This window comes from Geomonas silvestris, assembly GCF_014193515.1.
GTDB lineage: Bacteria > Desulfobacterota > Desulfuromonadia > Geobacterales > Geobacteraceae > Geomonas > Geomonas silvestris.
The window spans coordinates 230,687-610,809 of record NZ_BLXX01000002.1; the positions used below are offsets into that span (position 1 = coordinate 230,687).

Below are 380,123 nucleotides of genomic sequence, written 5' to 3' on the forward strand. Positions count from 1 at the left end.
CGACGCGGCCGCCTCGGCCAGCTCCTCCGCGCTCGGTTCGGGCTGCGGGTCGAAGAGGTTCGCCAACTCGGGCGGCACCATGATGTCGATCCGGTCCATCTCCTGTCCCTGGATCTCCAGGGGGGCGCGGTACATGAGGTAGGGGGCGTCGGGAAGCGGCAGCTCGTCGGTAAGCTCGTCCATTCCCGGCACGTGCTTCACCGGGGCCAGGAGCTTCAGGTGCACCTTGTCGGGGAGCATCGGCTGGAAGATCGAGTTGAAAGAGCCGATGACCTGGTTGGCGATCTCGCCGAAGGCGTCGACGTCGTCGGGCTCCTGGATGCAGAGGCGGCGCTTCTCGGCGACGCGGGGGCCGGGGATGCCGAGCAGGATGGAACTCATGACGATGGCGTCCGCCAGCGCGAAAACCAGGTAGAAGCGCCCCGGGTAGGCCTCGCGCGACTCCACGCCCACCACGTAGACCGGGTTCGCCTCGTCGTCGCCGAAGTAGGACCTGCGGTCGGTGTTGAGCATGTCCGACTCACCGACGGTCAGGCTCTGCCCCAGGAGCATCGAGCTCTCTTCGCCCGCCTGCTTCATGGCGGCGTCCAACATCGCTTGTAGCTTTTCAAATGCCGGCATGGGTACCTTCTAGTTTTCCTTGTGCAGCTTGAGTCCGACCAGGAAACGGTCCCCTTCGTTTATGAAGGGGATGATCACGCAGTCGCTGTCCGACATCGAGTTCACGGTGTAGTCCTCCCCGGCGATCACGGTGGGGATGGAGAGGTTGATGTCCAGCCCCCCCTTGGAGAGGATCTGCTTCACGTAGCCGCCGAGCATGTTGGCGATCTCGCCCAGGGCGTCGTTCACGTCGTCGTCCACCTCGTCCACCTCGAGCCCCAGCATGTTGGAGGTGACCTTGAGGGCGAGGGTCTTGGGGCAGTGAATCGAGAGGATCCCCGTGTAGGTGCCGGCCAGCCCCACCATCCCGGTAACCGAGCAGTGAAAGGTGGTGACCGGCTCCTTGAGCGGGTAGGAGTCTTCCAGGGGCATCATCACCATGGTGTCGAACACCTCCTTGGTGGCGTTGATGACGTAGCCTGCCAGAGTCTCCTCGGTCAGCTGCGTCGCCTGGAAGATCTCCTGGCTGAGGGCCATCATAAGAGGCTCCCCAGCTTCTCGTTGAGTTGGTCCGGGGTGAACGGCTTCTTGATGCTGTCGTTGGCGCCGTTGTTCATCGCCTCCTTGAGGATGTCCTCGCCACCCTCGGTGGTGATCATGACGATGGGGACGGTGACCCCCTTGGCGCGCACGCACTTGATGAACTCCAGGCCGTCCATGTTGGGCATGTTGATGTCCGACAGGATGAGGCTTATGCTCTTGCCTTCCATGGTGCTCAGCCCCTCGATGCCGTCGCCGGCCTCGTAGATGTCGTCGACCGGCAGGCCGGCCTGGCGCAGGCTGCGGGAGATGATCTTTCTCATCGTCGAAGAATCGTCCACGATCAGTACGTTGCCCATGTTGTTGCTCCTCCTTGGTGTGTGTATGGCGCCCACGGCGTTTTCGGATGCGCCCGGGACAGTGACCGCGTGGGGCTGCCCGAGCCGGGTCTGTTGTACGGACTTACCGGGCCTCTTCGGCTCCGGGCGGCGGAACTTTAGTGATCAGTGGTGCGTAGCGCCGTTAAGCGGCAGGAAGACCGAGAAGCGGCTCCCCTTGCCGACCGTGCTCTCGACGTTGATGCTCCCGCCGTGCGCTTCCACGATCGCCTTGCTGATGGTGAGCCCCAGCCCGGTCCCCTTGAAGCCCTGGGCCACGCTGGAGCGGAAGTACTTGTTGAAGATGCGCGGCAGCTCGTCGCAGGGGATCCCGATGCCGGAGTCGCTCACCTCGACCAGGAGCGCGCCGTCCCTGAGCGCGCTGGCGAGGTGGATGCTGCCGCGCCGCGGCGTGAATTTGACCGCGTTGCCGATCAGGTTGGCAAATACCCGGCCGATCTGTTTGCCGTCCAGCTCGATCCAGGGGATATCGGGGTCGATCTCCTTGGAGAAGTGCGAGCCGTGCACCACCGCCTCGCGCTCCCCGTCGGTGCAGCAGCTCTCAAGGAGCGACTTCACGTTGCAGGGGTGCCGGTCGATCTGCAAAAGCCCCACCTCGAGCCGGTAGGCGTCCAGGACGTCCTCGATCATGGAGAGCATCTTTACGGCGCTTTTGTCCATCTCGGTCATGAAGAGCTGCAGCGAGGGGTGGATCTTCTCCCCCACCTCCCCCAGCAGGGCCTGGACGTACCCCATGATCACGGTGAGCGGCGATTTGAGGTCGTGGGTCATCATCGCCACGAACTCCTCGCGCTGGCAGCGCTCGCGTTTTTCGCTGGTGACGTCGCGCAGTTCGAAGATCTCGCCGCGGTACTCCCCGGACTCGAAGATGGGGGCCGAGCGGACCAGGATCACCGTCCCCTCGACGCTCACCTCCACCGGCTGGTCGTGGCACTCCTCGCTGAGCACCCGGTAGATGTGAGTGCGCAGGGGGAGCATGTCGATGCGCTTGTCGAGGAATTCGCCCGGCGCCACCTTGAGGATCTGCTCCGCCCTGCGGTTCAGGTAGGCGAGCGTCCCCGAGGCGTCCAGATGTACGATCCCCGACTCGATCTGCTGCAGGAGCATTTGCGCTCTCAGGTCCGCTTCCGCGTGCATTGCCCCCTCCGTAAAGTCAACGTGCTGCGTGTGCTGGTTATCTTATCGGAACGCCGGGTCCGAGCTTGAGGGTCGGGAGGCGTTTTTTAGCGAACAGGTGACCTTTTTTTCATGGAAGGTTTGGGAGGGGGGAGACGAAGGAGGGAAGGATGCCGCTGAGCCGGACGGTGGAGAGTTCCCCCCTCCCTTGACGGGAGGGGGGTGGGGGGTGGGTGAAGCTGTCAGCTGCGATGGGGTAGCCAGTTCCCCCTCACCCTGTCCCTCCCGCAAGGGAGGGGACCCGCTGACACGCTCCCCGGTATTGGGAAGAGCCATGCACCCGGAAGCGGGCTATTTCTCGATCGGATAGCCGTTGCGGTACCAGCCGACCAGGCCGTCCGAGATCTGGTACACCTCGCGGTAGCCGCGCGATACCAAGAGGTCCGCCGCGGAACTGGAGCGGGCGCCCACCGAGCAGTACAAAAGCAGCGGCCGGTCGCGCGGCAGCTCCTTGAGCCGCTGCGGCAGTTCGGCGAGCGGGATGAGCTTCGCGCCGCGCAGCCGGGCCATCCGGAACTCGTCCGGGGTCCGCACGTCCACCACGAGCACCTTCTTGTCCCGGGCCAAAAGCTCGCGGGCCTGGGTGGAGGTGATGTTGCGTGCTTGCGAGGCGAAGCCGCTTACCGCGACCAGCAGGAAAAGCGCCAGGAGCAGCGCGCTTTTCAGATAGTGTGTCAGTTTCATGACAGTTACTCCTCGAACTCCAGGGTGTAGCCGACCTGGGCAGGGCGAAAGCCCGGGAACTCCCGTGCCAGCCGGGCCGAAGCGGCGAAACCGGTGCAGTGCCCGGCGCAGAGTTTTTTCAGTCCGTACTTCTTCAGGGTGCGGATGGTCCCCTCGATCTGGTGCTCCGAGCAGAAGGCCAGGTGGCAGCCGCCGACGATCCCGTAGACCTCGGAGACGCCGGTTTGCTCGCGCGCCCACTCCACCGTGTTCACCACGCCGGCGTGGCAGCACCCCAAAAGGAGCAAAAGCCCCTTTCCCGTGACGATGACCAAGGACTGGTCGTCGGGGACCCGGTCCGGGAAACAGCCGGCTGCGTCGCAGAAAAGCCCCGCGTCGCCGCGCTCGAACTCGGTAGTGCGGGGGACCTCGCCGGTCAGGAAGATCCCCGGGGCCACTGGCCGAAAGCCCTCCGCGTAATCGAAACTCGCTCCCAGGCCGGCCAGGAACTCCTCGCTGTAGGGGATGCCGACCGAGCGCTCGCTCCCCTCGCGGACGGCGTAGCGCCGGGTAAAGACACCCGGGTGGGCCAGCACCTTTTTGGGGCCGCAGCTCTGCAACAGCGGCCAGAGCCCGCCGGCATGGTCGTAGTGCCCGTGGGAGAGGATCACCTGCCCCACCTGCTTCAGGTCCTGGTTCATGCGCTGGGCGTTATGCAAAAGGGTCTGCCCCGCCCCGGTGTCGAAGAGGATCGTTTCCCCGTCCTTCTCGAGCAAAGCCGCGAAGCCGTGTTCCCCCAGGGTCCCCGAGAGCGCTCCCGCCGTGTTGTCGCAAAGGATCCTGATCCGTCCGCTCATTTGCAGCAGCCCTGCGGCTGCTTGGGCACCCCGAGCTTCTCCAGGATGGTCATCATGGGGCACCAGTTGGTGAAGCCGGACTGCAGGAGGTTGAGCCCGATGAAGGCGGTGAACCAGAGCCAGCGGGGATCAAGGTAGTGGGCGAGGGCCAGGGAGATGAGGGTAAAGCTTCCGGCGATGAGGCGCAGCCATCTGTCGATGTACATGGTTTTCCTCCGTGTGTTACCTGGGCTCGAAGCCCTGGGCCAACAGCAGTTCAGCCACCTTCCCTGCCGTGGTGGCAGTCAGGTTGACGCACCCTTTCTTGCCGTGCGCCGTGAGGATCTTGCAGCAGGTCGCGCCGTACTGGTCCTTGAACCAGGTGTGCAGTTCGCGGGTCAAGGCCGCGGCCGCCTTCTTGTCTCCGGCCAATACGAGGCCGATGGCCATGGTGCCGCCGGAGACCGCGCCGCAGATGCAGCCGGCGCCCGAGCCGCCGCCGAAGCCCGCCGCCATCTGTACCGCCTCTTCGGGGAGCTGCGGGGCGAAGTTTTGGCGCAGCGCAGCGAGCACCGCCTCGGCGCAGTGCAGCTTCCCGGAACGGTAGAACCCTTCCGCCTGGTCGGCGACCCGCGAGGCGACATCCGCCGTCATTTCTTTTTCGAGCGTCTCATTTTTCATCCAGAACATCCGGCCTCCGTGGTTTTGACTTTTAACGCGCTACGTGGTGCTGGTGCTGCTTGTTACTTCGCAGAAGTAGAGGGTAGCAAAACCTTCCCCGGTACCCAACGAAAATTCACCCCTTTTGTTGGCCGAAGCGCTGTCGCCCCTCCCTAAACCGCCGCCTTGGACCGGTGCTTCTCCTTCCAGGACTCCACCAGGAAGTAGAGGATCGGGATGGTGATCCGGGAAAGTGCCGTAGAGGCGATCTCGCCGCACATCATGGCGAGCGCGAGCCCCTGGAAGATCGGATCGAAGAGGATCACGAAGCTCCCCACCACCACGGCCGCCGCAGTCAGGAGCATGGGGCGGAAGCGCACCGCGCCGGCGTCGATGATCGCCTCGTCGAGCGGCATCCCCTCGCGGCGCCTCAGCTCGGCGAAGTCGATGAGGATGATGGAGTTCCGCACGATGATGCCGGCCAGGGCGATGAAGCCGATCATGCTGGTGGCGGTGAAGAAGGCGCCCATGAGCGCGTGCCCCGGCAGGATGCCGATCAAGGTGAGCGGGATGGGGGCCATGATCACCAAGGGGGTGGTGAAGTCCTTGAACCAGGCCACCACCAGCACGTAGATGAGCACCATGACGGTGGCGAAGGCGGCACCCAGGTCGCGGAAGACCTCGTAGGTGATGTGCCACTCGCCGTCCCACTTGATCCCGGGGCGGGTCTCGTCCCAGGGCTGCGAGGCGGCCCGCTGCTCGATCCGGTACCCTCCGGGATGCGGGATCTTGTCGATCTCCTTCTGCATCTGGAGGATCGCGTAGACCGGCGCCTCGATCACCCCGGCCACGTCCCCGGTGACGTAGACCACGCTCTTCAGGTTCTTGCGGTAGAGCGACTTGTCCTCCACCCCCGGTACCACCCGGACCAGCTCGGAGAGCGGCACGTTCCCCTTGGCGCCGGGGACGTAGACCGAGGCGAGCGAGGAGAGGTCGTTGCGCGAGCCGGTGGGAAGCCGCAGGTTGATGAAGACCGGCTCCTTCTCACCCGCCACGTGCATGAGGCCGGCCGGCGCTCCCCCCACGGCGACCTGCAGCGTCTGCACCACGTCGGCCGCCGCCACCCCCGAGAGAGCCGCCTTCTCGCGGTCCACCTCGAAGCGGTAGCTCGGCTGGTCGTCCTCCTGGTACCAGTCGGCGTCCACGACGCTGGCGGTCTTCTTGAAGATCTCCTTCACCTTGGCGGCGACGGCCACCCGGGTCGCCTGGTCCGGGCCGTAGACCTCGGCCACCAGGGTGGAGAGGACCGGCGGTCCCGGCGGGATCTCGGCGACCTTGATCCGGGCGCCGTAGCGGTCGGCGATCGCCTTCAGCTGCGGACGGATCCGCTTGGCGATGTCGTGGGACTGCCCCTTGCGCTCATCCTTCCCGACCAGGTTCACCTGGATCTCGGCGATGTTCGCTCCCTTCCTGAGGTAGTAGTGGCGCACCAAGCCGTTGAAGTTGAAGGGGGAGCTGATCCCGACGTAGCTTTGGAAGTCGGTGACCTCGGGGACCTTCCTGAGCGCGTCCCCCAATTCCGCCACCAGGCGGGCGTTCTCCTCCAGCGTGGTCCCCTCCGGCGCGTCCACGATGAGCTGCAGCTCGCTCTTGTTGTCGAAGGGGAGCATCTTCACGGTGACCGCCTTGAAGTAGATGAGCGAGCAGGAGGCCAAGAGCAGGACCACCACCAGCGTGAGGAACCCGGCGCGCACCTTCTTTTTATGCAGCAGCGCCCCCATGATGCGCCGGTAGAAGCGGGTCACCGAGGACTCCTCCGGCTCGGCGTCGCTGTTAAAGTGCGACTCACCCTTCATGAAACGGTAGGCGAAGTAGGGGGTGACGATGAAGGCGATCAAGAGCGAGAAGACCATCGCCATGCTGGCGCCGACCGGGATCGGGCGCATGTACGGCCCCATGAGCCCCCCCACGAACCCCATGGGGAGGATCGAGCCGATGACCGCGAGCGTCGCGAGCATGGTCGGGTTGCCGATCTCGTCCACCGCGCGGATCGCCGCCTCCAGCGGTTTCAGGCGCGTGGTGGTGAAGTAGCGGTGGATGTTCTCCACCACGACGATGGCATCGTCCACCAGGATCCCGATGGAGAAGATGAGCGCGAACAGGGTGATCCGGTTCAGCGTGTAGCCGACCCGGTTGAAGATGAACATGGTGAGGGCGAGCGTCACGGGGATCGCGATGGCCGCGACGGCGCCGGCGCGCCACCCCATGAAGACCGCGATCAGGATGGTGACCGAGATGGCCGCCAGGAACATGTGGAACAGGAGCTCGTTGTTCTTGTCCTTGGCGGTCTCGCCGTAGTTGCGGGTGACCGTCACCTGCATCTCGGACGGGATGATCTTCCCCTTCTGGAACTCCACCCGTTTCAGGAGGTCCTCGGCGACCCAGGTGGCGTTGGCCCCCTTCCTCTTGGCTATGGAGATGGTGACCGCTGGGTAATCGCCGGTCCCGCCGGTGAGCCCCTTGTGCGAGGCGGCCGGCCCGAGGCCGAAGAAGACGTAGTCCTGGGGGTCCTGGACGCCGTCGGTTACCGTGCCCACGTCGGAGAGGTAGACCGGTCGGCCGTCCTTCACGCTCACCACCAGGCGCTGGGCGCTCGCCGCATCAGAGAGGAAGTTCCCGGCGTTCAGCGTATAGTCGCGGTTACCCGAGGAGAGCTCTCCGGCGCGCCGGGCGAGGTTCCCCTTCTCGAGCGCCGCGGAGACGGCGAGCGGCGAGAGACCGTAGGCGGAGAGGCGCCCCGGGTCGAGGCGCACCTTCAGTTCGCGGGAGAGGCCCCCCTTGATCTCGGCGGCGGCCACGTTGTCGGCCTTTTCCAGCTCGTCGCAGAGCTCGCGGGCCACGCGCCTTAGGGCGTGATGGTCGTAGCGCCCGCTCCAGAGCGTCAGGGTGAGGATCGGGACGTCGTCGATCGACTTCGGGACCACCAGCGGCTCCTGGGCCCCCGGCGGCAGCAGGGTCCGGTTGCTCATCACCTTGTTGTAGAGCTTGACGAGCGATTCCTCCATGTTCTCGCCCACCAGGAAGCGGACCGTGACGATCCCCATCCCGGGACGGCTCGCCGAGTAGAGGTACTCCACCCCCTTGATCTCCCAGAGCTTCTTCTCGAAGGGGGTGACCAGGCGCTGCTCTACCTCCTTGGGCGAGGAGCCCGGCATCGGGAAGTAGACGTCGATCATGGGGACCACGATCTGCGGCTCTTCCTCGCGCGGCGTGGCGAGCACCGAGTAGAGCCCCAACAAAAGCGAGGCACCCACGATGAGCGGGGTGAGCTTGGAATCTATGAAAGCGCGGGCGATACGCCCCGCGAAGCCGAGCTTCTCCATGGCGTCTCCCTACTCTACCTTGGCGCCGTCGGTCACCTGCTCTGCGCCGGCGACCACGATGCGCTCGCCGGCGTTCAGGCCGGAGAGGACCTCCACCCTGCCTCCCAGCGGCTTGCCCAGCTTGACCAATCTCAACCGCGCGATCCCCCCCTGCCCCACCACCCAGACCGAGGTGAGCGCACCGCGCTCCACCACCGCCTTGGCAGGGACCGCGATCCCCTGTCGGGAACCGGTCTTGAAGTAGGCCTTACCGTAGGTCCCGGCGCGTAACGCCTTGCCCGACAGGTCGATCTTCACCAGGAAAGTGCGGCTCGCCGGATCCACCAGCGGCACGACCTCGGAGACCCGCCCGTTTGCCGGCGCCCCCTCAAGGTCGAGCGCCACCTGGTCACCCGCCCTCACCTTCCCCAAAAGCCCCTCGGCCGCGGCCACTTCCAGCCGGTAGCCGCCGTCCCCTTCGACGGTGACCAGCGGCGTCCCCGGGAAAACGGTCTGCCCCGCCTCAACGGGCTTGGACACCACGACGCCGGCGATGGGCGAGGTCACCTTGCCGTATCCGGCAACCGTTCCGGCGGCGCGGGCGCTCTCCCGGCTCTGCCTGAGCCGCGCCTCGGCACGTGCGACCCCCTGCTGCGCCACCTCCTGCTCCATCCGGCGCTCCTCGAACTCCTGGCGGGTCAGCGCCTGCTCGGCGTAGAGCTTGCGGTAGCGCTCGAAAGTCGCCTCGGCGAGCCTCTTGCGCGAGCGCGCCTCGTCCACCCCGCGGCTCGCCTCCTCGACCGCCGCCTGGGCACCGGCCGCCGCCGCGCCGCTTTCAGCCGCCTCGATGGTCAGCAAAAGTTTCCCCTTGCCGATCCGCTCCCCCTCGCGCACCTGCACCGCAGAGGCCGTTCCGGAGAGCCTGGCGGCTACCAGGGCCGAGTTGCGCGCCCGAACCGTTCCTACCGCCTCCTGCAGGTCGGGGATCTGCTCCGGCGCCAGCGCGGCCACCGTCGCACCGCGCACCTGCACCGGCGCCGGCTGCTGCACCGCCTCGGGATTTTTTTTGCCGCACCCCAAAGCCGCCAAAAGGATAAGGGCCAACGCTGTGCCCGTCGCCACTCTCATCGTAAGACCTCCGTTACCAGTACTCCCGACGCGTGGTAGAGCTGGGCCGCCGAACGGAGCTCGGCGTTCTCCACCTCCACCAGGTTGGCCCGCGACCGGTTCAGGGTCGCCTCGGCATCCATCAGCTCCACCATCGAGGAGAGCCCGCCGGCAAAGCGCAGCGTCACGAGCCTCACCCCTTCCTGGGCCGCCTGGAGCGCGCCCCGCGCCGAGACGAGCCGGGCGGCCGCCTCCTGGCGGCGCAACCGGGCCTCGGTCACCTGCAGCCCGACCTCCCGGCGCCTGTCTTCCAGCACCTCGGCTGCCGCCTGGCGGCTGAGCTCCGCCCTCCCCTTCTCGTGGGAGCGGCGGGTGCCGTCAAAAATGTCCCAGCGCAGGTTGACCCCGACGTTCCAGGAGTCGTGATCGTAGCCCAGCGGCAGATCACGGTCGTTCACCTGGTAACTCGCCGAGGCGTACACCGTGGGGAGGTAGGCGTTCTTCGCCTGGCGTACCGCCAGCTCCCCCTTCTGCACCGCCTGCTCCGCAACCGCCAGGTCCGGCCGGCTCTTTAGCGCCAGCGCAGCGAGGTCCTGCCGCTGGTCCGGATCGCTCAGCTGCGGCACCCCGCCGATGTCCAGCGCCTCCCCTTCCGGCCCCCCCAGCACCAGGTTCAGGCGCAGCCGGGCGAGCTGCACCTCGTTTTGTGCCGTCACCAGCGCCTGCTCGGCCTCGGAAACCTCGGTCGCGGCCCGCAGCTGGTCCGACTTGAGCCCCACCCCGTCGCGCTCGCGTACCTGGGCCAGGCGCAGGTGCTCGCGGGCGTCGGCAAGCGCCTGGTCCGCGATCTCCCGGAAGGCCCGGGCCCGGCGCACCTCGAGGTAGGCGAGGTACACCCGGAAGGCGACCTGCTCGCGGGCCTGCCGAAGCGCGGCCTGGGCCGTCTCGGCATCCTTCTCGGCGAGCTTCACCCCGGTGGCGACGTTGAAATCGATAAGCGGCTGATCCAGGCGGACCAGGGTCCGGAAGTCGCCGCGCGGATCGGGGTTGTTCAGCTTCCCTGCCGCAAAGTCGCTCGCGGGATTGATGCGCCCTTCATCGAGCTTCATCATGAAGACACTGCTGGGGGTGGTGGAGAGGAGTGCCCCGCTCTCCAAAGAGACCCGGGGGAGGTAGCGGCTCTTGCTGCCGGCCACCCCCTCCCGCGCGGCACCCTCTTCCAGGGCCGCCGCCTTCAGGAGATGGTTGTTGGCCAGAGCCCGCTGCACCGCCTCTTTGAGGGAGACGGTTTCGCCGAAAGCGGGGACCGCCACGGCCCAGAGCAGGCAGGCGATCCGCAGTACTGCCTTGTTGTTCACCGAGATGCCTCCTGGTGGGAATCATACGCCGTAGCGGGCATATATATGAATCCTTATATATATGCTGTAAGTCCAGTTGTCAAGGTAATTCCCAGATTTTTCAGGCACGGGCTGGAGCGAGGGGAAGGGTTCGGCAGGAAGTGGGCGGCAGGAAAGGGTGGGGGGAGAGGTTGACGGCTGCGGGAAACGGGCGAGGCCACGGCGCTCCCGAAGCACCGAAAAAAAGGGCCGGCACTGTCGAAACAGGCCGGCTCCAGATTTTTTTAGGTTCTACGTTCTACGCTTTACGTTCTGCTTCTCGCCTTTAGGCGCAGCTATTGAGCAGGTAGCGTCCCACCCAGTTCTTGGAGAACTGGAAGGCGGTCCGGCCGCAGCGCTTGGACTTCTCGTGGGACCACTGGATGGCGTCGATCTCCAGGTCCTTGGTCCAGGGGATCTCGAGCTTGCGCTTGCGCGCCTCGCGCTCGACGCACAGGCGCACCGCGTCCAGGTAGCGGTCCTGGCTGAAGACGTGGAAGGCGATCCAGAGGCCGAAGCGGTCGGAGAGGGATACCTTCTCCTCCATGGCCTCGCTCTGCTGCAGCTCCCCGTTCACGAACTTGCCGCCGATCTTGTCGCTCTCGTACTCCGGAAGCAGGTGGCGCCGGTTCGAGGTCACGTAGATGAGGACGTTCTCGGGAGCCGAGTAGACCGAGCCGTCCAGCGCGCTCTTCAGCATCTTGTAGCTCAACTCGCCGATTTCGAAGGTGAGGTCGTCGCAGAGCAGGATGAAGCGGTACGGTTCGTTCTCCACCGCGCTGAAGATCTCGGAGAGGTAGATGAGGTCTTCCTTTTCCACCTGGATCACCCGAAGCCCCTCGGGTGCGAACTTGTTCAAGAGCGCCTTCACCAGCGAGGACTTTCCGGTACCGCGCGAACCCCAGAGCAGCGCGTTGTTGGCCGGCATCCCCTTCAGGAACTGGCGGGTGTTGCTGACCATGATCTCTTTTTGATTCTCGACCCCCAGAAGCTCGTCCAGCGTGGTGGTATCGGTGACCTTGACCGGCTCGAGGTAACCGGAAAACGAGTGCCGGCGCCAGTTGGCGGCGTGGCAGGTGGACCAGTCGACCGGTTTCACCGCGCGCGGGAGCAGCATTTCGACAGAGCCGAGCACGCGCTCGAGCTGGGCGACCACTTCGGGCTTCAGATTTATCATGGTTCTCCTTGTACTGATAAAAATGGCCCTTGTGTATACGTGGCAAACCGCTGATTGTCAATAGGAAAGGCGGGAGTGTAGGGGCTGGGGCTACGACAGCAACTTGGTCAAAAGATCCGGATGGATCGCGAGCCCCAGCAATCCTGCAAAGCCCATCAACCCGCCGAACCCCGCGAACACCCAGGAAAGGTAGAGCAGCCCCGCGCTGTTGGTCAAGGAGGCGACACCCAGCATCCCGAGGCAGATGGAAAGACAGGCATCGGAGAGATCGAACTGGTCGTCCCGGTAGTTCAGGTCGTCGTAGCTCTTCTCCAGGGCCTTGGCCTTCTTCATCAGCTCGGCCTCCTCCACCTGGTAGCGGGCGATGGCATCCAGGAACTGCTTCTGCTGTGCGGCGAGCTGTGCGCCACCCCTGTCCGGCGCCAGCACCTTCAGGGCCTGCAGCTGGCTCAGCCCAAGCTCGGCCATGTGGTGCTTCAGTTTCTTGGACTGGTACTCGTTCCAGCGGTCCACCGAGTCCGACTTCGCCTGCAGCATGGCCTGGACGATGTTGTCGTCCTTCACCTTGGTGACCCCCATGAAGACCGACACCAGGGCCACCGTGATGGCGACCCAGCGGTTCAAGCGATTCTGATCTTCGGCGACCTCCAACCGTTCACGCAGCTCGTTCATCTGCGACTACCTCCTGAATCCGTATCTCAATCGTGCCCGGAAGGTAAGGCTTCACGCAGTATTTGTCAACAAAGCCGTCAGCCGTCGCGACGAAGCTGCCCTCTTGATTGACGCCGCTGCTAGGCGGCCTGCGCCGACCGCCGGAAGACCGGCTCCAGGATGGCGTCGATCGCCTCCGCGTCCAGGGTCTCCCGCGCCACCAGCTCCTCGGTCAGACGCTTGAGGGCCTCCATGTGGGTCTGCAGGAGGGTGCGCACCTCGGCGTAGCAACCGGTCACGATGGCCCTGATCTCGGAGTCGATCTCCAGGGCGGTGTGCTCGCTGAAGTTCCTGGGGTGCCCCGGGTTCCCCGCTGCGGCGGAGTCGTGGTTACCGAAGGCGACCGGCCCAAAGGCGGTGGACATCCCCCAGTCGCAGACCATCTTGCGGGCGGTATCGGTAGCTCGCGCCAGGTCGTTGCCGGCTCCGGTGGTGGTCGTCTTGAAGATGAGCTCCTCGGCGGCGCGCCCCCCCATCAGCACTTTCAAGTGACCGTCCAGCATCTCCTTGGTGTAGCTGTAGATGTCCTCGGTCGGGATCTGTACCGTTACCCCCAGGGCGCGGCCGCGCGGGATGATGGAAACCTTGTGCACCGGGTCGCACCCCGGCACCAGCTTGGCGATCAGCACGTGCCCCGCCTCGTGGTAGGCGGTGGCCAGCTTGGACTCCTCGGAGAGCACCATCGACTTCTTCTCGGCCCCCATGAGGACCTTGTCCTTGGCGCAGTCAAAATCGTTCATCTCCACCAGGTCCTTGCGGGAGCGCGCCGCCAGGATGGCCGCCTCGTTCACCACGTTGGCAAGATCGGCGCCGGAGAAGCCCGGGGTGCCGCGGGCGATCACCCTCAGGTCCACCTCGGGGCTCAGGGGGACGTTCTTCACGTGCACCTTGAGGATCTCCTCGCGCCCCTTGATGTCGGGGGAGCCGACCACCACCTGCCGGTCGAAGCGTCCGGAGCGCAAGAGGGCCGGATCGAGCACCTCGGGGCGGTTGGTCGCCGCCAGCACCACGATCCCGGAATTGACCGCGAAGCCGTCCATCTCCACCAGGAGCTGGTTCAGGGTCTGGTCCCGCTCGTCGCTCGCCCCGCCGTTCGCACCGTCGCGCTTGCGCCCCACCGCATCGATCTCGTCGATGAACAGGATGCAGGGAGCCGCCTTCCTGCCGCGGGCAAAGAGGTCGCGCACCCGCGAGGCGCCCACCCCGACGTACATCTCCACGAACTCGGAACCCGAGATGGAGAAAAAGGGGACGCCGGCCTCACCCGCCACGGCGCGCGCCAAAAGGGTTTTGCCGGTCCCCGGAGGCCCCACCAGCAGGACACCCGTGGGCATCTTGCCCCCCAGGAGGGTGAAGCGCTCAGGGTCGCGCAGAAAATCCACGGTCTCCTGCAGTTCCTGCTTGGCCTCCTCGGCACCCGCCACGTCATTGAAGCGGGTCTCGGAGTCGGAGCCGCTCACCAGCCGCGCCTTGCTGCGCCCGAACCCCGCGTAGCGGCGCAGGATCAGGAGCACGCCGCCGGCCACCGCCAGGATGATGCCGAGCTCGAGCCACTTGACCCCGGAAGCGGGCGCCTCGGCGCCGAAATCGATCCGCTTGGCAAGCAGCGCCCCGGCCAGCTCTGCGCCGGCCGGGTGCAGCAGCTGGTAGCTCGTGCCGTCCTTGGCGCGCGCGGTGATCAGGTCGCCGGCCAGGCGTACCCGGACGATGTCCCCCTGGTTCACGCGCTCCATGAACGCGGTATAGCTTATCTGCCGGCTCTGCGCGGCAACATGATCCCTCCAGGCCCGGTAGCCGTACCAGCCGGCTCCCAGCGCGCCCAGGACCACCATCAGGATGACCAAGCGGATGTTCTTTTTGTTGACCATGGTTCCTCTATACGAAGTGTCGTCGGTGTTTGAACAGGAAAGGAGTGGATGCCACGTAGGCCGCTGCGTCGTGATACTTGACGGCACCGGTGTCGTCGGAGGTTCGGGAGAAATAAACGGGACTAACGTGGGGGTGATCGAAACAATGAATCCCTTATTTTTTACGCCATTGGCCCTTTTTTTGTACAGAAAATTCTTTCTAATAGGCCGGCAGCCGCTCCGGTAGAAAAAAGACAAAAGCCCGCACCTCGAACCGTAGCTCGAAATGCGGGCCTTGAAGAGCTGCCGCGCTTACTCTAGGAAACCGGCGTCGCGGCCGGGTTACCTGTATCAATCGGTTTCCAGGTAGAGGCTCACCGTGAAGGACTCTTCTGCGGTCTCGAACTGCAGGGTCAGGGTATCCGGCAGCGAGCAGACCGTCATCTCGTACTCGCCGCCGCTGATCACCGAGGGGGTCGAGAGTTTCACCTCGTGGCCGTCCTTCACGAAGTGGTGCTTGAAGGAGCCGCCGATCATGTTGGCGATCTCGCCCAGCGCATCGGCCATCTCATCTTCGCACTCGTCCACTTCCATCCCGAGCATCTGGGCCGCGAAGCGGAGCGCCTGCTTGCGCGAGGCGTTGATGGCGATCATGCCGTTATATCCACCGGCGAAGCCGACCATGGCACTGACGCTGTCGTTGAAGTGGCTTTCGGTCTCCGCCTTCTTCGAGGAGAGCACACCCCCGCCAACCATGGTGCTGAATATCTCCAGCACATCGTTGTTGAGGTGACCGATGAGCTCCTCTTCCGTGGTGTTCAGCTGTTTGAGTATTTTTTCACCGAGCATAATCTAGTTCTCCCCTATGTGATCTGCCTGTCGTGATCCGATTCTCTGCTACTGTTCAACAGCTCACGCAGGTTCATCTCCAACTCTTTTGTTACTGCCACGAACTCCACCCCGATCCCCGGCGGACGGTGCTCCCCCCAGCGCTGGATCCGCCGCACCGCCACTTCGACCTGCATCCCGAAGTCCGGCAGGGTTACCTCTAATAGCTCACCCACCCGGTAGCACTCCGGATTCATGTCGGCGATGAAGGCGCCGCCCCAGGAGATGTTGAGGGTGAACCCCCTGCGCTCGCCGATGGAGGTCGGCACGCAGATGGCGCGGCGCTTGTAGCGGCGCAGTCTGCGCGCCGGGGCCCGGTCGCAGACATTGGTGACGAACGCCTTGAGGCTCTTTTCCTGCTGCGCCTCGCCGGGCATCGACATGGGGACCAGCATCGGCCCCATGGCCCGCACCCGCAGGGCGGGAAAGAAGGCGGCCAGCGTGTAGGCGACGATCTTCTCTTCGGACTTCGCCTTGACCATCGCGCTCAGGTCGACCACCACTCCCCGGCAGGGTTCCTCGAGGGCGATGGCCTCGGCCTCGCAGAAGGTGGCACATGCCTCGACGCGGGGCACGATCGCCGCGAGATTCTTTACCAGAACCGCACGGACATTATCGTCGTACGATACTGCCAGTAGCGGGTAGTCATGTTCCGTCTCATTCAGCGAATGCATCAGTCTCACCCATTCTTCAGCGGTTCCTGTCCGCCACGGCAACCGCACCCGCACGGCCCGGACGTTGGCAAGATCCCGACAACTGAAGCATCCCTTGATCCTTTTCGAAATAGCGCCGTCCTCGGTTAATTGCCTTCAGCGACCAGGTTCAGACGGTGCGAGCACTCCATGGATAACGGTATCGGCTGCTGTTTGGAAATCTTGATTTTTTTGCACAAAAACATCCCAGGCGCCGGCCGCGTGCGCGACAGCGCCCCCTTCGCCTCAAGCCGGCAGCGGAGGAACCTCCTGAAATCTGCCATTTTTACGGTAAAAAAATTGCCTCGCCAAAAAAAGGCGGCACGGGCACACTAGGTGGTATGAAAAAGACAACGCTCGTGTCCCTATCGCTTTTTTGGTCGCTAGCCTTAACCCTCGGCGCCTGGGCAGCCCAGCCCCTACCGGTCCCCGAGAGGCTCGAATACGAAGTGCACTGGAGCGGCATCAAGGCCGGCAGTGCGGTCCAGGAGGTCACCCCGCGCAACGGCGAGCTGCACCTGGTCTACACGGTGCGCTCCTCCGGGCTGGTGAACACCTTCTTCCCCATCGACGACCGCTCCGAATCGGTCCTCACCCGTGGCAGCGGCGACGAGCCCTTCGGCATGCCGCGCCTTTTCCGGGAGCGCATCAACGAGGGGAAGACCCACACCAACAAGGAAGCGCTCTTCGACCTCCAGCAGCTCAAGGTCGAGACCAAGGACTTCCTCAAGCACACCGAGAAGACGGACAGCATCACCCCCAAGACCTTCGACACCCTCTCCTGCATCTACTTCATACGGAGCGCCGAGCTGGAGCCGGGCAAGCCGGTGCACATGGAGGTCTACGACCTGAAAAGACTCTGGAATGCCGAGGTGCGCGTGGTGCGACGGGAAGAGCTCCGCACGCCGGTGGGAAAATTCAAGACCATCGTGGTGCGCCCGGTACTCACCGCGGAAGGGCAGCAGCCGCGCACCGACTACATGACCGTCTGGCTCAGCGACGACAGCCGCCGCATCCCTGTGAAGCTCGTGGTGAAGCTGAAGGTGGGAGAGTTCCGCGCCACCCTCTCCGGCGGCAGCCACTGGCCCTGAGCCGGCCCCTCCCCGCGACGCGGCCTGCTGCCCGACAGGCGCAGGCCGTTTTCCCCTCCTCCCCCTGTCATTCCAGACAGATGTCATTGAACCAGAAAGTTTTTTTCCTGCCGTATTCAAGTAAACAGCTTCCTTTACCGATAGTGCCAAGTGACGGACAGACAGTAAACGAGCCTGCTCTGTCTCAATACGCGGCTGTCCGTTGGCAAGAGGCGGGCACTGACACCGAAAGGGGGTAGTTTTATGAGGGTTGGAAGAATTTTCTGGGCAGCAGGTACAGTAGCAGCACTGACACTGAGCGGTTGCGGCGGCGGGACCGCCAAGGTCACTCAGAACAGCGTGACCGGCGTGGTGGCCGACGGCTACCTTGAGCACGCCAAGGTGTTCCTCGATCTCAACGACGACAAGCTCTACACCCCGGGCGAGCCGACCGCCTGGACCGACGCGGATGGCGGCTACACCCTGACCGGCGTCAGTGCGGCCGACCTCAGGAACCACGCCATCGTGGTACTGGCCGAGAAGAACACCACCATCAACCACGAGGGGAGCACCAGCACCCCGGTAAGCGACGCCTACGTGCTCTCCACGCCGCCGGACGCGCCGAAGACGGCCGAAGGGAAGGTGGTGATCACGCCGCTTACCACCCTGATCCACAACCAGATCGAGACCAACCCGGCCCTCTCCGTGACCGCCGCCGAGGCTGCCGTGAAATCGAACCTGGGCGTCGCCCCGGCAACGAGCCTCTTCGACGACTTCGTGCAGAAAAAAGGGGTAAGCGACGACTACGACAAGCTGAGCAAGGTCTCCCAGGTCGTGGCGACCGCCATCGGCAACAACATGACCGCCATCCAGCAGGCAGCGCCGACCGCGAACCTGAACGACGTGATCAAGGTCATCGTTGCCGAGGTGATCTCGCAGCTCGCCACCATCTCCACCCAGGTGGACACCGCCGGGACCTTCAGTGCGACAGACATCGCTACCTCAACGGTCAACATCGACACCAGCAGCCAGGCGGCAGTGGATGCGCTGAAGGACAACCTCACCCAGGCCGGCACCACCACCGTCGTGAGCTCCTTCCAGACCGCGCTCGGGACCGACGGATTCTTCTCGATCGACCGCGAGAATTTCTCACAAAGCCAGTACGCCTATTATTATGGCGTGGTGAAACTCGGCGCATCCGGCACCAACGGCTATGCCCTGACCGAGGACAATTTCACCTACACCTACTTTAACCCGACCTGGACCGCCACCACCAACTCCAACAACGATTACGCGCTCACCTCGAGCGGCTGGGGCAGCTACGACGACAGCGCATCGGCAGGCACCCTGGTCTTCAATAGCGACGGGACCGCAACCTGGACCTTGAAAGCCAGCGGCGTGAAACAGGTGATCAGCGTGAGCAAGATCGACGTGGCCGGCAAGCCGATCAAGATGTTCGTGAAGGACGTCTCGGTCACCACCGATGCGACCTTCCCCGTGGGCTCCGAAGCCTACAAGATGACCTTCATCCCCCAGAGCGACACCTACAAGGTCTGGATGAGCGGCACCAACTACGATCTGACCGGGGTCGCCTCGGTGGCGGACATGGTATCGCACTTCGCGGTGGGGAGCGACATCATGCTCCACCTGGGCTCCAGCATGAACAACACCAGTTTCGGGGTGAAGTTCGCCGGCAGCGGAACCAGCGGGACCGCCCAGTTCTACGTCCAGAACTACATGACCGGCGGCCAGGTCGAGCAGCTCGCCATGGCAGGAACCTGGAAGATCGTGGAACCGGTGACCAGCTACCCGGTCCTCGTCCTCGACGTACCGTTTGCCTACAAATCCCAGTACATGTCCGACAACCCGGCCCGCGGGATCATCTTCGCCTTGGTGGAGGGAGCGATCCGGCAGGGTGGCGTCGAGTACGCCATGGTGCCGAGGGACGACAAAGGGGTGAACTTCAACAAGACCGCGTTCACCGCCATCAAGGACAACTTCGCCCCGGTCTGGTTCACCGGGTCCCCGAAGCTTGCCAAAACGGCAAAGGCGGCCAAGGCCGCCAAGAAGTTCCGCATGCTCTAGCCGTTCAGGACTGCGCAGCGCACAAAAAAGGGGGGGGGATGCCACAGCATCCCCCCCCCTTTTTTGTGCCGTCCGGCTAGCTCGCGCGGCCGCCGCCTTTTTCCGTGTACCCTTGCGCCCGGTAGCCGTCCACCATCACCTCCAGGTGCCCGTCGTTGGGGCAGAAGATCAGGCCGTGGACCGGCACGTCGGTGGGGATCAGCGGGTTCGCGCGGATCTTGTTCACCACCTCGGTGACGTTCTCGGCCGGGCAGGCGAATGCCCCCAGCCACTGGGCCAGGTCCGGCACCAGGGACTCGATCGCCTCCTGCGACACGCCGCGGGCGATCATGTCGCGCTTCAACTGGGCCGGGTCGACGCCGGCCATGCCGCAGTCCTCGTGGCCGATCACGAAGATCTCCTCAACCCCCAGCATGAAGATCGCGGCGACCAGGCTGCGGATCACCCCGCCGTGCAGCGGGTCGATCAGGATGTTGCCGGCGTTCTTGATCACCTTGGCGTCGCCGCGCTTGATCCCCATGGAGCGTTCCAGGAAGTCGACCAGGCGGGTGTCCATGCAGGTGAAGATGGCGAGCTGTTTTTTCGGGTTCTTGGGGAGCGGCGGAAAGGCGCCGGGGTGGACGAAGGCGCGGTTTGCGGTCAAAACGGATTCGAGCAGGCTCATGTACGATCCTCTGTTTAGGTAATTGGCGGCGGCCGGACGGGCGGCCGGAGCATCAGGCGTGGTGCTTGGCCCACAGGGCCCACACCCCGGCAGCCGAGAGCAGCGAGCCCCCGGTCAGGTGGAAAAAGCGCTGCGAGCGCGACGAGGCGAGCAGGCGGCGCGCGGAGACGGCAAAGACGGTGTAGCAGGTGGCGTTCACCACGGCCAGCGCGACGAAGGTGAGCGCCAGGATAAAGAGCTGCTCACCGGCCGCCGCCCCGGGATCGACGAACTGCGGCAGGAAGGCCACGAAGAACACGATCCCCTTGGGGTTGAGCGCGGTGACCAGGTAGGTGTTGAGGAACATGCGCCCGCGGGACTCCGCCGAGCGGGCAGCGCCCAGCTCCGAGGTGGCACAGCCGGCGCGCAAGAGCTTCACCCCCAGGTAGATGAGGTAGAGCCCCCCGGCGGTCTTCAGCACCGTGAACCAGAAGGCGGAGGCGGAGAGCAGCGCCCCCAGCCCCAGGATCGAGACGCACAGCGAGGTGGTGTCGCCCAGCGCGACCGCCGCGGTGAGCGGCAGCCGGGCGCTGCGCCCGTGCGCCAGCGCGTAGCTCACCAGGGTGAGCACCGTAGGGCCCGGGATCACCAGCAAAAAGGCGCTGGTAGCGACAAAGGCGAGCCAGAGCTGGAAGGTCATGGGCGGCGTCCAGGCGGAGGAGTAACCCCTTGGAGGAAACCGGAGGGGGAGGAAACCGGGCGGTTCCTCTGATAGCACAGAATGCACCTGTTGTGAACCGTTTTGGGGTAGCGCGGGAGGAAGGGGGGCGGGTTGCCGCAGGTGCTTTGGCCGCGCGGCAACGGGACTGGCGGGTGCCGGGGCTACTCCGGAAGGACGTTTTTTTCTTCCACTTCGCTCATCCGGTCCAAAACCTTCTCGGGCTTCACGTCCTTGACGAGCTCCTGAAGCTCCGGGTTGCGGGACTGCTCCAGGTCCATCCGGTCGGCGATGGCGGTCACCAGCTCGATCAGGCGGGTCACCTCGTGTTCGGCCAAAAGGCTCACGTGCAGCCCCAGCTCCGCGCGCCTGTCCGCGATCGCCTGCATCCGGTTCTGGCTGATCAGGATGAAGGTGGAGAGGAAGATCGCCTCCACCGAGGCCGCCATGGCCAGCACCACGAAGCTCGGGTCGAAACGCGGCACCTCGGGGAGCCACCCGAGGTTGGTCGCGATCCAGAGGCCGAACAGGACGGCGTGCAGGTAGACGAAGGTCATGCTGCCGGTGAAGCCGGTGATGGTATCGGCGACGCGCTCCTGCCACCCCTTGGCCTTTTCCTCCGCCTTCTTGCGGGCAAGCAGTGCCGCGATGTTGCGGTCCACCACGCTCGCCATCTCGCTTTCCCCCGCGGTCTGCGCTCTCCGGCTCTCCTCAGCGTCCATGGCCTGTTCCTTCAGGGGATCCCCTCAATGCGGGATTCCCGCGGTGTGGATCTCCAGCACCAGGTCCTCGATGTGGCTGAAGGTCTCGGAGGTCGCCCCCATCGGCTTGAAGATCTCCAGCGACCAAAGCCCCCCCTGGGTGGAGCGCCCGATGGGGCTCGCACCGAAAAGAAGCGCGCCGCCGCAGAGGTCCGGGGTCCGCCCGGTGCGCCGGTTTTCCAGCCTTCCCACCAGGCAGGCGCGGCGAGCCGACTGGTCCACCTCGATGCTGTGGCCGCCGCGCTCGTAGACCGCCTCCTCGGGGACCCGGACCGTGAGCGACCAGGGGACGGTGCCGGCCTCGCCGACCAGGTAGGCCGAGATGCCGCTGATCCGGCAGTTGTCGTGTTCCCGGAACAGGTCGACCGGCACCTGCAGCTTGATTGCGTAGCTGTCCCGGGCGTGGCGCAGGAGCGCCCAGGCGTTGCGGTTCAAAAGCGAGCGCACCGAGACTGCCCGGGTGAAGCTCTCCTCGCGCAGCCGGCAGGTCGCCAGAAACTGGCGGGCCTCGCGTATCCAGAGCGCTAGGCCGGTCATCGAGGTCCCAAGAGTCTCAGCCTCGCTCGGCAGGGGGCGGGACGCGGGCTCGTGGCCGTAGATGAGCTTGAGCCCCTGCTCGGCCACCACGCAGCGGTCCACCGCGGCCTCGTAGTCGTGGCAAAGGCGCCTGAGCGCCAGGTCCCGCTGCTCGTTGAGGGCAAACGGCCCACCCGGCTCCGCCAGCTTCTTCTTGCGCTGCACCGCCTCCACCCGCACGTCCAGGGAGCTGAGCGGCCCCGGCTCGCCGGGCGACTCCTCGAAGTGCGCCGCCACTTCGCCTCCGGCGGCGGGGGGCTCGGAGTGTGCCTCTTCCTCGGCAGCCGGCTCCTCTGCGCCCTCCGCCTCGGCGCGCGGCTCAATCGGCTCGCGCTCGAACACCTGCTCCGCCGCGCTGCGCTGGTACATGCCGAGCTTTTTCTCCTGAGACTCCAGGTCGCTCTCCAGTTCGTGCCAGGCGTAGTCCAGCGCCGAGAAACGGGCCAAGTCGGCGAGTGCGCGCTCGATCAGCTGGTCCGCCTGCTCGAGCAGCGCCTCAACCTGCCAATGGGGAAAGGTCCGGGCGAGCTTCTCCGCGTCGGGCCGGTAAAGAACGATGTTGCAAGCCAGATCACTCACGGTGCCACCTCCTGTCAGCTAGGGCTGCCTGAGTCACTCTTTCAGTAAGACGGCAGCCTCTTCTCTGCGGCCCTGTTTCGAGCCACAGATAAGGGTAGCAAGCTTAGCGCAATCAACAAGAAACGGTGGCCAATTTAGCTTGTGGTTCATAGCGGCATACGTCAAAACCTGGGAACGCGGATTGAGCGGAGTTGATGGATAAACCACCCCCAGTCCCTTGCCCGTTGCCTTTTCCTTTGACAATCGCGGCTGTCATGTTAGAAGAGGAAAGCCTGATCGTCCTGTGTTAATCACAGTTTTAGGGGGACCTGAGACACATGCACCGACTGAGCACTTTCTTGATCCTCACGCTTCTCTACCTGGCGAGCTCAGGCGCGCCCTCCTGCCTTGCGGCGAGCCCCGCAGCCACACCCTTTTACACCTTCAACCAGAGCCCGCTGGTGCAGATATTCGGCCTTCCTGCCGCCGAGAGCGCCACCATACAGAAACCGGGCCGCTTCTGGGGACTTCTGAGCAGCGACGTCGCCAACAACTACACCTTCGGCGACAACAGCCGGGAAAAGATCCTCCTCGACGGCGAGAGCTACCGCACCACCTTCGCCGTGCGCTACGGCGTCGCCGACCGGTTCGAGGTGGGCGCCGACCTCCCCCTGGTGGGGTACAGCGGCGGCGCCCTGGACGGCCTCATCGAGGGGTGGCACGACATCTTCGGGCTGCCGCAGGGGGGGAGGAAACAGGCGCCGCACGACCGTCTCGACTTCGACTACCAGCGCGACGGGCGGGACCGTCTGCACCTGGCCAGCAGCAACTTCGGCCTGGGGGACCTGCGGCTGAACGGCGCCTGGCAGCTCTACCAGGATGCCGGCGCCGCCTCCACGCGCGCAGTCGCTTTGAGGGCGAGCCTGAAGCTCCCCACCGGCAGCAGCGAGCGGCTGCGCGGCAGCGGCAGCACGGACTTGGCCCTCTGGCTCACCGGCTGTGACGACTACCTGGTCTCCCAGGGGCGCATGCACCTCGCCCTCTTCGGGGCCGCGGGCCTGCTGGCCCTCAGCGACGCGGACGTCCTCCCCGACCGGCAGAACCACCTGGTCGGCTTCGGCTCGTTCGGCGCCGGCTGGTCCCCGCGCGACTGGATCGCCTTCAAGGCCCAGCTCTCCAGCCACTCCCCCTTCTACCGCAGCGACCTGCCCGAGATGGGGTGGACCGCCCTGCAGCTCCTCTTCGGCGGGACGCTCTCCTTCACCCCCCAGACCGCGCTGGACATCGGCTTCTCCGAAGACGTCCGGGTGAGCACCTCGCCGGACCTCGGGCTCCACCTGGGGCTGAGCCACCAGTTCTAGCGCGGCGACGGCCGCCGCCCCCACGCCCGGATCTCCCCCTGTGAGGGGTCTTAGACGTGGCTGCGCCAAATCCACCTCAAGATTTCGCCGGCTGGGCCGATGAGATCCAGCGGAGCGCCGCTCCACGTACCGCTCGCAGGGCAGCTAACGCTAAAAGCCGGAACCTTTTCGGGTTCCGAGACAGTCGAGGTGAAGGTAGGACTATGGCTATACTTCTTTGGGAGAAGCGGTTTGAACAGGGTGTTCCCGAGTTCGACGGGCACCACCGGCACCTGGTGGATCTACTGAACGAGGTATATCGCAGCGCGGTCAATGAGGATGGCTCGGAGACCGTGGCACGGGTCACCCGGGAGCTCCTGGAGTACACCCGGTACCATTTCCAGGCCGAGGAGCGGGCCATGGTGGCGAGCGGCTACCCCGGGCTCGAGGAGCACCGCGCGGAGCACCGCAAGTTCGGCGAGATGATCATGGCCTTCTGGCACGAGCTCGCGGCAGGCGGCGACATCTCGGTGGACCTCCTCTCCTTCCTGGGGAACTGGCTCTTCGACCACATCCTGCTGGTCGATGCCGAGTTCTGCAAGACGCTTCCCGAGGCGCAGCGCATTTAGCGGCCGTTAGCTGCAGTGGAACAAAAAAGGGGCTCCCGGTCTGGGAGCCCCTTTTTGCGTCTGCACTGCCGGCCTTCGCTACAGCTTGAACTTCCCTACGACACGGTGCAGGTCCCCCGCCAGGGTGGAGAGCCGGATGGCCGCCTGGGCGGACTCCTGCGCCCCCGCCGCCGTTTCCTGCACCACCGAGGTCACCTGCTGGATGTTCGCCGTAATCTCCCCCGTGGTCGCGGTCTGCTCCTCGGCCGCGGTGGCGATCTGGTTCACCTGCATGGTCACCTGGTTCACCTGCTCGAGCACGCTCGACAGGGCGCCCTCCAACTCGGCCGCCTCCTCGACGCCGCGCTCGGTGCCGCGCACTCCCTCCTCCATCGAGGTGATGGCCGCCTGGGTCTCCTGCTGGATGGCCCTGATCATGTCGCCGATCTCGCGGGTCGCCTTGGTGGTCCGCTCGGCCAGCGCCCGCACCTCGTCGGCGACCACCGCGAAGCCGCGCCCCTGCTCGCCGGCCCGGGCCGCCTCGATGGCGGCATTGAGGGCCAAAAGGTTGGTCTGGTCCGCGATGTCCTCGATGGTGGCGACGATGGCGCCGATCTGCTCGGAGCGCTCGCCCAGGGACGAGATGCCGCGGGCGTTGTCCTTGGTGAGCTCGCCGCGCTCCCGGATGCCGTTAACGGTGCGGCTCACCACGCTGAAGCACTGCTGGGTGGTGTTGGCGGCCACCTGCGCGCTGTCCGCCGCGTGGTGGCAGCTGCGGGCGATGTCCGAAGCGGTGGCGGCCATCTCCTCGCTGGCGGTCGCCACGTTGGCGGTCTGGCCGGCCACCGCCTCGGCCCCCACCGAGATCCCGGTGGAGGTGGCGGTCAGCTGGGTCGCCTCGCCGGTCAAGGTCCGGGAGGCGCCGGCGATCTGGGAGACGATCCCCTGCATGCTGCCGATGAACTTGTTCAGCTCGCGGGCCAGCGCGCCGATCTCGTCGTCGCGCTCGCCCACCTCGATGCGCCGGGTCAGGTCCCCCTCACCTTCGGCCAAGTCGGTGATCCGGTCGCTCAAAAGCCCCAGCGGCTTAAGCAGGGTCCTTATGAAGAGGACCAGGATCACGACACCCAGCCCCAGGGCGACGATCCCCAGCGTGGTCAGGGTCGCCGTCTGGGTGGAGACCGGGGCGAACACCTCGGCCTTGGGAACCGCGACGCAGAGATACCAGCCGGTGGCGGGGATCAGCGCGTAGGAGGTGATCTTCTGGTCGCTTCCCACCTGGTACTCGAAACTCCCCGAAGGGGCCGAGGCGAGCTTACCCGGGAGGTCGGCCACGCCGGTCGCCAGGTCCTGGAACTTCTTCTTGAGCACCAGGCTCTTGTCGGGGTGGATCAGGATCTTGCCGTCCTTGTCGATGATGTAGGCGTAACCGGAGTTTCCCACCTTGACGTCCAGCACCTTCTTCACCACGTCATCCAGCATGATGTCGGAGCTCAACACGCCGGTGAACTTACCCTGGTCGGTGATGGGGGCGATGAACGAGATGATCGGCTTCCCGGTCTGGGCGTCGATGTAGGGCTCGGTCTGCGAGACCTTCAGCTCCGCCTTGGCCTTTTCATACCAGGGGCGCTTGCGGTGGTCCCAGCCGGCTGCCGGCACCCAGCCGTCCGAGGAGATGAAGAGGCCGTCTTCGTAACCCGGGTAGACCGTCGAGAACCCCCCCGCCTCCGCCAGGATCTTCACCAGGTTGGTGATGTAGTCCCGGGGCTGGCCGGGGTACTTCGAGAGGTCCTTGGCGCCGGCCTGGATGATCCCCTGCTTGGCCAGCATCCAGGCGTTGACGCCGGCAGCGTTGTCCTTGGCCAGGGCTATCTGGGTATCGTTCAGGATTCTCCCCATGATCTTGCGGGAACTGGTGGCGGCGGTGACGATGAGGGTGGCGATAACCACCGCGAATACCAGGACAACTGTCAGATTTACCTTGGTTCTCAGTTTCATACGGCTCCTCGGCTGTCAGAATTTCACGCGGATCCTCAAAACGATCCGCGTCACGTGTCTCTGAATCGCTATTTCGGCAGTGTTTTGTGAAACTTGAGGCATTGCGTAGAGGGTTCGACAGCGAGGGACTTTTTTCTGCCAGTTCCTTATTGTTTCTTGCCGGGATTGACACAGAAAAGAGAATGGTTAATGTTAACTTATACTCGCATAGCTTGTGCGAGAATCAATCCGCGGTAAAAGGAGGCCTACCATGAAGGGGAACTCGGGGCTTGCGGCAGCGTTCGCGCTACTCGGGATGCTCGCGTTGTCATCCTGTGGAGGTAGCGGCGGCGGTGGCGCCACCGTGACTCCGGCAGTCAACGGTGCGCAGTACGTGGTCTTTGCCTGGAACGACCTGGGCATGCACTGCCTCAACCCGAGCTACGACACGGCGGTGATCCTCCCCCCCTACAACACGGTCTGGGCCCAGGTGGTCAAGCGGGGAGCGCCGCCGCAGGTCGTCACCGGCGGGGTGAGCGTCGAGTACCGCATGCTGAACAACACCACCTCCGTCACCAAGGGGAACTTCGGGCAGTTCTGGACCTACGTGCTGCAGCTTTTCAAGGTGACCCTCGCGCCCGACACCGGGCTCAACCTCGACACCCCGACCCTGCACAACGGCCTCTCTGGCACCATGGTGGCCAAGGGGGACCACTTCCAGGTCAACGGCATACCGGTCACCCCGCTCGACGACGCCAAGGTCTGGAACCCCTACCAGGTGGTCGAGGTGACCGTGAAGGATCAAAGCGGCACGGTGCTGGCCCAGACCCGGGCCACAGTGCCGACCTCCGACGAGATCAACTGCGCGAAGTGCCACGACGGCAACCCGAACCCCTTCGTGGACATCCTGCAAAAGCATGACGCCAACCTCAGCACCGCGCTCATGAGCCGGCGCCCGGTGCTCTGCGCCGAGTGCCACGGCAGCCCTGCCCTGGGGCAGACCGGGCGCGGCTCCTCCGGCAAGTACCTCTCCGAGGCGATCCACGGCTTCCACGCCAGCGTCGGTGCCGCCTGCTACGACTGCCATCCCGGCACGAGCACCCGCTGCAACCGCAGCCTGGCCCACACAGCCGCCGACGGCAACTGCAGCAACGTAAGCTGCCACGGCCCCCTGGCCGCCATGGCCACTGCGATCGCCAACGGCAGCAAGGTTCCTTGGGTCACCGAGCCCAAGTGCGCCACCTGCCACGCAGGCGTGGCCGAAGTGGATACCGGGACCACCCTCTACCGCAACGCGGCCGGGCACGGCGGGATCTACTGCGCCGGCTGCCACGGCAGCCCCCACGCCATGGTGCCGTCGCGGGAGGCCTCGGACAACTACCAAGCGCTGCAGTACCAAAGCGTCGCCAAGTCCCTGGGGAGCTGCGGGGTCTGCCACTCCGGCTCCAGGGGGGCGGGGACCGGCGAGTTTCTGAGTGAACACGGCTCCGGGCGCCGCAGCACCGCCTGCAACATCTGCCACACCGCGGTCACCTCCGTGGACACCACGCGCTGGCCGCACCAGTACCAGTGGAAAAACCGCTGACCATCCCGCCCGATAACGAAAAAAGGCCCCTGGGGGAAACCCGGGGGCCTTTTTTTCTGCGCTAACGACCGCGCGTGCCGGGCGAGCCCTAAGGCCTGCCGGTCTGCCGCAGTTGGTCAGGCTAGCGCTTGGCCATGAGCTTGCGCGCCTTCTTGGAGTGGGCGACCTTCTTGCTGCCGCCGTTTTTACGCAGCGAGGTCTTGATCTTCTGGATGTCCTTGTTCATCTTGTCCATGTCGCGCTCGATCCCCAGGACGTTCAGGCGCAACTCGGTGATCTGGACGGCGAGTTTCTCGTTGCTCGGCACGTCCATCACGACCGGTGCCGGTTTTGCCGCCTCGGGCTTCACGGGAGCCGGAGCGGCAACCGGTGCCGGATCCGGAGCGGCCGCAACGGCTACCGGAGCCGCGGCCCCGGCCACCTTGGGTGCCTCGGCGCTCAGCGCCCACCCCCCCACGTAGCCCGCCAAGTGGCCGTCGGCGGAAGAGACCTTGACCCAGCCGCCGCCGCAGGTTTCCGCGTTGACCCGGGCATCCTTCTTGAGCACCGCAACGATGCGGGCCTTCTTGCTCGGGCTTTTCCGCAGTCGAAGCTCCGGCGCCTTGACGACGCACACGGAGCTGTCTGCCAGAACGGGTGCGGCAAGCGCTATCAGGGAAACTGCGGCCAGAATTGTTGCGATGCTCCTTTTGCTCATGACATCTCCTTGTGCTCGAAGGTAAGAGACCGCTGGGGTCCCAGTTGAAATAGCATGCCTCCCCCGGTGCCAGGGGCGGTTTTCCGTGTCGTCTCTTTGAGGGCGGAGTGCCGCCCGCTACTGCGCACGCCGGTAGGCCGCGGCAGACATGCGCGCCGCCACCTTCAGCACCCGTTGCTGCTGTCCGAGTTCCCGCCGGCTGCGCTCGGTTTCGAAACGCTGCATGATCTTGTTGTACTCCGCGAGGGTGAGCCGTTCGTGCTTCAGGTCGTCAGACATCCCCTCGGCGACCTCAGAATAGAGGCTGGCGACCGTGTGCAGCTTGGCGTACTCGTCTCCGGAGATCTCGCGACTCTCGCCCGCATCCCCGTGCCTGGTACCCAGGTTGAAGACGATCAGGGTGATTGCGGCGATCAGCATGGCAAATAAGCATGATTTCCTGTCCATCCGAAAGTCCCGTTGCTCCTCAGTGTGCGGATCCACCTGCCGCGGCCCTTGTACGAGTCAAGCTTTTGACCACATCAGTCAAAAAATTCTTGCATTTCCTGCTATTACTCATTCTCGTCAGGTGGCCCTGCGGTACTGCCAGTTGCCGACAGTCAGCGGAACACCTACTAAATGTCAACCGTTTACCCGAAGAGCGTCTATGCCAGGGGCCATTTTGGACTTCAGACAGTAAGAGCTGGAACTCTTTGGCCCTTTGACAGTAAATCCGGACAGTATGAGACTAAGGCAATTTGCGTGCCATTAATGAATGTGTGACACGGGCAGTGGCACGATTGGCAGGTCGAGCCTATTTCGCCTCCTTGTCCGGCGTCTCGTTGAGCCACTTGCGCATCACGCTCTCCGGGGTGGCGGTCTTGCCGCGGAACTCGTTACGGGTGTGCTCCATGATCACCCCCACCCGGTCCTCGAAGCGGGCCCAGTGCTGGCGGATCTCCTCGATGTCCTGCTTGCGCTCCTCGGCATCCCGGCCGCCGGTTTTCCAACGCGCCCCGAAAAACTTGATCAGGCTCTCCTGCTCGGCGACGAAGCCGTCCATGAGCGCCTTGTACTCGTCGGAGAAGTGCAGGGAGTGCTTGCGCATCTGCTCCCCGAAGGAGCGCGAGGCCTCCTCGAAGGTGCGCATGGTCTTCTCGGCGCGCAGGGGCTCTCCTTTGCCGGCGCTCTTCACGAACTCCTTGCCGTCGCGCGTCAGGTCGATCAGCATTGCGTAGAGCTTCGCCAGGGTATCGGACTTGCGCTCCTGCACCGCCATCTGCTCGCAGATGCTCGCCCGGAAGCCGGCCAGCGCCTTGGCGGTCTCCTGCGCCAGCCGCTCCTGAAACCGCACCAGGGACCGCTCGGTGAGCTGCTTTATGATGGTGTTGACCGAGTAGTTGACCACCACCGCCAGAAACAGCACGATGACGCAGCCGGTGATACCGTAGTAGATGAGATCTGATCCGTTCATTCCTGAGCTCCCTGGCCTCTATCAATTCATTAGAAAACTGCCCGCTAGTGTCGTCTATCGGAATCAGGAGCGCTAACTTTAGCTTCCCGGCGAAAAACCTGCGTTTGTGCGTATTTTCCTGCCAGTGGGATGCACTGGCGGGAGTGTACGGGAAGGGCGGTGCGCGGAAGCGCCGTGAAGGGACGGGGAAGGGGGATTTAGCACTGTAGCAAATGTGGAGCTGGTAGCAACCTGGGTCCAATCCCCTCACTCCTTCGCAAGGGGAGGACGTAAGGCAAGCTGCGTTGCCTGGGATTTTTTGGGGAGAGTACCTGCGTGAGGATGATGGTTCCGATCATCATTCGCCCCGACACCCGAAGCGGGGTGTCGGGGAGGTTGTGGAGTTGCATCCGGTCGGTCGTAACAAAAAGGGGGAGGCGAGACTCCCCCTTTTTGGCGCCTGCAGGTCACTGCGCTGCCGGAGCGGGTGAGGTCGAGCTTTTTCCCTGGGCAGGGGCCGCCGGCGCGGCAGATTGGTGCTTCGGTTTCTTGGACTTCTTGTGCTGTTTGGCCTTCTTGGCGGGAGCCTGGACAGGCTTAGTCTGGTCGTGTCCGGTCTCCATCTCGGAGATCGCTGCCGGCATGTCGCCGGCCGGTACGGCACCTGCGCCGGCCGTGAAGCTCAGTCCCACCAAGAGCGTCGCCACACTCAAAAGTATCCGTTTCATGTCCTCTACCTCTTCGTTTGGCTGGTGCACTCTTCGATCAGCATAGCCCCGCACCGTTTGCCAGGTCCAGAAAATCACGAAGAACGATCCCCCATGAGAGCCGGCGCTACCGGATCTTTATGGGTGTCTTTTGACCTCTTCTCCTGTGCAGCTTTCGAACAGCAACGCGCTCGCGCTGCACACTCCCGCCGGCACACCGGCCGCGCCCCGCCAACGATTAAGCAGAGTTGCCTTGGCACGCCGCTCGCACGTCAGCTGGCGCCCATCCGGGCAGCCTGTTCGTGCAACCCTCGGGAGTTCCCGACTTTCCCAAACGGAGGAGATCATGATGTTACTGTCCTGCCTGCGTCATCTGGCCGGCGCATTTCTGGTGGCCGCCCTTGCCGTTACTCCCGTCCTGGCCAGCCAGGAATCGATGCACCGGTTGCACGGCCACGTCCCGGGCGAAGCCGTCGCCAAGGCCAGGTGGCTCTCGAGGATGCCGGCCTCAAGCGAGGTATCCCTGGTCTTCTCGCTCCTTTTGCGCAACCAGCAGGAGCTGGACCAGCTCCTCAAACACCTCTACGACCCAAGCGACCCGCAGCACGGCAAGTACCTGACTCCCCAGGAGTTCACCCAGCGTTTCGCCCCCACCCAAGCCGACTACGACGCGGTCGCCGACTACGCCCGCAGCATCGGGCTGCGCGTCACCGGCAGCCATGCCAACCGGCTCCTTCTGGACGTCGCCGGGCCGGCGGAAAGGGTGGAGACGGGATTCGGGCTGCAGCTGCACCACTACCAGGGCGCCGACGGCCGGAAGTTCTACGCCCCGGACCAGGATCCCTCGGTCCCCGAGGGGATCGCCGCGCGGGTTAACGGGATGGTCGGACTGGACAGCGCCACCTCCTGGCACGCCCACAGCAACTACCACGCGGCCGGCACGACCGCCATGGCCACACCCTACCAGGTCGGCAGCGGCCCGGGCGGCGGCCTCACCCCGAGCAACATCAAAAGCGCCTACAACCTCGCCAATGTAACCGCCACCGGCACCGGGCAGGTCCTGGCCCTCTTCGAGCTGGACGGCTACAACCCAAGCGACGTCGCCTACTACGCCAAGTACTTCGGCCTCCCCGCGGTCCCGCTGCAAAACGTGCTGGTGGACGGTTTCTCCGGCGCGCCCGGGTCGGGGGCGTCCGAGGTGACCCTCGACATCGAGCTGCAGCTTGCCCTGGCTCCCGGGGTGAGCAAGATCCTGGTCTACGAGGGGCCCAACTCCAACAAGGGGGTGCTCGACACCTACAACCGGATCGCCACCGACAACCTGGCAAAGCAGATCAGCACCTCCTGGGGCCTGAGCGAAGGGCAGAGCAGCCAGAGCGTGATCGCCGGCGAAAATGCCATTTTTCAGCAGATGGCCGCCCAGGGGCAGACCGTTTACGCCGCGGCCGGCGACAGCGGCGCCTACGACAACGGGAGCACCCTGAGCGTCGACGACCCCGCCTCCCAGCCGTACGTGGTGGGGGTTGGGGGGACACGTCTCGCAGTGGCGAGCGGCCAGAGCTACCTGCGCGAATCGGCCTGGAACACCAACAACACCGTGGCGGGGGGCGCGGGGGGGGGCGGGGTAAGCGCGGTCTGGAGCATCCCCTCCTGGCAGCAGGGGGTCCGCAACCTGGCCTCCTCGGTGATGCGCAACGTCCCCGATGTCGCCCTCAACGCGGACCAGGGGACCGGGTACTCCATCTACTTCCAGGGGGGGTGGTACATCTTCGGCGGCACGAGCTGCGCCTCGCCGCTGTGGGCCGCCTTCACGGCGCGGGTAAACCAGCTGCGCAACGGCGCGGGGCTTGGGCCCCTGGGATTTGCCAACCCGGCGCTCTACCAGCTGGCCACCGGCTCGGGGTACCAGGGGAGCTTCCACGACGTGACGGACAGCACCACCAACCTCTACTACCCCGCCATCACCGGCTACGACAACGCGACCGGCTGGGGCTCCTTCAACGGGGCAAATCTTTTGGCGGCACTCGCCCCGACGACGACCACCCCGACCCCGCCGGCCGCACCGACCGGGTTGAGCGCCGTCGCCGGCAACGCGGCGGTAACCCTCGCATGGAGCGCGGTTTCCGGTGCCACCAGCTACAGCGTCTACCGCGGCAGCGCCTCCGGCGCCGAGGGGGCCACTCCCATCGCGACCGGCCTGGGTGCCCCCGGCTTCAGCGATACCAAGGTGAGCAACGGAACCAGGTACTACTACAAGGTCTCCGCCAGCAACAGCGGCGGGACCTCCCCGCTCTCCGCCGAGGCTTCCGCCACACCGAGCGCCCCAGTAGTTCCGGCCCTGTCCATCACCTCGGGACCGACGGCGACCACCGGCCTGTACACCGTGCTGATCCAGTGGAACACCAACCTCGCCTCCAACGCGGTGCTGCGCATCGGCACCTCGGCGACCACCCTGAGCAACACCTTCACGGCGAGCACCCTAAGCACGGCCCACGCCTTCAAGCTCTCCGGGGTCGCCCGGCGCACCACCTACTACTACCAGGTCTCCTCCTCGGCCGGTGGCGCCACGGTGAGCTCGCCGGTGAAGTCGTTCGTCGGGCAGTAAAGAGCGCGACCGGTGGGCGGCAGGCTTTAGAACGTCCGGTTCGAGCACACCGGGAATATCGGCGCAGAAAAAATGGTTCTTTCAGGATCGGGGATGCTGAAGCGGGGAAGATAACCATCCGAGGAATGGGTTTACCAAGCGCCAGCCGGCGCGCCGGGCGCATGATCATGCGCCCCTGCACAGCCATCACCGCGAAGCGATGAACCCAAAGAAAGGGGGGAGACTGGTCTCAGTCTCCCCCCTTTTTGCATCGGCATCGCGAACCGGCTCGCCTCCCGAAGCGGCGGCAGGCGTCACGGGACCAGCAGGTCCATGAACTCCGAGACTCCGGTCCCCTCCAGCCGCTCTCCGTCCAGGCAGAGCTCGACCAGTTCACACACCCGCTTTTCGGGGAAGCGCCGCGCGAGGTTGGCGCGCGCCTTGTCGAGGAGCAGCGGCACCCCCTCGGCGCGGCGCCGCCGGTGCCCCAGGGGATACTCCACCTCGACCTCCTCGCTTTTGCTGCCGTCCTTGAAGACTACCTGGACGGCGTTCGCGATGGAGCGCTTCTCCGGGTCGAGGTAGTCGCGGCTGTAGCGCGGCTCCTCCCGCACCTCCATCTTCCCGCGCAGCTCGTCGATGCGCGGGTCGCCTGCCACGCGGTCCGTGTAGTGGCCGGCGTTCAGCTCCCCGTAGATGAGCCCGATGGCGACCATGTACTGCAGGCAGTGGTCCCGGTCCGCCGGGTTGTAGAGCGGCCCGGTCTTGCTGATGATGCGGACCGCGGACTCCTGGGTGGCCACCAGCACCCGGTCGATCTCCTCGAGCCGGCCCGCGAGCGTCGGGTGCAGGGCGACGGCGGCCTCCACCGCGGTCTGGGCGTGGAATTCGGCGGGGTAGGCGACCTTGAAGAGGATGTTCTCCATCACGTAGCTTTGCAGGGGGCGCGGCAGTCTCAGGCGCTCCCCCTTGAAGGAGACGGCGCTGAAGCCCCAGGTCGGGGCGCTGATGGCGCTTGGATACCCCTCCTCCCCCGCCAGGGTCAAGAGCGCGAGCCGCACCCCGCGGCTCGCCGCGTCCCCCGCCGCCCAGGACTTGCGACTCCCCGTGTTGGGGGCGTGCCGGTAGGTGCGCAGGCTCTGGCCGTCCACGAAGACCTGGGAGACCGCCGCGATCACCTGCTCCCGGCTCCCCCCCAAAAGCCTGGCCGCCACCCCCGCGCTCGCCAGTTTCACCAACAGCACGTGGTCCAGCCCCACCCGGTTGAAGCCGTTCTCCAGCGCCAGCACCCCCTGGATCTCGTAGGCCTGCACCAGCCTCGCCAGGAGCTCTCCCATGAGGATGGGGAGGCGCCCCGACGCCAGGCGGCTTCGGGAGAGGTAGTCCCCCACGGCAAGGAGCGCCGCCAGGTTGTCCGAGGGGTGCCCCCACTCCGCGGCGAGCCAGGTGTCGTTGAAGTCGAGCCAGCGGATGAGCGCGCCGGTGCTGAAGGCCGCCTGCACGGGATCGAGCTCGTAGCGCGTGCCGGGGACCCGGGCGCCGCCGTGAAGCGTCGCCCCCGGGACCAGGGGACCGACGAGCCGTGCGCACTCGGGGAAGTCGAGCGCGAGCGCGGCGCACCCCAGGCTGTCCAAGAGGGCGTAGCGGGCGGTCGTGAGCGCCTCCGGGCTGGGCCGCCAGGGGGCGCAGAGGTAATCGGCGATGGCGGCAAGCTCGGGGTCGGGCTCGGGGCGCAGGTTCTGGTCGGCCGTGGTCATGGTTCCTGCCTCCGCTGCTCGAGCGGCGGGTACTTGAGGGGATCCGGCCCCAGGTACTCGGCGACCGGCCGGAAGATCCGGTTCGCCTGGCGCTGCTCCATGATGTGCGCGGACCACCCCGTGATGCGGGCGAAAACGAAAAACGGCGTGAACATCGCGGTCGGGATGTCGCAGAGGTGGTAGGCGCAGGCGCTGTAGAAGTCGAGGTTCGGGTAGAGTCCCTTTTCCTCGAGGACGACCTGCTCGATCCGCTCGAAGATGGCGAAGAGCGGCCGGTGGCCGCTGGCGTCGGCCAGCTCGCGCGACCAGTTGCGGATGATGGGCGAGCGCGGGTCCATATCCTTGTAGACCCGGTGCCCGAAACCCATGATCTTCTCCTTGCGCGCGAGCATCTCCTTAAGTCCCGCCTCCGCCTGCTCCGGCGAATCGAAGCGGCTTACCAGGCGCATCACCTCTTCGTTGGCGCCGCCGTGCAGCGGGCCGCGCAGGGTCCCGATGGCCGAGGTGACCGCCGAGTAGAAGTCGGAGAGGGTCGAGGCGGTGACCCGGGCGGCAAAGGTGGAGGCGTTGAACTCGTGCTCGGCGTAGAGGGTGAGCGAGGCGTCCACGGTGCGCCGTTTCAGCTCGTCGGGCCGTTTGCCGTGCAAGAGCGTCATCAGGTAGCCGGCGAAGTTCTCCTCCTCCAGTTCCAGGTCGATCCGGCGGTGCCGGGTGGCGAAGTGGTGCCAGTACATGAGCATCCCCGGAAAACTCGCCAAGAGGCGCTCCGCGGTGCGCTCACCGTCGAGGCTGCTTCCCTCGGGCTCCAGGGCCCCCAAAACCGAACAGCCGGTGCGCAGCACGTCCATGGGGTGCGCGTCGGCCGGCAGCTGTTCGAGGACCTTCTTCAGTGCCGGCGGCAGGCCGCGCCGGGCCACCAGCCGGTTGCGGAACTGTGCCAGGCCGTCACGGTCCGGGAGATAGCCGTGCAAAAGGAGGTGGGCCACCTCCTCGAAGCTGGCCCGGCCCGCCAGGTCGTTGATGGAATAACCGCGGTAGCTCAGACCGCGCCCTTTTTTCCCCACGGTGCTGATCGCCGTGGTTCCGGCCACGACCCCTTCCAGCCCCGGGCTGTACGTCGCGTTCATGGTGTCTCCTTTTTCTGGAACAGCTCATCCAGTTTCCGTTCGTACTCGTGGTAGCCGAGGATCTCGTAGAGCTCGGCTCGGCTCTGCATCAGGCCGATCACCCCTTTTTGCGTCCCCTCCTCGCGGATGGCCCGGTACACCGTCAGCGCCGCCTGGCTCATGGCCCGAAACGCGGAGAGCGGGTACAGGGCGAGGCTCACCCCCGCCTCGCGCAACTGGTCGAGGGTAAAGCAGGGGGTCCGGCCGAACTCGGTCAGGTTCGCCAGGACCGGAAGCCCGGTCGCCTCCTTAAAGCGCCGGTACTCCTCCAGCGCGCCGACCGCCTCGGGGAAGATGAGGTCCGCGCCCGCCTCCCGATAGCGGCAGGCCCGTTCCAGGGCCGGCTCCACCCCCTCCACGGCGATGGCGTCGGTGCGCGCCATGACGAGGAACTCGGGATCCCGGCGCGCGTCGACGGCAGCCTTGATCCGGTCCACCATCTCCTCCGGGCTCACCAGCGCCTTCCCCGGCCGGTGACCGCAGCGTTTGGCCGCGACCTGGTCCTCCAGGTGCACGCAGGCCGCTCCGGCGCGCTCCATCTCGCGGATAGTGCGGGCGATCGTGAAGGCGTGCCCCCAGCCGGTGTCGATGTCCACCAGGACCGGGAGTTCGCTGGCCGAGACGATGCGGCGCAGGTCTTCCAGGACGTCGTTCAAGGTAGTGAGGCCCAGGTCGGGGAGCCCCAGGGAGGCGTTGGCGACGCCGGCCCCGGAGAGGTAGAGGGCGCGGAACCCGGCCTTTTGGGCGAGGAGCGCGGCGTAGGCGTTGATGGTGCCGGCGACCTGGAGCGGCTGTTCCTGGCTGAGCGCGGCGCGCAGGGTGGGGCGGGTGGCTGGAGCGGTCATGGATCCTCCCTCGTGGGTCGCCAGGAAAGTACGGAAGACGCGGAGTAACTTCCCGGGAAGGCGCCGGGTCCAGCGAACCGCTGGGAAGAGGGGTCCCCCCACTCTCCGTCCGGTTACGCCGCGTCGCCTGGTTTTCCTGGCTCATGAACTCGCAACTGTCGCTATTTTACCACGTCGCGCATCAGAATGAGAACGGCAGCGAAGCCCTCTTCATTGGCGCGCGGGGTGAAACCGAGAGCGCTTTACAAAGGGAGCCGCTTCGGCCCACCATGGAGAAAAAACCAGCACTCATCCGGTCATCAGACGGGGGAAAGGAGATGGCAACAAGACTTTTTATCGCCGCCATAGAGAAGAACTCGGGCAAGACCACCACGAGCATCGGGCTCATGCACCTTGCCCTGAAAAAATACCGGCGCGTCGGCTACCTGAAGCCGTTCGGCGGGCAGACCGTCGAGTTCCGCGGCCGGACCATCGACAAGGACGTGGCGCTCATGGCCCAGGAGTTCGACCTGGGCTTCGACCTGAACACCATGTCGCCGGTGGTGCTCAGCCACGAGATCACCCACCAGGTGGTGGACGGGGCGGTCGACCCCGGGGAACTCATGGAGCGGATCGTCAAGGCCTTGGCCCAGTTGGAGGAGCGCTGCGAGCTGGTGTTCATCGAGGGGTCCGGGCATCCGGGGGTGGGTTCGATCCTGCAGATCTCCAACGCGCGCATCGCGCGCCAGCTCGAGGCACCCGTGCTCCTGGTAACCGGGGGCGGGCTCGGCGACGTGGTGGACCGCCTCGCCCTGATCCAGGCCTTCTTCGCCCAGCAAGCGGTCGACCTGAAGGCGATCCTGGTCAACAAGCTCTTCCCCGACAAGCGCGAGCGGACCCTCGACTACCTGCGCCGCGCCCTTAAGAAGGAGAGCTTCCAGGTGCTCGGGGGGTTCGACTACCAGCGGGTCCTCGCCAACCCGACCCTGCGCCGCATCTCGACCCTGCTCGGCCTGCCGGTGCAGGGGAGCACCAACGAGCTGGACCGGATCATCTTCCGGGTGCTGGTGGGTGCCGCCTCGACCCAGCGTTTCATGGAGCTTCTCACCGAACCGTCGCTCATCATCGTCAACAGCAGCCGCAACGAGCTTCTGGTCACCCTGGCGCACCTGTACCAGATCCCCGAGTACCACCGGCTCATCGTGGGGCTGGTGATCTCCGGCAGCGCGGACGTGAACAGCATCAGCCGGCAGATCCTGGAGAAGAGCGGCATCCCGTTCCTGCGCGCCCAGGGGGGTGTCTCGGCCGACCTGTACCAGGCCATCAACAAGGATGTCAGCAAGACCGTCGCCGAGGACCGGGAAAAACTCGACCTGATCCGCTCCCTCGCCGATAAGACCCTGGATTTTGCTGCCATCGAGCGGCTCTTTTCGGTATAATGCCGGCGCCGAAACCTCGGCAGAAAGGAACCACATGTCAGACCACAGTCCGCGCCACACCGTGGTAGTAGGGTGCCTGGTGCGCAACGCGGCGAACCAGGTGTTGTTGATACGGCACGCTAAAAGGGGCTGGGAGATCCCGCAGGGGCGCGTGGAGGAAGGCGAAAACCTCATCGAGGCCCTGCGCCGCGAGGTGCTGGAGGAGGCGGGGGTCGAGATCGAGCCCGGGCCGCTGGCAGCAGTCTGGTCCATGCTCTCGCCCCCCGCCGCGCTTATCTTCACCTTTTTGGGGCGCTACCTCACAGGGGAGCTGTGCTCGAGCGACGACAGCGTCGAGGCGGGGTGGTTCTCGGAGGAGCAGGCGCTCGAGCAGGTAACCGGTCAGGTGATGCACGAGCGTCTCAAGGCGCTCCTCAACTACCGCGACGGCACCCTCTACCGCGCCTACACCACCCGTCCCTACCAGGTCCGGCTGGAAACCTCCCTGGGCCCCCGCTGATCACGGCGCGCACCCCGGCGCGCGACCTCTTCACCTGCCCGAAGGGGATGCTTTGAGCCAGGGGTCGCTTCTGGCAACGGTGCCGGGTGCGTTGACTTGCCCCGATCAGCATCTATAGTTTGAGACCGAGCAGCGCAGGCTGTGTGATCCTTCAGCGCCGGCCTGACCTGCCAGATCAAGCAAGCGGAGGTCGCAATGACAACGAAAAGCTTCCTGATAGGATGTTCGCTGGTGGCTCTGAGTGCTGCCGGCGCCTGGGCCGAAGGGTCCAGCCAGCGGGGGTGGGCCGAGATAAAGGACGCCTCGGGAAAGACCGTCGGCGCGGCGGTTTTGACCGAGCAAAAAGACGGGGTGCTGGTCAACCTGAAGGTCTCCGGGCTCAAACCCGGCCTGCACGCCTTCCACGTTCACGAGACCGGCGACTGCACCGGGCCCGACTTCAAGTCGGCGGGGGGACACTTCAACCCCTTCCACAAGCACCACGGCATGAAGAACCCGGAAGGAAAACACGCAGGCGACATGCCGAACCTCGAGGTGCAGCCCGACGGCAGCGCCCGGGCCTCGGTGCTCGCCGAGGGGACCACGCTCGGACCGGGACCCGGCTCGCTGCTCAAGCCCGGGGGGACCGCGCTGGTGATCCACGCCAGCCCCGACGACAACCTGAGCGACCCGGCCGGCAATGCCGGCGCCCGGGTGGCCTGCGGCGTCATACGGGCCAAGGCCGAATAGGCCTACCCCGCATCCCTGCCTCAAAAGAAAAGGGCCCGGAAGTTCCGGGCCCTTTTCTCGTCTGTCATAACTCTCGGTCTACCGCTTGACCAGGTGCAAAACCGGTCGTTTGGACACTACCGGCTCGCTGCGCGGCGCCGGCTCACTCTGAGAGGGGCCGTCCGTGCCAGTGGCTACCCGCACCAGTTCGGTGCACTCCTGCATCAGGTGGGCGAGTTCTCCGTTTTCACCGAACACCCGCGTGTAGAAAATATTCTCCATGACATGCATCCTGCCCAGCGGTGTCTTGGCCCTGCGCAGTTGAGCATCGATATTCCACTGCATCTGCTGGAACTTGAGTGTCTGCTCCGGAGTTCTGCCGACACAGGCATCTTTGAGAGCTTGCTCTGCCAGTTCCTCAAACCGCTGCGGATCTTTCTTGTACAGTTCACTCATCTCTTCGGGTGTATATGAACTCAATCCCGACGTGGAATCTGTTTTCACGGCGCACCTCCCGACCTTGGTTCTCACCTATCAGGGCGAATCCGTACTGCATGTTATGAGGGGAGTATAACATTCGGGCCTTTTAAATAACAACCATTGTTTTGTCGCTGGGGTTCTGGTGAGCTTTTGTAAGTTGACTCACTCAGAAAAATCCTTCCCGTCCGAGATCCCATGAGAGAAAGCCGTTTTGGCGCCGGTGCTTCATGCAGTGAGCCGCTCGAACAGTCTGCCGCTCCAGATGCTGCCTGGGTGCGCAGGTTTTCCCGGGGTGGGGGAGCGCAGACCGCGGAGGCAGGGCGGTCCCGGAGGTGGCAGTGGCGCAGCGCTCCTTTTTTTGGGCAAAAAAATGCCGTGCCCTCTGAGCCATCGGGCACGGCGAAGTTTGCTGCTGGTTCTGCGTCTGTTCAGGAGGAGACTGTCACGAGCCACCGTGCACTCTACACAGCAAAAAGGGAAGAAATGTGTACGCAATGTGCAGCAATTTGGAAAATCCGGGCGAGATCCTGCGCTCCTGCCAGGTAATTTGGAACCGACTATCATGAGCCGGTGAGGTTTTTCAGGTCAACGTGATAAGTTCTCATCTTGCGCCGCCACTGCGCGCGGGGCGAGGTTCTCTCCCTCACCGTCTGGGACTGCCGCGGAGGCGAGGCACTCTGGGTGCCTGCCGCACTCTATTTCAGGAGCGGACTGTCGATTCTCGATGAGCGAGGTGACATTATAGACGGAGACGTTACTGTAATAATGAGCGAAACTCGATGGTAGCAGCGGTGTTGATGGAAACCATTACTTTGGATTGCCTTGCTTGTTTTTCAGCAAACTCATATACTAAACGGGTAGCCAAGCAGGTACGGCGATCAGGAGGTGTTACGTATGAGGAACATCAAGAGAATGCTGCTGAAAACTCTTGCAATAGCCGTTTTTTCCGGTCTGACCCTGGGTGGCGGCAACGCGCTGGCAACCATGGATACCGGCTCCGGCGGCCACGGTCACCTCGGAGTGACCGACGAATCCAGCGGCTCCGGTGGCGGGGGGATGAACCCCGGGTCCGACAGCAACAACGACAACCAGAGCTATCCGAGCTCTGACTACTACCAGGGGAGCACCGACCAGTCCGGCTCCGGCTCGGCAACCGGCGGTTCCACCGAGGACCAGGTGATAACCCACGACCGTGGCACCACGGTGAACGGGACCTTCTGGCCCGACTACTCCCACGAGGTTGGCCCGGGCGGTGTCGACTACTGGGCGAAATAACCGAGCAGAACGTGGTCCGAAACACGTGGGGCGCCCGATGGGCGCCCTTTCTTTTGCTGCAGCGCGGCGCGGGCTGCCGATCCCTTTTTTCCCTTCCCTAGAAGAACCAGGTATCGGGCACGGCCGGTACCGAGTAATACCTCCCCGGCTCCGGAGCCTCCCGGTCGAGCCCGTTCAGCACCAGGAGGAAGGCGTCGCGCGCCGAGCGGCTCGCCAGGTGCCGGTCCAGGTCAATGGCGATGGCGGCGAGCTGCTCCGGGTCAAGCGGTGCGGGGTAGCGCAGGCACTCTCGGCCGTACCCCCACACCAGGTCGTCGAACTGGTCCACCGGCACCCCCGAGAGCTGTGCCACCAGGTCGTACCCTGCCAGGGCCGAGCAGCGCAACTCGCGCAGGGCGGCCTCGGACAACACGCGGCCGGAGAGGAGCGCCCCTGCGGTCCCGGCAGCGGCCCTGACAAGCCCGCTGCGTAGCGCCATGGTGTAGAGCACGTGATCCACCGGCACCTTCAGCTGCTCCGGGTCGCGCACGGTTAAAAGCCCCCTTCTCCTCAGCAGTTTCACCAACAGAAAGCTCTTCTTTTCCAGGGGATCGGCGTAGGCCTTCATCTCCGCGAGCCGCGCCAGGATCCCCCCTCCTGCACTGCACCTGAGATAGCCGTGCGCCTGGCGGAAAAGCTCAGCCAGGTCTCCCCGGTAGCGGCCGATCAGCAGGCGTGCGGCGTCGCGCACCAGCTCCGCGCGCCGCGCCATGCCGACCGGGAGTTTTCCGTCCGGGGTCCCAAAGAGCGCCGCAAGCTCCTCCTCCGAGATCTGCTCCATGCGCTTTGGCGTGAAGAGGTCCGGATCGAGCTCGGCCGCCCCCCTGGCCAGGGCGTACATCAGGTCGGAGCCGTGCAGGAAGGTCCCCTCCAGCTCTGCCTGGTACCTCTCGGCGCCGTGGGTGTTGTGGTCGATGGCGGCTAAAAAGAAGATGAAGTGCCGCTCGCGAAAGGGGTGCTCCGGGAACGGGAAGAGCCCCGCGAAGCTGTCCGGGCGGTAGTCGAGCCGCACCAGGGCCTCGGCGACCAGCCGCGCGCGAGGCTCATGTACCGTGAACTGATCCATGGAGGCTCCTTTACAGGTCCTGCTCCGGTTCGTTCGGGGATCACCCCCTTTGCCGCAAAGCTTGCCACAGCGCTTGCGCTTGGCAACAGTCTGTGCGGCGGCGGGCTCTGTTTCAGAAGCGGCCGGCACCTGGCAATTGAGTCCCCTGCCCTTGTGCGTCTCGTGCTATGATTGTCTCAGCGGAGGGCTCTCCAGTCATTGTCCCAGCGGTTCTAACATCTGGCGACTGGTGTCGAAGCTATCCGTCACCGAACACCGTCCGAGTCGATACAGAAACGAGGGGCAGCCATGCAGACCGGAAGACCCCGGCACAGCCACAGTCAGCACAGCGTTGCTGCCCAGTGGCAGGAACTCCACTGGCACTACCCCCGCAGCGCCACCCTTCTCACTGCAGCCATCGTCCTTGCCCTCTTCGCCGACCTGCTCATCATCTTCCAACAGTACCGTCTCACCCGCGAAGAGGCCCGGCTCAACACGGCCGTTACCCGGAGCGAAGAGCAGCGCGGCGCCCTCGAGCAGCAGACCGCGGCCGACCTGGCGCAGGCCCGGGCCCTGCTCCCCCGCCGGGACGCCCTGGTGGCCAAGGAGCTGCACCTGAGCGTCGACCGCCGGCAGGGTGTCATGTACCTGCTGCGGGACCGCGCCATCTTGCGCGAGATGCCGGTGTACCTCGGTCCTGAGTTGGCCGCGCGCCCCGAAGACCCTGCGCCGCCGCTGAAAACCCGGCGGGTGCAAGGTCTGGTCGATCCTGCGGGGACGGTCCCCACTGCGCCGCTGTCGGGGGGGGCCGCCCGGCCGGAGCCGCCGGGGGGCGAGCCCTTGGCCTTCCAACTGAGCGGCGGACTTCTGCTCTACAGCCTGCCGGACACGGTGCTTCCCGGGGAGGGACCCCCACGGGGGGTGCGCCTCCAGACCGACGACCTGGCAGCTTTGAAGGAGGCGTTACGCCCGGGTTTGCGGGTGTACTTCTACTGACATGGAAGGGTATGCGCTTCGACAACAGCAGCTGGTTTACTCCCGCCCCGCGGGCTTTTGGCGCCTGGGGGGCAGCTGGTACCTCGCGCTCTTTTTGATCCTCGCCTGTTTCGGGGCAGCCCTTTTCCTCGACACCGTTACCCTAGAGGCCCGGCGCGACCTGGCCCGGCTCGCTTTGGGCGAGAGGCTTGCCGAACTGGATGGGGCCCGCTCCGAGGCGGCGGTCGCGCGGCAGCTGGTACGGGACGCGAGCGTGGTCCCCTACCAGGGTCCCTACCTGGTGGTCAGCATCGCGGAGCGGCGGATCTGGTACAAGGAGCGCGGGAGTGTCGTTTTCAGCACCGGCATCGCAACCGGGTCCGGCAAGACCCTGGTGAAGGAAGGGGGAAGCAGCTTCTGGAAGTTCGACACGCCGCGCGGCCGTCTCAGCGTCACCAGCAAGGAGTCCGATCCCCGGTGGGTTCCGCCGGACTGGTTCTACCTGGAACACGCCCGCACCAAGCACCTGGCGCTCTTGCACCTGGCGCGCAGGGAGACCCTGGTGTTGCGCGACGGCTCGCTTTTGAGGGTGGAGGGGGCGGACGTGGTCCGCAGGTATCCGGACGGAGAGCGGGTGGTGCTCGAGGCCTCGGAAGAGAAGGACATCATCGTGAACGGCAAGCTTTTGGTCCCGCCCCTGGGCACCAACCAGCGGCGCTTCGACAAGGTCCTGGGGAGCCATCGGCTGAACCTCGAGAGCGGCTACGCCCTGCACGGCACCAACCGCCCGGAAACGATCGGGCAGGCGGTGAGCCACGGCTGCGTGCGGCTCGTTAACGAAGACATTGCCAAACTGTACCAGATGGTCCCGGTCGGCACGCCGGTGTACCTCTACTAGTAAGCCGACCCGGCCAGGGAGGAACCAGTCATGTTCCGACTGACCTGCCGCAGGGGTTTTTTGAAATCGTCGTTGTACTTCGCCTCGAGCCTCTTCTGCGCAAGGCCGGCGCTCGCCAGGGTCTTCGACGGGCGCCCCAAGGCTCCCGAGGGGAAACTGTCACTGCACAACCTGCACAGCGACGAGCGCGTGACCGTCACCTTCCGCAACGAGCTGGGGGTCTACGACTCCGAGGCGCTCAAGGCCCTGAACTGGGCGCTGCGCTGTCCGATCAGCAACGAGACCACCGAGATGGACCTCAGGGTCATCGAGTACCTGCACCGGCTCGACCTGGCACTGGGGGGCGGGCGCGAGATCCAGGTCATCTCCGGGTACCGCTCCCCAAGCTACAACCGCCAGCTGCGCAGCGCCTCGCACGGGGTGGCCCGCCACAGCCTCCACATGAAGGGGAAGGCGATCGACTTCGCCGTAGCCGGCATCGGACTGGACACCCTCAGGCAGACCGCCCGTGCGCATGCGCCGGGGGGGGTCGGCTACTACCCCAAGGGGGGGTTCGTGCACCTCGACTCGGGTCCCTTCCGCAGCTGGTGAACGCCGACCGCCGCGACCCGCTGCTGCAGCGCGTCGGAACCGGAAGTGGAGAGCCCGTGCCGGCAGCCTCGCCAAAGGCGGGGACCTACCCCTTCTCCGGCAGGCTTTGGGCAAACGACTTGCCGATCTCCAGCCACTCCCCCAGGTTCGTCTCGGCCTCCAGCGCCTCGCGCCCCACCATCACCCACCCCTTCATCTGCCTCCCGGTCACCTCGAACGGCCGCACGTTCTCCTCGCCGAGTCTGCGGTCGGCCAGTTCCGGTCCGGTGCGCACGATCAGGTACTCCTGCCAGATCCCGAAGCACATGTTGCCGCGGGTGAGGTAACAAAGCGCCCCGAACATCTCCTTCTTCTCTATGTCAGGCCAGGACTGGATCAGCCCGTCGATGCTGGTCTCCACCTCTTTGCTGTAGGTCATCGCCAACCTCCTTTGCCGCTTTTGACGGCAGGAACGAAAAAAGGCCGCCCATCAGCCAACGATGGGCGGCCCGGGAAGGTCTGCCGGGTCTGGCGGGCTTACCCCGCAATCTTCTTGACCCAGGCTGCGTAACGGTCCATCCAGTCCTGGAGGAACTTCCGGGTCCCTTCGCTCGCGATCTCCCCCGCGGCGTCGAAGAACCCTTCCTTCACGAACAGGTACACCTCCGGCTGCCCCAGGGTGGGGACGTCGAGGTAGGCCAGGATGCCGCGCAGGTGCGACTGGGCCAAGGCGGTGCCGATGGTGCCGATCGAGCCGCCAATGACCCCGGCGGGTTTGCCGGCCCAGGCGTTCTGTCCGTAGGGGCGCGAGGCGTTGTCCAGGGCGTTTTTGAGCACCCCGGGGACCGAGCGGTTGTACTCCGGCGTCACGAAGAGCAGGGCCTGCGCGGCCGAGATCTCCGCCTTGAACCTGGTTACCGGTGCCGGCGGGTTCGCGTCGTTGTCCTGGTTGTACAGGGGGAGGTCGCCGATCTCCAGGTACTTGAAGGTGAACTCCCGGGGGGCGAGCTTTTCGAGGGCACGGGCCAGCTTGCGGTTGATCGAGTCCTGGCGCAAGCTCCCTACTACTACGGCGATGGTGTACTGAGTCATGGCAGGTTCCTTTCTGGCAGTGTTGTCGTACATAGATGGTCAAGCTGTACAACTCTACCGTCCCCGCCCAGTCCGGTCAAATGTCCACAGGGAAGTTTCCTTAGCAGAGATGGATCCACCTTATCGCGCCGGATCACTTTCTCAGTGCCGCCCGCCAGTGGAAGAGTTTGCCCCGCAGCTCCGCCGCCAGATCCACCCAGTGGCAGGGCAACAGCTCGGCAAGCCGCTTGTGCATCCGCAGACGCACGGCGATCTTCCCCCTCAGGTTCAGTGGCACGTAGTAGCGCGGCAGGGCTACCGGGACAAAGGCGTGGTTTTTCTTGAAGTCCCCCAGCCCCCGGCGCCCCCAGGTACTGTAGGTCAGGTAGGGGACCTGCCGTTCCGAGCAGAGTTCCACCACCTTGGCCAAGAGGGCGTTGGAGGGAGCCTTCTCCTTGTGCCCCAGCCGGGCGATCAGCTTGACGATGTGCGACACCTCCTGGTCGTGCACCACCTTGGCAAAGCCGATCAGCTCGTCGCGGTGGAAGGCGCCGATGAAGTCGCTGCGCTCCAGGAAACGGGCGTGGTCCTGCCAGAGCTGGTCCACCCCCTGCCCGTGATACGCGAGCGGCTGCCCCTGGCGCAGGGGGGATTCGTCGTAGAGCTCCTTGATCTTCCCCATCAGCTGCAGATCGAAGGGGACCAGGCGCAGCTCGACCTCGCACTTCTGGGCCTTGCGGATCCGGTTGCGCTCCTGGGTCTTGATCCGGTTCTCCCACCAGTCCCGGTAGCTCGTGAGCCGCAGCAGCGCAAGCGCCTCCGGCTCGTAGGGGAAGTCGAACCTCGGGGCGGTGTCGGCCACCCCCTTCTGGACGAAGCTGAAGAGGTCCGCCGCCTCCCCTTTGAGCCTGAACTCCTCGATGAGCGGATAGGGGTCCTCCACCCACTCGGGGAATTCCAGCCGGGCGATCCGGGGGAAGTGCCCCGTGACCCAAAGATGCCGATCCTTTAGGTGTGCGCTCATCGGTACTCCTTTGGGCGACCGACCCCTGCCTGCCGAAATCCCCGGATCACGACAGGATCCTGGGCCCCGCCGGTCACTTGACGCGGTACCCCTCTTCCTTGAGCAAAGCTGCCAGCCGCTCCTCGTCGTAGCCGTCCATCCGCTTGTCGCCGACGATGAAGATCGGCACCCCGACCCCCTTGAGCGCCTGGAAATCCCGTTTTCCCTTCTCGGTCCTGAAGATGTCGTACTCCTCGAAGGGGACCTGGTGCGTCGTCAGGTACTTCTTGGCCAGGGCACAGTAGGGGCAGCCGGCCCTGGTATAGACGACGACTCTGCCGCCCCCTTGGTCGCGCTTGACCTGCGGCCCCCCCGAACAGGCAGAGATGAGCAGCGCTGCCAACAGCACCGCAAAAAGCCAGACACAGCCACGGTCGTACCACCTCTTAGGGTTGCGATCTGCCATGAGCCCCCTCACATTGTCCGTGCCTAAGCTGTCTGAAGTAGGCCGCTTGTGCAGCCACTGCCATTCGTCGCCGGCGGTTGAGCAAACACCCTCTTTTATGAGCCAGGCATAATGTTGCCACAGCAATCGAAGATGGCAAACAGATAACGGCGCCGCGCCGCAGCTGATCGGACCCCGCGGCATTCGGGTTCCCTTTTGCGGGCAAACGTGCTACTAAGGGGGCCGATAGACACCATGACGATTCTTTGCCCCCTTCACTTTCTCCCGCGGACCCTGGTGACCTTCCTGGTCGCCCTGGGCTTTCTGTGCTCCGGGATGCGCGTCCCGGACCTGTCGCAACCGTTGCGCCCGCACCGCCCCAAGGCGGCCCACCGCCTGGTGTGGGAGAGCCCGCAGAAGACGCTCGCGAAATACCTCAAGCCGTGCGAAGAGCAGGTCGCCGCGTTGCCGGAGCGGCCGGCCTGGGCACGTGCGCCTTGGTTAAGCGCCCTCTCGCAGCTCGCCCTGCCGGGCTACGCCTTTCTTCCGCCTCCCCCGACCCACGGACGTTCCCCACCCGCATAGCGTTACCTGAAACACCCCCGTGCTGTACAAGACCGGCCGCGCAGGCCTCCTGTGACGGGGCCGCGCCGCCGTGCGCTTTCCTGTTGGCCAGGCACCGCCGCGTGGCGTCGACGCGCGCCCGGCCCTGCCGAAACGGAAGCCGCCCGCCGCTCACGCGCTGCTGTGGCCCAACTGCGCCAAGACGGTCCGCTGCCGGGGGAAATCACCGGGTGTCGCTCTACCGACTCCTTTTGTTTTTATCGTGTTCTGGCGTTGGGCGTCGAGGTGCGGCCTCGACGCGTCGTGGAGGGCTATTACGTGCTACGCATTGCCGTCTTGGCATGGGGGATATTCATCGCTACCGCGGGTGCACGCTGCCATGCGGCGAGCTGCAGCTGCGAGGATTGGATGGACAAAGGCGGGTACTGTGTCGATTACATCAAGACGAAGATACCGAGCTTTCCGATCCCGACCAAGGAAGACATGGTCGACCTGAGAAACACCACGGTGGATGAGGTGACCGAGGGGGACGTCGCCGTCTTCACCGTGAAGAACTACTGGCACGTCGCCTACGTCGAGAGGGTGCACCGGGATCCCCAGGGGGAGCCGGTTGCCCTCGACCTGAGCGAGATGAACTACGGAGCCGAACTGACCTTCCCGGAGTTCAAGGCGCGCTGGAAGTCGAGCAGCGAAGCCGAGTGGAGCAGGGCCGCCTGCTGCGGGGTGACAGACCGGTTCGACGAGATAAGCTACCGGTGGAACGTGGACATCGCCACGGTGAAGCAGGTCTGGTCTCCGGACGACGTCCGGCGGGAGTGGGCCCGCCGCCGGGTCAAGGCGATGATCGGCAAGGTGAAAGAGGTGATCAACCGGTTCATCGACTTCGAGAAAAGCGAACTGTAGAGCGGGGGGATACGGGGAGCGCAGCCAAGCGGAGGGGTGTCGCGAGAGACGGAGAGGCTGCCTGCGCGGCAGCCTCTCCGGTATCGGCTCTTCTTAGAGGCGGAAGGAACCCACCAGTTCCTGCAGCTCGCTCGATTGCCGGGAGAGCTGCCCCGCCGCGAGTGAGGTCTCCTGGGCGCCCCGCGCGGTTCCCTGCACCACGTCGGAAACCTGCTGGACGTTGGCGGTTATCTCACCGGTAGTCGCGGTCTGCTCCTCGGCCGCGGTGGCGATCTGGTTGATCTGCTCGGTCACGTCGTTTATCTGGGCCAGGATCTTCTCAAGGGCCTCACCAGAGCGCAGCGAGGTCTCGGCGCCGTGCTCGGCCTCCCGCACCCCTTCCTCCATGGCGCTCACCGCGTCCTTGGTCTCGCGCTGGATCGCCTGGATCATCTCCCCGATCTCTTTGGTGGCCCGGGTGGTCCGCTCGGCGAGCGCCCGTACCTCGTCCGCCACCACGGCGAACCCCCGTCCCTGCTCGCCGGCGCGGGCGGCCTCGATCGCGGCGTTGAGCGCGAGCAGGTTGGTCTGGTCGGCGATGTCCTCGATGGTGCCGATGATGGCGCCGATCTGGTCGGAGCGGCTCCCCAAGGTGCCGACGACCCCGGCGGTGTGCTTGACCCGTTCGGAGATCAGGGTCATCCCGGTCGCCGTCTGCTGTACGACCTCGACCCCCTCGCTCGCCATGGTGCTCGCGGTCCGGGAAGCCTCCGCAGCCCTCACGCAGTTGCGGGCGATGTCTTCGCTCGTGGCAGCCATCTCTTCGCTGGCGGTGGCCACGTTCCCGGTCTGGGCAGCCACTTGGACGGCGGCCGTGGCGATCTGGTCGGCGGTGGCGTTCAGCTGGACCGAGGCGGAGGCGATGCCGGTGGAGATGTTGACCGTCCCATGCACCAGGTGGCGCAGGTTCTCGATCATGTTCTTCATCGCCCCCAGCAACTGGCCGGTCTCGTCGCTCCCGGTCACGGTGATCTCTTCGGTGAGGTCTCCGGTGGCCAGGCGGTCGGCGATCCCCACGCAGCGTGCCAGCGGACGGGTGACACCGCGGGAGATGGCGAGGCTCAAGAGCGTGGCAACCGCGAGTAGGGTGAAGGTCACCAGGTACATGATGAGGTCCGCGGTACGCAGGGTCGCGGCTGCGTCGGCTTCAGACTTTTTGCAGTAGGCGTCCACCAGCTTGACCAGCCGGTCTACCTGTTGGCGGTGCACCTGGTAGCTCTCTTTCAGGGTAGAGCCCAAAAGCTTCCCGGCCTTCTCCTTGTCCCCCGCCATGAGCGCCGGGAAGTACTGGTTGAGCGCGATGTCGTAGAACGTGGCCGCCGGTTCGAAGACGTCCTTGAGCAGGACCCTCTTGATCTCCCCTTCGGGAAGGTCCTTCTTCCAGTGCTCGTGCGAGTCGTCGAAATCTTTCTTGAGCTTCTTGAAATCGTCGAGGTACTTCTGGCGTTCAGCCTGGTCGGTACTGTCGAAAACAAGGTGCAGGGTAAGGTAGGACTCGAGGATATACGCTGGCGGCGGCAGGATGTCGGCGGCGACATCCTTTCCTTTGACGATGTCCTGGTAGAGGGCCCCGTTCACCTTCACCTTGTCGATGGTGGCCATGGACAAAGCGAAGAGAACGAGCAACCCGGCGATGGTGACCGCCAGGCTGAGCAGCATCTTGGTGGTGATTCTCATAAAAAGACCTCCTGGTTGTCCCACGTGGCGTGAGGTGCTTTTTAGGTATCGGCCGAAACTGTCTGTGACTGAAGAAGAAATCCTGCCGACAGAGCCGGAGTTACCGGAGATTGATCCTCCGGCTCCTGCCGCAGCTCGCTTACCCGAGGCTGGGCCAAGGGCTCCCGTTGCAGCTTGCCTCTGCCGGCGAGGCCGCAAGCTGTTCACCGGCACCGCGGGGCGCCGCACATTTCCTCCGGATCAGCCAAATCGCTTAGTACCCAGGCTTTGGTGAGCGCCACAACGAAGTGGGGTGCGCCGGAGAAAAACCGACCCCATGGAAGATGGATTCCGACATTTGCGGCGGCGCATGTAAAGGAAACCGACACTTGCGGAATAGCGATAGGTACGACCGCACGGTTAGCCGCGGCCAATTATCCCATCCGTAACGTAGCTAACTTACCTCAGATTTTTAAACCCGGCCTCCTTCACCCCTGCCCGGAACTCCGCCAATTAACTGGGAAACAGTTCGAGCCCGGTCGGGGGCCGCTCGCTGTCGCGGGCGCCTTCCGAATCCCCCGAAGCGCCTTTTCGGGCAGGCCTTGGGTGTCGGTATTGTTTACAATACCAGGCAACTCCGGGAACGGGCTGGCTTTAACTAACCGGAAACACTCGATTTCGCCAAATGGCATGGTTGGTGCTCAACAACGGGTAGAAACCACCCATGGAGGATCGTATGAATACTGTCATGAAACATCTTCGTAGCCTTTTCGCCGGCATTGCCGCGGTTGCCGTTATGACGGGCACCGCCTTTGCCACGACGTTTACCGCTACAGACACCTTCGGTCGCAGCGCGGAAGCCATCTTCAGCGTATCAGGGACCAACCTGCAGGTGACCCTGGCCAACACCTCGAACGCCGATGTAATGGACCCGACCTTCGTGCTGACCGCCCTGTTCTTCAGCGGTGCCAACGGGCTCACCCCGATTTCCGCGCTGCTGCCGACGGGAACGGTGGTCTTCAACGGCCCCAGTAACGGCGGCAACGTCGGCGGCGAGTGGGCCTACGGTTCTGGGTTCACCACGGCTCCCCACGGGGCGACCGCAGGGATCAGCAGTTCGGGACTCAGCCCGAGCGGTCTCTTCGGCCAACCGAACTTCAACGGTCCGAACCTCGGTGGACCGAAGTCCCTGGACGGCCTGCAGTACGGCATCACCAGCGCGGGCGATGTCTTCAGCACACCTGGAGTCGGCGATCTTGCCAACAACGCGCTCATCAAGAACAGCGTGGTCTTCACCCTGGGCGGTCTGGCGGCCAACTTCGACATCAACAGCATCTCGAACGTAAGCTTCCAGTACGGCACCGACATCGCAAACGCGAACATCACGCCTCCCCAGGGGCCGACTCCGGTACCCGAGCCGGGGACCCTGCTGCTGCTGGGCATCGGCGGCTTCGGGCTGGCGATATGGGGCAAGCGTCGCAAGTCTGCCTAACCGGCAGCTTCACCGCACGATAAAAAAGGGGTGGCTCCTCACGGGGCCACCCCTTTTGCTATCCGGCCTCCGCCACACGCAAGGGGGGCAAGGCCGGTTTCTTTCTGGTTTTGATCACTCCTCGAAGTCTGCCCCCTCGGCCGGATCCCGGTCGTAGGTGTCCTGCTCCCAGCGCTCGTGGCTGGGAGCCTCGATCTCCGGTCCTTCAGCCGGCGCCCGCCCCGGGGTCAAAGCCGCCCCCGTACGGGACGCCCTTTCTCACCCGGGATGGGGTTCAGCTGCTTTTCACGGTGCTGGTTACTCATCTCTTGCCTCCTTTCCCCCTCATGCCGCGGCGTCATATTGCCGGGCGATCACTTCATGTATTTTACTCCCATTGCCCGGAGCGCGGCAAAGATGAGCCAAGGCTCACAATAGAGACGGCACGGGTGAGGCAGGAGACCCGGCGCCCGGGACGGGATCTGTACCAGCCCCGGCCTCCAATGCCCCGGCACTGCTACAGAAAAAACCTTGCCACGCCAGGAGATGGCAGTTTGTCTTACCTGATGGTTAAGTTATCGGAGAGGCTGCCGATGAGAGAGACAGCAGCACGATTGTATACAATCTTCGGGGGGCACGGCATGCGGTTCTTTCATTCTCTCTCCATCAGCAACAAGCTTCTGATCATCATCCTGCCTATCCTGGTGTTCAGTTTCCTGCTCCTGGGACAGATCACCAACCAGAAAGTCCGGGCAAACGTGAAAGAAGAGACCATCCGCCAGCTCAACACGACGGTGACCTCGCTTTCCGAGATGGTGACCATCGCCAACAAGTCCATCGTGCGCGATGCCGACGCCAAGATGAACAACCTTTTGCAGCACTACCGGGGAAGCTTCGCCCTGGACCCGGGGCGCAGCGTGCAGGTCGGCAGCCTCGAGGCCCCGCTTTTGAGCTTCAACGGCGTCCAGGTCAACCTGGATAACGTCCGTGTGGACCAGTTCAGCGAGCAGAACGAGAACTCGGTGGCGACCGTCTTCGTGCGCCAGGGCGACGACTTCATCAGGATCGCCACCTCGCTCAAGAAGGAGGATGGCAGCCGCGCCATGGGGACCCCGCTTGGGAAGGCGCACCCGGCCTACGCCAAGCTCATGGCCGGCGAGGTCTTCACCGGAAAGGCCAAACTCTTCGGGCGCTACTACATGACCAAGTACCAGCCGATCCGCGACCAGGGTGGGAGCGTGGTCGGGGTGCTCTTCATCGGGACCAACATCGACGACATCATCGAGAGGCTGCGCACCACGGTATCCTCGATCAAGGTCGGTGCCTCCGGCTACGCCTACGTCCTCGACGTCGGCAACCAGAAGAGCCACGGCGAGTTCGTGATGCATCCCGACAAGGGGAACGTCGGCAAGAACGTGATCGACTACAAGGACTCGCGGGGGCGCGAGTTCTTCAAGGAGATGGCCAAGACGAAGAACGGCTACATAACCTACTGGTGGAAAAACGGAGCCGACAGCAAGGAGCGCGAGAAGTTCGCCATCTACATGACCATCCCGGTATGGGACTGGCTGATCGCCTGCAGCGGCTACAACGACGAACTCTACGCCACGGCCGACAGCATCCAGCGTTTCATCCTGTGCGCCTCGCTCGTCTTCGCCCTGCTCCTTGGTGTGATCATCGTGACCGCGATCCGCAGGTTTCTCGCGCCGCTGCGGGAGACCGCGACGATCCTCGAGAGCATCGCCGGCGGGGATCTGACCGTGCAGCCCACGGTGACCAGCGAGGACGAGATCGGGGTGATGCAGCGCGCCTGCCAGCACATGGTGAACCGGCTCAACGAGACCCTGCGCAGCACGGCCGACAACGCGGGGCAGGTCGCGGCGGCAGCCCGCCAGATGCGGGCCACCGCCGAGCAGATGGCGACCGGCGCGGAAGAGGCGGCGGCGCAGACCATGACGGTGGCGACGGCCGGCGAGGAGATGGCGGCGACCTCCGGCGACATCGCGCGCAGCTGCCTGGGCGCGGCCGACGGGGCGCGCCAGACCAACCAGACCGCCCAGGAGGGAGCCCGGGTGGTGCAGAGCACCGTCGAGGTGATGGGGCGCATCGCGGAGCGGGTGAAGGCCTCCTCGGATACCGTGGCGAGCCTCGGGACCCGCTCCGAGCAGATCGGGACCATCATCAGCACCATCCAGGACATCGCGGACCAGACCAACCTCCTGGCCCTCAACGCCGCCATCGAGGCGGCCCGGGCCGGCGAGCAGGGGCGCGGCTTCGCGGTGGTCGCCGACGAGGTGCGGGCCCTCGCGGAGCGTACCACCAAGGCGACCCGCGAGATCGACGCCATGATCAAGGGGATCCAGAGCGACACCCGGCAGGCGGTGGCCGCCATGGAGGAAGGGGTCGCCGAGGTGGAGACCGGGACCGGCGAGGCAACCCGTTCCGGAGGGGCGCTGGAGAGCATCCTGGACCAGATCAACGCGGTGACGCTGCAGATCAGCCAGATCGCCACCGCCGCCGAGGAGCAGACCGCCACCACCAACGAGATCAGCGGCAACATGCAGCAGATCACCGAGGTGATCCGCACCACCTCCCGCGGGGCCCAGGAATCGGCCGCCTCGGCATCCCACCTGGCGGGGCTCTCCGATGAGCTGCAGCGTCTGGTCGGCCAGTTCCGGCTCGCCTGCTAGAAGAAGCTGCGCTTTAAAGCTGCACAAAGAAACGGCCACCGGGAAACCGGTGGCCGTTTTTGCTTTACGCCATTGCCTCTGGAGTCGGCGCCGGGAACGGTGGGGAGCCTCACCCCCCGCCCAGCTCCACGCAGAGGGAGGTGGTGCCCGGCTGGGACTCGATCCGGAAGCTGCCGCCGATCAGCTCGGCACGCTCCCTCATGATGGCGAGCCCCCAGCCGGAGCCGGCCCCCTCCGGCGGAGCTTTGGGGAGCACGAACCCCTTGCCGTCGTCGGTGATGGTGAGGCGGGCGGTGCTGCCCCAATGCTCCAAAACGACCGCGACCCGGGAGGCGTCGGCGTGCTTCAGTACGTTGTGCAGCGCCTCCTGGGCGATCCGGAACAGGGAGATCTCCGGCACGGCCCCCAGCCGCGGGAACTCCGGGGTGGCCTGGAAGGAGACCGCAATGCCGGTGCGTCTCTGGTACAGCTCGGTGTAGGAGCTGAGCACCGGCACCAAACCGTACTCGTCGAGCTGGACCGGACGCAGGTTGACCATCAGGTCGCGCACCGTGCTGTGGATGGTCCGCACCAGCCTTCTCGACTCGTCGACGGTCTTCTGCAGCTCTCCCGCGCCGCTTCCAGCCAGGTGCTTGCTGATGTGGCCCAGGTTGAGGCTCAACACGGTGAGCTCCTGCCCCACGTCGTCGTGCAGCTCGCCGGCGATCTCCTTGCGCAGCTCCTCCTCCAGGGTGCTCAGGCGCCGGGCGTAATGTTTGAGCCGGTCCTCGGACTCCTTTTGGGCCGTGCTGTCGAAGGCGACACCGGCTATGTACTGGACCTCGCCTTTCCCGTCTTTCCTGGGATAGCCCCGGTCGCTGATCCAGCGGACCGAGCCGTCCGGGCGCAGGATCCGGTACTTGATGGTGGCCGCCTCCCCGGCGCGCAGCCGGTCATGGTAGCGGGTAAGCTGGGGGACGTCGTCGGGGTGGGTTGCGGTCAGGCACAGGAGGGGATCCTGGAAGATCTCGGCGGTGCTGCGCCTCCAGATGCGCTCGAACGCGGGACTCAGATAGAGGAGCTCGCCCCGGGGGGAGGTGAGCCAGAAGACCTCCTCGACCGTCTCCGCCATCTGCCGGAACTGCTCCTCGCTTTTTCTCAGGGACTCCTCGGCCTTTTTGCGGTCGCAGACGTCGCGCGCTACCACCTGCACCTCCACCAGGTTCCCTTGGGCGTCGAAGGTCCCCCGGTTCACCGCCTGCAGCCAGTGCAGCTCGCCGCGCCCGTTCCGCACGCGGTTTTCCACGACGACCGCCGGGTTGTCGGCCGACAGGAGTCTCAGACGCTCCTCGATCTCGCGGAGGTCTTCGGGGAGCACTTGGGGCCGCCACTGCGTCCCGACGAGTTCCGCCTCGCTCTTGCCGAAGAAGCGGCAGTACACCTCGTTGACGAAGGTGATGCGGCCGTCGGGACAGGCACGGGCGATCAGCTCGGTCTGGTCCGTGACGACCGTCCGGTAGCGCTCCTCGCTTAGCTGCAGCGCCAGCTCGGCGGCCCGGCGCTCCTCCGCCTCCTCCTTGAGCCTCGCCACGTGCTCGGCGAGCTCGGCCGTCCTCTCCCGGACCCGCTGTTCGAGATGCTCGTTCAGGCGGACCAGCTCCCGCTCGGTGCTGCAGTGCCGGGCCACCTCGTCTTCCAGCTCGGCGTTTTTACGGGTGAGTTCGGCGGTGCGGCTTTCCACCAGGGAGGCGAGTTCACCCTGCTGCTTCACGAGCCTGGCTTCGAAACGTCGGCGGCTCTCGGCGAGGACGCTGAGGCAGAGCCCGATCACCGAGAAGAGCCCCAGGGAGAGCACCTCGCGCAGCGAGCTGACCGCAAAGGAGTCGACCGGCAGGTAGATGGAGTAGGCGGTGATCGCCACCGAGAGCCCCGTGGCGAGGAGGCCGGGACCCAGGCCGAAGAGCACCGCCACCAGGGTCACCATGGGGTAGAAGGTGATGAAGGTGGGAAGCTCACTGTCAGCGAGCCAGCTCAGGTACCGGTAGGCTGCGTAGCTGAAGGCAACAAGGGCAACGGTTATTGGATAGTGCGAGGCTTTTCTCAGTGTCAGGCTCATGAGGGCTCCTGCGCGACATTGTAGCAGCTAAATGATCGAAGCAAAACGCGAAAGATAACTCTTACCCGGGAGAGTGCAACCCTCCGACACGGAGCCGCGTTGCCGGCAGCGTTCGGAAAAAAAACTGCACAAGCGCCTTCGTCGAGCCGATGAGCTAATGGGGAGTATCGGCGGAAACGGCACTATCGGCAGTAGCTGCAGTTTTTTGCAGCATCGGTTACGGCGCGGGCGACTGGCGGGACAACCGGCCGGGGGGGAGGAAACATGCAGCAGGTGGAGTGGAAAGAGGAGTACCTGCTGGCGATGAGCCAGCTTGACAATCAGCACCGGCGCCTGGTCGAGCTGCTGCAGGAAGCGTATCTCCTGCACGAGGAGGATGCGGCAGCTCCCGAGACGAACCTGAGTCTCTTGGAACTCGTCGACTATGCCGCGTTTCACCTGGGGTACGAGGCGAGCTGGCTCGAGCGCCACGGCTACCAGGTCCAGGCTCCCCAGCGCGGGGGGGCGGATCGTCTGAAACGGCAGATACTGCGCATCCAGAACCACTACTTCAAACACGACGAGGACCATGCCGCGAAGATCCTCTCCTTCATGACCCGCTGGCTGGCCCACCACCTGAAGGGGTAGCTGGCCTCACGGCGCACAACAAAAGGGCCAGCCCTCGCTTCGGAAGCGTTACCATCCGAAGCGGGGAGCTGGCCCTTTTAGCGTGCGGCTCTCTAGAGGCCAGAGCCGGCCTCACATCCTAGAATTTCTCGAACGCCTCGTCGCAATCGTCGAGCTCGAGCCGGGTGCCGCGCTGGCTGCGGGTCAGCTTGGGCGTGGTGCGCGGCACAGGCTTGGCGGAGCGCGCGCCGGTCAGGGGAGACCCGGAGAGCACCGGGGACGCCGCTGCGCCGCTCAGGCTGAAGAAGCTGATGGTGGCCTGCAGCTGCTCGGACTGCGAGGCGAGCTCCTCCGCGGTCGCGGACATCTGCTCGGCGGCCGAGGCGTTTTGCTGGATCACCTGGTCGAGCTGTTGGATCGCCTTGTTGATCTGGTCCGAACCGCAGTCCTGCTCCCTGGTCGCCGCCGAGATCTCCTGCACCAGTTCCGCGGTGCGCTGGATGTCGGGGAGCATGGAGCAGAGCATCTCCCCCGCCTTCTCGGCCACCTCCACGCTGGAGGAGGAGAGCTGGGAAATCTCCGCGGCCGCCTTCTGGGAGCGCTCGGCGAGCTTTCTCACCTCGCTCGCCACCACGGCGAACCCCTTGCCGTGCTCGCCGGCGCGGGCCGCCTCGATCGCCGCGTTCAGTGCCAAAAGGTTCGTCTGCCGGGCGATCTCCTCGATGATCGAGATCTTGCCGGCGATCTCCTTCATGGCCCCGACCGTCTGGGCCACGGCCTTGCCGCCGGCCTGTGCGTCGGAGGCCGATTTCACCGCGATCTTCTCGGTCTGCAGCGCGTTGTCCGCGCTCTGCCTGATGTTGGCCGCCATCTCCTCCATCGAGGAGGAGGCCTCTTCCGCCGCCGCCGCCTGCTCGGTGGCCCCCTGCGACATGGCGCCGGCGCTGGCGGACATCTGCTCGCTCCCCGCCGCCACGTTGTCCGCCGCGAGCTTCACCTGGTTCACCACCTCGCCCAGCCTCTGCACCATCGCGGAGAGCGACTGCATGAGCCGGTCGCTCGGAGAGCGCGCCTCGAGCTTCACGGTGAGGTTCCCCTCGGCCACCTGGCAGGCAGCGTCGGCGATGGCGTTGGTGGTCTCGATCAGGAGGTTCAGGTTGTTCTTGATGGCGTTGAAGTCGCCGCGGTACTCCTCGCGGATCGGCTCAGGCAGGTCCCCGCGGGAGATGCGCGCCACGTACTCCGCGGCCACGTTCAAGGGCCCGATCACCGCGTCCAGGGTCTCGTTCACCCCGCTTACGATCCTGCGGTAGTCCCCCTGGTGCCGCTGCGCGTCGGCGCGGGCGGAAAGCCGCCCCTCCTGGGCGGCCCGGGCCAAGAGGTTCGCGTCCTCGATGAGGGCGTTTATGTTGTCGATGGCGTTGTTGAGGTTCAGCTTGATCTCGTTGAAGTCCCCCTGGTAGTTCTCGGTGATCTTGGGCGGGATATCCCCCTTGGCGATGCGGTCCACGTACCCCGCGGCCACGTTCAAGGGCCCGGTCACCGCGTCCAGGGTCCGGTTCACCCCGGAGATGATCTTGCGGAAGTCGCCCTGGTGCCGCTCCTCCGCCGCACGGGTGGCGAGCCGCCCGGCAAGCGCCGCCTCGACCAGCAGGTTCGCGTCCTCGATGAGGGCGTTTATGTTGTCGATGGCGTTGTTGAGGTTCAGCTTGATCTCGTTGAAGTCCCCCTGGTAGCTGTCGGTGATCTTGGGGGGGACGTCCCCCTTGGCGATGCGGTCCACGTACTCGGCGGCGACGTTTAGGGGGCCGATCACCGCGTCCAGGGTGGCGTTCACGCCGGAGATGATCCTGCGGTAGTCCCCTTGGTGGCGCGCGGTGTCGGCGCGGGTGGCGAGCTTGCCGGCCAGGGCCGCGGCGACCAGGAGGTCGGCGTCCTCGACCAGGGCGTTTATGTTGTCGATGGCGCTGTTCAGGTTGGTCTTCATCTCGTTGAAGTCCCCCTGGTAGCTGTCGGTGATCTTCTGCGGGATGTCCCCCTTGGAGATGCGGTCCAGGTATTCGGCCGCCATGTTGAGCGGGCCGATGATGGCGTCGAGGGTGGCGTTCATCCCGACGACGATCCCCCGGAACTCGGGGTCGATCTGGTCCGCGGCGCCGCGGGTGGCGAGGCGGCCGGCGACCGCGGCCTCGGTGAGCCGCTCGACCTCCTGGATAAGCGACCTCAAGATCCCGGCGATCTTGCGGGAGAGGTAGACGGCGGTGCCGACCGCGATGCACAGGATGAGGGCCACCAGCCCCCCCATGAACCAGGAGGCGCGCGTGAACTTATGGTCGACCACCCCCTTAACGGCATCGAGCCGGGCGTAGCCGTCGGTCGCGAACTCGGCCGCCTGGGCCTCCATCTTGTGGGTCGCCTCCTTGTACTGCCCCATCGCCTTGTTGGCGTCGGCGGGGGTGCGCAGCTTGCCGTCCAGGATCGCCTGGTACACCTTGGGGAAACCGCTGCGGTACACCTCGAGCTCGGCCTTGAGTGCCTTGACCCGGTCCCGGTCCTTGGGGTCCGCCGCGACCTTCTCCAGGGTCTTCAGGCGCTCCTGGATGTGCTGCTCCTCCTTCTGCCACTTCTCGAAGTACTCTGCCACCTTGTCCGGCGCCCCGATGTTGAGGATGATGTCCTTCTCGAAACGTCTGAGCCCCAGGATGTTGGCGCGGGCCCGGCCGGCGTGCTGGGCGATCACCCCGTCGCTGTCCAGGTCTTTGCCGATCTCCTGGTTGATGCTTCTCATCCCTAAGAAACCGGTCGCTGCGACCGCGGCCAAAAGCACCAGCAGTACGCCGAACGCCAGGCTCACCCGCGTTGCGATCTTCATGTTCCCAAACATTGCTTCCTCCCTTTGTTGTGATGGTATCCGCATGACAATCCGGGTAGACCAGGCGGTGGGCCCATTGAGATGGCAAGGAGGGCGGCGCCTTTTGTTACAGATGTGTTACAGCCAGCTACCTATTCGGTAATTGGCTGGCGAAACGTTAATAAAAAAAATAAGAGATGCCGGCTAAGAAATTTCAGGAGGGGGGCCCGAGCCGGGGTAGGCGATTGGGACATCCTCCCCTCCGGGTTTGGGGGTGTGCCTAAGCGGGAAAAGATGCCGCGCCGGGGCGCAAGCAGGAAGGCTCGAGGGGAGGGGGGGCGGCCGGCGCCCGGGAAGTCTAGAAGTAGTGCTGCCAGGAGAGCTGCAGCAGACCGAACTGGTAGCCGAACTCGCGTTTCCAGGTGAGGTCGAGGCCGAGAAGGTCCTGACGGCCCAGGTCCAGGCGGTTTTCCAGGGCGAGCCGGTAGTCGTTGCGCGCCTCGTTCACCGGGAAGAAGCGCTCCGCGAAGGAGAGCCCGGCACGCCAGCGCGGGGAGAGCTCCTGCAGCACACCCAGGCGCGGGCCGACCCCCGGGGCGAAAAAGGCCCGGAAGCGCCCGGCGATCTCCAGGGTTCCCTCGGCGAAGCCGTAGAGCGTGGTGCCGGTGGCGAAGTCGTGGCTCACCCCGATGCCGGAGTTGAAGCTCCCCATGAGCAGGCTCTGACGAAACGCCGTCCGTTTGCGCTCGACCCCGAGGGTCGCCTTCCAGCAGACCGGGTGCAGGAAGCGGTTCCAGGAGGAGAGCGACTCGATGTCGATAATATCCAGCCGCTCCAGCTCCACCTGGCTCGTCTCCGGGTACCAGCGCAGCGCTCCCCGGAGCAGGTTCACCCCCGCACCGCGGGTGTAGCCTCCCTCCGGGTCGAGGATGTCGTGGTAGGCGGGGGCGCCGGCAAGCTCGAGGAAGGGCTGGCGGGCTTCGCTGCCGAAACCGACCCTGACCCGCGCCGGGGGGTGGCCGCTCCCCGGCCAGAGCTCCGGTTGCGTAATGGCGGGGGTCTGGTCGGGCACCGCGAGCCTGCTGCGCGCCAGCAGCAGTTCGGCGCTGGAGCCGGCTGCGGGTTCGCTGCCGCCGAAGCGGCGCGACTGCCGGTAGGCGGCGTAGTCGAGCGCGAGTTCCTCGATCCGGGCCTGCTGCTTGGGGGGGAGTTCTCTCACAGCCGGCGCCTGGGGGGTGAGCTCTCCCAGCGACAGGCGCCGGGCCAGGTCCTGGCCGGCCGGCTCGAGGGCGCGCAGCCGGGCGGCAAGGAGGGTGCTGCGCGCCGGACGGAAGCGGACCTCCTCGATGAGCCCTTCCCGGGCGAGCAGCCGCACCGTCTCGGAGGGGATGGTATAGCCGTGGAAGCGGCCGGTGAGCCGCAGCGCGGGGCGGGCCACCTCGATGAGCGAGAGGAGCTCGTAGGAGCAGTTCTCGTCGAGGAAGTAGTAGTCGAACCAGGCGCGGCGCAGCTCCCAGACGTGCCTGAGCAGTTGGGCGATCTCCTCGGGGGTGAGCGCGAGCCGGTATTCCCAGATGTCCCGGTTCTCGAGGTCGCCGTAGGTCTTCACCGCGGCGTAGTACGGGGCGCTGGAGAAGCGCCCCCGGTACCCGCCGAAGAGCCCCTTGGCCGCGTAGGCTATGCCGTGCTGTTCGCGGGTGTCTGCGGCGTAGTTGATGGTGTAGGCCAGAAGCGGCGGCTCCGCGGGGGTGCGCGGCGGGGGGTCGATGCGCAGCAGCGTGTGCCCGAACATGGAGGCCGGGTTGTTGAGGTAGGCGGCGGGAAAGACCAGGGTGAGCCGGCCGGGGTCGAGTCCGGCGAGCCAGTTCTCAAGCTGCCGGCAGCTTGCCCGGGGAAGCCGGGCCGGGTCGAAATGAAGCTCCCGGTCCAGCCAGTGGTAGCGCGCGGGGTAGCGGCACTGCGCCTCCTGGTCCGGGTGCTCCGGATCGGCTTGGAAGAACGCGGAGAGCGTGGCGGCGAGTTCGGCGGAGGGGTCATCCTTGCCGCGGGGAGAGAGGAAGAACTCCGGGGCGTCCACCTCGCTTTCCAGGCCGCCGGCGAGCCGGCGCGGCTGGTAGTGCACCAGGGCCCGCCACTCGGGCTTCTCGGCCAGCCGGCCTTGTTCCGCCCGATCCACCAAGCGATCCAGATAGCCGGCGGCCAGGGCGCGCGGGGGAACAGCAAGGGCAGCGAGAAGAAGCAACGCGGAGAGTGAGCGGGTAAGCTGGCGGGCCAGCCGGGCTCTCCGCGGAGAGCCCGGGCGGGCGGCCGGAAATTTCCTGAGATTTATGAGGATAGAGGGCATAGTAGGGCATAGTGAGCAACCGGCCGCCGCTTGGGACCTTCCTTACCGGTTTTTTCGGAACGCGCGTTACCTAGCGCCAGGTCGGGTGGGCATCCACCTCCGCCGAGAGCTGTGCCACCAGGTCATCCGTGCTCCGCTGCGAAGCGAAGAGCGTGGGGTAGTTCTCGCGGGCGGCCTGGAAGAATTCCGGCTGCCGCTCCTGCTTCACCCCCAGCAGGTAGGCGAAGGCCGCCAGGTGCTCGCCGCCGCCACGCGCCGCATCCTCCCTGATGCGGTCCCGGTTGACGCTCGCGAACTGTTTCACCTTCTGGTCGTTGCGGCTCGTCTCGTCGCGCGGGCTCGTGCTCGAGGTGAAATCCGACGAGGCGTCGGTGGTGTTCTGGAGGGTTTCGGAGGTCCCTTCAGTGGACTTCGTGGTTACGGCGCAGCCGGAGACGATGCCGAGGAAGCTGCCGACGAGTAAGAGTCTGGTTGCCGCGGGTTTTACGTGCAACATGGTTTCCTCCTTACCGCTCCCGTCAGCCGGACCCGAGGAAATGCGGGAGGCGGTTTTACGCTGTGCTTATTATACAGGGTTTGAAAGTTAAAAAACAAAAACAGCCCCAAAAGGGCAGGAAGCGACACCGGTCAGCCCCGCCCCTTTCCCTCAGCACCTGTTAACTTCGTAAAAATATTGTTGTAATTGACCCGACAAAAGGCAGATACTGTCGCAAGGCCGGGGCCCGAAGGATCCCGGCCGGACGCGGCGCCCCTCGAAAGCCCGCCGCGCCTGCCTGCTTCCCATCGCGACCACCCCTGCACCGGCACCTGCCAGGGGTCTCATCAGTAGCTATCCGGAGACAGAAACCCAGGTGAGCCAGGACCCGTACCGTGACAGCGTTAGCAGGTTTGTTAACTGGCCCCTCCTGGTGCTCATCGTGGTGGGGCTCTATGCCACCTCGCAGGTTAACTACCTCCTTTTCCACACCCTCATCGAACTTTTCAGCGTGGTGATCGCCGCCTGCGTGTTCACCCTCACCTGGAATTCGGCGCGCTACATCAGCAACCCCTACCTCCTGGTGGTCGGCATCTCCTATCTCTTCATCGGGATCCTGGACCTCCTGCACACCATAAGTTACCAGGGGATGCCGATCTTCACCGATTACGACTACTACGCGAACCAGCTCTGGATAGCCGCCCGCTCGCTTGAGAGCGTCACCCTTCTGGCCGGTTTCACCCTGCTCCTCAAGGGGCGCCGGGTCGCCACCACGACCCTCTTCCTGGTCAATACCGCAATCACCTCGCTGTTGGTGGCCAGCATCTTCTACTGGAAGGTGTTCCCGGTCTGCTTCATCGAGGGAACGGGGCTCACCCCCTTCAAGGTCTACAGCGAGTACGCCATCTGTCTGGTGCTCGCGGCGAGCCTCGCCCTGTTGATCAGGAACCGGCTGCGCTTCACCGCTTCGGTGTACCGGCTCTTGCTCTGGTCCATCGTCTGCACCATCGTCTCCGAACTCGCCTTCACCTTCTACATCGACAACTACGGCATCTCGAACCTGGTGGGGCACTTCTTCAAGCTGTTCGCCTTCCTCATGATCTACCGCGCCATCATCTCGGACGGGATCGAGGACCCCTACCTGCTCATCTTCAAGGAACTGCACCAGGCGAACCGGCAGCTCGAGGAGGAGGTCGAACTCCGCAAGCAGACCGAACTCGCGCTCAAAAAAAACGAGGAGAAGCTGCAGGCCTCCTACCTGGAACTAAGCGACCAGAGCGAGGAATTGGCGGCGCAAAACGAGGAGCTGGCACGCGCCTGGGAGGCGTCGCGGCGCTCGCAGGAGGCGCTGCAGAAGCTCAACGCGGAACTGGACCGGAGGGTAACCGAGAGGACCCGGGAACTCAGGGACAAGGACCACCTCCTCATCCAGCAGAACCGGCTCGCCGCGATGGGTGAGATGATCAACAACATCGCGCACCAGTGGCGCCAGCCCCTCAACGCCCTGGGGCTCTTGGTCCAGGCGGTCCCGTTCTTCGCCGGAGCCGAGGGGGAAGCGCCCGCCGAGCTGCAGCACAACAGCGAGAAGTCGATGGCACTCATCCGCCACATGTCGCAGACCATAGAGGACTTCCGCAACTTTTTCAGGCCCAACAAGGAGAAGGTCAGCTTCGACCTGCACCGGGAGATCGGCAAGACGCTCGCGCTCATGGAGGGGAGCCTGCAGGGTAAGGCGGTGGCGATCGAGGTGCTCGACGAAGGTGCCCCGGAGGTGCTCGGCTACCCCAACGAGTTCTGCCAGGCCATGCTCAACATCCTGATGAACGCCCGGGACGCCCTGGCCGAGCGCCAGGTGGCCGAGCCGCGCATCGTGATTCGCCTCGCCGGGGAGGCGGGGCGGGCGCTGGTCACGGTGACCGACAACGCGGGGGGGATCCCCGAGGCGGTGCTGGACAAGGTCTTCACCCCGTACTTCACGACCAAGGGGGAAAGCGGCACCGGGGTCGGTCTCTTCATGTCCAAGACCATCATCGAAAAGAACATGGGGGGGAGCCTCAGCGTGGCCAACACGGCCGACGGCGCGCAGTTCCGCATCGTTCTGTAAGCGCAGCTCCACGCGTGCCTCGAGCCGCGCGCCGGTGCTAAGCTCATCAGGAGTCGATCAGGCGCCGAATCTGCGCGGTCAGCTCCTCGGCCTGAAACGGCTTCAGGATCCACCCCGAAACACCCGCCTCGAGCCCCTCCCGTTTCACCCTGTCATCGGAGATCGTCGTCTGCACCAGCACCGGGATCATCTGCGAGGTGCGCCTCCTGATTTCCCTGGCCAGTTCCACCCCATTCATCCCCGGCATGATCAGGTCGGTCAGCACAAGGTCGACCGGCCAGCTCTCCAGGGAGGTTAAGGCCTCGACGGCGTTGTGCGCCTCGATCACCTGGAACCCCTTGGCCTTGAGCAGTGAGGAAAGCATCTTGAGGACCAGGTCGGAATCTTCTACAGCGAGGATCGTTTTCATCGCTTCACTCCTGCCGCAGCGCCCCTGCCTCTGCAGGTACCTGGGCTCCTGGGATGGGCTGCGGTTTTCCGGCTCCACAGCCCAAGCTCCCAGTATCCACTGATTCTATGCCTTGCTCTTTTAATTAACAATCAGCACCTTGGAGGGGCCGGGCAACCGTCGCAAGGCGTGCGGCAAGAGCCGGTCGCGCGGCGCCGCGGCACGGGAGCCATGCGCAGTGCGGCTGTTTCTGAACCTGAAGTGGGGCGCATCTTTCATATTTCATTATGTAAACACAATCTATCTTTCTCTTGTTCTTTCAGGAACATTATGGTAATAACCGCTTGATATACTGTATCTTTGCGCCATTTTCCGGGACGCATCGCAACGAAGTTTAATGTAGTTCAGAAAAGTGCCGCAACTTCTTGGTAGGATCATCTGCTGTAGTGAATGCAGTCAAGATAAGGATCAACTGTGGGAACGAGCATCGTTAAGAAAATAGCAATCCTCACCGTGAGCGTGGTCGTTGCGGCGGTTTCGGTCACTACCTACATCTGCATGGCGAAGATGCGCCAGGAAATGGTCCGGGTGGCGACCCTCTCCCAGGAGAGCCGGATCAACATGTTCCACGAACTGCTGCGCCAGAAAGGGGAGCTGAGGATCGTGGACAACCGGCTTTTCGCCGGCGACTACCAGATCAACGGCAACAACGAGCTGCCGGACAAGGTCGCCGAGATCTGCGGCGGCACCGCCACCATCTTCATGCACGAGGTGCGCGTCGCCACCAACGTCGTCAAGGCCGACGGCAACAGGGCGCTGGGGACCAAGCTGCAGGGCCCCGCCTACGACGCCGTGTTCGGCAAGGGGACCTCGTACCGCGGTGTCGCACCGATTCTCGACGTTCCCTACTTCACCGCCTACGACCCGATCCGCGACGCCAGCGGCAAGGTGATCGGCGCGCTCTACGTCGGGGTGAAAACCGAGGAGTTCCTCCGTTCCTTCGAGCGGACCCGCCTGGTGGCGATCGGGCTGGCCATCGCCCTCACCGTTTTTGCCTGTGCCATCGCCGCCTGGGTGACCCGGCGCCTTTTGGCCCCGATCGGCACCGCGGTCTCGGTGACCGAAGCGGTGGCGCGGGGCGATCTCACGGTGGCGATCCCCACGGGCGCGGAGAACGAGGCGGGGAAACTGCTCGACTCCCTCCAGGTCATGGTGGACGGCCTGTGCGGCATGGTGAGCCGGGTCACCCGGACCGCCGGCGAATTGCAGCGGATGTCGCTGCGCCTCTCCGAGGAGGCGGTGCACGTGGTGGGGGCAGCCAAGCACCAGCAGGGGAAGGTGGAGGAAACCTCGGCCTACGTGGAGCAGATCGCCGCCAAGGCGAAGGAGGTCGGCCTGGAAACGGAGAACCTGGCCCGCTCTGCCTCGGAGTCCTCTTCCGCGCTCCTCGAGATGACCGCGAGCAGCGAGGAGATCGCCGCCAACGCCGAGAGGCTCACCGCGCTGATCGGCGAGGTGACCGCGTCCATCATGCAGACCGCGGCCGCCGCGCGGGAGATCGGCGGTCACACCCGGGCCCTGGTGACCACCTCGCTGTCGACCGCCTCGTCGGTCATGGAGATGGAGGCGAGCATCCGCAACGTGAAGGAGAACGCCCTGCAGACCGCCGAGATCTCCGGCCGGGTCGAGGAGGACGCCCAGAAGGGGGTCGACGCCATGTCCGCCATGCGCCAGGGGATGCACGAGATCAGGGAGTCGTCCCAGGTAACCAACGAGGTGGTCGGGACCCTGACCGCCCGGACCCGGGAGATCGGTGCGATCTCCTCGGTGATCGACGACATCGCCTCGCGTACCGCGCTCCTGGCCCTGAACGCGGCCATCATCGCCTCGCAGGCCGGCGTGCACGGCCGCGGCTTCGCGGTGGTCGCCGGAGAGATCAAGACCCTGGCCGCCAAGACGGCAAGCTCCACCAACGAGATCGCCGAATTGATCAAGAACGTGCAGAAGGAGACCGAGCGGGCGGTGCAGGCGATCCGGGAGGCCGACGGCAAGATCGCGGCGGGAGAGGAACTGGCCCAGCGCTCCAGCGCCGCACTGGAGAAGATCGTCGCGGGGGTGGTCACGGCGCGCAGTCACGTGCGGGGGATCGCCAGCGCGACCGAGGAGCAGGCCAAGGGGACCGGACAGATCAGGGTGGCCATGGAGCAGGTCACCGAAATGACCGAGAGGATCGAGGTATCGATCCGCGAGCAGGCCCAAGCCGAGGAGTCGATCATGGCGGCGGCCCAGCACATGAAGGACCTCGCCTCGCAGTTCCAGTCGGCGACCAGCGAGCAGAGCAAGGTGGGGAACTGTATCTCCCAGGCGATGACCGACGTGACCGCCATGTCCCAGCGCATCGAGCTGGCCTGCGCGGAGCAGGCGCTGGGGAGCCGCTACATCGCCGCCGCGGTCGTGGAGATCAGCAGCGACGCCGAGCGCAGCCTCAAGGCCGCCACCCTCCTGGAGAGCGGCGCCAACGAACTGAGCGGGCAGGTGGACCTCCTGCAGCAGGGGACCGGCGCCTTCCGCCTGCAGGAGGACCCCGCCTGAGCGAGTCCGCCCCGCTCAACCGGGGAGGGTGAACCAGAAGGTGGCGCCCTGGTCCGGCACCCCCTCCGCCCAGACCCGGCCGCCGTGGCGGGCCACGATGCGCTGCACGTTCGCGAGCCCCATGCCGGTCCCTTCGAACTCGCTGCCGGGGTGCAGGCGCTGGAACCTGCCGAACAGCTTGTTGAGGTACCTCATGTCGAACCCCACCCCGTTGTCCCGCACGAAAATCACCTTCTCGCCGGAAAGCTCCCGGTAACCGATCTCGATCCGCGCCGGCCTGCGCGGCCTGGTGAACTTGAGGGCGTTGTGGACCAGGTTGTACAGCACCTGGTGCAGCATCCGCGGGTCTCCCACCACCACCGGGAGGGGAGCGATCTGCCACTCGATCTCCCGCTCCCGCGTCGTCTCGGCCAGTTCGCGCAGTACCAGGCGGAGCACGGCGGCCAGGTCGACCTCCTTGCGCACCAGCTCGCTGCGCCCCAGCTGGGTGAAGGCCAGGAGGTCGTCGACCAGGTTCCCCATGGTCCGGGCCGCCTCGCCGATGACCGCGAGGTAGTGCCGCGACTGCTGGTCCAGGCATTCCGGAGTACGCGTCTTCAGGAGCTCGACGAAGCCGGCGATGTGGCGCAGCGGCGCCCGCAGGTCGTGGGATATGGTGTAGCTCACCTCGGAAAGCTCGCGGTTCGCGGCAGTCAGCTGCTCGACCTGTTTTTGGAGCGAACGGTTCAGCTCGTTCACCTGCCGGGCGTTTTGCTCGCGCTGCAGGAGTAAAAGCTGCCGCAGGCGCCACAACCCGTAGCTGAAGATGAACAGCAGGGAGAACTTGACCAGGGCGTCCCAGAACCAGAAGAGGCGGTGCGCGTAGAGCTCCTTGATGAAGAAGAATTTGAAGATGATCAGCGCTCCCGCCAGGGCGGCCACCAGGAGGGTCGCGGTCACCCCCCGGTACCAGGCGACGAGCGCCAGGGGAACCAGGTAGAGCGGGAACAGGTTGAACCCGAAGCCCAAGGTATAGTCGAGGTAGGCGATACCGCAGATCGAACCGGTAACGAAGAAGAGCAGCAGGGTCTTGAAAGTGCGGTGGTCGGTTGCCATCGGTGTTGGGCGCCTCGCCCGGAGCTGCCGTGACGCAGGCAGGGGCTGCAGCTTAACCCGCTGCCAGCATTCATTATAGCGCGGTAGCGCGGCCAGCCGACAGTAAGAAACGCGGCAGCCCGTTAGGTAAGGCGGCCGGATCTGATAAGGAGAGGAGAATGACGGGATTTCTGGCGGGACTGCTCTTGGGTTTCAGCTTGATCGCGGCGATCGGGGCGCAGAACGCCTTCATCCTGAAGCAGGGGCTGCGGCGCGAGCACGTCTTCGTCCTCTGCCTCATCTGCTCGGTCTCCGATGCACTCCTGATCGGTTTCGGGGTGTTCGGCTTTTCACTGGTGGCCGCGGGGCTCCCGGCGCTCGTGCCGGTGGCGCGCTACGCGGGGGCCGCCTTCCTGTTCTGCTACGGCGCGAAGAGCTTCGCCACCGCTTTGGGGAAGGACGAGGTCCTGGTAGCCGACGCCTCGCAACGTACCGAACTGCGCAGCGCGCTGGCCAGCTGCCTTGCCTTTACCTGGCTCAACCCGCACGTCTACCTCGACACCCTGGTGCTGCTCGGCTCGGTCTCGACCCAGTACCCGCAGCAGCAGGCCTTCTTTGCCCTGGGGGCGGCGTCGGCCTCCTTCTGCTTCTTCTTCGCGCTGGGGTACGGGGCCCGGCTCTTGGCGCCGCTTTTTAAAAGGCCCCTCTCCTGGAAAGTGCTGGAAGTCGTGATCGGCTGCGTGATGTGGAGCATCGCGGCCGGGCTGGTGTGGCGACGCTAGCCTGGCATACGGTCCGGGTCAGCCGAGCTTAAGGCCGCCGATCATGGTCTCGGGATCGACCTTCTCGAGGGCCTGCTGGGCGAACTCGATGAGCCGGTCCACCGTGAGCTCTTTTTTGGCCTGGTCCCCGGTGAAGCCGACGATCCCGTAGAGCGCGGTCGTCTTGTAGCTCGCCCCGTTCACCTCCACGGTCAGCTGGTTCATCCGGATCTTGAGCCTCTTGGCGACGGTGGCGGCGCTGTTCACGTCGGTCTCCGGCAGGAGCACCAAAAACTGGTACTCGTTCCAGCGCGCCACCCAGTCCACCTCCTCGCGGATCGATTCCCTCAACAGCGCCGCCACCGCCTGCAGCATCTTCTCGGTGACGAAGATCCCGTTCTCCTTTCGGAAGGTCTCGATATCCCTGAAGGCGATCAGCATGATGGACAGCGGGCGCTGGTAGCGGTTGGTCCGCTTGACCTCGAGGGGCAACCGCTCCTCCATGAACTTGCGGTTGTGCACGCCGGTCAGGACATCGACCAGCGAGGCCTTCTGGACCTGCTCGAAGTGGGACTGGCGGATCGCCTCGAGCTGGATGATGCGCATGGCGGTCCTGATCCGGGCCTGCAGCTCGGGCTTGTGCACCGGCTTGATCAGGTACTCGTCGGCACCGGCATCGAGCGCGGCGATCGTGTCGTTCTTGCTGTCCTGCGAGGTGAGCATCAGGATATAGGTGTAGCCTGCGTGGGCGCGGTTGCTGCTGTCGCCGCGGATCGCCTTGCAGAGCTCCAGGCCGGTCATGTTGGGCATGACCCAGTCGGTCACCACGATGTGGAAGTTGTTGGAGCGGTACAGGTCGAAGGCCTGGCTGCCGTCTTCGGCCTCGTGCACCTCGAACCCCATGCCCCGCAGCATGTCGGTGACGATGTTGCGGATCAGGACGTTGTCGTCGGCGACCAGCACTGAGTATTTTTGCGTCGTTTCCAAGAAGGCTCTCCCGGTTGAAGAAGTCGTGGCGGCGGGCCGGCAAGGGTGTGAGCCGCAGGGAACGGGTTCCCATTGTGCTCTTATCGGCAGATGAGCCGCGCCTTGATAGGAAAATCTCGACCTGACGCTATACGGCCTGGCTCGCAACGATTGCCAGCTTGACAACTAGGGGATCTTGAGAACGAAAAAGGCCGGCACTGACGCGAAACGTCAGGCCGGCCTTTGAGCAGGGAGAGCCGGGTCTTTAGTTGAGCTTCGGGTCGGAGCCGCCCAGGTAGACCGCCTCGTCGTCCACCAGGTACACCACCGACACCACCGTTTCGGTAGTCAGAGGTGGAACAGCGGGCTTGTTGCCCCAGAAGTTGAGGGAAACCTGCTCCTCGCCACGTGCCGTTTCGGGATGAAACACCAGACAGTTGATCATCGCGGTCACCTCCTATGGTTGGTTGCCGGCACCTGCCGACGCTCCTGTGGCAGCATAATCGATGCCAATGACCGTGCACTCATTTTTCACCAATGTTTTCAAGGGGCGCGGGTAAATGACCCGCCACGTGATGGGACATTTTGTCCCGCTACGTTTCCTTATGAAACAGAGGAGCAGTCTCAAAGTGTCGCAATCTCGGGTACCTGCAGCAGCGAGGCCGGCGGCGCGGGAGAGTCCCGCGGCCTTTCCGGGCCCCCGGCCTCGTGGCCGGCGACCTCTGTCGAAAAATTCTTACAAACACTGCGACACCCAGTACTTGACTATGATTCCCTACAGCGGTAACGTGCGTGGGGACCACACTGCGAGTGCAACGCTCGTTTTCGAGACAGCCGCGGCTCTCAGGGCCGAAACCTAGCTGACGAGTTGCTGGCCCGCCTCCTTTGCGCCGGATGTCGCCGCCCCAACCCGCCACCCCGAGGGAATGTATGGCTTCAGGCGACCGGTTTGCTCCGCCGGATTTCCGGCTGCTTTTCCAAGGCTCACCGCACCCTTACATGGTGCTCCTTCCCGATTCCCTTTTTACCATCGCCGCTGTCAACGACCGTTATCTCGAGGTGACGGGTACCCAGCGCGACACGATGGTCGGCCGCGGCCTGTTCCAGGTATTCCCGGACAATCCGGACGACCCCTCGGCCAACGGGGTCAGCGACCTGCGCAGCTCTCTGGAGCGGGTACTTCGCGACGGCGTGCAGGACACCATGGGGATTCAGAAGTACGACGTCCCCTGCGCCGAGGCTGAAGGGGGCTTCCGGGTGAAATACTGGAGCCCGGTCAACACCCCGATACCCGGCCCGGATGGGACCGTCGCCTATGTGCTTCACTATGCCGAGGACGTGACGGAGTTTATCCTTTCCCAGCAGCAAACATCCGACGAGGCGGCCCGACAACTCGGCAATAGCCGGGAAACCGCCCGCATCGAGGCGGAAATTCTCCACCGCGCCAACGAAGTCAAGGAGTCCAACCGGCGGCTCAAACTGGCGATGGAGGAACTGGAAAGGAACAAGGCGGAGCTCACCCGTCTCAATCAGAAACTCCACGAACTCGATCGCAGCAAGACCGTCTTCTTCGGCAACGTGAGCCACGAGCTGCGCACTCCGCTCACCCTTACCCTGGGCCCCCTCGAAGAAATCCTTTCCCGCACCGATTACCCGCTCTCCCCGGCTGATCGCAACAACCTGTCGATCGCCCACCGCAACGCCCTGCGCCTGCTCAAATTGGTGAACACGCTCCTCGACTTCTCCCGGATCGAGGCCGGGCGCATCCAGGCGACCTACCGCCCCTGCGACCTCGCCACCCTGACCGCGCAGCTCGCCGGTGTCTTCCGGTCCGCGATCGAGAAGGGGGGACTGGAACTCACCGTCGACTGCCCGCCGCTGCCCGAGCCGGTCTTCATCGACCTCTCGATGTGGGAGAAGATCGTCCTCAACCTCCTCTCCAACGCCTTCAAATTCACCCTGAAAGGGCGCATCAGCGTCTCGCTCCGCTCCACCGGCGCCGGCGCCCGGCTCAGCGTGGCCGACACGGGATGCGGCATTCCAGAGGGAGAACGGGGCAACATCTTCCAGCGCTTCCACCGCATCGAACAGGCCAAGGGGCGCGCCCACGAGGGGACCGGTATCGGGCTCTCCCTGGTGGACGAGCTGGTGCGGTTGCAGGGAGGCGAGATCTCGGTTGAGAGCGAGGTCGGTCGGGGCAGCTCCTTCACCGTCACGCTCCCCTACGGCTCGCAGCACCTCCCCCCCGACCAACTAGGAGCGGCGGATGCTGGTCCCTCGAGTTCGCCCAATGCCGACCCCTTTTTGGAAGAGGCTCTCCGCTGGCTGCCGGGCGACGAGGGGGGACTTGCCGAGGAGCTGGCAGTGTCCGCCGACGTTGCCAGACCGCGCCTGCTTCTGGCCGACGACAACGCCGACATGCGGGATTACGTGCAGAGGCTTATGGGTACCTGGTGCGAGATACGCGCCGTGGCCGACGGCGAGGAGGCTTGGCAGGAGATCTGCCGGCACCGTCCCGATCTTTTGCTGACCGATGTGATGATGCCCCGCCTGGACGGCTTCGGTCTCCTGGCCCGACTGCGCAACGATCCCCTCACCAGATCTCTGCCGGTCATCATGCTTTCCGCCCGTGCCGGTGAGGAGTCGCGCTCCGAGGGGATCGAGGCCGGCGCCGACGACTACCTGGTAAAGCCCTTCAGCGCCCGGGAGTTGGTCGCCCGGGTGAAGACCAACCTGGAGATGGCCCGCCTGCGCGAGGAATCGGCACGCGCGGCCGAGCACCTCAAAGCCAAGGAAGAGGCGAACGCACACCTGGAGCGGTTGGTCGCCGAACGCACCGACGAATTGGAGGAACACCGGGCCGAACTGGAGATGCAGAACGAGGAACTGCTGGAGACCTACCGTGACCTGGAAGAGGAGACCGCCCAGAGGGTCCAGGCAGTCGAGCATTTGCGGGAGAAGGAGAAGCTCCTGCTGCAGCAAAGCCGGATGGCGGCCATGGGAGACATGCTTTTCAACATCGCCCACCAGTGGCGGCAGCCCTTGAACGTCCTGGGTCTCAACGTCCAGCAGCTCGGACTCCTCTACGAGGTAGGAGAGCTCAACCAGGAAACTCTCGACCAGGCTATCGCGCGCTCGCTGGAGATCATTGGCCATCTCTCCAAAACAATCAACGACTTCACCTGCTTCTCGAAGCCGGACAAGGACAAGACGGTTTTCCTGGTGGCAGACGCCGTGTCAAAAACGCTCTCCCTGGTAGCTGCCGGTTTCGAGGAGCAGCGTATCGCTCTCACCGTCGAGGTGTCCGGGGAACCGGAGATCCGTGGTTACCCCAACGAGTTCTCCCAGGTACTCCTCAATATCCTGATGAATGCCATGGATGCCCTGGTGGAGCGCGAGACCCGCGACGGGCGGGTCACGTTGCGCGCCGTGAGCCAAGACGGAAGAGCCGTGGTGATCATTACCGACAACGCGGGGGGGATCGATCCCGAGATCCTGCCCAGGGTTTTCGACCCGTTCTTCACCACCAAGGCGCAGGGGAAAGGGACCGGCATCGGCCTGTTCCTCGCCAAATCCATTGTTGAGAAGAGCATGGGCGGCTGGCTCAAGGCCCGCAATACCGCCGACGGCGCCGAGTTCACTATCGAGGTGAGCAATGGAAACCCTTAACCCGCGAACTTCTTTTTCACTTCTCTACGTGGAAGACGATCCCGAGGCGCGCACCCTGGTGGCAAAGGCGCTCTCCATGAAGTTCCGGCAGTTGCGGCTCTTCAGCGCAGAGAACGGCGCCGAAGGGCTGCGGCTTTACCAGGAACATCGCCCGGACATCGTTCTCACCGACATCAAGATGCCGGAGATGGACGGCATCACCATGGCAGGCAGGATCCGGGAGATACACGACGGTGCGGTTATCTGCGTTTTATCCGCCTACTGTGACGCCCAGGAATTCCAAAAGCAGGCCGATGAACTCAACCTGTCCCACTGCCTGGCAAAGCCCGTCGATTACCGCACCCTCTTTGCCACCATAGATTCTTGTCTTGCCACAGTTGTCGATGGTTGACTCTAGAAAAATCGATCAGTCCTCCCCAATTTTGATCGGACAACCTTTTCGATCAGGATCCTGCGGTTGCCGATTCATTTCTCGACTGCCAAGTTCCATTTTTCTTCACGTGAGTCCAAACTTTCAGAGCGAGAAATGAAAACTCTCGCTGCAAGTTTCACTTGTGCTCCCTGAAGTTTAGATGTTGCCCAGGCAAAACGAAACTTCCGGGGAAGAGTTTCATTTCAATGCCCCTTAGTTTCGATAGTCGCGGTTAAAGTTTCTTTTTTTGCTCCTCTAAAGGAAACTTCTGGCCAAGAGTTTTGATTTCCAGTCTGCTAAATCAAACTTTTCTCGGAAAGTTTGATTTTCTGCTGCATAAATTCAAACTTTTTTGCCTCAGTTTGATTTTTCCGTCATGAGGTTTCATTTTCCCGTGACACAATTCAAAGTTCCAAACCGGGAAAGGAAACTTCTGCTCAAAAGTTTTTATTTTGAGGCCATCTAGAGAAACTTTTGCTTCGCACGATAAAACCTGCACTAGATAAGTAAGTGTCGTACGCGGATGGATTTTTTAGGCGGGAATAGGAAAAAAAAGAGAGGTGACATGAGAAGGCCGGCGTCGGAAACCCGAAGCTCCTTTTATGGGCTCCCGGATTCGGCACCGGCCTTTTTTTCTTACCGCCGTGGCAATTGCGTTATCTAAGTTACAATGATTCCCACCACTGCGCTCCACGGGCTAGTCTCATTGTCGCCGTGACTCCTGACCCTGAAAAAGTACCAACAGGCACGTTCCAGGTTTTTGATGAGAGGTCGAACGGTCTTGAAATTTGCGTAATCCCTCCAAGAGTCCTCGCCTGTCGGTTGGCCTTTGCAGAATTGTACTTGGTACCCGCCTGCGCCAAGATCTCGCTGGATCTTCAGCCTTACAGCACCGTCATCAGCCCGTTCAACCTCTAGTTTCAGGGGATCCCTTGAAACGGATACATGCTGGTGGGGCCTTTTGGTCTTCTCCTTCACCTCCTTCACCTCATACCCCATTCCGTACAACAGGGAGTTGTCCTTTGCAGCCTTCGCGCGCAAGACGAGGTAGGACGTGTTGATGTCGATGGAGTGGAAGGTCGCTGCCTGCTCCTCATCGCGCTGCTTCATTTTCAAGGTGTCCTTGTTTTCCGCTGCTGTCTCCAAATCGGAGAGGGTAGCTGCATGTTCCCTAAAATGCCGGGCACCGTGCACCCAATCCGGGAAAGTGCTGCCATGGAAGGGATGTTTTTCCTGAAGGGCTGCGGTACCGAGGCACCAGGTGATAAGTTCCCGGGGGGTCATTTTGTGGAAGTTCATGACGAAGATGTCGTTCGCTGACATGTGGCCACCTCCTTGTCTTAAAGCATGCTCATCATTTTAAGATTCCACCGACGGGTGTCAAGCAACTTTATTGTTTTTTTCTAACCCTTCTTTACTACCTCTTTCGGCCCCGTCGCCCTACCAGTGGACAACGGTCCTCTACAAGACCTGCTCCCGCTTGCACAGCGCGTTCTTGCGCCTAAACTTAGTAGCTGCCCATGCCGCCCCCGCCCGGGCCTCACAGCCCCCTCTGCCGACCGCAAGGACCTTACCTACGTGGAGGTCGCTATGGATCGCGAAGATGAAGAGGTCTGCGTCCTGAAGGAGTTGGAGATCTTCATGGAAGAGCTCATGCAGGCACACATGCGCCACGAGAAAGAAGGGAACGAAGAACGCTCCCGGATGGCCTTGGCCCAGATTTATCTCTGCAACGAGATATTCCAGCTCTACCAGAAGAACTCGGACTGGGAGGACTTCACCGGAAGGCTCGAGGACTACGTTTACTCGGAAATGGATCGTTACCAGGAAGCCCGCGGCAACGGCGAAAAGGGAAAGGCGCGGTTGATGCTCGCCAGGGTGCGCTGTACCCGACGACTGCTGGCACGGCTCAACAACCCTTCGCGGCAAGAAATCCATTCCAAGTTGGGCTTCTTTCCTGCGAGAACTTTTTCCGAGGCTGCGCTGAACCAACCGGACCTTCCGGAGAAATTCCAGGAAGCTCAACAAAAGACGCTGCTTTACGAAAGCATAGAACGGTTCCAGAGAGGCGAGGATCCCCGCACCATCAACCGTGAACAGAAACGGCTGGAATACGAAGCGGCGAGGCTGCAAAAGGAGGTAACAGCCAGGTCCCGCAAAATCCGGCCAGGCAATGAGGCCTACGAGCGCTTTGTCGAGGCTCAGGGGCACATTTTCCCCGCCATCGAGCAGAACATCGCCGAACCTAAGCTGTGGCACAAATTCCGCGAGTTTCTCTGGGAGCTCATCGAGCGGAGCGAACTTAGCTACCGGGTGGCACGGGAGTGCGACGATTACGAGGTGGCCCTGATGGAGCTTGGCCGCATGCGGTGCGCCGGATGGCTTTTGAGGAGGATTCGGGAGCCGATCCGCCGGAGGGAGATCTGCAGGCAGATCGAACAGGCGCTCGTGATTCATTGAGGACCCAGGGAATCACTCGCTGGCACGATTCGAAACAAGAAAGGCCCTCAACCGTGAGGGCCTTTCTGTTGGTTCATCCGGGAATTCCGGGAAAAGTCGTCCAAACAGGCCCACTCTCCCCTTGCGGGAGAGGGTCAGGGTGAGGGGGAAGGCGCCACGTCAGCGCGGCTGGCAGCTTCACCCACCCCCCGCCCCCCTCCCGTCAAGGGAGGGGGAGATGTGGTTTCCGGCATTGTCTGATGAACCTTTCCGTTGGTGAATAAGGATTATTTCCCAGCGTAGGGCTTATAGGTTTTTGCCAGGTAATCCACCAGGACCTTCTTCTCTTCCGGGTTCAGTTTGGCACCGCGCTTCATCATGCTGGTGACGATGGCGTCCCACTGCTCCGGGGAGCGCTTCAGGACTTTTACCTTGGAGGAAGGGTGGCAAACGGCACACTTTGCCTCCAGGAGGGTGGCGCCGTTGCTGAACATGGCGGCATGGGAGGTGGCGGCGGAGAAGGTGACGGCGAGAATAGCAATAGTGGTCTTGATCATGTACGTTTCCTCGTTTGTTCTTCAGGTTGGGATCAGGTTTCCCTTTATTGAGATAAATCCACCCTGTCCCCCCCTCGCAAAGGGGGGAACGCGAGGGTGTCGACGACACTTCGTGGGGGCCCTCCGCCGTTCGCAACGTCCAGAGTTGAGGTATCTCCGTGTGCTCCGTGCCTCCGTGGCAATAACAAAAAAGGCCCCTGAGCTTCACGCCAGGGGCCTTTCGTTGTCTCTATGCGCTCTGCGTACGGCTTAGAACTGCACGGCCTTCTGTGCCAGCTCGAGGATGGTCCCCGGAACCACACCCATGACCAGGGTGGCCACGACGGTCACCAGGAGGCAGAGGGCGATCGGTGCGGTGACACCGGCCCACTCGAAATCCTCCTGGGCGTCTTTCATGTACATGAAGACCATGACGCGCAGATAGTAGTACACGGAGGCGGCCGAGTTCAGGACGCCGATGATGGCAAGCCCGGTGTAGCCGCTCTTGATGGCCGCGGAGAAGAGGTAGAACTTCCCGATGAAGCCCGCGGTCGGCGGCATGCCGGCCAGGGAGAACAGGAAGACGCTGAAGAGTACTGCGAGTACCGGGCGCTTGTAGCCCATACCGGCGAAGTCCTGCACGGTGCCGTTCTTCTCGCCCTTCTTGCCGACCAGGACGATCACGGCGAAGGCGCCGATGTTCATGAAGGCGTAGGAGAGCATGTAGAAGAGGATGCCGGCGACCCCTTCACGGTTAAGAGCGGTGAAACCTACCAGGGCGTAACCCGCATGGGCGATGGAGGAGTACGCCAGCATGCGCTTGATGTTGTCCTGGGAGAGGGCGATGATGTTGCCGACGGTCATGGTGAGCACCGCCAGGATCCAGAGGAGCTCGGTAATGTTGTGGCCCAGCATCGGGAAGGCGAAGATCATCACCCTGAGGAAGGCGGCGAAGCCTGCCGCTTTCGGACCGGCCGACATGAAGGCGGTCATCGGGGTCGGGGCGCCCTCATAGACGTCCGGGGTCCACATGTGGAAGGGAGCCGCGGCGATCTTGAAGGAGAAACCGACTGCGATGAGGAGCATGCCGACCACGAAGATCGGGTTGGCGGCGATGGAGGGGTTGGCCATCACGTGGTTCTGGATCCCGGCCAGCTTGGTGGTCCCGGTGGCGCCGTAGGTAAGCGCCATGCCGTAGAGCAGGAAGCCGGTGGAGAAGGCGCCCAGGAGGAAGTACTTAAGCCCCGCCTCGTTGCTCTTCAGGCTCGCCCGGTTCCAGCCGGCCAGCACGTAGAGGCTCACCGAGAGGACCTCGAGACCGAGGAAGATGACCATGAGGTCGGTGCCCGAAGCCATCAGCATCATCCCGACGGTCGAGAAGAGGATCAGGGGGTAGAGCTCACCCTGGTTGCAGTCCTCCTGGACCATGTAGCGGTCCGAGATCAGGATGGCGAGGCCAGCCGAGATCAGGAAGATCACCTTGAAGAAGATCGCGAAGTTGTCCTGCATCACCGCGCCGCCGAAACCCATCTGCGGGGTGCCCCAGCCGCTCACCACGCTGGCGGCGGTCACGGCGAGACCGACGATGCTCAGCCACCCGAGGTAACCCTTGTCCTTGCCGGGGACAAATACGTTTACCAGCAGGAGCACCATGGCGACCACCGAGAGTATGCACTCGGGCATGATCGACGCTATGTTTACGGCCGGCATTGCAATTGTTTCCATCTATAATCCTCCGATCAGGCTAGTTCTAAACGGTTCGCTTTTGGCTACTTTGCTTCGGTTGCCGGTGCTTGGGGAATGGCCGGATGACCTGCCGGCAGACCCTGTGCCGGTGCGGCTTCGGCCGGTGCTGCCGCCGGTACCGCTGCAGGGGCGGCCTCCGGTAGTGCCGGAGCGACTGCCGGAACTGCTGCCGGTGCGGCTACGGTGTTCTGGGCCACCATCTTCTTGCCGTTTACCTGGGCGATCATCTTGTCAAGCGAAGGAGCCATGGTGTCTATGAAGGGGCGCGGGTAGACACCCATGAAGAAGATCAGGAAGACCAGCGGCACCATGATGGCGATCTCGCGGGCGTTCAGGTCTTTCAGGTTCTGGTTCTTCGGGTTGTTGAGCTCGCCGAACATCACCCTCTGGAACATCCAGAGCATGTAGACCGCGGAGAGGATGACGCCCGAGGTGGCGATGATGGCATAGACTTTAAGCGGGCCGTTGAAGGCGCCCAGAAGGACCAGGAACTCGCCCACGAAGCCGTTGGTGCCCGGAAGCCCTATGGAGGAGAAGGTCACGATCATGAAGATGGTGGCGAAGATCGGCATCTGCTTCGCGAGACCGCCGAAATCGGAGATCTGGCGGGTGTGACGCCGCTCGTAGATGAAGCCAACGATAAGGAACAATGCGCCGGTGGATACGCCGTGGTTCAGCATCTGCAGCATCCCGCCGGAGAGCCCCTGCTGGTTCAGGGCGAAGACCCCCAGCATGACGAAGCCTAGGTGGGCAACCGAAGAGTAGGCGACCAGTTTCTTAACATCCTGCTGCACCATGGCGACCAGCGAGGCGTAGATGATGCCGATCACGGAGAGGGTGGCGATGAGCGGGGTGAACTGGGCGGTGGCGTCCGGGAAAAGCGGCATGGCGAAGCGGACGAAACCGTAGGTACCCATTTTCAGCAAGACGGCTGCCAGGATGACGGAGCCTGCGGTCGGCGCCTCGGTGTGGGCATCCGGCAACCAGGTGTGCAGCGGGAACATCGGGACCTTGATGGCGAACGCCAGGGCGAAGGCCAGGAACATCCAGGTCTGGGTGACCGGGTCGAGGTGCAGATCCCAGAAGCGCAGGATCGAGAAGTCGCCCTGGCCCCCCTTGAAGTAGAGGGCGATGAGCGCGATCAGCATGAGCAGCGAGCCGACCATGGTGTAGATGAAGAACTTGACCGCCGCGTAGATGCGGTTCTTGCCGCCGAAGATACCAATCATGAAGTACATCGGGATCAGCATCACTTCCCAGTAGATGTAGAAGAGGAAGAGGTCGAGGGCCACGAAGGCGCCGATCATGCCGACCTCGAGGAGGAGCAAGAGGATCATGTACTCCTTCACCTTCTCCTCAACCGCGGTCCAGGTGGAGAGGATGGCGATCGGCATGATGAAGGTGGTCAGGATCACGAGCCAGAGGCTGATACCGTCGATCCCCACGTGGTAGCTCATCTGGAAGGGGCCAGCGGCGATCCAGGGCACCTTCTCGAGGAACTGGAACCCGCCCACGTCGGTACCTGCGGCGTTGTAGCCGGAGATCAGGGGCAGCGAGGCGAGGAAGTTCACCACCGACACCGCCAAGGCAACGGTACGGAGCACGCCGTGGCTGTTCTTGTTCACAAAGAGGAGGACGAGCGCCCCAATCAGCGGTGTGAAGGTTAATATGCTCAGTAACGGTAGCGTCTGGCTCATTTACTCTGCTCCTTTTACTTCAGGTCAAAATTGACTTTTATCTCTTTACCGTGCCGCTTCGGATGGTATCCCTGCCTGTTTCCAACTGATTCCGAGCTTCAGGCCTGGGCTAAATCCCCCCCTGCCCCCCTTCGCAAAGGGGGGTGGTTGGAAGGAGTCCTTATTAGCTGAACAGGTAGGCGGCCACGATCACCACCACGCCGAGGGTCATGGAGAAGGCGTAGTTGTGGACTAAGCCGGTCTGCACGTAGCGCAGCATGCCGGAGAAGCCTTTCACCACCGCGGCCACGCCGTTCACGCACCCGTCGACCACGACCACGTCGAACCCTTTCCAGAGGAAGTTGCCCAGGGCCTTGCAGGGGTTCACGAAGGCGAAGTCGTAGATCTCGTCCATGTACCACTTGTTGTAGACCGCGCGGTGCAGTGCCGGGAAGGCGTTGGTGAAGGCGGCCGGAATGGTCGGCTTCACGATGTAGAGTGCGGCAGCCAGGCCGATACCGGCGAAGGCGATGATCACGGAGACACCCATGAGGCCCCACTCCATGGCGACGCTGTGGGCTTCGCCGTGGGCGCCTGCATGTTTCATGTACTCGGTGGAGTAGGCAAACACCGGCTCCAGGTAGTGCTCCCACATGTTGGGAATGCCGCCCAGGGTTTCGCCGATGACTTTGGGGATCCCGACATAGCCGCCCACGATGGAGAGGCAGGCGAGCACCACGAGCGGCAGGGTGATGACCCAGGGAGACTCGTGCAGGTGGTGGAAGGCTTTCTCGGAAAGCCGGGTCTCGCCGAAGAAGGTCATGAAGACCAGGCGGAACATGTAGAAGGCGGTCAGGAACGCGGCGCAGGCGCCGAAGCCCCACAGGATGATGTTCATCTCACCGTGGTGCGGGTTGGAGAAGGCCTGCCAGAGGATCTCGTCCTTGGAGAAGAAGCCGGCCAGACCGGGGACACCGGCGATGGCCAGGGTCGCGATCAGGAAGGTGGCGAAGGTGATGGGCATCTTGGCCTTGAGGCCCCCCATGTTTCTCATGTCCTGCGGGTCCGCGTCGGAGTGCTCGTGGTGCAGGGCGTGGTGCATGGCGTGGATGACCGAGCCGGAACCAAGGAACAGGCAGGCCTTGAAGAAGGCGTGGGTCATCAGGTGGAAGATGCCGGCGCCGAAGGCACCCACACCCATCGCCAGGAACATGTAGCCCAGCTGGGAAACCGTCGAGTACGCGAGGACGCGCTTGATGTCGTTCTGGGCGGTACCGATGGTCGCGGCGAAGAGCGCGGTGGCGGCGCCGACGCAGGCGACGACGAGGAGCGCGGTCGGGGACTTGATGAACATGAAGTTCATGCGGCCGATCATGTAGACACCGGCGGTAACCATGGTGGCCGCGTGGATCAGGGCGGAAACCGGGGTCGGGCCTTCCATCGCGTCCGGGAGCCAGGTGTAGAGCGGAATCTGGGCCGACTTGCCGGTGGCGCCCAGGAAGAAGCAGAGGCAGATGATGGTGGTCACCCCGCCGACCGGCATCAGCTCGGCGTGGGAGGCGAGTTCACGGAAGTTGATGGTCCAGACGTTGTGCTGCCCGCCCAGGTACCAGAACATGGTGAAGAGGCCGAGGAGGAAACCGAAGTCGCCCACCCTGTTCATCACGAACGCCTTCTTGCCCGCGTCGCCCGCGCTCTTCTTGTGGAAGTAGTAGCCGATCAGGAGGTAGGAGCAGAGGCCCACCCCTTCCCACCCCACGAACATGAGGAGCAGGTTGTTGCCGGATACCAGGCAGAGCATGGAGAAGGTAAAGAGGTTCAGGTAGCAGAAGTAGCGGTAGAACCCTTCCTCACCGTGCATGTAGCCGATGGAGTAGAGATGGATCAGGAAACCAACCCCGGTGACCACCATGAGCATCACGCAGGAGAGCGGATCGATCAAGAAGCCGATGTCGGCCTTGAACTGTCCGGACTGGATCCAGGTGAAGATGGTCTTCTCGAAGTGCCGCTCTTCGCCCGGCAGGCTCAAAAGCTGCATCAGGATGCCACAGGCCACGAAGAACGAGCAGAGAACCGAGCCGGCTGCGATACCACCGATGACCGTTTCGTTCTTGATCTTCTTCCCGAACAGGCCGTTGATGACTGAACCGATGAGAGGGCACAGTGGGATCAACCATACTAAATCAAACATCCCTGACTCCTTTATTCTGAAGTTCTGATCTGAAAATGCGTAGGGTTCGCTTCGACTCTTACAGCTTCATCACGTTGATGTCTTCGACGTCGATGGACTCGCGGTTCTTGTAGAAGGCGATCATCAGCGCGAGGCCCACAGCCGCCTCGGCGGCCGCCACCGTCATGATGAAGAAGACGAAGACCTGGCCGTCGATGTTCCCCAGGTAGCGCGAGAAGGCGACCAGGGTCAGGTTGACTGCGTTCAGCATCATCTCGACGCACATGAAGATGACGATGGCGTTTCTCCTGGTCAGCACGCCGATGGTGCCGATGGAGAAGAGAATTGCCGAAAGTACCAGGTAGTTTTCTAAGGCTAGCATGTCAACACCCCTCAAATGCGGTAGTTAGATTCTCTTTTTGGCCAGGATGACGGCACCGATGATAGCCACCAACAGCAGGATCGAGGTCACCTCGAAGGGCAAGAGGAAGTCGGTGAAGAGCGCCTTGCCGATGATCTCGATGTGCCCGGTCTTGGCGATCGACTGCGGGCTCATGCTCCCGGTGGCGCCGGTAAGCGATCCCTTCAGGAGGAACCAGACGGTCAGGAACATGGAGAAGATCCCGATTGCCGATCCGGCCAGCACCGCGTGGGTGTTCGGCTTCACCGTCTCCGCCTTCACGTTTAAGAGCATGATGACGAAGATGATGAGGACCATGATGGCGCCGGCGTAGACGATCACCTGGGTTACCGCCATGAAGGGGGCGTCCAGCATGACGTAGAAGGTCGCCAGGCAGAAGAAGGTCATCACCAGCGACAGCGCGCTGTTGATCGGGTTCTTGCAGGTGATCACCAGGAGACTGCAAATTACGGCTACCGCAGCCACGACGAAGAAGAAGATCGATTCCATTGCTGCTCCTTTATTTCTTTTCTAAGAGTCGCTCTTTGGTAAAGGTGAAGTCGGCCCTGGTGTAGTTGGCCAGTTCGAAGGTTTCGCTCATGCGGATCGCGTCCACCGGGCAGGCCTCGACGCAGTACCCGCAGAAGATGCAGCGCAGCATGTCGATCTCGTACTTGGCTGCGAACTTGTCGTGCTTGGCGTCCTCGCCCGCCTCGACCGTGATGCACTTGGCCGGGCAGACGGTGGGGCAGAGGTAGCAGGCCACGCACTTGGCGCGGTCGTGCGACACGTTCAGGACGTGCAGGCCGCGGAAGTTGGGCTTGATCGCCGGCCGCTCGGTCGGGTACTGCAGGGTGACCGGTTTTTTGAACATGTGGCTGAAAGTTATCTGAAGACCTTTTAAGAGCGGCATTATCATTGTGCGGTACCTCGCCTTAAAGTAAGTAGTGCGCTTATGAAGCTTCTTCTAGAACTGCGTGACTGCGATCCAGATGCCGGTTCCCACGATGTTCAGGAGGGTGATCGGGAGGAACACCTTCCAGCCCAGGTGCATGAGCTGGTCGTAGCGGTAACGCGGGTAGGTGGCGCGGATCCACATGCAGACAAAGATCAGGAAGTAGACCTTGGCCACGAACCAGAACCAGCCGGGGAGGAACGCCGGGCCGTGCCAGCCGCCCAGGAACAGGGTGGTGGTGACCGCGCAGACCGTTACCATGTTGGCGTATTCAGCCATGAAGAACATCGCGTACTTCATGGAGGAGTACTCGGTGATGAAGCCGGAAACGAGCTCCGTCTCGGCCTCGGGGAGGTCGAACGGGGTACGGTTGATCTCGGCCAGCGAGCAGATGAAGAAGATCACGAAGGCGATCGGCTGCTTGAAGACGTACCAGGCGCCGTCGGCCTGGGCCGCTACGATCTGGTGCAGCGAGAGGCTGCCGGAGAGCATGAAGACCGCGATGATCGCGAGGCCCGCGGAGAGCTCGTAGGAGATCATCTGTGCCGCGGAGCGCAGGCCGCCTAAGAGCGAGTATTTCGAGTTGGAAGACCACCCCGCCAGGACCACGCCGTAGACACCCAGGGATGCCATGGCCAGGATGTAGAGGACGCCGACGTTGATGTCGAAGACCTGGGCGCCGGCCTGGTCGTAGTAGGCCGCGATCTGCAGCGGCACCTTGTAGCCGAATACCTCGATCGTGCCGCCGAAGGGGATGACGGCGAAGGAGATGAAGGCCGGGATGAGCGCCACCAGGGGGGCTAACAGGAAGGCGAACTTGCTCGCCTGGTCCGGAATGATCTCTTCCTTGAAGAAGAGCTTCACCCCGTCGGCGATCGGCTGCAAAAGACCATGCCAGCCCGTCCGCATGGGTCCCAGGCGCACCTGCATGTGACCGATGATCTTCCTCTCCGCGTAAGTGGCGTAGGCCACGGTCAGCAGGACAAAGACAAAGGCTACGAGCACCTTGGCAACCATGGCTATATAGTACGCGACCGGCAGTCCTAAGATTAGCGTATCCATCTGATAGTCTTCCCCTCTAGTGTGAAATTAACGAACCAGGTTAAAGGTAGGGTTGAGGCCTTGCGAGCTCCTCAACCCTGACCCGTTATTTCTATTTCCCGACGGTGACCCAGGTTACCGCTTTGCCGTCGGTGACCGCGTTGATGCTCCCCTCGCCGAAGTGGTAGGGGGCGAACACGACACCCTGGGGCAGGCGGTAGCCGACCTTGGCGGTGACGCTCACCGACCCGGTGTCGCTCTTCACGGTGATGGCGTCGCCGTCCTCGATCTTCAGGACCTTGGCGTCGGCCGCGGAGAGCTCGGCGTAGGCGTTGGGGCAGACCAGCATCGGCCCCTCGCCGAAGCGGGACATGGTGCCGGAGTGGTAGAGCGCGCTGCCGGTGACCAGGGCCAGTTTGCCGGCAACCGGCGCTGCGGCCTGTGCCGCCACCGGAACCAGCTTGGCGGAGGGGGCAACCGGGAGGAGTTTCCCTTCGTCGCCCAAGGCCGCCTGGGAAAGCCCCGCGTAGGCCGGGACGTTCGCGGCGATCTCGGCGAAGAGCTCGCTCTGGTTTAAGTACTTCTGCCCGCCCAGGGCGGCGTTCAGGGTGTTCAGGATCTCGAAGTCGCTCTTGGCGAGGCCGACCGGCTTAACGGCCTGCTTCACCTGCTGGAGCTTTCTCCCCACGCTGGTGAAGGTACCGGACTTCTCGGCGAAGGAGACCGCCGGGAGCACCACGTCGGCAAGCTGGGCCGTCTCGGTGAGGAAGAGGTCCGCCACCACCAGGAAGTCCACCGCTTCGAGCGCCTTCTCCACCTTGGCGCGGTTCGGGTAGGAGACCACCGGGTTCTCGCCGGCCACGAACAGGGTCTTCACCTGGCCGCTTATGCAGGCGTCGATGATGGCGCTGCCGTTGAGCCCGCTTGCTTTCGGGTGGATCCCCAAGTCGGCGGCACCCTGGCTGTTGTTCTTCTCGCCCATGACCAAGAGGCCCGTACCTTCCTTGCCGTACTTGCCGGTCAGGATGGCGAGGTTCGCGCAGGCCTCGGCCAGCGCCGCGTTGTGGCCCGGGTAGCCCAGACCGATCGGGAGCAGGATGAGCGCCTTCTCGGCGGCTGCGTAGTCCTTGGCGAGCTTGGCGATCTCGTCGGCGGAGACGCCGGTTGCGGCGGCCGCCTTCTCGAGCGAGACCTCGGCAAGGGCTGCCTTCAGTTCGGAGAGACCCGGTGCTGCCGCGTCGGCAAGGCCCGCGTCGATGATCACCTTGGCGAGCGCGTTCAGCAGCAGGAGTTCGCTCCCCGGGGTGTGCACGGTGGTCTGGGCGCCCGGCAGTTTGCCGAGTTTGCCGCGCTTGTCCGAGACGATCCTCAGGTCCACCCCTTTGCGCTTCACGCCCAGGTTGATCTCGAAGCCGATGACCGGGTGGGTCTCGTAGGCGTCGGTTTTGATCACCAGGAGCAGGTTGCTCTTCTGGATGTCCAGGATCTCGGAAGGGGAGGCCACGGTGCCGAAGGAGGCCTTGAGCCCCTCGGTCAGTGCCGCGTGGGCGAAGCCGGCCGAGTGGTCGATGTTGTCGGTTCCCAGGGTGCCACGGAAGAGCTTCTCGAACAGGAAGAGCTCCTCGTTGGTGAGGTGGGCGGTGGAGAGTGCCGCAAGCGAGGCCGGGGCGGCCTTGGCCTGGGTGAGACGCTCGGTCACCAGGGCAAGCGCCTCGTCCCAGCTCGACTCGACCAGCTTTCCGTTTTTACGGATGAGCGGGGTGGTGAGCCTTTTGTCGGAGTTGACGAACTGGTAGGCGAAGCGGCCGCGGTGGCAGAGCTGGCCGTTGTGGAAGCCCTGGTCCTCGTCGTAGACGGTGGTCAAGACCTTGTTGTCCTTGCACCCCAGGGTGAGCTGGCAGCCGGTACCGCAGTAGGAGCAGACGGTCTTCGTCTTGGAGAGCGCCCACCAGCGCGCCTGGAACTTGAAGGGGCGGGAGATCAGCGCGCCGACCGGGCAGACCGAGACGCAGGAGCCGCAGAACTCGCAGTTCAGGGGGCCATCGAACTCGGTGCCGATCTTCGCCTCGAGGCCGCGGTTGATGACCGAGTAGGCGCCGTAGCTTACGATCTCGTCGCAGATGCGAGCGCACTTGCCGCACAGGATGCAGCGGTTCATGTCGCGCTCGATGATCGGGTTCACGTAGTCGATCTCGTGGTTGAACTTCTCGTCCACGAACTGGTTGCAGTTGACCTTGTACTCGTAGGTGAGGTTCTGCAGGTCGCAGTCGCCCGCCGCGTCGCACACCGGGCAGTCGATCGGGTGCTTGAGGAGCAGAAGTTCCAGCACCAGCTTCCTCGCCTTGACGATCTCGTCGTTGGAGGTCCTGACGATCATCCCCTCGGTGACCGGGGTGGTGCAGGCCGGGATCAGCCTCCCCTTCATCTGCTCCACCTCGACGAGGCACATGCGGCAGCCGCCGAACGGGTGCAGCTTCTTGTCGTGGCACAGGATGGGGATCTTGATCCCCGCCGACTTGGCGGCGTCGTAAATGGTCGCGTCCTTGGGTACCGTTACCTGCTTGTTGTCTACTGTAAGATTTACCATCTCGACCTCAGTCTCCGTGGGAATCAGAACAAGTTCTAAACGCTCAGTTCTAGGTTCTATGTTCTACGTTCCAAACCTTCTCAGTCTCGGCCGAACCACCAACCTAGAACTTAGAACCTAGAACATAGAACGGGTTTTACTCGATGGCCATGAAGCGGCAGGCGTCGTAGCAGGATTTGCACTTGGTGCACTTCTCCTGCACCAGGGTCGCTACCTGCCCCTTCTCCCAGACGATGGCGTCGGACGGGCAGGCCTTGAGGCAGGCGCCGCACTTCACGCATTTCTCGGGGACCACTCTCCAAAGCAGGAGCTCCTTGCAGGAGTTGGAGGGGCAGCGCTTTTCGGTGATGTGCGCCTCGTACTCGTGGCGGAAGTACTTGACCGTGGAGAGGATCGGGTTGGGAGCGGTCTGCCCGAGGCCGCACAGGGAGGCCTTCTTGATGGTGGCGCCCATGTCGAGCAGGGTGTCGATGTCCTTCATCTCGCCCCTCCCCTCGGTGATGCGCTCGAGGATGTCCAACATGGCCTTCAGGCCCACGCGGCAGGGGACGCACTTGCCGCAGGATTCCATGCGGGTGAAGCTGAGGAAGAAGCGGGCCACGTCGACCATGCAGGTGGTCTCGTCCATGACGACCAGACCGCCGGAGCCCATCATGGCGCCCGCCTTGATGAGCGAGTCGTAGTCGACCGGGGTGTCGAGCACCTCGGCCGGGATGCAGCCGCCGGAAGGACCGCCGGCCTGGACCGCCTTGAACTTCCGGTTGTTGGCGATGCCGCCGCAGACCTGGTAGATAACGTCGCGCACCGTCATGCCGGCCGGGACCTCGACGAGACCGGTGTGCTTCACCTTGCCGGTGACCGCGAAGATCTTGGTCCCCTTGGTGGTCTCGGTACCAAGCGACGCGTACCACTCGGAGCCCTTGTTGATGATGTGGCGTACGTTTGCGAAGGTCTCGACGTTGTTGATGTTGGTCGGGTGACCCCAGAGGCCCTTCACCGCCGGGAACGGCGGACGGGGACGCGGCATGCCGCGCTCGCCCTCGATGGAGGCCATGAGTGCGGTCTCTTCGCCGCAGACGAAGGCGCCGGCGCCCTTCTTGATCCTCATGTCGAAGTCGAAACCCCAGCCCCTGATGTTCTTGCCCAGGTACCCCTTCTCGTAGCAGGTATCGAGTGCCCTCTGGAGGCGCTCGATGGCCAGCGGGTACTCGGCGCGCACGTACACGTAACCGTGGGTGCAGCCGATGGCGTAGGCCGCGATCATCATCCCCTCGATGACGCAGTACGGGTCCCCTTCCAGGATGGAGCGGTCCATGAACGCGCCCGGGTCGCCCTCGTCGGCGTTGCAGATCAGGTACTTGTGGTGGCCGGGCGAAGCCGCGCAGAAGCTCCACTTCATGCCGGTCGGGAAGCCCCCGCCCCCGCGGCCGCGGAGTCCCGACTTCTTCACCTCGTCGATGACCTGCGCCGGGTTCATCTCCTTGACGCACTTCTCGATCGCCTTGAAGCCGTCCTCTTCGAGGAAGGCGTCGATCTTCTCGGGATCGATCTGGCCGCAGCCGGTCATGACTACGCGCATCTGCTGGTCGACGAAGGTGTTGTAGTAGGCCTTGGCCTTCTTCTTCTCGATCGGGGTCTGGGCGACGATGTGTTCCTTGAGGATGTTCTCGACGTCCTCGGGCTGCACGAAGTCGTAGGTGATCCGGCCGAGCTCCGGGGTGATGACGTCGACCAGAACGTCGTTGGCGCACAGGCCGCGGCAACCGGTCTTGATCACGTCGCAGCGCTTGCCCACCTGGGCGTTGACGCCCAATTCGGCGATCAGCCTGGTGAACTCGTTTTCGACCTGCTTCGCGCCGGCAGAGATGCCGCCGGTACCCTGACAGATAAGAATCTTGATTTGGTCGCTTGCTTCACTCATGAAAGGTTCCCCTGCTGGTGAATTATCCGGGCTACTTCATCGGCCGTGCGTTGTAGGTGTTGATGATCTCGTCCACCTTCTGGACGGTCATCTTGCCGAAGGTGTCGTCGTTGACCATGGCGAGCGGTGCCATGCCGCAGGCGCCCAGGCAGGCGACCTTCTCGAAGGTGTAGCGCAGGTCCGCGGTGGTCTCGGCGTGGCCGATCTTCAGCCTGTCGAAGAAGGTTTCCGTGATGCGCTCGGCACCCTGGACGTGGCAGGCGGTACCCACGCAGACCCTGATGATGAACCGGCCGCGCGGCTTCAGGTGGAACTGCGCGTAGAAGGTCAACACGCCGTAGATCTGGGCCGGGTACGCGTTCAGCCTCTCGGCGACCAGGGCGATGGCCGGTTTGGGGACGTAGCCGTAGGCCTCCTGGATCCCCTGGAGGACCGGCATCAGGTTGCCGGGCAGCGTCAGGTATTTATCGATGACCTCGTTGGCTTCGGTGAGGTCGATTTCTTCTTCGGTCTGAAGCTCTTCTGCGGCTGGAGCGTTGGACATGTACCCCATCTCCTTTGATTCTTAGTGTCAGTTACCGGTCGATTTCACCAAGCACGATGTCGAGGGTTCCGATGATGGCCACCAGGTCCGGCAGCATGCTCCCCTTGGCCATCTTCTCGATGGCGGAGAGGTTGACGAATGAGGGGGGCCGGATCCTCATGCGGCGCGGCTTGGTGCCGCCGTCGGAGACGATGTAGAAGCCGAGCTCCCCTTTGGGCGCCTCGACCCCCTGGTACACCTCGCCCTCGGGGACCGGGAAGCCTTCCGAAGCGATCTTGAAGTGGTGGATGAGCCCCTCGATGGAGTTGTAGACGCTCTCTTTCGGCGGGTAGCAGACCTGCGGCGCGTCGGCCAGGATCGGGCCGGGCTTCAACTTCTTCAGGGCCTGGGTGATGATCTTCACCGACTCGCGCATCTCGATGAGGCGCACCTGGTAGCGGTCGAAGGTGTCGCAGTTCTCGCCGACCGGCACCTTGAAGTCGTAGTTCTCGTAGCCGCAGTAAGGCTGGTCGCGCCTGAGGTCGATGTCGACGCCGGAGCCCCTGAGGGCCGGGCCGGTGATGCCGTAGTCGATGGCGTCCTCGGCGGAGATCACCCCGTTACCCACGGTACGCTGCACCCAGATGGTGTTCTTGGTCAAAAGCCCCTCGTAGGTGTCGAAGTGCCCCGGGAAGGTGTCCACGATCTCCTGGCACTTCGCCTCGAAGTCCTCGGGGAGTTCGCGGGAGAGCCCGCCCACCCGGAAGAAGTTGGAGGTCATGCGGGCGCCGGAGACGTTCTCGTAGAGCTCCATAACCTTCTCGCGCTCGCGGAAGGCGTAGATGAAGACGGTCATGGCACCGATATCGAGCGCGTGGCAGGCGATCCAGACCAGGTGGCTTTTGAGGCGGGTCATCTCGTTCATGATGACGCGGGCCACCTGGGCGCGCTCGGGAACCTCGATCTCCAAAAGCTTCTCGACGGCCAGGATGTAGCCCAGGTTGTTGCTCATCGGGGCCAGGTAGTCCAGGCGGTCGGTGAGCGGGATGGTCTGGTGGTAGGTCCTGTGCTCGGAGAGCTTCTCCACACCGCGGTGCAGGTAGCCGATGTGGGGGGTGATCTTCTGGATCACCTCGCCGTCCAGCTCGACGATGAGCCGCAAAACGCCGTGGGTACTGGGGTGCTGGGGCCCCATGTTCAGTGTCATTATCTCGGTGCTAGCCATTGATCGCCTCTATAAGTTCGGAGTTTGAAATCCTTGGGTTCACGAGTTAGGACAGGCGGCCCTTGTAGGGCTCGCGGTCCGGTCCCTGGAGGGGGTAGTCCTTCCTGAGCGGGTGCCCGACCCAGTCGTCGGTCATCAGGATGCGCACCATGTTGGGGTGGTTGTTGAACCGAATCCCCATCAGGTCGTAGACCTCGCGCTCGAGCCAGTCGGCGGTCTTCCAGAGCGCGCAGGCGCTGTCGATGGTGCAGTCGGACTCGGTGACCGGTGCCTTGATCCTGATCCGCTCCTTGTTGGGGATGGAGTAGAGGTGGTAAACCACCATGAAGCGGGGTTCCTGGCCCAGGTAGTCGACCGCGGTCACGTCGGTGAGGAAGTTGTAGCCCAGGTCCTGTTTCAGGCACTTGAGGACTTCCAGGATCTTCTCCTTTTTCACGACCACCGTCGTCTCGCCACGGAATTCCTTCGACTCGAGGACGGAGTCCGCGAAACGCTCTTGGAGCTTCACTACAGCGCGATTGTTTTCTGCCATATCAGCCATACCTTTCCCTTTGGTCGTAGTGGATTACGCAGCCGGCTCGAGCCTTTCGCCCATACCGATGGAGGAACCGAAGGAGTTCTTCTCCTTCATGATCTTGTCCTGCAGCTTCATCAGGCCGTAGAGCAGCGCCTCGGGGCGCGGCGGGCAGCCCGGGATGTAGACGTCGACCGGGAGGGCCTCGTCGATCCCCTGTACTACCGAGTAGGTATCGAAGATGCCGCCGGAGCAGGCGCAGGCGCCCATGGCGACCACCCACTTCGGTTCGGGCATCTGCTCGTACACGGTCTGGATCACCGGAAGCATCTTCTTGGTGACCGTGCCGGCGATGATGATGCAGTCGGCCTGGCGCGGGGAGGCGCGGAAGATGATGCCGAAGCGGTCGAGGTCGTGCTTGGCGGCACCGGTCGCCATCATCTCGATGGCGCAGCAGGCCAGACCGAAGGTCATCGGCCAGATGGAGGACTTCCGGGCCCAGTTAACCAGACTGTCCAGGGAAGTCGTGATGATGTTATCGCCGAGCGGATTATCTACTCCCATTCCAGTGCTCCTTTTTTCCAAACGTATACGTAGCCTACGAAGAGGATGACGATGAAGATGCCCATCTCGATGAGGCCGAAGACGCCGAGCTTCTTGAAGAGCACGGCCCAGGGGTACATGAAGACGGCCTCGATGTCGAACAGGATGAAGAGCATCGCAATCAGGTAGAACTTGACGGAGAAGCGCTCGCGGGCGCTGCCCACCGGATCGCAGCCGCACTCGTACGGTTGGAGTTTGACCTTAGACGGTTTTTTCTGCCCGATGAGCGATGAGAAGATCACCGACCCCAGGCCGAACAAGACCGCTATGACTACCAGCACCAAGATTGGCAGATACGCACCAAGCATCCCTATCCTCCCGTACTCCTGCATTGTTTTTTGTTGCAACCGTTTCTCTAAATAGCGTATACTGCGTCGATTCCTGCCCTGCAGTTCCCTTTTTCCCCGTCGTTTTTTTCCCGACGAGATCCCGACGCAAGTATACTGTATACAAAAAGCGCTTAAAAATTATTTCATTCCTTGCTCTTTGTCAAGCAGAAAATATTTCAATTCTTTTGCGAACTTCTGCCTCTGGAGACCCCCGAAATCAGCAAAACGACGTTACTATTTGGAGCACGTATACGGAGTTCCAAGCCGTTGTTTTTCTGTTCTCTTTTCCAGATCGGCGCTAACTCCGCCAGTTGCATCATGAGTCTTCGCTAACAACCGTTACTTCCGCTGCCGCACAGCCGCCCCGACCGACCAAGCCGGAGCGAGGTCCCGGGACGCGCCGCGCCGGTCCTTTGGTCCGTTTCTTCTCCCGCGCGCTTATTCCTTGACATAAAGCGCGCTGCTATGCTACCAAAGCTACTGATAAACCAAACATAATTAGCGAGTTAGGAGTGTTCCCCCATGAAAAACAGCCGCTCGACCCAGCTTTTCCAGAAAGCCCTGAAGACCATCCCCGGTGGCGTGAACAGCCCGGTACGCGCCTTCAGATCCGTTGGTTCCGATCCGCTCTTCATCAAGAAGGCCGCGGGCAGCAAGATTTACGACGAGGACGGCAACGAGTTCATCGATTACGTCGGCTCCTGGGGTCCGGCGATCCTGGGGCACTGCCACCCGACCGTGGCCGCCGCCGTGAAGGCTGCCGTGGACAACGGCTGCAGCTTCGGCGCCCCGACCGAACTCGAGATCACCCTGGCCGAGATGGTGACCAAGGCCTACCCGTCCATCGAGATGGTGCGCATGGTAAGCTCCGGCACCGAGGCGACCATGAGCGCCATCCGGCTCGCCCGCGGCTACACCGGCCGCGACAAGATCCTCAAGTTCTCCGGCTGCTACCACGGCCACTCCGACTCCTTGCTGGTAAAGGCCGGCTCGGGCCTCGCCACCTTCGGGGTACCCGACTCCCCGGGTGTTCCCGCCGACTTCGCCAAGCACACCCTGACCGCCGTGTATAACAGTGTGGAATCGGTGCGCGAACTGGTGGCCGCCAACAAGGACCAGGTCGCCTGCGTCATCGTGGAGCCGATCGCCGGCAACATGGGGACCGTCCCCCCGAATCCCGGGTTCCTCGAGGGGCTGCGCGAACTCTGCACCCAGGAAGGGATCGTGCTTATCTTCGACGAGGTGATGTGCGGCTTCCGCGTGGCCTACGGCGGGGCGCAGGAGGTGTACGGCGTGAAAGCCGACCTGACCACCCTCGGCAAGATCATCGGCGGGGGACTTCCGGTCGGGGCCTTCGGCGGCAAGAAGGAGATCATGAAGCACCTCTCCCCGGCAGGCGGCGTCTACCAGGCCGGCACCCTGTCCGGCAACCCGCTGGCCATGACCGCCGGTATCGAGACCCTGAAACTTCTGCAGGCGCCCGGCTTCTACCAGGGCCTCGAGGAGAAGGCCAAGTTCGTGGCGGAAGGGATCGCCAAGGCAGCCAAGGACGCCGGTTACCCGATCTACTCCACCCGGGTGGGCTCCATGTTCTGCGCCTTCTTCTCGAAAGACCCGGTCTACGACTGGGATTCCGCTGCGAAGTGCGACACCAAGGCCTTCGCGACCTACTTCCGCGGCATGCTCGAGGAAGGGATCTACCTCGCCTGCTCGCAGTTCGAGACCGCCTTCGTCGGTGCGGCCCACAGCCAGGCGGACCTCGAGAAGACCATCGCCGCGGCGGCCAAGTGCTTCAAGGCGCTGTAGGGGAAAGGCAGGGACTGGGGGCTAGGGACTGGAAAATTCCTGGAAACCTTTGCAGAACGGCCCCGGCGGCCTGACGATACGTGCGAAACAAAAGAAGGCGGAACTTCCTTGGTGGAAGCTCCGCCTTCTTTGTAGTACGTCCGTTATTCTGCCAGAGTAGTCCGACTAGGTTCCCTCTCCCCTTGCGGGAGAGGGCCAGGGTGAGGGGGAAGGCGCCACGTTCAGCGCCGATGGCAGCTTCACCCACCTCACCCTCTCCCGTCGAGAGGGGGGGTGCTGCGGCCTTCCCGTAATCCGCCTATCCAGCCTGTCACCTCGCGAACTGCGGTCCGTCCCTGCAGCTATACAATACAGATCCTCTTCTTAAGACCCAGCATCTCGAAGGCGAGTTCGGCCTTGGCGACCACCCGCCGCAGGTCGAAGAGCCCCGGGGCAAGGCGCCCCCGCTCGTCTTCCACCATCAGGAAGGCGACACTGGTCCCTTCCACCACCAGCGGAAGCAGCAAGACGGGGGAGCCGGCGCTGCCTCCAATTTTAGACTGGATCCGCTCCTCGGTGCCACCCGCGGGGAGCATCCCGAGGTACGGCTCCTTCTCGAGCAGCACCTGCTTGACCAAGTCGGCCCGGTCGAGGTTCGCGAGCCACCCGCCGAACTGGTTCACGTTCGCCCCATCCGCCACGGCCTGCACCCCTTGGGCAGCGCCGCACTTGAGGCTGAAGAATCCGGCGCGGTCGAACTCCTCGGCGAGGTAGGACATGAGAGCGGTGACCACGTCGACTTCGCCGGTTGCCGCCACGAACCTGCGGGAGAGCGCGTCCATGACCGCTTCGATACCATGCCGGCGCGCGCTCGCCGCTCCCCCGTCCAGGAAAGCGTTCTTCCCGGCCAAAACCGGCCCGGCTTCCCCTTGCACTGCGCCGGAATCGGACTGGAGCTGGTCATCCCCGTTACCCGGGGGCACTACAGCGCGTTGCGCAACCGGGGAGGCTCCGGGAGCTGGACCGGTTCCGGCCAGTGACGCCAGGGTTTTCCGGGTCGCCGTGGTTCTGGCACCTTCGGGCATCGGGATGTAGCGCAGGGCACGCTTGATGCCGTAGTAGTGCTCGAGGGCGACCGACAGACGCAACTCCGGGCAGACGCGCGGAACGATGACCAATCCGGTGGCAAAGCCGAGTTCCTCGACGGCATGAAAATCGGCGGGGTCGGCCATGGCCACCGAAAGCTTTCTCCCCTCCTGGGCCACGGGCACCACGCGGAAGCGCCGGGCGAGTTCCGCCGGAAGGGCCTCGATCACCGACGCGGGGACCGACTCGAGGCTTGCCGCAGTCACGCACGGCACGCCGAGCTTCTGGTTCAAAAGGCGCCCCAGTTCCTCCTCGCTTACCAGCCCCATCTCAAGGAGGTTGGTACCGATCCTGCCGCCGTAGATCGACTGGGCACTCAGCGCCTCCTCGAGCTGCGTCGCGGTCAGGGTGCCTTCCTGGAGCAACATCTCACCCAACCTTTCCGCCATGGGAACCTCCCCGTGCCGTTGCTGCGGCCCCTCAGCTGAACTTCCGCTACCTGCTCCCACCTCACCGCGCTCCTGCACCGGCTGTCCTGCCCCCGCACCAGGAGCCGGAGTGGCCGCACCTTACATTTAATTATCACCGTCTCATATTGTACTGGGCGTTGCGGGTGCCGCAATGAAGCTGCGCAAAGAATTGTCCCCCTTGCCGGCCCCCCGGTTCGAGGCGCAAAATGAAGATGGGAACCACCTCCGGCCTGGACTCGCCAGGAGGCGATGGTACCGGAGCATTCGCGCCAGCGGTATACACTTTTTGCTCTAATGGTCGGAAATTGATTGACATTCGCAGTGTTACCATGCTATTTAGCCTAAGTTTCTGCCGTTGGGCGTATACATGAAGAGCGAGGAGGTCTGATGGATGAGGAGAAGAAGAGCCTCCTGAAGACCCTCGGCATGGTCTCGACCATGGGGATCTCGTTTGCGGTGGCCATCGCGATCGGGGTCTGGATCGGGACCGAGTTGGACGCCTGGTTTTTGAGGAAACAGTGGCCGGCGGTGACCTGGCTGGCGGGCAAGCACGGATTTTTCTTCATCTTTCTCTTTTTCGGCATTGCGGCCGGCTTCCGCAACATCTTCATTCTTGCGGGAAAAGAACTGCGCGATGACGGGTCAGACCAAGATAAACGAGACTAACCTCTTCCCGAAGCTGGTCACGGGAAGCCTGCTCATGAGTGCCGTGTTAGCGGTGCTCACGGCACTTCTGGTCTCGCTGAAGTTCGGCTTGTCGCTTCTGGCAGGCGGCCTCCTGGCCACGGCGAACTTCATCTGGCTGAGAAGAGGGCTGGAATCGGTCCTGGCGCTCACGCCTAGTCTGGCGCCCAAGCTCGCCACCCTGCGCTTCGTCTTGCGACTCGCCATCATGGCGGGCTTTTTGTACCTTTTGATCGTGGTCCTGGGTGCCGACATCTTCGGCATCCTCATCGGACTCTCGATCCTGGTGATCAACATAATCCTATTTTCGATATACCTGTCGACCCGTAAAGGAGGCTAGCTGCAATGGTTCATCCCTATCTGTTCCTTCAGTTTTTCCGCGAGATTCTTCACCCGCTCGGCATTTCCGAAGCTGGTGCGGATGCCGTCGTCTACACCTGGCTGATCATGCTCGGCCTGGTGCTGCTCTCCATCGTGGCCACCAAGCGCCTGCAGTCGGTGCCGACCGGCACCCAGAACTTCATGGAAGTGGTCGTGGGCGGCATCGAGAACATGCTGATCGAGACCATGGGCGAGCACGGCCGCCCCTTCTTCCCGCTGATCGCGACCCTGGCCCTGTTCATCCTGGTTTCCAACCTGGTTGGCCTGATCCCGGGCTTCTTCCCGCCGACCGCGAACATCAACACCACCGCGGCCTGCGCGGTCGTGGTCTTCGTGGCTACCCACGTCGTGGGTGTCAAGGAGCACGGCGCCGGCTACATCAAGCACTTCCTGGGCCCCATCGCCTGGCTCGCCCCGATGATGTTCTTCATCGAGGTGATCGGTCACTTCAGCCGCGTCATTTCGCTCACCCTGCGTCTCTTCGGTAACATGAACGGCCACGAGCTGGTGCTGATCATCTTCTTCGGCCTCGCCCCGTTCCTGGTGCCGCTCCCCATGATGCTGATGGGCGTCCTGGTCTCCTTCATCCAGGCCTTCGTCTTCATGCTGCTTGCGATGATCTACATCCAGGGCTCGCTGGAGCACGCGCACTAAAACCGGTTCTAAGTTCTACGTTCCAGGTTCTAGGTTGAAAAACCTTAGAACCGATGCCACGGGTTGTAGGTTTAACGTAGAACCTAGAACAGCTTTTATGATTTTCCCTTCCTATACTATTTAGGAAATAAACCCCGCAGAAAAGGAGAAGTAAAGATGAGCTTTTTCACTATGTGCGTTCTCGCAGCAGGCATCGGCATGGCACTCGGCACCGTGGGCACCGGCATCGGCCAGGGTCTGGCAGTTAAAAGCGCCGTTGAAGGCGTTTCCCGTAACCCGGGCGCTTCCGGCAAAATCCTGACCACCATGATGATCGGTCTGGCCATGATCGAGTCCCTCGCGATCTACGCCCTGGTTATCTGCCTGATCATCCTCTTCGCCAACCCCTACAAGGATCTGGCAGTGGAACTGGCAAAAACCGTTGCAAAGTAATTAGCTTCACCAGCTGTCGAAAAAGGGGTGTGCCGCAAGGCACGCCCCTTTTTTTGTGTCAAACGGAGAGGGATGCGGGGGAAGACCGCGTCCCAGGGGCCTCAGTTCGGCCCGCCCCCCCTTCCTTGACTTTTACCTGGTGCTATGAAATAGTCAGCCCATGAAAATATACGCTGATCTGCATACTCATACTATCGCCTCAGGCCACGCCTATTCGACCATCAACGAACTGGCACAGGCTGCCGCCCGGAAGGGGCTCAAGGCGATCGCGCTGACCGACCACGGCCCTGCCCTCCCCGGCGGACCGCATGAGTACCATTTCCGGGCCATGCGCTTCGTCCCCCGGCACATCGAAGGGGTGCGCATCCTGCGCGGCGTCGAGGCGAACATCCTGAACGAACGCGGCGACCTGGACCTGACGGAAGAGGTCCTCGCCGAGCTCGACTTCGTCATGGCGGGGATCCACGACGCCGTCGGTTTCTGCGGCCGCAGCTCTGAGGTTTATACCAGGGCCCTACTTGCCGTCCTGGAGAACCCGCTGGTTAAGTGCATCTCGCACCCCGGCAACCCGGAGTTCCCCTCCGACTACCACCAGGTGGTGCAGGCGGCCGCACGGACCGGTACCGCCCTCGAGATCAACAACTCCTCGGTGGGCGGGGTGAGCCGCAAGGGGAGCTGCGAGAACTGCCTTGAAGTGGCGAGGCTCTGCGCCAGGTACGGCACGCAGGTGCTGATCGGCTCGGACGCCCACATCGCCCAGGGGATCGGCGTCTTCGACGATGCGATCAAACTGGTGCAGGATGCTGGACTTCCGGAAGAACAGGTGCTGAACGCTTCGTGGGAAAGGTTGCTGGCGTTTTTGGGGGACGAGGGGTAAAAAGTCCAAAGCCTCACCACTGAGGACACAGAGGCACACAGAGGAAAGGCAAAACCTACCGGGTTTCCATCTCCTCTGTGTGCCTCTTTTCGCTTAGTGGTGAGGCTTTTCTGTCAGTTCTTTTTGCCGCCCAGAGAGCCCGCCAGGACTGCCAATCCGGCAAAGAGCAGCGGGATGCCGCACAGGGCCAGCGGACTCAGCCGCTCGCCCAGGACGACGATCCCCAGAAGTGCCGCGGTGAGAGGTTCGGCAAGGGAGAGGGTAACCGCGGTGGCGACGGGAACGCTCCGTAGCCCGCGGGCGAAAAGCCAGTAGGAGAGCGCCGTGACGATCACGCCGAGGTAGAGTACCAGCGCGATGCCGCGCGGCGCGGCCATCCAGGTGAGATCCGCGGAGAGCAGCAGCGGGGAGAGGATGAGCGCCCCGATGCAGAAGACCACGGCCATGACGGCGTCGGGTGTGCGCCCCGGCAGGAGCCCCTTGATCGCCATGGTGTAGCTTGCGTAGCTCGCGCCGGCACCGAGCGCCAAGAAGACACCGACCGGATCCAACGACAGCTTGCCGCCGCCACCTACCAGCAGACCACACCCCGCAAGCGCAAAGCAGGTCGCCACCATCCAGCGGTGCCCGGGACGCTCGCCACGGAAGACAAAGCCGAGTACCCCGGCGATGACCGGCGAGCTGCCGATCCCCACCAGGGTCCCTACCGCTACCCCGGTGCGCTGTACGGCCCAGAAGAAGCAGAGTTGGTAAGAGGCGACACAGGCCCCTGCGAGCAGGGTGCCGAATACCGGCCAGCGGCCGGTGCCGAAACCGCCGCGCAGCAGGGTCAGGAGCAAAAGCGCCCCGCCCCCCACCACGAGTCGCAGTGCGCCGATACTGGTCGGCGTGACGCCCGCGGGCGCCAGCGCCTGGGTGGTCCCCGTCGTCCCCCAGAGGACCCCGGCGGCCACTACCAGGAGCGCTCCAGCCGTCATGCCCTGCCCGGCCGGCTCATGGGCTATGCTTTTCTCAGCTGTGCTCACGGGTCGCGTGGAAGACGAGATCCTTCCAATTCTCCATAGTATTGTCCAGACGCCACTGGCTTCCGGCCAGGTAGGCGAGGTTCCCTTCGCCGTCGGTGTAGAGGCTCATCGCCTCTTTCCTCTGGAACTCCTCCAGGCGCTTCTTGTCGCCGGTGACCCAGCGTGCGGTCACGTAGGAGACCGGCTCGTACACCGACTGCACGCCGTACTCGTGCTCGAGGCGGTGCATGACCACGTCGAACTGCAGCATGCCGACCGCCCCCACGATCCAGTCGGCGCCCATGAGCGGCCTGAAGACCTGGGTGGTTCCCTCCTCGGCGAGCTGCACCAGCCCCTTCTCCAGCGCCTTCGACTTCATCGGGTTCAGGATGCGCACCTTGCGGAAGTGCTCCGGCGCGAAGTTCGGGATCCCGGTGTACTTGAGATCCTCGCCCTGGGTGAAGGTATCGCCGATCTTGATGGTGCCGTGGTTGTGAATGCCGATGATGTCGCCGGCGTAGGCCTCGTCCACGTTGGTGCGGTCCTGGGCCATGAAGATGGTGGCATTGGCGATCTGCACTTCGCGCCCCAGCCTCAGGTGTCTCACCTTCATGCCGCGCACGAACTTCCCGGAGCAGATCCGGAAGAAGGCGATGCGGTCGCGGTGCGCCGGGTCCATGTTCGCCTGGATCTTGAAGGCGAAGCCGGTAAAGGCCTCCTCGAACGGGGAGACGGTGCGGGTGAGGGTCTCGCGCGGCATGGGCCCCGGGGCGTGCTGGACGAAGGAGTCCAGAAGCTGCTGAACGCCGAAGGTGTTGATGGCGGAACCGAAGAAGACCGGGGTCTGGCGGCCGGCCAGGTATTCCTCGAGATCGAAGGGATGCGCCGCCCCTTCCAGGAGTTCCACGTCGTTGCGCAGCTCGTCTACCTGGCTCCCCAGAAGCTCGTCCAGGCGCGGGTCGTCGAGCCCCTTGACGGTAACCACCTCGCCTACCCCGTGATCGGCCTCCGGATCGTAGAAGGTGATCTCCTTGGTGTAGAGGTGGTAGGTGCCGCGGAAGCGCTTGCCCATGCCGATCGGCCACGTCATGGGAGCGCACTGGATTTTCAGCGTGCTTTCGATATCATCCAACAGGTCGAGCGGTTCGCGCCCTTCCCGGTCCAGCTTGTTGATGAAGGTCATGATCGGCGTGTGGCGCAGCCGGCAGACCTCGAGGAGCTTCTTGGTCTGGCTCTCCACCCCTTTCACCGAGTCGATCACCATGAGGACGGAATCGACGGCGGTCAGGGTCCGGTAGGTATCTTCGGAGAAGTCGTTGTGCCCCGGCGTGTCGAGCAGGTTCACCTCGTAGTCGCGGTAGCTGAACTTCATAACCGACGAGGTGACCGAGATGCCACGCTGTTTTTCCATCTCCATCCAGTCGCTGGTCGCATGGCGGGAGGATTTGCGGGCCCGGACCTCGCCGGCCTGCTGGATCGCCCCACCGAAGAGGAGCAGTTTCTCGGTTATGGTGGTCTTACCGGCATCCGGGTGGCTGATGATGGCGAAGGTGCGCCGCTTGGCGATTTCCTGCTCGTTGTACAACATGGACTGAAAGCTCCTTAACAAAACGCTGGACAAAATAAAGGCGAAGAGGGTATCTTCGCCGGGTTGGCAAGTAAGTTCCTATATTTGCATGGATAAGTGCAAAAGGGCAATAAGTTTTTTTGGGTGACCGAATGAATGATACCTATCAGAAAATCGAGTTGGCCGGCCCCGAAGCGGACCAGCAGGAGATCCTCTCCTGCCTGGCGGAAATCCGCGCAGGGCGCCTGGTCAACGATCTGAAACTGGTCAACTACTACCGGGAGATCCCGGTCAGCTACTCCGCCGACGTGCTGACCGTCGAGGAGACCTCGGTGGAGTTTCTGGTGCACCAGATCCAGGCGGTGGCGATCTCGCTCGAGAAGGTCACCGTCTTGAAAAGCGACCACTTCAAGCGCCCGGTGATCGCAACCGTCAACTACGTGAACATCGAAAAGTCGCGCATCGTGCTCTCCGGCTTCTCCTATGCCACCATTCGGGCAGACCGCAGGATGTCGGTCCGGGTCGCACTCATCGAGTTGATCCGCGTCACCTTCCGGACCGAGGAAACCAGCACCAGTGGGCACCTGCTGGACATCTCCCTCACCGGCGTCTCGATACAGGTGGACCAGGACCCTGGTATCGAACTCAGCGAACAGGGCGAACTCACCGTCGGTCTCCCCGCGGGAAGCATCGCATTTCCCGCCTCGCTCCTCAAGGTGGTCCCCATGACCAGCGGGACCCGCCTGGTGTTCGAGGTGGAACTCGACCGCGCCAGCGAGGTCAGCATCTCGCAGTTCATCTTCAAGCGCCAGGTCGAGATCATCAAGGAGCTCAAGGAACACCCCGGGCTCAACCTGTAACCCCATGTTCTTCGACAGCCACTGTCATCTCGATGCCCCGAGCCTGAGCGACGACCTTCCCGGCACCCTGGCCGGTGCCCGCACAGCCGGTGTCACCGGCTTTTTGGTCCCCGGTGTGCACCCCGCCAGCTGGCCCCGGATCGCCGAACTCTCGAAACTCTCCCCCGAGATCCATCCCGCCTTCGGCGTACATCCGATGCATGCCGACCTGGTGAGCGGTGAACTCCTCGACACCCTCGCTGCCCTTGCGCCTCAGGCCCGCGCCATCGGCGAGATCGGACTCGACTACCAGATTGCCTCCCCCTCCCGCGACTGTCAGCGTGAAGCCTTCCGGGCCCAGTTGCGCCTCGCGGTTCGGGCCCAGCTCCCGGTGCTGCTGCACTGCCGCAAGGCCTTCGCGGACCTGCTGGAGATCGCCCGCGAAGAAGGGGTCGCCACGGCGGGTGGCGTGATGCACGCCTTTTCGGGGAGCCCGGAACTGGTTCGCGAGTGTGTGCGGCTCAACCTGTACATCTCCCTCGCCGGCACCGTGACCTACCGTAACGCGCAGCGCCCCCCGGCGGTTGCGCAGGCGGTGCCGCTGGAGCGCCTGCTGCTGGAGACCGACGCCCCGGACCTCGCACCGGAGCCCTACCGCGGCACGGCAAACCGACCGGAATACCTGCTGGAAACCGCCCGGCGCGTGGCGGCGTGGCGGGGGGTGAGCCTGGAGGAACTCGCCCAGGCGACCAGCCGCAACGCGCGGAAGCTCTTCCGCCTCCCGTGGTCGCCGCCCTGACGCAGCCCGGGCGGCTCAGCCGGAAAACCTGGGCACCTCTTCCCTGCCAATTCCCTTTCAGATGTTCCCGCGACACCCTCTCGTTTCGCCTCCCCGCTCCCTCCTCAGCCCCCCCTCGTTTTTTGCTTCCCTTTTGTTTCTTCATGAGGCAAGCGGTGCCGACGGGGCGATCGCGCCCCAATCAGGTATCTGGCTAGCTCTGCTTAACCTCACGGCTTTTAGGCAGTTGCGCCGAAAAGCAAGGACCGCCGCCTGCCGGTTAGAATTCTGCATCGGACATCTTAATTATTATTTCGACGATTGACCGGCTTAGGGCATTAGGTATAATTCACGCGAAGGTCAGTTCAGCCAGCCGACGGAGGTGCAATCATGGTCAAGGAATACACCCTGCAGGAGGCATTGAAGCTCGCGATCAAGACGGAAAAGGAGAGCATGGATTTCTACCGTAAGGCCGGCTCGATCACCAAGGACGAACGTTCCAAGAAGGTCTTCGACCTGCTGGCCAACGAGGAGGTCGCCCATCTCAAGGCCTTCTTCGAGCACTACCGCGGGAAGGACCTGGGGGACCTCCCGACCCTGCTTAACGGCCCCATGGACAAGCTCTCGGCAACCCACCAGGCGCTGGAAAAGGCGATCGCGGAGGACACCCACGAACAGAAGGCGTTGGAGATTGCGCTGCAGGAGGAGAAAGCCTGCGTGGAGCTGTACAGCCTCATGCTGAAGGACATCGTGGACCCGCTGGTGCGCCGGGTCTTCGAGACGGTGATCAAGGAGACCCAAGGGCACTACGACATGATCGAGGACGAGTACATGCGGGTGATGACCATGGTGGACCGCTCCGACCAGGACATCTACGTCAGGGAATAGCGGCGGGGAAGGTTTAGAGAAGAGCAATGGCCGGGGGCATGGGTGCCTCCGGCCATTTGTGTTTTTACTAAAGCACGTTCTATGTTCTATGTTCTAGGTTTAAACCTTCACCAGCCAGTGGGTTTTAACGTAGAACGGTGGGGTTATCCGACATACTGGGTGTAGTACCCTTTCACCTTGGCGAGGTAGTCGCGGGTTTCGCGGGGGAGCGCGGTGAGGCCGCGCCGGTCCACGTTGCCCGGACCCCAGTTGTAGGCGGCGAGTGCCTCGTCGACGTTACCGTAGCGCTGCAGCATGTCCTTCAGGAACCGGGTGCCGGCCATCACGTTCTGCTCGGGATCGAAGGAATCAGTGACACCGAGACCCCGGGCGGTGGAGGGCATGAGCTGCATGAGCCCCTGGGCGCCGGCGGAGGAGACGGCCCGCGGGTTGAAATTGCTCTCCTGCTTGATGACGGCGCGGATCAGGCCGGCATCGACGCCGTAGCGACGCGAGGCCTTGTCGATGATCGCCGCGATGGACGGGTTCGGCCCGAGGTCTTCGTTTTGCCGGGCTGCCTCGCTGGAAAGCGGGGCGACGGCGTCGGCGTAGTCGCCGAAGACGTTGCCGGCGTTGCCGGCTGCGCCGGCGGAGCTGGCGGTACTGCCGGTGCCGTTTGCGCCTTTGGGGAGTTGTTCGAGGAATTTGTTGAGCAGCCCCTGGACTGCCGTGGACTGGGTGTCGGGGGGGGCGGCCTGTTCGCTACCCAGGTTGAGCGCGGCGCTCAGCATCTTCAGGCGAAGGACTTCGGCCGCGGTACTCGGAGTAACTGCTTCCTCCCCCGCGGCATTGCTCCTGCCGGAGAGGATTTCTGCAAAGGTGTTCAGGGCGTTGCTGCTACCCGGCTCGCCCGTTTTCTTGGGAACTTCTGACCACTGCCCTGTCGCAACCGGATTAACCGACATAACGCCCTACCTTGTCACGGGGAAAATTGTTCTCCATACACCAGCTTTTTCTTCTTCAACTTCTCGATCAGGGTGGTCCGCTTCAGGTTGAGGAGTTCCGCGGCCTCCTTCTTGTTGCCGCCGCTTTTCTCCAGAGCCTGCAGGATCAGCCTGTTTTCAAACTCCTCCACGGCACTGTTGAGGCAGAAGCCGTCCTCGGGGAGGGTCACCTGCTCGGTGCGGGCCGGACTCGTCCTGCCGCCGCGGTACTTCTCGGGGAGATCCGAGACGTTCAGGGTCCCGGACCCCTTGATGATCACCAGGCGCTCGACCAGGTTCTCCAGCTCGCGCACGTTCCCCGGCCACTCGTAGTTGGTCAGGATGTCCATCACCTGCTTGTCGAACCCCTGCACCTTGCGCTGCTTGGAGCGGTTGAACTTCTCCAGGAAGTTGTTGAGCAGCAGGGCGATGTCGGCTTCCCGCTCGCGCAAGGGGGGAAGGACGATGGGGATCACCGAAAGCCGGTAGTAGAGGTCCTCGCGAAACTGCTTCGAGATCACCATCTGATCCAGGTTCTGGTTGGTCGCCGCGATAATCCGGACGTCGACCTTCTTGCTGCGCGTGGCACCCACCGGCTCCAGCTCACGGTTTTGCAGGACGCGCAAGAGCTTCACCTGCAGGTTCGCCTTCATGTCCCCGATCTCGTCCAGGAACAGGGTCCCCTTGTCGGCCATCTCGAAGCGGCCGATGCGGGTCGCCACGGCGCCGGTGAAGGAGCCCTTCACGTGACCGAAGAGCTCGCTTTCCAAAAGCTCGTCGGGGATGGCGGCGCAGTTCACCGCCACGAAGTTCTTGTTGTTGCGGTTGGAAAGGTCGTGGATGGCGCGGGCCACCAGTTCCTTGCCGGTTCCCGACTCCCCCTGGATCAGCACGGTGGAGTCGGAGCTGGCCACCTTCTCGATCAGCTCGAAGAGGGAGAGCATCTTTTCGCTCTCCCCGATGATGTTGTTTAGGAGTGCCCGGTTCTTTATGCACGGTTTGGACCGAAAACTCTTGCTCTGCAGAGCCTGGTGCTCGAGCCCGCGTTTTACGTGGGTTTCCAGCTCCTCGAGGTTGAAGGGCTTTTCCAGGTAGAAAAAGGCGCCGGCCTTGAGAAGGTTGGCGGTCATCTCGTGGTTGGCAAAGGCGCTGTAGGCAATGGTTACGATCTCAGGACGGATCGACTTCAGCTGTTTGATGAACTCAAGGCCGTTGACCCGAGGCATCATGATGTCGGTGATCACCATCTGCACGTCGCTCAACTCGACCTTCTGCAGGGCATCCTGGCCGTCGAAGGCCTGGAATACCTGGTAACCCTTGTAACTCAGGAAGGCCGCCACGAAATCGCGGGTCTTCTTGTCGTCATCCGCAATGAGAATTCTCGGTGTTTCCATTGTTTCCCCGAATTTGGTTAAAGTTGCCCGGCATGGGCACCGATACAAATTGAAGCGCCCGCAAACTATAGCGGCTTCTTTCGGCAATGTCAATAAAATGACTTGCTTTGGCCACGGTTTCTGTCAATTTTTTGCACCGCCCCCGGAAACGCCCCCTCCTCGGTCGCCGCAGGGCGCCCCCGGGCGGCTAACCGGCCGATCCTGCGCACGAAGCGCCCGCTGAAAAATTTTCTTCATATTTGCCTATGGCATCCGAATAGGTAAGAACAGAGGGGACGCGGACGGCGACTCGCCCGACCCCCAGATCAGCAGCATACGGAGGGTCCATGCAAACGACCGCACTGAAGGTAAAAAGCGAAGAGTACGCTGGGGAACTGATCCAACTGGTCAGCTTCAACCTGGAGAACGAGGAGTACGGGATCAACGTACTGATGGTGCGTGAGATCATCCGGATGCTCAACATAACCCGCGTACCCAACACCCCGCACTACGTGGAAGGGGTAATCAACCTGCGCGGCAAGGTGATCCCGATCATCTCGCTCAGGCGCAAGTTCGACCTCCCCGAGGCCGAGTACGACAAACGCACCCGCATCATGGTGATGGAGGTGGTCGGCGAGATGATGGGCTTCATCGTCGACGAAGTCTCCGAGGTGATCCGGATCTCCGAGAAAGAGATCCAGCCCCCGCCGCCGGTGGTCTCCAGCGGCATCGACCAGGAATGCATGGCCGGGGTCATCAACCAGGCCGAGCGCCTGCTGGTCCTCTTGGACCTGGAGCGCATGTTCACCGCAGACGAAAGAAAGTTGTTCAGCAGCGTAGCCTAATAAAGTCGCCGGCCTGACCGGGCCGCGACTTCCCCGACTTGGAGCAGACCATGCCGATAGATTGCGAAGATCAGGAACTTTTGGAAGGTTTTCTCGCCGAGACGACCGAGCTTCTCGAAAAACTTGACGACGACCTGGTGAGCCTGGAGAAGAGCCCGGAAGATGCCGAGCTCATGAACCGGATCTTTCGTTCCATCCACACCGTGAAAGGGGCCTCGAGCTTCCTCGGGTTCGACCTGTTGGTCAAGGTGACCCACAAGACCGAGGACGTCCTGAACCGCCTGAGAAAGGGCGAGCTGGTGGTGACGCCGGAGATCATGGACGTGATCCTCGAGGCGGTCGACCTGGTGAAGACCCTGGTCGCCGACATCAAAGCCGGGGAGATCGTGGAGCGCGACATCGAGTCGACCATCGCCAAGCTGGTCCCGTACCTGTCCATGAGTGCGACCGAGGCGACCGTGCTCTCGGCCGCGCCGAAGGCGGAGGGAGCGGCACCTGCCGCCGCACCCCAGCCCGAGAGCGCCCAGGCGGCGGTCCTCCAGGTCGCCCCCGCGGCGGCGAAACTCAAGGAACCCGCGGCCCAGAAGCCGGCAGCCCCGGCGGCCAAGGGGGAGGAACTCGCCGACAACTCGACGGTGCGCGTGGACGTGAAGCGCCTGGACGACCTGATGAACCAGGTCGGCGAGTTGGTCCTGGAGCGCAACCGGATGATCCAGCTGCACTCCGACTACCAGAGCGGCCTCGACCCTAACGGGTTCGCGGACGACTTCGGCAAGCTCTCCAAACGGCTCAACTTCGTCACCTCGGAGTTGCAGATGCAGGTCCTCAAGATGAGGATGCTGCCGGTCGAGAAGGTCTTCAAGAAGTTCCCCCGCATCGTGAGGAACCTGGCGCGCGACCTCGGCAAGGAAGTCGACCTGCAGATCTTCGGTGAGGAGACCGAACTGGACCGCTCCGTGGTCGACGAGATCGGCGACCCGCTCATCCACCTCATCCGTAACGCCCTGGACCACGGCCTGGAGACCCCCGACGAGCGCCTCGCCTCCGGCAAGCCCCGCATGGGGACCGTCATGCTCTCCGCTGCACACGAGGGGAACCAGATCGTCATCAGCATCAAGGACAACGGCCGCGGCATCAACCCCGACAAGATCGCCCAAAAGGCCCTGGACAAGGGGCTCATTACCGAGGAGCAGCTGGCGGTCATGGGGAGCCGGGAGATCCTGGAACTCATCTTCCTCCCCGGTTTCTCCACCAAGGAGCAGACCACCGACCTCTCCGGCCGCGGTGTCGGCATGGACGTGGTGCGCACCAACATCAGGAAACTAAACGGCATCATCGAGATCAAAAACGAATTGGGACACGGCAGCGAGTTCATCCTGAAGCTGCCGCTCACCCTTGCCATCATCCAGTCGCTTCTGGTCGAGGTGGAGCGCGAGGTCTACTCCATCCCGCTCGCCTCGGTCATCGAGACCATGCGTGTCGACCAGAAGGAATTCCACATGATCGGCGGGCAGGAAGTGCTCAAGCTGCGCGACTCCGTGCTGCCGCTTTTGCGTCTGGGCCGGGTCTTCTCCTGCGCCGACGCGGGTCACGACCGCAGCACCTGCTACGTCGTCATCGTCGGCGTGGCCGAAAAACGGGTGGGGCTCGTGGTAACCCGCCTCTTAGGGCAGCAGGAAGTCGCCATCAAGTCGCTGGGCAAATTCCTCGCCAACCTCCCGGGTATCGGTGGTTCGACCATCATGGGTGACGGCAGAGTGGCGCTCATCGTCGACCCGATGGGTCTCATCGGTGGAGGCGAAGGGACAGGAGTCAGGAAATCCGCAGCTGCCTGAGGGGACGATAATGGCGATTGAGAGCAAACCATTGGAAATAAAGGCCGGAGCCCAGAAGATTTCCGACAAGGACTTCGAGCAACTCCGGGATTACATCTACAACGTCTGCGGCATCTATTTCCACAGCTCCAAGAAGTACTTCCTCGAAAGCCGGCTGGCGCGCCGCATGGAGGGGACCGGCTGCAAGACGCACGCGGAGTACTACCAGTACGTCCGCGGTGCGGCAACCGGCAGCGCCGAACTGAAGAGACTTTTGGATGAAATCACCACCAACGAGACCTGCTTCTTCCGCAACCTCCCCCAGCTGACCGCGCTGGAAAACAAGTTCCTGCCGGAGATCGTCGCGGCCAAGTCCAAGATCGGCTTCAAGAAGCTGCGCATCTGGAGCGCCGGCTCCTCCTCCGGGGAGGAGGCCTACACCATGGCGATGATCTTCCTCGAGAAGCGGGCCACGCTGTTAAAGGACTGGATCATCGAGATCGTGGGGACCGACATCAACGAGACGGTGCTCGGCCAGGCCAAGGAAGCGGTCTACAACAGCTACTCGGTGCGCAACACCCCGGACTTCTACCTGAAGAAGTACTTCAAGGAGGAGACCCCCGGCCGCTTCGTGCTCTCCCCGGAGGTGAAGAAGCTCGCGAGCTTCAACCACCTGAACCTCTACGACGACAACAAGATGCTGTTCATGAAGAGCTTCGACTTCATCTTCTGCGCCAACGTGCTCATCTACTTCGACGCGGCCTCCAAGAGCAAGGTGGTGCAGCACTTCTACAACAACCTGCAGCCCTACGGCTACTTCTTCGTGGGGCAGTCCGAGTCGCTGCACGGCGTCAACGACAAGTTCAAAACGGTTCACTTTCCGGGCGGATTTTCTTACAACAAGTGAGGATGGGTATGGAAAAACAAGCCATGATGCAGGCGGCTCAGGAGATGGTGGAGAGCTTCGTCGATCTCCCCACCATACCGCAGGTGGCTACCAGGGTCATCGAGCTCCTGGACAAGCCGGGCGTCGAGCTAGACGAGGTTGCCGACATGATCCTGGCCGACCAGGTCCTGGCGGCCCGCGTCATCAAAATGGTGAACTCCCCGCTTTACAAGCCCGCGCACGAGATCAAATCGGTGAAGCGCGCCCTGATCTACCTGGGGTTCCGCCACATCCGCGAACTCGCCTTCACCTGCTCCTTTGTCGACGTCTTCGAGGGGCGCGACGGCATCCTCGACATCAAGAGTTTCTGGGAGCACTCCTTCGGCGTCGGCGTCGTGTCCAAGATCATCGCCCAGAGGGTGCGTTACCCGGATACCGAGAAGGCCTACCTGGTGGGGATCGTGCACGACATCGGCGAGGTGTTCCTGAGCTTCTACCGTCAGGAGGCCTTCCGGGCGCTGCTCGATTCGGTGCAGGGACAGCCCTTCCGCCTGGTGCAGAAGGAGATCGAGTTCCTGGGGACCTCGCACAACGAGGTGGGGCTCTGCATCGCCCGCAAGTGGAACTTCCCGGCGGACTACTGTGAGGTGATCGCGCTGCACCACGCCCCCGAGGAGGCGACGCTCGATCCCACCCTGTGCGCCATCGTCAACATCGCTGACCTGTTCTGCTCGGTCTGCCAGCTCGACTACGGCGGGCAGGCCTGGGTCTCGTTCAATCTGGCCGAGGAGAAGGCCTGGTCCCTTCTCAAGGCCTACGCACCCAACCTGGTCGACCTGGACGTGGAGCGCTTCTGCTATGAACTCGAGGACCGGGTCCCCGAGATCCAGGACATGGTCAAGTCGATCTTCCAGGGCATAGGAGGGTGACCGGTACCATGTTTACCAGCGCGCAAGGATCCAAACTGAGGGTGCTCATCGTCGACGACTCCTCCTTCATGCGCATGGCGATCCGCGGGATCCTCTCCCGGGCGCCGGGGATCGAGGTGGTGGGTATCGCCTCGGACGGCATGGAAGGGGTGGAGAAGGCACTCGCCTTGAAGCCCGACCTGATCACCATGGACGTCGAAATGCCGCGCATGGACGGCATCGCTGCCTTGAAGCAGATCATGGCCAAGCAGCCGACCCGGGTGCTCATGGTCTCCACGCTGACCTGCGAGGGTGCCAAGGCGACCTTCGAGGCCCTGGACGCCGGGGCGATCGACTACGTCCCCAAGAACGTCACCGACTCCAAAGACGCCCAGCGCGCCTTCCAGGAGGCGTTGCTCTCCAAGGTGACCGAGGCCTCCAACTCGCGCGTGAAGCGGGTGATCGGCGTGACGCGCCCCTCCCTGGTGCGCCCGGCCGAGGTGCGCCCCTCGCGCTTCACCCGCAAGGTAAGCTGCGTCGGGATCGGCGCCTCCACCGGCGGCCCGGTGGCGCTCCAGGAGGTGCTCTCGCGGGTGCCGGTCAACTTCCCGCACGGCATCGTGGTAGCGATCCACATGCCCAAGGCCTTCACCGGACCGTACGCCGAGAGGCTGAACGCCAAGTGCTCGCTTTCCATCAAGGAAGGGGTGAACGGGGATATCGTGAAACCGGGACAGGTGCTGATCGCACCGGGGGGGCAGCATACCTCGCTGGTGAAGCAGGGGGCGAACATCGTGATGCGGGTCGCGCCGACCACCGACTACCCGCAGTACATCTACATCCCCTCGGTCGACCTGATGCTGACCTCGCTGGCCGATGCCTGCGGCGGCTCGATGCTGGGGGTGATCCTGACGGGGATGGGGAACGACGGGTTCAAGGGGATGCAGCACCTGAAGTCGAAGGGTGGCGTGACCCTGGTGCAGGACCAGGAGACCTCGACGATCTACGGGATGCCCCGGGCCTGTATCGAGGGGAAGGTGGCCGACGTGGTGCTCCCGCTGGACCAGATCGGCTACGAGATAGGGAAGATCGGGCAGTAGCGCTAGCGCCGCCCCCGGACCAGGAGCCCGTCCTCCTGGGTGGTGACGGTGCAGGCGGAAAAACCTTCGCGCTTCAGACGGAACAAAACGGCCGTAGCGGCCAGGGCATAGCAGCCGGGGATGAAGAGCTTGAGCTCTCCCCGGCTGTTTGTCATTGGGGCGATGCCGCCTCGCAGCGCCTTCGGCTCTACCCTAAGGCAGCCGTCGGCGGCGCAGCTTTCGCGCGCTGCCGCTTCCGCCCCGGAAGGGGGCTGGGCCCCGAGCTTTCTGGGGCTCAGCGCGCAGCAGACGAGCTCGATGGTGCGCAGGGCTCGGTTCATAGCTCCTCCTCACTCCGTCCCGACACCGGCGCCTGGTGCGAGCCGCGCGGCTGACGGCTCCCCCAGTATACCCCGAGTACCACCAGGCAGCCTCCCCAGATCTGGGCCGCGATGAGCCGCTCGCTCAGAAGCAGTGCGGCGAGCAGGGTGCCGAAGACCGGCACCAGGTTCACGAACGCGGCGGCCCGGGCCGTCCCGATCAGGTGGACCCCCTGGTACCACCAGACGAAGCCAACCACCGTCCCCAAAAGCGCCAGCTGCAGGATGGCGAGCCATCCCATCCAGCTGAACTGCGGCAGCGGTCCCCCGTGTGCGGCGTGCTCCACGACCGCCGCCGGCACCAGGAGCACCGCGCCGAAAAAGGCCGCGTACGCCGTCGCGGCCAGCGGGGTGAACCGCGCCAGCACCTTCTTCCCCAGAATAGAGTAGAGCGCCCAGCAGAGCGGCGCCCCCAGCATGATCAGGTCGCCGCGGTTGAAGGAGTGCTGCAGGATGACGTCCAGCGAGCCGCGGGCGATCACCAGGGTCACCCCGACGAGCGAGAGGAGCAGGCCGGCCGCCTGGGTCGGGCGCACCTTCTCGCGCAGCCACAGGGCCGAGAGGACGGCGGTCAAAAGCGGGTTGATGGCCACGATGAGCGCGCCGTTACTGGCGGTGGTGAACTTGAGGCCGGTGAAGAAGACCGCGTTGTAGAGAAAGACGCCGGTGAGTCCCAGGCTGAAAAGCCCCAGGAACTGGCGCGGCGAGCGGGGGAGCGGGAAGCTGGTCCCTGCGCTCCTGGCCTGCCAGGCGGCCATCGGGACGAGGAGCAGCGCGGCGATAAGGAACCGGCAGCTGGCGGCGAAAAAAGGTGGCGCCTCCTTGACCGCGAAGCGCGCGGCGACGAAGGTGCCACCCCAAAAAAACGTGGTCAGCCAGAGCTTGAGATAGACGCGGTTGATACGAACCTCCTTCAGTGCAGGTGTTTCAGTGTTCAAATCACAGGTGAGTCATGGCGGCGGGGGTGAGGCGACCGAAAGCCTGGCAGTGTGGGGCAGGTAACGCACCCACCCACCTTCGCCTCGTCCGGCAACGACCGGCTAACTTCGCCGAATCGCCTTTCATTGTCAACCGACCATTGTCAATCATCAATTGCCTTCAGTTCCACCTGATCAGCTCCCGCTCCATGTCAACCTGGTAGGGGTGTTTGGACAGAAAATCCATGCCGAGCAGCCCGTCGTGCAGCCCCTGGCTCCCGCGGTAGGGGAGGACGTCCAGCTCGGGGCCGTTCATGGTGAAGGGGCCCACGCTGAGGGCATCGACCGGGGCCCTGAGGGCATTGATGAGCCTCCCGTCGGCGACCTCGGCGAGGGTCGAGTGCGCCGTTTTCAGGTCGATCTTGAGCTTTGCGGCGACCCCTTCGTGGATCGAGCTGCGGGTAGCCCCGGTATCGAGCACCAGCTCTACCCGGATGCTTTCCGCCCCGTTCTGGATGAGGGCCGGAACCAGGATCTGGTTGTTCACCACCGCTACCTTGGTGATCTGCGACTCCGCCCGGTTCTGGCCGGCCTCGGTGCCCGTCCCGGCCGATGCGGCATCGCCCGAGGCCGTTTTCCCCGACTGCAGGGTGAACGAAGCCGCCGCTCCGGTCGCGTTGCCGGGAAGCGCCGGCTGCATCGGGGCCGGCAGTGCTGCCTGCCGCGGCACCGCCACCGCCTGGGTCGGTTGCGGTTGCTCCGGCGCCTGTCCCGGCCAGATCAAAACCCCTGTCAAAAGCGCCAGCGCGACGCCCCCGCCCCAGGCAGCACGACGCGCCAGAGGGTGCCCGGTGCGCTGTTTTGGTCCGGTGCACCCGGCCAGCAGCTGCTGGGAATACACCTTGAGTTTCTTCTTGATAAGCGGATCGGAGCACCCTTCGGCTATCTCGGTCAGGACCGCCACCCCGCGGGTGTCCCTGGTGGCGCTCCTGATCATGGGGATCGCGATGAAACTCACGAGCTCCAGGACCGCCCCCTGCTTTTCCGCATAGTCGGTGCTGCGCAGCGGTGGCCCGAGTGCCGGCAGTACCGCCCGGCTCATCTCGTAGAGCGCCGCAAGCAAGAGCTCCCAGCGTTCCTGGTCCCCGTGCGCCTCGGGAAGTTCAGCGGCAAGCTTTGCCTTCAGTGCAGCGCTGCGCGATTTCAGGTCCATCCCCACCTCCCCGCCCTGATGCTGCTGCGGCATCGGGCCCTGGAAAAGATGGGGATAGTTTAACGCACAATATTTCCAGCGTCCGGTTCGGCGACCGGCTTGTTTTCCCGTCGGGCGAGCCGAGAGACGCTGCGCAGAACGTAGAACATCGCCACCAGGGCAGCACCCCAGGTGACCGCCAGGATCCCGCACCAGATGCCGTAGAGCCCCCAGCCAAAGAAGACCGCCAGGAGGTAGAACACGGGCACCGGCAAAACGATCTGCCTCATAAGCCCAATGACCAGCGGGAATACCGGCCGCTTCAGCCCCTGGAGCACCGAGACGCTGGTGTAGAGGATCACATAGGCGATGAAGACGAAGACCTCGATGTGCAGGTAGTTCACCCCGATCGCCACGACCGCCTGATCTTTGGTGAAGAGCCGCATCAAAGGGGCGGCCCAGATGAAGACGGCTACCGTCCCGAACCCCATCAGGACAATCCCAGCCTTGAGCGCGGCCTGGACCGTTTCCAGCACCCGCTCCAGCCGGCGGGCACCGAAGTTCTGCGCCACCAGCGTGAGGGTGGCCACGTTCATCCCCATGATCGGCATCAGGGCGATCTGCTCGATGCGGGTAGCGATGCCGTAGGCCGCCACCGCGTCGCGGCCGTAGCGCCCCACGAACCAGGTGATCACGAAGATCCCTAACCCTACGGTCAGCATGTTGAGGCTGGAGGGGAAGCCCTGCTTGAAGAGCTCCAGATAGGCGCGCCGCTCCGGCAGAAGCCCGTGCAGCGACCCGGTCAGAAGGCCGGTGCGCTTGGTGCGGCCGAAAAGGTAGAAATTTCCGAGGGCTTGGATCACCACGGTCGCCCAGGCCACACCCGCCACGCCGAGGGCCGGCATTCCGAAACCGCCGTAGAGAAACCAGGGGTCGAGGGCCAGGTTCAAAAGGCATCCCGCCACCAGGAAGTTCCGGAAGCTCTTGGTATCCCCCGTCGCGTTGAGGATCGCGTTCAGCACGAAGTTGACCAGGAAGAAGAGGCTCCCCAGGAAGATGGCATTGATGTAGCTGAGGGCGAGGGCGTGCACCTTGCCGGAGGCGCCCAGCAGGGTGAAGAGCCAGGGGGCCAGCATGAGGCCGGCGACTGTCACCAGGACGCCGTTGGCCAGGCCGAACGAGACGGTCTGCGCCGCGAGGTGGCCCGCCTCTTTCCTGTTCCCGGCTCCCAGTGCATGGCCGATCAGGGCGGTTGCCCCGGTGGAAATCCCTGCACCCACCGCGATGATCAGGAAGAAGACCGGGAAGGACATCGATAGAGCGGCGAGCGCCTCGGTTGAGATCTTGCCCCCGTAGTAGGTATCCACCACGTTGAACATGGTGTTGAAGAAGTACCCGATGCTGGTGGGGACCGCTATCTTGCGGATCAGCTTCGGTATCGGCTGGTTCAGGAGGTCGAACTGTTGGCTCATAGATTTGTGTGGTGCTCGAGAGTATGCGGCGGAGGCCGGATGGGACAAAGGGAGGATGTTACTCCGGTTTGCCGGGCGGGGCAAGCCGGATTTGGCTCAGTACTTAAGGACCCTGCTCAGAAAGCTGGCCAGCTCGGTGGTCTTCGGCTGGTCGAAGAGTTCGTCCGCGTTCCCGGTTTCCAGTATCCTGCCGCCGGAGAGGAACAGGCAGTGGTCCGCCACCCTGCGCGCGAACCCCATGTTGTGGGTCACCAGGACGAGCTCGCGCCCCTCGCCCTTCAGCTCAGCGATCAGGTCGAGCACTTCGGCCGTCATCTCCGGATCGAGCGCCGAGGTCGGTTCGTCCAGCAGCAGGAAGCGCGGCTTGATGGCGATGGCGCGCACGATGGCCACCCGCTGCTGCTGCCCGCCGGAGAGCTCCATGGGCATCTTGTGGGCGTGCGCCTCCAGGTGGAAGCGCCGCAAAAGCTCGAGGGCGTACTCCGTCGCCTCGCCGCGCTGCTGTCCCTGCGCCTGCACAAGCGGCAGGGTGACGTTCTCCAGCGCGGTCAGGTGCGGGAACAGGTTGTAGGCCTGGAAGACGGTCCCGATGCGGCGCCGGTAGCTGATCAGATGCTCCTCGTGACTGGGGAGCGGGTCGCCGTCGATGATGACGCTCCCCTGGTCCAGGAGCTCCAGGCCGGCGAGCACCCGCAAGAGGGTGGATTTCCCGCCGCCGGAGGGACCGATCAGCACCAGGGAGCGCGCCTCGGCATCCAGCGAGATGCCGTCCAGCGCCGTCTGACCGTGGAAGCGCTTCACCAGGTTGGTCAGCTTAAGTTGCATAGCGGAACCTTCCTTCCAGGTAGCGGCTTAAAAGCGATATCGGCAGGGTCAGGATCAGGTAGCCGATGGCCAGCGGCAGGTAGCTTTCCATGGTCGAGTAGGTGAAGGCGTTCACCTCCTGGGCGTTCAGGGTGATCTCGTTCACCGCGATGATGGAGAGCAACGAAGAGTCCTTGATGAGCGAGGCGAACTGCCCCGCCAAGGGTGGCAGGATCCGGCGCATCACCTGGGGGAAGATCACGTAGCGGTAGGTCTGGCCTCGGGTCAGCCCGATGGCGCGCGCCGATTCCAGCTGGGTATCGCCGACGCTCTCGATCCCCGCCCTGATGATCTCGCTTATGTAGGCGCCGGCAAAGAGCGCCAGGGTGAGCACCCCGACGGCATAGCGGTTTCCGACCCCGAAGGCGTCCGCCACCACGTAGAAGAAGACCAGGATCTGCACCAGGAGCGGCGTGCCGCGGATGAGTTCCACGTAGATCTTTCCCAGGTAGCGCAGGGTAATAAACGAGGAGCGCTGGGCAAGTGCAGCGCAGAGGCCGAAGAAGATGCTGGTGATGAGAGAAGCCGCGGAGATGGCCAGTGTCACCAGCCAGCCGGTGAGGAACTTCTGCCGGTAGACGTAGATGGCACCCCAGTTCCAGCCGTACTGGAGGCGGTAGAAGGCATAGCTGAAGACGGCGGCGAGGATGAGGATCGCGAGCAGCACGCCGATGATCCTTCCGTGCAGGGCGATCTCTTCCTTGTTGCCCCTGCGGCGCACGAAGAAGGCGGCTGTCCAGCGTGCTTTCATGAAACCTCGGGTTACTTGCTCGGGACTGGGTGGCCGGTAGCGCCCCCCTCACCCCCGCCCATCTCCCAGAGGGCGAGGAGCAGGGGTGAGGGCGCTGCTACAACGTAAATGGTGGGCTCGGCAACCTCCCGTGTCCCCTAGGATGGGTCTGCGCCCGCCTGGCACCTACAGGAAGAACGGGTACCCCAGCTGCTTGAAGGCGTCTTTCTCCTCTTTCAGGTAGCGGTCGCCCAGCTTCCCGAAACCGCCGGTCTTCCTGAACTCGAAGAGGAACCTGTTGACCTTCGCCTTCAACTCGTCGTTGCCTTTGCGAAGGCCGATCGCCCAGGACTCGGTCTGGAAGGGCTTGAGGATCGGCCGGGTGGTCTCCCGGTTCCTCTGGAAATTCTGATAGGTCGACATCTGGTCGTAGATGAAGGCGTCTGCCTTCCCCTGCACCACCTCGAGCACCGCGGCCGCCTCCTTGTCCAGCACCAGGACCTTCGCCTTCTTCAGGTTGTTGCTGGCGTAGAGGTGTCCGGTGGTCCCCTTCTTGACCGCGATGGCCCGCCCCGGCTGGTCGAAGTCGGCGATGGTGCTCCCCGGGACCTTCTTGTTGACCAGCAGACAGAGGCCGGTGCTCAGGTAGGGATCCGAGAAGTCGATCGATTTGGCGCGCTCGGCAGTGGCCGTCATGGAAGAGATGATCAGGTCGATCTTGCCGGTCTTCAAAGCCGGAATGAGCCCATCGAAGGCCATATTCTTGATCTCGACCGGACGCCCCAGCGCCTTCCCCAGCTCGTAGGCCAGCTGCACGCTGACCCCGTCGGGCTTGCCGCTCGCATCGGTCATCTCGAAGGGGGGATACGCCAGCTCCATGCCCACCACCAGCGGTTTGCCGGCGGCCCGGGCAGGAACAGAAGCGGCCATCTGAAGGCAAAGCACAAGAGCGATGAAGAACAACCACTTGATACCGTTGGACAAGGGACACCTCCACTGGATAAAAGATGCTGTTACCTAATACACCCTGGGTCGGTCACTGTCAATGAAGGGCCGCTTACTTATGCTTGCGTTGTGCTACTGAGTACTAGGGAAGGCGGGAACGGTGTGGAGAGGGAATCTCTCTCACCACAAACAAAAAAAGAGCGGCCTTAAGCCGCTCTTTTTCCTTCTTTATGCAAAGTTCCCGTTACAGCTTCGCCTTGCCGGCAACCTGAACCCTGATCAAGGCGCGCTCGAGAGCGGCCTCGTAGATGCGGAAGTTCTTGTCCTCCGGGGTGAGCCCTTTAAGCTCAGCCTCGGCGCGGCCCAGAGCGGCCTTGGCACGCTCCAGATCGATCTCGTCCGCCTTCTCGGCGGTCTCGACCAGCACGGTAACCGTGTCGTTCTCCACCTCGAAGTAGCCCCAGTTGACCGCCATGTGGTACAGCGCACCGTCCTTTTTATAGGTCAGCTCACCGATCTTCAGGGAGGTAAGGAAGGGAGCATGGCCCGGCAGCACGCCGAACTCGCCGAGCGCACCGTTCGCGGTGATCTCGTCTACTTCTTCCGAGAGGACCTTCTTGTAGGGAGTTACCAGTTCTACTTTCAGTTTTTCAGCCATATATAACCCTTCTTAGAGTCCTGCGCCGACCCAGGTGAGCCGGTCATTACCGCAGAACCAATGGGATTGTGAAGGTCGCGGCGGGGCGAGCGGTCACCCGCCCCACCTATCGTTTGACTAGACAGCCAGCTTCTTGGCTTTCTCGATGGCTTCCTCGATGGTGCCGACCATGTAGAAGGCCTGCTCGGGGAGGTCGTCGTGCTTGCCGGCGATGATCTCCTGGAAGCCCTTGATGGTGTCCTTCAGCTCGACGTACTTGCCCGGGGAGCCGGTGAAGGCCTCTGCCACGTGGAACGGCTGGGAGAGGAACTTCTGGATCTTACGGGCGCGGGCCACGACCAGCTTGTCCTCTTCGGAAAGCTCGTCCATACCGAGGATGGCGATGATGTCCTGGAGGTCCTTGTACTTCTGCAGTACGTACTGGACCTGACGGGCCACGCCGTAGTGCTCGTCGCCGATAACCTGCGGGTCGAGAATACGGGAGGTGGAGTCCAAGGGGTCCACTGCCGGGTAGATGCCGAGCTCGGCGATCTGACGGGAGAGAACGGTGGTCGCGTCCAAGTGGGCGAAGGCGGTTGCCGGAGCCGGGTCGGTCAAGTCGTCGGCCGGTACGTAGATCGCCTGAACCGAGGTGATGGAACCTTTCTTGGTCGAGGTGATGCGCTCCTGCAGCTCGCCCATCTCGGTTGCCAGGGTCGGCTGGTAACCTACCGCGGACGGGATACGGCCCAGAAGTGCGGATACCTCGGAACCTGCCTGGGTGAAGCGGAAGATGTTGTCGACGAAGAGGAGCACGTCCTGGCCTTCCTCGTCACGGAAGTACTCGGCGATGGAGAGCGCGGAGAGAGCGACGCGGGCACGTGCCCCCGGCGGCTCGTTCATCTGGCCGTACACCAGAGCGGCCTTGTCGAGAACGCCCGACTCTTTCATCTCCATCCAGAGGTCGTTACCTTCGCGGGTACGCTCACCCACGCCGGCGAAGACCGAGAAACCGCCGTGCTGCTTGGCGATGTTGTTGATGAGTTCCATGATGAGAACGGTCTTGCCGACGCCGGCGCCGCCGAACAGGCCGATCTTGCCGCCCCTGGCGTACGGTGCCAAGAGGTCGACGACCTTGATGCCGGTGGTGAACGCCTCGACCTTGGTGGACTGGTCCACGAAGAGCGGTGCGTCGCGGTGGATGCCGTACTCTTTCTCGGCGCCTACCGGACCCATCTCGTCAACCGGCTCGCCGATGACGTTCAGGATGCGGCCCAGGGTCTTCTTGCCGACCGGGACGGAGATCTGCTTGCCGGTGTCGACGGCTTCCTGGCCGCGAACCAGACCATCGGTGGAGTCCATTGCGATGGTACGGACAGCGTTCTCACCCAGGTGCTGGGCAACTTCCAGAACCAGGTTCAGCGGCTGATCGTCAATGGCCGGGTTGGTTACCCGGAGTGCCTGGTAGATCGGCGGGAGCTTGCCCGGCTCGAATTCGACGTCGATAACCGCGCCGATGACCTGCGAAATTTTTCCGATGTTCTGGCTCATGTAACCTCTTCCTCCTGCGGCCCTCGCGGACCACTATTTGTTATAAGTTTTAACCTTTAATGGATTCCGCACCGGAGATGATTTCCATCAGCTCCGTGGTGATGGCCGCCTGACGTGCCCGGTTGTAGATCAGGGTAAGCTTCCCGATCATCTCGGTCGCGTTCTTGGAAGCAGCGTCCATCGCCGTCATACGTGCGCCGTGCTCGGAGGCAACCGACTCGAGGAGCGCCTTGAACACCTGGACTTCGATGTGCTTGGGCAACAACTCGTCCAGAAGGGCCGCCTTGGAGGGCTCGTAGATGTACTCGACGCCCTGCTCCTCGTTATCCTGGTCCTTCGGGGCGATGGGCAGGAGCTGCTCCAGGGTGATATCCTGGGTCATGACGCTCTTGAAGGCGTTGTAGATGACGTAAACTTCGTCGTACTCCTCGGCCAGGTACCCCTCGATCAGCTCCTGGGCCACGAGGGCTGCGGTCTGGTAGGAGAGGGTCGAGAAGATGTTGCCGTGGTGCTTCCTGACCGTGTGACGGCTTCTCAGGAACTCGTACCCTTTGCGGCCGATGGTCATCAGCGAAAGCTCGCTGAACTCACCCTTGCGCTCACGGATGAAGCGCTCGGCTGCCTTGGAGAGGTTGGCGTTGAAGCCGCCGCACAGACCGCGGTCCGAGGTGACCACCACCAAGAGGGCCCGACGGCTCTCGCGCTGCACCATGAGGGGATTGGCATCCGCCTCCTGGCTCGCTGCCAGGCGCTCCAGCACCTCGGCCAGTTTCCCGGCGTACGGCCGCGCCGCTACAACGTTCTCCTGGGCGCGCCGCAGCTTGGCCGCCGAGACCATCTTCATGGCCTTGGTGATCTGGCGGGTATTTTTTACGGATACGATCCGCTTCTTGATGCTCTTAAGGTTCGCCATTTAGCTGTCCGTCCTTGGATTAGGCAGTAAATTCCTTCTTGAACTCCTCGAGGCAGGCGACGATCTGTGCTTTCAGGTCGTCGTCGATGGCCTTCTTGTCGCGCAGGGTGGCCAGAACGTCGGCCTTGCGGGAGTCGAAGAACGCGTAGAGTTCGGTCTCGTAGCGGCCCAGGGATGCGACCGGGTAGTCGTCGACGTAGCCGTTGTTGGCTGCGAAGATGACCAGAACCTGCTTCTCGTTGGAGAGCGGACGGTACTGGGGCTGCTTCAGGATCTCGACCAGGCGGGCGCCGCGGGCGAGCTGCATCTGGGTCGCCTTGTCCAGGTCGGAACCGAACTGGGCGAAGGCTGCCATCTCGCGGTACTGGGCGAGCGCCAGACGCAGGGTGCCGGCAACCTGCTTCATCGACTTCATCTGGGCCGAGCCGCCGACGCGGGAAACCGAGAGGCCGACGTTGATGGCCGGGCGTACGCCGGAGTAGAACAGGTCGCTCTCCAGGTAGATCTGGCCGTCGGTGATGGAAATTACGTTGGTCGGGATGTAGGCCGACACGTCGCCTGCCTGGGTCTCGATGACCGGCAGAGCGGTGAGCGAACCGGCGCCGCACTCGTCGGACACCTTGCAGGCACGCTCCAGGAGACGGCTGTGCAGGTAGAATACGTCGCCCGGGTAAGCTTCACGCCCCGGCGGACGGCGGAGCAGAAGCGAAAGCTGGCGGTATGCGACGGCCTGCTTGGAGAGGTCATCGTAGATGATCAGGGCGTGCTGCCCCTTGTCGCGGAAGTACTCGCCCATGGTGACGCCGGTGTAGGGGGCGATGAACTGCAGCGGAGCCGGCTCGGAAGCGGTAGCGGCAACGACGATGGTGTAATCCATGGCGCCGTGCTCTTTCAGCTTGGAGACGACCTGGGCAACCGTGGAGCGCTTCTGGCCGATTGCGACGTAGATGCAGATCACGTCGCCGCCCTTCTGGTTGATGATGGTGTCGATGGCGACGGCGGTCTTGCCGGTCTGACGGTCGCCGATGATCAGCTCGCGCTGACCGCGCCCGATCGGAACCATGGAGTCGATCGCCTTGAGGCCCGTCTGCATCGGCTGGTGCACCGACTTACGCTTGACGATGCCGGGGGCCTTCACTTCGACCTTGCCGAAGGTGGAGGTGTTGATGGCGCCCAGGCCGTCGATCGGCTCGCCGATCGCGTTGACCACGCGGCCCACCAGGGCGTCGCCTACCGGGACCTCGACGATCCTGCCGGTCAGCTTGACCTGGTCGCCTTCCTTGATCTCGGAGAAGTCACCGAGGATCGCGGCACCGACGTTGTCTTCTTCCAGGTTGAGGACCATGCCGGTGATACCGCCCGGGAACTCGAGCAGCTCGCCTGCCATCGCCTTGTCAAGACCGTGGATACGGGCAATACCGTCACCGATGGAGATAATGGTGCCGGTTTCGGCTACCTCTACCTCTTTGCCGTACCCCTTGATCTGCTTCTTGATAATCTCGCTGATTTCTTCCGCTTTGATTTCCATAGAACCGTCTCACCCCTTCTGTAATGTATCTTGAATTCTTGCTAACTGTGTCCTTACGCTTCCGTCAAAGACTTTGCCGCCGATCTTGGTGATAACACCGCCGATGAGCGAGGGATCCACTTCAACCTTGAGTTCCACCTTCTTGCCGGTCGACTTCGCGAGCGTCGCCTTGATCTCTTCGATCTGGGCGGCGTCCAGCGGCAGGCCGGAGGTGAGCGTCGGGCGGATCACGCCGGACAGCTCGTCGGCCATGGCGCCGTAGCTCTCTGCGATGAGCGGCAGCGCAGCGAGGCGGCCGCGCTCCAAAAGGAGCATCAGCAGGTTGGATACGATCGGGGAGACCTGGGAGCGGCTAACCAGCTCCTTCATGATCTCGGTCTTGGACTCGATGCCGTAGGCGGGGTTGCTGAACACTTGGGCGAGCTCGCGGTTCTCGGTGAGAAGCGCGCTGAACCGGCCCAGGTCGGCATTGTACTGGTCGACGGCCCCGGACTCGGAACCTATCTGCACCAGCGCCTTGGCGTAACGTTTGGCAATCGCGTTAATGCTCAATGTAGAGTCACCACCTTGGAGATATATTCGCCCACCAGCTTGTCCTGGTCGCCTTTTGCAATGTTCTTCACGATCTTCTGCTCGGCAAGCTCAACGGCCAGCTTGGCGGCCTCGGCGCGGAGCTCGTTTTTCGCCTTGAGCACTTCCTGCTCGGCGGCCACTTCGGCCTGGGCCACGATGCGGGCAGCGGCTGCGTTCGCCTCGGCGACGATGCGCTCCTTCTCCAGCTCGCCTTCGCGCTTCATGTTGGCCGAGATCTGCTCGATCTCCTGGTTGGCGGCCTCGAGGCGACCGTTGTACTCCTGGAACTTCTTCTCGGCGGCTTCCTTGGCGGCGACCGCTTCTTCCAGGGTGCGCTTGATGCCGGCGGAACGGGCGGCCAGGGTCCCTTTCAGATCGGCCTTCTTGATGGCCCAGACGGCGATGAGCACCAGGGCGCCGAAGTCGACACAGCGCCAGATGAAGTCCTTCATCTGAGCGGCGCCGTGCCCGCCTTCGTGGCCGCCGGCGGCGTGCTGGGCCTCTTCGGCGAAACCGAAGGCGGCCAGGCCGAGGACGATGCCGCAGACGCAGAGAGCGGTCAGGGCGGTGCGGGAGATACGAGTAATATGCATGCTTACAGACTCCTTCCGAGTACTTTTTCGCAGATATCGGCGGACAGGGCCTCGGCGCTCGCCTTCAGGGCAGCGCGGGCTTCCTCGGCTTCCTTGGCGACCTTGGCCTTGATGGAAGCGAGCTTCTCGGTCGACTCCTGACGGGCCTTCTCGAGGATGGCGGCTTCCTGAGCCTGCGCTTCCTTCTTAAGGACAGCGCGCTCGTCGGCGGCGCCGGAGCGGATCTCGCGCAGGCGGGCCTCGTAGCTGGCCATCTTCTCCTGCACCTCGCGATCAACGGCAGCGCTCTTCTCTTTAGCGCCGGCGATCAGCGCGGCCCGGTCGGCAAGATGCTTCCTGATCGGCTTGTACAGAAAGACGTTCAAAAGCAGCACCAGGACCAGGAAGTTCACCAGCTGGAATACAAATGCGATGTCTAAATTGATCACCAATCCACCTCTTGTTGAACATTTTTAAAGCGCTTGCTCACCCGCACCAAATCCGCGGTGCGCAAAACAGGTGGTAACTACCACATAAATCCCTCAACAGTCAAGTGATTTATCCGTTTCCAAGGCAAAATTGTATACACGTATACCTTTCATGCGGTTAGCGGGCGCTGATTAGCGGGAAGCAGTTCTGCAGATTTCCTTGCCGGGAGAAGGGGAAGCTGGGGAAGGAAGAAGGGGCGCCGGAGCCCAGCGTTGCGGGCTCCGGCCTTGGGTGAGGCAGACCGGTTAGAGGTCGAGGATTTCGATGATGCGGGCCAGGTCCTTCTGGTCCGAGAAGCTGATCTCCAGCTTGCCGCCACGCCCGGAGCGGCGCAGGGCGACCTTGGCGGCGAAATGGCGCTGGATGCGGTCCAGAAGGTCGCGGTGGTCGGCATCCTCGGCCTTGCGCGCCTTGGGGACGATCTTCGCCTTCTTCTTCTTGACCAGCGCCTCCGCCTCGCGCACCGAGAGGTGCTTGGAGACGATCTCGTCGCGGGCCGCCTTCTGCTCCTCGTGGTCCTCGAGGGTCAAAAGGGCGCGTGCGTGCCCCATGGAGAGCCTATCCTCGGCGATGTCGCGCTTGATCTCGGGGGGGAGCTTCAAGAGCCTCAAGGCGTTCGCGATGGTGGAGCGCTCCTTGCCGACCCTTTTGGCGAGCTCCTCCTGGGAGAGGTCGAAGCGCTCCAAAAGGGCGTGGTAGGCCTCGGCCTCCTCAACCGCGTTCAGGTCCTCGCGCTGGATGTTCTCGATGAGCGCCATCTCGAGGGCGGTGTCCTCGGAGACGTCCTGGATCACCACCGGAACCTCTCTCAGGCCCGCCTTCTGGGCGGCACGCCAACGGCGCTCGCCGGCGATGATCTCGTAGTGGTCCTCGCGCCTTAGCACGACGATCGGCTGGATGATCCCCTTCTCGCGGATCGAGGCGGCAAGCTCCTCCAGCTTCTCGTTAACGAAGGTCTTGCGCGGCTGCTCCTTGTTGGGCTTGATCTCCTCGATCGGGCAGGAGAAGAACTTCTTGCCGGCCTTGTCTTCCACCACCGGAAGCGGTGGCGGGATCAGCGCGCCAATCCCCTTGCCCAGTCCCATCTTCTTAACCATGTGCCGCCTCCCGCGTGATCAGTTCCTTGGCCAGGTCCAGGTAGCTCGTGGCCCCCTTCGAGGTGATATCGTAGAGGATGATCGGCTTGCCGTGCGAGGGGGCCTCGGAGAGCCTCACGTTCCTCGGGATCACCGTCTCGAAGGTCTCTTTCGGGAAGTGGGTGCGGATCTCCTCGCTCACCTGGTGCGAGAGGTTGTTGCGGGCGTCGAACATGGTGAGCAGGATCCCTTCGATCTTCAGCGCGTTGTTGAGCCCCTGCTGGATGAGCCCTATGGTCTTCAGGATCTGGGAGAGCCCTTCCATGGCGTAAAACTCGCACTGCATCGGGATCAGCACCGAGTGGGCCGCGGTCATGGCGTTGATGGTCAAGAGGCTCAACGACGGCGGGCAGTCGATGAAGATGTAGTCGTAGGAGCCGTTCACCTTGGCGAGGATCTGCTTGAGCCGCTGCTCGCGCCCCTGCACGTCGGCCAGTTCCAGCTCGGCGCCTGCCAGGTCCGAGGTCGCCGGCAAAAGGTGCAGGAAGGGGATCTCCGTCTGCAGCACGATCTTGTCCGGTGCCGTGTCCTCGATCAGGGCATCGTAGATGCTCTCGGTAAGCGCCGACTTGTCGGTGCCGACACCGGAGCCCGCGTTCCCCTGCGGGTCCATGTCCACCAAAAGGACCCGGCGCTCCGCAACCGCCAGCGACGCGGCGAGGTTCACCGCGGTCGTGGTCTTGCCGACACCGCCTTTCTGATTCGCCACACAGATGATTTTTGCCATATCGTTTCCCGCCCGAAATTGGTTGGTCTCTTGGTCCAGGTAAAAAAGCTTCCTGAAAAAGACATGAAAATTACCACAGCGGCGCCGCTATGCAAAGCGTTTTTCTCGGCGTCTTGCCTAACCCTCTTGACTTAGGTCAAGGCATCCTGATGCCGAGCGCGCTAGGCTGTAGCTGTCCCATGCCGTCCGCCCCCAGCCTCGCCCGCGGTGCAGGACGCCGGGAGCGGCTTTGGCCGTGCAGACGGAGCGGACCGGCCGGAAGGCTTCAAGGATGGTGCGTGGATCACCTCGCGCCCCGGGAAGCTTAAGCGCTGCCCCCCGGAGCCGCTTTCGGAACGCAGCACAAGCGTCACAGACCAGAATAGGACCACAAGGAGTAATCATGAAAATCGTCGTAGCTACCCTCGCGTTGCTCATCACCGCCCAGAGCGCCTTCGCCTTCCAGTGCAACGAATGTCACAGCAAGAACCCGGCAATGGTCAAGATGCACAAGGCGCTGCAGGGGCGCGACTGTTTCGCCTGCCACCGGATCGGCGAAAAACTGATGGGTAAGGCCGTACCCAAGGACAAGGCCGCCCAGATGCAGCGCCGGGTGACCGAGGCGATCTGCCTGGAGTGCCACAAGAAGTAGTCCTGACCGCGTCGCGGAGTCCCGGGGAAGTACGATCTTTAGCTGGCAAAAGAGTCCTCACGTCCCCCCCTTTGCAAAAGGGGGGATTCGCTTTTAGCCTTCCCTGCGCTCTCCAGCGGTCGCAACTCTGGCTCAACCCCTTCTGCCGCCGCGTATTCGCTAGCGTTCCCACGCTCCGGCGTGGGAACGCTAGCCGGGGACGCTCCAGCGCCCCCTTTTTTTGGCACCGAAGCAACCACCCAGGCATGCGTCGCAAGCCCCGCCTCCCCAATGAAGAGCAGCTCCCCCACCCTCCAACCATCCTGCCACGCGACGGCCGGACTTCTTATCCCCTTAACATCCCGTACTCCTTGCGCATCCTACCACCTCCGGTATACTTGCCCTGGCTAATTAACCGCCTGCCGGAGGGTGCATGCCCCGCTTTGCCGATCTGCCGATTCGCAGCAAGTTCAATATCCTGCTCTCCCTGTTGTTGCTGGTCCTCTTTCTTGCCTCCGCCCTCTTCACCTACCAGCGCCAGAAGAGTTTCGTGCTGCGCTTTGCCGTCGACAACGCCCGCAACTTCGCACGCCAGCTCGTCGAGACCCGCGACTACATGTCCAGCGTGGTAAGAGGCGAGCCGGAGCAGAATTACAACCTGGTGCCGCAGGTGGTGGCGACCCAGGTCGCCAAGCGCGTCACCCAGAACACCAAGTACTACCTGCGCCAGGTCTCGCTGCGCTACCGCAACCCACAGAACAGTCCGGACGCCTACGAAGCCGAGCAGCTCAAGAAGTTCGCCCACGAGTCCCGCCCCCGTGAGGTGTACGGCGTCCTGGAATCCGATGGGAAGCAGGTCTTCCGCTACCTGCAGCCGATGATCGCCACCCAGTCCTGCCTTGAGTGCCACGGCACCTACCAGTCCGCACCCGATTTTGTCCAGAGGCGCTTCCCGCCGGGGCACTACTCCTACAACTACAAGGTGGGTGAGGTGATCGGGGCGGTATCCGTCACCATCCCGATGCAGGACCTCTACGCCGGGCTGGGGGTGAATTTCCAACTCGACCTCGCCACCCGGGGTGCGGTCTTCTTCCTGATCATCCTGATCACCGGCATGGTGCTGCGCCGCCAGATCATCGACCCGGTCAAACTCCTCTCGGAAGAGATCACCCATGTCACGAAGACCGGCGACTTCGAGCACAAGCTCCCCAGTCACGCCAACGACGAGATCGGCCAAACCTTCACCGCCTTCAACGACATGATGGACGAGCTGGCGCGCCGCACCCTGCAGTCGCGCGAGGCGGACGAGCGCTACCGGCTCTTCATCGAACTCTCCAACTCGGCGGTAGCCACCTTCCTGCAGGACGGCAAGATCGTCATCGCCAACCAGAAGGCCGAGGCCCTCTTCGAGCGTTCGCGCCAGTCGCTCCTGGGGGAGTCCCTCTTCGGCTTCCTGCAGGACGACGAGCTGTTCCGCAGGCTCCTGGCTCCCGGCATGAGGGGTAAGGAAGAAGACGTGCCGGTCACCGTGCGCGGCAGCAAGGGGAAGCTCACCGAGGTGCTGGTCTCCGTCACCGCCTCGCGCACCGACCGGGAGCCGATGTTCACCGCCATTTTGCGCGAGAAGGAGACCACGTGAGTCCCGCGCCGATACCACCGTCGAGGCTGTGATGCCGGCCGTGCTGGTTCTCTCCCGCGGGGAGCGCCTGCTGCGGCTGGTCCGCCCCCTGGTGCAACCTAACCTTTTGCGCCTCCATACTGCTGCGACCCTGGGCGAGGCACGTGAGGTGCTAGCGGAGCAGCAACCCGAGTGGGTTCTTGCCGACCTCGCCAGCCTGCCAGATTACGGTGCTGCCGAGATTACCGCGGCGTTGTCCGGCCCGGCGACCAGTGTGGTCCTGCTGGCTACGGGCCACGAGGCGATCGCGCCAGGCACCCCAAGCAGAGCGGACTTGGTACTGGACCTCGCGCTATCCGATGCCGAACTGGTCCACGCCCTCAGGTCGCTCATCTGCTCCGGATCGACTGCCGAGCAACCGCAACCCGCCCCAGCACACCCCCTGGCCCAGGCAAGAGCACTCCTCTTCACCACCCCAGACCAGCAAGCCGAGCGCCCTCATCTCTGGGCGGCCCTTGGCAGCGCAGCGGTCTTCGGGACGGCCCTGGTCTTCTGGGCAGTCGCGGGGAGGCGGGGCCCTGAAGCCGTTCCCAGCCGTGCCGTTCCCGCAGCGCCACCGGTAGCGTCTTCCGCCCCATCTCCCGTTCCGACACCACTACCGGCTCCCGCACCAAGGCCCCTACCGGCTCCGGCACAGGCGCGGCGCCCCGCGGCTGGACGATCGGTGAACTACTCTCAACCTGCCAGAAACGAACCGACCGATCCCGCAGCACCTGAAGGGGTTCCTCCCGGATCCGTCGTAGTGGGGCCCAACGAAACGGTGTTGAGAATCCTCAAGCGCGATTTCGGGCTCGGCTACCACGAGGCATTGGCCCTTTTGCCCGCGCTGCGGCGCCTCAACAAAGGGAGAGACCTGGACCGGCTGCAGCCCGGGCAGAGGCTGGAACTGCCACCGGAGCTGCTTACCGGCGCCGCACCCGAGGCACCTGCCCCGTCCGGCGGATCAGAATGACTTTGCTGCGGAAGATCCGGTGTGCTAGAGTGGTCTCCGAGAAAACCAGAGATTGATCTAAGGGAGAAGAAGTAATGAGTAAAGAGCTGTACGTGGGACATCTGTCCTATGACGCGACAGAATGGGAGCTGGAGAAGCTGTTCTCCGTGTCGGGGCGGGTTACCTCGATCCACCTGATCACCGATCCGGTCACCGGCCAGTTCAAGGGGTGCGGCTACGTGAGGATGTCCACCGAGGCTGAGGCCAAAGATGCCATCCTCTCGCTGGACGGTGCGCGCTTTTTGGATAGTACCATCACCGTTTCCGAGGCTCGTCCCCAGAAGCTGGTGACCAAGGGTGGCTACAAGGGAAAATCTCCCCGTCCGCCCCAGGCCGCCGTCGGCAGAGGCGGCGCGCCCAAGAGCAGTGCGGCGAAGCCCGGCGGTTTCAAGGCGGCCGGCACTAAGCCCGCAGGCGCCAAGCCGGCAGGTGCCAAGCCGGCAGGTGCCAAGCCGGCAGGTGCCAAGCCGGCAAGTGCCAAGCCGGCAGGTGCCAAGCCGGCAAGTGCCAAGCCCGCAAGTGCCAAGCCCGCAGGAGCAAGGCCCGCAGGGAGCAAGACCGGCGGGTTCAAGGCCCCCTCCACCACCGGCAATCCGCGCAGCGGGAAACGCTAAGTCAGGCCATCCACGGCACGGGCGACCGTAACCGTGGCGCATGATCGCAGCCAGCACCCCCCTCACCCCTTCCCCTCTCCAAGAGGGCGAGGGGGTTTTTTCTGCCCGCCCCTCTTTTTCCGCCTTGACGCCGCCTCTCCCTCTCCCCCAGCCCCTAGTCCCTGCCTCATCCCCCCCTGCCTTTCCCCTTCCCCCTTTCTAAGAACGCCGCTATACTACCCCTCATGATAACGCCCGAGATGATTGCCAATTTCCCCAAGACCCCCGGTGTCTACCTGATGCGCTCCGCGGACCAGACCGTGCTCTACGTCGGCAAGGCGCGCAACCTGAAGAGCCGGGTGCGGGCGTACGTGGGGCCCGGCGACTCCCGGATCCACATCCGCTTCATGGTGCAGCAGGTAGTCTCGATCGAGTTCATCGTCACCGACACCGAGAAAGAAGCGCTGATCCTCGAGAACACACTGATTAAGCAGCACCGCCCCAAGTACAACATCAACCTGCGCGACGACAAGACCTACTTCTCGCTGCGCATGGACATGAAGGAATCCTTCCCCAGGCTCTCCATCGTGCGCAAGGTCCCCGCCGACGGCGCCCGCTACTTCGGCCCCTACGCCTCGGCCACCTCGGCGCGTGAGGTCCTGAAACAGCTCTACAAGCTCTTCCCGCTGCGCCACTACCCGCTTGCCACCTGCATGGCGCGCAAGCGCCCCTGCCTGTACTACCAGATCAAGCAGTGCTCGGCCCCCTGCTGCGGCAAGATCAGCGTCGAGGATTACGCGGCGCTCGCCGAGGGAGCGGCCCTTTTTCTGGAGGGGAAGAACAACGAGGTGGCCCGGATCTACAAGGCGCGCATGAACCAAGCCTCTGAGCAGATGCGCTACGAGGACGCGGCACGTTACCGCGACCTCGTGAAGGCGATCGAGGTGACCGTCGAGCGCCAGAAGGTGGTGGCCCGCGGGGCGGACAGTGACGTCTTCGGCATCCACCGGACCGGGGACGAGCTGCAGGTGGTGCTCTTGCACATCCGGGGCGGCGCCCTCACCGGCAGCCGCAGCTTTAGCTTCGAGTGGGAGTTGGAGACCGAAGAGGGACTCGCCTCTTTCCTCAACGAGTACTACGGCCAGGAGAATCCGATTCCGCCCCAGATCCTGCTCCCCATGCCGCTCCCCGAGCCGCAGGCGCTCGAGGAGCTCCTCTCCGAGAAGCTGGGGAAGAAGGTGGCCATCACCGCTCCGCAAAGGGGGGCGAAGCTCGAGATCGTCATGCTGGCCCAGAAAAACGCCCTCACCGCGGCACAGGAGCGGATCAAAAAGGCGGAGTCGGCAGAGGACCTCCTGGACGAGCTCTCCAGCAAGCTGCACCTGGGGCGCCTTCCGAAACGGATCGAATGCTACGACATCTCTAACATCCAGGGGGAAATGGCGGTCGGGAGCCGGGTGGTCTTCGTGGACGGCAAGGCCGATAAATCGCTGTACCGGCGCTACAGGATCCGCAGTGTCTTGCAGTCCGACGACTTCGCCATGATGCGCGAGATGCTGTCGCGGCGCTTCAAGCCCGAGAGCGCAGAGGAGCGTCCCGACCTTATCGTGGTGGACGGCGGTATCGGCCAGTTGAACGTGTTGAGCGCGGTGCTGGAGGAGTTGGGGGTAGAGGGGGTCGAGGCGGCGGGCCTCGCCAAGAGCCGGGTGGAGCGGAGCATGGAGAGCGCGGAGCTACGGCGCAGCGACGAGCGCGTCTTCCGCCCCGGGCGCAAGAACCCGATCGTGCTGAGGCAGAACTCGGCGCCGCTTCTCTTACTGGCGCGCATCCGCGACGAGGCGCACCGTTTCGCCGTCACCTACCACAAGACCGTGCGCAGCAAGGTGTTCACCAGCTCCGAGCTGGACCAGGCCGCGGGAATCGGCGCGAAGCGCAAGAAGGCCCTGCTCAAGCATTTCGGGAGCCTCAGGAAGATAAAAGAAGCGTCGCTCGCGCAGCTTACGGAAGTCGGGGGGATGAACGAGAGCACCGCGCAGAAACTCTGGGAGCACCTGCACCACGCAAAGCCTGAGGCCTGAAGCATCACCACAGAGGGGCACAGAGGAACGGCAGCGGCAAAAAACCAACATCGGAAAGCGAAGTATGCCTAAATAAAAAAACCAGGTCACCGGGGTTACCCCCAGGCCTGGTTTTGTTTTTCCTCTGTGTGCCTCTGTGTCCTCTGTGGCGAGGGCTTTTGCTTTTCCGCTACTTCCCTTTCTTCAGGTCGAACAGGATCTGCTTGGCGATCGCCTTCAGGGTCTCGAAGACCCCTTCGCCGGTGGTGGCGCAGGCCTCGAAATCGGGGACGTTGGTCGGGTTCAGCTCGCGCCTCAACTCCTCGACGCTCAACACGTTGGGGAGGTCGCGCTTGTTGTACTGCACCACGTAGGGGATCTTGTCCAGGTCGTACCCCTGCTCGGCCAGGTTGATGCGCAGGTTCTCGACGCTCTCGATGTTGGCGTCCATGCGCTCTTCCTGGGAATCGGCCACGAACACCACGCCGTCCACACCTTTCAGGATCAGCTTCCGGGAGGCGTCGTAGAAGACCTGCCCCGGCACGGTGTAGAGGTGGAAGCGGGTCTTGAAGCCGCGGATCTCGCCCAGGGCCAGCGGCAGGAAGTCGAAGAACAGGGTTCGCTCGGTCTCGGTCGCCAGGCTGATCATCTTCCCCTTCGCCTCGGGGGCAGTCTTCTGGTACACGAACTGGAGGTTGGTCGTCTTGCCGCAGAGACCCGGACCGTAGTAGACGATCTTGCAGTTGATCTCGCGGGAGGCGTAGTTGATGAAAGACATGCGACAGTACCTCTTAAAAGTTAGCTGAACAGGTTATCGATATCGTCGTCGGTGATCTCGGCAAAGGGGAACTCGCTGTCGCCGCTCTTCTCCTTCTCCTCGCTCTTCTGCAAAAGCTTGCCGAAGATGGCGCTCAACTCCTCGGAGGCCTTCTTCACCCTCAGGCGCACCAGCCCCAAGGAGGAGCGGGTATCGAAGAGCACCACCAAAATCACCCTTCCTGCCACGATCGAGATGTGCAGGTTGTCCTTCTCGCCTTCGTGGAACAGGATCGAGAATTCCTTCTCCCCGATCAGCTTGGCCAAGCCGCCGGTCGCCGCGATATTGCCGGCAGTCAGCGAGGCGAGCGAGGTGGTGTCGAAACGCTCGGTTTCGCCGCAGCCGGTAATGAGCTGGCCGTTCTTGTCCACCAGGAAGATAACCTTCGCGTTTGCTTCCCTAAGGAGCTTCTCGATTACCGCATTTATCTGCTTGAATTCCTCGTCGTACATAATCAACTGAGGATTCGACATGGATAACTCCTTAAGAGCGATGCTGAAATTTGACGCGAGCCCTATTCTATAACAGAACCACTACTCGTTTTCAACAACAGGTTTAACTAGGCAGGTTGCGGTTAAGCTTGAGGTTGAGGAAAACCGAAAGCGATCTATTAAAAGCAGCAGCCCCAAAAAAGATTGAGGTTAGAAAACGCTTTTTCTTAACCTCAACCCTAACCTCAACCTTAACCTCAACCTGATTTTCTAGACTCCCGCAATCCCCCGCGCCGCCTCGAGGAGCGCGCTCACCTTGGCCGGGTCGTTGGCCTCGGAGTAAAGCCTCAGTACCGGCTCGGTACCGGAGGGGCGAATCAGCAGCCAGGAGCCGTCGCCGAAGATGAACTTGAAGCCGTCACTGAAGTTGGTGCTGGCCACCTGGTGGCCGGCGATGCTCTCGATGCCGCCTGCCGCCAGCCCCTGCACCAGCTCTTGCTTGGCCAGGTTCTCGATGGGGAGGTCGATGCGCGAGTAGTGGAAGTGGCCGATCTCGTCCATGGTCTCCTCTAAAAGCGCCCGCAGCCCCTTGCCGCTCATCGCCATCGCCTCGAGGAGCAAGAGCCCCATGAGGATACCGTCGCGCTCCGGGATGTGTCCCTTCACCCCCAGGCCGCCGGACTCCTCGCCCCCCATCAGGATGTCGTGCTCCAGCATGAGCTCGCAGATGTGCTTGAAGCCGATCGGCGTCTCGAAGATGGGGAGGTCGAACTTGGTCGCCAGCAGGTCGATCATCCGGGTGGTGGAGACGGTCTTCACCACGCCGCCGCGCACCCCCTTGCGCTCGTAGAGATGCCTGAGCAGCACGGTAAAGATCCGGTGCGACGAGAAAAATTCGCCGGTCTCGTCGACCGCGCCGATCCGGTCGGCGTCGCCGTCCAGCGCGAGACCGACCTGGAACTTGCAGTCTGCCAAGAGGCTGCAGAGCTCCCCCAGGTGCTCTGCGATCGGCTCCGGCGGATGGCCGCCGAACGAGGGGTTCTCGTTGCCGTGGATCTCGCTGATCCCCGGGATCAGCAGGGGGAGGAACCCGCACCCCGCGCCGTACATGGGATCCACCACCGCCTTGATCCCCGCCGTGCGGATCAGGTCCAGGTCGACGTAGCGGCCCAGTTGGTCCAGGTAGGGCTTGGCCATGTCGAGGTACTGCACCATCCCCGACTGCACCCCTTCTGCAAGGGTCACCGCCTGCACCGGACGCCCCGCGGCCTGGTTCCTGGCTACCATCCCCTCCAGGGTCTTGGTGGTTGCCGGGCGGGCCGAGCCGCCGAAGGACTCCTTCACCTTGAAGCCGTTGTAGCGGGGCGGGTTGTGGCTTGCGGTGATCATGACGCCCAGGCCCGCGCCGCGCTCGAAGACGGCCCAGGAGACCGCCGGAGTCGGTGCGTACCCTTCGGAGAGCCAGACCCGGATGCCGTTGCCGGCAGCGATGCCGGCGACCCGCTCGGCGAACTCGCGGGAGAGGAAGCGGCGGTCGTAGCCGATCACCAGCCCCAGATCGGCCAACTCTTCCTGGTGCATATAATCCATGGTGGCCTGTGCCACCAATGAGAGGTTTTCAAAGGTGAAGGTGTCGGCAATCACGCCGCGCCAGCCATCGGTTCCGAATTGTATCTGCAACGCAAGCCTCCTGTGAGTCCATTAATGGTGCGCCATTTTCCATGGCGTCGTTTATTCTGTCAATCTTTTGTTGGTCTCTCGCTGTACCGAGGGTTGACCGGGAATCGCACTTGGCATATACATGAATAGGTGCAAACCAAATAGACAGGAGGATTTTAACATGCTGAAACGAGTTGTCTGCCTGCTGGTTCTGGGGCTCTGCCTGGCGGGAACTGCCTTTGCCGGTGAGAAGAATCCCGTACTGGTAATAGAGACCAGCCTGGGCAACATGAAGATCGAACTGTTCCAGAAAGAGGCCCCGATCTCGACGCAGAACTTCCTGGACTACGCCACGAGCGGCTTCTACAACGGCACGGTCTTCCACCGCGTCATCCCCGGCTTCATGATCCAGGGGGGCGGCCTGACCGCCAACATGGTGCCCAAGGGCGGCAACAAGCCGCCCATCAAGAACGAGGCCGGCAACGGGCTGAAGAACGACCGGGGTACCCTCGCCATGGCGCGCACCGGCGCCCCCGACTCCGCCACCTCGCAGTTCTTCATCAACGTGGTGAACAACAACGGCCTGAACCGCCCCAACCCGGATGGCTTCGGCTATGCGGTCTTCGGGAAGGTGATCGAGGGGATGGACGTGGCGGACATGATCGTCAACACGCCGGCCGGCGTGAAAAACGGCTTCCCCAACGCGCCGCTCACCCCGGTGGTCATCAAGTCGGTCAAACTGCTGAAATAGCCGCCGGCAATCCGGTACGGCAGGAAAAAATGGGGCGCTCCGAAAGGGGCGCCCTTTTTTATTGCAGAGGCTTTCCGCGCCGCTGCATGAGCAGCATCAGGTTGCCGACGGTGAAGAAGAGCGCGCCGGCGAGAGCTGCCCAGGCCCCCGGTTCGCGGTGCACCTCGATGAGCGCCACCGGCATCGGGGCCAGTTCCACCTGTTTCAGGTAGATCCCGTACCCCTTGTGGAACAGGGGGTGGTTCGGCTCGACGCTGTTTGGGGCGCCGTTGCCGATACGCATCAGGGCCTGGTACGAGCTCAGCATCCCCATCGGGCCCGCCTGTCCCGAGATCCGCTCCACCGAGACCCGCTCCCCGTCCGGAAAGCCGAGGGAGCCCCCTTCGGGAAGCTGGAACTGCTGCTTGAACCCGCCGTAGGCCGAGAGCAGGTGCGCGAGGACGATGAACAGAAAGCCCAGGTGCATGAGCTGCGGGGCGAGGCTGCGCCCTTTGCGGAGCGCCTCGATGCTGCAGAGGATGGCGTTAAGGGTCAAAAGCGCCAAAAGCGCGAGGGCGATCCAGAGCCACCAGGAGAAGCCGACCGGGGCGCCCAGGAGCCAGGCGAAGAGCGGCATCTCGTTGAGCGCGCCCCCTTCGGCCGCCCCCTGCGAAAAGGAACCCGCCGCGAGCGCGAGCATAACCCCGGCGATGAGCCAAAGCCCCAGGTTGAGCGAGGTAAGCTGCTGGTAAATCCGTTGGAACACTCGAGAAAGCTCCTCTGGCCACCACGTCCGATCAGCCCGATCCGTCCGATCGGTCCGAGGACCAAGGGCCACCTTAAAAACTGTGCGAACTCCGCATGAAGATGCTCACCCCCAAATAGGTGAAGAGCGCCACCAGAAAGCCGACGATTCCAAGCCAGGCGAAGCGCTTGTCCCAGCTAGTCCCCTTCGCCCGCAGGTGCAAAAAGAGCGAGTAGAAGAGCCACAGGATCGAGGTCCAGAGCTCCTTGGGGGTCCAGAGCCAGTAGGTCCCCCAGGCGTAGTAGCCCCAGATGCCGCCGGAAACCATGGAGAGCGAGAAGAAACTGTAGCCGGTGAGCGCGGCGCGGTACTGCAGGTCGAGCAAGCTGCGGCGCCCCTTCAAGAGGAAGGCTCCCCCCAAAAGCGCCCCGACACCGAAGAGGGCGTAGGCGAAAAAGGCAAGCGCCACGTGCAGCTCGAACCAGTAGGTGTCGAGCACCGGCGGCAGGGGCATGTTGAGGGTGGGAAAGGGGAGCGCCAGTCCGGCGAAGAGTGCGGCGATCGCCCCCAAGCCCCAGTACAGGTCCCGCTCCTGGTCGAGCTCGCGGGCGTACAGGAAGGGAAGCGCCATGAGGCCGATGGAGCAGGAGAAAAAGGCGAGCGTGTCCCCGGGGCCGATGAGCGGTAGCCGCCCCAGGGTGATGCCCCGGCCGGCCAGGTAGGCAAGCTGCAGCACCAGCGCCACAGCAAAGATCGGCCGCCGGAAGGCGCCAAACAGGTACACCGGTATGGAGGCGATCAACAGCCATTTCATGAACTGCCCTCGGAGAGAAACCAGACAAACTTTAGCACGCGGGTTAAGCGGAAACCAAGGCGACAAAGCCGGGTACAGCACAAGACTTTATGGGTAAAACCCTACGCTTGATCCGGCCGTTTTGCCTCTGTTTCCGGCCTTTTCCGCGTGCCCGCCTTTGGCCTCGGTTATTTGTAGCTTTTCCGCCTAAACAGGCCAGTCTTAAGGGAGCTGATGCGGTCCAGGAACAAGAGCCCGTCCAGGTGGTCCATCTCGTGCTGGATGGCAACCGCCTCGAAACCGCTGGCCACGAACTCGCGCAGCGTGCCGTCGGGCTCGCTGAAGCGCAGCGTGATCTCGGTGGCGCGCTCCACGTCACCGGTGTAGTCCGGGACGCTCATGCACCCCTCGCGCATCACCGCGTTGCCGCTGCTTGCCACGATCTCCGGGTTGATCATCAAAAGCCGCCCGTGGTTATTGTCCTTGCCGTGGCGGCTGTTGGAGACGTCCACCACGCAGACCCTGAGGGAGACCCCGATCTGCGGCGCAGCGACCCCGACCGAGCCGGGTCCCGCCTCCATGGTGTCCACGAGATCTTCAACCAGCTGCAGGATCTCGGCGTCGATCCGTTCCACGGTGCGGCACATCCGTTTCAGGATGGGATTTGGATAGAGAAGTATGCGTTGTACGGCCATAACCTTAAAGCGAGACCGGTGTGATGAGGCGCACCGAGATCTCTACGCTCAGCTCCTTCTTCAGATTTTCCAAAAGTTGCGAGACCTGCTCCACGCTCATCTCCTGCGGAAGTGCCGCCTCCAGCATGAGGACGTAGACCGGTTCGGCGGGGCTGCCGATCAGCTTGGTGTTCAGGTCGGTGATGTTGACGCCGCGGTCGGCAAGCTCGCGGGTGATCCGGAACACGATCCCGGGCTTGTCGCTGCCGTACACCGAGACCAGGCAGAGTTCGCCGGTCGGCTCCTGGTAGCAGACTTCGTCGTCCTTCAGGGTGCGGATGAAGGCGGAAAGCCCCCCGCCGGCAGTCTTGGCCGCGAACTCCACCTCCAGCTGCTTCTTGGAGAAGGGCTTCTCGTGCGAGATGATGAGGATCGTGGCAAACTCGCCCCCCAGCATGGTGCAGCTCGAGTCCTCCACGTTACAGCCGAGCTTGAAGAGCACCTCGGCGGTGTCCGCCACGATACCCGGGCGGTCCTTGCCTATGATGGTCAGCGCGAAATGCGCCAGACCCGCCTTGCGACAAGCGTTCATGTTACCCCCTAAAAAAGAAAAACGTGTGGACGCGGATGACGCGGAAACCAGGGCAAAAAGACCGGATACGGCAAAAGCTTGTAGGGGTTACCCCCCAGCCTAATCCTGTCGTTTTGTCTGGGTTTCCGGCTTTTTCCGCGTGCCCGGTTTTGATCTAGATCTTGTTGATAAAGACTTCCCGCGGCTTGCTGGTGCCGTCCGACGGCCCCACCACCCCTTCCTGCTCCATCTTCTCGATGATGCGGGCTGCCCGGTTGTAGCCGATCCGCAGCCGGCGCTGGATCATCGAGATCGAAGCCTGCTTGGTCTCGGCAACCAGGGCCAGCGCGTCGTCGTAGCGCTCGTCGACTTCTTCGTCGTTCTCGGCCCCCTTCTCGTCGTTTGCCTTCATCTCCAGGATCGACTTCTCGTAGACCGGCTTCCCCTGCTTCTTCAGGAACTCGACCACGCGCTGCACCTCGGCGTCCGAGACGAAGGCGCCGTGGGAGCGCAGCATCTTCGAGGTCCCCGGCGGCAGGAACAGCATGTCGCCGGCACCCAGAAGCGACTCGGCGCCGTTGCCGTCCAGGATGGTGCGCGAGTCGATCTTCGAGGAGACCTGGAAGGAGATCCTGGCCGGGAAGTTCGCCTTGATGAGGCCGGTTATGACGTCGACCGAGGGGCGCTGGGTGGCCAGGATCAGGTGGATCCCCGCGGCACGCGCCATCTGGGCCAGGCGGGCGATCGACTCCTCGATCTCGCGGCCGGCCACCATCATGAGGTCGGCCAGCTCGTCGACGATGACCACGATGTAGGGGAGATGCCCGTGCTCCAGCTCCTCTTCCTTGGCGAGGTAGGCCTGGATGGCCGCCTCGCGCTGCTCCATGTCGTCCTCGGCCTCGCCCGCCTCCTCCACATCCTCCAGCTCGACGATCTCCTCGACCACCGCGACGCCGCGCGCCTTGTTCTCGGCAGCCTCTTTCTCGCGCCGCTCCAGTTCGCGGTTGTAAGAGTCGATGTTCCTGACCCCCAGGTCGCTCATGAGCCGGTAGCGCCGCCCCATCTCCTCGACGGCCCACTTGAGCGCGAGGGAGGCCTTCTTCGGGTCGGTGACGACCGGAAGCAAGAGGTGCGGGATCCCCTCGTACACCGAGAGCTCCAGCATCTTCGGGTCCACCATGATGATGCGCACGTCGGTAGGGGTCGAGGTGTACAGAAGCGACAGGATCATGGTGTTGATGGCGACCGACTTGCCCGAACCGGTGGCGCCGGCGACCAGAAGGTGCGGCATCTTCGCCAGGTCGGTGACCAGCGGGTTCCCCGCGATGTCTTTCCCAAGCGCCATGGGGAGCTTCATCTTCCCCTTGTGGAACTCCTCGGAGTTGAAGATCTCCTTCAGAGAGACCATCTCGCGCTCGCGGTTGGGGAGCTCGATCCCCACCACCCCCTTGCCGGGGATCGGCGCCACGATGCGGATCGAGTGGGCCTGCAGCGCCATGGAGAGGTCGTCGGAGAGGTTCGCGATGCGGCTTACCTTGATGCCGGGACCGGGGGAAAACTCGTACATGGTGATGACCGGCCCCGGGCAGATCTCGACCACCTCACCTTCGACGCCGAAGTCCTTGAGCTTCTTCTCCATGAGCCGCGCGTTCATGGTCAGGACCTCGCGGTCCTGCTTCTTGGCGGCTTCCGGGATCGGGTCCAGAAGCGAGAGCGGCGGGGTGCGGTAGTTGCCGTCGGCCTTCAGGAACTCGAAGGCCTCCTGGACCGCAGCCGCCTTCTTCTCGTCCTTTTTCTTCTCCTTCTTGGCGACCGGTGCGGCCACCGGCGGCGGCACCGCGGCCGGGCGGATGATCGGCGGGGCCGAGGCCGGCTTGGGCTTCTCCACCGTGGGGTCCTTCTTCTCCAGAAGCTCGCGGTTCAATTCGCGACGCTGCAGGTAGAGGCTCACGCGCTCCTTCACCGCGGTGATCCACCAGTTGGCGAACAGGATGAAGGAGAAGCGGGAGAGCAGCATGGCGCTTGCCGCCAGCATGGGGAGCAGGATGAGCAGCGCGCCCACCTTCCCGAAGGCCCGCTTCAGGAGCTCGGCGCTCTGATAGCCGAGAAAGCCGCCGGTCGGGACCTTCTGGCTGGCGAGCTCGGTGAACTGCAGGTTGAAGGCGAAGAGGGCGGCAAGGGACATGAGCAGCAGCCCGAACCCCACCAGCTTGTAGGGGCGCCAGCGCACCGCGTCCTCGCTGATGGCCCGGTAGGAGAGGTAGATCAGGGTGGCCGGGACCAGGTACGAGGCGAGCCCGAAGAGCTGCAGGAAGAAGTCGGCGAGCTGGGCCCCGAAGCGCCCCCCCAGGTTGTGGGTGGCAGCGGCTGTCGAGAAGCTGTTGAAGGAGAGGTCCTCGCCGTTGTACGAGACGAGCGCGACCGCGAGGAAGATGCCGGCGGCGGCCAGCGCCATCCCCTTCATCTCCTTGGTTACCTTCTCTTTTTTCTCTAGTTTCTCGTCTGTCATAGTTTCCCGCTGTTGGTCCGACCGATTTGTCCGGTACGACTGATCGGTCCGGTCACATCTCCAGAATAAGCGGCAGTATCACCGGCCGCCGTTCAATAGTCTTGTTGAAAAAGCGCCTGAGCACCCGGCGCACCTCCAGCTTCACCTCGCTCCAGTCGGCGAGCACCTCGGTGTTCACCAGCGCGAGGGTGTCCAGCACCACCTTTTTCGCCTCGTCCAGGTACTGCTGGCTCTCGTCCTCGAAGACGAAGCCGCGCGAGACGATGTCCGGGCCGTAGATGATGGCTCCGCTCGCCTGGTTGATGCCGATGATCACCACCACCATGCCGTCCTCGGAGAGGTGCTTTCGGTCCTTCAACACCACGTTGCCGACGTCCCCCACCCCTTTGCCGTCCACGAAGACCCGGCCGGTCTCGACCTGGTCCACGATGGCCGCCTCGCCGTCCGAGAAGAGGACCACGTCGCCGTTCACCGCCAGAAGGCAGCGCTCTTTGGGGAGCCCCACCTTCTGGGCCAGCTGGCTGTGCTTCACCAGGTGCCGGTACTCGCCGTGCACCGGCACGAAGTACCTGGGCCTCACCAGGTTGTGCAAGAGCTTCAGCTCCTCCTGGCTTGCGTGCCCCGAGACGTGCACCTCGGAGACCTTCTCGTGGATCACCTCGGCGCCACGCCGGTACAGGTGGTTCATCAGGTCCGAGATGGTCTTCTCGTTCCCCGGAATGAAGCGCGAGGAGAGGATCACCGTGTCACCCTCCTCGAGCTTTATCTGCTTGTGGTCGTCCATGGCGATCCGGGTAAGCGAGCTCATCGGCTCGCCCTGGCTCCCCGTGGTGATCATGCAGACCTCTTCCTTGGGGAGCCGGGGGAGCTCCTTCAGGTCGATCAAAAGCTCCTCGGGGATGGTGAGGTAGCCGAGCTCGCGGGCGATCTGCACGTTGCCGATCATGGAGCGCCCGTTTAAAAGCACCTTGCGCCCGCTCTTCTTGGCCGCCTCGACCACCTGCTGAACCCGCTGGATGTTGCTGGAGAAGGCCGCCACGATGATGCGCCCCGCGCAGCGCGGGAAGATCTCGTCGAAGGCGTCCCCCACCAGGCGCTCGGAGAGGGTGTACCCCTCGCGCTCCACGTTGGTGGAGTCGGCCAAAAGCGCCAAGACCCCCGCCTCGCCGTAGCGCGAGAAGGTGGCCAGGTCGGTGAGCTCGCCGTCCACCGGCGTCTGGTCCAGCTTGAAGTCGCCGGTGTGGATCACCACCCCTTCGGGGGTCGTGAGCGCCAGGGCGCAGCCGTCCACGATGGAGTGCGAGACCCGGATGAACTCGACCTCGAAGGCGCCGATCGCCACCTTCTGGCGCGGCTTGACCACGCGCAGGTCGACCTTCTGGTCCAGTTCGTACTCCTTCAGCTTTTCCTTCAGGAAACCAAGGGTGAGCGCGGTACCGTAGATGGGCGGGGAGATCTCGCGGAGCACGTAGGGAAGCGCTCCGATGTGGTCCTCGTGGCCGTGGGTCAGGAGGATGGCGCGCACCTTGTCGGCACGCTCGGTGAGGTAACTTATGTCGGGGATCACCACGTCGATGCCGAGCATGTACGGCTCGGGGAACATCAGGCCGCAGTCCACGATGACGATGTCCTCGCCGTACTCGAAGACCGCCATGTTGAGCCCGATCTCGCCCAAGCCCCCGAGCGCGATGAACTTCAGGCCGGTGCTCTCGCTACTGACTGGTTCCACAGAGTGTCCTTGTCGCTGTCATAACATTCCCTCAGAGGGGGAACCTCCCAAAGCTGCGCCGGCCTCAGGGGGAGCTCTCCGGCGCGAGAAGTCGGGGTAGTGGGTAGGTGCCCGTTTCTTTGGTGTGCCTCTCGGAAAGGACCTTCGGCGGGCCGGACCGTCAGCGTCCCCCCGCCGGCGCCCCCTGCTTCAGCAGCTGGGCGATCCTGGCGTCGCACTTCTTGATCCACTCCTCGCCCGGCTGGTACAGCCCGTTAACCGCGTAGAAGGAGCTCCTGAGCGAGCGGTAGGCGATGAGCGCACGGGGAAAATCGCCGCGCTGGGCGGAGAACTCGCCGAGTTCCCAAAGCCGCTGGGCCGACTGCTCCACCACCGAACTAAACGGCGTGTAGAGGTGGATGGCCGCCTCCCACCCCGCCAGGGCGCCCACGAAATCGCCGGCAGCCATCGCCCGCTCCCCCTTCTGGAACTGGACGTGCTGCCGGTAGAGTGTGTTCCCCCAGATGAGGGCGATCGAAACCAGCGCGATGAACGCGGCATTGACCGCTATACTCTTGATCTTTTCCATGAATCCGCCTGCCTCGGCTTAAACCGGGAGCCCATTAACCTGCGAAGAAGTTCGGGACGCAGATGAGCAGCGCTCCCAAAAGAGCCGCAACCACGCCGGCCAGTACCGCAAAGGACGCCACCAGGTCCCACGGGCTCTTAAGCCGGTGTGCCGCCGGCAGTCCCCACACGACCAGGGCAAGCCCCGCCAGCACCATCGCAGCATACGCCATCGCCATCTACATGACCTCCAGCTTGGCCGCTATCGCCTCGCGCACCCGCTCCATCAGCTCGCTCTCCGGGACTCCGGCGCTCTCAAGCGGCGCCGAAAAACTGACGCTGATGGTTCCCGGGTAGAGCTCCAGGCGGTTGCGGGGATTGCGCTCCCTGCTGCCGTTAATGGTAAAGGGGACGATCGGGACCCCGGCCTTGGCGGCCAGGAGGAAGGCGCCGCGCTTGAAGGGGAGCAGCGAGCCGTCCATGGTGCGGGTCCCTTCGGGGAAGATCACCACGCTGGTACCCGAGGCGATGCGCTGGGCGGCCTGCGCCATGCTCTTCAGGGCCTTCCTGCCGTCGCTTCTATCGAGCGGGATGTAGCCGGCCCGGCGCATGGCGGCTCCAAAGAGCGGCACCCGGAAGAGCTCTTCCTTGGCGATCCAGGAGAACATGCGCGGGATCGCCACGGTGAGCGCGTTGATATCGAAATTCCCCTGGTGATTCCCCATGTAGATCACCGGCCCGCCGGCCGGCACCAGCTCCTGTCCCGAGACCGCCACCTTGATCCCCGCCACCTTGAGGCTCCAGACCGACCAGAATCTGGCGCAGGCGTGGCCCGCCTTGCCGGTAGCGTCGAAAAGCCCTCCGATCACGGCAGCAAGCGAGCAGGAGAGCGTGAAGGGAACCCAGAAAAAGAGGTAGAGCCGTGCACGCAACATCTGGTTACTCCTTGCAGATAATCCCCGGTACGTTACTTTTTTTTACCGATGGAGTCAAACCAATTATCACTTGCCAGGTCCCCGCGAATTCTATACACTTCGACAACCTCAACGAGCAAAAAAGGAGAACAACCAAGATGGCCAGTCTCAACAAGGTGATGCTGATAGGAAACCTGGGCAAGGACCCGGAGGTGCGCTACACCGCAGGCGGCACCGCCGTCGCCTCCTTCTCCCTCGCCACCTCCGAAAGGATGAAAAACAAAAACGGCGAGTGGGAAGAGAAGACCGAGTGGCACAACATCACCCTGTGGTCCCGTCTTGCGGAAATAGCCGGCGAGTACCTCTCCAAGGGGAAAACCGTGTACATCGAAGGGCGCCTGCAGACCCGCAAGTGGCAGGACAAGGACGGCAAGGACCGCTACACCACCGAGATCGTCGGCGAGAAGATGCAGATGCTCTCCGGCCGCGGCGAAGGCGGTGCCCCCAGCGGCGGCGGCCGTCCCCAGCGTCCCGCTTCCAACCAGTACGACCAGGGGTCGAGCTACGAGGAGCCGGTGTTCAACCCGGACGACGAGATCCCCTTCTAGTCCCCCTTTCCTTGAGTGGAGACACAAACGGCGCAACCTGATCAGGCTGCGCCGTTTTTTTGTTGCCGTCCCAGGCACCCCGGGGTTCCCAGCACCGTTTACGACGGGGCTTCCCGGCCTACGGCACCGGCAGCAGCGCCCTTTTGAGCGCCGCCTGCAGCTGGTCGCTGTTGTAGGGCTTGCTGATCATCCCGGCGATATCGCCCGGGGCGAGGCGGGTCGCCACCTCGGCGTCGCCAAAACCGCTGGCGATCAACACCGGCACCCGCGCCCCGAGCTTCTTCAGCTCGAAAACGAGGTCCTCGCCATCCATCTCGGGCATCCCCAGGTCGGAAAGCACCAGCCTGATCTCCTGGGCGCGCCTTCGGTACAGCTCGAGCGCCGCCTTGCCGTTTTCCGCCTCCAGCACGAGAAAACCGAGCCGTTCCAGCAGGGCCTTGGCGATCAGCCGCACCTGGAGTTCGTCCTCGACGAGGAGTACCGCCCCGCTCCCCTGCCAGGGCGCAGCACACCCTCCCCCTGCACCCTTTTCGCTGCAGCCCAATGCCGCCTGCACCGGGAGAAAGACCCGGAAACGGGTCCCGCGCCCCTGCTCGCTCTCAAGCTGCAGGGCCCCCTGGTGCGAGGCGATGATCCCGAGCACCGCCGACATCCCGAGTCCGCGCCCGGTGAACTTGGTGGTGTAGAAAGGCTCGAAGAGCCGGATCTTGGTTTCCTCGTCCATCCCGCAGCCGGTGTCGGCGACCTCCAGGCAGAGGTAGGCGCCGGGAGGAATGGCGCGCCCCAGGTGATCCTGCCCGCCCAGCGCCTCGTCGACGGCCACCCGGTCCAGCCGTACCCGGATCTCCCCCTGCTCGCTGCCGATCGCCTCGGAGGCGTTGATCAGAAGGTTCATGGCGATCTGGCGCAGCTGGCTCGGGTCGCCGTGCACGATGGGGAGCCCGGGGGCCAAGTGCTGGCTTATCACGATCTTGCGGCTGATGGTCTGGGTGAGCATCTGTACCATGTCCCGCAAAAGTGCCGCGAAGTCGACCTCCTCGCAGACGAACTGCGACTTCCCGGCGTAGGCGAGCATCTGGCGGCAGAGCTCCGCCGCGCGCTCTGCCGCCCGCTCGATCTCCGCGATGCTCCGTTCGGTACTGTGCGAGCCGAGTCTGGCGAGCGAGCAGTGGCCGATGATGATGGCGAGGATGTTGTTGAAGTCGTGCGCGATGCCGCCGGTCAGGACACCCAGGCTCTCCAGGCGCTGCGCGTGCTGCATCTGCTGCTCCCGGGTGCGCTTCTCCTCCTCGGCCCTCTTGCGCTCCGTGATGTCGGTATGGGTGCCGCTCATGCGCAGCGGAGTGCCGTCGTCGGCCCGCTTGACGATGCGCGCGCGGTCGAGGATCCACTTGTAGCTCCCGTCCTTGGCGAGCATCCGGTACTCCACCTCGTAGCGCGGCACGCTTCCGGCTAGGTGCGCGTCCAGCATGGACCAGGCCCTGATCTCGTCCTCGGGGTGGATCAGCGTGGTCCACTGGTCCACGGTGAACTGCACCTCGTCGAGCGTGTAGCCCAGCATCTCGGCCCAGCGCTCGTTTCGTGCCACCTCCCCGGTCTCCATGTTCCAGTCCCAAAAGCCGAGCTGGCTCCCGTCGAGCACGAAGCGGAGCTGCTCGTTGCTCTGCCGCAACTGCTCCTCCATCCGCTTGCGCTCGGTGATGTCCTGGGTCGAACCGAAGAGCTTGACGATCCTCCCGTCGGCCCACTCCGCCTCACCCTGCACCCGCCCCCAGATGCGCCTCCCTTTGGCGGTGACGATGGGGATCTCGAGGTCGAAGGGGACCCCGGTGGCCACCAACTGGTAGGCTGCCGCCTCGACGGCACCCCTTCCTTCCGGGGCGCAGAATGCGAGGGAGCGTTCCGGCGTCACCGGCTCCTCGGGCTCCAGGTCGTGGATCCGGCGCAGCATCTCGGACCAGTAGAGGGATCCGGTGGTCAGGTCGAGCTCCCACCCTCCGACCAGGGCCAGTTCGCCGGTACGTTTGAGGAGCTGGCTGTAGCGGTGCACCTCCTGTTCGGCCTGCTTTAGATCGGTGATGTCGCGGGAGATCCCGAAGACGCCGGAGACCTTGCCGTTTTTGTCGTAGACCGGCCCCTTGGTCGCCAGGTAGACCCGCGAGCGCCCCAGGGTGGTGATCCGCTCCACGGTGGTGGCGACCCGGTGCCCCTGCATGAACTCCAGGTCGTTGTTCCTTAATTGCTGCGCCTCCTCCTCCAGGAAGAAGCTGGTATCGTCGTGCCCCAGGATCTCGCCGCGCGGCCGGTCGAAGAGCCGTACCACCTCGTCGTTCACCACGATGTAGCGCCCCTCGACGTTCTTTATGAAGACCGCGTCGGTGGTCCCGTTGATGATGGAGCGCATCAGGCTCCCCTGCTCGTCCAGCTCCTGGGTCTTGGCCCTGACCTGCCTCCTTAACACCGCGATGAAGACGAGGCAGACCACGAGCCCCCCGGAGATGCCGGAGAGCACCCAGATCGCCTCCCGGGACGCCTTCGGGCTTGCCGAACAGGTGCCCCAGTTCGTGGTTGTAGAGCGACGCCGGGTCTCCCTTCATGAGCCCGATGTTCCGGTCCAGGGCCTCGACGAGGTCGGCATTCTCCCCTTTGCTCACCGCAAAACCGAGCTTCACCGGGGTGAAGATGATGGGGGTCCGCTCCACCTCGTGGGCGTCCTCGTTGAGGATCCCCGGGATGTTGGAGGTTATCCCGGCGTCCGCCCGCCCCGACTCCACCGCCTTGAACACCTCGCTCACCTGGTTCACTTCCAAAAGCTTCACCTTCAACTGGAACTGGCGGGCCAGATCGAGGAAGCCTGCGGTATAGACGCTTCCCTTAAGACCGCACACGGTCTTTCCCTCCAGGTCCATGATGGTGCTTAGGTGCGAGGCCTTGGACCGGTAGACCGCCCCCCAGTCCAGGACCAGAAACTCCTTCGGGAAATCCAGGAAAGCGGTCCGGTCCGAGGTGTAGCCGACGCAGACCAGAAGGTCGATCTCCTGGCGCCGCAGGCGATCCATCCCCTCCTGCCAGGTCCCCGGCCGGTACTGCACCTCCCACCCCTCCTGTTCCGCGATGCGGTCGAGCATCTTCACGAAGAAGCCCTGGGCGGAACCGTCCGGCGCCGAGTAGATGAGCGGCTTGTAGTTGAAGACCGCGGCGCGGACCAGCCGCTTGGCCTCCGCCTGCTGCGGTACGGACAGGGCCAGGCTCAGGACCAGCAGCACCAGGTATCGGGCAAATCGCATTGACATTGATCCGGCTCTCCTTACATCTTCTTGCGGCGGCACACTTTACGTCAACCTCACGGCCTTGGACAGCAAAATCTACCCAACATCGCGGCGTTGCCTACTTTCCTGAGCGCTGCCACAACGCGTGGTTATTAAGAATCGACAACCGCCGGCGCACTTCGAGGGCCGCCGCACCGAAGCCCTCCCCTTCCGGTAGTATCGGCAAAACGCCGGGTATCTGTAGCGGTTGCCGTGCCGGGTTTTTGCCGATTTACATCGGCTTGGGAAATCCCCTAAGATTAATGGGGATCACGGTTCGCGGCCTCCCCGGCAGCTTCTCGAGGGAGGCCTGGGTCGTGGATGCACGAGGATCAGCAGATGGCAAAAATACTCGAGTTCAAGAGAATCACGGCCAGACTGAAGGCCGAGCTTAAGCAGCACCCGGAATCCGACGACGCGATCGACCGCATCGTCAACGACCCCTCCTTGCCTCCGGCACAGCGCCGCTGGTTGCTGGAAAACCTCTTGATGGACCTCGACGAGAAACTGCAGGAGTACAAGCACGAGCTGGAACTGGCGGAGAAGCGGCTGGAGCGCGTGGTAAGCGCTTCCCAGCGCCAGATCGAGGCGGCCTACGCCGAATACCTGGACCGGATCACCAAGCTTACCGGTCAGGTGCATGACCTCACCCGGAACAAGGGACACCGGCGCGGGTGACTCGGGGGGCACGCAGGTGCGAGGCGGAGCTGCCCCTGCGCCTTTGCTCGCACCTGCGGCATGCCTCGGCACTGAGGGAAGGCTCGGGGTCGCGCCTTTTTCCGACCCTGCCGTGACTTCCTGTTTGCAGCGCCGGGCAATTGTGTTAGTAAGAAACCCGGAACTTCCTGTTGAGCCGGTCACCACACAAGGAGGCAGAGATGAAAACACGGAAGAAGATCCTGGACTACGAATACGAGGAAGTACTGGAGACCAAGTACCGCGAACTGATCCGGGTCGGTTGCGCCGTGGCGGTAGGGTGTCCCACCTGACTCAAGAAACACTTCGCGGTCGCGAAGCAAGCCGGTGCCAGTGAGGCGGAACTCAGGGAAGCGATCGCCTACGGTATCATCGCCCCCTCCGGGAGGGCGAAGAACTTCGCCTTGGGGATGCAGGAAGAGCTTGGGTTATAACGCCTAGAGAGAAAGGTTCTGTCGCGTTGAGAAAACGAATATCCCGGTCGGTGCGCAACAAGCGGGTCTCGATCCGGCGCAACGTCGCCGCCTTGTCGCTTCCCGTCTTGCTCTCCTCGCTGTTTCAGCGGCTGGTCTCCATCGTGGACATCTTCATGGTGGGGGGGCTCGGTGCCGCGGCGATCGCCGCCACCGGGGTGGGGCAGCTCCTCATCTTCGTGGTGATGACCGTCTTCTGGGGGCTCGCCACCGGCGCCACCGTGGTCATCGCCCACCTCTGGGGCGCCGGTCGGCGCAGCGAGGCGCGCCGCGCCGCCTTCGCCTCGTGCCTTTTGTGCGCGCTGCTCGCGGTGGCTGCGAGCCTCGCCGGGTACCGCTTCGGGGGGGAGCTCGCCCGCTTTCTCGGGGCGAGCCTCGAGGTGCGCGGTCAGGCGGGCGAGTACATACGGCTCGTGTTCCTCTATTTCGGCTGCACGGCAGGGCTCAACATCCTCTCGGCCATCATGCAGGGGACCGGCAACACCAGGACCCCGATGCAGGGGGTGATCCTGGTCAACGTGCTGCACGTCCTGATCGCCTGGCCGCTCATCTACGGCCACCTGGGGCTCCCCAGGCTCGGGGTGGTGGGGGCCGCCTACGCCATCAACATCTCCGAGGCCGCGGGCTTTCTCTACCTGCTCGTCGAGGCGCTGCGCCGCAACTACCTGAGAATCGGCCCCCCCGACCTCGTCTTGTTGCGCAAGGTCTGGGACATCGGCTACCCGGTGGCACTCGAGCGCATCGCCCAGCAGTCCGGCCAGCTCTTCTACTCTAAGTTCATCATCGGTTTCGGCACGAGCGCCTATGCCGCGCACCAGATCGGCCTCTCCATCGAGTCGCTCTCCTTCATGCCGGGGGCGGGGATGGGGATCGCCGCGGCGACCCTGATGGGGCAGGCCCTGGGGGCCCGCAAGGTGAGGCGCGCCCGGATCAGCCACGCCGAGGCGCTGCGCCTGGCCCTTTTCGTCATGGCCAGCATGGCGCTTATCTTTCTCGTTGTCCCCCACCAGTTGATCGCCCTCTTCACCAGCGATCCCGAGGTGATCGAAAAGGGGAGCGTCTTTCTCAGGCTGGTCGCCTTCGCCCAGGTGCCGCTTGCGCTCTCCTTCGTCTACGCCGGCAGCCTGCGCGGCACCGGTGACACCCACTACGTCTTCCTGGTGACCCTGGGCGCCATGTGGGGGATCCGGGTGCTCTTCTCCTGGATCGCCGCCTACCCCCTGAAGCTCTCCCTCTACCTGGTCTGGAGCGTCTTCGTCCTCGACTGGTTCGTGCGTGCCGCAGCCTTCGCCTGGCGCTACCACCGGCGCGACCTGCACAGCGTGGTGCTCTGAGGTGCGCCCGGCCTTCACCCCCACAAGCGACCCTGCCGAAATCCGGCGCCGCCTGGACCGGCTCCTGGTGAGCGGGGCCTTGGGCGACCCGGGGCTTACCCGGCGCATCGACCGGCTGGCCGCGCGCTTTGCGGGCTTTACCGAAAGCTACCCGCTCCCCCTGTGGGCGCCCGGGCTGCTGCCGACCGAGGAGATGCGCAGCCTGAGCGAGGCGCTCTTCCCGTTGAGCGAGGTGCGCCCCGTCTTTGCCGCCCTGTGCCGGGCCGCCTGCCGGTTCACGCCGCTTCTTGAGGCGAGCTACCTGTACGGTTCGGCGAGCTGGCTCGACTTCCTGCACCGGTTCCGGCCCCGGCTGAAGCGCGCCGACCCGGCCCACACCCTCGCCCTGCTGGCCCGCGACGGCACCTTCCGGGAGAGCTTTCTCTTCGCCCTGTTCCTGCCGCAGCACTTCGGGGCGACCTTCGAGCGCTACCCGGGTCAGACCCGCTTCCTGAAGCGCTGGCTGGCCGGGAACCTGGGCCGGCTGGGCGGGCGCATCCGGGCCCTGGACAGCGCCTGCGGCAGCGGCGAGGGGAGCTACGACCTCGCCGGGACGCTCCTCGAGGCCGGCTACCGTGAGGTACGGCTGGACGGCTCGACCCTCGAGCACCTGGAACTCTTCGCCGCGGCCCACGCCTTCTTCCCGCACGACCCGCAACGGACCCGGGCCTACCGGGAACGGGTCGCCCCCCTTTTGGCGTCCGAGGCCTTGACCTTGCGGTTCTACCTGGAGGAGGTGGCCGCTCCAAGCCCGGAGCGCTTCGACGTGATCCTGTGTAACGGGCTTCTGGGGGGGCCGCTTTTGCACGATGCGCGGGAGCTTTCGAAGGCGGTCGCGGCGCTCGCCGCCCGGCTCGCCCCGGGCGGGCTCTTCCTGGCGGCGGACCGCTTCCACGACGGCTGGCGGCTCAAGGTTCCCGTGGCAAGGCTGCAGGCCCTCTTCAAGGGCCAGGGGCTCATCCTGCGGGAGAGCGAGGAGGGGGTGGCGGGGGAACGACCCCGGTGAGGGGTCAGGGCTTCTTGTCGAAGGCCGCGTCGACCACGCCGTAGCACCAGAGCACCACGAACCCCACGAGGACCCAGCGGGCGTAGGGGGCGTCGACCTGGATGGCGGCGATCACCTTCTCGGCGTCGAGGCCGGTCCTCCCAGCCAGGAGGAACTTCCCGGCGCTGCGCAGGGCGATGAAGAGCGCGGCCAGGATGAAGAGGTTGTCCAGGAAAAGGAGCACCCCTCCCTTGACGCGGCGCCCGCGGTAGAGCTGTCCCAGCCCGGGAAGCACCAGGGCCGACAGCGCGATACTCTTCAATCTCTGGTTCATCTGATACGCTCCTTCGACAAGGGGAGGGGAGGCTTTGCCGTTTTGCTTGCCCAAGCACCCGATTTTTGTTAGGTTATCTCTCCATGGAACCCACATCCCGCATGAAACGCCGCGAGGCGATCATCCCGCTTCTCAAGGATGCCAGCGCCGAGGTGCGCCAGGCCGCAGCGCAGGCCCTGGAGACCCTGGAAGCGGCCCAGAGCCTCGACGAGCTTTTGACCCGCCTGAAGCAGGGGGACCGCGGCACCAAGATAGGCGCCATCTACGCGCTGGGGCGCCTGGGCGGGGAGAAGGTGCTCCCCATCCTGCTCTACTGCGCCGCCCGCCCCGAGCAGGACATCAAGTGCGCCGCCATCAAGGTGCTCGGCGAACTGGCCTACCCGCAGGCGCTCTCCCAGCTCGTGGAACGGCTCAAGGACCCGGTGGTCGCGGTACGTGCGGCGGCCATCGAGGCGCTCTCGCACTACCGCGAACCGGCGCTGGTCCCAAGGCTCATCCCCTTTTTGGAGGAGAGCGACGGCCTTTTGGACGCCGAGGCGGCCCTGGCCCTCGGGCACCTGGGCGACGCCCGCCTCGAGGAGCCGCTCTTAAGGCTCCTCGGCTCCCCGCACGAGCGGACCCGCTCTGCCGCGGCTACCGCCCTCTCCCTGCTCCCCTGACCTAGAAACAGTCCGAGACGTCGATCCCCTGCTGCAGGGGGTCGACCAGGTCCACGATCCGCGTCCCCCCTTCCACGAGCGTCAAAAGCCGCGGCTCGGCGAGCGGGACCCCCGCGCTGTCCCGGACCACCTTCACCACCGCCGCACCGGCCGGATGGCTGCTCGGCGTGAACACCACCGCAATCTCGTTTCCCTCCAGACGCACCAGGCTCCCCACCGGGTAGCGGCCGACCAGCGCCAGGAAGCGCTCCACGATGGCGCCGTCAAGGGCGCTCCCCGCCTGGCGCCGGATCTCCTGTACCGCCTGCATGGGCTGCAGCTGCTCCTGGTAGAGCCGCATGGTGGTGGCGGCGTCGTAGCAGTCGGCAACCGCGACGATGCTGCTGATGCGGCCGTACTCCCGGCCGCAGGCCCAGTCGGGGTAGCCGGTGCGGTCGAAACGCACGTGGTGCGCGAGGACCGCCTCGGCGACCCGCTGCGACACCCCCGGCAGTTCGGCGCCGATCGCCGCGCCGTACTCGGGGTGGCGCTGCATCTCCTGGTACTCCGCCCGGGTCAGCTTTCCCGGCTTCAGCACGATGCTCCGATCGATCCGGGTTTTCCCGATGTCGTGGAGGAAACCGGCGAGACCGATCTCCTCCACCTCTTCCTGGGGCAACCCCATGCTCGCCGCGAGCGCCATGGCGAGCACCGCCACGTTCACGGAGTGGTGGAAGCTGTAGCTGTCGTAATCCTTACTGAGGGAGAGCCCCAGGAGGGGGACGGGGTCGCGCCGGGCCGCGGCCGCCAGGTCGCGCGCGGCCGCGAGCAGCGCCGCGGTCTCCGGGACCCGCCCCGCCTCGGTCTCCAGGAAGACGACGCGGATTGCCGCGATCGCCTGACTGTAACGCTGGGCGTGACGATGAGACGATGGTATCCCGATCTTCCCCATCCGATGTTCCCCCTCCGCGGAAAAGCCGCGGCCGGCCCTTCCGCCGCGCTGCCGTCGCGCGGCTAACCCCGCCTGCCACACAGAAATTTCGGCGCGGCCAAGTTTAGCGTAGGTCAGGAAAGCTTGTCAAACCCCAACTGCCAGGAGTTGACAGCAAATGGCAAAGAGCATAGTATCCCGGGTTGCATATGCCGCTATATGGCGGATCGGGGGCGCATGGCGAAGACAAAGGTGAAAACGGGCTACGTGTGCGCCGACTGCGGCGCCAACTACCCGAAATGGCAGGGGCACTGCACCGCCTGCGGGGCCTGGAACACCGTGAAGGAGGTCCGTCTGGGCGCCCCGACGCGCCGTGAGGGGTTTGCCGGCGCCTCTTCCGCGGTGACGCTTCTGGCCGAGGTCGAGCTCACCGAAGAGGCCCGCTTCTCCAGCGGCTCCGAGGAGTTCGACCGCGTTTTGGGGGGCGGCTTCGTGCCGGGATCGGTGATCCTGATCGGGGGGGACCCCGGTGCCGGCAAGAGCACCATCCTTCTGCAGACCATGTGCCACGCCGCCCGCTCCCGCGAGGTGCTCTACGTCTCCGGCGAGGAGTCGCTGCAGCAGATCGCGAGCCGCGCCAGGCGCCTTACGCTCCCCACCGACCGGGTGAAGATGCTTGCCGAGAGCTCCGTGGAGCGGGTGCTGGAAGTGGCCCAGGCTGAGCGCCCCGAGGTGGTGGTGATCGACTCGATCCAGGTGATGCAGTCGGCCGGACTCGATGCCGCTCCGGGAGGGGTCTCCCAGGTGCGCGAGAGTGCCGCCACCCTCACCTTGTACGCGAAGACCTCGGGGGTGGTGCTCATCATGGTGGGGCACGTCACCAAGGACCAGGCGCTCGCCGGACCCATGACGCTGTCGCACATGGTGGACACCCAGATCATGCTCTCTTCCACCGAGGACGCCCGCTACCGGCTGATGCGCACCACCAAGAACCGCTTCGGTCCCGTGAACGAGCTCGGGGTCTTCGCCATGACCGAGCGCGGCCTCAAGGAGGTCAAGAACCCCTCGGCCATCTTCCTGTCGCGCACCGACACCGCCGCCCCGGGGAGCCTCATCAGCGTCCTGTGGGAGGGGACCCGGCCGCTATTGGTCGAGATCCAGTCCCTGGTGGTCTCGGCGCAGTACGGCAGCCCGCGCCGGCTCGGGATCGGCCTGGACGGCAACCGGATCGCCATGATACTCGCCGTGATCACCAAGCACGGCGGGCTGGTGCTTGCCGACCAGGACGTCTTCGTGAACGTGGTGGGAGGGATCCGGGTGCTGGAGACCAGCGCCGACCTGGCCGTGGCGCTCGCGGTGGTCTCCAGCCTCAGGAACCAGGTGCTGCCGCAGGACCTCCTGGTCTTCGGCGAGATCGGGCTCTCCGGCGAGATCCGGCCGGTGTCAAACGGCGAGGCGCGGTTAAAGGAAGGGGTGAAGCACGGCTTCACCCGGGCCATCGTCCCCAAGGGGAACGCGCCCCGACAGGGGATCGCGGGACTCGAGGTGGTCGGGGTGGCCGACCTGGTCGAGGCCCTGGACGCCATCTGAAAACGCGCCACCTCGACCTCCCTTTTTTGAGCGGCACGGTCGGCCGTAAGACGATTTCCGTCAACCACCGTGAGGAAACCGCATATTTTACTTTACTAATGCGGAAAAATCCTCTTTAATAGCGAATTGATTCGAAAAAGGGACAGGTGTCATGACTCCGGAAAAACTCGAATATTTCAGAGGTATCCTGCAGGAAGAAAAACGGGCGCTTCTCGAAGAGGCCGGCAGAACCGTCTCCGAGATGACCTCCGACACCACCAACTTTCCCGATCCGACCGACCGGGCCACCCAGGAATCGGACCGCACCTTCGAGCTGAGGATCCGGGATCGCGAGCGCAAGCTGATCAACAAGATCCAGGAAGCTCTGGGGCGCATCGAGGCCGGGACCTTCGGCATCTGCGACGTGTGCGAGGAAGACATCAGCGAGGCGCGCCTCAAGGCCCGCCCGGTCACCACCCTCTGCATTAACTGCAAGATGGAGCAGGAAAAAAGAGAACGGATGCGTTAAGCTCCCCCCTCTCGTCGTTCCAAACCATCTCCCCCTGGAGTAGGTATGGCCGTGCGTAGCGGACAAAACCTCCTGGAGGAAGCGTTGCGCGTCGCCACCGCGACCAGGCGCTCCCATCCGGCACGGCTCACCTGCCTGCTCCGCCTGGCTGCCCGAACCTATGGCCTTGCCTCGGCCACCCTTTTTCTCCCCGACCACCAGAAAAATGCCCTCACCCGACGCTACGGCTCGGACCTGGCCCCTGCCGGCACCCGCTGTCTGATCCCTTTCGGCTCAGGACTCGCCGGCGGCGCAGCGCTCACGCTCACCGAGCAAACGGCCTCGCACCAGGAACTGCACCCCGAGGAAGCCCCCTCCCGGGAGGCCGAGCTGACCCGCGCCTTTCCGCTCTTAAACGGCCGGGAGTTGGCGGCGGTTGTCTCCCTCTCCGGCACGTCTCAAACCCTCACCCCCGCCAGGGCCGGGCTGCGTCCCCTTATGCCGCTTTTCTTGGGGGTGGTAACTTCGCTTTACCAGGAGGAGGCCGCCGAACGGGACCGGCGCCGCCTGGCGCTGGTGAGCGCGGTCGGCAACCTGCTCAGCTCGCCTCTCCCCCCGGGCCAGCTCATTACCCGCTTCCTGCGGCTGGTGACCGGGGGAGGCCTCGCGGTCTGCGCCGTGGCCCGCCTGGAAGCCGACGACAAAGGGAAGCCGCGCCTGTTTAGGGTCTGCCGCAGCGAGGCGCGTCTCTCCGTGGAAGGACTCTTAAGCCGCGAGCAGTCGCTTGCGCTGCGGGTGCTCGCGAGCGAGGCCCCCTGCTCGGAAGGGGCGGCGCCCGGCGACCCCTCCCGGCTCTGCGCCTTCGGCACACCTCTTGGTTCCAACGGCAAGACCCTGGGTACCCTGTGCCTGTTCGCCCCGGGCGAGCTCCTGGCACCTGATTACGCCGGGTTCCTGGAGACCCTGGCCCGCCTGGTGGCGAGTGCCCTCGCCGAGGCGGTGAGCTCCGAGCGGATCACGAGCTTTCTTGGGGAGAACGAGAAGAAGCTCAAGGAGCTCTCGCTGCTCTACCGGATGAGCAACACCATGCTCTCCACCATAAAGCTCAACAAGCTGATTCACCTGACCCTTACCGCCCTCACCTCGGCACCTACCTCCCTCTTCGACCGCGCCATGCTCTTTCTCAGCAACGAGCGCTCCGGCGTGCTGCAGGGGATGCTCGGGGTGACCTGCGAGTCGGCCCCGGCACTCGCCTCGCCCCGCAACGGGGGGAACGACCTCTTCTCCAGCCGTTGGGACATCTCCGAGGAGGCGATGGCCACCCAGCGCGACTCCGAGTTCAACCGGCAGGTGATGGGCAAAAGGCTCGAGCTCGACGCCACCCGTAACATCGCCTCTCAGGCGGTCCTGGAACGACGGCTCATCTACGTCCCGGGCGAGCTCGAGGGGGAACCCGACGAGCTGCACCCGGGGCGCAGCACCGCCTACGCCGCCTCGCCGCTCATCGCCCACGGTCAGGCCGTCGGCGCGGTCCTGGTGGACAACGCGCTCAGCCGCGCCCCCATCACCCAGGAAGACCTCCGTTTCCTGCAGCTCTTCGCCAACCAGGCCGGGATGGCCATCGAGAACTCCATCCTCTACAACAAGGTCGAAGACGCCAACCGGCAGATCAGCGAGGCCCAGGAGAGCCTCCTGCAGAAGGAGCGCCTGGCCGCGATCGGCGAGATGGCCGCCGGCATAGCCCACGAGCTCAAGGGTCCCCTGGTCTCCATAGGCGGGTTCGCCGCCCGCCTGACCCGCAAGCTCCCCCCCGAGACCAGCGAGTGGAGCTGCGCCGACCTGATCGTGCGCGAGGTGCTCCGGCTCGAATCGGTGCTCTCCGAGATCCTGCACTACTCCAAGCGCCCAACGATCTGCTACACCTGCTGCAACCTGAGCGACATCGTCAAGGAGTCTCTCGCCGTGGTGGCGCCCCAGGTCGAGGAGAAGGAGATCGGGGTGACCACCCGGTACTCACGGAAGAAGCTCGGGCTGCAGGGGGACTGCCAGCAGTTGAAGCAGGTCTTCATCAACCTCTTGCTCAACTCCCTCGACGCCATGGACAAGGGGGGGAAACTGGCCGTCGTCGTGGCGCCCGACCGGCTCGAGGGAAAGGAGGCGGTCTGCGTGCGCATCGCCGACACCGGCGGCGGCATCCCCGTCGAGGCCCTGGCTAACATCTTCACCCCCTTCTACACCACGAAGGAAAACGGCACGGGGCTGGGACTCCCCATCGCCAATCGGATCATCACCAACCACGGCGGCAAGATCCAGCTCTTCAACAAGCCGGGCGTCGGCGCCGAGTTCAAGATCCTGCTCCCGATGGAGGGGTAGCCTTGCGCTTGCACCCCGCGCGGGGTGCGCTCTAGAGACTCTGGCCGGTGCGGCTTGGAGAGAGCTTATACGGGGATGTAGCTCAGCTGGGAGAGCGATGCGTTCGCAACGCATAGGTCGAGGGTTCGATCCCGTTCATCTCCACCAATATTTTCGTAACTTGTTGTAGTTGTTGGCGACTTCGAGCACAGTAAATGCCTCTGTTTCTACGGGTGGTCCGTTCAGGTGATCCGTTTTGACAGAGGCATTTATGATTTCAACGGACTCCTACCTCTATCTTTCCCGTCACCACGTCTACTACTTCCGTGCTATAGTCCCTGATGGCGTTCGGCAGGATTTGCACAAAAGAGAGTATCGGCGGTCGATGCAGACCCGAAGTATTCACGTCGCCCGCAAAATCGCAAGGGCGCTGCGGGTCTGCTTTGAGGAGCACCTTCTAAAAATGAGAGGGCCAATGGCTACGTGGGAAGAACTGCGGAGGATTCTTGACGACAAACTGCAACAACAGCTTGCTCTGGAGCGGGAAAAACTCAAGACCGTTGGCCCTTACCCTGTTAGTGCCGATGACATCTGGAAACACAACACCATCCCCAGTTATCAGCGGGCAATAAAAGACATCTCCCGATCTCGCGCCGGGAATGCTTCAGCGGGAAGTATCCCCGAGTTTGCAAAGCAACTGGCCGTTGAAATTCTCCAAGACAGCAACCTCATGGTTGACCAAACGTCTGCGCAATTCACAAAATTCTGCGAAGCAACTATGAGGATGTACCTGGAATTTGCTGAACAGCGGGTGCTTCTTAACGACCATGCGCGGTCGTTTAAGCCTGTGTCGCTGCCGGCACCTTCGACGTTGGCTCCTATGCCCCCTTCTAGCCCAAGAATTTCAGAAGTAGTAGAAAAATACTGCAAAGAGATGGTAGCTGGCGGAAACTGGACGGCCAAAACCGAATCCGAGTACCGAGGTGGTTACCAAACCTTGGTCACGATCATCCAAGATATTCCGGTTGCCCTTGTAGACTACAAAGCTGCGCAGTTTTTCAAAGAAACGGTTATGGGTTTGCCGTCAAATATGAGCAAGAAGCCCCTGTATCGAGGCAGGCCAATCAAAGACATCCTGGCGATGAACATACCAAAAGAGGAACTGTTGTCTATCTCCAAGATCAACACCCTTCTGAGCCGCATTTCCTCGCTGTTTGGGTGGGCTTTAAAGAACGGGTACACCCCGACAAATCCTTTCTCTGGCCTCAAAATTAAGGAGAAGGTCGCCGACCACGAGAAGCGCGATCCGTTCTCTGCTACCGACCTCAAGGCCCTTTTTTCCTCACCAGAATATTTGACGGGTAAGGCCAGCCACCCCTATCATTACTGGTTGCCACTTCTAGGGCTGTTCACAGGCGCCAGGATTGACGAGCTTTGCCAACTCCACCTTGAGGACTTCTATCAGGTGGATGGCCTTTGGGTCATTAGCATCAACTCGAATGGCGACAAAAAGCTGAAGAATCTCGCCAGCGCCCGAATCATCCCCCTTCATACCCGGCTTATGGCGCTGGGGCTTGTCGACTACATTTCCTGTTTAAAGAAAAAAGGGTATGCCAGGCTTTTCCCTGAGCTAAAGAAGCGACGTGATGGATACTCCCAGGACGCCAGCAAATGGTTTCTTCGTTTCAGGGTGCGTTGCGGCGTCACAGGCAAGAATAAGCCTTTCCATAGCTTTCGGCACACCGTTATCGACTGCCTGAAACAGAAAAATGTTCCCAAGGAGATCATAGCCGCCATTGTTGGGCATCGGGACGAATCCATTACAACCAACACTTATGGCAACCCCTATGGCCCTGCTGCCTTGGCCGGAACTGTCGAAAATCTTATTTTTCCTATTGATGTTTCAAAATGGAAAATGTAGTATGCTTACTGAGTTGACTGTACCTCTGCAAGTATCTGGCCTGCATCTTCCCACCTTACAAGCTATTCTTTCTCAAGATTATCTCAACCTTCCTACCTAATAGCAGGTTAAGCTATATGCTAACCTAATAGAGAGCAATATGGTAAATAGATGGTAGTTTACATTAAAAAAGGTGACAAGACCCATTACCTCAGCGGTGATTTAGTCCCTCAGGTAGGCGTGCTCTTCGTGGACATGCTGACTATGACTCTGGACATACCCGAGAAGGATCATGGCACTGTCATAGCTAAATTTCAAAAAGCCAAGGAGAATGGCGACGGCAAGTGGATTAAGAAAACCGCCTATCAATTTTGCCTTAAGCTGTCTGGGGTCGATGAAGCTGACATACTTGTCGAATGTTGCCCCACGACATCAAAAAATGATAAAAACAGTTACAGGTTTATCCGTATCGAGTTTAACCCCGCCAAAGTCAACCTCCCCAATCTTAGGAAGAATATTGATTTTATCATTCCCGGTGGGTATGCCCTCCTGATGAAACAGGGCATTGTGACCCGCATTGACCTCACTGTTGATGCCAGTTACCTTGATGCTACAGACGTTGTGGCGATGAACCCAAAGGTCAAGGTTGAAAGACACTACGCCAAGAACGGAACAATAGAGACCAAGTATCTTGGCGCCTCCAGCAGCAATAAACAGACCGTACTTTACGACAAGGTCGCCCACCTAAAACACCTCAATGCCAAGAAGGAAAAGGCTCTCAAGACCCCACTTCCTCCGCACAACATCTTTCGGATAGAGCAAAGGCTCCTAAAACTCAACTGCACCTTAAACGCCGTCGCAAGCCTGCCCAACCCTTTTACCGATCTGACGTTAATTGCCTATCCTGGGGCGAAATTGACAGATGCCTATTCCCCATTGTGGACCCTGTTTCTGAGTGCATGTCGGTTCGAGGGAGTGAATGCCGCTCTCCAGCATCTAAGCCCTGAACACCAAGAAGAATTCAAAAGGCGGTTACATAAGGAAGGCCGTTCCGACTGGTGGAAACCGGGGAAGGTCTGGGAAGGCGTTTCTGCGGCTATCAAAGTTATCCTCACCGTCAAAAGCAATTCCCCCTCAAGTCTAAAACCTTAAGCCTTGCACACAAATCCAGTGACATCAATGTCACCGCTTCACCACCAGTGATTGACATTGTATGTTCTTTTTTGTATAATTATCAGTAACGACCGTCACGGATATTTACACGGAGGTTCATTATGAGGTATATTGGGTACGCACGTGTAAGCACCGCCCGCCAAGGGCGCTCTGGTTTGGGTTTGGAAAGCCAGGAAGCTGCGATAGCTGCTTATGTCTCAAGTATGGGCGGAGACCTCGAACAGCTCTATGTAGAGGTTGAAAGTGGGAAGCGTGACGATAGGCCGGAGTTGCGAGAAGCGATACAGCACGCGCAACTGATCGGGGCGCGACTGGTAATCCACAAGCTTGACCGCCTTAGCCGTGATCTTGGCTTCATCACTACGCTTCAAAAGAATTTGGTCGATTTCGTAGTTACGGATCTTCCCGGTGCTGATCGTTTCACGGTGCAGCTCTTTGGCGCTTTGGCAGAGAAGGAGCGGTTTATGATTTCGGAGAGAACGCGACAAGCGTTGGCGGCAGCGAAGGCGCGGGGCGTTAAACTCGGCAATTCAAAGGGTGAGGGGTTCACTCCTGAAATCCAGAAAGCCGGAGCGGTAGCTGCAGCTGCGGCTCGAATAGAGAAGGCTGACACCTTTGCAGTGAGGGTAAAGCCGATGGCTGAAAAGCTAAAAGCTGAAGGGTTAAGCCTGCGGGGGATTGCAGCCAAGCTGAACGAAAAGGGTATCAAGACGCCACGCGGTAAACAGTGGACGGCTACGGCGGTAAAAAACGCCATGGAGAGGTAGCGGCATGAGTGCCGGCAAATCGTCTATTATGGCTGTGTGCACACCAAGGGCTAGATGGGAGGCTGAAATCCCGTCAGAGGGAATTTCGGAGAAAGGGGGACCATTCATTTCTTAATACCGCTACCGATGCCGCTCCTACGCCTGTGCTCTTCCTCCCTGCCCCGCATGATATCGCCTAAAAAGATTGACATCAATGTCAATACCGATAGCAATTATTTTCGCACCGCCTCAATTAGTTTGAAAATGAGGGTCAACTCCTCTTTGGTTGCCCCCTCTAAGGCCCGCTCAATCCCTCTAGGACTCGCGACTTCCGGTGAGTGGTGGGAGAAGTCGAACAGCTCCTTCATCTCCACGTCGAGGGAATCGGCTATCTTTTCAAGCGTCTCCAAAGACGGGGAACGTCGGCCAACCTCGATCCTGCTAATATATTTGCCCTCTATTCCTACTCGCTCCGCAAGCTGATCTTGAGACATGCCAACACGTCTCCTAAGTTCCTTGATCCTCGCCCCCAGAAGAGCCCGCTTCATTCCCATCCCGGTAATCCTCCTGCGACCGATGATGGCAGCAAATGAAGCTTTATAAACTAACTGACAGGCCTATTCCCTTGACAAATACGGCCTGGGTGTTAGTCTATGCCAACTTCTGGGCCGACCCCCCGGGTTTTTGGGGCCTCAGATGCTGAAGAGTAACTTCCCTCCACCTTTTGAAGCCAACCTTTTGGGAGACTGTTGATATGTCATACTCGGCATCAGAGACATTTGGAATTCTATGATAAGGTTTACATTTGGGGGCTTCTGAAATCTCCGAGATCATGTATGAAAAGGGGGAATCATGAAAAAGGTTGTTTTTGGGCTGATGGCGGTGTTTTTCACTTCGTCTGTATGTTTTGGGGAAATTTTTTTCTGGGAAGACAAAAGTGGAATTAATTCAACAGAAGACATTTCAAAATTACCGCCTAAATTCCGTGCAAAATATGAAAAATACATGCGGGAGCACTCTAAGACTGAACCCAAAACGGCTGACAAAGCAAAATCTGAAAATATCGCTGACAAGGCAATTCCCGATAGTGCTGTATCTGCAGTCAAGGCACTTAAAAAATTGCAAGCTAAGTGTCAAGCTGGCATTAACCACCCCGATTTCACCTCTGCTTTGGGGGACACAAAATTTGAAGTAAATATGTTTGTCCAGGGCAAGTCCTCAAATGACTTCCCAGAATTGAAAAAATCAGTAACAGAAGCAATGGCTCATTACGAAAAAGCAGGAGTGTATTTGGATACGGGTGCACAGTACCAAAAAACATATATTTCAGCCGGGGATTACACATCGGCTCTTAAAATGAAAGATCTTCACGACGACATGTTTCGCCTGGAAATTTCACGGGCTTCAAAAGAAGTGGATAAATCTTTCTCAGAAATAAATAAATGATTTCAACCTGATTCCGCAAAACTCAAGCTGAACAAGTGGTCTGATGGCTTCCAGGGAGGGATTCACCTTTAGTTTGCTCCGATTGCAGTACAGGTTTTCAAACGATACACCCCGTAGTTATCACCCACTGTTTCATACCGTTTGAGCCCTTGCTAGGCCTATTGTTATGGGGTGATCTCGCTCGCCACCACATTGTAAAATATTGTTTTTATTGCATTTTTAGTTGCTTCGTCAAGAAAAATCTGATATAGTTTAGGTGCTTCGTCAATCCATAAATGTGAAATGGGGGGCAGATGGCGCTGCAAAATCGTACCGATCCTTTTGGTAACATCATTGCGACCCCGGAACGTGGAACACTCATGGGAAACCGTGGGATTCTCCACGATCATGGTCAGCAACTGATCCGAAAAAGCAGAAACAAAGCGTGGGTTTTCTGCTTACTCAACTGGAGGGGGATAAGGCGTCAGGTGATGGGAGAGGGGCGCTATACAGAGCTTTTCTTCTTGGATGAAGCTACTGCGTTTGCTGCTGGGCACCGGCCCTGCTCCGATTGTCAGCGGGACCGATTCAACCTGTTTAAGCGCAGCTGGATTTCTGCCAACTCCGAGTATCACCAGTTAGACAATCCCTCGATTGCTGCGATAGACAAAATCTTGCATGGCGAAAGGATAGGCCGCCGGTCAGAAAAAATATCGTATTCCGACCAAGCTGCGAACGTACCAGAAGGGGCATTCATCAGCCACCAAGGGAACGCTTACCTGAAGTGGAAGGGTAACTATGTACTTTGGACTTTTTCGGGATATCGAGCCGCTGTCAATCTCCCGCCGGAGCAAGAAGTAAACGTTCTAACGCCCCAATCAATCGTCCGATGTTTTTCAGCTGGATTCGTGCCACGGGTGCATCAGTCTCTTGATGAATACTGACTTGACACACATGGTGATTCTTCCTGTCATTTGACGCCCACCAGGGCTGAAAATTGTTTCACTCTTGGGTGTTAGACAACCAGCTACCGTTACCGGGTTGACATTTACTCAAATGAGGGGCGAATGAATAGTTTGAGGCCAGAAAAAGCAAAGAGGCATGAGGGTGTAGGAACCGAAGCTCAGGAAGTCTTTTCCTTGATTGACGGCAAGAAGGTCTCCGCCCACATCCACGAGCACTGGATGGAGGGGGTAGTGGAAAGCGAGGCCTACCGAATGACCTCCTATCAGGTGGCGGTGGACAACGGCATTCCCAAGGAGACGGCCGCCAGGCTATACCTGCTTCCCGGCGACAAAGAATATGTTTTTTAGCACCATCAAGGTGATCCGTTTGGGTGATCCGTCCGATTCGGCGGCAAGGCTTTAAGACTCGCAAAAACAGCAAGTTATGAATGGTCGAGGCGGGAGGTGCTACCCCGTTCATCTCCACCAACAACAAAAGGGGTTAGCTTTTCAGCTAACCCCTTCGTCGTGTCCGGAGCAAAGCGGTGCCCGCCCGGGCTAGATGGCGATGATGAAGACGTAGGGGGACCAGGGGCCCGGGCCGTTGGGACCGATGCAGCGGGCACGCACCCCGTACTTGGTTCCCGGGTTCTTGCCGGCGAGCTCGAACTGGGCGTTCAGGTAGATCCCGTCCCGCTGCCAGTTCATCTCGTCGCTCGGGTCGCCACTGCAGCTCTCCACCTCGACCGCCCCGTTCCTGCACGGCTTCCCCACCTTGCAGATGAGCCGCCCTCCGGCAAGCTGGACCACGCTGAGGGAGGTTTCCCCCGTCGGCGCACGGACCGTGCTCTTCTTCTTGGGGACCCGGATCCGCAAACCGAGACGCTGCAGGGCCTCCAGGTTGCCGTTGGCCGCCAGTTCGCAGTGCCCCAGAACCGTAGCCAGGTCGTTTTTCACCACTTCATGCCACTGGTTTTTCTTGGCGATCAGCAACACGTCCCGGTTCTGCGCCGCGTACGAGGCGGTCTCCAGCTCGTTGGTGTTCTGGTCCAGTTGCACCAGCGGGGTTACGTACGACGGGTAGGGCTCCGGGAAGTCCGGGTTTCCCGCCAGTTTTGCGCTGAGCATCCGCGAAAAGGAGACGGTCTCAGCGGACTTCATGCGACCCAAATTGACCTGAACCTTCGATCGACCCATGTGCACCTCCTCCCTCTGTTTTCCGGCTACCAGCCTAGCAGCCCCTATTTTCATGTCCAGCCGCTCCGGGTGCTTTTTTCTCTTCATTGGAAGGTGGCGCCTTTGAAGCGCCGACAGCCGGGCGCCCGCTCAACATTATTTTGCAGCCCGGTCCTGTTTCATTTGCCGAAGTGGGCGCTTTCGGGAGCCCTGTTCTGCTGACAACGCTGCAGCCACCCGATCCAGGGGGGGAAGCTGCGCGGCATGCCGGCCCCGCCGCACATTGCGCGGGCTGGCTCCTCTGCCGCCGGCCGCTGCAGCACTCCCCACGCATCGCGCCGTCGATCCCGGGGGCCGTGCTGCGAATCGGATGAGGGAAGATTACCATCAAAGCAGCGTCGACGTCGGACGGGTTTTACTATAACAAATCGATATGTTTACCTTTTTAGCAACAGCCCCGTTTGATGCGAATCAGCGCTGCGCTGACGACAATCATGACGGGAGGTCTTAAGAGCAGCGGGGGGTAGCTGCCCTGCCAGGGGCGCCTGCTGCAAAGCAGGAAAGCCCGGAGCTCAAACCAGCGCAGTTGTGATCAGGGATGCCGCTGGAGTCCGGCATCAAGAGCACCAGGCAATGAAGCCACGCTCCCCGGACGGCCGGTAAAGGTGCCAGGTCGCGCATCGGGCGTCTCGCGCAGATCCGGGTGCCTGTCTGACAGAACCGGCGCAAGCCACGCTCCCCCCTCCAGCTCAACCGGGCGAAAAGGCACCGCACCGTTTGCTTGACAAACCCCCTCACCTCACCACAATGAGTAGGTGTCAATTTCATACCTGTTGCGGAGAGAGCATGAACCAGCTGCTGGCGGCCCGCGCCCTGATGGGGGCCTCGCTCGCCTTCCACATCGTCTACGCGACCATCGGCATCGGGCTCCCCCTCATGCTCATGATCGCCGAGGGGCTCGCACTCAGGACGGGCGACGGGGAGTGGCACGACCTGGCCAGGCTCTGGATCCGTCCGGCGGGGGTGCTCTTCGCCATCGGTGCGGTCTCCGGGACCATCCTCTCCTTCGAGCTTGGCCTTTTGTGGCCCCAGTTCATGGCCTTTTCCGGCCCGCTCATCGGGATCGCCTTTTCCATGGAGGGGTTCGCCTTCTTCACCGAGGCGATCTTTCTGGCGCTCTACATCTACGGTGAGCGCCGGCTCTCGCGCCGCGCCCTTTTCCTGTGCACCATCCCCCTCACCCTCGCCTCGGCCATCTCGGCCGTCTTCGTCATCAGCGCCAACGGCTGGATGAACACCCCTACCGGCTTCACCATGGTCGGCGGGGTAGTGCGCGACCTCTCGCCGCTCAACGCCTTTTTCAACCCGGCCTGGCGCCACGAGGCGGTGCACGGCACCCTGGCCGCCTACGTCGCTACCGCTTTTGCGGTTGCCGGCCTCTACGCCTTGGCCGAGCTCAGGGGGGCGGGGTTTGCCCACCCTCGGCAGGCGCTTCTCATCTCGCTGGGTGTCGCCACCTTCTCTCTGCCGCTCATGCTCGTCTCCGGGGACTGGGCGGCGAGTGCTGTCGCGAAGCACCAGGAGCCGAAGCTCGCCGCGATGGAGGCGCATTTTCGGACCCAGGCGGCGGCAGCGCTCGTGGTCGGAGGTTGGCCCGATCCGGCAACCGGTACGGTCACCTGGGGCATCGCCATCCCGAAACTCTTGAGCATCCTGGCAAAGGACGACCCGAACGCGGTGGTAAAGGGGCTGGACGCCTTCCCGGCCGATCGGGTCCCCGACCCGCGCCTGGTGCACCCCTTGTTCGACCTGATGGTCGGCTCCTTCTTCATCATGGCGCTTGCCCTCGCGCGGTGCTGGTGGGTTACCTGGCGCCGCCGCGGCGAGCCGCTTAAAAGCGGCACGCTCCTTCTCATCGCCCTAGCCGCCCCCTTCGGCCTCCTCGCCCTGGAGAGCGGCTGGATGGTCACCGAGTTCGGGCGCCAGCCCTGGGTGGTCCAGGGGTACCTGCGCACCTCCCAGGGGGTCACCCCGAATTCGGGGGTTTTCCTCGTGTTCGTCGCCTTTCTCCTGGTCTACCTCGCCCTGACCCTGGGGATTCTGAGGCTTTTGCTGCAGCCCAAGGGGAGGGAGGGGGAACCATGAGCGAGCCGCTTTTTTGGTGCGAGATGGTGCTGGCCCTGGGCTTTGTCCTCTACGCCCTCTTCGGCGGGGCCGATTTCGGCGGCGGCATCTGGACCGCTCTCGCCTTCGGCCCCCGGGCAGAGGCGCAGCGCGACCTCCTCTTCGACGCCATCGGTCCGGTTTGGGAGACCAACCACGTCTGGCTCATCTTCGTGGTGGTCACCCTGTTCACCGCCTTTCCCGCCGGCTTCGCCCTGGTCTTCACCGCGCTCATGCCTCCGCTTGTCCTCGCCCTCATCGGCATCAATTTCCGCGGGGCCGCCTTTGCCTTCCGGCACTTCGGCCGCCAGGCCCGGCGCGAACTCCCGCTGAGCGCCCAGGTCTTCGAGATCGCCAGCGTCCTTACCCCCTTCACCCTGGGAACCGCGGTCGCCTCGCTCGCCTCGGGGCGGATCACCCTGAGCGCCGGGAAGCCGGTCGTCGACCTCGCGGCCTGGCTCAACCCGTTCAGCATCATGGGGGGGCTCGCCGGGCTCGCCGTCTGCGCCTACCTGGCCCCGATCTACCTGACGGTGCGGGTGGCCGGAGCGCTCAGGGAAGACTTCCGCAAGGCGGCCCTCCTGGCCGGTCTGGTGCTCGGGACGCTGACCGCCGCGAGCATCCCGGTCGCCCTTTACCAGGCGCCGCTCTTCGCGCACCGCCTCCTGGACTCCTGGCCGCTGGCCTTCGTGGCCATCGCGGTAACAAGCGGCCTCGGCACCCAGCTTTTGCTCTGGCGCCGCCGCTACGCCCCGGCCCAGCTGAGTGCCGGTCTCACGGTGGCGAGTACCCTCGGTGGCTTCGCCGCCGCACTTAGTCCCGACCTCATCATCGGCGCCTTGAGCCTGGAGGGGGCCGCAGCGCCGCGCGCCACCCTGAGCGCCTTCCTCGGCGTCCTGCCGGTCGGCGCGCTGTTCCTGGTCCCCGCTCTTTTTTACCTGTACTGGACCTTCCGGGGTGAGCCCAACCCCGACATCCCCCCCGCCGGGGAGGAGCCCTGACCCGGGTTAAACCTGGCAGACACATTACGTCTTTTTTATTTTTTCTTGTGCTTGCGCCCTTAAAATGCTACACGTGTTTAAACTTTGAACACCACTAAGACGTCCCAAACGGCCGCCGTCTCAGGGCCCCTCCCTGTGTCAATGCAAGGCCTCACCAATCTCTTAACTTCTCAAGTAGGCCGTCAGTCCTGAAGGCTGGAGGGATTCATGGCATCGACTCTCCCCGAAGCATCTCCCCACACACTGCTGCTCGTAGCTGACGATGCGGCGCAACGACGTCTGCTCGCCGAGGCGCTCGCCTCGAGGTTTCCCGAGCTGGCCCTTGAGGTCGCCGCGGACGAGGCGGCTGGCCTGGAACTCTCTCGCAGCGCGCTGCCGGAGCTCGCCGTCCTGGACCTCCAGAGCCCCTCCGGGGGGATTACCCTGGTACGGAGCCTGCTCGCGGAACAGCCTGCTGCGGCAATCGTCATGGTTACCGACACGGGCGAAGTCGGCCGGCTCCAGGAGGCGATCGGGCCCGGGGTAAGGCAGTACCTTTGGAGGCCGCTCGTCCTGGAGGCCGCCTGCGAGGCGGTAGCCCAGTCCCTGGCCGCGCTGGAACTGGAGCGCGGGGTCAAGGGGCAGGCTGAGTACCTGAGGAAGTTCTCCCGCGCCATCGACCAGGGTCCGGCCATCGTGCTCAGTACCGACGTCCAGGGGACCATCGAGTGCATCAACGCCCGCTATACCGAGCTGACCGGTTTTAAGACCGCCGATGTCCTGGGGAGGCCCTTCAGGGGGATCTGCGTGGAACACCCCGAGGAGTTCGCCGCGCTCTGGAAGGAGCTTTCAGGCGCGGGAGCCGAGGCGCCGGCCGGTGGAGGGGATTACTGCGTGGACTTCGAGTGTCAGTTGCTCTGCAAGGACGGCAGCGGCATCCCGTGCCTGGTCTCGGCCCAGGCGGTGCGGGAGGCGGACGGGACGTTCCAGGGTGCCAGCATCGTAGTGACCGACATGCGCACCCGGAAGCTGATCCAGGACCAGACCCTGCGCACCCAGAAACTCGAATCTCTGGGAGTTTTGGCAGGGGGAATCGCCCACGACTTCAACAACGTACTGACCGGGGTCCTGGGAAACATCAGCTTCGCTCAAGCCCTGGTGCCGGAGGACCACCCGGCGCTCACCCCGCTCAAGGATGCCGAAGAGGCCTCGCTGCGTGCCGCCGAACTCGCCCGCCAGCTGCTCACCTTCGCCCGGGGCGGCAAACCGATCAAGAAGCGGGTCCTGGTGCGCCAGCTGTTGGAGGACTCGGTGGCCCTCGCCCTGAGCGGGTCGCGGGTAGTGGCCGCAATGCGGCTCGCCGACGACGTGGACGCCCTGGAGGCGGACCCGGGGCTCGTGACCCAGGCCTTCAGCAACATCCTGATAAACGCGGCGCAAGCCATGCCGGAGGGGGGTACGGTGAGCGTGGAAGGGCGCCGGCTGCGCCTGGGACGCCGCAACACGCTCGGGGTCCCGACGGGAACCTACCTGCGGATCAGCTTCAGGGACGAAGGGACCGGCATCCCCGAGGCGCTGCAGCGCAGGATCTTCGACCCCTACTTCAGCACCAAACCGGGCTCTTCGGGGCTGGGGCTCGCCTCCGCCTACACCATCATCGTGAACCACGGCGGGCACATCGACGTCCGGTCACGCGCCGGCAAGGGGGCCACCATCATCTGCCACCTCCCGGCAAGCGGCGAACTCCCCGCCCCGCTCCTCAAGCCCCGGCCGTCTCCCGCCCCTACAACCCCGCAGCGCGGTGCGGTGCTCATCATGGACGACGAGCACATCGTGCGCAAGGTCGCCACCAAGATGCTGGAGTCGCTCGGATACCGGGTCACCGCCTGCTCCAGCGGCGAACAGGCCATCGAACGCTACCAGGAGGGACTGCGGGCCGGCCGCCCTTACCTCGCCGTGCTGATGGACCTCACCATCCCCGCGGGGATGGGGGGGAAGGAGGCGGCCAGGGAGATCCTGAACCTGGACCCCCAGGCGCGCCTGGTGGTGTCCAGCGGCTACTTCGACGACCCGGTGATGGCGGACTACCGCGCCTTCGGGTTCTGCGCCGTGATGCCCAAGCCCTACAAGCTCGCCGAGCTCGCCCTCGTCATGGGGCGGCTCTCGGAAGAGGCACCGGGGGCCTGATCCCGCCTCTGGTACGAAGAAGGGGGAGCCTGTGACGGGCTCCCCCTTGTTTGTCGGTGTGCGCTGCCGCAGCTTAGAGGTTGTCCGCCCAGGCTTTCAGGGCGTCCAGGTCCTTGATGAGCAGGGTGCGGCGGCTCACCTTTTCCAGGATATCGCTCTTGATGAAGTCGTTGAGGATCTGGGAGATGGTCTGGCGGGTGGTCCCCACCAGGAGGGCCAGGTCTTCGGTGCTGACCCCGAGTTCCACGATCGACCCTGCGGGGGTGCGGCGGCCGCGGTCCGCCTCGACCCCGACCAGGTACTCGACAAGGCGCCTGCGCACGTCCTTGAAGGCAAGGCTCTCGATGGTGGAAATGGAGTTCTTCAAGAGCTCGCCCAGGACGCGGACCGTGACGAGCGAGACTTCAGGGACGGCGAGGAGCTGCTGCTGTAGCCTGGTCGTGTTGCAGAAAAGGATCTCCGCCCCTTCGAGGGCCTGCACGAAGGCGCGGGTGTGGGTGGAGAAGACGTCGCCCGCCTCCAAAAGGGCCAGGGTGAACTCCTTCTCCTCGAAGGAGAGGAAGACCCTGAGCCGTCCGCTCTTCACCACGAAGACCAGGTTGCGCTCCTCGAACGGGGAGTAGATCAGGGTCTTCTTGGGAAAGTGCTTCAGGGTGAAGTCGCGCGGCAGGCCACCGTCTCCCTGCGGGTCGAAGAGGCGCTGCAGGTCTTTTTCTGTGAGTTTCATCTTCCCCGGCACCGTCGCTCCCTGGTCTCCGGGTGTTGGGACCCGGCCGTCTCGTTAGGCAGCCGTCATTGTTGCAGGTGTTCCCCCGGCGCGTCAACCTCGTAAACGGGTGGCCACGGGTTTCCCGGGAGCGGGGGCGAATGGACCAGCGTGCCGGATTCTCCCCCCTTGGGGGATCCGCCTTAGTGAGTGAGCCGCTCGGTGAGCCGTTCCTTGAGCAGGCGGACCTCGTCAAGCGAGGCGGGTGCGCAGCTGCCGGGGGCGAGGTTCTCACGGTCTGCCTGCCTCAGATCCTCGCTGAAGGAGAGGTGCCCCAACAGGCGCCCGGCGCTGAAAGCCTCCTCGATGAGCCTCCGGTCTCCGGCGTCGCGCACCTTGCTCCCCACCACGAAGACCTCCGCTATCCCCAGGTCCCGGGCAAGGGCCATGGTCTGGTGAGCCGTCTGGATGCTGCGCTGGCCGGGCTCGACCACGACGACCAGGGCGTGCACCGACTCGGCCGTGCGCCGCCCCAGGTGCTCGATGCCCGCCTCCATGTCCAAAATAACTACATCCTCCTCGTCCAACAGGAGGTGCCCCATCAGGCGTTTCACCAGCGTGCTCTCCGGGCAGGCACACCCCGTTCCCCCCTGTTCGAGGGTCCCCATCCAGAGGAAGCGGATCCCGTCGTGCTCGAGGCAGAACTTCTCGGGGAGGTCGCTTACCTTCGGGTTCAGCTTGAAGAGGGTGCCGTAGCCGCCGCTGGCTCCCGTGCGCTCTTCCGCGAGCTCCTTCATCCGGGCGATGGGGAGCAAGGCCCGGGAGCGCGCCGGCGGTATCCCCAGCGAGGCAGCCAGGTTGGCATCCGGGTCGGCATCGATGGCGAGGACGCGACTCCCTTCGTCGGCGAAGGCACGGGCGAAAAGGCTCGCGAGCGTGGTCTTTCCCACCCCCCCCTTGCCGGTGATGGCGAGCTTCAGTCCCTTCGAGTGGCCGTGGCCGTGGTGATGGTCGTGGCCGTGGTCGTGGCCGTGGTGGTGGTCGTGGTCGTGGCCGTGGTGGTGGTCGTGGTCGTGGCCGTGGCCGTGGTGGTCATGGTCATGGTGGTGGTCATGGTGCTCGCACATGTTCTGCTCCTTCAAATTGCGGGGGGAGCAACGGAGCCGCTCCCCCCTTTTTCTTAGATCCCCAGCGCCCTGCGCCGCTCGTCGATGACCGCCAGAAGTTTTTCGGCCGCCGCCTCGGGGTCGGGCTCCACCAGGAAGTAGCCGCCCAGAAGCTCCTTGGCCGTCTCGGTCACCAGGTCGGTCACAACCTTGGAACCGGTCACCTGCGGCATGATCCCCAGGTGGGTCGGAAGCCCCAGGGCGATACTCCAGGTGCCGATGGCCACCGCCTTCTCGGACATCGCCTCCGGTGCGCTGGCCACGAGGGGCAGCGCATCGAGGTCGACGCCGATCTTGTCGGCGAGCGCCACCGCCACCTGCACCGCGCGGCTGTTGTCCACGCAGGATCCCATGTGCAAAACCAGGGGGAGCGGGCCGCCCAAGCCGGCCGCCTCGCCGATCGCCGTCAAGACCCCCTTCAGGGTCTCGCCGGCCCAGGCGAGCGTCGCCTCCTGGTTCATCAGGCCGTGCTTGGCGAAGGCGCCCGCGCCGCAGCCGGTCGCCAAGAGGAGCACGTTCTCAGCGGCGAGTTTCTTCGCCATGGTGACGAAGCTCGAGTCCTGCTTGGCGTTGGTCGAATTGCAGCCGGCGAAAAGCGCGATGCCGCGGATGTTGCCGTTCACGACGTTGTCCAGCAAGGGCTTCAAGGGGTCCTCGGCGTCGAGGAGCGCGAGCGCCTCGAGGATCGCCTCGGCGCCGAAGCCGACGATCGAGGTCTCCTTGAAATCCGGGATCAGCACCCTTTGCGGGTTACGCCTCTTGAAGGCCTCGATGGCCAGGGTGACGATCTGGCGCGCGTTCTCGGCACCGGTCTCCTCCTTGAAGGAGACGTGGCGGGTGCCGGTGATCTTGCAGTCGTCCATGGTGGTGACGATCTCGGTGTGGAAGCAGGAGCCCAGCTCGGCTATCGAGGGCATGATGCACTGGACGTCCACCACCATGGCGTCTACCGCCCCGGTCAAGAGCGCGAGCTCCTGGGAGAGGTAGTTCGCGGCCAGCGGTATGCCGTGGCGCACCAGGACCTCGTTTCCGGTGCAGCAGACCCCGACCAGGTTGATCCCGGCGCTCGCCCCGGCGCGGCGCGCCTCGTCCTCCATGGTGTGGGCGATCTCGCAGACCAGGTCGCTTAAAAGCGGGTTGTGGCCGTGCAGCGCGATGTTGACCGCGTCCTCCTTGAGCACCCCCAGGTTCGCCGCGGTGATCACCGGGCGCGGCGTGCCGAAGAGGACGTCGGAGAGTTCGGTGGCGAGCGCCATCCCGTTGAAGTCGGCGAGCGCCCCCTTCACCCCCCCGAGTACCAGGTTCACCGGGTCGGCGTCGCAGCCGACGTTGGTGCGGGCCATGATGCCGGTCACCACGGCATCGATGTTGTGCGGCAGGACCTCGAGACCCGCCAGCTTGTCGAGCCGCTTTTCGGTGAGGCTCGCCTTGATCCAGGTGCAGGGGTCGTGGTGGTCCTGGTTCTGGAAGTCGGCCAGGGTTAAGAGCGCCACGTCGCGGGCCACCTCATGGGACCCGCGCCCGGCTTCCTCGATACCGAGCCGGCCTGCTATGCGGCGCAGTTTGGCCTCGTCACGGATCTGGTAGTCGGCAAGCCTTCCTTCGGCGACCCCCAAAAGGGCCAGCGCCACGTGGCGGCCGTGCTCGGAGTGCGCGGCGGCACCGGCCGCCATCATGCGGACCACGTTTCTGGCTACGATGACGTCGGCGTTTGCACCGCAGATGCCGCGCTTGGGGCCGTCCCCGAAGGGGTCGATGCGGCAGGGTCCTTTCCAGCAGACGCGGCAGCAGATCCCCAGCTGGCCGAAGCCGCACTGCGGCTGCATGGCCTTGTGGCGGTCCCACACGGTGTCGATCTTTTCTTTCTTGGCAACCGGCAACAGGACGGAGGCGGACGGGTCGAGCGAGAAGTTCTGGTTCATGGTTTCACCTTCCTTAGGGCGAGATGTTTGTGGGTCTGGGCGAGTTCGGCGGCGCGCGCTTCCATGAGCGACTGGCGCAGTTCCTCGAGGTCGACGAGGCTTATCGCCTTGGTGGGGCAGGCCTCGACACAGGCGGGGAGCTCGCGCCCGGTGTCGGCGCAGAGGTCGCACTTGCGCGCCACCCCGCCGTTACTGCGTCCGTCCGGCACCGTACCGGCTTCGGCCTTCACGGTGATGGCGCCGAACGGGCAGACCATGACGCATACCTTGCACCCGACGCAGTTCTTCTCGCGGATCACCACCCGCCCCCCCTCCTGGGCGATGGCACCGGAGGGACAGGCGAAGGCGCAGGGTGCGTCCTCGCACTGGCGGCACTGCACCGGCATGGCGACCCCGGCCGCGGCCACCACCCGGTTCCGGGGGCGCAGGATAACTCCCTTGAGCGCCGCCTCGTGCAGGCTCGAGGCACCGTGGGCGATGGCGCAGGAGAGCTCACAACTGTGGCACCCCAGGCACTTGCCGGCGTCGCAAAAGACGATGGCATTTTCACGCTGCAACTTGTTCATGACATGCTCCTTGTGGGATCTGTTGTACTGCCATTCTCTACACACTCTCCTCGCGCCCGGCGGCGCCGCGTCCCAGCCAACCCTCAGAATCGAATCCCCCCCGTCCCCCCTTTGCGAAGGTTCATCGGGAAATTTGAAAAGTTGCGCTACAGGTGCGCGTTTCGGACAGTGGCAACTCTGGATGAAATCCCCACTGTCCCCCCTTCGCAAAGGGGGGGACGAGAGGCCGCCTGCCTTCCTGCGTGCTACCTCAACTGCGCTTCCCCGGGAACCCGTTTCCCCTGGGATCGATGGCGTTTTCTTCTCGTCAGCGGTCGGTGCAGGAGATGCAGGGATCGATGGAGTTCACGATGAGCGGTATCCGGCTTACCGGTTCCCCCTTGAGCATCTCCCCGAGGGCAGCCCAGTTCGGGTAGCTGGGGACCCGCCACTTGAGCCTAACCGGCAGGTCAGTGCCGTCGGTCCTCAGGTAGTAGATGAGCTCGCCGCGCGGCGCCTCGGACTTGGCGATCACCTCTCCCGCCGGGATCTCGGGGAAACTCATGAGCGCCACCGGCCCCTCCGGAAGCTGATCCAGACACTGCTCGATGAGCGACACGGCCTGGCGCGCCTCGACAAGCCGTACCAGCGCGCGGGCGCGCACGTCGCCGGCGGCCTGCACGGCAACCTGGAAGCTCAGCCGGTCGTAGGCGCCGTAGGGGCTTTTTTCCCTGACGTCGTAGTCGATCCCCGCCGCGCGGGCCACGGGGCCGACCACCCCGAAGGCTTGCGCCTGCTCCCGGGTCAGGACCCCGACCCCCACGGTGGCGGCGGCAAGCGCAGGGTCGTCCGCAAAGACCCGGTAGAGCTCCTCAAGCGGGGCCTTGAGCCCCTCCAGCTGGCTCTTCAGATAGCCGACCCTCCCGGCGTCCAGGTCGTAGCGCACCCCGCCGATGCAGTTCGCCGCCAGGTCCATCCGGTTGCCGTAGATCGCCTCCTTGGTCTGCTGCACGGTCTCGCGCAACTCCATAACCCGGCGAAAGAGTGCGTGTTCCCCGACGATATGGGCGACCACCGCGCAGTTGAAGAGGTGCGACGCGATGCGCTTTATCTCATCCGCCACCGCCCTCAGGTACTCGGCCCGGGGCGGTACCACCATCCCCGCCAGCTCTTCCAGGGCCGTGCAGAAGGTACTGGGATGGCTGTTGGAACAAAGCGAGCAGAGCCGCTCCAAAAGCGTGATGTTCTGGTAGAAGTTGCGCTTGAGCGTCAGGTGCTCGAGGCCCCGGTGCACCTGGCCGGCCAGCACCTCGAGGCCCGCAACCCGGTCCCCCGCGGTCTGCACCCGGAAGTACATGGGCTCCTCGAGCCCCAGCTGGCGCGGCCCCAGCGTGATGACGGTGCGGCTCATGGGGCCACCTCCTCTTGGGCGGCCTGCACCTCGCGCCAGAGCCTCTCCCCGTTCGCACCGTTTATGAAGGTCGAGTAGGGGATGAGCCGCTCGAAGAGAGCCGGCTCGAGGGAGCGGTCCACGAAGAGCCTCCCCGGGTTGGGGTGCCCCAGCACCTCGATGTCGTAGAGCTCGCGGAACTCGCGCTCCTGCCAGTCCGCGTTGCGGTAGACCTGGGTGAGCGAGGGAACCCGGGCCCCCTCGAGGGGAAGCTCGAGGGTCAAGGTCAGGGTGCTGCCGTCCAGGTCGAAGTGGTAGGCGATCTCCCTGCCGATGGCGTTTTGCGGGGAGGGAACCAGGTAGGCGCTCACCATGCTCAGGCGCGCCTCGAGCCCTGCAAGCGCCCGGGCCACCATGGGGATCTCTTCCGGGTTGCCCAGCCGGTACCAGCCGCTCATCCCCCCTTTTGCGTCCCGCCGCCAGGCCGGCTCGCCCCTTTGCGCACCGAGCACCCCTTCCAGCACCCGTGCTACCGTTGCCTCTACGTCGTGCATCGCTTCACCCCTTCAAGACTTCTCACCTGGCGGCACTCGCTGCACAGGGTCTGCAACCGGGCGGTCTCCGCACTCAGCGCCCGGTATCCTTTCTTCATGAGTTCCGGCACCACCGGAAGCATCGGGACCCCGCACGCGCTGCAGGGGATCCGGGGAACCACCCCCTTCTCGACCTGGCGGTATTTCTCCGCCTGACGGTGGGCCAGGTCCCACTCCCTGGTGGGGGCGAGCGCGCCGGTCGGGCAGTAATGGCTGCACATGCCGCAGAAAAGACAGCTGTTGTGCCACAGCGTGAAGCCAAGCCCCGCCTCTTCCTCGTCGAAGCGGATGGCCCCCCCGGCGCAGACGTGCTGGCAGATGCGGCACCCCACGCAGGCCTCGGCCCGGTAGCGCATCCGGCCGCGCAGGTTTTCCGTCAGGGAACCCTCCTCCGGCCCAGGGGACACGGGGGGGTGCTCCCCGCCCCGCCAGAGCTGAACCGCCTTGGCGATGCCGGCCACGATGGCCTGAGGGCGCGGCGGGCAGCCGGGGATGTTCAGGTCCACCGGCACGAACTCGTCGAGTGGCGCCACCACGGCGTAACTGTCGCGGAAGGCCCCTCCCGAGATGGGACACACCCCGATCAGGACCGTGATCTTCGGGTCGGGGACCTCGGCGTATTCGGCGAGGACCTTCTCCCTGCTGCTAACGGTGAGCGGGCCGGTGATCAGCACCAGGTCCGCCTGGGTGGGGTCGGCGGTGAAGCTCAGGCCAAGGCGGTCGAGACCGAACCTGGTGATGGCCTCGGTGGCGGCCAGTTCCACGTCGCAGCCGTTGCAGGAGCCGGTGTTGATCCGGTACAGGCGCAGCTTCGGGAGAGGTGGTACCTTGCAGGTGTGCATGTCGCATCCGTCCTTGTGGCGGCGCCTTGTGGCGGCGCCGGGTTTCCAAGCTGGTACGGACTATAGGGGAAAGGAGAAGGAAGTTCTGTCGGCTGGCCGACAGTTGGTGTTTTTTGTGGAGGGGAGAGCTGCCTTGCGGCGGACCGGCGGGGTTCTTCACTAAGGCCCCCTCACCCCGCCCCTCTCCCGGAGGGCGAGGGAGAGGCGGTAGCCCGTGCGAGGGGGAAAAGTCCCCGAGTGCCCCTTAAGGCGCGACAGCGCCCTTAAACGTCAAGAGGCCGCCCCATAACGGGTGCGGCCTCTTAAGTGATGTACGTCGTACGTCTCGTGCTACTTCCGGTGCCCTCGGTAGATGGCGACCAGGGCGATCACCGCCCAGACCACCGCGAAGGCCGTGATAAAGGTAGCATAGAGCATGTTTCCCTCCAGGCTAGGTGCAGATACTGCATCGGATAGTCGGTACTAGGTACCGGTCGGCTACGGGTTGGCCCCGCCGCCTACTACCTTGTAGAAGCTGACCATGTTGTTGAGCCGGGCCAGCACCACGCTGATCAGGCTCTGCTGCGAATCGTAGAGCGAGCGCTGCGAGACCAGCACGTTCAGGTAGTTGTCGATACCCCGCTCGTAGCGGGCCTGGGAAAGCCTCAGGCTCTCGCTGTTGGCGTTGGTGAGCGCCTGCTGCGCCGCCAGCTGATCCTCGATGGTGCCGCGCTGGGCGAGCGCATCGGCCACCTCCCGGAAGGCGGTTTGGATCGCCTTCTCGTACTGGGCGACCATGATGTCGCGCTCCACCTCGCTCGCCTTCAGGTTCGCCTTGTTGAACCCGCCGTCGAAGATGGGAAGCGAGACCTGCGGGGCGAACTGCCAGGCCAGGGCGCCTCCCTTGAAGAGACCGGAGAGGCTGTTGGAGCCGATCCCGACCGAGGTGGTGAGGGCGATGCGCGGGAAGAAGGCGGCCCGGGCCGCGCCGATGTTGGCGTTCGCGCCTTTGAGCTGCGCCTCGGCCTGCAGGATGTCGGGGCGGTTCAAGAGGACATCCGAGGGGAGTCCCGGGGTGAGGTCCTTAACCCCCGTCATGGTCGCCGCGAGCTGCGTGGGCTTGAGTTCGTCGGGGACCACCGAGCCGACCACCAGGTTCAGCGCGTTCTCGTCCTGGGCGATCAGGGTGGTGTAGCGGGCGATGTCCACCCGCGCCGCCTCCACGCTGGTCTGGGCCTGGCTTAGGTCCAGCGCCGAGGCGACCCCGGCCGCAAAGCGGCTCTTGGTGAGGTCGAAGGAGGCCTGCTGGTTCGCCAGGGTCCCCTGTGCGATCCTCAGGCGCTCCCGGTCCGCGGCGAGCGTCAAGTAGCTCGTCGCCACCTGCGAGACCAGGCTGATCTGCACGGCGCGTCTCGCCTGCTGGGTGGCCAGGAACTCTTCCAGCGCCTGGTCCTTGAGGCTTCGCACCCGCCCGAACAGGTCGAGCTCGTAGGATGCGGCACCAAGGCCCGCGGTGTACTGGTGGCTGGTCCGGTGGCTGCCGGTGCTGGAGAAGTCCTTCGGGATCCCCTGGTAGTTCGCCTCGGCCGAGGCGTCGATCTGCGGGAACAGGTCGGCGCGCTGGATCTGGTACAGGGCCCGGGTCCGCTCGATGTTCAGGACGGCCACCCTCAGGTCGCGGTTGTTGTTGAGCGCGAGCTCGATCACCTTCCTCAACTGCGGGTCGACGAAGAACTCCTGCCAGGGGACCTCGGCCAAGGGTTTCTGGTCCTTGGCCGCCGCCTGGCTTGTATAGGCGGCCCCGGTCGGCCAGGCGGCCGGCACCGGTGCCTCGGGACGGCTGTATTTCGGGGCCATGGTCGAGCAGCCGCTAAGCACCACGAGCGCCCCCAAGGGGAGGACGAGGCCTCCCAGCATCTTTCTCATGACGGTCATAGGGTTTCCTCTCCAACAGTTTCAGGTACGGCAGCCGGCGCGTGCTCCTTCTTCGCGAACATGCGCGAGACCAGCACGAAGAAGAACGGGATGAAGAGCAGGTCGATGAAGGTCGCCGACAAGAGCCCGCCGGTCACCGCGGTGCCGATGGCGTTCTGGGCACCGGCGCCGGCCCCCTTGGTCAGCGCAAGCGGCAGCGTACCGAAGAAGAAGGCGAGCGAGGTCATGATGACCGGGCGGAGCCGGATCTTCACGGCCTGGCGGGTCGCCTCCATGAGTCCCAGCCCGTGGTGCAGCTGGTCCTTGATGAACTGGATGATCAGGATGGCGTTCTTGGTCGACAGGCCCACCGTGGTCAAAAGACCGATCTGCAGGTAGACGTCGTTGGGAAGCATCCTGAGTTTCACCGCGGTGACCGCGCCGACCAGGCCCAGGGGGAGCATCAGGAGGTTCACGAACGGGATGGTCCAGCTCTCGTAGAGGGCGGCCACGCTCAGGAACACCACCAGAAGCGAGATGGCGTAGAGCGCCGGGGCCTGGGCGCCGGCGTTGCGCTCCTCGTAGGAGAGGCCGGTCCACTCGTAGCCGATCCCCTGCGGCAGCTGGGCCGCCATCTTCTCCATCTCGGCCATGGCCTCGCCGGTACTCACCCCAGGCGCCGCGGCACCCATGACCTCGGCGGACGGGATGCCGTTGTAGCGCTCCAGGCGCGGCGAGCCGTACTGCCAGCGCGCGCTGGCGAAGGCCGAGAAGGGGACCATCTCGCCGGACTTGTTGCGCACGTACCAGGAGTTGATGTCCTCGGGGAGCATGCGGTACTGGGCGTCCCCCTGGATGTAGACCTTCTTGATGCGGCCGTTTTCGATGAAGTCGGTGACGTAGGTGGAGCCCCAGGCGGTGGAGAGCGCGCTATTTACGTCGTCCAGCGATACCCCCAGGGCGCCGGCGCGCACGTCGTCCACGTCCAGCTTGAACTGCGGGGAGTCGTCCTGGCCGTTGGGGCGCACCGCCACGAGTTTCGGGTTTTTCATGGCCATCCCCAGGAGCTGGTTTCTCGCCTCCATGAGCTTCGCGTGACCCAGGCCGCCGCGGTCCTGCAGCTGGAAGTCGAAGCCGTTGGCCTGACCGAGCTCCACGACCGCCGGGGGGGCGATGGCGAAGGCCAGACCGTCGCGGATCTGCGAGAACCCCTTCTGGGCGCGCATCACGATCGCCTTGGCCCGCATGTCAGCGGTGGGTCTCAGCTTCCAGTCCTTCAGTTTCACGAAGCAAAAGCCCATGTTCTGGCCTCGGCCGGCGAAACTGAAGCCGGAGATGGTGACCACCGACTCGACGGTGTTCTTCTCGTTCTTGTCGAAGTACTCCTGGACCTGCCGCATCACCGCCATGGTCCGCTCCTGGCTGGCACCGGCGGGAAGCTGCACCTGGCAGTAGAGGATCCCCTGGTCCTCATCCGGGAGGAACGAGGTGGGAAGGTGCAGGAAGAAGAAGGCCATCACCCCGACGATGACCGCGTACACCGCGAGGTAGCGGCCGATCTGCCCGAAGGACTTGCCGACGATATGCTCGTAGCGCTCGCGGCAGAACTCGAAGGTGCGGTTGAAGTAGCGGAAGAACCAGGCGAACCAGCCCCGTTCGCCGGCGTGGTGCCCCTGCTCGACCGGCTTTAGGAGCGTGGCGCACAGGGCCGGGGTGAGCGTCATGGCCACCAGCACCGACAGGATCATCGCCGAGACGATGGTGATGGAGAACTGCCGGTAGATGACGCCGGTGGAGCCGCCGAAGAAGGCCATCGGGACGAAGACCGCGGTGAGCACGGTCACGATCCCCCAGAGCGCCCCGGTGATCTGCCCCATCGACTTGATGGTCGCCTCACGGGGCGGGAGCCCCTCCTCGGTCATGATGCGTTCCACGTTCTCGACGACGACGATGGCGTCGTCCACCAAGAGGCCGATCACGATGACGAGCGCGAACATGGTGAGCGTGTTGATCGAGAAGCCCGCCGCGGCGAGGACCCCGAAGGTTCCCAGGAGGACGACCGGCACCGCGATGGTCGGGATGAGCGTGGCCCTGATGTTCTGCAGGAACAGGAACATGATGATGAAGACCAGCACGACCGCCTCGAAGAGGGTCTTCACCACCTCTTCGATGGAGATCTTCACAAAGGGGGTGGTGTCGTAGGGGTACACCACGCGCACCCCGTTCGGGAAGAACCTGGAGAGCTCAGCCATCTTGGCCTTGATGCGGTCCGCGGTCTGCAGAGCGTTGGCACCCGAGGCGAGGCGGATCGCCATGCCGCCGATCGGCTTCCCCTGGTAGTAGGACTGGATGTCGTAGTTCTCGGTACCGATCTTCGAGGTCGCCACGTCACGAAGCTTCACCGTGGAGCCGTCCGGGTTGGTACGCAGGATGATGTTGTCGAACTGCTCGGTGGTCTGCAACAGGGTGCGCGCCGTGATGGTCGCGTTCAGCTGCTGGCCGGGCAGCGCCGGGTTGCCGCCGAACTGCCCCGCCGATACCTGGGCGTTTTGCGCCTGCAGCGCCGCCGTCACGTCACCGGTAGAGAGGTGGTAGTTGTTCATCTTGGTCGGGTTGAGCCAGATGCGCATGGCGTTCTGGGAACCGAAGACCTGGAGCTCGCCCACCCCCTCGAGCCGGCTCACGATGTCCTGGACGTTGGAGACCAGGTAGTCGGTGAGCGCGTTCCTGTCCATGGAGCCGTCTTCGGAGATGAGTCCGACGAAGATGAGGTAGTTGCGGGTGGACTTCACCACCTGGACACCCTGCTTCTGCACGATCTGCGGCAAAAGGGGCGTCGCGAGCTGCAGCTTGTTCTGCACCTGCACCTGGGCGATGTTCGGATCGGTCCCCGCCTTGAAGGTCAGGTTGATGGAGACCGCCCCTGCGGAGTCCGAGGTGGAGGACATGTAGATCAGGTTATCGATGCCGTTTAGCTTCTGCTCGATGACCTGGGTGACGGTGTCCTGGACCGTCTGGGCGCTCGCGCCGGGGTAAACCGCGTTGATGGTGATCTGCGGCGGCGCGATGGCCGGGTACTGCGAGACCGGCAGCGCCTTGATGGACAAAAGGCCCACCAGCATGATCATGATCGCGATCACCCACGCGAAGATCGGTCGGTTTATGAAAAAACGGGGCATCGTGATTCTCCTTTAGTTCCTTGCTGCTGCGGGCTTAGCGGCCGGTGCGGCAGCGGCGGGTTGGGCCGTCCCGGCGGCGGGGGTGGCGGCAGCCGCGTTGAAGGGGACCGCCTTCACCGGAGTCCCCGGCTTGGCCTTTTGCAGCCCGTCCAGGATCACGCGGTCGCCTGCCTTGAGGCCATCGCCCACCAGCCAGTTGTCCCCCACGGTCCTGACCACCTTGACGACGCGCGGCTCCACCTTCTCGCCTTCACCCACGGTCATCACCACCGCCTCCCCCTTGGGGTTGCGGTTCACGCCGCGCTGCGGCACCAGGATGGCCGCGTCGTTCACCCCTTCCTCGATCTGGGCGCGCACGAACATCCCCGGCAGGAGGGCCTGCTTGGGGTTGGGGAACACGGCGCGCAGGGTGACCGATCCGGTGCTCTGGTCCACGGTCACCTCGGAGAACTTGAGGGTACCCGGCAGCGGATAGGGGGTGCCGTCCTCCAGGAGGAGTTTCACCCGGGCCTGTCCGGCGCCGTCCTTCTTCAGGACGCCGTTGGCCAGGTTCTGGCGCAGCCTCAAAAGGTCCGAGGTCGACTGGGTCACGTCCACGTACATGGAGGAGAGACCCTGGATGGTGGCGAGCGGCGTCGCCTGGCTCGCGGTCACCAGCGCGCCGTCGGTCACCGCCGAGCGGCCGATGCGCCCGGAGATTGGGGCGGTCACCCTGGTGTAGCCCAGGTTGATGTGGGCAGTCTCGACAGCTGCCTTGGCGGCGGCGACATCCGCCTCGCTCTGCTTCAGGGAGGCGTGCGCGTCGTCGTAATCCTGCTGGCTCACCGCTTTGATCTTCACCAGGTCGCGGTAGCGCTCCTCCTTGAGTTTCAGGGTCCCCAGGTTCGCTTCGGCGCGCGCCAGCGAGGCGCGTGCGCTGTCGTAGGCGGCCTGGTAGGTTGCCGGGTCGATCTGGTAGAGGACCTGGCCCGCCTTGACGTCGGTCCCTTCGGTGAAGACACGCTTCTTGATGATTCCGTTGACCTGCGGGCGGACCTCGGCGATCAGCTGCGGTGCGGTTCTACCGGAGAGTTCGCTGATGAGCGCCACGCGCTGCGGCTTGATCTCAAGGACTCCCACCTCGGGCGGGCCGGCGGGGGCGGGAGCCGCCGCGGTGGCCGCTTTCTTTTCACAACCCGTGACCAGCAAGCTGCCAGCGATGAGTCCCACAGTGCCAATGAGTTTTAAGCTCGTCCTTACTTGCATACAACACCTCGTACTTCGTTGATTGATGGGGCTCCGCTGGCGGCGCCCCACGATTGAATGGTATGAATCCTATCTCCTGATGCCGTCCCAGCACGCCGCCATGAGTTTGTCGATCAACTCGTCGTTGAGGGCGACGAACCCCAGGATGTGGTCTCGAACCACGACCTTCAGGGGGCCGAAGGCCAGGGCGAACAGAATGGGCATCGGGAGGTCCTTGATGACCTGCTGGACCACCCCCTCTTCCAAAAGGTCGCGGTAGATGTGGCAGTCCCCGGTTTTCCGCTGCAGGATGTCCCTCTTGAACTCGACCCCGTAGGGGGAGTTGTGGAACTGCTCGATGTAGCGGAAATGCAGGGGGTGATTCACGAAATAGCGTGCGAGGGTGGTGAAGATGTGGTGGAAACGCTCCCTCAAGGGCTTGGCTTGCTGGTAGTCCTGCATGATCACCGCGCCGATCTTGTCGTCGATCTCGTGAAAGAGGTCGACGATGAGGGCGTCCTTGTTCTCGAAGTAGCGGTAGATGGTCCCCGCCGCCACCCCGGCCCGCTCGGCGATCATCGCCATAGGCGCGCCGTGGAACCCCTGCTCGGCAATCAGTTCGAGCGCCGCGCGGAAGATCTCCTCACGCTTGTCACAGCAGTTCGACATGTTCGCAGTACCCCCTTGTACCCTCGAGTGAATGAACACTCGTTCAGTAGATTTCCAGCACTACGCCGTTTCCATTTTTTTGTCAACGGTGATTTTCTTAAGGAAACTTGCAATACCACCGTATTGTAAGGATTGTGCAACGATTTGTCAGGATCGTGCAAGAATCCACGAGGGTCCAAAAGCGAATGATCGTTCACTCCGATTGGGGTGCAACGATACTATCGTGTTCGTCGATAGGGGAGGCAGGGCGGCAGGGTAGTCTTGGGAAGCGGGTCGGGGGGAGAGGGGACTGCGGGACCATTGGGTCAGAGATGCGCCCCCTCACCCCTACCCTCTCCCAGAGGGCGAGGGGGGTGGCTCCCGTGGTAGCTGGGGGGCTCCGCGGAAGGCCGCGAGGCGACCGCCGATCCGGTTGCGGGTTGTGGGGCCAGGGAACGCAGACCTGCGACGCTGGAGCGTCCCGCAGAGGCGTTCCCACGCTCCGGCGTGGGAACGAGGGCGCAAAGGGGGGGCTGCTACCCCCTCCTGAGCACGCGCTTGTCGCCCATGCGGATGGTGAGCTTCTCCTGGTCGAAGAATTCCAGCAAAGGAATCATGAACTTGCGGGACAGGCCGGTTATCTCCCGGAACTCGGGAGGGGTGATCTCGCCCTTCTCTTTGAGGTAGGCGGTGAGTTTTTCGCGCAACTCCTGGAGCGCTCCCGGCGCGTAGAAGATGTCGCTCTTGACCTTGGCCGCCCTCCCCTCGCGCACCAGGAGGTTCGCGTGGTCGAGGAGCTGCTTCTCGGTGCACCCCAGCTGGTCGCAGAGCTCCTTCTGGGTCGGGGGTTCCAGCCACCCCTTCTTGAGGATCTCCTCCAACTTTGCCTGCACCCCCGCCTGGTCCACGGTGACCCCGACCTTGCGCCCGGGGAGCTTCACGATGTCGCGCTCGGACTGGGCGGAGCCGTCCTTCTCCATGCTGGCCAAAAGCGGGCCGAAGAAGCGCGGGTCGCTACGTCTGGGGACGCGCGACTTGAGCTCCTCCTTGCCGATACCCTCCTGCATCGGGTTGTCGTTCAAGTAGCTCACCAGCTCGTCGGAGAGCTTCTGTTTCAGCGCGGCGAAGGCCTGCTTCCCGAGGAAGATGCGCGGCTCCTTCACCACCTGGAGCACGGCCCCGGAGGAGAGCAGGGGGCCTAGCGCCGCATCGATCTTCTTCGTGGACATGCCGGATCTGTTCACCAGCTCCTCGAGGGAGAGACCCGAGAAGAGCGAGGACTCCACCATGAGGCGGATCCGCTCCTGGTCGGTCCCCTCTTCCGCCGCGGCCAACAGCTCGAGTGCCTCGGAGCTCCGCCTCCTGCGGCGCGGGGGGCCCGGGTCCAGCACCGTGCCGCCCCCCAGGGTCGCCTGGGGAGAGTAGGTGCGCACCACGAAGGGGTCGCCCGGCAAGAGGAGCACCGGGTGGGCAAGCCTTAGCTGCGCGAAGCAGCTCTCGCCGGGCTTCAGGAGGTCGCGGTCGAAGAGGATCACCTGTGCCGGCACCTCGTAGGTCGCCGAATGCAGCCTCAGGGTGGCCCGGTGTTTCAGGTCCTTGGGTGCCGAAGCGAGGTAGTCGAGCCTGACGTCCACGGCGCGGGTGGGGCGGTAGAGCCCCTTGGGGACCACCACGTCGCCGCGCTGAACCTCGCTGTGGTCCACCCCCTGCAGGTTCACCGCGAGCCGCTCGCCGGCACCGCCGCGCTCCACCTTGGAGCCGAAGGACTGCACCCCGCGCACCCGGCAGGCCTTCCCCGCCGGCAGCACCTCAACCTCGTCCCCCACCGCAACCGAGCCGGCGAGGAGCGTCCCGGTGACCACCGTGCCGAAACCGGTCACCGTGAAGACCCGGTCCACGGGGAGGCGGAACGGGGCATCCACGCGCTTTTGCTCGATGAGCCCGGCCATCCGGACGAGCTCCTCTTTGAGGACCGGGATGCCGTCGCCGGTTCGCGAGGAGACGGCCACGATCGGGGCTTCGGCCAGAAAGCTGCCGGCGAGATAGTCGCGGACCTCCTCGGTCACCAGGTCGAGCCAGTCCGGGTCCACCATGTCCTTCTTGGTGAGCACCACGATGCCGCGCTTCACCCCCAAAAGCGAGCAGATCTCCAAGTGTTCGCGGGTCTGGGGCATGATCCCTTCGTCGGCTGCGACCACCAGGAGCACCAGGTCCATGCCGCCCACCCCGGCCACCATGGTGCGCACGAAGCGCTCGTGGCCGGGGACGTCGACGATGCCGAAGCGCACGTCGCCGGGGAGCTCCAGGTGCGCGAAGCCGAGCTCGATGGTGATGCCGCGCGCCTTCTCTTCCTTGAGACGGTCGGTGTCGATGCCGGTGAGGACCTTGACCAGCGAGGTCTTGCCGTGGTCGATGTGGCCGGCGGTGCCGAGGATGAGGTGTTTCATGTCGTGGGGCTCCTAAAACTCAGTGGTACAAAGGACTCAATAGACGAAAAGGACACAAAGGACGAAAAGACACCCCGGGTTATACCTAAAAAAACCGCATACAAGGCAACCCGTAATCTTCGGCCCGTCTTCGAGGTCGCGGCAAGGGTCGCCGCATCTATGTGCCGGCGCTCATTCCTTGAACTGCAGTTGGTAGAGCCGGTAGTAGAGACCTTTGGCGGCCAGGAGCTCGGCGTGGGTCCCCTCTTCGGCCTTTTCGCCGCGGTGGATCACCACGATACGGTCCGCGTCGCGGATGGTGGAGAGCCGGTGCGCCACCACCAGTGTGGTGCGCCCCTCCATGAGCCCTTCGAGCCCCTGCTGGATGAGACGCTCGCTGGCCGGGTCGACGCTGGCCGTCGCCTCGTCCAGAACCAGGATCTCCGGGTCGAAGGCCACGGCACGGGCAAAGGAGATCAGCTGGCGCTCGCCGGCGGAGAAGTTCCCCCCGCGCTCGCGCACCTCCTCGTCGAACCCCTTGGGGAGCTGCCTGATGAAGCGGTCCGCCCCCACCACCGCCGCCGCGCGCTCCACCCGCTTGGCCGCCTCGGGATCTCCCAGGGAGATGTTGTAGGCGATGGTGCCGGTGAAGAGGTAGGGGTCCTGCAGCACCACGCCGATGCGGGAGCGCAGGGACTTGAGGCTCATCTCCCTGATATCGGTGCCGTCGATGCTGATACAGCCGCGGTTGATCTCGTAGAGCCGGGACAAAAGCCGTGTCACGGTGGTTTTTCCCCCGCCCGTTTCGCCGACCAGGGCGACCTTCTCGCCGCTTTTCACCTCCAGCGAGAACCCTTTGAGCACGTAGTCCTCGTTGTGGTAGGCGAACCAGAGGTCACTGAAGGAGATGCTCCCCGGCGTGCGCCTGCCGCCTGCGGCGGCAACCGCTGCCGCTTGCGGGGGGGAGACCAGCAGCCGGGCCGGCTCCTGTTCCTCTTCCTTCTTGTCCAAAAGCCCGAAGATGCGCTCCAGCGAAGCCATCGCCCCCTGCATCACCGAGTACTTGGCGGAGAGGTCCCGGATCGGCGAGAAGAAGCGCTCGATGTACTGGATGAAGGCGACCAGGGCGCCGAAGGAGAGGGTCTCCTTGACGATTTCGCCGCCGCCGTACCAGATGATTAGCGCCACCGCCACCGAGGAGAGGGATTCGACCACGGCGTAGAGCGCGGCGTCCCAGGTGATCACCGGGAGGTTGGCGTCCCGGTAGGACTCGTTGAGGCGCCGGAACTCCCGCGCCTCGTCGCGCTCCCGGTTGAAGAGCTGCACCACCATCATGCCGCCCAGGCTCTCGGCGAGGAAGGCGCTCAGGTTCCCGAGGCGGGCCCTGACCTGGCGAAAGGCGACCCGCATCCAGTTGCGGAAGGTGAAGGCGACCCAGATCAGGAGCGGCAGCACCGAGAAGGTGACCAGGGAGAGCTTCACGTTCATCCAGAGCATGATCCCCACGATCCCCGCAAGGACCATGACGTCCCCCACGATGGTCACGATGCCGGCGGCGAACATCTCCCCCAGGACCTCGATGTCGCTGGTGAGCCGGGAGACCAGGCTCCCCACCGGCGTCTGGTCGAAGAAGCGGGCCGACAGGCGCTGGATGTGGGCGAAGAGCTCGATGCGGATGTCGTACATCACCTTCTGGCCGACGTACTGCAGCAGGTAGACCTCGACGAAGGTGACCGCCGACTCGGCGAAGATGAGCCCCAGAAAGCCTGCGGCCAAAAGGGGAAGCCCCTCGAGTTTCCCGGTGACGATGTGGTTGTCGATGGCGCTCTTCAAGAGCCAGGGCTGGGCGAGCTTGGTCACCGCCATGATGGGCAGCATGACGAGCACCACCCAGATCAGGCGCCGGTAGGGCGCGATGTACCGGACGAAGCGCCGCATCAGCTTGCGGTCGTACATCTTGCCGACTACTTCATCTTCGTAAATGCCGCCAAAGTGCATGGGTGTCCTGTTGGTCTTCCTGCCGGGCGCGTCGCGCTCGCATCTATTACAGCTTCTCGATCTCGGCCTTCAGCTGCTCTTCGCGGTGGATCGCCGCGTAGCGGCCACCTTGCGCCAGGAGCTCTTCGTGGCTTCCCTGCTCCGCAATGGCACCTTCCTCCAACACCAGGATCCGGTCGCAGCCGCGCAAGGGGGAGAGCCGGTGCGAGACGATGAGCACGGTCCGCTCACCGTAGTAGGTGGACAGGGCGCGCAAAATCTCCTCCTCGGTATCGGCATCGACTGCGGAGAGCGGATCGTCCAGGATGAGGATCTTCGGCTCCTTGATGAGGGCCCGGGCGATCGCCACACGCTGCTTCTGTCCGCCGGAGAGCGCCACGCCGCGCTCGCCGACCAGGGTGTCGTAACCGTCGGGGAACCTGGCGATATCGCCCGCGAGCCCCGCGATCTGGGCCGCGCGCTCCACGTCCTCGCGGGTGGCACCGGGCTTTCCGTAGGCGATGTTGTCGCCGATGCTGCGGGAAAAGAGAAAGCTCTCCTGGGGCACGAAGCCGACGGCGGCACGCAGGGTGGCCAGCGGGATCCGGTTCAGCTCCACCCCGTCCAGGAAGATCTGGCCGTCGGAGACCGGGAAAAGTCGCGGGATGAGCCGCACCAGGGTCGACTTGCCGCTCCCCACCACACCGACGATGCCGATCCGGGATCCCTTGGGGATCTTCAGGTCGATGCCGCGCAGCGTGGGAGCCTGGCCATAGGAAAACTCGAGGCTGCGGAACTCGATCTCCCCCTCGATGACGGCGTCGGTGGCGGGGTGCGCGGGATCGGTCACCACCGGGTGCGCGTTGAGAATCTCTCCCAGCCTCGCCATGGACGCCGCACCGCGCTGCAGCATGTTGAGGATCCAACCGAACATGATGGTCGGCCAGACCAGCATGGCGAGGTAGCCGTTGAAGGCGACGAAGCCGCCCAGGGTGAGCTCCCGGTGGATCACCATGTTGCCACCGACGAAGAGGACCACCAGGGTGCCCAGGGCACCGGTCGCCGCCATGACCGGAAGCATCCAGCCGCGCAGCTTGGCGACCCCCATGCTGGCCTCCAGGTAGCTCGCGCAGACCTCGCGGAAGCTCTCCACCTCCCCCTCCTCGCGGCAGTACGCCTTCACGACCGCGGCCGCCGAGACGTTCTCCTCGACGCTGCTGGTGAGTCGGGAGAGAGCCTCCTGCATCTTCTTGGAGCGGCGGAACATGGAAGCGCTCATCTGCTTCACGATGTACACCATGACCGGGAAGGGACCGATGGCGCACAGGGTGAGAAACGGCGAGATCCGGGTCATCAGGAAGACGGCCGCGCTGTAGACGATGACCGTGTTGAAGAGGCTTAGGACGCCGAAACCAAGGAGCATCCTGACGTTGGTGAGGTCGTTGGCGAGCCGGGAGAGGATGTCGCCGGTGCGCCAGGCGGAAAAGTAGGGGCGATCCAGGGTCAGCAGCTTCTGGTAGAGGTCTTCGCGCAGGAGGAACTCGATGCGGCGCCCGGCGTTCAGCATCGTGGTGCGGGAAAAGACGCGCACCACACCCTGGATGAGCGCGGCCGCGGCGATGAGGCCGCCGTACTGCGCCGGGGTGAGCGAGGCGGGGGTCGGGTGCTGCAGCCCCTCGATGGCGAGCTTCAGGAGCCAGGGTATGGCGAGCCCGCAGGCATTGGTGCCCACCAGGAGCAGCACACCCACGCAGTAGGCACCCCAGCAGGTCTGCATGTATGTGGAAAGACGGCTGAGTTGGCTGATAGCACGCACCTCGCAGGGGATTGGACCACCGTTACATGTATGCTATTTCGTCAGAGGTGTCAAAGCTTTTGCCAGTGCGGACCGGCCTTCGTTTCTGTTTTAAAATGACGTAAACCACCCCGGGCAAGGGGCCCGGCGAGGCGAGGCCCTCCAAGCCCAAGCCACCCGTACCCGCGGCACAAATCATTCTAGATCAACCACTTTCACCGCAGACCCTTTTCCGCCCCTCTTTGTTTTAAAAAATTGAAGGTTTTCGGTAATTTTCGAACAATTGGGGAGCCTCGGAAAGCGCTTTTTCTGGCCTGTTTCGGCAAAAGACATTTACTTTCAGCTAGTTCCCATGAAAAGTTATGCTTGCTTTTTTGTTTTAAAATGGCTTATATTCTGCCCGAAATTACCTGACGCCCTCGAACTGCCTGCGCGAAGCGGCAAAAAGACACCAAAATAAAACGCTGTTCTCGGCATGGCGAGCATCCCGTTAAGGATCTGTTGCTTTTTTGTTTTCAATGAGCGTATGATTTAGCCGCTTCATTATAGGTTTAGTACTCTAGCGCAGGCTTGGCGCCTGACCTCCCCTCCCGCAAGCGCCCGCCTTTCGCCTCCACGATTCACTTCCAGTCGCGAGGTTTAGCCGTGAAAAACAAGTTGATGCACCTCTCCAACGAGACGATGAACGTCGGTTTCGTGAAGAAGGTGGAGGCCCTGTCCGGCACGTCGGTGCGCCGCTGCTTCCAGTGCGGCAAGTGCTCCGCAGGGTGCCCCATGACCGGCTTCATGGAGCACCCGCCCAACCGCGTGGTGCGCCTGCTGCAGTTGGGCCAGGGGGCGCGCGTCCTCGCCGGCCGCTCCATCTGGTACTGCGCCTCCTGTGAGACCTGCACCACCCGCTGCCCGAACAAGGTGAACCTCGCCGCCATCATGGACGCCTTGAGGAAACTCTCCTGGGACGCCGACGGCCCCTCGAAGGAGAGCTACGTGCAGCTTGCCAACCGCCTGTTCATCGAGAACATCCGCACCTACGGCCGCCAGTACGAGCTGAGGCTGGGTGCGGCCTTCAACATGAAGAGCGGGCAGTTCCTAAAGGACCTGATGCTCGGTCCCAAGCTTTTGTCCCGCGGGAAGATGAAACTCTTCCACCAAAAGAACAAGAACCTCCCCGAGATCGAGGCGATCTTCAACCGTATCGAGGAGATGCGTAAAAAAGGAGAGGCGCTGTGACCCCTGGCAAGAAGAACCTCCTTACCTACTCTTACTACCCCGGCTGCTCGCTGCACGCCTCGGGCCGGGAGTACGACATCTCCACCCAGGCGCTCTTCAAGGCGCTCAACCTGGGCCTTAAGGAGGTGCCGGACTGGTTTTGCTGCGGCGCGACCCCGGCCCACAACGTGGACGAGCTCCTCTCGCTCTCCCTGTGCGCCAAGAACCTCTCCCTGGCGGACCAGGTGGAGGGGGACCTGGCGGTCGCCTGCGCCGCCTGCTTCTCGCGGCTTAAGACCACCCAGCACCACCTGAAAGAGGACGACACCAAGCGCCACCAGGTGGAGACCGCCATCGCCGGCCCGGCCAGCCTCGGCAAGCCCGTGAAGCACATCCTGGAGATCCTGGCCCGCGACTTCGGCCTGGCCCGCCTCGAGGAGAGCGTGAAGAAGCCGCTTCTGGGGCTCAAGGTCGCGGCCTACTACGGCTGCCTCCTGACCCGCCCCCCCGAGGTGCCGGAACTCGACGACTGCGAGGATCCCAGCATCATGGAGGACATCCTGCGCGCCCTGGGTGCCGAGCCGGTCAAGTGGAGCCACCGCATGGAGTGCTGCGGGGCGAACTTCACCCTGTCGCGCCCCGGCGTCGTCCTGAAACTCTCCAACGCCATCCTGACCTCCGCCCAGGAGGCCAAAGCCGACTGCATCATGGTCGCCTGCCCCCTGTGCCACGGCAACCTGGACATCCGCCAGGAAAGCATCAACAAGTACGGCACCCCCGAGGGGTCCTTGATGGGGAACATCTTCGGCTCGGACTACATCCCGGGCTCCGAGGACGGCGCGCGCCGCGAGATGCCGATCTTCTACGTGACCCAGTTGGCCGCGCTGGCCATGGGGGTCCCTACCGACAAGCTCGGCCTGGAGAGCGTGATCGTCGACCCGCGGCCGCTTTTGTACGAGAAAAACCTTCTGTAGGAAGTCAACGGCTTGGGACGCGGAACCGTCCGGAAACCACGGCAAAAAAGCAGGATGAACCACCACCCAAGGCTTTTTGGGTAACCCGAAAGGCTTAACCCCTGTTTGTTCGACTTGGTTTCAAAGATCCGCCCAAGGGTTTTAAGAGGAAAGCTATGTCCAGAATCGGCGTTTTTGTGTGCCACTGCGGGGAGAACATCTCGCGCACGGTTGATGTGGAGCGGGTCGCCAAGGAGGCGGGCGAGATCCCGGGGGTTGCCTACTCCTGCGATTACAAGTACATGTGCTCCGACCCGGGCCAGAACCTTCTGAAGAAGGCGGTGGCCGAGCATAACCTGGACGGCGCCCTGGTGGCGGCCTGCAGCCCGCGCATGCACGAGAAGACCTTCCGCAAGGCGGCCTCGGCAGCGGGGCTCAACCCCTACCTGTGCGAGATGGGGAACATCCGCGAGCACTGTTCCTGGGTGCACGAGGACCGCGAGGAAGCGACTGCCAAGGCCTCGGACATCGTGAAGTTCATGGTGGAGCGGGTCAAGAAGGGGAAGTCGCTCGCCCCGATCACCGTTCCGGTCACCAAGAAGGCGCTGATCATAGGCGGTGGCATCGCCGGGATCCAGGCGGCGCTCGATATCGCCGACGCCGGGCACCAGGTGGTCATGGTGGAGCGCGAACCCTCGATCGGCGGGCACATGGCGCAGCTCTCCGAGACCTTCCCGACCCTGGACTGCTCGCAGTGCATCATGACGCCGAAGATGGTGGACGTCGCCAACCACCCGAACATCACCCTCTACACCTACGCCGAGATCGAGAAGGTCGACGGTTACATCGGCAACTTCCAGGTAACGGTGCGCAAGAAGGCGCGCTCGGTGGACGAGTCGAAGTGCACCGGCTGCGGCGTCTGCATGACCAAGTGCCCCAAGAAGAAGATCCCCAACGACTTCGACCAGGGGCACGGGATGCGCACCGCGATCTACGTCCCCTTCCCGCAGGCGGTCCCCAACACCCCGGTCATCGACCGGCAGAACTGCACCATGTTCCAGTCCGGCAAGTGCGGGGTCTGCCAGAAGGTCTGCGGCCCGGGCGCCGTCGATTTCGAGCAGCAGGACACCCTGACCGTGGAGTCCGTGGGGGCCATCGTGGTCGCCACCGGGTTCAAGCTCTACTCCATCGAGCGCAAGCCCGAGGAGAGCGCCATCCAGGGTTACGGCGAATTCGGTTACGGCACCATCCCCGACATCATCGACGGCATGACCTTCGAGCGGCTCGCCTCGGCCTCCGGCCCGACCGGCGGCAGGATCCTGCGCCCCTCCGACGGCAAGGAGCCCAAGCAGGTGGTCTTCATCCAGTGCGTAGGGAGCCGTGCGAGAGAGAAAGGGATCTCCTACTGCTCCAAGGTCTGCTGCATGTACACCGCGAAGCACACCATGCTCTACCACCACAAGGTGCACGACGGGCAGGCCTACGTCTTCTACATGGACGCGCGCACCCCGGGCAAGGGGTACGACGAGTTCTGGCGCCGGGCCGTGGAGGAGGAAGAGGCGGTCTACATCAGGGGGATGGTCTCGCGCATGTACCAGCGCGGCGACAAGATCGTGGTGATGGGAAGCGACACCCTGGTGGGCGTGCAGGTAGAGATCGAGGCCGACCTGGTGGTCATGGCGACCGCGGTGCAGGCGCAGGACGGCGCCGACCTCCTGGCCCAGAAGCTGGGGATCTCCTACGACAAGTACAACTTCTACTCCGAGGCGCATGCCAAGCTAAAACCGGTGGAATGCGCCACTGCCGGAATCTATCTCGCAGGCGCCTGCCAGGGGCCGAAGGACATCCCCGACACCGTCTCGCAGGCCTCGGCCGCGGCGGCCAAGGTTATGACGCTCTTTGCCAAAGACCAGCTGGAGCGCGACCCGGTGGTGGCCAAGGTGAACGAGAAGTACTGCGTCGGCTGCCTGGCCTGCAAGAAGGTCTGCCCTTACGGCGCGGTGGAAGAGCGCGAGATCAGGGACCGCCAGGGGAACCTGGTGAAGGTGGTGGCCAACGTGAACCCCGGTGTCTGCGGCGGCTGCGGCACCTGCCAGGCCACCTGCCCGTCGAAGTCGGTCGAGCTGGACGGCTACACCGACGAGCAGATCATGGCGATGATCGAGTCGCTATAAATCGGCGGCGCGTGTCTGATCGGACCGAGCGGTCGGGTCGGACGGATCAGTTCGATCAGGCGCGCCGCACATATTGAGGATTGCCAATGCACGCTGAAAAGCTCCAGCACGAGTTTGAACCGAAAATAGTCGCCTTCGTCTGCACCTGGTGCACCTATGCCGGAGCCGACCTGGCCGGCACCAGCCGGATGCAGTACCCCGCCAACGTCCGGGTGCTCAAGTTCCCCTGCACCGGGCGCATCGACCCGGTCTTCATCCTGCGCGCCTTCCAGAAGGGGGCCGACGGGGTGCTGGTCTCGGGGTGCCACCCCGGCGACTGCCACTACATGGCCGGCAACTTCCACGCCCGGCGCCGTTTCGCCGCCTTCCGCGCGCTCCTGGGCTTCGTCGGCGTGGACCTGGAGCGGCTGCAGTTCTCCTGGGTCTCGGCGGCCGAGGGGGGCAAGTGGGTCGAGGTGGTGACCGAACTGACCGAAAAGGTGCGCAGCATGGGCCCGATGAAGGAGTTCAAGGCGCTGGAGAACGAAGAACAGTGGTCGGGCGCGCTCAACACCCCCGAACTGCGCGAGGCGTTCGAGAGCATCACCTGACGCCAGGGCGGTGGGGCGCGCACCACCCAAACCACTGACCAAGTCACGTTGTGGCAGCGTCACCCACCCCCCTGCCCCCTCCCGTCAAGGGCGGGGGTGAGCTGGAATCCGCCCGAGTCCGGTTGGTGGGCGAATGATTATTCGCCCCTAGGTAAATCGAAATTTCCCGCATCGCACGCCTTCTGGGCTGCGACGCCGAGGGTGCCGAGATATGAACGCTAAAGCTGAAAAAATCCGGGTCGCCAGCATCGATCCCTCCTACTACCAGGCGGTAACGGACGCGATCCGCACCGAGGCGGTGAAACTGCTCTCCGAGGAAGCTGTGGTTGCGGTGGTGGGCTACCTGCCGGGCCGGCGCACCGGTACGGCGGTCCCCGGACTGGTGACCACGCCCGAACAGGCGCAGCAGCTCATCTTCTCGCCAGCCTGCGTCAACAACCTCTCGCTCTACCTGACCAAGGCGAAGAAGGGGGTTTTGAAAAAGGGGAAGGTGGCGATCATCGCCAAGGGGTGCGACCTGCGCGCGCTGGCGGGACTCATGGGCGAGTCCCAGGTGAAAAAGGAAGACATCTATACCATCGGGATTGCCTGCGCCGGGGTCTTCGGCGCCGACAGCAACCGAAGCGGCGGCCTCAGCGAGGCGAGTATCGCCCGCAAGTGCCGCGAGTGCACGGTGCACCAGCCCGAGGGAACCGATCTGCTGGTGGGTACCCTTCCGGAGCTTCCCCAGCTGACGCCGCTTGAGGCCGAGGAACTGGCCCGTCTCGAGGCGCTCTCCCCGGAAGAGCGCTGGGCTTTCTGGAAGGAGCAGTTCGCCAAGTGCATCCGCTGCCTGGCCTGCCGCCAGGTCTGCCCGTTTTGCTACTGCGAGCAGTGCCTGTGCGACAAGAACCGCCCCCAGGCGCTGGAGAGCTCGCCGCGCCCCGCCGGCAACACCGCCTGGCACATCGTGCGCGCCATGCACCTCGCCGGCCGCTGCGGCGGCTGCGCCGAGTGCGAGCGGGTCTGCCCGATGGATATCCCGCTCAACCTTTTGAACCGCCGCATGGCGATGGAGCTCAAAGAGCTCTACGACTACGAGGCGAGCACGGTTCCCCAGGAAAAGGGGCCGCTCACCCGGTACCAGGAGGACGACGACCAGTCGTTCATCAAGTAAAAGGACACGAGACTGCCATGTCGCTACTGATTACCGAAACGAATCTGCGCTCGCTCGTCGACGCCCTGGTGAAGGACGCCACGCTGGTGGTGGGTCCCAAGCTCTCCGGAAGCGTCGTGCTCTACCAGCCGCTCGCCGCCGGCGACGACCTCACGCTGGACGAACTGCCGCGCCGCTCCGCGAAGGAGCTCTACTTCCCGGTCTGCGAGGACATCCTGACCTACAAGCGGGAAAACGGCAAGCTGGAGGTACGCGACATCGACCGTTCCCGCTTCCCCGAGACGGTGCTGATCGGTGCGCCCCCCTGCGATGCCGGATCCCCTTCGATCCTGGACGCGGTGTTCTCCTGGGACTACAACGACGAGTTCTACCTGGAGCGGCGCAGGAAGAGCACCATCATGGGCATCGCCTGCACCAAGGGAGATGACGCCTGCTTCTGCACCGCGGTGGGGCTCGCCCCGGACGCCAAAGGGGGGAGCGACCTGTTCCTGACCCCGCTGGTGGGCGGCTCCTTCCGCTGCGAGCCGGTTACCGAGAAAGGCCAGGCGCTCATCGACAAGCACGCCGGGCTCTTCAGCGAGGGTGCCGCGGGCGAGGCGGTCGCTTTCGCCGACCAGTCAACGGGGAAGCTGGACCTGCCGAAGATCAAGGAGTGGCTGAACGGGCACTTCGAGGATCCGCTCTGGGAGAGCATCGCCGATATCTGCGTGGGGTGTGGCGCCTGCGCCTTCATCTGCCCGGCCTGCCACTGCTTCGACATCAACGACGAGGGGAACCCGGATAGCGGCACCCGGCGCAAACACTGGGACGCCTGCGGTTTCAGCAAGTTCACCAACCACGCCTCGGGCCACAACCCGCGCGACATCCAGAACAAGCGCTACCGCAACCGGATCATGCACAAGTTCAAGTACTACGACGACAAGTTCGGCAAAACCCTGTGCACCGGCTGCGGCAGATGCATCCGCGCCTGCCCGGTGGGGATCGACATCGCGGAGATCCTCGACACTATCAACAAGAAGGCTGAACAGGGATAAAGACTAAAACCTGATCCAACAGGGATGAATGGGATTAAGGGAATACACCAATCCTTAACGTCTTAACGCCTTTATCCCTTTTATCCCTTTTATCCCATTCATCCCTGTTCCGAGAGTTTGGTCTTTTCTTTCATCCCTGTAAAAGGTTACGCCATGTGCAAATCGGATAACATCTACCTGCCGCACCTTGCCACCATCGAAGCTATCGTCGACGAGACGCCGGACGTCCGGACGCTGCGCCTGGTCTTCCAGGACGAGGCGGTCCGCGAGAGTTTCTCGTTCCGCGCCGGCCAGTTCGCCGAGTACTCCGCCTTCGGCTCGGGCGAGTCGACCTTCTGCATCGCCTCGGCTCCCACCCGCAAGGGGTACATCGAGTGCTGCTTCCGCAGCGTGGGGCGCGTCACCGAGGCGCTGAGAAGGCTCGAGGTCGGCGACACCATGGGCGTGCGCGGCCCCTACGGGAACTCGTTTCCCATCGAGCAGTTCTACGGGAAGAACCTGGTCTTCATCGCCGGCGGTATCGCGCTTCCCCCACTGCGCACCGTGATCTGGAACTGCCTGGACCTGCGCGACAAGTTCGGCGACATCACCATCGTGTACGGCGCCCGCTCGGAGGCCGACCTGGTCTACAAGCACGAGCTGGCCGAGTGGCAGGAGCGCTCGGATGTGCGGCTGGTGAAGTGCGTGGACCCCGGCGGCAATGGGCCCGATTTCGACGGGAAGGTGGGATTCGTCCCGACGGTTTTGGAAGAGGCGGCACCGAGCGCCGAAAACACCATCGCCCTGGTCTGTGGGCCGCCCATCATGATCAAGTTCACCCTGCCGGTGCTGGAGCGCCTCGGTTTCGCCGACGACGCCATCTACACCACGCTGGAAAACCGCATGAAGTGCGGCGTCGGCAAGTGCGGACGCTGCAACGTGGGCAACGTGTACGTCTGCAAGGACGGCCCGGTGTTCACCGCGCGTGAAGTAAAGGCGATGTCCCAGGAGTTCTAGGGTTCACTGATCAGCGACCTAAAAAAAGCCACGCATAAGCGTGGCTTTTTTCACTGCTGGGCCTGAAATTGTTCACCCCTTTGCGACAACCTTCCAGGATCTCTCCCACTTTAGCCTTGACACCTGCCCGACTTTGCGCGAACGTGCCTCCCTGTCCGCGGGAGGAACCTCCTGCCCATCATCAGCCTAGAGAGTCCCTGATGCCGTACCTGCTGCTCACCCTAAGCGCCTTTATCTGGTCCGGAAACTTCGTGTTGAGCCGGGCCATGAATGCCACCATTCCTCCCGCCGGGTTCGTCTTCTGGCGCTGGCTGGTGGCGATCTGTGTGCTCTGCCCCATCGTCATCCCCAGGCTGCGCAAGGAGTGGCCGCTGGTCCGGGCTAACCTGAAACTCGTCTGCGTCTGCGGGTTCTTCGGCGTCACCCTCTTCAACTTCCTGATCTACACCGCGATGCACAGCACCACCGCCATCAACGCGGCGCTGGTGAACTCGGCCATCCCCGTTTTCATCCTGATGTTCGCCCGGCTGATCTTCGGTCAGACCGTCTCGCTGCGCCAGCACGCCGGCATCGCGCTGTCGCTCGCCGGGGTTGCCACCATCATCCTGCAGGGGGACCTGGGCCGGATCCGCACCCTGAGCTTCAACCGCGGAGACCTTTTGGTGCTTTTGGCCGCGGTGGCCTGGGCGCTCTACTCGGTGGCGCTGCGCCGCTACCCGCAGGGGCTCAACCCGTTCGTCTTCCTGTTCTCCATCTCGCTAAGCGGGCTCCTTTTCCTGGTCCCGTTCTACGCCTTCGAGATACACTCCGGCGCCGTGATGAACGCCAACACCCCTACCCTTTTAAGCATCGCCTACGTCGGGATCCTCGCCTCGGTGGTCGCCTTCACCACCTGGAACATCGGCCTTAGGCGCGTCGGCGCCCACGTCGGAGGGCAGTTCATCCACCTGATGCCCGCCTTCAGCACCATGCTGGCCGTCGCGTTCCTGGGCGAGCAGCTGCACCTCTTCCACATCGTGGGGATCGCGCTCATCCTGACCGGCATCGTCTGCGCCACCTTCCGGATCGCCAAGACCGCCTGATTTGCCAAACAGTACTTCCGCCCCGCATTATCTTTTGCCAATTCTGCATCTCCTTTCAGCTGGTTAGAGCCCGTCTTCCGTTCGCAAATGCCGTATACTCTATTGCCGCGATTTTTGGAGACTGGTATCCTATCGCCTGGTAACAGGAAGCATCGTCAAATCCTTCCCGGTCAACGCTGACCTTCACCAGTGCGGCTCCCGCAAGATCCCCCGCGACAGCGTCCTGAATGGAAACGGCCCAAGGATGCGCCTACCCAATTTGATTTCCCACGAAGTGACCTCGATCCGAAAACGACCCCAGAGGAAGGTGACCCATGTTCGAAGTCTTGAGTAACGAAGTTCTCGCCGAGAACCTCCACAAGATGGTGGTGTCGGCACCACGCATAGCCAAGGCCCGCAAGGCAGGACAGTTCGTTATCGTCCGCCTGGCGCAGGGCGAGGAGCGCATCCCGCTCACCATCGGCGACGCCGATGCCGCGGCCGGGACCATCACGCTGTTCATCCAAGCCATCGGCGCCTCGACCCGCCGCATCGTGCAGACCCAGCCGGGCGGCTTCATCCGCGATGTCGCGGGCCCCTTGGGCAAGGAAACCCACATCACCAACTGGGGCCGGGTGGCCTGCATCGGCGGCGGCGTGGGTACCGCAGTACTCTTCCCGCTGGTGAAGGCGCTTCACGAGGCCGGCAACCAGATCACCACCATCATCGGCGGCCGCTCGGAGCGCTACATCATCCTCGAGAACGAGCTCTCCCCGCTCTCCGAGGAGTTCCTGGTGACCACCGAAGACGGCAGTCGCGGCTTCAAGGGGTTTGTGACCGGTCCGCTCTCCGAGCTTCTGGCTGACCCGGAGAAGGCGCCCAAGGCGGTCTTCGCCGTCGGCCCGGTTCCCATGATGAAGGCAGTGGCCAACCTCACCCGCGAAAAGGGGATCGAGACCATCGTCAGCCTCAACCCGATCATGATCGACGGCACCGGCATGTGCGGCGGCTGCCGGGTGCAGATCGGCAACGAAACCAAGTTCGCCTGCGTAGACGGCCCGGAATTCGACGCACACCTGGTCGATTTCGACGGCCTGAGCGACCGGCTCACCAGCTACCGCAAGGAAGAGGCCACTTGCCTCGCAGCGGAGTGCAAACTGGGCAGGGAGGAAGCCTAATGAGTAACAAGTTGACAGCGAAAGAGCGGCTGGCCATCGAGCGGGTTCACATGCCCGAACTGCCCGCCGATGAACGGAGCAGGAATTTCGAGGAAGTGAACCTAGGGCTGAGCGGCGACCAGGCGCTGGAAGAGGCCAAGCGCTGCCTGCAGTGCAAGCACCGCCCCTGCGTGGCCGGCTGCCCGGTCGGGGTATCGATTCCCGAGTTCCTGGACGCCCTGGCCAGCGACGATCTGCCCCGCTCGGTGCAGATCCTGCGCGGCGATAACGCGCTTCCCGCGGTATGCGGCCGTGTTTGCCCGCAGGAAACCCAGTGCGAGGCGCTCTGCGTGCGCGGCATGAAGGGGGAGTCGGTCGGCATCGGCTACCTGGAGCGCTACGTGGCCGACTGGGCCATGAACCATCCGGACCGGCTCCTGGTCGACCAGCGCGCACAGAAGACCGGTAAAACCGTTGCCGTGGTCGGCTGCGGCCCGGCAGGCCTCACCGCTGCCGGCGAACTGGCGCAGAAGGGGCACGCAGTGACCATCTTCGAGGCGCTGCACGACACCGGCGGGGTGCTGCGCTACGGGATCCCCGAGTTCCGGCTTCCCAAGGAGATCATCGACCGCGAGGTGGCCCACCTGATCGACTTGGGGGTCAGCATCGAGTGCAACGTGATCATCGGCAAGACGCTGACCATCGACGAGCTGCGCGAGGACTTCGACGCGGTGTTCGTCGCCAACGGCGCAGGGCTCCCCACCATGCTGGGGATCCCCGGTGAGAACCTGAAGGGGGTCTACGCGGCCAATGAATTTCTGACCCGCGTGAACCTCATGGAGGCCGGACGGAAAGAGGACGCCTCGACGCCGATCATTAAGCGCAGCGAGGTCGCCGTCATCGGCGGCGGCAACACCGCCATGGACTGCGTGAGGACCGCGCGCCGGCTGGGTGCCGAGCGCGCCATGATCGTCTACCGGCGCAGCGAAGCAGAGATGCCGGCCCGTGTCGAAGAGATCAAGCACGCTAAAGAGGAAGGGGTCGAGTTCGTCATGCTGACCGCCCCGCTGGAGATCCTCGCCTCGGAAGATGGCTGGGTGCGGGCGCTTAAGTGCCAGAAGATGGAACTGGGCCCTGCCGATGCCTCCGGGCGCCGCCGGCCGCAACCGATCGAGGGCTCGGAGTTCGAACTTTCGGCCGGTGTCATCATCAACGCGGTCGGCACCAACGCCAACCCGCTTTTGACGGCTACTGCTCCGGAGCTGCAGTTGAACAAGTGGGGGAACATCGTGGCGAATGAGAACGGCGAGACCAGCATCCCCGGCGTCTTCGCCGGCGGCGACATCGTGAGGGGCGGCGCGACGGTCATCCTGGCGATGGGCGACGGGAAGAAGGCTGCGGCTGCTATTGATGAGTATTTGAAGACGAAGTAGGGCCGGTTTTTTCAATTACCGACACGAGAGGCCTGGGCTAACTGCTCGGGCCTCTTTTTTTTGCTCTCCACATCTTGGCGCTATCACGAGCTACCGGCTTCCCCCACCCCCCCGGCCCCCTCCCGCAAAGGGGCGTGGGAGGAACGGCGTCAAACGCTTCCGAGGGGTTAGCTTTGACCTTCTGCAGCAAACATTTTTTTTGGCGAGTGCCTGCAAAGTGCAAATCCACCATGTCCCCCCTTTATCAAAGTGGGGGACGTGATGGCCTCGTCGGTGCTACGTGGCAACAGCAGGGGTGGTGGCACTGCCGGTTTTCCCCTGTCCCGCTTTTCAAAGCTAGTCCAGACACGTCCCGATTAACGGACATGTAGGGGCGAATAATCATTCGCCCTGCACGCCGGCAGGCGTGTCGTACACGCCAGTACCACCTGACATCATGCTTCGGCCTTCGGCCGCCTCTCCCGTCCGGAGAGGTTGGGCGAATGATTATTCGCCCCTACAAGGTCAGAAAGGCCGAGGGAGCCGTAAGGGGACAGGCACCTGGCGGTGCCAGTCCCCCTCGATGTCTCATTCTAGGAGTGCTGCTGCGACAGCGGCTCTTCCGGGTTGAGCCAGTCGAGGAACGTTTGCAGTAGCTTGGTCGGCTCCGCTTGCCGGGTCAACAGGCGCAGGCTGCGTTTCAGATCGAGGGGGGACTCGATGCCTACCAGCCAGCCGTGCTCCAACTCGCGCTGTACCGCGATCCGCGACAGGCACCCTACCCCCAACCCCTCCTCGGCCGCCTTCTTGATGGCTTCGGTGTGCCCCAACTCCATGGCGATGGAAAAGTTGAGCCCCTGCCTCGCCATTGCTGCTTCGAAAATCTCCCGGGTGCCTGAACCTTTCTCCCGCATCAGCCAGTCTGCCTGCTCCAGTTGCTCTGCTGTGACCTTTCCCGCTTGCGCCCACGGGTGCTTCTCCCCTACCACCACGACAAGCTCGTCCTGCCTCCAGGTGCAGGCGTTCAGCGAACCATCATGCCCCGGCCCCTCGATGAGCCCCAGGTCGTACTCGCCGCTGACAACGGCGTTCTCTACCAGGTGGGCATTTGCTACCTGCAAGAGCACCTTGGCTCGCGGGTAGCAGGCTGAGAAACCGCCCACAACTGCGGGGAGCAGATAATTTCCTATGGTGGTGCTGGCTCCGACGGTGAGGACTCCGACCGGCTCGCCGAGAGAATCGTTGAGGAACTGGTCGATCTGGTGCACCTGCTGGATGACGTCGCGCGCCTGGGGGAGGATCGCCCTTCCCCGGTCGTTCAGGATCAAGCGCCTTCCCTGGCGCTCGAAAAGCGGCGCTCCCGCCAGCCGCTCGAGCTCGGCAATGGCCATACTCACCGCCGACTGGGTCAACAATAGCTCGCTGCTCGCCTGAGTTACGTGCCCGTAGCTCGCCACTTTCTCGAAGATTTCCAACTGCCTCAAGGTAAGGGTCACCGTCACACCTCATAAATCCTACTGATGCAATGCATGAATATTTCCAATTTTTATTTATATAGAAGCAGCCGTATTATGCAATCAGTTTCTTGAGTAATGGAGGGGAAAATGCAACGGCAGATAGCGAAGATGGTAATGCTAGCGGGATTAGCGGTGAGCGCGCTTCCGGGGACTACCACAACCCTCGCCCTGGTCATGGGGACGGCAGTTGGACTTGTGCTGGGGAACCCCTGGCCCCAGCGCTCCTCTCTAGTGAGCCGGAACCTGCTGCAGATCTCGGTGGTGGGGCTCGGCTTCGGCATGAGCATGAAAGAAGTGGTGCAGACCGGACAGTCTTCGCTGGTTTTCAGTGTGGTCGGGATCAGCTTCACGCTGTTGGCTGGCTATCTGCTGGGTCGCGTTCTCAAGGTTGGCCCCAACACCTCGGCGCTCATCTCTGCCGGAACCGCGATCTGCGGCGGCAGCGCCATTGCCGCACTCGCTCCGGCTTTGAAGGCGAAGGACGAGGAGACCGCCGTTGCCCTGGCCACCGTCTTTACTCTCAACTCGGTGGCGCTCCTGCTTTTCCCGGTAATCGGCCACCTGTTGCAGCTGAGCCAGGCGACCTTCGGGACGTGGGCCGGGCTTGCCATCCACGATACCAGCAGTGTGGTCGGTGCCGCAGCTGCCTTTGGGAGCCAGGCGCTCGCTACCGGGACCACGGTGAAGCTCACCCGGGCCATCTGGATCACCCCGGTGGTACTGGCGGTCGCCGCCCTAAACGGAGCAGACCGGAAGCTGAAGGTGCCGCTGTTCATCATCGGGTTTGTACTGGCCGCGGCGCTGCGCAGCCTGGTGCCTCAGTACGGCGCGCTCTGGACGGGAGTGGCGGCGATCGCACGGCAGTGCCTGGTGGTGACGCTTTTCCTGGTGGGAGCTGGGTTGAGCCGGGAGGTGCTGGAAAAGGTAGGCCTGCGGCCCCTGGTGCAGGGGATCGTGCTGTGGGGGGTGGTGAGTGCGGCGACGCTTACGGCGCTGTTGCGGCTGGGTCTTGCCTGACTGCGACCTCGCGAAGCAGCGGCGACCAGGAGAGAGCGAAATCGGGCCGGGAGAGGGAGTTGCTGGTCGAGGCGGGAAGCAGATCCTTTTCCGTCCGCCTCAGCCGTTTAATGGCAATTTCGCGCTTGCTCGCGCTGCTTCGATCGTGCCCTTCCTCCAGATAGAGGAGTTCGACGGGTTGGCGGCCCCGGAAGTACTTGGCACCCTTCCCCGTCGCATGCTCGCGCAGTCGCCGCTCGATGTCGGTGGTGATGCCGGTGTAGAGGGTGCCGTCGCTGCACCGTATGAGGTAAACCAGCCAGTTCATAGAGCACTCAGAGGTTTGGTTATGAGTTAAAGCTGCCTTCACCCGTGAAGTGGCGCATTCCCCCTCGCCCTGCCCCTCTTCCGCAGTGGGAGAGGGAACCTAGGGGAACGGCTTTCCAAAGGGCACTCGGGAAATGAAAAAAAAGGGCGGCCCTGGGGCCGCCCTTTTTGGCTTCTTGCTTTTCGACTACTTCTGGCTCAGGCGGTGTACGCAGTCGACCATGTAGATGGCGTTTTCGGGCGGGACGGTCGGCAGGATGCCGTGGCCCAGGTTGAAGATGAGGCCCGGGCGGCCGGCGTTCTCGTCGAGGACGCGCTTAACTTCACGCTCGATAACCTCTTTCGGTGCGAAGAGCACGGTCGGATCGAGGTTGCCCTGGACGGCCATGTCGCCCAGGATGTCGCGGGCCTTGCCCAAGTTGATGTGCCAGTCGAGGCCCATGACGTCGCCGCCGGCCTCTTTCACGATGTCGAGCATGGTGCCGGCGCCCTTCACGAAGTGGATGACCGGAACGTTGGTGCGGTTCAGGCCGTTGATCAGGCGCTGGGTGTACGGCAGCACGTAACGCTCGTAGTCGGCCGGGGAGAGCATACCGCCCCAGGTGTCAAAGATCTGGATCGCCTGCGCGCCGGCTGCAATCTGGGCGTTCAGGTACTCCATGTCCATGGTGGTGATCTTTTCCATGAGGGCCGCGTAGATCTCGGGCTCGGCGTACATCATCTTCTTCAGCGCGGCGAAGTCCTTGGAACCCTTACCCTCGACCATGTAGCAGGCCAGGGTGAAGGGAGCGCCGCCGAAGCCGATGAGGGGCACCTTGGTGGCGAGCGCCTTGCGCAGCATCTTCACGGCGTCCAGCACGTAGGGGACGTCGGTTTCCATTTTCGGGATCTTCAGCGCCTCGACGTCGGCCATAGTGCGGATCGGCTTTTCGAAGACCGGGCCCGGGACGAAGTCGAGTTTCATCCCCATCGGCTCGATGGGGGTGAGGATGTCGGAGAAGAGGATCGCTGCGTCGACGCCCAGAATGTCTACCGGCTGCACGGTTACTTCGGTGGCCAGTTCCGGGGTCTTGCAGAGTTCGAGGAAGGTGCATTTGGAACGAACCCGCATGTAATCGGGGAGATAACGCCCAGCCTGACGCATCAGCCAGACCGGTACCACGTCAACCGGCTTCCCCCAACAGGCGTCCAAGAATCTTGTGTTCATCGAATATCCTCCTCACTGAGTATTTTAAAGACATGGGACCGATCGGACGGAGCAGTCCGATCGGACGAATTGCAGCGGTGGGTTGATTTTTTTGCTCAACCTCAACCTTAACCTCAACCTGCTGTTACTTGTTCCCCTCTTCGCGCTGGATGCGGATGGGGACGTAGTTGCAGAACGGTTCTTCTTCCATGTAGTCGCCGTGCACCGCATCGGCACGGGCCCGGCAGCCGCCGCAGACGTTCAGGTACTCGCACTGGCCGCACTTCCCTTTGTAGCTCTTGAAATCGCGCAGGTTCTGGAAGATCTCGGAGTTTTCCCAGAGCTCGCGGAACGGGGTCTGCTTGACGTTCCCCGCGGTGCGGTGGAAGTAGGAGCAGGGCTTCAGGTTGCCGAAGCAGTCGATGAGGCAGATGGTCTGGGCCGCGATGCACCCCTTGCCGCCGCCGGTGGAGAAGGTCAGCGAACGGCGCTCGAACTTGGCACCTTCGGCCTTGGCCTTCTGCGGCACGATGCGGTAGTAATGCGGCGCGCAGGTCGGACGCATCAGGATGTCGTCCTCCATCTTCTCCTGCTGGTAGTGCCAGTCGAGGATCTCTTCGTAATCCTCTTTGGAGATCAGCTCGTTCATGATCTCCTCGCCGCGGCCGGTCGGGACGATCATGAACATGTACCAGGCGGTGGCACCGAGCCCTTTCGCCACCTTGAAGGTGTTGGCGATGTCGTGCTGGTTACGCTTGGTGAAGGAGGAGTTGACCAGGAACTTCTGGCCGTGCTTCCGGAAAAGACCGGCGGCACGCACCACGCCCTCGAAAGAGCCCGGGCACTGCCGGAAGTTGTCGTGCACCTCGGCGGTGGAACCGTCCAGGGAGAGCGACACCATCTTGATATCGGCCTTCTTCATGTTCTCGCAGACTTCGTCGGTGACCAGCGCGCCGTTGGTGGCCATGCACATCCTGAGGCCGAGCGAGGTGCCGTAGGCGGCCAGCTCGAAGATGTCGGGACGCATGAGCGGCTCACCGCCGGAGAGCACCACCACCGGCTTGGAGAACTCGGAGATCTCCTTCAGCAGGTTCTTCCCTTCTTCCGTGGTGAAATCACCTTCGGAGGAGGTCAGCTCGGACGAGCAGCGGCAGTGCACGCATTTGAGGTTGCAGCGCTGGGTGGTCTCCCAGGCGATCCATTTGGGTACGAACTCTTCAGCCATGATGTCTCCAATCTGACCTGGAAAGCGTTATGTGCGGTGGGAGGTTCATCGGCTTCGGGGGGGAACGGGTATTCTCACCAAAAGTGACGTAAGCTCAGAAGCGACAGAACGCTTGGGTTACCGTGATCCCCTATGACGGCACTCCACGGTATCCAGGAGGAAAAAGGTTAGGGGAAACAGCCAAACTTTACTATGAAAGGGAAGTTAAACTCAAGAACAATCGCCTACTCTGCCATCTTGCGGTTAAAGGTATACACAGCAAGGACGAAGCAGATGCCGGCTGTGAGTACCAGGTTGGCCAGATAGAGCGGCGGAACGGCACCAAAAAGCAAGGCGTCCCGGGCTCCTTCAAAGACGGCGGTGGTCGGCAAAAGCCGGACTGCGGGTAGGATGGAAGCAGGATACGAGGTAAGCGGAAAGAAGATCCCGGCCATGAAGATGAGCGGTACGATGACCACCGACTGCACCCGCCCGATGTTTTCGGGCTTGTCGATAATGGTGCCGCACATGGTCCCCAGGCAGGAGAAGGTCATGGAGGCGAGCGCCAGGCAGAGCAGATAGGCCGGCAGGTGGCTGAAGTCGATGCGAAACGGGGTGAGCACGAGGATCACCAGGAAGACCACGGTTCCCTTGATGGCGCCCTGGCTGAACCCGGAGAAGATCTTGCCGATGACGATGTCGTAGGCCGTGACGGGGGTGACCCGGTACTCCTCGATGGTGCGCTGCACCCGACGGTGGAACCACATGCTCCAGGAACTCTCGTCGAAGGCGGCGTTCACCGCGGTCATGGAGATGAGGCCGGGCGCGATGAAAAGCGGATACGGGATGCCCCCCACGTCGGAGATGTACCCCTTGAGGCCGAAACCGAAGGCCAGATACAGGGTGAGCGGGTAGGCGATCACCGAGATGAGCTCGGAGATGATGCTGCGCCTGAGCACCAGCATGTCCCTGCCCCAGATTGAGAAGGCTCCGCGCAACATGGCTACTCCCTCACCTTCTCGCCGGTCAGCGCGATGAAGACGTCCTCGAGGCTCGGCTCCTTGAGGCAGATCTTGCGGATCTGGCCGCCCACGGCGGAGTCCAAAAGCGGCTTCAGGGCGTCCTCTCCGGAGAGGGTGAGCCGGAAGGTCGTACCGTCCTGCTCCACGGAACGCACGAAGGAAAGCCCCTCGAGGATCTCCCGGAACCCGCCGGCGTCGCCGCGGAAATCGACCTCGTAGGTGTGGGCGCGCGAGAAGGCGTCTTTCAACTGGACGGCACTGCCGTCGGCCAGGCTCTCGCCGTGGTCCATGATCATGATCCGGTCGCACAGCGCGTCGGCCTCGTCCATGTAGTGGGTGGTGAGAAAGACGGTCATGGTGTGGCGCAGGCGGCGGATGTGCTCCCAAAGGGCCCGGCGCGACTGCGGGTCGAGGCCGGTGGTCGGCTCGTCCAGGAAAAGGACCCGCGGCTCGTGCACCAGGGCGCGCGCCACCACCAGGCGCCGCTGCATGCCGCCCGAGAAGGTGTCGGGAAAGTCGTGCTGGCGCCCGGCGAGCCCGGTCATCTCTAAAAGCTCGTCGATGCGCGGGTTGTAGTCGGCGGGCTTCATGCCGTGCAGCCGGCCGTGCAGGATCAGGTTCTCGCGGGCGGTTAGGTAGCGGTCCAGGTTGTTTTCCTGGGGGACCACGCCGATGAGTCGCCTGACCTCCTTGCCTGCCGCGAGAACGCTGAACCCTTCGACGAAGGCGTCCCCGGAGCTCGGGCGCATCAGGGTGGTGAGGATCTTGATGAGGGTGGTCTTCCCCGCGCCGTTGGGGCCTAAAAGCCCGAAGACCGTGCCGCGCTCCACCTCGAGCGAGAAACGGTCCACGGCGGTGAAGCTGCCGTAGCTCTTGGTGATCTGGTTGAGGGTGACGGCTGAGGGCATAGGCTGGTGCTCACAAGGGAGGTAAAGGACGCAACGGACCTCAGGGACGAAAGGGAACCAGGATGAACCAGCTACTACTCCATGGGGAAGAGGAGCGAGAAGGTGCTCCCCTGCCCTTCCTTGCTCTCGACCCAGACCACACCCTTGTGCACATCCATGATGCCGTGCACGATGGAGAGCCCCAGGCCGGAACCCTTGGACATGAAGGCGGTGACGCCGGAGCTGTGGTGCCCGATGTCCCCTACCCCGTAGAACTTGTCGAAGATGCGCACCAGCTCCTCGTGCGGTATCCCGATTCCGGAATCCTTCACCTGCAACAGGTACCAACGCTCGGCCGGCTGCAGGTTCTTGGGGAAGCCGTGATAGAAGTGGCGCACCTTCTTGGTCAGGGTCCCCAGGTCGTCCTTCTTGAGCACCCGCCCGTTCAGCAGCACGTCGCCGCCGTCCGGGGTGAACTTGATCGCGTTCTCCAAAAGGTTCTTCACCGCCAAAAGCGCAAACCCCTCGTCGACCGGCACCTCCGCCTCGTCGCCGGTGATGCGCACCGAGATGCGCCGCTCGGAAAGGGGCAGGGCGAACAGGTCGTGCGCCTCCCGGCAGAGCCGGATCAGGCTAGAGGGCTTTTTCACCGGCAGGGTCCCCAGTGTCTCCAGGCGCGAGATGGAAAGCAGGTCCTCCACGAGCTTTCTTAACTGCACCGTCCCCTCGTACACCGAGACGAAGATGTTGTGCTGCTCGGGGGTCATCTGGATCCCCGAGTACTTGAGCAGGAACTCTACCCCCCCCATGATCGAGGTGATCGGGGTCTTAAGCTCGTGCGAGGCGATCCCGATGAAGTTGTTCTTCACGGTGTTCAAGCGGCCCAACTCCTCGTTGGCCCGCTTCACCTGCTGCAGGTTCTCCCTCAGCTCCTCCTTGCTGCGGAAGAGCTCCTCCGCCTTCTCCTTCATCCGGTCGTAAAGGTTGTAGTTCTCGATCAAAACGGCGAGCTGCCCGGCTATGGAGCTCAGCAGGAAGACGTCGCGCTCGCTGAAGGTGCGCTCCGAGCAGGTACCCACCGTCATCACCCCCATGACCTCCGGGCCGATCTTGAGCGGCACCGCGCACCAGGAGTGCACCCCCATGTCGACGGCCGCGGCCCTCGCCTTGGGCGGGAAGCGCTCGTCCGGATGCTCGCCTCTAAACGGCCGGCCGATCTGCACCAACTGGTTCCATTCCGCAGCCTTGGGGATGAGGGTGATGGCCTTTTCGAAGGCGGGAGAGATGCCGAGCGAGGCCCGGATCATGAGCCTGGGCCCTTCGCAGAAGTGGATGCAGGAGAACTCCATCTGCAGCATGTTGTGCAGCTGGAAGAGCAGGTCGCCCATCACCTTGTCGAGCCCCTGGCCGTACTGGAGCCTGAAGGCCACGGCGTAGAGGGTGAGGAGCTCGCGGTCGCTGGTGCGTTTTTCCTCCTCGACCTGGCGCCTCTTGGTGATGTCCTTGATGATGAAGACGATGCCGGTGCGGTCCACCCCCTCGGAGCCTTCGAAGCGCATCGGGTAGCTCGCCACGTTGAACCACCCCTGCAGGTTGGGGAAGGTGATGTCCTCGTCCACCTCGCTCTGCATGCTGTGCACGAAACGGAAGACCTGCCCCTCGGGCTGCTCGCCGCCGAAGAAGACCTCGTCGATGCGGCGGCCGATGATCGCCTCGTAGCCGCCGGGGAAGTAGTTGTTCACCCGGCCGTTGCAGCGCGAGATGATGCCGTCGGCATCGGTGATGACGATGAGGTCCGAGACTGCGTCGAAGACCGCCTCCCACTCCGCCTTGCCCCGGCGCACCGCCTCCTGGGTCACCTTGTGGCGCCGGCGCACCTCGGCCTCGCGCAGCTCGCGCTCGACGGCCGGGTGAAGGCGCGCCAGGTTCCCCTTCATCAGGTAGTCGTTGGCCCCGGACTTCATGGCGGCGACCGCCAGGTCCTCGCCTATCTTCCCGGAAACGATGATGAACGGGATGTCCTGCCCCGACTCGTGCAAGACCTCCAGGGCGCCGGGGGCGTCGAAGGAGGGCATCCGGTAGTCGGAGAGGATGATGTCCCACTTCTCCTCTTGGAGAGCCCGGCGCAAGTCGCCGGCAGTTTCCACCCTGTGCTGCTTAACCAGCTGATAACCGCCCCGGGTAAGCTCGCGCTGCAAGAGCAGGCTGTCCTCCAGGGAGTCCTCCACCATCAAGACTTTCAGTTCTTTCTTCATGCACTTCCTGTCGTTGTCGTTACTTCTCTACAGCGTGAAAAAGAAGGTGGCGCCCTTCCCCGGCGCGCTCTCGGCCCAGATGCGCCCCTCGTGGCGCCGCACGATGCGCTGGGCGATGGCCAGCCCTACCCCGCTCCCCTCGAACTCATCGACGCGGTGCAGGCGATGGAAGACCGAGAAGAGCTTATCGGCGTAGGCCATGTCGAAGCCCACCCCGTTGTCCTTGACGAAGTAGACGGTCTCCCCCTCCTCGTTCAAGGCGCCGAAGGAGATGCGGGTCTGCCGTTCCTTGGCCGAGAACTTCCAGGCGTTGCCGATCAGGATCTCCAAGAGCTGGCGGGTGAGGCGCGGGTCCGCCTCGGCGCTCACCCCTTCGGCCACCTGGTACTCCATGGTGCGCCCGGGGTTGGCGACCTTGAGCTCCAAGAGGATCACCTGGGCCAGGGTGCTCAGGTTCACCTGCTGCCGGGTCAGCTCGGCTCGGGCCACCCGGGAGAGCTGATGCAGCGCGTCGATGAGCTGCGACATCTTGCCCACCGCCTGGCAGATCCGGGAGAGGTACTCGTTCCCCTGCTCGTCCAGCTTCTCCTCGTAGTCGTCCAAAAGCGCCTTGCTGAACCCGTCGATGTGCCGCAAGGGCGCCCTGAGGTCGTGCGAGACCGAGTAGCTGAAGGTCTCCAGCTCGCGCTGCGCCGCATCGAGCTGGCCGGCAAGCTGGCTCACCCGGTGCTCCAAAAGCGCGATGCGCCCCTGGTCGGCCGACTCGAACCCCAGCACCAGGAAGGCCCGCTCGCCGCGGAACACCACCGGGTGCCAGAGGAGCTTCAGCTCGACTGCCGAGCCGTCCTTGCGGCGGTGCCGGGCCACCGACATGCCGTCCGGATTCGCGGCAGGGGTGGAGCGCTCGGGGTCGAGCGCCGGCAGCGACAGCTCCAGGAACTCGGAGCGCGGATAGCCGTAGAGCGCAAGCGCCGCCTCGTTGGCCTCGAGGAACTTCAGGCTCGCCCGGTGGCATACCCACATCGGCAGGGGGTTCGTCTCGAACATCGCGCGGTAGCTCGCTTCTCCCTCAGGTGCCATGCCCCCTCCTTTGCCGTCGCGTGCCTTCCTGGTCTACTCTCCCGCCCCCGGCTGCGCGCTTCCGGCTGCCAGCCTTCGCACTGCGGCAACCTGTGGTGCCGCTCATGAATTTCAGATACTTTAACCTAAAGCTGGCCGGTTGCAAATCCGCTAAGTTACGATTTTATCCCCAAACGCGCCCGAGAGTCACATTAAAAATGCCCCCTACCCTGCTACTCCTCGTCCTCGGGAAGGGCCGGCAGGAGCACGGTGAAGAGGCTCCCCTCCCCCGGCTTGCTTTGGGCCCAGATGTAGCCCCCGTGCGCATCCACCGCCTTGCGGCAGAAGGCGAGCCCGAGGCCGGTGCCGCGGGTCTTGCCCAGACGCCGGTTCTTGGCCTGCACGAAGCGGTCGAAGATGGTCCCCAGGGAATCTTCCGGGATCCCCACCCCGGTGTCGCGCACCCGGATCCGCACGAAGCTCCCCTCCCCCGGGAGGTCCTTCCGGGCGTAGGTCTGCTCGGGAATGGCGGCCAAGAGGGCACTCACCTCGAGGACCAGGTCGGCCGCCACCTCGATCTCGCCCCCTTCCGGGGTGAACTTCACCGCGTTGGAGAGGAGGTTCCCCATGATGCGGGCAAAGGAGTTGCGGTCCAGGGAGGCCTTGGGGAGCCCCTCGGCGAGCGTGCCGTAGAGCCGGATGCCGCCGCGCTGGGCCTGGGTCTGGAACTTGGAGACCGCGCGGGCAACCAAAAGCGCCGGGTCCTCGTCCTTGAAGTTGAGGCGCATCTTGCCGGCCTCGAACTTGTGGATCCCGAGGAGGGTGTCGATCATCTCCACCATCTCCTCGCAGCTCTCCACGGCGGCGTCCAGGTACTCGCACTGCTCCTCGTTCACCGGGCCGAGCTTCGCCTCGCGCACCAGGTCGATCGACCCCACCACCGCGGTGATCGGCGACTTCAAGTCGTGGGAGAGCATGGAGACGAAGTCCTCTTTCTCCTGCTCCAGTTCTTTTAACTTCGAGATGTCGCGGATGATCTCCACGCTCCCCACCAGCTCGCCGGCGGCGTTTCTCAAGGGGGCGGCGCTGGAGAGGACCGGGATGTCGCGCGAGCCGGCCAGCATGGTGTAGGCAACGTCCAGGGAGGCCTCGCCGGTGCGCAGCACGGTGCGGCTCGGGAGCTCCCCCGCCGGGACCTCGGCCTTCAGGACCTCTTCGGGGGTCTTCCCCAGAAGCTCCTCTCCAAGGACCGTCTGGGCCTTGCGGTTCACCGTGATGATCTCGCCGTTGGTGTCCACCGCGAGCAAGAGGTCCGCCATCCCCTGGAGCACCGCCTCCATCTTGCGGCGCTCCTCGTCCAGCTGCCGGGCCAGGCGCACCCGCTCCTTGCGGTCGCGGTCCTGCTGGATGGCGCGTTTCACCTTCTGCAGCATGTCGTCGGTCGAGAAGGGTTTGGAGATGTAGTCGAGGGCACCCTTGTGCAGCGTGTTGACCGCGATGTCCTCGCTGCCGTGCGCGGTCATCATGACCACCGGGGTCTGCTCGCCGCCGATCTTGCCCAAGACCTGCAGCCCGTCCATGCGGGGCATCTTGATGTCCAGCATGATGAGCGAGAAGCCCTCCTTGTCCAGCGCCTCGAGCGCCTCCACCCCGTCGCGCGCCCGCACCGTCTCGTACCCTGCGTCCTCGAGCTGCAGCTTGAGGATCAACGCGATATCGGGCTCGTCGTCCACGATGAGAATCCTATCCTTTGCCATCTTCCTCTCCTATGACCGGTACGGTGAAACTGAAGGTGTTCCCCTGTTCCTTCGCCGCGGTGTAGAAAATCCGCCCGTGGTGGCGCTCGACGATCTCCTTGCAGATGGCGAGGCCGAGCCCGGTCCCCTGGGACCTGCCACGCTCCAGGTTATCGATCTGCTGGAACTTCTTGAACAGCTTGTCGCGCTCGGAGGGCTTGATCGGCGTGCCGCGGTCGGCCACCGAGACCACCAGGTAGTTGCCGTCCTGCTCGGCGCTCACCGTGACCACCCTCCCCTCCGGCGAAAACTTGACCGCGTTGGACAGGAGGTTGGTGAGCACCTGGATCAGCCGGTCGCTGTCCCCGTAGACCTGGGGGAGGTGCTCCCCGATGGTGTTCACGATGCTGATGTCCCGCCCCATGGCGTAGGACTTGATCTCCTCGATGGCGTAGACGCTCACCTCGCCGATGGATACCGCGCGGAAGTTGAAGAGCATGCCGCCGGACTCGATCCCCGATATGTCCAGGATCTCGCCGATCAGCCGGATCAGCCGCTGGGTGTTGCGGAAGCAGACCGTGAGGAGCTGGCGCTCGGTGTCGGTGAGCCACTTCCCCCGGGTCAAGAGCAGCTGCAGCGATCCTTTCATCGAGGTGAGCGGGGTCTTCAGCTCATGGGACACGGTCGAGATGAACTCGGTCTTCATCCGGTCCACCTCCTGCTCCACGGTGACGTCGCGCACCGAGATGACCAGGCCCGCGTACTCCCCTCCTTCGTCGGCAAGGGAGCAGAGGTAGCAGGTGAGCCGCTTCTCCTTGACCTCGAGGTCTTCCTTGCTGCCGCTGCTGCCGATCTCGCGGTTCAGCTCGTGGATGCGCGGGATCAGGCTCTCGAACCCCCCCATGGTGCAGACCTGCTCGATCGACTGCCCCACCACCTGGAAGGGGACCAGCTCGAAGAGGCGCTGGGCGGCCGGGTTGAAGAGCACCACCCGGTTGGCGCGGTCGGTCACCACCACCCCTTCCACCATGCTGGTCAAGACCGCCTCCAGGCGCTGCATCTCGGTGGAGAGGGCGCCGGTGCGCTCCACGACCTTCTTCTCGAGCTGCTCGTTCAACTCCTGGAGGTCCGCGGTCTTCGCGTTGATGATGCGGTCGCGCTCCCTGAGCGCGTCGGACATCGAGTTGAAGTACTCCGCCAGAATGCCGACCTCGTCGTTGTACGTCCCCTCCACGCGCTGTTCCAGGTCACCCTCGGTGACCCGGCGTACCCCGGCGGTGAGTTGGCGCAGCGGACCGGTGAGGGTACGCGAGGCCATGAAGGCGAGCGCGAAGGATCCCAGGATCCCCAGAAAGGCCGAGGTGAGGATGTTCTGCAGGCTCTCGCGCCGGATCCGCTTGAAGCTCTCCTTGGAGACCGCCACCGAGAGCGAGCCGACGAACTCCCCCTTGCTGTTCAAAAGCGGCTCGATCGCCGTCTCGTAGACCCGGTCGCCGATCTCGGCCGCGCCCCGGTACCCCTCGCCGCGCTGCAGCAACTCGATGACCCGCGGATCCAGGGTACTCGCCGGGGCGGAACTGCGCGGCAGGCTGCTGGCGATCCGCTCGCCCCCCTGGGTGATACTCACCTCCACGTCGCTTCCGAAGATCTGGCGCATCGGGGAGGGGAGATTGGGCTGCCGGTTCAGGATATCGGCGGTGAGGATGCAGCCGAGCACGTCGCCATGCGGCCCGAGAACCGGGACCGCCACGGTCACGGCAAGCGAGTCGCGCCCCTTTCCGGCGCAGTAATCGCCGGCTCCGAGCCGGCAGAGCAGGTCGCGGCTCAAGATCTCGGTCGCCACCACCGTGCGGCCGCTGGCCAGCGCCTGGTCCACCAGCGCCGGCACCTGCACCTGGTCCCCGCGCTCCTCGCTGTCCAGCCGGGCCAGCACCCGCCGGTCCGGGTCCAGCACCACCATGGTTTCCAGGGAGGGGAGCACGCTGTGCCAGGCGGCGAGCCGCTCTGACAGCCAGCCGCCGTCGCGCTCCTTCATCTTCTGCTGCAGGGTTTGGGAGACCGTCGACTGCAAAAGCGCGTACTTGACGATCTCGGACCGGTCGAAGTACTGGCTGCGGGCAAACTTCAGGTTGGCTTCCAGGCTCTTGTCGATTTCGCCGCGCACCGAGGCGCTCAGCGTCTTCGTGGTGGAATAGAGCAGGGTAGAGTAGGAGACCAGCAGTATGGCTAGGATGGAAAGGAGGAGCTTGGTCCGTATGCCGAAGCGTGGTTGCATAGTGTCCCTTTCAGGGACAGGTTGAGGTTAAGGTTAAGGTTGAGAAAAACCTCTTGGGGGCCGGCGCAGCACGAGATAGCAGCGGGTTCCGGGTTTTCCTTAACCTTGACCTCAACCTTAACCTGCTTTTAGACCCCTTCGGCTTTCAGGTTCCGGGTCATCAGTTCCAGCACCGCCTGGCGGGCGGGCTTGTCCTGGTAGAGCATCTGGTACATCTGGTCGATGATGGGCATCTCCACACCCATCTTCTGGGCCAGGTTGTAGGCGGACTCGGTGGTCTTCACCCCCTCGGCCACCATGCGCATCTCGCCCAGGATCTCGGCGAGTTGGCGCCCCTGGCCGATCTGGATCCCGACGTTGCGGTTGCGGGAGAGGTCGCCCGTGCAGGTGAGCACCAGGTCCCCCATACCGGCAAGTCCCGCGAAGGTGCTGGCCTGCGCCCCCATGGCGAGCCCCAACCGGGTCATCTCGGCGAGCCCCCGGGTGATGAGCGCCGCGCGGGTGTTGTGCCCGAAGCCGAGGCCGTCCGAGATCCCGGCCGCGATGGCGATGACGTTCTTGATGGCGCCCCCCAGTTCCACGCCGACCACGTCCTCGTTGCGGTAGACCCTGAAGAAGCGCGAGTTGAAGGCCTGCTGCACCCGGTGCGCCACCTCCTCGGAGGCCGCGGCCACGGTGACCGCGGTCGGCATCTCCTGGGCGACCTCGCGCGCGAAGCTCGGTCCCGAGAGGGCCGCGAAGCGGGCGAAGAGTTCCGGGGGGAGGATCTCGCGGTAGATCTCGGAGACCGTGCACAGCGTATCGAGCTCGATCCCCTTGGAGGCGCTCACCAGGATGGCGTCCGGCGCGAGGTAAGGGAGGGAGCTCCCCATCACCCGGCGCACCAGCTGGGAGGGGACCACGCAGAGCACCATGGTGCAGCCGGCGTAGGCCTCTTCGAGGTCGTTGGTGAAGCGGAGGTTATCGGCCAGCCTGATCCCGGGGAGGTAGGGGTTGTTTTCGCGGTTGGTCCGCATCTCCTGGACCAGATCCGGTTCGTAGGCCCACAGCGTTACCGCGTGCCCCTTCTTGGCAAGGAGGTCAGCCAGGGTGGTTCCCCAGCTCCCGGCACCTATGACGGCGATGATCTCTGACATGAATGCTCTCTTTTTCCGTCTGCGCTAACGCAGGTGTCTGGTGTTGATATGGTCAGCCGCGTTCGGCGGCCTTCGGGCTGTCGGCGTCCTCGGGGTCCAGCGACTGCCCGGCGATCTCCATGCTCTCCAGCGCGAAGCCGCGCAAGAAGGGATGCAGGTGGTGCGGCAGCCGGTAGTCCTCCAGGCTCTGGGCCAGGGCGACTACCCCGGAAACGAAGCGGCGCTCCCGCCCCAAGCGGCTCATCAGATCTGCGCTCACCAAAAGCCTCTCGCGGATCACCTCGAGGTCGGGGGTGATGAGCTCGGCGCAGAAACGGGAGAGTATCTCGTCGTGATCGCCCCCCTGGCGCAACTCCTCGGCATAGGCGCAGACCCGTTCGCCCTCGATGAACCAGCCGGCGAAGAAGGGATCTGCGAAGAGGGCGTGCGCGATGTCTTCCCCCTGGCGGTAGCTCAGCCGCGGCTGGGCGGGGAAGGCCGGCCGGTAGGGGAGGGGGGTCAGTTCGACGCCGGCGAACATGCTGCGGCGCAGGTAGTAGTCGGCCGGGAGGTAGCAGAGATCGCTGCTGTGGTGCAGAGCGTCGCGCAGGAGGTCGATCACGTGCTCCGGGGTGACCCGGTGCAGGTCGTCCTGGGCGCCGAACGCCTCAAGCTCGCAGTCGAACTGCTCTTCGGTAAGGCTGCCGGATCCCCAAGCAGCCAGGAGCCCGCGCCGCTCGTGGACCTGGAGGTAGAGGGCGGCCAGGCGCCCTTCGCCCACGCAGCGCGCGATCATCAGCGAGCGGTAGCCGTCGCCGTCGGGAGGCGTGGCGTAGCCGGCATGAAACGGGAGCAGGGGAGGGGGAGGCGGGTTGGCCACTCCCAGGAAATTGAGCCGGCGCAGGGCACGCCGGGCTGCCGGGATGAACTCCGGACTCCCCTCACGCAGGTAGAGGGAGAGGACCTCGGCTGCCGACGGGTCGCGCAGGCGCCCGAGTGCCGCCAGGGCGGCAAGGACGATGGAGCGGTCTTCGTGCCAGAGCATCGCCTCGAGCATGCGGGCCGCGCGGGGGTCGCCCCCTTCGGCCAACTCGCGGATCACCACCAGTTGGATCTCGGCGGGGCAGGCGAGGAACTCGTCCAAGAAGGTGACGATGCCGTCCTCGCCCAGTTGCAGGGCCCCCTGGCTCACCCGCTGGAGTGCGCTTCCGGCGGCGCCGCCGCCGAAGACCTTCTGGAACACCGGAGCGCTGAGGTCGACGCCGTAGCCCTCCAGGATGATCTGCAGGGCGGCCTTGCCGTCGGCCCCCAGATCGCTGCGTTTCAGGGCGATCTGGATCAACTGGCCAAGCCAGCTGTCGGCTTCGAAGAAATCCAGGATGTATGCATATTTGGAGATGAGGTCGCCGGAGTTTTCGCGCCAGAGTTCGCGCACCAGCGGGCGCAGGGCGCGGCGGCCGGCCTTCTGGAAGGTGCGGCCGATCTCCTCCATCTCGTGGATGGAGAGCCCCTCCTTACGCACCCGTCCGATGAGGGCCAGGATATCCCGGCGCTCCCTGAGCGAGGTATCTATCTCCGCACTTCGCTGCATAGCAACCCTTTCGTGGAAGGGATCAAATAACCGCCGCCGGCGGGTGAAGCTGAGGGGAAGGGCAGGGGACCTGTTACGAGCCTGCGCCTCGTGATAGCCCCCCTCCCTAGACGGGAGGGGGTAGGGGGGTGGGTGAAGCCGGCAGCGCCGATGCGACGCCACGCGAGCTGCCACCTTCCCCCTCACCCCGACCCTCTCCCGCGAGGGGAGAGGGGGAGTCTGGGGTTAGCTTTACGAAGAGGGGAGGGCGCGCTGGCACCGTCCCCAAGAGCCGGAACTACTCCTCCGACCCCTCGTCGTCGCCGGTGTCGACCGCGTCTTCACCGAGCACGTCGATCTGCTCGACCAGCGAATCCTCGTCCTGCTCGTCGTTCTCTTCCTTCTCGGCCAGGCGAGCCACGGCGACCACGCGCTCGTTCTCTTCCTTCACCATGAGGCGCACGCCCTGGGTGTTGCGGCCGATGATGGAGAAGCCGGCGACCGGGACCCTCAGGATCTTCCCCTGGTCGGTGATCAGCATCAGGTCGTTCTCGTCGGAGACGTGCTTGATGTCGACCACGCAGCCGTTGCGCTCGGTGGTCTTGATGGTGATGACGCCCTTGCCGCCGCGCGACTGGCAGCGGTACTCGCCGATCTCGGTCCTCTTGCCGTAGCCGTTCTCGGTCACGGTGAAGAGGGTGGAGTCGGACAGGTTATCGTTCAGGATCGCCATGCCGATCACCAGGTCGTCGTCCTCCAGCGTCATGCCGCGCACGCCGCGCGAGACGCGCCCCACGGTGCGCACGTCCTCTTCCTTGAAGCGGATCGACTTGCCGTTCTTGGTGGCCAAGAGGACGTCCTGGCGCCCGTCGGTGAGGGCCACCGAGATGAGCTTGTCCCCCTCGTCCAGGTTCAGCGCGATGATGCCGCCCACCCTCGGGTGCGAGTACTCCATGATGTTGGTCTTCTTCACCACGCCGTTTCGGGTCGCCATCATGATGAACTTGTCCTCGGCGAACTCCTTCACCGGGAGGATGGTGGTGATCTTCTCGCCGCTCGCCAGGTTCAGGAGGTTCACGATCGCCTTGCCGCGCGCAGCGCGGCCCGCTTCCGGAATCTCGTAGACCTTGAGCCAGTAGCACTTGCCGGCGTCGGTGAAGAACATCAGGTAGTCCTTCGTGGAGGCGATGAACAGCTGTTCCACGAAATCCTCTTCTTTGGTCTTCATGCCGGTCTTGCCTTTGCCGCCGCGGCGCTGGGCGCGGTACAGGGTGACGGCGTTACGTTTTATGTAGCCGGTGTGCGAGATGGTGACCACCATGTCTTCCTCGACGATGGTGTCCTCGAGCGAGATATCGGCGGTCTGCATGACGATCTCGCTTCTGCGCTTGTCGCCGAAGCGGTCTTTGAGCTCGATGAGCTCGCCCACGATGATCTTCAGGATCTCGGCCTCCGAGGCCAGGATCTCCTTCAGGCGGGCGATGTACTTCATGATCTCGCGCAGTTCTTCCAGGATCTTCTCGCGCTCCAGGCCGGTCAGGCGGTGCAGGCGCATGTCCAGGATGGCCTGGGCCTGGATTTCGGAGAGCCCGAAGCGCTCCATGAGGCCGAGTTTCGCCTCGGCCGGGGAGGCGCTCGCCTTGATGAGCGCGATCACCTCGTCCAGGTTGTCCAGGGCGATCTTCAGGCCTTCCAGGATGTGGGCCCTCTCCTCGGCCTTTTTCAGGTCGAAGATGGTCCTCTTGGTGATGATCTCCTTGCGGTGATCCAGGAAGAGGTCGATGGTCTCCCTCAAGGTCAGGATGCGCGGCCGGTTGTTCACGATGGCCAGCATGATGATGCCGAAGGAGGACTGCATCTGGGTCTGCTTGTAGAGGTGGTTCAGGATGACGCCGGGGTTCTCGTCCTTTTTCAGCTCGATGACGACGCGCATACCCTCGCGGTCCGACTCGTCCCTCAAGTCCGAGATGCCCTCGATCTTCTTCTCTTTCACGAGTTCGGCGATCTTCTCGACCAGCCTCGCCTTGTTGACCTGGTAGGGGATCTCGGTGACCACGATCGCCTGGCGCTCGGTCTTCTTGTGGGTCTCGATCTGCACCTTGGCGCGCATCTGAATGATGCCGCGGCCGGTCTTGTAGGCGCTCATGATCCCTTCGCGGCCGTAGATGTAGCCGCCGGTCGGGAAGTCCGGGCCCGGGATCAGTTCCACCAGCTCCTCGAAGGTAAGCTGCGGATTCTCGACGATCGCGATGATGCCGTCGATCACCTCGGTGAGGTTGTGGGGCGGGATGTTGGTCGCCATACCGACCGCGATACCTGCCGAGCCGTTCACCAGGAGGTTCGGGAACTTGGACGGGAGCACCAGCGGCTCTTTCAAGGAGTCGTCGTAGTTCGGTCCGAACGGGACAGTTTCCTTGTCGATGTCGGCCAGGAGCTCGTGGGCCAGGCGCTCCATCCTGATCTCGGTGTAACGCATAGCGGCCGGGGAGTCGCCGTCGATGGAGCCGAAGTTACCCTGGCCGTCGACCAGCGGGTAGCGCAGCGAAAAGTCCTGGGCCATACGGACCAGGGTGTCGTAGACCGCGGTATCGCCGTGCGGGTGGTACTTACCGATAACGTCGCCGACGACGCGGGCCGATTTTTTGTACGGCTTGTTCCAGTCGTTGGACATGTCGTACATGGCGAACAGGCAGCGCCGGTGCACCGGCTTAAGGCCGTCGCGCACATCCGGGAGCGCGCGCCCCACGATGACCGACATCGCGTAGTCCATGTAGGACCGCTTCATCTCGTCTTCGATGTTGACCGAAACCTTGTTGAGCTGGTTTAGCATGTAAAACCCTCTTCGTCTTTAGCGATCCCACACGTACGCGTGGGTCGCGAATTTTTTTCCGGCAGCAGCCGACCTAAACGTCCAGATTGGTTACGTTCAGCGCGTTCTGCTCGATGAAATTCCTGCGCGGCTCGACCTGGTCGCCCATGAGCACCGTGAAGATCTCCTCGGCGGCGACCGCGTCCTCGATCTTCACCTGCAAAAGCACCCGGTTGTCCTGGTGCATGGTGGTCTCCCAGAGCTGCTCCGGGTTCATCTCTCCCAGACCTTTGTAGCGCTGGATGTAGAGGCCTTTCTTCGCGGTCTCCATGAAGAAGGAAAGCACCTCTTCCTGACGGTCGGTCTCGAGGAGGAGTTTCTCCTCGCTTTGCACCGTTGCCATCCCTTCGCCGAAGACGGAACGGACCCGCTTGAAGCTCTCGAAGAGCATGCCGTAGTCGTAGGAACCCAGGATGCCGCAGATACCGTGATCCACGCGAACCCGGATGTTGCCGAAGCTGAACAGGATGCTCCCCTCCTGGACGTCGTAGTCGATCTCCGGGAAGGCGGCCTTCAACTTGGGAAGCTGCACTACCAGGTCCGAGAGCTCCTCGAAACCGTTCTTGATGCCGCACTTAAGCAGCATGCCGAGGAGCTGCTCGTGGATCCCCTTCTTCACCACTTTGTCGTAGAGCTGGTTGTGATCGATGAGCTGGTTCAGGATCGGGATGATCTGCTTGCCGCGGTAGCTGCGCTCGTCGGAACCGGACCCGAGCTTCAGGAGCATGTCCTCGGTTCCTTCCTCGAGGAGGTACGCCTGCAGTGCGGCTTCGTTTTTCAGGTACTGCTCCTTCTTGCCGCGCTTGATCTTGTACAGAGGCGGCTGCGCGATGTACAGGTAGCCGCGCTCGATCAATTCCATCATCTGACGGAAGAAGAAGGTCAGAAGCAGGGTGAGGATGTGCGAGCCGTCCACGTCGGCGTCGGTCATGACGATGATGCGGTGATAGCGCAGCTTCGCGATGTCGAAGTCGTCCTTGCCGATCGAGGTGCCCAGCGCCGCGATGAGCGTCCTGATCTCCTGGGAGGCCAGCATCTTGTCGAAGCGCGCCTTCTCGACGTTCAGGATCTTGCCCTTCAGGGGGAGGATCGCCTGGTACTTGCGGTCGCGCCCCTGCTTGGCGGAGCCGCCTGCGGAGTCGCCCTCGACCAGGAACAGTTCGCACAGCGCCGGATCCTTCTCCTGGCAGTCGGCCAGCTTCCCGGGCAGGGTGCCCACCTCGAGCGCTCCCTTGCGGCGGGTCAGGTCGCGGGCCCTGCGGGCGGCCTCGCGGGCGCGGGCGGCGTCGATCGATTTCTCGAGGATCCGCTTGGCCATGTTCGGGTTTTCTTCCAGGTAGGTGGCCAGCTTCTCGTTCATCAGGGTCTCGACGTACCCCTTCACCTCGGAGTTCCCAAGCTTGGTCTTGGTCTGTCCCTCGAACTGCGGCTGCGAGATCTTCACCGAGATGACCGCGGTGAGCCCCTCCCTCAGGTCGTCGCCCGAGATCGCCACCTTCACGTTCTTCAAGAGGTTGTTGTTGTTCGCGTAGTTGTTCATGGTGCGGGTGAGCGCAGCCTTGAAGCCGACCAGGTGGGTACCGCCTTCGTGGGTGTTGATGTTGTTGGCGAAAGAGAAGATCTTCTCGTCGTAGGAGTCGTTGTACTGCATGGCGACTTCGATATCGACGCCGCCTTTTTCGCCGTGGAAGTAGATGGGCTCCGGGTTCACCGCGTTGCGGTTGCGGTTTAAGTACTCGACGAAGGAGCGGATGCCCCCCTCGTAGAAGAAGTCGTGCTCCTTCTCGACGCGCTCGTCGTTGATCTTGATGCGCACGCCGGCGTTTAAGAAGGCGAGCTCGCGCAGACGCTGGGAGAGGACGTCGAAGGAGAACTCGGTGGTCTCGAAGATCTCCCCGTCCGGCAGGAAGGTGATCTTGGTGCCGCGGCTCTTGGTCTCGCCTGTTACCTCGAGCGGGGCCGACGGGACGCCGCGCTCGTAGTGCTGCTTGTGGATCTTGCCGTCGCGGCGGATCTCCAGGTCGAGCGACACCGACAGGGCGTTGACGACGGAGGAGCCCACGCCGTGCAGACCGCCGGAGACCTTGTAGGCGGCGTTGTCGAACTTGCCGCCGGCATGAAGCACGGTGAGGACGACCTCGGCGGCCGATCTCCCCTCGCCGGGCATGATGTCGGTCGGGATGCCGCGGCCGTTGTCCTTTACGGTAACCGAGCCGTCCAGGTGGATGGTGACTTCCACCAGGTCGCAGTGGCCTGCCAGCGCCTCGTCAATGGCGTTGTCCACCAGTTCGTAGACCAGGTGGTGCAAGCCCGCAGAGGCGGTGGAACCGATGTACATGGCGGGGCGCTTGCGCACCGCCTCAAGACCCTCGAGGATCTTGATCTTGTCTGCCCCGTAATCGCTGCTTTCTTCTACGCTCATCTCTACCCCTAGTTGGTAATCTTCCCTGAACTGATTCTGAAGGCGGTGACCTCGTCGGTCCCCGCGAGGGCCACGTTGTCCAGGGCCGTCGTGGTTATGAACACCTGCATCTGTCGTTTCTTCAAGAATTCCATGAGGTTTTCGTTGCGCTCCCGGTCGAGCTCGCTGGTCATGTCGTCCAGCAGGAGCACCGGGGGCGCCTCGAAACACCTGGTGATGTACTCGATCTCGGCCATCTTGAGGGCCAAGACGTAGCTTCTTTGCTGCCCTTGGGAGGCGAAGTGCCGGGCCGCCCGGCCGTTCAACCCGAAGTGAAGGTCGTCGCGGTGGGGGCCGACCACCGTGGTGCAGCGGCGCCGCTCCTCGGCTTCGTGCGCCTTTAACGCGCTCAGGAGGGCTTGCCTCGGATCCTCCTGCCAGGACTTCGGGTCCACCGAGTGCTGGCGGTACTCGATCTGCACCGTCTCGTCGTTCCCCGAAATTTCCGAGTAGAAGCGCTGCAGCAGCTTCTCTATCTCGCCGATCCAGGCTGAGCGCCGCTCTACCACCTGAACAGCTGCCTGGGAGAGCTGCTCGGTCCAGATGTCGAGGCCGAAGGCCTCGCCGGTTTTAAGGAGCGCGTTGCGCTGCTTCAAAATTTTCAAATACTCGTGATAGGCGGTGAGATACCCGATATCACAGGTAAAAACGGCACGGTCCAGGTAGCGGCGCCTGAGTTCTGGCCCCCCGCGCACCATGGCGATCTCCTCAGGGGTGAAGAGCACCACGTTCAGGTTGCCGAAGAAGTCGTCCACCCGTGTAGCCAGCTTGTCGTCGATCTTGGCCTTTTTACCCTGTTTCTCGAGAAGCAGTGAGATCTCGCGGCGCACCCGGTCACGCTCTACCGCACCTTTCAAGAGGGCGAACTCGGAGCCAAAGCTGATCAGCTCGGAATTCTTCGCCTGCTTGAATGACTTCATCGTCGCCAGGAGGTAGATCGATTCCAGCAGGTTGGTTTTGCCCTGGCCGTTGTTTCCGTAGAAAACGTTGAACTTGTCGCCGGGCGTAAGTTCGAGGTTCTTCAGGTTACGGAAGGACGCGAGTTTTAGCTTTATCAGTCTCATTAGGCTAACGGGCCAACCAAAAAGCCTCTCATAAAGAGCGGCTCTTTTTCAAGCCCTGTTTTTCCGCTCACGCGTATACGGGTCGCGAAAACCGTCTATAGCGGGACATCCCGATCCGGACCAAACCTTCGCTTTCACTGATTTTTTTTGTGCTTTTTATGCAGCTTTAGCCGCGTCGTTTTTTTCGTCGCGGCTAAACGTCTTTTTGCAGCGCCTAAGCTTGGCTCCCCGGCCGGAGTCTACAGGCGCATCGGCATGATGACCGCCATGAAGTCGTTGTCGGCAAGAGGCTTCATGATAACCGGAGAGAGCTCGTCCTTGAACTTGAGCTCCACCTCGCGGTCCGCCATCACCGAGAGGACGTCGATCAGGTACTTCGCGTTGAAACGGGTGGAGATGTTGTTCCCCTCGTACTCCACCTCGATCTCCTCGCGTGCCTCGCCCAGTTCCGGGTTCGAGGAGGAGATCACGATGAGTTCCGGGTTCACGTCGATCTTGATCCCCTTGAATTTCTCGGAGGAGAGGATCGCCATCCTTTTCAGGGAGTGCAGGAACTTGTCGCGGCTTATCTGCACGTTGCGCTCGTTATTCACCGGGATGACCTTGGTGTAGTCCGGGAACTCGCCGTCGATGAGGCGCATGACCACCACGGTGTTCCCCTTCTTGATCACCGCCGAGTTGTCCATGAACCCCAGCATGATCTCGGCTGACTCCTCCTCGGCCATCTTCTTCAGTTCGAAGATACCCTTCTTGGGGAAGATCACCCCTTTGGAGAGTTCGGCCGAGATGCTCCCCTCGATCACCTGCTGGGCGACCGAGAGCCTGTGGCCGTCGGTGGCGACCATGCGCAAGACGTTGGTGCCGCCTTCCTCGAAGGCCTTGATGAACACGCCGTTCAGGTTGTACTTGGTCTCGTCGTAGCAGATGGCGTACGAGGTTTTCTCGATCATGTTGGCGAGGACCTCGTTTTTGAAGACGAGGAAACTCTCGTCCTTCACCTTGGGGAAATAGGGGAACTCCTCGGAGGAGAGACCCACGATGTTGAAGCGCGCCTTGCCGCAGATGATCTCGACCCAGTCGTTCTCCTTGGTGGCGACGTGGATCTCCTCGTCCGGCATCTCCTTGACGATTTCGTAGAGCTTCTTGGCGGATACCGTGATCTTGCCTTCCTTGATCACCTTGGTGGGATAGGAGCTCTTCATGCCGACTTCGAGGTCAGTTGCCGTGACGTAGAGAAGGTCGTTGTGCACTTCCAGCAGCGCATTGGAGAGGATGGGCATGGTGTTCCGCTTTTCCACGATCCCCTGGATTCTCTGGAGGGCCTTCAAAAATATCTCTTTGCTAATTTTGAATTCCATGGTCTCTCCCTGGCGGTTTTCTTCTTTTACTTATAGTTTTTTATCTCTTCAGTAGTAGTAGATAGTGGCCTGTTGAAAAGTTGATAAGCGGTCTTAGCCACCGTTTTACTGCACGTTTTGGTCAGGAGAACCATGCGCACGTTTTGGGGTGGTTCGCTGGACTTGTTCACAGGCATAAGCTCCATCCCCAATCCGGGAGGAGTTATGCACAGGTTTCCACGGCTACATGAACAGCTTTTTCTTGATGTCTTCCACAGTCGACTTCAGGTCCGGATCGCTTGAAAGTTGCTTCTCGATCTTTCTCACCGAGTGGATGATGGTCGAGTGGTCTTTCCCGCCGAACTTCTCGCCGATCTCGGGGAAGGAGGACTTGGTGAGCTCGCGGCAGATGTAGATGGCGATTTGGCGCGGCACCACCAGGGTCTTGATCCGCTTGTCCGACTTAAGTTCCGAAACCTTGATCCGGAAGTGCTCGGCCACCTGCTTCTGGATCATCTCGACCGTGATCTCCTTGGTCTTTTCGACGATGATGTCCTTCATCACCTCGCGTGCCATGGAGAGGGTGATTTCGTTGCCGGTCAGGCTCGCGAAGGCCTCCAGGCGGATCAGCATCCCTTCCAGTTCGCGGATGTTCGAGGTAGCCCCTTCGGCGAGGAAGAGGGCGACGTCGTCGGGGATGTTAACCTGGTGCTGGTCGGATTTCTTCTTGAGGATGGCGACCTTGGTCTCCACGTTGGGCGGCTGGATGTCGGCGATGAGACCCCACTCGAAGCGCGATCTCAGGCGTTCCTCGAGCCCCGGGATGTCCTTGGGGAACTTGTCCGAGGTGACCACGATCTGCTTGTGGGATTCGTAGAGCGCGTTGAAGGTGTGGAAAAACTCCTCCTGGGTCGCCTCTTTGCCGGCCATGAACTGGATGTCGTCGATGAGCAAAAGGTCCATCTTGCGAAACTTGTTGCGGAACTCGTCCATCTTCTTGTAGCGGAGCGAGTTGATCATCTCGTTCATGAACTTCTCGGACGAGTAGTAGCAGATCTTCGCCTTGGGGTTCTTGGCGAGGATCTGGTTCCCTATGGCGTTCACCAGGTGTGTCTTCCCGAGACCGACGCCGCCGTAGATGAAGAGCGGGTTGTAGTTGGTTGCCGGCTTGTTGGCGACCGCCTGGCTCGCCGCGTAGGCGAACTGGTTACTTGCGCCGCAGACGAACGACTCGAAGGTGTACTTGGGGTTCAGGTTGGGGATGAACTCGGACTTCTTGTCCTTATCCTTCTCTTTCTTCTCTTCCTTGGCCGGCTTGGGCTCCGGCTCCGCAGCGGGCTCCGGTTTCGGCTCCACGATCTGAAACTCGATCTGGTAGCTTTTGGGGCTGACCGCGGAGATCGCTTCCCTGATCATGCCGAGGTACTTCTCGATGACGTACTTTTGGAAGAAAGAGCTGGGAACTTCGAGGATTATCGCTTCGTCGGTGTTGCCGAGGAACTTGAGGGGTTCGATCCAGGTGCTGAAGGTTTGTCCCGTGAGTACTTTTTTCAGATTTGCCTGGGCTTCCAGCCAAATTTTTTCCATGGAGAGAGGCCTTTTTGAGGGACGATTTTTGCACAGCTTTATCAACAAGTTGTTGTGCTGATTTAAGCTAGAAAATTCAACAGGTTACGAGGTTATTCACAAAATAAGTTGACACTAATTTTTTCGCAGCAGAAGACTAACAGAGCTACCCCTATTTTGCAAGGCAAAAGTTGGCCGCGGAAAAACCTCTTGACAGGCTTTTTCCTTTATGTTTAAGTTCCATGCTTCCCTTTATATCTAAAGTCGCTAAAACCGCGCAAGGAGCAGATAAAGATGAAAAGAACCTTTCAGCCCAGCAACACCTCCCGTAAAAGAACCCACGGCTTCCTCGTCCGTATGGCCACCAAAAACGGCCGTCTTGTGATCAAGCGCAGAAGGGCTAAAGGCCGCAAGCGTCTGTCTGTCGGCATCGCAACCAAGTAGTACCGCTTGTCCGGCTCAGCTTTTCCCAAGGCTGAAAGACTGCGCAGGCGTCCGGAGTTCACCCAGTTCAACTCCGGCGCCAACAAGCTGCACACCCCGCATTACCTTTTGCTGTGGAGGGACACTGCTCCGGCAGGTCCCCGCATCGGCTTTACGGTGAGCAAGAAGGTGGGCAACGCCGTGGTCAGAAACAGCATCAAGCGAAGGCTGCGCGAGTTTTACCGGCAGAACAAGCAACTCTTCCCACTGGCAGATGTTAATATCGTCGCCAAAAAAGGGGCGGAAGTACTTGACTTTCACCACCTCTCATCCGAGCTCGCAGCCGCCTTCGGGCGGCTGCGCAACAGATATGCTAAGTAGATTCCTGCGGAGCCTGGTTGTCTGTTATCAACGGTACATCTCTCCGTTAAAGGCTCCCTCCTGCCGGTTTTACCCCACCTGTTCCCATTATTCCTTACAAGCTTTGGAAAAGTACGGCCCTTTAAAAGGTGTCTGGCTGACGGTTGCGCGCATCGCGCGTTGTCATCCCTGGCATCCGGGCGGTTACGATCCGGTTAAATAGCGTCTTTCGGAGATACCATGGAAAAAAGAACCATCATAGCTATCGTGCTTTCTATCGGGGTGCTCTACGCCTACTCCTACCTGTTCCCCCCGGCAAAGCCCGCTGTGGCTCCCGGTACCTCCGCCAAGCAGGCGCAGCTGAGCTCTGGCAAGCAGGTTCCTGCGGTTATGAGCGCTCCTGCAGTCGCCGCTGCCGCCCCGGTTGCACCGGCCGCAGCAGTTGCCGGCCAGCCGGCCGCCGCTCCCCGCGACATCATCGTGGACACCGATCTCTACAGCGCCGTCTTCTCGACCCAGGGGGCCGGGCTTAAGAAGCTGGTGCTGAAAAAGTACAAAGAGACTGCCGGACCCCAGGGTAAGGACATCGTCCTCATCGACGAGAGCAACCCGACCCGTTTCGCGCTGCTTACCGATTCGCGCGAACTCGGCATCGCCTCCAACGCCGTGTATCAGTTCTCCGGCGACAACCTGAAACTGAGCGATGGGAACAAGGGGAGCATCGAGTTCACTACCGTTACCCCGCAGGGTGTCGAACTGAAGAAGCGCTTCAGCTTTGCCGGCAACCTCTACCACATAGGTCTTACCGAAGAGCTGCGCAACGCAGGTGCCGGGCGCGTCGATGGCAAGCTGCACATCCTGCAAAACGACCGGGTAGTCCCGCACAAGAGCGAAGGTCGCTACGAAGTGTACGGCCCGACGACGCTCGCCGAAGGGAAAGTCTCCTCCGACAAACTCGACAATCTCCTGAAGGCACCGGTTCAGCACTCCAACAATGTGACCTGGTCCTCCTTCGGCGACAAGTACTTCATGGGCGCCGTCATTGCCGATAAGGGGAGCATCGCCACGGTGTCCTTGTCCCGTCCTGGTACCGACAGCATGCTTCGTGACATCACGGCACCTGCGGTCTCCCTGCAGGCGGGGCAGAGCGCCGCTCTCAACTACTCGATTTACTACGGACCGAAGGATCTTGACATCCTGAAAGCCCAGGGTAACCGCCTCGAAGACGTTATCGACTACGGCTGGTTCGGCCCGGTCGCGAAGCCGCTGGTCTTCTCGCTCAAGTACCTCTACAAGTACACCGGCAACTACGGCATCGCTATTATCATCATCACCTTCATCCTGAAACTCATCTTCTTCCCGCTCACTCACAAGAGCTACAAGTCGATGAAAGAGATGCAGAAACTGCAGCCTAAGATGACTGAGTTGAAGGAGAAGTTTAAGAATGACCGCGATGCCATGAACAAAGCGGTTATGGAGCTCTACAAGACCCACAAGGTCAACCCTATGGGTGGTTGCCTGCCGATGCTGGTGCAGATCCCCGTCTTCTTCGGCCTCTATCGTGCGCTCATGTACTCCATCGAACTCCGTCATGCACCGTTCATGCTCTGGATTACCGACCTCTCTGCCAAGGACCCGTACTACGTGACCCCTATCATCATGGGCGCCACCATGTTCATCCAGCAGAAGATGACCCCGAGCAACATGGATCCGGTCCAGGCCAAGATGATGCTGATGCTGCCGGTCGTCTTCACCTTCATGTTCCTGAACTTCCCGTCCGGCCTCGTTGTTTACTGGCTGGTGAACAACGTGCTCACCATCGTCCAGCAGATGTACATCAACAAAACGGTCCAGGACTAAGCACCGACAGGATTCACCATGTACGTTCGTGACACCATAGCAGCAATCAGCACTCCGGTAGGAGAGGGGGGGATCGGGATCATCAGGGTCAGCGGCCCCGCCTCCCTGCCGATTGCCCAGAACATCTTCAGAGCAAAAGGGAACGGTGGCCTAAAAAGCCACCGTTTTTCTTATGGCACCGTGGTCAATCCCGGCACCGGCGACGTCCTCGACGAGACCATGGTGGTCTATATGAAGGCGCCTAACTCGTACACCCGCGAGGATGTGATCGAGATTCAGTGCCACGGTGGGACCCTGGTGGTCTCCCGGATCCTCTCGCTGGTCATCGAGGCCGGCGCCCGGTTGGCCCAGCCCGGCGAGTTCACCAAGCGCGCCTTCCTGAACGGCAGAATAGACCTGGTCCAGGCTGAAGCCATCATGGATGTTATTTCCAGCCGCACCGAGGCCTCGCTCACCCTGGCCCAGCACCAGCGGGAAGGGTTATTGTCGCAGCGCATTTCCGCGATCCAGGAAGCCATTCTCTACTCCCTCGCTTACGTCGAGGCCCTCATAGACTTCCCCGAGGAGGACCTCGATGTGGCTGTTGAGCGCGACGTGCAGGGGAGGGTGGCACCGGCCCTTGCCGAGCTTCAGGGGCTGATAGACGGGTTCGAGGAAGGGAAGGTACTGCGGGACGGGGTCTCCGTCGTGTTGGCAGGACGCCCCAACGTCGGCAAATCAAGCCTGCTCAACACCCTTTTGAAAGAGAAAAGGGCGATTGTCACCTCGGTTCCCGGCACCACCAGGGATGTTATCGAGGAGGTCGTCAACATCAACGGCCTACCGGTGAAACTCCTCGATACTGCAGGGATCCGTCATTCCGAGGACCAGGTGGAGCAGGAAGGTGTGCGGTTGTCCCTGGAGCGGATTCCCCGGGCCGACCTGGTTCTCTTCCTGGTTGATTCTTCCGCGCCCTTTACCGATGATGATCGGATCATCCTCGATGCCATCGGATCCAAGAGCTGCATTGTGGTCCGTAACAAGTCCGACCTGGCCTCGCACTGTGAACTTCCCGAAGGGGTTAATGCTCCCATTGTCGCCATCTCCACCTTCACCGGTGAAGGTGTTCCTGAACTGAGGGAGTCGATCCACAGGACCTTCGTACATGGCAAGGCGGTGGACAGCAGGGAGTACGTGGCGGTATCCCACGCCCGGCACCGGGATGCACTGGTAAAAGCCCAGCGCTCCCTGCAGCGTTTTGTCGAGAACCTGGCGGCCGGTGTGAACATGGAACTGCTTCCCATCGACCTGAGGGATGCGCTCGATGCAGTAGGGGAGGTCACCGGGGCAACCACCGCCGACGATGTGCTGGACAGAATCTTCTCCAGCTTCTGCATAGGTAAGTAATTTTGTTTCACGTGGAACAAATCAGTTTTAACCTGCTACAGCAGTAACTTAGAGGGATTCTTTGAATTGAGTGTTTTTTGGGGCCAGGGCTTACCCTGATGGTCCTCCTGGTGGCAAGACTGTTTTTCTCAACCATAGCTGCCGGCCTTACGTCCTCCCCTTTGCGAAGGGGAGACAGAGGGGATTTGTACTCTGGCTTTCACTTGACCTAAACATCCAACGTCGCTAAATCCCCCTGTTCCCCTTCGCGAAGGGGCAACTTTGTGTAGCCTGCCAACAGCGTGGCCTGGTTCTTCTGAGCTTCCACTCTTGTTCGACAGCATAGAATGCGGCCCGAAATTTTGTTCCACGTGGAACAAATCAAAAAATACTTGTAATGGTGCCTGTTTAAGAAGGCACGTGCAAATAAGCCGTTCGGCGACCGGATGGCGGCACCAATCAGACGCACATGGAGCATTGGCTTGATAGTCTATGAAAAAAAATACGATGTGATCGTGGTCGGGGCAGGGCACGCCGGTTGCGAGGCAGCCCTGTCAGCTGCCCGTATCGGGGTGTCGACCCTGTTGCTCACCATCAACCTCGACGCTATCGCCTTGATGTCCTGCAACCCGGCCATCGGCGGCCTTGCCAAAGGGCACTTGGTCAAGGAGATCGACGCTCTTGGTGGCGAGATGGGGCGCAACATCGATGCGACCGGGATCCAGTTCCGGGTGCTCAATACCCGCAAAGGTCCCGCGGTGCGTGCCTCGCGTGCCCAGGCGGACAAACAGCAGTACCGCCTCCGTATGAAGACCGTGCTGGAACAGCAGGACAACCTCGATCTTAAGCAGGTCGAAGTAACGGCGCTGCACCTGGATGGCGGCGCGGTTGCTGGCGTCGACACCCGCGGCGGGGTCCGCTTCCTTGGCAAGACCGTGATCCTCACCACCGGCACCTTTATGCGCGGTTTGATCCACATAGGATTGGTGCATTACCCGGGCGGCAGGGCAGGGGACCTTCCTTCGGTGGGCCTCTCCGAGCGCCTGGTGGACTACGGTTTCGACGTGGGGAGACTGAAAACCGGGACCCCGGCACGTCTGGACAGCAGGACTATCGACTTCAACAAGCTGGAGCCGCAGTTCGGCGACGAGCGTCCTGTGCCGTTTTCCTTCTCCACGGAGAAGATCGAGCAGCCGCAGGTTCCCTGCCACATCGCCTACACCAACGAAAAGAGCCACGAGATCATCCGCGGCGGCCTGGACCGCTCGCCACTCTACGCCGGGATCATCGAGGGTATTGGACCGCGCTACTGCCCGTCCATCGAGGACAAGGTGGTGCGCTTCCCTGAGAAGGAACGCCACCAGACCTTTATCGAGCCCGAGGGGCGCGACACCGTCGAGGTCTACCCCTCCGGCATGTCCACCTCGCTCCCCATCGACATCCAATGGGCCTTTTACCGCTCCATCGAAGGGCTCGAGCGGGTGGAAATCATGCGCCCCGCCTACGCGATCGAGTACGATTACGTGAACCCGATCCAGCTGCACGCCTCGCTGGAAACCAAGCTGGTGCCCAACCTCTACCACGCGGGGCAGATCAACGGCACCTCCGGGTACGAGGAGGCCGCCGCCCAGGGGCTCATGGCAGGTATCAACGCGGCCTTGCAGGTAAAAGGAAAAGAGCCGCTGGTGCTGGGACGACACGAGGCCTATATCGGCGTAATGATCGACGATCTGGTTACCCTGGGGACCAAGGAGCCCTACCGCATGTTCACCTCGCGCGCCGAATACCGGCTGCTTTTGCGCGAGGACAACGCCGATTTGCGGCTGCGCGAAAAGGGACACGAGGTTGGCCTGGTGCCGGAAGAGACGTATAACGGGTTCCTGGTAAAGAAAGAGTGCATCGAGAATGAACTGGTGAAGCTCTCCAGGGAACGCCTGACCCCTTCGGCTGCCGGCGAAGAGCTGCTTGCAGAGTGGGACCTGGTGGGAATGCAGAATGCCATCAGCTACGAACAGCTGCTGCGCCGACCGGAATTCACCTGCGAAGACCTCTCCCGGATCTATCCGGAGATCATGGAGCTCCCTGAAGCGGTGCGGGAACAGCTGGGAATCCAGATCAAGTATCAGGGCTACATCAACAGGCAGCTCGAGCAGGTGGACCGCGCGGTAAAGCTGGAGAGCGCGAAGATTCCCGCTGACATGGATTACCTGTCCATTCCCGGGCTCTCGACCGAGGTGCGCGAGAAACTGGACCGCTTCCGCCCTGACACCTTGGGCCAGGCTTCCCGCATCCCGGGCATAACGCCTGCCGGCATCACCATCCTCTCCATCGCACTGAAGGCGAGGGGGGCACGATGAATCAACGCGCCAAAGATCTCTTAATTTCCGGAGCACGTGAACTCGGGATCGAGATTACCAAGGAGCAGGCTCAGCGCCTGGACCAGTTCGCGGAAGAGCTCAAGAAGTGGAACAAGAAGATCAACCTCACCGCCATCACCGATGACGACGGGATTGCGCTGAAACATCTGGTCGATTCGCTGAGTCTCCTGAAGGTGGTACGAGGCCCGGGCAAGATGCTCGATATCGGTTCAGGGGGGGGCTTTCCCTGCATTCCGGTCCAGGTGGTGGCGCCCGACCTTGAGGTGGTGTCGGTCGACGCAGTGGTGAAAAAGATCAGCTTCCAGAAGCAGGCGGTGCGTCTGCTCAACCTGGCGAACTTCACCGCGCTGCACGTCCGGGCAGAAACCCTCGCCGCAAGCTATCCCGAAACTTTTCATTGGATCGTCTCGCGCGCTTTTTCCGATCTCCCCTCATTTGTGACGATGGCCCTACCTCTCATGAGAACTGACGGTCGCATCGTCGCCATGAAGGGACGCAACGCTGCCGAGGAAGTCGAGGAAGCAGCGGAGACCCTCGAACGCCTCGGTGTGCTGGTCGAAAGAATAGAGAAATTTAATCTACCTGGTTCGGACGAGGCGCGCGCACTCATTGTGATGCGGAAAAACGTTTAATATTTTCTAATGTGTTGTAAAACGCACGAAATGGTCGATTTTAACGATTCTTGTCTCTCATGAAGGTTGCGGGCTGTCTCGGGTGGAGAAGGCCGCTAAAAATGCCTAAAATGGCCGCCTAAATTTTAGGCAAATTGACCGGGCAAACCCCGTTGGAAGGAATCGAGAGAGGCAACTCAGCCGACAGCACATTTGCATCCTCCACTGTGTTGCGGAACATGAATTTTTGTATTTCCAAAACTCTGAATGGGTGCTGTGAATTACTTAATGCTGTGCGGTTGATTGCACAGCCGGTTAAGTCTATCACACAGGTAGACAGTAATTTTGAGGGAGTGGGTGAGTTTGAACCGACTTCAGGGGACATCGGAACGGGGTAGGGAGAACGAATCGAAGGTGAGAGAGGCCTTTTCAAACTTCGGTTTCGCCGGTGCAAACCCTCTAACTCCCGGAGCATTAATTTTGACTTTTGCCTCGGTTATATGTTAGAAGTAAAAACTTTTTTTGTTTACGGTTGGTTTTTCACATAGATTCACAAGGGGGAAAAAGGGTCATGCATCATTTCCAGTACAAAGGTGACGAGCTGTTTGCGGAAGAAGTTGCGGTAAAGGACATCGTGGCGAAGGTTGGCAGCCCGGTCTACATCTACTCGCAGGCCACGCTGGAGCGTCACTTCAAGGCCATGGACAGCGCCTTCGCAGCTACGCCTCACACCATCTGCTACTCGGTAAAGGCAAACTCGAACCTGGCCGTGCTGAAGACCTTCATCAACCTGGGCGGCGGCGTGGACATCGTCTCCGGCGGCGAGCTCTTTCGTGCGCTGCAGGCCGGCGTGGACCCGAAGAAAGTAGTCTACTCCGGCGTGGGCAAGCGTGACGACGAAATCGCCTACGCCCTGGAGACCGGGATCCTCATGTTCAACGTGGAATCCGAGCTGGAGCTCGACCGCCTGAACGAGGTAGCCGGCCGCATTGGCAAGAAAGCCGGCATCGCCATCCGCGTCAACCCGGACGTCGATCCTGAGACCCACCCGTACATCACCACCGGCCTCAAAAAGGCCAAATTCGGTATCAATATCGAGCGCGCCCTCGAGCAGTACGGCCGCGCCAAAGAAATGGCCAACATCGAGATCCTCGGGATCGACTGCCACATCGGCAGCCAGCTCACCAAGGTCTCGCCGTTCGTCGACGCGATCAAGAAGCTCAAGCGCCTCCTGACGGGGATGCAGGACATGGGTATCCAGGTGAAATATCTCGACTTGGGCGGTGGCTTGGGAATCCAGTACAACGATGAAGCTCCGCCGCTGCCGGCAGATTACGGCACCTCTATCCTCGCGGAGACCAAAGACCTCGGACTACACCTGCTGTTCGAGCCTGGGAGGAACCTGGTGGGAAATGCCGGCATTCTGGTCGGTACCTGCCTCTACACTAAAAAGGGCGAGGAGAAGAACTTCGTCATCGTCGATGCCGGCATGAACGACCTGGCCCGCCCGGCGCTCTACGGCTCCTTCCACGGCGTCGCACCGGTCCGCAAGGACCAGGACGGCAGCATCGTGGGCGACATCGTCGGCCCGATCTGCGAGTCCGGCGACTTCCTCGTGAAAGAGCGCGAATTCCCGAACTTCAAGCAGGGCGACCAGATCGCCTTCCTCTCCGCCGGAGCCTACGGCTTCACCATGAGCAGCAACTACAACAGCCGCCCCCGCGTGGCTGAAGTGATGGTGAAAGGGGACAAGTTCGAGGTGATTCGCGAGCGCGAGAAGGTCGAGGATCTGGTGCGCGGCGAGAGTATCCCGAGCTTCCTGTAGAGGCTGAGGGGAGCCGACATCGGCAACCAGTCAAACGTTCTACCTACACGATACACAAGAGGCACCACAAGGAGGTAGCCCATGTTCCAAGGAAGCATCGTAGCCATCGTCACCCCGTTCAACAACGGCGCGGTAGACGAGGAAAAACTGCGGGAACTCGTGGAATTCCAGATCGAAAACGGGACCGACGCCATCGTGCCCTGCGGCACCACCGGCGAGTCTTCAACCCTTGACTATGAAGAGCACGACCGGGTCATCAAGATCGTGGTCGAGCAGGTAAAAAAACGCGTTCCGGTCATCGCCGGCACCGGTTCGAATTCGACCCGCGAGGCGATCGAGATCACCCAGCATGCCAAGGAGTTGGGTGCCGACGGAGCACTCCTGGTCACCCCGTACTACAACAAACCGTCGCAGGAAGGGCTCTTCCAGCACTACACCGCGGTAGCCGACGCCGTAGCCCTGCCGCAGGTGCTCTACAACGTCCCGGGCCGCACCGGCGTGAACCTCCTGCCGGAAACCGTGGCGCGCCTCTCCAAGCACGCCAACATCGTCGCCATCAAGGAGGCCACCGGCTCGCTGCAGCAGGCTTCCGAGGTGCTTGCCCTCTGCGGCGACAACCTGACCGTGCTCTCGGGCGACGACTTCATCACCTTGCCCATGATGGCCTGCGGCGCCAAAGGCGTCATCTCGGTGACCGCCAACATCATGCCCAAAGAAGTGGCTGCCCTGGTGGACGCCTTCAACGCGGGGAACCTGGAGGAGGCCAAGCGCCTGCACCTGCACCTCTTGAAGATCTCCAACGCCATGTTCATCGAGACCAACCCGGTACCGGTGAAGACCGCGGTCTCCCTGATGGGCAAGTGCCGCGACGAGGTGCGTCTGCCGCTGGCCCCGCTGGTCGAGGCGAACCGCGCCAAGCTGACCGCGATCATGAAGGAATACGGGCTCGTCTAAGGAGTTGATATGATTAAGATAGCAGTTTGCGGCGCGGCCGGCCGCATGGGCGGGCGCATCATCGCCGCCATCAACGAGACCGAGGGCGTGGAACTTTCCGGCGCCCTGGATCGTCCCGGCCACCCCATGGTGGGGCAGGACGCCGGCTACAACGCGGGCCTTGGTGCCATCGGCGTCCCCATCAGCGACGACCTGAACGCCGTCGTTGCCGGTTGCGACGTGCTGATCGACTTCACCACTCCGAAGGTATCGCTCAAAAACCTGGAAGTCTGCGCGCTGCACAAGAAGGCCATTGTGATCGGCTCGACCGGGTTCACCCCCGAGGAGCGCGCACTGGCGGCCGAACTCGCCCGGGAGATCCCGGCCGTGATCGCGCCGAACATGTCGGTTGGGGTCAACGTCTGCTTCAAGGTGCTGGCCGACGTCGCCAAGATCCTGGGCGAGGACTTCGACGTGGAGATCGTCGAGGCGCACCACAAGATGAAGAAGGACTCCCCCTCCGGCACCGCCGTCCGCATGGGCGAGGTGGTGGCGAATGCGCTGGGGCGCGACTACAACAAGGTCGCCAACTTCCACCGTGAGGGGATCTGCGGCGAGCGCACCCACGAAGAGATCGGCATGCAGACCATCCGCGGCGGCGATATCGTGGGCGAGCACACCGTGTACTTCATCGGCATGGGCGAGCGCGTCGAGCTCACCCACCGCGCCCACACCCGCGACATGTTCTCGCGCGGCTCCGTGCGCGCCGCCAAGTGGGTGGCAACCGCAAAGCCGGGCGTCTGGGACATGCAGGACGTCCTCGGCCTGAGATAAATCCACGCAATTCATGGCTTTCCTGGGACCTTCGCGGTCCCGGGGGATCCACGAGTCCTCCGCAAACCTGAACTGAAACTACTGTATTGCTCGTTACAAGGAGTGGTGCCACATGGCAAAAATCAACGATAACTACCTGAAACTTAAAGCCGGGTACCTGTTCCCGGAGATCGGGCGCCGGGTGCGCGGCTTCGCAGCAGCCCACCCGGAGGCCAAGGTGATCCGTCTGGGGATCGGCGACGTGACCCAACCGCTCACCCCGACCATCCTGAAGGCGTTCCACGATGCGGTGGACGACCTGGCTCAGGCCAGCAGCTTCATGGGCTACGGCCCGGAGCAGGGCTACGACTTCCTCATCGAGGCGATCATCGAGAAGTCCTATAAGCCCCTGGGGGTCGAGCTGAAGAACACCGAGATGTTCATCTCCGACGGCTCCAAGTGCGACTGCGCCAATATCCTGGATATCTTTGCCCTGGATAACACCGTGGCCATCGGCGACCCGGTCTACCCGGTCTACAACGACACCAACGTGATGATCGGGCGCACCGGCGAGGCCGACGAGAAAGGGTACTACCAGGGTCTGGTCTACCTCCCCTGCACCGAGGAGAACGGCTTCATGCCGGCCTTCCCGAGCCAGAAGGTGGACATGATCTACCTCTGCTTTCCGAACAATCCGACGGGTGCTGTCGCCACCAAGGAGCAGCTCAAAGGGTGGGTGGACTACGCCCTCGCCAACGACTCCATCATCCTCTTCGACGCGGCCTACGAGGCGTTCATCACCGATCCCTCGATCCCGCACTCCATCTACGAGATCGAAGGGGCCAAGAAATGCGCCATCGAGTTCCGCTCCTTCTCCAAGACCGCCGGCTTCACCGGCGTGCGCTGCGGCCTGGTCGTGGTGCCCGAGGAACTGGAAGGGACCACCTCCACGGGCGAGAAGTACAGCTTCAACAAGCTTTGGCTGCGTCGTCAGACCACCAAGTTCAACGGTGCCTCCTACCCGGTGCAGAAGGCTGCCGCCGCGGTCTACTCCGAAGAGGGGTGGAAAGAGACCAAAGAGAACATCGACTACTACATGGAGAACGCCCGCATCATCCGCGAGGGCCTTTCAGGGGCAGGGCTCACCGTGTACGGCGGCGTGAACGGCCCCTACATTTGGCTTAAGACCCCGGTCGGGCTCTCCTCCTGGGACTTCTTCGACAAGCTTTTGACCGAGTGCCACGTGGTCGGTACCCCGGGGAGCGGCTTTGGCCCCTCCGGCGAGGGCTTCTTCCGGCTCTCCGCCTTCGGCAACCGCGACAACGTCATCGAGGCGGTGGAGCGCATCAAGAAGAACCTGAAGTAGTCTCGGCGCAAGAGGCTAGGCAAAAAGAGAGGGCGTCCCCAAGCGGGGGGCGCCCTTTTTGTTTGTTGCTGATCTGGTTGTCGGGTGCGGCGGGCGCTGAACCCGAGGCTAGTGCCCTATGAGCCGCATCAGCTCGCGGTCGAAGGCGGGAAGGTCTTCTGGCTGGCGCGAGGTCACCAGTTGGCCGTCGACCACCACCTCGCTGTCCTCGTACTGCGCTCCGGCTTCTTTGAGTTCCGGCGTGACCGACTGGTAGCAGGTGGCGCGCTTGCCGCGCAAAAGACCAGCGGAAACGAGGATCTGCGGCCCGTGGCAGATGGCGGCCACCGGTTTATTGTCGGCGAAAAAGGACCGGGCGATTTGCTGGACGGTCTGGTCGTCACGGATGGCGGCCGGAGCCTTGCCGCCGGGAAGCAGCAGCAGGCCGTACTCGCCGGGGACCACGTCCTTGAACACCTTGTCCACCGGCACCTCATAGCCGTGCTTTCCTTTGATGCTCTCCCGGCTCAAAGAAGCCACCTCGACGGTGTGCCCCGCCTCGCGCAGCCGGTACAACGGAACCAACAGCTCGGTATCTTCGAAGTCGTTTGCACTGAGAATCAGGACTTTCATCGTTCCTCCTCGTGGTCCGGGTTGCCCCGGGCCTGGTAAAGGTTGCGGCAGGGGCGCCTGTCGGTTCCCCGCCAGGCACCATAAGTGCAAAATTTGCCGCAGCTAATTGTACCAGTTTTCCCAAAAGGGGGCGGGACAAAATGAGGAGAGGTGTGGTGGATTACCGTGTGCCTGGCTGAGAAGCCGGGGAAAAGCGGGGAGGGGAGCAAGGAGGGGTAGGGTGAAGCCGGCAGCCTGGCAGGGTGCAGGCCTTACTTCTTGACGCCGCCCGGGGCCTCAACCGTCAGCACCGCGAACCCGGAGCGTGGATCCCAACGGTACCCCTTACCGCTCCAGATCGCCTCGATGGTCTTCCAGTCCAGCCCGATCCCCTTCATGTCTTCGCAGACGTAGTAGGCCGGCATGATCTCGTCGTCGTCGATCCTGCCGTCGCCGTTGCTGTCGGCCCAGTGGTAGGCACCGACCGTAATGCTGGCGCTCCCGGCAACGGCCTCGGTGCGGTTGGACTCTCCATCGTGCAGGACGATCTCGCCGCGCAGGTTGCCTGATTTTCCGGTCGGCAGGTTTGCCGGGAGCCGCACGGTGTACGAGACGGTGACCGAGCCCTGGCCGGCCGGGACCAGCCACTTTACGCTGGAGCCGTCGGGGTCGACGGCGGCGTTGCCGGGCTGGGCGCTGACCAGGTGCCACCCAGGCGGCAGGTGCTCTTTCAGGATGAAACCGTAATTTCTTTCGGCACTCCTGGGGATCTTGATCTGGACGGGAACCACCTCACCCGGAGCGGCAAAATGCGGCGCCCAGCGCACCGCCTTGGGAGTGACGACCTGGAGCCTGCTGGTCAGGAAGACCACCAGTGCAAGAACCGGGATCAGGGACAAGACCAGAAGGGTCCAGCGCCTGGGCTTCGCGGTGTCGACGCCCTCCGCACCCTCCGAATCGGGCTCCGGTTCCTCCTGGCGCAGGATCTCTTCGAGCTCGACCTCCAGCGCGCCGGCCAGTTTCTCGGCGTTGTCCCGCTTGATGCTCGGGTAGCGGTTGTTCTCCCAGCGCGAGATGGTGTCGGTGGTGACCCCCACCACGTTCGCGACGTAGAGCTGGGTCAGCTTCTTGCTCTCGCGTACCGTCCTGGCGCGCCCGCCGTCGATGGCGACACTGGGGAGAACGTTTTTATCGGTTTTTGCGGGGTCCTGCGCCATGAAGAGCTTTCCTCGTGAGGTTCCGGGTGGTTACCGGATGCAGCGCCTGTGATTCCGGGTGCCTGGGAACCCGACATCGGGTCGCATTGCTATAGATGTCGATACCGGCTCGGGGTGCACCATGGTAACTATTAGCACAACTTCGGACCAAAAATCCAAACGCAAAGGAGACGCACCCATGAAAAGAGCAATCGCCGCCGCAGCACTCACCCTGATGACCGCAACCGTGGCACTGGCAGCTGACGTCATCACCCTCCCCGCCAAAAACGGCAACATCACCTTCAACCACAAGATGCATCAGGAGAAGGTCGCCAACTGTAAGGCCTGCCACGAGAAGGCCCCCGGCAAGATCGAAGGGTTCGGCAAAGACTGGGCCCACAAGACCTGCAAAGGGTGCCACGCCGATAAGGGTGCCGGTCCCACCAAGTGCTCCGAGTGCCACAAGAAGTAAGGCGCGACGCCTTCCCGGCGTTGCGCAGGAAAAAGGCGGTCCCCGGCGGGGCCGCCTTTTGTTGTTAGAGCGCAGCAAATCGGCCTCTAATGGGAAAACGGAGGCCGATCCATGTCTCTCCCTGGGGGAGGCTAAAAAAGGGCCTCCAGTCGGTCAAAATCGAGCCGTTCTTCGGCAAGCTTGCGCACCAGGTCGAGCTTCTCGGTATCCTCGGCGGTGATCTTTGAGATGTCTTCGGTGATGATCCGGTACAGCTCGGCGGTAGAGTGCCGCTGGGTGCGCAGGTAGGGGATGTTGCTCCGGTCCAGGATCAGCTGGGTGATGGTGCTCACCGGAACGATCCCCGGGATCACCAGCCCGCAGAGCTGGGAGCGGTACTCGGGCATCTGGTACAGGTTCGCCAGGGTGACCAGGAGCTCGTCCCGGCTGCTGGTCACCACAAGCAGGCTCGAGTCCCGTAGCATCTCGGTCACCCGCTGCGTCGAGGCGGCGCCGATCTGCACGTGCTGGATGATCCGGCTCACCTCGCGGCGGTTGCCGTGCAGCGGCAGGTCGAGCAGGCGCGAAACCCGGCGCAGGGTAGGGTTGGCGAGCACCGGCTGGTAGTCGAACCCGCCGAAGACACTGAAGGGCTGGTCGGCGAGGGCGCGGGTGATGTAGTCGAGGGTCGTGGCCCGCTTGTCGGCGTACAGCTTGTTGGTCAAAACCGCACGCACCTGCGCCCCTTCCAGCTGGAACAGCGCGATGTTCATGAAGATGGTGTCGATCACGTTCCCCACGCCGCCACCGGTCACCATGAGCACCGGGGCGTCGAGCAGGCGCGCGATCCGGGCGTTGGAGAGTTTGAGCACCGAGCCGACCCCGGGGTGGCCGGACCCTTCGATGATGATGAAGTCGCATTTCTTCTCAAGCTCGGCGTAGCTCGCCAGGATGCGCTCCTCGAGTTCGGCGCAGGAGATCTCCCCGTCGATCACCTTGCGGGTGGTGTCGGGGTAGACCACCACCGGCGACATGTGGCGCAGATCCTTGATGAGATCGAACACCTGCGCGATGAGCGCGGCATCCTTGTCGACGGCGTGCCCCCGCAGGGTGGTCGGCTTGGGGCCCAGCGGCTTCATGAAACCGACCCGGCCGTATTTCTTCTGTGCCAGGTGCAAAAGCGAGACGCTCACCGTGGTCTTGCCGATGTTCTGCCCCGATGCCGCGATGAAGATTTTCTTGGCCATAGCACGTGGTCCTCGAGCACCCGGTGGGCCCACCGTCCCGGGAGATTGGGCTGCGTATACAAAATCCCGCTCATAATCGTACGGCAGCTGGCAGAAGTCAAGCGGCTTTGGGAGAGGGGAAAGAGGAGCCCGGCCCTCGAGACCCTTGTCTCGCCGCCCCGCTCTGAGGTACCATCTACTCATGAAACCAGAGAATATCCACGAGCGCCTGGTGTACTACACCGAGGCAGAAGAGCTCTTGAACCGCTGCACGCACGGGCTCGGCGTAATCTTGAGCATCATCGGGGTGAGCGCCCTGATCTCCCTTGCCCTGCAGGCGAACGACGGCTACCGCCTGGCCAGCAGCTGCATCTACGGCGGCGCGCTGCTCACCTTCTACAGCCTCTCCACCGCCTATCACAGCGTCCGCAAACCCTACCTGCGCTACATCTTCCGCATCCTGGACCACGCGAGCATCTACCTCATGATAGCGGGCAGCTACACGCCCTTCACCCTGGTCACCCTGCGCGGGCCCTGGGGGTGGTCCCTGTTCGGGGTAGTCTGGGGGCTGGGGACCGTGGGCGCGGTCCTGAAGATTTTCACCGTCCACCGGATGCGCGTCATCGGGCCGTTGCTCTACATCGCCCTGGGGTGGAGCGTCATCGTCGCCTTGAAGCCGCTCTCCGCCGCCATTGCGGCCAACGGGCTCCTGCTGCTTTTTGCCGGGGGCGCGGCCTACACCATCGGAGTCCTCTTTTATCTCTGGGAGCGCCTCCCCTACAACCATGCCATCTGGCACGTCTTCGTGCTGATCGGCAGTGCCTGCCATTTCGGCGCGATCTTCTACTACGTGACCCCGCGCAGCTGAACCCCGCCCCGCCACCCCGCCTCACGGGAACCACCCTCACGGAAAGAATTCCTACAACCACTGGCTGTGGTGCGAGCGTCGCAGTGGGACAGTGGCAGAGGAAAAAATTAAAAATAAAATTTTTGCTAATCAAAAAGTTCAAATTGTGCTATAGCTGTCTCTGCTGGGCTATTCTCGCCGCACATCTGCCTTCGGAGGTGCTCGTGTAGCGGATTGACAGTCCTTGCCCTCGTCGTCCCACGTTCATTTCAGCGATTTGCTTCTGGGCCCAGCTTTTGTGCGCGTCATTTGAGAGAATTGCGGGGGTGCGTAGACCCCGGGACGGGCTTGGGCTGCGGTTCCGGGGACTAGAGGGAGAGCGCCATGGTTTGGGAAGCACGAGAGAAAAGTCCAAAGCTTGTACTGCTGTTGACCCCGCTCCTGCCGGCCGGGGCGGCGCTGTCCCGCGTCCTGTGCCACGGCGCCCTCGGTTCGATCAGTCCCTTTCTTACCTTTTATCCTGCGGTAGTACTTGCGGCACTGCTGGCCGGCTTCCCGGGGGGGCTGCTCGCGACGGCGCTTTCCGCCTGGCTCGCCACCTACCAGTGGAGCGCCCAATCGGGAGCCTCCTTCAGCGTGACGAGCGTGGACCGGCTGGAGACCGCGGTCTTTTTGGCCAGCGGTATCTTCCTCTCCCTCCTGGTCGAGGTGATGCTGAGGGCGCGGGCCCGTGCCGAAAAGGCCGAGGTGCGCGCGCGGTGCGCGGCCGAGCGCGAGCAGGCGGCGCTGGCGATCCAGCGGGAGCGCAACTTCCTGCGCCAGGTGATCGACGCCGCCCCGGGCAACATCTTCGTACTGGATGCCGCCGGAGAGCTCTGCCTGGTGAACGAGGCCATGGCGCGCTTCCACGGCACCACAGTGAAGGAGATGGAAGGGAGATCGATCCTCGAGTACCTGAAAGGGCCCCAGGAGATCACCGAGCGTCTTTGCGGAGAGAACCGCGAGGCCATCGCCGGGAAGATCGTCAACTCCGAGGCGAGCTTCACCGACGCGGGGGGGAGGCTGCACCACTTCGAGTCGGTGAAGTCCCCGGTCTACGAGGAAGATGGCTCCTGTGACAAGCTCTTGGTGGTCTCCAACGACGTGACCGAACGGCGCCAGGCCGAGCAGGCGCTGAAGCAGAACCAGGAGCTGCTGAACTCGATCATCTCGGGGATCCCGGATGCGATCTACGTAAAGGACACCGCCGGAAAATACCTGCTGGTCAACAACGCAGCGGAGCGGTTCATCGGCAAGCGGGCCGCGGAACTCCTGGGGTGCTGCGACCGCGACGTGTTCGCGCGCCAGGAAGTGCCGGCGATCCTCAGGGAGAACCGCGTCGGCCACGACCCCGCAGAGGTGGAGCTCTTCGAGGACACCATGACCGACGCCCAAGGGGTGCGGCGCGCCTTCCTCACCACCCAGGGGCCGCTCTACGACGCGCAGGGGAATCTCACCGGGAGCTTCGGCATCGCCCGGGATGTGACCGAGCAGAAACTGGCCGAGGAGGAGTTCCACAAGCTCAACGAGGAACTGGACAAGCGGGTGGCCGAGCGTACCGAGCAGCTGGAGCTGGCGATGAAGGAACAGGAGTCCTTCAGCTACTCGGTCTCCCACGACCTCAGAAGCCCGCTGCGTCACCTAAACAGCTACGCGGCGATCCTTAAAGAGGAGCACAGCGCCAACATAAGCCGGGAAGGGCGGGAGCTTCTCGACCGTATCTGCAAGGCGAGCAGCAAGATGGGAAAACTCATCGACGATCTTTTGGAACTGGCCCGTACCAGCCGCGCCCCCCTCAACGAGGAGTCGATCGACCTGTCGCGCATCGCCACCATAAGTAGCCTCATGCTGCGGCAAAGCGACAAGGCGCGCCGGGTCGAGTTCCTCATCGCGGAAGGGATCCAGGTTCTGGGGGACAAGACGCTGATGCGCATCGTCATGGACAACCTGCTCAGTAACGCCTGGAAGTACACGGTGCAGGAGAAGGTCGCTCTCATAGAGGTGGGGATGGAGCTCATGGACGGCCAGGAGGTGTTCTACGTAAGCGACAACGGTACCGGCTTCGACATGCAGTACAAGGACAAGCTGTTCGGGCCGTTCCAGCGCCTGCATGGTGCGGAGTTCGAGGGTAACGGCATCGGCCTGGCAACGGTGAAGCGGGCCATCGAGCGGCACGGCGGGACCATCTGGGCGGAAGGGGAGGTGGGGAACGGCGCGACCTTCTACTTCACCCTGGGGAGGGAAGCGCTCACCTACCCGCCGCAACTCAGGCAGAACAGCGCGTTCAACTAGCAAGGAGCGCTGGGTCGGAACCAAAAAAAAGGCGAAAGCTGCGAGCTTTCGCCTTTTTGCGTGTGCTGCCAAAGGGGCGACGCTACTTCACGTGGCACTCACTGCACTTGGTGGGACCCTTGTTCTTGTCGGCGTGGCACCCCTTGCAGGTCTTGTGGGCCCAGTCTTTCCCGAGGGTCGGAATCTTGCCGCCTTTCTCGTTCTCGTGGCAGGTGGTGCAGGCCATCATGTCCTGGTGTTTCTTGTGCGGGAAGGTGACGTTGCCGTTTTTCGCCGGCAGGGTGACGACGGTGTTGTCGGCGCCGAGGGCAAGACTGCTCGAGAAGAGGGACAGGGCGCAGGCTGCGAGGATCCACTTTTTCATGATTGTTCTCCTTTACGCAATTGTATTAGAAAAAACCCCGTAAATAGTACCGTGTTATTGCGGTTGTGCAACGCTTCGGCGGGTAAATTCGCCGGACTTTCATTGATTTGGGCCCTGCGCGGGCGGGGTGTGACGGCAGCGGCTCGGGCGCAATCAGCTTGACAAGGTGACCGGAGAAGGCGGAAAGTAGCGCTGACCTTTCCCCCTCCCCGGACACCTGCTGGACCACCACCTGCGAGATACGCTGCCACGTGAAACCTGCCCTGGAACTCTTCGAACCACCACTCATCGCCCTCTCACTGGGGGAGTTCGCCGTCCCGGTACCGAAAAACGGGCACCTGGAGAACCTGGCGGGCTTTGGGGCCGCCGCCGAGGGGCTGGAGATCCACCAGCGGGTGCAGCGCCGGCGGGCCAAGGCCGACCCGGGCTACCAGTGCGAGGTCCCGGTGAGCCGGGAGTTCGCGTCCCAGGGGTACCGGTTCCTGATCAAGGGGCGCCAGGACGGCGTCTTCCCGGGCAATCCCCCGCGCATCGAAGAGATCAAGACCAGCTTCAACATCCACGAGCTCTCCCGCCGCCTCGCCGGGGACCCCGAGCACCCCTACTGCCTGCAGCTGAAAAGCTACGGCTACTTCCACTTCCTGGAAAAGGGGGAGATCCCGGAACTCTCCTTTCACCTGGTCTCCACCCGCAACGGCAAGAGCCTCGATCTGCGGGTCGAGCTGGACCCGGCAGAGTACGAGCTGTGGCTGGCGCGGCGCCTGGAGGCCCTGGTTCTGGAGGCGGCCCAGGTACAGCGTCGGGTGGGACGGCGCCGCAAGCTCGCGGGTACCCTGTGCTTCCCCTTCGCCGATCCGCGTCCTGGCCAGCGCGAGCTGATCGCCTGTGTCGAGCGGGGACTGGTCCAGAAAAAGCCGCAGCTGGTCCAGGCCCCGACCGGTCTGGGGAAGACCGTCGGGGTGCTCTACCCGGTGCTCAAGGAGGCCCTGGGGCGCGGACAGCAGGTCATCTACGTCACCCCGAAAAACAGCCAGCACGGGGTCGCCGAGGACGCCGTGGAGCGCTTCCGGGGCGCGGGCGCTGCGCTTAAGTCCCTCACCATCACCGCGAAGCACAAGATCTGCCTCAAGGACGAGCCCCTGTGCCACCCCGAGCTGTGCGAGTTTGCCCGTGAGTACTACGACAAGCTGGCGCGCTCCGGGGTGGTCGAGGTCCTCGCCCGGAAAAAGAAGCTGAAAGCCCGCCACTTCAGGTCGCTGGGCGAGGAGCACGAGGTCTGCCCGTTCGAGTTGCAGCTTGCGGTGCTCCCGGAGGCGGACCTGGTCATCTGCGACTACAACTACGTCTTCGCCCCCCGTTCCGCACTGGGCCGGGTGACCGCGCTTACCGTCGGCCAGCGCGGCAAGCCGAGCCTGGTCGTCGACGAGGCGCACAACCTCCCGTCCCGCGCGATGGACTACTACTCGCCGCAGCTCTCGGCGCAGCTTCTGGAATCCTGGCGCCCGGGGCTTGCGGGGGTGGCGCGCCCCTTCGGGGGCAAGGCCGTGGAACTTCTGGAGGGGTGCCTGGAGACCATCGCCCGGAGCCGGGAAGGGGAGGGGAGCCGCCCCCGGGCGATCCAGCCGCCGGTGCGGGCTTTTTCCGACCAGGAGGCGCGCATCGCCCAGGTGCTCTCGCGCTACCGGGAGTCCAGCCTGGAGATCGCCGGCGGCGACCCGCTTCTGGCCCTGGCCCGCTACTGGTCCGAGTTCACCGGGACGCTCGAGCTGGTGCGGGACGCCGCGGGCCGGGAGTTCTGCACCACCTTCCACCCGGCCGAAGGGGGCGTCCTCAAGATCATCTGCTGCGATGCCGGCCCGCAGCTTGCCGGCTGCTATGCTGGTTTCGAGCAGGTGGTCGGGTTCTCGGCGACCCTGAAGCCGTTCGACTACTACGCCCGGCTCTCGGGCCTTGACCCGGCGCAGGTCCTCACCGAGGAGTTCCAGAGCCCCTTCCCTCCGGAGCGACGCAAGCTCATGATCATCCCGCAGATCTCCACCCGTTACAGCGAGAGGGAGCGCAACTACGGCAAGATCGCCGACGCCCTGGAGCGGATGGTGGCCCTGAAGCGTGGCAACTACTTCGCCTTTTTCCCGAGCTTCGGCTTCCTGGAACGAGTCGCCCAGCTGTTCCGGGCGCCGCAGGGGGTCGCGGTGCGCTGCCAGGAGCGCAAGATGGGCGCGGCGCGGGTGGAGGCGCTCCTCGAGGAGCTGCGCGACCCTCACGCCGCCACCGTGGTCTTTGCCGTGCAGGGGGGCTCCTTCTCCGAGGGGGTCGACTACCGGGGAGAGATGGCGATCGGCGCCTTCGTGGTCGGCCCCCCGCTCCCCACCTACGACCTGGAGCGCGAGCTGATGCGGGAGTACTACCAGCGCCGCTTCGGCCAGGGGTTCGAGTACGCCTACGCCATTCCCGCCATGGCCAAGGCGGTGCAGGCCGCGGGGCGGGTGATCCGCTCCGAGACCGACCGCGGCATCATCGTGCTCATGGACGGCCGCTTCCTGGAGCCCGGTTTCAGCTCGGCGCTGCCGCTCGACTGGTACGAAGACCAGGCAAACGAACTGGTTTCCACGGCGATACTCAAGGATCTCAGCGACTTCTGGGATCGCTGCACCCAAGGGGATGCCGCGCCTGCCGCTTCTGGGCTGCCGGCGCCTTCTGCCCCCCCGCGGTGAGCTGTGGCTCCGGACCGGACGGTGCAGGCCGAGGCGCCGCTTCCGGTAGGATTCCCCTCCCTTTAAAACCCTCCCCACTCCCCCCCGCTGGCTCGAACGGCCTGTCATGAAATAAATATAATCTAATGATAACTACAGCTTTCGCGAATCTTCACCGATAACCTGAACAGCAGATTCCAGAAATCTAATCAGGCCATCGGCTGCATCGAGAGCATCATGACCAAAACACCTAAGGAGTCCGGACCCGTGCGGGGTGGCGGAGCCATCGCCAATCTGCTGGTCCAGGAAGGGGTGATCAGCGAGGAGCAGTTGGGCTACGCCCGCCGGGTACGCGCGAAGCTCGTCTCCAACAAGACCCTCCTGGATGTGCTGCAGGAACTGGGGTACGTCGCGCCGGGCCAGGTGGCGGCCACCCTGCGCAAGAACAGCCTCTCCATCAGGATCGGCGATTTCCTCATCGAGCTCGGGCATATCCGGGAGAGCGACCTGACCGCCGCGCTCAACCTCCAGAAAGAGGGGGTCGAGCGCAAGATGCTCGGCGACATCTTCATCGAAAACGGCTTCATCGACGAGCGCAAGTTCATCGAGGTGCTCTCCTTCCAGCTCGGCTTCCCGGTGGAAGAGCTGGAGTTCCGCAAGCTGGACCGCAAGCTTATCGCCAAGGCCCCCTTCTCCACCTACCGCGAACTGCAGTTCCTCCCGATCGCCGCCGAGGAGGGCGGGGTCAGCGTGGTGTTCGCCAACCCGCTCGAGCAGCGCTCCCGCAGCGCCGCGGAGGGGCTCTTCGGCCGGGACCTGAAGCCGGCCATCGCCAGCCGCAAGTCGCTGCTGACCGCCATCGCCAACGCGGAGCGGAGTGCCGGGACCGACGAGGGGATCCCCGACGAGAGCACCGTGGTCGGGACGATCAACAAGCTCTTCGACGACGCCATCACCGAGGAGGTGAGCGACATCCACATCGAGCCGCTCAAGGACCGGCTCCGGATCCGCTTCCGCCACGACGGCATCATGGTCCCGCACCAGGAGCTTCCGCTGGAGATCGCGCCGCAGCTTACCTCGCGCATTAAGGTGATGGCGCAGGCGGACATCGCCGAAAGGCGCCGCCACCAGGACGGGCGCATCCTCTACGACAGCCGCCAGCACGGCTTCACGCTCGACCTCAGGGTCTCCTTCTTCATCACCATCTTCGGGGAGAAGATCGTCCTGCGGCTTTTGAGTAAGAAAAAGGCGATCCTCGAGATCGGCCAGATCGGCATGGCGCCCAACATGCTGGACCGCTTCATCGGCGAGGCGCTCGACACCCCGAGCGGGGTCATGATCATCACCGGACCGACCGGCAGCGGCAAGACCTCCACGCTCTACGGCTGCCTGGGGTACCTGAACAACCCGAACACCAGCATCATCACCGCCGAGGAGCCGGTCGAGTTCGTCATCGAGGGGGTCTCGCAGTGCTCGATCAACCCGAAGATCGGGGTGACCTTCGAGGAGACGCTGCGCCACATCGTGCGCCAGGACCCGGACATCATCGTCCTTGGGGAGATCCGCGACGCCTTCTCGGCGGAGACCGCCATCCAGGCGGCACTCACCGGGCACAAGGTGCTCACCACCTTCCACACCGAGGACTCCATCGGCGGGCTGTTGCGCCTGATGAACATGCAGATCGAGGCGTTCCTGATCTCCTCCACGGTGGTCTCGGTGGTCGCGCAGCGGCTCTTGCGGCTGGTCTGCAACGACTGTGCGGAGCCGTACCTGCCGACGCCCATCGAGTACACCAAGCTCGGGTACACGGCAAAGGACCTGGGGAGTGCGCGCTTCCGGCTCGGCAGGGGGTGTAAGAAGTGCCGGTTTACCGGCTATAGGGGGCGGTTGGCGATCTTCGAGGTGCTGATCATGAACGAGGAGGTGAAAGAGGCGATCATGCAACGCCGGTCCTCCTCCGAGATCCGCAGGCTTTCCATCGAGACCTCGGGGATGGTGTCGCTCTTCGAGGACGGACTGGTGAAGGCGGCCAACGGGCTGGTCTCCATCCAGGAGGTGCTGCGCGACCTGCCGCGCATCGGCCGCCCCCGCCCGTTGACAGAATTGAAGAGGATTCTCGGCAGTTAGGCCGTAACAAAAGCGGCCGCGAAGGATAGATGAATCATGGCTGAAGAACGTTCCATAGTCGATCACATAAAGGGCCAGCTCGCCGGCGGGACCACCAGCGTACCGGTGTTCCACGCGGTGGCGCTCAAGCTCCAGCAGGTGCTCTCCCGCCCCGACTTCCGCCTCGAAGAGGTGAACCGGCTGATCAGTGCGGATCCCGGTCTGGTGAGCCAGGTGCTCAGGGTCGCCAACTCCTCGTACTACGCCGGGCTCAGCAAGGTAGGCACCATGCACGAGGCGATCGTGCGGCTCGGTTCCCGGGAAGTGGCCAGCATCGCCATGCTGGCGACCCAGCAGGACCAGTACCGCTCCGAGGACCCACGCTTCAACGCGATGATGCAGGTCCTCTGGAAGCACGCCTTCTGCTGCGCGGTGGGGAGCAAGTGGCTCGCGCAGCGGACCGGCTACGACATGATGGTCCAGGAGGCGTTTCTGGCCGGGCTGTTACACGACATCGGCAACCTCTTCCTGTTGAAGGTGATGGAGCAGATCGGCAAGGCGCAAAAGCTGCCGGGGGGGCAGAACCAGGCCATCATCAGCGAGGTGCTGGCCAGCATGCACGTCGAGCAGGGATACCAGCTGTTGCAGGCCTGGCACCTGCCGGAGGCCTACTGCGCCGTGGTCGCCGGGCACGAGGCGGAGCCGTGGGACCAGGGAAATCCCCTGCTGGCTTTGGTCCGCCTGGCGGACCAAAGCTGCAAGAAGCTGGGGATCGGGATGCACAAGGACCCGTCGCTGCACCTCTTCGGAAGCGCCGAGGCGCAGGCGCTGGGGTTAAAGGAGATCGCCCTGGCCGAGCTGGAGATCGTTTTGGAGGACGCCCTGAAAAATCCGATGTAGCGCCGGGCTCCTGCGCCTTGGTAGGCGGAACGCCCTGTCACGGTGGCCGCGTCCGCGGCGTCCTGGGTGGCAGCCGGTCAAAGAAGCACCCAGGGGATCGCCACTCTGCGGGATCACTTCCAGCTCCGGTACGGGGAGCTGACCAGGCTGGCGTTCGAGTAGCGCCGGTCGTCGCTCACTTCGGGACCCGCCCAACCGGGAAGCTCCACCTCCTGGTCCTCGGATTCAAGCTCGACCTCCGCCAAAACGAGCCCCTCGTTGTCTCCGGAAAAGACATCGATCTCCCAGGTGAGCCCGGCGTGAGCCACCTCGTAGCGCACCTTTTCGATCAGCGGGTGCAGGCAGAGGTCGGCGAGCAGTTCCTCGGCATCCGCAACCGGGATGGGGTACTCGAATTCCGGGGCCGAAATGCCGATCCGCTCCCCCTTGATGGTGAGCACCGCCTGGGGCCCCTTCACCCTGACCCGGACCACGCGGCCGCGCTCGGTGCTCAAGTACCCCTGACGGTACGCGGTTCCCTGGTTCGCCGCGCCGCGCCACGAATCGTCCTTCACCAGGAACTTCCGTTCGATCTCCTGTGCCATCCGGCACCTCCCTTTCTTGAGCTGGTAATCGGCTAACTAGCTGTGATAAGATGTAAAAGTAACAAGTGGCGTCAAATAGGACCTGCTTTATCTTTTTTGCTTGACGAGCAGCACCGGAAAAGGTAAAGTCCATCCAACGCCACCTTTACGAAAGGAGATTACGCCGATGTGGACCGCTAGATTCCGTATTCGTCCTGTTTCGCACTGCAAGGAAGGTTGCAGTATGTAGCCCGTCAAATCAATTGACGGGCGGCGCAAGTTAACCCGAAGCCCCCGTACCACACGGGGGCTTTTTGCGTTTGGGCGGCAGAGCAGGAGGCAGCGCCCCGGCCTTCGAGCCGGCGCTGCCATCATCGAGGAGGAGCACATGAAGATAGCACTCATCACCGGCGGCAGCCGCGGCCTTGGCCGCAACATCGCGCTGCACCTGGCCCAAAAGGGTATCGACGTCATCCTCACCTACCACAGCAGGGAAGCAGAGGCGCAGAACGCGGTGCGGCAGATCGGGGAGCTGGGGCGCAAGGCGGTGGCCCTGCAGCTCGACGTGGCAAAGCATAAGAGCTACCCGGAGTTCGCCGGGCAGGTCAAAAAGGTCCTGGTCGAGAGCTGGCAGCGGGATGACTTCGACTACCTGGTGAACAACGCCGGTTTCGGCGTCTGGGCCCCTTTCATGGAGACCACCGAGGAGCAGTTCGACCAGCTGGTCGACGTGCACCTGAAGGCGGCATTTTTCCTCTCCCAGAAACTGCTCCCCATCATGAAAAACGGGGGGAGCATCGTGAACATCTCCTCGGGGCTCGCCCGCTTCTCGCTCCCCGGCTACTCGGCCTACGGCTCCCTGAAGGCCGCCATGGACGCCCTGAGCCGCTACCTGGCAGTGGAACTCGGCGGGCGGCAGATCAGGGTGAATTCCCTCGCCCCCGGCGCCATCGAGACGGACTTCGGCGGCGGCGTGGTGCGCGACAACCCGGAAGTGAACGCCGGGATCGCGGCGCAGACCGCCCTTGGGAGGGTCGGGCTGCCCGACGACATCGGCGGGGCCGTGGCGGCGCTGCTCTCCGAGGACAGCAGGTGGATCAACGGCCAGCGCATCGAGGCCTCCGGGGGGATCCACCTCTAGCGCGCGGCCTCGAGGTGCCGGACCGCTTGCCTAAAAGCTCAGCCTTCCCCTCCACCCGGGTTCCAACAGGTGGACGGGAAGGCTGAACTGTTTCTCCCTTTCCGTTTTTTTCCGGCGGGTGCTAGGGCTTAAGCCGGGCCAGGTCCAGCACCGCGGCCGTCGCGGCGCGGCAGACCCGTGCGGCGAAGTCGAGGTTCAGGGTGGCGAGCGTGTCGCTCGGCTCGTGGTAGTGCGGGCTGCGGAAGTTGGTGGTGTCGGTCAGCATGAGCGCCGGGTAGCCGTGGTCCCAGAACGGGGCATGGTCCGAGCGCCGGGTATCCCGGAACATCTCGCCGTTTCCCGGCACCACCAGATGCAGGCAGGGAAGCTCGATTCCCGGGGCTTGGGCTGCGGCCAGGTAGACCCCCGAGAGTTCGCGCGAGCGCTCGTTGGCGACCACCGCGATGAAATCGCCCACTTCGGGGACCTTGGCCGGCAGGCCGGGGGGCGCCTGCTGCACCAGGTCGGGACCGGCGAAGCCGATCGATTCCAAAACCAGCACCCCCTCGATCTGCCACCCTTCGCGCGCCGCCAGTTCGGCCAGGGCCTTGCTCCCCAAGAGACCGGTGCCGTGGTCGCCGGTGGTCTGGTTCTCCTCGAGGCAGACCGCGATGAACTGCAGCGTCCGCTCGAAGGAGAGCCCGGCCAGGCGGCGGGCCATCTCGAGCAGCCCGGCCGTGCCGGAGGCGTTGTCGTCGGCTCCCGGCGAGTTCGCCACGGTGTCGTAGTGCGCCACCACCAGGACCCGCTCCTCGGGGCGGCCGGTCCCCGGCAGGGTCGCCACGATGTTGCGGAACATCCGGTCGTGGGCCGGGAAGAGCTGCTCCTTTACCTGGTACCCCAGGACAGCCAGCTCGCGGGCGGCGAAGTCTGCCGCCTGTTCCAGGGCCTCCGGCGCCGCCAGCGGGTGCCGCACCCCTTCCAACGCCTCGATGTGCTTCCCTATCCGCTCGCCCCACCCCGCGGGCGCGAGAATTTCCTGCCTCATGTACTCCCTCCTCGAAACGGCCCGCAGCCGGGCCGGGAAATTACCAGACGTAATCCTTGGCGAGCTCCCGCTTGTCCTTGCCGAACAGCACGTGGAACACCCTGAGTTTCTTGAGCGTCACCGGAGAGAGGCTCCCCAGCGGCAGGTAGATGACCCGCTTGCCGATCCGGCCGGCGTACTGCTTCAGGTAGCTCCTGGGGGGGCGTGCCGCCACGTAGACCACGTCCTTTTCCAGCGCGTAGTCGAGCGCCGCCAAAAGGAGCACCTCCGCCTTGGTGAAGTCTCCGCGGTAGTCGGGATCGCTCCAGACGTCGTAGATGCGGCGCGGCGGGTAGCTCAAAAGGAAACCGCCGTACTCGCAGCGCGAGATGCCGGGGCCCACGATGTGGTCGGTGGGCGGGGTGGCGAAGAAGGCCATGTCGGACTCCTGCTCGTGCTCCCCAAGCCAGGTCATGCAGTAGGGGAAGCGCTCGGCGCCGGCGTCCTCGTCGAAGATCACCACCACGCACCCCACACCGCCGCGCAGCCGCCGGTTCTCCCGGACGTAGATCTTCCCCTCGTGCAGGTTCCTGAGCGTCTCGCGCATGTCGATACCGTCCAGCATCGAGGTGGAGAACGGCTCGCTGCGCCCCTGCTCCTCGCTCAGCTGCAGGACCCCCAGGCGCTTCAGGTTGCGCCCGTACTCCTCGATGGCCAGATCTTCGGGGGGGTAGGAGCAGATCGAGGGGTCGTCGAACCCTTCGAGCCACTCGCCGGGGGCGCGCTCCTTTTTCCGGTTCAGCATCTTTACCAGCGAGCGCCCCTTGCCGCGCTGCTGCTCCTTGGGGCGGAAGCGGATGCGCCGGGTGGCGGACCAGAGGTCGGCGGCGGATAGCCTTATGGTGGGGAGGTCGCTCGCCTCGCGCTGCCAGGGGTAGTGCGAGGCCAGACGGTAAAAGGCATAGGCGAAGTTGTCGTCCAGGCACCCCCGGGCGGCGGCGAGCATCTGGAACAGGTCCGGGAGGAGCCGGCGCGTCAAGAGCGCGTAGTTGCGGGCGAACCGGAAGAAGGCGCGCATCTGCCAGCGCTCTACCCGGTCGCCGGTCTCCTGGCTGTAGTGGCGGGCCGCCTCAAGAAAGAGCCGCAGCATGACCTTCTGGCGGTCCGGCAGCTCCCCTTCCGGGCCCAGACGGCGCGCGCTGCGCTGCACGGATTCGGCAAGCACCACCTCTTCGCGGATCTCGCGCTTCCCTCCGTTTATGAGTTCGAAGGCGTGGAAGCTCTTGCGCAGCGAGGCGCCCCCTTGGGCTGGCTCCGGCGGCAGCGGGGCGCGCCGGGTCTCGTAGAGGGCGCTTAAGAAGGGGTACTCGGCGAGAACCTCCTGGCAGCACTCGGGGTGCAGGTTGGCGATCTCCACCCCCTCGCGCCGGGCTCGCACCAAGGGCTGGGCCAGGGGCTTCCCGTAGAGCTCGCGGATCCGCTCCAGGTGGGCCATGCCGCAGAGGAAGAGGATTCGGGAGTGCTCGCGGGAGAGCTGCTGGAGCCGGAAGGCCATCGCCTGTTCGCGGCGCAGGTCCTCCTCCGCCGGGAGGATCTCCCGGTAGCGTGCGGCGACCTCGCGGTAAAAGGGGGCGAGCCCGATGCGCTGCACGGCGTAGGAATCGGGGAGCGGTTCGTCGTGGGCGGGGTAGGCGTCCAGGTCGGCGTCGACCAGAAAGAGGGGGATCTCCTGCTCCAGGGCGAGGCGGCCCCCCTCCACCAGCGGGTCGGCCGGCTCGATGATCAGGTAGACGCTCTGTTCCTGGGCCGGGTAGGAGAGTACCGAGAGTTCGGGGAGGCGCCGCACCGCGCGCCGGAAGGGGGATTCCAGGGTGCTGGGAAGCTCCAGCGCGATGCAGTCGGGGTGAAGCGCCTGGACCGCCTCGCGCACCAGGTGGGCGAACTCCATGCGGTAGTGCAGGACGGGGAGGGCGTGGACCGGCCCGAAGGTTTCCAGGTGCAAGAGCTCGGACATGGAGCGCTCCGGGTTACTTGAGATAGCGGAGCGCCTCGTCGCCCAGGATGCGGGAGACCGCCAGCGGCAGGAGCTCGCGCGGGTCCTTGAGGGTCGCGGTCATCATCTTCAGGGCGTAGCGGGCGATGTTGATCCCGTCGCGCACCGAGTAGGGCTCGTCGGCGGCGTGTCCGCGCTGCAGGAAATCCACCACGTAGGAGAGGATGGCGTTGCTCGCGAAGGGGAGGTTCTCCTTCAGGATGGCGAGTTCCTCGTCGGCCTGCGGGAAGTCGATGTAGAGCTGGGGCTGCAGGCGGGAGTGGATGTACTCGGGGACCTCGAAGGTGGAGGAGTCCTCGTTCATGGTGACCACGATGCGGAAGTCCGGGTGGGCCTTCACCCGCAACCCGGTGATGATCGACTCCACGTAGCGCCGGTCGTCCAAAAGGGGGGCAAGCGAGGCCCAGGCCTTCTCGCTCATCCGGTTCCCCTCGTCGAGGATCAGGACGCCCCCCTGGAGCATGGCGGATACCAGCGAGGAGGCGGCGTACTGAATGGCGCCGGTTGGGCCGATGACCGGGGTGATGATCAGGTCCTCGGGGCGGGTGTCCATGGTGGCCTGGAAGAGGTAGACCGGGCGGCCGAGCCTTTTCGCCGCGGCGTAGCCCAGGGTGGTCTTGCCGACCCCCGGCTTGCCGATCAGGCGCGGGTTGAAGGGGAGGTCGCGCTCGTCGATCACCATCCAGGCCGCCAGAAGCTGCCGGAGGATCTCCTCGTCGCCCACCCAGTTCAGCGGCAACTCGATGGGGTTCGCCAGGGTGAGCGCGATGCCGTCTAAGGTGATGGTCTGCATTATGTTCTCCAGCGTCCACTCCCCCGCCTGGGGGGGAGGGAGGGCCGATCGCTTTAGGTATTGAACTCGTGGTTGTACATCATGGAGAGCCGGGCGCGGTTCTCCAGGCAGCTCTCACAGAGCTCGCCGGCGTCCTTCCAGAGCTCCCCGGCGAGCCACTCCCCCGCTTCGCCGTAGAGGGAGCGCGGCGCGTTCTCGTCGAACTCCGCCTTGCAGATGCTGCAGGTTTTCATGGCGTCACGACGCGGCGCACCAGGTCGGCCAGGCACTCGAGGAACAGGGGGGAGGAGTTGAGCGACGGCGAGCGGACGAAGCGCTCGATCCCGAGGCTTTTGGCCTCCTCGGCGTACTGGATGTCGATCTCGTGCAGGGTCTCGATGTGGTCAGAAACGAAGGAGAGCGGCACCATGAGGATCTCTTTTCTCCCCTCTCCGGCCAGGCGCTTGAGCGTCGCCTCAGTGGAGGGCTCCAGCCACTTCACCCGGCTCGCCTTGGACTGGAAGCAGAGGTGGTGCGGGCTCGCGTTCCCCAGCTGCTCCATGACCAGGCGCACCGTGGTCTGGATGTGCTCCAGGTAGGGGTCCCCCTCGTCGATGAAGGACTGCGGCAGGGAGTGCGCCGAGAAGAGGATCTGCACCTGGCTCGGATCGGGGAACTGGGCCAGCCCCTCGCGCACCTTCTCGGTAAGCGCCTTGATGTAGATGGGATGGTCGTAGAAGCGGTCGATGCAGGTCACCTGGAAGCGATTCCCCGCCTGGCTGAGCACCCGGCTCAGCTCGTTGAGGCTCGAACCGGTGGTGGCCTTCGAGTAGTGCGGGTAGAGCGAGAGCACGATGATCCGCTGGATCCCCGCCTTCTTGATGGCCGCCAGCGCCTCCAGGGTGGAGGGGCGCGAGTAGCGCATCGCCACGAAGTAGCGGTAGTCGTCCCCCAGAAGTGCCTGGAGCCCCTGCCCCTGGGCGTCGGTCAGCTCGCGGATCGGGGACTTGCCGCCGATCTCCCGGTAGTGCTGCGCCACCTTGGGCGCGCGTTTTTTCACGATGCGCCGCGCTATGAAGGGTTGCAGCAGGGAGGGCCCGATTTTAATGATGTCGCGGTCGGTGAACAGGTTCATAAGAAACGGTTCCACGGCGGCGATGGAGTCGGGGCCACCCATCTGCAGCAAAAGGAGTGCGGTCTTCTCGGCCATGCGTACCTCTCTGGAAGTGGTCTGGTCCAGACTGTAGCAGAAAAATACTGTGAGGAGAACAGGTTATTGCGGTGACGCCGGAGGGGGAGCCCCGTCAGAGGCGCACCTGGGAAAGCTCGCCAAGCAGGGGGCCTGCTCGGAAACCAACTGGCCCTACACCATCGCGAACTTCACCAAAAAGCCCCCCAAGGGGTGCTAGCAAGGCATCCGCGCTATGTTCTAGGTTAGACGTTGGAAAATGGAAGGGACGGCAGATGGCTAAAGGGCGAGCACAATGCGGTTTTAGGTTCCAACCTTAACGTAGAACGTGGAACCTAGAACCGCAGGTATCCCGGAAGCGGGACGAAAAAAGCCCCCCCAGTCTCAGTAGCGAGACTGGGGGGGCTTTTTTTGCGGTGCAGCCTACCGGCCGATAGGTCAGGGTGCCTCGAGCCGGGCGGCCAGTTCTCGGGCCAGACTGTGCTCCGGGCGCGCGGCCGGGGAGCCGGGGTGGACCTCCTGGTGTTTGGCAGCCAGCTTGCCGGGGCTGGTGCGTTTTGCCTTGTGCTCGCCGGCGGAGGGGTCAGTGTGGGCAAAGAATCCGCAGGAGAGAATGATCGCAGCCATCACCACTTTTTCGGGCAGGTGTTTCATCGCAGGCCTCCAGAGCTTCACGCATGGATCGGACGTCTTTGGCGTAAATATGAGAAAACTTATTTGGGTATTCTAATGTTTTTCCGGGAGAAGTCAAGATGGAAGCGAAAGATTTTATCGAACCTTTCCGCCGCGCGGGAACGGGGGAGGGCCACCTCGGTAAAACGGAGGGGGCCCTCGCTCGTGCTGCGTTCTGGAGAGAGGGCCAGCTCAGCCTGAACTCCGCGGGGTTGCAGCGCTGCCGGACAGAATAAACGCGCTGGTGAAATCAAGATGCGGGAAAAAGGGCTCAAGGTGACTGCCGGAGCTCCGATAGCTAATGATAAAATTTCCTTCCGGCGGCCGGTTTAGGAAAAAGGTGTTCAAAAGATAGACAGTTGAGCTCTTTTGTTTATAATGAGTAGCTTGTGCGAGTGCCTCTCATGGAAAATGTGATATCCCCCCGCTGGCGTCGCGGTGTGCTGCGGTGTCTCCTCGTGCTGTTGGCCGCCCTGTGGGGCACCCCCTGCGGCGCCGGGCCGGCCGGTCTGCAGGCGAGCCCTGACGGCGGTGAAACCGGCAACCGGGTCGGCCTCGACGAACGCCTGGGGGCCAGGCTCCCGCTCGACCTGGTCTTCCGGGACGAGACCGGGAAGGAGGTCCGGCTGCGCGAGCTGATCACCGGGCCGACCATCGTCTTGCCGGTCTACTACGGCTGTTCAAACGTCTGCAACTACCTGCAGGGGGGGCTCGCGCGGGTACTCCCCGAGGTGAAGCGCGTGCCCGGGAAGGAGTACCGGGTCATCTCGGTGAGCATCGACGAGACCGAGACCCCGGAGCTCGCAGCCCGCTACCAGCGCATGTACTTAAGCGCCCTGAGGGTCAACTTCCCGCCGGGGGGGTGGAAATTCCTCACCGGCGACGCGCAGAACATCAAGAAATTCGCGGATGCGGCCGGCTACCACTTCCAGCGCAAGGGGCGGGACTTCCTGCACCCGGTGGCGAGCTTCGTGGTGGCGGGGGACGGCATGATCGTGCGCTACCTCTACGGCACCAGCTTTCTCTCCAAGGACCTGACGCTCGCGCTCCTGGAGGCGCGGGAGGGGAAGGTGGGTACCACCATCCGCAAGGTGGTGGACTACTGCTTCAGCTTCGATCCCAACAGTAAAAGCTACGAGTTCAACCTGCTGCGGGTGAGCGCCACGGCGGTGATCCTGTGCTGCGGCGGGTTCTTCCTGTTCCTGGTGCTCACGGGCAGAAAAGGCAAACAACATCCTTTGGGGGACAAATGAGTTCGGCAGAAAGTAGGCAACCCGTTGCAGAAGGGTTCTGGGGCGACACCGGCAAGACAGGCCTGGGCTCCTGGATCTTCTCCACCGACCACAAGAGGATCGGACTGCTCTACCTCTACTCGGTGACCGGATTCTTTCTGGTCGGCGTGATCCTGGGCCTTTTGATCCGCATCGAACTGATGGCGCCGGGCAAGACCATCGTGGACGCGCAGACCTACAACGCGCTCTTCACGGTGCACGGCGTGGTGATGATCTTTTTGTTCATCATCCCGGGGATACCGGCCTCCTTCGGGAACCTGGTGATGCCGATCCAGATCGGCGCCCGCGACGTCGCCTTCCCGAGGCTCAACCTCTTCTCCTGGTGGCTCTACGCGATCGGCGCCCTGGTGGTGCTCACCTCGCTCTTCACCGGCGGGGGGGCCCCGGACACCGGATGGACCTTCTACGTCCCCTTCTCGGCCCGAACCGGCACCAACGTCTCGCTCGCGGTCTTCGGGGTCTTCATCCTCGGCTTCTCCTCCATCCTCACCGGGGTGAACTTCGTGACCACCATCCACCGGCTGCGCGCCGACGGGATGAACTGGGGGCGGCTGCCGCTTTTCACCTGGTCGCTCTACGCGACGGCCTGGGTGCAGATCCTCGCCACCCCGATCATCGCCATCACGCTCGTCCTGGTGATCGCCGAGCGCGTCCTGGGCGCCGGGCTCTTCGACCCCGGCCGCGGCGGCGATCCCATCATGTTCCAGCACCTGTTCTGGATCTACTCGCACCCGGCGGTCTACATCATGATCCTTCCCGCCATGGGGGTCATCTCGGACATCATCCCGGTCTTCTCCCGTAAGCCGATCTTCGGCTACAAGATGATCGCCGCCTCCAGTATCGGCATCGCGGCCGCGGGCTCCCTGGTCTGGGGCCACCACATGTACACCTCGGGGATGAGCGACACCGCCATCATGGTCTTCTCGTTTCTCACCTTCATCGTGGCGATCCCCTCGGCCATCAAGGTCTTCAACTGGGTCTCCACGCTCTACAAGGGGTCCATCTCGCTCGAGGCCCCCATGCTCTTCGCGCTCTCCTTCGTGCTGCTCTTCTCCATCGGCGGACTCTCCGGCCTGATCCTGGGGGCGGCGGCCACCGACATCCACGTGCACGACACCCACTTCGTGGTGGGGCACTTCCACTACGTGATGTTCGGCGGCACCGGTTTCGCCTTCTTCGCCGCCGCCCACTACTGGCTCCCCAAGTTCTTCGGGCGCCGCTACAAGGAGAAGCCGGCCATCGTCGGCTGGGCGTTCATGTTCGTCGGGTTCAACGTCCTCTACTGGACCATGCAGGTCCTGGGGATGCACGGGATGCCCAGGCGCTACTACGACTACCTCCCCGAGTTCGCCCCGCTCAACTTCGTGGCCACCGTGGGGAGCTGGATCCTGGCGACCGGCCTCGTGATCGTGCTGGTGAACCTGGTGAAGGGGCTCAAGAGCGGCGAGCCGGTGGGTGAAAATCCCTGGGGCGGCGCCACCCTGGAGTGGCAGATCGCCACCCCGCCCCCCACGGAAAACTTCGAGGGGGACCCGGTAGTGACGCACGGACCCTACGACTTCAAGGGGGTCGTCAAGCCATGAGCCACGAGCACAAGGACAACGTCGGCGCCAAGCTGGGGATGTGGCTCTTCCTCTTCACGGAACTGCTTCTTTTCGGCGGGCTCTTCATCCTCTACTCGGTCTACCTAAGCCGCTACCCGCACGAGTTCACCTCGGCAGGCAAGGAGCTCAACGTGGTGTTCGGGACGACCAACACCGTGGTGCTCTTGACCTCGAGCCTCTTCGCCGCCATGGCGGTCACCTCGATCAAGCGCGGCGAAAAGAAAACCACCCTGTCGCTTCTGGTGGCGACGCTCGCCTGCGCGGCCACCTTCATGGTGATCAAGTACTTCGAGTGGACCGCCAAGATCCACCACGGCATCTACCCGGGCTCCCCCAAGCTCGCCGCGGGACCTCCGGGGGAATCGGTCTTCTTCAGCCTGTACTACATCACGACCGGCCTGCACGGCATCCACGTCCTGATCGGCGGGGCGCTTTTGGCCTGGATCGGCACCAAGGTGCAAGGCGGCAGGCTGAACGCCGGCAACAACGTCATGCTCGAGAACGGCACCCTGTACTGGCACCTGGTGGACCTGGTCTGGATCTTCATCTTCCCGCTCTACTACCTGATCCTCTAGAAAGAGCTGCCGGCTGGGTATCGCGCGCCGGGAAAGGGCGCGCACGACATGTACATGAGAAATGATCGGGCAGTGGTCAAGGAGCATCCCTATGAGTCAGGAAAGCGCAGAACATGCGGAACATATCGTAAGCTACAAGACCCTGGTGGGGGTCTGGGTCGCCCTCTTGGTCCTCACGGTGATCACCGTGGCCATCACCCGGGCGGAGCTGGGAGCCCTCAAGGTCTGGTCGGCGCTGGCGGTGGCCTCGGTGAAGTCGGCACTGGTGATCGCCGTCTTCATGCACATGAAGTACGAGGCGCGCCTGTTCCGCATCATCCTGCTCGTCGCACTGGTTACCCTGGCGACGTTCATCGGGTTTACCTTCTTCGACGTACTCTACCGCTAAAGGGGCCACCGTGGAAAAGCATCTCATGACGACAACTGAAGCGATCGACCCGGTCTTCATGTTCATCCTGGGCTCCTGCCTGGTGCTGCTCATCGGCATCACCGCGGCCATGGTGCTCTTCGTGGTGCGCTACCACCGAAGCCGTGCCCCGGAGCCGACCTCACAGGTTGATGGCAGCCTCTGGCTCGAGGTGGTCTGGACCGCCTTCCCGACCCTGTTGGTGCTGGGCATGTTCTACTACGGCTGGTCGAGCTACCTCACCCTGCGCGACGTGCCGCCCAATGCCCTGCAGGTGACCGCGGTGGGGCGCATGTGGTCCTGGAACTTCCTGTACCAAAACGGCAAGAACAGTCCGAAGCTCTACGTCCCGGTGGGGAAACCGGTGCAGGTGGCACTCGAGTCCAAGGACGTACTGCACGGCTTCTACGTGCCCGCCTTCCGCGTCAAGCGCGACGTGGTGCCGGGGATGAAGAACCACGTCTGGTTCGTGGCTCCCAAGCCCGGCTCCTACGACATCTTCTGCTCGCAGTACTGCGGCACCAGCCATTCGGCGATGATCGCCACCATCGAGGCGGTCCCCGCCGAGCAGTTCGAGGCCTGGCTCAAGGAGACCAAGGCGACCGGCGCGCAGCACCCGGCCCTTGCGCTTTTGGAAAAGCATGGCTGCCTGGGGTGCCATTCGCTGGACGGCTCGCAGAAGGTCGGGCCGACCTTCCAGGGGATCTGGGGGCGCAAGACCGACGTGAAGACCGCCGGCAAGGAGCACGAGATCGTCGTCGACGAGGCCTACCTGAAGCGCTCCATCGTGGAGCCCAACGCCGACGTGGTGGAGCACTTCCCGCCGGTCATGCCGGCCTTCGCCGGGGTGCTCACCGAGGAGGAGATCCGACTCATCATCGATTACTTCAAGACCAGCGCAGGGGGCGCCAAGCTGGACGGTGCCAAGCTCGCCAGGGAGAAGGGGTGCCTGGCCTGCCACTCGCTGGACGGCTCCAAGGGTGTGGGCCCCAGCTTCAAGGCGATCTTCGGCACCAAGGTGAAGGTGGTGCGTAACGGCAAGCCCGAGATGGCGACCGTCGACGAGACCTACCTGAAGGAGTCGATCCTGAAACCCTCGGCCGCCGTGGTGGACGGCTTCCCGCCCGTGATGCCGGTGGAGGATGATCTCTCCCCCGACGAGGTCTCGGCGCTGGTGCAGTTCATCAAGGAGCTTAAGTGATAACGACGCTGAGCCGGCTGCTGCGGATGCGGCTTGCCCTGATGAACGGGGTGGCCGCGGTGGGGGGCTCCCTGCTTTTTCCGGGGAGCGCCGAGGCCGGGGAGCTTTGCGCCCTGGGTGGCGGCGTGGCGCTTTTGGCCGGGGCCGGATCGGCGCTGAACCAGCTCCTCGAGCGCGACCTCGACGCCCTGATGCAGCGCACCCGGCTGCGGCCGCTGCCGACCGGCGAGCTCACCCCGCTTTTGGTCCTGCTCACGGGGCTTTGGTGCCTGCTGGCCGGCTCGCTGCTTCTCTTCGCGGCGGGGGGGATGTTCCCCGTGCTGCTCGGGTGGGGGACCCTCGCCTGGTACCTCGCCGTCTACACGCCGCTCAAGCGTTCCACCCCCTTCGCCCTGCTGCTCGGCGCCCTGTGCGGCGCCGTCACTCCGGTCATCGGTTGGAGCGCTGCCGGCGGCAGCCTTATCGATTTCCGGATCATCCTGCTTGCCGGAGTGCTCTACCTGTGGCAGATACCCCACTTCTGGCTTTTGCAGCGCCGCCACGCCGACGATTACCGGCGCGCAGGCTTCCCGCTCTTCGCCCCCCCGGCCAAAGAGAGCGGGGCGGCGCCTTTTTTCCAGCTCTGGGTGGTGGCCTTGATTGCCAGCGCGCTGATGCTCCCCGCCTTCGGGGTGATCAGCCGGTCTGCCGCTCCGTGGTGTCTGGCCTTCTGCGTCCCGCTGTTCCTGGCGGGGGTTCGCAAGCTCGAGCCGATGCTTTTTGCCAGTCTCAACCTCTTCCCCTTGCTGGTCACCGCCGCGCTCTACGCCGGCCGGTAAGTTTTTTCCTTCCGAAAGAACCCCGTTACGGCTAGAATGGTCCGGCGCAGTTACGCTAACTGCACGAAATACAGTCAGAAAAAAGGAGTCTTGGATGGCCGACAAGGGACACGGCGCTGCGCCGGTTAAGCACAAGCTTTGCAAACTCAGTAAAGACGGGAAGTTGGAAGAGATCGAGGCGCTTTCGGTGAAGCCGATCGTGTACTGCAACAAGTGTCGTGCGAAGTCCAACGACCCGGGGAGCCTGTGCAACCCTCGGACACTCAAGGCTTGAGGATAGAGGAATCAAGGTAGCGTGAGCTGCGGGTGGATGCTGCAGCGAAGAAACCGAGATTGATAACAGCAACGCAAAAAGGCGGCCCCCGAAAGGGCCGCCTTTTTTATTATTGGTACCTCGGTGAAATCTCTCGCTCCCACGCTCCAGCGTGGGAATGCCTCAAGGGGCGCTCCCGCGTCCCGGTTTTGGGCAGTGCTCGACGCAGGAGCGTCGCTGGCTGCAAGGATTCAGCGAGTTGCGCGTCCCCTCTCCCCTTGCGGGAGAGGACAGGGTGAGGGGGAAGGTGCCAACTCATCGGAGCTTCAGGCTTCACCCACCCCCCGGCCCCCTCCCGTCAAGGGAGGGGGAGGTCCTAGGGCCGCCTGCAGTGAGGGAGGTCGTCTCGTTTACCCAATCACCCCGAGTTCCCTGCCGACTTTGGCGAACACCTCGAGCCCGGTATCAAGGTCCTCGCGTGAGTGGGCGGCGCTGATCATCGCACGGATGCGGGCCTTCCCCTGCGGGACCGTGGGGAAGCCGATCGGCATGGCGAAAACCCCTGGGGTCGACTCAAAGAGCCGGCGCGAGAACTGCTGGGCCAGCGTGGCGTCCCCCAGCATGATCGGCGTGATCGGCGTGATGCTGACCCCGGTATCGAAGCCGGCCTGCCGCATCCCCTCCTTGAAGTAGCGGGTGTTCTCCCAGAGCTTCTCGACCAGTTCGGTGCTCTGCTCCAAAAGATCCACCGCGGCCAGGCAGGCTGCGGTGTCGGCGGCGGTGACCGCGCTGGAGAACAGGAAGGGGCGCGCCTTCTGGCGGACCCAGTCGACGACCAGTTTGTGTCCTGCGATGACGCCACCCATGACCCCGAAAGCCTTCGAGAGCGTGCCGATCTCCAGGTCGAACTTGCCGTTCAGGCCGAAGTGGTCCACGATGCCGCGTCCGCCGTGCCCCAGCACCCCTTCGCCGTGGGCGTCGTCCACCATGGTCATGACGCCGTGGCGCTCGCAGAGTTCGAAGAGTTGGTCCAGGGGGGCCACGTCGCCGTCCATCGAGAAGACGCCGTCGGTGATGAGGAGCGCGCGGCGGAACTTGCCGACGTTCTCGGTGATGACCCGCTCGGCATCGGTCACGTCGCAGTGCTCGTAGACCATGATGGTTGCCGAGGAGAGCCGGCAGCCGTCGATGATGCTGGCGTGGTTCAGCCGGTCGGTGAAGATGACGTCGCCCTTGCCGACCATGGCGGGGATGGCGGCCTGGTTGGCGCAGAAGCCGGACTGCACGTAGAGCGCGTCTTCGACCCCCTTGAAGCGGGCCAGGCGTTCCTCCAGCTGGCGGTGCAGCTCGAGGGTGCCGGCGATGGAGCGCACCGCGGCGGGGCCCACGCCCCAGACGCCGACCGCCTGCTGGGCCGAGGCCTTGAGGCGTTCGTGGTTGGCGAGGCCCAGGTAGTTGTTGGTGCAGAAGTTGAGGACCTTCTTGCCGTCCACGACCATCCAGGCCCCGCAGGGCGAGCCGATGGTGCGGATGGCGGTGCGCAGCCCCTGCTTCTCCAGGTTCGCGAACTCTTCGGATATCCAGGAAAACTTATCAGCCATTGCGGCACTCCTTTAAAACGTGGGGACTTAGACCCAGTTCAGGATGACCTTGCCGGAGTTGCCCGAGGCCATCGCCTCGAACCCTTTCTCGAACTCGGTGTAATGCATGCGGTGGGTGATCACCGGGGTCAGGTCCAGCCCGATCTTGATGAGCGACTGCATCAGGTACCAGGTCTCGTACATCTCGCGCCCGTAGATCCCCTTCACGGTCAGCATGTTGAAGATCACCTGGTTCCAGTCGATGGCGAGCTCCTGGTCAGGGATCCCCAGCATGGCGATCTTGCCGCCGTGGCACATGTTGGCCAGCATCTCCTTGAAGGCGGCGCCGTTGCCGGACATCTCCAGCCCCACGTCGAACCCTTCCTTCATCCCCAGTTCCTTGCGCACGTCGGCGAGCGAGCGCTCCTTCACGTTGAGCGCGACGGTCGCCCCCATCTTCTTCGCCAGGTCCAGGCGATAGGGGTTCAGGTCGGTGGTGACGATGTAGCGCGCGCCGGCGTGGCGGGCGATGGCGGTGGCCATGATCCCGATGGGGCCGGCGCCGGTTATGAGGACGTCCTCGCCCAGAACCGGGAAGGCCAGCGTGGTGTGGGTCGCGTTGCCGAAGGGGTCGAAGATGCTGAGCACCTCCATCGGGATGCTGGGATCGGCATGCCAGACGTTGGTGACCGGGATGCAGATGTATTCGGCAAAGGCACCGGTGCGGTTCACGCCGATCCCGGTGGTGTCCTTGCAGAGGTGGCGCCGGCCGGCCAGGCAGTTGCGGCAGCGCCCGCAGACGATGTGCCCCTCGCCGGAGACCACGTCGCCGATGTTCAGGTCGTAGACGTTACTGCCGATGGCGGCCACGGTCCCGACGAACTCGTGCCCCACCACCATGGGAACCGGGATGGTCTTCTGGGCCCAGGCGTTCCAGTCCCAGATGTGCAGGTCGGTGCCGCAGATGGCGGTCTTGTGGACCTTTATCAGTACGTCGTTGATCCCGACCTCGGGGACCGGAACCTCGTCCAGCCACAGGCCGGGTTTCGGATATTTCTTTACCAGCGCTCGCATGGTTTTCCGCATCAGATGGCGCTCCTTTGCGTCAGAAGGATATTCATTAATATAGCAACCCGGGGGCATAAGTAAACCAGGATCGCGCATGCCGGAAACCCGAAATTAACAGTGATAAACGGGAGGTATGGGATAGTACCGGAAAAGCGGGTCTATCATGAGAGTCGGGGGGGGAGGGGGATTGGCTCCGCAGGTGCCTGTCCCCCTGGCAGCCACTTTCCGGAGTCCCCACTCGAGCGTGGCGTGCGCCAGATGCGCTCCCGCCGTGTCATTTGCGTTTTCTCTGCGTGCCTCTGTGTGCCTCTGTGGTCAAGGCTTTTGGCCCGCCCGCGCAAATCCCTGAAATCTGCTATGATAAGACATCCCCTGATTCCACATGAGAAGGAGAACGCGATGAGTGAACTGAAAAGCTGCCCGATGCCCGAAGGGCATAAGGCGCATATGTGCCAGTTGAAGGCGGAAGGGCGGATGGAAGAGATCGACCAGCACTCCGCCAAACCGAAGTTCGCCTGCAACAAGTGCGGCGCAAAAGCGGACGAGGAAGGGTATCTCTGCCAGCCGCGACCGCTGTAACTACCACAGACACGAGACGACAGGTAAGGCTCCGGCCGCAACATGACCCCGCGGGAAGGTACCAACCGGAAGAGAAAGGAAACGAGGTGATCCGGGTTCCGCAGTCAACCTGAAAACCGTTTGAGATTCGAGGGCGGCCTTTGGGCCGCCCTTTGCTGTTTCAGAATTAGCCACACTGTCAAAATGTGCTAAACTTGCGTCACCATTACTCTACTAGCCGAGGAGAGTTACTCATGGATCTGCGCAAAACCCACACGACCATACTCAACGAAGGCGATCCGGAAGCGAAAAGAGCCGAGATTCTCCAGTACTTCCACGCCACCTTCGACATAGACGAGAAGCTGTACGAGACGCTTAAGGAGGACAGCACCTTCTATCTCAGAGCCGACCGGCTGCGCCACCCACTCATCTTCTATTTCGGGCACACGGCAACCTTCTTCGTCAACAAGCTGATCATCGCCAAGGCGATCCACGAGCGGATCAACCCGCGCTTCGAAGCGATGTTCGCGGTCGGCGTGGACGAGATGTCCTGGGACGACCTCGACGCCACCCACTACGACTGGCCCACCCGGCAGCAGGTGAAGGAGTACCGCGACAAGGTGCGCCAGATGTTGGACGGCCTGATCCGCACCCTGCCGCTTACCCTCCCCATCACCTGGGAGAACCCCTTCTGGGGCATCATGATGGGTATCGAGCACGAGCGGATCCACCTGGAGACCTCCTCGGTGCTGATCCGCCAGTTGCCTCTGGACCAGGTGCGCCCCATGGAGTTCTGGTCCATCTGCAAGGAGGCCGGCGAGCCCCCGGAAAACGAGCTGGTCTACGTGCCGGGAGGAAAAGTAGTCTTGGGGAAGGACGACAGCCATCCCCTCTACGGCTGGGACAACGAGTACGGCCGCCACGAGGCGGAGGTCGCCGGCTTCGCCGCCTCCAAGTACCTGGTCTCCAACCGCGAGTTCCTCGCCTTCGTCGAGGACGGCGGCTACCGCGAAGAGAAGTGGTGGACCGAGGAGGGGTGGAACTGGCGCAGCTTCAAGGAGGCGGAATTCCCGCTCTTCTGGCGGCGCCGCGACAACGGCTGGGCCTTACGCACCATGCTCGAGGAGATCGACCTCCCCTGGAACTGGCCGGTCGAGGTGAACTGCCTGGAGGCCAAGGCCTTCTGCAACTGGCTCGCCGCCAAGACCGGCAAGGCGATCCGGCTCCCGACCGAGGACCAGTGGAACCGGCTGCGCGACGAGGCCCAGATCCCCGACCCCCCGGCCTGGGATACGGCGCCGGGCAACGTGAACCTCGAGTACTGGTCCTCGTCCTGCCCGGTGGACCGCTTCGCCGTGGGGAACTTCTACGACGTCCTGGGGAACGTCTGGCAGTGGACCGAGACCGCCATCTACCCGTTCCACGGCTTCCAGGTGCACCCCTGGTACGACGACTTCTCGACCCCGACCTTCGACACCCGGCACAACCTGATCAAGGGGGGCTCCTGGATCTCCACCGGCAACGAGGCGACCCGCGAAGCGCGCTACGCCTTTAGGCGCCACTTCTTCCAGCACGCCGGCCTGCGCTACGTGGAGAGCACGGCCGCGGTCGAGGTGCAGCAGGACCCCTACGAGACCGACGCCCTCACCGCCCAGTACTGCGACGCCCACTACGGCCCGGAGCACTTCGGGGTGCGCAACTTCCCGGTCTCGCTCGCGAAGATCTGCCTGGAACTCTCCCAGGGGCGCAAGCGCGGCCACGCGCTGGATATCGGCTGCGCCGTGGGGCGTGGCAGCTTCGAGCTGGCCCGCGGCTTCGACAAGGTCACCGGCCTCGACTTCTCCGCGCGTTTCTTCCACCTGGCGGCCCGCATGCAGGAGGGTGGTTATCTGCGCTACGCGCTCCCCGAGGAGGGCGAGATCCTCTCCTTCCACGAGATCGCCCTGTCCGACCTGGGGCTTGAGGAATCGCGCGAGAAGGTGCAGTTCTTCCAGGCCGACGCCTGCAACCTGCCGGATAAATTCACCGGCTACGACCTGGTGCTGGCCGCCAACCTGATCGACCGGCTCTACTCCCCGCGCCGCTTCCTCTCCATGATCCACGAAAGGATGAACCCGGGCGCCCTCTTGGTGATAGTCTCCCCCTACACCTGGCTGGAGAGCTTCACCAAGAAGGAAGAGTGGCTGGGCGGCTACCGGGCGGCCGGCGAGCCGGTCTACACCCTCGAGGGGCTCAACGAGGTACTCGCGCCGCACTTCGCCATGCTGGGCGAGCCGCGCGACGTGCCGTTCGTTATCCGCGAGACGCGCCGCAAGTTCCAGCACACCGTGGCCGAACTCACCGTATGGGAGCTTAAGTGATGGAGGAAACCTTCGATTTCGACGAGATCATCGACCGGCGTGGCACATCCTGCGAAAAGTGGGACAAGTACCGGGGGCGGGACATCATCCCGCTCTGGGTGGCGGATATGGATTTCCGCTCCCCGCCGGCCGTCATCGAGGCCCTAAAGGAGCGGGTGAGCCACGGCATCTTCGGCTATACCCACGCGCCGGACACCCTGTACGAGGCGGTGCTCACCGCGCTCAAGGAGGAGTACGGCTGGGAGGTGAAGCACGAGTGGATCACCTGGCTCCCCGGACTGGTCACCGGGTTGAACGTTGCCTGCCGCGCGGTGGGAGAGCCGGGCGACGACGTCATCACCTTCACCCCGGTGTACCCGCCGTTTCTGTCGGCGCCGCCGCTTTCGGGCCGGCAGACCGTGAAGGTGCCGCTCGCCTGCCGGGACGGGCGTTGGGGGCTCGACCTGGAGGCCCTGGAGGCGGCGCTCACCCCGCGCACCAAGCTGCTGTTGCTCTGCAGCCCGCACAACCCGGTCGGCAGGCTTTGGAACCGCGAGGAACTGGCAAGCCTCGCCGCCTTTGCCGAGCACCACGACCTCGTCATCTGCAGCGACGAGATCCACGCGGGGCTCGTGCTGGAGGAGTCGCAGCGCCACCTCCCCATCGCCACCCTCGCGCCGGCGATCGACCGGCGCACCATCACGCTTTTGGCGCCCAGCAAGACCTTCAACGTCCCGGGGCTCGGCTGCTCCTTCGCGGTCATCTCGGACGATGCGCTGCGCCGCGCCTTTAGAAAGGCGATGGGGCGCGTGGTGCCGCACGTGAACCTCCTGGGTTTCACCGCAGCCGAAGCGGCCTACCGGCACGGCGAGCCCTGGCGGCGCGGGCTCATCCGCTACCTGCGCGGCAACCGCGACCTGGTGGCCCGGGAACTGGAAGGGATGGGGCTTACCGTGGCCCACGTCGAGGCGACCTACCTCTCCTGGATCGACGTCCGGCACCTGGGGATCGAGGATCCGGTGGCGTTCTTCGAGGAGGCGGGGGTGGGGCTCTCCTGTGGGTCCGACTTCGGCCTCCCCGGCTACCTGAGGCTCAACTTCGGCTGCCCGCGCCCGCTCTTGGCCGAGGCGCTTGGGCGTATGAAGGCGGCGCTGAACAGCTTATCCGTCTAGCCTGGAGGTGGGGAGTCCTGCCGAGTTTTCGCGGCTCCTCCTCCTAGCCGAGGCACGCCAGTCGCAACACGTTTCATTCCCGGGAGATCAAGCGTGACATCGAAACACAAATCCCCCAAAAACCTCGCCGAATCGGTCTGCGCCGAACTTCGGAAGCGGCACGTCGCCTTTCCCGATGAGCGGATCATCGCCGATCTGTTCGAGACCACCTACTACTCGAGCCTGCGCACCGAGGAGTCCGAGCCGGTCACCTTCCACCTGGTCTTTCTGGACCCGGCCCAGCCGGACCCCAAACCGCCCAAGAACCCGGTGAAGGACCGCTGGAGCTTCATCCCCTTCGCGGAACCGATCGAATTCTCCATCCTGAACGTGGTGAAGATCGCCAAGTCCTCGGGGCTCACCACCTCGTCGCTGGTGGTCTGGCCCGACGCCGAGGGAAAGCTCTTCATCTGGGGGCTGGTGGACCAGCAAAACCGCTTCCACAAGTTCCTGAACCGCAGCGCGGAGGTGGAGGCCGAGCGGCCCGGGCTTTTCCAGGTGAGCGTGGAAGGAATCGGCGTGGTCGTCGTTTACCTGCGCTACGAGAAGGTGGCCGAGTTGAGGGTGAACGAGCTGATCCGCAACTCTTTGGACGTCTTCGGCGAGAGCCCGATCCGCGACCTCCTGGCGCCGGGCATAGCGGACCACATCGCCTCCCTGTACGGCAACCTCCCCGAGGACCTCCCCTGCAGCTGCTTCAGCGAGGAGATCCACGTGCAGCAGTGGCTCTCGGTACTCTGCCGGATCCTCCTGCGGGTGCAGAAGCTGAAGCACGGGGGCGCCATCCTGATCACCCCGGAGCTCGCCAGGCAGGGGCTGAACGTCAAATACCGGATCGATTACGAGCGCCTGCAAAGCGCCCTCGCCACCAACGCCGTCCTCAAAAGCCGCTTCGACTGCATGGAGCTAAGCCTGCTCGAGCAGGACGAGTCGAAGGCGAGCGACATCCCCGCGTCGCGCTTTCTCCGGCTCCGGCGCCTGGAGAAGGAGTTAAGATCCAGCAAGAACGAGATCGACGGCGTCATCTGGTTCATGGCGCTGCTCACCCGGGTGGACGGGCTGGTTCTCATGGACAGGAACCTCGCGGTGCGCGGCTACGGCGTCGAGATCACCACCGCGGCGGAGCCGGAGAACCTCTTCATCGCCGGCGATCGGATGGCCAGCGAGGCGAAGCTGCGCGCGGCGAGCTACAACCACTTCGGCACCCGGCACCGCTCGATGATGCGCTACTGCTTCGAAAACCCGGGGAGCATAGGCTTCGTCATCTCGCAGGACGGCGAGGTGCGGGTCATCTCCAAGATCGGGGAGCGGCTCATCATGTGGGAAAACATCAAGCTGAAGTACTACAGTTACGTCTCCAAGAAAAAGTGATACCATGGCGCCCTGACCCGATCCCCCAGGAGGTACATCTGATGACGCGAGTGCTGCTGACCGTTATGCTGGGCCTGGCCCTTTCCGGGTGCACCCGGCAGGCGTGGTACGAGGGGTTCAAGTCGCAACAGCGCCTGCAGTGCGAACACCTGACGCAGGACTACGAGCGTCAGCGCTGCCTCGAGCGGGTGAACGGCATGACCTACGACCAGTACCAGCGGGAGACCGAAGCGTTAAAAGAGCGGCCGTGACCCGGTCCCAGCCAGCCGTTTCCGGTCCGCACCTGGTATCCCACAAAATCTAGCAGCCCCTGTCCCTCCCTTTCGGTTCTTCCGGGAATCGTGGAAAGTTCCAGTGCAGACGATCTCACGTTCCTCCTTTGGAAAAGGGGGGGAGGGGGGATTCGCCTTTCCCTGCCAGATAGTGGCGAACATCATCTGTCCGCAGCCTTCTCGCACTTCCCCGGAATTTCTCGATGAACCTACCCTTTCCTTACTATTGGTAACGACGCACTAGCAAATTGCTCCAGCTTGTCGTAGAATGCCCGGCGCGCTGCCGGCCCCGCCCGGCGCGATCCCATCCCGGCTGCTGCCGGAGAAGGAGACCCACGTGCCCGACGCTCCCCTCACCAAGGACGCTATCGCCGCTCTTCCGCCGGTGCTCGGCCGCTGGCCCGGTACCTGTTTCGTCTGCTCGCCAGGACACCCGCACGGACTCGGTCTGCGCTTCCACCACACCGAGGACGGCGTGGTCTGCACGACCGCGATCTCCGCGCACTACTGCGGTTTCGACGGCATGGTGCACGGCGGGATCATCTCGACCCTCATGGACGAAACCGCCGCCTACGCCCTCTTCGCGCGCTACGGCAAGCTCGGCGTGACCCGTGAGCTGACCACCCGATTCCTGAAACCGGTGCCGACCGGTGCCGAGCTCACGGTGCAGGGGCGGGTGGCAAGCTACACACCACCGACGGCCGAGGTGACCATGGCGATCTACGACCAGTCGGGCGAGGTTTTGGCCGAGGCGAAAAGCTCCTGGTCCTTCCCGCGCCTGTCGCGCATCGCCGCGCTGGCCGGGGTGAAGGAGGAGGTCCTCCAGCAGTTTCTGGACGACTGCCAGAGGATGGACGCAGAACACGCCTAACTGCTTTACGGAATCATTTTTGTGGAGGCTCAACGATGAGTGACTTTTTGATACCGCGTACCCCCTCGGCGTACGACTACCAGCTCTTGATCAAGAACCTGCTCTTCTGCCCCGCGGTGGACAACCCGGACCAGGAGATCGTCTACCGCGACCAGTACCGCGGCAGCTACCGCCAGCTGCGCGAAAGGGTGCGGCGCCTGGCGCGCCTTTTGACCGACCTCGGCGTGAAGCCGGGGCAGACTGTGGCGGTGATGGACTGGGACAGCCACCGCTACCTCGAGCTCTTCTTCGCAGTCCCGATGATCGGCGCAGTGCTGCACACCATCAACGTGCGCCTCTCCCCCGAGCAGATCCTCTTCACCATCGACCACGCCGAGGACGACGTGCTCCTGGTGAACAGCGAGTTCCTCCCCATCCTGGACCAGATCCGCGGCAGGATCGACACGGTGCGCACCTACATCCTGATCTCCGACGAGGAAACCGGCGCCAAGAGCAGCATGGTCCCCTTCGTCGGCGAATACGAGGAACTGCTGGCCCAGGCCGCACCGGAGTTCGAGTTCGCCGACTTCGACGAGAACACCCGCGCCACCACCTTCTACACCACCGGCACCACCGGCCTCCCCAAAGGGGTCTACTTCAGCCACCGCCAGCTGGTGCTGCACACCTTCGGCGTCCTCTCCATGCTGAGCACGGTCTCCGACCACGGCAGCTTCAGGCGCGACGACGTCTACATGCCGATCACCCCGATGTTCCACGTGCACGCCTGGGGCATGCCCTACGTGGCGACCATGCTGGGGGTGAAGCAGGTCTACCCGGGACGCTACCTCCCGGAGGTCCTCCTGGAGCTCAAGGAGAAAGAAGGGGTGACCTTCTCGCACTGCGTCCCCACCATCCTGCACATGATGCTGAAGCACCCGCACGCCGAGCGGATCGACCTTAAGGGGTGGAAGCTCATCATTGGCGGCGCCGCCATGTCGCGCAACCTCTGCGTTGACGCTCTGAAGCGCGGCATCGACGTCTTCACCGGCTACGGCATGTCCGAGACCTGCCCGATCCTCACCTTCTCGCAGCTCACCCCGGAGATGCTGGAACTCCCCCCCGAGGAGCAGGCGGCCATCCGCTGCAAGACGGGGCTCGCCATTCCGCTCGTCGACCTGAGGGTGGTGGATGCCGACCTGAAAGAGGTGCCGCGTGACGGCGTGACCACGGGGGAAGTGGTGGCCCGCGCCCCCTGGCTCACCCAGGGGTACCTCAAGGATCACAAGACCTCCGAGCGGCTCTGGGAGGGGGGCTTCCTGCACACCGGCGACGTGGCGGTGCGCGACGAGCGCGGCTACCTGCGCATCACCGACCGCTCGAAGGACGTCATCAAGGTGGCCGGCGAGTGGGTCTCGTCCCTGGAACTCGAGGACCTGATCGCCCACCACCCGGCGGTCGCTGAAGTGGCGGTCATCGGCCAGCCCGACGAGAAGTGGGGCGAGCGCCCGCTGGCCCTGGTGGTGCTGAAACCGGCGGCCGTCGGCAAGTCGAGCGAAAAGGAGATCTCCCACTACATCCGCGAGACCGCGGACCGCGGCACCATCAGCAAGCAGGTGGTGCTCGCCAAGGTGAAGCTGGTGCAGGCGATCGACAAGACCTCGGTCGGCAAGATCAACAAGGTCGCCCTGCGCGAGAAGTACCTGTAGCCGCAGGGGCAGAGTCCAGGTCGCGCAACAGCTAAGGCCCCAAGGGGGTGCGCGCGCGGGGTGCGCGCCGGGCCGCTACAGGCTCAACCATCCTCACTGTTTGCGCTAAGCCGGGGGGATTGGTAACATTGAGCCTGATTTTCCGCATGCCACAGTTTTTTTATGCACGTGACAGTTACCGATAGGAGATAGATACATGGAAAAGAACGCGAAGATCTTCCTGGCCGGCTCAAAGGGCCTGGTCGGTTCGGCGCTCAAGCGCTGCCTCACCAAGAGCGGCTATACCAACCTGATCACCCCCGAGATCGACGAGCTGGATCTCACCAACCAGCAGGCCGTTGCCGATTTCTTCGCGGCCCAACGCCCGGAGTACGTGATGCTGGCCGCGGCCAAGGTGGGAGGGATCCACGCCAACAACACCTATCCCGCCGAGTTCATCTACATCAACCTGGTGATCCAGAACAACGTGGTGCACAACTCCTGGAAGTACGGGGTCAAGCGCCTGCTTTTCCTGGGATCCTCGTGCATCTACCCGAAACTCGCCCCGCAGCCGATGAAGGAAGAGCACCTTTTGACCGGGCTTCTGGAACCGACCAACGAGCCCTACGCCTTGGCCAAGATCGCCGGCATCAAGATGTGCGAGTCCTATAACCGCCAGTACGGCACCAAGTTCATCGCCGTGATGCCGACCAACCTGTACGGCCCCGGCGACAACTTCCACCCGGAGAACAGCCACGTGCTCCCCGCCCTGATCCGCCGCTTCCACGAGGCGAAGCTCGCCGGCTCTCCCGAGGTGGTGGTCTGGGGGAGCGGCACCCCGCGCCGCGAGCTCCTCTACGTCGAGGACATGGCGGCCGGCTGCCTGCACCTCATGGAGCTCTCCGACGAGCAGATCGCGCCGGAACTGCTGAGCTACCCCAAGCCCTGCTTCGTGAACCTGGGGACCGGAGAGGACGTCACCATCCGCGAGCTGGCCGAGACCGTGGCCCGGGTAGTGGGCTTCAAGGGGAGGCTGGCGTTCGACGCCAGCAAGCCCGACGGCACGCCGCGCAAGCTCGAGGACGTAAGCCGCGCCCACTCCTTGGGGTGGCGCCATACCGTGAGCCTCGAAGACGGCATCGCGGCCACCTACCGCTGGTACCTGGAGAATCCCGAGTACAAGCGCTAGACCTGTCGTATTTCGCGCGACGGCGTCAGGTCGCCGCACAAAAAAAGACGAGCCCGGTGGAGAGATCCACCGGGCTCGTCTGCGTTTGGGCCGGAACGCTGTGGGAGCGGAATTACCCGAAGATGCGGTTCTCCTGCTCCTGCACCCGGATGAAGGTGGTGCGCTTGGTGAGCTCCTTCAGCGAGGCCGCACCCACGTAGGTGCAGGCCGAGCGGACCCCTCCCAGGATGTCGCGCACGGTCTCCTCGATCGGTCCGCGGTAGGGGACCTCGACGGTCTTCCCTTCCGAGGCCCGGTAGGAGGCGACCCCGCCGGAGTGCTTGTCCATGGCGGTGGTCGAGCTCATCCCGTAGAAGAGCTTGAACTGCTGGCCGTTGCGCTCCACGATCTGGCCGCCGCTCTCGTCGTGGCCGGCGAGCATGCCGCCCAGCATCACGAAGTCGGCGCCGCCGCCGAAGGCCTTGGCGATGTCGCCCGGGCAGGTGCAGCCGCCATCCGAGATGATGCGCCCGCCCAGACCGTGGGCCGCGTCGGCGCACTCGATCACCGCGGAGAGCTGCGGGTACCCTACGCCCGCCTTGACGCGGGTGGTGCAGACCGAACCCGGGCCGATGCCGACCTTGACCACGTCGGCGCCGGCCAGAAGCAGCTCCTCGACCATCTCACCGGTGACCACGTTCCCCGCGATGATGGTCTTGTCCTCGAAGCTGTCACGCACCCTGCGCACGAACTCGACGAAGCTCTCGGCGTAGCCGTTGGCGACGTCGATGCAGATGAAATGCAGTTTGGGGTGGTTCTTCATGATGGTGGTGAGCTTCTCGAAGTCGGCCTCGGAGGAACCGGTACTCACCATGATGTGGGAGTAGATCACCTCGTCCTTTCCCTCCAGGAACTCGTCCCACTGCACCGGGGAGTAGTGCTTGTGCACGGCGGTCAGCATGGCGTGCTTGGCCAGCACCTCGGCAACCTCGAAGGTGCCGGTGGTGTCCATGTTGGCGGAGATGACCGGGACGCCGGTCCACTCGCGCTTGCTGTGCAGGAACTTGAAGGTGCGCACGAGGTCGACCTGCGAGCGGCTTTTCAGGTTGGAGCGTTTGGGGCGGATCAGAACGTCGGAAAAACCGAGCTTTACATCGTTGTCTACGAACATGTGTGCATCTCCTTCGTGGCAAATGTAGCTTACAGTCGTGTCTTTCGACAAGCGGGATCGGAGAGTAGCGTTAATCCCGGGGTTGTACAAGCGTTAAATTGTTGAAAAGAGTATCTTTACCGCGTATACGGCCTGTGCTAGAGTGCGCGCGGAGGTTCCGCATGCACGAGATCCGGATGCGCCGCCAGCGCTGGGTCATCTTCGCCGTCCTGGCGCTGGTCTACATCCTCGTCTACTTCTACCGGGTCTCGCTGGCGGTGGTGGCACGCGACGTCGCGCGCGAACTCGACCTCTCGCCGGCCCAGCTCGGTTCGCTCTCCAGCATCCTCTTCTACGTCTACGCCGCAGCCCAGCTCCCCCTGGGACCGATGATCGACCGCCTGGGGAGCCGGGTGGTGATCGGCGCCAGCGGCGTCCTCACCGCCATCGGCGGCATCCTCTTCTCCCAGGCGTCCACCCTGGCCCAGGCCATGGCCGGCCGCATCCTCCTCGGCCTGGGGACCGCCTGCGTCCTCATGGCCACCTTCACCATCTTCAGCCACTGGTTTTCCAAGCAGGAGTTCGGCCGGGTCTCCGGCCTCATGATCGCCATCGGGAACCTGGGGAACCTGGGGGGGACGGCGCCCCTGGCGGTCGCGGTGGCGTGGGTGGGGTGGCGCAGCTCGTTCCTGGCGGTGGGGGTGCTGCAGGGAGTCCTGACGCTGTTCGTGTTCCTTTTGGTGCGCGACCGGCCGCCGCAGGATCCGGAGCGCAAGGGGGAGCCGGCGGCAACGCCCATGGGGCTCCTCGAGGCCTGGAAGCAGATCTTCGGCAACCGGGATTTTCTCTGCCTGGGTGCGCTCGCCTTCACCTGGTACGGCAACTACCTGGCCGTGCAGGGGCTCTGGGGCGGCCCGTACCTCATGGAGGTGCTCAAGCTAAGCCGGGAGGCCGCGGGCCGCATGCTCATGTGCACCTCGCTCGGCTTCATCTGCGGCAGCCTGGTGATCGACACCGTAGCCCGAAAGCTCATGCACTCCCATAAGCGGACCCTCTGGCTCGGGCAGTTGGTACTGCTCGTGCTGATGACCGCCTTCCAGGGGGTGGCTGAGACCCTGCCGATGGCGCTTCTCGCGGCGTTCTTCTTCGCCCTGGGACTGGCGGTCTCCAGCGGGACCACCATCTACCCGATCGTCCGGTCCATGTTCCCGGTACGCATGGTGGGGACCGCGCTCACCTCGCTCAACTTCTTCGTGCTGATGGGGGCGGCCTCGATGCAGCAGATCATGGGGGTGATCCTGAATTCCTTCGGGAAACTCACCCCCGGCGCTACCGGCCAGGCCTTCCACGCGGCCTTCCAGTTTCCGGTGGCCGCCCAGGCCGTGGCGCTCGCCTTGTTCTTCTTCGCCAAGGACTATTACGAAACCTAGAACCCGTTCTACGTTCTAGGTTCTAGGTTCTAGGTTGCAGGTTAAAACCGGAAAGCTGTTCTTTGGGAAGTGGTGTCGGCCTTACAGGGAACCAAACGAGGCATCTCGCCCCTACCACCCCCTGGAACCCGAAACCATAGTGCCTGCTACGCAGAAAACCCAGGCACGTCGCTGGTTCTCTTTTGGCAGTTAACCTAGAACGTAGAACATAGAACCTAGAACAGCTTCTGGTTTTACAGCTCTCCGAGCACCGATTTGAAGTCGCCGAGGGTCTTGGCGCGCTTCAGGCGCTTGAGTTCTTGGTCCAGTTCCGGGTCCTCGACGTTGGAGACCACACCCTTCACCTTGGCGAGCACCTGGGCGTCGCCGCAGAAGAGCTTGCCGTAGAGCGGCAACAGGCCGTCCAGGTAGCGGCGCAGCATGGCCCGGCGCTCGGCACGTTCCGGCTCCGCGCTCGCCCGGCCGCGCAGCCTTTCGAAGAGCATCGGCTCGCCGATGCCGCCGCGTCCCAGCATGAGGCCGGCAGCCCCCGTCTCCTTCAGGATCCCAAGCCCCTTTTTGGCGCTGCGGATGTCGCCGTTGGCGATGACGGGAAGGTTGGTCTGCCGGATCACTTCCGCGGTGATGGCATGGTCCGCAAAGCCGTTGTAGGCCTGGCGCACGGTGCGCGGATGCAACACCAGGAAGTCGACACCGGAGTGCTCCAAAAGCGGCAAGAGGGAGAAGATCTGGCGCGGATCGTCGTAACCGGCGCGCAGCTTCACCGAGAAGGTCCCGGTGATGGTCTCGCGCAGGGCGGGGAGGATCTCCTCCAGAAGCTCGGGGCGCTTCAGCATCCCGCCGCCGGTCAGCCCGCTGGTCATGCGCCCGTAGGGGCACCCCATGTTCAGGTTCAGGTGTACCGCGCCGGCGTCCTGGGCGACCTGGGCCGCCGAGACCAGTGCCTCGCGGCCGTGGCCGATCAGCTGCACCACCAAAGGGACGCCCCCTTCCTCGGCGGCGATCTCGCGCAGGTCGCTCGGCATCAGGCGCTTTTTCGAGGAGACCGGGTTCACCCGCATGAATTCGGTCCAGACCACGTCGGGGCGCACCCAGGAGACGAAGAGCGCGCGGAGCGCGCGGTTGGTGAGCCCCTGCATCGGCGCCAGCATGAGCGGCGTTTCGCCGGGAGCCCAGGGGAGTCGTCGGGCGCCGGGCGCAGTGCTGCCCGGGCAGCGATCATTGTCAGTTACGGATTTGGTCATGTTCTGGTAAGGGGACGAAGCTGAAAGGGTGCTGAGGTGCGGGGAGGCGGCGGCCGCCTCCCCGGCTTCGTGCGGGCTAACAGGCCTAAGGCCTAGAGGATTTCCAGCAGTTCGATCTCGTAGGTGATGTCTTCGCCGGCCAGCGGGTGGTTGGCGTCGACGGTGATGGCCTCTTCGGTCACTTCGACCACCACGACTTCGACCGGCTCGTCGTCGTCGCCGGTCAGCTCCAGTTCCATGCCGACTTCCGGGACGATGTCGCCGGTGAGCTGGGCGCGGCTGATGGCGAAGACCTCGTCCTCGTCGTACTCGCCGAAGGCGTCTTCAGCAGGAATCACGATGGTTTTCTTCTCGCCGGGAGCCATGCCGACCAAGGCTTCCTCGATCTGCGGGAAGAAGTCCTCGTTGCCGATGGTCAGCTCCATGGGGCCGGTTTCGCAGCCGCACCCTTCGTCATCGCAGCCGTCATCGTTGCAGCCGCAGGCGTCGTCCTCGCAGCAGCCTTCTTCCTTCAGGGTGCTGTCGAAGACCGAACCGTCTTCCAGGGTGCCGGTGTAGTTGATGCGTACTTTGTCGCCTTGTTTCGCAGTTGCCATGTCGTATCGTCCTTCTCTTTGGTGTAGTGAGTCTGGTTCTCTTCGCTGAATGTACGTGCGAGCGAGCCGGTTAGTCCAGAAAAATCGTGTTCAGTGCCAAAAAACCGCGCCGGCACGCAGGAGTGCTCCCGCGGCAGCAACCCGGGCATACCAGCTTGCCCTTTACAGTTGTCGCACGGTTATGGAACAATGTCATGCGGTTGACACAAGGAGGCGGTCATGGAGAAGAGGATCAACGCGGAAGAGTGGACGGCCCGGTTTCGTGCCGTAGGCCTGGATGACGACGCCCAGGGGCATTGGCACTCCCTTTTCGAACGCGAAAACCCCAGCGGGCACCAGAGTTTCCTGGAGTGGCTGGGGCTTCCCGAAGAGCGAATCGTCCAGATCAGGGACCGCTCCTCGATCCGGTAGACGCCGCACTTCCCGCCCCTTGCGGCGGCACGGCATCCGGAACGTGGCAGCCAGGCTTTTCCCGCCTTTACTGGCGCATCAGTTTCTTCGCCGCGAAGTTGTAGCACTGCAGGTAGCTCAACACGGTGAGCACGAAGCTGAAGTACAAGACACACAGGACGATCGGGGTGTTCGGGGCCTGCAGGATGAACATCCCGAAGAAGAAGAACACCGACGCCTTCACGATGTCTCCCATCCGCTTCTTCTTGGTGACGGCCTTGAGTTCCTCACTGCTCAGGTTGCTGGTGCTCAGGGTCAGGTCGCGCTCGGCTTCCTTCGCGGCAAAGCGGTAGATCGGGTAGAAGAGCAGCATCTGGATCACGAAGCTCGCCACCACGCCGTTCATGAACCTCCCCGGCATGCCGATGGCCTGGAACTTTGCCTGGAACTGTACCGCCATGTAGCCGAGCATCAGGACGAGGGCAACCTGGGCCACCGCGAATATCTTGATGGTTTTGCCGATCTTCTGGTATCTTGTGGTGTCCGCCATCGCAGCTCCCTCCGGGTGGTTGTGGTGTGCTCCGCACAGCAAGCGGCGTCACCATAACAAATGTAACGCTGGTATACAATAAAAAGACGCTCCGGTTTCGGCCGGTTCGCTGCACGGCGCGAAAGACCGGGGTCCCCTGGCGCTGGGACGGGCTTTCACAAGCGAAACCAGGATGTTGTGCCTCGGTACTCCCGAAGTGGCGCAACCGCCGGGCGGGTTTTGCGTTGATCGCCGACAGCGAATCGGGTAACGTGATCGGGTTGCCTCGACAAAAGGGCGGAACCCCGCATGAAACAGACCCGCCTCGCCTACGCCGCACTGGTCTTGGGCATCCTTTGCATAGGCTGTTCGGCGTTGTTCGTAAAGATTGCCGCACTCCCCGGCACCGTTTCGGCCTTCTACCGGCTGGCGCTGGCGGCTCCCCCGCTGTTGGTCGCCTGGGCGGTGGCCAGAAAACCGATGCCGGCGCGTCACGACCTGGGGCTCATGGCGGCCGGCGGCGCGCTCTTTGCCGCGGACCTGGTCTTCTGGAACTCCGGCTTGCTGCTCACCTCGGCTGCGACCGCGACCCTTTTGGCCAACAACGCCCCGATCTGGGTCGGCCTGGGCGCGCTCTTCTTCTTCCGCGAGCGCCTGGCACCGCGCTTCTGGTTCGGGCTCACCCTCTCCCTGGTCGGGATGACGCTCATCGTGGGGGCCGTGGGGATCCGGCAGCTGCAGTTCAACCATGGCGACCTCCTGAGCATCGCCGCCAGCATGTTCTACGCGGCCTACCTCCTCACCACCCAGAAGGCGCGGGTCGCCAACGACACCCTGACCTTCATGACGGTGTCGGTGGTTGCCGGGGCGGCGCTCCTGTGGGTGGTAAACCTGGCCCTCGGGGTGCCGCTCACCGGCTTCAGCGCCAGGACCTGGTGGGCCCTCACCGGGCTCGCGCTCCTCTCGCACCTGGTCGGCTGGCTCGCCATCAACTACGCGCTGGGGCACCTGAAGGCCTCGGCGGTCTCGGTCTCGCTCCTGGGACAGGCCGTGGTGACGGCGCTCCTCTCCATCCCGATCCTGGGGGAGACCCTGGGATGGTCGCAGACCGTGGGCGGTCTCCTGGTCTTAAGCGGCATCTACCTGGTGAACAGCAGAAAGAAGTAATCGGCAGCAAAAGAACCACCCTAAACACGCACCGATGAGCGAACCGCGCTTTTTGCCACCTGCGGCACGCTCCATCCAGCAGGCGCACCAACGTGGGCGCCTTTTTCGAGGAACTACTCTAATGGAAGGAATCGTCAATCTCCCGCTGTTCCTGGTCTCCTGCGTGGCGCTCAACGTCATGCCCGGGCCGGACACCATCTATCTGGTTACCCGCAGCATCGCGCAGGGGCGCCGCGCCGGGCTGCTCTCCTCCTGGGGGCTTTGCACCGGCGCCTTGGTGCACACCTTCGCCGCGGCCCTGGGACTCTCCGCGGTCCTCTCCGCCTCGGCGCACGCCTTCAGCGCCGTTAAGTACGCCGGTGCCGTCTACCTCATCTACCTCGGGGTCAAGACCTTCTTCGACAAAAGCGGTCCGCTCCCCACCGACAACGAGCCGGCGGCACCGGTCAGCGGTTGCCGGATCTTCTTCCAGGGGATCCTGGTCGATGTCCTCAACCCGAAGGTCGCCCTGTTTTTTCTCGCCTTCCTGCCGCAGTTCATCGACCACCGCGCACCCAACAAGTTCGCGACCTTCCTGCTTCTGGGCGCCATCCTGGTGCTCTTCTCGCTGGTCTGGGAGGGGATCCTGGTCTTGGGGAGCTCCCGGCTTTCCGGGTACTTCACCAGGAACGAGAACTCCGGTCGCCGGGTGAACCGGGTCGCCGGGTCGATCTTCGTCAGCCTCGGGGTCCGGATGGGGCTGGTCTGACCGAAAGACGCACCGCTTCCGCTGTCTCACTCCCCGGCTGGGTGTCGGGAAGGTACCGGCCGGCTGGCGCGTGCTCGGCAGGCTTTTTAACTTTACTGACAACGGAGGGGCTTCATGGACGTCGTTCTCAACCCCACGGAGGTTCGGGTGCTCGGTTCGCTCATCGAGAAAGAGCTCACCACCCCGGAGTACTATCCGCTCTCGCTCAACGCGCTGGTCAACGCCTGCAACCAGAAGTCGAACCGCGACCCGGTGACCAGTCTCGCCGAGGCGGAGGTGGTCCAGGCCCTCGATTCCCTGAGGTTCAAGCAGTACGCGCTCCTCTCCGGGGCCGGCGGCCGGGTCTCCAAGTACCGCCACGCCCTGGTGGAGAAGTTCCGCCTCTCTCCTGCCGAGCTCGCGCTTATCTGCGAGCTTTTGGTGCGCGGTCCGCAGACCGTGGGCGAGCTGCGGACGCGCTGCGAGCGGATGCACCCCTTCGCCGACCTGGCCGAGGTAGAGGCGACGCTGGAGGAGCTCATGAACCGCACGCCGCCCATCGTGACGCGGCTGCCGCGCCAGCCCGGGCGCAAGGAGTCCCGCTTCTGCCAGCTCTTCGCCGGCGAGCCGGATCTCGCCGCCCTGGAGGCGGCCGGCGAGGGGGGCGCGCGCGGCAGGGGCGCCGACGGCGCTCAGCTTGAGAAACTCGAGGAAGAGGTGGCCGCGCTGCGTCAGGAGGTCGACGACCTGCGCCAGATGCTCGCCGAATTCCGCAGGACCTTTGAATAGATTTGGTGGGGAGGATTGAGTGACTGAACACCGGGAGTCGCGGCTGGAACTGGCCGCAAAGATCGATGTTACCGACTGGTTCAGCCTGCGGGCGCACCTGGAGCGCGGCGGGGTGATCCTGGTGGATCGCATGCTGGATCTAACCGAGGTGGGTGTCGCCGTGGCGGGGGACGAGGTGAAGCTCCTCGAGCGCTGGATCGCGGGGGGGCTGGTGGGGAAGCCGAGCGCCGAGCAGGTCGCGGGCTGGGATGCCCAGACGATGAAAGTCTTCAACTGCCTGATCGTGTCGCCTTTCGTTCTGGTGCAAGAAGTGCCGGAAGAAAAGGCCTAGTCAAGGAGGTTTCATGGGAGAGGAGAACCCCGCAGTATCCTGTTCGCGCTGCAGTGCCGTGATCCAGAAAAGCGGCACCACCAACTGCTGGAGCGGCGATCCCGCCCAGGCGCCCCCCAAGCCGGGCAACTGCCCGAGTACCACCCACGCCGCCACGGTCGACGAGGCGATGGCGCTCATGAAGGGGGAGGGAGAGGATGCCCGCATCGCCTTCGTGGCCGCCCGGGTCGAAGGGCTCTGCTACCAGCGCATGCCGGGAAGCGACGCGGTGAACGCGCGCTGGACCCGGGTGGAGGACACCATCGCCTTCGCGAAGCTCATGGGGTACCAGAAGATCGGCATCGCCACCTGCATCGGGCTTCTCGACGAGTGCGAGCGCCTGAGCGCCATCCTGCGTGCGCAGGGGCTTACCCCCTTGAGTGTCTGCTGCAAGGCCGGGAGCATCGAAAAGCTGGAGCTGGGGCTCAAGGAGGAGGACAAGGTGCGCCCCGGGACCTTCGAGCCGGCCTGCAACCCGATCGCCCAGGCGGAGATCTGCAACGCGCTCGAGACCGACATGAACGTGATCCTGGGGCTGTGCGTCGGGCACGACATGCTCTTCAACAAGCACTCCAAGGCGCCGGTCACCACCCTGGTGGTCAAGGACCGGGTCACCGGCCACAACCCGATCGCGGTGCTCTACGGTCAGAATTTCTACTATAAACGGCTCCAGAAGCAGCAGCTGGTCGTGGAGTGATCCGTTCCCACTGCGGATAAGGTACACCCGGTAGTGCTGACCGATTTTGCAGCGACACGACAGCCCGCCATCCTTCCGGATGTGCGGGCTTTTTTGCGGCCGCAGCACCCTTTTGGCGGGGCTCGATTCAGCCGCAAAAACTTCCCCGAAAACGCTTCAGATTCGCGGCCTGTTACCGATACTACTGTTACGCAAAGAGACAGCGGGTCTCCAGTGGGAATCGAGCAGCCGGCGAGGCAGAAAGGTGGGGGGCTTGAACATGATCAGCGCGGTGTGGAACACTATCCGTGGTTTCTCGTTACTGGCGGTTCTGACGGTGGTTTTTACGGGCGTCGTGGTTGTCTCCTGCGTGCTGCGCTTGGCGCTGGGCAACGGCTTCGCCAATGCCGCGGGGAAGCTGCACCTCGGCTCCGGCGGCTGGTCCTGATCCACTAGGCGCAAGCTCTCCTCCCTGCGCAGGGGACTCTCCTTAAGCTGCGGGCACGACGAGTTCTTTACGGTGGATGGCCCCTTTGGGCGTCAGCACGCTGGAAAAGAGGATGGCCTGCTTAACCTCGAAGGGGGGGTAGGCGAGATCGCGGTGGCGCTGCTCGAAGGCTGAGACGGCGGCGCCGTGCGGCTCTTTCAGGCGGGCGAGGGTGAGGTGGGGGGAGAAGGGGCGCTCTTCGGGGGCGATGCCGGCCTGCTGCACCGCCGACTCGACCGCTTGCTGCAGTCGGAGCAACTGAGCATTCTCTCCGATGCCGACCCAGAGTACCCGGGGCGGGCGCTTCCCCGGCGGGAAGTGGCCGACGCCACGCAGTTCCAGCTGAAAGGGCGCGAAGCTCAGCCCGGAGAGGGCAGTTTTTAGGGCGGAGACCGTCGGCGGCTGGACGTCGCCGATAAAGCGCAGGGTCAGGTGGTTCTGGTCCGGTGGGACCCAGCGTGCCTCGGGGACGTCCGCGCTGAAACGGCTCAGATCCTCCCTGATGGCGTCGGGAATGTCGATGGCGATGAAGAGTCTCGGCATAAAAAGGTCCCTTCTGTATGAAATTTTGCAGGTCCTGATGCGAAAATCGAAGAAAAAGCATTGACTAACGTTCCTCGGAATGCTAGAAAGTTTAACTTTGGTAAATCGAATGTAAAGGCGTTACCCATGCTTGACGCGAGATACCTACGGGAAAATCTGGAGAGTGTAGAGGCGCGGCTGAAAACCAGGGGCGAGGGCGTCGACATTGCCCTGTTCAAGGAACTGGATGGGCGCCGGCGCGAGCTTCTGCAGCAGAGCGAGACGCTCAAAGCACTGCGCAACAAGGTGACTGAAGAAATCAGTCGTCTCAAAGATAAAAGCCAGGGCCAGGAGCGCATGGCCGAGATGCGTGAGGTCTCCCAGAAGATCAAGGGAATCGACGAATCGCTCAAGGTCGTGGAAGAGGAACTGCAGACCTTCCTCTTGACGGTGCCCAACATCCCGAACGAGAGCACTCCGGTTGGCAAATCCGAGGAAGACAACGTCGTGGTGCGCACCTGGGGTGAGCCGGCGGCGCTCGGCTTCGAGGCCAAACCGCACTGGGAAATCGGCGAAAGCCTGAACATCCTTGACTTCGAGCGCGGCGCGAAGATCACCGGAGCACGTTTTACCCTGTACCGCGGCGCCGGTGCCAAGCTGGAGCGGGCCCTCATTAACTTCATGCTCGATCTGCACACCGACGAGCACAATTATATTGAAATGCTTCCTCCGTTTATGGTAAACAGGGAAAGCATGACCGGGACCGGTCAGTTGCCGAAGTTCGAGGAAGATCTCTTCCACATGGAGGGGGTCGATTTTTTTCTCATCCCCACGGCTGAAGTACCGGTTACCAACATCCACCGTGGCGAGATACTGAAGGGATCGGATCTTCCGATCAACTACTGTGCCTACACCCCCTGCTTCCGCAAGGAAGCCGGTTCCTACGGCAAGGATACCCGCGGCCTTATCAGGCAGCATCAGTTCAACAAGGTCGAGCTGGTCAAGTTCGCGCACCCCGCGGACTCCTACAACCAGCTCCAGCAGCTGCTCGGCAATGCCGAGGAGGTGCTGCGCCGGCTCAAGATCCCCTATCGAGTGGTTGAGCTTTGCACCGGCGACATCGGCTTTTCGGCCGCCAAGACCTTCGACATCGAAGTCTGGCTGCCGGGGCAGAACTGCTATCGCGAGATCTCCTCGTGCAGCAATTTCGAAGATTTCCAGGCCCGTAGAGCGGGGATCCGCTTCAGGCAGGAAGAAAAGGCAAAGCCGGAATTTGTGCATACGCTGAACGGCTCAGGCCTCGCAGTCGGGCGAACCGTAGTGGCGGTGCTGGAAAACTACCAGCAGGCCGATGGTTCGGTGCTCATTCCCGAGGCGCTCAGACCGTATATGGGTGGGCTCGAGAGGATCAGCTGACGATTGGAGGAATGGCCGAGTGGTTGAAGGCGGCGGTCTTGAAAACCGTTGAACGAAAGTTCCGTGGGTTCGAATCCTACTTCCTCCGCCATTTAGAACATCTTGTTGGATGCAGTACCGCAGTTGGTAGGTAGAACGGAGAGTTGGCCGAGTAGGTCGAAGGCGCTCGCCTGCTAAGCGAGTATACTGGCTAAAACCGGTATCGAGGGTTCGAATCCCTCACTCTCCGCCACTTTTGCACCGGGAAGTTCAGGTGCAGGCAGGGCAGCTGTGGAGGTCTTTTTGACGCGATTGATGAAACTGCTGGTTTTGTCTCTGGTCGCTACGGTTGCAATCGCAGGGTGTAACGAGAAAGAGCGGAAGTCGTCAAAAGTAGCGCAGCAACAGCCGGCACGAGCTTCCTCAGTGGTAGTCGTACCGGACAGCGTCAAGGGTAAGTGGAAGGCGGTCAAAGTAGCGGTCGCCGACAAGAACGCCAAGCAGCAGAATGTGTACGAGCTGGAACTGGGTAAGGATTTCAAGTTGCCAGACTCGGATCTCACCCTTACCGTTGAGAACTTCCTCCCGAACTTCGTGATGGAAGGAACCACGCTGACCTCGATCTCCAACGAGTTAAAGAATCCGGCCGCCCAGCTGGTGATTCACGAGGGTAAAAAAGAGATCTTCAAAGGCTGGCTGTTCACGCTGTACCCGACGACCCACGCCTTTCAGCACCCGCAGTACGGTTTCACGCTGGTCGATTACGTACCGGCACATTGATACAGCTTGCGCTCGTAGCTCAGCTGGATAGAGCAACGGACTACGAATCCGTAGGTCGGGAGTTCGAATCTCTCCGAGCGCGCCACCAAAAAAGAGGGTACCGGCAGCAAGGTCACCTCGAATGTTTCACGCAGCACAAAGTTTGCGCCCGTAGCTCAGCTGGATAGAGCACAAGACTACGAATCTTGGGGCCGGGCGTTCGAATCGCTCCGGGCGCGCCATCTAAAGCGGCTTCTCCACATGTTGGAGGAGCCGCTTTACTTTTTTTGGACCAGCAGGAATCTTTCGGGCACCGGCGAAAACAACGCGGCTGCCCGTTTTTTTTCCTGGAGCGACCACTGGCTACATTGCTGTCTGGTGCAGGGTTTGGAAACCGCAAAAAACTGAGATGCAGGGAGCTTTTCTTTTTTGCCACGGCCAAAAACAACGATGCCGGAACGGCAAAATGCAATCATCTAGTCCTACATTTGCATTTTGGAGCTCCAAAAAACGATCATGCCGCGCCACTTTTTTTGGGGAGCTACCTCGCGCAATTTTGCTATGCCGAAAAACAATTAAGGATAACCGCGCGCAATCGTCTCCCTACAAAATTGCACGGGGGTGTCTTGAAGAACACGTTGCGGCCTCTGTTTTGCTGCGTTGCGGCCATATTTGAAAAAAAGCTCGGCAGTCCCCTGGATGTAAAGGGGCGCACCGCCACCGATCTCGAAAAGGATCCTGCCAAGAGTCCTTTTTTGTGTCACAAGGCTGGCCCGTTACTATCTGAGGTTCCTGTCCTGATGAGGCGTTCGACACAAATCCGGGGTGTTTGACTTCCGGCGTGGTTTAATATCCTCTAAGCCTGAGTGGATGATACAGCGAACTCGTGGGAAAGGAGCCTGTCTATGCGCTATCCGGGAAGGATCATCAGGAAGGGAGAAAAGGACGCCCAGTTGGTGAGAGCGATCAAGACGAAGCTCAATGAGGCGCTTGGCTTCATGGACCAGCCAGAGCTCATGCTCGACCCTAAGGACGGTAACTTCGGGCCGAAAATGGAGTCGGCGATCCGGTTCTACCAGTCGCGCCACGTGGATGCCGAAGGGATGCTGCTGCGCCAGGACGGGGAGCTCGGCCCGAATACCTGGGGTGCGCTCTTCGGGGACGATACGGTCAACGCCTCCACGACCCCGCGCGACCCGCTGCTGGCCAAGGTGCTGCAGGTGGCGGCAGACGAGGAGGCCAAGAAGGTGCGGGAGAAACCCAAGAACTCCAACCGCGGGCCGGAAGTGGACCGCTATGTAGCAAGTACCGGTGCGCCGATGGGGAGTTCGTGGTGCTGTGCGTTCGTCTACTGGTGCTTCGAGCAGGGAGCCAAAGCCATGGGGCGCACGAATCCGATGGTACGGACCGCCGGGTGCCTCAACCATTGGGAAGAGGCGAGGAAGAAGGGGACCAGGTCTATCACGGCTGATGCGGCGCAGGAGAACCCCGCGTTGGTGGAGTCGGGCATGGTTTTCATCATGGACCACGGCTCGGGGATGGGGCATACCGGCCTGGTCGAGAAGGTGACCGGGGGAGTCGTCACCACCATCGAGGGGAACACCGACGCCAGCAAGACCCGCGAGGGGGGCGGTGTGTACCGCCTGGTCCGCAAGATCGGAGACATCAACAAAGGGTTCATCGACTACACCGGCTAACCGGTGCCGGAGGGTAGAGAAATAGAGCTGCAGGATCAGGCCTCGATACATCGAGGCCTTTTTCGTGCCTGCTTGGGAACACGGCGCAGAGAAAACACCCTTCGCTTGACGCGAGGGGGATAGCGATGTATATTAGGTCGTGCTTAATTCTAATGAAGTAATGTGCTGTGTTTCACTAATCCTGTGACGGACCCGAAGGAGGTAGCGAGGGATGTCGAAACTGACCAACAACGTCCTGGTGGTGGTCCTGCCAGTTATCGCACTCCTTTTCCTGATCCAGGTGGTTCCCTACGGGAAAAGCCTGGGGAACCCGCCGGTCATCAGCGAGCCGATCTGGGACAGCGCCGAGACCCGGGCCCTCGCCAAGCGCGCCTGCTTCGATTGCCACAGCCATGAGACGGTCCGCCCGCGTTACTCGAAGTTCGCGCCGCTATCCTGGCTGGTCCAGTGGGATGTCGAGCGGGGACGCAACGAGTTGAACTTCTCGGACTGGCGTAACGGCGCCCGGGAGGCCGAGCGTGCGGACAAGATGCGCGAAGAGATCTCCGGCGGCGAGATGCCGCCGCTCCCCTACCGCATGGCGCATCCGGACGCGCGGCTCAGCGAGAGCGAGCGGCAGCAACTCATCAAGGGGTTGGGCAAGACCGCCACCGGCCGGTGAGCAGTGTTGGCCGCCCACCGGCGCGAGGCTATGGGCGGTAGCCGCTGCCGATGGCCGAGAAGGGGAGGGAAAGCTTGAGTTGCGGTACCTGCCTGGCGATCCAGGCGGTAAAGGTATTGCTGTTGGGGCCCGGGAACGCCTTGTAAGTCTCGGACCACGGGTAGGAGCGGGCGGCCTTGTCGACCGCATCGATCATCTCATCCACACCTGCGCCGCGGTGTTCGACCAAAAGCCGCGGCCTCTCACCGAACCAGTAACGATCCGGAGCATCCTTTTCGATCCGCACCAGCGGAAGCCCGCCATACAATCGCCAGCCGATCACCTCGTACACCGTATAGTGGGACTCCCCGGTATGTTTAGCCGACACCCAGGTATGGATGGCGAACCAGCCGCGCCACCCCCAGGTCGGGGCGCCGTACACCTGCAGCACCGCCTCGCGGGTTACCTTGGGGTCCGGTGCGATGCCGGCCGGTTCGCGGCTCGCCGTGCGCCAGTCCTTGGCGGCACAGCCGGAGAGAAAGAGGATAAGAAATCCTAGGGTTAGTTGTCTCACGCGTGGTTCCTCCGAAGAGTTGTGCTCACTGATGTCAGGTGCCCCCCGTTGGAAAGGTTCTTCTGACAATTTCGAGAAGACCGCCTACCCCCTCCCTTGACGGGTGGGTGAAGCTGCCATATGCCATGAGATGGCGCCTTCCTCCTCACCCTGACCCTCTCCCGCAAGGGGAGAGGGGACCCAATTGGACGCCTTTCCCGAAAATCCCAGATGAGCCTTTGGAAAAGGGGGCAGAGGTATTCACTCTTGCTTTGCCCCTTACGCCTTAGCCATCAAACCGGGAAGAGTTCAAAATCCCCTCTGTCTCCCCTTCACAAATGGGAGGACGTAGGCCACCAGCGGTGCGGTAGAGCTAGCTTTTGCACGAGCCGGAATTCTCCAACCTTTCCAAAGGGGGGATTTGAAAGCACACGTGCCGGTTAGAGATCGCGCTTCCCGGAAAATTCCGAGCGAACTCAATGATTATGCAACCTTTGCGGAAGAGGAGTCAACACTACGAGGTGGGGGATCCAAGGGGCGTGAGGGAGGGACCGCTTGGGGAGGTACTGCGGGGAAACCGTCTACCTGGTCCGGGAACCGGCTGATGCGCAGGGAGTTGCCGAGCACGGTGAGGCTGGAAAGCACCATGGCGAGGGCGGCCAGCAGCGGGTGCAGCAGTCCGGCGACCGCGGCCGCGATCGCCAGCGTGTTGTACAGAAAACTCCAGGCCAGGTTCTGCCGGATGATCCGGCCGGTGGCCCTGCTCAGCTGGACCAGCCAGGGAACCTGTTCGAGGCGGTCGGAAAGGATCACCACGTTTCCCGCCTGACGAGCGAGATCGGTCCCCGAGCCGAAGGCGATGCCGACGTCCGCCGCCGCCAGGGCAGGCGCGTCGTTTACCCCGTCCCCCACCATGGCGACCGTCCGCCCCGAAGCCGCCTCCTTGCGCAGTTCTGCGATCTTCTGGGTCGGGGTGCACGGCGCCTGGACGCGGTCGATGTCGAGTTCGGCGGCCAGCGCTGCGGCAGCCGGGGCGCGGTCACCGGAAAGGAGAGCGGCGGGTATGCCGAGAGTGCGTAGGCCGGCCAGACAGGTGCCGGCACCCGGACGCACGGCATCTTCGAAGACCAGGCGTGCGACCAAGAGCGCATCGAAGGCAACGTCGGCCACGCTGGCCGCATCGGGGAGGGAGGAGGCACGGGCCTCTGCGGTGCCGGGGACCAGAAAGGCGGGGCTTCCAACCGTGACCCGCTTCACTACCTGCTGCCAGGTGGTGAGCCCGCTCAGGCCGCACCCCGGAACGACCTCGACGAAGCTGGCCGCAGCGGGGGCGAGGTCACGCGCCCGAGCCTCCCGGACCAGGGCCCGGGCCAGCAGGTGCTCGCTTGCCGTCTCCAACCCCGCAACCCTCGCCAGGATCTCCCCCTCATCCAGATCGGCCGAAAGGACCCGCACCTCGCGCAGCACTGGCTCTCCAGCGGTGAGCGTACCCGTCTTGTCGAAGAAGAAGAGGTTCACGCCGGCGAGGCGCTCCAGGACGGCCCCGCCGCGAACCACGATGCCGGCGCGTGCGGCGCGTGCCATGGCGAGTGCGGTGGCGAGCGGCGTGGCGATACCTACGGTGCAGGGGCAGGCGACCACCAGCACCGACAGGGCGCTCAGCAGGCCGCGCGAGGGGTATCCGGCGAGCTGCCAGCCAAGCAGGGATGAAAACGCCACGGCCAGTATCGCAGGAGTGAACCAGGCGGCGATGCGCTCGGCGAGCCGTTGGGCCCGGCTGGGCCGCGACCAGGCGTCCTGGATCTGGGAGACGATCCCGCGCAAGAGCAGGTCGTTGCCGGTCCGCTCCGCCTGCACCAGCAGGGTGCCGATACCGTTCACCGTACCGGCGATGACCGATTCGCCGGGGCGGCAGACCCGCGGCAGGAACTCGCCGGTGAAGGCGGCCTCCTCTATGGTGCTCATCCCCTCGACGATCTTGCCATCAACCGCGATTCGTTCCCCCGGGCGGACCCGGATCACATCGCCGGGTTCGAGCGAATCAGTGGGGACTTCGGCGACCGAGTTCCAGGAGACCCTCAGGGCGTTGGCCGGGAGCAGGGTCAGCATGCTGTTCAAGAGATCGGAAGCCTTGGCCTTGGCGGTGGATTCCAGGAGTTTTCCGGCGGTCACCAGGACCGGAAGCATGGTGGCGGTATCGAAATAGACCTCGCCGGAACCGTGCACTACGGCGAGGGCGCTCACGGTGTAGGCGCTTAAGGAGCCGAGGGCGATCAGGGCGTCGAGGCTCAACCTGCGGCCGGCGAGTTCGCGTCGTGCGCCTGCCAGAAACGGGGGGAGCAGGATGGCCAGCGCAGGGGTCGCCAGGCTCAAAAGGATCAGGCGAAAGGTAAAAACCAGGTGCGGCGCCACGCTGTCGGTGTAGAGAAGCAGCGAGATCATCATGACGTTCATGGCGAGCAGTGAGCCGAGACCCAGCCGCAGGAGGTGCCAGTTCTGCTCACCCCGCTCGGTACCAACGATGCGCGCCACCAGCCGGCAGGCCGAGCAGCAGTAGAGGGAAGCGGCGCCGCGGGCAAGCTGGGAGGGAACCGGGAGCCCGCAGTGTGCGCAGGTGCCGGGGAGGGTACTAGTTGCCGTGCTGTACATGAGGATCCTTCGGGCAGCAGTCCGACTCTGGAAGGGCCGGAGCGTGAGGTGCGCTTTGGGAAGTGGTGCAGCCGAACAGGTGGTGGAAGATGGTGCTGCCGCGCAAAAGCGTCATGATCCCCAGGAGAACCAGCAAGACTGCGCCGGTCTTGGGGCGCCACAGGCGGCGCAGGACGGGGCCGCGGGCGAGTCCCCCCAGCAAAACGAGCGGCAGCGAGGTGCCGAGCCCCAGCCCGCCCAGGGTCGCCATCCCGACCGTTACCGAGCCCGAGTGCAGGGCGTAGGCGAGAAAGGCAAGAACGATGGGGCAGGGGAGAAAGCCGGAACAGACCCCGAGCAAGAGCGCGCCGGTGGGGCCGGGGGTGACCAGGAATTTCCCGGCGACGCTGCTGAAGATCTCGTGCAGCAACCCGCCGTGGGGCTGACACCCCGGCTTGAGGCCGAGCAGGTGCAACCCGGCAGCCAGGAACGCCGCACCGGTCAGGTAGCCGAGCAGGCGCTGCAGCAGGGAGAGCTCGGGGTGGAAGGCGACCAGGAAAAATCCGGCAAAACCGGCGGCGGCTCCGAGGAACAGGTAGCTGAACAGCTTGCCGAGTAACCAGAAGAGCGGCCGGTAGCTGCGCTGCTGGTCCGGCGCGGAGAGCTGCAGCAGGAAGGGGCCGCACATGCCGAGACAGTGGGCGAACCCGGCAAGGCCGCCGACCAGGCCGATCAGGAGGTGCTGGGAGAGCGTGTCGGTCATGGTCGAGCCAGGGAGCGCACCAGGAGTGCCAGGTACCAGCGATGCTCGGGAGGTACCACGTGCTGCAGCACCGGCTCGTGGCCGATACCGGTCAGCATGGCGCGCAGCACCTCGCCGTCGCGCAACGAGGCGGTGTGGGTGTTGCGCAGGTCCGCGGGGCGGGGGATGTAGCTCTGCCCGACCGGGCCGTCACCGGCACCGCTGTCGCCGTGGCAGAAGACGCAGTAGTAGGTGTAGTAGACCCGGGCGCGGTCCAGGTTGTCGGCAGTAGCCGGCAGCGGGTTCGTGAGGCGGGCCGTCTCCGCGGGGGTGGGGAGCCGGTCCACGAAAAGTGCCGGCTGGGTGCCGGCCGGGACGCTCGGCAGGTTCATCTGGAATTCCCGGATATGGTGCTGCGAGCGCATGCGGGGGCCCTCGTAGAGCACGAAGAACATGAGCCCGGCCACCAGAAGGGGGGGGAGCAGTAACAGGGGGATAAGCTTTTTCATCACGAGGCTCCCCCGCCGGAGTGCTGCGGATTGGCAGGCAGCGGCTGCGCTTCGGGAAGCCGCGGCAGTTGGCGCCGCGGGGTTTCCGGAACGCGCGGCTCTTCGGTCGAGAAGATCGATTCGGCGGGGGTGTCGGGGAGCTGCCCGAAGTCCCACTGGCGGCCGCCGTCAGGGACGATGCAGTACACCAGCCACCCGAACCCCATGATGGAGGCGCTGAACAGCAGGATAACCACCCAGCTCCAGGGAGGCGGCATTTCGTGATCTTCGGCGTACCATTTGGTTCCGGGCATGGGTCACCTCACCAGTTGGGGGGCATCAGAGAGCGCAGGACCAGGGACGTGATGGTGTAGGCGGCGCTGGCCAGCGACACCAGGATGATGGCCCAGGGGACGACGGCGATGAAGGCACGCAGGAAGGAGCCAGCGCCCTTGACCTCGATTTCCTCGGCCTTTTTCTCCTCTTCCTTCGGGCGCCACATGGCAGAATAGGTGAGGCAGAACAGGAGCATGAGCGCGATCCCGGCCAAAAGCGTGGCCACGATCCACTGGTTCTGCAGCACGTACAGGTTGAAGGTCATGGTCAGGTTCTCCCGTGAGGCGCCGGGTCCCCATCCGGTTCGGCAGGCGGAATAGCGCTCATCAGGGGGAGGTAGCGCGCCCGGTCCTGGTCGGCGAACTGGTTCCGGTGGATCGCCCAGACAAAGAAACTGGCGATGCAGAGCAGCATCAGCACCAGAAAGCCGAGCCACATGAAGAGAAAGGCTGTTCCCTCCCAAGGACTATCCATACACGATCCTCCGCCAATTTCTTACACCCTCAACGCCTTCCCATCCTTCGGCTATTCCCGCTCTCACAACGCTCCCCCGCCCCTTGCGGGAGGGGGGATCCCTAGGCTTCGGCACTTGGCGTTAGTGCTATGCCTCGGAAGCTGGGAGCCCGGCCGACCCGCCTATTTCCCCGTCACCGCCCCTTCCTGTCCCGGCTGCGGATAGCGGTTTTGCCACGGTTCCTCGTAGGAGGCGTCGATGCCGCGCGGCTCGATGTTCGCGTCGGTGTACCCCACGAAGCTCACGCCCAGGTAGTTGGCAAGATCCCAGATCTTCTCCGACTCGAGGTGCTTCTTGAAGTAGGGCATCCCGGTGCCGGTGATGCCGTTCATGATCTGGTAGTAGAAGATCCCGCCGATGTAGCGGTTCTCCACCAGGTGCCGGCGCAGCGTGGTGAAATTGAGCGGCGGCGGGTTCATGTAGCGAAAGGCCGGACCTTTGCCGTCTCCCACCGGCCCGTGGCAGTTGATGCAGAACTCCTGGTAGATCCTCTTGCCGCGCTGCAGGGAGGCCTCGGTCGCCGGGTAGGGGTTCGGCATGCGGCGCCAGACCTCGGGGACCTGGCTGTGCAGCCACTCGACGTTCGCGTCGAGACCGCCGGCATAGGCCGCGACTGCCGGCGCCTTCCAGTGCTGTTGCCGCGCCACGCGCGCATCGGCCGCCTTGAGCCCCAGGGCCTGGACGTAAGCGGTGAGCTGGCGGATCTCCACCGGGCCCAGGAACTCCCAGGAGGGCATCAGCGAAATCGGGCTCGTGAAGCGGGGATTGACGAAGTGCGCGAGGTGCCAGTCGTCGGGGTGCTCGCCCCCTTCCTGGGAGAGGTCCGGACCGGTGCGCTCGCTCCCCAGGATCGCCGGTTCCTGCCCGACGTAGTCGCCACTCTTGGCGATCCGCTCGGCGCCGATATCCCAGTCGTTGATCCGGATGAAGAGCGAGTGGCAGTAGCTGCAGCCATTACGCACGTAGAGCTTGTGCCCCGCCTCTTCCTCCGCGGTCATCGGCCGCCAGATCTCGGAGGGGGTCTCCTTCATGGTGAGTGCAGGGATCCCGACGATGATGAAGGCGGACGCCCAGAAGACCAGGAGCGCACCGATGATGAGCAGGGCAGGGGTCATCTTCATGAGGCATCCTCCGCCCGCAGCAGCTCGACCGGCTGCAGCTCACGCCCCTGGCGCAGGGTCAGGTACAGGTTGTAGAGGCCGATGAGCGAACCGGTCAGGATGAAGATCCCGGAAGCGGCGCGGGAGATCATGAAAGGGGCGATCTCGGGGAGCACGCGGTACACGGTCTCACCGTTGTTCCAGGCGCTCCCCTGGATGAGGCCTGCCGTGGTGAGCACCAGGAAGAACGCGGTCAGCCCGAAGGTGATCAGGCCGAACTGCAGGCTGACCAGGCGCTGCGAATAGATCTCGCGCCCGCTCACCAGCGGCAGGATGTGCCACATGGCGCCGAGCGCGATGTAGCCGCCGAAGCCGAGCATGGCGATGTGCGCGTGCCCGACGGTCCAGTTGTTGAAGTGGGTGACCCGCTGCAGGTAGGGGAGCGACTGCAGGGGGCCCTGGATGCAGGTGATCAGGTACCAGACGATCCCCCCCATGACCAGCCGGCCCGCCGGATCCCCCCAGACCCGCCTCCCCTCCTGCCGCGCCGTCATCCAGAGGTTCAACACGACGATGGAGACGGGGACGACCATGGCGATGGAATCGACCACCGAGACGGTCTTCAGCCAGTTGGGGATCGGGGACTGCAGCACGTGGTGCCCGCCGATGTGGGTGTAGAGGGCGACCAGGAACCAGAAACCGGCCAGCGACAGGGTATGCGAGTTGAGCGGCGTCCTGGTGATGCGCGGGATGACGAAGTAGGCGGCGCCGGTCGCCAGCGGGGTGATCAACAGGCCCGGGAGGTTGTGCCCCCAGAACCAGAGGAAGATCGAGTCGATGAGCCCCGGCATGGCGCCGGTCGAGGGATGCCAGACCACGTTGGAGATCGGGTAGTTCCCTGCGGTCCAGAGAAAGGAGGCCACGAAGTACCAGACCGAGACGTAGAGCTGCTGCTCGGTGCGCTGGACGATGGTCATGATCAGGTTGTAGATCAGGAGCACCACCGCGAGGATGAGGGAGATGTCGGCGATCCAGATGTACTCGTTGTACTCGCGCCCCTGGGTATAGGCGAAGGAGAACCCGAGCGGCCCGCTGGCCACGGTAAGGTTCCAGAAGAGAAAGCTGAGCCAGGCCAGCGGTTCGGAATAGAGCCGGGTCCGCAAGAGGGCCGGGAGGTAGTAGAGACCGCAGCCGGTGAGCATGGTGCCGGTGAAGCCGTAGAGCATGGTGTTGACGTGGATGGGGCGCTCGCGCCCGAAGACGAGGAAGGGGATGTTGGAGAAGAACTCCGGCGCGACCAGGTGGATGGCCGAGACCATCCCGTAGAGCGCCCCCACCACGAACCAGACGGCTCCGGCGATCAGAAAGGCGAGTGCGGCACTTTGCGGTTTTTTTACGAAGCTGAACATGCGGTCTCCAAAGGGAGCTTTCGGCGCCGGGTTCCCTACGTCTGGTTACTTGGTGCAGACCACGCCGCACGCGGGATCGTCGGAAGAGCAGCTGTACTTGCCGCCGGGAGTCTTGGCGGTCCAGCTGAGCGAGGTTCCGTTGCGTTTCACGTCTGAGACCTTGACCTGGTCCGGCGTCCACCCCGCGCCGATCGCCTGGGCCGACTCCTGCTGCAGGTTCCGGGTCGCGGTGCTGGTGCAGCCGAGGGCAACCGACACGCCGATGAGTGCTGCTGTGAACAGATATCTCTTCATATGCCGTCTCCTTCCGTGAGCACCGTCACCTGTGGCAGGTGAAACAGTCGTGGGTCGCCTTGTTCCTCTTGTGGCAGCCGATGCAGAAACCCATCTCGAACTTGTGCGCCGTCACCACCCGGTCCATCCGCTCCACGTCTCCGTGGCAGATGCTGCAGTCGATACCGCGCCGGATGTGCATCGAGTGGGTGAAGTAGACGAACTCGGGGACCCAGTTGACCCGCTGCCAGACCACCGGCCGGTTCTCCCGGAAGTACTGGCGCAGCTTCTCGATGTAGGGAAAGGTCCTGATGATGCGCTGGTGGCACAAGAGACAGGTCTCAAGCGGCGGGATCCCGGCCCGCGAGGAGCGCGCCACCTCGGTGTGGCACATGAGGCAGCTGATCCTTTTGGTGTGCGCGTGGACCCGGTGGCTGAAGGGAATGGGCTGGCGCGGCCCCAACCCCGCCGGGTAGGGGAGGTTGAAGAGCACGAGCACCGCAACGAAGGCGAGCAGTATCACAGCCAGTGCGGCGAGCGTGGGCCAGAGGGGGCCGCGGGCTCTCCCTTTATTTGTCTCTGCTGCATCGTCGCGCGGTCTCATTGTGGCTCTCCTGGCTGCTGCGCGGCCCTGCGGCTGTACTGCTGCATGCCGAGCCCCAGCATCCCCAGGAATCCCGCCGCCAGGGAGAGTTCGCTCACGCCGAGCCGCAAGCCGGCGTCGAAGGTCGGAGCCACCAGCCACCAGCGCTCGATCCAGAGCCCGACCAGGAGGGTTAGCGAGATCCACCCCAGGGCGGCTCGGCTCCGCTTGGCGGAGATGGTGAGGAGCAGCACCAGCGGCCCGAAGTAGACCAGCCCGACCAGGAAGAAGCTCACCCCCTGCCAGGGGCGGTAGTTCATGCGCGGCACCAGGAAGCGGACCTCGTGCGGCAGGTTCTCGTACCAGAAGGGGAGCAGGTGCGCGAACATGAGGTAGGTGGTCATCATGCTGAAGGCGACGATCAGCTTCCCGAGGTCCTGCAGCTGGTCCGGGGTCGCCTCGGGCTCACGGGTGGCCAGAAGGGCCCAGCCGGTGATGGCGATGTAGAGCCCGGACATGAAGAAGTAGCCGCCGGCCAGGTTGGTGACCCACTCCGGGTCGAGCGCCATGACCAGGTCGAAGCCGATGAGGGAGAAGACCAGGCAGTAGACGAGCAGCAGCACCGGGGCGAGCACCCGGCCTGCGGGGGTGCCGCGCCGGCGCAGGTACCAGAAGGCCACGAGCCAGAACAGGAGCGTCGCCCCCAGGTCCCGGCCGAAGAGCAGGTTGTTGTCGAGCCAGGCCCCCTGGTGCAGCCTGACGCCATACCACGGCGCCCAGTCGGCGCTCCCGACCCAGAGCAGCACCAGGGCGGCCAGGGAGGGGAGTGCGAAGCCGATGGCGGCGAAGGCGCAGCGCTCGAGCGTCAGGTGCCAGGTTCCGTTGCAGGACCTGACCAGCGCCGGCCAGACGACGAGCCCTCCGGAGAGCGAGCTGAAATAGAGGAAGTTGACCAGCAGCGAGCGCCAGGCCCGGCTGTGGTCGCCGGCCTGCAGCACCAAAAGCCAGGCGAGCGACCCACCCACCGCGAGCAGCAGCCAGACCAGGGTCCAGACCGAAAAACGTGCGCTTCCCGCGTCACTGGTGGACATGGATCTCCTCCGCGTCGGTCGGCTTCAGGAGTTCCCTGAGTCGGCTCTCCTGTCCCGGTTCGCACCCCACCAAGAGACCGAACTTGTCCCTGCTGAACCTGGGGTCGTAGTACGCTACCGTCCGGCGGCGGTACAGGCGCGCCAGGACGATGAGCCCGAAGAGGTTGGCGAGGCTGCCGATCAGGATGGTCCCCTCGAAGGCGATCACGCAAAAGGGGATGAAGGAAATGGGCGGTTTCCCCCCCACGATGAGGTTGTTGACGTTGGCGGTCCCCCCCGCGAGCCAGAAGCCGCCGATGAGACCGGAGACCGCCCCGATGAGCGTGATCAGGCGCACCGGGCTCTTGGGCTGCTTGAGCACCGCCGGGAGTTTCTCCAGCTTCACCGGCGAGAAGGTCTCCATCTGCTGGAATCCGGCATCGCAGGCGACCTTGGCCGCCTCGAGGAGCCTCCCGGCATTGGAGAAGATGGCGAGGACACTCGGTTTGCCGGGATCCACACTCGCCTTGACGCGGGTGTCGCAGCTGCCGGTGGAGGTGATCTCCTCGTCGGCCACCTTCTCCTTCAATTCGCTCAAGGGGACCGTGGGGAGCCCCTTGGTGAAGCAGACAAAGAAGAAGAAAAAGAACCCGAAGGAGCCCAGGGTGATGCTCGCCTCGACCCAGGTGGGCCAGTAGTGCCCCCAGTTGTGCGGCAGGAAGTCGTGGGCGAGCGAGGTGAAGATGAGCATCAGGCGCTCGCTCCACATCCCGACGTTGACCAGCAGCGAGATGACGAAGAGCGAGGCGATGGTGCGGCGCATCTTGGGGATGACGAAGAGCGCGGGAACCAGGACGTTGCAGACCACGCAGAGCCAGTAGAGCCAGGCGGCCGGCCCCCCGACGCGCCACTTGAAGAACTGCCACTCGAAGATGTCCCCCGAGTACCAGGAGATGAAGGCCTCGACCCCGTAGGAGTAGCCGACGATGGAGCCGGTGAGGATGAGGGTCTTCGCGAGCATCTCGAAGTGGTACATCTGGATGAGGCGCTCCAGGTTCAAAAGCTTGCGCATCGGGATGAGCAGGGTGAGCACCATGGCGAGCCCGGAATGGATCGCCCCCGCGACGAAGTAGGGGGGGAAGATGGCGCTGTGCCAGCCGGGCAGGAGGCTCATGGCGAAGTCCCAGGAGACCACCGAGTGCACCGAGACCACCAGCGGGGTGGCCAGCGCGGCGAAGAAGAGGTAGGAGCGCCCGTAGTGGTGCCACTGGCTGCCGGCCCCGGACCAGCCGAGGGAGAGCGCACGGTAGAACCGGGTCTTGAAGTGCTCCGGCCCCAGCTCGGATTCGTAGCGGTCGCGGGCCGCCGCCAGGTCCGGGATCATCCCGACACTCCAGAAGATGAGGCTCACCGTGAAGTAGGTGCCGACGGCGCAGACGTCCCAGACCAGGGGGCTTACGAAGTTGGGCCAGATCTCGCGCTGCGAAGGGTAGGGGATGATGTAGTAGAAGACCCAGAGGCGTCCCAGGTGGATGAGCGGGAAGAGGCCGGCGGTCATGACCGCGAAGATGGTCATGGCCTCGGCGGAGCGGGAGACGGCGTCGCGCCAGTTGGCGCGCAAGAGGTAGAGGATGGCGGAGATGAGGGTTCCCGAGTGGGCGATACCGACCCAGAAGACGAAGTTGGTGATGTAGACCGCCCAGCCGACCGGGCGGTTCAGGCCGGTGACCCCCATGCCGAGCTGGGTCTGGTAGGTCCAGCAGAGGGCGGCCCAGCCGATGAGGGCACCCAGGAAGGCGAGCGCGAAGTAGAAGGAGGCCCGGGGCCTCCCCATCGCGTTGAGGACGTCGTCGTTGATGGCACGGTAACTGAGGTCGGACACCGCTCCCCCTTGAGAAAAACTGCAATCTCCTTTACCTACCCTGCCCGCAGAGCGAGCGAAAACATGCAAGGTGCTGCTCTTCTTGTTGCTACCCGCCTCCCGGATTACCCTTTGACGTCGTTCTCGATCCGGCGCAGGAAGGTGACCGCCGGCTTGGTGTTCAGGTCCTCCAGCAGGTGGTAGCGGCGCGGGTCGAGGCGGGTGAGCAGGGTGACCCGGGCATCGGGATCCAAGAGGTCGCCGAAGGTGAACACCCTGGCCGGGCAGGACTGGGCGCAGGCAGGCTGGATCTCCCCGTCCTTGATTTTTCTCCCTTCGCGCTGGGCCTGGTACTCGGCCAGGCGGATGCGCTGCACGCAGAAGGTGCACTTCTCCATGACGCCGCGGCTTCTTACCGTGACCTCGGGGTTCAGCTGCAGATCGAGCGGGGCCTGCCAGCGGATGTTGACCCAGTTGAAGCGGCGCACCTTGTAGGGGCAGTTGTTCGAGCAGTAGCGGGTGCCGATGCAGCGGTTGTAGATCTGGGCGTTTAGCCCCTCCTCGTTGTGCATGGCGGCAAAGACCGGGCAGACCGGCTCGCAGGGGGCGGCATCGCAGTGCTGGCACAGCAAGGGGAGCCAACTCGCCCGCCCCGGCTGGTCCGATTTGCGGTAGGGCGCGACGCGCAGCCAGGCCATCTCGCGCCCGTCGGCAACCCGCTGCCTGCCGACCACCGGAATGTTGTTTTCGGCGTAGCAAGCTACGGAACAGGCGCCGCACCCGATGCAGCGCTGCAGGTCGATCACCATGGCCCAGCGGTGCGTGGTGTACTCCCTTTTGGGGTACATGTCCTTGTCGGGACGATACCCCTCGGGGAGCGGCAGGATGAGCGGCTCGCCCTCTCCGGGCTGCATCGCGGAAAGCTTGCTGAGCGGTACCCACTTGAGGATCTCCCGCTGGTGCTGATCCTGGCTGAGCGCCGTGGGTATCAGGGTTTCCGGTGAGGCGGAGGCGACCTTGCGGATCCGGCAGCTGCCGAAGAGGGATCCGTCGGTACGCCCACCGGTGAGGGCGAAGGCGTTGGCGCCGATACCGCGTGCGTTGCGGCCCAGCGCCCAGTGTCCCTGTCCCATCGCGACCGCCACCGCCCCTTCGCTCACCTCGGCGGTCACCCGCGCCGGCGCGCGCAGCTTTCCTGCGGCGCTGGAGAGCTCCACCAGGTCCCCCTCGGAAATCCCGAGTGCCGCGGCCTGCTTGGGATGCAGGTCGATCCAGTTGCCCCAGAGGAAAAAGGTAAGCGGATCCGGCGCTTCCTGGAGCCAGCCGCGGTTGGCGAGCCTGCCGTCATAGAGCATGATGGAGGACCAGAGCACGAGCTCCGCCTGGTCCGCGTTCCGGCTGCGCTGCGGCAGAGGGGCGAAGCTCAGGGCGGCCGGCCGGGCGACGGGTACGGGAGTGTGGCTCGGCACGGCGGCGCTCTTCCAGTCGCCGCCGGCCGCCAGGGCTGCATCCCAGGTGTCGTGGCCGACCAGGCTGCTGAAGCGCTCTCTGACCCAGGTGGCGAAGTTGGCGCCGCTGTTCCCCGAACCGGCGCGGGAAAGGGGCCTGCCGGTCCGGCGGGCGAGCTCGAGGAAGATGTCGCCGGGCGCCCGGGTGTCGTAGAGCCGGCTCAGGGTCGGCTGCAGCAGGCTGTGGATCCCTGGGTTCGGCTCGTAGTCGCCCCAGGCCTCCAGGGGGTAGTCAACCGGCAGGAACCAGTGCGCGAGCTCCGCGGTCTCGTCCACCTGGGTGCCGAGGTAGACGACGAGTCCCGCCTTGGCGAGCTGCGCCTTGGCGCCGAACCTGCTGTAGGCGGGATTGGTGTCGTAGATGAAGAGCAGGTCGTTGCGGTCGAGCGAGGCGAAGAAGAGTTCCAGCTCAGCTTCACGGGCGCTGGCGGAGAGCGCGTGGGGCCTGGAGAGGTCGACGGTTTGGCCGATGCGGCCGGCGCCGTAGTTGAGCAGCGCAACCAGGAGCGCGGTATCGGTGGCGAGCTGCGAAGTGGCGGCCAGGGGCCCGGAGAGGGCGACGCTGGCATGGGAGGTACAGAACTCCCGGGTCAGTTGCACCAGGGTATCCTGGGGGATCCAGGGGACCGGTCCCGCCTCGGCTACCAGGGCCTCGATGGCGGGGCGCGCCCAGGAGATATCCTGGCGCGCCCACCCCTGGTCCAGCATGATCTTCAGCATGGTGGCGGCGACAACCCGCTCCCACCCCGGCGGGACCTGCAGGTACTGGTCGGCGTTGGCGGCGGTCATCGACAGGCGCGGTCCCACGTACACCATCCGGCTTAAGCTGGTGCCGCCGCGATAGGTACGCCCGTCGGCAAGCGCGCGGGCGAAGGTCACCGGCGAGATCCAGCTCTCCAGGAAGTCGGCGGCGAAGCTTACGATGAGGTCGCACTGCTCGAGGTGGTAGGTCGGGACCACTGGCCGGCCGAAGAGCTGCTGATGGGCGGCCTTGACCGGCTCGTGGTTGAAGGCTTCGTAGAAGAGGACCCGGTCGGAACCGAAAGCTGCCGCAAAACCGTGCAGCACCTCGGCGAGCGCACCGCTCTGAAGGCTGGAGAGCACCGCCACCCGGCCCCCCGCCGCAAGTCGGGCCGAAATGGCGGCGAAAGCCTCCTCCCAGCTTTGCTGTTGCTCCGGCCGCCCCTTCTCGCGGTACAAGACCCGCTGCATCCGGTCCGGGTCGTAGAGCCCCTGCAGCGAGGCCTGACCGCGGGGGCAGAGTCCGCCGCGGTTCACCGGATGCTCCGGGTTCCCTTCCGCCTTGGTCACCCTGCCGTCGCGGTGCCAGACGTGCATCCCGCAGCCGGCCGGACATTCTCGGCAGGTGGTGGCGTAGAGCTGCCAGCTGCCGGGACGGACGTTCTCGAGCGGCGTTACGTGCGGAATCAGCTTGATGACCATCTTGCGCGGAGGGTTGGTGGCGATGGCGATGCTGCTGCCTCCGGTGAGCCACAAGAAGGTGCGTCTGGAGATGTCGGGCATTGAATTCCTCGACGGTGCGCGGTGCGTGATTGACTGTCAAAATCATTAGAAAACACCAATGATGTTTTACCAAGGCGCATCTCTTTGTCAAGGAACGGGGTATCTTTGGCCCAAGCGCGGTTGACAACGTTACCCGGTAGCCTAGACTAGCAGGTAGGGCAACGTTAAGTGCCGGAAGACGTTGAAGAAATAAGAGCTGGCTTCTGCCAAGGGCAGCGAGACGCTTTCCGCGTTGCAGCGCCTTTTTTTTACAACAGCGGTTGAAGCTTTTCCGGGGGCGGGGCGGTAATCCAATGAAGCGGTACCGGGCGTCGGTAGATCTTGCGGTGGTCCGGGTCCGAGGCGCGGGGGAGGGGAGCATGAAACTTGATGTGGATCAGTTCAGGGTGCGTGAAGGCGATCAGGTGACGCTGAAAAAACAGGCTACCAAGATCAAGCCGGTCTACGACTCGAAGCCGCACTACCAGGAGCTCCTGGAGGAGCACATCCTCAAGATGAGCAAGCTGCAGAGCCTGCTCTACGCCCACAACCGGTATGCCCTGCTCCTGATCTTCCAGGCCATGGACGCCGCCGGCAAGGACAGCGCCATAAAGCACGTCATGTCCGGGATCAACCCGCAGGGGTGCGAGGTGTACAGCTTCAAGCATCCCAGTCCCGAGGAGCTCGACCACGACTTTCTCTGGCGGACCGCCCGGGTGCTGCCGCAGCGCGGGCGGATCGGCATCTTCAACCGCTCCTACTACGAAGAGGTGCTTATCGTTCGGGTACACCCGGAGATCCTCGCGGCGGAGAACCTCCCCGAGGAGGTCGAAGACGGCAAGAACATCTGGACCTACCGGTACCAGTCGATCAACGACCTCGAGCGGCACCTGTACCGAAACGGCACCAGGATCATCAAGTTCTTCCTGCACGTGTCCAAGGAGGAACAGCGCAAGCGCTTCCTGGAGCGCATCGACAACCCGGAAAAGAATTGGAAATTCGGCGAGGACGACATGAAGGAGCGGGCCCTTTGGAAGGAGTACCAGGCGGCCTACGAGAAGTGCCTGAATGCGACCAGCAGCAAACATGCCCCCTGGTACGTGGTGCCGGCCGACGACAAGAAAAACGCCCGGCTGATCATATCGCAGGTCATCGTTGAGACGCTGAAGGGGCTGGACATGAAGTACCCGGAAGTTCCCGAGGAGCAGCGCAAAAAGCTGCAGGAGATACGGCAGCAGCTGGAGGAGGAAAAGGATTGAGCCGGAACGAAATACTACTGAAACGAAAAAAAGCGGCCTTCGTGGCCGCTTTTCAGTTTTTCACGTTATGCAGGTGGCCCTCCTGGGCAATCGAGTTGTAACGCTGCTATCGGGTGATGTTTCGACCGATCGACAGCCCGACGATCAGCATGATCACAGCGCAGGCCAGGAACAGGTAGAAAAGGATTTTGGCGATGCCTGCTGCCGCGGAAGCAACACCGGCAAAACCGAATACCGCCGCGACGATTGACACGATGAAGAATATCAGAGCCCATCTTAACATCACGACCACCTCCTACTCAGCGTCGGAGAGGTAAGGCCCCGCCTTTTGGGCGGTGGCCCGGCACTTCGACAGAGTTGCCCTCAGGAACTTTTCTCCTTCAGCTCCATGGGCTTTTTGCAGCAGGTCGCATCGATTTCGCAGGCCTCGCTGCAGGTTTCCGACACACACTCCTTGGTCACTGTCAGTTCTACCTTGCAATCCTTGGTGCCGCAGACCAGGACATCACCCTCATGAACTTTCATCTCGAGAACCTCCTTTTTAAAATTAACATCCTGTAATAATTCGAGTATACCCTGTTACCTGTTTCTGAAGCAATAACCGGTGCCCGTGCCGGTGCTGCCGCTTTCAGGTGGGGCAAAAGCGGCCAGCCGGCTAGCGGTACGGTTTCAGCAGGTTGTCCAGACAGCGCTCCAGATCGATCCCGGGCCCCAGGACCGGCCGGAACAGATCGCCTCGTTCGGCAAGGCGCGCGGGGACCGTTTTGATCGTGAAACTGCTTGGACTGAGGCCGATGCGCACCTCGTCCCAGGTCAGGGGGGTGGAAACGGTAGCCCCGGGTCGGGGACGTACGCTGTAGGGTGCGGCCAAGGTTTGCCCTCCGCGATTTTGCAGGTAATCCAGGTAGACCCGCTGCTGCCTCTTGCGCGGGTCGCGCACCAGGCTGGTGAAGTCGGGTACCAGCTGGTGCGCAAGGGTTGCCACTACCTGGGCGAATTTTACGGCGGCGTCGTAGTCGTACCGGGCCCCCAGCGGGATGTAGATGTGGATGCCGGTGGCTCCGGAGGTCTTGGGATAGCCGGGCGCACCGGCCCGTTCCAGTATCTGGTGCACCGCCTGGGCGGCTTCCACGACCCGATCGAAGGAGATATCCTCGGGGTCGAGATCGATGACGAAGTAGTCGGGGTTGTCGAGGCTGGCAAGGCGCGACAGCCAGGGATTGATCTCGATGCAGCCCAAGTTTGCCAGGTAGACCAGGGTGGCCTCCTCCTGGCAGATGAAGTACTTGATGTTTTTCTGGTTCGACTCGGAGTAGATCTCTTTGGTCGGCATCCACTCCGGCGGGAGCTCGCCCGCTTCCTTCTGAAAGAACCCCTTTTCGTTGATGCCGTTGGGGGTGCGGTAGAGCGACTCGGGCCGATCCTCGAGGTACGGGAGCATCACCGGCGCTACCTGCCGGTAGTAGTCGATGAGGTCTCCCTTGGTGTACCCCTCGTCGGGCCAGAAGACCTTGTCCAGATTGCTCAGTTTGAGCCTGCGCCCGCCGATGGTTACCTCGAGGTCCTTGCCGGTTCCTGCCAGTCGGGCTGGCGCGGCCGAGGCTGCCTGGTGATCGGTCGGCGGGGCCGCTGCAGCCACCTCTCCGCTCCCCGCCTCCGCTTCGGCAAGTTGGATCGGTACCGGCAGCTCGCGCACCACGCTTTCCGGATCCTTGTCCTCCCTAAGCCCCAGGAAGATGGGCTGGCGCATCACCCCTTCGTCGGTCCACTCGGAGAAGGAGACCTCGCAGACCAGCACCGGGCTCACCCAGGTGATCGGCATCTCCGACTTGACCCTGCTTGAGAAGGGCGATTCCGGCTGCACCAGCTCTGTGAGCTTTGCGTGGATTTCCCGGAGCATCCGCTCGTCGAACCCGCCGCCGCTGAATCCGATGTGCACCAGCTCGCCACCCTGAAAGGCACCCAGCAGCAGCGACCCGAAGTAGCCCCTTCCGCCGCGGGGCTGGGTGAAGCCGCAGATGACGGCCTCCTGCTCGTGGCGGATCTTGATCTTGAGCCAGTCCCGGCTCCGCCTGCCGATTTGGTAGCTGCTGTCGGCTCGTTTGGCGACGATCCCCTCCAGGTTGTTCTGGCGGGCCAGCTCGAAGAACTCTTTTCCGGTTTCGGCGATGTGATCGTTGAATCTCACTTCCGGCAGGTCGGGGAGCAGCCCGCGCAGCTGCTCCTTGCGGGCGAGCAGGGGAAGGCTGCGCAGGTCATTGGCATCCCGGTAAAGCAGGTCGAAGACGAAGTAGCAGAGCGGGCCCTGACCAGTCTTCAGGTGGTTCTGAAGCAGCTGGAAATTGGATCTCCCTTGCTCGTCGAGTGCCACAACCTCGCCGTCGAGCACCAGGTTTCCCGGTAGAGTCTCCAGTGCACGAACGATAGCGGTGAAGTTGCGGTTGAAGGAGAGGTTGTTGCGGGAATAGAGTTCGACGTGCCCGTTTTCGATCTCGGCGATGGCGCGATAGCCGTCCTGCTTGATCTCGAAGATCCAGCCAGCGTTGTCGAAGGGTTCGTCGACCAGCGTGGCCAGCATCGGCTTGACGCCACGCGGCAGCGGATCCGAAGGAGGGGCAGCGGGAGCAGCCGTGGCGAATAGGATTTCGGTCTGTCCCGAATCGTTCAGGCGCAGGTCGCTCAGCACCGAGCGGTCGTCGAGGGTGACCTCTTCGGCCGTGGCCCAGGGGTCCTTCTTCTTGATGAGCAGCCAGGTGTTCTCTTTCTCGGAGCGCATCTTGACCAGCGCGAACTCGCCGTTCAGCTTATGCCCGCGCAGCACGAACTTCAGATCGCCCTTGGCAAGCCCGGCCCGCAAGAGCCGCTCGCTTTCCTTAAGGTCGCTCACCCCCGGCGCGGCGTAGGTCCCCTCGTCCCAAACAATCACCTCGCCGGCGCCGTAGTTACCCTTGGGGATGGTTCCTTCAAAGCTGCGGTAATCGAAGGGATGGTCCTCGACCATCATGGCGAGGCGCTTCAGGGAGGGATCGAGCGAGGGGCCTTTGGGAACCGCCCAGCTCTTCAAGACGCCGTCCAATTCCAGGCGAAAGTCGTAATGCAGGTGTGAGGCGGCGTGCTTCTGGACTACGAACCGCAAGCCCTGATCTTCACTGGGGAAGGTAGCATCCGGTTCCGGGGTGCTGCTGAAGTTGCGCTTTTTCTGATAATCCTCCAGCCCCATGGTGAGTGCCCCCGTGGCCAACCGTCCCGACAGGCGCCGGCGAACGGCTGGGCACTAAGGGCATTGTAGCATGAGCAGGGTTCCCGAAGACAAGACTCTGGAAGGCAAACCATGTCGGTGCTCCATTGACAACGGTATTCCGTATCCTATGATTGTTAGCCGTTAACAAAACCTTGCACAGGCCAACATTGCCGCTGCCGGCGTACTACGAAACGGAAAGGAGAGATGCTGTGAAAGTTCAAGAGATCAAGGCAATCGCTCAGAGAATGGGGATATCGGTACGCAAAGCCACCAAGACGGAGCTGGTTCGAGCCGTGCAGGCCCGGGAAGGAAACAGCCAATGTTTCGACACCGGAAGTGCACGTGATTGCGGGCAGGACAACTGCCTGTGGCGCGAGGACTGCAAGTAGCGCTACGATCGGCAAACCGGCGCCGGAGTCAGCGGTGGGGGGATGACGCCCTCAACCTGGGCCGGCGCCACGCTTCCGCTTCGATGAACACCTTCTTCACCTCCGGCACCCGCGCCTTTATTTCCCGCTCCAGCACGACCACCGTCCGTTCGATCTCCCCTGCCGGCACCTCGTCGGCAAAGTCCAGGCTGATGTTCGCCACGATGTATTCCGGCCCCATGTGCAAGGTGAGGACTTCGTTGACATGTTCGACGTGTTCTCCGTGCGCCACGGCTTCCCGGATGGCCTGGACGACCTCCCTCTGGGCCGCCTCTCCCACCAGAAGGCCCTTGGTTTCCGATGCGATAACGACAGCGGTTCCCCCCAGGATGAGGGCGATCACGATCGAGGCACTCCCGTCGTAGACCGGGCTGCCGGTCCAGCTGGTTAACGCGATGCCGGCCAAGGCGACCGCGAGCCCCAGGAGGGCAGCGGAATCCTCCAGCACCACCAGGAACATGGTCGGATCCTTCCCCTTGCGGATCGCCTTGAGAAACCCGTAGTGCGCCGGCTTCTCACGGGCAAACTCCCGCGCCGAAATGACCCAGGAAATCCCCTCGAAGAGCATCGACGCCGCGATGACCAGGTAGCTGACCCGGACCTTACTGATCAGGTTGGGGTGCAGCAGATGGGAGACCCCCTCGAAAAAGGAGAGGCCGGCCCCCAGGGAGAAGACCAGGATGGCGACCACGAAGCTCCAGAAGTAGATTTCCTTGCCATGCCCGAAGGGGAACTCGTCGTCAGCCGGCAGCGCTGCCCGCCGCTGCCCGTAGAACATCAGGATCTGGTTGCCGGTGTCCACCAGCGAGTGGATCCCCTCGGAGAGGAGCGCGGAACTCCCGGTCCACCAGGCTGCCAGGAATTTAACGGTGGCGATCATCAGGTTCGCGGCGAGGGCGGCCAGGATCACTTTTTTCGCGGAAGCTTTCATGGCAACAGTTCCCCGTCGCTGACCCGGAGCACCCGGGGCCAGAGACCAGATAACACACACCGTTTCCTTGTCAATGAGAATTTCAATCCGAAATGGGAGCGGCAACGCCCGAGCCGACGGACTTAAGTGCTAATAAATACGTTGTTTTTGTGCAAAGGACGATTTTGTGCAGATCTGTGCCAATTAGCTTTGATTAATTGACAAGAAATAATCGTTGAGTATGTTTAGTAATGCTTTTGAGCGGGAGGCGGCTCGGCGCCAGCCGGGTGCGGGGGAGGATCACGATGGAACAAACCACCTGGCAGTTTGACCTGGGAGCGACAGCGCTCCCTGATGGCTCAGGAACCAGGTTCAGGGTGTGGGCACCCAAGGTGGACAGCGTGGCGGTGCATGTGGTCTCGGGGAAGGGTGCGGGAACCTTCCCCATGCAGAAAGAGGAGCGCGGCTACTACTCGGTAACCATTCCGGGAGTGGTGGATGGCGACCGTTACTTCCTCAGGCCCGGCAACGGTGAGCTGCGGCCGGATCCGGTATCCCGCTACCAGCCGGGCGGTGTCGACGATGCCTCGCAGGTGGTCGACCCGAAACTCTTCTGCTGGCAGGACGAAGGGTGGAGCGGGATCCCGCTCGAGAAGTACGTGATCTACGAGCTGCACGTCGGCACCTTCACAAAGGAAGGGACCTTCGCCGCGGTCATTCCGCATCTCGACTACCTGGTCGAGTTGGGAGTCTCCGCGATCGAGATCATGCCGGTTTCCCAGTTCGGCGGGGACCGGGGTTGGGGGTACGACGGGGTCGGCCACTACGCTCCCCACAACGCCTACGGCGGCCCCGACGGGCTGAAACAGCTGATCAACGCCTGCCACCGCAAGGGGCTCGCCTTCATCCTCGACGTGGTCTACAACCACCTGGGCCCCGAGGGAAACCATGTCGGCGATTTTGGGCACTACTTCACCGAGCGCTACCACACCCCCTGGGGACGCGCGCTGAACTTCGACGGGGCCGGGAGCGATGCGGTTCGCGAGTACTTCATCGGCAACGCGCTCTACTGGCTGGACGAGTTCCACGTGGACGCCCTGCGCATGGACGCCGTGGACTGGATCCTCGACAACCGGGCCCAGCACTTTCTGCAGCAGGTCGCCGAGGAAGTACACCGCTACCGCGTCAAGCAGCAGCGCCAGATCCATCTCTTCGCCGAAAACGACACCAACGACATGAGGCTGATAAATCCGATGCAGTACGGGGGGTACGGGCTGGACGCGCAGTGGTGCGACAACTTCCACCATGCCCTGCGGGCGCTGCTTACCGGCGAGACGACCGGCTACTATGAAGACTTCGGGCAGTTCAACCACCTCCTGAAGGCGTACACGGACGGCTACGTCTACACCGGTGAATATTCCCACTACCGGCAGCGTGGTCACGGTGGCCCGGTGGGCGACCGCCGCACCTCGCAGTTCGTGGTGTTCTGCCAGAACCACGACCAGGTGGGCAACCGCAAGTGCGGCGACCGCCTGAGCGCCGTCCAGACCCTGGACCGGCTGTTGCTCGCCGCGGCCGTGGTGCACCTGTCGCCCTACCTGCCGCTCATCTTCATGGGAGAGGAGTACGGGGAGCGGGCCCCCTTCCACTATTTCGTAGGCTTTTCCGACCAGGAGCTTCTGGCGGCGATCCGACGCGGGAAACACGAGGAACACGCTTCCGGGATCTGCGAGGGAGATATTCCCGACCCGGCTGCGGAACAGACCTTCCTGGAATGCAAGATCGACGTGAGCCTGCCGCGCGAGGGTGAACAGGCACTGATCCAGGAGTTCTACCGCCTGCTGCTGGGACTCAGGAAAAAACTGTCTGCGTTCCGGGTCTTCGAGCGCAGCCGCATGGAGATCACCGGCCTTCCCCAACAAAAGGTCCTGATTTTCAGGCGCGACGGGGACGAGGACTCGCTGGTGAGCATCTTCAGTTTCAGTAACCTCCAGGAGCAGATCGACCCGAGGCTGAGCGCCGGCAGCTGGGAGAAGCTGCTCGACTCATCGGCACGTCACTGGCGTGGGCCCGGCGAGGCCGCACCCGCGACCCTCAAGATCGCCCAAAATGAAAGCCCCCCCTCCATCACGATCAACCCCTTCAGCGCGCTGGTCTACGCCAGCAACAGATAACGGAGGCAACCATGGCACAGGAGCGCTACATCTGCGTGCACGGACACTTCTATCAACCGCCCCGGGAAAACCCCTGGCTGGAAGCGGTGGAGATCCAGGATTCGGCGGCACCCTACCACGACTGGAACGAGCGGATCACCGCGGAGTGCTACGCCTCGAACTCGGCCTCGCGGGTACTGGACGGCGAGGGGAGGGTGATGGATATCGTCAGTAACTACGCGAAGATGAGCTTCAACTTCGGGCCCACGGTGCTCTCCTGGATGGAGCACGGGGCGCCTGACGTCTACCAGGCGATCCTCGATGCCGACCGCCAGAGCCTCGAGTGGCGCTCCGGGCATGGTGCAGCCATCGCCCAGGTCTACAATCACATCATCATGCCGCTTGCCAACCGCCGCGACAAGGTCACCTCAGTCATCTGGGGGGTGAAGGACTTCGAGTTCCGCTTCAAGCGCAAACCCGAGGCGATGTGGCTCGCCGAGACGGCGGTGGACCTGGAGTCGCTGGAGATCATGGCGGAAAAGGGGTTGAAGTACGCCCTCCTGGCCCCGCACCAGGCGGCGCGCTACCGCAGGATCGGCGACCCCGACTGGATCGAGGCGGCGGTCGACCCCTCGCGCCCCTACCGCTGCACGCTCCCCTCCGGGCGCAGCATCGACCTGTTCTTCTACGACGGCCCGATCTCCCAGGCGATCGCCTTCCAGAACCTGCTCTCCTCGGGGGACGTACTGGCGGAGCGGCTCATGGGAGGCTTTTCCGAGGACCGCGAGGGGGCGCAACTGGTGCATATCGCCACCGACGGCGAGACCTACGGCCACCATCAGAAGTTCGGGGACATGGCGCTCGCCTCGGCGTTGGCCAAGATCGAATCGAACGACATGGCCCGCATCACCAACTACGGCGAGTTCCTCGAGCTGCACCCCCCCACCTGGGAGGCCGAGATACACGAGCGGACCTCCTGGAGCTGCGCCCACGGGGTGGAGCGCTGGAACAACGACTGTGGCTGCAACTCGGGCGGGCACGGCGATTGGAACCAGCAGTGGCGCGCCCCCTTGCGCGCGGCGCTCGACTGGCTGCGCGACCGCTTGGCCGTTGCCTTCGAGCAGAAGGGCGCCTCCTTCTTCAAGGACCCCTGGCAGGCGCGCGACGCGTACATCGAGGTGATCCTGGACCGCGACATGGAAAATGCCGAGCGTTTCCTGGCGGCCCACTCCCTGCGCCCGCTCGATGCGGGGGAGAAGATCAGCGCCCTGAAGCTTTTGGAGATGCAGCGCCACGCCCTGCTCATGTACACAAGCTGCGGCTGGTTCTTTGACGAACTCTCGGGACTGGAGACGGTACAGGTCATCGAGTACGCCTCGCGGGCCATCCAGCTCTCCCAGGGGATCGTCGAGCAGGGTGTGGAGGAGGCGTTTTTGAAGCGGCTGCAGTCGGCCAAGTGCAACGTGAAGGAGCACGAGGACGGAGCCTGGATCTACAAAAACTTCGTGCTCCCCACCCGGCTCGACCTGGTGAAGGTCGGGGCGCACTACGCCTTCAGCTCGCTCTTCGAGGAGTACGAGGAGCACGCCAACATCTTCTGCTACGCGGTCGGCAAGGAGGACTACCGCAGGATCGTCACGGACGACGCCTCGATCGCCATGGGGAGGATCCACGTCGCCTCGGAGATTACCGAGGAGTCGCAGACCATGACCTTCTGCGTGGTGCGCATCGGCAGCCACGATTTCAAGGGGGGCGTGGTGGCGGTAGGGCAGGACCCGGAGGCCTACAACCAGATGAAGGAGGAGATGAGCACCGCCTTCGACAAGGGGCTCTACACCGAGCTCATCCTCCTGATGGACAAGCACTTCGGCACCCACAGTTACTCGCTCTCCAATCTCTTCTGGGACGAGCGGCGCAAGATAATCAACCTGATCATCACCGAGAACATGGCGCAGAGCCTGGCGAACTACGAAACCCTCTACGAGCACGGCAGGCCGCTCATGGAGTTCATCCAGGACACCGGCATGCCCATGCCCAGGGTGTTCTTCGTGGCAGCCGAGCCGGCCTTGAACGACCTCTTGAAGAACGCCCTGACCCAGGAGGCGGTCGACGAGGATGCGGTGCGCAGGATCATCGACCAGATCAGGAAGTGGCAGGTCCAGATCGACGTCACCAATACCGAGTACTTCATCCGCCAGCACATGGAGAAGCTCACCCATGCCATGGTGGAAAACCCGCAGAACGTGGAGCTCATCACGAAGATCGACAAGCTGATGGGGCTGATCCGCTCGGTCCCGCTCGATATCGTGCTCTGGAAGGTGCAAAACGACTACTACGTGCTCGCGAAGACCGTGTACCCGGAGTTCCTGAAACGGGAGCGCGACGGAGAGGCCGGTGCCGGCATCTGGCTGGAAGTATTCAGGAAGCTGGGAGAGAGCTTCCGCTTCAACCTCGGCACAGTCCTGCCGGCCGAGTAGCGGGGAAACCATGAGACAGCGCGCCTTGCCCAAGCCGCGGATACCGTCCGCCACCTACCGGCTGCAGTTCAACGCCCAGTTCAGCTTCGACCAGGCCCGGGAGATCGTAGGGTACCTCTCCGAGCTGGGGATCAGCGACCTCTACGCCTCGTCGTACCTGCAGGCCAAGCCCGGGAGCATCCACGGCTACGACGTTGTGAACCAGACGCTTTTGAACCGCGAGGTGGGGGGCGAGCAGAGCTACCAGGCGCTCATGGACGAGCTCAAGCGGCACGGCATGGGGCACATCCTCGACTTCGTCCCCAACCACATGTGCGTCGAGAGCGAGGAGAACCTCTGGTGGATGGACGTCCTGGAGAACGGGCCGAGCTCTCTTAATGCCCACTTCTTCGACATCGACTGGGCGCCGGTGAAAAAGGAGCTGACCGACAAGGTGCTGCTCCCCTTTCTGGGGGACCAGTATGGCAGGGTGCTGGAGCGTGGCGAGCTGAAGCTCAGCTACCGGGAAGGGGCCTTCAGCATCGATTACTACGGGATGCACATCCCCATCGAGCCCAAGTCGACCCTGGAGATCCTCTCTTTGAACCAGGAACGGCTCCAGGAGCAGTTCTCCGACGACGCCCCGGCCCTTTTGGAGTACTTCAGCATCGTCACCTCACTGCTGCACCTCCCGGTAGCGACGGAGCGGGACCCGGAGCTCAAGGAGGAGCGTCACCGCGAGAAGGAGATCATCAAGAAGAGGCTGGACCGGCTCTGCCGCGAAGAGCCCAGGGTGGCCCGCCACCTCGAGGAGAGCATCGCGGTCTTCAACGGCACGCTGGGGGACCGGCACAGCTTCGACCTGCTGGACCGGCTGCTGCAGAACCAGTGCTACCGGCTCTCCTTCTGGCGGGTCGCCACCGAGGAGATCAACTACCGGCGCTTCTTCGACATCAATGCCCTTGCCGCCATCAGGATGGAGGATCCCGCCGTCTTCAACCAGACCCACCAGCTCCTTTTCCGGCTGATCCGGGAGGGGAAGGTGACCGGGGTGCGCATCGACCACGTGGACGGGCTCTACGACCCCCTGGGGTACCTGGAAAAGCTGCAGGAGAGCTGCTTCAAGGAGCTGGCCGGGGAACAGGCTGACTACCGGGGCACCGTGGAAGAAAATCCGGGCTACCGCCCGTTCTACGTCGCCGTCGAGAAGATCCTGATGAAGGGGGAGCAGCTCCCCAAGGAGTGGCCGGTCTTCGGGAGCACCGGCTACGACTTCCTGAACCAGGTTAACGGTATCTTCGTGGATGCCGAGCAGGGGAAGGCCTTCGAGCGCATCTACGACCATTTCCTGGGGTATCACTCTGACTTCACCGAGCTTATGTACGAAAAGAAGAAGCTGGTCCTGCAGGTCTCCCTCTCCGGGGAGGCCAACATGCTGGGGCACCGGCTGAACAACATCTCGGAGCGCGACCGGCTCACCCGGGATTTCACCCTGAACAGCCTGGTGCGCGTGATCTCCGAGGTGATCGCCTGTTTCCCGGTGTACCGGACCTACGTGGTTCCCGGTACGGTGCGGGAGCGCGATGTCCAGTACATCGAGGCGGCGGTCGGCAAGGCCCAGCGCAAGAATCCGGCGCTGAACGCCTCGATCTTCGAGTTCCTGCGCGACGTGCTGCTCCTCAGATTTCCGGAGACCGCCGACGAAGCCGACCGCGTCGCCTGGCTCGACTTCGCCATGCATTTCCAGCAGATCACCGGGCCGGTGATGGCCAAGGGGCTCGAGGACACCACCTTCTACGTCTACAACCGCCTCGCCTCGCTGAACGAGGTGGGGGGGATGCCGGGGCGCTTCGGCACCACGCTCGCGGCGTTCCACGGCCAGAGCATGGAGCGGCTCAAGAACACTCCCCACGCCATGATCACCACCGCGACCCACGATACCAAGCGAGGCGAGGATGTGAGAACGCGCATCGACGCCCTCTCCGAGATGCCCGACGAGTGGGAGGAGACGCTCAAGCGCTGGAGCCGGCTCAACCGCGACAAGGAGGTCCAGGTCGAGGGACAGCGGATCCCCACCCACCACAAGGAGTACCTGCTCTACCAGACGCTGTTGGGGGCCTGGCCTTTGGGTGAGATGGACCCGCAGCAGTACGAGAGCTTCCTGGGGAGGATCCGCGAGTACCTCATCAAGGCCTCCCGGGAAGCGAAGACCCACACCAGCTGGATCAGCCCGAACCAGCCCTACGAGGAGGCGCTCCTGCGCTTCGTGGACGCCATCCTCGCCCGGGGCGGCCCCAACGAGTTCCTCGACGACTTCATCCCGTTCCAGAAGCGGATCGCCCGCTTCGGCCTCTTCAACTCGCTCTCCCAGCTGCTCCTCAAGATGGTGTCCCCAGGGTGTCCCGACTTCTACCAGGGGACGGAGCTTTGGGACTTAACGCTGGTGGATCCCGACAACCGCCGGCCGGTGGACTACCAGGTGCGGCTCAAGGCTCTGGCCGGGCTCAAGGCGCGCGAGCGCGACCTGGGGCCCCGGGAGCTGGTGCGCCAGCTGGTGGAGAGCCGGGAGAACGGCTGGATCAAGCTGTACACCATCTACCGGGTGCTCAACTTCCGCAAGGCCAACCGCGAGACCCTCGAGTTCGGCGAGTACCTGCCGCTGGAGGCCCAGGGGGCCCGCGCAGGGAACATCTGCGCCTTCCTGCGCCGCGGCGCGGGGAAAACCGTTGTGGCAGCGGTCCCCAGGATGCTCTCCTCCCTGGCCCCCGAGCCGGGCCAGCTGCCGCTTGGCGAGGTCTGGCTGGATAGCCTGCTGGTGCTCGACGGTGCGGCGGGGCACTACCGCAACGTGATAACGGACGAGGAACTTGAGACCGTGGACCACGCCGGCAGGACCGCGTTATCCCTGGCCCAGCTCTTCGCCACCGCGCCTGTTGCCTTGCTGGAAAAGAGGTAGCCGGGCGGGTGGGGCGGGAAGTGCGCCCCATGTGAAATCGAAGGTTCAAGCTGCACAGCGATGGGGGGAAGGGCGCCGGAGTCGCCGGGCTTTCCCGCAGCACCGTCGGGGCGTTGGATGATCTCCTGGAAGTGACCGTGGAAAAAGGATAGAGGTACGCCATGGAAGGAAGGGAACGCGTCGTCATCGAATCCATCACCCCGCAGATCGACTGCGGGCGCTACCCGGTGAAGCGGGTGGTTGGAGACGAGCTGGTGGTCGAGGCGGACATCTTCAGCGACGGCCACGACGAGGTCGCCGGGGTCCTGCTCTACCGGCAGCAGCACGAGAAGGGGTGGCAGGAGGTCCCGCTCAGCCGGCTGGAGAACGACCGCTGGCAGGGGAGCTTCACCCTCTCTGAGCTCGGCTCCTACCACTACACCATCCTGGGCTGGGTCGACCACTTCCTGACCTGGCAGAAGGACCTCAAGAAGCGGCACGCTGCGGGACAGGATATCGCCGTCGACATCCTGATCGGGGTGCAGCACATAGAGAGGGCCGCCGAGCTCGCCGGTCCCGAACTGGCCGAGAAGCTGCACGAAACCGCTCAGGCGCTCGCCCACGCCCCGAACCGCCAGCGCGCCGTCGCCATCGGCCTCGCCCCCCAGCTCTCTACAACTATCAGCGGCTGCTGCGCCCGCGACTTGGCGACCCGCTACCCCGACGAGTTGTGCGTGACGGTGGACCGGGAGCGGGCGGTGTTCAGCAGCTGGTACGAGCTCTTCCCCCGCTCCTGCGGCCGGGACAGGCGGCACGGCAGCTTCAAGGACGTCCAGTCCCTGCTCCCGGAGCTGGCCGAGCTCGGGTTCGATGTCCTCTACCTGCCGCCAATCCACCCGATCGGGATGACCAAGCGCAAGGGGAGGGCGAACGCGGCCAACGCCGAGCCGGGGGATCCGGGGAGCCCCTGGGCCATCGGCTCCCCCGAGGGGGGGCACAAGGCGGTGCACCCGGAGCTGGGGACCCTTGAAGAGTTCCGGGAACTGGTGCGCGAGGCGGGGAAAAAGGGGATGGAGATCGCCCTCGACATCGCCTTCCAGTGCTCGCCGGACCACCCCTACCTGGCGGAGCACCCGGAGTGGTTCCTCTGGCGGCCGGACGGCACGGTGCAGTACGCGGAGAATCCCCCCAAGAAGTACCAGGACATCGTCCCCTTCAACTTCGAAACTGCCTCCTGGCGTGAGCTCTGGGAGGAGCTCAGAAGCGTGCTCTTTTTCTGGATGGACCAGGGGGTGCGCATCTTCCGGGTGGACAACCCGCACACCAAGCCGTTTCCGCTGTGGGAGTGGCTGATCCGGGAGGCGAAGCAGCGCTCGCCGGAGGTGCTCTTCCTGGCCGAGGCCTTCACCCGGCAAAAACTCATGTTCCGCCTGGCGAAGCTCGGCTTCGACCAGTCCTATACCTACTTCACCTGGCGCAACAGCAAGCAGGAGCTGGTCGATTACCTGGAAGAGCTGACCCGCGGCGCGGCCCGCGAGTTCCTGCGCCCCAACTTCTGGCCCAACACCCCGGACATCCTGAACCAGTACCTGCAGGTCGGCGGGCGCCCCGCCTTCATCGTCAGGCTGGTGCTCGCCGCCACCCTCTCCTCGAACTACGGCATCTACGGCCCGGTGTACGATCTCTGCCTCGCCGCGGCGGAACCGGCCAGCGAAGAGTACCAGCACGCCGAAAAATACCAGCTCCAGGAATGGGACCGGGACGCGCCGGGGAACCTCAAGGCGGTAATCGCTGCCCTGAACCGGGTGCGCCGCGAGAATCCCGCCCTGCAGCGCACCAACAACGTCGCCTTCTACCCGGCCGAGGACGACGGCGTGCTCTTCTACGGCAAGAGCACCCCGGACGGCTCCAACACGGTGCTCGGCCTCGTGAACCTGGATCCCTTCCACGCGAAGCAGGTGCGCATCCAGGTCCCGCTCGAGGAACTGGGGATCAAGCCGGGGCAGTCCTACCTGGTGCAGGACCTGTTAAACGGCGACCACTTCATCTGGCAGGGGGCCTGGAACAGCATCCTGCTCGACCCCGCCCAGACCCCGGCGCGGCTCTTCCGGATCAGGAGCTGGCTGCGCCGCGAGCGGGACTTCGATTACTACCTGTAAGAAAGGACCTGGACATGCCGACACGAGGCGAACGCAACCCCCTTTGGTTCAAGGACGCCATCATCTACGAGGTGCACGTCAGGAGCTTCTGCGACAGTAACGGCGACGGGATCGGCGACTTTCGGGGGCTTTTGAGCAAGCTCCCCTACCTGCGCGACCTGGGGGTGACGGCGATCTGGGTGCTCCCCTTCTACCCCTCCCCCTTGCGCGACGACGGCTACGACATCGCGGACTACCGCGGCATCCACCCCGACTACGGGACGCTGCGCGACTTCCAGGATTTCCTGCGCGGCGCCCACCAGCTCGGGATGCGTGTCATCACCGAGCTCGTGCTGAACCACACCTCGGACCAGCACCCCTGGTTCCAAAAGGCGCGCCACGCCAAGCCCGGCTCCCCCTGGCGCGATTTTTACGTCTGGAGCGACACCCCGGACCGATACCCCGATGCGCGGATCATCTTCAAGGACTTCGAGACCTCCAACTGGTCCCGCGACCCGGTGGCGAAAGCGTACTTCTGGCACCGCTTCTACGCGCACCAGCCCGACCTCAACTTCGACAACCCCCGGGTGCACGACGCCCTGTTCCGGGTCATCGACTTCTGGCTCGGCATGGGGGTGGACGGCCTCAGGCTGGACGCCGTCCCCTACCTCTACGAGCGCGAGGGGACCAACTGTGAAAACCTCCCGGAGACCTATCAGTTCTTGAAGAAACTGCGCGCCTACCTGGACCAGAAGTACCCGGAGCGGATGCTTTTGGCCGAGGCGAACCAGTGGCCCGAGGATGCTGCCTCCTATTTCGGGGGGGGCGCCGCCTGCCAGATGGCCTTCCACTTCCCGCTCATGCCGCGCATGTTCATGGCGATCCAGATGGAGGACTCCTTTCCCATCATCAACATCCTGCAGCAGACCCCCACCATCCCCCAGGAGTGCCAGTGGGCCCTCTTTTTGCGCAACCACGACGAGCTGACCCTCGAGATGGTCACCGACGAGGAGCGCGACTACATGTACCGGATCTACGCCCGCGACCCGCGCGCCCGGATCAACCTGGGGATCAGGCGCCGGCTCGCGCCGCTCATGGGGGACGACCGGCAGAAGATCGAGCTCATGAACGTGCTCCTCTTCACGCTGCCGGGGACCCCGATCATCTACTACGGCGACGAGATCGGCATGGGGGACAACTACTACCTGGGCGACCGTAACGGGGTGCGCACCCCGATGCAGTGGAGCGCGGACCGCAATGCCGGCTTCTCCCCCTGCAACCCCCAAGGGCTCTACCTGCCGGTGATCATCGACCCCGAGTACCACTACGAGGCGATCAATGTCGAAAACCAGGCCAAGAACCCCTCCTCGCTTCTCTGGTGGATGAAGCGGCTCATCGACCTCAGGAAGCGCTACAAGGCGTTCGGCTGGGGGAGCGTGGAGTTCATCACCCTGGACAACCCGAAGATCCTGGTCATGCTGCGCAAGTTCGAGGAGCAGACCATCCTGGTGCTGGTGAACCTCTCCCGCTCCTCCCAGTACGTCCAGATCAACCACCCCCGCTTCACCGGGATGTACCCCGAGGACATGCTGGGGCGCACCAAGTTCCCGGCCATCAAGGATGCCCCCTACGTCGTCATCGCCGGGCCCTACGGCTACCACCTGATGCTTTTGACCCAGGGGGAGGAAAAGGTCGCGGCGGCGCGGGAACTGGCGGTACGCGGCAGCTGGGAGCAGGTCTTTAGCGGCGCGGCGCGGCGCCAGCTCGAGCAGGGGATACTCCCCGAGTACCTGAAGAAGTGCCGCTGGTTCCAGGGGAAAAGCCGCATCGTCACCCACGTCGCGATTACCGAGCAGATCCCCTTCGACCTGGACGGCTCGGCCGCGCTGCTCACCGTGCTGGAGGTGACCTACAGCGAAGGGAGTACCGAGAACTACCTCTTGCCGCTGCACTTCCTGCAGCTGGAGGGAGGCGGCGACTCTTTGGCGGGCGGGTTCCCCTGGGCGGTGGTCACCACGCTGACGGTCGACGAGAAGCCCGGAGTCCTCTACGACGCACTGGCCAACGGACAGTTCCGCCAACAGCTCCTGGCGCTGATAGCCCGCCGCAAGGCGCTGCGCACCGACAGCGGCAGGCTCTACGGCCGCCCCGCGCCGGGGTTCTCTACGCTTTTGGGAGAGCGCACCCTGCCGCTTGCCTCGCTGGTCGGCAAAGGAGAACAGAGCAACTCGGCCGTCCTCTACGACGACGCGTTCTTCCTGAAGATTTACCGCCGCATGGAGGAGGGGATCCATCCCGAGGTCGAGATCGGCAAGTTTCTGGCGAACCGCACCGAATTCGGACAGGCGGCACCCATGGCGGGCCTCCTGGAGTACCACCGCACCGGGAGGGAGCCGGTGACCCTCGCGCTCTTGCAGGGGTTCGTGGCGAGCCAGGGGGACGCCTGGACCTTCACCCTGGGAGAGGTGACCCAGTTCCTGGACCGGGTGCTCGCTCACCGGGACGAGGTCAAGACCCCCGAGCTGCCCGAAGGGGCCAGCCCCCCGGCTGGCGAGACCGCAGGGCTCGCGCCGGAACTCTTGGAGCTGATGCGCGGCTTCTATGCGGAGATGGTCGGGGTGCTCGGCAGGCGGACCGCTGAGTTTCACCTGGCGCTCGCCTCGCGTGGCGACGATCCGGCCTTCACGCCGGAGCCGTTCGGCCTGCTCTACCAGCGTTCGGTGTACCAGTCTATGCGCAGCCGGGCCAAAAAAACCCTGGACCTTTTGCGCCGCAACGTGACCCGGCTCGCCAAGGAGCACCGCGCCGACGCCCTGGGCCTGCTCGATCACGAACAGGAGATCCTGGCGGTGTTGCACCGCTTCACGGCGGAGAAGTTCCTCGCCATGAAAACCCGCACCCACGGCGACTATCACCTGGGGCAGGTCCTCTACACCGGCAAGGATTTCGTCATCATCGATTTCGAGGGGGAACCGGTGAAGTCCTTGACCGAGCGCCGTCTCAAGCAGTCGCCGCTGCGCGACGTCGCCGGCATGATGCGCTCCTTCTTCTACGCCCCGTACGCTGTCCTCATGCAGCGCAGCCAGATCCGCGCCGAGGACATCCCGTACCTGATCCCCTGGGCGGAGACCTGGTACCGCTACAACGCGGGAATTTTCCTGGCGGCCTACCTGAAAGAGGTGCAGGGGGCGGGGCTGATTCCGAAGGATCCCGCACAGGTCGACGTGATGCTGCAGACCTTCATGCTGGACAAGGCGGTGTACGAACTCGGCTACGAGCTCAACAACCGTCCGGACTGGGTCGCTATTCCGATCAAGGGGATCCTCGGGCTGCTGAATCCCGAAGGCGGAAAGCCCAAGGGGGAAGGTGCTGGAATGGCGGCCAAGGGGGGCGGTTCAACGGAAGGAACCATGTGAGCGGCTCCCGCCGCCAGGAGGTAGATCATGAAAAAGCTGCTGCCACTGCTGCTGTTTGCCGCCATGCTCTCCGCCGCGCTGCCGGCGTTCGCCGAGCGGAACCGCTACTCCGCGGACCTCGACGGCCAGCAGGAAGTGCCGCCGGTGAAGACCCAGGCAACCGGGGATCTCAAGCTGAACCTGTACGAGGACATGCTCAGTTTCGAACTGACGGTCACCGGCCTGACCAGTCCCGTTGCGGCCCAGTTGCATCGCGGCAAGCGCGGCGAGAACGGGCCTCCGATAGCGGGGCTTTTCGGCGGGCCGCCCAAAGTCGGCGTGTTCAGCGGGATTTTGGCCGAAGGGACCATCAGCGAGGAGAACCTGTTGGGCGAGCTGCAGGGGAAAAAAGTGGCGGACCTGGTGCGGCTGATCCGCGCGGGTCAAACCTACCTGAACATCATGACCGGCACCTTCCCCGACGGTGAAATCAGGGGGCAGGTCAAGTAGCCCTTCCCTGGAAAGAACGCCATCACGCCGCTACCGTTTTCGGTGCGGCTTTTTTTTGAGCGAAAGACGGCGCAGCGGCAAGCTGGGGGCCATCCCTCGCCGGCTGAGGCGTCGGAGAGATGGTGTCCTCAAGTTGAACGGCCTGTCCTGCGACCCAAAGGGCTTCCTCCCGGAAGAGCCGCGCCTGATGGCTGCCGCCTACTGGCTTGGTTTCGACTGGCGCCTGCTTTTCCAGAAGCCCGACCACCAGGAGTGCTTTTCGGGCTGCTTCGCGTCGTTCTCACCCTCCACCTTCTCACCCGGCTCCTTCCCCTCCCGCGAGCTGTGCTCGATGACCGCGTTCACTACGGCGCCGGTCAGGATGATGAAGCCGCTGATGTACATCCAGAGCAAAAGGACAATGACCGCCCCGAGGCTGCCGTAGGTCTTGTCGTAGGAGCTGAAGTTGTTGATGTAATAGGAAAAGCCGAGAGATATCAGGATCCAGAGGGGGATCACCACCACGGAACCGGGGGATATCCATTTCCAGTTCTGTTCCACGTCCGGGGTGAAGTAGTACACGATGGCGACTGCCAGGGAGAGCAGGAACAGGATGACCGGAACCAGCAGGATGTCCCACACGACCCGGAAGACCATGCCGAAGTCGATCAGGTTTGCAACCATGCTCCCGATCTGGGTCCCGAACATGAGCAGGGCCAGCGAGAGCAGAAACAACAGCGACAGAGCCACTACCAGGAAGATCGCGGTAAGCCGCGCCTTCCAAAACGGCCTCCCTTCCTTCACCTCGTAGAGCTTGTTCATGGCGTCCATGATGGCGACCATGGCGTTCGAGGAGGCCCACAATGCCAGGACCACCCCCAGGGAGAGGAGCCCCTGTTTCTTGTTCATAAAGAGGGCACGGATGTTGTCCTGGAGCAGGTCGAAGGCCTGGCTGGGGAGCAGCCGGGCGGCGCTCTGCAGCACGTAATCCAGCAGGTGGGGGATCGGGAGATAGCCGATGACGGTGGTAAGAAAGAGGAAAAAGGGGAAGATCGCAAAGAGGAAGTAGTAGGCCATTGCCGCGGCATGCGCAGAGCAATCCGCATCGTTTATCTTTTGATAAACGCGCTTGCCTAGTTCCAGATAGCTGATCGACCCCAGCTTGAAATACTTGCGAGGCGAGAACATACGTCTCCTCCCAAGGCTGCGGTACGGTGCCGTCGATCCCTCGGCCCGGCCTGATCGGTTGTATCAGGCGGCTTCTTTTTTCTTCTGCTTCAGGCTCTCCTTCAGCAGTTCCATCATGTCGATCACCTTGCCGGGCTGCGCTGGAGCGGCCGCCGGCTGCGGTTCCCTACCCTGGGCCTTCTCTTGGATGACCCGCTTCAGGTCGTCCAGGTACTTGTCCTTGTACTTGGCGGGGTCGAATTTCGTGGTTAGCTGATCGATGAGCGTCAGGGCAAGTTCCACTTCCTGTTCGCGCAGGTTCTCGGAACCCGGCAGTTTCAGCTCTTCCGGGCTGCGGATCTCGTTTTGGAAGCGGATGTTGTTGAGCACCAGCAGGTCGTCGAGCGGCTTGATCACCGCGAGGCTCCCCCGGTTGCGCAACACGAAGGTCGCAATGCCTACCCTCCCGGATCGTTTCAGCGCCTCGCGCAACAGTGCGTACGCCTTGGTCCCCGACTTGTCGGGCTCCAGGTAGTACGGCTTTTCAAAATAGCGGGTATCGATCTCGCGCTCGTCCACGAAGTCCAGGATGTCGATCAGGTGGGTCTTCTCGACACTGGCGCTTTCGAAGTCCTTGTCGGTGAGGACAATGTACTCGCCGTCGGTGTATTCGTATCCCTTCACGATCTCCTCGTAGGGGACCTCCTTGTTATCCAGCTTGCAGACGCGCAGGTACTTGATCGGACAGAGGTCGCCCTTGCGCAGCATGTCCAGGTCGAGGGTCCTGCTTTCAGAACCGCTGAACAATTTGACCGGGATGTTCACCAGCCCGAAGCTGATGGAACCGGACCACATGGCTCTCATGGTGGATCCTCCTTGCCGGGGGCACCGGTGCCCCCCATGTTCACAGGATAGTGCTCTTTCGGGTCGGCTGGCAACAGCTACCATTGCGGCATGCGCCGGTGTCTCCCGGTTGGATCGGGTGCGTCACGTGGTGATAGCTTCCCCCCTCAAGCAGAGCGGGTTCAGAGGGATTTCGGGATTGACAAACAGGTGCGACGCCCTAAATTTATGAGAGTGCGCCAATGTTTGGTGATCCGGGAGACAGTATGGCGGAAGACAAAAAACAGGAAGAAGTCACCAGACAAGACAGTGGCGGACGACACAGTACGGGGCGCTCTTGGACCAGGTGGCTTCCCGGATCGCGAACAGTGCGCTGGATACTGGGGATATTGCTCGGCATCGCGGTGCTCCTCTACATCGTGTCGTTCTTCATCGACGAGCCGCTGCGCCGCATGACCGAGCGCAAGATCAACCGGGACCTCAAGGGGTACTCGGTCAAACTGCCGGGGCTGCATCTCGCCCTCATCGGGCTTTCCCTCACGCTCAAGGACCTCACCATCATCCAGCAGGCCCATCCCGAACCTCCCGTCGCCAAGTTTCCGGTTCTGAAAGCGAGTGTGCACTGGCGGGAGATCCTCTCCGGGCGCTTGGTCGGCGAGCTGCTGCTGGACCGGCCCAGGCTGCACATCAACCTGTTACAGCTGCGCAGCGAGGCTACCAGCAAGGTGAAACTCAAGGAACGCGGCTGGCAGCAGGCCGTTGAGGATATCTACCCCCTCAAGATCAACACGGTCACCGTCAACGACGCGAACATCACCTACATCGACGAGGACCCCAAGCGGCCGCTGGTGCTCAGCCACCTGAACCTGGAGGCGAGCAACATCCGCAACATACATCTGCCGGACAAGGTCTACCCGTCGTCCTTCCACCTGGAGACCGACATCTTCGGCACCGGCCGAGGCGTCATCGACGGCAAGGCGAACTTCCTGGCCGAGCCGATTCCGGGGGTCAAGGCCGGTTTCAAGCTGGAAAAAATCCCGATGGGCTACTTCAAACCGATGCTGGCGCGCAGCAATCTGGCCATCGAAGGGGGGGTGCTGCACGCCTCGGGCGATACCGAGTACGCCCCGAAAATCAAGAAGGCGCATCTCAAGGAGCTCACCATCCGCGGCATGAAGCTTGACTACGTTCACTCACCGGCCACCGCAGGGGCAGAAAAACGCCGCGCAGCGGTAGTCGGCAAGAGCGCCAAGGAGGTCAGCAACAAGCCGGGCATCCTGATCAGTGTCGATGACCTCAGCCTGAGCGGCTGCAACCTCGGGATGGTGAACCGGGAGCCCGGCAAGACCTACCGGGTCTACCTGGCCGACACGCAGTTCCACCTCAGCAACTTCTCAAACCAATTCGCGCAGGGACCTGCCCAGGCACGACTGGATGGAAAGTTCATGGGAAACGGACCGACCCACGTCACCGGCGCCTTCCGCGCTGAGAAGCAGGGACCAGACCTCGATCTCTACGTAAAGATCGACAACACCCAGTTAACCTCGCTGAACGACCTCTTGCGCGCCTACGGCAACTTCGACGTGGCCGCCGGAACCTTCTCGCTGGTCACCGAACTGCACGTGAAAAACAACGCCATCACCGGGTACCTTAAGCCCTTTTTCAAGGACATGAAGGTCTACGACAAGCGCAAGGACAAGGAAAAGAGCCTGTTCCATAAGGTCTACGAGATGCTGATAGGCGGGGTGGCGAAGCTCTTGGAAAACAGGCCGCGACAACAGGTAGCCACCAAGGCGGACATCTCGGGACCGCTGCAAAGACCGCACACCAGCACCTGGCAGATCATCGTCGAACTGATCCGGAACGCGTTTTTCAAGGCGATCCTGCCGCGTTTTGAACAGGAATACACCTCTGCCGGAAAGCGGTGAGGGCCCCGGGCCCTTTCCCTGTGCGCCACGAAATGCCCCTATTGACAAAATTTTGACCGAGGAAGAGTATTAAAATTAATCAATATAGTGTGGATTGTCTGGCATCTCGGCGTGAGCATCGGGCTTACCGCGGGTCAGTCATCTACCCGGGGAGGAAGCCATGAGAACCATCTTGTTGATCATCGTCGTTTTGCTGCTGGTGGCCGCACTGCCGACGTGGCCTTACAGCGCGAGTTGGGGGTACTACCCAAGTGGCGGCCTGGGTCTGGTTCTCCTGATCCTACTCATCCTGGCCCTGTTGGGGCGGGTCTAGCGACGTCGGGGGCAGCCAGGGCAAGGGGAGGGTGAAATGGCCAGATACGGGAAGAAGGCGCAGGAGAGCGTGGAAGAGGCGATGCACAAGTTCAAGAAAGGCGAGCTCAAAAGCGGGGGGAGCGGGAAGAAGGTAACCAACCCGAAGCAGGCTGTGGCCATCGGGCTTTCCGAAGCTCGCGAAAAAGGTGCGAAGGTGCCGCAACCTGAGAAGAAATAAGCGTCAGGTCACACACCTGAAAAAGGAGAAGATCATGGCAAAGAACATCGCAGTTTTCGGAATATATCGGACCCGTCAGAATGTGGAAGAGGCGGTGCAGGCGTTGCAGAACGCCGATTTCCGCTCCACAGATATCTCGGTTCTCTTCTCTGAGAACCTGGGAACCAAGGACTTCGCCCACGAGAAACACACCAAGATGCCTGAAGGGACCTCGGCCGGCGCCGGAACCGGTGCGGTAATCGGCGGGGCACTGGGCTGGCTGACCGGAATCGGCGCCCTGGCGATACCAGGCATCGGGCCGTTCATCGCAGCCGGGCCGATCGTCTCGCTTTTGGCCGGGATCGGCGCGGGGAGCGTTGTCGGCGGGATCGCAGGAGCATTGGTAGGGATGGGCATCCCGGAGTACGAAGCGAAACGCTACGAGGGGCGCATCAAAGAAGGGGGCATCCTGCTCTCGGTCCACTGCGACAACGCGGACTGGAAGAAACGTGCGGTGGAGATCCTGAAGCAGACAGGTGCCGGCGATGTCGGCATCGAGGGTGAGGCGAAGTCGGATTTCGCGGCTTCGGACAAACCTGGCCATCGGAATCTCACCTGAGTACTCAAACGGACGACCTCCTCTCGCCCTGGTTGAGGAGGTCGTCCTTGCGCGTGGAGCGGAGAGTTCGGCGTAGAGCGACGATCGGAGGACCCAGATGGGCAACAGCGCGGGGAAAGACAGAGCGGCACCCGAACCGGTTTTAGGAGATGGTCTCGACGTACTGCGCAGCGACCACAGCCGAATCCGGCAGCTCTTCGAACTGATCGAGAAAACTGAACCGGCAGAGCTGGCGGAACGCAAAGAGCTCTTCTTCACGCTTCAGGAAGAGCTCTTGGCCCACCTGGAGGCGGAGGAGCGCTTTTTCTACACCGCGCTTGAGCAAAACGACGAGGCGCGCACCCGGATCCTGGAGGGGTACGAAGAACACCAGCTTGCACGGCTGGTGATCGGTGCCTTTACCAGTTTGGCGGGAGACGACGCCCGCTGGACGGCAAAGTTATCGGTGCTGAAAAAGCTGATCACGCGACACATGGACGAGGAAGAGCAGGAACTGTTTGCGCTGGGGAAAAAGGTCTTCAGTCAGGAAGAGTTGCAGGGCCTTTCCCGCAAGGTGCAGGAGGCAAAGCTGTCTGCCCAGACCAAGGCATCTTCGGCCAAGGAGGCAGGCTGATAAGGAACAATCGTCCCGCAGCGAAGCGGGTCGGGCACGCGCAGCACGTGCTTAGATTGGCGCGGCCCTCTTATAAAGGAGGTAGCCATGGACAGCAAAGGGAAACAGGGACAGAAGACGGGCCAAAGTGCAGGCCAAGGCAAGCAACGCTCCGGTTCGGAGCAGACCCGCAGCGGCGTCGGGATGGAGCGGCAAAGCGAGCGGCAGCAGCCAAAGACCACTGAGCAGCAGAAGCAGAAAGAAGGTCAGTCGAAAAGCGGGAAGAAGTAGCTCCGGCGGCTAGCGGAAAGGGTCGCGCCTTTGGTAACGGTGCCGGTGCAGGTCCCCGCGGAAATCGCGAAAGGTGAGAGTGTCATGGCGGGTTCGATAAAAAGTCGAATCCGCCTTTGTTTTTAAAAGGAGAAACATCGCGGGGCAAAGCTGGGGCTCCTGGTTAACCGTCCCCCCTGCCGCGCTTTGCCAGCGCTTTAATCCAAACTCCCTGCTCTGAGTCCGCGCCCTGGCACGGTAAAGTCTGGACCGTTTCCCGCAGCAGCTGGCCTTCGCTTCCGCATGGGGATGTTCTGGGGCGCACGAGCTAGCAAAACACGCTGTGCAACTCAGAAATAGTGGTTCCAAAGCAGACTGACCTCCTCTACCTGGTGCCGGTTGGCGAACTGTCGCGAGTAGAGCAGGCTCAGGCTGTCGTTCTGGGCCAGGCGCAGGTTCTGATCTACTGACACCTTGATGCGGGTACGCTCGTCGCCCAGCTGGAAGCTGAAGGCCGAGGCGCTCAGGTGGAGTTTCCACCACGGGGTGAGCTGCTCCAGCGCCCCCGCACTGACTCCGAGGCCGAGGGCGGCGTCACCGCGCAGACCCGAACCGAGGTTCACATCGACCTCGCCTAGGCCGTACCAGATACCCCCGAACGGAGAGCCGCCGGCGACGCCCCCGCCGGTGTTGAGCCGGTAGATCAGGTGGTCGGTGCCGTCGCGCAGCAGTTCGGTGTCCCAGCCCGTGTTGACCTTCCAGGAGAGCGGTTTGAAGAAGAGGTCGCGTTCGCTGAGCGACAGGATGTCCACCAAGTGCAAGCTGCGCAGACGCACCCCGTCGTCCGGGAGCCGGTAAACGAGAGCGGTCTCCAGGAACTTGATCTGCGCCCCGCGGATGAACCCCTGGTCTGGATCCAGCAGGGTGTGCAGCGCGGTTTGGAAGCCGAGCGCGGCGTACGGCTCGCCACGCCTGATCCCGGCACCAGCGGAAACCCGGGTGCTCTGGTGTCCTGACTCCGGACGCGCCGGTTCCGGAATCCGGTAGAGTTCCTCAGGGGCGGCTCCCAAGGCGCTGCGTTGCGCGAGGAGTTTCAGGTACTTCTTATTGAACTCCTCTTGGGACAGTTCGCGGCGGGCTAGCCGGACCTGGAGGAACTCGATCGCGGCATCGTGGGCAGCGATCTGCTGCCTTCTGTCGAGGCTGTTGACCTCGTCGGCTGAGGCCGCTGCATGGGCCAGACGCCAGGCTGTTTGACGTCCGGTATCGTCCAGAAAGGAGCCGAGATGCCGGATACGGGTACCCTGGGAGGGGCGGTAATGGGGAGCTTCGGCGATCCCGCTGTTAAGGGCGATGTCGATGGTCTGGGTGGGGAGCACGAAGAGCCCGGTGCGCTCGGTGAGCCTCAAAGAGGGCCTGGCCGCCTCGATCAGGAAGAGCAGGTTGTACGAGCAGTTCTCGTCCAAGAAGAAGTACGAGGACTTGATGTTCTGCAACTCCCAGAGGTGGTTCAGCATCGTCTTGACCTCGTCGGGGGAGAGCTTGAGCGGGTACTCCCACATGTCCCGGCGCTCCAGGTCGTTGTACTCCTTCACCTTCACGTAGTAGGGCATCAGCGAATAGAGCCCCTTGTAGCCGCCGAAGATCCCCTTCCAGGCGTAGACGAAACCGTTCGTGTCGGTGGTGACTGCGGCGTAGTTGCCGGCATAGGAGATCAGGTTGCTCTTGCTGCTGCCGTCGATCCGGATCAGCGTGTGGCCGAACATCGAGGCGGGACTGTTGATGTGGCCGACCGGAAAGACCAGCACCGCGCTGCGCCCCTCGACGGCAGCCAAGGCCTTGTCGCGCTCGCTGCAGCGGTACTCCGGAAGCCGTGAGGTATCGATGTCGAGCCTCGAGGCGAGCCAGGCAAAGCGCGCAGGAAACCGGCAGGCGAGATAGCTGCCATCCTGAACCGGAGCCTGAAACATCTGCTCCAAGGTCGCCAGGAGCTCCTCCCGAGGCTCGCTGCGTCCATCCTTGGCCAGGAAGAATGCAGGGTCGTCGATTCGGCTCTTTATGCCGCCCTTCCAGGGGTGGGTGTAGTGCAGCAGGACCTCCCAGGTGCGCTCCTTGGCCAGTGACTGCTTAAGGGCGCGTTGCTGCAGTTCGGCGAGGTAGGAAGCCTCGGCCGCCCCAGCGGGAATCGCGGACAAAAACAAGAGTGGGAGGAGCAAAACGGGGGTTCCGATCAGAACGAGAAGACGGGGAGGGCGGGGAAAGGTCATGGGTTCCTGAGGGTGGACACAGCAAAGGCACACCGAAATCGCTTCGCTGTGCCTTTGCCGCTAAAGACGCTGAAGATTTCAGTTGTTGATCACGGTCAGAGTGTTGTCGATGACTTCGGCAACGACCACGTGCTCAGAGGTGAAGATCCGGCCGAAGTTGTTCTGCAGCTTCGAGTTGAACGCGCCGCTCTGGTCCTGGGCGACACCCAGCAGCTCGCCGTAGGTGTCGAGAGTCTCGCCTTTACCCATGGCGATGTCCTTGGCGAGGTTGTCCATGTTCGCCTGCACGAAGTTGATCAGCTTGTCACTCGAGACGAACTTGCTTGGCTGCTGGCAGTTGGAGGTGCCGGACGAGATGCCGAAGGTCTGGGACCCGGAGGTGCCGTTGGTGGTTGCCTGGAACGCCTGGAGCAGTATTGAGTTGTCGGCCCTGTTTTCCCAGAGCAGGGTCCCGAGACCGCAGCCGGTGTTGCGATGGGCATCTGCTGCGGCGTATGCCGCCCCGGACAGTACGAGGGTTATCGCTACTGCTGAAAGAACCTTTTTCATGGTAGTCCTCCCTGGTTGTGTGGTCCTGCGTGGCTTAGTTGAGATCATCTGTACTGAGCTACCAAAACGGGATGCTGGCTGTTGCCCCCCTCCCGTTTGGTGACAATGATACCATCTTTGTTCCGGGCGGCAAAAAATTCTGTGCGCGCACCGTCGCCACTGAGAATGCCCGTTGAACTGCCGGTTTTAAGGTCCCAATCAAGAGACAGCGTATTCCGGTAGGTGGAGCCCTCGAAGTAGCTGATCTGGTAGTTTACCCGGTCTCCTGACTTCTGGGCGTGCACCCGGTAGCTCGCGTCGCCCGAGGCGAACTTGAAGTCCTTTTCTCCTTGTGCCACGGGGTTTTTGCCGCTCCAGAACTCTATGGTGTTGAAGAGCACGAAGTCGACCAGTGCCGAGACGCCGTAGACCGGGACGATGATGAAGGCCCAGGTGACCAGGCTGCGCACGAACTTGTCGTGTACGCTGCCGTTTAAGGCATAGACCTTTCTGGTCAGCGCCATTTTGCCGTAACAACCCTGCAGAGAAAGTGCGGATATGGCACAAGCAAGCACCATTGCAGTTATTCTTTTCACAATGCACCTCCTATTGTCGACTGACAGATGTTCTGTGACTGGGGAAAACCGGCTGGTGACAGACCGCAGTTCCGGTACCCTCACAAGTGAGCATACCAGTCATCATTTAAGTGGCAAGGCCGTGCAAGATACTGACAGCGGGCTAAAGCGGGAGATCAGCGGCAACAAGCGGGGCAAAGCGGGGAAGCGGGGAGCTGAATCGGAGTGCAAAAAAGCCCCTGGGGAGGGGCTTTGGGGGGAGCGGAAGGTGAACGAGGCTACTCGCTCTTTTTCTCGTCGTCGGGACGGCCGGGCTTGATTTCGATCTCTTCCTTGCCGCTGGAGGCTTTCTTGAAGTTTCTGATGCTCTTGCCCAAGGCGCCGCCGATTTCAGGGAGCCGCCCGGCGCCGAAGACCACGAGGACGATTACTAGGACGACGATGAGTTCCGGCATGCCGAATCCAAACATAGAGGACTCCTCCGTTACAGTTAAGTTGGCGTAGTATCGCACCGTACAACTAAAAAATCAAGCGGTTGGGCGAGCTTGTAGGATAAATGCTTAATTATTAAAATTATTGCACTTTATCGGGAAACTTGTTATAGGCCTTTCATGGTAGACGAACCGCACCCGACGAGGATGGGCCCATGAACAAGATGATTTTACTGGTTGAGGACAACCCCGACGATGAGGCGCTGACCCTGCGGGCGGTGCGCAAGCACATGCCGTACCGCATCGTGGTGGCCCGCGACGGTGCCGAGGCGCTCGATTTCCTGTTCGGTACCGGCCGGTTTGCCGACCGTGACACCTCCGTCAGTCCGCTCCTCGTGCTGCTCGACCTGAAGCTCCCCAAGGTGAACGGGCTCGAGGTGCTGCGCCGGATGCGCGGCGATGCACGGACCCGGATGATCCCCGTGGTGGTCTTCACCTCCTCGACCGAGGAGCAGGACATCTCGGACAGCTACAACCTTGGGGCCAACAGCTACATCCGCAAGCCGGTGGATTACAACCAGTTCTGCTCCGACATGAAGCAGGTGATGACCTACTGGCTCTCCGTGAACCAACTCCCGCCCCAGAGAAACTGCTGCGCCGACTGATCTCGCCCCTGTTGCAATCTTGAGCGTCGTGCTATTATCGGGCGCATGGAACGATTTGAACTGGTAAGTGACTTCAAGCCCAGGGGAGACCAGCCCCGGGCCATCCAGGAACTCTCCGAAGGGGTGCTGCGCGGCGACCGGCACCAGGTGTTGCTCGGGGTGACCGGCTCGGGGAAGACCTTCACGACCGCTCAGGTGGTGGCGGCGGTGAACCGGCCGACCCTGGTGCTCGCCCCCAACAAGACCCTAGCCGCCCAGCTCTACGGTGAGTTCAAGGAACTCTTCCCCAACAACGCCGTCGAGTACTTCGTCTCCTACTACGACTACTACCAGCCCGAGGCCTACCTCCCCACCAGCGACACCTTCATCGAGAAGGACTCCTCGATCAACGACGAGATCGACAAGTTCCGCCACTCCGCCACCCGCAGCCTTTTGACCCGGCGCGACGTCATCATCGTCGCCTCGGTCTCCTGCATCTACGGCATCGGCTCGCCCGAGTCCTACCAGGAGATGCAGATCCGGATCCGCGAGGGGGACACCCTGGAGCGCGACGACCTGCTAAAGCACCTGGTGGGTATCCAGTACGAGAGAAACGACGTCGATTTCCACCGCGGCAGCTTCCGGGTGCGCGGCGACGTGGTCGAGATCTTCCCGGCCCACGACGACGAGCGCGCCTTAAGGGTGGAGTTCTTCGGCGACACCATCGACGCCATCAGCCAGATCGACCCCCTGCGAGGCGTGGTGCTCGGCAAGCTCCCCCGCTTTTCCATATTTCCGGCCTCCCACTACGTGGCGAGCCGCGCCACGCTCGAGCGGGCCGTCGAGCAGATCCGGGTGGAGCTCGAGGAAAGGATCCGCTACTTCAAGAGCCAGAACCAGCTTATCGAGGCACAGCGCATCGAGCAGCGCACCTTCTTCGACATCGAGATGATGGAGGAGATGGGCTTTTGCAACGGGATCGAGAACTACTCGCGCCACTTTGACGGGCGCCAAGCGGGAGAGCCCCCCTACACGCTCATGGACTACTTCCCGTCCGACTTCCTTTTGCTCATCGACGAGTCGCACATCACCGTCTCCCAGGTGGGCGGAATGTACCGCGGCGACCGCAGCCGCAAGGAGACCCTGGTGAACTACGGTTTCCGGCTCCCCTCGGCGCTGGACAACCGGCCGCTCACCTTCCAGGAGTTCTCGGTAAAGCAGCACCAGACCATCTACATCTCGGCGACGCCGGCGGAGTACGAGCTGCAGGCGGCCGGCGGCGTGGTGGTCGAGCAGGTGATCCGCCCGACCGGGCTCACCGACCCCGCCATAGAGGTGCGTCCGGCTGTCGGGCAGGTGGACGACCTGCTGCACGAGGCGCGGCTGACCGCCGAGCGCGGCGAGCGGGTGCTGGTGACCACGCTCACCAAGCGGATGGCCGAGGAGCTCACCGACTACTACCGCGAGCTGGGGATCAGGGTGCGCTACCTGCACTCGGACATCGACACCTTCCAGCGCATGCAGATCCTGCGCGACCTGCGCCTGGGGGAGTTCGACCTCCTGGTGGGGATCAACCTCTTAAGGGAGGGGCTCGACCTCCCCGAGGTCTCCCTGGTGGCGATCCTCGATGCCGACAAGGAGGGGTTCTTGCGCTCCACGCGCTCGCTCATCCAGACCTGCGGGCGCGCCGCGCGCAACGTGGGGGGGCGGGTCATCATGTACGCCGACAAGGTGACCGGCTCGATGCGGGAGACCATCGACGAGACCGAGCGCCGGCGGGCGCTGCAGACCGCCTACAACGAGAAGCACGGCATCACCCCGGAGAGCGTGAAGCGGGTGATCGCCAACACCCTGCAGGCCCCCGAGGAACGGGATTGGGTGACGGTCCCGGTGGCCCAGGACGACCTCGAGGGGATCAAGCCGAAGGATCTCCCCAAGGTGATCAAGCGGCTGAAGAAGGAGATGCTGCAGGCCGCCAAGGAGCAGGAGTTCGAGCGGGCGGCGCAGCTTAGGGACCGGATCAAGAAACTGGAAACCGGAGCTCTCGCGCTGTAAAAGCCGGGCGTAAGCGGGCGACCGGTCCGGCTGGCGCTCCGCCTGAGCCGGTACTACGCACAACGCACAAAAAAAAACCGCGCTGCCTTCGTTAGCAAAAACGGGGGCCGCGCGGTTTTTTTTACTCTCTGCCGGCTACTCGGTGGCGGGGGCGCCCCCCGCGGGTTTCTTGCGCCGGCGTCGCCTGCGCCGTTTCTTCGGCTTTGCCTCGCCAGCCTCGCCGGAGGCGGGAGTTGCGGCCGGCTGCTGCGGTGCGGCCTGCTCCTCGGCAAAGCGCTGCCACCAGTCGGCCAGGGGGCGCTTGGGCGGGTTCAACTGCTCCAAAAAACGCAGGTACGCGAGGGCATCGGGGAAGACGTGGCGGATCACCACGCCGCGCGCGTTGCGGCCCGGGGTCTTCTGGAAGCGCAACTGGCAGGAGATGATCTCGCGCACCGCGATGAGCACCCGGTTCGGGATGGCAACGGTAGCGCAGAGTTCGGCGGCAAAATCGGCCAGCGCCGCGTCAGTGGCGGGCTGGGGCGCGAACCCCTCTTCGCGGAAGCCTGAGACCTTCTCCTCGAGGTATTCGCCGAACATGAGTGCTATGAGCAGCGGGGCCGAGACCTGGCCCCCCGCCCCGATGCGCTCGTCGATCCACTCGAGCGCCTTGCCGACCCGCACGTGGGGGTAGCAGTCCGACTCGCGGGAGAGCCAGGCGTCGAAGTGCGGAAAGAGCGGCTCGAAGAGCCCGTAGTGGCGCAGCATCTGGTAGGTCCGTTCGCCGGCTCCCATCATGAGGAGCTTCAGCACCTCCTCGTAGAGGCGCGGCGGCGTCGCCTTGTTGATGCTGGCGCACAACTCGCCGATCGCCGCTTCGGTCCGGGACTCGACGTTGAAGCCGAGCATCGCCGCAAAGCGGACCGCGCGGATCATGCGTACCGGGTCCTCGGTGAAGCGGACCAGGGGATCGCCTATGGTCCGGATCATCCCGTTTTTCAGGTCTTCCATCCCCCCGACGTGGTCGATGATCGAGAAGTCGGCGATGTTGTAGAAGAGGGCGTTTACGGTGAAGTCGCGGCGCACCGCATCCTCCTCCGGGGTGCCGAAGACGTTGTCCCTGAGCACCATGCCGTCTTCGCTTTTCAGCATCCGGGGGCCGCCCAACAGCTGGCGTCCGTCGCGGCCGTGGCGCGTACCCAGGTCGTCCAGGGCAGGGTCGAGCGCGGCGTCACTCGGTGCCTCGGGGGCAACCGGCTGCTCCGGGAGCTCGTTTTCGGCGTCGTCGTCAGCCTCGGCCGCGTTGCTGTCCGCGCCGGCCCGGAAGGTCGCCACCTCGATGATCTCGTCGTGGAAGTGCAGGTGCGCCAGCCGGAAGCGTCGGCCGATCAGGCGGCAGTTGCGGAAGAGCTTCTTGAGCTGGGTCGGGGTGGCGTCGGTGACGACGTCGAAGTCCTTGGGCTCGCGCCCCAATAGCAGGTCGCGCACCCCGCCGCCCACCAGGTAGGCGGTGAAACCGTGGTCGCGCAGCTTGTAGAGAACCTTGACGCCGTTGGGGCTGAGCTGCGAACGGGAGATGCTGTGCTCGGCGCGGGGAATGATCAGTTTCGTCATATTAGTGTTCATTCCTCACAAGTTAGCACAGATCTTTGCCAAAGGCAAAGGTGTCAGCCGATCTGCCAGCGACCTCATTCACTGAGTCGGGTACCACACGGGGAAAAACTTGTGCCTGTGGCTGGCCCTGAGCACTCTCATAACAATTGACGTGGGTCCCGGTTACACGGTAAAACTGAGCGCCTCCTAGAGTAAAGAGTCGGGCAGCCTTGCGGGAAAAAGGAGTGCCAGATGTCGAGAGAATTCGTGAAAGAGCTGCTTATCAAACATAAAACTGCCGAAGCGCTGGACGCCGGGCAGAAACTGGGGCACCCGCGTCAGGATATGGCCGCGCAGCACAAGCCGCACCTGGATCAGCTGCGCACCGTGGTAGCGCAGCTCGGCCCGGCGCAACTCGCCGCGACCCTCGCGGAACTGTCGCCGGAAGACGTCCCGCTGGTCTGGGGGCTGGTCCCCCACAAGATGGCGGATGCCGTGCTCGACGAGGTCGATGCGCAGCTTAGGGAGGTGCTCGAGCAGCAGCACCGCTCCTACAGCCTGAACGCCTTCGAGCTCGCCGACGGACGGCTCAAGCAGGTGGCGATCAGCTCGTCGCAGGACCTGAACCGGGTCAAGCCGATCTGGGTCGACCTGGTCGATCCCACGCGCACCGACCGGGAATGGATCGGCCACCACTTCGGCCTGGAGATCCCTGACCCGGACGACCTCACCGACCTGGAGGCGAGCGCTCGGTTCTACGTGGAGGAAAACGGCCAGATTCACCTGCACAGCGATTTCCTGCTGGACCGCGAAGGGGATTCGCGCAACATCCCGGTCGCCTTCATCCTGCACGGGGACATCCTGTTCTCGGTGCGCAGCGAGGAGCTCCCGGTGTTCCGGCTGCAGCGACTCAGGGCGCGCACCCAGAAGGGGTACGTCACCGACGGCACGGACATGCTCCTCGACCTCTACGCCGCCGACGCCGAGTACTCAGCGGACTCGCTGGAGGACTGCTACACGGCGCTGGGGGAGGTGGGGAAGCAGGTGCTCAACGAGACCATGACCGACGCCGAGGCCGCCCAGGCGCTGGCCGCGATCGCCGAGCAGGAGGACCTGAACGGCCGCATCCGCAGAAACGTCCTGGACACTCGGCGCGCGCTCACCTTCCTGGTGCGACGCAAGCTCCTCTCGGCGCCGCAGCTGGAGGATGCCCAGCAGATCCTGCGGGACATCGAGTCGCTGGACGGGCACACCGCTTTTCTCTTCGACAAGATCAACTTCCTGATGGACGCCGTGGTCGGTTTCGTCAACGTGAACCAGAACCGGGTGATCTACCGGCTCACCGTTTTGAGCGTGATCTTCATGCCGCTCAACGTGCTGGCCGGTATCGGCGGCATGTCAGAGTTCTCCATGATGACCAAGAATATCCCCTGGCCGCTCTCCTACGGCATCTTCACGGTCAGCATGTTCGTGGTCGCCTGGCTTACCTACGTGATCCTAAGACTCTACGAGCAGCACGCCAGCCGCAAGAAACCGAGCTGAGGCGAGCGTCGCGCGGGGACTTCGCTCCCCGCCAAGGCTTCTGTTTCACGCAGCATCCCCCCTGTACGTTGCTTATGAAGTATCTCTTAGTATGTTCTCGTCTTTTCCTGCTCACTATTAGCTAAAGAACCGCGGAGTTCTGCCGATGTAGTGACTTAGACGGCTTTGCTGCCGATGTCGCTATTGGCGATCTCTCACGGTATGGCAATGTGAACCTTCCTTTGACGAGGAAACAGCTATGAACATTCTTCTCGACCTGTACCTCCACCTGCGCGTCCGCACCAGGATCGTGCTGCTTTGCTTTTGTTACAGTTTCTGTATCGTCATGGCGGTGATAGCAGGGCGCTATTTGTCATTGTCCTTGTGCGTTTTGTCGACGACAGTGTTCGTCTTGTTGGGCATCTTCTTCAGCAGCCTCCTGTTCTGGTCGGTGAACGACGCGCTGAAGCGGATCATCGGTTTTCTCGAAACCATGATCAAGGGGGATCTGACCCAGCCGATCCGGGCGCTGCGCAACAACGAAATCAGCACCATCATCAGGGCTGCAGGTACCCTGCAGAGCACCATGCGGGACATCATCGGGCAGATCCTGCAGACCGCCGACCACGTTGCCAGTGCCTCCCGGCAGTTGAACCAGAACGCCAGCGAGATCGCGGCCGGTACCGATGACGTCGCCGGCAAGACCTCAACCGCCGCGGTGGCCAGCGAGGAGATGGCGGCGACCTCGGGCGAGATCGCCCGCAACTGCCAGAACGCAGCGGAGAGCTCGAACCGCGCCGGCGGCACCGCGCGGGCGGGCGCCGACGTGGTGCGCCAGACCACCAGCGGCATGGAGCGGATCGCGACGCGCGTCAAAGAGGCGGCGAACACCGTGGAACAGCTCGGCTCCCGTTCCGACCAGATCGGCCAGATCGTGGGGACCATCGAGGACATCGCCGACCAGACCAACCTCCTGGCCTTGAACGCGGCCATCGAGGCGGCGCGCGCCGGCGAACAGGGACGCGGCTTTGCCGTGGTTGCCGACGAGGTCCGTGCCCTGGCGGAGCGCACCACCAAGGCCACCCGCGAGATCGGCGAGATGATCCGCGCCATCCAGAACGACACCAGGGGGGCGGTAAGCGCCATCGAGGACGGCGTTAGCGAGGTGGAGCGTGGGGCCGAGCATTCGGTCGCCTCGGGGCGTGCCCTGGAGGAGATCCTCGAGCAGGTGAACGAGGTCACCAGGCAGGTCAGCCACATCGCGACTGCCGCCGAACAGCAAACCAGCACCACCGGCGAGATCTCGGGGAACCTGCAGAGCATCACCCAGGTGTTCCAGCAGACGGCGCGCGGGGTTTCCGAGACCGCGGCGGCTGCGGCGACGCTCTCGCAGCAGTCCGACGAGCTGCTCCGGTTGGTGGGGCGGTTCAGGCTGTAAAAGGGACCCCTGCCGGATGAAACGGGGCAGTCGCGGCGGGCGGCTGCCTTTTTTTGTGCCGAAAAAGGCCTTCTTTGACTTTTGTCATGACGACCCTTGCCCTGTTTTGCTATGCTCCCCACCATGGAAACCGCGAATAAAGCCAGAAAAGAGCACAACGACATCAAGGTCCTTAAGGCCTTCATCGGGACCTACTGCCGTGGCAAGCACGGCTCCGCCAAAGGGGAGCTCTGCCCGGAGTGCACCGGATTCCTGGCCTACGCCGAGCTCAGGCGGCGCAAGTGCCCGCTCGATCCGAAACCGGCCTGCAAGCACTGCCCGATCCACTGTTATTCCAAGGAGCGGCGCGCCCTGATCCGCGAGGTGATGAGCTATTCCGGAAGGCGGCTCATGCTGCGCGGGCGTCTGGACCTGGTTTGGCACTACTTCTTCTAAACACATCCGCGAGCCGTGCTGTTGCAGGCAGAGCTCCGGGAACGCTTACTACCAAACGGGTCGCGCGGCGGCCGGAGAGAGGACGAGATGATTCGTAAAATCGTGCAGATCGACAAGGACAAGTGTGACGGCTGCGGCCTGTGTGTACCCTCCTGCGCCGAGGGGGCGATCAGGATCGTGAACGGCAAGGCCGAGATCGCCGCCGACAACCTGTGCGACGGGCTGGGCGCCTGCCTGGGCGAGTGCCCGCAGGACGCCATCACCATCATCGAGCGCCACGCCGATGCCTTCGACGAGGACGCGGTGGAAAAGCACCTGGAGGCGAACGGTATCGTCCCCAAGGCCGACGGCCACGCCCATCCGGCTCCGCACCATGGTCATGGTCATGGTGGCGGGTGTCCCGGTTCCCGGGCCATGAGCTTCGCCCCGACCTCTAAGCAGCAGGAGGAACCGGTCAGCACGGCATCCCGGCAGAGCCAGCTCGCCCAGTGGCCGGTACAGCTGCACCTGGTCCCGGTCACGGCCCCCTATTTCCAGGGCGCGGATCTCCTCATCACCGCCGACTGCGTCCCCTTCGCCTACGCCGACTACCACCGCGACTTCCTGGCCGGCAAGGCTGTGGTAATCGGCTGCCCGAAGCTCGACGACAACAACGCCTACGTCACCAAGCTGACCGAGCTGTTCCGGGTCTCCGACATCAAGAGCATCACCGTCTTGAAGATGGAGGTCCCCTGCTGCGGCGGGATCGCCATGGCGGCCCAGCGGGCCCTCGCCGACTGCGGCAAGGAAATCCCCTTCAAGGTGGTAACTGTCAGTATTCGCGGGGAAGTCGTCGGTTAACCGAGGGGCGTTGCGGATGCTTGAACGAGGCCGGCTGACGCGGTAAAGACAAATCGGATGCTTTTTATCTTTTTTGATTGACAAGTGTCATAGCTGCTGGTACAGTTTGCCACGTTAGCTACCTCACACAGTTAAAAAGGAGACCGCACGCATGAGTCTTACTACCTTGGTTACTCAGGAAGCTCCCGATTTCACCGCACAGGCAGTCCTTCCCGACAACTCGTTTGCAGAAATTACTTTGTCGAAATACCGGGGCAAGTACGTCGTGCTGTTTTTCTACCCGCTCGACTTCACCTTTGTCTGCCCCTCTGAGATACTTGCCTTCAATAAAAGGGTTGCTGAGTTCAAGGAAAAGAACTGCGAAGTCATAGGCGTCTCCGTTGACTCGAAGTTCACGCACCTCGCCTGGAAAAACACCGCGGTTGATCAAGGCGGTATCGGGAACGTCCAGTATCCCCTGGTGGAAGACCTGACGAAGGACATCGCCCGGTCGTACGGGATCCTGCTTCCGGCAGGCGTGGCCTTGCGCGGCCTGTTCCTGATCGACACCAAAGGGGTGGTGCGCCACAGCATCATCAACGACCTGCCGCTGGGCCGCAGTGTCGGCGAGGCGCTGCGTATGCTCGACGCGCTGCAGTTCGTCGAGACTCACGGTGGCGAAGTCTGCCCTGCCAACTGGCAGGAAGGCGCCGAGTCCATGAAGCCTACCAAGGAAGGTGTTTCGCAGTACCTCGCCAAGCACGGCAAATAGTAACGTAACAGCGGCAAGGCGTGGCGTAACAGCAGCACGCAGCACCGGCAGAGAGCAGCAGTTTTCAGGCAGTACTTTCTTCTTCTCCTTGTAGCACGACAAAAAACGGCGCGATCCTCATGGGTTGGCGCCGTTTTTTGTGGTGCGCCGCAACGCGGCGGAGCGCTCCGGCAGCGAAATTCCCCGCAATTCTGCCTGCTTGCCAAGGTCTGACAATTATGTTAAAAGAACCAAGGCTGGCTGCCCTGGCCGGCATCACAGGTGCTAAGGAGTGAAAATGCGTACTAAAGTGACCATGTCGTCCTTGCTGTTACTCGTGCTTCTTGCCAGCGGCACCTGTTTCGCCCTTGAAGAGACCCAACCCGAGGCGGTGACCGAGAAGATGGCCTTCAAGTTGGTGCGCGGGGTGGCCAACGTGACAACCTCCGTCGTCGAGATCCCCAAACAGTCCTACCTGATGGTGCGCGACCGCGGCAAGGTAGGCTACGTGGTCGGACCGCTCAAGGGGATGGGGATGGCGTTTTACCGTCTCTTCTCCGGTCTTACCGAAACCATCTTCTTCGCGGTTCCCCAGCCCGGTTACTACGACCCGATGATCGCCCCGGAGTTCGTCTGGCAGGGGTGGGAAGAAAAAAGGGTCGAGCCCCGGAAGGTAACAACCGACGTTGCAGAGAAAAAGGGAGAGTGATATGCGCACCACACGCGCGGCACGCCTGGCCGTTCTGCTCATAGCGCTGTTGTTCGCGGCGTCCGGGCCGGCGCTGGCTGGCGGTCTCGACAAAACCCTGGAGGACGCCTCGCCCCAGCAGGTGGTGGACGGTATGGCCAACAAACTGGTGCGCGGGGTGGCCAACATCGCCACCGGCTGGCTCGAGATCCCCAAGCAGATCTACATCACCTGGAAGGAAGAGGGGGCCGCCAAGGGGCTCACGGTCGGTCCCGTTAAGGGGATCGGCATGACCCTGGTGCGCACCGGCGCCGGGGTCGGCGAGACGCTCACCTTCCCGGTCTCCTATCCCGGTTTTTACGACCCGTTCTTCGATCCTGCCTACGTGTGGCAAAAGGAGTAACGGCGCACCGCGAAGCTGAAAAGGCCGGTCCCCTCGTGGGGCCGGCCTTTTTTTTGCGCACGCGGTGTGCGGACAACAAAAAAGGCCGCATCTTGCGATGCGGCCTTTTTTACTACCTGAAAGGAAGAATTACTTCGCAGCCGGAGCAGCTTCTTCTTTCTTCTCTTCTTTCTTAGCAGCGTCTTTCTTAGCGGCTTTCTTAGCTTTCTTTGCTTTCTTAGCTTTCTTAACCGGAGCTTTCTCTTCTTTCTTCTCAGCAGCCGGAGCGGCAGCCGGAGCAGCCGGGGTAGCGTCAGCAGCGAAAACAACGCCAGCGAAAGCAACAGCAACGAGAGCAGCAACTACGGAGGACAGAACTTTTTTCATGGTGTAGCTCCTTGTAAAGTGATAGATGTCTGACCAATTAGCGAAGAGCGTGCCACTTTCTCATTGGAAACGTAAATCTTGCAGAAACGGCAAGATACGGAACAAGCCGTGCTGCGGCACCGGTAAGCAATCGTCAGGATCCACCCCATATGCTCCACGGGGTGCCGCAAATGGGGTATCCTGTAGGGCTGTTCCGGGCGGCGCTGCAAGGATAATACCTTGCCAGTAACGAGGTAGATTTGCTACTATGTCCGGTCACAGCTTTAACGGCTAATCTGGGGGATTTTTGCGCAATAACAGTCTTTTGTCGGTCGAAAAGCCCGCCCGTTACCTGGGCGGTGAGATGGGTACCACTATCGGCAGGGAAACTGGGCTCTCGTTCGTGCTCGCGTTTCCTGACGTTTATGAAGTAGGGATGAGCCACCTGGGGCTGCAGGTGCTCTACGGTGTACTGAAGGGGGTCCCCTGGATCACGCCGGAGCGGGTCTACGCCCCTTGGCCGGACCGGGAGGAGCAGCTGCGCCAGGAGGGGATAACGCTCGCCACCCTGGAGAACGGCACACCGCTCAAAGAGGCCGACATCCTCGGTTTCACGCTGCAGTACGAGCTCTCCTATACCAACATCCTGAACATGCTGGAGCTCTCCGGCATTCCCCTCCTGGCCGAGGAACGCCCGGCCGGCTACCCGCTGGTCATCGCCGGCGGCCCCTGCGCCTACAACCCGGAGCCGCTCGCCGAGTTCTTCGACGCCTTCCTGATCGGCGACGGCGAGGAGGCGGCGCTCGAGATCGCCGCCTGCGTGAGCGCCTGGAAGGAAGAGGGACTCGACAAGGGGGTGCTGTTGGAGCGCCTCGCCAAGATTGAGGGGGTCTACGTCCCGAGCTTTTTCACGGTGGAGTACGACCACGTCGGGCGGGTGAGCGCCATCGTGCCGCTCAAGCCGGAGTACGCCACGATCAGGCGCCGCTTCGTCGCCGACCTGGAGAAGGCCCACTACCCGACGGCTCCGGTGGTCCCCTTCTTAAAGACGGTACACGACCGGGTCAGCGTCGAGATCTCGCGCGGCTGCACCCGCGGCTGCCGCTTCTGCCAGGCGGGGTACATCTACCGTCCGGTGCGCGAGCGCAGCCCCGAGCGGGTGCTCGAGCTGGTCGAGGAGACTTTCCGCAACACAGGCTACGACGAGGTGTCGCTGCTCTCCCTCTCCACCGGCGACTACGGCTGCCTCACCCCGCTCATCAAGGGGCTCATGGACCGCTACGCCGCGCAGAAAAAAGCGGTATCGCTCCCCTCCATGCGGGTCGGGAGCCTCTCCCCCGAGATGGCGGAAGAGGTGCGCCGGGTGAGAAAGACCGGCTTCACCCTGGCCCCCGAGGCGGGGAGCGAGCGCCTGAGGCGGGTGATCAACAAGGGGATCACCGAGGCGGCGCTTCTGGACAACGCCCGTGCCGTCTTCGGCGCCGGCTGGCGGGTGATCAAGCTCTACTACATGATCGGCCTTCCCACCGAGACCATGGACGACGTCCAGGGGATCGTGGAGCTTTCCCGCGAGGTGAAGCGCCAGGGGAAGTTCGCCGGCACCGGCGGCGACGTCAACGTTTCGGTATCGAGCTTCGTCCCCAAGCCGCACACCCCCTTTCAGTGGGAGCCGCAGATCTCCGAGGCCGAGATCGTCGAGAAGCAGCACTACCTCAAGGACGAACTCAGGAAAAAGAAGCTGATCCTCAAGTGGCAGGACGCCTCGCTCTCCATGCTCGAAGGGGTCTTTGCGCGTGGCGACCGCCGGCTCTCCCGGCTCCTTATCGAGGCGCACCGACTCGGGTGTCGCTTCGACGGCTGGTGGGAGCACTACGACAAGCACAAGTGGAGCGAGGCCTTCCTGAAGGTCGGGCTCGATCCGCGCTTCTACCACCGGCGCCGGGAACTGGACGAGGTGCTCCCCTGGGACCACATCGACTGCGGCGTGACCCGCGACTACCTCATGAAGGAGTGCCAGGCGGCGCTCGTGGAGGCGGCCACCCCGGACTGCCGCGGCGCGGCCTGCACCGGTTGCGGCGTCTGCGACTTCAAGGAGCTGAAGCTGAGGCTCAATCCCGCGGTCCCCTTCGAGACCTACGCGGTTCCCTGCGAGGAGGCTCCCTTCAGCGAAGATGCCAACCGCATCCGGGTGCGCTTCGAGAAGGTGGGGCGCATGCGCTACTTAAGCCACCTGGAGCAACAGACCCTCTTCATCCGGGCCGTGGGGCGCGCGGGGATCCCGATCCGCTACTCGCAGGGGTTCCATCCGCACCCGAAGTTCTCGTTTGCCACCGCGCTTTCGGTGGGGGTCGAATCGTACGCCGAGTACATGGACTTCGAGGTGGAGGCCGGCTACCGCGCCCAGACCCTGAAGGACGCGCTGAACGGCACGCTCCCCGAGGGGATCCGGGTGCTCGAGGTGCAGGACATTCCGCTGCGGGCGCCGTCCTTGTCGGTGATCATGGAGCGGGTGCGCTACCGGGTCACCCTCCCGGCGCACCTGGCCGCGGGGCTCGACCAGCTGGTCGGGCGCTTCCTGGCTCTCGAGTCGGCGCCCTTGAGGCGCGAGAAGAAGGGGAAGGTCGTCGAATTCGACCTGCGCCACGAGCTCTTCGATCTAAAGGCCGAGGGTGCGGCGCTCGAGATGGTGGTGGGGCGCGGCAAACCCGCGGAGTACGCCGCTGCCATCCTGGGGGTGCCGGTCGAGGAGCTGCGCGAGGCGCGGCTGGAGAAGCTGGAAGTGCTCTTCTCCGAGAACGCGATTCAGGCCCAGTAGGGCCCCAGCGCCGGCCGGGCTCCGACCAGACAGTTCGTTTTTAAGTTTTTCAATTTCATATAGGTAACGAGGGGTTAGTATGGGTAACGAGCTGGTGATCAACACCACGTCCCACGAGACCCGCATCGCGCTCATCGAGAACGGCACCATAGCCGAGCTCTACGTCGAGCGCAGCCGCGTCAAGGGGATCATCGGGAACATCTACAAAGGGAAGGTGGTGCGCGTGCTGCCGGGGATGCAGGCCGCCTTCGTGGACATCGGGCTTGAGAAGGCCGCCTTTCTCTACGTGGCCGACGTCTTCGACTCGATGGAGGAGTACGACACCTTCATCGACCCGGAGTCCGGCGAGGAGCCGGTGCCGCACCCGCTGCACCCGATCGAAGAGCTGCTCCAGGAGGGGCAGGAGCTCTTGGTGCAGATCTCCAAGGAGCCAATCGGCACCAAGGGGGCCCGCATCACGGCGCACATCTCGCTCCCCGGGCGCCACCTGGTCTACATGCCGACCGTGGACCACGTCGGCATCTCGCGGCGCATCGAGGACGAAGCCGAGCGCGAGCGCCTGAAGGAGATCGTCGACCGGATCAAGCCGGCGGGGGGCGGTTTCATCGTGCGCACGGTATCGGAGGGGAAGAGCGAGGAGGACCTGATCGCCGACCTCAACTACCTCACCAAGCTCTGGGACGAGGTGGCCAAGAAGAAGGACAAGATCGGTGCGCCCAGCCTGATCCACTCCGACCTCGACGTGACCCAGAAGGTGGTGCGCGACATCCTGACCGAGTCGGTGGAGCGCATCGTGGTTGACTCGAAGCCCGAGCACGACAAGATCGTCCAGTTCATCACCACCTTCATGCCCAAGATGAAGTACTCCATCGAGCTCTACGACGAGGAGGAACCGATCTTCGACCACTTCGGGCTCGAGGTGGAGATCAGCCGGGCGCTCGGGCGCAAGGTCTGGCTCAAAAGCGGCGGCTACATCATCATCGAGCAGACCGAGGCGCTCACCGCCATCGACGTGAACACCGGGCGCTACGTGGGGAAGCACAACCTCGAGGATACCATCCTAAAGACCAACCTCGAGGCGGTGAAGGAGATCGCCTACCAGCTTCGCCTCAGGAACCTGGGCGGGATCATCATCATCGACTTCATCGACATGGAGAAGGAGGTGAACCGGGAGAAGGTCTACGGCGCGCTCGAGGAGGCCTTGAAGAGCGACAAGTCGAAGACCAACATCCTGAAGATCTCCGAGCTGGGGCTCGTCGAGATGACCCGGAAAAGGGTGCGCGAGAGCCTCGGGCGCATGATGTGCGAGCCCTGCCCCTACTGCGAGGGGAGGGGGTATGTGAAGTCCAAGATCTCGGTCTGCCACGAGATCTTCCGCGAACTACGCCGCGAGATGCTCGACATCAGGGGTACCAAGGTGATGCTCACCGTGCACCCGGCGGTGGCCGACCTCCTCTACGACGAGGAGCGCCGCGGGCTCGAGGAACTGGAGAAGAACTTCAAGAAGCGCATCACGGTGCGCGCCAAGCCCGGCTTTCACCAGGAGCAGTTCGAGGTGGCCGTCAGCTAGGTTTTGGTAGTGCTGAGACCGATCGGTCCGATCCCTCTGATCGTTCGGATGAAAATAAACTGCACCGGAGAAAAAACGATGATTGGCACCCCGTTGAAACAAGGCGCGACGAAGATCATGCTGCTCGGCTCGGGAGAGCTTGGCAAGGAAGTGGTAATCGAGGCCCAGAGGCTGGGGGTCGAGGTGGTGGCGGTGGACCGCTACGACAACGCCCCGGCGATGCAGGTGGCGCACCGCAGCCACGTGATCGACATGCTGAACCGCGAGGAGCTGGACCGCGTCGTGCGCCTGGAGAAGCCGGACTACCTGGTCCCCGAGATCGAGGCGATCAACACCGAGTTCCTCCTGGAGCTGGAAGCCGACGGCTTCAACGTGATCCCGACCGCCCGGGCCACCAACCTCACCATGAACCGGGAAGGGATCCGCCGGCTGGCCGCCGAGGAGCTGGGGCTCCCCACCGCGGCGTACCGTTTTGCGAGCAGCCTCGAGGAGTACCGCGAGGCGGTGGCGGCGATCGGGCTCCCCTGCGTGGTGAAGCCGATCATGAGCTCGTCGGGCAAGGGACAGAGCGTCCTGCGCCAGGAGGCCGACCTGGAGCGCTCCTTCAACTACGCCATGGAAGGGGCGCGCGGCGCCTCGGACCGGGTCATCGTCGAGGAGTTCATCCCTTTTGACTACGAGATCACCCTTCTTACCGTGCGCAGCGTCACCGGTACGAGCTTCTGCCCCCCCATCGGGCACCGCCAGATCGACGGCGACTACCACGAATCGTGGCAGCCGATGGCGATGGCGCCGGCGGTCCTGGCCGAGGCGCGCCGCCAAGCCGAAGCGGTGACCGGTGCCCTGGGCGGGCGCGGCCTCTTCGGGGTCGAGTTCTTCATCAAGGGGGACAAGGTCTGGTTCTCCGAGGTCTCGCCCCGGCCGCACGACACCGGCATGGTGACCCTCATCTCGCAGAACCTCTCCGAGTTCGAGCTGCACGTGCGCGCCATCCTGGGACTGCCGGTCCCCGAGGCCGAAAACGTGGCGCCGGCCGCGTCCCACGTGATCCTCGCCGAGGAGCAGGCGGCGGAGGTGGCCTTCGAGGGGGCGGCCCAGGCGCTCACCGTGCCGGGGACCAAGCTGCGCCTCTTCGGCAAGCCTGACGCCCGCCGCAACCGCCGCATGGGTGTCGTGGTGGCGTTTGGCGCCGACACCGACGAGGCGCGCAGCAAGGCCGAGCAGGCGGCCCACCAGGTGAAGATCAACAAGCTGAGCTAGACGGATCGGATGAAAAGGGTTCTCCAGGTCCCTTCTCCCCTTGGGGGAGAGGGGACTCCCGGTTCAACGGTTTCGAAGAGGTCCCAGATGAACTTTCTGAATGCAATGGCTTTGGAGGAGCGCTCCGAAGCCTTCAGCCAAGGAGGAAACCATGGAATTCGCTGCGAAACTGTCTGAAGTGCCCGATTGGGGGAAGAAGCTCGTGAAGGTAGGCGGGCAGGAGATCCTGCTGGTGAAAACCAAGGGGGAGGTGTACGCCTGCGAGCCGGAGTGCCCGCACCAGTACGCACCGCTCTCCGGGGCGCTCGTGAAGGAGGCAGGGAAGATCACCTGCCAGCGCCACGGCTACAAGTTCGACCTGAAAACCGGCGCCTGCGATCCCTTCCCGGAGTACACCCTGAAGGTCTACCCGGTGGAAGTCAGAGGCGAGGATATCTACGTAGCAGTAGGGTAGATCCGAGCCCCACGTTCCTCGCTCCCACCCTCCTGCAGACCTGGACAGGCGGATGTGGCAGATTCAGGTTCAACTGAGCTGGGCTCGCTCACAGGCGCCCGACGGGAACCGCCGGAAGCTCTACCCCAGAAAAATTGCCTGTCACTGCAAAAAACCTTGACTTCGCGATTCTTTCAGGATAACTTTTAGCGCTCTTTGTAAATTCAGGATAAAGGTGGTGAAGTTCATGTACGCAGTAGTTAAAACCGGAGGGAAGCAGTATAAAGTTTCCGAAGGCGACTTTCTGAAAGTCGAAAAACTGGAGGGTGCGGTAGGCGATACCGTCGAGTTCTCCGAAATCCTGATGGTTGGCGGCGATAAGGTTGTTATCGGAACACCTTTAGTGCCCAGCGCCTCTGTGGTCGGCAAGATTGTCGAGCAGGGCAAAGACAAGAAGATCCTCGTCTTCAAGTCCAAGCGCCGGAAGGACTCCAGGAAACTCAACGGGCACCGTCAACTCAGGACCATTCTGAAGATTGAGAAGATCAACGCCTAAGCAATACTAACAGGACGGCGCGGGAGCCCGCAGTTCCTTGCGGGGATAGCGGACTTACCGTCAGAAGGAGCAGAAAATGGCACACAAGAAAGGCGTCGGCAGTTCCAGGAACGGCCGCGACTCCGACGGCCAAAGACTTGGCTGCAAGAAGTTCGGCGGTGAGGCGGTAAAAGCCGGCAACATCATCTACCGTCAGCACGGCACCAAGATCCACCCGGGCAACAACGTCGGCCTTGGCAAGGACTACACCCTGTTCGCCCTCATCGAAGGCGTGGTGAAGTTCGAGCGCATGGGCAAAGACCGCAAGAAGGTCTCCGTCTACCCGGCGAACTAAGCCGCTCAAAGCAACAAAAGCGTAAAAGCCCGGAGCCGCATGGTCCGGGCTTTTGCCGTTTGCATCAGGGAAAAACCAAATGAGTTTTATCGACGAAGTAAAGATACATGTGAAGTCCGGTGACGGCGGCGCGGGATGCGTCTCGTTCCGCCGCGAGAAGTTCATCCCGTTGGGCGGACCGGACGGCGGCGACGGCGGCAAGGGGGGCGACGTGATCGTCAAGGTCTCCCCGCAGCTCGCGACGCTCTTGGACCTGCGCCAGCACCCGCACCAGAAGGCCGGTGGCGGCCGAAACGGCATGGGGAAGGACCGCCACGGCGCCAACGGCGCTACGCTGGAGATCCTGGTGCCCCAGGGGACCGTGGTGAAGGACGCCGAGACCGACGAGATCCTCGCCGACCTGACCGAGCCGGAGGCCGAGGTGGTGCTCCTTAAAGGCGGCCGCGGCGGCCAGGGGAACACCCGGTTCAAGACCGCGACCCACAAGGCGCCCAAATTCGCCCAGCCCGGCGAGCCCGGTGAAGAGAAGTGGATCCGCCTGGAGCTCAAGCTGATGGCGGACGTCGGCCTTTTGGGGATGCCGAGCGTGGGCAAGTCCTCGCTCATCACCAAGATCTCCGCGGCGCGTCCCAAGATCGCCGAGTACCACTTCACCACCTTGAAGCCGAACCTCGGCGTGGTGCAGTACAAGAACTACCGCAGCTTCGTGATGGCGGACATCCCTGGTCTCATCGAAGGCGCCAGCGAGGGGGCGGGGCTTGGGCACCGCTTCCTGAAGCATCTGGAGCGCACCGGGCAGCTCTTGCACCTGCTCGATCTCTCCTGGATGCCCGAGCGCGACCCGATTGCCGAGTACGAGGCGATCAACCGGGAGCTCGCGCTCTTCAACCCGGAACTTGCCGAAAAGCGCCAGACCGTCGTGATCAACAAGATCGACCTGCCGCACGTCCGTGAGAACCTGGCCCAAGTGCTCCCCTACTTCGAGGAGCGGGGCATCAAGGTGTTCCCGATCTCGGCGGCGACGGGAGAGGGGATCGCGGAGCTTTTGGACGACATCGCGATGAACCTGTGGGGCGAGCCGGACGAGACCTGGTAAGCGAAGCAGATGGCACGAAAAAAGGGGGGAGCTGAATTTCAGCTCCCCCTTTTTGTATCTCAGGCTCCTGAACGCCTCAACCTAAGGCAAGTGCCGATTCGACGAGGCGCAGGAGCGGGGTCGGGTAGATCCCGATCACCACGATGCCGAGCGAGGTGCAGACCAGGGCGAACGACTCGGCGCGGCTGCAGGGTTTCGGAAGATTGGCCCCGGCCGGGCGCATGTAGAGCTGCACCACCACTCTCAGGTAGAAGTAGGCGGATATGGCGGCGAAGAGGATGCCGATGACCGCGAGGACGATCTCGCCGCCGCGGATGGCGGAGTAGAAGACGAAGAACTTCCCGATAAACCCGGCGGTGGGGGGGATCCCCGCCAGGGAGAGCATGGCCAAGGCGAGCACGCCGCCGCGCAGGGGGGCACTGAAGCCGAGCCCTGCGAAGTCGGTGATGGCGCCGCGTTCGCCGTTGGCGGAGAGCGAGGCCACGGCGCCGAAGGCAGCCAGGTTCATCACGGTGTAGATCGCACCGTAGAGGAGCACGGCGGAGTAGCCGTCGCGGGTGCCGGTCATAAGCGCGAGCGTCAGGTAGCCCATGTGGGCGATGGAGGAGTAGGCGAGCATCCGCTTCAGGTTGGTCTGGCGCAGCGCCGCCAGGTTTCCGAGCCCCATGGAGAGAAGCGACAAGAGGTAAAGCGGCAGATGCAGTTCGGCACGGGGCGGCGCGAACGCGAGGAGCATGAGCAGGAAGGCGGCGCCGGCGAATTTCGAGGTGGTGGAGAGCAGTCCCGCCACCGGGGCCGGAGCGCCCTGGTAGACGTCGGGAGTCCAGAGGTGCGCCGGGACCAGGGAGAGCTTGAAGGCGATGCCGATGAGGACGAAGCCCCAGCCTGCGGTGAGGATGGAGTGGAACCCGGCGGGCGCCGTGAGGGCACCCAGGGCGAGGGTGCCGGTGCCCGCGTAGATGAGCGCGAGCCCGAAGGCGGTGACCGCAGCGGCCACGGCTCCGATGAGGAGGTACTTAAGCCCCGCCTCGGCTGATTCCGCTCGCCCCAGGTCCATGGCGACCAGGACGTAGAACGAGAAGGCGACCGCCTCGAGGGCCAGGAACAGGGTGAGCATGTTGGTCGCGCAGGGGAGCACGCACAGGGCGAAGAGGCAGAAGATGACGGTGGCAGGGTACTCCTCGCCGCGGATCTCGTGGCGCAGGTTATAGCCGTGCGAGAGCAGCAGCGTCAGCGCGGCAGCCACGCAGAAGACCGGGATAAGGTAGCGGGCCAGCGGTGTGAAGGCGAGGCCGGGGAGGCCGGCGCTGTTGACCGGAGAGACGGCGGCTGCGCAGAAACCGGCGGCGAGCGCGGCGGCGGCACCAACCACGGTAACGACGCGCACCTGGCAGAACGGTCCCGCGAGGAGCACCAGGAGCGAGGCGACGCCTACGATGATCAAGGGCAAAAGTGAAATGGCATCGGAAAACGTCATCATTGCTCCAAAAAACTCTAAAAGCCTCACCACAGAGGTACACAGAGGAAAGGCCAAACCTCAAGCAAAGTGAGGAAAACCTACAACACAAACCTTTGAATACCGTCTTTGAGGTGACCGACGTTGAAATTGATCAGAAGCCCAACGTCTTTACCACTCAGCCTCAGGTACGACATGAGTTGTGCCACGTGAATCGGATGAACAGTGTCTACGGCTTTGAGCTCGACTATAACCTTGTCTTCAACCAACAGGTCAATACGGTATCCCAGTTCGATAGTAATGCCGTCATAGCAAACCGGCAGTATCACCTGCGACCTGGCCTTCATTTCCCGGGCGTGCAGTTCATGCAGCAGCACCCCTCGTATGCACTTTCCAGAAGTCCCGGACCCAGCGTGGTGTGAACTTTAATCGCTGCAGAGATGATATTCCCGGTAACCAGGTTCGTTTCCATGCTTTCCCCTGTGTTCCTCGGTTTTCCCTCTGTGTCCTCTGTGTTAAAGATTTTGATCCTAGGCCTTTGTCAGTAAAGCGATCGGCACCTTGATGAGGTCGAGAACCGGCGCGGGGTGGACGCCGAGGTAGACGCCTATTACTGCCAAGGAGGCCAGGGTCGCGCTCTCGCGCAGGCTGAGATCGCTCACACTCATCGGCTGGCTCGGGGTGCCAAAAAGGATGTCCTGCACCAACCGCACGGTGTAGACGAGGGTCAGCACGATCCCTAAAAACGCCCCCAATGCCGCTCCCGGGGCTACCCGGAAGGTTCCCACCAACACCAGGAATTCTCCCACAAAGTTGTTGAGTCCCGGCAGACCGGCCGAGGCCATGTTGAAGAACAGGAAGAAGAAGGCCAGTACCGGCACCTTGCCCCACAACCCTCCGTAGTTAAGCGACTCGCGGTCCCCGGTCCTTTCGGACAGCATCCCGACCAGTACGAACAACGCGCCGGTGGTGATGCCGTGGTTCACCATCTGCAATACGGCGCCGGAGAGCGCGACCGGGCTCCAGGCGGCGATCCCAAGGGCGATGAACCCCATGTGGCTCACGCTTGAATAGGCGACCAGGCGCTTCATGTCCTTCTGCGCGAAGGCGATCCAGGCACCGTAGACGATGCCGACGACGGCGCAGACGTAGATGACCGGGGTGAAGGCGCGCGCGGCATCGGGTAAGAGCGGATAGGTGAAGCGGATCAGGGCGTAGGCCGCGGTCTTGGCCAGGATCCCGGCCAGGACGACGGTTCCCGCGGACGGCGCGTCGCAGTAGGCGTCGGGGAGCCAGCTGTGCAGCGGAACGAGCGGGAACTTGACCCCCAGCGCCAGGAGGAACGCGGCAAAGAGCCAGAGCCCGGTGGTGTAAGGGATCTGGGTGTGCACCAGTTCGGCAAGGGCGAAGCTGTAGCTGCCGGTCTGGGCGCCGTGCATGAGGTACAGGGCGATGATGGCCACCAGCATGAGCAATGAGCCGATGAAGGTGTACAGGAAGAACTTCACCGCAGAGTACAGCTTGCGCCCGTTGCCCCAGATCCCGATCAGGAAGAACATGGGGATCAGCATCGCCTCCCAGAAGAGGTAGAAGAGGAAGAGGTCGAGGCTCAGGAAGACGCCGAGGATCCCGGTCTCGGTAGCGAGCAGCAGGGCGAAGTAGAGCGGCACCCGCTCCTTGATCTCCTGCCAGGAAAGGAGCATGGCGATCACGGTGATGAAGGCGGTCAGAAGAACCAGCACGAGGCTGATGCCGTCCATCCCCAGGGTATAACGGATGCCGAAGCGCTCGATCCAGGGGAGATCCTGGTACAGGAAATACCCGGTGGGGCCGGCGGCAGGGGCGGCGCTGCCGAGCCAGGCGCCGAGCGCAAGTTCGGCCAGTGCGGTCAGCAGGGCGAATACCCGTGCGGTCGCCGGGCTGCGCCACAAGAGGACGACCGACACCCCCCCGACCAGAGGGAGGAAGAGCAGCAGTGTCAATATCGGGAAGTCAGGGTTCATGCCGTCTCATCCGGTAAGGCGCAACGCGCCGGTTGATGCTAGTTAGAGTGAACGCCAGGCAAGGTAACCCAGGAGCAGGGCTCCACCGGCGGCAAAGCTCAAGAGGTACACCGCGACCTGTCCGGTGGTCCAGCGCCCGAGCCAGCTTCCGGTGCTGCCGACGCCGTTCGCCAGGCCGTCCAGGCCGCGGTTGATGACCCCTTCGTCGACCTGCTGCCAGAGCACCCGGGAGAGCGCCTGGTAGGGGCGGATCAACAGGGCCTGGTAGAGCGCGTCGAAGTACCAGCCGTTAAACAGGAAGGCGACGAGGGGCGCGGGCTTCAGGAGGGACTCCTGCAGGCGGTTTTCGCGCGCCGCGCCGCCGTAACGGACGTGGGCCACGAAGACGCCGGCGATGGCCAGGGTACCCGCGATCCCCTGCAGCGCGAGTTCCTCGGTGTGCGAGGGCTCGACGGGGTGGGCGCCGTTTAAGGAGCCGAAGAAGGAGCCGAGGAAGCCGCCACCCAGGTACCCGGGGAGATCCAGGATGCCGCCGAAGAGCCCGAGCAGGGCAAGCGGAATCAGGATGAGTTCCATGGCGAGGATGTCGCTCTTCACGTGGTGCACGTGCGGGTGTGCGTTGCTGCCGAAGAAGACCAGGTAGACCATCCGGAAGCTGTAGAAGGCGGTGATGAGCGCGGTCAAGAGCCCCAGGAAGTACAGGGCCTCGGAAAGCGGGGTCCCCTTTATCCAGAGCGCGCTGAGGATGCTGTCCTTGCTGAAGAAGCCGCCGGTGAGCGGCAGTCCGGCCAGACAGGCGGCGCCGGCCAGGAAGCACCAGAAGGTGACCGGCAAGGTGCGGCGCAGCCCTCCCATCCTGAAGATGTCCTGCTCGTGATGCATGGCGGTGATCACGCAGCCGGCGCCCAAGAAGAGCAGGGCCTTGAAGAAGGCGTGCACCAGGAGGTGAAAGGTGGCGGCGGTGATGGCGCCGGCTCCGACGCCAAGCATCATGTAGCCGATCTGGCTGATGGTCGAGAAGGCGAGCACCCTTTTCAGGTCGCGCTGGGCCAGGGCACAGCTGGCACCGTAGAAGGCGGTCAGCCCGCCCACGACGGCGATGGCGGAGGTGGTAACGATCGAGGCGCCGATCAGCGGATACATGCGCGCCAGGAGGTAGACCCCGGCGGTCACCATGGTCGCCGCGTGGATCATGGCGGAGACCGGCGTCGGGCCGGCCATGGCGTCGGGAAGCCAGACCATGAGCGGCAGCTGGGCGGATTTCCCGATGGCGCCGGCCAGCATGAGGAGCCCGAGCGCGGTGACGATCCCTGCCGGCACCAGGAACCCCATGCCGTTCACCTGGGTGATGGAAAGGGTGCCGAAGAGCTGGAACAGCCAGGCGAGCGCCACCATGAGGGCGGTATCTCCGATCCTGGTGGTGATGAAGGCCTTGCGCCCCGCGTCGGCGTTCTCCTTCTCGGTGTACCAGAAACCGATCAGGAGATACGAGCAGAAGCCGACCCCTTCCCAGCCGAGGTAAAGAAGCACCAGGTTCTCGGCCAGGACCAGGGTGAGCATGGCGAAGACGAAGAGGTTCAAGAGCGCGAAGAAGCGGGCGTAGTCTGCCTCACTTGCCATGTAGAAGACCGAGTAGAGGTGGATAAGCCCGCAGACAAAGCCGATCATCAGGCAAAGCGACAGCGAGAGCGGGTCGAGGTAGAACGACAGGGGGAGCGCCAGATCGAAGGCCTGGAACCAGGTAGCCACCACGACCTTCTCCGGGTCGCGGTAGGCGAGGGCCGCCAACACGGCACAAACGAAGCTCCCCCAGACCGCGGCGCAGGCGAGCGACTCGGCCAGCCGGCGCGGCAGGTTCCTGCCGACCAGGGCGTTCAGCACTCCACCAAGGAGCGGGATGAGCAGCATGAGTGAGAGGTAGGTCGTCATAGGCTTGGGGTCCGAATTCGTCTAACGGGGAGGGCCCCGCGGGTTTGGCTGCCGGGGGAATCACCCCTTCATGCTGTTGAAGTCGTCGGTATCGACCGACTGCCTGCGCCGGTGCAGGTAGACCACCATGGCGAGGGCCAGCGACACCTCGGAGGAGGTGAGGGCCATCAGCATGAGGGAGAAGATCTGCCCGTCGGCCATCCCCCACTGGGAGGAACCTCCGACGAGCGTCAGCATGACGGCGTTCAGCATGATCTCGATGCCGATCAGCATCATGATGACATTGGCGCGCCAGGCGATGGTGCAGGCAAGCCCCATGGCGAAGAGGAGAGCTGCCAGTATCAGCACGTGAAAAAGCGGGATGGTCATCTGCGCCTCCCGAGATAGATGGCCCCCACCAGCGCGAAGAGGAGCTGCAGCGAGACCAGCTCGACGGCGACACCGTAGCGCTGGAAGAGGGTCTGGGAGAACTGGCGCACCGAGATGCCATGGAACGCCGCCAGCGGCTGCGCGTGGTGCTGAGCGGCCAGCACACCTACCGACGCGGCGGTCACCAGCACCAGCACGAGGGCCGGGATCCAGTCCACGAGCCGGGGCGACTTCATGCGTTCGGGGTGCCCCAAATCGAGCATCATGATGACGAACAGGAAGAGCACCATGATCGCGCCGGCGTAGATGATCACCTCGAAGGCTGCCACCAGCGGGGCGCCCAAAAGGTAGAAGATCAGGGCCAGCGCGAAAAACGAGTTGACCAGGTACACGATGGCGCGCACGGCCTGGCGGGCAGTGATGGCAAAGCCGGTCCCGACCAGGGTGACCAACGCCAAGATGTAGAAAAGGGTCGCTTCCATGAGACTCCTGCCTCGGGCTCCTAGGGGAGCAGGGTTCTAACGTCCACCGGCGGCTGTTCGCCGGGGTTGCCGCCGCGCGGGCTCACCACACCGATCCCGGCATGACGGTAAAAATTGTAGTTCGGGTCCTTCCCGGTGCCGTCGATCAGGAGGTCCTCCTTCTCGTAGACCCAGTCGATAACCTGGCGTTTGGACGGGATCATCTCCGGAGCCATCTGGATCGCGAGCGTCGGGCAGGCCTCGGCGCACAGGCCGCACAGGATGCAGCGCGCGAAGTTGATGCGGAACCAGGCGGCGTAGCGCCGGCCGTTCTCGGCCTCGGCGGCCGCCATCGAGATGCAGTCGACCGGGCAGGCCCCGGAACAGAGGTAGCAGGCAACGCAGCGCTCGGCGCCGTCGGGGTCGCGGGTCAAGACGATGCTGCCGCGGAAGCGCTCCGGCATGGGACGCTTCTCTTCCGGGAACTGCACGGTCGCAGGCTTGCGGAAGATGTGACGCAGCGTGATGGAGAGGCCGGTCAGGATCCCCCCGATGCCGGTTACGGTTTCTTTTATGTCGCTCAGTATGCTCATCGGTTTCCTGCGCCCAGGGTCGGGGCACCGTGGCATTCAGCCGCGGCTGGTAGTGCTTCCGGAAGAGCCGGGGGATGGAGCGAACCCCATCCCCGCGGTGCGGAAGGTCCGGATAAGGAGGTTGTGGCTCAAGGGCCGTCGGTTCAGTGGGGTTTCAGCGACTTCACCAGGATCTGCAGCGATTCGGGATGCTGGTTGTGTTCTGCGTACACCATGGCGGTACTGCCGGAGTTCGACATGGCCAGCGGATCGGCGCCGTGCCAGATGAGGGTCTGGATGGTCTGGTCGCAGCCGTAGTTCGCGGCGAGCATCAAGGGGGTGTGCCCGTCGCGGTCGCGGGGATCCACCTGAGCGCCGCGGCTCAAGAGGAGGTGAACCACGTCGGCCCTGCCGTTGGCCGCGGCGTAGTGCAGCGGCGTCTTCCCTTTGTCACTTTTGGCGCTCAGGTTGGCGCCACGATGCAACAGATCTTCCACCTCGGCCACTTTTCCATCCCTGGCAGCTATCATGAGCGCAGTATGCCCATGACGGTCCGCCAGATCCACCTGCTGCATGAACCCCTCTCCATCTCCGATTTCAACAGTTGTCTTCATCAGATCCTCCTTTGGTGAGATTGCATGAGAACACGGCGCCTTATCGTAAAGCAAGCCACCAGCCGGTGGCGAGGATGTTAAGGAGCGCAAGCGGTGTCAGAAATTTCCAGCCCAGGTGCATCAGTTGGTCGTAGCGAAGTCGCGGCAGAGTCCCCCTTACCCAGATGAACAGGAATGCGATGACGAAAACCTTGAGAAAGAACCAGACGATCGGCGGCAAAAGCGGCCCGCGCCAGCCGCCCAGGAAGAAGAGCGAGGCGAGCGCGCTTAAGGCGATGATGTTGATGTACTCCCCCACGAAGAAAAGCCCGAAGCGCATCCCGGAGTACTCGGAGTGGAACCCGGCCACCAGTTCCCCCTCGGCCTCCGGGAGGTCGAACGGGATGCGCCGGCACTCGGCGAAGATACTGACCAGGAAGATCACGAAGGCCAGCGGCTGGTAGACGATGAAGGGCATGTCCGCCTGGGCGTTCACGATGTCGGAGAGCCTGAAGGACTTGGAGAGCATCACCACCGGAACGAGCGAGAGCCCCATGGAGAGCTCGTAGGAGATCAGCTGGGACAGGCCCCTGATGCTCCCCAAGAGCGCGTACTTCGAGTTGGAGGCCCACCCCCCAAGCGCGATGCCGTACACCGCGATGGCGGAGAGCGCCAGGAAGAAGAGGACCCCCACGTCGAGGTCGGTGATCTGCAGCGCCACCTCGCGCCCGAAGAGGTGCAGCGGCGCGCCAAGCGGCACCACGGAGAAGGTGAGGATCGCGGGAATGGCCGCCATGGCCGGCGCCAGCGAGAAGAGGAGCCGGTCCGCGGCCTTGGGGATCATGTCCTCCTTGGTGAGCATCTTGATGACGTCGGCCAGGGGCTGCATGAGGCCGAAGGGGCCGACCCGGTTCGGGCCGATGCGGTCCTGCATCCAGGCGAGGATGCGCCGCTCCGCCAGCACCAGGTAGGCGGCAAAGGTGAGGATGATGGCGTAGAGCGCCACGATCTTCCCCAGCATGAGCGCTATGTCGACGGCGTTCCAGGTCATAGGGTATCCGGCTCCGAGCTCTTGAATAGGCCGAAGATCCGCTCTCCGCCCGCCTCCGGGTCCATCTCGCGCAGCGGGCGCCAGCTGCCGGTGAGCGGTTCGACGATCGGCTCGCCACCAAGCTTTTCCAAGAGGCGCGCCATGGCCTTCCAGGCCTCGATCTCCTGCCCGCCGGGAATCTCGCCGCGCGGGATCCGGGGGGGCTGGGGCGGCGGCACCTCGGGCTGACCGGGCGCCGGCTCGCCGTAGCGGGACTGCGCGTAGTACTTGGCGTCCAGCCCCCTAAGCGGGAGCCCGGGGCGGAAGGTGCGCTCGAAGCGCTGGGCGCGCCCCTCGAAGTTGATGCTCGTCCCGGTCGACTCCATCCAGGTGGTGGTCGGGAGAAAGACGCCGGCTTTCTGGGCGAGTTCCGAAGTGCGCCAGTCGGCGCACCCCAAGACGGTGACCCCCTTCAGGTTGGCCGCGGAGAGGTCGCTTTCGAAGGCGACGATGCCGCGCACCTTCTTGGCGGCGAGTACCTCGGCAAAGGGAACCGCGCCGTGCTTGCGGGCGGCCAGGCCCGCCGCGAAACCGTTGGGGCCGGGCTGCAGTACGGCGAGGCGCACCCCCTTGGCGGCGAGGGGAGCGAGCTCCTCGTGCGGGGTGCGGGCGGCGTGGCAGACGACGATGGCCCGCGATGCGGTTTCCAGCGGAACCTCGGCCAGCGTCGCCGCGTCGAGGCAGTCGAAGGGGAGCCGCTGCTCGCTGGGGAGCGCCGGGGCGTCCACCCGGTACACCTTGGTGCCGGTGAGCGACGCCTTGCGGATGAAGGGGGCCAGCATCGGTCCCTCGTTCATGAGGTCCACCGAGAGGAGCACGATGCAGTCGGCGCTGGCCAGATCCGCCGGTGCGGCCACGTTCTGTTCGGTGAGGAGCTCGGTCGCGAACTGGCTCCCCTTTGCCTCGGCGGGGTCGCCGTAAAAGCTGAGCGCGGCGGCCTCGAAATTCGCCGCCAGTTCCCCCAGCATGAGACACCCCTCCAGGGAGAGCCGGGAGGAGCCGACAAAGGCGAGGCTCTCCGGCCCGTGCACCTCGAGGAAGTCGTAGATACGCGCGGCCAGCGCGTCGAGTGCCGTCTCGTAGTCGGTCGCCTCCCCGTCCACCTTCGGCTCGCGCGGGCGGGAGGGGTCGTTGATCCCCTTCTTGTCGAAGCGGGCGCGGTCGCAGATGAACCAGCTGTTCACCTGGTCGTTACGGCGCCCCACGATCTTGATCACCTCGCGCTGGAAGGCCTGCGGCGCCAGGTTGCACCCCACCGAGCAGTGCTGGCAGATGGAGGGGGAGAACTGGTAGTCCCAGTAGCGCGCCCGGTAGCGCCCGGTCTTGTCGGTGAAGACGCCGGTCGGGCAGATGTCCACCAGGTTCCCCGAGAAGGGGGACTCGAGCGGGCCGTCCTCGAAGCGGCCGAAATAGACCCTTCCCGCGCTCCCGGTCACGCCGAAGTCGGTGCCGCCGGCGTAGTCCTGGTAGAAGCGGACGCAGCGGTAGCACTGGATGCAGCGGTTCATCTCGTGGTAGACGTGCTCGCCCAGGTACTGGTTCCTGTGGGTGCGCTTGTCACCCTGGTAGCGGCGCCGGCTGTGCCCGCCGGCGATGGTGAAGTCCTGCAGCAGGCACTCGCCACCCTCGTCGCAGACCGGGCAGTCGTGCGGGTGGTTCATCATGAGCCACTCGATGACCAGGGCGCGCATCTTCAGGGCCTCGGGGTCGGTGGTGGAGACCACCATGCCGTCCTGCGCCGGGAGCGAGCAGGACATCTGGATCCCCTTCACCGGGCCGTCCAGCATCTTCACGGCGCACAGGCGGCAGGCGCTCGCCAGCGCGAGGGCAGGGTGGTAGCAGAAGTGCGGGATGGTGATCCCGATGCTGCGGGCCGCCTCGAGTACGGTGGTTCCCGGTGCCACCTCAACCGGCAAATTGTCGATGATCAGCTTCGGCATTACGTTCCTTGCTTGTCAGTGTCAATCCCAACTGCACTTCATTAGGTTCCTGCCGATGTCGTGGAACCCGAGTCCCCCCGCCCTTGACGGGAGGGGGACAGGGGGTGGGTGAAGTCGCCATCGGCGGTGAGGGTGGCACCTTCCCCCTCACCCTGACCCTCTCCCGCAGGGGGAGAGGGGACTTTTGGTCGTCACTCGCGTTTTCAAGGCAAACTCACTTAAACGGGCACTTGTGCTGGACGATGTGCTCGCGCAGCTCCGCCTCGAAGTGCCTGAGCAGCCCGTCCAGCGGTGCCATGGCCCCCGGCGCCAGGGCGCAGAAGGTGTAGTTCAGGTACTTTACGTGTTCGCGCAGGATCTCGATGTCGCGCTCCTCGCCGCCGCCCGCCTCGATCCGGGTCAGGACCTCCTTCACGAAGGGGAGCCCCTCGCGGCACGGGGTGCACCAGCCGCAGGATTCCCGGGCGAAGAAGGTGATCAGGTTCAAGGTGGCGGCCACCAGGCAGCACCCCTCCTCGAAGATGATGATGGCGCCGGAGCCCAGGCGCGAGCCGACCTTGGCGACGGTGTCGTAGTCCATCGGCACGTCGAGGTGCTCAGGCGTCAGGAACTGGGTCGAGGCGCCGCCGGGGATGCAGGCCTTGAACTTGGTCCCCGGCTTCATGCCGCCGCAGGGGCCGTCGATGATCTCGCGCAGCGGGGTGCCGATGGGGAGCTCGACGCAGACGCGGTTCTGCACGGCGCCGCTTACGCAGAAGAGCTTCATGCCGGCACCTTCGGCGTTGCGGGCGAGCCCCTTGAACCACCCCGGCCCCTTGGCGATGATCGCCGGAACGTTGGCGAGCGTCTCCACGTTGTTCACCACGGTCGGACCGCCCCAAAGCCCCTTGGTGGCGGGGAAGGGGGGCTTGGAGCGCGGGTTGGGGCGCTTACCCTCCAGGGCGTTGATGAGCGCGGTCTCCTCGCCGCAGATGTAGCGTCCGGCGGAGAGGTGCAGATCGATGTCGACCGAGAACTCGCTGGTGAGGATATGCTGCCCCAGAAGTCCCGCTTCCTTCGCCTCCATGAGCCCGCGGGCCAGGTTGTTGGCCGCCTTTTCGTAACCGCGCCGTATGAAGATGAAGGCGTGGCGCACCCCCAGCGCATAGCAGGCGAGGGTGATCCCCTCGATGAGGCTGTAGGGGTTGTGTTCCAAAAGGACGCGGTCCTTGTAGGTCCCCGGTTCCATCTCGTCGCAGTTGCAGATGAGCCAGCGCGGGCCGGGGAGGTCGCGCGGCACGAAGGACCACTTGCGGCCGGTGGAGAACCCGGCGCCGCCGCGGCCGCGCAACCCCGAATCGATGACCGCCTGCTGCACCTCGTTGGGCGTCATCTCCGAGATCGCCTTGCGCAGCGCGTTGAAGCCCCCCTCGTCGCAGTACTCCTTGAAGGTGACCACCCGCCCCGGACGGTTATGTCTAAAAAGTACCTGTTCCATTGAGCCTTTCTATGCCTGTCCCTTGTGGTCCGGAGCGGCCGTGCCGCTTAGGCGCTCGATCTCCAGCGCCTGGTCGACCAGTTCGGGGGTGAGGTGGTCGTAGATGGTGGAGCCGATCGAGATCAAGGGGCCGTCGCCGCAGCGCCCCATGCAGCAGCAGGGGACCAGGGTGAACTGACCGTCGGCGGTGGTGCCGCCCACCTCGACCCCCAGCCGCGCCTTCAGGTGGTCCAGGATCTTCTCGTACCCCGCGTTCCAGCAGGAGATCGAGTCGCAGATGTGGATCATCTTGTTCCCCACCGGGCGCCGGTAGATCATCTCGTAGAAGGTGGCCAGTTCCTCCACCTGCAGGCGCGACAGCCCGAGGATCTCGGCGGCCTCCCCCACGGCCTCGTCGGTGAGCCAGCCGTAGTGGAACTGCAGGTCCTTCATCACGTCGACCGCGGCCTCGCGCGCGCTGAAGGCGTGGGCGACGCGTGCCTCGAGGGATTTTCTCAGTTGCTCAGGGATCATGCCTTACTGCACTCCGTTGCGTTGATGGTCTAGCGGTCCAGGTCGGAGAGGACGAAGTCCAGGGATCCCAAAATCGCCAGGAAGTCCGCCACCATCCACCCCTTGCTCAACACCGGCAGGGACTGGATGTGGGCGAAGGTCGGGGTCCTGATGCGCATCCGGTAGGGGATGTGGATCCCGTCGGATACCGCGAAGTAGCCGGCCTCCCCCTTGGGCCCCTCGATCGGCGCGTAGCACTCACCCTTGGGGGGCGACATGCCGCGCGCGCTGTTCACGAAGTGGTGGATGAGCGACTCGATGTCGTTCAGGGTGTCGCGCTTTTGCGGCAGGGTGTAGCGGTAGTCCTCGGAGACCCAGCGCCCCGCCGGCATCCCGTCGGCCGCCTGGCGCACGATCCTCATGGACTGGCGCATCTCTTCCATGCGCACCAGGTAGCGCGAGAAGCAGTCCCCGCCGCTTGCGGTGGCGACCTCGAAGTCGAAACGCTCGTAGCCGCCGTAGGGCATCACCTTGCGCAGGTCCCAGGCGAGGCCGCAGGCGCGCAGGTTGGGGCCCGAGATCCCCCACTCGATCGCCTGGTCCACCCTGATCGCCGAAACCCCCTCCAGGCGCGCCCGGAAGATCGGGTTGCCGGTCAAGAGCCGGTCGTACTCGTCGATGCGGGCCGGCAGCCAGGCCAGGACGTCGTTCACCTTCTCGAGCCACCCTTCGGGGAGGTCGTCGGCCACGCCGCCTATCCGGAACCAGGCGGGGTGCATGCGCCCGCCGGTCACGCTCTCGATGACGTTGAAGATCTTTTCGCGGTCGGTGAAGGTGTAGAAGACCGGGGTCATGGCGCCGATGTCGGCGGCGAAGGTCCCGAGCCAGACCAGGTGGTTGGCGATGCGGAACAGCTCGCAGAGCATGACCCGGATGTACTGGGCCCGCTCGGGGATCTGGACCCCGCAGAGCTTTTCCACCGAGTTCAGGTAGGCCATGTTGTTCTGCACGCCCCCCAGGTAGTCGACCCGGTCGGTGTACGGGATGAACTGGTGCCAGTTCTGGCGCTCGCCGATCTTCTCGGCGCCACGGTGGTGGTACCCCAAATCGGTGTGCAGGTCGACGATCTCCTCGCCGGAGAGCTTCAAGACGAAACGGACCACCCCGTGGGTACCCGGATGCTGCGGCCCCAGGTTCAAAAGCAGGGTCTCCTCGTCCACCCGCTCGAAGAGGTCGCTGGCCGGGACGGCGAAGTGCCGGCGCGCATCCTCCACGGTGTAGGGGGGGAGCTCGGTGGCGCGCGAGGGGTGCTCCTTGCGCAGCGGATGCCCCTGCCAGTCGGCCGGCATCAGGATGCGGGTCAGGTTCGGGTGACCCGCGAAGCGCAGGCCGAACATGTCGTAGGCCTCGCGCTCGTACCAGTTGGCGGCCGGGAAGATCGGGGTGACACTCGGGAGCTCCGGATACTCTCCCTCGAGTTCGGTCTTCACCCTGATCCTGCCCGGGATGTCGAACGAGGTCAGGTGGTAGTTGACGGTGAAGTCCTTGTAGCAGGCGCGGTCGCGGCGGCAGGACTCGTCGACGCACCCGATGTCCTCCAGGCGGCGGAAGGCGCCCTTGGGGCGCTTCTTCAGGTGCTCGAGGAGCTCGGGCACCAGCTCGGGCTCGGTGCGCAGGGTCTGCATGTCGCGCGCCTCGGGGTCGATGCGGACCCGGTCGCCGAAGCGCTCCTTAAGCTCCGCAGCGAGGTCGTAGTCCGGGAACTCGAGCCTCGGCTGGGACGGGCGCCAGATCTCGTCGGAGCGCGGTGCGGCAAAGGTCGGGTGCTGCATCGCGGTGCCGCGGATGGCGACCCCTTCCATGCCGGGGCCGCGGGTGTCGCGCGACTTGGTGAGGGTGTCGATGAGGATCGGGGCGCAGGTCCCCTGGGTCCCCCCCTGCATGCGCAGCACCGGGCGCGCCGGCCGCTCCTCGCTCCTGATCTTCTTCTGCAGGAGCATGAGCCCTTCCAGGAAGGATTCCGGACGCGGCGGACACCCCGGGATGTAGACATCCACCGGGAGGATCTGGTTCACCCCCTGGACCACGGAGTAGACGTCGTACATGCCGCCGGAGTTGGCGCAGCTCCCCATCGAGATGACCCACTTCGGCTCGGCCATCTGGTCGTAGAGCCGCAAGATGCTCGGCGCCATCTTCTTGAAGACGGTGCCGGCGATAACCATGAGATCGGCTTCCCGGGGGGTACCGCGGAGCACCTCCGCGCCGAAACGGGAGATGTCGTAGCGGGAGGTAAACGAGGTCATCATTTCGACGAAGCAGCAGGAGAGGCCGAAGAACATCGGCCAGAGGGAGTTCGCTCTCCCCCAGTTGATCATGTCGTCGAGGGAGGCGAGCAGTACATTATCGGGTATTTTCTCGTCTTCCGGTTGGCTCAAAAGCGGGCTCCAATAAAGAGAATCAGGTTAGGGTTGAGGCTGAGGTTGAGAAAAGGCTTAAAGGCCTCCGCTGAAATCGGTAGAGTCGGGCCGCGCCGCGGTTTCACTCGACCTTAACCTTAACCTCAGCCTGCCTTTTCATCGCCGTGGGGCCCCAGTCGAGGCCCCCCTTGATCCAGAGCCAGACGAGCCCCAGCAACAGGACCACGATGAAGATGGTGATGTGGACCATCCCCTGGATACCCAACAGGTCCCACGCGGTGGCCCAGGTGTAGATGAAGGCACCCTCGACGTCGAAGACTATGAAGAAAATGGCGATGAGATAGAAGGGGACTTGCGAGGCGTGACGGGCACCGCCGCTGGGGACGATGCCGGATTCGTAGGGGATTCCCTTGTCCGGGGAGTCCTTGCCCGAGCCCAGGTAGTACGCTGCGCCGAGCAGGGCGAAGATGAGGGCCACCGCGATGAAGGTGTAGATGGCAAGCGGGAGAAACTCGACTTGCTGTGCGGTGACTGGCATGGTGAACCTTTCATTCCAATGAGAAAGTAGTCCGTCCGATACCCGTATAAATCTAGCGTAGAGGCTGGTGAAGTCAATTCGCGGGTGCTGCGGCTGCTCAATTAATTTAACTTATAATGAACCTCGGTCATATCGCGTTTGGTGCTAGGTAGAGATGATCTTGTTTTTTAGAATAAGGATCTCGAAGGCGAGGGAGATCTTCCCCATGAGCCTGAGCAGGTCGTTGCTCTCCCGATCCAAGGGCCTCGACCCGCCTTCCACGTAGAGGATCGCCACGACCCTCCCCATCATGACCAGGGGAGCCAGGAACTGGTTCAGCGAGGGTCCCGCACCGAGCGCGGCCAGCATCGCGTTGTTGCAGGGGGTGAGCGGGAACGACCCGAGGTAGTGGGTCTTGCTCTCCACCACGGCACGCAGCACGCTCGGCTCGTTGAGCGCGATGGAAAGCTTCTCGACCTCCGGCAGCTGCGCGTTTCCCGCCTGGGCAACCCAGCCGTTCACCCGGTCCCCTTTGACCAGGAAAAGCGCCGCGCGGCTGTACTGCCGCCCCAGGTAGCCGACTGCCAGTGCGCCGATGCTGTGCCGGTCCGGCGCCTCGGTGAGCCCCCGAAGCATCCCCTCCAGGGAAAAATCGGGTTCGGCCTGGGCCGGGGCCGCCTGCCAGGAAGCGACGGCAGGGGGGAACGGCTCGGCACCGAGTTCCTCCAGGTCGGCGAAGGTTTCCGCCTCCTCGAGGGGGGCGAGCTCGAAGATGTCGATCTCTTCCGGCTCGGCCTGCGCTGCGGGTGCCGGTGCCGGTGCCGGTGCCGGCTGGGGTACGGCGGCCAGGTGAGCGGCAGGCGCTGCGGCGAGGTTCGCCTGGGGGGAGAGCCGGTTCCTGGCGCGGCCGCCGCCGGCGACCGTTATGTAGCGCAGTTCGCGCCGGACCCGGTAGTACTTCTCCAGGGCGCTCACGATGCGCAGCTCGGGTGCGATGTGCGGCACCACGATGAAGCCGGTGGCAAAGGAGATTTCGTCGATGGCGCCGAAGTCGGAGGGGTCGGCCATGGCCAGGGCGAGCTTGCGGTTGGTGAGGGAAAGCGGGACCACGCGGTACTTCTTGGCGACCTCTTCCGGGATCACCTGGATCACCTGCGGCGGGATGTCGAGGAACTGCTCGGGGCGCGCGTAGGGGACCCCGGTCTTGCGGCCGAGGTACATGGCCAGTTCGTTTTCGTCCAGAAGCCCCATCTCGACCAGGTTGGTGCCGAAACGGCCACCGAAGATCGCCTGACCTTTCAGCGTCTCCTCGACATCAGCCGAGCTGAGCTTCCCTTCGCGAACCAGCAATTCCCCGAGCTTCACCGAGTGGCCTCCTGCGGTACGTGCCCCGCAACCGGTGCCGGCACTTATTACAGTTTCATAACATCGGCGTTAATTTAGAATTCCCTGAGACTGTTGTCAACAGCCAATTGGCAGCTCCCTCCATTCTGTGCAAGGCCTGACCAGCGGGTGGCGCCAAACGCGGGCTCGAGCCGGGCGCCAGCGGCGTCTCCCGGGAGTGCTTCAGCTCACCCCGGTGATCCCGAACTCCTTGCACTCGCGCCCCTTGCCGAGCTCCACCTCGTCGCCCACCGTCTTGCCGATCAGGTCCCGCCCCAAGGGGGAGTTCGGGGTGATCACCAGCACCTCGCACCCCTCCAGGTCGAGTTTCATCCCCCCTTCTTCAGGTCCGATGAACACCGTGCGCGTCTCGCCGTCTTCCGCCTCCAGGGTCACCAGTGCGGTGAGCCGGATCGGGGTGTCGTCGGAGAACTGCTGGAGTTCCAGGGTCCGGTAGGCGTGCAGGGCGGACTTGATCTCCTGGGCCCGGTTGGCCTGCCCCTGCGAGAGGTAGGAGGCCTCCAGGCTGAGCGTGTCGTACTTGTTGTCCGGCACGTTTTCTTCGTGAATGGCGGCCTCGTGCGCGGCCTTGGCCGCTGCCGCGAAGAGCGCCAGGTCCGCGCTGAGGCGGTTTATGATGAGACGATGGATCCTTTGCTTGCGTGTTGTTGCGATGGTGCACCTGCCTTGACTGTGTGGATGGCCCGCCGGGCGGGGAAGAGCGGGATAGTATAACGATCCTGGCCCGGATGTCACCCCCGAATTGCACCAGCCGAGTCGGCTGGGCCAATCGCTAAGCCAGGACCGTTTTCCAGCTCAAAGGTGCAAAACATCCTGTAGATTTTACCTTTGGAAGCATACAATGAGATATAGGAGGAGCTAAGAGGAGGGCGCTGTGAGTGACGCTGCCCAAAGGAGGTTGGACATGCAAGGTTACGAACTGGTTAAGGCAATCGAGCAAGAGAGAAGTTCCCATGGCGATCGGATCTTCATCAAATGGTGGCGCAACGAGGAGGACTTCATCGACTTCGACCTGGTGACCCGTTTTCTGGACAACCTGAACTACTCAAGCCAGATCTCCGGGTTCGAGCTCATCGACCAGGACGAGATGTGGAAGACGGTGGAGCGCCGGTCCAACGGCAAGGCCAAGAAGGTGGAGCGTGACGGCGAGTTCAAGGTGTTCTGGACGCCGCCCAAAAACTCGGAGACCGAAATCACCTGCACCGAGTGCCCCTACACCCCGGAAACCCTCCTGAGGATCCTGGACGCCGAGACCAACGACAACTACGTCGACTGAGTTCCGCTGTAAGCATGCGAGGCCGGGGTGACAGCTCCGGCTGCTGACACGTAAAGCTAGAAGAAATCGGCCCCTTCGCGTGAACGCCCAGGGGCCGATCTTGTGTTCATTTAAATCTGTCCGAGCAGGCGAGTGCCCAAGGCAGCACTTGAGGGATGCCTCAGGTTCAGCGGCCCCTGGCGAGCATCTTGAAGAAGTCGAGCACCTTGTCCGGGTGTTCCGCGGCCTTCGGGATCTTGGGCCAGTGCTTGATGATCGTGCCGTCGGGGGCGATGACCACGGTGGAACGGATGGTTCCCAACGTCGTCTTGCCGTACTGGATCTTCTCGCCATAGGCGCCGTAGGCTTTCATCACCGAGGCATCCGGGTCCGAGAGGAGCAACAGCGGAAGGTTGTACTGGCAGATGAACTTGTCGTGGGACTTCAAGGTGTCTTTGCTGACCCCCACCACCGCCCCGCCCAACTGTTCGAAGAGCGGCAGCAGTTTGCCGAACCCGACCGCCTCGGCGGTGCATCCGGGGGTGTTGTCCCGGGGGTAAAAGTAGAGAACCAGGATCTTCCCGGCAAAATCCTTGAGCGAGTGTTTCTTGCCGTCGCTCCCCTCCAAGGTGAAGTCGGGCGCAGCCTGCCCTTCCAAAAATGCCATGTTTTCCTCCAATGGTGATGTACGTCCCTTATCTCATGAATAGAGCGGGTGTGCGGGACTAACAATAGCAGAGCAGGATGGAAAGGCAAGCTATTGCTGCGGCTTAGCTTGCCTCGCCGCCCGTTTCGCGCTATGCTGCGCCCGCTTCAAGTCGAAGGGGGATCCGTGAGCACAGCGCCGGTACATCAATTTCTGCTGCAGGGAGAGCCGTGGTATCACTTTGCCGGGGTGCTGCTCGTGATCACGCTCGCCGTTTTGCAGGCGCGGGTGGGACGCGCCGGCGCACTCTGGCTGATCCTCTGGGCGCTCCCCGGGACGATCCTGCACGAACTGGCGCACCTGGTGGTGGCGCTCATTACCGGCGGGCGTCCTGTCGGCTTCAGCGTCATTCCGCACCGGGAGCCGGGGCGTGGCGGCTGGCGCCTGGGCTCGGTCACCATCAGCCGCCCCCACGCCATCGCGGCGCTCCCCTCGGCTCTCGCACCGCTGGCGCTGAACCTGGTCGCCTACTACCTCTTTTGCAACTGGGGGCGCTGGTTCCGCGCCGATCTTTTCCACACCCTCTCCATGTACGCCGCCATCTACCTGTTCAGCTACAGCTCCATCCCCTCGGGGCAGGATATCAAGGTCGCCCTCTCCAGCCCATTCGGTGTCGGCCTCTATACGGCCGCCGCCGGCAGCGCCTGGCTCGTGCTGCGCTGACCCCTGCGGTGCATTACAGCTCCGAGTATCTCGACATCACCATCGCGAGCTCCGCCTTGGCCGGGGTCAGCCAGAGTGGCAACATCGCCACCGTAACCCTGCAGCTCGCCAACGGCGCCGAGCCCGCGGCGAAGGCCTTCTCCGTTACCAACATTCGTATCCTTGACATCTCCTCAATGCTCGGCAAAATTAGGCAGGCCTAATATTGGCTTGCAACGGCTCGGGCGGATCCGCTTCCAGCTAAAACGGGTGTAAAGGAGGTGGCGATGGCAGGGAAAACGTCGAAATCGGGCAAGAAGCGCATCAAAAGGAATTTCCGGAACTTCACACCAACTCCGTTGCTCAATTTCTGCTTGAGGGTTAAGCGGGGGCTCACGGACAACACGTACATCTCGGAAGCCTTCTGGGCGATGTATGGTCCGCTCCGGCAACGTTTGTTCGAGGCAACGGACAGGTACGAGGGTGGCTATCAGGTGGCGACGGACGGCGCCAGGAGCCAGATCCGGGAACGGGAAAAGCTCGCCGAAGAACTTGTCGCACTGCTGGATGAAATGGCCTCGGCTCTGGAGTCGGCAAGTTTTCGCGACCCCGCGGTGCTTCTCAGTACCGGCTACGACCTCACCGTGGAAAGGAGAAGCACCCCGAGGGAAAAACCACCACTGGGTCCCCCTACGGACTTCCGGGTTGAAAACCTTGCGGAGCCGAGCAAAGTCCTCGGCACGGTCAGCAACATGATGAGTGCCATCATCCAGGAGATCCATATCAATACTCAGGACCCTGCGGTGGAGGCACACTGGCGCCACAAGGGGATCTACTTCGATCCTGCCAATATGGTCATCGAGGGGCTGGAGCCAGGCAACGTCTTTTTCCGCATGAGGTACCTCCGGGAAGACGGCCCCGGCCCGTGGTCGCCCATCGTCACTACGCCGGTCACCTGATCCGCTTAGCTGGCTGCCCGGATCGTCAGAAGAGGCACCCTTTGGGTGCCTCTTTTTTTGTCCCTTACGCGTAAGCTGGCTTCAGCAGGCCGTCAAATTTCATCAGGGAAGTTCCAGGGATGCCCAATCTTTAGTCGGCGAGAGATGCTCTTACGTTCCCCCCCTTTGGAAAAGGGGGGGCAGGGGGGATTCGCCTTTGACATGATGGCACCTCGTAAGTGCAAGAACTTTTGATCAAAAATCGAATCCCTCCTGTCCTCCCTTTTCCAAAGGGAGGGACGTGACTACCGGCTGCTATGTTCTTACCTCACGAAGCACAGGTGCGCCGCGTTCCTCAGTTTTCCAGATAGCCAAAAGGAGACAGGCACCTGCCGGAGCCGGTCCCCCAGCCGGGCCTGTAAAATCCTTTGTGTAAATGGCCATTTTCGGTTAGAACCCACTCGATAGGAGGGAGCCGATGGCCAGTGTAGATGAATTGCTTGATGCTTTGATTAAGGACTGCAAGAAACCAGAAGACATAGTTGGCGAAAACGGCCTTCTGAAGCAGCTGACTAAGCGTGTCCTGGAGCGGGCAATGCAGGTCGAGATGACGGATCATCTCGGCTACGAAAAGCATTCTCCAGACGGCAATAACAGCGGCAACTCACGCAACGGGACCTATAAGAAGACCGTCAAAGGTGAGTTCGGCACCCTTGAGGTCACAGTGCCGCGAGACCGCAATGGGAGTTTCGATCCACTAATTCTGCCGAAAGGGCAGAGTCGCTTTACCGGGTTTGACGACAAGATCATCTCTATGTACGCCCGGGGGATGACCACCCGTGACATCCAAAGCCATCTTCAGGAGATGTACGGGGTCGAGGTGTCGCCGGCACTTGTTTCACAGGTCACTGACGCCATAGCAGATGAAGTAAAACAGTGGCAGAATCGGCCTTTAGATGAGGTCTACCCGATCGTGTACCTGGATGCCATCAGGGTCAGAGTCCGTCACAATGGACATGTCATTAACAAGGCAGTCTACCTCGGCATAGGCATCACCGCTGAAGGGATGAAGGAGATCCTTGGGATGTGGACTGCCGAAAATGAAGGTGCCAAGTTTTGGCTCCAGGTGGTCACGGAACTTAGAAATCGAGGCGTAAAGGATATCTTCATCGCATGTGTCGACGGTCTCAAAGGCTTTCCTGAAGCAATTGAAGCGGTTTTCCCGAGCACCCAGGTTCAGCTTTGTATCGTACATATGGTCCGTCACAGCATGAATTACGTTTCCAGAAAACGATGGAAAGAAGTTGCTGAGGACCTGAAGACAATCTATCAGGCCCCGACGGCACAGCAGGCAGAGATGAACCTGGAGGCTTTTGAGGCAAAATGGGATCCGACATACCCATCGGTATCGAAAGCGTGGCGGAGGAACTGGGATAATATCATTCCCTTCTTCTCCTATGCTCCCGAGATCAGAAGGGCCATCTACACCACCAACACCATTGAATCACTGAACATGTCGGTCCGGAAGGTAACGAAAAACCGAGGCTCCTTCCCGAACGACGAAGCGATGTTCAAGCTGCTTTACTTGGCGTTTAGGAACGTCTCCAAGACTTGGTGCAGAGCGATCCCGGGGTGGAGGCTAGCCCTAAACCAGTTCTCGATCATTTACGAAGGTAGAATGCCCGTTATGTAGCCGATAGGACATTTACACAAAATCCTTTACACCCCC

Annotated in this window: 343 protein-coding genes, 5 tRNA genes and 2 pseudogenes (1 of these 350 cut by a window edge); 160 read left to right on the plus strand and 190 right to left on the minus strand. The window is 63.3% G+C overall.

Annotated features, from left to right (window positions below):
* The 16 genes from GMST_RS04610 to GMST_RS04685 form a co-directional block, all read right to left on the minus strand.
* Positions 1 to 621 carry the 5' portion of a response regulator gene (locus GMST_RS04610; protein WP_183353457.1) on the minus strand. Its footprint begins 402 nt before the window's first position, so 621 of the gene's 1,023 nt are visible here — the first part of the coding sequence; it begins with the start codon at positions 619 to 621; its stop codon lies beyond the left edge, outside the window.
* A 9-nt stretch (positions 622 to 630) separates the two neighbouring features.
* On the minus strand, positions 631 to 1,140 hold the full coding sequence (locus GMST_RS04615) for a chemotaxis protein CheX (RefSeq protein ID WP_281379898.1): 510 nt from the start codon (positions 1,138 to 1,140) through the stop codon (positions 631 to 633).
* Positions 1,137 to 1,499, minus strand: a complete 363-nt coding sequence (locus tag GMST_RS04620) for a response regulator (protein ID WP_183353458.1) — start codon at positions 1,497 to 1,499, stop codon at positions 1,137 to 1,139. Before GMST_RS04620 ends, GMST_RS04615 begins: the two co-directional genes overlap by 4 nt.
* Before the next feature lie 144 nt (positions 1,500 to 1,643).
* On the minus strand, positions 1,644 to 2,675 hold the full coding sequence (locus GMST_RS04625) for a sensor histidine kinase (protein WP_183353459.1): 1,032 nt from the start codon (positions 2,673 to 2,675) through the stop codon (positions 1,644 to 1,646).
* A gap of 330 nt (positions 2,676 to 3,005) precedes the next feature.
* Entirely contained in the window at positions 3,006 to 3,398 is a 393-nt protein-coding gene (locus GMST_RS04630; RefSeq protein ID WP_183353460.1) for a rhodanese-like domain-containing protein, read from the minus strand.
* A gap of 5 nt (positions 3,399 to 3,403) precedes the next feature.
* Complete coding sequence (locus tag GMST_RS04635; RefSeq protein WP_183353461.1) at positions 3,404 to 4,234, minus strand: MBL fold metallo-hydrolase; 831 nt, start codon at positions 4,232 to 4,234, stop codon at positions 3,404 to 3,406.
* On the minus strand, positions 4,231 to 4,440 hold the full coding sequence (locus tag GMST_RS04640) for a YgaP family membrane protein (protein WP_183353462.1): 210 nt from the start codon (positions 4,438 to 4,440) through the stop codon (positions 4,231 to 4,233). The genes GMST_RS04635 and GMST_RS04640 overlap by 4 nt, the downstream gene beginning before the upstream one ends.
* A gap of 16 nt (positions 4,441 to 4,456) precedes the next feature.
* Positions 4,457 to 4,894 carry a C-GCAxxG-C-C family protein gene (locus GMST_RS04645; protein ID WP_308936483.1) on the minus strand — a complete coding sequence of 146 codons (438 nt, stop codon included), beginning with the start codon at positions 4,892 to 4,894 and terminating at the stop codon, positions 4,457 to 4,459.
* A gap of 152 nt (positions 4,895 to 5,046) precedes the next feature.
* Complete coding sequence (locus tag GMST_RS04650; protein ID WP_183353464.1) at positions 5,047 to 8,256, minus strand: efflux RND transporter permease subunit; 3,210 nt, start codon at positions 8,254 to 8,256, stop codon at positions 5,047 to 5,049.
* 9 nt (positions 8,257 to 8,265) lie between these two features.
* Positions 8,266 to 9,363, minus strand: coding sequence for an efflux RND transporter periplasmic adaptor subunit (locus GMST_RS04655; protein ID WP_183353465.1), 1,098 nt, complete (start codon positions 9,361 to 9,363; stop codon positions 8,266 to 8,268).
* On the minus strand, positions 9,360 to 10,700 hold the full coding sequence (locus GMST_RS04660) for a TolC family protein (RefSeq protein WP_183353466.1): 1,341 nt from the start codon (positions 10,698 to 10,700) through the stop codon (positions 9,360 to 9,362). The genes GMST_RS04655 and GMST_RS04660 overlap by 4 nt, the downstream gene beginning before the upstream one ends.
* 304 nt (positions 10,701 to 11,004) lie before the next feature.
* Complete coding sequence (locus GMST_RS04665; RefSeq protein ID WP_183353467.1) at positions 11,005 to 11,895, minus strand: ATP-binding protein; 891 nt, start codon at positions 11,893 to 11,895, stop codon at positions 11,005 to 11,007.
* A gap of 90 nt (positions 11,896 to 11,985) precedes the next feature.
* Positions 11,986 to 12,567 (minus strand): DUF4337 domain-containing protein, encoded by a 582-nt coding sequence (locus GMST_RS04670; protein ID WP_183353468.1) that lies wholly within the window; start codon positions 12,565 to 12,567, stop codon positions 11,986 to 11,988.
* Between the two features lie 119 nt (positions 12,568 to 12,686).
* Positions 12,687 to 14,474: an ATP-dependent zinc metalloprotease FtsH gene (ftsH, locus tag GMST_RS04675; RefSeq protein WP_183353469.1), complete on the minus strand. Its 1,788-nt coding sequence runs from the start codon at positions 14,472 to 14,474 to the stop codon at positions 12,687 to 12,689.
* A gap of 330 nt (positions 14,475 to 14,804) precedes the next feature.
* Complete coding sequence (locus tag GMST_RS04680) at positions 14,805 to 15,302, minus strand: chemotaxis protein CheX (RefSeq protein WP_183353470.1); 498 nt, start codon at positions 15,300 to 15,302, stop codon at positions 14,805 to 14,807.
* 14 nt (positions 15,303 to 15,316) lie between these two features.
* Positions 15,317 to 16,015 (minus strand): PilZ domain-containing protein, encoded by a 699-nt coding sequence (locus GMST_RS04685; RefSeq protein ID WP_183353471.1) that lies wholly within the window; start codon positions 16,013 to 16,015, stop codon positions 15,317 to 15,319.
* 359 nt (positions 16,016 to 16,374) lie between these two features.
* On the opposite strand from GMST_RS04685, the gene GMST_RS04690 reads away from it, so the two are divergent.
* Both GMST_RS04690 and GMST_RS04695 read left to right on the plus strand, forming a co-directional pair.
* Positions 16,375 to 17,124, plus strand: a complete 750-nt coding sequence (locus GMST_RS04690) for a DUF3108 domain-containing protein (RefSeq protein WP_183353472.1) — start codon at positions 16,375 to 16,377, stop codon at positions 17,122 to 17,124.
* 243 nt (positions 17,125 to 17,367) lie between these two features.
* The gene (locus GMST_RS04695) at positions 17,368 to 19,188 is read left to right on the plus strand and encodes a hypothetical protein (RefSeq protein ID WP_183353473.1); all 1,821 of its coding nucleotides are present in this window, start codon (positions 17,368 to 17,370) and stop codon (positions 19,186 to 19,188) included.
* Positions 19,189 to 19,264: 76 nt separating this feature from the next.
* On the opposite strand, the gene GMST_RS04700 is transcribed toward GMST_RS04695, so the two are convergent.
* The 4 genes from GMST_RS04700 to GMST_RS04715 form a co-directional block, all read right to left on the minus strand.
* Positions 19,265 to 19,852, minus strand: a complete 588-nt coding sequence (locus tag GMST_RS04700) for a beta-class carbonic anhydrase (RefSeq protein WP_183353474.1) — start codon at positions 19,850 to 19,852, stop codon at positions 19,265 to 19,267.
* Between the two features lie 52 nt (positions 19,853 to 19,904).
* A complete protein-coding gene (locus tag GMST_RS04705) occupies positions 19,905 to 20,531 on the minus strand; it encodes a LysE family translocator (RefSeq protein WP_183353475.1) in 627 nt (208 codons plus the stop codon).
* Between the two features lie 182 nt (positions 20,532 to 20,713).
* Positions 20,714 to 21,271 carry a DUF1003 domain-containing protein gene (locus GMST_RS04710; RefSeq protein WP_183353476.1) on the minus strand — a complete coding sequence of 186 codons (558 nt, stop codon included), beginning with the start codon at positions 21,269 to 21,271 and terminating at the stop codon, positions 20,714 to 20,716.
* Between the two features lie 24 nt (positions 21,272 to 21,295).
* On the minus strand, positions 21,296 to 22,465 hold the full coding sequence (locus GMST_RS04715; RefSeq protein WP_183353477.1) for a hypothetical protein: 1,170 nt from the start codon (positions 22,463 to 22,465) through the stop codon (positions 21,296 to 21,298).
* A 317-nt stretch (positions 22,466 to 22,782) separates the two neighbouring features.
* Here GMST_RS04715 and GMST_RS04720 point away from each other — a divergent pair, with 317 nt between their 5' ends.
* Together GMST_RS04720 and GMST_RS04725 are read left to right on the plus strand one after the other, a co-directional pair.
* A complete protein-coding gene (locus GMST_RS04720) occupies positions 22,783 to 23,805 on the plus strand; it encodes a DUF3187 family protein (RefSeq protein WP_183353478.1) in 1,023 nt (340 codons plus the stop codon).
* A 203-nt stretch (positions 23,806 to 24,008) separates the two neighbouring features.
* Complete coding sequence (locus GMST_RS04725; RefSeq protein ID WP_183353479.1) at positions 24,009 to 24,413, plus strand: bacteriohemerythrin; 405 nt, start codon at positions 24,009 to 24,011, stop codon at positions 24,411 to 24,413.
* Between the two features lie 78 nt (positions 24,414 to 24,491).
* Here the strand turns inward: GMST_RS04725 and GMST_RS04730 are convergent, their stop codons facing one another.
* Positions 24,492 to 26,390, minus strand: coding sequence for a methyl-accepting chemotaxis protein (locus GMST_RS04730; RefSeq protein WP_183353480.1), 1,899 nt, complete (start codon positions 26,388 to 26,390; stop codon positions 24,492 to 24,494).
* A 250-nt stretch (positions 26,391 to 26,640) separates the two neighbouring features.
* Between GMST_RS04730 and GMST_RS04735 the strand changes: the two genes are divergently transcribed.
* The gene (locus GMST_RS04735; RefSeq protein WP_183353481.1) at positions 26,641 to 27,954 is read left to right on the plus strand and encodes a multiheme c-type cytochrome; all 1,314 of its coding nucleotides are present in this window, start codon (positions 26,641 to 26,643) and stop codon (positions 27,952 to 27,954) included.
* Positions 27,955 to 28,075: 121 nt separating this feature from the next.
* On the opposite strand, the gene GMST_RS04740 is transcribed toward GMST_RS04735, so the two are convergent.
* The 4 genes from GMST_RS04740 to GMST_RS04755 all read right to left on the minus strand — a co-directional run bounded on the left by GMST_RS04740 (position 28,076) and on the right by GMST_RS04755 (position 30,811).
* Positions 28,076 to 28,651, minus strand: a complete 576-nt coding sequence (locus tag GMST_RS04740) for an SH3 domain-containing protein (protein WP_183353482.1) — start codon at positions 28,649 to 28,651, stop codon at positions 28,076 to 28,078.
* A gap of 117 nt (positions 28,652 to 28,768) precedes the next feature.
* Positions 28,769 to 29,071, minus strand: a complete 303-nt coding sequence (locus GMST_RS04745) for a hypothetical protein (RefSeq protein WP_183353483.1) — start codon at positions 29,069 to 29,071, stop codon at positions 28,769 to 28,771.
* Between the two features lie 373 nt (positions 29,072 to 29,444).
* On the minus strand, positions 29,445 to 30,104 hold the full coding sequence (locus GMST_RS04750) for a hypothetical protein (RefSeq protein ID WP_183353484.1): 660 nt from the start codon (positions 30,102 to 30,104) through the stop codon (positions 29,445 to 29,447).
* 446 nt (positions 30,105 to 30,550) lie between these two features.
* Complete coding sequence (locus tag GMST_RS04755) at positions 30,551 to 30,811, minus strand: hypothetical protein (RefSeq protein ID WP_183353485.1); 261 nt, start codon at positions 30,809 to 30,811, stop codon at positions 30,551 to 30,553.
* Between the two features lie 325 nt (positions 30,812 to 31,136).
* On the opposite strand from GMST_RS04755, the gene GMST_RS04760 reads away from it, so the two are divergent.
* Complete coding sequence (locus GMST_RS04760; RefSeq protein ID WP_183353486.1) at positions 31,137 to 33,395, plus strand: protease pro-enzyme activation domain-containing protein; 2,259 nt, start codon at positions 31,137 to 31,139, stop codon at positions 33,393 to 33,395.
* A gap of 293 nt (positions 33,396 to 33,688) precedes the next feature.
* On the opposite strand, the gene GMST_RS04765 is transcribed toward GMST_RS04760, so the two are convergent.
* Genes GMST_RS04765 through prpB form a run of 3 tightly spaced genes read right to left on the minus strand, consistent with a single transcriptional unit; the run spans position 33,689 to position 37,142 of the window.
* Positions 33,689 to 35,131 (minus strand): bifunctional 2-methylcitrate dehydratase/aconitate hydratase, encoded by a 1,443-nt coding sequence (locus GMST_RS04765; protein WP_183353487.1) that lies wholly within the window; start codon positions 35,129 to 35,131, stop codon positions 33,689 to 33,691.
* Positions 35,128 to 36,258 carry a citrate/2-methylcitrate synthase gene (locus GMST_RS04770; RefSeq protein ID WP_183353488.1) on the minus strand — a complete coding sequence of 377 codons (1,131 nt, stop codon included), beginning with the start codon at positions 36,256 to 36,258 and terminating at the stop codon, positions 35,128 to 35,130. Before GMST_RS04770 ends, GMST_RS04765 begins: the two co-directional genes overlap by 4 nt.
* Positions 36,255 to 37,142, minus strand: a complete 888-nt coding sequence (prpB, locus tag GMST_RS04775) for a methylisocitrate lyase (RefSeq protein WP_183353489.1) — start codon at positions 37,140 to 37,142, stop codon at positions 36,255 to 36,257. The genes GMST_RS04770 and prpB overlap by 4 nt, the downstream gene beginning before the upstream one ends.
* Before the next feature lie 317 nt (positions 37,143 to 37,459).
* Between prpB and GMST_RS04780 the strand changes: the two genes are divergently transcribed.
* From GMST_RS04780 to GMST_RS04790, 3 genes are all read left to right on the plus strand, one after another.
* Entirely contained in the window at positions 37,460 to 38,560 is a 1,101-nt protein-coding gene (locus GMST_RS04780) for an AAA family ATPase (protein WP_183353490.1), read from the plus strand.
* A 34-nt stretch (positions 38,561 to 38,594) separates the two neighbouring features.
* Positions 38,595 to 39,059, plus strand: coding sequence for an NUDIX hydrolase (locus GMST_RS04785; RefSeq protein ID WP_183353491.1), 465 nt, complete (start codon positions 38,595 to 38,597; stop codon positions 39,057 to 39,059).
* A gap of 195 nt (positions 39,060 to 39,254) precedes the next feature.
* Positions 39,255 to 39,788 carry a superoxide dismutase family protein gene (locus tag GMST_RS04790; protein ID WP_183353492.1) on the plus strand — a complete coding sequence of 178 codons (534 nt, stop codon included), beginning with the start codon at positions 39,255 to 39,257 and terminating at the stop codon, positions 39,786 to 39,788.
* 78 nt (positions 39,789 to 39,866) lie between these two features.
* On the opposite strand, the gene GMST_RS04795 is transcribed toward GMST_RS04790, so the two are convergent.
* Positions 39,867 to 40,271: a DUF3135 domain-containing protein gene (locus tag GMST_RS04795; RefSeq protein WP_246399186.1), complete on the minus strand. Its 405-nt coding sequence runs from the start codon at positions 40,269 to 40,271 to the stop codon at positions 39,867 to 39,869.
* An 870-nt stretch (positions 40,272 to 41,141) separates the two neighbouring features.
* Between GMST_RS04795 and GMST_RS04800 the strand changes: the two genes are divergently transcribed.
* Positions 41,142 to 41,522, plus strand: a complete 381-nt coding sequence (locus tag GMST_RS04800) for a hypothetical protein (RefSeq protein ID WP_183353493.1) — start codon at positions 41,142 to 41,144, stop codon at positions 41,520 to 41,522.
* A gap of 97 nt (positions 41,523 to 41,619) precedes the next feature.
* Here GMST_RS04800 and GMST_RS04805 read toward each other — a convergent pair whose 3' ends face one another.
* Positions 41,620 to 42,627, minus strand: coding sequence for a queuosine salvage family protein (locus GMST_RS04805; protein ID WP_183353494.1), 1,008 nt, complete (start codon positions 42,625 to 42,627; stop codon positions 41,620 to 41,622).
* 288 nt (positions 42,628 to 42,915) lie between these two features.
* On the opposite strand from GMST_RS04805, the gene GMST_RS04810 reads away from it, so the two are divergent.
* From GMST_RS04810 to GMST_RS04820, 3 genes are read left to right on the plus strand one after another with little or no spacing between them, the layout of a single operon-like run.
* Positions 42,916 to 43,602 (plus strand): hypothetical protein, encoded by a 687-nt coding sequence (locus GMST_RS04810; RefSeq protein WP_183353495.1) that lies wholly within the window; start codon positions 42,916 to 42,918, stop codon positions 43,600 to 43,602.
* A 1-nt stretch (position 43,603) separates the two neighbouring features.
* Positions 43,604 to 44,479: a L,D-transpeptidase gene (locus tag GMST_RS04815; RefSeq protein WP_183353496.1), complete on the plus strand. Its 876-nt coding sequence runs from the start codon at positions 43,604 to 43,606 to the stop codon at positions 44,477 to 44,479.
* Positions 44,480 to 44,509: 30 nt separating this feature from the next.
* The gene (locus GMST_RS04820; RefSeq protein WP_183353497.1) at positions 44,510 to 45,070 is read left to right on the plus strand and encodes a YcbK family protein; all 561 of its coding nucleotides are present in this window, start codon (positions 44,510 to 44,512) and stop codon (positions 45,068 to 45,070) included.
* Between the two features lie 85 nt (positions 45,071 to 45,155).
* Here the strand turns inward: GMST_RS04820 and GMST_RS04825 are convergent, their stop codons facing one another.
* From GMST_RS04825 to GMST_RS04840, 4 genes are all read right to left on the minus strand, one after another.
* Entirely contained in the window at positions 45,156 to 45,488 is a 333-nt protein-coding gene (locus GMST_RS04825) for a TfoX/Sxy family protein (RefSeq protein WP_183353498.1), read from the minus strand.
* A gap of 98 nt (positions 45,489 to 45,586) precedes the next feature.
* On the minus strand, positions 45,587 to 46,141 hold the full coding sequence (locus GMST_RS04830; RefSeq protein WP_183353499.1) for an NADPH-dependent FMN reductase: 555 nt from the start codon (positions 46,139 to 46,141) through the stop codon (positions 45,587 to 45,589).
* A 133-nt stretch (positions 46,142 to 46,274) separates the two neighbouring features.
* Positions 46,275 to 47,144, minus strand: a complete 870-nt coding sequence (locus GMST_RS04835) for a hypothetical protein (RefSeq protein WP_183353500.1) — start codon at positions 47,142 to 47,144, stop codon at positions 46,275 to 46,277.
* Positions 47,145 to 47,217: 73 nt separating this feature from the next.
* On the minus strand, positions 47,218 to 47,589 hold the full coding sequence (locus tag GMST_RS04840) for a glutaredoxin family protein (RefSeq protein ID WP_183353501.1): 372 nt from the start codon (positions 47,587 to 47,589) through the stop codon (positions 47,218 to 47,220).
* A 234-nt stretch (positions 47,590 to 47,823) separates the two neighbouring features.
* On the opposite strand from GMST_RS04840, the gene GMST_RS04845 reads away from it, so the two are divergent.
* Together GMST_RS04845 and GMST_RS04850 are read left to right on the plus strand one after the other, a co-directional pair.
* The gene (locus tag GMST_RS04845; protein ID WP_183353502.1) at positions 47,824 to 48,153 is read left to right on the plus strand and encodes a hypothetical protein; all 330 of its coding nucleotides are present in this window, start codon (positions 47,824 to 47,826) and stop codon (positions 48,151 to 48,153) included.
* A gap of 297 nt (positions 48,154 to 48,450) precedes the next feature.
* Positions 48,451 to 49,035, plus strand: coding sequence for a hypothetical protein (locus GMST_RS04850; RefSeq protein ID WP_246399187.1), 585 nt, complete (start codon positions 48,451 to 48,453; stop codon positions 49,033 to 49,035).
* A gap of 93 nt (positions 49,036 to 49,128) precedes the next feature.
* Here the strand turns inward: GMST_RS04850 and GMST_RS04855 are convergent, their stop codons facing one another.
* Positions 49,129 to 50,751 (minus strand): methyl-accepting chemotaxis protein, encoded by a 1,623-nt coding sequence (locus GMST_RS04855; protein ID WP_183353503.1) that lies wholly within the window; start codon positions 50,749 to 50,751, stop codon positions 49,129 to 49,131.
* A 727-nt stretch (positions 50,752 to 51,478) separates the two neighbouring features.
* Between GMST_RS04855 and GMST_RS04860 the strand changes: the two genes are divergently transcribed.
* Both GMST_RS04860 and GMST_RS04865 read left to right on the plus strand, forming a co-directional pair.
* Positions 51,479 to 52,222: an XDD4 family exosortase-dependent surface protein gene (locus GMST_RS04860; RefSeq protein ID WP_183353504.1), complete on the plus strand. Its 744-nt coding sequence runs from the start codon at positions 51,479 to 51,481 to the stop codon at positions 52,220 to 52,222.
* Positions 52,223 to 52,842: 620 nt separating this feature from the next.
* Positions 52,843 to 54,891 (plus strand): methyl-accepting chemotaxis protein, encoded by a 2,049-nt coding sequence (locus tag GMST_RS04865; protein ID WP_183353505.1) that lies wholly within the window; start codon positions 52,843 to 52,845, stop codon positions 54,889 to 54,891.
* Positions 54,892 to 55,000: 109 nt separating this feature from the next.
* Here the strand turns inward: GMST_RS04865 and GMST_RS04870 are convergent, their stop codons facing one another.
* The gene (locus tag GMST_RS04870) at positions 55,001 to 56,986 is read right to left on the minus strand and encodes a PAS domain S-box protein (protein ID WP_183353506.1); all 1,986 of its coding nucleotides are present in this window, start codon (positions 56,984 to 56,986) and stop codon (positions 55,001 to 55,003) included.
* A gap of 264 nt (positions 56,987 to 57,250) precedes the next feature.
* Between GMST_RS04870 and GMST_RS04875 the strand changes: the two genes are divergently transcribed.
* Positions 57,251 to 57,613, plus strand: coding sequence for a bacteriohemerythrin (locus GMST_RS04875; protein WP_183353507.1), 363 nt, complete (start codon positions 57,251 to 57,253; stop codon positions 57,611 to 57,613).
* A gap of 118 nt (positions 57,614 to 57,731) precedes the next feature.
* On the opposite strand, the gene GMST_RS04880 is transcribed toward GMST_RS04875, so the two are convergent.
* The 3 genes from GMST_RS04880 to GMST_RS04890 all read right to left on the minus strand — a co-directional run bounded on the left by GMST_RS04880 (position 57,732) and on the right by GMST_RS04890 (position 63,283).
* On the minus strand, positions 57,732 to 60,476 hold the full coding sequence (locus GMST_RS04880) for a methyl-accepting chemotaxis protein (RefSeq protein WP_183353508.1): 2,745 nt from the start codon (positions 60,474 to 60,476) through the stop codon (positions 57,732 to 57,734).
* Positions 60,477 to 60,801: 325 nt separating this feature from the next.
* Positions 60,802 to 62,619 (minus strand): lipoprotein N-acyltransferase Lnb domain-containing protein, encoded by a 1,818-nt coding sequence (locus tag GMST_RS04885; protein ID WP_183353509.1) that lies wholly within the window; start codon positions 62,617 to 62,619, stop codon positions 60,802 to 60,804.
* A 238-nt stretch (positions 62,620 to 62,857) separates the two neighbouring features.
* The gene (locus tag GMST_RS04890) at positions 62,858 to 63,283 is read right to left on the minus strand and encodes a DUF3015 family protein (RefSeq protein ID WP_183353510.1); all 426 of its coding nucleotides are present in this window, start codon (positions 63,281 to 63,283) and stop codon (positions 62,858 to 62,860) included.
* Positions 63,284 to 63,638: 355 nt separating this feature from the next.
* On the opposite strand from GMST_RS04890, the gene GMST_RS04895 reads away from it, so the two are divergent.
* Entirely contained in the window at positions 63,639 to 65,366 is a 1,728-nt protein-coding gene (locus GMST_RS04895) for an MASE3 domain-containing protein (protein WP_183353511.1), read from the plus strand.
* Positions 65,367 to 65,412: 46 nt separating this feature from the next.
* Here the strand turns inward: GMST_RS04895 and GMST_RS04900 are convergent, their stop codons facing one another.
* Positions 65,413 to 65,775, minus strand: coding sequence for a response regulator (locus GMST_RS04900; protein ID WP_183353512.1), 363 nt, complete (start codon positions 65,773 to 65,775; stop codon positions 65,413 to 65,415).
* A gap of 453 nt (positions 65,776 to 66,228) precedes the next feature.
* On the opposite strand from GMST_RS04900, the gene GMST_RS04905 reads away from it, so the two are divergent.
* On the plus strand, positions 66,229 to 68,346 hold the full coding sequence (locus tag GMST_RS04905; protein ID WP_183353513.1) for a methyl-accepting chemotaxis protein: 2,118 nt from the start codon (positions 66,229 to 66,231) through the stop codon (positions 68,344 to 68,346).
* Between the two features lie 15 nt (positions 68,347 to 68,361).
* Here GMST_RS04905 and GMST_RS04910 read toward each other — a convergent pair whose 3' ends face one another.
* Positions 68,362 to 69,441 (minus strand): sensor histidine kinase, encoded by a 1,080-nt coding sequence (locus GMST_RS04910; RefSeq protein WP_183353514.1) that lies wholly within the window; start codon positions 69,439 to 69,441, stop codon positions 68,362 to 68,364.
* 158 nt (positions 69,442 to 69,599) lie between these two features.
* On the opposite strand from GMST_RS04910, the gene GMST_RS04915 reads away from it, so the two are divergent.
* Positions 69,600 to 70,202, plus strand: coding sequence for a LysE/ArgO family amino acid transporter (locus GMST_RS04915; protein ID WP_183353515.1), 603 nt, complete (start codon positions 69,600 to 69,602; stop codon positions 70,200 to 70,202).
* Between the two features lie 18 nt (positions 70,203 to 70,220).
* Here the strand turns inward: GMST_RS04915 and GMST_RS04920 are convergent, their stop codons facing one another.
* Together GMST_RS04920 and GMST_RS04925 are read right to left on the minus strand one after the other, a co-directional pair.
* The gene (locus GMST_RS04920; RefSeq protein ID WP_183353516.1) at positions 70,221 to 71,168 is read right to left on the minus strand and encodes a GGDEF domain-containing response regulator; all 948 of its coding nucleotides are present in this window, start codon (positions 71,166 to 71,168) and stop codon (positions 70,221 to 70,223) included.
* 244 nt (positions 71,169 to 71,412) lie between these two features.
* Positions 71,413 to 71,592 carry a hypothetical protein gene (locus tag GMST_RS04925; RefSeq protein WP_183353517.1) on the minus strand — a complete coding sequence of 60 codons (180 nt, stop codon included), beginning with the start codon at positions 71,590 to 71,592 and terminating at the stop codon, positions 71,413 to 71,415.
* Between the two features lie 485 nt (positions 71,593 to 72,077).
* On the opposite strand from GMST_RS04925, the gene GMST_RS04930 reads away from it, so the two are divergent.
* Positions 72,078 to 74,816, plus strand: coding sequence for an ATP-binding protein (locus GMST_RS04930; RefSeq protein ID WP_183353518.1), 2,739 nt, complete (start codon positions 72,078 to 72,080; stop codon positions 74,814 to 74,816).
* A complete protein-coding gene (locus GMST_RS04935; protein ID WP_183353519.1) occupies positions 74,803 to 75,207 on the plus strand; it encodes a response regulator transcription factor in 405 nt (134 codons plus the stop codon). The genes GMST_RS04930 and GMST_RS04935 overlap by 14 nt, the downstream gene beginning before the upstream one ends.
* A gap of 681 nt (positions 75,208 to 75,888) precedes the next feature.
* On the opposite strand, the gene GMST_RS04940 is transcribed toward GMST_RS04935, so the two are convergent.
* Positions 75,889 to 76,551, minus strand: coding sequence for a fibronectin type III domain-containing protein (locus GMST_RS04940; RefSeq protein ID WP_183353520.1), 663 nt, complete (start codon positions 76,549 to 76,551; stop codon positions 75,889 to 75,891).
* 318 nt (positions 76,552 to 76,869) lie between these two features.
* Here GMST_RS04940 and GMST_RS04945 point away from each other — a divergent pair, with 318 nt between their 5' ends.
* The gene (locus tag GMST_RS04945) at positions 76,870 to 77,688 is read left to right on the plus strand and encodes a hypothetical protein (RefSeq protein WP_183353521.1); all 819 of its coding nucleotides are present in this window, start codon (positions 76,870 to 76,872) and stop codon (positions 77,686 to 77,688) included.
* A 266-nt stretch (positions 77,689 to 77,954) separates the two neighbouring features.
* Here GMST_RS04945 and GMST_RS04950 read toward each other — a convergent pair whose 3' ends face one another.
* The 15 genes from GMST_RS04950 to GMST_RS05020 form a co-directional block, all read right to left on the minus strand.
* Positions 77,955 to 78,224, minus strand: coding sequence for a hypothetical protein (locus GMST_RS04950; RefSeq protein WP_183353522.1), 270 nt, complete (start codon positions 78,222 to 78,224; stop codon positions 77,955 to 77,957).
* 249 nt (positions 78,225 to 78,473) lie between these two features.
* Positions 78,474 to 79,928: an NADH-quinone oxidoreductase subunit N gene (locus tag GMST_RS04955; protein WP_183353523.1), complete on the minus strand. Its 1,455-nt coding sequence runs from the start codon at positions 79,926 to 79,928 to the stop codon at positions 78,474 to 78,476.
* 44 nt (positions 79,929 to 79,972) lie between these two features.
* Positions 79,973 to 81,646: an NADH-quinone oxidoreductase subunit M gene (locus GMST_RS04960; RefSeq protein WP_183353524.1), complete on the minus strand. Its 1,674-nt coding sequence runs from the start codon at positions 81,644 to 81,646 to the stop codon at positions 79,973 to 79,975.
* 163 nt (positions 81,647 to 81,809) lie between these two features.
* Positions 81,810 to 83,816 (minus strand): NADH-quinone oxidoreductase subunit L, encoded by a 2,007-nt coding sequence (nuoL, locus tag GMST_RS04965; protein WP_183353525.1) that lies wholly within the window; start codon positions 83,814 to 83,816, stop codon positions 81,810 to 81,812.
* Between the two features lie 58 nt (positions 83,817 to 83,874).
* Entirely contained in the window at positions 83,875 to 84,177 is a 303-nt protein-coding gene (gene nuoK / locus GMST_RS04970) for an NADH-quinone oxidoreductase subunit NuoK (protein ID WP_183353526.1), read from the minus strand.
* 24 nt (positions 84,178 to 84,201) lie between these two features.
* Positions 84,202 to 84,705 (minus strand): NADH-quinone oxidoreductase subunit J family protein, encoded by a 504-nt coding sequence (locus tag GMST_RS04975; protein WP_183353527.1) that lies wholly within the window; start codon positions 84,703 to 84,705, stop codon positions 84,202 to 84,204.
* Between the two features lie 10 nt (positions 84,706 to 84,715).
* Complete coding sequence (nuoI, locus tag GMST_RS04980) at positions 84,716 to 85,114, minus strand: NADH-quinone oxidoreductase subunit NuoI (RefSeq protein ID WP_183353528.1); 399 nt, start codon at positions 85,112 to 85,114, stop codon at positions 84,716 to 84,718.
* 48 nt (positions 85,115 to 85,162) lie between these two features.
* The gene (gene nuoH, locus GMST_RS04985) at positions 85,163 to 86,212 is read right to left on the minus strand and encodes an NADH-quinone oxidoreductase subunit NuoH (RefSeq protein WP_183353529.1); all 1,050 of its coding nucleotides are present in this window, start codon (positions 86,210 to 86,212) and stop codon (positions 85,163 to 85,165) included.
* A 91-nt stretch (positions 86,213 to 86,303) separates the two neighbouring features.
* Positions 86,304 to 88,778: a molybdopterin-dependent oxidoreductase gene (locus tag GMST_RS04990; RefSeq protein ID WP_183353530.1), complete on the minus strand. Its 2,475-nt coding sequence runs from the start codon at positions 88,776 to 88,778 to the stop codon at positions 86,304 to 86,306.
* A gap of 136 nt (positions 88,779 to 88,914) precedes the next feature.
* Positions 88,915 to 90,699, minus strand: a complete 1,785-nt coding sequence (gene nuoF, locus GMST_RS04995) for an NADH-quinone oxidoreductase subunit NuoF (protein WP_183353531.1) — start codon at positions 90,697 to 90,699, stop codon at positions 88,915 to 88,917.
* A 31-nt stretch (positions 90,700 to 90,730) separates the two neighbouring features.
* A complete protein-coding gene (locus tag GMST_RS05000) occupies positions 90,731 to 91,243 on the minus strand; it encodes an NADH-quinone oxidoreductase subunit NuoE family protein (protein WP_183353532.1) in 513 nt (170 codons plus the stop codon).
* A gap of 31 nt (positions 91,244 to 91,274) precedes the next feature.
* Positions 91,275 to 92,447: an NADH dehydrogenase (quinone) subunit D gene (gene nuoD / locus GMST_RS05005; protein ID WP_183353533.1), complete on the minus strand. Its 1,173-nt coding sequence runs from the start codon at positions 92,445 to 92,447 to the stop codon at positions 91,275 to 91,277.
* A 46-nt stretch (positions 92,448 to 92,493) separates the two neighbouring features.
* A complete protein-coding gene (locus tag GMST_RS05010; RefSeq protein WP_183353534.1) occupies positions 92,494 to 92,979 on the minus strand; it encodes an NADH-quinone oxidoreductase subunit C in 486 nt (161 codons plus the stop codon).
* A gap of 33 nt (positions 92,980 to 93,012) precedes the next feature.
* A complete protein-coding gene (locus GMST_RS05015; protein WP_183353535.1) occupies positions 93,013 to 93,525 on the minus strand; it encodes an NADH-quinone oxidoreductase subunit B in 513 nt (170 codons plus the stop codon).
* A complete protein-coding gene (locus tag GMST_RS05020) occupies positions 93,516 to 93,872 on the minus strand; it encodes an NADH-quinone oxidoreductase subunit A (RefSeq protein WP_183353536.1) in 357 nt (118 codons plus the stop codon). Before GMST_RS05020 ends, GMST_RS05015 begins: the two co-directional genes overlap by 10 nt.
* Positions 93,873 to 94,415: 543 nt before the next feature.
* Here GMST_RS05020 and hemL point away from each other — a divergent pair.
* Positions 94,416 to 95,699: a glutamate-1-semialdehyde 2,1-aminomutase gene (gene hemL, locus GMST_RS05025; protein ID WP_183353537.1), complete on the plus strand. Its 1,284-nt coding sequence runs from the start codon at positions 94,416 to 94,418 to the stop codon at positions 95,697 to 95,699.
* Between the two features lie 341 nt (positions 95,700 to 96,040).
* On the opposite strand, the gene GMST_RS05030 is transcribed toward hemL, so the two are convergent.
* The gene (locus GMST_RS05030) at positions 96,041 to 97,213 is read right to left on the minus strand and encodes a GspE/PulE/PilB domain-containing protein (RefSeq protein ID WP_183353538.1); all 1,173 of its coding nucleotides are present in this window, start codon (positions 97,211 to 97,213) and stop codon (positions 96,041 to 96,043) included.
* A gap of 408 nt (positions 97,214 to 97,621) precedes the next feature.
* On the opposite strand from GMST_RS05030, the gene GMST_RS05035 reads away from it, so the two are divergent.
* The 5 genes from GMST_RS05035 to GMST_RS05055 all read left to right on the plus strand — a co-directional run bounded on the left by GMST_RS05035 (position 97,622) and on the right by GMST_RS05055 (position 100,262).
* Positions 97,622 to 97,900, plus strand: coding sequence for an AtpZ/AtpI family protein (locus tag GMST_RS05035; protein ID WP_183353539.1), 279 nt, complete (start codon positions 97,622 to 97,624; stop codon positions 97,898 to 97,900).
* Entirely contained in the window at positions 97,869 to 98,258 is a 390-nt protein-coding gene (locus GMST_RS05040) for an ATP synthase subunit I (RefSeq protein ID WP_183353540.1), read from the plus strand. Before GMST_RS05035 ends, GMST_RS05040 begins: the two co-directional genes overlap by 32 nt.
* 5 nt (positions 98,259 to 98,263) lie before the next feature.
* Positions 98,264 to 98,953 (plus strand): F0F1 ATP synthase subunit A, encoded by a 690-nt coding sequence (atpB, locus tag GMST_RS05045; RefSeq protein ID WP_183353541.1) that lies wholly within the window; start codon positions 98,264 to 98,266, stop codon positions 98,951 to 98,953.
* A 156-nt stretch (positions 98,954 to 99,109) separates the two neighbouring features.
* Positions 99,110 to 99,385, plus strand: coding sequence for an ATP synthase F0 subunit C (atpE, locus tag GMST_RS05050; protein WP_183353542.1), 276 nt, complete (start codon positions 99,110 to 99,112; stop codon positions 99,383 to 99,385).
* Between the two features lie 160 nt (positions 99,386 to 99,545).
* Complete coding sequence (locus tag GMST_RS05055; protein ID WP_183353543.1) at positions 99,546 to 100,262, plus strand: phosphatase; 717 nt, start codon at positions 99,546 to 99,548, stop codon at positions 100,260 to 100,262.
* Positions 100,263 to 100,375: 113 nt separating this feature from the next.
* Here GMST_RS05055 and GMST_RS05060 read toward each other — a convergent pair whose 3' ends face one another.
* Together GMST_RS05060 and GMST_RS05065 are read right to left on the minus strand one after the other, a co-directional pair.
* Positions 100,376 to 101,239 (minus strand): DMT family transporter, encoded by an 864-nt coding sequence (locus GMST_RS05060; RefSeq protein WP_183353544.1) that lies wholly within the window; start codon positions 101,237 to 101,239, stop codon positions 100,376 to 100,378.
* A gap of 34 nt (positions 101,240 to 101,273) precedes the next feature.
* Entirely contained in the window at positions 101,274 to 102,854 is a 1,581-nt protein-coding gene (locus tag GMST_RS05065; RefSeq protein WP_183353545.1) for a peptide chain release factor 3, read from the minus strand.
* Positions 102,855 to 102,985: 131 nt separating this feature from the next.
* Between GMST_RS05065 and GMST_RS05070 the strand changes: the two genes are divergently transcribed.
* From GMST_RS05070 to GMST_RS05080, 3 genes are all read left to right on the plus strand, one after another.
* A complete protein-coding gene (locus GMST_RS05070) occupies positions 102,986 to 103,693 on the plus strand; it encodes a PilZ domain-containing protein (protein ID WP_183353546.1) in 708 nt (235 codons plus the stop codon).
* A 4-nt stretch (positions 103,694 to 103,697) separates the two neighbouring features.
* Complete coding sequence (locus tag GMST_RS05075) at positions 103,698 to 104,471, plus strand: TatD family hydrolase (RefSeq protein ID WP_183353547.1); 774 nt, start codon at positions 103,698 to 103,700, stop codon at positions 104,469 to 104,471.
* A 369-nt stretch (positions 104,472 to 104,840) separates the two neighbouring features.
* Positions 104,841 to 105,338, plus strand: a complete 498-nt coding sequence (locus GMST_RS05080; RefSeq protein ID WP_183353548.1) for a ferritin-like domain-containing protein — start codon at positions 104,841 to 104,843, stop codon at positions 105,336 to 105,338.
* A 143-nt stretch (positions 105,339 to 105,481) separates the two neighbouring features.
* On the opposite strand, the gene GMST_RS22380 is transcribed toward GMST_RS05080, so the two are convergent.
* A complete protein-coding gene (locus GMST_RS22380; RefSeq protein WP_183353549.1) occupies positions 105,482 to 106,282 on the minus strand; it encodes a lytic transglycosylase domain-containing protein in 801 nt (266 codons plus the stop codon).
* Positions 106,283 to 106,296: 14 nt separating this feature from the next.
* Positions 106,297 to 107,694 (minus strand): sigma-54-dependent transcriptional regulator, encoded by a 1,398-nt coding sequence (locus tag GMST_RS05090; protein ID WP_183353550.1) that lies wholly within the window; start codon positions 107,692 to 107,694, stop codon positions 106,297 to 106,299.
* A 326-nt stretch (positions 107,695 to 108,020) separates the two neighbouring features.
* On the opposite strand from GMST_RS05090, the gene GMST_RS05095 reads away from it, so the two are divergent.
* From GMST_RS05095 to GMST_RS05115, 5 genes are read left to right on the plus strand one after another with little or no spacing between them, the layout of a single operon-like run.
* Positions 108,021 to 108,518 (plus strand): chemotaxis protein CheW, encoded by a 498-nt coding sequence (locus tag GMST_RS05095; RefSeq protein ID WP_183353551.1) that lies wholly within the window; start codon positions 108,021 to 108,023, stop codon positions 108,516 to 108,518.
* Positions 108,519 to 108,568: 50 nt separating this feature from the next.
* Positions 108,569 to 110,353, plus strand: coding sequence for a chemotaxis protein CheA (locus tag GMST_RS05100; RefSeq protein WP_183353552.1), 1,785 nt, complete (start codon positions 108,569 to 108,571; stop codon positions 110,351 to 110,353).
* 10 nt (positions 110,354 to 110,363) lie between these two features.
* Positions 110,364 to 111,239 (plus strand): CheR family methyltransferase, encoded by an 876-nt coding sequence (locus GMST_RS05105; RefSeq protein WP_183353553.1) that lies wholly within the window; start codon positions 110,364 to 110,366, stop codon positions 111,237 to 111,239.
* Between the two features lie 8 nt (positions 111,240 to 111,247).
* Complete coding sequence (locus GMST_RS05110; protein ID WP_183353554.1) at positions 111,248 to 112,147, plus strand: HDOD domain-containing protein; 900 nt, start codon at positions 111,248 to 111,250, stop codon at positions 112,145 to 112,147.
* A gap of 8 nt (positions 112,148 to 112,155) precedes the next feature.
* Positions 112,156 to 113,226, plus strand: coding sequence for a protein-glutamate methylesterase/protein-glutamine glutaminase (locus GMST_RS05115; protein WP_183353555.1), 1,071 nt, complete (start codon positions 112,156 to 112,158; stop codon positions 113,224 to 113,226).
* A gap of 2 nt (positions 113,227 to 113,228) precedes the next feature.
* Here GMST_RS05115 and GMST_RS05120 read toward each other — a convergent pair whose 3' ends face one another.
* The 16 genes from GMST_RS05120 to GMST_RS05195 form a co-directional block, all read right to left on the minus strand.
* Complete coding sequence (locus tag GMST_RS05120) at positions 113,229 to 113,546, minus strand: hypothetical protein (protein WP_183353556.1); 318 nt, start codon at positions 113,544 to 113,546, stop codon at positions 113,229 to 113,231.
* On the minus strand, positions 113,543 to 114,523 hold the full coding sequence (locus tag GMST_RS05125; protein WP_183353557.1) for a DMT family transporter: 981 nt from the start codon (positions 114,521 to 114,523) through the stop codon (positions 113,543 to 113,545). Before GMST_RS05125 ends, GMST_RS05120 begins: the two co-directional genes overlap by 4 nt.
* Before the next feature lie 160 nt (positions 114,524 to 114,683).
* A complete protein-coding gene (locus GMST_RS05130; RefSeq protein WP_183353558.1) occupies positions 114,684 to 115,715 on the minus strand; it encodes a retropepsin-like aspartic protease in 1,032 nt (343 codons plus the stop codon).
* A gap of 59 nt (positions 115,716 to 115,774) precedes the next feature.
* Positions 115,775 to 117,166 (minus strand): MATE family efflux transporter, encoded by a 1,392-nt coding sequence (locus GMST_RS05135; RefSeq protein WP_183353559.1) that lies wholly within the window; start codon positions 117,164 to 117,166, stop codon positions 115,775 to 115,777.
* 96 nt (positions 117,167 to 117,262) lie between these two features.
* Complete coding sequence (locus tag GMST_RS05140; RefSeq protein ID WP_183353560.1) at positions 117,263 to 117,991, minus strand: amino acid ABC transporter ATP-binding protein; 729 nt, start codon at positions 117,989 to 117,991, stop codon at positions 117,263 to 117,265.
* Positions 117,981 to 118,781: an amino acid ABC transporter permease gene (locus tag GMST_RS05145; RefSeq protein ID WP_183353561.1), complete on the minus strand. Its 801-nt coding sequence runs from the start codon at positions 118,779 to 118,781 to the stop codon at positions 117,981 to 117,983. Before GMST_RS05145 ends, GMST_RS05140 begins: the two co-directional genes overlap by 11 nt.
* 165 nt (positions 118,782 to 118,946) lie before the next feature.
* Complete coding sequence (locus GMST_RS05150) at positions 118,947 to 119,744, minus strand: transporter substrate-binding domain-containing protein (protein ID WP_246399188.1); 798 nt, start codon at positions 119,742 to 119,744, stop codon at positions 118,947 to 118,949.
* A gap of 205 nt (positions 119,745 to 119,949) precedes the next feature.
* Positions 119,950 to 120,363: a F0F1 ATP synthase subunit epsilon gene (locus tag GMST_RS05155; protein WP_183353562.1), complete on the minus strand. Its 414-nt coding sequence runs from the start codon at positions 120,361 to 120,363 to the stop codon at positions 119,950 to 119,952.
* A gap of 117 nt (positions 120,364 to 120,480) precedes the next feature.
* Positions 120,481 to 121,893 carry a F0F1 ATP synthase subunit beta gene (atpD, locus tag GMST_RS05160; protein ID WP_183353563.1) on the minus strand — a complete coding sequence of 471 codons (1,413 nt, stop codon included), beginning with the start codon at positions 121,891 to 121,893 and terminating at the stop codon, positions 120,481 to 120,483.
* Positions 121,894 to 121,942: 49 nt separating this feature from the next.
* Positions 121,943 to 122,806, minus strand: a complete 864-nt coding sequence (atpG, locus tag GMST_RS05165) for an ATP synthase F1 subunit gamma (RefSeq protein WP_183353564.1) — start codon at positions 122,804 to 122,806, stop codon at positions 121,943 to 121,945.
* A gap of 19 nt (positions 122,807 to 122,825) precedes the next feature.
* Complete coding sequence (atpA, locus tag GMST_RS05170; protein WP_183353565.1) at positions 122,826 to 124,334, minus strand: F0F1 ATP synthase subunit alpha; 1,509 nt, start codon at positions 124,332 to 124,334, stop codon at positions 122,826 to 122,828.
* A 9-nt stretch (positions 124,335 to 124,343) separates the two neighbouring features.
* The gene (atpH, locus tag GMST_RS05175) at positions 124,344 to 124,886 is read right to left on the minus strand and encodes an ATP synthase F1 subunit delta (protein ID WP_183353566.1); all 543 of its coding nucleotides are present in this window, start codon (positions 124,884 to 124,886) and stop codon (positions 124,344 to 124,346) included.
* Positions 124,883 to 125,500: a F0F1 ATP synthase subunit B gene (locus GMST_RS05180; protein WP_183353567.1), complete on the minus strand. Its 618-nt coding sequence runs from the start codon at positions 125,498 to 125,500 to the stop codon at positions 124,883 to 124,885. Before GMST_RS05180 ends, atpH begins: the two co-directional genes overlap by 4 nt.
* Before the next feature lie 2 nt (positions 125,501 to 125,502).
* The gene (locus GMST_RS05185) at positions 125,503 to 125,928 is read right to left on the minus strand and encodes a F0F1 ATP synthase subunit B family protein (RefSeq protein WP_183353568.1); all 426 of its coding nucleotides are present in this window, start codon (positions 125,926 to 125,928) and stop codon (positions 125,503 to 125,505) included.
* A gap of 285 nt (positions 125,929 to 126,213) precedes the next feature.
* Complete coding sequence (locus tag GMST_RS05190) at positions 126,214 to 127,065, minus strand: ParB/RepB/Spo0J family partition protein (protein WP_183353569.1); 852 nt, start codon at positions 127,063 to 127,065, stop codon at positions 126,214 to 126,216.
* Positions 127,058 to 127,831 (minus strand): ParA family protein, encoded by a 774-nt coding sequence (locus GMST_RS05195; RefSeq protein WP_183353570.1) that lies wholly within the window; start codon positions 127,829 to 127,831, stop codon positions 127,058 to 127,060. Before GMST_RS05195 ends, GMST_RS05190 begins: the two co-directional genes overlap by 8 nt.
* A 382-nt stretch (positions 127,832 to 128,213) precedes the next feature.
* Between GMST_RS05195 and GMST_RS05200 the strand changes: the two genes are divergently transcribed.
* The 5 genes from GMST_RS05200 to uvrC all read left to right on the plus strand — a co-directional run bounded on the left by GMST_RS05200 (position 128,214) and on the right by uvrC (position 133,781).
* Positions 128,214 to 128,462: a cytochrome c3 family protein gene (locus tag GMST_RS05200; protein ID WP_183353571.1), complete on the plus strand. Its 249-nt coding sequence runs from the start codon at positions 128,214 to 128,216 to the stop codon at positions 128,460 to 128,462.
* A 412-nt stretch (positions 128,463 to 128,874) separates the two neighbouring features.
* Entirely contained in the window at positions 128,875 to 130,080 is a 1,206-nt protein-coding gene (locus GMST_RS05205; protein WP_183353572.1) for a Tll0287-like domain-containing protein, read from the plus strand.
* 31 nt (positions 130,081 to 130,111) lie between these two features.
* Positions 130,112 to 131,071, plus strand: a complete 960-nt coding sequence (locus GMST_RS22385; RefSeq protein ID WP_183353573.1) for a hypothetical protein — start codon at positions 130,112 to 130,114, stop codon at positions 131,069 to 131,071.
* A gap of 74 nt (positions 131,072 to 131,145) precedes the next feature.
* Complete coding sequence (locus tag GMST_RS05215; protein WP_183353574.1) at positions 131,146 to 131,724, plus strand: RNA-binding protein; 579 nt, start codon at positions 131,146 to 131,148, stop codon at positions 131,722 to 131,724.
* A 224-nt stretch (positions 131,725 to 131,948) separates the two neighbouring features.
* The gene (uvrC, locus tag GMST_RS05220) at positions 131,949 to 133,781 is read left to right on the plus strand and encodes an excinuclease ABC subunit UvrC (protein WP_183353575.1); all 1,833 of its coding nucleotides are present in this window, start codon (positions 131,949 to 131,951) and stop codon (positions 133,779 to 133,781) included.
* 169 nt (positions 133,782 to 133,950) lie between these two features.
* Here the strand turns inward: uvrC and GMST_RS05225 are convergent, their stop codons facing one another.
* The 3 genes from GMST_RS05225 to GMST_RS05235 form a co-directional block, all read right to left on the minus strand.
* Positions 133,951 to 134,538, minus strand: a complete 588-nt coding sequence (locus tag GMST_RS05225; protein ID WP_183353576.1) for a GTP-binding protein — start codon at positions 134,536 to 134,538, stop codon at positions 133,951 to 133,953.
* Positions 134,539 to 134,558: 20 nt separating this feature from the next.
* Entirely contained in the window at positions 134,559 to 135,050 is a 492-nt protein-coding gene (locus tag GMST_RS05230) for a roadblock/LC7 domain-containing protein (protein WP_183353577.1), read from the minus strand.
* Positions 135,051 to 135,278: 228 nt separating this feature from the next.
* Entirely contained in the window at positions 135,279 to 136,688 is a 1,410-nt protein-coding gene (locus GMST_RS05235; protein ID WP_183353578.1) for a phosphoglucomutase/phosphomannomutase family protein, read from the minus strand.
* A gap of 160 nt (positions 136,689 to 136,848) precedes the next feature.
* Between GMST_RS05235 and GMST_RS05240 the strand changes: the two genes are divergently transcribed.
* Positions 136,849 to 137,418, plus strand: coding sequence for a peptidylprolyl isomerase (locus GMST_RS05240; RefSeq protein ID WP_183353579.1), 570 nt, complete (start codon positions 136,849 to 136,851; stop codon positions 137,416 to 137,418).
* Positions 137,419 to 137,476: 58 nt separating this feature from the next.
* On the opposite strand, the gene GMST_RS05245 is transcribed toward GMST_RS05240, so the two are convergent.
* The 9 genes from GMST_RS05245 to GMST_RS05285 all read right to left on the minus strand — a co-directional run bounded on the left by GMST_RS05245 (position 137,477) and on the right by GMST_RS05285 (position 145,899).
* Positions 137,477 to 138,163 carry a cytochrome c biogenesis protein ResB gene (locus GMST_RS05245; RefSeq protein ID WP_183353580.1) on the minus strand — a complete coding sequence of 229 codons (687 nt, stop codon included), beginning with the start codon at positions 138,161 to 138,163 and terminating at the stop codon, positions 137,477 to 137,479.
* A 73-nt stretch (positions 138,164 to 138,236) separates the two neighbouring features.
* Entirely contained in the window at positions 138,237 to 138,956 is a 720-nt protein-coding gene (locus tag GMST_RS05250) for a cytochrome c biogenesis protein (protein WP_183353581.1), read from the minus strand.
* Positions 138,957 to 139,123: 167 nt separating this feature from the next.
* A complete protein-coding gene (gene def / locus GMST_RS05255) occupies positions 139,124 to 139,630 on the minus strand; it encodes a peptide deformylase (protein WP_183353582.1) in 507 nt (168 codons plus the stop codon).
* Between the two features lie 4 nt (positions 139,631 to 139,634).
* A complete protein-coding gene (locus GMST_RS05260) occupies positions 139,635 to 140,201 on the minus strand; it encodes a glycine cleavage system transcriptional repressor (RefSeq protein ID WP_183353583.1) in 567 nt (188 codons plus the stop codon).
* A gap of 154 nt (positions 140,202 to 140,355) precedes the next feature.
* Positions 140,356 to 142,689, minus strand: a complete 2,334-nt coding sequence (locus GMST_RS05265) for a DNA translocase FtsK (protein ID WP_183353584.1) — start codon at positions 142,687 to 142,689, stop codon at positions 140,356 to 140,358.
* A 52-nt stretch (positions 142,690 to 142,741) separates the two neighbouring features.
* Positions 142,742 to 144,418 carry a ribonuclease J gene (locus tag GMST_RS05270; RefSeq protein ID WP_183353585.1) on the minus strand — a complete coding sequence of 559 codons (1,677 nt, stop codon included), beginning with the start codon at positions 144,416 to 144,418 and terminating at the stop codon, positions 142,742 to 142,744.
* A 160-nt stretch (positions 144,419 to 144,578) separates the two neighbouring features.
* Complete coding sequence (locus GMST_RS05275; protein WP_183353586.1) at positions 144,579 to 144,986, minus strand: hypothetical protein; 408 nt, start codon at positions 144,984 to 144,986, stop codon at positions 144,579 to 144,581.
* A 34-nt stretch (positions 144,987 to 145,020) separates the two neighbouring features.
* Positions 145,021 to 145,203 (minus strand): hypothetical protein, encoded by a 183-nt coding sequence (locus tag GMST_RS05280; protein ID WP_183353587.1) that lies wholly within the window; start codon positions 145,201 to 145,203, stop codon positions 145,021 to 145,023.
* The gene (locus GMST_RS05285; RefSeq protein WP_183353588.1) at positions 145,204 to 145,899 is read right to left on the minus strand and encodes a lysophospholipid acyltransferase family protein; all 696 of its coding nucleotides are present in this window, start codon (positions 145,897 to 145,899) and stop codon (positions 145,204 to 145,206) included.
* 137 nt (positions 145,900 to 146,036) lie between these two features.
* Between GMST_RS05285 and GMST_RS05290 the strand changes: the two genes are divergently transcribed.
* Positions 146,037 to 146,486 (plus strand): single-stranded DNA-binding protein, encoded by a 450-nt coding sequence (locus GMST_RS05290; RefSeq protein ID WP_183353589.1) that lies wholly within the window; start codon positions 146,037 to 146,039, stop codon positions 146,484 to 146,486.
* Positions 146,487 to 146,604: 118 nt separating this feature from the next.
* Here the strand turns inward: GMST_RS05290 and GMST_RS05295 are convergent, their stop codons facing one another.
* The gene (locus GMST_RS05295; protein WP_183353590.1) at positions 146,605 to 148,998 is read right to left on the minus strand and encodes a PAS domain-containing hybrid sensor histidine kinase/response regulator; all 2,394 of its coding nucleotides are present in this window, start codon (positions 148,996 to 148,998) and stop codon (positions 146,605 to 146,607) included.
* 133 nt (positions 148,999 to 149,131) lie between these two features.
* Positions 149,132 to 149,779 (minus strand): annotated as a pseudogene (locus GMST_RS22545) (transporter substrate-binding domain-containing protein); the annotation flags it as partial.
* 354 nt (positions 149,780 to 150,133) lie between these two features.
* Between GMST_RS22545 and GMST_RS05305 the strand changes: the two are divergent.
* From GMST_RS05305 to GMST_RS05315, 4 genes are all read left to right on the plus strand, one after another.
* The gene (locus tag GMST_RS05305; protein WP_183353591.1) at positions 150,134 to 150,472 is read left to right on the plus strand and encodes a hypothetical protein; all 339 of its coding nucleotides are present in this window, start codon (positions 150,134 to 150,136) and stop codon (positions 150,470 to 150,472) included.
* Positions 150,473 to 150,672: 200 nt separating this feature from the next.
* Positions 150,673 to 150,924: a GSU3128 family (seleno)protein gene (locus tag GMST_RS22390; RefSeq protein WP_281379913.1), complete on the plus strand. Its 252-nt coding sequence runs from the start codon at positions 150,673 to 150,675 to the stop codon at positions 150,922 to 150,924.
* A 26-nt stretch (positions 150,925 to 150,950) separates the two neighbouring features.
* A complete protein-coding gene (locus tag GMST_RS05310; RefSeq protein WP_183353592.1) occupies positions 150,951 to 152,297 on the plus strand; it encodes an MATE family efflux transporter in 1,347 nt (448 codons plus the stop codon).
* A gap of 1 nt (position 152,298) precedes the next feature.
* On the plus strand, positions 152,299 to 153,342 hold the full coding sequence (locus tag GMST_RS05315) for a class I SAM-dependent methyltransferase (RefSeq protein WP_183353593.1): 1,044 nt from the start codon (positions 152,299 to 152,301) through the stop codon (positions 153,340 to 153,342).
* Between the two features lie 4 nt (positions 153,343 to 153,346).
* Here the strand turns inward: GMST_RS05315 and GMST_RS05320 are convergent, their stop codons facing one another.
* A complete protein-coding gene (locus tag GMST_RS05320) occupies positions 153,347 to 153,655 on the minus strand; it encodes a hypothetical protein (protein WP_183353594.1) in 309 nt (102 codons plus the stop codon).
* An 83-nt stretch (positions 153,656 to 153,738) separates the two neighbouring features.
* On the opposite strand from GMST_RS05320, the gene GMST_RS05325 reads away from it, so the two are divergent.
* On the plus strand, positions 153,739 to 154,314 hold the full coding sequence (locus GMST_RS05325; RefSeq protein WP_183353595.1) for a HEAT repeat domain-containing protein: 576 nt from the start codon (positions 153,739 to 153,741) through the stop codon (positions 154,312 to 154,314).
* 1 nt (position 154,315) lies between these two features.
* Here GMST_RS05325 and GMST_RS05330 read toward each other — a convergent pair whose 3' ends face one another.
* Entirely contained in the window at positions 154,316 to 155,245 is a 930-nt protein-coding gene (locus GMST_RS05330; RefSeq protein WP_183353596.1) for an HD-GYP domain-containing protein, read from the minus strand.
* Between the two features lie 216 nt (positions 155,246 to 155,461).
* Here GMST_RS05330 and radA point away from each other — a divergent pair, with 216 nt between their 5' ends.
* The 7 genes from radA to GMST_RS05365 all read left to right on the plus strand — a co-directional run bounded on the left by radA (position 155,462) and on the right by GMST_RS05365 (position 163,493).
* On the plus strand, positions 155,462 to 156,814 hold the full coding sequence (gene radA, locus GMST_RS05335) for a DNA repair protein RadA (RefSeq protein ID WP_183353597.1): 1,353 nt from the start codon (positions 155,462 to 155,464) through the stop codon (positions 156,812 to 156,814).
* Between the two features lie 151 nt (positions 156,815 to 156,965).
* Positions 156,966 to 157,322, plus strand: a complete 357-nt coding sequence (dksA, locus tag GMST_RS05340) for an RNA polymerase-binding protein DksA (RefSeq protein ID WP_183353598.1) — start codon at positions 156,966 to 156,968, stop codon at positions 157,320 to 157,322.
* Between the two features lie 45 nt (positions 157,323 to 157,367).
* A complete protein-coding gene (locus GMST_RS05345) occupies positions 157,368 to 159,674 on the plus strand; it encodes a GAF domain-containing sensor histidine kinase (RefSeq protein ID WP_183353599.1) in 2,307 nt (768 codons plus the stop codon).
* Between the two features lie 71 nt (positions 159,675 to 159,745).
* Positions 159,746 to 159,821, plus strand: a tRNA-Ala gene (locus tag GMST_RS05350).
* 103 nt (positions 159,822 to 159,924) lie between these two features.
* Positions 159,925 to 161,574 (plus strand): site-specific integrase, encoded by a 1,650-nt coding sequence (locus tag GMST_RS05355; RefSeq protein WP_183353600.1) that lies wholly within the window; start codon positions 159,925 to 159,927, stop codon positions 161,572 to 161,574.
* Between the two features lie 150 nt (positions 161,575 to 161,724).
* Positions 161,725 to 162,705, plus strand: coding sequence for a hypothetical protein (locus GMST_RS05360; protein WP_183353601.1), 981 nt, complete (start codon positions 161,725 to 161,727; stop codon positions 162,703 to 162,705).
* A 122-nt stretch (positions 162,706 to 162,827) separates the two neighbouring features.
* Positions 162,828 to 163,493: a recombinase family protein gene (locus GMST_RS05365; protein ID WP_183353602.1), complete on the plus strand. Its 666-nt coding sequence runs from the start codon at positions 162,828 to 162,830 to the stop codon at positions 163,491 to 163,493.
* Positions 163,494 to 163,705: 212 nt separating this feature from the next.
* On the opposite strand, the gene GMST_RS05370 is transcribed toward GMST_RS05365, so the two are convergent.
* Positions 163,706 to 164,026, minus strand: coding sequence for a helix-turn-helix domain-containing protein (locus tag GMST_RS05370; protein WP_183353603.1), 321 nt, complete (start codon positions 164,024 to 164,026; stop codon positions 163,706 to 163,708).
* 298 nt (positions 164,027 to 164,324) lie between these two features.
* On the opposite strand from GMST_RS05370, the gene GMST_RS05375 reads away from it, so the two are divergent.
* From GMST_RS05375 to GMST_RS05385, 3 genes are all read left to right on the plus strand, one after another.
* A complete protein-coding gene (locus GMST_RS05375) occupies positions 164,325 to 164,918 on the plus strand; it encodes a hypothetical protein (protein ID WP_183353604.1) in 594 nt (197 codons plus the stop codon).
* A gap of 293 nt (positions 164,919 to 165,211) precedes the next feature.
* Complete coding sequence (locus GMST_RS05380; protein ID WP_183353605.1) at positions 165,212 to 165,841, plus strand: hypothetical protein; 630 nt, start codon at positions 165,212 to 165,214, stop codon at positions 165,839 to 165,841.
* A 123-nt stretch (positions 165,842 to 165,964) separates the two neighbouring features.
* Entirely contained in the window at positions 165,965 to 166,210 is a 246-nt protein-coding gene (locus tag GMST_RS05385; RefSeq protein WP_183353606.1) for a hypothetical protein, read from the plus strand.
* A gap of 189 nt (positions 166,211 to 166,399) precedes the next feature.
* Here the strand turns inward: GMST_RS05385 and GMST_RS05390 are convergent, their stop codons facing one another.
* Positions 166,400 to 167,038, minus strand: coding sequence for a hypothetical protein (locus GMST_RS05390; RefSeq protein WP_183353607.1), 639 nt, complete (start codon positions 167,036 to 167,038; stop codon positions 166,400 to 166,402).
* 825 nt (positions 167,039 to 167,863) lie between these two features.
* On the opposite strand from GMST_RS05390, the gene GMST_RS05395 reads away from it, so the two are divergent.
* The 3 genes from GMST_RS05395 (at position 167,864) to GMST_RS05405 (ending at position 172,347) form a co-directional block, all read left to right on the plus strand.
* Positions 167,864 to 169,162 (plus strand): cytochrome ubiquinol oxidase subunit I, encoded by a 1,299-nt coding sequence (locus tag GMST_RS05395; RefSeq protein ID WP_183353608.1) that lies wholly within the window; start codon positions 167,864 to 167,866, stop codon positions 169,160 to 169,162.
* A complete protein-coding gene (locus tag GMST_RS05400; RefSeq protein WP_183353609.1) occupies positions 169,159 to 170,181 on the plus strand; it encodes a cytochrome d ubiquinol oxidase subunit II in 1,023 nt (340 codons plus the stop codon). Before GMST_RS05395 ends, GMST_RS05400 begins: the two co-directional genes overlap by 4 nt.
* A gap of 207 nt (positions 170,182 to 170,388) precedes the next feature.
* Positions 170,389 to 172,347 carry a response regulator gene (locus tag GMST_RS05405; RefSeq protein WP_183353610.1) on the plus strand — a complete coding sequence of 653 codons (1,959 nt, stop codon included), beginning with the start codon at positions 170,389 to 170,391 and terminating at the stop codon, positions 172,345 to 172,347.
* Positions 172,348 to 172,420: 73 nt separating this feature from the next.
* On the opposite strand, the gene GMST_RS05410 is transcribed toward GMST_RS05405, so the two are convergent.
* From GMST_RS05410 to GMST_RS05475, 14 genes are all read right to left on the minus strand, one after another.
* Positions 172,421 to 173,074, minus strand: coding sequence for a Crp/Fnr family transcriptional regulator (locus tag GMST_RS05410; protein WP_246399190.1), 654 nt, complete (start codon positions 173,072 to 173,074; stop codon positions 172,421 to 172,423).
* A 182-nt stretch (positions 173,075 to 173,256) separates the two neighbouring features.
* Complete coding sequence (locus tag GMST_RS05415) at positions 173,257 to 174,180, minus strand: ATP-binding protein (RefSeq protein ID WP_246399191.1); 924 nt, start codon at positions 174,178 to 174,180, stop codon at positions 173,257 to 173,259.
* Positions 174,181 to 174,233: 53 nt separating this feature from the next.
* Complete coding sequence (gene cooS / locus GMST_RS05420; RefSeq protein ID WP_183353612.1) at positions 174,234 to 176,141, minus strand: anaerobic carbon-monoxide dehydrogenase catalytic subunit; 1,908 nt, start codon at positions 176,139 to 176,141, stop codon at positions 174,234 to 174,236.
* On the minus strand, positions 176,138 to 176,707 hold the full coding sequence (locus GMST_RS05425; RefSeq protein WP_183353613.1) for a 4Fe-4S dicluster domain-containing protein: 570 nt from the start codon (positions 176,705 to 176,707) through the stop codon (positions 176,138 to 176,140). The genes cooS and GMST_RS05425 overlap by 4 nt, the downstream gene beginning before the upstream one ends.
* A 307-nt stretch (positions 176,708 to 177,014) precedes the next feature.
* Positions 177,015 to 178,097: a hydrogenase large subunit gene (locus GMST_RS05430; RefSeq protein ID WP_183353614.1), complete on the minus strand. Its 1,083-nt coding sequence runs from the start codon at positions 178,095 to 178,097 to the stop codon at positions 177,015 to 177,017.
* A complete protein-coding gene (locus GMST_RS05435) occupies positions 178,094 to 178,630 on the minus strand; it encodes an NADH-quinone oxidoreductase subunit C (protein ID WP_183353615.1) in 537 nt (178 codons plus the stop codon). Before GMST_RS05435 ends, GMST_RS05430 begins: the two co-directional genes overlap by 4 nt.
* Positions 178,618 to 179,511 (minus strand): NADH-quinone oxidoreductase subunit B family protein, encoded by an 894-nt coding sequence (locus tag GMST_RS22710; protein WP_183353616.1) that lies wholly within the window; start codon positions 179,509 to 179,511, stop codon positions 178,618 to 178,620. Before GMST_RS22710 ends, GMST_RS05435 begins: the two co-directional genes overlap by 13 nt.
* A 477-nt stretch (positions 179,512 to 179,988) precedes the next feature.
* Positions 179,989 to 181,425, minus strand: coding sequence for an AdeC/AdeK/OprM family multidrug efflux complex outer membrane factor (gene adeC, locus GMST_RS05445; protein WP_308936484.1), 1,437 nt, complete (start codon positions 181,423 to 181,425; stop codon positions 179,989 to 179,991).
* Positions 181,422 to 184,583, minus strand: coding sequence for an efflux RND transporter permease subunit (locus GMST_RS05450; protein WP_183353617.1), 3,162 nt, complete (start codon positions 184,581 to 184,583; stop codon positions 181,422 to 181,424). The genes adeC and GMST_RS05450 overlap by 4 nt, the downstream gene beginning before the upstream one ends.
* A 12-nt stretch (positions 184,584 to 184,595) precedes the next feature.
* Positions 184,596 to 185,828 carry an efflux RND transporter periplasmic adaptor subunit gene (locus GMST_RS05455; protein WP_183353618.1) on the minus strand — a complete coding sequence of 411 codons (1,233 nt, stop codon included), beginning with the start codon at positions 185,826 to 185,828 and terminating at the stop codon, positions 184,596 to 184,598.
* Between the two features lie 69 nt (positions 185,829 to 185,897).
* Positions 185,898 to 186,476 (minus strand): TetR/AcrR family transcriptional regulator, encoded by a 579-nt coding sequence (locus GMST_RS05460; protein ID WP_183353619.1) that lies wholly within the window; start codon positions 186,474 to 186,476, stop codon positions 185,898 to 185,900.
* Between the two features lie 515 nt (positions 186,477 to 186,991).
* Positions 186,992 to 188,902 (minus strand): selenocysteine-specific translation elongation factor, encoded by a 1,911-nt coding sequence (gene selB / locus GMST_RS05465; RefSeq protein ID WP_183353620.1) that lies wholly within the window; start codon positions 188,900 to 188,902, stop codon positions 186,992 to 186,994.
* 171 nt (positions 188,903 to 189,073) lie between these two features.
* Entirely contained in the window at positions 189,074 to 190,879 is a 1,806-nt protein-coding gene (locus GMST_RS05470) for an ABC transporter ATP-binding protein (RefSeq protein ID WP_183353621.1), read from the minus strand.
* Positions 190,880 to 190,925: 46 nt separating this feature from the next.
* Positions 190,926 to 192,635 (minus strand): ABC transporter ATP-binding protein, encoded by a 1,710-nt coding sequence (locus tag GMST_RS05475; RefSeq protein ID WP_183353622.1) that lies wholly within the window; start codon positions 192,633 to 192,635, stop codon positions 190,926 to 190,928.
* 663 nt (positions 192,636 to 193,298) lie between these two features.
* On the opposite strand from GMST_RS05475, the gene GMST_RS05480 reads away from it, so the two are divergent.
* From GMST_RS05480 to gltA, 10 genes are all read left to right on the plus strand, one after another.
* Entirely contained in the window at positions 193,299 to 193,883 is a 585-nt protein-coding gene (locus GMST_RS05480) for a 4Fe-4S dicluster domain-containing protein (protein ID WP_183353623.1), read from the plus strand.
* The gene (locus GMST_RS05485) at positions 193,880 to 194,836 is read left to right on the plus strand and encodes a CoB--CoM heterodisulfide reductase iron-sulfur subunit B family protein (RefSeq protein ID WP_183353624.1); all 957 of its coding nucleotides are present in this window, start codon (positions 193,880 to 193,882) and stop codon (positions 194,834 to 194,836) included. Before GMST_RS05480 ends, GMST_RS05485 begins: the two co-directional genes overlap by 4 nt.
* Before the next feature lie 155 nt (positions 194,837 to 194,991).
* On the plus strand, positions 194,992 to 196,989 hold the full coding sequence (locus GMST_RS05490; RefSeq protein ID WP_183353625.1) for a CoB--CoM heterodisulfide reductase iron-sulfur subunit A family protein: 1,998 nt from the start codon (positions 194,992 to 194,994) through the stop codon (positions 196,987 to 196,989).
* An 86-nt stretch (positions 196,990 to 197,075) separates the two neighbouring features.
* On the plus strand, positions 197,076 to 197,579 hold the full coding sequence (locus GMST_RS05495; protein WP_183353626.1) for a hydrogenase iron-sulfur subunit: 504 nt from the start codon (positions 197,076 to 197,078) through the stop codon (positions 197,577 to 197,579).
* A gap of 211 nt (positions 197,580 to 197,790) precedes the next feature.
* Positions 197,791 to 198,735, plus strand: a complete 945-nt coding sequence (locus GMST_RS05500) for a 4Fe-4S dicluster domain-containing protein (RefSeq protein WP_183353627.1) — start codon at positions 197,791 to 197,793, stop codon at positions 198,733 to 198,735.
* Between the two features lie 17 nt (positions 198,736 to 198,752).
* Positions 198,753 to 199,769, plus strand: a complete 1,017-nt coding sequence (locus GMST_RS05505) for a 4Fe-4S dicluster domain-containing protein (protein ID WP_183353628.1) — start codon at positions 198,753 to 198,755, stop codon at positions 199,767 to 199,769.
* Positions 199,770 to 199,922: 153 nt separating this feature from the next.
* On the plus strand, positions 199,923 to 200,765 hold the full coding sequence (locus GMST_RS05510) for an FAD/NAD(P)-binding protein (protein ID WP_183353629.1): 843 nt from the start codon (positions 199,923 to 199,925) through the stop codon (positions 200,763 to 200,765).
* Positions 200,766 to 200,965: 200 nt separating this feature from the next.
* Complete coding sequence (locus GMST_RS05515) at positions 200,966 to 201,847, plus strand: DMT family transporter (protein ID WP_183353630.1); 882 nt, start codon at positions 200,966 to 200,968, stop codon at positions 201,845 to 201,847.
* A 314-nt stretch (positions 201,848 to 202,161) separates the two neighbouring features.
* Positions 202,162 to 203,004 (plus strand): sulfide/dihydroorotate dehydrogenase-like FAD/NAD-binding protein, encoded by an 843-nt coding sequence (locus GMST_RS05520; protein WP_183353631.1) that lies wholly within the window; start codon positions 202,162 to 202,164, stop codon positions 203,002 to 203,004.
* On the plus strand, positions 203,004 to 204,416 hold the full coding sequence (gene gltA / locus GMST_RS05525; protein WP_183353632.1) for an NADPH-dependent glutamate synthase: 1,413 nt from the start codon (positions 203,004 to 203,006) through the stop codon (positions 204,414 to 204,416). Before GMST_RS05520 ends, gltA begins: the two co-directional genes overlap by 1 nt.
* Positions 204,417 to 204,988: 572 nt before the next feature.
* Here gltA and GMST_RS05530 read toward each other — a convergent pair.
* A complete protein-coding gene (locus tag GMST_RS05530) occupies positions 204,989 to 205,897 on the minus strand; it encodes a LysR substrate-binding domain-containing protein (RefSeq protein WP_281379917.1) in 909 nt (302 codons plus the stop codon).
* A gap of 129 nt (positions 205,898 to 206,026) precedes the next feature.
* Here GMST_RS05530 and GMST_RS05535 point away from each other — a divergent pair, with 129 nt between their 5' ends.
* Entirely contained in the window at positions 206,027 to 206,929 is a 903-nt protein-coding gene (locus GMST_RS05535) for a YeiH family protein (RefSeq protein ID WP_246399192.1), read from the plus strand.
* Here the strand turns inward: GMST_RS05535 and GMST_RS05540 are convergent.
* The 16 genes from GMST_RS05540 to dnaA form a co-directional block, all read right to left on the minus strand.
* Positions 206,898 to 207,236 carry a GIY-YIG nuclease family protein gene (locus tag GMST_RS05540; RefSeq protein WP_183353634.1) on the minus strand — a complete coding sequence of 113 codons (339 nt, stop codon included), beginning with the start codon at positions 207,234 to 207,236 and terminating at the stop codon, positions 206,898 to 206,900. The two genes, GMST_RS05535 and GMST_RS05540, sit on opposite strands and share 32 nt — an antisense overlap.
* 186 nt (positions 207,237 to 207,422) lie before the next feature.
* Positions 207,423 to 208,442, minus strand: coding sequence for a uroporphyrinogen decarboxylase (gene hemE / locus GMST_RS05545; RefSeq protein WP_183353635.1), 1,020 nt, complete (start codon positions 208,440 to 208,442; stop codon positions 207,423 to 207,425).
* Between the two features lie 124 nt (positions 208,443 to 208,566).
* Positions 208,567 to 209,646 (minus strand): radical SAM/SPASM domain-containing protein, encoded by a 1,080-nt coding sequence (locus tag GMST_RS05550; protein ID WP_183353636.1) that lies wholly within the window; start codon positions 209,644 to 209,646, stop codon positions 208,567 to 208,569.
* 224 nt (positions 209,647 to 209,870) lie between these two features.
* On the minus strand, positions 209,871 to 210,626 hold the full coding sequence (locus tag GMST_RS05555) for an ABC transporter permease (RefSeq protein WP_183353637.1): 756 nt from the start codon (positions 210,624 to 210,626) through the stop codon (positions 209,871 to 209,873).
* 2 nt (positions 210,627 to 210,628) lie between these two features.
* Positions 210,629 to 211,555 (minus strand): ABC transporter ATP-binding protein, encoded by a 927-nt coding sequence (locus GMST_RS05560; RefSeq protein ID WP_183353638.1) that lies wholly within the window; start codon positions 211,553 to 211,555, stop codon positions 210,629 to 210,631.
* 74 nt (positions 211,556 to 211,629) lie between these two features.
* Positions 211,630 to 213,789 carry an ATP-binding protein gene (locus GMST_RS05565; RefSeq protein WP_183353639.1) on the minus strand — a complete coding sequence of 720 codons (2,160 nt, stop codon included), beginning with the start codon at positions 213,787 to 213,789 and terminating at the stop codon, positions 211,630 to 211,632.
* Positions 213,790 to 213,816: 27 nt separating this feature from the next.
* Positions 213,817 to 214,869, minus strand: a complete 1,053-nt coding sequence (locus GMST_RS05570) for a sensor histidine kinase (RefSeq protein ID WP_183353640.1) — start codon at positions 214,867 to 214,869, stop codon at positions 213,817 to 213,819.
* A 212-nt stretch (positions 214,870 to 215,081) separates the two neighbouring features.
* A complete protein-coding gene (locus GMST_RS05575) occupies positions 215,082 to 216,605 on the minus strand; it encodes an ATP-binding response regulator (protein WP_183353641.1) in 1,524 nt (507 codons plus the stop codon).
* Complete coding sequence (locus GMST_RS05580; protein WP_183353642.1) at positions 216,592 to 218,859, minus strand: ATP-binding protein; 2,268 nt, start codon at positions 218,857 to 218,859, stop codon at positions 216,592 to 216,594. The genes GMST_RS05575 and GMST_RS05580 overlap by 14 nt, the downstream gene beginning before the upstream one ends.
* Before the next feature lie 128 nt (positions 218,860 to 218,987).
* On the minus strand, positions 218,988 to 219,995 hold the full coding sequence (locus tag GMST_RS05585; protein WP_183353643.1) for an NAD(P)H-dependent glycerol-3-phosphate dehydrogenase: 1,008 nt from the start codon (positions 219,993 to 219,995) through the stop codon (positions 218,988 to 218,990).
* Positions 219,996 to 220,047: 52 nt separating this feature from the next.
* The gene (locus GMST_RS05590) at positions 220,048 to 221,565 is read right to left on the minus strand and encodes a HEAT repeat domain-containing protein (protein ID WP_183353644.1); all 1,518 of its coding nucleotides are present in this window, start codon (positions 221,563 to 221,565) and stop codon (positions 220,048 to 220,050) included.
* 277 nt (positions 221,566 to 221,842) lie between these two features.
* Positions 221,843 to 224,374 (minus strand): DNA gyrase subunit A, encoded by a 2,532-nt coding sequence (gyrA, locus tag GMST_RS05595; protein ID WP_183353645.1) that lies wholly within the window; start codon positions 224,372 to 224,374, stop codon positions 221,843 to 221,845.
* Positions 224,375 to 224,447: 73 nt separating this feature from the next.
* Positions 224,448 to 226,835, minus strand: coding sequence for a DNA topoisomerase (ATP-hydrolyzing) subunit B (gene gyrB, locus GMST_RS05600; protein WP_183353646.1), 2,388 nt, complete (start codon positions 226,833 to 226,835; stop codon positions 224,448 to 224,450).
* An 8-nt stretch (positions 226,836 to 226,843) separates the two neighbouring features.
* A complete protein-coding gene (gene recF, locus GMST_RS05605) occupies positions 226,844 to 227,938 on the minus strand; it encodes a DNA replication/repair protein RecF (RefSeq protein WP_183353647.1) in 1,095 nt (364 codons plus the stop codon).
* Positions 227,939 to 228,177: 239 nt separating this feature from the next.
* Positions 228,178 to 229,296 (minus strand): DNA polymerase III subunit beta, encoded by a 1,119-nt coding sequence (gene dnaN, locus GMST_RS05610; protein ID WP_183353648.1) that lies wholly within the window; start codon positions 229,294 to 229,296, stop codon positions 228,178 to 228,180.
* Between the two features lie 222 nt (positions 229,297 to 229,518).
* Positions 229,519 to 230,862: a chromosomal replication initiator protein DnaA gene (gene dnaA, locus GMST_RS05615; protein ID WP_183353649.1), complete on the minus strand. Its 1,344-nt coding sequence runs from the start codon at positions 230,860 to 230,862 to the stop codon at positions 229,519 to 229,521.
* A gap of 273 nt (positions 230,863 to 231,135) precedes the next feature.
* On the opposite strand from dnaA, the gene rpmH reads away from it, so the two are divergent.
* The 11 genes from rpmH to GMST_RS05670 all read left to right on the plus strand — a co-directional run bounded on the left by rpmH (position 231,136) and on the right by GMST_RS05670 (position 242,775).
* A complete protein-coding gene (rpmH, locus tag GMST_RS05620) occupies positions 231,136 to 231,285 on the plus strand; it encodes a 50S ribosomal protein L34 (RefSeq protein ID WP_183353650.1) in 150 nt (49 codons plus the stop codon).
* Between the two features lie 6 nt (positions 231,286 to 231,291).
* On the plus strand, positions 231,292 to 231,645 hold the full coding sequence (gene rnpA / locus GMST_RS05625) for a ribonuclease P protein component (RefSeq protein ID WP_183353651.1): 354 nt from the start codon (positions 231,292 to 231,294) through the stop codon (positions 231,643 to 231,645).
* The gene (yidD, locus tag GMST_RS05630; protein WP_183353652.1) at positions 231,635 to 231,847 is read left to right on the plus strand and encodes a membrane protein insertion efficiency factor YidD; all 213 of its coding nucleotides are present in this window, start codon (positions 231,635 to 231,637) and stop codon (positions 231,845 to 231,847) included. Before rnpA ends, yidD begins: the two co-directional genes overlap by 11 nt.
* 17 nt (positions 231,848 to 231,864) lie before the next feature.
* Complete coding sequence (yidC, locus tag GMST_RS05635) at positions 231,865 to 233,484, plus strand: membrane protein insertase YidC (RefSeq protein ID WP_183353653.1); 1,620 nt, start codon at positions 231,865 to 231,867, stop codon at positions 233,482 to 233,484.
* 18 nt (positions 233,485 to 233,502) lie between these two features.
* On the plus strand, positions 233,503 to 234,870 hold the full coding sequence (mnmE, locus tag GMST_RS05640; protein ID WP_183353654.1) for a tRNA uridine-5-carboxymethylaminomethyl(34) synthesis GTPase MnmE: 1,368 nt from the start codon (positions 233,503 to 233,505) through the stop codon (positions 234,868 to 234,870).
* 455 nt (positions 234,871 to 235,325) lie between these two features.
* Positions 235,326 to 237,206: a tRNA uridine-5-carboxymethylaminomethyl(34) synthesis enzyme MnmG gene (gene mnmG, locus GMST_RS05645; protein ID WP_183353793.1), complete on the plus strand. Its 1,881-nt coding sequence runs from the start codon at positions 235,326 to 235,328 to the stop codon at positions 237,204 to 237,206.
* Positions 237,203 to 237,859, plus strand: coding sequence for a 16S rRNA (guanine(527)-N(7))-methyltransferase RsmG (rsmG, locus tag GMST_RS05650; protein WP_183353655.1), 657 nt, complete (start codon positions 237,203 to 237,205; stop codon positions 237,857 to 237,859). Before mnmG ends, rsmG begins: the two co-directional genes overlap by 4 nt.
* Positions 237,860 to 238,409: 550 nt before the next feature.
* Entirely contained in the window at positions 238,410 to 239,663 is a 1,254-nt protein-coding gene (gene lysA / locus GMST_RS05655) for a diaminopimelate decarboxylase (protein ID WP_183353656.1), read from the plus strand.
* Between the two features lie 81 nt (positions 239,664 to 239,744).
* Entirely contained in the window at positions 239,745 to 240,617 is an 873-nt protein-coding gene (dapA, locus tag GMST_RS05660; RefSeq protein ID WP_183353657.1) for a 4-hydroxy-tetrahydrodipicolinate synthase, read from the plus strand.
* 9 nt (positions 240,618 to 240,626) lie between these two features.
* Positions 240,627 to 241,430 (plus strand): 4-hydroxy-tetrahydrodipicolinate reductase, encoded by an 804-nt coding sequence (dapB, locus tag GMST_RS05665; RefSeq protein WP_183353658.1) that lies wholly within the window; start codon positions 240,627 to 240,629, stop codon positions 241,428 to 241,430.
* 112 nt (positions 241,431 to 241,542) lie between these two features.
* Complete coding sequence (locus GMST_RS05670) at positions 241,543 to 242,775, plus strand: LL-diaminopimelate aminotransferase (RefSeq protein WP_183353659.1); 1,233 nt, start codon at positions 241,543 to 241,545, stop codon at positions 242,773 to 242,775.
* A 108-nt stretch (positions 242,776 to 242,883) separates the two neighbouring features.
* On the opposite strand, the gene GMST_RS05675 is transcribed toward GMST_RS05670, so the two are convergent.
* Both GMST_RS05675 and GMST_RS05680 read right to left on the minus strand, forming a co-directional pair.
* The gene (locus tag GMST_RS05675) at positions 242,884 to 243,387 is read right to left on the minus strand and encodes a type 1 glutamine amidotransferase domain-containing protein (protein WP_183353660.1); all 504 of its coding nucleotides are present in this window, start codon (positions 243,385 to 243,387) and stop codon (positions 242,884 to 242,886) included.
* 251 nt (positions 243,388 to 243,638) lie between these two features.
* Positions 243,639 to 244,583, minus strand: coding sequence for a helix-turn-helix domain-containing protein (locus tag GMST_RS05680; RefSeq protein ID WP_183353661.1), 945 nt, complete (start codon positions 244,581 to 244,583; stop codon positions 243,639 to 243,641).
* 178 nt (positions 244,584 to 244,761) lie between these two features.
* Between GMST_RS05680 and GMST_RS05685 the strand changes: the two genes are divergently transcribed.
* Complete coding sequence (locus GMST_RS05685) at positions 244,762 to 245,034, plus strand: cytochrome c7 (RefSeq protein WP_183353662.1); 273 nt, start codon at positions 244,762 to 244,764, stop codon at positions 245,032 to 245,034.
* A 131-nt stretch (positions 245,035 to 245,165) separates the two neighbouring features.
* Here the strand turns inward: GMST_RS05685 and GMST_RS05690 are convergent, their stop codons facing one another.
* Entirely contained in the window at positions 245,166 to 246,260 is a 1,095-nt protein-coding gene (locus GMST_RS05690) for a phosphotransacetylase family protein (RefSeq protein ID WP_183353663.1), read from the minus strand.
* Positions 246,261 to 246,441: 181 nt separating this feature from the next.
* Between GMST_RS05690 and trhA the strand changes: the two genes are divergently transcribed.
* Positions 246,442 to 247,107, plus strand: coding sequence for a PAQR family membrane homeostasis protein TrhA (trhA, locus tag GMST_RS05695; protein ID WP_183353664.1), 666 nt, complete (start codon positions 246,442 to 246,444; stop codon positions 247,105 to 247,107).
* A gap of 363 nt (positions 247,108 to 247,470) precedes the next feature.
* Positions 247,471 to 249,417: a PAS domain-containing protein gene (locus GMST_RS05700; protein WP_183353665.1), complete on the plus strand. Its 1,947-nt coding sequence runs from the start codon at positions 247,471 to 247,473 to the stop codon at positions 249,415 to 249,417.
* Between the two features lie 82 nt (positions 249,418 to 249,499).
* Here GMST_RS05700 and GMST_RS05705 read toward each other — a convergent pair whose 3' ends face one another.
* The gene (locus GMST_RS05705; protein ID WP_183353666.1) at positions 249,500 to 249,781 is read right to left on the minus strand and encodes a cytochrome c7; all 282 of its coding nucleotides are present in this window, start codon (positions 249,779 to 249,781) and stop codon (positions 249,500 to 249,502) included.
* Positions 249,782 to 250,032: 251 nt separating this feature from the next.
* On the opposite strand from GMST_RS05705, the gene GMST_RS05710 reads away from it, so the two are divergent.
* The 3 genes from GMST_RS05710 to GMST_RS05720 all read left to right on the plus strand — a co-directional run bounded on the left by GMST_RS05710 (position 250,033) and on the right by GMST_RS05720 (position 255,480).
* Positions 250,033 to 252,495, plus strand: coding sequence for an ATP-dependent DNA helicase (locus GMST_RS05710; protein WP_246399193.1), 2,463 nt, complete (start codon positions 250,033 to 250,035; stop codon positions 252,493 to 252,495).
* A 216-nt stretch (positions 252,496 to 252,711) separates the two neighbouring features.
* Positions 252,712 to 254,601 carry a GspE/PulE family protein gene (locus tag GMST_RS05715; RefSeq protein ID WP_183353667.1) on the plus strand — a complete coding sequence of 630 codons (1,890 nt, stop codon included), beginning with the start codon at positions 252,712 to 252,714 and terminating at the stop codon, positions 254,599 to 254,601.
* A 36-nt stretch (positions 254,602 to 254,637) separates the two neighbouring features.
* Complete coding sequence (locus tag GMST_RS05720) at positions 254,638 to 255,480, plus strand: HDOD domain-containing protein (protein WP_183353668.1); 843 nt, start codon at positions 254,638 to 254,640, stop codon at positions 255,478 to 255,480.
* A gap of 113 nt (positions 255,481 to 255,593) precedes the next feature.
* On the opposite strand, the gene GMST_RS05725 is transcribed toward GMST_RS05720, so the two are convergent.
* On the minus strand, positions 255,594 to 256,064 hold the full coding sequence (locus GMST_RS05725) for a CYTH domain-containing protein (protein WP_183353669.1): 471 nt from the start codon (positions 256,062 to 256,064) through the stop codon (positions 255,594 to 255,596).
* Positions 256,065 to 256,431: 367 nt separating this feature from the next.
* Here GMST_RS05725 and GMST_RS05730 point away from each other — a divergent pair, with 367 nt between their 5' ends.
* Entirely contained in the window at positions 256,432 to 257,184 is a 753-nt protein-coding gene (locus GMST_RS05730) for an SDR family NAD(P)-dependent oxidoreductase (RefSeq protein WP_183353670.1), read from the plus strand.
* Positions 257,185 to 257,305: 121 nt separating this feature from the next.
* On the opposite strand, the gene GMST_RS05735 is transcribed toward GMST_RS05730, so the two are convergent.
* The 5 genes from GMST_RS05735 to hemH are packed head-to-tail and all read right to left on the minus strand — an operon-like array spanning position 257,306 to position 262,225.
* On the minus strand, positions 257,306 to 258,211 hold the full coding sequence (locus GMST_RS05735; RefSeq protein WP_183353671.1) for a M28 family peptidase: 906 nt from the start codon (positions 258,209 to 258,211) through the stop codon (positions 257,306 to 257,308).
* A gap of 40 nt (positions 258,212 to 258,251) precedes the next feature.
* Positions 258,252 to 260,204, minus strand: coding sequence for a hypothetical protein (locus GMST_RS05740; RefSeq protein WP_183353672.1), 1,953 nt, complete (start codon positions 260,202 to 260,204; stop codon positions 258,252 to 258,254).
* A 13-nt stretch (positions 260,205 to 260,217) separates the two neighbouring features.
* Positions 260,218 to 261,036, minus strand: a complete 819-nt coding sequence (locus tag GMST_RS05745; protein WP_183353673.1) for an AAA family ATPase — start codon at positions 261,034 to 261,036, stop codon at positions 260,218 to 260,220.
* Positions 261,037 to 261,089: 53 nt separating this feature from the next.
* Positions 261,090 to 261,269 carry a hypothetical protein gene (locus tag GMST_RS05750; RefSeq protein ID WP_183353674.1) on the minus strand — a complete coding sequence of 60 codons (180 nt, stop codon included), beginning with the start codon at positions 261,267 to 261,269 and terminating at the stop codon, positions 261,090 to 261,092.
* Positions 261,266 to 262,225, minus strand: a complete 960-nt coding sequence (gene hemH / locus GMST_RS05755) for a ferrochelatase (RefSeq protein WP_183353675.1) — start codon at positions 262,223 to 262,225, stop codon at positions 261,266 to 261,268. The genes GMST_RS05750 and hemH overlap by 4 nt, the downstream gene beginning before the upstream one ends.
* 49 nt (positions 262,226 to 262,274) lie before the next feature.
* Here hemH and GMST_RS05760 point away from each other — a divergent pair, with 49 nt between their 5' ends.
* On the plus strand, positions 262,275 to 262,424 hold the full coding sequence (locus GMST_RS05760) for a hypothetical protein (protein ID WP_183353676.1): 150 nt from the start codon (positions 262,275 to 262,277) through the stop codon (positions 262,422 to 262,424).
* Between the two features lie 218 nt (positions 262,425 to 262,642).
* Here the strand turns inward: GMST_RS05760 and GMST_RS05765 are convergent, their stop codons facing one another.
* Positions 262,643 to 262,858 carry a hypothetical protein gene (locus GMST_RS05765; protein WP_183353677.1) on the minus strand — a complete coding sequence of 72 codons (216 nt, stop codon included), beginning with the start codon at positions 262,856 to 262,858 and terminating at the stop codon, positions 262,643 to 262,645.
* A 458-nt stretch (positions 262,859 to 263,316) separates the two neighbouring features.
* Between GMST_RS05765 and GMST_RS05770 the strand changes: the two genes are divergently transcribed.
* From GMST_RS05770 to GMST_RS05800, 7 genes are all read left to right on the plus strand, one after another.
* Entirely contained in the window at positions 263,317 to 264,129 is an 813-nt protein-coding gene (locus tag GMST_RS05770) for an SCO family protein (protein ID WP_246399194.1), read from the plus strand.
* The gene (ctaD, locus tag GMST_RS05775; RefSeq protein ID WP_183353679.1) at positions 264,126 to 265,751 is read left to right on the plus strand and encodes a cytochrome c oxidase subunit I; all 1,626 of its coding nucleotides are present in this window, start codon (positions 264,126 to 264,128) and stop codon (positions 265,749 to 265,751) included. Before GMST_RS05770 ends, ctaD begins: the two co-directional genes overlap by 4 nt.
* Entirely contained in the window at positions 265,748 to 266,347 is a 600-nt protein-coding gene (locus GMST_RS05780) for a cytochrome c oxidase subunit 3 family protein (RefSeq protein ID WP_183353680.1), read from the plus strand. The genes ctaD and GMST_RS05780 overlap by 4 nt, the downstream gene beginning before the upstream one ends.
* 91 nt (positions 266,348 to 266,438) lie before the next feature.
* Positions 266,439 to 266,735, plus strand: a complete 297-nt coding sequence (locus GMST_RS05785) for a cytochrome C oxidase subunit IV family protein (protein WP_183353681.1) — start codon at positions 266,439 to 266,441, stop codon at positions 266,733 to 266,735.
* 25 nt (positions 266,736 to 266,760) lie between these two features.
* A complete protein-coding gene (coxB, locus tag GMST_RS05790) occupies positions 266,761 to 267,954 on the plus strand; it encodes a cytochrome c oxidase subunit II (RefSeq protein WP_183353682.1) in 1,194 nt (397 codons plus the stop codon).
* Positions 267,951 to 268,772: a protoheme IX farnesyltransferase gene (locus GMST_RS05795; RefSeq protein ID WP_183353683.1), complete on the plus strand. Its 822-nt coding sequence runs from the start codon at positions 267,951 to 267,953 to the stop codon at positions 268,770 to 268,772. The genes coxB and GMST_RS05795 overlap by 4 nt, the downstream gene beginning before the upstream one ends.
* A 94-nt stretch (positions 268,773 to 268,866) precedes the next feature.
* A complete protein-coding gene (locus GMST_RS05800) occupies positions 268,867 to 269,046 on the plus strand; it encodes a hypothetical protein (protein ID WP_183353684.1) in 180 nt (59 codons plus the stop codon).
* Between the two features lie 389 nt (positions 269,047 to 269,435).
* On the opposite strand, the gene GMST_RS05805 is transcribed toward GMST_RS05800, so the two are convergent.
* Together GMST_RS05805 and tdh are read right to left on the minus strand one after the other, a co-directional pair.
* Positions 269,436 to 270,626 carry a glycine C-acetyltransferase gene (locus GMST_RS05805; protein ID WP_183353685.1) on the minus strand — a complete coding sequence of 397 codons (1,191 nt, stop codon included), beginning with the start codon at positions 270,624 to 270,626 and terminating at the stop codon, positions 269,436 to 269,438.
* A gap of 27 nt (positions 270,627 to 270,653) precedes the next feature.
* Positions 270,654 to 271,691, minus strand: a complete 1,038-nt coding sequence (gene tdh, locus GMST_RS05810) for an L-threonine 3-dehydrogenase (RefSeq protein ID WP_183353686.1) — start codon at positions 271,689 to 271,691, stop codon at positions 270,654 to 270,656.
* Positions 271,692 to 272,072: 381 nt separating this feature from the next.
* Here tdh and GMST_RS05815 point away from each other — a divergent pair, with 381 nt between their 5' ends.
* The 8 genes from GMST_RS05815 to GMST_RS05850 all read left to right on the plus strand — a co-directional run bounded on the left by GMST_RS05815 (position 272,073) and on the right by GMST_RS05850 (position 281,148).
* The gene (locus GMST_RS05815; protein ID WP_183353687.1) at positions 272,073 to 272,252 is read left to right on the plus strand and encodes a hypothetical protein; all 180 of its coding nucleotides are present in this window, start codon (positions 272,073 to 272,075) and stop codon (positions 272,250 to 272,252) included.
* 233 nt (positions 272,253 to 272,485) lie between these two features.
* Entirely contained in the window at positions 272,486 to 274,591 is a 2,106-nt protein-coding gene (ovoA, locus tag GMST_RS05820; RefSeq protein WP_183353688.1) for a 5-histidylcysteine sulfoxide synthase, read from the plus strand.
* Positions 274,591 to 275,742: a MalY/PatB family protein gene (locus tag GMST_RS05825; protein ID WP_183353689.1), complete on the plus strand. Its 1,152-nt coding sequence runs from the start codon at positions 274,591 to 274,593 to the stop codon at positions 275,740 to 275,742. The genes ovoA and GMST_RS05825 overlap by 1 nt, the downstream gene beginning before the upstream one ends.
* A gap of 93 nt (positions 275,743 to 275,835) precedes the next feature.
* Positions 275,836 to 277,152, plus strand: a complete 1,317-nt coding sequence (locus GMST_RS05830; RefSeq protein WP_183353690.1) for a putative sensor domain DACNV-containing protein — start codon at positions 275,836 to 275,838, stop codon at positions 277,150 to 277,152.
* A 41-nt stretch (positions 277,153 to 277,193) separates the two neighbouring features.
* Positions 277,194 to 277,403 carry a hypothetical protein gene (locus GMST_RS05835; protein ID WP_183353691.1) on the plus strand — a complete coding sequence of 70 codons (210 nt, stop codon included), beginning with the start codon at positions 277,194 to 277,196 and terminating at the stop codon, positions 277,401 to 277,403.
* A 358-nt stretch (positions 277,404 to 277,761) separates the two neighbouring features.
* Complete coding sequence (locus tag GMST_RS05840; RefSeq protein WP_246399195.1) at positions 277,762 to 278,295, plus strand: PaaI family thioesterase; 534 nt, start codon at positions 277,762 to 277,764, stop codon at positions 278,293 to 278,295.
* A gap of 35 nt (positions 278,296 to 278,330) precedes the next feature.
* Positions 278,331 to 279,980 carry a fatty acid--CoA ligase gene (locus tag GMST_RS05845; protein WP_183353693.1) on the plus strand — a complete coding sequence of 550 codons (1,650 nt, stop codon included), beginning with the start codon at positions 278,331 to 278,333 and terminating at the stop codon, positions 279,978 to 279,980.
* 196 nt (positions 279,981 to 280,176) lie between these two features.
* Entirely contained in the window at positions 280,177 to 281,148 is a 972-nt protein-coding gene (locus GMST_RS05850) for a GDP-L-fucose synthase family protein (protein ID WP_183353694.1), read from the plus strand.
* Positions 281,149 to 281,260: 112 nt separating this feature from the next.
* Here GMST_RS05850 and GMST_RS05855 read toward each other — a convergent pair whose 3' ends face one another.
* The gene (locus GMST_RS05855) at positions 281,261 to 282,298 is read right to left on the minus strand and encodes a GMP reductase (protein ID WP_183353695.1); all 1,038 of its coding nucleotides are present in this window, start codon (positions 282,296 to 282,298) and stop codon (positions 281,261 to 281,263) included.
* Positions 282,299 to 282,459: 161 nt separating this feature from the next.
* Between GMST_RS05855 and GMST_RS05860 the strand changes: the two genes are divergently transcribed.
* Positions 282,460 to 283,707 (plus strand): MFS transporter, encoded by a 1,248-nt coding sequence (locus GMST_RS05860; protein ID WP_183353696.1) that lies wholly within the window; start codon positions 282,460 to 282,462, stop codon positions 283,705 to 283,707.
* Positions 283,708 to 283,940: 233 nt separating this feature from the next.
* On the opposite strand, the gene GMST_RS05865 is transcribed toward GMST_RS05860, so the two are convergent.
* Together GMST_RS05865 and GMST_RS05870 are read right to left on the minus strand one after the other, a co-directional pair.
* On the minus strand, positions 283,941 to 284,951 hold the full coding sequence (locus tag GMST_RS05865) for a tRNA dihydrouridine synthase (RefSeq protein ID WP_246399196.1): 1,011 nt from the start codon (positions 284,949 to 284,951) through the stop codon (positions 283,941 to 283,943).
* 92 nt (positions 284,952 to 285,043) lie between these two features.
* A complete protein-coding gene (locus GMST_RS05870) occupies positions 285,044 to 285,547 on the minus strand; it encodes an FKBP-type peptidyl-prolyl cis-trans isomerase (RefSeq protein WP_183353697.1) in 504 nt (167 codons plus the stop codon).
* Positions 285,548 to 285,766: 219 nt separating this feature from the next.
* On the opposite strand from GMST_RS05870, the gene GMST_RS05875 reads away from it, so the two are divergent.
* On the plus strand, positions 285,767 to 285,958 hold the full coding sequence (locus GMST_RS05875; protein WP_183353698.1) for a MerR family transcriptional regulator: 192 nt from the start codon (positions 285,767 to 285,769) through the stop codon (positions 285,956 to 285,958).
* Positions 285,959 to 286,025: 67 nt separating this feature from the next.
* Here GMST_RS05875 and GMST_RS05880 read toward each other — a convergent pair whose 3' ends face one another.
* The gene (locus tag GMST_RS05880; protein ID WP_183353699.1) at positions 286,026 to 286,487 is read right to left on the minus strand and encodes a hypothetical protein; all 462 of its coding nucleotides are present in this window, start codon (positions 286,485 to 286,487) and stop codon (positions 286,026 to 286,028) included.
* A 288-nt stretch (positions 286,488 to 286,775) separates the two neighbouring features.
* Here GMST_RS05880 and GMST_RS05885 point away from each other — a divergent pair, with 288 nt between their 5' ends.
* The 6 genes from GMST_RS05885 (at position 286,776) to GMST_RS05910 (ending at position 290,643) form a co-directional block, all read left to right on the plus strand.
* Positions 286,776 to 287,633: a DMT family transporter gene (locus GMST_RS05885; RefSeq protein WP_183353700.1), complete on the plus strand. Its 858-nt coding sequence runs from the start codon at positions 286,776 to 286,778 to the stop codon at positions 287,631 to 287,633.
* 121 nt (positions 287,634 to 287,754) lie between these two features.
* Complete coding sequence (locus tag GMST_RS05890) at positions 287,755 to 288,381, plus strand: LysE family translocator (protein ID WP_183353701.1); 627 nt, start codon at positions 287,755 to 287,757, stop codon at positions 288,379 to 288,381.
* Positions 288,382 to 288,495: 114 nt separating this feature from the next.
* The gene (locus tag GMST_RS05895) at positions 288,496 to 289,149 is read left to right on the plus strand and encodes a YceH family protein (RefSeq protein WP_183353702.1); all 654 of its coding nucleotides are present in this window, start codon (positions 288,496 to 288,498) and stop codon (positions 289,147 to 289,149) included.
* 19 nt (positions 289,150 to 289,168) lie between these two features.
* Complete coding sequence (locus GMST_RS05900; RefSeq protein ID WP_183353703.1) at positions 289,169 to 289,480, plus strand: DUF2288 domain-containing protein; 312 nt, start codon at positions 289,169 to 289,171, stop codon at positions 289,478 to 289,480.
* A 13-nt stretch (positions 289,481 to 289,493) separates the two neighbouring features.
* Positions 289,494 to 290,216: a DUF1847 domain-containing protein gene (locus GMST_RS05905; RefSeq protein ID WP_183353704.1), complete on the plus strand. Its 723-nt coding sequence runs from the start codon at positions 289,494 to 289,496 to the stop codon at positions 290,214 to 290,216.
* A gap of 253 nt (positions 290,217 to 290,469) precedes the next feature.
* Complete coding sequence (locus GMST_RS05910) at positions 290,470 to 290,643, plus strand: hypothetical protein (protein WP_183353705.1); 174 nt, start codon at positions 290,470 to 290,472, stop codon at positions 290,641 to 290,643.
* 42 nt (positions 290,644 to 290,685) lie between these two features.
* Here GMST_RS05910 and thpR read toward each other — a convergent pair whose 3' ends face one another.
* Positions 290,686 to 291,225: an RNA 2',3'-cyclic phosphodiesterase gene (thpR, locus tag GMST_RS05915; protein ID WP_183353706.1), complete on the minus strand. Its 540-nt coding sequence runs from the start codon at positions 291,223 to 291,225 to the stop codon at positions 290,686 to 290,688.
* Positions 291,226 to 291,351: 126 nt separating this feature from the next.
* On the opposite strand from thpR, the gene serS reads away from it, so the two are divergent.
* The 9 genes from serS (at position 291,352) to GMST_RS05960 (ending at position 295,716) form a co-directional block, all read left to right on the plus strand.
* Complete coding sequence (gene serS, locus GMST_RS05920) at positions 291,352 to 292,620, plus strand: serine--tRNA ligase (protein WP_183353707.1); 1,269 nt, start codon at positions 291,352 to 291,354, stop codon at positions 292,618 to 292,620.
* A gap of 5 nt (positions 292,621 to 292,625) precedes the next feature.
* Positions 292,626 to 292,711: transfer RNA gene (locus GMST_RS05925), tRNA-Ser, on the plus strand.
* A gap of 46 nt (positions 292,712 to 292,757) precedes the next feature.
* Positions 292,758 to 292,852 (plus strand) — tRNA-Ser (locus GMST_RS05930).
* Positions 292,853 to 292,902: 50 nt separating this feature from the next.
* The gene (locus tag GMST_RS05935) at positions 292,903 to 293,379 is read left to right on the plus strand and encodes a DUF2155 domain-containing protein (protein ID WP_183353708.1); all 477 of its coding nucleotides are present in this window, start codon (positions 292,903 to 292,905) and stop codon (positions 293,377 to 293,379) included.
* An 8-nt stretch (positions 293,380 to 293,387) separates the two neighbouring features.
* Positions 293,388 to 293,464, plus strand: a tRNA-Arg gene (locus tag GMST_RS05940).
* Between the two features lie 59 nt (positions 293,465 to 293,523).
* Positions 293,524 to 293,600: transfer RNA gene (locus GMST_RS05945), tRNA-Arg, on the plus strand.
* A gap of 45 nt (positions 293,601 to 293,645) precedes the next feature.
* Positions 293,646 to 294,191 carry a hypothetical protein gene (locus tag GMST_RS05950; RefSeq protein WP_183353709.1) on the plus strand — a complete coding sequence of 182 codons (546 nt, stop codon included), beginning with the start codon at positions 293,646 to 293,648 and terminating at the stop codon, positions 294,189 to 294,191.
* A gap of 72 nt (positions 294,192 to 294,263) precedes the next feature.
* Positions 294,264 to 295,055, plus strand: a complete 792-nt coding sequence (locus tag GMST_RS05955; protein ID WP_183353710.1) for a CHAP domain-containing protein — start codon at positions 294,264 to 294,266, stop codon at positions 295,053 to 295,055.
* A 211-nt stretch (positions 295,056 to 295,266) separates the two neighbouring features.
* Positions 295,267 to 295,716 carry a heme-binding domain-containing protein gene (locus tag GMST_RS05960; RefSeq protein WP_183353711.1) on the plus strand — a complete coding sequence of 150 codons (450 nt, stop codon included), beginning with the start codon at positions 295,267 to 295,269 and terminating at the stop codon, positions 295,714 to 295,716.
* Between the two features lie 28 nt (positions 295,717 to 295,744).
* Here the strand turns inward: GMST_RS05960 and GMST_RS05965 are convergent, their stop codons facing one another.
* From GMST_RS05965 to GMST_RS06030, 14 genes are all read right to left on the minus strand, one after another.
* The gene (locus GMST_RS05965; protein ID WP_246399197.1) at positions 295,745 to 296,269 is read right to left on the minus strand and encodes a DUF3750 domain-containing protein; all 525 of its coding nucleotides are present in this window, start codon (positions 296,267 to 296,269) and stop codon (positions 295,745 to 295,747) included.
* A 462-nt stretch (positions 296,270 to 296,731) separates the two neighbouring features.
* Positions 296,732 to 298,897, minus strand: a complete 2,166-nt coding sequence (locus GMST_RS05970) for a heavy metal translocating P-type ATPase (RefSeq protein ID WP_183353712.1) — start codon at positions 298,895 to 298,897, stop codon at positions 296,732 to 296,734.
* Entirely contained in the window at positions 298,878 to 299,639 is a 762-nt protein-coding gene (locus GMST_RS05975) for a sulfite exporter TauE/SafE family protein (protein WP_183353713.1), read from the minus strand. The genes GMST_RS05970 and GMST_RS05975 overlap by 20 nt, the downstream gene beginning before the upstream one ends.
* Entirely contained in the window at positions 299,636 to 300,127 is a 492-nt protein-coding gene (locus tag GMST_RS05980) for a c-type cytochrome (RefSeq protein WP_183353714.1), read from the minus strand. The genes GMST_RS05975 and GMST_RS05980 overlap by 4 nt, the downstream gene beginning before the upstream one ends.
* On the minus strand, positions 300,127 to 300,420 hold the full coding sequence (locus GMST_RS05985) for a hypothetical protein (protein WP_183353715.1): 294 nt from the start codon (positions 300,418 to 300,420) through the stop codon (positions 300,127 to 300,129). The genes GMST_RS05980 and GMST_RS05985 overlap by 1 nt, the downstream gene beginning before the upstream one ends.
* Before the next feature lie 8 nt (positions 300,421 to 300,428).
* The gene (locus GMST_RS05990; RefSeq protein ID WP_183353716.1) at positions 300,429 to 300,707 is read right to left on the minus strand and encodes a hypothetical protein; all 279 of its coding nucleotides are present in this window, start codon (positions 300,705 to 300,707) and stop codon (positions 300,429 to 300,431) included.
* 2 nt (positions 300,708 to 300,709) lie between these two features.
* Complete coding sequence (locus tag GMST_RS05995; protein ID WP_183353717.1) at positions 300,710 to 300,916, minus strand: hypothetical protein; 207 nt, start codon at positions 300,914 to 300,916, stop codon at positions 300,710 to 300,712.
* Positions 300,917 to 301,078: 162 nt separating this feature from the next.
* Positions 301,079 to 302,077, minus strand: coding sequence for a cbb3-type cytochrome c oxidase subunit II (locus tag GMST_RS06000; protein WP_183353718.1), 999 nt, complete (start codon positions 302,075 to 302,077; stop codon positions 301,079 to 301,081).
* The gene (locus tag GMST_RS06005) at positions 302,074 to 303,465 is read right to left on the minus strand and encodes a cbb3-type cytochrome c oxidase subunit I (protein WP_183353719.1); all 1,392 of its coding nucleotides are present in this window, start codon (positions 303,463 to 303,465) and stop codon (positions 302,074 to 302,076) included. The genes GMST_RS06000 and GMST_RS06005 overlap by 4 nt, the downstream gene beginning before the upstream one ends.
* Positions 303,466 to 303,510: 45 nt before the next feature.
* Positions 303,511 to 303,759 (minus strand): hypothetical protein, encoded by a 249-nt coding sequence (locus tag GMST_RS06010; protein ID WP_183353720.1) that lies wholly within the window; start codon positions 303,757 to 303,759, stop codon positions 303,511 to 303,513.
* A gap of 25 nt (positions 303,760 to 303,784) precedes the next feature.
* Positions 303,785 to 304,342 (minus strand): cytochrome c3 family protein, encoded by a 558-nt coding sequence (locus GMST_RS06015; protein WP_183353721.1) that lies wholly within the window; start codon positions 304,340 to 304,342, stop codon positions 303,785 to 303,787.
* Positions 304,339 to 305,412, minus strand: coding sequence for a hypothetical protein (locus GMST_RS06020; protein WP_183353722.1), 1,074 nt, complete (start codon positions 305,410 to 305,412; stop codon positions 304,339 to 304,341). Before GMST_RS06020 ends, GMST_RS06015 begins: the two co-directional genes overlap by 4 nt.
* Entirely contained in the window at positions 305,399 to 307,273 is a 1,875-nt protein-coding gene (locus GMST_RS06025; protein ID WP_183353723.1) for a quinol:electron acceptor oxidoreductase subunit ActD, read from the minus strand. The genes GMST_RS06020 and GMST_RS06025 overlap by 14 nt, the downstream gene beginning before the upstream one ends.
* Before the next feature lie 104 nt (positions 307,274 to 307,377).
* On the minus strand, positions 307,378 to 310,284 hold the full coding sequence (locus tag GMST_RS06030) for a molybdopterin dinucleotide binding domain-containing protein (RefSeq protein WP_183353724.1): 2,907 nt from the start codon (positions 310,282 to 310,284) through the stop codon (positions 307,378 to 307,380).
* A gap of 359 nt (positions 310,285 to 310,643) precedes the next feature.
* Between GMST_RS06030 and GMST_RS06035 the strand changes: the two genes are divergently transcribed.
* Complete coding sequence (locus tag GMST_RS06035) at positions 310,644 to 311,522, plus strand: ADP-polyphosphate phosphotransferase (protein ID WP_183353725.1); 879 nt, start codon at positions 310,644 to 310,646, stop codon at positions 311,520 to 311,522.
* A 106-nt stretch (positions 311,523 to 311,628) separates the two neighbouring features.
* Here GMST_RS06035 and GMST_RS06040 read toward each other — a convergent pair whose 3' ends face one another.
* The 3 genes from GMST_RS06040 to ligD form a co-directional block, all read right to left on the minus strand.
* Positions 311,629 to 311,805 carry a DUF1328 domain-containing protein gene (locus tag GMST_RS06040; RefSeq protein WP_183353797.1) on the minus strand — a complete coding sequence of 59 codons (177 nt, stop codon included), beginning with the start codon at positions 311,803 to 311,805 and terminating at the stop codon, positions 311,629 to 311,631.
* 80 nt (positions 311,806 to 311,885) lie between these two features.
* The gene (locus tag GMST_RS06045; RefSeq protein ID WP_183353726.1) at positions 311,886 to 312,047 is read right to left on the minus strand and encodes a hypothetical protein; all 162 of its coding nucleotides are present in this window, start codon (positions 312,045 to 312,047) and stop codon (positions 311,886 to 311,888) included.
* Positions 312,048 to 312,177: 130 nt separating this feature from the next.
* Positions 312,178 to 314,742, minus strand: a complete 2,565-nt coding sequence (gene ligD, locus GMST_RS06050; protein WP_183353727.1) for a DNA ligase D — start codon at positions 314,740 to 314,742, stop codon at positions 312,178 to 312,180.
* Positions 314,743 to 314,972: 230 nt separating this feature from the next.
* On the opposite strand from ligD, the gene GMST_RS06055 reads away from it, so the two are divergent.
* Positions 314,973 to 315,152, plus strand: coding sequence for an SAP domain-containing protein (locus GMST_RS06055; RefSeq protein ID WP_183353728.1), 180 nt, complete (start codon positions 314,973 to 314,975; stop codon positions 315,150 to 315,152).
* Positions 315,153 to 315,180: 28 nt separating this feature from the next.
* Here GMST_RS06055 and GMST_RS06060 read toward each other — a convergent pair whose 3' ends face one another.
* Complete coding sequence (locus tag GMST_RS06060; RefSeq protein ID WP_183353729.1) at positions 315,181 to 316,122, minus strand: cation diffusion facilitator family transporter; 942 nt, start codon at positions 316,120 to 316,122, stop codon at positions 315,181 to 315,183.
* Positions 316,123 to 316,406: 284 nt separating this feature from the next.
* On the opposite strand from GMST_RS06060, the gene treZ reads away from it, so the two are divergent.
* The 6 genes from treZ to GMST_RS06090 all read left to right on the plus strand — a co-directional run bounded on the left by treZ (position 316,407) and on the right by GMST_RS06090 (position 329,688).
* Entirely contained in the window at positions 316,407 to 318,275 is a 1,869-nt protein-coding gene (gene treZ, locus GMST_RS06065) for a malto-oligosyltrehalose trehalohydrolase (protein ID WP_246399206.1), read from the plus strand.
* A gap of 11 nt (positions 318,276 to 318,286) precedes the next feature.
* A complete protein-coding gene (locus GMST_RS06070; protein WP_183353730.1) occupies positions 318,287 to 320,731 on the plus strand; it encodes a DUF3536 domain-containing protein in 2,445 nt (814 codons plus the stop codon).
* A gap of 10 nt (positions 320,732 to 320,741) precedes the next feature.
* Positions 320,742 to 323,666 carry a malto-oligosyltrehalose synthase gene (gene treY, locus GMST_RS06075; RefSeq protein ID WP_183353731.1) on the plus strand — a complete coding sequence of 975 codons (2,925 nt, stop codon included), beginning with the start codon at positions 320,742 to 320,744 and terminating at the stop codon, positions 323,664 to 323,666.
* 161 nt (positions 323,667 to 323,827) lie between these two features.
* Positions 323,828 to 325,804 (plus strand): alpha-1,4-glucan--maltose-1-phosphate maltosyltransferase, encoded by a 1,977-nt coding sequence (locus GMST_RS06080; protein WP_183353732.1) that lies wholly within the window; start codon positions 323,828 to 323,830, stop codon positions 325,802 to 325,804.
* Between the two features lie 14 nt (positions 325,805 to 325,818).
* Positions 325,819 to 329,199: a maltose alpha-D-glucosyltransferase gene (gene treS / locus GMST_RS06085; RefSeq protein ID WP_183353733.1), complete on the plus strand. Its 3,381-nt coding sequence runs from the start codon at positions 325,819 to 325,821 to the stop codon at positions 329,197 to 329,199.
* A gap of 27 nt (positions 329,200 to 329,226) precedes the next feature.
* Positions 329,227 to 329,688 carry a CHRD domain-containing protein gene (locus GMST_RS06090; protein ID WP_183353734.1) on the plus strand — a complete coding sequence of 154 codons (462 nt, stop codon included), beginning with the start codon at positions 329,227 to 329,229 and terminating at the stop codon, positions 329,686 to 329,688.
* Positions 329,689 to 329,886: 198 nt separating this feature from the next.
* Here the strand turns inward: GMST_RS06090 and GMST_RS06095 are convergent, their stop codons facing one another.
* Together GMST_RS06095 and ku are read right to left on the minus strand one after the other, a co-directional pair.
* On the minus strand, positions 329,887 to 330,855 hold the full coding sequence (locus GMST_RS06095) for a YihY/virulence factor BrkB family protein (protein WP_183353735.1): 969 nt from the start codon (positions 330,853 to 330,855) through the stop codon (positions 329,887 to 329,889).
* Positions 330,856 to 330,918: 63 nt separating this feature from the next.
* Positions 330,919 to 331,698: a non-homologous end joining protein Ku gene (gene ku / locus GMST_RS06100; RefSeq protein ID WP_183353736.1), complete on the minus strand. Its 780-nt coding sequence runs from the start codon at positions 331,696 to 331,698 to the stop codon at positions 330,919 to 330,921.
* Between the two features lie 347 nt (positions 331,699 to 332,045).
* On the opposite strand from ku, the gene GMST_RS06105 reads away from it, so the two are divergent.
* From GMST_RS06105 to GMST_RS06130, 6 genes are all read left to right on the plus strand, one after another.
* Positions 332,046 to 333,605 carry a DUF748 domain-containing protein gene (locus GMST_RS06105; protein WP_246399208.1) on the plus strand — a complete coding sequence of 520 codons (1,560 nt, stop codon included), beginning with the start codon at positions 332,046 to 332,048 and terminating at the stop codon, positions 333,603 to 333,605.
* Between the two features lie 160 nt (positions 333,606 to 333,765).
* A complete protein-coding gene (locus tag GMST_RS06110) occupies positions 333,766 to 333,918 on the plus strand; it encodes a DUF3309 family protein (protein WP_183353738.1) in 153 nt (50 codons plus the stop codon).
* Between the two features lie 36 nt (positions 333,919 to 333,954).
* Positions 333,955 to 334,137, plus strand: a complete 183-nt coding sequence (locus tag GMST_RS06115; protein WP_183353739.1) for a DUF6496 domain-containing protein — start codon at positions 333,955 to 333,957, stop codon at positions 334,135 to 334,137.
* Between the two features lie 34 nt (positions 334,138 to 334,171).
* Entirely contained in the window at positions 334,172 to 334,735 is a 564-nt protein-coding gene (locus GMST_RS06120; protein ID WP_183353740.1) for a quinol:electron acceptor oxidoreductase subunit ActD, read from the plus strand.
* Positions 334,736 to 334,832: 97 nt separating this feature from the next.
* Positions 334,833 to 335,348: a hemerythrin domain-containing protein gene (locus GMST_RS06125; protein ID WP_183353741.1), complete on the plus strand. Its 516-nt coding sequence runs from the start codon at positions 334,833 to 334,835 to the stop codon at positions 335,346 to 335,348.
* Between the two features lie 87 nt (positions 335,349 to 335,435).
* The gene (locus GMST_RS06130) at positions 335,436 to 335,618 is read left to right on the plus strand and encodes a hypothetical protein (RefSeq protein ID WP_183353742.1); all 183 of its coding nucleotides are present in this window, start codon (positions 335,436 to 335,438) and stop codon (positions 335,616 to 335,618) included.
* A gap of 329 nt (positions 335,619 to 335,947) precedes the next feature.
* Here GMST_RS06130 and GMST_RS06135 read toward each other — a convergent pair whose 3' ends face one another.
* The 4 genes from GMST_RS06135 to GMST_RS06150 form a co-directional block, all read right to left on the minus strand.
* On the minus strand, positions 335,948 to 337,813 hold the full coding sequence (locus GMST_RS06135; protein WP_246399210.1) for an Lnb N-terminal periplasmic domain-containing protein: 1,866 nt from the start codon (positions 337,811 to 337,813) through the stop codon (positions 335,948 to 335,950).
* A 129-nt stretch (positions 337,814 to 337,942) separates the two neighbouring features.
* On the minus strand, positions 337,943 to 338,413 hold the full coding sequence (locus GMST_RS06140) for a DUF3015 family protein (RefSeq protein WP_183353744.1): 471 nt from the start codon (positions 338,411 to 338,413) through the stop codon (positions 337,943 to 337,945).
* Positions 338,414 to 338,457: 44 nt separating this feature from the next.
* Positions 338,458 to 338,988 carry a DUF3332 domain-containing protein gene (locus GMST_RS06145; RefSeq protein ID WP_183353745.1) on the minus strand — a complete coding sequence of 177 codons (531 nt, stop codon included), beginning with the start codon at positions 338,986 to 338,988 and terminating at the stop codon, positions 338,458 to 338,460.
* Between the two features lie 257 nt (positions 338,989 to 339,245).
* Complete coding sequence (locus GMST_RS06150) at positions 339,246 to 339,437, minus strand: twin-arginine translocase TatA/TatE family subunit (protein WP_183353746.1); 192 nt, start codon at positions 339,435 to 339,437, stop codon at positions 339,246 to 339,248.
* Positions 339,438 to 339,613: 176 nt separating this feature from the next.
* Here GMST_RS06150 and GMST_RS06155 point away from each other — a divergent pair, with 176 nt between their 5' ends.
* Positions 339,614 to 340,063, plus strand: a complete 450-nt coding sequence (locus tag GMST_RS06155; RefSeq protein WP_183353747.1) for a response regulator — start codon at positions 339,614 to 339,616, stop codon at positions 340,061 to 340,063.
* A 45-nt stretch (positions 340,064 to 340,108) separates the two neighbouring features.
* Entirely contained in the window at positions 340,109 to 342,097 is a 1,989-nt protein-coding gene (gene uvrB / locus GMST_RS06160) for an excinuclease ABC subunit UvrB (RefSeq protein ID WP_183353748.1), read from the plus strand.
* A 135-nt stretch (positions 342,098 to 342,232) separates the two neighbouring features.
* On the opposite strand, the gene GMST_RS06165 is transcribed toward uvrB, so the two are convergent.
* Positions 342,233 to 343,702, minus strand: coding sequence for a tRNA nucleotidyltransferase/poly(A) polymerase-related protein (locus GMST_RS06165; protein ID WP_183353749.1), 1,470 nt, complete (start codon positions 343,700 to 343,702; stop codon positions 342,233 to 342,235).
* A 219-nt stretch (positions 343,703 to 343,921) separates the two neighbouring features.
* On the opposite strand from GMST_RS06165, the gene GMST_RS06170 reads away from it, so the two are divergent.
* From GMST_RS06170 to GMST_RS06200, 7 genes are all read left to right on the plus strand, one after another.
* On the plus strand, positions 343,922 to 345,211 hold the full coding sequence (locus GMST_RS06170; RefSeq protein WP_183353750.1) for a magnesium and cobalt transport protein CorA: 1,290 nt from the start codon (positions 343,922 to 343,924) through the stop codon (positions 345,209 to 345,211).
* Positions 345,212 to 345,449: 238 nt separating this feature from the next.
* On the plus strand, positions 345,450 to 346,628 hold the full coding sequence (locus GMST_RS06175; RefSeq protein ID WP_183353751.1) for a methyl-accepting chemotaxis protein: 1,179 nt from the start codon (positions 345,450 to 345,452) through the stop codon (positions 346,626 to 346,628).
* Between the two features lie 96 nt (positions 346,629 to 346,724).
* A complete protein-coding gene (locus GMST_RS06180; protein ID WP_308936485.1) occupies positions 346,725 to 347,063 on the plus strand; it encodes a nitrous oxide-stimulated promoter family protein in 339 nt (112 codons plus the stop codon).
* An 87-nt stretch (positions 347,064 to 347,150) separates the two neighbouring features.
* On the plus strand, positions 347,151 to 347,903 hold the full coding sequence (locus GMST_RS06185) for an ATP-binding protein (protein ID WP_183353752.1): 753 nt from the start codon (positions 347,151 to 347,153) through the stop codon (positions 347,901 to 347,903).
* Between the two features lie 151 nt (positions 347,904 to 348,054).
* Positions 348,055 to 348,654, plus strand: coding sequence for a peroxiredoxin (locus tag GMST_RS06190; RefSeq protein WP_183353753.1), 600 nt, complete (start codon positions 348,055 to 348,057; stop codon positions 348,652 to 348,654).
* Positions 348,655 to 348,931: 277 nt separating this feature from the next.
* A complete protein-coding gene (locus GMST_RS06195) occupies positions 348,932 to 349,342 on the plus strand; it encodes an exosortase system-associated protein, TIGR04073 family (RefSeq protein WP_183353754.1) in 411 nt (136 codons plus the stop codon).
* Between the two features lies 1 nt (position 349,343).
* A complete protein-coding gene (locus tag GMST_RS06200) occupies positions 349,344 to 349,724 on the plus strand; it encodes an exosortase system-associated protein, TIGR04073 family (RefSeq protein WP_183353755.1) in 381 nt (126 codons plus the stop codon).
* Between the two features lie 129 nt (positions 349,725 to 349,853).
* Here GMST_RS06200 and GMST_RS06205 read toward each other — a convergent pair whose 3' ends face one another.
* Positions 349,854 to 350,090: a hypothetical protein gene (locus GMST_RS06205; protein ID WP_183353756.1), complete on the minus strand. Its 237-nt coding sequence runs from the start codon at positions 350,088 to 350,090 to the stop codon at positions 349,854 to 349,856.
* A gap of 286 nt (positions 350,091 to 350,376) precedes the next feature.
* On the opposite strand from GMST_RS06205, the gene GMST_RS06210 reads away from it, so the two are divergent.
* The 7 genes from GMST_RS06210 (at position 350,377) to obgE (ending at position 358,133) form a co-directional block, all read left to right on the plus strand.
* Entirely contained in the window at positions 350,377 to 352,884 is a 2,508-nt protein-coding gene (locus tag GMST_RS06210) for a TIGR03960 family B12-binding radical SAM protein (RefSeq protein ID WP_183353757.1), read from the plus strand.
* Between the two features lie 79 nt (positions 352,885 to 352,963).
* Positions 352,964 to 354,454: an Rne/Rng family ribonuclease gene (locus tag GMST_RS06215; protein ID WP_183353758.1), complete on the plus strand. Its 1,491-nt coding sequence runs from the start codon at positions 352,964 to 352,966 to the stop codon at positions 354,452 to 354,454.
* Between the two features lie 78 nt (positions 354,455 to 354,532).
* Positions 354,533 to 355,714: a formate-dependent phosphoribosylglycinamide formyltransferase gene (purT, locus tag GMST_RS06220; protein ID WP_183353759.1), complete on the plus strand. Its 1,182-nt coding sequence runs from the start codon at positions 354,533 to 354,535 to the stop codon at positions 355,712 to 355,714.
* 151 nt (positions 355,715 to 355,865) lie between these two features.
* On the plus strand, positions 355,866 to 356,168 hold the full coding sequence (locus GMST_RS06225; RefSeq protein WP_183353760.1) for a Rieske (2Fe-2S) protein: 303 nt from the start codon (positions 355,866 to 355,868) through the stop codon (positions 356,166 to 356,168).
* 226 nt (positions 356,169 to 356,394) lie between these two features.
* Positions 356,395 to 356,703 carry a 50S ribosomal protein L21 gene (rplU, locus tag GMST_RS06230; RefSeq protein ID WP_183353799.1) on the plus strand — a complete coding sequence of 103 codons (309 nt, stop codon included), beginning with the start codon at positions 356,395 to 356,397 and terminating at the stop codon, positions 356,701 to 356,703.
* Between the two features lie 76 nt (positions 356,704 to 356,779).
* Positions 356,780 to 357,037 (plus strand): 50S ribosomal protein L27, encoded by a 258-nt coding sequence (rpmA, locus tag GMST_RS06235; protein ID WP_012528602.1) that lies wholly within the window; start codon positions 356,780 to 356,782, stop codon positions 357,035 to 357,037.
* A 79-nt stretch (positions 357,038 to 357,116) separates the two neighbouring features.
* Positions 357,117 to 358,133 carry a GTPase ObgE gene (gene obgE, locus GMST_RS06240; protein ID WP_183353761.1) on the plus strand — a complete coding sequence of 339 codons (1,017 nt, stop codon included), beginning with the start codon at positions 357,117 to 357,119 and terminating at the stop codon, positions 358,131 to 358,133.
* Positions 358,134 to 358,209: 76 nt separating this feature from the next.
* On the opposite strand, the gene GMST_RS06245 is transcribed toward obgE, so the two are convergent.
* The 16 genes and pseudogenes from GMST_RS06245 to GMST_RS06320 all read right to left on the minus strand — a co-directional run bounded on the left by GMST_RS06245 (position 358,210) and on the right by GMST_RS06320 (position 375,387).
* Positions 358,210 to 359,610: an NADH-quinone oxidoreductase subunit N gene (locus GMST_RS06245; protein WP_183353762.1), complete on the minus strand. Its 1,401-nt coding sequence runs from the start codon at positions 359,608 to 359,610 to the stop codon at positions 358,210 to 358,212.
* An 80-nt stretch (positions 359,611 to 359,690) separates the two neighbouring features.
* Positions 359,691 to 360,061 (minus strand): annotated as a pseudogene (locus GMST_RS06250) (GxxExxY protein).
* 58 nt (positions 360,062 to 360,119) lie between these two features.
* Complete coding sequence (locus GMST_RS06255) at positions 360,120 to 361,592, minus strand: complex I subunit 4 family protein (protein ID WP_183353763.1); 1,473 nt, start codon at positions 361,590 to 361,592, stop codon at positions 360,120 to 360,122.
* A 42-nt stretch (positions 361,593 to 361,634) separates the two neighbouring features.
* Positions 361,635 to 363,521, minus strand: coding sequence for an NADH-quinone oxidoreductase subunit L (gene nuoL, locus GMST_RS06260; protein WP_183353764.1), 1,887 nt, complete (start codon positions 363,519 to 363,521; stop codon positions 361,635 to 361,637).
* A 60-nt stretch (positions 363,522 to 363,581) separates the two neighbouring features.
* Positions 363,582 to 363,890, minus strand: coding sequence for an NADH-quinone oxidoreductase subunit NuoK (nuoK, locus tag GMST_RS06265; RefSeq protein ID WP_183353765.1), 309 nt, complete (start codon positions 363,888 to 363,890; stop codon positions 363,582 to 363,584).
* Positions 363,887 to 364,372 (minus strand): NADH-quinone oxidoreductase subunit J family protein, encoded by a 486-nt coding sequence (locus GMST_RS06270; protein WP_183353766.1) that lies wholly within the window; start codon positions 364,370 to 364,372, stop codon positions 363,887 to 363,889. Before GMST_RS06270 ends, nuoK (GMST_RS06265) begins: the two co-directional genes overlap by 4 nt.
* A gap of 20 nt (positions 364,373 to 364,392) precedes the next feature.
* On the minus strand, positions 364,393 to 364,944 hold the full coding sequence (gene nuoI / locus GMST_RS06275) for an NADH-quinone oxidoreductase subunit NuoI (RefSeq protein WP_183353767.1): 552 nt from the start codon (positions 364,942 to 364,944) through the stop codon (positions 364,393 to 364,395).
* 143 nt (positions 364,945 to 365,087) lie between these two features.
* On the minus strand, positions 365,088 to 365,537 hold the full coding sequence (locus GMST_RS06280) for an ankyrin repeat domain-containing protein (RefSeq protein WP_183353768.1): 450 nt from the start codon (positions 365,535 to 365,537) through the stop codon (positions 365,088 to 365,090).
* A 40-nt stretch (positions 365,538 to 365,577) separates the two neighbouring features.
* Positions 365,578 to 366,567, minus strand: coding sequence for an NADH-quinone oxidoreductase subunit NuoH (nuoH, locus tag GMST_RS06285; protein WP_183353769.1), 990 nt, complete (start codon positions 366,565 to 366,567; stop codon positions 365,578 to 365,580).
* Positions 366,564 to 368,546 (minus strand): 2Fe-2S iron-sulfur cluster-binding protein, encoded by a 1,983-nt coding sequence (locus GMST_RS06290; RefSeq protein ID WP_183353770.1) that lies wholly within the window; start codon positions 368,544 to 368,546, stop codon positions 366,564 to 366,566. Before GMST_RS06290 ends, nuoH (GMST_RS06285) begins: the two co-directional genes overlap by 4 nt.
* 214 nt (positions 368,547 to 368,760) lie before the next feature.
* A complete protein-coding gene (nuoF, locus tag GMST_RS06295) occupies positions 368,761 to 370,023 on the minus strand; it encodes an NADH-quinone oxidoreductase subunit NuoF (protein ID WP_183353771.1) in 1,263 nt (420 codons plus the stop codon).
* 9 nt (positions 370,024 to 370,032) lie between these two features.
* Positions 370,033 to 370,536: an NADH-quinone oxidoreductase subunit NuoE gene (nuoE, locus tag GMST_RS06300; RefSeq protein WP_183353772.1), complete on the minus strand. Its 504-nt coding sequence runs from the start codon at positions 370,534 to 370,536 to the stop codon at positions 370,033 to 370,035.
* Between the two features lie 29 nt (positions 370,537 to 370,565).
* Entirely contained in the window at positions 370,566 to 372,950 is a 2,385-nt protein-coding gene (locus GMST_RS06305; RefSeq protein WP_183353773.1) for an NADH-quinone oxidoreductase subunit B/C/D, read from the minus strand.
* 103 nt (positions 372,951 to 373,053) lie between these two features.
* A complete protein-coding gene (locus GMST_RS06310) occupies positions 373,054 to 373,470 on the minus strand; it encodes an NADH-quinone oxidoreductase subunit A (protein ID WP_183353774.1) in 417 nt (138 codons plus the stop codon).
* Between the two features lie 144 nt (positions 373,471 to 373,614).
* Positions 373,615 to 374,814: a GspE/PulE/PilB domain-containing protein gene (locus GMST_RS06315; protein ID WP_183353775.1), complete on the minus strand. Its 1,200-nt coding sequence runs from the start codon at positions 374,812 to 374,814 to the stop codon at positions 373,615 to 373,617.
* A gap of 201 nt (positions 374,815 to 375,015) precedes the next feature.
* Entirely contained in the window at positions 375,016 to 375,387 is a 372-nt protein-coding gene (locus tag GMST_RS06320) for a GreA/GreB family elongation factor (protein ID WP_443093439.1), read from the minus strand.
* A 370-nt stretch (positions 375,388 to 375,757) separates the two neighbouring features.
* Between GMST_RS06320 and GMST_RS06325 the strand changes: the two genes are divergently transcribed.
* Positions 375,758 to 376,129 carry a hypothetical protein gene (locus tag GMST_RS06325; protein WP_183353776.1) on the plus strand — a complete coding sequence of 124 codons (372 nt, stop codon included), beginning with the start codon at positions 375,758 to 375,760 and terminating at the stop codon, positions 376,127 to 376,129.
* 166 nt (positions 376,130 to 376,295) lie between these two features.
* Here the strand turns inward: GMST_RS06325 and GMST_RS06330 are convergent, their stop codons facing one another.
* The gene (locus tag GMST_RS06330) at positions 376,296 to 376,775 is read right to left on the minus strand and encodes a peroxiredoxin (protein ID WP_183353777.1); all 480 of its coding nucleotides are present in this window, start codon (positions 376,773 to 376,775) and stop codon (positions 376,296 to 376,298) included.
* Between the two features lie 165 nt (positions 376,776 to 376,940).
* On the opposite strand from GMST_RS06330, the gene GMST_RS06335 reads away from it, so the two are divergent.
* The 4 genes from GMST_RS06335 (at position 376,941) to GMST_RS06350 (ending at position 380,087) form a co-directional block, all read left to right on the plus strand.
* Positions 376,941 to 377,477: a hypothetical protein gene (locus GMST_RS06335; protein WP_246399212.1), complete on the plus strand. Its 537-nt coding sequence runs from the start codon at positions 376,941 to 376,943 to the stop codon at positions 377,475 to 377,477.
* An 8-nt stretch (positions 377,478 to 377,485) separates the two neighbouring features.
* Positions 377,486 to 377,680 carry a hypothetical protein gene (locus GMST_RS06340; RefSeq protein WP_183353778.1) on the plus strand — a complete coding sequence of 65 codons (195 nt, stop codon included), beginning with the start codon at positions 377,486 to 377,488 and terminating at the stop codon, positions 377,678 to 377,680.
* Positions 377,681 to 377,743: 63 nt separating this feature from the next.
* Positions 377,744 to 378,415, plus strand: coding sequence for a hypothetical protein (locus GMST_RS06345; protein ID WP_183353779.1), 672 nt, complete (start codon positions 377,744 to 377,746; stop codon positions 378,413 to 378,415).
* Positions 378,416 to 378,872: 457 nt separating this feature from the next.
* Positions 378,873 to 380,087, plus strand: coding sequence for an IS256 family transposase (locus GMST_RS06350; protein ID WP_183353780.1), 1,215 nt, complete (start codon positions 378,873 to 378,875; stop codon positions 380,085 to 380,087).
* Positions 380,088 to 380,123 lie beyond the last annotated feature (36 nt).

Bases quoted from the DNA above. Each gene is read 5' to 3' on its own strand.
- GMST_RS05320 (WP_183353594.1), bottom strand. From the start codon at position 153,655: ATGAACCAGAGATTGAAGAGTATCGCGCTGTCGGCCCTGGTGCTTCCC.
- GMST_RS06270 (WP_183353766.1), bottom strand. From the start codon at position 364,372: ATGGAAGCGACCCTTTTCTACATCTTGGCGTTGGTCACCCTGGTCGGG.
- GMST_RS04810 (WP_183353495.1), top strand. From the start codon at position 42,916: ATGCAGACCGGAAGACCCCGGCACAGCCACAGTCAGCACAGCGTTGCT.
- GMST_RS04990 (WP_183353530.1), bottom strand. From the start codon at position 88,778: ATGGTAAATCTTACAGTAGACAACAAGCAGGTAACGGTACCCAAGGAC.
- GMST_RS05850 (WP_183353694.1), top strand. From the start codon at position 280,177: ATGGAAAAGAACGCGAAGATCTTCCTGGCCGGCTCAAAGGGCCTGGTC.
- GMST_RS06345 (WP_183353779.1), top strand. From the start codon at position 377,744: ATGGCAGGGAAAACGTCGAAATCGGGCAAGAAGCGCATCAAAAGGAAT.
- GMST_RS04910 (WP_183353514.1), bottom strand. From the start codon at position 69,441: ATGGCAACCGACCACCGCACTTTCAAGACCCTGCTGCTCTTCTTCGTT.
- thpR (WP_183353706.1), bottom strand. From the start codon at position 291,225: ATGCCGAGACTCTTCATCGCCATCGACATTCCCGACGCCATCAGGGAG.
- trhA (WP_183353664.1), top strand. From the start codon at position 246,442: ATGAAACCAGAGAATATCCACGAGCGCCTGGTGTACTACACCGAGGCA.
- GMST_RS05970 (WP_183353712.1), bottom strand. From the start codon at position 298,897: ATGTACAGCACGGCAACTAGTACCCTCCCCGGCACCTGCGCACACTGC.
- GMST_RS05780 (WP_183353680.1), top strand. From the start codon at position 265,748: ATGAGCCACGAGCACAAGGACAACGTCGGCGCCAAGCTGGGGATGTGG.
- GMST_RS04755 (WP_183353485.1), bottom strand. From the start codon at position 30,811: ATGAAACGGATACTTTTGAGTGTGGCGACGCTCTTGGTGGGACTGAGC.
- GMST_RS04635 (WP_183353461.1), bottom strand. From the start codon at position 4,234: ATGAGCGGACGGATCAGGATCCTTTGCGACAACACGGCGGGAGCGCTC.
- GMST_RS05495 (WP_183353626.1), top strand. From the start codon at position 197,076: ATGCACGCTGAAAAGCTCCAGCACGAGTTTGAACCGAAAATAGTCGCC.
- GMST_RS04830 (WP_183353499.1), bottom strand. From the start codon at position 46,141: ATGACTCAGTACACCATCGCCGTAGTAGTAGGGAGCTTGCGCCAGGAC.
- GMST_RS05230 (WP_183353577.1), bottom strand. From the start codon at position 135,050: ATGTCGAATCCTCAGTTGATTATGTACGACGAGGAATTCAAGCAGATA.
- GMST_RS06330 (WP_183353777.1), bottom strand. From the start codon at position 376,775: ATGGCATTTTTGGAAGGGCAGGCTGCGCCCGACTTCACCTTGGAGGGG.
- GMST_RS05290 (WP_183353589.1), top strand. From the start codon at position 146,037: ATGGCCAGTCTCAACAAGGTGATGCTGATAGGAAACCTGGGCAAGGAC.
- GMST_RS05145 (WP_183353561.1), bottom strand. From the start codon at position 118,781: ATGAAAGCACGCTGGACAGCCGCCTTCTTCGTGCGCCGCAGGGGCAAC.
- recF (WP_183353647.1), bottom strand. From the start codon at position 227,938: ATGAGACTGATAAAGCTAAAACTCGCGTCCTTCCGTAACCTGAAGAAC.
- adeC (WP_308936484.1), bottom strand. From the start codon at position 181,425: ATGACCGTCATGAGAAAGATGCTGGGAGGCCTCGTCCTCCCCTTGGGG.
- GMST_RS04840 (WP_183353501.1), bottom strand. From the start codon at position 47,589: ATGGCAGATCGCAACCCTAAGAGGTGGTACGACCGTGGCTGTGTCTGG.
- GMST_RS04865 (WP_183353505.1), top strand. From the start codon at position 52,843: ATGCGGTTCTTTCATTCTCTCTCCATCAGCAACAAGCTTCTGATCATC.
- GMST_RS05995 (WP_183353717.1), bottom strand. From the start codon at position 300,916: ATGGATAGTCCTTGGGAGGGAACAGCCTTTCTCTTCATGTGGCTCGGC.
- treZ (WP_246399206.1), top strand. From the start codon at position 316,407: ATGGAACAAACCACCTGGCAGTTTGACCTGGGAGCGACAGCGCTCCCT.
- GMST_RS05060 (WP_183353544.1), bottom strand. From the start codon at position 101,239: ATGACGGCTGGAGCGCTCCTGGTAGTGGCCGCCGGGGTCCTCTGGGGG.
- GMST_RS04620 (WP_183353458.1), bottom strand. From the start codon at position 1,499: ATGGGCAACGTACTGATCGTGGACGATTCTTCGACGATGAGAAAGATC.
- GMST_RS05835 (WP_183353691.1), top strand. From the start codon at position 277,194: ATGACGCGAGTGCTGCTGACCGTTATGCTGGGCCTGGCCCTTTCCGGG.
- uvrC (WP_183353575.1), top strand. From the start codon at position 131,949: ATGATAACGCCCGAGATGATTGCCAATTTCCCCAAGACCCCCGGTGTC.
- GMST_RS06325 (WP_183353776.1), top strand. From the start codon at position 375,758: ATGCAAGGTTACGAACTGGTTAAGGCAATCGAGCAAGAGAGAAGTTCC.
- hemH (WP_183353675.1), bottom strand. From the start codon at position 262,225: ATGGCCGAGAAGACCGCACTCCTTTTGCTGCAGATGGGTGGCCCCGAC.
- GMST_RS05285 (WP_183353588.1), bottom strand. From the start codon at position 145,899: ATGTTGCGTGCACGGCTCTACCTCTTTTTCTGGGTTCCCTTCACGCTC.
- ftsH (WP_183353469.1), bottom strand. From the start codon at position 14,474: ATGGTCAACAAAAAGAACATCCGCTTGGTCATCCTGATGGTGGTCCTG.
- nuoD (WP_183353533.1), bottom strand. From the start codon at position 92,447: ATGGCTAGCACCGAGATAATGACACTGAACATGGGGCCCCAGCACCCC.
- GMST_RS04615 (WP_281379898.1), bottom strand. From the start codon at position 1,140: ATGATGGCCCTCAGCCAGGAGATCTTCCAGGCGACGCAGCTGACCGAG.
- GMST_RS05065 (WP_183353545.1), bottom strand. From the start codon at position 102,854: ATGTTGTACAACGAGCAGGAAATCGCCAAGCGGCGCACCTTCGCCATC.
- GMST_RS04945 (WP_183353521.1), top strand. From the start codon at position 76,870: ATGGAAGAGCTCATGCAGGCACACATGCGCCACGAGAAAGAAGGGAAC.
- GMST_RS05385 (WP_183353606.1), top strand. From the start codon at position 165,965: ATGAATAGTTTGAGGCCAGAAAAAGCAAAGAGGCATGAGGGTGTAGGA.
- GMST_RS05325 (WP_183353595.1), top strand. From the start codon at position 153,739: ATGGAACCCACATCCCGCATGAAACGCCGCGAGGCGATCATCCCGCTT.
- GMST_RS05130 (WP_183353558.1), bottom strand. From the start codon at position 115,715: ATGGACCTGAAATCGCGCAGCGCTGCACTGAAGGCAAAGCTTGCCGCT.
- GMST_RS05800 (WP_183353684.1), top strand. From the start codon at position 268,867: ATGGCCGACAAGGGACACGGCGCTGCGCCGGTTAAGCACAAGCTTTGC.
- GMST_RS05095 (WP_183353551.1), top strand. From the start codon at position 108,021: ATGCAAACGACCGCACTGAAGGTAAAAAGCGAAGAGTACGCTGGGGAA.
- GMST_RS05470 (WP_183353621.1), bottom strand. From the start codon at position 190,879: ATGCACTTTGGCGGCATTTACGAAGATGAAGTAGTCGGCAAGATGTAC.
- dksA (WP_183353598.1), top strand. From the start codon at position 156,966: ATGACTCCGGAAAAACTCGAATATTTCAGAGGTATCCTGCAGGAAGAA.
- GMST_RS04845 (WP_183353502.1), top strand. From the start codon at position 47,824: ATGACGATTCTTTGCCCCCTTCACTTTCTCCCGCGGACCCTGGTGACC.
- GMST_RS06350 (WP_183353780.1), top strand. From the start codon at position 378,873: ATGGCCAGTGTAGATGAATTGCTTGATGCTTTGATTAAGGACTGCAAG.
- GMST_RS04725 (WP_183353479.1), top strand. From the start codon at position 24,009: ATGGCTATACTTCTTTGGGAGAAGCGGTTTGAACAGGGTGTTCCCGAG.
- GMST_RS04950 (WP_183353522.1), bottom strand. From the start codon at position 78,224: ATGATCAAGACCACTATTGCTATTCTCGCCGTCACCTTCTCCGCCGCC.
- GMST_RS06015 (WP_183353721.1), bottom strand. From the start codon at position 304,342: ATGAGACCGCGCGACGATGCAGCAGAGACAAATAAAGGGAGAGCCCGC.
- GMST_RS06020 (WP_183353722.1), bottom strand. From the start codon at position 305,412: ATGTCCACCAGTGACGCGGGAAGCGCACGTTTTTCGGTCTGGACCCTG.
- GMST_RS04770 (WP_183353488.1), bottom strand. From the start codon at position 36,258: ATGAACGCGACGTACAGCCCGGGGCTGGAAGGGGTCGTGGCCGGAACC.
- GMST_RS05360 (WP_183353601.1), top strand. From the start codon at position 161,725: ATGGTAGTTTACATTAAAAAAGGTGACAAGACCCATTACCTCAGCGGT.
- GMST_RS04695 (WP_183353473.1), top strand. From the start codon at position 17,368: ATGAGGGTTGGAAGAATTTTCTGGGCAGCAGGTACAGTAGCAGCACTG.
- GMST_RS05275 (WP_183353586.1), bottom strand. From the start codon at position 144,986: ATGGAAAAGATCAAGAGTATAGCGGTCAATGCCGCGTTCATCGCGCTG.
- GMST_RS06155 (WP_183353747.1), top strand. From the start codon at position 339,614: ATGAACAAGATGATTTTACTGGTTGAGGACAACCCCGACGATGAGGCG.
- hemE (WP_183353635.1), bottom strand. From the start codon at position 208,442: ATGAACACAAGATTCTTGGACGCCTGTTGGGGGAAGCCGGTTGACGTG.
- GMST_RS05815 (WP_183353687.1), top strand. From the start codon at position 272,073: ATGAGTGAACTGAAAAGCTGCCCGATGCCCGAAGGGCATAAGGCGCAT.
- GMST_RS04655 (WP_183353465.1), bottom strand. From the start codon at position 9,363: ATGAGAGTGGCGACGGGCACAGCGTTGGCCCTTATCCTTTTGGCGGCT.
- GMST_RS04900 (WP_183353512.1), bottom strand. From the start codon at position 65,775: ATGAAAACGATCCTCGCTGTAGAAGATTCCGACCTGGTCCTCAAGATG.
- GMST_RS06010 (WP_183353720.1), bottom strand. From the start codon at position 303,759: ATGAAGAGATATCTGTTCACAGCAGCACTCATCGGCGTGTCGGTTGCC.
- GMST_RS05730 (WP_183353670.1), top strand. From the start codon at position 256,432: ATGAAGATAGCACTCATCACCGGCGGCAGCCGCGGCCTTGGCCGCAAC.
- GMST_RS04815 (WP_183353496.1), top strand. From the start codon at position 43,604: ATGGAAGGGTATGCGCTTCGACAACAGCAGCTGGTTTACTCCCGCCCC.
- GMST_RS22710 (WP_183353616.1), bottom strand. From the start codon at position 179,511: ATGCACACCTGCAAGGTACCACCTCTCCCGAAGCTGCGCCTGTACCGG.
- dapA (WP_183353657.1), top strand. From the start codon at position 239,745: ATGTTCCAAGGAAGCATCGTAGCCATCGTCACCCCGTTCAACAACGGC.
- GMST_RS05080 (WP_183353548.1), top strand. From the start codon at position 104,841: ATGGTCAAGGAATACACCCTGCAGGAGGCATTGAAGCTCGCGATCAAG.
- GMST_RS06035 (WP_183353725.1), top strand. From the start codon at position 310,644: ATGAAACTTGATGTGGATCAGTTCAGGGTGCGTGAAGGCGATCAGGTG.
- GMST_RS06190 (WP_183353753.1), top strand. From the start codon at position 348,055: ATGAGTCTTACTACCTTGGTTACTCAGGAAGCTCCCGATTTCACCGCA.
- GMST_RS05890 (WP_183353701.1), top strand. From the start codon at position 287,755: ATGGAAGGAATCGTCAATCTCCCGCTGTTCCTGGTCTCCTGCGTGGCG.
- obgE (WP_183353761.1), top strand. From the start codon at position 357,117: ATGAGTTTTATCGACGAAGTAAAGATACATGTGAAGTCCGGTGACGGC.
- nuoH (WP_183353529.1), bottom strand. From the start codon at position 86,212: ATGGATACGCTAATCTTAGGACTGCCGGTCGCGTACTATATAGCCATG.
- GMST_RS06290 (WP_183353770.1), bottom strand. From the start codon at position 368,546: ATGCCGAAGCTGATCATCGACAATTTGCCGGTTGAGGTGGCACCGGGA.
- GMST_RS05715 (WP_183353667.1), top strand. From the start codon at position 252,712: ATGACCAAAACACCTAAGGAGTCCGGACCCGTGCGGGGTGGCGGAGCC.
- GMST_RS05460 (WP_183353619.1), bottom strand. From the start codon at position 186,476: ATGTCGAACTGCTGTGACAAGCGTGAGGAGATCTTCCGCGCGGCGCTC.
- purT (WP_183353759.1), top strand. From the start codon at position 354,533: ATGATTGGCACCCCGTTGAAACAAGGCGCGACGAAGATCATGCTGCTC.
- nuoL (WP_183353764.1), bottom strand. From the start codon at position 363,521: ATGACGACCTACCTCTCACTCATGCTGCTCATCCCGCTCCTTGGTGGA.
- GMST_RS06110 (WP_183353738.1), top strand. From the start codon at position 333,766: ATGAGAACCATCTTGTTGATCATCGTCGTTTTGCTGCTGGTGGCCGCA.
- GMST_RS05035 (WP_183353539.1), top strand. From the start codon at position 97,622: ATGGATGAGGAGAAGAAGAGCCTCCTGAAGACCCTCGGCATGGTCTCG.
- GMST_RS05370 (WP_183353603.1), bottom strand. From the start codon at position 164,026: ATGGGAATGAAGCGGGCTCTTCTGGGGGCGAGGATCAAGGAACTTAGG.
- selB (WP_183353620.1), bottom strand. From the start codon at position 188,902: ATGAAACACCTCATCCTCGGCACCGCCGGCCACATCGACCACGGCAAG.
- GMST_RS06205 (WP_183353756.1), bottom strand. From the start codon at position 350,090: ATGAAAAAAGTTCTGTCCTCCGTAGTTGCTGCTCTCGTTGCTGTTGCT.
- GMST_RS05410 (WP_246399190.1), bottom strand. From the start codon at position 173,074: ATGAAACTCACAGAAAAAGACCTGCAGCGCCTCTTCGACCCGCAGGGA.
- GMST_RS06245 (WP_183353762.1), bottom strand. From the start codon at position 359,610: ATGACGTTTTCCGATGCCATTTCACTTTTGCCCTTGATCATCGTAGGC.
- GMST_RS04625 (WP_183353459.1), bottom strand. From the start codon at position 2,675: ATGCACGCGGAAGCGGACCTGAGAGCGCAAATGCTCCTGCAGCAGATC.
- GMST_RS04825 (WP_183353498.1), bottom strand. From the start codon at position 45,488: ATGACCTACAGCAAAGAGGTGGAGACCAGCATCGACGGGCTGATCCAG.
- GMST_RS05355 (WP_183353600.1), top strand. From the start codon at position 159,925: ATGATTTCAACGGACTCCTACCTCTATCTTTCCCGTCACCACGTCTAC.
- GMST_RS05015 (WP_183353535.1), bottom strand. From the start codon at position 93,525: ATGGGAGTAGATAATCCGCTCGGCGATAACATCATCACGACTTCCCTG.
- GMST_RS05100 (WP_183353552.1), top strand. From the start codon at position 108,569: ATGCCGATAGATTGCGAAGATCAGGAACTTTTGGAAGGTTTTCTCGCC.
- GMST_RS06095 (WP_183353735.1), bottom strand. From the start codon at position 330,855: ATGTTCTCGCCTCGCAAGTATTTCAAGCTGGGGTCGATCAGCTATCTG.
- nuoF (WP_183353531.1), bottom strand. From the start codon at position 90,699: ATGAGTGAAGCAAGCGACCAAATCAAGATTCTTATCTGTCAGGGTACC.
- GMST_RS05265 (WP_183353584.1), bottom strand. From the start codon at position 142,689: ATGACAGACGAGAAACTAGAGAAAAAAGAGAAGGTAACCAAGGAGATG.
- GMST_RS05110 (WP_183353554.1), top strand. From the start codon at position 111,248: ATGGAAAAACAAGCCATGATGCAGGCGGCTCAGGAGATGGTGGAGAGC.
- mnmE (WP_183353654.1), top strand. From the start codon at position 233,503: ATGTACGTTCGTGACACCATAGCAGCAATCAGCACTCCGGTAGGAGAG.
- GMST_RS05260 (WP_183353583.1), bottom strand. From the start codon at position 140,201: ATGAACGCTTGTCGCAAGGCGGGTCTGGCGCATTTCGCGCTGACCATC.
- dapB (WP_183353658.1), top strand. From the start codon at position 240,627: ATGATTAAGATAGCAGTTTGCGGCGCGGCCGGCCGCATGGGCGGGCGC.
- GMST_RS06280 (WP_183353768.1), bottom strand. From the start codon at position 365,537: ATGAAGACAACTGTTGAAATCGGAGATGGAGAGGGGTTCATGCAGCAG.
- GMST_RS05425 (WP_183353613.1), bottom strand. From the start codon at position 176,707: ATGAACAAGTTGCAGCGTGAAAATGCCATCGTCTTTTGCGACGCCGGC.
- GMST_RS05305 (WP_183353591.1), top strand. From the start codon at position 150,134: ATGGCAAAAATACTCGAGTTCAAGAGAATCACGGCCAGACTGAAGGCC.
- GMST_RS05580 (WP_183353642.1), bottom strand. From the start codon at position 218,859: ATGCAACCACGCTTCGGCATACGGACCAAGCTCCTCCTTTCCATCCTA.
- GMST_RS05805 (WP_183353685.1), bottom strand. From the start codon at position 270,626: ATGGCTGATAAGTTTTCCTGGATATCCGAAGAGTTCGCGAACCTGGAG.
- nuoH (WP_183353769.1), bottom strand. From the start codon at position 366,567: ATGACCTGGAACGCCGTCGACATAGCGCTCATGCTGGGGAAGATCGTG.
- GMST_RS05670 (WP_183353659.1), top strand. From the start codon at position 241,543: ATGGCAAAAATCAACGATAACTACCTGAAACTTAAAGCCGGGTACCTG.
- GMST_RS05980 (WP_183353714.1), bottom strand. From the start codon at position 300,127: ATGAAAAAGCTTATCCCCCTGTTACTGCTCCCCCCCCTTCTGGTGGCC.
- GMST_RS04640 (WP_183353462.1), bottom strand. From the start codon at position 4,440: ATGTACATCGACAGATGGCTGCGCCTCATCGCCGGAAGCTTTACCCTC.
- GMST_RS05430 (WP_183353614.1), bottom strand. From the start codon at position 178,097: ATGAGCCGCACCGTCATCACGCTGGGGCCGCGCCAGCTGGGGCTCGAG.
- GMST_RS05870 (WP_183353697.1), bottom strand. From the start codon at position 285,547: ATGGCAACTGCGAAACAAGGCGACAAAGTACGCATCAACTACACCGGC.
- tdh (WP_183353686.1), bottom strand. From the start codon at position 271,691: ATGCGGAAAACCATGCGAGCGCTGGTAAAGAAATATCCGAAACCCGGC.
- GMST_RS04700 (WP_183353474.1), bottom strand. From the start codon at position 19,852: ATGAGCCTGCTCGAATCCGTTTTGACCGCAAACCGCGCCTTCGTCCAC.
- GMST_RS05955 (WP_183353710.1), top strand. From the start codon at position 294,264: ATGCGCTATCCGGGAAGGATCATCAGGAAGGGAGAAAAGGACGCCCAG.
- GMST_RS04960 (WP_183353524.1), bottom strand. From the start codon at position 81,646: ATGAGCCAGACGCTACCGTTACTGAGCATATTAACCTTCACACCGCTG.
- nuoK (WP_183353526.1), bottom strand. From the start codon at position 84,177: ATGCTAGCCTTAGAAAACTACCTGGTACTTTCGGCAATTCTCTTCTCC.
- gyrA (WP_183353645.1), bottom strand. From the start codon at position 224,374: ATGCTAAACCAGCTCAACAAGGTTTCGGTCAACATCGAAGACGAGATG.
- GMST_RS05700 (WP_183353665.1), top strand. From the start codon at position 247,471: ATGGTTTGGGAAGCACGAGAGAAAAGTCCAAAGCTTGTACTGCTGTTG.
- GMST_RS06115 (WP_183353739.1), top strand. From the start codon at position 333,955: ATGGCCAGATACGGGAAGAAGGCGCAGGAGAGCGTGGAAGAGGCGATG.
- GMST_RS06120 (WP_183353740.1), top strand. From the start codon at position 334,172: ATGGCAAAGAACATCGCAGTTTTCGGAATATATCGGACCCGTCAGAAT.
- nuoK (WP_183353765.1), bottom strand. From the start codon at position 363,890: ATGACCATCCCGCTTTTTCACGTGCTGATACTGGCAGCTCTCCTCTTC.
- GMST_RS05435 (WP_183353615.1), bottom strand. From the start codon at position 178,630: ATGCACGACGTAGAGGCAACGGTAGCACGGGTGCTGGAAGGGGTGCTC.
- GMST_RS05105 (WP_183353553.1), top strand. From the start codon at position 110,364: ATGGCGATTGAGAGCAAACCATTGGAAATAAAGGCCGGAGCCCAGAAG.
- yidD (WP_183353652.1), top strand. From the start codon at position 231,635: ATGCTAAGTAGATTCCTGCGGAGCCTGGTTGTCTGTTATCAACGGTAC.
- GMST_RS05675 (WP_183353660.1), bottom strand. From the start codon at position 243,387: ATGAAAGTCCTGATTCTCAGTGCAAACGACTTCGAAGATACCGAGCTG.
- GMST_RS06125 (WP_183353741.1), top strand. From the start codon at position 334,833: ATGGGCAACAGCGCGGGGAAAGACAGAGCGGCACCCGAACCGGTTTTA.
- rsmG (WP_183353655.1), top strand. From the start codon at position 237,203: ATGAATCAACGCGCCAAAGATCTCTTAATTTCCGGAGCACGTGAACTC.
- GMST_RS05505 (WP_183353628.1), top strand. From the start codon at position 198,753: ATGTCGCTACTGATTACCGAAACGAATCTGCGCTCGCTCGTCGACGCC.
- GMST_RS05000 (WP_183353532.1), bottom strand. From the start codon at position 91,243: ATGTCCAACGCTCCAGCCGCAGAAGAGCTTCAGACCGAAGAAGAAATC.
- GMST_RS05115 (WP_183353555.1), top strand. From the start codon at position 112,156: ATGTTTACCAGCGCGCAAGGATCCAAACTGAGGGTGCTCATCGTCGAC.
- GMST_RS04710 (WP_183353476.1), bottom strand. From the start codon at position 21,271: ATGGACGCTGAGGAGAGCCGGAGAGCGCAGACCGCGGGGGAAAGCGAG.
- atpA (WP_183353565.1), bottom strand. From the start codon at position 124,334: ATGGAAATCAAAGCGGAAGAAATCAGCGAGATTATCAAGAAGCAGATC.
- prpB (WP_183353489.1), bottom strand. From the start codon at position 37,142: ATGACCGCTCCAGCCACCCGCCCCACCCTGCGCGCCGCGCTCAGCCAG.
- GMST_RS04805 (WP_183353494.1), bottom strand. From the start codon at position 42,627: ATGGATCAGTTCACGGTACATGAGCCTCGCGCGCGGCTGGTCGCCGAG.
- GMST_RS05140 (WP_183353560.1), bottom strand. From the start codon at position 117,991: ATGCAACTTAAGCTGACCAACCTGGTGAAGCGCTTCCACGGTCAGACG.
- GMST_RS04930 (WP_183353518.1), top strand. From the start codon at position 72,078: ATGGCTTCAGGCGACCGGTTTGCTCCGCCGGATTTCCGGCTGCTTTTC.
- GMST_RS22380 (WP_183353549.1), bottom strand. From the start codon at position 106,282: ATGTCGGTTAATCCGGTTGCGACAGGGCAGTGGTCAGAAGTTCCCAAG.
- GMST_RS04800 (WP_183353493.1), top strand. From the start codon at position 41,142: ATGAGGAACATCAAGAGAATGCTGCTGAAAACTCTTGCAATAGCCGTT.
- GMST_RS05345 (WP_183353599.1), top strand. From the start codon at position 157,368: ATGGCCGTGCGTAGCGGACAAAACCTCCTGGAGGAAGCGTTGCGCGTC.
- GMST_RS04740 (WP_183353482.1), bottom strand. From the start codon at position 28,651: ATGAGCAAAAGGAGCATCGCAACAATTCTGGCCGCAGTTTCCCTGATA.
- GMST_RS06005 (WP_183353719.1), bottom strand. From the start codon at position 303,465: ATGTTCAGCTTCGTAAAAAAACCGCAAAGTGCCGCACTCGCCTTTCTG.
- GMST_RS04870 (WP_183353506.1), bottom strand. From the start codon at position 56,986: ATGAGCCTGACACTGAGAAAAGCCTCGCACTATCCAATAACCGTTGCC.
- GMST_RS05750 (WP_183353674.1), bottom strand. From the start codon at position 261,269: ATGAAAACCTGCAGCATCTGCAAGGCGGAGTTCGACGAGAACGCGCCG.
- GMST_RS05680 (WP_183353661.1), bottom strand. From the start codon at position 244,583: ATGGCGCAGGACCCCGCAAAAACCGATAAAAACGTTCTCCCCAGTGTC.
- GMST_RS05070 (WP_183353546.1), top strand. From the start codon at position 102,986: ATGAATGATACCTATCAGAAAATCGAGTTGGCCGGCCCCGAAGCGGAC.
- coxB (WP_183353682.1), top strand. From the start codon at position 266,761: ATGACGACAACTGAAGCGATCGACCCGGTCTTCATGTTCATCCTGGGC.
- GMST_RS04680 (WP_183353470.1), bottom strand. From the start codon at position 15,302: ATGCTCGGTGAAAAAATACTCAAACAGCTGAACACCACGGAAGAGGAG.
- GMST_RS04790 (WP_183353492.1), top strand. From the start codon at position 39,255: ATGACAACGAAAAGCTTCCTGATAGGATGTTCGCTGGTGGCTCTGAGT.
- GMST_RS04955 (WP_183353523.1), bottom strand. From the start codon at position 79,928: ATGGAAACAATTGCAATGCCGGCCGTAAACATAGCGTCGATCATGCCC.
- GMST_RS05490 (WP_183353625.1), top strand. From the start codon at position 194,992: ATGTCCAGAATCGGCGTTTTTGTGTGCCACTGCGGGGAGAACATCTCG.
- dnaN (WP_183353648.1), bottom strand. From the start codon at position 229,296: ATGGAATTCAAAATTAGCAAAGAGATATTTTTGAAGGCCCTCCAGAGA.
- GMST_RS05885 (WP_183353700.1), top strand. From the start codon at position 286,776: ATGAAACAGACCCGCCTCGCCTACGCCGCACTGGTCTTGGGCATCCTT.
- GMST_RS05845 (WP_183353693.1), top strand. From the start codon at position 278,331: ATGAGTGACTTTTTGATACCGCGTACCCCCTCGGCGTACGACTACCAG.
- atpG (WP_183353564.1), bottom strand. From the start codon at position 122,806: ATGGCGAACCTTAAGAGCATCAAGAAGCGGATCGTATCCGTAAAAAAT.
- nuoI (WP_183353528.1), bottom strand. From the start codon at position 85,114: ATGATAATGCCGCTCTTAAAAGGTCTTCAGATAACTTTCAGCCACATG.
- GMST_RS04875 (WP_183353507.1), top strand. From the start codon at position 57,251: ATGCAGCAGGTGGAGTGGAAAGAGGAGTACCTGCTGGCGATGAGCCAG.
- GMST_RS05405 (WP_183353610.1), top strand. From the start codon at position 170,389: ATGGCATCGACTCTCCCCGAAGCATCTCCCCACACACTGCTGCTCGTA.
- ku (WP_183353736.1), bottom strand. From the start codon at position 331,698: ATGAGAGCCATGTGGTCCGGTTCCATCAGCTTCGGGCTGGTGAACATC.
- atpD (WP_183353563.1), bottom strand. From the start codon at position 121,893: ATGAGCCAGAACATCGGAAAAATTTCGCAGGTCATCGGCGCGGTTATC.
- GMST_RS06070 (WP_183353730.1), top strand. From the start codon at position 318,287: ATGGCACAGGAGCGCTACATCTGCGTGCACGGACACTTCTATCAACCG.
- GMST_RS06150 (WP_183353746.1), bottom strand. From the start codon at position 339,437: ATGTTTGGATTCGGCATGCCGGAACTCATCGTCGTCCTAGTAATCGTC.
- GMST_RS05205 (WP_183353572.1), top strand. From the start codon at position 128,875: ATGCCCCGCTTTGCCGATCTGCCGATTCGCAGCAAGTTCAATATCCTG.
- GMST_RS22385 (WP_183353573.1), top strand. From the start codon at position 130,112: ATGCCGGCCGTGCTGGTTCTCTCCCGCGGGGAGCGCCTGCTGCGGCTG.
- GMST_RS06040 (WP_183353797.1), bottom strand. From the start codon at position 311,805: ATGTTAAGATGGGCTCTGATATTCTTCATCGTGTCAATCGTCGCGGCG.
- GMST_RS05585 (WP_183353643.1), bottom strand. From the start codon at position 219,995: ATGTCAGAGATCATCGCCGTCATAGGTGCCGGGAGCTGGGGAACCACC.
- GMST_RS05560 (WP_183353638.1), bottom strand. From the start codon at position 211,555: ATGCCCTCAGCCGTCACCCTCAACCAGATCACCAAGAGCTACGGCAGC.
- GMST_RS06130 (WP_183353742.1), top strand. From the start codon at position 335,436: ATGGACAGCAAAGGGAAACAGGGACAGAAGACGGGCCAAAGTGCAGGC.
- GMST_RS04925 (WP_183353517.1), bottom strand. From the start codon at position 71,592: ATGATCAACTGTCTGGTGTTTCATCCCGAAACGGCACGTGGCGAGGAG.
- GMST_RS05055 (WP_183353543.1), top strand. From the start codon at position 99,546: ATGAAAATATACGCTGATCTGCATACTCATACTATCGCCTCAGGCCAC.
- GMST_RS04855 (WP_183353503.1), bottom strand. From the start codon at position 50,751: ATGAGAATCACCACCAAGATGCTGCTCAGCCTGGCGGTCACCATCGCC.
- GMST_RS05120 (WP_183353556.1), bottom strand. From the start codon at position 113,546: ATGAACCGAGCCCTGCGCACCATCGAGCTCGTCTGCTGCGCGCTGAGC.
- GMST_RS05380 (WP_183353605.1), top strand. From the start codon at position 165,212: ATGGCGCTGCAAAATCGTACCGATCCTTTTGGTAACATCATTGCGACC.
- GMST_RS05575 (WP_183353641.1), bottom strand. From the start codon at position 216,605: ATGGCAAAGGATAGGATTCTCATCGTGGACGACGAGCCCGATATCGCG.
- rplU (WP_183353799.1), top strand. From the start codon at position 356,395: ATGTACGCAGTAGTTAAAACCGGAGGGAAGCAGTATAAAGTTTCCGAA.
- nuoI (WP_183353767.1), bottom strand. From the start codon at position 364,944: ATGAGCATACTGAGCGACATAAAAGAAACCGTAACCGGCATCGGGGGG.
- gyrB (WP_183353646.1), bottom strand. From the start codon at position 226,835: ATGAGCGTAGAAGAAAGCAGCGATTACGGGGCAGACAAGATCAAGATC.
- GMST_RS06225 (WP_183353760.1), top strand. From the start codon at position 355,866: ATGGAATTCGCTGCGAAACTGTCTGAAGTGCCCGATTGGGGGAAGAAG.
- GMST_RS06000 (WP_183353718.1), bottom strand. From the start codon at position 302,077: ATGAAGATGACCCCTGCCCTGCTCATCATCGGTGCGCTCCTGGTCTTC.
- GMST_RS05240 (WP_183353579.1), top strand. From the start codon at position 136,849: ATGCTGAAACGAGTTGTCTGCCTGCTGGTTCTGGGGCTCTGCCTGGCG.
- GMST_RS05500 (WP_183353627.1), top strand. From the start codon at position 197,791: ATGAACGCTAAAGCTGAAAAAATCCGGGTCGCCAGCATCGATCCCTCC.
- GMST_RS05860 (WP_183353696.1), top strand. From the start codon at position 282,460: ATGCACGAGATCCGGATGCGCCGCCAGCGCTGGGTCATCTTCGCCGTC.
- GMST_RS05515 (WP_183353630.1), top strand. From the start codon at position 200,966: ATGCCGTACCTGCTGCTCACCCTAAGCGCCTTTATCTGGTCCGGAAAC.
- GMST_RS05875 (WP_183353698.1), top strand. From the start codon at position 285,767: ATGGAGAAGAGGATCAACGCGGAAGAGTGGACGGCCCGGTTTCGTGCC.
- hemL (WP_183353537.1), top strand. From the start codon at position 94,416: ATGAAAAACAGCCGCTCGACCCAGCTTTTCCAGAAAGCCCTGAAGACC.
- GMST_RS04765 (WP_183353487.1), bottom strand. From the start codon at position 35,131: ATGACCACGGCCGACCAGAACCTGCGCCCCGAGCCCGACCCCGAGCTT.
- GMST_RS05880 (WP_183353699.1), bottom strand. From the start codon at position 286,487: ATGGCGGACACCACAAGATACCAGAAGATCGGCAAAACCATCAAGATA.
- GMST_RS04670 (WP_183353468.1), bottom strand. From the start codon at position 12,567: ATGAACGAGCTGCGTGAACGGTTGGAGGTCGCCGAAGATCAGAATCGC.
- dnaA (WP_183353649.1), bottom strand. From the start codon at position 230,862: ATGGAAAAAATTTGGCTGGAAGCCCAGGCAAATCTGAAAAAAGTACTC.
- GMST_RS05565 (WP_183353639.1), bottom strand. From the start codon at position 213,789: ATGAAGAAAGAACTGAAAGTCTTGATGGTGGAGGACTCCCTGGAGGAC.
- GMST_RS04975 (WP_183353527.1), bottom strand. From the start codon at position 84,705: ATGGAATCGATCTTCTTCTTCGTCGTGGCTGCGGTAGCCGTAATTTGC.
- GMST_RS05365 (WP_183353602.1), top strand. From the start codon at position 162,828: ATGAGGTATATTGGGTACGCACGTGTAAGCACCGCCCGCCAAGGGCGC.
- GMST_RS05685 (WP_183353662.1), top strand. From the start codon at position 244,762: ATGAAAAGAGCAATCGCCGCCGCAGCACTCACCCTGATGACCGCAACC.
- GMST_RS04820 (WP_183353497.1), top strand. From the start codon at position 44,510: ATGTTCCGACTGACCTGCCGCAGGGGTTTTTTGAAATCGTCGTTGTAC.
- GMST_RS06165 (WP_183353749.1), bottom strand. From the start codon at position 343,702: ATGAACACTAATATGACGAAACTGATCATTCCCCGCGCCGAGCACAGC.
- GMST_RS05905 (WP_183353704.1), top strand. From the start codon at position 289,494: ATGGGAGAGGAGAACCCCGCAGTATCCTGTTCGCGCTGCAGTGCCGTG.
- GMST_RS04860 (WP_183353504.1), top strand. From the start codon at position 51,479: ATGAAACATCTTCGTAGCCTTTTCGCCGGCATTGCCGCGGTTGCCGTT.
- GMST_RS05895 (WP_183353702.1), top strand. From the start codon at position 288,496: ATGGACGTCGTTCTCAACCCCACGGAGGTTCGGGTGCTCGGTTCGCTC.
- GMST_RS06195 (WP_183353754.1), top strand. From the start codon at position 348,932: ATGCGTACTAAAGTGACCATGTCGTCCTTGCTGTTACTCGTGCTTCTT.
- GMST_RS04645 (WP_308936483.1), bottom strand. From the start codon at position 4,894: ATGAAAAATGAGACGCTCGAAAAAGAAATGACGGCGGATGTCGCCTCG.
- GMST_RS05155 (WP_183353562.1), bottom strand. From the start codon at position 120,363: ATGGCTGAAAAACTGAAAGTAGAACTGGTAACTCCCTACAAGAAGGTC.
- GMST_RS05475 (WP_183353622.1), bottom strand. From the start codon at position 192,635: ATGCAGACCTGCTGGGGTGCCTACTGCGTGGGTGTGCTGCTCCTGGTG.
- def (WP_183353582.1), bottom strand. From the start codon at position 139,630: ATGGCCGTACAACGCATACTTCTCTATCCAAATCCCATCCTGAAACGG.
- GMST_RS05200 (WP_183353571.1), top strand. From the start codon at position 128,214: ATGAAAATCGTCGTAGCTACCCTCGCGTTGCTCATCACCGCCCAGAGC.
- GMST_RS05415 (WP_246399191.1), bottom strand. From the start codon at position 174,180: ATGTGCGAGCACCATGACCACCACCATGACCATGACCACCACGGCCAC.
- lysA (WP_183353656.1), top strand. From the start codon at position 238,410: ATGCATCATTTCCAGTACAAAGGTGACGAGCTGTTTGCGGAAGAAGTT.
- GMST_RS05555 (WP_183353637.1), bottom strand. From the start codon at position 210,626: ATGTTGCGCGGAGCCTTCTCAATCTGGGGCAGGGACATGCTGGTGCTC.
- GMST_RS05400 (WP_183353609.1), top strand. From the start codon at position 169,159: ATGAGCGAGCCGCTTTTTTGGTGCGAGATGGTGCTGGCCCTGGGCTTT.
- rpmA (WP_012528602.1), top strand. From the start codon at position 356,780: ATGGCACACAAGAAAGGCGTCGGCAGTTCCAGGAACGGCCGCGACTCC.
- GMST_RS04835 (WP_183353500.1), bottom strand. From the start codon at position 47,144: ATGAGCGCACACCTAAAGGATCGGCATCTTTGGGTCACGGGGCACTTC.
- GMST_RS06200 (WP_183353755.1), top strand. From the start codon at position 349,344: ATGCGCACCACACGCGCGGCACGCCTGGCCGTTCTGCTCATAGCGCTG.
- GMST_RS05825 (WP_183353689.1), top strand. From the start codon at position 274,591: ATGGAGGAAACCTTCGATTTCGACGAGATCATCGACCGGCGTGGCACA.
- GMST_RS04690 (WP_183353472.1), top strand. From the start codon at position 16,375: ATGAAAAAGACAACGCTCGTGTCCCTATCGCTTTTTTGGTCGCTAGCC.
- ovoA (WP_183353688.1), top strand. From the start codon at position 272,486: ATGGATCTGCGCAAAACCCACACGACCATACTCAACGAAGGCGATCCG.
- GMST_RS06185 (WP_183353752.1), top strand. From the start codon at position 347,151: ATGATTCGTAAAATCGTGCAGATCGACAAGGACAAGTGTGACGGCTGC.
- GMST_RS05010 (WP_183353534.1), bottom strand. From the start codon at position 92,979: ATGGCAGAAAACAATCGCGCTGTAGTGAAGCTCCAAGAGCGTTTCGCG.
- GMST_RS05040 (WP_183353540.1), top strand. From the start codon at position 97,869: ATGACGGGTCAGACCAAGATAAACGAGACTAACCTCTTCCCGAAGCTG.
- GMST_RS04785 (WP_183353491.1), top strand. From the start codon at position 38,595: ATGTCAGACCACAGTCCGCGCCACACCGTGGTAGTAGGGTGCCTGGTG.
- ligD (WP_183353727.1), bottom strand. From the start codon at position 314,742: ATGGGGCTGGAGGATTATCAGAAAAAGCGCAACTTCAGCAGCACCCCG.
- yidC (WP_183353653.1), top strand. From the start codon at position 231,865: ATGGAAAAAAGAACCATCATAGCTATCGTGCTTTCTATCGGGGTGCTC.
- GMST_RS05020 (WP_183353536.1), bottom strand. From the start codon at position 93,872: ATGCTTGGTGCGTATCTGCCAATCTTGGTGCTGGTAGTCATAGCGGTC.
- treY (WP_183353731.1), top strand. From the start codon at position 320,742: ATGAGACAGCGCGCCTTGCCCAAGCCGCGGATACCGTCCGCCACCTAC.
- GMST_RS05450 (WP_183353617.1), bottom strand. From the start codon at position 184,583: ATGCCCCGTTTTTTCATAAACCGACCGATCTTCGCGTGGGTGATCGCG.
- GMST_RS05745 (WP_183353673.1), bottom strand. From the start codon at position 261,036: ATGCAGACCATCACCTTAGACGGCATCGCGCTCACCCTGGCGAACCCC.
- GMST_RS05740 (WP_183353672.1), bottom strand. From the start codon at position 260,204: ATGTCCGAGCTCTTGCACCTGGAAACCTTCGGGCCGGTCCACGCCCTC.
- GMST_RS05075 (WP_183353547.1), top strand. From the start codon at position 103,698: ATGTTCTTCGACAGCCACTGTCATCTCGATGCCCCGAGCCTGAGCGAC.
- GMST_RS05190 (WP_183353569.1), bottom strand. From the start codon at position 127,065: ATGGTTAAGAAGATGGGACTGGGCAAGGGGATTGGCGCGCTGATCCCG.
- GMST_RS05030 (WP_183353538.1), bottom strand. From the start codon at position 97,213: ATGGCGGAAAGGTTGGGTGAGATGTTGCTCCAGGAAGGCACCCTGACC.
- GMST_RS06060 (WP_183353729.1), bottom strand. From the start codon at position 316,122: ATGAAAGCTTCCGCGAAAAAAGTGATCCTGGCCGCCCTCGCCGCGAAC.
- GMST_RS05135 (WP_183353559.1), bottom strand. From the start codon at position 117,166: ATGAGCCAACAGTTCGACCTCCTGAACCAGCCGATACCGAAGCTGATC.
- uvrB (WP_183353748.1), top strand. From the start codon at position 340,109: ATGGAACGATTTGAACTGGTAAGTGACTTCAAGCCCAGGGGAGACCAG.
- GMST_RS06080 (WP_183353732.1), top strand. From the start codon at position 323,828: ATGGAAGGAAGGGAACGCGTCGTCATCGAATCCATCACCCCGCAGATC.
- GMST_RS05990 (WP_183353716.1), bottom strand. From the start codon at position 300,707: ATGACCTTCAACCTGTACGTGCTGCAGAACCAGTGGATCGTGGCCACG.
- GMST_RS06175 (WP_183353751.1), top strand. From the start codon at position 345,450: ATGAACATTCTTCTCGACCTGTACCTCCACCTGCGCGTCCGCACCAGG.
- GMST_RS05395 (WP_183353608.1), top strand. From the start codon at position 167,864: ATGAACCAGCTGCTGGCGGCCCGCGCCCTGATGGGGGCCTCGCTCGCC.
- GMST_RS05720 (WP_183353668.1), top strand. From the start codon at position 254,638: ATGGCTGAAGAACGTTCCATAGTCGATCACATAAAGGGCCAGCTCGCC.
- GMST_RS04935 (WP_183353519.1), top strand. From the start codon at position 74,803: ATGGAAACCCTTAACCCGCGAACTTCTTTTTCACTTCTCTACGTGGAA.
- serS (WP_183353707.1), top strand. From the start codon at position 291,352: ATGCTTGACGCGAGATACCTACGGGAAAATCTGGAGAGTGTAGAGGCG.
- GMST_RS04665 (WP_183353467.1), bottom strand. From the start codon at position 11,895: ATGATAAATCTGAAGCCCGAAGTGGTCGCCCAGCTCGAGCGCGTGCTC.
- treS (WP_183353733.1), top strand. From the start codon at position 325,819: ATGCCGACACGAGGCGAACGCAACCCCCTTTGGTTCAAGGACGCCATC.
- GMST_RS05390 (WP_183353607.1), bottom strand. From the start codon at position 167,038: ATGGGTCGATCGAAGGTTCAGGTCAATTTGGGTCGCATGAAGTCCGCT.
- GMST_RS05785 (WP_183353681.1), top strand. From the start codon at position 266,439: ATGAGTCAGGAAAGCGCAGAACATGCGGAACATATCGTAAGCTACAAG.
- GMST_RS04720 (WP_183353478.1), top strand. From the start codon at position 22,783: ATGCACCGACTGAGCACTTTCTTGATCCTCACGCTTCTCTACCTGGCG.
- GMST_RS04940 (WP_183353520.1), bottom strand. From the start codon at position 76,551: ATGTCAGCGAACGACATCTTCGTCATGAACTTCCACAAAATGACCCCC.
- radA (WP_183353597.1), top strand. From the start codon at position 155,462: ATGGCGAAGACAAAGGTGAAAACGGGCTACGTGTGCGCCGACTGCGGC.
- gltA (WP_183353632.1), top strand. From the start codon at position 203,004: ATGAGTAACAAGTTGACAGCGAAAGAGCGGCTGGCCATCGAGCGGGTT.
- GMST_RS05250 (WP_183353581.1), bottom strand. From the start codon at position 138,956: ATGAAATGGCTGTTGATCGCCTCCATACCGGTGTACCTGTTTGGCGCC.
- GMST_RS05975 (WP_183353713.1), bottom strand. From the start codon at position 299,639: ATGACCGACACGCTCTCCCAGCACCTCCTGATCGGCCTGGTCGGCGGC.
- nuoL (WP_183353525.1), bottom strand. From the start codon at position 83,816: ATGTTTGATTTAGTATGGTTGATCCCACTGTGCCCTCTCATCGGTTCA.
- GMST_RS05765 (WP_183353677.1), bottom strand. From the start codon at position 262,858: ATGAAACACCTGCCCGAAAAAGTGGTGATGGCTGCGATCATTCTCTCC.
- GMST_RS06310 (WP_183353774.1), bottom strand. From the start codon at position 373,470: ATGCCAGTCACCGCACAGCAAGTCGAGTTTCTCCCGCTTGCCATCTAC.
- GMST_RS05570 (WP_183353640.1), bottom strand. From the start codon at position 214,869: ATGGCACCTGAGGGAGAAGCGAGCTACCGCGCGATGTTCGAGACGAAC.
- rpmH (WP_183353650.1), top strand. From the start codon at position 231,136: ATGAAAAGAACCTTTCAGCCCAGCAACACCTCCCGTAAAAGAACCCAC.
- GMST_RS05195 (WP_183353570.1), bottom strand. From the start codon at position 127,831: ATGGCAAAAATCATCTGTGTGGCGAATCAGAAAGGCGGTGTCGGCAAG.
- GMST_RS05985 (WP_183353715.1), bottom strand. From the start codon at position 300,420: ATGCCCGGAACCAAATGGTACGCCGAAGATCACGAAATGCCGCCTCCC.
- GMST_RS06030 (WP_183353724.1), bottom strand. From the start codon at position 310,284: ATGCCCGACATCTCCAGACGCACCTTCTTGTGGCTCACCGGAGGCAGC.
- GMST_RS04730 (WP_183353480.1), bottom strand. From the start codon at position 26,390: ATGAAACTGAGAACCAAGGTAAATCTGACAGTTGTCCTGGTATTCGCG.
- GMST_RS04780 (WP_183353490.1), top strand. From the start codon at position 37,460: ATGGCAACAAGACTTTTTATCGCCGCCATAGAGAAGAACTCGGGCAAG.
- GMST_RS06170 (WP_183353750.1), top strand. From the start codon at position 343,922: ATGTCGAGAGAATTCGTGAAAGAGCTGCTTATCAAACATAAAACTGCC.
- GMST_RS04685 (WP_183353471.1), bottom strand. From the start codon at position 16,015: ATGCATTCGCTGAATGAGACGGAACATGACTACCCGCTACTGGCAGTA.
- GMST_RS05180 (WP_183353567.1), bottom strand. From the start codon at position 125,500: ATGCATATTACTCGTATCTCCCGCACCGCCCTGACCGCTCTCTGCGTC.
- GMST_RS04750 (WP_183353484.1), bottom strand. From the start codon at position 30,104: ATGAACGGATCAGATCTCATCTACTACGGTATCACCGGCTGCGTCATC.
- GMST_RS05225 (WP_183353576.1), bottom strand. From the start codon at position 134,538: ATGTCTTTCATCAACTACGCCTCCCGCGAGATCAACTGCAAGATCGTC.
- GMST_RS04890 (WP_183353510.1), bottom strand. From the start codon at position 63,283: ATGTTGCACGTAAAACCCGCGGCAACCAGACTCTTACTCGTCGGCAGC.
- GMST_RS05510 (WP_183353629.1), top strand. From the start codon at position 199,923: ATGTGCAAATCGGATAACATCTACCTGCCGCACCTTGCCACCATCGAA.
- GMST_RS05455 (WP_183353618.1), bottom strand. From the start codon at position 185,828: ATGCAAGTAAGGACGAGCTTAAAACTCATTGGCACTGTGGGACTCATC.
- GMST_RS05520 (WP_183353631.1), top strand. From the start codon at position 202,162: ATGTTCGAAGTCTTGAGTAACGAAGTTCTCGCCGAGAACCTCCACAAG.
- GMST_RS04880 (WP_183353508.1), bottom strand. From the start codon at position 60,476: ATGTTTGGGAACATGAAGATCGCAACGCGGGTGAGCCTGGCGTTCGGC.
- GMST_RS05090 (WP_183353550.1), bottom strand. From the start codon at position 107,694: ATGGAAACACCGAGAATTCTCATTGCGGATGACGACAAGAAGACCCGC.
- GMST_RS06215 (WP_183353758.1), top strand. From the start codon at position 352,964: ATGGGTAACGAGCTGGTGATCAACACCACGTCCCACGAGACCCGCATC.
- GMST_RS04915 (WP_183353515.1), top strand. From the start codon at position 69,600: ATGACGGGATTTCTGGCGGGACTGCTCTTGGGTTTCAGCTTGATCGCG.
- GMST_RS04630 (WP_183353460.1), bottom strand. From the start codon at position 3,398: ATGAAACTGACACACTATCTGAAAAGCGCGCTGCTCCTGGCGCTTTTC.
- GMST_RS05590 (WP_183353644.1), bottom strand. From the start codon at position 221,565: ATGCAGCGAAGTGCGGAGATAGATACCTCGCTCAGGGAGCGCCGGGAT.
- atpE (WP_183353542.1), top strand. From the start codon at position 99,110: ATGAGCTTTTTCACTATGTGCGTTCTCGCAGCAGGCATCGGCATGGCA.
- GMST_RS06255 (WP_183353763.1), bottom strand. From the start codon at position 361,592: ATGAACCCTGACTTCCCGATATTGACACTGCTGCTCTTCCTCCCTCTG.
- GMST_RS06090 (WP_183353734.1), top strand. From the start codon at position 329,227: ATGAAAAAGCTGCTGCCACTGCTGCTGTTTGCCGCCATGCTCTCCGCC.
- GMST_RS05550 (WP_183353636.1), bottom strand. From the start codon at position 209,646: ATGGCTGAAGAGTTCGTACCCAAATGGATCGCCTGGGAGACCACCCAG.
- GMST_RS04650 (WP_183353464.1), bottom strand. From the start codon at position 8,256: ATGGAGAAGCTCGGCTTCGCGGGGCGTATCGCCCGCGCTTTCATAGAT.
- GMST_RS04760 (WP_183353486.1), top strand. From the start codon at position 31,137: ATGATGTTACTGTCCTGCCTGCGTCATCTGGCCGGCGCATTTCTGGTG.
- GMST_RS05960 (WP_183353711.1), top strand. From the start codon at position 295,267: ATGTCGAAACTGACCAACAACGTCCTGGTGGTGGTCCTGCCAGTTATC.
- GMST_RS04705 (WP_183353475.1), bottom strand. From the start codon at position 20,531: ATGACCTTCCAGCTCTGGCTCGCCTTTGTCGCTACCAGCGCCTTTTTG.
- GMST_RS05855 (WP_183353695.1), bottom strand. From the start codon at position 282,298: ATGTTCGTAGACAACGATGTAAAGCTCGGTTTTTCCGACGTTCTGATC.
- GMST_RS04745 (WP_183353483.1), bottom strand. From the start codon at position 29,071: ATGCTGATCGCCGCAATCACCCTGATCGTCTTCAACCTGGGTACCAGG.
- atpB (WP_183353541.1), top strand. From the start codon at position 98,264: ATGGTTCATCCCTATCTGTTCCTTCAGTTTTTCCGCGAGATTCTTCAC.
- GMST_RS05735 (WP_183353671.1), bottom strand. From the start codon at position 258,211: ATGAGGCAGGAAATTCTCGCGCCCGCGGGGTGGGGCGAGCGGATAGGG.
- GMST_RS06045 (WP_183353726.1), bottom strand. From the start codon at position 312,047: ATGAAAGTTCATGAGGGTGATGTCCTGGTCTGCGGCACCAAGGATTGC.
- GMST_RS05215 (WP_183353574.1), top strand. From the start codon at position 131,146: ATGAGTAAAGAGCTGTACGTGGGACATCTGTCCTATGACGCGACAGAA.
- GMST_RS05535 (WP_246399192.1), top strand. From the start codon at position 206,027: ATGCTAGCGGGATTAGCGGTGAGCGCGCTTCCGGGGACTACCACAACC.
- GMST_RS05690 (WP_183353663.1), bottom strand. From the start codon at position 246,260: ATGGCCAAGAAAATCTTCATCGCGGCATCGGGGCAGAACATCGGCAAG.
- GMST_RS05705 (WP_183353666.1), bottom strand. From the start codon at position 249,781: ATGAAAAAGTGGATCCTCGCAGCCTGCGCCCTGTCCCTCTTCTCGAGC.
- GMST_RS05725 (WP_183353669.1), bottom strand. From the start codon at position 256,064: ATGGCACAGGAGATCGAACGGAAGTTCCTGGTGAAGGACGATTCGTGG.
- GMST_RS05330 (WP_183353596.1), bottom strand. From the start codon at position 155,245: ATGGGGAAGATCGGGATACCATCGTCTCATCGTCACGCCCAGCGTTAC.
- ctaD (WP_183353679.1), top strand. From the start codon at position 264,126: ATGAGTTCGGCAGAAAGTAGGCAACCCGTTGCAGAAGGGTTCTGGGGC.
- nuoF (WP_183353771.1), bottom strand. From the start codon at position 370,023: ATGGAACAGGTACTTTTTAGACATAACCGTCCGGGGCGGGTGGTCACC.
- GMST_RS06140 (WP_183353744.1), bottom strand. From the start codon at position 338,413: ATGAAAAAGGTTCTTTCAGCAGTAGCGATAACCCTCGTACTGTCCGGG.
- GMST_RS05375 (WP_183353604.1), top strand. From the start codon at position 164,325: ATGAAAAAGGTTGTTTTTGGGCTGATGGCGGTGTTTTTCACTTCGTCT.
- nuoE (WP_183353772.1), bottom strand. From the start codon at position 370,536: ATGATCCCTGAGCAACTGAGAAAATCCCTCGAGGCACGCGTCGCCCAC.
- GMST_RS05280 (WP_183353587.1), bottom strand. From the start codon at position 145,203: ATGGCGATGGCGTATGCTGCGATGGTGCTGGCGGGGCTTGCCCTGGTC.
- cooS (WP_183353612.1), bottom strand. From the start codon at position 176,141: ATGAACCAGAACTTCTCGCTCGACCCGTCCGCCTCCGTCCTGTTGCCG.
- GMST_RS04735 (WP_183353481.1), top strand. From the start codon at position 26,641: ATGAAGGGGAACTCGGGGCTTGCGGCAGCGTTCGCGCTACTCGGGATG.
- GMST_RS05540 (WP_183353634.1), bottom strand. From the start codon at position 207,236: ATGAACTGGCTGGTTTACCTCATACGGTGCAGCGACGGCACCCTCTAC.
- GMST_RS05865 (WP_246399196.1), bottom strand. From the start codon at position 284,951: ATGACCAAATCCGTAACTGACAATGATCGCTGCCCGGGCAGCACTGCG.